Below are 461373 nucleotides of genomic sequence, written 5' to 3'. Positions count from 1 at the left end.
GGTACTCGATGGGATCGATGTCGGCGGACAAATGGCCGAAGCGACGCCAGGAGTCGATGAGTTCGATGACGCGAGCCTGCTTGCCGACCTGGTCGGGGCGGTTGGCCTGACGGTCGCTCGCCCACTGGACCGGAGCGTAGGGGATACGCAGGGATTCGAAGATGTTCTCGTAGAAGCGATCAGCACCCAAGAGCAGCTGGTGCATGCGACGCAGGAATTCGCCGGACTGGGCGCCCTGGATGATGCGGTGATCGTAGGTAGAGGTGAGGGTCGTCACCTTGGAGATGCCCAGCTCCGCCATACGGGTGGGGGAGTTGCCCTGGTAGGCAGCTGGGTAGTCGATCGATCCGACGCCGAGGATCATGCCCTGACCAGGCATGAGGCGGGCAATGGAATGGTTGGTTCCGAAACCGCCTGGGTTCGTCAGGGAGGCCGTGACTCCCTTGAAGTCCTCGATGGTCAGCTCATTGGTGCGACCCTTGCGGACGATCTCCTCGTAGGCACGCCAAAAGTCGAGGAAGTCCATCTGCTCGGCGCCCTTGATGGCGGGCACCACGAGTTTGCGGGAGCCGTCCTTGTTGACGACGTCGATGGCCATGCCGAGGTTGATCTGATGGTTCTCGATGAGGTGAGGCTTGCCGTCGATCTCTGCATAGGCGTTGTTCATCGCCGGAACGGTCTTGAGCGCCTGCACCATCGCATAGGCGAGGATGTGGGTGAAGGAGATCTTGCCGCCCTTGGCCTTGCGAAGGAAGTTGTTGATCATGGTGCGCTGCTCGATGACGAGCTGCATCGGTACGTCACGCACCGTGGTGGCCGTCGGCATGGTCAGCGACTGATCCATGTTCTTGGCGGTGCGCATCGGCGCACCCTTCATCTTCGTCACCGTGGGCTCGACAGTTTCCAGCTTGGCGCTGTGACGCGGGGCGTCAGCCGTCAGAAGAGGACGGGCAGGCTCGCGGGAGGTCTTTGATGGTTCGGGCTTCGATGCCATGTCTTTGACCTTCGGTGTCGGGGTGGGGGCGGTTGATGCAGCGGGTTTGGGAGCCGGCTTGGGCTCGGCCTTCGCAGCCGGAGCAGGCTTCTGATTAGCGACTGGGTTGGGAGCCGGTTCAGGCTTGGGATCCTGACGAGCAGGCTGTTCGCCGGCTGCCGATCCGGTCACCTCATCGGACGCCTGGGCCGCCTCGTGGTGAAAAAATGTGGCCCAAGCAGGATCGACCGAACTCGGATCATTCTGGTACTGGTCACGCATCTCCTCGATGAGCCAGTCGTTGGCTCCAAAATCAGGAGAGTTGTTGGACTTGTCGTGTGGGGCGGGACTCACCACTGCCTTCTTCCGTCAAACCGTCGTGTCAAGCACTCGCGGAACCTCTGGAAAGGCCCTCCGAGCTGCGCTGCTCTGTCTGTGTCCATGGACCCAGACGTGATGATCGTAGCCGGATTGACCAGGCCATCCCAACAATTTGGGCACATCGAGGAACACTCATTCCCGATCACCAAAATGTGATATTGGTCACCGCTCGTCCAGCGTAGCGTGGACTGGTTTCGTCGGGGCCGATGTCGGCTGGGCGGGACGGTGCATGCGAAGGCTCGCGAAGAACGCAACAACACAAGCTACGAAGGTCACGATGGTCATGATGTTGCGGCTGACCAGGAGGTTCGTGCTGATGCGACTGGGAGGCAAGCCGATGATGCCAGCGTAATTCAGTGGGTACACCTGCTGCGTCAAGAAAGCCGTGATGAGAAGGAACATTGCGGCGGTCCAGCACCATGTCTGGGCCCAGGACAGGGTGTTCGGATCGGGAGGGTTCTCAGAGGTGTTCTCACCAGAGACTCGATCGAGAACCATGGCGGCTGGCGCGGCCCACCACACGAAGTACTGGGGGGACAACGTCTTGTTGGCGATGATGAGAGCGCCGATGATGACGAGATCAGCCAGCACTGCGCTGCGGTGGTCAAGACCGTTGCGTCGCCACGAGAGAAGGGCCACCCCGATCGCCAGTGCCACAGTGAGGGCCATGAGGATGGTCGAGAGTGATTGCCACGTAGACGCACCCGGGCCAAAGATCTCGAAGGCGTTGTACTTCGACATCTCGACCTTGTAACCACCGTCGGGATTCTTGAAGTGTTGGTACACGGGGACGGTGGCGGGTACGGATTCGACTTGAAGTCCCCGGCCCGACTGCCACGTCAATGGGGACACGAGGCGGCCCCATCCACCGTCCAGCAACGAGGCCAGTGCGAGTGCGACACCAGTCGCGCCGAATGCGATCAGGCGTCGGATGGCCGCCTTGTGCCGGGAAATCATGGGAAGGATGAGAAGGGCCGGCCACAACTTCACCGCGGCACCCAAGGCGATCATGACGCCACACGCGGCCGGGTGACGGCGGTACCAGAGAGCTGCCAACCCCATGCAAACGGCGGGCACCATGTCGAAGCGATTCCACATGATGGGTCCGAGGAATGGCACCAGGACAATCCACCACAGAGCGCCGGCTCGGTGGCCGTGGATCCACATGGCGACAGCAAGCAGTGCGTCAAGCAGCAGCATCGTCGTGGCGAATGCCGGTATGAAGTAGGAGTCACCGGCAGACCAGTGCAAGGCACGCAGGAACCACACGACAGGAAGCGGGTATTCCGGAAGAACCACTGGATCGGGCTGTCCGCCCTGCATCCACCACAGGTAGTACTGCACATCCCCGGTGATGTAGTTCGACGAGGGTTTGATGAAGACATGGAGCATAGTCATGCGTCCGGCGACCCACAGCATGATGACACCGGCCCCGGAAAACAGGGCGGCTCGTGATCTCTGACGAGGGGATTCGGTGGCAAGGGCTCGCACGATGTGAAACCCTACCCGGTCAGAGCTGGTGTCTCGCTGCGTCACTGGTGGGCGCTCCCGGAGGGATTCGAACCCTCGCTCCCGCCTCCGGAGGGCGGTGCTCTATCCCCTGAGCTACGGGAGCCGATGGGTCCGTGGACCCCGACCGTCCGTCGACTTTAGCGCATTGGTGGGATGATACGCCATTCATGGCGACGAACGTGGACACCCGCTGGCCCTGTCGTCACCCTCTGGCAAGGTGGAACCATGACGCACATGCACGTTGCCGGCTCGGTCCATGCCGATGTCGCGGCTGCCGGCCCTCAGTGGCTGACCTTGCCCGATGACGTCAATGCCCTGGATCCTGCGCTCTGGTCCGGGTCAGCGGGACGTGGACATGACGGAATTGTCGACGTCGCAGGCGTCTCCGTGACAGACCTCCTGGCCGAGTATGGTTCCCCTCTCTACGTCCTCGACGAGGCTGACTTCCGCCAGCGCGCCCGGACCTTCCGCGACGCTTTCGCAGGCTGGGACGTCTATTACGCAGGCAAGGCCTTCTTGACGCGCACCGTCGCCTCCTGGATCGACGAGGAGGGCCTCTGCCTGGACACCTGCACCGGTGGAGAGCTCATCACGGCGCTCCAGGGCGGAATGGATCCTGCACGCATTGGCCTGCATGGGAACAACAAGTCCATTGACGAGCTCAAGCTGGCTCTCAGCACCGGGGTCGGGCGGATCATCGTCGACTCGCTGGACGAGATCACCCGTATCGAGAAGCTGTGTCGAGAGAACGGCTGGCACGCCCGAGTCATGGTGCGTGTCACTGCGGGCGTCGAGGCTCACACCCACGAGTACATCGCCACCGCACATGAGGACCAGAAGTTCGGTTTCTCGATCACCAATGGTGCGGCCATGGTGGCCATGGTGAGGTGCCACACCAGTGACGTCATTGACCTGCAGGGCATTCATTCCCACATCGGCTCCCAGATCTTCGACACCGCGGGTTTCGAGGTGGCGGCTCGTCGCACCATGAAACTGCTTGAACAGTTCCGGCAGGCCACCGGCACTGCCCTGCCGGAACTCGACCTCGGTGGCGGATTCGGCATCGCCTACACCAACCAGGACTCTCCGGCCACCGCTGAGAGCCTGGCTGCTTCCCTGCGGGAGATCGTCACCCTTGAGGCCCGGGGTAGGGGAATGGAGGTTCCCCACATCTCCCTGGAGCCTGGTCGTGCGATCGTCGGGCCGACGACGATGGCCCTGTACACCGTCGGCACCGTCAAGCCAGTGGACCTGGACACCGGCGCCCAACGGATCTACGTGTCGGTTGACGGCGGCATGAGCGACAACATTCGTCCCGCTCTTTATGCTGCGGAATACTCTGCCGTCATCGCCAACCGTGCCTCGACCGTCACCCCGGTGCTGTGCCGCATCGTCGGAAAGCACTGTGAGGCCGGCGACATCTTGGTCCGCGACGTGTACCTCCCCGGTGACGTGTCGCCGGGGGACGTCATCGCAGTTCCTGGTGCCGGCGCCTATTCAAGGTCCATGGCATCGAACTACAACCACGTGCCGCGACCAGCCGTCGTCCGCGTCGGCATCGGAGACCACCCGGACACATCGGTATTGCTGCGACGGGAGAGCATCGATGACCTGCTGTCCCTGGATCCGGGCCCGGTCAAGTCCGAGGTGCAGTGGCCGTGATGGATCACAGAAGCACACGGCCCATGGCCCTTGACCAACCATCAGCTGACAACAACGAGATGAGGACGAGATGACGAACACCACCGGTCCCGCGTCAGCCCAGCCGATCCGCGTGGCCCTCCTGGGGTGCGGGGTCGTGGGCTCCCAGGTGGCCCGCATGATTGAGTCCCGCAGTGACGACGTCGCGGCTCGGGTGGGCCGTCGTGTCGAGCTCGCTGACATTGCTGTCGCCCATCCTGATCGCCCCCGTCAGGGCCTTGACTCGCGGCTGTTCACGGATGACCCGACAGCGCTGGTCAACCGTGACGACATTGACATCGTCATCGAGCTCATTGGTGGCATCGACCCCGCACGTCAGCTCCTGACGGCTGCCCTGGAGAAGGGACATTCCGTCGTCACTGCCAACAAGGCTCTGCTGGCTGCCCATGGCACGGAACTGCACGCGGTCGCCGAGGACCATGGCGTCGACCTCTACTACGAGGCCGCAGTGGCCGGAGCCATCCCGATCGTCAGGCCGCTGCGCGAGTCGCTTGTCGGTGACCAGATCACCCGAGTGATGGGAATCGTGAATGGCACGACGAACTACATCCTTGACCAGATGACGACCACGGGAGCAGGTTTCGACGACGCCCTGGCCCAGGCGCAGGCCAAGGGATATGCCGAGGCCGATCCGACGGCCGACGTCGAGGGATATGACGCCGCCGCCAAGGCGGCCCTGCTGTCCACCTTGGCGTTCCACACGCGCATGCGCGGCGACCAGGTGTACCGGGAGGGCATCACTGCCATCACCCGGGAGGACATTGCCGCCGCTCGGGACATGGACTGCGTCATCAAGTTGCTTGCCGTCTGCCAGGCCGGTCCTGACGGCATCTCTGCTCGCGTTCATCCGGCTCTGGTTCCTGCCGCCCACCCGCTGGGCGGAGTCTCTGGCGCCTTCAACGCTGTCTTCGTGGAAGCTCGCGAGGCTGGGCAGCTGATGTTCCTCGGCCCAGGTGCGGGTGGCTCCCCGACGGCTTCTGCTGTGATGGGTGATCTGGTGACGGTGGCTCGTAACCTGGTTCGAGGAGTTGCCGGTCCGCCTCAGGACGTCTACGGCGAGTTCCCGATTCTGCCCATCGCCGAGGTTCACACCAGGTTCCACCTGCGCCTGCAGGTACGCGACGAGCCTGGGGTCCTCGCCGAGGTCGCGAAGATCTTCGCGAGCCATGGCGTCTCCTTGCAGACCGTGCAGCAGTCGGCGGTGGAGGGCAATGACCGCGTCGATGGCTGGTCCGCGACCCTCAAGATTCTCACCCACGAGGCCCGAGAGTGCGACGTGAAGGAATGCGTCGACGAACTCACCGGACACCATTACGTCAACTCTGATCCCCGCGTCATCCGAGTGGAGGGAATGTGATCATGACCCAGCAGAAGCGTCCCTTCGGCGTCATCGAGAACTACCGAGACCGTCTCCCGATGGACGGTATCGACGAGATCGTCACCCTGGGGGAGGGCTCCACGCCGTTGGTGCCGGTGCCGCGTCTGGGTGCCGAGCTCGACTCCTCGGTGTGGATCAAGGTCGAGGGTTCCAACCCGACCGGTTCCTTCAAGGACCGGGGCATGACGATGGCCATGACGAAGGCGCTTGCTGATGGTTCCAAAGCAGTCGTGTGTGCCTCCACGGGCAACACCTCGGCCTCGGCGTCGGCCTACGCGACCCGGGCTGGCATGACCCCAGTCGTGCTTCTTCCCCAGGGAAAGATCGCAGCTGGCAAGCTTGCCCAGGCCGTCGTCCATGGCGGTCGCATCATTCAGGTCCTCGGGAATTTCGACGATTGTCTTCGCATCGCTCGCGAGCTGGCCGAGAACTTCCCGGTGTCCCTGGTGAACTCGGTCAACCCGTACCGCATCGAGGGGCAGAAGACGGCTGCCTTCGAGATCGTCGATGTCCTCGGCGATGCCCCTGACATCCACGCCCTGCCCGTCGGTAACGCAGGAAACATCACCGCGTATTGGAAGGGCTACCGCGAGTACGCCGCTGACGGCCCGGCCCGCCACGCCCCGAGGATGTTTGGTTTCCAGGCCTCTGGGGCCGCTCCGCTGGTACTCGGGCACGACGTCGACGATCCCGAGACGGTGGCCACGGCCATTCGTATTGGTCGTCCGGCATCCGGCGATCTCGCCCTGACCGCCCGCGATGAGTCGAACGGCCTCATCGAGGCCGTCACCGATGAGCAGATCCTCGACGCGCAGGCTTTCCTGGCAGCTCGCGAGGGTATTTTTGTGGAGCCGGCCTCGGCAGCTGGTGTGGCCGGTCTTCTCAAGCTGAAGTCCGAGAGCCGTCTGGAGCCCGGTCAGCGCATCGTCATCACTGTGACGGGCAATGGCCTCAAGGACATTGACACTGCTCTGAGCCGCACCACCTTGTCGACCGAGGCCGTCGAGGCGTCGACCGACAAGGTCGCAGCTTTGTTGGATTTCCACTCCTGAGAGGTTGACGATGCCTGACAGCGTGCGGGTACGTGTTCCTGCCACCTCGGCCAATCTGGGCCCTGCCTATGACTGCATGGGTCTGGCGTTGGACCTGTGGGACGAGGTTGGAGTCGAAGTCCTTGATCACCCCGGGGTGCAGATTGATGTGGCGGGGGAGGGGGCCGACACTGTCCCGCATGATGAATCTCACCTTGTCGTCGCAACGTTGCGACAGGGGTTGGTGGAACTGGGTTACCCCCGCCCGGATGCTGGGTTGCACCTGACCGCTTTCAATGCCATTCCGCAGAGCCGTGGCCTCGGCTCCTCAGCCGCGGCAATCGTGTCCGGATTGGCCTTGGCTTGGGGACTGGCGCGTCCGGGAGTGCCGTTGGACCGCACCGAGCTACTGACGATGGCGGCTGCCATCGAGGGACATCCGGACAACGCTGCCCCGGCCATCCTCGGTGGGGCCCAGCTGGCCTGGTTGAGTGGGGGAGTCGTCAACCACATCGGGCTGGCCGTCAACCCGTCAATCATCTTCCGTGTCTTCGTTCCTGATCGCCATGTGCCTACCGCGCTGGCACGCCAGGTCCTTCCTGGGCAGGTTGACCGTGCCGACGCCGTGCATCAAGTTCTGGCTGCTTCTCTCCTGGTCACGGCCCTGACGACCTCGCCAGAGCATTTGTTGGCCGCCACTCAGGACTGGCTGCATCAGCCTTACCGTCGCACTCTCATGCCGGAGTCAGCTGCGCTCATGGACGCTTTGCGCGACCGTGGTGTTGCTACCGTCATTTCCGGCGCCGGACCCACCGTCCTGGCACTGGGGACCCGTGATCAGTTCGAGGGAGGATGGGACGTCGACACCACTGGTTTCGTCGTCCACGATCTTGTTCTCGGTGAAGGCGTTCATTTCCTCTGACGCCTTGTGTGAATGCGATCCGCTTCGTGCGTTATAGTGGTGAGGCAAGCGTGCTTGATGCGCGCAATTCCCCACTGGCGACCGAATCGTGACCCCTGTGCCACAGTCCCGTTCGTGGGGACCATGTCATCGGCGTTCGAGGGCCTCGAACGCCACACCATGGCCGAGAGTCTCTCTCAGCAGATCATCTCGGATCCCCGTGGTGTCAGCCGCCCGACCCATTGTCGATTCCGACGGCAGGCCCGATGAAATCTCGCCCGCCGGAAGTTGCACCGGCCGGGGCAGTTCGAAGGGACTTACGTGACTCAAACCTCACAGCCGGGTGGATCCTCGGATCTGTCCGCGAAGTTACTGCCCGAGCTTCGATCCATCGCCATCCAGATGGGTATCAAGGGTGCTCGCAGTATGCGCAAGGCTGACCTCGTGGCCGCCATCTCTGAGGGGGGATACCCAGGAACTGGGAAATCCGGCCCTCGTCGTGATGGTGGTCAAGCGCCCCACACTTCCGGTGAGGGTGATGATGCCCGTCCGCAGCGCACTCGTCGTCGCCGCGACAAGGGCTCGGCTGATCCCGAGTCGCGCTCCTCTGAGGGCGAAAGGACTCCGTCGGTCGGTGACCTTCTCGATGCCGCAGAAGTGCAGAAGCGTGCCGACAAGGTGCCGGCGCAGGAAGACGGGGGTCAGCGTGGGGAGGACGGCACCAACGACCGTCCGCACCGTGACGATAGCGACCGTGGCGGTAGAGGAGACTCGCCGCGTCGTCGGGCTCGCAACACCTCCCGGGAGAATTCCAACAGCAATTCCGGCGACAATGTCAACGACGAGGTTGGTGCCCGGTTGGAGGCACTGTCCCGCGGGAAGAATGGCGAGCGTCCCCAACTGAATCGCAGCAGCCAGCGTGACCGCAACAGCAATGACTCGAACCATGATTCTGACGACGATTACGGCCGCTCCTCGGAATATGGCAATGGTGGTCGCCGCTCACGCCGCCGCCGTCAGCGCGATCGACAGAATCGTCGCAAGCGTTCCAACGAGCGTTACTCCGATTCCGAGCCGAATCTCCGCGAGGATGACGTCCTCGTGCCTTGCTCCGGCATTCTCGACATTCGTGACCAGTACGCTTTCGTGCGCACCTCGGGATACCTGCCTGGCTCGAACGATGCCTATGTCTCGATGGCCATGGTCCGTCGCCATGGGCTGCGCAAGGGCGACGTCATTGTCGGTCAAATGCGTGCACACCGCGAGGGGGAGCGGCGTGAGAAGTTCGCACCCCTGGTCAAGATCGAGCAGGTCAACGGCGCGGATCCTGAGCAGATGAAGCAGCGTCCCGAGTTCTCCAAGCTCACCCCGCTGTACCCGCAGGAACGTCTGCGCCTCGAGGATGATCCCAAGAACATGACCGGCCGCATCATCGACCTGGTCAGCCCGATCGGCAAGGGACAGCGTGGCCTCATCGTCTCGCCTCCGAAGGCTGGCAAGACGATGATCATGCAGTCGATCGCGAACTCGATCACCAAGAACAATCCTGAGGTTCACCTCATGGTGGTGCTGGTCGACGAGCGTCCCGAGGAGGTCACCGACTTCCAGCGCACCGTCAGTGGTGAGGTCATCGCGTCGACCTTTGACCGTCCTGCCGACGACCACACCCAGTTGTCCGAGTTGGCCATTGAGCGGGCCAAGCGTCTGGTGGAGCTCGGCCACGACGTCGTCATCCTGCTGGACGGAATCACCCGTCTGGGACGTGCGTACAACCTGGCTGCCCCTGCTTCGGGGCGAATCCTCTCCGGCGGTGTCGACTCCGCGGCTCTCTACCCGCCCAAGAAGTTCTTCGGTGCCGCCCGAAACATTGAGCACGGCGGCTCCCTGACGATTCTCGCCACCGCGCTCGTCGAGACCGGATCCAAGATGGATGAAGTCATCTTCGAGGAGTTCAAGGGCACCGGCAACATGGAGTTGCGTCTGCGCCGTGAGTTCGCCAACAAGAGGCTCTTCCCGGCCATCGACGTCGACGCATCGGGTACCCGTCGCGAGGAACTGCTGCTCTCGCGCGAGGAGACCGCGATCATGTGGAAGCTGCGACGCGTTCTCTCCGGCCTGGAAGATTCCCAGGCCCTCGAGATGATGCTCTCGAGGCTGCGCAAGACTCAGACCAACGTCGAGTTCCTCTACACGATCTCCAAGACGACTCCCAGCCAGGACTGACGTCGTCAGGTGGACCGGTGCCGGCCGTTCGGTGTATCGTCGAACGCCGGTTCCGGTTCACGTCCGCATGATCAGTCGGGCGACCCGGGGCACGTTTGATTAAGGAGATCACGTATGAAGCAGGGAATTCATCCCGAATACCACGAGACGACCGTGGTATGCACCTGTGGGAACACCTTCACCACCCACAGCACCTCGAAGTCCGGCACCCTTAATGCCGATGTCTGCTCGAAGTGCCACCCGTTCTACACCGGTAAGCAGAAGATCCTCGACACCGGCGGCCGCGTCGCCCGGTTCGAGCGCCGCTACGGTAAGAAGAACTGACGTCGTCCATCAATGACGTATCACCATGACGCCGGGCTGATGCTCGGCGTCATGGTCTTTTCAGGGGGCTCGTGTGGTCCCGACACGGTTGGCCAGGAGGGTCATGAGCGAATCGACGCAGCAAGCGGTTGACGAGGTTCGTCGTCATCTGCGGGAGATCGAGATCCAGCTCGCCGACCCACGGGTGCTGTCCGATCCGGTTGCGATGCGACGATTGGGCAAACGCCATTCGCGCCTGCGCCACGTCGTGTCGGTGGCCGACCGCGTCGACCAACTGGCAGCAGACATCCAGGCTGCAGAGGACCTCGCTGACGAGGATCCCGCCTTCGCGCAGGAGGCCGACGCGCTACGAAACCAGCTCAAGACTGTCAACGGTGAACTGACCGAGCTGCTGGCTCCCTCGGATCCCCTTGACCAGGAGGACGCCCTGGTCGAGATCCATTCCGGCGAGGGTGGCGAGGAGTCCGCCCTGTTCGCCGGCGACCTGCTACGGATGTACATCCGCTATGCCGAGAGGGTTGGCTGGTCGATTCGTGAACTCACCAGCGAGCTGACCGATCTCGGTGGTTATCGCTCCGTCGTCGTTGCCGTCGAGGGGGTTCCGTCACGCCCGGCTTACGGTTATCTCAAGCACGAGGGCGGTGTTCACCGGGTTCAGCGGGTACCGGTGACGGAATCCGCTGGACGTATTCACACCTCGGCGGTCGGTGTCCTCGTCATGCCTGACGTCGACGAGACCGAGGTGGACATTGATCCTGCCGACGTCCGCGTCGACGTGTACCGTTCGTCAGGCCCCGGGGGCCAGGGGGTCAACACCACCGATTCCGCAGTTCGGCTCACCCACCTTCCGACCGGCATCGTTGCCAGCTGTCAGAATGAACGCAGCCAGTTGCAGAACAAGGCCGAGGCCATGCGGATGCTGCGCGCCAAGGTTGCCGCACTGGCTGCCCAGCAAGCTGCCGACGAGAACGATCGGATGCGTCGGGACCAGATCCGTACCGTCGACCGCTCGGCGCGGGTGCGTACCTACAACTTTCCGGAGAATCGGCTCACCGATCACCGCATCGGCTACAAGTCCCGCAAACTTGACCAGGTCCTCGCGGGTGATCTCGGCGAGGTCCTCGACGCCCTCCACGCAGACGAGGTGAGCCGACGGATGGCTGATCGTCGTGATGGGCAGGAAGCATCATGACGGATCCCAGCCCCTCACTTCTCCTGGCACGAGCCACCCGGCAGCTGACCAGCGGAGGTATCGAGACCCCAGCTGCTGACGCACGGATGCTGCTGTGCGAGGCCCTCGACGTCCAACCGGCCAAACTCATCTTCGTGTCGAGTGTGAGCCCTCATGATGAGGATCGGTTCAACGAGATGGTGGAGCGACGTCGATCCGGGGAACCGACTCAGTACATCGTCGGGCATGCCTGGTTCCGCGGTCTGCGCCTGGACGTGGGCCCAGGAGTCTTCATTCCTCGGCTGGAAACCGAATTGGTGGCCGAATGCGCCGTCGACGAGGCACGGCGTCTCGTCATGGCGGGATCTGCTCCGAGCGTCATTGATCTGTGTGCGGGCACCGGCGCCATCGCGCTCGCGATCGCCAGCGAGGTACAAGGAGCTCGTGTCAGCGCGGTCGAGCTCGACGAGGCTGCCTTGGTGTGGACTCATCGGAACCTTGCCGATACCGGGGTGGAGGTTCTTGCCGGGGATGCCCTCGAGGCCCCTGATGATGGGCGTCGCTTCGATGTCGTCGTCACCAACCCGCCGTATCTGCGACGTGTCGATGCCCCAGTCATGCCTACTGACGTCACGGACCACGAACCCGACCTCGCGCTGTTCTCCGGGGATGACGGGTTGGACCTTCCGCGTCGTCTCATCGACCGCGCCGCACAGCTACTCGTGCCGGGGGGTCTGTTCGTGATGGAGCACGACGACACTCAGCGCGAGGCCGTGACCGGGTGCATGGCAATGACGGCACAGTGGGACGAGATCAAGGACCATGATGATCTCGCAGGTAGGCCGAGGTTCGTCACGGCTCGACGACGGTGCAAGGATGTATGATATGGATGAGACTGACCAGATGACGGTCGAGGACAATGAGCTGACGGAAGACACTGACGTTGAGTCGACCGACACCGACGGTCAGTCCGAGCCCATCGAGGCCGTGGCTGAGACCGAGGACACCGGGATCGCCCCGCTCATACTCGACGTCGCGAATCCGGCGACCTACGAAGAGGCTCTGGAACAGGCAGCTGACGCCATCGCCGACGGCGAGTGCATCGTCTTGCCGACCGACACCGTTTATGGGATCGGCGCTGATGCTCTTGACTCCTTGGCCGTTCAACGTCTTCTCAACGCCAAGGAACGCGGTCGCGACATGCCGCCGCCAGTCCTCGTCAGTGATTCGGTCGCCTTGCCTGCTTTGTGCCAGCACATTCCGGTCGCAGCGGAGGCTCTCGCGGAGAAGTACTGGCCAGGTGGTCTGACTCTCATCCTGCGTGCTCAGGAGTCGCTCGGGATGGATCTGGGGGAGACCAACGGTACCCTCGCCGTGCGCGTTCCCGACCAGGATCAGACCCGTGAGTTGTTGCGTATGACGGGCCCGATGGCGGTCTCGAGTGCGAACAAGTCTGGACATCCGGCCGCGCTGACGGCTCAGGAGGCCGCCAATCAGCTCGGCGTCACGGTTGCGGTGTATCTGGATGCCGGCCCGAGTCGGGTGGGAGAGGCCTCCACCATCATCGACTTCGTGTCGACCACTGACGGCAAGGTCGTTCGCCAGGGAGCGTTGTCCTTGGAAGCCATCCATGAGGTGGCTCCCGATGTCGTCGGGATGGAGGGGCCCGAGGATGAGGCCGCTGAGGAGGACGTCCGCAAGGCCGAAACAATTCCGTCGGACGAGCCCAGTCCAGAGGGCGCGGCCGAATCTCCGACCTCCACGACCGATGACGTCGTACCTGCCGAGGAGACCGAACAGATCGCTCAGAGCGCGACTGCTGCGGACACCGAGGCCCCAGTCACGCCGACTGACGAGAACTGACCTGCGAACATGCGCGAGTACATCCTGGTGATGCTGACATCAGGCCTGACGACCTATTTGTTGTCGAGCCTGTGCCGGCAGGCTGCCCTGAGGTGGGGGGCTGTCGCCAAGGTGCGCTCGAGGGACGTGCACACCAGGCCGATTCCCTACTTCGGGGGGGTGGCCATGCTCGGTGGAGTGGCACTGGCATGCCTGCTGGCACGAAACATGCCCTTCCTGGGGCATCACCTCCTGGTGGCTGACGATGCCCTGACGATCTGCGTCGCTGGGGCGGTCATCTGCGCCGTGGGTGTCCTTGACGACCTGCTTGACTTACCTGCCCTGGCGAAAGCAGCGGGGCAGGTGCTGGCGGCCGGAATTGTCGTCACAGGTGGTGTCCGAATGTTCTGGATCCCGCTGCCCAACTCGATCATTGCCCTGGGGACGCCCACATCGATCCTCGTCACGGTCTTCTTCATCGTGTTGTGCGCCAACGCGGTGAACTTCATCGATGGACTGGACGGATTGGCCTCTGGCGTCGTCGCCATCGGGTCTCTCGCCTTCTTCTCCTACACCTATCTGCTTGCCCACGAACAAGATTTTGTGGTGGCGACGACGACGAGCCTCATCACCGCTGCGACTGCGGGAGCCTGTATGGGATTCCTGCCTCACAACTGGCATCCCGCGAAAATGTTCATGGGGGATTCGGGGGCCTTGCTGCTGGGTTTGCTGCTCGCCACCTCCACGATCTCCCTCACCGGGCAGATAGACTCCACGGCCTTGACGGCACAGGGTGGCGGATTGGTGCCCGCCTACCTCCCGATCATCGTCCCGCTCATGGTGCTCGCGATCCCTGTCCTCGACCTCGTCATGGGATACGTTAGGCGAACTTGGCGGGGAACCTGGTTCTTCGTCGCAGACAAGCAGCACCTTCACCACCGCCTCCTGCAGCATGGTCACTCCCACATTCGAGCCGTCTTGCTGATGTATCTGTGGACCACCGTGTTGACCTTCGGGACGGTGTTCATCGGCCTGGAGAGGACCTGGTGGGCGGTTGTCATCGTCATTGCGGGGCTCGTCATGTGCGTGCTCCTGACCATGGCGAACTCGTGGCATCCGGCCGCCGATGCCTGAGATTTCGACGCCATCACGCGTTATGTGTTACGTTTCTCACCGAGGGCAACCTCACAGGGCCAATTACTCGACTCACAGCGTAGCGTTGTCGAGTTCTGACGGCCTGAATCACCATCACTGGATCCATCGGTCATGACGTCGGGGAGGGATGACGAGATGACGAGTCTCGCCATGGCTGGTTCCAGGCATACTCCTGCGGCCGATCCTGCTCCCGTGACTTCTCACGTGCTGTCACGCATTTACCGAAACGGCTTGGTCTGGGCCACAGCATGTGGACTTCTTGCCACCACGGTGGCGACGGTTGGCGTCACCCCCCATCTGGCTTCCGCTCTCAGTGGCCTGGCTGGCACCGCAGCTGCCGTTGTCTTTCTGGCCTGTGGACGCGGAGTCCACCTGTTGAACCGCAGTGGATCCTGGATCCTGGGAGTAGGGCTCTTCATCATCCAGATCGCCGTTCTTGGTGGTCTCGGCTCACTCCTGGCTCAGTACCGCACCGGCCTGCTCCCGATCCCGTGTGCGGCAGCGATCATCGCCGTTTCCCTCGCGTGGATTGTCGGTGTCGTCGTCGCCGGACGACGTCCCCAACGCATTTATGAAGACCCGCAGGATCATGATTCCTCCAGTGCCGAAACTCGTCGGACCGACGGAGCTCGACGATGAGCACTGACAGGCCTATGGCTGCTAAAGTCAGCCTGGATATGGGCACGAACTCGATGACGCGAACGAGCACCAGCTCCACGCCGTCCTCCAGCGACGACGCCTGGGGCGTCCTGAGCTACGTCCTGGCGGGCATGCTCTTCTACGGTGGCATCGGGTGGCTGTTGGCCAGCCACTTCCACCAGATGTGGATCTTCGTCGTCGGCATGGTTGTCGGTCTCGCGGCGAGTGTCTACCTCATTGTCAAACGGTACGGAACCGTGCCTGAACAGAACAACGACCGGGAGGGTCAGTGAACGGGATCGTGTCTCCCCTGGAGTTCCACACTCCGGGGCTTGAGGACTTCGAGTTCGACGGGACTCTCGGGACGGCTTGGATGGACAAACCGTTCTGGCAGGCAATCATCGCCTTCGTCATCGTCATCGCTTTCTGGCTGTGGATGAGCAGTGGCCTCAAGGTCGTTCCCGGCAAGCGCCAGGTCTTCGGTGAGTACTGCTACAACTTCATCCGCAACGCGCTGGTGCGTGACACCATCGGTCATGGGTTCGAGCCCTGGTTGCCGTACTTGGTAGCGCTGTTCAGCTTCATCCTCATCAACAACTGGTTCGGCGAGCTCTTCGTCTTCATGTTCCCGACCTTCTCCCACGTCGGGTACGTCTACGGTCTCGCGATCGTCTCGTGGTTCGTCTACGTCATCGCCGGCTTCAAGACCAAGGGCATCCGTTACCTCAAGGACTCGATGCTTCCCCCGGGCGTCCCGTGGTACCTGTGGTGGCTCATCATCCCGCTCGAGTTCCTGTCAAACTTCATCACCCGTCCGCTGACCCTGTCGTTGCGACTGTTCGCCAACATGTTCGCCGGCCACCTCATCATCATGATCTTTGTCGTCGGCGGCGGATTCCTTCTCACCTACCCCTCCAGCGTCATGTACAACATCGCTGGTGGTTTCTCCCTGATTCTCAGTTTCGCGCTCTTCGCGCTGGAACTGTTCGTGGGCTTCCTGCAGGCCTACGTGTTCACCGTGCTGTCGGCACAGTACGTGGCGTCCTCCATCTCCGAAGGACACTGACGGCACAACCCCCTAGACCTCGTCGTCAAACCGACCGGCGACGAAGACAACGCCCCACAAGGGGCACAATCCGGAAGGACACACCATGGTTCCCATGCTCATCGGTGGCTCGCTCAACTCCCTCGGCTACGGCCTGGCAACCCTCGGCCCGGCTCTCGGCGTGGCGTGGATCTTTGCGTCCGTCATCAATGGCACCGCTCGTCAGCCTGAGGCTCGCCCGGCCATGATGTCGACGGCATTCATCGGCTTCGCCGTGGTCGAGGCCCTCGCCCTGTTCGGCTTCGTGCTCGCCTTCATCGTTAAGTGAGTCCGGACGCATGAACATTCTCGAAATGGATTTGGGGCCACTCGTCCCACACCATTCCATCGAGATCATCGTCGGCATCATCCTCCTGCTGCTTCTCACCTGGCTCATCGCCAAGGCGGTTGTCCCCCGTTTCGAGAAGCTCTACGAGGAGCGCACCGAGACGATTCAAGGTGGGATCGAGAGGGCCGAGAAGGCTCAGGCGGAGGCCAAGGCTGCTCTGGAGAAGTACCAGGCTCAGCTTGCCAACGCTCGTGACGAGGCTGCCCAGATTCGCGAGGACGCCAAGAGCCAAGGCGCACAGATCGTTGAGGAGATGCGTGCCAAGGCCCAGGCCGAGGCCAATCGCATCACTGAGCGTGCCAACGCTCAGATTCAGGCGGAGCGCGAACAAGCAGTGCGAGAACTGCGCTCTGAGATTGGTGGTCTGGCCACGACTCTTGCCGGTCGGATTGTGGGGGAGTCCCTTCGGGACGATCAGCGCGTCCAGGCGACCGTCGACCGCTTCCTCTCCTCGCTGGCCGAGGAGCCCTCGGCTTCTGACTCGCGGACGGTGAATCGGGCATGACAACAGTGGTGAGCGCGTCACGACAGCTGGATGAAGCTGGAGATCGACTCGGCGCTACAGCCGAGTTCGCCAGCGAGGTCTTCGCGGTTGTCGACGTCTTGGATCGCGAACGTGGTCTGTGCCGAGCCGTCTCGGACACGGGTTCTGAGGCCAAGGCTCGTCAGGGGCTCGTGGACGCGGTCTTCGCGTCGAAGGTCTCTCCCGATTGCAAGGAACTACTGGACGCGACCACCACCTGCAAATGGCGGTCACCAGCGGCCTTGACGCGTGCGCTGGAGCGCCAGGGGGTTCGCGCCGTGCTGCGCGGAGCCCGGCAGGCTGACCGTCTTGACACGGTTGCCGACGAGCTGTTCCACATCAGTCGACTGGTGCGCGGACAGGCTTCACTTCAGGTGGCGATCGGTGATCCGAACCGTTCGGTGGAGGATCGACAGAAGTTACTCACGACGCTGATTGGCGATCGAGTAAGCGAGGACACCCTTCTCCTGGCTCGCCGCGCGGTGGTGTCGTCCGACAACACCTTCGAGCAGGTCGTCGACGGCTATCTTCACATTGCCGCCGAACTGGCCGAGCGGAGACGGGCCATCGTGACGACTGCCAGTGAGCTGACTGACGCACAGCGTGCTGAGATGGTGAAGCAACTGGAACGGATCACCGGCAGCCCGATCGAGCTGTCCGAGGTCGTCGACCCGGCGACGCTCGGTGGTGCGCTCATCGACCTCGGTGACGAGGTTATCGATTCGACGGTGGCCCACCGTCTGGACCAAGCCCGACGAGAACTGGGCTGACACACGTGACCCCCACCTCGGGTGCGGGATGGGGGAGCTTACAAGGAGACGCAATGGCGGAACTGACGATACGTCCGGAGGAGATCCGCGACGCCCTGGACAACTTCGTCCAGAACTACCAGCCGGAGGCGGCGGCCCGTGAGGAGGTCGGCACCGTCGTCACGTCCGGCGACGGTATCGCCCACGTCGAGGGTCTTCCCTCGGTCATGGCCAACGAGTTGCTGCGCTTCGAGAACGGGACGATGGGCATCGCCCTCAACCTGGAGGAGCGGCAGATCGGCGTGGTCGTGCTCGGCGACTCCGACGGTATTGATGAAGGATCGACCGTTCGTGGTACTGGCGAAGTACTGTCGGTGCCGGTCGGTGAGGGCTATCTCGGTCGCGTCGTCGACGCGATGGGCAATCCCGTGGACGGTCTCGGGGAGATCAAGGATGTCGAGGGACGTCGTGCCCTGGAGATTCAGGCTGCCGGTGTCATGGACCGCCAGGAGGTTCGCGAGCCGCTGCAGACCGGTCTCAAGGCAATCGACTCGATGATCCCGATCGGCCGTGGTCAGCGTCAGCTCATCATTGGCGACCGTAAGACCGGTAAGACCGCCATTGCGATCGACACCATCATCAACCAGAAGGCCAACTGGGAGTCTGGCGATCCCAAGAAACAGGTTCGCTGCATCTACGTCGCCGTCGGTCAGAAGGGATCGACGGTGGCCGAGGTCAAGGGCGCCCTCGAGAAGGCTGGTGCGATGGAGTACACCACCATCGTTCACGCCCCGGCGTCTGACCCCGCTGGCTTCAAGTACATCGCTCCGTACGCCGGTTCGGCCATCGGACAGCACTGGATGTATCAGGGCAAGCACGTCCTTATCGTGTTCGATGACCTGACCAAGCAGGCCGAGGCCTACCGAGCAATGTCACTGTTGCTGCGTCGTCCGCCGGGTCGCGAGGCTTACCCCGGTGACGTCTTCTACCTCCACTCCCGTCTGCTGGAGCGTTGCGCGAAGCTGTCCGACGAGCTGGGCGGCGGTTCGATGACCGGTCTTCCGATCATCGAGACCAAGGCCAACGACGTGTCCGCCTTCATCCCGACGAACGTCATCTCCATCACCGACGGTCAGATCTTCCTGCAGTCGGATTTGTTCAACGCCAACCAGCGTCCGGCTGTCGACGTCGGTATCTCGGTGTCCCGAGTTGGTGGCGCTGCCCAGATCAAGGCCATGAAGTCGGTGTCCGGCACGCTGAAGATCTCCCTGGCCCAGTACCGGGACATGGAAGCTTTCGCCATGTTCGCCTCCGACCTGGACGAAACCTCCCGTCGCCAGTTGGATCGTGGCGCCCGGCTGATGGAGCTCCTGAAGCAGGGACAGTTCTCCCCGTACCCGGTCGAGGAGCAAACCATCAGCGTTTGGGGCGGCACCACTGGCAAGTTCGACGACGTCCCCGTCAGCGACGTGCTGCGTTTCGAGGGCGATGTGCTCGAGTACTTGCGCAGCCACGGAAACGTGCTCACCACGATCCGTGAGACCGGTAAGTTCGACGACGACGCCCAGAAGGAAGCTGCGGCCGCGTTCGACGAGGTCAAGAAGGGATTCAAGACCTCTGACGGCAAGATGTTGGTTGGTCACGAGGAGTTCGATCCGATGTCCGACGAGGAGATCGACCAGGTCAAGATCGTTCGCGCGAAGAAGGGCTGAGCCGTGGCCTCAAACCTGCGGGAACTGCGGGAAAGGCGGAACTCCGTCGCGACGACGAAGAAGATCACCCGCGCGATGGAGCTCATCGCCTCCTCTCGGATCGTCAAGGCACAGAACATCGTCAGGGCGGCGAGTCCCTACTCCTTGGAGTTGACGCGAGCCCTGTCGGCGGTTGCCTCCCACACCCACGAGGAGCACCCCCTCACCTCCGTCAATCCGGCCCCGAAGCGTTCGGCTGTGCTGTTGGTCACCTCTGATCGCGGTCTCGCCGGAGCGTATTCCTCGAACGCGATCAAGTCGGCCGAGCAGCTGCACGCCGCTCTCAGGCCGGAGCAGGAGGTCGTCACCTACCTGTGTGGTCGCAAGGGAGTGCAGTACTTCGAGTTCCGTGGTCGCAAGGCCGAGCACGTGTGGAGTGGTTTCTCCGATTCGCCGACCTATAGACAGGCCCGCGATATCGCGGACACGTTGATCGAGGAGTTCCTCCGTCCGACCGAGGAAGGTGGGGTTGACGAGATCCACGTCGTGTACACCCACTTCGACTCGATGCTGACGCAGAAACCAAAGGTCGTGAGACTGTTGCCGCTGGCCGTCGTCGATCCGAAGGCGACGCCGGAGGGAGAACTCGAGGCTGGTGATCCTGGAGTCGGCACATCCGATGAGGAGATCTTCCACGAGTACAACTTCGAACCGGATCCGGTCAGCGTGCTGGATCAGTTGCTGCCCTTGTACGTCGCGAACCGTATCCATTACGCCTTGCTGCAATCGGCTGCCTCGGAGTTGGCAAGCCGGCAACGCGCCATGAAGGCAGCCACCGACAATGCCGAGCAGTTGATCCAGTCGCTGAGTCGGCAGGCCAACCAGGCCCGTCAGGCTGCCATTACCCAGGAAATCACCGAGATCGTGGGTGGCGCCGCTGCCCTTGCAGAGTCCGCCCCACAGGAGTGAGAGAGAACATCATGACTGCGACAGCTATTACCCCCGAGACGAAGGACGAGGCTGCCGGCATTGGCCGCGTCGTCCGTGTCATCGGCCCCGTCGTCGACGTCGAGTTTCCGGCTGGACAGATGCCGGAGATCCTCAATGCCCTTCACGTCGACACCGAGGTGATGGGTGAGACCCATACCATCACCCTCGAGGTGGCCCTGCACATCGGCGAGAACGTCGTGCGTGCCATCTCTCTCAAGCCGACTGACGGTCTGCGCCGTGGCACCGAGGTCCGTGACACCGGCGCCCCGATCACTGTGCCGGTGGGCGATGTCACCAAGGGCCACGTGTGGAACGTGACCGGTGACGTCCTCAACGTCGATCCGTCGACCATCGAGGTCTCCGAGCGCTGGCCGATCCATCGCGATCCGCCTGGATTCGATGACCTGGAGCCCGAGACCGAGATGCTGCAGACCGGCATCAAGGTTCTCGACCTGCTCACCCCGTACGTCAAGGGCGGCAAGATCGGCCTCTTCGGCGGGGCCGGCGTTGGCAAGACGGTTCTGATTCAGGAGATGATTTACCGTATTGCTCACAACTTCGGCGGTACCTCGGTGTTCGCCGGTGTCGGTGAGCGTACCCGTGAGGGCAACGACCTCATCAACGAGATGGACGAGGCCGGGGTTCTCAAGGACACCGCCCTTGTCTTCGGCCAGATGGACGAGCCCCCGGGCACCCGTCTTCGCATCGCCCTGACCGGCCTGACGATGGCTGAGTACTTCCGCGATGTCCAGAACCAGGACGTGCTGTTGTTCATCGATAACATCTTCCGGTTCTCGCAGGCTGGTTCCGAGGTCTCGACCCTGCTCGGTCGTATGCCTTCAGCCGTGGGCTACCAGCCGAACCTGGCTGACGAGATGGGCCAGCTGCAGGAGCGAATCACGTCGACCCGTGGTCACTCCATCACCTCGATGCAGGCTGTCTACGTCCCTGCCGATGACTACACCGACCCGGCTCCGGCGACGACCTTCGCCCATCTGGATGCCACCACTGAGCTCTCCCGTGAGATTGCTTCTCGCGGTCTGTACCCGGCCGTGGATCCGCTGACGTCGACCTCTCGTATCCTCGACCCGCTGTACGTGGGGCAGGAGCACTACGACACTGCCACCCAGGTGAAGCAGGTTCTGCAGCGCAACAAGGAGCTTCAGGACATCATCGCCATCCTTGGTGTCGATGAGCTGAGCGAGGAGGACAAGGTCACCGTCGCTCGTGCCCGCCGCATCCAGCAGTTCCTGTCCCAGAACACCTACACGGGGGAGAAGTTCACCGGTGTCCCGGGCTCGACCGTCTCCATGGCCGACACCATCGAGGGATTCCAGATGATCTGCCGTGGCGACGTGGACCACGTTCCGGAGCAGGCCTTCTTCAACGTTGGCAACATGGACATGGTGATGGAGAATTGGGACAAGATGAAGAAGGAGGGCTGAGTCCCATGGACCACCCGCCGCTTCAAGTCAAGGTCGTCTGCGCCGACGGCGAGGTCTGGAAGGGGGAGTCGGTCAACATCATCGTTCGGACCACCGAGGGTGATATTGGTCTCCTTCCCGGACACGAGGCCTTCCTCGCGGCCCTCGCGCCCTGCGCAGCTCAGATCATCACTCCTGACGGTGCCCGCGAGGTCATCGCCTGTGACGGCGGCTTCGTGGCCCTGGACAATGACGGCCACGTGTCGATCATTACCCAGTACGCCACGAAGTCGGAGGAGATCTCGGTCGATCAGGCTCACCGCGACCTCGACGAACTGAGGAAGAAGATCAACGCGGACGAGCGAACCGAGGAGGACTCCTTGGTCGTCCAGGATCTGACCCACCGCCTTCACCTGGCGCAGGCTCAGCTTGCTGCTGCCCGCGTCGCCAGGAAGTAGAACGTCTGACAAGGGTGGGGAAGGGGTCGCCGCGAACCACTCGCGGCGACTCTTTTTCTTCTTGTCGCTGACGAGGGAACTTAGGGTTACCTTTGTGGACTGTCAATGATCTGACGACTAGCGTTGAAACATGCACGCTTCCATCGCTTTCATCGGTATGACACCGATGTTGTCGACGCTAGCGATGGATGCTGTCATCATCGGCCTCATCGTGTGTTGTGCCGTCATCTACATGATTTGGCTCCTCGTCAGGCACCGCGTTCTCATGCGTAGACGCGGTGCTTTTTTGTGCGGTTTGCGAGTCATGGGCGGGCCCAAGCCCGGCGGATGGATGATTGGCACTGCCCGCTACGCCGACGGCACCTTCGAGTGGTATCGAGCGATTGATCCCCGTCCCGTTCCCGCCATTGTCCTGAGGCGGGGCGGACTCGTCATGGTCGAGCACCGCCCGCCGAACGTGAATGACTCCTTGGCACTTGCTTCCGATGCCTACGAGATCGTCACCCTTCAGACCAGGCGCAAGGGCAAGTCCGCGGTGTGCCAGATCGTCGTTGACCCTGGCGTGGTGACCGGCCTCATGTCGTGGCTCGAGGCGGCTCCCCCCGGTGGCGTCGAATATGCCGCCGCAGGTCACCTCATCTGATCATTCCTTCGTGGCTCCCGGGTTGCGTTCTCCACCTGGAACCCACAACACCTCGTCGGAAGAATCCTCGCCAGCCTTGTTTGCTGCTCGCGACAGGATGAAGAGCAGGTCGGACAAGCGATTGAGGTACGTGATCGCCAGTTCGTTGACACCGCCCGGAGTCGTCTCGGGGTCATCCGAAATCTCATTTCCGTATGTCTCAGCAGCTCGCCATGCCGCTCGCTCCGCGGTACGAATGGCAGTTCGGCACACGTGCAGCTGCGCACCGACAGGGTTTCCGCCCGGGAGGATGAACGACTTCAGGGTCGGGAGATCGTCGCCGAACTCGTCACACCAACGCTCAAGCCGATCGACGCTTTCCTGGACGGTGCGAAGCGGTTCCCACTTCGGGTTTGCGACAAGCGGGTTGGCCAGATCAGCGCCGACGTCAAACAGTTCGTTCTGGATGATGCCGAGCGCTTCTCGCACCTCATCGGTGAGCACGTGGATCGTGGAGTCCAGGGCAATGGCCAGACCGATGTTGGCGTTGGCCTGGTCGACGAGACCATACGCTTCCACGCGCAGATCTGACTTGGCTGCCACTGAGTTGTCGACCAGACGGGTCGAGCCGTGGTCGCCAGTACGGGTGTAAATCTTGGAGAGAATGACCATGATCCCAGCCTACGGGCATTCGCAATGCAGGGAAGGCGATCATGATGCGCGAGCGTTCACATCGCCAAGCTGTCCTTACGGGGATGGATCGGGATCTTTTCCTCGGTGTTGACCTGGCCGCTGAACTGGCGATGGTGCGGCAGGGAGCAGCGTCATACCAAGAGGTTGGCTGGTGTGCCGGGGCATCATTCGACAGCCAGACCTCGAAGTGTGTGGACGACTTCGTCAAGCATCTGACGCGTGAGGCGTCCGGTGTTCGTGTTCTGCCGACTGACGTGGTAACACCCGACGACGTGGACTGTGGTGCCGTCCGTCCTCGTGATTTCGGCTCTAGCCCCGTGGCCGAAGCGGGGAGCGGGGCGGGGGACCTGCCACCCAAGCCGGCGGGCAGCTCCCAGAGTTGACGTCCAGGCAATCTGACCAAGGCACATCACCGCGCGCAGGGTGGTCAGCGCAGAGAGTTCGTTGTCGAACCAGATCGCACAGGTGCGTTTCTCGTCGGGACTCGGCCAATTGTCGGGTGGAGCGCAGTGCACCGGGGCAATGATGCGACAGTCATCGAGGCTCAGACCATCAGCGGCGTCGACGCTTTCCGCCTGAGACGCAATACCGGCGTCATGCAAGGCACGGTACAGCCAATCGCCGGACTGGTCTCCGGTGAACATGCGACCAGTTCGGTTGGCTCCATTCGCAGCGGGTGCCAAGCCGATGACTGCCATTTGGGCCATCGGATCCCCGAACGAGGGTACGGGTCGTCCCCAATAAGGTTCATTGCGCCATTGAGCGCGCTTGCTGATCGCCTTGTCCTCCCGCCACTCGACGAGGCGAGGACATGCCCGGCACACAGAAATCGCGGCGTCAAGGTCGGTGAGTTCATTGCATCGGCTGGCGATCTTCGCAACGTCATCAGCGTTGTTGGCGACTGGTGTCCGCGGCGTTGCCAGGTCTCCTGGCCAGCCGGTTCCAGGAATGACGGGGGATTCGAACAAGTCCCCAGTGTGCGGATGGGGGAGAGCAGTCATGGTCACTTCTCAACAATTCGGTCGTGCTCAGTCGGGTCTCGGTCGAAGTGTTTCATGTGGTGACGTCGGCTCATGACAGCGGTGATGACGAGGATGGTCGCAACCAAGGCATTGGTCACGATGGCAGGAATGAAGCTTGCCGCCGCGACGATGACGAGGGCGAGGATTGCCACGAGGCGACGCCATGGCGTGTGTCCAGTGACCTTGTGAATGTGCCATGCCTGTGCCGCGAGATACAGGATGGCACCCCCACAGGCCAGGGCTGTCAGCGTGAGGCTGCCATGATGGGCCGGTTCGCCAACGATGATCTCATCAGACACCGCGAGCGGGATGAGGCCTAGCGCAAGGACCATCTGCACGGTGACGGATCGTGCCCCGGACTCGGCCGGATCATCGTGCTCAGCCGGGTCGGTTTCCAGAATGACCTCGACGTCCCAGATGTAGAGCCACCACAAGGCGAAGAAGGTGACGATGGATGTGGTGGCGGCAAGGAGGTTGAGTAGATGGAACCCTGCTTCGTGAAGGCCGGTGACGATGCTGACGATCTGCTCGCCCAGAGCCAGGATGAGGAACAGCCGGATGCGTTCAAGCATGTGTGCGGTGTCGAACTGCCACTCGGTGGTGTCGATGTTGTTCCTGCTTCCCAGCGGATGACGCAGCAGCGCTCCTGCCACCTCGACGATGGCCGCAGCGAACCAAACCCACAGTCGGGCGTGCGGCTCAACGAAAATGCCGATGATCCAACCGATGGCCGACAGGCAATGCCACACCATGACCCCGCGGGAATGGAGTTTCATCTCTTCGCGACCGTGGATGAACCACGTCATGGCGACCTGACCGAGCTGGGCGATGAGATATGGCGCGACGAAGGCGAGACACTCGACGCCGTCCTCAAACGCCACGGGGATGCCGGCAGCCATGAAGATTCCGAAGAAGAGCACCCACAGGATGGGCCGCCGCAACGACTTGTTCTCGGTGATGGTTCCGGTTGCCGAGAACGAGGTGTTGGCCCACAACAAGTAGAGCGGTACCCACAGCACGATGGTCTCGAGCCCGCCCCGCCACGTCACATGATCGTGAAGGGTGGTTGCGAGCTGACCAATGGCAGCGACGAAGACCAGGTCGAAGAGGAGCTCGATCGCGGTGACGGCTGTGGTCCGCTCTTCCATGCTCGCGGAATCGGAGGCATCGTCCTGCATCGTGGTGTCGTTCATGGGTCCTCATCAGTTAGGTGTCGCGTCACATTCTACGGGAACCGGGCGTCACGCCGATCACACGATGAAGTATTCCGGAAACCGGAGTAACGTGAGGTCACGTGACTTCCGGACGCACCTTGCCCGAGCCCTTTAACCCGCTCGAGGCCGAATCCGCAGCCGACCTGGTTCTCACATGCGGACGAGTACAACGCCTGGCCAAGCGACGTGCTGGCATTCCGCCGTCCTCAGTGACGTGGCGGGTCCTGCACACCCTCGAAGTGATGGGGAGCATCAGCACCGGAACCCTCAGCCGCGTGGAGGGAACCAGGCCAACCACCACGACGGACATCGTCGAGAGGCTTGAGCGTGACGGCCTGGTGACGCGACGGCGTGACCCCGACGACGCCCGCAGCAGATTGATCGAGATCACTGATGAGGGTCGTGATTACTGCCGCCGTTGCGAATTGTCAGTGGGGGAGTCGGTCGTGCCTGCCCTCAAGGAATTGACTGACGAAGAGCGTTCCGTACTGATTCAGGCGCTTCCGGCTTTGCGAAGGGCAGTCCAGGTGCTGTCTGACGACGACGAGAGGACGACGAAGAAGTGACGAGCGAAGAACCCATCAGACCGGCTGTGTGGGCCGTCACCATTGCGGTGGCCTTCTCCTACATGGGGGTGGGCGTCGTTGACCCCATCCTCCCGGAGATTTCGTCGGCTCTCCACGCCAGCCCGGGGCAGACCGAGCTGCTGTTCAGCACCTACCTCTTCGTGTCTGCCGCGTTGATGTTCTTCGCCTCATGGGTGGCCACCCGCATTGGCCGCAAGAAGACCCTTCTCGTCGGACTCATCATCATCGTGACCTTTGCGACGGCCTGCGCGTTGTCCGGTCACGTCAACCTCATCATCGGATTCCGCGGCGGCTGGGGGGTTGGGAACGCTCTCTTCGTCTCGACCGCCTTGGCGACGGTTCTTGGCGCCTCTGCCGATGCCCGCCGCGCCATCATGCTGTACGAGGGGGCTCTTGGGGCCGGAATGGCCTTGGGTCCACTCGTCGGTGGCGCTCTGGGTTCGATTTCATGGCGGGGCCCCTTCCTCGGCACCGCTATTCTCATGGCGATCGGTCTTGTCGCCATCGCGTTTTTCGTCCCGCCGACCCTGATCGACAAGTCCCAGCGCCGGTCTGCCATCGAGCCGTTCAAGACTCTCGTCGATCCGCGGATCTCGATTCTCATGCTGGCTGCCCTGGTCTACAACTACGGTTACTTCACCTTGCTTGCCTACGCGCCGTTCCCGCTGGCCGAGGCGTCCGTTCGAGCTGGTGGTCAGTTCACCCCGCTCGATCTGGGATTGGTCTTCTTCGGCTGGGGCCTCATGGTCTCGTTGGGGTCGGTGTGGCTCGGACCGCGTTCCTGCGAGCACCTCGGTATTCATCGCACAGTTGCCGTCACCCTGATCCTGTTCACCATTGACGAGGTCCTACTAGCGACCTGGATCTCGCCGATTCCTCAGGTGATCGGGGTCATCATTGGCGGTCTGTTTATCGGCATCGTCAACACTGCCATGACTGAGATCGTGATGTCTGCGAGCAACATCCAGCGCGAGGTCGCGTCGTCGGCCTACTCCGGCGTTCGCTTCCTTGGCGGCGCGTGCGCTCCCACCCTTGCCGGTGCACTGAGCTCCCTGTGGGGAGTCGGTGGCCCGTACTACGTCGGAGCTGTCACGCTCGCGCTGACAATCGTCCTGCTGTGGATCGATCGTCAGCGCCGCAGGCGGATGACGGCACACAGTGTCGCATTGGAGTGACGTCCCGTGAAGTGTTGATGGTCCGCACCGGATTAGAAGTTCTCACCCATCAAGGCGCAGGAGGAGGTATATGCCGTGCCGGTCATCGGAGCCGTTGACGCGAATTCTGCGTAGCGCACAGGCTCCTGTGGGGGTGGTGCTCGGGGTCGTGGATATCCTTGATGGTCTGTTCGAAGGAGTATCCGGACCGAGTAAATGACGAAGCGAGGGGAGCGACGACCATGATAGAAGCGATGGAGATCATTCCTGGTTTCGTCGTTCCCGAGGCACAGCTGCAGGAGCGGTTCTCCCACAGCTCCGGGCCTGGCGGCCAGGGCGTGAACACCAGCGACTCACGGGTCGAACTGCAGTTCGATGTGGCTCGCTCTGACGCCGTGCCAGAACACTTGCGACCGGTGTTGCTGACAACCCTGTCGAATCGCCTGGTCAATGGAGTCTTGACGGTTGCCGTTCAGGATGAGCGGGCTCAGTTGGCCAACCGCCGTCTTGCTCGTGCCAGGATGGCCGACGTGCTCCAGAAGGCATGCGTCCAACCGCGACGACGCCGTGCCACTAAACGAACCAGGGGATCGCAGCGTCGTCGCCTTGAGGCGAAGAAACGACGCGGGGAGATCAAAAGGAACCGACAGCGCCCGAGCTGGTAGTCAGGAATCCACGAATCCGGTACCGAAGACATTCGTGGTCCGCGCGTCACCGATATGGGATAGCGCACATGCGGGGCGCGCTCGGCGATGAATGACCATTCGACACGCGAATTGGTGGCAAGGTTGCGAGTCCACGGATGGCAGCGGACGCGCGACAACTGCATTGAACCGGGAGGGGAGGGATTTCAGCCGAGGGGAAGTGTCGCCATCTTTATAGAATGACATAATGTCTCTTATCGGACAACCATGGTTAGGTGGAGGGCCAAGTGGTGAGATGGCTCGGTTGGACGGTTCACCGCGCGTGAATCGGGTGTCTCGACGTTATGATGCCATTGCTCCACTCGCGACGAAGGGATCATATGGCTCCGCAGGGTTTTCAGGACAAGGTGGCGTTCGTCTGGCGAGTGGCAGACAAGCTGCGCGGTACCTTCAAGCAACACGAGTACGGCTCGGTGATGCTGCCGCTGCTGGTGTTGCGCCGTATGGATGCGGTGCTGGAGCCCACCAAGGATGAGGTCCTGGAGTATGCCGACGGTCTGGTGGAGATTGGCCCTGGTCAGGACAGGATACTCAAGCGCATCTGCGGCCAGCGGTTCTACAACACGTCGCGGTACACGTTCGCCCGGCTGCTCAGTGACGACAAGAACCTGGCTGACAACCTCGCCAAGTACATCGCGTCCCTCTCCCCTGACGCGGCGACGGTGATCGAGGCGTACCAGTTCGACGGGAAGATCACCCGGATGGACCATGCCGGGATCCTGTACGGCGTCATGGCCGACTTCGCGGACCTGGACCTGCGTCCCAGCGAGGTCAGCAACGAGACCATGGGTTACATCTTCGAGGAACTGCTGCGGAAGTTCTCCGAGATGAGCAACGAGACCGCCGGTGAGCACTACACCCCGCGTGAGGTGATTCGTCTGGTCGCTGATCTTCTCATCGGGGGTCAGACTGCCCGCGACCTGACCGAGAACCAGATGCCGGTGCGTACCATCTACGAAACTTTCATGTCACAACGGATACAAACGCGCGCCAACTACGATTTAGCCGCTTGACTGGTTCACTTCCAGCGAGCGAGGGTCATGGGCCGATCTTCCGGGAAACGAAGAGCTTGCGGTAATGGGGATCCCCGTCTTTACGCGGGTAATAGTGCCAGCCAATTCCTGCCCAAAACTCGTCAGCGCCTTCGGAGAAAGCGATCAAGGGGTAACCTGCGTAGTGGCTGATCAGATGCCTTGCAAACTCAGCCCCATAGTGCTGTCGGCGAAGGTCATGGCGGATTTCAAAGAACCAGATCTCTTTGGTTGGCACCGTCGAGTCAACTCCGATATAGCTATCGGAGAGCGGCCAATCTGTCACCTCAGCGCGCCCGACTTCCACACTATCGGCAAGAAACTGGATGTACTCTTTGCCACCCAGGGTGTCGTCGCCGACTCGTCCAGCCCTGTCGTGCCACCAGCGGTCATCGAATCCCTCGACCACCTGGAACGGCGTCACGTAGTCCTCAACTTGCTGAAGAATTTTCAATTGTAAGCAATCCACCACTCCAAGACTACGCGAGCGCCCACCAGGTTCTGGCAGGCGCTTAGATGTGGATACTGGGTTACTGCTTGATGGCGACTACTTGGGTGCTGCCGTCGCGAAATTGAAAGGTGACGTTGCCGTCGACGTCGACGGTGCCTTTATCGAGCAAAGCTACGCAGAGGTATGGGCTGAAGACCAAGCGTTCAAGATCAAGGTTGGCGGTCTCCTGCATGTAATAGTGGTAGGCGGCCAGTCGGTTGTTTTTGTTCTGGATCTCGGCGACCACGGCAGCGTGATCAGCTAACAGCGCCTGGTGCTGTTCGTGGCTAGCGTTGAACGCCTTCTCGTAGGTTTGCTGGTCTTGAGCGACTCGTGCGTTGTGGGCGATCATCGATTGGAGCTTTTTGGCCACCTCGTTGATCTGAGCGAGAAGCCCGGCGGCCTCAACCTCCAGGTCACTCGTGTCGAGGGCGTCGAGAACGGCTTGGTTGACACCTGTGTCGGTCGATGAGCCGAATCGAAGGCGAATGGCCTTAAGGAACATGTCCTTGAGTCGTTGATCGCTGATGTGCCCGGTGGCGCATTTTTCCTGGCCTGCGTATTTGTGGCCGCACCGCCAGATGACCTTTTCGTACTTACTGCCCGCGTGCCAGGTTTTCGAGCCGAAGAAGTGCCCGCACTGGCTGCACTCCAAGGTCGATGAGAAGGGCCGGGTGCGATGCTGGGTTCGCTGATCTCTAGCCCCTTTAGCTATTTCGGCTTGGACGAAGTCCCACACTGCCGGGCTGATGATCGCCTCATGGCTGGCGGTGACGTAGTACTGGGGTACTTCGCCTTGGTTGATGACTTGACGTTTCGTCAGGTAGTCAGCGATGTACGACTTCTGCAGGAGGGCGTCACCCTTGTATTTCTCGTTGGTGAGAATCGCTCGTATGGATTGGTAATACCAGGTCTTGTTGCCTGCGGCGGTGAAGGTCTCTGGTTCGTCGGTGAGGGTGCGGGCGATCGTGCCGATGGACATGCCACCTAAGTACATGTTGTAGATACGGCGCACGAGTTTGGCTTGTTCGGTGTTGATGACGAGGCTGCCGTCTTCGCCTTTGTCGTAGCCGAGGAACCGAGAGTATGGGACGGTGACCTTGCCGTCGGCGAAGCGTTTGCGGTGTCCCCAGGTGACGTTTTCTGAGATGGAGCGGGCTTCTTCTTGCGCCAGCGAGCTCATGATGGTGATGAGGAGCTCGCCTTTGGCGTCGAAGGTCCAGATGCCTTCTTTCTCGAAGAAGACCTCCACGCCTTTGTCTTTGAGGGCTCGAACGGTGGTGAGCGAGTCGACGGTGTTGCGGGCGAACCGGGACACACTCTTGGTGATGATCAGGTCGATCTTGCCGTCGAGCGCGTCGGTGACCATCTGCTGGAATCCAGCGCGGTGTTTGGTTGAGGTGCCTGTGATGCCTTCGTCGGTATAGACCTTCACGAACTGCCAGCCCGCGTGATCGCTAATGTAGCGGGTGTAGTAGTCGACCTGGGCTTCGTAGGACGTCACCTGATCGTCGTGGTCGGTGGACACGCGGGCATACCCGGCGACCCTGCGCAGGGTTGTCTGTCCAAGTGGAGCACCAGTGTGGAGCGCTCGGGTGGCGGGGATTGCTGTGACGGTGCGGGCCATTTAGCGTTCGCCTCGCTCGGCGCGCAGGCGCTCAGCCTCTGCCTTGGCCACGGCCCGGTACTTCGCCAATGCTTCTGGTGGTGTTGGTGCTTGCCGTGGGTTGTTCAACCCGAGCCTTTTGGCTTCTGCCCAGCGGGCACGCAAGAGTTCACCCCAGGCGGCTTTTCTTGCTGGGGTCCACGAGCTCTTCTTCAGGTTTGGTCGCCACGTGTGCGAGCTGCTGGTGCCATCGGTGTAATGAAACGTGTAATGGTCTTTTCCCTGCACTTCGATGTGGTCGATACGCTCGTTGAACACCTCTTGGTCGAAGGTATCGATACCCAGGACTCGCGCGATGAAGCCTTTGAGTGCCGTGTCAGAGATCTCGCAGGTGCCGCATCCGGTTTTGCGGCCTTTCTTGCGTTCGGTGCAGATCCAGTGCTCGGTGGAGATCGAGTTTTGGGTTTTCGGATTGCGTACGTTGCGCACAAACGAGCAATCGCAGGACACGCATTTGATCTTCGACGTCAACGCCACAGTTTCGATGGACCAATTCGCGCGGGCACCGAGCTCGCGACGTCGAGCGATCTCGGTTTGTACAGCGGTGAAGGTGTCGCGGTCGATGATCGCGGGGATCGCGTTTTCCACCAGGTATTGCGGCAACTGGCCGGTGTTGCGTACTGCTCGTCCAGGCCTGCCTTCCGGAGTGGACCAACGGCCCAACAGGAGGTCGCCGGTGTAGTGCGGGTTCTTCAGGATGTGACGGACCCATTCGCCGGGCATCTTGTTGTCAGCCAGGTGCGGAACCCTGCCCTCGGCGATGAGCTGCGCGGCCATCTTTTCGCACGAGGTCTTCTTCATGTACTGGGCGAAGATCCAGCGCACCACGGCTGCTTCTTCTTCGATGATCTGCACGTCGGTGCCGTCAGCGGAGTCGGTGTAACCGTACAAGTGGAAGCCGTTCGCTTTGCCTTCTTCGAAGCCTTTCCAAATGCGCCACTTGACGTTTTGGCTGATTTGCTCTGATTCTGCCTGCGCGAAAGACGCCAGCAGGGTGAGCATGAGTTCTCCGTCAGCGCTGGTTGAGGAGATGTTCTCTTTTTCGAATCGCACCTCCACCCCGAGGTCTTTCAGCTCGCGAACGGTTTCGAGCAGGTCGACGGTGTTGCGAGCGAATCGCGAGATCGACTTGGTGAGGATCAGGTCGATTGCCCCTTTCCGGGCGAGGGCCAGCAGTTCTTGGAACTGGGGGCGATTTGTGGTGGTTCCAGAGATTCCAGAATCGGCGAACACTCCGGCGAACGTCCAGCCAGGAGTGTCGTGAATGAGTTGCTGGTAGTAGGAAACTTGGGTGGACAAACTCAGCGGTGTGCGTTCGGTTTCCATGCTGATGCGGGCATACGCTGCCACTTTCACAAGCGGAGCAGCACTGATCGGTGGCGGGGTGATTTGCTCCATTCTCTTCAAGGTATTTCTCCTAGTCAGACAGGGTTTCAGGTTGTATCCATACATCCCTCAAACCCTCGAGATAGTCAACGAAACAGGCTCTTTGTAGGGCGGCCAGCGGCGCATCGGGGGCGTTGAGGCGCTGGCAGACGGTGATGGCTTCGCGTGGGGTGAGGATGCCGCGTTCGAGAAGCTGCTTGACCTGCGTGAGCTGGCGATGAGCCGTCAGCTCGGCTGCCATGTTCATCGTTTACCGCCACGTGTGTTGAAGCGGTGCTGGATGTAGCACGGGTGGCAGCAGTACTTGCGTTTCACCTGGCTCGTGCGAGCAACAGTGACCTGTCGGTGGCAGTTCGCGCAGACCAGTTCTTCGGTGACCACTCTGCGGTGGGTGGCCCACCAGGCTCGTCGACAGGCCTTGGAGCAGAACTTCGATCCTTGCCGGAGCTCGATTGGCTTGCAGCAGTGCAAACACCACACTCCAACTGGGTCGCTGACCTGCTCAACGGCAGGATCGACGGTGATGCCGTGTCGCAGACAATAGGTCTTGACACTGTTGGCGTTGAGATCCAGGTGCGCGGCGATACGAGAGTAGGCAACCCCCGCAGCGCGCATCATCTGAATGTGATGGCGATCAGTATGGTTCAGAGCCATGAGCAGGCCCTCCTGGCAACGAGGCGAAAGGTGGTCGCCTATACGCCGGTTGCACCAGACGAAACCGGACAGCAGAAACAAAGCTCCCTGCCGCGTTCGCACCCGTGGCTGGGTTTGCGCCTCTATTCAGATAAGGCAGTTATTCTTTGCTCAATTCACAATGCGGGCCGATCGACGTGTGAACCGCGACAGAGCAAGGGCGGGTGAAGATGACTAACGACGACTTTGAACTCCCGGTGTTTCTCGACGACCAGTCGTACTGAACCTGTTCAGAATGCGGCTCAGATTGTGTCCCCGACCCGTTTGTTACAGGCGAAGGCGAGGGAATACGTATCGCGTTCATCTGCCCGAGCTGTGGAGTGCAGTCCGTCATCGACCCGTTCGACGACCTGCGGTAAACACCAGCTGCGCAAACGCAGAAAAGGGCCCCGCCACCACCTCGATGAAGGTGATGACGGGGCCAGAGAGTGTTCTCGTGTGGGTTAGCCGATGCCGAGCTTCTCGTTGACGCGCTTCTGCACAGCGGCGTAGTTGCCGCCGAGGCGGCGCTTGCGTTCCTCACCGTTGCCGTACTCGCCTCGGATCACCGCATCAGCCAGGGCATCGATGTTGACGGAGGGCTTGGCGGGGCTTCCTCCGGCGAGCTTCTCGTTGACGCGTTTCTGCACGGCGGCGTATTTGCTTCCCAGTCGGCGCTTGCGCTCGTCCCCGTTGCCGTACTCGCCTCGGATCACCGCATCAGCCAGAGCGTCGATGTTGGCGGAGGGCTTGGGTGCGGGCGGTGTGGGCTTTGCCGGTGGTGTCGGGGCGGGCTTGGTGCCGCTCAGGCGGTCGTACCAGTACTGGGCGCGTGCCATGTAGGCCGCATGCTGGCTTCCTGCCAGCGAGGCCGGGCATTCGGTGGAAGAGAAATGCTTGTGGCCGAACACGTTCTTACCCCACACGGGTCGTCCGAGCTTGTAGTAGTGGCAGATGGCCGCGACGAGGTGGGCACCGTTGTCAAGGCAGGCCTCGGAGATACGCCAGGGCTTGGAGGAGATGTCGGCGTGCTCGATACCGATGGAGGTGGTGTTGGCATCCCAGTTGCCTGCATGCCAAGCGGTGTCGCGATCCCAGACGAGCTGGCCGATCCGGCCGCCTGAGTCGACCTGGTAGTGGGCGGATGCTTGGCGGGTCTGCCACACGTCCCAGATGGACTTGATGGTGAGGTTGCCTGCGTTGTGGTGGATGATGACCTTGTTCATCTTCCGTCCGCTTCGCCCGGCACTGTAGTGCTTGTTCATCAGCCGGTTTTCGTCGGCTTCGAGGGTGGCCCAGTTCTTCATCAGAGGTTCTCCTTTTCTGCTGGGGTGGTTTGGTTGGGGTGGTGTTCGAGGTCGGGTTTGCCTGTCACGTCACGGGTGACCAGGTCCAGGGCGCGGCGAATGTGATCAGGCACGGGCAGCCCAAGGCGGGTGGCGTTTTCGATCAGGGAGATGCCTTCGTTGGACAGGTAGAACACGACGGTGGCGGTGCGTAGCGCTCCGGGTGTTCCGATGACGTGCACGTCGAGCAGGTGGGCAAGTCCGATCAGGGTGAAGATGAGGATCTTGCGGGAGATGCCCCGAAACCCGATGGCTGAGGAGACGCGGCGTTCGGCGATCGCGGCGAGTACGCCGGTGATGTAGTCGACTACGACGAAGGCGATGAGCGCGTACACCAGGCCGTCGAGGCCTCCGAGGAACGCGCCGATGACGGCCCCGACCCCGGCCAGGCCGGTTTGGATCGTGGCCCAGATAGCTTTGAGCGACATAGAAAGTGGGTTCCTTCCCGTTTTGTGGGCACACGACAAAGGCCCGCACCGAAGTGGTGTGGGCCTGTTGGGAGTGCGGTTTGGGGTTAGATTTCCGGGCTGGTGAGGATCTCCAGGATCGGCTCGTACAGGTCGATCGTCCCGGTGTGTTCGGTGGGCGCGGCAGGCGGTTGATCCGTGGCTGGGGTGGCCGAGACGGTGTGGCGAGATGACGGTCCGCTGCTGATGACCTCAACGATCCCTTCTTCGTCGTCACTGGTCACGGGTGTGGTGATTGGGGTGGCTGGGCTGTTCATGGGTGCTGCTGACCTCCGGCGACGGTTTCGGTGATGGCGTCGTAGAGCGCGTCGTAGGCTTCTGCTTGGCAGCCGGAGAGTTCCATGGTTGAAGATTTAAGAAAGTCGAGGATGTCGCAGGCGTGTTGTTCATAGGTGGCTCCGGCTACTTCTACGCGCGTGTTCAGGAGTGTGTCGTGGTGGGAGTGGAACTCGGCAGCAGTGTCGGGGTCTTTGAGGGTGAACATGCCGTGAGAGTCGACTACTGGGGTGCCGTCGTCGTGGCAGGTGGCGTAGTGGACCACTAGATCGTATTCGTCTTCAGCGAAGCGGGCGTAGGCAGCTTTGAGCAGGTGCACCAGTTTGGTGCGTGCACGGGATGCTGATGCGGCTAGCGGCATCGCCTCAAGGAGTTCCAAGGTGGGCTGGAGATGGCGTGGTGGGAGCAGAAATCGCATCTGTGGTGTCCTTTCGGTTTTCTAGTTGAGGTTGGTTGACATGGTCGATAATCCGGTGTTGTAGAAGTAGTTCCAGGTGATTCGGCCATTGCCAGCATCGTTGATGTTTTTCACCCAGCCTTGGTTCAATGAAAGAATCAGTGAGTTGACGCGGGTCATGAGGTCATTAACTCGGTCGACCAATCGGGTCATGTTGTAGAACGACCCGTTGGTAACGATCATCAGGTCGTAGGTATGGAACACCACTTTGGATAGGTTTGAGCTGCCTGCCCAGCCAGCAAACGTGCCTTTACCCGTGAGTGTGCAGTCTTGCAAGACAACGGAACGGTTCTCGCCGGTATAAAACGAGTGCCCGTGGGTGCGTAGCTCTGCACCCAAGTGAATACCTGCATGGCCGTAGAACTTTCCACGAGGATCCAAGGTGAGCATGGTGGTGTACGAATCGTCAGATTGGAGCTTTTTATACGACCAGGTGATGTAGTCACCTTGGGTATCCAGTGAGTTTGAAATCCCTCGCACACTCGTGTTGCCGGTTTTATACTGCTGGCCTGTTCTGCCGATAAACCTAGTCCCGTAATAGAAATTCATCCCACTCGAGGTGATGCTTCCTTCCAGAGTGGACCCGTTGTACCAGGCGATCTGTGTGGGGCTGATGCGGATGGAGCTCGTCCACCCCGCCAGCCCCACCTGGATGGCGTTTGTTGCGAGTTTGTCCGCCGTGATCGACCTTGCCCCGATACGCGAGGCATTAAGCACGCCGGTGGTGATTTTGCCTGCATCCAGCGCACCGATCTTCGCCGAGGTTATCGCCGCATCCGCGATCATTCCGGTTTGGATGAAGCCGGTTGCGATCGTGAGCTTGTCGCTGGTGATCGACCCGGCCGCGATCCGCGCAGCGGACAGGGTGCCGGTGGTGATCTTCGAGGCCGACAACGAACCGATCTTTGCGTCCGTGATTGCCGCGTTAGCTATCATGGCCGTCTTGATGAACCCATCAGCGATCGTGAGCTTGTCACTGGTGATCGACCCTGCTGCGATCCGGGCAGCCGCGAGCGTACCGGTGGTGATCTTGGCAGCCGACAGGTTAGCGATCTTGGCGTCGGTGATCGCCGCGTTGGCGATCATTGCGGTAGTGACCGTGGCGTCATCGATACTGGTTCGGCCGGTGATGTGTATGCGCTCACCGGCGATCAAGATGGTTTCGGGTGAGATGTTGATCTGGGAGATGATCTCGCCTGAGCGCACGCGCAGGTTCAGGTCGCTGGCCATCATTGAAAGTGACGAGGCGAGGCTGTTATCCGCGTTCGTCAGCTCAGTGAACCGGGCCTCATTACTGGTTTGAACCTGCCGTGCCGTCTCGTAGGCCGTATCGGCACGGTGTTGCGCTTGGGAGACTGAGCTCTCAAGCCCGGTCACCTTCATGCCAGCCTCTCCGGCTACAGCCTCAGCTTCCCGTGCTGTGGCTTCGGCCTGGCTGGCTGCTTCGCGCGCCTGACTGATCTCGGTTTCGGCTACGGTGAGGCGAGCAGCGACAGCGGTAGCGGCAGCTTGGGCATCGTCAGCAGCGGTTTTCGCGGCCTCCACCTCAGCGCGAGCTTCGGCGAGCTCAGCGCTGACCTGAGCATGGTTGAGGTCCGTGGCAAGGGCAACCCAGCCGGGCTCGCCGGTGTCGGTGACCTGGTAGATCCAGATCTCGATGCTCTCGCCATTGTCCCTAAACCACGTGTCCCCGAGGCGGGCGGCAGCGGGCTGTTTCGGCCCGTAATGGTTGGTGGATTTCCCGTCCGCTGATGCCAGCGCCACGCCAGCAAGATCAGCAGCCATCTGGGCGGCCGTCTGCGCGGTGGTGATCTGGCGGGTGATCTGGGTGAACTTCCCTGCAACCGACCCGAGCTCCACCGAGACATACGCCTGCTGGAGCGGGTCGTATTCGTAGCCGACGACCCGCGCGGACAAGGACATGCCCAGGTCGGCGTGCTGTACCGTCACCGTGTCTCCCAGCAGGACGGTCTCCAGCTCGGCGAGGTCGGCGTACTCGGCAGTCGATGCGAGATCAACGAACGAGACGGTGTAGCTCGCGGCAGGCGTATCGACGTGGTTGGTGGTGAACTCGGTCTTAGCGGCTTGACGCAGAAGGGCGTGTGCTTGCGGCAGAGGTACTTCGTCCTCGCGGGGGTTATCTGCGTCGGCGATCGCTTTGATGTCCGGGTAGCGCATCACCTTGATATGCGGGATCGCGTAGGCATTCAGGTGTGGTGAGTCGACGTAGAGCTCGGGCAGGGTGATCCCATCAAACCCGACCGGCACGATCCGGGTGACCACGCTCGTCAGATCGATGGTCGAGGTGTAACCAGTGAGGTTCTTGCGATCGCGGATCACGACCCCACGATCTGCGCCGCGTGTGGCGGCGTGGTGGATGTGCCAGTTATCGCGCGTGAGCTCTCCGGCCCACCGGGAAGCGAACGTGTTATCCGACCCCTGGTCCATGATCGCGGCGGCAAGGTTCATCCGCACCACGCGCGCAGAGGCCCTGGTGGCCGTATCGGAGCTGGTCGCGGTGAACCGGTGCGGCGTGGTCGCAGACCTAAGGAGCTGATCGAGGGCTGCCTTGGGGGTTTTGTTGACCACGAAGGTGTCGGCGATGAAGTTGCCTGCCAGGTCGTAGAACAGATGGAAGGCGGTGACCTCCAACAGCCCGTCCAGGCTCGTTGTGACCTCGTGGATACGAAACCCTTGCCGGATGGTGGTGCCGGGAACAGGGGCTGCGATGATCGCCTCGACTACCAGCTTTGAGGCCAGCGGCCCATCGGCTGGATAGGTGACGGTCAGCTGGTAGGCTCCGCCGAGTTCCTCAACGACCCGGGCGTCGATCAGTTCAGGGTCGAGGACACCCTCGCCGGTGGCGGTGAACGTGGTGGCAGTCGGGGCATGCACGGTGAGCATCGGTGGTGTTCCTTTCGCAGACGTGCACCCGCAGCCAAAGAAACGGCTACGGGCGCACTGGGAGCAAAGAGATGGGCCGGGTTAGGGGTTTCGCCAGTTCCCGGTGATCTCGACTTTGGAGATGCCACTACCCAAAGTGACCCGGTTGACCCCTGGAGTAAGGATCGGGAACGTGCCGGTCAGCGCGTCGGTTTGCACCCGGCCTGCCACGTGCGCGACAAGCCGCGCCGAGTCCAGGGTGATCTGCCCTGCCGGTGACTGAACGCGATAGGCGGCCCCGTTGATCGTCAGCGTCAACGCCCCGGTGCCCCTGATCGTGATGATCGGTGCCGCATCCACCAGGCCAGGGTTGGTGATCTGCCCGGAGGCGGTGAGCGTGTGGGTGGTCAGCCCAGAATCCAGGTAGCTAAACGGCTCGCACACCAGGTGCGCCTCGAAGAATCCCCACGAGGACATGTCCGCGCGCAGTGGGCTAATGGAGGCGTGTTTGATCTTGTGGAACGCCCCGGGCTGGTGGGACAGGTGAATGGTCGCCGCCCGGGTCAGCGCCAGTGCGGCTTTGTGGTAGGCGGCCAGGCTGCCTGTGATCGCGAGCGGCAACGTGATCGACGTGTCATGCCAGCCGCCCAGGCGGGTCAGCGTCCCGGCTCTGCCCGCCACCTCAATATCGTCTGTGACCCGCTCGGCGACAGGTAGGTCGACCGGGCCGGTGAGCCGCAGGCCCAGCGACGTTGAGGACACTGTCTTGTCGAGAGTGAAACCATGCATCAGACACCTCCTCCTGTAGCGAGCACCGTGTGGTGGGAGTTGATACGAGCCAACTGGCGGTTGATGCCGGGAGCGAGTTTGCCCACCAGCGCGCCGTCGTTGAGCACGACCTTGATGTCCATGGCCTCCAGCAGTGCCCGGGCGGTCTGGTCGACGATGCCCGCCACCTCTCCTGCGCGCCCTTCCTCCTGGCCGACAGCGCTGTGGCTGGTGGTTGCAAGCGGTGGTTGCAGGTGGGTTGGGGTCAGATCGACCGGCTCCAGGCTGGTGGTGATCGGCACGTCGATACCGCTGGTGAGCTCGCTCATGGCCTTAAGGGTGTCTGCGGCGACGTCCTCGGCGGCTGCGACTGCGCGGTTTCCGGTGTCTTCGATACCTCCGGCCAGGCCTCTGGTGAGCATGTCACCGACCCACGCCATTTCCTTGGACGGCGAGTTGATGCCGAAGAAGCCGGTGATGCCATCCCAAATGTCAGAACACCAGCTTGTAACCCTGTCCCAGAGCCAGCCTGCCAGCGACTGGATGCCGTTCCACAAGCCCCGCACGAGGTCCGCGCCAGCAGAGGCCATCTGGCCGACCCCTTGACCGACCGCGCCCACGATCCCGGTGATGATCTGAGGGATCGCCGCCACGATGGTCGAGATGATCTGCGGCAGGTTCGTAATCAACGCGGTCAACAGCTCGACACCCGCCATGACCAGTTGCGGAATCGCCCCACCGATCGCCGAGACGATCGCTGCGATAATCTGCGGCAGCGCGGCCACGATCGTGCTGATGATCTGCGGCAGCGCCCCAATCAAGGCGGTGAGTAGTTTGACGCCAGCCTCGATGAGCTGCGGCAGGGCCGACAGCAGCGTGGTGATGATGCCGGTGATGATTTGTGGCAGCACCGTCACGATCGCGGTGATGATCTCCGGGAGCGCGTCGACCAAGGAGGTCAACAACGCGATACCGGTCTCGATGATCTGCGGGATCGCCCCGATGAGGAACTCCACGATCGAGGTGATGATCTGCGGCAGCGCCTCAATGAGCACCGGGATCGCCTCCAGCAGGCCCTGGGCGAGCCCCAAAATGAGCTGCAACGCGGCATCCAGGATCATTGGCAGCGCATCGACCAGCCCTTGGACCAGGGCGACAATCATCTCCACGGCCGCCGGGATGAGCTCCGGGAGTGCCTCACCGATACCGGTGACCAAGGTGGCGATGATCTGCAGGGCTGCTTCCAACAGTGACGGCAGCGCCTCGATGATCGCCTCGACTAGTGCGACGACGAGCATCACCGCTGTCTCGGCCACCGACGGCAACACCTCGATGATGCCTTCCAGCAGGGCGGTCAGGATCGACATGCCGGTCTCGACGACCATCGGCAGCTGCTCGGCGATGAACGCGAGTGCTTCTTGCAGGATCTCGCCGAGCTTGTCGATCAACGCCGGGGCTCCGCCCTGCTCGAAGGCTGCCGTGAGCTCATCGATCCACCCGTTGACCATCGGCATGACCGTGCCAGCCAGCGCGTCGGTCAAACCTTGGGCGAGCAGGCCCTTGAGGTTGTCGATGCCGTCGCGCATGGTAGAGAGCTGTCCGGTGAAGGTTTTCGACTGGGCTTCCATCGCCCCGTGGAAACGGCCGCCTTCCTCGGTTGCCGAAGCGAACGCGTCAGCGACCATGTCCGCGCTGATCGCGCCCTTGGCCATCTCCTCTTTCAGCTCGCCGATGGACTTGCCCGTCTTGCGGGAGATCTCCTCCAGCGGGTTGAACCCGGCGTTGATCATCTGGTTGAGGTCCTGGCCAGTCAGCTTGCCTGTCGAGGACATCTGGGCGAACGCCAACGTCAGTGACTCCATCTTCTGCGCGTCACCTTGGGAGATATCACCGAGCTGGCCTAGTCTGCGGGTAGCTTCGTCGGCGCTGATACCGAACGCCATCAGGGTTTGGGTGTTCTTCGCCAAATCCTCCATGCCGAACGGGGTCTTCGCGGCCTGGGTTTTCAGGTCGTTGACCAGCTGTTGGGCTTTTGCCTGATCGCCGAGCATCGTGGTGAAGCTGGTGGTGTACTGCTCCATGCGGGCGTTGTACTCCACCCCGTCCTTCAACGCATCGGCCATACCCCGGCCGATACTCGTGATCGCCTTGCCGATGCCCTTGACACCAGCGACGATCGCCTCGGCGGCCAGGTTCGCTTTGAGCACGTCCCCGAAGATCCGGGTCTTATCCCCGGTGTCGTCCATCTCGTCGCCGAGATCATCGACCGCGTCCTCCAAATGCCCGGCATCCTTGGCAGCGTCTTTCGCATCATCGCCTGCACCGTCGGCCTCGTCACCGAACTCGCCGAGCGCATCATTGTTGGCCTTTAGCTCTTTTTCCAGCTCGTTGAGCTCGGCACCGGCGTTGTTGAGCTGGATCTGCCAGTTTTTCGTGCGCGAATCGTTCTCCCCGAACGACGCGGCCGAGTTCTCCAGCGCGGCCTTGAGTGTTTCGATCTTGGCCTTTTGGGTCTCGATCTCTTTGGTCAGCACCTGGTTGCGGGAGGCCAGCGCCTGGGTGGACTTGTCGTTCTTGTCGAACTGGGAGGCCACCAGTTTCATCTCCGAGCCCAGCACCCGCATCTCACGGTTGATGTCGGTGATGGCCCGCTTGAACTCGCGTTCACCTTCCAGACCGATCTTGAGACCAAACGATGAGTCAGCCATGAGGATTCACCTGCCTGTCAGTGGGGTTAGATCCCGGGCGGGATGATGTCGTCGATGAACCACACCCGTGCTGGTTTCGCTCGTCCTGTCTCGATCCGCCAGCAGTCCACCAGGTCAAGGAGCTCACCAAAGACCATCAGGCCCACCTCGTCTTGTCTCAGGCCGAGGTGGGCTAAACCGATGTAGGTCAGGCGGGTGAACACTGCCCGGTCGGATTCGACTATCCGTCCGCTGCCGGGCTCACTTTTGGGGCTGGCTCGGTGAGGATGTCGCGGCGGGTGCCTCGCTGCAGTGCCTCAGCGATCGCACCCCGGTAGTCGGCGATATCGGCAGGAACCGTCAGCAGCTCCACCTCGTCCTCCGTCAACTGCGGGCGCGGGTTGTCGCGGTGGGTGAGGTTGTGGATCTGCACTGACTGGTTGGCCAGTAGCGTGATCAGCCAGATCACCTCGGTCAGTGTCTGGCCGAGGTCCTCGGAGGTCTCCAACGCGGCTCCGAGCTTGTCCAGCCCGCCGTAGCGCTCGGCGATCAGCCGGGTGGCCTTGGTGGTGAGCACCAGCTCGTACTCGCTCCCACCAATCGTCACGGTCGCACTGCGCCCGGCAACATCAATCGAGGATGTGTTTGTCATGAGCGGGCTCCTTTACTTGCCGGGGCTGGTGGCGGCGGGCTCGTAGACGGACTGGTACCAGCCGGTGATGATCTCGGCCTTGACCTTGGGGTCGCCTTCGGTGGCTTCGGCTTTCCACGGGTGGCGGCCCTTCGCGTCTGGCTTGTTGCGGCGCAGGATCGTGCCCTCGATGCTCGGGGTGGAGAACGTGATCGAGTCGGCCTTGGTGGCAAGCGTGGTGCTTGGCAGGGCGAACTTGACGCGGTAGAGCCAGAAGTACTGGAAGGTGCCGTTGGAGCGGGCGGCACGGAACCCGATCGCTACCGGTGTGCCGCCGTCTTCCGAGGACGAGATGAGCACCCCGTTGGCATCCAGGGTGGCACCGGTCAGTGCCGCTGCGGCTTCTGCTCCTAGGTCGTCCACGCCGAGGGTGAGCGTGCCGGATTTGAATTCCTTGACGATCTCGCTGGGCCCATCGTCGGCATACAAGATCGCCTCGGCGACCTCGACGGAGAGTTCCGCTGAGATCGCTTTGGCCAGTGGCTTCGGGCTGGCGTAGGTTTCCTCGCCGGTGGTGGGGTTTTCGGTGATCGTGGCGTAGTAGAGCTTGTCAAGACCAATCGTGGCCATGGGTGATTCGTCCTTTCGTTAAAACGGGTGGTGGCAGCTGATATCGAAGCTGTAGTGGTGGTAGCCCGTATCGTCCTCGAAGCCGATGTAGCGTCTGGCGGTCACCACCAGCCCCGCGTCGACGAGCGCGTGGGTGAGCGTGTCTCGCCAGGTCAGGTAGTTGCCAGTTGTGAACAGGCCGAGGCGGACTTCTTCGACTTCGACGCTCGGGGTGTTGTCGGCGAACACCTCCAGCGTGTCGCCGATCGGGGTGGCCACCAGATAGGTATCCGGTGCGGGCGAGGCGCTAAACAGGCTCACCGCGATCGGCAGATCAAGCCGGTCAGCGACCGTGGTGAGGGTTTCCAAAAGCGGGATGGTCATGGTGTGATCCCGTCGAGCTTGGCTTTAAGCACGGTTTTCATCGCCTCCACCGCGCCCCGTCTGGTCTGGGAGCGTGTCGGTGCCAGGAACGGGCGTGCGGGCTGGTTGCTCCTGCCGTGCTCAAGCACGTTGGCGATGAGCGCGTTCGACCTGCCATCGCGGCGGTTCTCGGCGAAACCGACCTTGACGTTGTGATCGCCTCGTGAGTTGACCTTCACGCTCGTGACACCCAGGGCCCCGAGGAGCTGGCCGGTTGAGCGCGACGGCGTGGTGGTCGCCTGCCCGATCGCGGCGGCGAGGTTGGCTCGCATGCGTGGTTCGACCACGTTCGCGCCAGCTGTCAGAACTTCGTCGGCTGCAGTGTCCAGCAGGCGTGAGGTGGCCTCGAGTGCGTCTATGTACTTATTGGGGAGTCGGATCTGGACGCGCGCCATGATGGGCTCCTTCCGGTTGCAGACGGTGGGCAAGGATCTCGATGTAGCCGCCGATGGGCTCGACGGTGTCGATGACGTAGCGGCCATCGCAAGCTGTGATCTGCATGACCTCTGAGACGGTGAGCCCGGGGATGGTGCGGATGCGGAACAAGACGGTTGCATGCGTGTAGGCCGCACGGTTCACCCACGCTGAGCTGGCGTGCCGGACCTCTCGGTAGGCGCGCACCGAGGCGACCACCTGCTCGGCGCTAGCGGTAAAACCCGCAGCGTCCCTTCGGGCCACGGGGGTGATGAGGTCGATGGTTTCTCGCATACTGCCAATGCCTGCCATGGGTTAGACCTTCCATTCGCGCTCAAGGCGCAGCAGCGTGTTCACCGCGCCCCACATGGCCTTGGCGGCATCGGGTTTGTCGGACCAGAACCCGGCCGTAGACCCGTCACGCGACTCGTAGAAGTGACTGGCGAGCATCACGATCGCCTGCCGGGTCGAACCGGGCATCTCGTGGGCCTCGTAGTAGTCCTCAGGCAAGTGCTGGTAGGCGGTGGCATAGGAGGTGGCAGCTACCACCAGGTTGGCGATGAGCTCGTCATCCTCGTCGTGGGCGAGGATGAGGTTGGCTTTGACCTGGTCGATGAGCTGGTGGTTCATGGCTGCCACCTCCTATTCGTTGCGTGGGGGTTTTAGGCTCCGGCCTTCTGGGTGAGGATCTTGACGGCCTCGGGCAGGACGAGCTTGCCGTCCAGGCGCTGGGAGGCGAGGAAACCGACCTGGCCGGAGGTGGCGAACAGTTCGTTCAGCCGCTTGAACGAGCGTCCCTGCCGGTCAGCGATCCAGTAGTAGGACAGGTCACCGAACGCCACGGTCTTCGCGCCCGCCTTGATCTCAGGGACAAACGTGGAGGTGTGCACCGGCTTGCCCAGGATCATGTCCGGGGCACCAACCGTGAGCGCTGGCTGCCACAGGTACTGGCCCTGGTTGTCCTTGAGCTTGCGCACGGTCTTGACGGTGGCATCGTTCATCAGCCACACCGCCCGGGCCCGATACGGGGCGCGCAGGCTGTAGTGCAGGTCGATGAGCTCATCGGCGGTAATGTCTGTGGCCTTCGCGGTGGTCACATCCGAGATGCCACCACCGGTGGTGTCGAAGATGCCGGTCGGCTTGCCCTTGCCGTCACCGACAAGGAAAGCCTCCTCTTCGGCGGCACCGATGCGGCGGGCGAACTCGGCGGCGAGGTAGGCCTCGACGTCGAAGACCGAATCGCCGAGCAGTTCCTCGCTGATCTTGAGGAACGTGCCGAGCTTGAACGCCGAGAGGGTGATCTGGGAGAAGGTCTCGTCGGATTCGGTGTAGGGCTTGCCCTCATCGAGCCACCCGGCACTGCCGTGGGTGGAGACGACCGGGATCTTGCGGTCCCCGCTGGTGGTCTGGATGACGTTGGCAAGCCCTCGCATGATGTTCTGGTCGGCGAGCGACTGCACGAGGGTGTGCTCGAACTCGTCCGGGACGAGGTAGCCGCCCTCGGAATCGACCCCCTCGGACAGGGCGTTGCGCACCTCCATGGGAGAGGCGTTGAGCCGCATCGCATCCCAGAAGGCGCGCTTGTAGGAGGCGGTGGCGCGGCCGGTCTTGGGTTCGCTCTCCTCGCCGGTCTGGCCGGGCATCGAGGTCAGCGGCGTATTCGTGGCGCGGGCCAGATCAGCGTCTAGGCGCTGGGCGCGCTCGGCGCGAGCGATCTCGGCGCTCAGCCGTTCAATGTCGGCTTCCATGCGGGCGTAGGTCTGGTCGTCCTCGGCGGAGAGGCAGCCGGTGGTGGTGTCGCGGCGCTCGTCGAGGAAGGCCTTGGCCTTCTCCCAGGTGTCGGCGCGGCGGGTACGCAGGTCAGAAATCGTCATCGTGGACATGGGAAAGGGTTCTCCTTGCTTGTTAGTGGGTGTGATTGACCAGGGCGGCGTACAGGTCCACCACCCGACGACCCGTGAGCCGTACGGGCGCTGGGGTTGGTGGCTGGGTGGCTGGTGGCGTGTCGGTCAGGTGCGCGACGAGGCGCTGCTCGGCGGGCTTTCGGGCAAAACACACCCCGCTGGCGGTATCGGCGAGCGGGGCTGGGTTTCCGGTCTTCGGCGGCCACGGTGGCTTCGTGTCCGGCCCCTCATCGTCGTCCTCATCGGGGTCGGTGACCTTCGGGGCGTTGCCGGTGAGGTAGCCGTCGGCAAAACCCATCGCGATGGCAGCACGCGCGTCCATCCAGGTCTCTTGATCCATCAGGCGAGCGAGCTTGGCCCGGCTCATCCCGGTTTTCAGCTCGTAGGCGTTGATGATGGATTCTTTGACCGCTGCGAGCATGTCGATGGCACGGCCCAGCTCATCGGCGTCACCGACGGCGAGGGTGGCGGGGTTGTGGATCATGAGCATCGACACCGGGCTCATCGCCACGACTTCACCTGCCATGGCGATCACGCTGGCGGCACTGGCCGCGATCCCGTCGATGCACACCCGCACGTGTCCGGGATAGTCGAGGAGCATGTTGTAGATCTGGGCTGCCGCGACGACGTCGCCGCCGGGGCTGTTGATCCACACCGTCACATCACCGGAACCTGCCGCCAGCTCGGAGGCGAACAGGGCCGGGGTGATGTCGTCGTCAAACCATGACTCCTCAGCGATCACCCCGTTGATACGCAAAACCCGGCTGGTATCGCTACCCGCCGGGTCAGATGTGTCGGGAGCGGGTGGCTCCCAGTTCCAGAACCGTCTCACCGGCTCCTCCTTTCAACTCTGTGTTCAGTTGGTGGCCCGCCAGGAGGCGAACCGCCTTCTGACGGCTCCAACCCCGCTGGTTCTTCCTGCCCCTTGGTGGCGTAGGCCCCGGCCATGGATAGCGGCAGCATGTTGCCGTTGACCAGGTACACGTCGCCACCATCAGCGACAGCGATACGGTCAAGGTTTTCCAGGGCGCGGATGTCGTTCGCGCTCATCCACCCGTTCTGGCGTGCTACCGCGTAGCCGTTCATGCGCGAGACGTAGTCGCCGCGCAGCAGACCTTCAAGGTTGAACTTCACGAACACGCTCGGCTTCTCACGCGGGCTCAGCAGCGTCTTGGTCAGGGCTTGTTCCCAGCGGATGACCCACGGGTCGAGCGTGTATTTCACGAACTCCAACGACTGCTGCTCAATATTGCTGAAGCTCGATTTTTCGAGGTCTCCCACCATGTGCGGTGGGATGCGGAAGATCCGGGCGATCTCGTTGATCTGAAACTTCCTGGTCTCCAAGAACTGCGCCTGCTCCGGGGAGACGGAGATGGGCGTGTACTTCATGCCCTCTTCCAACACCGCGACCTTGTTGGCGTTGCGGGCCCCACCAAAAGTTTGCTGCCAAGACTCACGCACCCGAGACGGGTCCTTGATCGTGCCCGGATGCTCCAACACCCCACCGGGGGCAGCCCCGTTAGCGAAGAAACTCGCGCCGTAATCCTCAGTGGCCATGGCCATACCGATCGCGTTCTTCGCCATCGCAATCGGGCTATAGCCCACCAGCCCATCAAACCCGAGCCCAGGAATATGCAGCACGTCAGCAGGCGAAAGCCGGATGCGAGACCACTGGCCAGCGGGTTCGTCGCTGATGGCCTGGTACTCGTAGTAGAGCCTGCCCGCATCATCCCTGCCGACGCTCATCCGGTTGGGCATGAGCGGATAGAGGCCGATGACCTCGTCGAGGCCGTTGCGGATGACCTGCGCGTAGGCGTTGCCCCACAACAGCAGATGCGTCATCAGCGTCTCGCGGAAGACGAAGCTGGTCATCTCCGGGTTCGGCTCATCGTGAAGAAGCCGATACAAGCCATGATCGGTGGCTTTGACTTTCGATCCGTCCGACTCGATGCGATACACATGCAGCGGCAAACCAGCGATAGCTTCAGCCAAAATCCGCACACACGAATAGACCGCAGTCATCTGCATCGCTGAGCGTTCGGTGACCGTGCGCCCGGAGCTGGTGGGCCCGAACAAGAAGCTGTAGCTCGAGGACAGCTGGTGGTTGGACACCTGCCGGGGATTGGGTCTGAGCCAGTCGAAAAGTCCCACAGGGGCCTCCTTTACGTTGTCGAAGCGTTAGAGGACGAGCAGCCCGCGCGAGTCGTACACCGACGTGCCCGCGTGGGCGCTGCCGCCTCGGATCGCGCGGTCCAGCGCCATGATGGTGGCCACGACCCCGTCGATCTTCTCGGTGGACTTCTGCTTGTCGGGTTTGATGTTTCCTGCCGGGTCGGTGCGTACATGAATGTTGTCGACCATCCAAGAAAGCACCGGGTGGCCCCCGTGGGCGAGGCGTCCTTCGAGTGCGAGCTTCATCAGCTCCTTGCTCGGTGGGCTCATGTCCTTGAATCCCTGCCCGAAGGGCACGACGGTGAAACCGGCATCGTCGAGGTTTTGGCTCATCTGCACCGCGCCCCACCGGTCGAAGGCGATCTCGCGGATATCGAACCTCTCACCGAGTTGTTCGATGAGGTGCTCGATGTGGGCGTAGTGGACGACGTTGCCTTCCGTGGTCTCCAAGAAGCCCTGGCTGTGCCACAGGTCGTAGGGCACGTGATCACGCGCCACCCGAAGCGACAGGTTGTCCTCCGGTATCCAAAACCACGGGGCGATCCGGTACTTCTCGTCATCCCCGTAGGGCGGGAATACCAGCACGAACGCGGTGATATCCGTCGTGGAGGCCAAGTCCAGCCCTCCGTAGCAGGGCCTACCCTCCAGCTCGTCCAAGTCCACCGGGTCGACGCATGCGTCCCAGATGTGCATGGGCATCCACCGCACCGACTGTTTCACCCATTGGTTGAGGCGAAGCTGGCGAAACGAGTTCTCCTCGGCGGGGTTCTGGCGAGCCGAGTTGCACGCCGCCCGCACCTTCTCCACCGGCACAGTGACCCCAAGCGAAGGATTGGCCTTGTGCCAGACATCTTCGCTTGTCCAGTCATCGTCCACATCAGCGCCGTAGATCACCGGGTAGAACGTGGGGTCGTGTTTCTTGCCCGCCAGGATGTCGCGCGCTTTTTGGTGCTGCTCGTAGCAGATGCTGTGGGTGTCAGTACCTGCGGTGGTGATGAGGAAATACAGCGGCTGGGTGCGCGCATCACCCGAACCCTTGGTCATCACGTCAAACAACGCGCGGTTGGGTTGAGTGTGCAGCTCGTCGAAGACGACCCCGGAGATGTTGAACCCGTGCTTGGAGTACGCCTCAGCCGAGAGCACCTGGTAGAAGCTGTTGGTCGGCTTGTAGATGATCCGCTTCTGACTGCTGAGGATTTTCACCCGCTTCGACAGGGCCGGTGATTGGCGGATCATGTCGGCGGCGACCTCGAAGACGATGCTGGCTTGCTGCCGGTCGGCCGCGCACCCGTACACCTCGGCGGCTTGCTCCCCGTCCCCGCACGTCAGCAGCAGCGCGATCGCAGCAGCCAGCTCGGACTTGCCCTGCTTCTTGGGGATCTCCACATAGGCGGTGGTGAACTGCCGGTAGCCGTCGGGCTTGATGGTGCCGAACAGGTCACGCACGATCTGTTCCTGCCAGCCCAGCAGCGTGAACGGTGTGCCTGCCCAGCGGCCTTTAGTGTGGCGCAGCGCCTGAATGAATGCGACAGCGAAATCAGCTTTGCGCTGGTTGTAGGTGGAGCCGTCTGCCATGAACCTGGTCGGCTGATACGTGCTCGTCATCGTGGCGGCAGCTCCTTCCTCGGGGTATAAGAAAAGCCCCAACCGTGTGGGGCGAAACGGAGAGTGTGGGGCAAGTCCCGATCCGTTGGAGGGTCGGGACGGTGCGAGGGGTTAGCAGTAGGTGGCGCGGAAGTTGGCGACCACCTGGTCGGTGTCGAAGCCGCCGTAGCGCCAATCGGACAGGCCGCGCTGCCTGGCCAGGGCGATGATCTGATCGGCTTTGGTGTAGTGCCAGCCGATGCGGCTGAGCGTGTGGACCGGGATCTTCTCAGCCCCGACCTCCTCGGCGAGCTCGTCGAGGACGCTGAAGGGGATCTCGGCGGCAGCCTGGATCTCACCGTGCGGGGCGGCGTCGGCGGGGATCTCCAGGTGGTTGGTGACCAGCTCCCGGGTGGCGTCCATCGGGTGTCCTCCTTGGCCTTGGTGGGGTGTGGGTTAGATCTGGGTCAGGGCCCAGGCGATGGCGTGCCCGGCGTCTGCGAAAAGGTGGTCGGCCTCGGAGATGAGCTCCAGGGCGCATTCGCTGCGGCCGCGCGCGTTCGGGCCGAAGCCGTCGATCGGGGCTTCGGTGAGGCGGTAGACCTGGGCGCTGTTGCCGTAGCCGTCTTTCTTGGTCCAGGTCGCGAAGGTGGCCAGCGTGTAGTCGCCGTGTGCGAGGATCGCCCCGTAGGAGTCGACGCGCATCTGCAGGGCTTCGGTGGTGAGCTTCTCGGTGGTGTTCATGGCTGTTGTCATTTCCTGAGGTGGTGTTCTTTTGTCATGTACATACAGCCATAGGTGCGGGCACTTATCCAGTCGTATTTGCCCAGATCAGGCACTATTTTTTGGGATCTACAGCACTCGGAAAAACCGTGGAGAAACAAGGCTTGTGACGAGGGAAACCCCGCTCGAGGCAGGGTTTCCGGGTGCCAGCAGGTCAGGCGTTGCGGGTGATGCTGCAGTTCACCAGGTCGCGGGCGTTCAGGGGTGCCAGTTCGCTGACCATGGCGATGGCGCGTCGATAGCCGTCGGTGACCTTTTCGATCTCTTCCGGGTCGAGGGAGCCGTATGAGGTGGTTTGGATCGTCCACTGGCCGGTCTGCCAATCCCGGTACAAGGGCGGGGTGTACGGCATGCGGGCTGCGGGGCGGATCTCGATCGCGAGGTCGTCTGTGGTGTCGATGGTGACGATGGTGTAGGCGAGCCGGTTCGCATTCTCGACCAGGCGCTGGGTGGTTTCCTCTTCGATGCTCATCTTTGCCTGGGTGTTCATGGCTGTGTCCTTCCCTGAGGTGGTGTGCTTTCGGTATGTACATACAGCCATACGTTTTGCCGCATATCCAGTCATTGTTTGCCCTGATGAGCTGCTATTTTTCGGGTTTTTCGGTGGGTAGGGTTTCCCAGGAGTCCTCGCCCGGGATGAGCCCCAGATTCGATCCGGTGTCCCAGTCGACGTGGACGGTGCCGAGGTCGTCGACGAACGCCACGGTGCCAAGCACACCGGGGCGCAGCGTCGTGTACGGGTCGCTGGTGGCGATCAGGCGCACCCGCTGGCCGGGAGTCATGGCCGGTTCTCCTTCCTGCTTGTCGGGGTGCGCCAGGCGGCGTCTCCTTCCAGGCCTGCCAGCAGGATGCGGCGTGCCTGCTTGTGTTCGGGGCCGATGAAGCCCAGGGAGAGCAGGAAGCAGCGCATCGTGTACTTGTCATTGCCCGGTGCAGGCGGTGTGGATCGGATCCGGGTTGCCTCCTGGGCGCGTTGGCAGAGCCTGGCCACAAGTGGGATCACCGCCTCGCGTGCCGTCTCCGGCGTAATCGACTCACACCACGGGAACGAGACCGTCTGGTCATCGTTGAACTCGACGGGTGTGGCCGGGATGCCCAGGGCTTTGGCGATCAGTGGCCCTTTAGCCGCTAGGAGTGCTTCGAGGTTGGCGCGTGTGCGCTCACTCCACCCGGTGGTGGGCATCGTGACCGTTAACGCCACCTCGCCCGGGTCGGCGGTTTCAAAGCCCGCCTTGTAGGCGGCCTCGAGCACGGCCTGCGCCTCGATGCCATCTGGTAGGTAGAGGGTCCAGTCCCGATCCAGCGTGGCGTCTGCGATCTGGTAGGCAAAGGAGGGCGTGCCCAGGTAGGTGGCCTTGACGCCAAGGTGATTGGCGAGAAGCTGGGCGAGCTTTTCCCTGCCCGTTTTGTGCGGGGTGAAGGCGAGGATGCTCATGCCACGACCTCCTGCTCGAACCAGGCGGCCACCATGCTGAGGAAACGCGTCGGGTCACACTCGATCACGCGTACCACCAGCTGGTAGCCAAGTGCTGTGGCAACCCGCAGGGTTTCCTCGGGGTCGTAGACGTTGACTCCGGCTGCGATGAGCTCGCTGATTTCGATGTGTAATTCACTCATGACCAGTCCTTTTCGCTCGGTTCCCCGGATGTGGGGGTGTTTTCGGTCATGTACATACAGCCATACGTTTTTCCGCTTATCCAGTCGTTTTTGCCCTCATCAACGGCTCATTTTCACGCCCCTGTTGTCCCTGCATATTGCGGGGTTTTATTCGCGGTCGCGGTCGACCTGTTTGACCAGATCCAGGTAGGCGTATTGGGTGTCGCCTCGCTGGCAGGTGATCCCGGCTGCGTCCCCGGTCGCCTCGGCGTAGCGGCGCAGGATCACCGAGGCGTACTTCTCGTCGAGCTCCATGAGGTAGGCGATGCGGTCGGTCTGCTCGGCTGCCATCAAGGTCGAACCGCTGCCAGCGAAGGTATCGAGGATGATCGCGTTTGCCTGGGTGGAGTTGCGGATCGGATAGGCCAGCAGATCCAGCGGCTTAGACGTCGGGTGGTCACTGTTTTTGCGGGGCTTGGCGAAGTTCCAGATCGTGGTCTGTTTCCGGTCAGCGAACCACTTGTGCTTGGTTCCCTGCTTCCACCCGTAGAGCACCGGTTCGTGCTGCCACTGGTACGGTGAGCGTCCCAGCACGAGGGAGTCTTTGACCCAGATGCAGCAGCCGGAGAGTTTGAACCCGGCGTCGATGAACGCCTTGCGGAAGTTCAGCCCTTCGGTGTCGGCGTGGAACACATACGCAGACCCGCCCTTGTCGAGAACACCTGCCATGTTGGTAAACGCGGCGAGCAGGAACTCATAGAAGGAGTCGGCCTTCATCGCATCGTTCTTGATCGTGAGCCCATCGGAAGACTCGAAGGCCACGTTGTAGGGCGGGTCGGTGAGCACCAGGTTCGCGCTCTTGCCGTCCATAAGCACCGCGACATCACCGGGGTTGGTAGCGTCCCCGCAGACGAGCCGGTGCCTGCCGATAGTCCAGATGTCCCCGCGCTGGACGAAGGATGCGGCCTCGAGAGCGGCGGTGAGATCGAAGCCGTCATCGGTGACCTCGTCATCGTCGAGGGAACCAATCATCGCCTGGATTTCGTCATCGTCGAAGCCGGTGAGCTCGGCATCAAAGTCGGCCGCGTCCAGGTCGGCGATGAGCAGGGCCAGCTTGGATTCATCCCAGTCGCCGCTGATCTTGTTCAATGCGACGTTGAGCGCCTTCTCGCGGGTCTCGTCCAGTTCGACGACCACGCAGTCAACATCGGTGTGGCCGAGGTCGGCGAGTACTTTCAGGCGCTGGTGGCCGCCGACGACGTGGCCGGTGGTGTGGTTGTAGATCACTGGCTCGACGTAACCGAACTCGGTGAGGCTGCGCTTGAGCTTGTCGTATTCTGGATCTCCTGGTTTTAGGTCCTTACGCGGGTTGTAGTCGGCGGGCTTGAGCTCACTGATGGGTAGCTGCTTGATGAGCACGGCGGATCACCTCCGTGGTGAGCTTGTCGGTAAACGGCAGCGTCCATTCCCACTCGCTCAGGCCATGGCCCATGTGCCCGTAGGTGGAAAGCTTCGCGTAGATGGGGGCTCTAAGGCCGAGGCGTTCGATGATCGCGGCCGGGCGCAGCGGGAAGATCGCCTGGGCGGCGTCGGTGAGCAGCCAGTCCGGGTGCTGACCGGTGCCGAAGGTGTCGATGTGGAACGCGACCGGGTCAGCCTTACCGATTGCATAGGAGATAGCGACGTGGCATTCTTCGGCCAGGCGCGCATCCACCACGGTTTTCGCGATCAGGCGAGCTATGTACGCGCCCGTCCGGTCGACCTTGGAGGGGTCCTTCCCCGAGAACGCGCCACCGCCGTGCGGGCCGAGCCCACCGTAGGTATCGACCATAAGCTTGCGTCCGGTCAGCCCGGTATCAGCGGTGGGGCCGCCGGTGACGAACCGCCCGGACGGGTTGACCAACACGCGCTCAGCCGTGGCACCGGGCAGGTGCTCCTCGATGGCGGGAGCAACGATCAGCGTGCGCACCTCGCGTTCAAGCGCCTCGGGGTCTTTGTTCGCATCGTGTTGGATGGAAACGATCACGGTGTCGATGCCGATCGGGGTGCCCAGCTCGTCGTAGACCACACTGACTTGGGATTTGCCGTCGGGTCCGATCCCACGGATGGTGCCGTCGGTGCGGGCTGTATCGAGGCGGCGGCAGATCTCGTGGGCGAGCACGAGCGGCAGTGGCAGGCGCTGGGTCGTTTCGTTCGTGGCGTACCCGTAGACGGTGCCCTGGTCGCCCGCCCCGAGGCTCGCATACGCCGACTCGTCACCGGCACGGGCCTCGATGGAGGTGGTGACACCTGCGCTGATGTCGGCGGATTGGCGGTGCACCCACACGTAGATGAGGAACCGGTTCGGGTTGTACCCGGCCTGGCGCAGCGCCTCCCGTGTGGAGGCGCGCAGACGGGGCCGGATGGTGGTGGTGATCTCGCCGGTGACGATGATGCGCCTGCCGGTTGCCATGACCTCAACGGCCACGCGTGCCGTCGGGTCGAGGGTGAGGATGTCATCGAGGATGTGGTCTGCGATGAGGTCGCACAGCTTGTCGGGGTGGCCGATACACACAGATTCAGCACTTCGCACTACAGACACGCGAGGGCTCCTTTCACAAAAGCGAACAACAAGAAAGCCCGCCCGTGTGTCGGGCAGGCCAGAAACGAAACAAGGGGTCGCGGGGCGTTAGGAGGAGGCTTTGAGCAGCTGCTCCATGACCTCATCGCCTGGTGTGGTGCCGGAGTAGTCGGTGGTGCAGGTGGCGCGCACGATGTCGAAGATCTCGTACCAGTACACGTTGGCCTGCTTGCCGAACGACTGCGACATGGCCACGAACGGGCTGGCGATTGCAGCGCCCGTGGTGGGGTGTTTGCCGAGCAGACCGAACTTGGAAATCGCCTGCTCGCACTGGATGTAGCGGGCGAACGCCTGCGCGTACTGCTCAATCAAGCGTTTGGAGACGAACTCGGTACAGCCGCGTTCATCCAGCCAGCTCCACGTCTCCCGGTAGACCAAATCCGCGCCGAGTGGTTGGCCGTCGCGCTGCTCGGCAGAGAGGTATTCGCCGGGTTCTGGCATCGTCTCGCCTGCGAGCAGCGCGCCATCGCCGATGTCGGTGCCGTCCAGGTCGAACACATCGAGCTCGGCCGGTGTGGTGAGCCGGGTGGCGGGGCGCCCTGCGGCGAGCTTGTCGTTCAGCGCTTCGGGCTTCGCCCCGGCGCGGACCCTACGTCCGCCCCTGTTGGTGCCGTCTTTGGCCATGGCTTTGCCTCCTTGTCAGGGCGTCGTGCCCTGGTGTGGAGGGCGTGAGGGGTCAATACCCCGTTTGATTCGGCGGTTTTGCGCACGGTTGGCCCCGCCCGCTGAGGAGCGCGCCAGCTGTGGAGATCCGCTCGCCCCCACCCCTCGGCAAACGCGCCACGTCGCCTCGTGCCGGGCCAGCGGCCTCGAGGTCGGCACAGGTGAGGGTCGTCAGGTAGGCCGCGAGAGGCGGGCACACAGCGCGTTTAGTAGCTGTGGACCTGAGGGGCTTGCCGCCACCGGTCGCCATCGAGCGCGGACTGGCGCGAGTGGCACGGCTTGCACAGACTGCGCAGGTTCGACTCGTCATGGGTGCCGCCGTGTTCCAGCGGGATCACGTGGTGGACCTCAGCAACGGGCGTGTACCGGCCACGGGCCAGGCAGTCCTCGCACAACGGGTGGGCCTGCACGTAGGCCGCGCGGATCTTTCGCCACCGGTGGTCGTAGCGTCGGTTGATCTTCGGGTCGCGCTGGTACTTGCGGTAGCGGGTGTCCTCGGCGCGGGCGTGCTCGGGACAGAACCTGGCGTCGGTCAGCTCGGGACAACCGGGCTGGGAGCACGGGCGCTTGGGTTTGAAAGGCATCCGTCTCACCACCCTTGTCGTTCATGGCAACGACCCCCAGACGAACCGTGATGATTCGTCTGGGGGTCGGGACCTACTTTTCAACCACTTACAGCATGCGACAGGCACACCCTGAAAGTCATCCCCTCTTTGCGACACTCATGCGCGCCAATGCTTCAGTCTCTGCCGAACAAGAGACGGGCGAAACGGGCAAGGGCGCGCTGCTTCTTAGCGAAGGCCGTCTTGCGTTCGACGTAGAAGTGCTCGGCAACTTTGACGGCGGCGTCCTCGGCGGAGAGGTCGTCGAGGAAGAAGACCTCGAGGACCAGCCGGTCATCGTCGCTGAGGCTTTCCCAGGCCGGGTTGAACCAATCCATGTAGGCCTGCGCTTTTTGGTTGCGGGCTTTGAGCGCGTCGAGGTTGTCGAGGATCGAGCAGACTCTCGCTTCACCAGCGTGCGGGTTGTTGCCCCGTGGGAGGCCGTCGAATCGGGGTGAGCCGATTGAGGTCAGTGAGGCTTTGAGCTCGTCGGCGTACCCGTCGCCTTGCTGGAGAATGACAGCTTGGGTTGCGTAGTCCTGGAGGACGCCGATGGCGGCTTTGCGGTAGTCGAAGTAGTCCCAGATGGGGTGGTCGTTCATGAGTGAGCCTGCTTTCCCAGAGTTTTTGCGACCGCATTGATCAACGCAGCCTGTGTCGTGTCTTTGTTGTCCAGCGCGGCCAGCACCGCCTCATCGAGGGTGTCGGCTGCTGCCAGGTGGGTGATCGTCACCGGCTGGTCTTGGCCCTGGCGGTAGAGCCTCGCGTTGGTTTGCTGGTAGAGCTCCAGCGACCAGGTCAGGGAGAACCAGACCAGGAGGTTGCCGCCTTGCTGAAGGTTGAGCCCGTGCCCGGCGGAGGCCGGGTGGATCAGCGCCAGGGGAATCTCCCGGCTGTTCCATGCCTCGATGTCGGTACTGGTTGTGAGCTCGCGGGCCTGCGGGAGGCGTTCGGTGATCCGCTGCAGGTCGTGTTTGAACCAGTAGGCCACGAGTAGTGGCTGGCCGTTGGCTGCCTCCACGAGGTCTTCGAGCGCGTCGAGCTTGCGGTCATGCACCACCAGTGGCTGGCCGTCCTCGTCGTAGATCGCACCGGAGGCCAGCTGCAGCAGCTTGCCCGAGAGGGCTGCGGCGTTCGCGGCGTCGATGACCTGCCCGTCGAGGTCGAGCACCATCTCATCTCGCAACCGCTCGTAGGCTTTGCGCTCCTTGACGTCGAGGTCGACGAGCTTCGTGGTGACCGTCAGCTCAGGCAAGCGCAGGTAGTCGGTGGTGCGCATCGACAAGGTGATGTCGCTGATCGCCTCGTAGATCTCGCCCTCAGCACCGGGTGCGGGCTTGTAGGTGAAGATCTGCTGGCCGTTTCGCCGATCGGGCACGAACCAGCGGTTGCGGTAGTAGGTGATGAACCTGCCGAGGCGCTGGCCTTCATCTAGGAGTCGGAACTGCGCCCACAAGTCCATCAGCCCGTTGGCTGCGGGAGTGCCGGTGAGTCCCACGATCCGGGTGATGCGTGGTCGCACGGAGGCGAGTGCTTTGAACCGCTGCGCCCGGTGGTTCTTAAACGAGCTCAGCTCGTCGATGACGACCGTGTCGAACGGCCATGTGTTGCCGAGGTGGCGCACCAGCCAGGGCACGTTTTCGCGGTTGATGACGGTCACCATCGCCTCGGCGGCAAGGGCATCGAGCCGCTGGGCTTTGGACCCGACGGCGACGGCGATGGTGAGCCCGGCGAGGTGGTCCCATTTGGTGGCCTCGGCAGGCCAGGTGTCGCGGGCGACTCGCAGGGGTGCCACGATGAGGACCCGGCGGGCCTGGAAGGAGTCCAGCAGCAGATTCCAGATTGCCGTCAGGGTGATCACCGTCTTGCCCAGGCCCATCCCGAGCAGGATCGCGGCCTGCGGGTGGTCTTCAACGAAGGCGGTGGCCTGTCGTTGGTAGTCATGCGGCTCGTAGCGCATCAGCCACCTCCTGGATCGCGTCAATGTTGTCAACGACGACCACGTCCATGCCGTGGTCTGTGAGTTGGTGGATGCGGCGGCGTTGGATGGGGCGTGGGAGGCGTCCGGGTGCTTTGAGTTCGACGAAGATGACGCGTCCGCGATGGATGCAGATGCGGTCTGGAACCCCTGCGGTTCCTGGGCTGGTGAATTTCCAGCACAGGCCACCGATCGCCTCAACGGCTTGCTTCAAGTGTTGTTCGATTGCTTGCTCGTTCATGGGTTACACGTCCTTGGTGTTTTGCCGAGGGTGCAACCTGGTGCAGGGTCGTTTTGGACTTTTCTATAGGGCTAGTTTTTATGCCCTATAGGAAACTCACATATGGGTCTGCACCAGGCTGCACCCAGCGCTATTACTGCTGGTCAAACTCGTTTTTCAGTTGGAGGCCAAAAACCCTGATCCCGGATTTCATCTTTTTGCGGACAAAGCCGTGGTGTTCTACGGTGGCGTTGAAATCGACCATGGGACGCGCCCACCCGGAGGTGGACATCGCCCACGCCCGGTAGGTCTGGTACAAGTCCCCGGCCCGTTCCGACAGCCCAGGGTCGAGGTCGCAGTGGGCGTCGAGGAACTGGGCGAACCAGTTGTTCTCTTCCCGATACGCCGCTGATGCCTCCACCACTCGGGCCGGGGCCTTGAGGTGGTAGTTCTCGGCGTGGATGAGGTGCGCGCCCTCCATAACCCAGGCCAGGATCGCCCCGCCTGCCTGCGTATAGAGGTAGTCGGCATAGTTCTTGATGTCGGACGTGCCTTCGATCTTGGCTTCGAAGGGGATGACGATGAGCCTGCGCCAAATACCAGCATCCATCGCCCCCACCCTGGGCAGATGGTTGGTGTAGAGAATCAAGGTGTGCGAGGGGGTGAAGGCAAACGGTGCCTTGTATTTCTTCTCCGCGTAGATCTGGTCGGTGGAGGCGAGCTGTTTGACCACGGAGGTGGACATGCGCACGCCTTCTTCGGACTCGGCGGAGATGATGAGGCGTTTGCCTTTGGCCTCAGCCAGCTCCGGTTTGACGTTGCGCATCCCACCGATCGTGAGCACATCAGCGCTCATGTTGCCTGCGTAGGTGCCCAGCACCCGGGCGATCGTGTTCCAGAACGTCGATTTGCCATTGCGACCATCCCCGTAAGCGATGACGAGCGCTTCGACGAACACTTGCCCGATCGCAGCCAAGCCAACGATGCGCTGCACATAGGCGATGAGCTCGGCATCGCCCTGGAAGAACACCTCGAGGGCTTCCTGCCACAGGTGCGCCCCGTCGATGCCAGGGTCGAGGCTGGTCTGCTTGGTCACCAGGTCCGCCGGGTCATGGTCGCGGCGCGATGCGGCTCCGTGGCGCAGATCGTAGGTGCCTGATGGGGTGTTGAGCAGATACGGGTCGGCATCGAGCTGCTCAGGTGTGGTCAGCAGCATGGGGCGGGCTTCTTTCAGGCAGTTGGTAATCCCGCGCGATTCGCGACGCTTGAGCGCGTAGGCCGCATAGGTTTTCGCGTCCTCGAATGCGGCGAACGCCTCTTGTTGGGCGGTGTTGAACATGGCCTGGGCTTTCGCCTTCGACATCGACGCCAACAACATGGCAGCCCCCGTGGCAGCGAGCTGGTCTTTGGCGTCTTCGAGCAGCTTGTGAGCCTCGGCCAGTTGGCGTTCGGTGAGCTCCTGGGCGACGGCTTGGGCTGCGGGAGCGGATTCGTACCAGACACCGTCGTAATAGACGAGCCAGTCGGTGGCCTCCGAGTAGCGCAGCGAGTCCGGATAGGCCTTGGTTAGGGCGTGGGCTTGGCCGACGTCGCTGTAATCGGCGGGGCGTACCGAATCCAGGCTCGCCTCAAAATCCTCTGGTGGCACATACCCGGGCTGGTTCTCGACCGTCTTGGCGAACCGGGTGGCCGACCTCCAGATCGACTCCACCTCTGCCTCGGGCAGCGGCGGGTTGCAGCGTGCGGCCTTGCGGTCAAACAAGTCGCGTGCCTCATCGGTCGTGCCGAGGCGAATCAGCAGCCTGCCAGCAAACCTCGACAAGGTGGCGTTACGCGAACCCTCCTCGATCGCCTGGGTGCCCTCATCCCACTGGGCGAACACGTCCTCCTCCACCGTGTCGGCAAGCCAAGCGTCGATGGTGCGTTCACCCTCGACCACGGTGATCTGCGGATCATTGTGGCCGTAGATGAAGCGGCCAGCGTCGATCGCGTTCGGGTCGAAAAACACGAACCGGGCGGCGAGCTGCTTCTTCAGCCCCGCGTAGGCCTCAGCATCAGTTACGGGGTTAATTGGGAAGTAGACGTGGAAGCGGGGTCTGGGCGACTGGGCACCTTTGGTCCTCTGGTGGTTGCGGGAGGTGGCGGTCATCAACGCCACACCCGCCAGCCGCTCCGCCAGCGATGCCGGGGTGACCCATTCGGCAGCATCCTCGGTGTGGGAGTTGTCCACGTCCATCACCAAGCAGTTCGAGGTCACGAAACTGCCAGCCGAGCGCCTGCCACCCACGTACTCGGCAACCACATGATCCAACCGCGTAACCGCCTCCAGGTCGGCTGCCGTGGTCACGGTGTGCGGGTTCGGGTAGTGGGCGTTGTTCTGCTGACCTGCCACTTGCGCGGTGAACATCGTCATCGCCTTCATAGGGTGACCTCCTCAAAGTCGGCGTCGAAATAGGTAATGGGCAGCTCGAGGTGGTGGGCCCATTCGATCTCGGCGCGCATCCCTGCCGAGACGCGGGCCGTGTAGACCCAGATCGCCTCGCACTTGCTCAGAAGAATTCGGTTGAAAAACATCGCCAACTCACGCTCACTCGCGTCGGTGTCGTCCATGAACTGCGGAAACAACAGGTGTGGTGCGAGCGGAATCTTGCGACGTGCCACCGCGTGAGCACACAACGCGCGAGCCAACTCCACGTTGTTCTCTGTGTCATCGGAGTACGGCGAGCAGATGTAGACCAAGGGCCGGTAGCCGTACTCGGCGCGTTGGAGATTCTTCAGCGCCTTGTACGCGGTGGGGTCTGGGTAGCCCTCCGTGTTGTGGGGCGAGAAACCCAGGTCGATGCCGGGAGCAGTCGTCGTCATGCCGCACCGCCGTCCTGCTCGATGACCGGCAGCAGGCCGAACTGGTTCTTCAGCAGGTCGTAGACGAACAAGCGGCCCTTTTGGGTCCAGTACATGTGAGTGCGGGTCTTGCCTTCGTCGTACTCGTGGGTCTTGGACTGCGTGTAGCCCTGCTCGGCGAACCGGGCGTAGAGGAACCAGCGGCCGGACTGCCTGAACTGCACCCCGGCGTCGTGCAGCAGCAAGTTCAGCTTCTTGGCTGACAGGCCGTAGTCCTTGGCGATCTCGGTGATGGTCAGTAGCGAGTCCGACTGGAGCACGACGTCGTAGTAGGAGACCTTCGGGGCGGCCTCGAGCAGGGCTTGCTCGGCGGCCAGCCGCTTGGCCCGCTCGGAGCGAAGCTGGATGATGGCGTGCTCGAGGAACTCGTCGTTGTCCAAGAGCTCGTCGATGGCGTAGACGCCGTGGCGGCGGATGGTGGGCAGGACCTCGTTGACAACCCAGGCTTCGAAGTCTTGGGCTGCGGGGAGCTTGGAGGAGAAGATGAGCCGGTACAGGTCACCTTCGGTGATGAACCTGGCTTCTTGAGTGCGACCGAGCGCATCCGTGATGGGGTGGTGAAACGCCACCCCACGTCCATGCTGCTTGATGGCGTTAACTGGATCTTTGTACCCCAAGGCGGTGGCCACATCGCGGCCACAGAAATACACCTTGTCCTCATGCTCGACAGTTCGGATCGTTCCAAAGGCATCGTTGGTGAATACCTGAAGATCTCTCGTAGCCATGTCTGGCTCCTTCTAAGAGCCAGGATTGACGTGAATTCCAGCAAGCCACGGGTGCGGCCGCGTCGGGCTCTCACGCATACGCCCCTGAGCGCGCAAGAATCCGGACACCCGGGTCTTGCTGAAATACTCAGGCCACTCGCTCACATGAGAAGCTGGAGCGGTGATGCAGTCCGATTCTTTCTCCCAACGCTCGACTATCCGCAGTATTGCGAATGTCCTGGCAAGTACCGATTTGCCGGGCCTAAGCGGAAGCCAAATCGACGAGCTTCTCCTCGACATTGGTGCGCCACCGCGTGTTGCCGGGAGTAAGCGAGAAGGACTGTTTGGCGCGCTTACGGAAGGAATGTCCGCAGCGCAAGCAGGTCAACTCACTCGTGAGTTCATAACGACTGCGATGAGCCCGGCACGGCATACCACCGATCGTCAGCGTTGGAATGATTTGCGCCGCTTGCTCAACAAGGTGCTGGCGACCGAAGGATGGCATATCGACGATGCTGGCGAGTTGACCCAACTCGCTGAGGCGGCACGCACATTCGATGATATCGAGCGTCTTACCAGCTCTCTCGTGGAGGAACTTCAGCGGCGCGGTACCCACGAACGCCTAATGGAGTATTGCAGCCAAGAACTGATCGCGGAGTCTCTGTTCCACGCGATATCCGAGGCAGCCAAGTCGATCCCTGACCGCATCCGTATCCTTACTAGCTTGACCGACGATGGTCAGGAGTTGTTCGACGCAGCTTTGGGAACAAACAATTCTGCCCCTAAGCTCGTGATTAATAGCTTTTCCACGGAGTCGGAAAAATCAGAGCACAAGGGTTTTAAGAACCTGCTTATAGGGATCCACGGGCACTATCGCAATCCCCGCGCTCACAAAACCCGACTAGGTAGTGAGGAAGGTAAACATGACTTCCTCGATGCCTTCAGCTTGTTCTCCTATGTCCATCGTCGCCTCGATTCCGCCCAGCGATATCAGTCCTTCATGTAGAAATCACACACGTACCCGTCTGCCGCTAGCGGCAACCCCGCTGCCCAGTCAGGCGTAATGGCCATCAGTTTGCAGATCTCGTCCACGGTGGCCGTGGCGGTCTCCACCACGATCTCGTCGTGGACGTGCATGACGATCCTGTGCCCAGCGCGATCGACCTGGTGCATGCCGAAAGTGAGCAGGTCTCGGGCGACGGCTTGGACGATGTTCTCGGTGAGTTTCCCACCGTAGGTTTCCAACTGGCCCCACTTTCGACCCGTCGTGATGCCCTCGTGCGTGATGGCAGTGCCACCGAACCTGTTCTCACCCAGCTTGGGTTTCACATAGGCCAGGCGACGTCCGGAGGGCAGTCGGACGAACATGATCCCGGACTCCACGGTGAAGGTCAGCGCACCAACACCGGTCGGCTGGCGGGTAGAGATGGCCTCGATGGCGGCGGCGTTGATGTCCGCCCACAGCTGCACCACGCTGGGGTTGGCTGCCCGCCACGCATCGACCAGCGGCTGGAGCTCGGATTCAGCCAGCCCCATCCGCAGCGCCCCCATAGCTTTCAGGGCACCGACGCCGCCTTGATAACCACAGGCGAGCACTGCGATCTTGCCCTTCTGACGCAACCCACTGTTCACGCCATGCTTGTCGACGGGGACACCGAACATGCGGCTCGCGGTCTCGCAGTACAAATCTTTCCCGTCACGGAAGGCCTGAAGCGTGGTGGCCTCGCCTGCAAGCCAGGCGATGACTCGCGCCTCGATCGCGGAGAAGTCGGCCACCACGAACCGGTGCCCGTCGGCGGGGATGAACGCCGTGCGGATGAGCTGCGAGAGGGTGTCGGGAACGGAGTCATAAAGCAGCTCCACTGCTTCAAACTCTCCGGCCCGCACGAGGCCTCGGGCTTCACTGAGGTCTGGTAGGTAGTTGCGGGGCAGGTTCTGGACTTGGACGAGGCGGCCCGCGAAACGCCCGGTGCGCCCTGCCCCGTAGAACTGGAGGAAACCCCGCCCGCGCCCATCACGACCTGCCACATGCTGCATCGTCTCGTACTTCTTCACCGACGACTTCGCGAGCTCACCGCGCAGCTGGAGGACTTCACGCACCTGGCCGGTAGCGGTGTCGAGCGCGGCGGAGACTTCGTCTTTCGTCAGTGACTGCAGGGGCGTGCCGTGATCGGCAAGCCACTCCTTGAGCTGGATCGGCGAGTTCGGGTTCTCCAGTCCAGTGAGTTCCTGGGCGCGGGTCAGTGTGGTGGCGCGGTGCTGCCGGTCGCACGCCACAGCGTTGTCCACGAGAACCTGGTCGAGCCGGATGCCGGTGTCGTTGACGTTCTGGTCCAGGGCGTAGGTGTCCCACTCGGCTTCGGGCATCGGGAAACCGGCGAGCCGGTCGTGGATGGCCAACTCCACCTCGACGTCGCGCCGGTTGTAGGAGATGAACTGCTCCCACCCGTCCGGGTCGGATGCGGGTGGATTGCGCATCCCGCCCTGGTTGAAGACGCTGGGTGTGGCCGGGGTACAGAACTGGCGGATGAGTTTCTTACCTGCACTGTCTTTGCGCACCGGCAGGTCAAGGACGGTGGCGACCTGATCCAGGCTCATCGGCAGGCCGAGGTAGGCGGACCAGACCATGGTGCAGTGCCACTGGGCAGGATCGAGAAATCTGCGGCCCGTCATGAATTCTGGGTGGTGGCGGGCGAGCCAGGTTGAGAGGCAGATGCGCTCGAATGCGGCGTTGAACGCCCACTTCACTACGTGCGGGTCGACGAGTGCGGCCAGCACCCTATCGGGGAGCTGGTGTCCGTTGGCGAGATCGACGACCTCGACCGGGCCGCCGTCGATCGAGTAGCCGAACAGGAGGAGCTCGAAGTCGTCGTGGTCGGCGTAGGGGTACACCCCAGTCTTCGCCAGGTTCACCGGCGAATAGGTCTCGATGTCAATGAAGAGTTCACGCATGCGCGACAGCTCCTAGAAAACAATGGGTGCTGGGAGGAGACCACACCCCAGAAGTGGGCGTGGTGTCCTCCCAGCATGGGTGAGGGGTTAGTGGTCGTGGTTAGCGCGGTACTTTTCGAGCTCGGCCTCGGTGTCAGTCATGAGCTTGTCGATGCGTTTGCGATCGCGGCGGATAGCCCGCCGTTCGGCAATCACATAGGCGATCTTTATGACGATGAGACCGAGGACAGCGCCAATGAGCAGTGCCACAACTGTGGTGGTGTTTGCTGACAGCGCTGCTGAATAACACTCGTTCATGATGCTTCTCCGTTTCCCTAGTTGAGGAAGTCGTCCGAGGCTTCTGCGAAGCCTCCGAAGTCGGCCTCGGCGCTGATGCGGTTGCCGCCGAGTGGTTCGCCGTCGCGGAGCTTTTGGATGTTGCCCAGCCCGCAGGCGATGCCCTTGTTGCCGTTCGTGTTGAACGCGTAGAAGCTGATGCTCACTCGTGCGTAGCAGCCCGAGTAGACCTCGCTGGCGTCCAGGATGGGCTGCAGGTCAGTACCCACGACCTGTGGCGGGGTGGTCGAGTTGGCGTTGACGAACATCGCGTTCGCATACGCCGCATCGTCACGATCAATATCGCCGTCACGCAGCGGCAGCTTGAGCGCAGCCTTGTTCGGGCGCTTGCCACCGAACTTTCCAATCCCGGCATCAATCGCCGCGTCGATGGCGCGTTCGATCTTGGCCAGCGTCTCGGTGTCGGACTTCGGGATGATCAGGGACACGGAGTACTTGGGTTTGCCGCCCTGGATGGACTTCGCCTCGAAAATGTTGGCGTAGGACAGGCGAACTTCGCCGGTGACCACACGGGTCGGATTCTGCATAGACATTCTTGTCTTACCTTTCTGTGTTTACTTGGTTGAAATTGATGTGAATTCATCTGTTGCCGACTGGATCTCCAGTGCGGGCCTCTTATCGGATTCGGGCACCAGCGTGGGCTTACCAGCGGGTTTGACCACCAGGTCCCCGAGGAGATCGGAAAAGCGCTTCTTGCCCAGTTGCTTCTCCAGCGCGGTGATGGTCTTGAGCTTGCGATCCCACACATCGACACCGGCTGCCTCAGCTGTCTTTGCGACAGCGGACTCGTCTACGTATTTGCGGATCGAGCGGCCTTCGACGAGCTTGAACCCGGGCCAGGTCTTGCCTTGGTTTACCGCCAGCGACAGCGCGTGCGCTTCCACATCGGCAGCCCACGCCTTCAGGTCCGGCAGCTGAGCCAACACCTGTGCGATCTCGGCATCGGTGAGCTCGGCAGGGGGTGCGAACTCATGCTTGGCAAGCGCAAGGTTCGCCTCAGCGCGCGTCCGGCAAGTGGGTGCAAGCTTGCAGAACCGGCACCACTCACCAGGCGCGAACTCGCCATCCCCACTGGCTGCCAGCGCCGCACGGGGTTTCACGACCTGTTCTGCCCAGGTCTCCAGCTCAGTGACGGGGATCGTCCAGGTTGAGACGTTCGAGCGCCGGGGCTGGTAGATCGTCACCGCCACGGTCTCGATGTCATACAGGTCCCCGAAGGCGTGTAGCGCGCCGAGGGCATAGAGCATCAACTGCGGGTTGTGCTCGGCTTCGACCATGACCCCCTGGCCGTACTTCAAATCGATGATCTGAAGCGTGGGCTCAGCGATGATGACGCAGTCGCCGGTGCCGAACCCGCCCGGCACCACGTGGGAGAAATCCAGGCGCTGCTCGATGAGCACCTGCGGATCAGCACACGCCTGCCGCACATCACGCAGCCGCTCCTGAACGAAGGCCACGTAATCGTCAGTCAGGGTCTCCATCTCCGCGTCATGCCAGCTCGAGACCGGCTTTGTAGTCGGTGCGTCATGGAGTGCTCGGCGCAGCTTCCACTCCGCGAGTTCATGAGCTGCGGTTCCTTGCTCGGCAGCGGACGAGGAGGACTCCGGCAGCCCGGCCTCCAATGTTGCTGACGGTGGGCAGGCCAACCAGCGGTGCGCTCCCGAGGCGCTGAGCAGTGCGTGCTGGTCAGGCATCAGCGATCGCCTCCACCCGCTCCAGCAACCACCCGTACTTGGCCGGGTCAATCTCGGAGAGTTTGTTCGCGCCAGCTGCCTGGATCAGCTCACGCACCTGCGCGGTATGACCTGCCTGCGACAAGCGCGCCAACACAGTGCGGACCTGCTCCAACGACACCGGCACAACTTCCGGAGCCGGTGCCGGGGCTGGCGGCTGGTGGGCCGCGTCGTACTCTTCGACTACAGCTTCCAGCGCAGGCTGGGCGAGCTGGGCTGCGGCGATCGGGCGAGCTCCCGACATACACGGGTGATCCTCGAACGATTCCCACGCGGTATCTTCGATCGCAGAGGCCAGCATCGTGACCCCCTCCGCGATCCGGTTCAGCGCCGGGACGTAGCGGTTCGCTTCGGTGACGTTCATGCGGCATCACCACCGCTCCGGGTAACACCGACGGCGCGAGCCAGCGCCAGGAGGTCGTCGTCTGGGCGGATGATTTCTACTGAGCGGACCTGGTTGCCCGGCACGAGAACGGTGAGCTGCTGTGGGTTGCCGAGCAGCTTGCGGGCGATCCTGCTTCGGATGCTGACCTTGCGGGCAGAGACCGCAGCGTCAGGTTCGGGCTGGTCAGTCAACGTGACCTTGAGACGATGATTGGACATCGTTTCCTCCTTTATGAATCAGATGAGCGTCGGTTTGTGCTGGTCTTCATGTGGGCCGGGCACTCATACGCCCCCGACGGGAGCCAGATCCGGACACTCCTGCTCGATGAATTCGCGAAGCTTCTTCAAAGCCCGCTTGACCGAGCGCCCGATGCTGTTCGCTCGCTTGGTCACGTCGGCTTCGTCGGCACCGGGCAGCTCCTCACGCGCGATCTCGACGAAGGAGAGCCGTTCAAACACGTGCAGTCGGATGTGTTCGGCTTGCTTGGCACTGACCTGAGACAGCAACCAATCGACAACCAGCTCACTGTCGATCTGGTCTTCGTGAACCGAGACGTTCAGATACTGGGGCCCGCCATGGACCTCGACTTCCCAGTCGCTATACGAGAGGTCGCCACGGTTTCGAGCGTTTTTAGTGGCACGAAAACTGCGGTAGGCAGCGCGCAGATATGCGACTTTCCACTCCGGCACGTACGTCGGGTCGTACAGCAAGGCGAGCATGTCCTCGGCGCTCAGCCCGAGGTCGTCATCTCCGGTCGGCGGGTCGACGAGCTCGATCCACGCATATTCCTGGACTCCGTCTGTGACCTTCGAGGGCACGTAAATGTGGGTGAACTCTTTGCCGCCGACCTTCTTGGTGCGGACGGCATAGGGCTGGTATCCGGTGTCGGGTTTCTGTGTGGTTGAAAAAGTAGGAGTTGCCACGGCTGGCTCCTTCCGCTGGATGCGGAAAGACCCACGGGAGACGCCGCTAGTCGTCTGGTGTCGGTGAAGCGGTCTGCATTGGCATGGCTATGGGCGGACATCCGGATGGATGCCCGCCCCAGTGGCTCCTGCAGATCGTTCCGACTTGGGACGAATAGAAACCTGAGCTCAGTTGTTGGCTACGGATCGGCGTGATCACGGTCGATCCGGTGGATGCGCCTCACGTTGCGTGAGGTGTCTCCATGGACTCGACCAGATCGTGCACATCCCGGTCGTGTCCTGAGCGCGAGGCCACGCCACCTGCCCCGCATAACCCACGCAAGATACGCAATCGCCAACTTCTCATTGCAAATGCACAGCCGTGATAGACTCATACCCATCTCTCGTGAGCTATGTCCACGGTAGAAAATGGCACCTCGGCCATTTAGACGCTTTGGGACAGCCTGGGACAGTTGGGACAATCCGGTGGAGGTGATGGCGAAGTTGCTCTTCAACGATGTGATGAAGGCCGTCTACCCGCACCTGCGCGGCACCCGGAACACAGCAGACTTCATGCGCAACATGATCGAACGGCTATGCGCCGTCCCTGAGGAGCACTGGTTCACGCCCCGAGGTAGGACACCGGATCAGGACTACAAGGATGAATCCCTGCGGAAGTTCTATAGTCGCGGGATCACGAAAAAGCTGGCGCGCGCCATGCTCGCTAATCCCACCCGCGACAACTTCGTCGATTCCCTCAACTACGTCGATGACATCGAGACGCAGTCAGTCGAGGAGGTCAAGGCGGCGCTGGCTCGCAGTATCCAGCCGTTTACCGGCGAAGATGTCGACGATTTCAATGTTGGCGACGTGTTGTTCGACTTGATCCAGCAAGCGTTGGAGTTCGTTGTCAATCCGGAATTGGAGAATGACCGTAAGCTCCAGCGAGCCACGGCGGTGTCGGATGCCGTCAAGGGCAAGCTCGGTTCTCGCCTGTTGGAGGAGTGCAAGTACACCTGCTCGCGCACCGGCTGCGGCAAGCACCTCCAGCCCGTCACCGACGACGGCGCGACAGCTCCGCTCTATGCGATTGGACGAATTGAAGGCGAAGCGCGTACTTACGAGAATCTGGTCGCGCTGTGTCCGGACTGCTTCCACGCCTACACGCTCAACCACAAGAAATCCGACGCAAAAGACCTGAGGCGTAATAAGAAGGCACAAGTCGACGCAGCCCAGGCACGCAAGACACTGACCACGGTCGATATTGAACGTGGCATCAGCAAGGTCGTCGAGAAGCTCGGCAACGCCAACCCCAAAGAATTCGAGCCGCTGAACTTCGACCCAGTCGCAGTCAAGGACAAGATCGACCAGTCAGTCGACGTGTTCGTGTTCGACGAAGTATTCATGCACGTCACGCGATACTTCAGGTTTATCGAGAAAGAGCTGCAGGAGCAGGCTCAGCTCAAGACGTTTGATGATGGGTTGTTGCGAGCTGAGATCAGAGCCTCGTACACGAAGCTCGCTGACAAGGGGTACGCGAAACAGCGGATCCATGAAGCCCTGACCATTCGGCTCAGTCAGATCACAAAACAGGATGCCCGCTACTGCGCTTACGTGACCTCCTACTTCGTCCAGTCCTGTGAGGTGTTCGATGCTGCTTCCTAACAAGTTGTTTGCCTACCAGGACACGGTGCTGCCGCTGCTTCCGACGATCCTAAGGCTCCTGGACACCCCGAAGACCCCGAATGAACTTGCCGTCGCCCTTGCCTCCGTCACGACGGATCCAATCCGGCTGATTGATGCGCTGGACTGTCTCTACTCCCTCGGCAAGGTCACGCTCAGTGAGGAAGGAGCACTGGAGCGATGCTGAAGCAGATCAGTTGTGACTTGTTCAAAGAAGGCGGCACACCACGCCCGCCGATCCAGTTCCATCAAGGACTGAACACGATCCTCGGCGCAGTCCGAGGCGAGGCCGGGTCAATCGGCAAGTCCACGATGATGCTCATCATCGACTTCGTCTTTGGTGGCAACACCTACGTCGACAGCGATGCCGTCCGGGAACTGCCTGAGCACGCCATCAACTTCACCTTCGAATTTGACGGTGCCTCTTACAACTTCGTGCGACGCCCCCATGAACCCAAAGTTGTGGTCAACATTGATGCCGACGGCAGCGTGCTGAAAACCCTTGAGCTCAAGGAGTTCACAGACTGGTTGGCCGTCAAGTACGGCATGCAGTTGCCGGGCGCGTCGTTCCGACAGATGCTCAGCAGGTTCTTCCGGATCTACGGCAAAAACAACCACAACGAACTCAAACCACTCCAGACCCGTGGTGGTGAGGAATCCCAGAAGGATGCCATCGCGATCCTGATCTCCTTGTTCCAGTACTACAGCTCGATCGAGGACTTCAAGCAGCAACTACAGAGCGCTGAGGGCATGATTGCAGCGTTCAAAGCTGCCAGACGCTACGAGTTCATCCCATCGGCAGTTGACGGGTTGACTAAGTACAAGCAGAACGTCGTCGAGATCGCCTCCTTGGAGCAGGAACGTGCGCAACTGGCCGAATCAGATGAAGCGACAGTCGATCCGAGCGAGGTCGAACACGCTAACGCACGCAACGAACTCAACCGCCAACTCGGCGACGTTCGACGCCTCATCAAGGAAAGGCACGACGAGCTACACCTGCTCGATTTGAACCTACGCCACGGCGCGTACCCCACCGAGGCCGACCTCAAGAGCCTGCAAGAATTCTTCCCCGAAGCGAACCTGGCCAAGCTTGTCGAGGTCGAGAAGTTCCACACCAAGATCCAGACGATCCTCGCGGAAGAACTCGCCCAAGCCCGCGAGCGCGTCCAACGCGAGGTAACCGAGCTTCAAGAACACCACGACCGCATCCTTTCCCAGATGGATGCGATCCCCACATCCAAAGCGTTCACGCCAGAATTCCTCGACGCCTACACGACCTTGGATCGGCGGATCACCAAGCTTAAAGAGCAGAACGAAGCGTTCGACCAAAACCACAAGCTCCAGACCGCGAAACGAGAAGCCAACACGCGCTACCAAAACCAACTCGAAAGCGTGCTGGCACAAATCGAAATCGCCATAAACACGCAGATGGACGCCATCAACGACGAGGTCACCGGCGGGGAGTACAACGCGCCCCGACTGACGATCAAGGCCTTCAACTCCTACGACTTCGAAACGCCGAAGGACAAAGGCACAGGCACAAACCATCGCAGCATGATCATCTACGACCTCGCCGTGCTGCAGAACACTGTGCTCCCAGCACTGGCACACGACTCGATCGTGTTCGACTCCATGCCCCGCCCAGACCTCAGCAACCTGATCCGCGTCTACGCCGATCAAGTGGAGAAGCAAATCTTCATCGCTGTGGACAAGACCAGCGAATGCACCCCCGAAGCCCAATCCATCCTGCAAGAAACCACCGTCCTGAAACTGGACAACAACGAGAAGGCGCTCTTTGGAGAGAAGTGGAGCCGGGAGGAACGTCCATGAAGATCCAATACAACAAGCTCTGGAAACTCCTCATCGACAAGAACATGAACAAAGTCCAGCTCCGAGACAAGGCGCGCATCAGCAGCAACTCACTAGCCAAACTCGGCAAGAACGAACCAGTACACATGGACGTCCTCATGAAGATAGCGACCGCCCTCGACTGCAGAGTTGAAGACCTTTTCGAGACCCAAACTGACTCAGAGAGATGATGCCAATGCTGCCAGAAACTAGGACCAGTTGGACCACGCTTCGACGTAAGGGCTTGATGGAAATGATCGGTCTCCGAATACTGCTCCCGAGTCTAACCGCAAGTCCGCGTGCAAGGAGGCAAGATGTATCTTTCCGCTAAGACGATCAGCGCGGCACTCGATCAGCTCCAAGGGACAGCTTCCCACCTGCTCAAAATCTGGCTTGTATTAAAGCACATGGGTTTGAGCCGAGACACGTCCATATTGATCGATACGCAGAATTCAACTCCCACCCTGCAGAGGCTGTTCTCCTGCGGCAGTCCTGAGGGAAAACTTTTTGTTCCCTTTGCGCACACCGTCCGTTACGCCTTCATGAAAGGCGACGCTTCGCGTTCAATTATTCAAACCACTATTCAGCGATGGAAAACATCGGATTCAGTAGTTTCTGGATCTCCCACTGCATACCTTGATTTCTCCGATGAGGGAAACAAGATTCGAGTATCCCTCGGAAGGATCTACCCCCAAGGTCTGGGACACGGTGGAGACGGGTTCGCCCTAGAAGAGGACGCACGAGTCGCTATCCCTATTGAAGCAATGGCGGTTTGGCTCTTCCGTCAAGATGAGTTGGACCAGTATTTTGGCGATAGTGACCCTAACAAGCTCTCGCAGCAACTCGTCGAAGCCCTCATACGCGAGCTGAACCTTGAGCCCGGCGAGATCGAGGCAGTTTTTGTAAACAAGCCAATCGATATCGAGACCAGCGACGCTCCGCTTAGCGATGCGGAGTTGTTGGCAATCTGCAATTCGGCATTTGAGGCCAAGTTGGAAGTCGAAATCCGCAAAGAAGATCGGCTTGAGTACACAAATAGGATTCAGTCAGTGACAACAATCGATTCAGCACCAGCATGGACCAGGATTTCCCCAAGTGAACAGCTAGCCTCGCTAGTCAAAGCGGGAGAGCGCGCAATTCTTCTGTTTGGACCGCCCCGAACCGGGAAAACCCGTGCCATCGATAAACTTATTCCGCGTAATTCTGAGGATCGTGAGACTATTCAGCTCCATGAGGGGTGGGGTTATGAGAACCTGATCCTAGGACTCGCGCCCGGTGAGAAACCGGGAGAATTCGAATGGACTGAAGGTCCACTCCTTCGCGCGCTTCGAAACGGCAAGAGGCATATCGTTCTAGAAGAGATCAACCGCACTCGAATTAGCCAGGCCTTGGGCGAGTTATTCTCTCTTATCGAGCCAGCGTACCGGGGCGAGACCAACGGCATCACGCTTCCGAATGGTGCGCAGATCTTTATCGATCCAGAAGTGGTTTTCTACTTCACTATGAATAACGTCGACACGAACACGGAGGATGTTGACGACGCACTCATGGGACGTATGGCAAGTGTCTACTTTGGTCCACGCGTTGAAGACCTTGACGCGATACTTAGGCACAGAGCTATTCCTTCAGATACAGCCGCAGCCATTAAGACTGTCTTCACTGCTATTCAAGACAAGTATCCGCTGGGTCATGGCTACTTCGCCGGGCTTCAGCCGAGTGATGACTTCCGGATGTACTACATGTGGAGAATCCGACCGGTCTTGATGAATCATTTCTCTGCCTATGAGCCTGAAGTGGTAGCGCAAATCGACAACCGCGTAGATGAACTCTTCACAGGAACAGCGTGATGCAGACTTGGCATGCCGTCGAGAACGAGATTTCGGCGTTACCCGGCCTAACCCCAGCTGATGTCCCCACTGGCTTGCCAGACAACATTCGCGTTCTCCTTCAAGGTGGAGTTCTGCAGATTCTGGCGTCAAATGTTGCCGGGAATATCCCGCTTCTTAATGGAAATAAGCTTGTCATTTCTCCGAAGCATGCATCGCTCAATCCAGTTTCGATGCTGCTGTATCTTCACGATTCTCAGTCGGCTCGACTGGTGAACGATGCTCCGTTCGGATACTCAAGCGGGTCGCACGATTTCGGCTTGAGTTCGTTGGCAGAGATGTTGTCCCGGGAGCTCTTATCCTTTGCAGCAAAACCAAAGTTATTTCGCCGCAAGCCTACGCTTGAGGCCACGTCATCTGCCGTTGGACAGATAAACTGGCCTGTGACAAACCTCCGAGCGCGGCGAGGAGATGCCGCTCCAATCGTAACGAGACGACACAGGCCGACATTTGATATCCCCGAGAACAGAATTATCAAGTCGGCTGCCAAACGAGTATTGGGACTCTTGTCTAGTGACGCTCCTGGGGCGCGTGTAACTCACGATTGGGCAAACTGGCAGGCATCTACCTTTGCTGGTTATGACGATATCCGCAAGGTCAGCCAGATGATGCGAACGAAGAATGTTGGCGGTTCGCATTCCTACTACAGCAATGCGCTCGGTCTCAGCCTCGTCATCCTCCAAGCATCCGGAATTGACCACGGTGAAAGATGGGAGTCTGACGGATACTTGTTCAATATGCCTGGACTTTACGAAGACTTTGTGCGAACAAGTCTTATGAGAGCTGCAGAGCCCACTGCTCTAAGCGTTCAAAAGGGTTTTGCCTCCAGTAGCTTTCTGCTTACGAATGGCGAAATCGAGCTAATTCCAGACCTGACTATCTATCGCGGCGGATCTATAGAAGCTGTCCTCGACGTAAAGTATAAGGTACCCGATGCGAAGGATCTGTATCAGATCTATACATACATGCAGTTTGCGCGTCTCAACGAGGCTTATATCATCTCACCTTCCGTTCGAACTGGAGACGTGGTCGAGACGTTCGACGGTCACCGAATCAAAGGTCTTGGTTTGGATAGCAGTTCTGCGATAGACGTCGACGCACTTGCTTCGAGGGTTATCGAAGCTCTGCGGTAAAGAGGGGTTGCTGCACGGTGGTTGAAGCCAACACTCGCTCAGCAGTGGCAAGATATTCTGCGCTTACATCAAAACCGATATAGCTCCTCTCGAGCTTCTTCGCTGCAACGGCGGTAGTTCCAGCACCCATGAATGGATCAAGAACCACATCACCAGGGTCCGTTGAGATCGCGATGCAGCGCCCAGGAAGCTGAACCGGGAACTGAGCCCCATGCCCATCTCGGCCAGAAGAGGTTGGCAAGTACCAGAAGTCACTAAGCTTGTCCGACTCAAGCAGCTGTCGCCCACCAAGGTCTGAAGGTAGCTCCAAGTATGCGGACTTGTTGAACTTGGGGGTTCGTTCCCGAGTGAGATGCAGAATGTACTCAACATTTCTGCTGACTCGCGACTGCTGGGGTTCAGGAGTTGTGGCCTGCTTGCACCACGAGATCGTGCTCTTTACGTAGTAGCCGATTTGGGCAGCACGCTGAGCAATCCGTTGCGGGATCAAACACTGCTCACCATCTTTCAGATACGAGTGTCCGGCGGAATACCGCAAGTACTCGTGATCTTTCCACGATCGTCCATCCTTGCCTTGCATCGCATGCAGTGTCTCAACTGCACTACCACGGATTTGAGTGCGAGTGTTGTACGAATCCATGATGTTCCACCACACGGAGCCATCTGCAGCAATTTTCGGAAGCAATGCATGCAAGACCTCGACCGAATGGCGAATAAACCCTTCAGGTGTCTGCTCGAGACCAAAAGAGCAGTACTCGCCATCCGCCCAAAGGCGCTCACCAGGCTCGTCATAGACCCGCATAGCCCAGTACGGCGTTGAGGTGACAACAGTATTCACCGAACCATCTTTCAGTCTTCCAATCAGCTGGAGAGCGTCTCCGACAACGAAGGAGTCCTTTTGAATGACCTCTTGACTCTCGGCAACGAGCACGGCTCCGGTGACGGCTCGACGGAGATATTCAAGAACTTTGCTGCGAGGAACGAACGTCTCGGAGAATGCATCTTGATCTAGAAGTTGCCGAACGTCGGCCTCGGACAAGATTGACTTCCTGCCAAGGACACGCCTAATGAAGCTGTGAGCCATGCCCACAACGGGGGCAACAAGCTCAATGGGGAACACTAAGTCGGTAGTACTGCTGTCGGGGGAGGCGACCGCCGTTTGAGGCTTGATGGTATATGCCTGCTTCATCTCAATCATTACGGCCGTCGCCGGTTCCTTCCTCATGACAGTCTTCAAAAGCCAGAATGTCGTTGGGTGAACAATCCAACGCTTTACAAATCCGCCCAAGTGTCGCGGTGGTAACCGTCTGATTTCGACCCAGCTTCGTGATGGTTGATGAGCTCAGACCGGCAAGGTCTCTAAGCTCGCCCTTCCGAATTCCTCTGTCGATAAGCAACTTCCAGAGGTTTCTATAGTCCTCGCGAGGCGCGTTCGATGTGTCAACCACGCAGCCAGAATACCATATCGCATGACTATTCGTGCGATACAGTCAGCTTTGATCAAGGTGCACATTTGGGTATCGCATGACGCCCTACCGATACTTTTTACACCCTCGGGTGCTGCGGTGACTCGCAAACCCGGATCAGCTTTGCCCGGAGATCCTCAGCGGTCACTTTGCGTCCTTTCAAAACGCGAGAAACCCCTCGAGCTGCGTCTCTGCGCAGGCTCAACGTCTAGCTCAAGGGACTTGACCCCGGTCGGGAGTTAGGTTAGGCTAACCTAAGTGAAAGGAGGTTTGCTGTGACAGACCGATCCGGTACAGTTCGACGCTCAGCTCGCGGGGGATTAACCGACTCAATTCTAGGTACCCGAAATCTCATGATGGTGGCCTCCCTGTCGGTGGTCGGCCTCATCATCCTCATCCCACTGAGCTACATCGCGCCGGCGGGTGCGGCTTCGCAGAGCGCAGTCTGGCTCGGGGTGTCCCTTCTCGGACTTTGGGTCATTCCCTACCTCCTTCCTCTGGCCGTTGTGCGAAGGCCGGGCGCTTCGCTGCTGGCCGCGCTGATCATCGGAGTTGTGAGCGTATTTACTACTCCCACTGGGCCTGCCGCGATTGTCGGTAACGTCATTGGCGGGCTCCTGGTTGAGTTTCCCATGGCGTTGATGCTGTACCGGAAGTGGACGTGGTGGGCGTATCTGATCTCCGCCGCATTCTTCGGGGCATTTAACAGCCTGTTGTACCTCACGCTGCTCAAGCACGCGGTGGGAATCTCGGTATCGGGACTGATCGTGCTGGTGGGAGTCACGTCGTCCGTCATTGGCGGTTTGGCCGTCGTCGGACTAACCCGTTTGCTCAACAATGCAGGCGTAGGCGTAGACCATCGTGAGTGAAAGGCTGGCCTCCACTTTGAGCAGCGAGCAACGGTCTGTGAGCGAGTCCGCGCGGGCGCTCCTGGCGGTTGAGGATCTTTCCGTTCACTACTTGGGTCAGGACCGGTGGGTGCTGCAACGTCCAAGCCTGGTCCACCTGAGCGGTCAGGTAACGGCCGTCATTGGGCCCTCTGGATGCGGTAAAACTACCTTCGTCCGAGCCGTGTGCGGCCTTGTGCCCCACTGTCTGCCGTCCGAATACTCCGGCAGCGTTCAAATTGCCGGCGCCGAAATCGCCGACGCCACGGTCCAGTTGATCGCTACCAATGTCGCCTACGTGGGACAAAATCCGGATGCCGCAGTCATTACCCGTACGGTGTATGACGATGTCGCGTTTGCGCTGCAGAACCTCTGCCTGCCTGTTCCTGAGATTGATCGACGGGTACGCGAGGCATTGGCTGCGGTTGGTCTGGAGACCAAGCTGTGGGAGAGCCCATGGAGATTATCGGGCGGCCAACGCCAGCGCCTAGCGATCGCGGTAGCACTGGCTATGCAGCCCCGCTTACTTGTCCTCGATGAGCCAACATCGACTATTGACACGCAAGGCACGGACGAGTTTTACAGCGTCATCCAACAGCTGGTTAGCGATGGCGTGGGCATCGTGGTGATCGACCATGACCTCGACCCGGTCCTACCCCTGTGCGATCACGTCATAGCGCTCAACGCGCAGGGCGCGGTGATCGCGCAGGGAACTCCACATGAGGTTTTTCTCAGCCATACCGCGGAACTTGAGGCGTGCGGAGTGTGGCTGCCCCGTGCGTTACGCGACGAATCCCCGCACCACGCCTTGACCTGCGAGCAGGCGGGCATTCGAGTTCCCCGCATCACGGATATCTGTGGTGATTCGGTGCAATATCAGCGGCGCACCGAAGCAGGATGGGAAACCATCGATGCGATTGACACGCTCGACGGTGGAGGCAGCGCCACGGTAGAGCTGGCAGATTTCTGTGTTCCCGGACGTTCCCCAGCTATCTCTATGCGGCTACGGGGTGGCGAGTTTATCGCGCTTATAGGGCCGAATGGCGCAGGCAAAACATCCCTGCTCGCGGCGCTGGCGGGTCTCATACCATCAAAGGCACAACGCGCTACGGTCTGCGGAGAGGTTGTGCGGCGAGGGCGGCACCAGGTCGGCTACGTGTTTCAAAACCCGGAACATCAGATGGTTTGTTCCACCGTGGCTGGCGAAATCTCCACGGGGGATGTTTCCGCGTCTAAAGCCGAGGCTATTGTGGAGCAATTCCATCTCTCCCAGTATCGAGACCAACACCCGTTGACTCTCTCAGGCGGCCAGATTCGTAGACTATCGGTGGCTACGATGGTCGCCGAGAGCCGCGATGTGATTGTCCTTGACGAGCCCACGTACGGCCAGGACTGGGCGAATACCTGCGAACTCATGGCCTTCATCGACGAACTGCGCGCTGAGGGCAGAACCGTCATCATGGCCACCCACGACCTAGAACTTGCCCTATCACGCTGCAGCCACATCATCGCGCTACCTGCTGCCGTTAGCGAAACTCGTGAAAACGCCGCATCCGCAGCACCAGCGAACCCGCCTTCGCCGTCCGTGCCCCGTGGACTCTTCTCATCGTTCAATCCTGTGACGTTGCTATTGGCGCTAATCCCGGCGATGGTCATGGTGTTCGTATGCAAGGACCCGGCCGTCAATGTTGGAGTGCTCATCGCAGCGAGCCTGGCCATGGTAGCCGCGAGAGCGAGTCGCGCTCGAACGGTCATGTCACTGCTAGCACCCTGGGTCATCGCAGCTGTGCTACTGCCGGTGTTCCGCTACAACTACACCATTGAAGAGGTCAGCCCACTCTACAATCACGGTGGCGAGCTTGCCGCAGCGAGCGGTATCGGGGCACTGTTGTCCCTCATGCTGCTTTCAGGCATCAGCACTCATCCGGAAGCGCTGCTTCGCACGTTGACGACGACGTTCAAGCTTCCCTATCGGGTCACTGCGGCGGGAACTGCGGCTGTCGCCTTCGTCACTCGTTTCCGGCAAGATTTCCAGCTGTTGCGCACAGCGCGGGCATTGCGGGGTATTGGGGCATCATGGGGGCCGTTAGCGCCCGCAATTCGATGGGTGGGTTCCCTCGTGCCGCTGGCGATCCTCGCCGTCCAGCACGGCGAACGGGTTGCCCTGTCGATGGATTCACGTGGCTTTGGCGCCTATCCGCGGCGCACGGAACTCCAACACACACCGTGGCAGGTGCGAGATTGGTGCCTGGTGGGCCTCCTTTGGGCCGTTACTGCGTTGCTGTGGTGGTGGCGCCAATGAACGTTTCGAAAGACTCGACTCGACAGGAGCCCGATGTGAGTATTTCCGTCGCCGCACTAATCCGCCCGGCCAAGGGCGCGATGGTCCTTTCCGCAGTCCTCACAGCCTTAGGCGCTATCGTCACGCTGGTGCCGTTCGTCGCCTTACACAACATGGCCGCGATCTGGCTTGACGGGCAGGTGCGCACCGGCTGGACCGGAAAGCCGTGGGTTTGGGCCGTGATAGCGGTGCTTTCGCTGTTCGTGGGCCAATTGCTCTACCTGTTTGGATTGGGTGTCACCCACGAGGCAGAAGCCAAGCTCCGACATCGGTTGCGCGGCAATGTGGTCCAAGCGCTGGGCAGTTTGCCCTTGGGTAGGGTCTCGCAGGTGCCGCATGGGGCCATCCGCAAGATGGTGTGTGACGATACCGCAGCCATCCATACTCTCGTTGCGCATGTTCCCGGTGATGTCACCAACGCCGTGGTCTCGATGGTCGTAGGCCTCGGGTATCTCGTGTGGGTCGATTGGCGACTGGCGCTCGCGCTCTTTGGAACGTGGGCCGTAGCGATCATGATCATCGTCAGCACGACCATGCGCGGCTATAGCGATATCACCAAGCGATTCGGACATGCCCAGACCGCACTGGCCGCAGCCACCGTCGAAATGCTTGAGGGCATTAAGGAGATCAAGAATTTCCAGGCCACCGATGCGACCCGAACGCGCTTTAACGCCGCCCGCCAGCAATTTTCTGCCATCTCCTTCGACTGGGTTCGTCGCTCCGGCAGAGCGATTAGTCTGCTCGGTTCGCTACTGCGTCCAGCCACGGTCTTCGTCACGGTCGCGTTACTGGCGGCGCTATTCGTCGCACAGGATTGGAGCACGCTGTCGGCGACGCTGCCATTCTTCCTGATCGCTCCCGGTATCCCGGAGGGGTTCACGGTGCTAGTCGGTCTGATGCAACATATCTATGAGTCGCAGCTGGCGGCTCGCACCACGGCAGAGCTGCTTTCCGAGAAACCCATGCCCGAAGGCAGCCGCACCCAAGAAGAGGGCCCAAACCCCGGCCAAGTTGAGGTCTGTGAGGTTTCCTTCTCCTACGAGCCTGACGTGCCCGTTGTGCACGGTGTCTCCTTTACGGCTGAGCCCGGAACGGTCACGGCTCTGGTGGGCCCGTCGGGCGGAGGGAAGTCCACACTGGCCCGGCTGATTGCGCGCTTTTACGACGTCAATGATGGCGTGGTACGCATCAGCGGTGTGGATGTGCGCGAGGCGAGTTTTTCGTGGCTACTTTCCCGCGTCGCGATCGTCCTACAGGACGTAACGTTGTCGAACGATTCGGTCCATACCAATATCGCGCTGTCGAAACCGTCGGCAACGCGCGCCGAGGTCGAGGCAGCAGCCCGTGCGGCATGCATCCACGATCGCATTATGCGTCTGCCCGAGGGGTATGACACCGTGCTTGGCGAGGTTGGTGGCTTCCTCTCGGGCGGTGAGCGGCAACGCATCACCCTGGCGCGAGCATACTTGCAGGATGCGCCGATCTTGATTCTCGACGAGGCCACCGCGCAAGCAGACCCCCAGTCGGAGCGTGCGATCCACGAAGCGCTCAGCACCTTGGCATCCGGGCGCACGGTGATCATCATCGCGCATCGACTCGCCACCATCCGAGACGCCGACCAGATCCTCGTGATTGAGGACGGCCACATCACTCAGCGTGGTAGGCACGAGGACTTGGTCAACCAAGCGGGGACCTATAGCGAGATGTGGCGGGCCCAAGAACTCCATTACATGGCCTAAGGAGAGACACGCTCATGTGGAAACTAATGATCAGGGTCGTCAACAGGGCCGAGTTGCGTACGTTGGTGGGCTGGTTCGCCTTCTCCGCTGTCCTACAAGGCATCACACTGGCGTTGATGATCCCATTCCTTCGGGCATTATTCTCCCGCTCTGAAACCCTTGGCACCTGGCTCGTCGTCGTTGCCATCCTCGGCGCGATCACGGTGACGGTCGACACCTTCGCGATGTACCGCTCCTATCGGATCAGCGTCTATGAAGTATGCGATACCTTAATTGATCGCGTAGCAGATCATGTCTTGCAGCTGCCGCTTGGGTGGTTTAATGCCAAACGCGAAGCGGACGTGGCTAATGCGACATCCAAGGAGATCAACACCCTGTCGCATCTGGCATCAATGGTGATCCCGAACCTGTGCAACGCCTTCATCGTGCCGTTGGTGATGCTCGTTGCCACCGCATTCATTGAGTGGCCGTTAGCTGTGGTCATGGCAGTGTCGATCTTGCCGTTTATTCTCACGTGGCGGAAAATGTCGGCGGCAACAACCAGAGCCAATGACATGGAAGACCGTACCTCGTCCGCCGCAGCCGGCCGGTTGATTGAGTTCGCCAGGCTACAACCGGTGCTTCGAGCCACGGGTGCCGCGACGTCGTGGGACCCCGTACAAGAGACTCTGCAAGCCGACTCTGAGGCGACGTTGGCCGGGCTTCGGATCAAGGGCCGACCTGCCCAAGGATTCAACCTCATCGCTAACGTGACTTTCGCGGTGGTGCTCGCCTTGGGGCTGTCGTTCGTGACCGGAGCGCGTCTGGACCCGATTGCGTATCTGGTGATCGCGGCGGTCAGTGCGCGCATGCTGCTGCCGCTCACAAAAGCCGCGCTCTACGCATCTGAGGTCGATAACGCCGCAGTAGCGTTGCGCCAGATGGGAATAATCCTTGATGCCGCGCCACTTGCCGAACCTGATTCCGAGCAGGCACGGGAACCGCGTGGGACGTCGATTGAATTCCGAGGAGTGTCGTTTTCCTACGAGTCAGGCCGGCCTGTCCTAGACGATGTCTCGCTCACCGCCCCGCAGGGAGCAGTCACCGCACTAGTGGGGCCGTCAGGGGCCGGGAAGTCGACGATCTTGCGTCTCACCGCAAGGTTTTGGGATGTCGACGCCGGTAGCGTGACCATCGGCGGGGTGGACGTGCGCGAGATTCCAACCACGCGGATCATGGAGCTGACCTCGATGGTGTTCCAGGACACCTACCTGTTTGACACCACGATCCGGGAGAATCTGCGGATTGCCCGTCCCAATGCGACGAATGCCGAGTTGGAAGAAGCAGCTCGCAAGGCGAGACTTGATCGGGTGATTGAGGCGCTGCCTCACGGTTGGGATACCGAAGTGGGGCCTGCCGGGCAGAGCCTGTCTGGAGGTGAGCGCCAACGAGTGGCGATCGCTCGGGCATTCATCAAGGATGCTCCGATACTGCTGCTCGACGAGATTACCTCGGCGCTGGACGGCGAGAATGAATCGGCGATTAGCGACGTCATCAGTCAACTATCTGAGGGCCGCACTGTGATCGTGGTAGCGCACAGACTATCCACCATAGATAGCGCCGATCAGGTGGTCTTCCTCGAACCCTTAGCGGACGGTGCTATCGTCGCCGAAACCGGCACGCCTAAGGAATTGTCTAGTCGGCCCGGACGGTTCCACGATTTCGTGGCTGCCGCCGATGCGTCGTCTCGTTGGCAGCTGAGACACACCTCAGATTAGCGGACACGGTCCCGGTGCCAGGCGCCAAGCCCTAAACCCACAGCTCGAATCGGAGTACCTCGACGCGTTTGGCACACGTGGTGCTGTCGCGAACATGGCGCTAGTGGGATCATTTGCGAACAGCATCTCGCTGATGAGCGAGGGCGCTACTAATCACCAAGGGAGTTGAGTCCCTCATAGTGGTGTAGCGGGGTGGTCGTGCTGGACAGCAGGGCGGTCACCGTGTGATCCTCGAGTTTCGTCCCCTACAACTCACTCGCGAAAGGCCACACGATGACCGCTACCCATATTGTCGACCCTGCCGGGCTGCTTGGCGAACTGCTTGCCGAGGCGTCACCTGTTGCAGACTGTGATCAACGAGTTGCTGTCTGCGGATGCTGATGCGGTTGCAGGTGCCGAGTACGGCCGCCCAGATCCTGACCGACGTGCCCAGCGCAACGGCTACCGCCACCGGCCTCTCGATACCCGTGTTGGGACCTTGGACATCGCGGTCCCGAAACTACGCCAGGGCACCTATTTCCCTGAGTGGCTGCTGGAGCGTCGCAAGCGCGCCGAGTCCGCATTGATCACTGTTGTTGCCGACTGCTATCTCGCTGGAGTCAGTACTCGCCGGATGGACAAGTTGGTCAAGACGTTGGGAATCGACCGGCTGTCGAAGTCCCAGGTCTCTCGCATGGCCGCCGAGTTGGACGAGCACGTCGCCGAGTTTCGACACCGTCCACTAGGCGATGCTGGGCCGTTCACGTTCGTGACCGCCGACGCGTTGACGATGAAAGTTCGCGAGGGAGGTCGTGTGGTCAACGCGGTCGTCATGCTCGCGACCGGGGTCAACGCCGACGGGCATCGCGAAGTCTTAGGGATGCGGGTCGCCACGAGCGAGACCGGCCCGGCCTGGAACGAGTTTTTCGCCGATCTGGTCGCCCGAGGACTGTCCGGGGTCCGGCTGGTCACCTCCGACGCCCACCAAGGCCTCGTGGAAGCGATCGCGGCGAACCTGCCCGGTGCCGTCTGGCAGCGTTGCCGCACTCACTACGCCGCGAACCTGATGAGCATCACTCCCAAGAGCTTGTGGCCGGCGGTCAAGGCCATGCTCCACTCCGTCTATGACCAGCCTGACGCCGATGCTGTTCACGCCCAGTTCGACCGGCTGCTGGACTACACCGCCGAGAAACTCCCCGACGTCGCAGACCACCTCGATGCCGCCCGCGCTGACATTCTCGCGTTCACCAGCTTCCCGACCGAGGTCTGGCAGCAGATCTGGTCGAACAACCCCACCGAACGGCTGAACCGCGAGATCCGGCGCCGCACCGATGCGGTTGGGATCTTCCCAAACCGGGAAGCGATTGTCCGGCTCGTCGGCGCCGTCCTGGCCGAGCAAACCGATGAATGGGCAGAAGGCCGCCGCTACCTCGGCCTGGAAGTCCTCGCCAAGAGCCGCCTCAACCTGATCACCACACCCACAACCACGACCGATGCCGACATGCCCGCACTCGCAGGCTAAAACCCCAAACGAGAGGAAAACACCGTTACACCACTACAAGGGACTTGACCCCCAACTTGCTAAAAGCTTTGTAGTTGACTAGGAGTGCAGATGGTCGTCGGCCCACCTGCAAGAACGAATAGCAAGCGGTATCGTCTACAGGTAGTGGTGCTACCCGCATCATTTGTCGAGACCCCGCGTCTATTCTTGCGCGCAAGATCCCGACTGGTTCACCCCCTCTACGGACGCCAGCCGGGTAGCGACGTGCCAGATACTCAGCGGTACAGCAGGCTAATCTCCAAACGTCCGCGGCAGCCGGAAATCCCAGTTCATCGCCGGTATCGAAGCTGTTCGATGGCCCTGCTCCGCACTGGGGTCTTGTATCCAACGTAACCGGTTGTGCGATCCGGCGGCCGGCACCGGCGGCATGCTCATGATCACCATGGACCGCATCAAGGAGCTCAACCCGAAGGCCCTCGTCAAGGTCTACGGCCAGGAACTCAACGACGAGACCTGGGCCATCGCCCAGTCCGACCTCATGATGCAAGGCATCGGCCCCGAGCAGATGCACAACGGCAACACTCTCACCGCCGATGCCTTCCCCACCAACAAATTCGACTTTATCCTCGCCAATCCGCCCTACGGTGTCGACTGGAAGGGTTACGCCCAACCCATCAAGGACGAACACAACAGACAAGGCTTCAATGGTCGTTTCGGCGCCGGACTCCCCCGCGTCTCCGACGGCTCCCTACTGTTCCTGCAGCACATGCTCAGCCACATGAAGCCCGTCACGGACGCCAGTCCGAACGGATCGCGCGTCGGCATCGTCCTTTCCGGCTCTCCCCTGTTCTCCGGTCAGGCCGGATCGGGCGAGAGTGAGATCCGCCGCTGGCTGCTGGAGAACGACTGGCTGGAGGGCATCGTCGCCCTGCCCGACCAGATGTTCTACAACACCGGCATCTCCACCTATGTGTGGATTCTCACCAATGCCAGGACCGACGCCGAACGTGGCTTGGTGAAACTCATTGATGCCCGCGACATGGGCACCAAGATGCGCAAGAGCCTCGGTGATAAGCGCAAGGAACTCACTGACGACGCGATCGACGAGATCGTGCGTCTGTTCAGCGGCGCCCTTGACGAGTTCGCCGACGACCAGCGCGTCAAGGTATTGCCCCGAGAGACCTTCGGATTCCAGCGCGTCACCGTCGAACGCCCCCTGCATCGGCGCTGGGAGGTGACCGAGGCTGTCGTCAAGACCCCACCCTTTGAGCAGTTCACCCATCTGGTCGGGAAGACATACGGCACGCAGAAGGCCTTGCTTGCCGACGCCCCCGGCCTGACCGCAACGCAGAAGAAGAAGTACGCCGTCGCCTGCGCGGTGGATGATCCAGGTGCGCCGGTGGTGATGAAGAAGGGCAAGCCGGAGCCCGACCCCGAGCTGCGCGACCAAGAGAACATTCCCCTGCCCGCCGGCTGGTTCGACCTCGACGATGACGCCCGCGCTCAGGCACTGCTCGACTCTGCTGAGAAGCACCTGACCGAGGAAATCAGGCCGTACGTGCCCGATGCGTGGATCAACCACGCCAAGACCAAGCTCGGCTTCGAGATCCCCTTCACCCGCCAGTTCTACGTCTACACGCCGCCCCGCCCTGTCGAGGAGATCGCCGCGGAGATCAAGGACTTGGAGGCCCAGATCCAGGGCTGGATGAAGGGGCTCGGGCTGTGAGGACGATACCGCTGAAGTACGTCGCACGGGTTAACGCCGATGTGCTCCCTGAAACGACCGATCCGAGCTATCGATTTCGCTACGTGGATATTTCTCAGGTGTCCTCGACTGGTGCGGTCGACACATCCTCCAACTCAGTCACATTTAAGGACGCACCAAGTCGAGCACGCCGATTAGCACCAGAAGGTGCAACGATTGTTTCGACAGTACGAACGTATCTGCGGGCTATAGCTCAGGTGCCCACCTCTGAAGAACCTTTAGTCTTCAGCACGGGGTTCGCCACGCTGGAGGCTAGAGTCGGTGACCCGAGGTTCTTGAATTATACTTGCCGATCTACGCCCTTTGTCGAAGAGGTCGTTGCACGCAGCACAGGAGTGGGCTATCCCGCGATCAATGCCAATGACATGACCGCGATCGAGATCCCATGGCCGACAGGAGCGGAGCAGCGGCGGATCGCGGACTTCCTCGACGACCGCGTCGCCCGGATCGACCAGATCATCGCCGCCCGCCAACAGCAGGTGAGACACGCCGACAGAGCTCGAATCTCGCTTGTCGATTCGGTCCTGACCCCGGCACATCCATCTGGCATGACCCGACTCGGGCGCCTTGCCACTATCCAGTCCGGGCTCACCGTTGATGAAAAGCGTTCGAACGCAAGTGGCGGGGATTGCTACCCGTATCTTCGCGTCGCAAACGTGCAGGCTGGCGGGCTAGATTTGGCAGAGATCAAGACGGTGGTCGCGGAAGAGGCGCTTGCTAAGCGCTGCACGCTCAGGCCTGGCGACGTCCTGATGACTGAGGGTGGCGATCTTGACAAGCTCGGTCGGGGCACGGTTTGGCATGGTGAGATCTCACCTTGTCTCCACCAAAATCATGTCTTCTCGGTGCGACCAGCTCGGGAGCTTCTTGTAGCTGACTATCTCGCGCTGTACACACAGTCATCTGCCGCCCGTAGCTACTTCGAGCGAACTGGGTCAAAGACTACCAACCTGGCATCGACCAGCGCGTCCAAGGTCATGGCGTTGCCAATCCCGTTCGTTCCGATCTCCGAGCAGCGAGATCTCGCGTCGGAGTGTCAGAATCAACTTGCAGCTGTCGATGCGGGTGTGACGGCGCTCATCTCTGCTGTCTCTCTTCTGCAGGAATACAAGCAATCCCTCATCACGGCCGCCGTCACGGGCGAGTTCGACGTCACCACAGCCTCCACGAAAATTCCGGAGTGAGCCATGTCTGTCACCACTGAGCACACCTTCGAGAGCAACATCGAGGCCCACCTGCTGTCGCATGGCTGGGTGAAGGTCTCCCCCGCCAGCTACGACAAGAAGATCGGACTCTTCCCCGACGAGGTGATCGCCTTCGTCCAGTCCACCCAGCCGAAGGCGTGGGCGAAACTCGTCCGGCATCATGGTGGTGACGACGCAGCACGCACCAAGTTCTTGACGCGCCTGGCCGCCGAACTCAATCAGCGAGGCACGATCTTGGTGCTCCGCTCCCCCATCAAGGACCGGGGCGTCGACGTGCGCCTGTGCTACTTCAAACCCGCCTCCGGGCTCAACGAGGAACAGACCGCCCGCTACGAGGCGAATCGGCTGGCTGTGGTGCGGCAGCTTCATCACTCCGTGTCGCGCCCGAAAGATTCACTCGACATGACGCTTGTGGTCAACGGCATCCCCGTCGCCACGGCCGAGCTGAAGAACACCCTCACCGGGCAGGACGTCGAGAATGCGCGCGAGCAGTACCGCACCGACCGGAACCCTGCCGACCTGATCTTCGCCCGCCGCACGCTCGTGCATTTCGCCGTCGACCCGCACCACGTGTCCATGACCACCAGACTCGCCGGGCAGAAGACCCGGTTCCTCCCCTTCGATCAGGGCAGTGCGGGTGCTGGCCATCCAGGAACTGCGGGCAATCCTCCAGCCAGCTCAGGCGGCTACCAGACGTCATACCTGTGGGAGCAGGTGTGGCAGCGCGACGCGTGGCTCGACATCCTGGGCAACTTCGTCCACGACAGCGACGGCACGATCCTGTTTCCCCGCTTCCACCAATGGCACGCCGTCCGCTCGATCCTTGAGGCGACGAAGCGCGACGGCGCCGGGGTCGATCGGCTCATCCAGCACTCGGCCGGGTCGGGCAAGAGCAACACCATCGCATGGTCGGCCCACCAGCTCTCCCGGCTCCACGACGACAACGATCAACCGATGTTCGACAAGGTCGTCGTCATCACCGACCGCAAGGTGCTCGATCAGCAGCTTCAGGCCACCGTAGTGGGGTTCGACCACACCTTGGGCACGATCGTGCGGGTCGACAAGAACTCGGCGCAGCTCAAGGAGGCGCTGGAGGGCAACGCGGCCCGCATCATCGTCACGACACTGCAGAAGTTCCCCGTTGTGGTGCAGGCCGCCACTGAGGACGCCAAGAACGGCGAGGCCAAGGAGGTGGCGGGCAGACACTTCGCGGTGATAGTCGACGAGGCCCACTCCTCCACCTCCGGGGAAGCCGTGAAGGACCTCAAGAGGGTGCTCGGCGGCCCCGAAGCCCTCCTCGCGGCCGCCGAAGAGGCCGAGAACGCCGCCGAGGAGGCGGCCGATGCGGCTGATGTCATCATCGAGTCGGCGGCGCACCGTGGCAAGCAGAAGAACCTGTCCTTCTTCGCGTTCACCGCGACTCCGAAGCCCAAGACCCTCGACCTGTTCGGGCAACGGGGCGAGGACGGATTGATGCGCCCCTTCCACGTCTACTCGATGCGCCAAGCTATCGCCGAGGGCTTCATCCTGGACGTGCTGCGCAACTACACGACCTACTCGGTGTACTACCGGCTCGCGAACGCCGAGGGCGCTATGGACCCCGACCTGGAGACCAGGAAGGGAAAGGCGGCGTTGGCTCGATACGCGTCCCTGCACCCCTACGAGATGGACCAGAAGGCCGAGATCATCGTCGAGCACTTCCGGCAGAAGACCGCCATGAAGATCAACGGGCACGCCAAGGCCATGGTGGTCACCCGCAGCCGACTGCACGCGGTGAAGACCAAGGAGGCCATCGACCGTTACATCATGCGCAAGGGCTACGACCGCGGAGTTCACCCGCTGCAGGCGCTGGTCGCGTTCAGTGGCCCGGTGACCGATCCCGACATGCCCGAGAAGCAGTGGACCGAGGCCGAGCTCAACGGCTTCCCCGAGGGACAACTTCCCAAGAAGTTCCGCACCGCCGATTACCAGGTGCTCGTGGTGGCGGAGAAGTACCAGACCGGTTTCGACGAACCCCTGCTGCACACCATGTACGTCGACAAGAAGCTGTCCGGGGTGAAGGCCGTCCAGACGCTGAGCCGGCTCAACCGCACGACGCCCGGCAAGGACGACACCTTCGTGCTCGACTTCGCCAACACCGCCGAGGAGATCCAGCAGGCCTTCCAACCCTTCTACCAGGCATCGCTGGCCACGCCGACCGATCCGAATGTGCTCTACAACATGAGCAACGACCTGTGGTCCGCGCAGGTGCTGTCCGAGCCCGAGATGGACGCCTCGGTGACCGCGCTGCTCAGCGATGCCCCGGACCGCCAGGGCGAGGTGTACGCGAACCTTCACTCGGCGGTCGGCCGCTGGACCGCTTTGGACGAGGAGCAGCAGGAGGCATTCCGCGCCACCCTCGACCAGTTCTGCCGCGCCTACGCCTTCCTGGCCCAGGTGATGCAGTACATCGACCCGTCGCTGGAGAAGCTCTACCTGTACGGCAAGGTGCTGCTCACCCAACTTCCCGCCCGAGACGGGGACCCCATGCCGCAGATCAGTAAGCAGGTGCAGCTCACCCACCTGCGGATGGCCGTGACCGACCAGACCGCCATCGACCTGGAAGCCGACGACGACATCCCCGGTACCGCGCTGCCCGGCGGTGGCCTCGGCAAGCAGAACGAGCCCGAGACCGACAAGCTTTCGGCCCTCATCGCGGTGATGAACGAGAAGTTCGGTGCCGAGTTGACCGACGCCGACAAGCTCACCTTCGAACAGACTCGCAGAGACGTCATACAACGCGACGACATGCGCATGGTCGCTGAGAACAACGATCGTGACCAGTACCGCCTCGCCCTCGAGGAGATGGCTGACGAGATCATCGTCGACCGCACCAACCGCAACGGCCGGCTCGTCGCTGCCTACTTCTCCCGCCCCGAGGTCCGCACGTCCTTCGTCGACTACCTCATGGTCACCTATGACGAGTTTCGCGCAGGCATCGGTGAGACTCGCGCGGACCGATGCTAGTCATCGCACCATGCGTTGGCCGTGGCGAGGATGCAGCGTGGTCCTGAGATACTCTCAGCAGCGAGCGGTCACGCCATGAGTATCTGTCAGCATGTCATCGTCCCGGAGCGCTGGGTCGTGCAAGGAGTTGATCACATGACCTCGAGCACCACGGAGCCGTGTCGCCGGAGGTACGGTGCCGCGTTATGGGCGGGCGTGCTCGCCGGGATTATCGGCGCCATCGTGAAGTTCGGCTGGGAGGTTCCGCTGCCTCCGCGCACCGCGGCACGCAATGCCACGAACCCTCCTCAGCAGCTCCTTCAGCAACTTGGGTTCAGCGAGCACTTCACTCACATGTCGTACACCTTCAGCGGGTGGCCGCTCCCCTTCGTGAGCTTCATCGTCCACTTCGGGTTCTCGATCTTCTTCGCTGTCGTCTACGCGCTGCTGGCCGAGAAGTACCCTCGCGTCAAGCTGTGGCAGGGCGCGGTGTTCGGCTTGGCCATCTGGGTGCTCTTCCATCTCGTCCTCATGCCAGCCATGGGCACCGTCCCCGCCCCCTGGCACCAGCCCTTCGACGAGCACCTCAGCGAGTCCTTCGGGCACGTGTTCTGGATGTGGGTCATCGAGCTCACCCGGCGTGACCTGCGCAATCGCATCACCGGAGAGCCTGATGCCGAGGTTCCGCTCCCTGCACTTGGAGGCAACTGACATCGGATGTGGATCCGCACTGGTCTGCTCGACGACCGTGTGAAGGTGGGCGATCGTCGAGCGAAGCTCAGCCACGAGCGGTCACGTCGTGCCGCGGCTTGATCCCTGACGCAGGGACCATGCGGTACTTCTCCAAGGACTGTCGTAGTGTCTCGGCGGCATCGACGTTGAGTGGGCTGCTGGTCCACGCCGGGTACGCGATGTTGACGAACCGGCGGTTCTTCACGGCAGGAAGGTTCTTCGTGGCCGGATTGGCCTCGAGCAGGGCGACCTTCTGGGCCTTCGTCTGGCCGGGGTAGTCGTTGAAGACGATGACGTCGGGTCGGGTCTGCGCGATCTTCTCCCACGAGATCGTCGTCCACGTGTTGGCCACGTCCGTGGTGGCGCTCACGGCACCCGCCGCCTTGATGATGACTTCGGGGCCGCCGTAGCGCCCACTGGTGAACACGCTGCCGGTGTCGCCGCTGTCGACCATGAGCACCGTCGGCTTGGTCGATGCCTGAGGGGCTCGGGCCAGAGCCCGACGTCGCGTGTCGATGTCCTTGACGACCTTCCGGGCCTCCTGGGTGTGCCCTGTGACGGCGCCCAGGTTGCTCAGATCCGACCGCAGGGCCGTCCAGGGGTCCATGACTCCGCGAGCCTTGTCATCGCTCTTCGCACGGCAGCTCTCCGACAACACGTAGGCACTGATGCCCCGTGCGCGCAGCTCCTCGGGAGTGAGATGGGTGCTCTCACCGTATCCATATCCGTACCCGGCGAGCATGACGTCGGGTCGCGCGCCCAGAACCTGTTCGAGCGTCGGGTAGGAGCCGTCACTGTCGGGCAGGGCCGACACCGCCCGGTGGCCGTAAACCTTCGCCAGGGCGTCAGTCTGGCCCTTGATCCCCGTTGCCGCGACGATCTGGTCGCCGGCGCCGATGGACAACATCATCGCGACCATGTTGCTGTCGTTGACGAACACTCGTCGCGCATGGGAGGGGAAGGCTCGGCGAGCACCACAATTGGTGATGGTGACCGTCGAGGGGCCAAAGGCGCTCGAGGTCGAGGAACTCGTGTGGGTCACGTGGGCGCAGCTCGTGAGGGCGATGGTGAGGGCGGCCGCGCCGGCGACGATGAGTGGTGATCGGGTCATGAGGTGCCTTCCGGTCGGGATGTGTCAGTGGGATGGGTGTGACACAACGGGCCGGGGCTCGCCGGGTCACAGAGAAGATGGGATAGGCCCGTGATGGGGTCGACGTGGCGTGTGAGCCTCATGCCGAACGCCCTGCTCACCTCGCCACGGGTGAACACGTCATGTGGTGGACCCTGGGTGAGCACGTGTCCCCCTGCGAGGACGGCGACGTGATCGGCGTACCGCTCGGTCAACGTGAGGTCATGGATCGCCACGACGACGGTCTGGTCGAGGTCACGGATGAGTGCGAGCAGGTGGTGCTGCTGGGCCAGGTCCAGGTGGTTGGTCGGTTCGTCCAGCATGAGTATGGGAGTGCGCTGGGCCAGCCCACGGGCCAGCATGACTCGACGGCGTTCCCCACCGGACAGTCGTGAGCAGGGTCGATCGGCGTAGTCGGACATGTCGACCCGGTCTAGTGATTCCATGACGATGCGATGCTCGTCCTCACCGCCGTGGTCCCACGGCCGTCCATAAGGGGTGCGACCCAGGGCGACGAGTTCACGCACGAGCAGGTCACCAGGTGGTGAGTCCTCCTGGGCGACGAAGGACACCTGGCGTGCGCGTTGTCTGGCCGAGAGACGTCGGAGGGGGACGTCGTCGAGGAACACGTCTCCGGCGGCCGGCCGGCTGATTCCGGCGATGGCACGCAGCAGGGTCGACTTGCCCGAACCGTTGAGCCCGATGATGGCCGTGACGGTACCGGGTTCGAAGTCCAGATCGACGTCTCGGACGATGGTTCGCCCCTCGACCTGCGCCGCGAGACGTCGTGTGGTCAGTCGGGTTCCCATCATGCCCCCGCGTACTGGTAGTGGCGCCGTCCCAGCAGTAGTAGGAGTACTGGGGCTCCTAGCAGACCTGTGACGATGCTCAACGAAGTCTCCTGAGGTCGGCTCGCCACCCGGGAGAGGACGTCGACCCACACGAGGAAGAGCGCACCGAACAAAGCGCTGACCGGCAGGACGACGCGATGGCGCGGTCCCACGAGGAGCCTAGTGAGGTGGGGAATGACGAGGCCCACGAATCCGATGCCGCCGGAGACCGCGACGATCGCGCTCACGAGGATGGCCTGGACGATGAAGAGGGCGACTCTCAGGCCGGTGACCGGGACCCCGAGCGAGGAGGCGAGTTCCGGGCCTGCTGCCAGCGCGTCGAGCCACCTCGATCCAATCATGAGCAACAGCAGGGTGACGAGGACCACCACCGCCGTCGGCACGAGGGTCTGCCAGGAGGCACCCGCCACGCTGCCCAACAGCCAGAAGAGGACGGACTGGGCCGATTTCGGGTCGTTGCTGTGGAAGACCAGGAAGCTCGACATCGCGCTGAAGGCCGAGGACATGACGACACCGGTGAGGACGAGCCGCAAGGGGCTCAGACCTCCCTGGGCCATGGCGATGCCGAACACGGCCGCGGTCGCGACGAGGGCACCGAGAAGGGCACCCAGGTACAGCGAGTACACGCCGAAGGCCGCCAGCGTTCCCGTGGTGATGGCGGCTGTCGCCCCGACGCTGGCCCCTGCCGAGACCCCGAGCATGTAGGGATCGGCCAACGGGTTGCGTACCAAGGTCTGCATGACGGCACCACCGACGGACAGTCCGGCCCCGGCAACGACGGCCAGCACCGTTCGTGGAAGTCGCAACCCCCACACGATCTGGTCCGCGGTGGCCTCGACGCTGCCTCCGCGCACGTGTACATCCAGGACATGCCACGCCTGTTCGACGGGCAGCCGGATCGTGCCGAAGGCCAGCGAGAGCACGACCCTCAGAGCAAGAGCAACCGCCAGGACCAGCAGTACGGGCCCGGCGGGCAACCGGCGATCCTCGTGGGCCCGCGATGACGTCGATCCGTCCGACGATTGCCGTTGCCCGCGCGAAGCGCAGGGATGGGTGTCTCGATGGCGGACGTGTGGCAAAGGAACTCCTGGCGGTTGACGCCCATCTCGCGAGGCGTACGGCGGCTGCATTCGCCGGGAGGTTTTCGGACTCGGGGTCGCGCGGCTCGTCCCCCTTCCCAGGTGTCTCCACCCAGTGGGCTCGCGGCGAGCCATCACCCACACCGCTGCGCGTCAGTCCTGGATTCGCACCAGGTTCCCTGGCCGGCGAAACGCACCGTACCACGCAGGTGGTGAATCGTCCCACTCATCCATGACCCCGCCCCGAGAATCCAAATTTCCATCCCGAGCGACATGTCCAAGAAGTGGCGGATGTCTCACTCGTACACTGTCCACATGCGAGGTCATGCAGTGATGGCGGACCCGGAAGGCGACGTGCGGATTCGGTATATATTTACGAGATGATATAAAGGCTGTCGACGGGTCCAGTGGTCTTGTTATTGCTTGGGCGTCATTGCACCGGTTCGGTGTCCGATCACATGCTCGTCATCACGGGTTCATGTCCTGTTCGCAACCGCGTCATTACTCGATATTCCAGATCGCCGCCCTTTGTGAATTGAACCTCCGCGTCGCTAGCATCGGATCGCAGATCCTCCCGGGATGGTTGCCCATACTCCTTGACAGGGGCGTGCATCGACTTCCACAGGGGCTCTGTGAAGCACGTCAATTCCTATGGATGCGAATCCGTGAGGAGTATGAAAAAGCCATGTCCTTGAAGAGACGTCCAGGGCGCAGAGTTCTCGCGGCGGCTGCCTCGGCAGTCCTCGCAGTGTCTGCCATGATGCAGGTGCCGGCGGCTCACGCCGTCATTCCACCCAAGCCGCAGGGCTATCCGATCGCGCACCTCTATGAGTCGTGCACGGATGCCTCCGCCCACGCCCAGGGATACCCCGAGTGGCATTACGGTGAGACGGGACGACGCTACCTCAGCGACGGCACGATCCAGTTCACCAACCGCACCGATCAGGTCGTGCCGTACACCGGCACGATCGAAACTGAGAGCAACCACGACATTTCGGCGACCTCGGCGGCGAAGCTCCCCTCTGGATGGAACACCACCGCCAAGTCTGACATCGGCCTCAAGATGTCCAATGGCTGGGTCGAGGGTGAGACCGTCGGTCCCGTCAAGCTCAAGCCAGGTGAGTCGATCCGCGTCGAATACGGCGTCCTCGAGAAGGACTTCGTCTCGATGTTCGTCACTTGCCGCGACGGCGTCCTGCAGAACTCCAACGGCGCTAACGTCATTCGTGGCACCGGTCCGGCCGGGCGATACGCCTTCGTCTACCTCATCCACGCCGACGGCTCCATCTCGGATCTGGCGATGCAGATCCCGTCGCGCCACGCGGGTGCCAACAGCAAGCCGATGGGATCGGACGCGTACACCGCCATGTCGGGCCCCAGCCTGGAGTCCGTGGCGAAGCCGACCGACCACGTCGTCGAGCCCGCCGTCGCTCCGCAGAAGGATCCGTCCTGGCCGGCGAAGGGTCAGACCTGCCGTGCCCGCGACATCGCGTGGTACCCCTACGACATCTCGTCGATCCAGCCCACCTACCGCAAGCCCGGCTATTCGACGGACTTCCTCAACTGGTCGAAGGCCCCCTACGACTACCACCCGGTGACCGACTTCGTCGTGGGCGCCCAGTACAACGGGTACGCCAACTGGATGGGTCGCTACGGCCGCCCGCCGGCAGGATGGCTTGGCTCGGTTGACAGCACCTACCGTGCCTATATGCCCGTCGGAACCGCCCTCGGTGCGGTACATCTGCAGCCCGGTGAGCGCGTGCGCGTCACCTATGGCACGACGATGACCCGCGTGAACTATCGCGAGATCCACTGCGGCAGGGACGGAAAGTACAGCTTGGTGTCGAACTACGGCACCGCCTCGGCGCCGAGCGGTTTCTGGGCCGAGGCCACCGTCACCTCCCGGGACGGCAGCGTTCGCAAGATCGACGTCACTCCCGACAAGTACCGCCAGCTCCCCCTGCCGACTCAGTCAGACCGCTGACCTAGCCGTCCCCGACACCACGACCACCGTCAATCCCGACCACGAAGGAGAACACTCATGATCACCCGACTTCTTGCCGTTCCCGCAGCCCTCGCCGCCTCGGCCGCTTTCACGGTCGTTCCGGCCCAGGCTGCTACCCCGGCCCAGGCCGCCAACCCCACGACGATCGGCGCCTCCTGCGCCAACATCGGTGAGACCGGCCAGACCATCACCCGGACCCGTAGCTACTTCGACGGCTCGGCCGGCACGTGGACCATCTCGAACTACAACGACGAGCCGCTGCCCATCACCCGGACCATCACCGAGACCAAGACGAAAACCTGGAACGTCTCGGCCGGGGTCGACTTCCCGATCCTCGACCTCATCCACGTCACCTTCTCGACGAGCTACACCGACAGCCAGTCCTACGAGGTCGGCGACACCGTCGGCCCGTACAACCTGGCGCCGGGCAAGACCGCGGTCCTGCGTGCCGGATGGGTCGTCTCGGACTTCCGTGGCCAGCACACCGTCTGCGGCTCCGATCACACCTGGAAGGCCAACGGTGGCGAGTTCACCGCGAGCCTTCCGAAGGAGCGTCACATCGCCATCAGCACCCGCGACAACGACCCCTCCCTCGAGGCCTGATCGCCCATGGGATTCCTGACACACCAGGTGCGTCGCGGGGTCACACTCGCGGCGGCGGCTGCCCTGTCAGTGGCCCCGTTCGCCGTCTCCGACGCCCATGCGGCCGAGTCGGCCTCCGCCAGTGACCCCACCCAGTTCGAGCTGCCGCAACGGTGGAACTCCGATTACGAGCCGGGAACCGCGTGCTCGACCCCCGGTGAGAACGGCACCTACCTGACGGCCAAGAAGCGTTGGTTCAAGCAGACCGATGCCTCCAGCGTCGCGAACAACACCGCCAATGCGGTGCCCGTCTCGACGAAGGTGAAACAGTCGCGCACCCAGACCCTCCAGGTCAGCGCAAAGGTCGCCGGTCAGGGTGACCTGGCCAAGATCATGACGCAGACCTTCGGGTTCACCTACGTCAACGAGGTCCACTGGTCGCTCAAGCAGGTCGTCGGGCCCTACACCCTGCCCGCCGGCAAGGAAGGACGTCTGGCCTGGGGATTCATCATCCTCGACGCCGACGCCCAGAACGTCCACTGTGCGCCGAACCTCAGCTGGCAGGCCACAGGTCGCCCGTACCACGTCTCGGCCCCCGAGAGCCGGTACGCCGAACTCCAGATCGACAACCCGGAGTACGAGGACCTCTCGTACTGACACCGGACACCAGAGATCGAGGGGCCGCGGATGACCGCGGCCCCTCGATCCGTCTTCGTCGTGGGTCTCATGCCCTCCATTCGCGTCTTCGAACCCGCTCTGTTGCAACACCGGGGCTTGCGGCCCAGACTCCGAGGCGGGGCCCCGTCATCAGGACCCCGCCTCAAGCCATACATGAGAACGTCAGATGTTGATCATCTCTCCGCCAATACCCTCGACAGCATCCTTGAGGGCCTCCGACAGGGACGGATGCGGGAAGATGTTGCGGGCGACCTCGTCAGTGGTGATGTCCCACATCTGTGCTACGGTGAGCGCCGGGATGAGCTCGGACACGTCGTGTCCGATGATGGTGGCTCCCAGCAGCTCGTTGTGACGGGCGTCGGCGACGACCTTGACGAAGCCGGACCCGTCACCCATGCCCCAAGCCTTGCCGTTGGCCGAGAACGGGAACCGTGACACCTTGACGTCGTAGCCCTGTTCCTTGGCCTGGGCCTCGGGGTAGCCGAAGGTGGCGACCTGCGGCTGACAGTAGGTGACCCGAGGGATCATGGCGTAGTTGATGGGCATGGTCTGCGCCCCGGCGATGGTCTCGGCGGCGACGACGCCCTGGGCCTCGGCGGTGTGGGCCAGCATGAGCTTGGCCGTGCAGTCACCGATGGCGTAGATGCCCGGGACGCTGGTGCGCATGAAGTCGTCGATCTCGATGGCGCCACGTTCGGTGAGCTTGACACCGGTGGTCTCCAGGCCGTAACCCTCGACCCGCGGGGCGAAGCCGACAGCCTGCAGGACCCGGTCAGCCTCGAGCACGGTGGACTCGCCGCCCTTGGCCGGACTCACCGTCACCTTGACCTTGTCTCCCGAGTCGTCGATCGACTCGACCTTGGTACCGGCCATGACCTTGACACCGAGCTTCTTGTAGGCCCTGGTGAGTTCCTTGGAGACCTCGGGATCCTCATTGGGGACCATCCGGTCGAGGTACTCGACGATCGTGACCTGGGCGCCGTAGTTGGCCAGGACGTAGGCGAACTCGGTGCCGATGGCGCCGGAACCAGCGATGACGATCGATCCGGGGACCTCGTCGGAGAGGATCTGCTCCTTGTAGGTGACGACGCGGGCCGACAGCTGGGTTCCCGGCAAGGTCTTGACGGTGGACCCAGCGGCGATGATGCAGTTGTCGAAGGTGATCTCGTCGGACACCTGACCCTGCCCGTCCTTGACGACGACGGACTTGGGCCCGGTGAACTCACCCCACCCGGAGAACTCGGTGATCTTGTTCTTCTTCATGAGGTAGTGGACACCCTTGACCATCCGGTCAGACACCTCACGCGACCGGCTGTAGGCCTTGCCGAAGTCGACGGAGATGTCGCCGCCGATGCCGAAGGCGCCAGCCTCCTTGGTGACGATGTGCGCAAGTTCCGCGTTGCGCAAAAGCGACTTGGTGGGGATGCAGCCAACGTTGAGGCAGACACCACCCCAATATTCCTTCTCAATGATGGCGGTCTTCTTGCCGAGCTGAGCGGCACGAATGGCGGCAACGTAGCCGCCAGGGCCAGCTCCGAGGACAACAACGTCAAAATGTGAGCTCATGGGTAACACTCTAGTGGGAAGGTCGGCCTGTGACGAAGATCTCACTGAGGAGATTTCTGTCGGGTTGCGACTGGCCCCTTCTGCCCCGCGGTTCAACCTCAGATCTGATATATCCTTGTCGGAAGACTTCATCTCGTCGAAAGGATCTGCTGTGGACAACATCACCCCAGCTGCCGTCGGTCGCCTCATCCGCGACGCACGCAAGCAGCGCGGCATGACGCAGAACCAACTGGCGGAGCTCCTCAAGACCTCCCAGAGCGCCATCCACCGGGTCGAGTCAGGCACACAGAACCTCTCGCTGGAGTACATCAACCGCATCGCCGAGGCCCTTGAGTCCCCCATCATCACCCAGCCGGGTGGCGGCACGATGAACTACCGCATCGAAGGCGGCCACCAGCTCGAGGGCTCCATCGAGGTGCGTTCCTCCAAGAACGCTGCCGTTGCCCTGCTGTGTGGCTGCCTCATCAACCGTGGCCGCACTGTGTTGCGCGGAGTCGCTCACATCGAGGAGGTCAATCGCATCCTTGAGGTGCTGACGTCCATCGGCGTCACCTACGAGTGGTCCGAGGACGAGCGCGACCTCACCCTCATTCGTCCTGCTGAGCTCAATCTTGACGACATGGACATCGAGGCCGCCCGTCGCACCCGAAGCGTCATCATGTTCCTCGGCCCACTGATGCGCTTCTATGACTCCTTCAAGCTCCCGTACGCCGGCGGCTGCAACTTGGGCGCCCGTACCGTCGAGCCTCACCTCCAGGTCCTGCGCGCCTTCGGTCTTAACGTCGTCGCGACCGAGGGTTTCTACCAGTGTCACGTGACGGATCGCACGGTCAAGGAGCGTCACATCGTCCTGACCGAGCGCGGCGACACCGTCACCGAGAATGCTCTGCTCGCCGCAGCCCAGACTCCGGGCGTGACGGTATTGCGCAATGCCAGCCCGAACTACATGGTTCAGGACCTGTGCGTCTTCCTGTGCCAGCTCGGCGTCGAGATCGAGGGCATCGGGACGACGACCCTGCGCATTCGTGGCGTCGAGAACATTGATGTCGACGTCGAGTACGCGCCGTCCGAGGACCCGATCGAGGCCATGAGCCTTCTCACGGCAGCCGTCGTCACCAAGTCTGAGCTGACGATCACCCGCTGCCCCATCGAGTTCCTCGAAATCGAGTTGGCGATTCTCTCCGAGATGGGTCTGGACTTCGATCTCTCCCCCGAGTACGTCTCCCACAACGGATTCACCCGTCTGGTCGACGCCACCGTCCGCCCGAGCAAGCTACGCGCGGTCGCGGACAAGATCCACCCGATGCCCTTCCCGGGCCTCAACATCGACAACCTGCCGTTCTTCGCCGTCATCGCCGCGGAGGCCAAGGGCCAGACCCTCATCCACGACTGGTGCTACGAGAACCGGGCCATCCATCTGCTCGAGTTGGGCAAACTTGGAGCCGACGTCCAGCTCCTCGATCCGCACCGACTCATCGTGCGGGGACCGACGCGCTGGCGCGGCCGTGAACTCATCTGCCCACCGGCCCTGCGCCCGGCCGTCTGCCTGTTGTTGGCTGCCCTGGCCGCCTCCGGCGAGACGACCCTGCGCGACGTCTACATGATCAACCGCGGTTACGAGGACCTACCCACCCGACTCGGGGCGCTGGGAGCCAAAATCTCCGTCTTCCACGGCTGAGCCGAGGCGTCCTCGGGCGACCAGTCCAATTCGTCACCGGGATGGTTCCAAGTGCGCTCGAGGACCGCATGGACGACGCCTGCAGCCTTGCCGAGTGCAGTCTCCGGGGACTCCCCTGCGACGAGCTGGGCCGTCAGGACTGCCGTCGTCAGGTCGCCAGCGCCGTTGAAGTGACGGTCGATGAGGGGACCATGGGTCACAACGGTCCTCTTCCCCGTCACCGCAACCATGGCCAGCCCGTCACCGTTCTCGTCCTGATGCGGTACCGAGGTGACGACGACGAGTTTCGGGCCATCAAGGCCACGAGCTGCGTCCACGATCTCGTCAATCGTGCGCGGCATGGTGTCGGTCAGAATGCCGAGCTCGGCCACATTCGGCACAAGGACGTCGGCACTCTGGACAGCCTCTTTCATGAAAGCCACGGTGTCTTCGGGAACGTAAATCCTCACCTGGTCGCCAACCATGTCTCCCATGACGGGGTCACAGACCCACATGGCATCGGGATAGTGCTCCCGGCACTTCTCCACGGTCCGCAAGACGGTGGGACCGGTGAGAGCCGTGAGGTAACCCGACAATACAGCGTCAACATGCTTGAGTTCGCCGTTGGAATTGAGGGCGTCAACCATGCCGTTGATCTGCTGAGCATCGATCGGGACACCGGCGACGCTGGAGCGGCCATTGTGGTTGGACAGCAGGGCCGTGGGCATCCCCCATGCTCGGACCCCCATGACGCGCATCACCGGAACCGCGATGCTGTTTCCGACGGTTCCCTGGACGACATGGGACTGCAATGACAAGACGGTGGGCCTCACGCATGAACACTGTAGTTGCCATGGCGATCACGGATCCGAACCATCTCAAGGGCAGAATGGATGGCTGTGCGAGCCACTGACTATCCGTATTGCCAACGTCCGTTCACCGTTCTTGCCCATCGGGGCGGAGCCGGAATGACTGCCAACAAGGGGATCGAGAACACCCTGGCAGCTTTTAGACATGCGGTGGATCTCGGGTGCACCCACCTCGAGACTGATGTTCACGCCACCAGTGACGGTGTCCTCATGGCCTTTCATGACCCCATTCTCGACCGGGTCACCGAGTCCAGCGGTGTCATCGCAAAGATGCCGTGGCACGAGGTCAGGCAAGCCAGCGTCGGCGGAGAGCCCATCCCCACCCTCGATGACGTCCTTGACGCCTTTCGGGAATCCTTCATCAATATCGACATCAAGCACGACGCCGCCACCATGCCCCTCATCGAGGTCCTTTCCCGTCACCGGGCCTGGAATCGGGTCTGCGTCGGATCGTTCAGCAGCAAACGCATCCGAACGTTCCGCCGGTTGGTGCGTGAGCGCACGGCCACCGCGGTGGGACCGGTCGGAGTTGGGTGGGCCGTCGTCGGACCGAACAGCCTCCAGATGGCCGAATCCCGAGGCGACGCGTACCAGGTCCCCCATCGTGTCAGCCGGTACGGTGTTCCCCTGGTGACGCCGACCTTCGTTGCCGCTGCCCATCGCCTTGGTCGAGCGGTTCACGTCTGGACGATCAACGAGGTGTCAGAGGCTCGAGAACTCATGGACATGGGAGTCGACGGGATCGTCACGGATCGCCCCGACCTCATGTGCGACTTCGCGCGCATTCACCAGCCCAAGGACGCCCCGACACTCATTCCACGGTGAGTCGCGGCGAGCTGGATGCCCAACTGGTCACAGCTTGTTCCACGACGCGAACGCTCGTCCCGAAATTCGGTTCTGCTCCCGGATTTTGTGGCTTGTGGGATGCTGGACCCATGGACGACGGCCCAACCAGGGCCTGACGCCGACGACCAGGAGGGAGCATCATGGCCGACCGTGCACTGCGAGGCATGGGTTTGGGATCCAAGAGCTTCGAGGACGAAGAAGGCGTTGAGATGGCCGAACGCCAAGAGATTGGCTTCGACTGTCAGAACGGTCACCACTTCGACCTCACCTTCTCCACCGAGGCAGATCTGCCGAGCTTGTGGGAGTGCCCGCGCTGTGGCGCTGAGGCGCTGAGGAGCGATGGCACCGATCCTCAGCGGAAGAAGCAGAAGCCGCAGCGCACCCACTGGGACATGCTTACTGAGCGTCGCTCAATCCCCGAACTCGAGGAATTGCTTGCCGAAAGGCTGGAGGAGATCCGTAAGGGGGACTGATCCTCGGCCAGAGTCCTGGGGCGACACCGAGTCAGCGTGTCGTGGCCCCGAAGACCATGAGAGTGCCCCGCAGAGCTTCTCTGCGGGGCACTCTCATGGTCTCTGGTTTGGCCTCAGCGCTTCGAACGACGGTCCTTGGTGTCGCCAGCAACCTGCTCAGCCCGTTCTAGGGCGACGTGCCCGAGATCCTTGAGCTGGTGAGAACGGTAGTCAACCCCCCACAAGGTGGTGCGAAGCAGAGCCTCGACGACGATTTCCTTGCTCATCTTGGAGTTGCCGTACTCGCGCTCGATGAACTCAATCGGCACCTCGGCGACGGTCATGCCCTTCTTGAGGGTGCGCCACGTCAGGTCGAGTTGGAAACAGTAACCGGCCGAGGCAACCTCGTCCAGGCCGATTGTCCGCAAGGTGTTCGCGCGGAATGCGTTGAATCCACCGGTGGGATCCTTGACACCAATTCCCAGGCACATCCGGGTCCACAGGCCGCCACCACGCGAGATGAGCTCACGGTACTTCGGCCAGTTGACGACGGACCCACCTTTGACGTAGCGAGATCCCTTGACCATGTCGGCATGCTTGAGAGCCTCGAGGAGCAACGGCAGTTGCTCGGGTTGATGGGAGCCGTCGGCATCCATCTCGACGAGGACGTCGTAGCCGTGGTCCAAACCCCAGTGAAACCCGGCAAGGTAAGCGGAACCGAGGCCTTCCTTGCCCTTGCGATGCATGACGAGAACGTGATCGTCTGCAGACGCCAGACGGTCAGCGATCTCGCCGGTGCCGTCCGGAGAATTGTCGTCGGCGACGAGAACATCGACCTTCGGATTAGCGCGGCGGGTGCGCGCGACAATCGTCTCGACATTCTCCGCCTCGTTGTAGGTCGGAATGATGACGAGGACCTTGTCGAGCCGGACCTCAGTGTCGGTGGCGAACATTCCTCTCCGATCTGTTGTTTGCTTGTGCGAGCATATCGCGACGACGTCGAATCACCGACACCACTGCCGCGCCAGCCGCAACGAGAACGACGACGACCCGTAGCCACATCCCCATTCTCACGGCCAGCGTCAGCCCGGACTCCAGCGGAACCCGTACCGTGAAATTGGTGTGCGCTCCCTCTTCGGTACGCAGGCATACTGAGCCATCCGGATTGACCAACCCGGAAAAGGAATTTGTCGTTGAGACGATGATGTGTCTCCCAGTTTCAACCGCGCGCGCTCTGGTGATCTGCCATTGCTGGGGAGTTTGGGCGGTATCGATGAATGACGAGTTGTTGGATTGAACCGCGAGAATTCTTGCCCCATGGCGAACCGTGTCCGCGACAGTGTCGTCATAGGCAACCTCGAAACAGACCACCACACCGATCGGGACCTTCGTCCCAGAAATAGTTGAGTCGAGGACACCCGGAGTCGTTCCCGGAACGGACTGGCGTCCAATATTCTCCAATATGGGAATGAGCGGCAGGAAGAATGACCTGGCCGGAATCCACTCACCGAACGGCACCAAGTTGCGTTTGTGATAGATGGATGTCGGCTTGGGTGACGACGCCGGCCACCACATCGACGTCGTCTGGCGCTCGTCATCGCCGGGTCCGTCGGTCACTGCTCCCACGAGAATTGGCCGCTTCGAGATGGCCAGCGCCCCCATGACGATCTGGTGGCTCTTGACGTCAAGAACTGGATCGATGTCGGTGGAGTTCTCGGGCCACAGGATCATGTCGTGTGCGCCCTTGCCTGAAACCCGTTGCTCGGCGACGGCCATAATCGTCTGGGACAGATGATTGTCCGTGACGGACCGGGCATAGCCCATCGCGTAGGGACCGGCAGTACCGTCCACTCCCCCTTGGACGACGAGTACCCGAACGCTGTCATCATGATGAGTGACTCGTGTGGCGATCGTCCCTGACACGGTCGCCAGGACTGCGACGACGACGAGTTCTGCCATGAGGCCAACCGCATTGTGGACTCTCCTCTTTCCTCGGGCAGCGACGACACGCGCCAAGAGGGCTGCCGCCAGGGCGACAAGAAGACTCGTCCCCGTCGTCCCAGCCCACCTGAGGGCTCCGACCCATGGAGTGTCGACGACAGCCCAGGCCAGCCGAACCCAGCCGAACCCCCCAAGTGGGACCGCAGCGGCTCCCACTTCTGTGGCCGTCCAGACCATGGCCTGGAACAAAGGCGCACCGGGCAGGACACTGACGCAGCGGATGGCCCACCCGGCCAGGAGACACCACAACGCCATGACGGCAGTGAGAAGCACCGCCACCGGATGGCCCATGACGCCGACCCAGGCGATGGTGGTGGCGAACAGGCCGAGACCGAAGAGGTATCCTAGACCGGCCGCGGCACGGCCTGTCGTGGGACGGACGAGGAGGATGAGTGCGGCGAGTCCTGGAATGACGAGGATCCACCAATCCAGCGGCTGGAATCCAGTACCTGTGGCGGCTCCGGCGGCAAGTGCAGCCAGGCCGCGCAGCCACGACGTGCGCGAAAGGTGGGAGAGGTGTGTCACCGGGTACCCAGCATGCCGAGATCGTCGAACATGGTGTCGAGGACGACGACCGTTTCCGTCCCGCAGTGACACTCCTTGCGGATGCGGGTGACCAGTTGGTCGAGGTGACTGGTATTGGGTGCCTGAACTCTCGCCAGGTAGGAGGCTGCGCCAGCGATGGAGTGGCAGCCTCGCACCTCCGAGAAGGTCTTCAGGACGTCGGGGATCCTCTCGTCCTCCCCAGGATCGATGGGGTTGAGGAAGATGAAAGCCGTAATGCCTGCGCCGATGGCTTCCAGGTTGAGGGTGGCGTGGTAGCCGCAGATGATTCCCTTGGCTTCGAGCCTCTTGACGCGCTGCTGGGCGGCTGAGGTGGACAAACCCGTCTGATGTCCGAGCTCAGTCCACGACATCCGACCGTCTCCCTCGAGCAGACTCAGGATTTGGCGGTCGGTGGCTTCCAGGATCGGCGACCGATCTTCGTCCTCCTCGTTGTGGTGCTTGGTCATGAGTGGCTCCTCCCTGTCCCCGGTTCGGCCCAGTGGGATCTCAGCACGTGAATGGTGGATCCGGCGAGCAAATTCGGTGCCGCAGATGCTACTCGGGACGGGCGACCTCGGCCGTCGAGGCAGACTCTTTCGACAATCTCCAGGTCGAACTCGGCGAACCAGTCCTCGAGGTCTGCCACGCCGGAATACGACTGGTTGGGGGTGTCATGCCAGGAGTACGGCAGATCGTGGGAGGCCGGCATTCTGCCTCCGATGATCTTGAGCCGGTTGCGCCAGTACACGAAGTTCGGCACGAGCAGGATGAGCAGGGTGCCGATGCGTGCCATTTCCGCTAAGACGACGTCAGGAGAGACGACGGCCTGCAGGGTCTGCGACAAGATGACGACGTCGTAGGAGTCGTCGTGGAACTCCCCCAGGTCCTCGTTGAGATCCATCCCCAGCACCGGCACCCCCGCCGACATCGCGGTGGCGAGGGAGGGCTGATCCAACTCGACACCGGTCCCCAGGCAGTCTCGGGTGGTGATGAGGTGACAGAGCAAGGAACCGTCGCCACATCCAAGGTCTAGGACGCGGGAATGGGACGGCACGAGCGAGGTGATGATGCGTTGATCGGGACGGAGTGTCACAGCGTCGTCTCCCTCGTGCACAGGTGGCCGTCGAAGTGTGGTGCCCGCGGTGATGCCCTCATCGGCAACCGGTCGGCGGTGAGGAAGGCCTTGACGAGGTCGTGGTAGGGGTCGAGCTTCATGAGGAAGGAGTCATGACCCCACGACGAGGCAATCGTCGCGAAACTCACTGGTAGCCCTCCCCCCTCGAGATGACGGGCGATCCGGCGTGAGTGGGCCGGGGAGAATCGCCAGTCGGTGTCGAAGCAGATGACGAGGAAGTTAACCGGATCTGCCACCAGTGCGTCGGTGGCCCCGGCGCGACCGAACGGGTCGAAGTAGTCCATGACCCGAGTCAGATAGATGTAACTGAGTGGGTCGAATCGGGTGAGGAAGGCCTCGCCCTGGTGATCAAGGTATGACTCGACGGCGAAGTTGATGCCGAACCCGCGTTCCACCGATTCGGACTGACGAGACCGTCCGAACTTCTCGGCGAAGGCGTCCTCGGACAGATAAGTGATGTGAGCGAGCATCCGCGCGATCGACAATCCGGTGTTTGGGCGGACGTCGTCATAGGTGCCATCCGCAAAGGCTGGATCGCGTAGGATCGCCTCGCGTCCCACCGCGGAGAACGCGATGTTCTGAGCTGTCAACCCGCTCGACGAGGCAATGATGATGGCGTTGTCCAGGGTCGACGGGTACGTCAGCGACCAGTCGAGGGCCTGCATACCGCCCATGGAGCCGCCGACAACGGCGTGAAAGTGCTCCACACCCAGGTGCTCGGCGAGTCGCAGGTGCACTTCGACGAAGTCGTGCATGTCGATCTGAGGGAAATCGAGTCCCCAGCGTTTCCCGGTGTCCGGATTGGTCGACGCCGGTCCAGTTGTACCGGAACAGCCTCCCAGCAGGTTGGAGGCGATGACGAAGAAGCGGTCGGTGTCGATGGCGCGACCCGGTCCGATGATGTTGTCCCACCACCCTGGGCGATCCGCTCCCGGGTGGAAACCCGCTGCGTGGGCGTCTCCGGTGAGAGCGTGACAGATGTACACCGCATTGTCACGAGCTTCATTGAGAGTGCCGTAGGTCTCGTAGGCGACGGTGACGTGATCGAGACGGCCACCAGTGATCAGATGGAGAGGGTCGTCCGGCGTGGCAACCGTCGCGTACTTGGTCTCGACGGTCCCGACTCCGGGGCCTACGGGGCTGGTTCTGTGCGCTGGCAGACGGGGTGACATCGCGACCATTCTGCCAGTTCTCGTCGTCGTGCCCACCATGTGAAGGGTCCCAGCCACTACTCTCTTTGTCGTGCGCATGATGGATCAAGTCGGCCTTGAACGCGTCTTGCGGGGTGTGGCAGGCCAGCCGCGGGTCGTCTGTGGCGGTTCGGGAGCCACTCCCGTACCACTCCTGGGCATCATCGACCGGTGTGTCGAGACGTGGCGGTTGGTGTGCATCAATGCGCCAGTCGGTGTACCCACACGCAAGGACGTCGTTCACGAGACGATCTTCATCGGCCCGGGTAGTCGACGTGCCGAGAGCCTCGAGTACGTCCCCTGTCGTTTAAGCCTGGCACCGAGCCTCTACGAGGAGCGACTCGCGCCCGACATCCTCGTTCTGCACACCAGCACGCCACGCAATGGCACCGTGAGCATGGGTATTGAGGTCCAGGTGTTGCCGGCCGCCCTCGACGCGGCCAAGCGGCGAGGTGCTCTCATCATTGCCCAGGTCAATCCGAACATGCCCCATGTCCTCGGCGACGGGATCGTTGACGTCGATGACATTGATATCGGTGTTTTCGTCTACGCTTCTCTGCCAACTGCCTCCATGCCGTCCCCGGGTCCGCTGGCCCGCCAAATCGGTGACCGGGTGGCTTCTCGGATCCGTGACGGCGCCACCCTCCAGGTGGGGATCGGTGCGGTTCCTGACGCCGTCGTCGCTCAGCTGCCCGAGAACATCCACGTAGGCGTGTGGACCGAACTCCTCACCGACTCCATCCGCCTCCTGGACGATGCTCATACCCTGGACGATCGCGTCGTCACCGGCACCTTCGCGATGGGAACACCCGCCTTGTACGAGTGGATCGACGACAATCCGCGGGTGCGGTTGCTACGCTGCGAGACCACGAATGACCCCGGGACCATCGCTGGCCAACCCAAGGCCACCAGTGTCAATACGGCTTTGCAGGTGGACCTGTTCGGTCAGGTCAACGCAACTCGCGTCGGTACCAAGATCTATTCCGGGGTCGGTGGATCCACCGACTTCCTAGTGGGCGCCATGCACTCCCCCAGTGGTCAGGCCCTCATTGCCATGCGCAGTTGGCATCCGAAAGCCAACCGCTCGACGATCGTGGACGTGCTTGATTCACCGGTTTCGGCGATCCAGCCCTCGGTCATCATCACGGAGCAGGGCACGGCTGAGCTGTTCGGAAACTCCCAGAATGAGCAGGTTCGTCAACTCATCGAGAACACTGCCCACCCGGATGCCCGCGACCATCTCTGGCGGCGGGCCAGGGAGTTTGGGTTGGCCTGATCAGGCGTCGGGTACTTCGACGTCGAGGAGCTTGGCGAGGACCGTGATGACGCCATTCTCCTTGTAGGACGGAGCAACGTAGTTCGAGGCCTCAATGATGTCGGGATGGGCGTTGGCCATTGCGAAGGACCACTTCGCCAGCGGCATCATCTCAAGGTCATTGAGGAAGTCGCCGAAGATCGCCGTCTGATCCGGGGTGACACCCAGATCGGCCTGCACAGCCTTGACGGCACTGCCCTTGTTCACGCCGGGGTTCATGATGTCGACCCAGTTCGGGGTGGCAAGGATGACCTGGTGGTCAGGGGCGATGCGCTGCATCGTCGGGTGAGTGACCTCGGAGGCCTCGCCGAAGTCATAGATGGACAACTTGATGACGTCGCCGGTGTGCTCGGTGAGGTCATCGACGACGGTGTGGCTGTGGTAGTAGGTCGCGACGTGGGAGACAAAACGATCATCCCCGCGTTCAAGGTATGCGATGGACTTGGTCGCGACGACCAAACCGACGTCATGCCCATCTTCGGCGAGCCTTCGAACTCCCTCGATCACCTCGTGCGCAAGGTCGGGGTCGATGATCGATGAGGAGACGTCGGCGCCATCGCGGACGACATAGGTACCGTTCTCCGAAATGATTGGCATCCCGTCGAGGTGGGAATGAAACATCGTGGACAGGGTGGCGCACTGGCGTCCGGAAGCCGGTACGAAGGCGACGTCACGATCCTTCATGATCTCCAGAAGTGGCCACAGCTGGGCCGGGATGTTCCCCTCGCCGTCGAGGAGGGTGCCATCCATGTCGGAGATGACCAGTCGGAGATCGTCGGCGGGGGCAGGAAACGGGGTTGGCTTCGGCATGTCCACCCGCTCAGGATACCGATACCGGAGTGTGACAGGGCACGAAGACGACGAGCCCATCTGAGATGGCCGGGACCAGAAGCGCAGCACGCGCCCGGTGCCCGGCCCCAGCAACAACGAGCACCCTCCCGGAGTAGTCATGGGGGGAGGGACTCCTATCCAGAAATGATTAATGCCTGGTGAGAATCACCTTCTCACCAGGCATTTCGTCGGGCTGACAGGATTTGAACCTGCGACCCCTTGACCCCCAGTCAAGTGCGCTACCAAGCTGCGCTACAGCCCGATTGAATCGCTCGGCGATCCGGAGAAGTACACTAGCGTACTTCCGCTCCTGCAACCAAATTGGTCACTTCTTTCCGCGCCTCTCGCGTGGACGGATCTCGACGTGCACCGGTGATCCGGCGAAGCCGAAGTCCTCGCGCAGCCGTCTGATGATGAACCGCACGTATCCCTGGTCGAACATCCCTGAGGTGAACAGGGCGAAGGTCGGCGGGCAGGTGTGAGCCTGGGTACCGAAGAGGATCCTCGGCTGCTTGCCACCACGCACGGGGTGGGGATGTGCCGCCGCCAGACGTCCGAGGAAGGCATTGAGCTTTCCGGTCGAGATCCTCGTCTCCCAACCTGCGGCAGCCGTCTCGATGGCCTTTTCGAGCTTGTCGACGTTGCGACCCTTGAGAGCAGAGATGTTGACCCGCGGAGCCCAGGAGTAGGCCTGCACGTCACGTTCGATCTCGCGCTCCAGGTAACGACGACGCTCGTCGTCGGTCAGATCCCACTTGTTGTAGGCGATGACCATCGCGCGTCCGGCCTCTTCGACCATGGTGAGGATGCGCAGATCCTGGTCACTGATCGGCTCCGAGGCATCGATGACGACGACGCACACCTCGGCGCGCTCGATGGCCGCTTGGGTACGTAGGGACGCGTAGTACTCGTGTCCGGAGGCTTCCTTGACCCGCTTGCGCAGTCCAGCAGTGTCGATGAACTGGTACAGGGTGCTGCCAACGGTCACCAACTCGTCGACCGGGTCAACCGTCGTCCCGGAGACATCCGAGACTACTGCACGATTCTGACGGGCTAGACGGTTGAGAAGCGAGGACTTGCCGACGTTCGGCCTGCCGACGATGGCAACACGGCGCGGACCACCGGTCGTCTCGTAACTGGCCGGGCTCTCCGGCAGCACCTCGATGAGGGCGTCGAGAAGGTCACCCGATCCGCGACCATGCATGGCGGACACCGGGTGGGGCTCCCCCAGGCCGAGGTTCCACATCGTCGCGGCCTCGGCCTCACCACGCACGTCGTCAACCTTGTTGGCTGCCACGACGATGGGTTTGCGCGACTGTCTCAACACCTGGACGACGGCCTCGTCCTCGTCAGTCGTACCGACATTGGCGTCGACGACGAACAGCACCGCGTCGGCCGTCGAGATGGCCAGCTCAGCTTGCTCAGCGATCATGGCGGCCATGCCTGAGGCATCGGAGGCCCAACCACCGGTGTCTACGAGCACGAACTGACGACCGGACCACTCGGCGTCATAGGACACCCGGTCTCGGGTTACGCCGGGGACATCCTGCACAACAGCCGCTCGGCGTCCGAGGATGCGGTTGACGAGGGTGGACTTACCCACATTGGGCCGCCCGACGACGGCGACGACCGGCTTGGGAAGGGCTTCCTCGGTGCCGTCACTGGGGCCGTCGAGGAACTCGGGCGAGTCGGACATGAGGGCACACTCCTGCTAGGGGACTGAACCACGGTACACGCACTCGCGCCCGTGGGAATATCGTTCAGCGCAGCGACTGAGGAACCAGGCCGATGACGGCGTCGATGACCTGCTCCAGATCGAGATGGGTGGAGTCGACCAAGGTCACCCCTTCAGCGGGCTGCTCAAAGGTGGACACCGTCGAGTCGTCACGGTCACGACGCACGATCGAGTCGATGACCTGTTCCATGTCGACCTTCTCCCCCAACTCAGCCTGACGACGCGCGATGCGAACGGCAGGATCGGCGACCAGGAGCACTCTCACCTGGGCGTCGGGGCACACAACCGTGGTGATGTCGCGACCTTCCATGACGATGCGTCCGCAGTTGGCCGCGATCTGGCGCATGCGAGCGGTGAGGGCGTCTCGAACAGGCTGAATGGTCGCAACCGCAGACACCGTGGCACTGGTCTCCGGATACCGGATCTCCTCGGTGACATCGTCACCGTCGATGACGACGAGGTCGTGGTTGGCAGAGGTGTCAATGTCCAACCGGCAGGTACGAGCCACCTCGATGGCGTCGAGCGGATTGGCCTTCGGATCAATTCCAAGATGGGCAACACGACAGGCCACCGCGCGATACATCGATCCGGTGTCCAGATGGGCCACGTCGAGTCGATTGGCAACCCCGCGAGAGGTCGACGACTTACCGGACCCGCTGGGCCCGTCAATGGCGATGACAAGAGGTGAGGGTGACACGTTCTGCCTGCCTTTCGATGACGATCCGACCAGGCGAGACTATCGGCATCCACCGACAAGGGTCAGGAACGCACCGACCAGCCATGATCGCGCATTGAGGCCCTCAACTGCTCCGCACGATCCGGGGCGACATCGATGGACAGGAAACCAACCTCACGAGCCGGATCATGCTCCACCGACAGGTCCTCGACATTGACCCCAGCAGCCTCGACATCAGCAAACAACCTGGCCAGGCCACCAGGCGCATCGGGAATCTCGACGACGACGACGCTGATCTCCATCATCTGGTGGCCATGCTTACCGGTGATCTTGCGTGCCCCCGACTGCCCGACGCCCAGGAATTCCTCCAGACGGTCCGGGTCGTCCAGACGAGACAGCAGGTCGTCAAGATCGTCACGAATGGCTTCCAGCTGACGACGAACCTCAGTGCGATTGGAGTTGAGGATCTGACGCCACATGGTGGTCTGGGAACGAGCCACTCGCGTGATGTCACGGATCCCCGATCCTGCCAGCCTGAGATGTTGAGGACGAGCATGTCGCAGATTGGCCGCCGTGAGGATGCTCATGAGGTGAGGAAGGTGGGACACCTCGGCGACGGCTCGGTCGTGCTCGTCAGCATCCATGCTCACCACACGAGCGCCGCACGTCCTGGCCAGAGCAATGACCTGCTCGACGTCATCATGCCGGTTGTCAGTACGGGGAGTCACCACCCAGGTGCGGTCGACGAACAGTTCGTCGGAAGCTGTCAATGGGCCTGTGTACTGAGTGCCAGCCATGGGGTGTGAGCCGACATACCTGGTGACATCGACATCTCGACCAGCTGCCAAGTCGATGAGTTCGGCGAGCACCGCTCCCTTGACCGACGCGGTGTCCGTGACGACGGCGTGGGGATGACGGTTGAGGCGCTCGACGATGGTCGAGGCGACTGCGGAGGGTGGGGTTGCCACCACGACGACCCGATACGCATCGTCGTCGAGGCCGTCCAGCTGGCCTGCGCCACGTCCGGCCGCCACCAAGGCGTTGCCGCGATCGATGTCCCACAGGTGGACGTCAGCCCCCGCGGCGACGAGGGCTTTCCCGACTGACGCACCGATGAGTCCTGCACCGACGACGAGAATGGGACCCCTCAAGGCCAGTGCAACGTCCTCAGGACTCGTCACTGTCAGCCTCCAGCACGGTGGCAGCGTCGAGACGGCGGAAATGACGTCGGGTCGAGGCGTGGCGATCGAGTAGTCCCACTTCGATGCTCTCTGGTTCGGCGTCAAGAACGCTCATCGAAGCCCGAACGACCTCAGACACCGACACATGGTCCGGCAGGTCGAAAGACTTCTCAGAAGCCACTCCCATGAGAACGGGATCAGTGCTGGCACGCACGGTCCCGTCGAAGTCAATGGTGTATAAGCGATCCTCGGAAGGGACGAGGCCGAGCTCTGCCACCGTCACCTGGACCTGATAGGGCTTGATATCAGGGCAGGTAAAGACCTTGCCGATAATGCGGGAATACATGCTCGCCAAGCTGCGTCCCGTGACGTCGAGTCGGTCATAGGCGTAGGCACGAAGGTCGGCGAAACGGATGCCCGCCACCCGCAGGTCCTCGGCCTCATGGAAGATCCCGACCGCGGCAAAGGCGAGCCGATCATGGATCTCGGAGATCGACCTCATACCCCTGGGAAGATCTGCACCACGCTGACGGGCAACCAACGCAATGCCCTCCGCGCAACGAGCGACAATGACGCCGTCGCCTCCATCACGGATCGAATCAGACACGAAACTGGCCCGGTCGGCCACCCACTGACTCGGTGGAACGTAGGCAGGAATCGTCATGACTGGACCTCCTCGTGCTCCGCCTCGGCAGTGATCTCGTCGACGACCCGCTTCGCCAACACCGCGACTTCCTCGGTGGGAATCCGCGTGACACCGGTGGAATCGGCATGGGCAACGGTCGGGTACAGACCACGAGACAGATCAGGTCCCGACAGCGCCGAAGTGGTGCTGTCACTGATGGCGGTGTGCAGGGCGCGAATCGCGAGCATGATGGCTTCGTCGCGATCCATCCCGGGGCGGTAACCGTCATCGAGGACATCGGTGGCGAACAGAGTCCCGGACCCGACGCAGGCGTGGGCGTGCTTCTCGGTGCGTCCACCCGTTCCGTCATAGGAAAAGATGCGTCCGCGGTGAGCGAGGTCATCCCACCCGGCCAACAACGGCGTCACAGCCATCCCCTGAGCCATCATTGTGCCGTTCGAGCGCACTAGACTCGACAACCTCGCGGCTCGACCGTCCATGCTGATCCGTTGCCCCTGGATCTTCTCGAGGTGATCAACCTCGGCCTGGAAGAGACGAATCATTTCCCCCGCGAGACCCGCTGCGCCTGCAATTCCGATCACACAGCGATCATCGGTACCGAGGATTCGGTCAATATCTCGCTGATCTGGGTGCCGCGTCATCGCCGATCCGAGATCGGCGGCGGCTATCACGCCCCCGCTGCAACGGATGGCCAGCACCGTTCTGCCGTGCCTCGACAACTCAGGAACACTGGTGTCCACCGTCGTCGGAGGCAGCAGCTCAGGGGCCACACGCCTCAGGAACAGTGCAAACGAATCGGTGGTTGAACTCGATGTGAGGTAATCCTCATCGAGATCGGACAGCGACAGTGGCATGACCCTCCTCGTCACGGATGCACTCGGGATTTCCAGCCTAGCCGACCGATTTGGGTACAGACCCCGATGCGGATACCATCGGTATTCGATACCAGTGGTACTGCCTACGATCCCCTTGCTCTTCCGAAGGACGACAACCTGTGATGCCTACCGCAGTGGAAAGGCCTCATCGCGACGAGGTCAAAAATCGCATACTCGTCGCTGCCACCGAAAATTTCGAACGGGACGGCTATGCCGGCGCGAGTCTGCGTCGCATCGCATCGGATGCCGGATTCACCAAAGGGGCCGTGTACTCCAATTTCGGGTCCAAGCCCGACCTCTTCGGACAGGTGTGCACCGAAAGGCTTGCCAGTGGCGAGAGGGATGTCGTCGATGCCCTCTCCCCCATCTTTTCGAGCGGTGGCAACCCCGACGAGGTCATGAGGCAGATCAGCGAGAAGCTCACGGAGATCCTCCTGGAAGATGCTCCGTGGCAGGTCATTCTCGCGGAATTCCGCGCTCTGGCCCGCCACGACGAGGAGATCGCCGAGGCCTACACAAAACTGCAGAAACAGCGGATCGCTCAACTGGTCGATTTGACGACCCAGTACTGTGTACTCGACCGCGTCAAGTCCGCGGAGGATGCCAACCCACGCAGCCTCGCGGTAGTGGTCCTCAGTCTGGTCAACGTGCTTGCCCTGGAATTCTCGGTGGCCAGTGCAGTCATCGACCAGCAGGTCATAACCGATGTCATCGAACGTTCAATCAGGGGGTTTCTCCAGTGATGCGTTTCTCGAAACGTCCTCCGGTCGACACCCAGGCTCTTGAGGACGCCTCGGGAGTGGTGCTCCACGCCCGCGACTTGAACGCCCAGGGGCGGCAAGGAATGATCTTCGGGCCTCTCGACATGGACCTCGCGCCGCGTCAGCTAGCCGTCATCCATGGCCCCGCCGGCGCCGGAAAGTCCGCCCTGCTGCTGGCCCTCTCCGGACGGTTCCGCAGAACACGCGGAACCCTCATCATCGACGGCATTGATGCGATGGCCGAGCCCTACCGCGCCATTCATCGCACGTCCGTGGCCCGTATCGCCGATTACGTCGTCCCAGAGGATCGCCTGACCCTCAATGAATCAGTCGCCGAGCGATGCCACCTCGATGCTGTCAACCTCAAGACAGCCGAGAGCAGGGTGCGTCAGATCGAGGAAATCGTCGGTTTCCGTATTGACCGTTCCTGCGAGTTCGAGCAGCTCGAAGCCATTGAGCGTGCCGTGACGTCGGTGGCTCTCGCCATGCTGAGGGAGACGAAGGTAGTCGTCATTGACGATGCCGATGTCATGGTTCCCCACAACCAGCAGAGATTGTTGTTCGAGATCTTCTCAAAGCTCACCGAGCTCGACGACTCGACCATCATCGCCGCGACAGTGGACGACGACATGGCGCCGCCCGGATCCCTCGACGTCGAACTGCCGGCCCACAACCGTGCCCATGCGGTCAAGGACATTCATGGCAACAAGGATGTCGACGGTAATTCTCGCGACCCGGAAGCCCCAGAGGTGACACAGATTCCTCTCGAAGGAGAGGAAGAAAACATCGAACCTGAGGTCGACACCAAGACCGATTCCGCGCCCGACGAAGAAACCGAATACAACACTCCGACGGAAAATGCCCATACCGATGACTGCCCCCGGAGATAACGCATGCTGACTCGATTCATCAGACTCGTACAGTTCGAGTTTCGGCGTTTCAAAGGACGCTCCAAGCTCGGCCTCATCTTCATTCTCATTATTCCGCTGCTGTACGGTGGTATTTATCTTCACGCCAACTGGGATCTTTATTCCAATACCGACAAGGTGAAGATTGCGATCGTCAATCATGACAAGCCGGCCACGTTTGATGGTCGGACCGTCGAAGGTGGCAAGGAATTCCAGGAAACGCTGAAGAAGAACCCACGATTCGACTGGCAGTTCCTCGGAACCGATGAGGACAAGGCCTATCAGGGTCTTCGTGACGCCGAGTACTTCATGGTCATCGAGGTACCCGAGAACTTCTCGACGAGCATCGTGTCTGCCGGTGACTTCAAGCCGGCTCGGGCGACACTCAAGCTCCACCGCGACGACGCAAACGGATTCATCATCGGTCTGTTGACCTCACAGGTTCAGACAGCCCTTGAGCAGGCCTTGGACCAAAGTGTGTCCGAGACCTACTTCAATGCACTCTTCGTCAACCTGGGGGTCATCAAGGACTCATTGACGAAAGCGTCCGAGGGTTCAGCAACACTCGACTCCGGCATGAAAACCCTTGACGCCGGCGTCAATGAGATGAACACCAAGGTCCTGGGGGCAACCAAGGCCGTTGGCGACTCCACCGCAACCGTTAACAAGGTGAATTCCGCACTGGCGAACGCCGATTCGGCAGCGGCCAAGACGTCGATGGCAGTAGGCCAGACCAGGGTGGGCGCCCAAGCCATCACCGGCGCCGCACAAAGCGTCATGGCCGATGCCCAGGCCGTCAATTCTGCAATGATTCCGCTCATCAACAATGTGACCAAGAACCTTCCTGCTTTACAGAAACAGTCCGGTAACCTCGTCTCCGCGACGGCGACGTTGCAGAATCCCAACGGAAATTCTGTCGTCAAGATTCAGCACGATGTGACCGGGGCGGCGAACAAAGCATCGGCTCTTGCTGCCAAACATCCTGAACTTGCCGATGATCCTGACTACATCGCATTGACCAAGCAAATAAATGGCGCCGCAAGTTCAACGACAACCGTGTCGTCCAATATTGCGGCGGTCGCAAATATCTCGGCCGGTCTCAATCTGAGCCTCAACCAGCAGAATGCTGACACCCTGGCCGACAATGCCAAGGCCTCGCTGAATCGTCTCAACAAGGATGCTCAGCAGGTCAACAATGGCCTTGAGACGATCAACGGTGCCATGGACAACGCTGATTCGGCTGCGAAGGATCTCAACAAGGCTGTCAACAACGCCACCGACGCCGGCCGCGACTTCACCGCGAAAGCTCCGGAAATTGCCTCTGGCGTCATGCAGTTGAGCAATGGTCTGGGACAGCTCAAGGCGGGTGCTGACGCTCTGTCCAAGGGAGCGACAAAGCTCCATCAAGGCCTCGATACCGGTGCCAAGCAGATTCCCGGCATGACGGATGATCAGCGCACCAATCTGGCCGATGTCATGAGTTCCCCAGTCGACGTCGAGCAGACCATCCTTCACTCCGCGAAGTACTACGGACGTGGCCTCGCGCCGATGTTCTTCTCCATCGCCATGTGGATCGCCTGCATCTCAACCTTCCTCGTCGTGCGTACCTTCTCCGGTCGTGCCATGACTGGTCGGGCCAACGCCCTGTCGATCGCGCTCGTCGGTTTCGGCCCGCTGGCGGTGATCGCCTTGGTTGGTGCGTACATCATGGCCTTCGGCGTCTGGTTGACCTTGGGACTCGACCCGGTCCATCCCTGGTACTTCATAGGTTTTGTGACATTGACATCACTGTCATGGATGATGCTGGCCTTCTGGATGAGACTCATCTTCGGCTCGCCACAGACAGCCATCTTCCTCATCCTCCTGGTGCTCCAGCTGCCCACATGTGGTGGAACCTTCCCTGTCACGATGCTGCCGCCGGTCTATCAGAAACTGGCTGTCGTCATGCCGATGAAGTACTCCGTCGACGCCTTCCGCGTCCTCATCTCAGGTGGACCGATGTCGACGATGGCGCTTGGATTCGCCGTCGAGGGTGGCATCCTCATCATCTCGACGATCATCACCTTGGCCCTTGTCCATCGCCACAAGCTGTTCCGTATGCGTGACCTGCACCCGCCGATGATCACATCGACCTCCACGGCCGACTTCGCCTTCTCCGTGAGGCCGCGATGAATGACGAGCTGGCATCGCCCTCGGTACGACGAGCTCTCGTCGCCGACATCATCTGCGTAATCCTGTTCGCAACGATTGGACGCGCCAGTCACGGGGAGGCCCTCTCCCCCGGCGGCCTGCTACGAACCGGCACTCCGTTCGTGCTGGGACTTGCCGTCGGTTGGGTCATCGTCGTGACGGCCCGTATCCCGGCACAGCGCTGGCTGGCTGGACTGGTTCTGTGGGCGTCCACCCTCCTCGTGGGAATGGTGGTTCGCTACTTCACCGATCAGGGGGTGGCAGTCGCCTTCATCATCGTGGCGGCAAGCTTCCTGGCTCTCACCCTCATCGGGTGGCGCGCCGTGATGATCGGCATCAGGACGGCGCGTCGCAGGAAACGGCAGGTGTGACGGCAAGAGGGCCGGCGAGTGAACCCCGCCGGCCCTCTTCTGTGGTTGTTGATGAAACCGTGCGGTTGAACGCGTCAGCGGCACAGCCACAACGTGGTCATGCGACCCCAACCATCACTTCTCCTCCTTCGGCAACCGCCACTGATCGTGCTCGGTGATGTTGCGTGGACGAGGTCCGTGATAGTCAGGCCCGTAAGCGCCCGGAGCAGGGCGACGCTTACGCACGGGCGCCGTCACACCAGGAGCAAGCCGACGTGAAATGACGAGGAAGCCGGTGTGGCCCGTCGACCCGTGAGCCGGACGGATGGCCAAGCCTTCAGCGTGCCAGTCCCGGGTCGTCGTCTCGGTGGCCTGCGGCTCCGTCCACCCACCATCGGCACGAAGAGTGTCCATCACCCGACCCATCTGGGTCGTGGTGGCGACATAGCAGCACAGCACGCCGCCCGGAACCAAGACCTTGCCAACCGTCTCGACGCACTCCCATGGGGCAAGCATGTCGAGGATGGCGCGGTCGATCGGCTCGGACGTAATGCCCGTCACCAGATCGGAGACCTTGAGGTCCCAGGTGGACGGCACCTCACCATAGAAGGACTCGACGTTCTTGTGGGCGACGTCAGCGAACTCCTGCCGCCTCTCATAGGAATGCAGGCGTCCGTTCGGCCCAATGGCGCGCAGCAATGGGATCGACAGGCCGCCGGACCCGACTCCAGCCTCCAGCACGCGCGCCCCGGGGAAGATGTCGGCCCACATCGTGATCTGGGCCGCCTCCTTGGGGTAGATGATCGCGGCCTCACGCGGCATGGAGACGGTGAACTCGCTGAGAATCGGTCGCATGGCCAGGAACTGCAAGCCGCCGACGGAGGTGACGACGACTCCCTGAGGCCCGCCGATGAGGTCGTCGTGGCGCACTGCCCCCTTCGTGGTGTGGAAGATGCCACCCGACTGCAGGACGATCGAGTGTTTGCGCCCCTTGGGATCAGTGAGGGTGATCCGCTCCCCAGCACGCAGGACTCCCCCGCCGCCATTGGCCACCGGAGCAGCAGGCTCGTCGGCAAGGTGCCACAGGCTGACGAGATCAGCCAGTGACAGACCGGACAGGTCCGGGCGATGAACCCGGCGAGGTCCAGGACCGGCCTCGGCCAGCCCGTCAACGGTGAGCACCGCGGCCCCAGCGGTCGTCGCTGAGGTAGTCCCCTTGGGGGAATCCTCGATCGCCAGACAGTCGGCGATGTCGACGCCAAGCCTTTCGGCAGCCAACAAGTACGGATCTGGCGCCGGTTTGGCCGTCCCCGGGGTGACGTCGTCGAAGGTCACAACGGTGTCAAAGGAGTTGCCGATACGGTCATGGATGGCCTCAAGCACCGGCTCGACGACAGCGTGCGCCGATCCCGTCACGATCGCCATGGGGACACCGGCCTCACGGATCTCTGTCAGCAGGTCCAGCACACCCGGACGCCACGGCACCTCTCGTTCCCGGTTGAAGGTCGAGACCATCGTGATGAGCTGGTGCCGCACATCCTCGGTGGTTGCCGATTCCCCAATCTCTCCGGCCATCGCCTCGCAGACATCGGTCATCGGTCCGCCAGTGAAGCTACTGGCCTTTTCGGACTCCCACATGATTCCGTGGGAGGACAGAATCGCCAGTTCTGCCTCGACCCAGCGAGGTTCTGTATCGACGAGGGTCCCGTCAAAGTCCCACAACACCGCCGCAAAACGGTCGGCAGTCGAGGTGTGCAAGGACGTCTCACTTGGCGTTGAAATAGTTGGCCTCCGGATGATGGACGACGAAGGCGTCGGTGGACTGTTCTGGATGGAGTTGAAACTCCTCCGACAGCTCCACACCGATCCTCGCCGGGTTGAGCAGTTTCACCACCTTGGCCCTGTCCTCGAGGTTCGGGCAGGCGGCGTACCCGAAACTGTACCGGCAGCCCCGGTAGGTCTGATGGTCGATGGCATCGGTGACAGAGGTACTGTCGTCGTCAATCCTCAATTCATGACGCACACGGGCGTGCCACATCTCGGCGAGAGCTTCGGTCAACTGGACGGACAGCCCGTGCAACTCGAGGTACTCCCGGTAGGAATTGGCCTCGAAGAGTCGTTGGGTGGCAGCCGAGACCGCCTTTCCCATCGTCACCAGCTGGAAACCAATGACGTCCGGGCCGTACTCGCCGGCCTCGTCGGCGTCGCGAAAGAAGTCAGCCAGGCAGAGCTTCCGACCACTACTTTGGCGTGGGAAGGTGAACCGGGTGACCTCCTTCGAGGTGTCCTCGGGGTCCAGGACGATGAGGTCGTGCCCCTGGGAGAAGCACGGCCAGTAGCCATCGGCCACGCCGAACTGGGCCAGATTCTCCTGCCGGATGCGGTCCAGGAGAAGCCGCAAACGCGGCCGAGCCACCTCATTGACCATGCGATCCCAGGAACCGTCGCTGCGCGAACCCTTGAGCCCCCACCGGCCCATGAAGGTGGCGCGCTCGTCGAGCCAGACCAGCACGTCGGCCAACGGAATACCCGTCGAGACTCTCGAACCCCAGAACGGCGGGGTCGGGATCTCGACCGACCCTGGAACGGGTCGGGCCACATCGGCGCGCGGGGCATCGTCATCAGAAGTCATGTCGTCGGTCTCAACAGTGACCTGTTTGACCTTGATACGACGACGTCGAGGCTTCGGGAGTTCAGCTCCCGGAACCCCCTTCTTGACGGCCATCACGGAATCCATGAGGCGAAGTCCCTCGAAGGCGTCCCTTGCGTAGCGCACCTCGCCCTCGAACAGGTCGTTGAGGTCCTCCTCGACGAATGTCCTCGTCAGGGCCGCACCACCGAGCATGACTGGGTACTTGGAGGCCAGTCCGGCCTGGTTCAACTCGAGCAGGTTGTCCTTCATGACCATCGTCGACTTCACCAGCAGACCAGACATGCCGATGACGTCAGCCCGATAGGTCTCGGCGGCCTCGATGATCGCCGTCACCGGCTGCTTGATGCCCAAATTGACGACGTGATAGCCGTTGTTGGAGACGATGATGTCGACGAGGTTCTTGCCGATGTCGTGGACGTCACCCTTGACCGTGGCGAGCACCAGGGTGCCCTTGCCGGAGGTGTCCGACTTGTCCATGTGAGGCTCGAGGTGAGCGACTGCCACCTTCATGACCTCCGCGGACTGCAGCACGAAGGGAAGCTGCATCTTGCCCGACCCGAAGAGGTCGCCAACCACCTGCATACCGGCCAGCAGATCCTCGTTCACGATGTCGAGAGCAGTCTTAGACTCCATGGCCTCGTCGAGGTCATCCTCCAGGCCCTTGGCATTGCCGTCGATGATGCGCTGCTTGAGGCGCTCGAACAGCGGCATGGCGGCCAGCTCGGCCTCGCGCTCGGCACGCATCGAGGCAGCCGTCACTCCCTCGAAGAGTTCCAGGAAGCGACTGAGCGGGTCATAACCGTCATGACGCCGGTCGTGGACGAGGTCGAGGGCGACCTCGCGCTGTTCCTCCGGAATGCGATCGATCGGCAGGATCTTCGCGGTGTGGACGATGGCCGAGTCCAGCCCGGCCTTGACGGCCTCGTGGAGGAAGACCGAGTTGAGGACGATGCGGGCTGCCGGGTTGAGGCCGAAGGAGATGTTCGAGACACCGAGGGTGGTACGCACACCCGGGTAACGCTTCTTAATCTCGGCGATGGCGTTGATGGTCTCCAGACCGTCGCGACGGGTCTCCTCCTGACCAGTGCCGATCGGGAAGGTGAGGCAGTCGACGAGGATGTCACCGATGTCCATGCCCCAGTTGTCGACGAGATCATCGATGAGGCGAGAGGCCACCCGTACCTTCCACTCGGCAGTGCGTGCCTGGCCCTCCTCGTCAATGGTGAGTGCGACGACTCCAGCCCCATTCTCGACGACCATCGGCATGACGCGCTGGTAGCGCGATCCAGGACCGTCCCCGTCCTCGAAGTTCACCGAGTTGATGATGCAGCGACCGGGCAGATGCTCCAGACCAGCAGCCAGGACGTCGGGCTCGGTGGAGTCAAGGATGATTGGCAGCGTGCAGGAGGTGGCCAGTCGGGCGCTGAGTTCGGACATGTCCGCCACGCCATCGCGACCGACGTAGTCGACGCACAGGTCGAGCAAGTGGGCGCCGTCGCGGGTCTGGGCCCTGGCGATGTCAACACACTCATCCCAGTTCTGGGCCAACATCGCTTCACGGAAGGCCTTGGAACCGTTGGCGTTGGTGCGCTCGCCAATGGCCAGATAGGCGGTGTCCTGGCTCAACGGGACGTCGTTGTACAGGGAGGCAACGGCGTCGGCGTGGTGAATCTCGCGCTCGGGAACCGGTCGACCTGAAACCCGCTCGGCAATGGCACGGATGTGGTCAGGGGTGGTACCGCAGCAGCCACCGACGACCGACAGGCCGTAACGATCAACGTAGTCGTCCAGAACGGGGGCGAGATCGTCAGGACCGAGGGGATAACGGGCCCCCTCCCCCGTGATCTCGGGCAGGCCAGCGTTCGGCATGCACATGATCGGTACCTGTGCTCCGCGGGACAGGGTACGCAGGTGCTCGGCCATCTCGGCGGGTCCGGTGGCGCAGTTGAGGCCGAGGGCGTCGACGCCGAGAGATTCCAGCACCGTCAATGCTGCACCGGTCTCCGACCCCATGAGCATGGTTCCGGTGGTCTCGACGGTGAAGTCGACGAGAATAGGCAGGTCGACCTTGCGCGCGGTGGCGGCACGATGAGCGCCTATGATTGCGGCGCGAGCCTGCAAGAGGTCCTGGCAGGTCTCGATCTGGACACCGTCGGCGCCCGCGTCAATCATGGCCTCGATGACCTGCTGGTAGACATCGCGGATGGCGGCGAAACCAATCTGGCGAAGGGTCGGCAGCTTGGTTCCCGGACCGATCGATCCAACGACGTAATGCGGCTTGTCCGTACGCTTGTCAGCTGCCTCACGAGCCAGTTTCGTGGCAGCAGATGCCAGTTCGACAGCACGCGGAGCGATGCCGTACTCCGTCAGGGCTGGCAAGTTCACGCCGAAGGTGTTGGTCTCGATGATGTCAGCCCCGGCATCCAGGTAGACGTCATGAATGCCGGAGATGACATCAGGTCGGGTGACATTGAGTATCTCGTTGCAGCCCTCAAGTCCCTGGAAGTCATCCATCGTGAGATCGCTGCTCTGCAGCATCGTGCCCATGGCGCCATCAATGACGAGAACGTGCCGGGACAGAGCGGTGCGAAGGGTCATGGGTTCCAGCCTAGGGGTCAGGCTAGCCTTGGCACCATGCGATTTCGACACATGGACCGGCCATGGGTCGTGGTGGCCTTCAGTGGCTGGAACGACGCCGGCTCGGCCGCCACCCAAGCGGCGACCCTCATCGCTGAGTACTCCGAGGCAAAAACCTGGCGGACGATTGGTGGCGAGGAGTTCCACGACTTCCGTCAGACCCGTCCTGCCATCACCGTCATGAATGACGTCGAAATCGTCAACTGGCCGTGCACGACGATCCGTGTTGGCAGGTGGCAAGGCCAGCCGATCGTCATCGTCACCGGTCCTGAGCCAAGTCTGCGCTGGCGAACCTACTGCTTCCGCTTGCTGCGGCGACTACGCAAGCTCAAACCGGCTGGTCTCGTCGTGCTTGGCGCGATGGCCACTGATGTCGCCCACACACGGCAATTGCCCGTGATGGTCTCGACGACCGACCCTGACCTCGTCAGTGCCCTGGGGGCGGAGAAGCTCGAGTACGACGGCCCGACGGGCATCCCCTTCGTCCTTGTCACAGAGGCACGGCACCACGACTTCAACGCCATCGGGCTGTGGGTCGGTGTGCCGCAATACGCCTGTGAATCCCCTTGCCCTCCGGCTGTGCAGTCCCTCCTTGTCCGGATCGAGGAACTCACCGGGATTGCCGTGCCGCAAGCTGGTCTCGAGGAGGACAAGCGAGAATGGGTCGGAGCCATTGACGAGGCCCTGTCTGAGCATCCCGAACTGGCCGAGTACGTCGCAGCCCTCGAGACGGAACAGGATGCCACCCTGCCCGAGGGGCTTACGGGAGACGTCCTGGCCGTGGAGTTTCAGTCCTATCTACGCCACCGCGGTACCTGACCGCAGTACTCAGTGGCAGCAGTCCTGGGCCGCCTGAGCCTGATTGCGCAGTGAGGTGACGACCTGGTCGGGGTCATCGGATCGGTAGACGGCAGAACCCGCCACGAAGGTGTCAGCCCCGGCCTCGGCAGCGCGCTCAATGGTGTCAGCCGAGACTCCGCCGTCAATCTGCAACCAGATGTCCGCCCCGGATGCGTCAATGAGTTTGCGTGCACTACGGATCTTGGCGAGAACGGGATCGAGGAATTTCTGTCCGCCGAATCCAGGCTCCACGGTCATGAGGAGAATCTGGTCAAACTCGGTCAGGAAACCAGCGAGCTGCTCGACTGGGGTCGCCGGACGCAGTGCCACGGATGCTCGCGCTCCCATCGCCCGGAGTTCCCGAGCCAGCTTGATGGGCGCAGTGGCAGCTTCCAGATGGAATGTGACTGACTGGGCACCGGCCTCGACATATTGCGGTGCCCACCTGTCGGGGTCCTCGATCATGAGGTGGACGTCAAACATGAGGTCAGTGGTTGGACGCAGGGATGCCACAAAAGGTGCTCCCATGACGAGGTTCGGCACGAAGTGGCCGTCCATGACGTCGATATGCAAACCGTCTGCTGACGGGATTCGTCCCACCTCATCGGAGAGGCTGGCCAAATTGGCATTCAAGATGGACGGCGTGATGCGAACTGTCATGCTGCCAGCCTAGAGGGTCATACGGAGGCCGCGGGGAAGGACTCTCCTTGCTACGACGTTAACACCGTGACCCACCACCCCCGCTTGAAGTGATGGGGTACCCAGAGTTGATGAAGACGACTACCGCGTCGCTCGTCAACTATCGACACAGGCTCGAGTGCAGGAACACCGACGCCTGACCCGTGACATGTCGCGATGCACGGCCACTGGACGGTGGCCGATTCGGTAACTGTCACAGGTGGACATCCGCAATACCCTTTCGATGCATCATCACCAACATCGTGGCTTCCGCATCATCCACCGGTGACGACTGCGACTCACGCCATTGCCCCGGATGTGGAAAGGACATTGATCACGACTGACATAACCAGCCACACTTAAGGCGATCCTCGGGACCACCACCGTGGCCCCGAGGATCATTGGTATCAGGCAAGAGTTATCGGAGCATTGGCAGCCGGCATGCAGAAGGATGGCGAGGCCGGAGCACCCTTCTTGTTCGGGGCCTTGAGGGCATCCTGGTAGGCGACCTTGAGGTCCTTCATGGCCTGGTCGACTTCGGCGACCCGCACCCATGCGTTACCACGAATGAGACCAGCCCTGTCGATGGCACGGTTGAGCAGACGGATGGTGTCGTTGTCCTTGTAATTGATGACGCACGTGTCGCGATCAAACAGAACTTGCGCCATCAAGCGTCCCAGTTTGGCGCGCACGAACTTGGTGGCAACATCGGTCGGCTTAAGGTCAGGCATGGCCTGAGCTGTAGCGAGAGCCTTCTTGAGCGCAGCCACCTCGTCGGTCAACTGCGCGGGGGTGGAATCAAGAGAAATCAGCACGTTGATGGCGTGGGCAATCTCATCGAACACGACAGTATGCGCGTTCTGCACCTTGTCTTGGATGGTGAGAGTTGCGGTGTGCGTGGTGTCGCACATGGTCAGGAACAACTCGACACGAGCCGGAAGCGACTTGACGAAGGTGGTGACTCCCTTGATGACCTTCTCAAGCTGGGCCTTAAGAATCTTGGCCTGCTTCAGGAGGTCCGAAATGGTATCGATGACTTCCTTAGGAGACAGAGATACCTTGGCGACCTTGAGATCATTGGTCAGCGAGTCAATACGATTATTGACATCGCCGAGCAATGCGTATGCATCAGAGGTATTACTCGACACGGCGGAAACAGCCGGTACGGCAGCGTGAGCTGCGGGGGTAGAAAGAGCGGCTGGAGCCATCAGGGCACCGGCAACCAGTGGGGCGGCGATCAATTTGATCCTCATGAGGTTCTCCTCGTTAGAGCGACGTGTCCGCGACCTCGGACCACATCACGATCGCAGACGAGACCGAGTGCTGAGAATGGAAAAGCCGGGATATCCCCCAAAAAGCTACCTGCATGTATACCAAGGAACCTCGCAGGATGACGAGAGCTAACTTTCGTCCTCCACACCGTGTCGAGCACCACGCGCACCAAGACTGCTGCCGACCCATGTCACATGTAGCACGTTCTGACCTACGGTGTGGTTGCCCACCGACCCGGGGCAACCACACCCCTCGGCCCCGCTTCCGGAAATATCCAGTGCGTCAAGTGCCGACGTCAGCGTGGATTGGACTGTTTTTGCATCTTGGGATGTCGTTGACATCCTTCAGCCACACATATGCCTGATGATCGCATTCCTCACTCATCGTGTATGCGGAACAATGCGCAAAACATGGCATCGGTGCCGTGACGATGTGGCCACAGTTGGATGGCGTTTGAGTTTCCGGACGCAGCGATACCAGGAATGCCCGGGAGCATGGCAGGAGTGTCGAGGACGTCAACTGGCAGGGACGCGCGAGCATACTCAATGATGTCGATGGTTTCGGCTCGGTGCGGTGAGCACGTGACGTATCCGACGATCCCACCTGGTCGGCTGAGATTGACCGCCGAGGTAAGAAGTCGACGCTGCAGGTGCGTCAACTCCTCGACGTCAGCAGGAGTACGACGCCAGCGCGCTTCTGGACGTCTGCGCAGGGATCCCAGACCCGAACACGGCACATCAGCAAGGACGGAGTCAAAAGACCGAGCTGGAAGTGGCGGGCACATGCCGTCGGCAGTCATGACGCGATGGTTGCCCGGGATGGTCTTGAGGGCCTTCGCCACGAGATCAGCACGATGTTCATGCAGTTCCACCGCGGTCAGATTGGTGTTGTGCTGGTTCGCGAGTCCGGCCAGGAGCGCGGATTTGCCACCCGGTCCGGCACAGAGATCCAGCCATTGACCAAAATTGCCATTCGCCTCGGCTGCATGAAGCAAGGCCAGGATCACCAATTGAGAGCCCTCATCTTGTACGCCGACCCTCCCCTCACGCACCGCAGTGACATCGGACGGGTTTCCTGGACGCACGACACCCCATGGGGAATACCGAGTTGGGGTCCCAGACTCAATTTCGTCGCGCTCAGCGAGGCCAGGGCGGACGACCAGGGTCGGGACCGGCGGCTCGTTGTCCGCCAGCAGAGCGGCCTCCACCTCGTCAGTTCCAAGACGATCCTGGAAGGCCTTGACGATCCAGGTCGGGTGCAGGGTTCGCAGGGCCATGACGTCGACGCCCTCGCGTCCACCGATCTCACTGGCCCATTCCTCGAGGCTGTGGGTGCTGATGCGCCGGGATACAGCGTTGACAAGACCTGTTACTCGTTCTCCGATGACTTGACGGGACAAATCCACCGAAGTAGCCACAGCAGCCCGGGTGGGCACCCTCATGGCAAGGATCTGGTGTGCCGCCATCCGTAGGACGACGCGCACTCCGGGCTGGAGTTTGGCAGGGTTTCGCCCTGATGCCGCCTCAATGATGCGATCCCAGGTACCCGATCCGCGGGAGGTGCCGTCGACGAGCTCGGTCGCGAACGCCGCGTCACGTCCGGTCATCCCGGTGGCACGCAATTGGTCGGCCAGGGCAAGGTTGGCATAGGCACCATGGGTTTCGACGGCCAACAGTGCGGTGTATGCCAGCCGTCGTGCTGGATCCGTCTTGCGGCGTTTCTGGTGGGGACGCTGATTCATCGCAGCCTGGTTCCGGCGTCAATCCCTGCGCCTCGCGCCCAGTCAGCTCCGTTCATGGCCTTCTTCCCGAAAGCCTGGACCTGCAGCAGTTCGAGGGGCCGAGAACCAGTCCCGAGGAAGAGCTGTTTGCGGGTGGCGACGAGCTGGCCCGGTTGAGCCGTCGTCACGGTGTCCGGGACCGTGGCGTCGGGGCCAAGGTGGCAGGTGCGCAACACTTTGAAGCGCTTGTCATCGAGTTCAGCCCATGCTCCCGGGGTCGGGGACGTGCCACGGACCAGATGGTCGATCTCCTCGGCAGGAGCCGTCAGATCAATGCGGACGTCACCTGGGTGTATCTGTGGGGCGGTCGTCACCCCTTCAGACGACTGAGGCGTCGGCTCGATCCCGGAATCGATGTCCTCGAGTGTCTGAGTCACCAGCGGGGTCGCGGTCTGGGCCAGTTCGTCAAGGAGCTCACCAGCTGTGGTCGTCTCGCCAATCGGCACTGTCATGGAGCGATACACCGGTCCGGCGTCGAGGTCCTTGACGAGTTGGAAGACGCAGGCACCCGTCTCCTCGTCCCCAGCCATGATGGCCCGCTGCACCGGGGCAGCTCCCCTCCAACGGGGCAACAGGGAGAAGTGCAGATTGATCCAACCATGTTCCGGCGCAGCCAGGAGATCAGTGGGGATGAGACCGCCATAAGCGACAACGACTGCGGCATCAATGTCGAGGGCCGCGACGGCGTCGTGTCCCTCGCCGGACTTCACGCTGGTTGCCTTGATGACGCGAATGCCAAGATCCTCGGCGGCCTTGGCGACGGGGCAGGGACGGGGTGTGCGGTGACGCCCTACTGCGGCGTCAGGCCGGGTCAGGACGGCAACGACCTCATGATGTGGGTCGTCAACAAGGGCCGTCAGGGTGGGGACGGCTACGTCCGGGGTGCCAGCGAAAAGTAATTTCACCCTTCCAGCCTATCGGCCGGGCAACGCCTGCCGGCTTCACAAGAGATGCGCAGGATCGATGACGACGCGCAGAGTGCCCTGCTCATGGTTCATGGTGTGTTTGGAACGCAGGTGGAACAGAGTTGAGGACAACTCCCCGACGGAGAGTTGTCCCACCGGACGCACGATGATCCGGTCACGCTCACTCTCTCCAGCTCGCCGCTGTTGAGGGGCCGGGCCCAGTACTTCCAGCTTGTCCCCCATGTCCGCGTTCAGTCGCTCGGTTGCCAGGGCGACCGCTTGCGGTTCCCCGTCGACGATCCCACAGGGAACCGCGGGTGGGAACCGAGCCTCTCGTCGGTCTTCGAGCTCACGGGCCGCCCAACCGATGGGATCGTTGCGAACCATGGCCTGCAAGGCAGCATCCTCCGATGGGCCGACGACGACCACCCGCCCGCCATCGCGAACTGATCTGACGAGGGCCATGATCGCCATCCAGCGATCAACGGTCTGCTCCACCGCAGCCAGCCCCGGTCGAGACAGGGAGGACAGCGCATCGAGGATGACGGCGCAGGCGTATCCCGATTCCGGCGCTGGTTCAGCCCCCGGCGTGGCGACGACGAGTCTGGGAGCTGGGTCGACGCTGTCTCGCACGTGGTTTCCCGAGGAGTCGACGACGGGCACGTCCGGGAAGGCGCGGCCCAGTTCGCCGGCCGTCGTCGTCGCTCCGACGATTCCGGACCTGACGTCGGTGGAACCGCACTCGGGGCAACGCCACCGAGGTAGATGGGTGCCGCACCAAGTGCAGTGAAGGTCAACTCCCGTGTCAGTACGCCGTCCTGTCACCGGGCCGCCGCAGGAAGGGCATCTCACGGGTGTCCGACACACCGAGCAGGATGGTGAGACCAGATCCCCAACTCGAGGCACCGACACCAGGACCGGTCCACGCAGCAACCCCTCACGGATCGTCGTCATGGCCAGATCGGGCAACCGCACGGATCGGGCCAACGGATCTCGTTCCAGAGCGAAGTCGGAATCCCCTGGGACGCGCACCGGAGCACAGACAGATCTCATCGTCTGACGGTCTGCCCCAATGCCCACGAGCCAGCCTGACCTCAGCCAGGACGCACTGCGAACCGAGCAGGAATAGCTCGCCAACAGCAGGGCGCCGTGATCGACCTGGGCTCGTAGGGCGGCGACATCTCGGGTGTTCGGGTAGGGAGCTCGCGGTTCGTCATGGAGGTCAGAGCCCTCGTCCCACACTGCGACCAGTCCGAGGTTCTCGACGGGGGCCATGACAGCTGACCTGGTGCCGATGACGACCTTGGCCGTGCCACGAATGACGGCCAGATAATGACGCCATCTCGTCGACGCCGGTTGATCAGCGTGGAGGACGGCCACCGTCCCCGCCCCCAGGACGGCTTCGAACCTGGAATGGAGGGCGGTGACATCCTCGACGGTCGGACAGCAGACAATGGCACTACGCCCGGAGGCAAGAGCTGCGGAGACGGCCTGCAACAGGCCATTGCCCCAGTCCCCCAGACCTTCGTCATCTCCCGGACCGCATACCGGAGTGACCCGCCAATGAGCTCGGGGACGCTCGCCGGCTGCCACCAAGTCGAGGAAATGACGTCCATCCGTGAGAGCCCGCAAGGTGCCTGACGGCATCGTCGCGGACGGGACTGGCCACGGCGGCGGGTCAGCAGCCTCTGTCGTCGCGTGACGGGTCGGAATGGCCCACCTGAGCACCTCGTCGAGAGTGCCAGCCCAGTGATCGGCAACCTTACGAGCCAGCCTGAGCTGGTTCGGGGTCGACACGACCTGTTCTGAGATCAACTTCACGACCGGGGAAAGCTTGACCCCTGGTTCCTGTTCGTGGTCGACCACCATCACGACGCCGTCACACAGCCGTCCGGCGAGTTTCACCCTGACCCGCGCACCCACCTGAATCCGACCGACGAGGTCATCAGGGATGAGGTAGTCGAAGGGACGGTCTAGGTGCGCCAAACCAGAGGAGACGACCACATGGGCAATCCATGTGGTCGTCTCGAGCAGCGGTTCGGTCATGGGTCAGATGCTACGGCCCACCACCGACGGCATCGCGACAGGTGGTGTTCTCTCAGAGACGGGCGGCCGCGGCCAAGGCCTCGGCACGGTCCGTCACCTCCCAGGTGATGCCGGGGAGCTCGCGTCCGAAGTGTCCTCCGGCGACGAGCTGGGAGTAAATCGGACGAAGCAGGTCGAGGTTCTTAATGATCGCCCCGGGACGAAGGTCGAAGACCTCGGTGACTGCGCGCTCGATCTCGATCTCGGGAACATGGTTGGTCCCGAAGGTGTCGATGCGGAATCCCACTGGACGCGCGGCACCGATGGCGTAAGCCACCTGGCACTCGCAGCGGTCGGCCAGACCTGCGGCGACGACGTTCTTGGCCACCCAGCGCATGGCGTAGGCAGCGGAACGGTCGACCTTGGAGGGGTCCTTGCCGGAGAAGGCACCGCCACCGTGACGGGCCATGCCGCCATAGGTGTCGACGATGATCTTGCGACCGGTCAGACCGGCGTCGCCCATGGGGCCACCGATGACGAACTTGCCGGTCGGGTTGACGAGCACCCTCATGTCCTTGTGATCAAGGTCGTAGCGCTCCAGCACCGGGTCGATGACCAGGTGACGCAGATCAGGGGTCATCGTCGCGTCGATGTCTACCCCGTCGCGATGCTGGCTGGAGACGACGACGGTGTCCACCGCTACCGGCTTGTCGTTCTCGTCGTAACGGATCGTCACCTGGGTCTTGCCGTCGGGGCACAGGTAGTCCAGCGCGCCCTCCTTGCGGACCTTGGTGAGTTGCAGGGACAGGGCGTGGGCCATGTCGATCGGAAGTGGCATGAGGGACGGGGTCTCGGTGCAGGCATATCCGAACATCAGGCCCTGGTCGCCAGCGCCCTGAGCGTCGATAAGGTCAGTGGAACCATGCCGAGTTTCGTAGGCTGAGGTCACGCCCTGGGCAATGTCGGGGCTCTGGGCATCAATCGCGACCGAGACGCCACAGGAAGCACCGTCGAAGCCCTTGGCCGAGGAGTCATAGCCGATCTCAAGGATGCGGGAACGAGCAATACCCGCGATGTCGACGTAGGCCTCAGTGGTGACCTCGCCGCAGACCATCACCTGACCAGTCGTCACGACCGTTTCCACGGCTGCGTGGGAATGGGGATCCTCGGCAAGGAGAGCATCGAGGACGGCATCAGAGATCGCGTCAGCAATCTTGTCGGGATGGCCTTCCGTCACCGATTCGGATGTGAACAGACGAGTGGTGGGCATGATGGTTTCCTGTCCGCGCGGCCACAAGCCGCGCATCGTGTTACTGAGTGGCCAGCAGCGTGTGGACCTCGTCGAGGACCGCTACTGCAGCCTGCGACTTCGATCCGGTGACGCGTCGACCGGGCCCCTGCTGGTGGACCACGGTGACGTCGGTGCCGACCTTGCCGAACACCTTCCCCTCGCTCACGTCGTTGACGACCAATAGGTCGCATCCCTTGCGGGCGAGTTTGGCCTGCGCCAGCTCAAGGAGCTGGGCACGGTCAGGTGCCGTCTCGGCGGCAAACCCGACGACGACCCGATGCGGTACCGATTGGGCACAGATCCGGGCCAGGACGTCGGGAGTCTGGTGGAGTTCGAGGGACGTCGTCGCGCCGACAGCGGAGTCCCCCTCGTGTTTCTTGATCTTGGTGTCGGCGACCACCGGTGCGAAATCGGCGGCAGCAACGGCCTGAATGACGACATCGGCGTGAGGTGCCAGATCGTCCATGGCCTCGGCAAGGTCTTCAGTGCTGTCGATCCGCGTCACCTCGACACAGGACGGTATGGCGACATCGACGTGAGCTGCAACGACGTGAACGTCCGCACCTCGAGCAGCTGCCACTTGAGCGATCGCCTTCCCCATCCGTCCGGATGAGGAGTTTCCGAGGTAACGCACTGGGTCGATGGCCTCGCGGGTGCCACCCAGCGAGATGACGACGCGTTTCCCTGCAAGGTCCCGGCGACACATTGCGTAAGCGGCATCCGGACAGGCCAGCAACAGCTCAACGAATTCGGCGATCTCATCCGGATCAGGTAGTCGCCCAGGACCGGAGTCCCGACCGGTGAGGCGCCCGGATGCAGGATCCTTGACGACGATGCCATGACGACGAAGGGTCGCGACATTGTCGACGGTGGCTGGATTCTGCCACATCCCGGTGTGCATGGCAGGAGCCAGCAGAACCGGCGCGGACGTGGCGAGAATCGTCGTCGTCAGGAGGTCGTCGGCGTGACCACCAGCGATACGCGCCATGAGATCGGCGGTCGCCGGAGCAACGACGACCACGTCGGCACGCTCGGCCAACCGAATGTGCTCGACGCCGGGAACGTCGTCAAAGACCTCGGTGTGGACCGGATGTCCACTCAGCGCCTCCCACGTGGGACGACCGACAAATTCGAGGGCAGTCCTGGTGGGGACGACGTGGACCTCATGACCGGCTTCGGAGAGGAGCCGCGAGAGCAGACACGCCTTGTAGGCGGCGATTCCTCCTCCGACACCGAGGACGACGACACTCACGCCAGACTCAAATCAGGCGTTCGGATCAGCGAGGTCGGCGAAGGGATCGTCGAGCTCGATGGCCGGGGCCTCCTGGGCCGCAGCGGCCTGAGCAGCGATCTCCTCGGCGTCCATCTCATGGGCCTCAACGACACCGGCCTGGATCTCACGCATGGCGATGGACAGCGGCTTCTCCTGGTTGGTGGTCTCCACGAGCGGGCCGACGTTCTCCAGCAGGCCCTCCGCCAGCTGCGAGTAATACGCATTGATCTGACGGGCGCGCTTCGCGGCGAAGAGAACGAGGCGGTACTTCGAGTCGACGTGCTCGAGGAGCTGGTCGATGGGCGGGTTGACGATGCCTTCAGGCGTGGTCTCGGTCAAGGAATGTCCTCCCAGTATGGTCATAGACCCAGCAACTCTACCAGAGAAGCAACGGCATGGTCCACGGTGTCGTTGACGACCACGGCGTCGAACTCATTGGCGTTCGCCAGCTCCACACGAGCCGTCTGCAACCGGCGCTCCCGCTGTTCGTGGGTCTCCGTCCCCCTACCGATCAAACGGTGGACGAGCTCGTCCCACGATGGCGGGGCGAGAAAGATCTGCGTGGCCTGCGGATATGTCTCGCGCACCTGGCGGGCACCCTGAAGATCGATTTCAAGGATGACGGTGCGATCGTCCGCAACCGCCTTCTCAACGGGTTCGCGTGGGGTGCCATACCGGTGGCTGTTGTGGACGACGGCCCACTCCAGCAGCCCGTCACCGTCGACAAGCTCGTCGAACTGCGCCGGGGTGACGAAGTCGTAATCGATGCCGTCGCGCTCAGTGGGGCGAGGTGGACGGGTCGTCACCGACCTCGAGACGACGATCTCGGGGTGACGACGCAACAACGCGCCGACTACGGTTCCCTTGCCGACGGCTGTTGGCCCTGAGACGACGGCCACCGTGACGGGATGGTCGTGTCGAAGACCACGGGCCTGTGGGATGACGGGGTCGCTGCTCATGGCAACACCCTAGTGGTCAATGGCGACGACGTCGCGCAGGGGTGAAGAACCTCAACAACGGTCGAACTCGGCACGCAGGCCGGCGATCTGATGTCTGCCCAGGCCACGAATGCGGCGATTCGGGGCGATATCGAGACGCTCCATGATCTCGGCAGCGCGCTTCTCCCCCACGCGAGGAAGGGCCTTCAGCAGGTCAACAACCTTGACGTGGGCGAGTACATCATCCTCGGCAGCCTCGTCCAAGGCCTCGGACAACGACAGGTCCCCGGCGCGAACCCTCGCCTTGAACTCAGCTCGGACTCGCCTGGCCCGTGTCGCTGCTTCACGAGCAGCCGAAAGCTGTTCCGGTGAAAGAGTGGGTATGGACACGAGCCCCTCCGATCAAGTGTGCAGCCATTCCGAACAGTGCGGAAGGTCTCCACCAGAACCCTGGTGGAGACCTTCGGTACACTAGTCTGCTTAGTCGGAGCCTGGGGACGATTCGTGGGGATCTGTGTCCAATTCGTGATCGTTGGATGTCGGATGTTCTTCCGATTCCAGATCTGCCCCGTCAGCGGACTCCTCCACCACTGATTTTTCGGCCGCGTTCTCGCCGTCACCAGCAGCCTCCGGGGAGACAACGTCCGCAGAGGACACGTCCTCCACCCGAGCAGGGCCATGAGCAACGACGGCGTTCAGCAAACCGTTGAGGAATGGCGCCGAGTCATCGGTCGAGAACTCCTCACTCAGCTCAATGGCCTCAGAGATGACGGCCGGGTCCGGCGTATCCGTGTGCAGAATCTCGAAGGTGGCCAGGCGGGCGAGGACACGATCGACGCGCGGCATCCGATCCAACGTCCAGCCCTCGGACAGACAATCGGTGAGGACTGAGTCCAGGCCAGCCTGAGAGGCAGCCACCCCGCGAACCAGATCAGCCGCGAACGGGCGTACCGGGTTGGTGAAGACGCCCGGGCGGGCGGCCAAGACCTCGAGGGTGTCGGTACCCATGAGGTCAGCCTCGAACAGAATGTCGAGGGCCTGTTTGCGAGCCTTGGACCGCGTCGAGAGGTCAGCGTGCTTCTGGATGTCTCCGCTGATGCGCTTGACTTCGAGATCCCCGATCCTCTCGATGGGGCCCTCGTCGTCAGGCGTCGGAGTGATGTTCGTACTCACTTCTCGGAAATACGACCGAGGTAGTCGCCGGAGCGGGTGTCGACCTTGATCTTCTCACCGGTGGTGATGAAGAGCGGAACCTGAATCTCGCGACCGGTCTCAAGGGTGGCGGGCTTGGTGCCGCCGGTGGAACGATCACCCTGCAGGCCAGGCTCGGTGTAGGTGATCTCGAGCTCGACCGAGGCAGGCAGGTCAATGTACAGCGGGTTGCCCTCGTGCAGGGCGACGGTGGCGGTCTGGTTCTCGAGCATGAAGTCCTTGGCGTCGCCGACGACCTCAGAAGGAATTGGCAGCTGGTCGTAGGTGGTCTCGTCCATGAAGACGTAAACGTCGCCATCTTGGTACAGGTACTGCATGTCGCGACGATCAACCTCGGCCGACTCGATCTTGACGTCAGAGTTGAAGGTCTTGTCCACAACCTTGCCACTCAGCACGTGCTTCAGCTTGGTCCGAACGACGGTGTTGCCCTTACCCGGCTTGTGGTGCTGGAACCAGATGACCGTCCACAGCTGGCCGTCGAGGTTGAGAACGGTGCCGTTCTTGATGTCATTGGTGGAGATAACCACAGGTCGGTCCCTTTCGAGATGAATTGCGTCGATCACGGATCAGGATGCGGCACGCCAGCCGACACCCTGGGCAAGTCTAGCGGACGCAGGGCTTCAACCCCCTATGCCGGTGGAAGGCAGACCCATGACAGGCAGGTGCGGACCACTCGCCGCCCCCACGACATGGTCCCGTCATGTCCCGTTCATGTCATTGAGGCCTTGGCCGCACACCTCTTCAGTAACGTTGACATCATGCACGACCTTGACTCCACCGGGCTGCGCGCCCACTTTGATCCCGCCACGGATTCCGACCAGCACTCGCTGCGCGAATTCATTGACCTGGTCGCTGATGCCGGATATGTCGTCGATTCCGATGAGCACGGAGACGATCCCGAACTCATCGCTCCAGACGGTTCCGCCGTGGAGACCTGGCATGAGGATTATCCCTATCCGAATCTCATGGACAGGCGCGAGTACGAAACTCAGAAAAGGTTGCTGCAAATCGAGCTTCTCAAGCTCCAATACTCCATTGACGACACCGGCGACCGTCACGTCATCGTCTTTGAGGGACGCGACGCAGCCGGGAAGGGTGGCGCGATCAAGAGGTTCAGTGAGCATCTCAATCCCCGTCGATGCCGTACCGTCGCCCTCGACAAGCCTTCGGACCGCGAGCTCGGTCAGTGGAACTTCCAGCGTTACATCCAGCACTTTCCCACTGCCGGCGAGATAGTCCTCTTTGACCGATCTTGGTACAACCGTGGCGGCGTCGAACGGGTAATGGGATTCTGTACCGACGAAGAGCATCGAATTTTCCTGCACCAGGCCCCAAAACTCGAGGAGATGATGATTGAGTCGGGAATCCACGTCACCAAATTCTGGTTCTCGGTAACCCGTCAGGAACAGCGCACTCGGTTCGCAATTCGTCAGCTCGATCCGGTTCGCCGCTGGAAGCTCTCCCCGATGGACTTGGAATCCTTGGGACGTTGGGACGATTACACCCGCGCCAAGGAAGAGATGTTCGCCGCGACTGACACCGATGCTGCCCCGTGGATTTGCGTCAAGTCCAATGACAAGAAACGCGCGCGTCTCAACGCCATGAGGTATTTCCTGTCCCAATACGATTACGAAGGCAAAGACGAAGATGTCGTCGGCCAGCCCGATCCTCGGTTGGTACGTCGAGCCCGAGACACCGTTGGAGACTGAGGGAGGCTGTCCCGCCGGGGGTGGATGGCGGCGCCCCTGACGACGGGGCTGATACGTGACTCTGGGTGCCGTCGTTCACCTGAGTTGAACCCCGTGGGAATGAGCCGTGCCGAGTTGAGGATGAAGGCCGTCTCACTACCGACGTGAACCAGCGCCGCTCCGAGAGGTCCGAGAGCTCCGGTCGCGGCCAGGACCATGCCGAGGGCATCCACGGCCAGGGTCCCGACGACGTTGAACCAGATGATGCCTCGCACCCGTCGAGCCGTTCTGACGGCGCCGACGAGGTCGGCAAGGTCCGAGGAGATGAGGACGACGTCGGCAGATCGTCTAGCTATCTCGGTACCGGCGCCCATGCCCACCCCAACGGTGGCTGCCGAAAGAGCGGGAGCGTCGTTGACGCCATCACCAACCATGACCACCTTGCGTTCCGATGCCATGAGTTCCGAAATGACATCGGCCTTTTCAATCGGACGCAATCCAGCACGGACCTCGTCAACACCGACCTGATCGCCCACTTGTCTGGCTGTTGCCTCCGCATCTCCCGACAACATGACGACCTGAAGCCCCATGCGATGCAACTCCTCAATTGCTGCTGCGGACGTCTCACGAATCTCATCAACGAACTGGATTGCGCCAATCCATTCGTCGTCCACCCACACGTATGACCTAGCGATGGCGTCTGTGGAGAACCCGGCCGGGACGCGTCTGCTGACCTCGACGCGGCGGCCGCCGACGACGCCTGAGACACCATGTCCAGGCTCATAGCGGAAGTCCTCGGCCATCGAGACCGTCACGTCACCGGCCGCGCAGATGGCACGGCCAACCGGGTGTTCGCTGAACTGCTCGACGGATGCGGCCAGGGAGAGGACATCCTCGTCCGCCCAGCCCGCAGCCGGGTCGACCCCCGAAACCGTCGGTTGTCCAGCAGTGATCGTGCCGGTCTTGTCGATCACCACCGTGTCGACCTGACCTAGTTGCTCCAGGTGCACGCCGCCTTTCACGAAGGCTCCGCGTCTGGCAACCCGGGCCATGCCAGCCAGGATCGCCAGTGGCGTACCAGCTGCAACACCACATGCACCGGCGACGACGATGACCGAGATGGTGGCTCGCAGGTCATGGGTCGCGAACCAGGTGATGACTGCAGCGAGGAAGGCTGCTGCGACGATCCAGGTGGCAACGCGATCGCTGAGCCGCTGAACCGGGGTTGGGCTGTCCTGGTCGGAGCGCACAGCCTCGACGATCTGGCCATAACTGGAGTTGGCACCAACGTGCTCGACCCGCACCTCGAGGGCGCCTCCGTGATTGACCGAACCTGCCAGGACACGATCCCCTCCCCGTACTGCCACCGGCATCGGCTCTCCAGTGATCCGGGACTGGTCCACCTCGGATGCACCAGTTTCGACGAGTCCATCCACGGCGATGCGGTCTCCCGGGGAGATGACGACGAGGTCCCCCGAGGTCACACCGGCCAACGTCGTCTCGATGATCCCCTCGTTGCATCGCACCCGGACCGAGTCGGGAAGGAAAGCCATGAGGTCGGTGAGTGCGTCACGGCCACGTTCCATGGACAAGTCCTCGAGAATCTCGGCAACGAGGACGAATGTGGTGATCATGAGTGCGGTGACCCATTCACCGATGGCTGCGGCAGCAGCGATGGCGAGCAGCATCGACAGCTCCATACTCATATGGGCATGACGCAGGTCGTCGAAGGCCTCAGCGAGGAAGGGCCAGCAACCGATGATGAGGCAGATGATGCCAACCGCAGGAAAACGATGGCCCGGCCACGTGAGCCCCAGCCCGACGACGACCGCCGCAACGGCACAGAGAGCGACGCGCCAGGCGAGGTTGATGTCAATGTGTTCGCGCCACGTGGGCATGTGATCTCCTGAACGTGAGTGTGCTCAGCGCAGGTGCACGCGCTGGAAAGGCGCCTTGGTGGGCGTGAAACGTGAAACGGGCTTCGATGGGCAAAGCCCGGGAACAAAGGACTCAGGCCTTGCTCGACTGGCGGGCAGGACATGATCGTGCCCGAGTCATCTCAACCATGTGATGGCTCGGGATCACATCAACCTCGTGCTCAGCCTGGAAGACAGCCTGCGACACGAGATTGCGAGCATGCTCGTCGGTGAGGCTGTAGTACATCGTGGTGCCGTCGCGGCGGGCCGAGACCATACGACCCATGCGCAATTTCGCCAGATGCTGGGAAACAGCAGTAGGGCGTTTGCCCACGACATCGGCCAGGTCCTTCACGGACATCTCTCCATCCCGAAGGGAGAGGATGATGCGGATGCGAGTTGGGTCGGCGAGCAAGGCGAACACCTCCGCTGCAAGGTCGACATAGTCGCTGTCGACACCAAATGTGCATGTCTTCATATCTTCGCGCATATGAAGATAGTAGGTGTGGGCGGTACCGAGCGACAACCCAGAGAGTCCTGGTAAAGGCCCATTCACAGCACGGACCAAGGGAATCGTTGGGCGTTGCCTCGACTCTCACAACCGGGATCTCCACATGAGAGCGCGCAGGCTCGTGATGTGAGGACAACCTCAACAGCCGTGGGCCGGGGCCCGGCAGCAACTGTCGATGTCAGGCAGGCTGCAGGCTCCGGTAGCACTCGACCAGCACGTCCTCGTCGGGATCGACGATCATCGCGACGTCGCCGGGCTTGCTGATGCCGACGAGCCTCAGGACCCGCCGACCGGTCTCAGGATCGAACCGGGTCTTCTTGTCGAGGTCCATTGTCCCGCGCAGATCCGCCCACTCGACCTCGTCGAAGGTGATGGGCAGTCCGATTCCCAGCAGGATGGCCCGGGTACGAGACACCACCTCGTCAGACAGTCCCAGGTACCGCCGAGACAACTCAGCAGCGAAGACCATCCCAACGGCGTCCGCTTCACCGTGGCGCCAGGTGAAGTGCGTGTGGGCCTCGACGGCGTGAGCCAGGGTGTGCCCATAATTCAATCTCTCGCGGCCAACGTGGCCACTCGATGACGTCCGTTCATGCAGATCTCCACTGACAACGGCCGCTTTGACAGTGACTGCTCTGGTCAGCACCTCAACGAAGGCCTTCGAGGTGACGTCTAGAACGTCCTGTCCCTCAACAAGATCCAGGATCACCGGGTCATCGATGAACCCACACTTGACGATCTCCGCCATGCCCGATCGCACCTCACGGGCATTCAGGGTCGTCAACAGGTCGGTGTCGCACAGCACCGCTTTCGGCTCGTGGAAGGCCCCGACAAGGTTCTTTCCGGCCGGGATGTTGATACCAGTCTTGCCGCCGATCGCGGCGTCGGCCATGGCAAGCACCGTCGTCGGGACCTGAATGACGTCGACCCCACGCATCCAGGTCGCCGCCAGGAACCCGGCGAGATCCGTGGCGGCTCCCCCACCGAGACCGACGATGACGTCGCCGCGAGTCATGCCAGCCTCGGCAAGGCCCTGCCAACCGCGGGCCAGCACATCAGGTGACTTGGCGGCCTCGGCGTCCGGCACCTCGATGACGACCGGATCGTGAATTCCAAGTCGCCCGACGCGGTCCACGAGTGGCTGGGGACACACCACGGCGACCCTGCGTCCTGCCACCAGAGTGGGCAGTTCCGTCACCGCGCCGGGGCCAATCCGCACCTGGTAGGGCTGCGCCGTTGGTACCTCGACACGGCTCATGACTTCCCCTCCAGGTCGGCCAGCTCACTCATGATCGCCTCGACGACCTGGTCAGGGGTCAGTTTGTCGGTGGCCACTCGGATAGTTGCCGGGCGCTCGTACACCGCTCGCCTATCCGTCATGAGCCGCACCAATTGCGAGTGCACTTGGCCTCCCAACAGTGGTCGGCCGGTGTCCTTCAGCCCCACCCGGTCAGCCGCGGTACGAGCCGAGACGTCCAGCCAGACGACGCACACCTGGTCCAAGGCCTTACCGACCTCGATGTCGACCGGCGCTCCCCCACCGAGGGAAACCACCCCGCCGCGTTCGATCGCAGCGAGGGTCTCCCGCCTCTCCACCTGGCGGAAGTACGGCTCTCCCTCGACGAGGAAGATCTCCGGGATGTCGCGCCCCTCGACCTGCTCGATGAGAGCATCGACGTCGACGAACTCCTCCTCCAGGCGCTCAGCCAAGAGCGGCCCCACCGTCGACTTGCCGGACCCTGGAGCACCGATGAGGACGATGACACTCACGGGGCCACCACCAGACCGCGTTCGGCCAGGCGACCCAGGTAGGCCTGAGCGTTACGGCGGGTCTCGGCCACCGAGTCTCCGCCGAACTTGTCCAGGGCGCACTCGGCCAGCACCAGGGCAACCATGGCCTCGGCCACGACACCTGCCGCCGGGACCGCGCAGACGTCGGAACGCTGATGATGGGCCGTGGCGGCCTCACCCGTGGTGGTGTCGATCGTCGGCAGGGCGCGGGGAACAGTTGCGATGGGCTTCATGGCCGCCCTCACCCGCAACACCTGGCCGGTGGACATGCCGCCCTCGGTACCGCCCGCACGATCACTCATGCGGTGGATACCCGCCTCGGTCGGCTCCATCCAGTCATGGGCCTGAGAGCCGCGACGACGGGCCAGCTCAAAGCCGTCCCCCAGTTCGACGCCCTTGATGGCCTGGATCCCCATGAGTGCTCCGGCGAGACGCGCATCGAGTCGTCGGTCCCCCTGGCTGTGGGATCCCAACCCGGCAGGCAGGCCATATGCCAACACCTCGACGACACCACCCATGGTGTCGCCCTCCTTGCGGCACGCCTCCACCTCAGCAACCATCCGCTCGCTCGTGGCCGGGTCAGTACAACGCACCGGATCAGCGTCAATACGGGCCAGATCCGCCGGTTCCGGCCGCACATCCTCAGGACACTCGATAGGCCCGAGGGACACGACATGGGACAACACATCGACGTCGAGGGCCTGTTTGAGGAAGGCCTTGGCAATTGCTCCCAGGGCCACTCGCGCAGCGGTTTCACGGGCCGATGCGCGTTCCAGGATCGGCCGGGCCTCATCAAAGTCGTACTTCTGCATACCCGCGAGGTCAGCGTGTCCCGGACGGGGACGGGTCAGAGCAGCTCCACGAGCCTGACCGGCCAGCTCCTCGGGGGATACCGGTCCGGGGGCCATGACGGTACGCCACTTATCCCATTCGGAGTTACCGATCCGGATCGCGATGGGATCGCCGAGGGTCTCCCCGTGACGGAGTCCCGCGATCAGCTCCAACTCATCGGCTTCGAAGGACATCCGGGCCCCTCGCCCCACCCCGAGGCGACGACGTCGCAACTCCTCTGAAATCTCGTCGGCCCCGACGCGGACATGGGCCGGGATGCCCTCCATCGTCGCGACAAGGGCAGCGCCGTGGGACTCCCCGGCAGTGAGGTAACGCAACATGGAGCCCAGTCTCTCAAAGGCGTGCGCGCTCAGCCAGAGCGTTCTGCGCTGTGGACCTCAAGATATCCATGGGAACGTCATGGCCCGTCATGAGACGAATCTGGTCGACGGCCTGTCCGGCAAGCAGGTCGAGGCCATCGATAACCGTGATGCCGGCGTTCTCCCCAGCCACCGTCAGCGGCGTCGGCCACGGGTCGTAGATGACGTCGAAGACGGCGTCAGCATGGGCAGCGAGGTCCTCAGCCCGGTCCATGACAGACCCGGCCGGAACCGTCGAGACCATGAGGTCACAACGCGACGGCTCGGACTCGAAGGGCAACCAGGCGACGCGGATCCCGAGACGGTTGGCAAGCTCAAGGATCTCGGTCGACCGATCGCGAGAGCGCGACATGATGATGACCTCGTCTGCCCCCAATTGGACGGCAGCGGCAAGAACTGACCGTGCCGTCGCCCCCGCCCCGAGCATGACGACCTTCTCAACCCCGGTGACGCCCCGAGACCGAAGCGCAGCCCCGGCGCCGGTCACGTCGGTGTTACGGACGATGGTTCTCCCGTCACGACGTACCCAGGTGTTCGCCGCTCCGAGCAGTTCGACGGTCTCGTCGGTCTCCCCCAACTCACTGAGATCAACCTTGTGGGGCATCGTCACCGACAAGCCGCGCCACGACTCGTCTAGCTCATCGACAAAGGTGCGCAGTCCACCGGGCTCGACGTCAATGGCGTCGTAGGACCAGTCCAGTCCGAGAACCCGATATGCGGCCCGATGGATTGCCGGCGACACGGAATGAGCCACTGGATGACCAACGACCGCGCACCGCATCGTCAACTCCTCCCGATCAGCACTTGCCCTTGTGGTCCTGGCACCACGCCTGGAACTTCTTCACATTCTTCTCGTGATCGGCCAAGGTCTTGGCATAGGCCGTCGTCCCCTTGTCGGGATCCGTGACGACCCAGTACAGGTAGTCGCTCTTGATCGGGGTCACGGCCGCCTCCATCGACGCCGTACCAGGATTGTTGATGGGAGTCGGCGGGAGGCCATTGTGCAGGTAGGTGTTGTAAGGAGAATCCTTGGCACGCTGCTCGTCGGTCGTCGTCAGCTTTCCGTCGGCATGGTTGGCGTACAGCACCGTCGCATCCGATTCCACCTTCATACCCTGGTTGAGACGGTTGTAGATGATGCCGGCGACCATCCTCATGTCCTTGGGGTTCCTGGCCTCCTTCTCCAGGATGGAGGCGACGATGAGGGCATCATAGGGACTGCGCTTGATGGCCTGGGCCTGACCCATGAAGTTCATGGTGTTCACCTGTTTGACGAACTGGTTCGCCTGCATCTGCAGAATCTCCAGCGGCGTCGGGTTGGAACCCACCTCGTAGGTGTCGGGGAAGAGGAAACCCTCCGGACGGTCCTTGGCCCACACCGGCAGGCCAAGCTTCTTGGTCTGCTTGTACGCGACCTTGAAACTGTCGACGGGCATGGTGGTGCCCTTGGCCATGATGGCGAACTGTTCCTCGGTTGTCAGTCCCTCGGGAAGGGTGACGCGAGTGCGCTGGATGTTGTCCGGGTTGCCCAGGATGGAGACAGCCTTCGCCGCGCTCATGTGGGTCTTGAGCTTGTACTGGCCGGCCTGGATCGTGACGTCAGACTCCGACTCGCGAATGGCCTTGTTGTAGGCCTTCGTCGACTTGATGACGTCGTTGTCGAGCAGGATCGATCCGACCTCGCTCACCGACGCGCCCGAGGGCACACGCACCAGGACGTCCTTCTCACCGTCTCCGAGGTAGTCGTCGGCCGACTTGTACGAGATGTAGGCGTCATAAGTCTTGACACCGACGAAGACGCACCCACCAACGAGAACCGCCAAGGACAAGATGACCGCCACAGCACTGCGAAACTTGTACCAGAACTCCGCCTTGGGGTCATCTTGTTCGTCGAACGGTCCGTTCACGAATCCGTCCCTCCTGTCGTCGTCGCCGATCGGGCCGACCGGACTTGCTCCAACACGTGCTCCAGTATGGCCACCGCAGCCACCTGATCAATAACGCCACGCTGTTTGCGCGCGTCTCGCCCGGCATCGTGGAGAGCACGAGCGGCCGTACGTGTCGTCATCCTTTCATCGACCCAGCGCACCGGAATCGGACTGATGGCCTCGGCAAGCTGATGTCCGGCCTGCCGGACATCCCGCGCGGCGATCTTCTCGGTGCCGTCGAGGGCCACCGGGAGGCCCATGATGACCTCGACGGGCTCATACTCGGCGACAATCTCGGCCAGGCGCTGTACCGGACGATTCGCGGTCTGCACCGTTTCTACCGGGAAGGCAAGGATGGCATCACGGTCACTCGCGGCCACACCGATCCGGGCCTTCCCCCAGTCGACAGCGATCCTCACACCGCGCAGGGAGGTATCGGGGCGCTCCTCGGAGTTCACAGCGCAGCCAACTCGGCGTTGATGGCACGAAGTGCGGCGTCGATACCAGAAGCATCGCTGCCGGCCCCCTGAGCCATGTCATCCTTGCCGCCACCGCGGCCACCGATCGGCCCCGTGCCGGCCTTAATGAGGGCACCAGCCCTGGCTCCGGCGGCGCGAGCGGACTCAGTCGTCGCGACGATCATGGCGGGCTTGTCGTCTGTACCTCCGATGAGGGTGACGACCGCCGGGCGATCCTTGACGCGGACCCGGACCTCGGAGGCCAGGGTGCGCAGGTCGTTGCCAAGAACACCAGGCACCCTGGCCGCGATGAGGTCAAAGGACCCGGCCGGGGTGGCACCGGCGACGATGTCGTCAACCTGCCCCATGAGTTCGCGGGTGCGGGCGGCGGCCAGCTTGTGCTCAGCGTCCTTGAGGTCGGCAGCGAGCTTGGAGACGCGGTCGGCCAGCTGGTCAGGCTGCACCTTGAGGATGCCGGTGAGCTCGTTGACCAGGGCACGCTCGGCAGCCATGTGGCGGAAGGCATCGGTGGAGACCAGCGCCTCGACGCGGCGAGTCCCTGAACCGACCGATTGTTCGCTCAGCAGGCTCAGCATGCCGATACGACCGGTGGAGGCGACGTGAGTGCCACCGCACAACTCGCGGGACCACGGGCCGGCCAGTTCGACGACGCGCACGATCGGCGGGTACTTCTCGCCGAACATGGCCATCGCTCCCATGGCCTTGGCATCCTCAAGAGGCATCTGGGTGTCGGTGACCTCGAAGTCGTCGTGGATGGCGACGTTGCAGCGCTCCTCGATCTCCTCCTTGAGGGATTCCGAGAGTCCCTTGGTGGCCGAGAAGTCGAAACGCAGGTAGCCGGGCTTGTTGTAGGAGCCGGCCTGGGTGGCCGACGGCCCGACCAGCTCGCGCAGGGCTGCGTGGATGACGTGGGTGGCGGTGTGGGCCTGGCAAGCTCCAAAACGGGTGGTCGGGTTGACCTGCCCGGTCACCTTGTCACCGACAGCGAGGTCTCCGTCGAGACGTACCTTGTGGACGATGAGGCCGGGAACCGGGCGCTGGACGTCCAGGACCTCGAGATCGAAGCCATTGGCGCGGATGATGCCGGAGTCGGAGTCCTGGCCACCCATCTCGGCGTAGAACGGGGTCTCGGCGAGCACGACCTCGACGACTGATCCGGACTCGGCAACCGTGACGGAGGCACCGTTGGCGATAATGCCAGTGACGGTGGTATCGACGGTCAGATCCGTGTAGCCGAGGAAGGGAGTCTCGCCGAGGGCGCGCACCTGGGAGTAGGCCTCCGGGTCGGTGAGCAGGCCCTTCTTGGCCTTGGAGTCTGCCTTGGCACGGGCGCGCTGCTCGGCCATCAGGGCGGTGAACTTGTCACGGTCAACCTGCAGGCCCTGTTCGGCCGCCATCTCAAGGGTGAGGTCAATCGGGAAACCGTAGGTGTCGTGCAGCTGGAAGGCCTTATCGCCAGACAGGGTCTTGGAGCCCGCAGCCCTGGTGTCTGCCACCGCGGCGTCGAGCATCGCGGTACCGGCGCTGAGGGTACGACGGAAGGTCTCCTCCTCGGCAGTGGCGGCCCCGATGACTCGATCCCACTGAGCGAGGACGTCCGGGAAGGAAGCAGACATGAGGTCACGGGAGACCGGCAGCAGCTCAGGTAGCACCGGATCCTCCACACCGAGCAGACGCATGGCACGGACGACGCGACGCAGCAGACGACGAAGCACATATCCACGAGCCTCGTTGCCGGGGGTGACGCCGTCGGTCATGAGCATGAGGCCGGAACGGACGTGGTCGGCAACCACGCGCAGCCGGACGTCGTCGTCATGGTTGGCGCCATAACGCCTGCCCGACATCTCCGAAGCCTTCTCGATGACGGGGAAGACCTGGTCAATCTCGTACATGTTGTCGACGCCCTGGAGCAGGTACGCGATGCGCTCCAGACCAGCGCCGGTGTCAATGTTGAGGCTGCGCAGCGGGCCGGCGATGTCGAAGTCTTCCTTGGCGCGAACCGCGGACAGATCCTCGGTCTCGAACACGAGGTTCCAGATCTCGAGGTAACGATCCTCATCGGCCTGCGGACCTCCGTCGGGGCCGTAAGCCGGACCACGGTCGATGTAGATCTCGGAGCACGGGCCGCCCGGACCGGGGACGCCCATGTGCCAGTAGTTGTCCTTAAGGGAACGGCCCTGGATGTGCTCATCGGGCACCCCGACGGCTCGCCAGGCCTCGCGCGCCTCGATGTCGCCCTCGGGGTAGTCCGGATGGAATCCCGGGCCGAGGACCGTCACCCAGATGCTGGCCGGGTCAAAGCCGAATCCACCTTGGTCGGCAGGCTTGGCGACGAGCTCCCAGGCGTACTGGATGGCCTCATTCTTGAAGTAGTCACCGAAGGAGAAGTTGCCCAGCATCTGGAAGAAGGTGCCGTGGCGGGTGGTCTTGCCGACCTCGTCGATATCGAGGGTACGGACGCACTTCTGGATGCTGGTGGCGCGTTTCCACGGGGAAGGCTCGGTGCCCATGAGGTAGGGCTTGAACGGCACCATGCCGGCATTGACGAACAGCAGCGTGGGGTCGTTGTACAACAGCGAGGCGCTCGGCACCACTGCGTGACCCTTGTTCTCGAAGAAGTCGACGAAGCGCTGTCCGATCTCCGCTGTTCTCATGCCTGGTCCTTCTTGACGTGGTCGCTGATTGTGGCCTGTGGGAAATCCTGACAAATTTTCAGGACATACCGGGTCCCAACCCTACCCGGACGCGCGGTAGGCCACATCTCAGCGCGCCTCGGAAAATGTCGAGCTGAGGAATCGTGGAGCGAGGGTGATCCGATTGTGGATCAGTTCTCGTCGTCGAGGTTCTCAGCCGCTGACGCACCATGACTCACCTCGGCGGGAGCTGCCTCGGTCTCGACCTGGGAGGGATGATTGCGACGCCTGGGACGACGAATCGTGCGTCGCACTCCCTCACCAAAAGCAGCGGCCTTCACCATCGGCGTCCCGACCGTCTGGGTGAAGGTTTGAGCGAGTTCAGCAGCCTGACCGGTGACGACGGTGCCGTGTTCGGAAATGGTGTGAATGTCCTCGATGACCTGGTCAAGCTTCGAGATCTCACCATTGGTGATGACGACCGTTCCCTTGAGTTCTTCCAAGATCGGCACCGTCGACTCATCCACGTCGCGGACCGTCCTGCGCACCTCATCCAGGACGCCACCAAGTTTCAGCAGGGGAACGGCACACAGCGCGACGAGCACCACCGCCGCGAGGGCAGCGATGAGTCCGGCGATCTGGCCCAGGGTCATGACTTGTTCTCCTCGGTGGTATCTCGTCCGAGCAGCATCCGTATCTGGCTCAGACGTTGTGAGATGGCAGCCTCATTGCCGTGGTCGGTCGGGTGGTAATACCGCGTCGAGGCGATGTCGTCAGGAAGATACTGCTGTTCGGCCACCCCGTGCGGAAAGTTGTGAGCGTAACGGTATCCGACCCCGTGACCGAGGTCGTGGGCGGATGAATAGTGCGCGTCCCGCAAATGGGCAGGCACCTCTCCTCCCTTACCGGCGCGGACGTCGGCCAGTGCCCCGTCGATGGCGGTGATGACCGCGTTGGACTTCGGGGCGGTGGCCGCTGCAATGGTCGCCTGGGCCAGGTTGAGGCGGGCCTCGGGCATACCGATGAGTTGAACGGCCTGGGCTGCGGCGACACAGGTTTGCAGCACGCTCGGGGCGGCCATGCCGATGTCCTCGCTGGCCAAGATCACCAGACGGCGGCCGATGAACCGGGGATCCTCCCCCGCCTCGATCATCCGGGCCAGATAGTGCAAGGCTGCGTCGACGTCCGAACCACGTACCGACTTGATGAAGGCACTGATGACGTCGTAGTGCTGATCACCGTCACGGTCGTACCGCACCGCAGCGCGATCCACAGCCGTCGAGACGATCTGACTGGTGATGATGTCAGTTCCAGCCGTGCTCGCTCCGGCGGCGGCCTCCTCGAGATAGGTCAGGGCTCGTCGGGCGTCTCCCCCCGCCAGCTGCAACAGGTCGGCTCGGGCATCGTCGTCAAGGGCGTAGAGCCCGTCCGACTCGGTGCGCAGACCGCGCGGATCACTCAGTGCACGGTCGATGAGGGAGGAGACGTCAGCCTCGGTGAGGGGTTTCAGGGTCAGCAGCAGGGATCGGGACAGCAGCGGGGAGATGACCGAGAAGGATGGATTCTCCGTGGTGGCGGCGATGAGGGTCACGGTCCGGTTCTCGACTGCGGGCAGGAGCACGTCCTGCTGGGCCTTGGAGAACCGGTGCACCTCGTCGACGAAGAGGACGGTCGGCTTTCCCAGCGCCAGCTGACGACGAGCGGTGTCGAGTTCCCGTCGGACATCCTTGACTCCGGCGGTCACGGCCGAGATCTCCACGAATCGTCGGTTCGTGGCGTGGGACACCACAGAGGCAATCGTCGTCTTGCCGACCCCCGGAGGGCCCCACAGGAAGACGCTCATGGCCCCGGTGCCCTCAGCCAGCCGACGCAACGGCGACCCGGGGGTCAACAGGTGTTGCTGACCGACGATCTCGTCAATCGTGCGGGGGCGCAGTCGAACGGCCAGTGGCGCGTCAGGGTTGGGAGTGTCCAGGGACCCGCCACTGGTCGCGTCGGGCTGTGCCGGCCCGACGTTGCCGAAGAGATCCTCACTCACCATGGCACCATATCGCCGCGCTGCGACACCCCGACGTCCAACGACGCTCGACATGAGGAACGGGCGACGACCGTACGCATCAGTCGCCGCCCGTCGTCAGCTCGGAATCGTCACTTCTTGGACTTCTCTGCGTCGTCCTTCTGCCCCTCGGGGGACTCGGCCTTCTTCTTCGGCTTGGCGTCCACCCCAGCCTCACGACGCTGAGCCGGGGTGATGGGAGCCGGAGCGGCCGTCAACGGGTCATAGCCGTTGCCGGTCTTCGGGAAGGCGATGACGTCCCGGATGGTCTCGAAGCTGCCGAGCAGCATGACCAGACGGTCCAGGCCGAAGGCGATGCCACCATGCGGCGGAGCACCGAACTTGAAGGCGTCGAGGAGGAAGCCGAACTTCTCCTGGGCCTCCTCCGGACCAATGCCCATGACGTTGAAGACGCGCTCCTGGACATCACGACGATGGATACGGATGGATCCACCGCCGACCTCATTGCCATTGACGACGAAGTCGTAGGCGTAGGCGAGGGCCGAACCCGGATCGGTATCGAAGGTGTCCATGCACTCAGGGGTCGGGCTGGTGAAAGCGTGGTGGACAGCAGTCCAGGCACCGCCGCCGACCGCGACGTCGCCAGAGGCCTCGGCCTCCTTGGTCGGCTTGAACAGCGGGGCGTCGACCACCCAGCAGAAGGCCCAGTCGGAGGGATCGAAGAGTTCACAACGACGACCGATCTCCAGACGGGCCGCACCGAGCAGCTCCTGGGAGGAGGTCTTCGGTCCAGCGGCGAAGAAGATGGCGTCACCGGGCCTGGCACCGACCTTCTCGGCGATACCAGCCTTCTCCTCCTCCGAGATGTTCTTGGCGACCGGACCGCCAGGCACACCCTCGTCGGAGATGGTGATGTAGGCCAGGCCCTTGGCGCCTCGGGTACGAGCCCACTCCTGCCAAGCGTCGAACTGGCGACGCGGTAGCGAGGCTCCACCAGGCATGACGACGGCGCCCACGTAGGGAGCCTGGAAGACGCGGAACGGGGTGTTAGCGAAGAAGTCAGTGACCTCGGTGATCTCGTTGCCGAAACGAAGATCAGGCTTGTCGGAGCCGTAACGGTCCATCGCCTCGTGCCAGGTGATGCGCGGCAACGGGGTCGGCATGTCGACGCCAATGATCTTCCAGCAGGCCGCCATGGTCTCCTCCGCCAGGGAGATGACGTCATCCTGGTCGACGAAGCTCATCTCGACGTCGAGCTGGGTGAACTCGGGCTGACGGTCAGCTCGGAAGTCCTCGTCGCGGTAGCAACGTGCGATCTGGTAGTAGCGCTCCATGCCCGACACCATGAGCAGCTGCTTGAACAGCTGGGGGCTCTGCGGCAGGGCGTACCAGCACCCGGGGGCAAGGCGGGCCGGCACCAGGAAGTCACGGGCACCCTCAGGAGTGGAACGGGTCAGGGTCGGGGTCTCGATGTCATAGAAGTTATGACGGTCGAGAACCTCACGAATGGCGTGAGTCACCTTGGAGCGCAGCACCAGCGCCTCGTGCTGACGTGGACGCCGCAGGTCCAGGTAGCGGTACTTGAGACGGGCGTCCTCACCGACGGTGACGTGCTCGTCGATCTGGAAGGGCAGCGGGACCGAGGGGTTGAGAACCTCGAGCTCGGAGATGGCGACCTCGATTTCGCCGGTGGGAAGGTTCGGGTTGGCATTGCCCTCCGGACGAGCCTCGACGACACCAGTCACCTTGATGCAGTACTCGTTGCGCAGATCATGGGCGCCAGAGGACTCCAAGATCTCGTCACGGATGACGACCTGGGCCAGACCGGATGCGTCGCGAAGATCGATGAAGGCAACGCCGCCATGGTCGCGTCGGTGCCCAACCCATCCGGCGAGAGTCACCTCCTTGCCGATGTCGCTGGCTCGCAGGCTTCCGGCGTCATGGGTTCGCAGCACGTTTCATCCTTCCGTTGTCGCAGGCCACGTATAGACGGTACGGGCCGCGAGCCAGCATACCGGCGGCCACCTCAGCCGTCATCCGGGACACACTGCCCGTGGGGCATGCCCCACGTCGAGACATGATTGAGCGCCGTGACGGTCGACCGTCACGGCGCTCAATCATGTCTCGACCAAGGATCAGGCCTCGATCTCGGGGAACCACTCCTCGATCTGCTTGCGGATGGCCTCGTTACCACCGGAACGCTCGTTATTGGCGAGGATCCACTCGCGCAGAGAGCCGCCGGCAGCGTCATTGATGGCGTTTCGGGCCGTCTCGGGATCGCGCAACACGTCCTTCAGCATCGATACCGCCTCGTCGGTGGTGCGGTAGAAGTACGGGTAGTCCTCAGGAACGGTCTTGCGGGCCCAAGCAGCATCCGGGAAGACACCGATCGCGCCAGCGACCAGGGCCTCGAGATACTCGAAGCCGTAGGCCTCATTCTTCGCAGTGGCGAGGAATGCCGTCATACGCGCCAGGGCCTCCCAGTATTCCTCGCGCTGACCGAACAGTGGGCCGACCGAGGCCCACTTGGGCGAGGACATCTTCATGGCCATGACGCTGGCGAGATCGCGCTGGCTCAGGCGAACCTCCATGCGCACGTCCATCTCGGAGGCGACGCGATTCATGACGTCGAGGAAGACCTTCGGCTGCTTGTTGTCGGTGAGGTGAATGGCCGGGTAGAGGACGGTCGGCACCTCGGGATCGACGTGCTCGCGGACGAGATCGTCACGGATACCAGGCTGAACCCAGGCGATCCGAGCCTGGTGGGCCAGCGGGGAGATCGTCCAGCGACGAACCAGCTCGGTCACCTCGCCGGCGGTGCGCTCACCGGAGCACAGGGTCGGGAAGAGGGCGTAGGCCAGGCCCATGGCCGCGAAGTTCACCTTGTGGTGGTAGTGGGACGGGGGCAGCCACTGCAGGTTGAGGATCTTCGGCTCAGCACCCTCACGGTGCATCGTCTGGAAGACGCCGACCGAGTCGATGACGTCGAGGTTGATGACGAGGGTCTCCAGCGGGTCAAGGCTGGACAGCGTCTTGGCCTCGAAACCGTCACACTGCCGATCCTCGTGGTCGACGACGACGGCTCCCGGGTACATCTTGAGGAGTCGCTCAACCAGCGCGGTTCCGCCTCCTCGTCCGACAAGTCGACCCTGGTCGTCAACGATGGGGTCACCATCGAGGAAACCCATCTTGATTGCGATGGTCATTGGTCATCTCCCGTTATCCGTGGGCGGAGGCGCGACCGTGCGCCAAGTTCATGGGTATCACCCTATCGCCGGACGTGGCACTCCGGTGGGCGAACTGAACGCCCTGAGGGCTAAAAGGATGTGTCATCCCCTGGGAACCGAACCCGTCAGGGTCTTCTGCAAGGTCGGAGCCTCTCGAGCAATGAGTTCCGAAGCGGAGAGATCTGCCAGGGATCGCAGCCCGACGACATAACGGGCCGTGAAGATTCCCAACAACTGCGAGAGCCCCAGCGAGGCCCGGATTCCTGCCTCCTCCTCCCCGAACCGGGGCACCAAGAGCTCGACGACGGGGGCCAGGATCTGATCGGTGTAGAACTCGCTCACCATGTCGAAGGCGCCAGGCTGGGTGAGGAGCGCCTGAACCACCCCCTGCATCTGCGGATCCGGTCCGCCCAGGCCGAGATGCCCGTCCCAGGCATCGATGAAGGCCTTGACCAGTGCCTCGCCCAGGTGATCCGGCTCTGTGCCAGAACAGACGTCAGCAATGATCCGGTGTGGTCTGTTCGGCAGGGACATCGCCTCGTTGTAGAGAGCCTGCTTGGATCCGAAGTAGTAGCTCACCAATGAGGTGTCCACCCCAGCTTCCCGGGCAACGGCCCGCAGACTCACCGACTGAAAATCTCCCGCCAGGAAGAGAGCCCTGGCAGCTGCCAGAATCGATGCTCGCGCTGCCCCGGCCTCGCCACGAGGACCACGGCGGGGCGCTCGAGTGCGCTGTGACTGACTCCGGACAGACATGCCACGACCGTACTCCCCAAAAAATCTTCCGGAAAAGGGGACCCCGGTGGCTGCGAAGTGATTTCCACGGTGATGAAATGGGGGCATGGACGCACATCATGGCAATGCGATCCCTCTGGCCGACCAGGATCTCCGAATGGGGCTTGACGTCGGATCGACGACGATCAAGGCCGTCGTCCTCGACCCCGACGAGAACATTCTCTTCGAGGACTACAGACGCCACCATGCCGACATCACCGGCGCCATAGCGTCACTGCTCGGCGACGCCGCCAAGGCCCTCCCCGGCGCCAAGGTGCGCGCAGCCGTCACCGGATCAGCAGGTCTGGGAACCGCCGAGGCCCTGGGCCTCACATTCATCCAGGAGGTCATGGCCGAGACCGCGGCCGTCCAGCACTGGAACCCGGACGCCGACGTCCTCCTGGAGCTCGGCGGCGAGGATGCCAAGATCACTTACCTCAAGCCGGTCCCCGAGCAGCGCATGAATGGTTCGTGTGCCGGCGGAACGGGTGCCTTCATCGACCAGATGGCCACCCTGCTCCACACCGACGCCGCTGGCCTCAACGACCTGGCATCGCGTGCCCACACCATCCACCCCATCGCGTCGCGCTGCGGTGTGTTCGCCAAGTCTGACCTCCAGCCCCTCATCAACGAGGGTGCGCGTCACGAGGACCTCGCGGCGTCGGTCATGCAGGCCGTCGCCACCCAGTGCATCGCCGGCCTGGCCTGTGGACGTCCGATCCGCGGCAAGGTCATCTTCCTCGGTGGTCCGTTACACTTCATGCCGGCCCTACGAGACGCCTTCGCGCGAGTTCTTGAGGGCAAGGTCGACGAATACATCACACCGGAGCGCGCCCAGCTCTACGTGGCCATGGGGGCTGCCCTGACGTCTGCCTCGGAGCCGGTGGACCTCTCCGAGACCGCTGAGCGTTCCCGTCACGCCCGCACCCAGAACGGCATCTCCCAGTCGATGCCGCCACTGTTCAGGAATGAAGAGGAACTGACCGAGTTCACCAAGCGTCACTCCCAGGCCAAACTCCCCCATCTGCCACTGCATGATGCTCGCGGCAACCTCTTCCTCGGTATCGACGCCGGTTCGACGACGATCAAGTCGGTACTGCTTGACGAGTCCCTCAACATCGTCGCCTCCCATTACGCCTCCAACGAGGGCGACCCGGTGAGCGCAGCAGTGCAGATCCTCACCGATCTCTACGACACCATGCCCGCAGAGGCGACCATCGCCCGTACCTGTACCACCGGTTACGGCGAGGGGCTCGTCAAGGCTGCCCTGGGCGCCGAGGACGGTGAGGTCGAGACGATGGCCCACTACCGGGCTGCTGATCACCTGCTTCCCGGAGTCACCGCCATCATCGACATCGGCGGCCAGGACATGAAGTACCTGCGCGTCGTCGACCAGGTCATTGACTCCATCTCCGTCAATGAGGCCTGCTCGTCGGGATGTGGATCCTTCCTCCAGACCTTCGCCGCCGGGATGGACACTGACATCCAGTCCTTCGCCGACATGAGCCTGATGGCCCAGCATCCCGTCGACCTGGGCAGCCGCTGCACCGTCTTCATGAACTCCTCGGTCAAGCAGGCCCAGAAGGAAGGGGCCTCCCCCGCCGACATCGCTGCCGGACTGTCCTACTCCGTGGTCCGCAACGCCCTGTACAAGGTCATCAAGCTTACCGATCCGTCCCAGTTGGGTGACAAGGTCGTCGTCCAGGGCGGCACCTTCCTCAACAATGCCGTGCTGCGAGCCTTCGAGAAACTCACCGGCCGCGAGGTCGTCCGTCCTGCCGAGGCCGGACTCATGGGTGCTTACGGTGCCGCGCTAACGGCCCGTGCCCGCTTCCATGCGGGCGAGCCCACCACCTCTGACGGTCTGCGAAATCGCGCCGAACTGGACGGGTTCGCCGTCGAGACCCACCGCGACGACTGCACCCTGTGCCAGAACCACTGCCAGCGCACCATCGCCACCTTCTCGGACGGACGCGTCTTCGTCTCCGGCAACCGCTGTGACCGCGGCGCCGAGGTCAACAACCGCACGATGGCCAAGCTGCCGAAGTCCGAACTGCCCAACGTCTTCGAGGCCAAGTACAAGAGGCTCTTCAGCTACCGACGACTCACCGTCAAGAAGGCCTTCCGCGGGGACCTGGGTCTGCCTCGCGCCCTCAACATGTACGAGAACTACCCGTTCTGGTTCACGACCCTCTCGGCCTTGGGCTATCGCGTCATGATCTCGGGGCGCTCCTCCCACGCCCTGTTCGAGAAGGGCATGGAGTCCATCGCCAGCGAGAACATCTGCTACCCCGCCAAACTCAACAACGGTCACGTGGAAGATCTCGTGAAGCGCGGTGTCAAGCGAATCTTCGACCCCTGCATCCGTTTCGAACAGGTCAGCGTGACCGACGCCGACGCACATTTCAACTGCCCAGTCGTCGCCTCCTACCCCGAGGTCATCCGTGCCAACGTGGAGAGCCTGCGCGAGAAGGACGTCGAGCTCATCTCTCCCTTCCTCTCCCTGGCCAACCCAGACAAGCTCGCCGAACGACTGGCGGAGATCTTCGCCGAGGACGGGGTGACCGTCGAGGAGGCCCGTCAAGCCGTTACCGAGGGGCTCGAGGAGGACAGGGCCTTTCATGACGACGTCCGCAAGATGGGCGAGGACGCCTTGGCCTACATGGCTGAGCACAACGTTCCCGGCATCGTGCTGGCAGGACGCCCCTATCACGTCGATCCCGAGATTCACCACGGCATTCCCGAGATGGTGAATTCCCTGGGCATGGCGGTCCTCACCGAGGACTCCGTGGCCCATCTTGGGTCTGACCTGCTAGAGCGTCCGCTGCGTGTGCGTGACCAGTGGATGTTCCACTCCCGCCTCTACCAGGCAGCCGCCTTCGTGGGCTCCCGCCCCGATCTCGAGCTCGTCCAGCTCAACTCCTTCGGTTGCGGACTGGACGCCATCACCACCGACCAGGTGCGCGAGATCCTGGCAGCGCGTGACCGCATCTACACCACTCTCAAGATTGACGAGGTATCGAACCTGGGTGCAGCCCGTATTCGGATGCGCTCCCTGCAGGCCGCGGCGAAGGAACGCACCGGCCACGATCGCAAGCTGGTGACCCATCCGCTTTCCGACGACCGGGTCCCCTTCACCAAGGACATGAAGGCGACCCACACCATCCTGGTGCCCCAGCTCGCCCCGTACCAGACCTCGGTCGCGGAGGCAGCTCTGCGCGCCTCCGGTTACAACGTCGAGGTGTTGGAGCAAGCTTCCAGGGAGAACATCGACTTCGGCCTGTCGGTGGTCAACAACGATGCCTGTTTCCCCGCCATCGTCGTCATTGGTCAGCTCGTCTCGGCATTGAAGTCGGGCAAATACGACTTGGACCACACCACCCTCTTCCTCACCCAGACCGGTGGCATGTGCCGTGCCACCAACTACATTGGTCTGCTGCGCAAGGCCCTCAAGGATGCCGGATTCGGAAGCATCCCGGTCATCGCAGCTTCCCTGCAGGGTGTCGAGGACAACCCGGGCTTCTCCCTCACCGCTCCCCTGATTCACCGCATGGTTCAGGCCATCACGATCGGGGACCTGCTGCAAAAGGTCCACTTGCGTACCCGACCTTACGAGGCGGTTCCGGGTTCAGCTGACGAGCTCATGCACCACTGGACGACCATCGCCAGGGAGCACTTCCTGGATGGCGGACATTCCAAGACCTGGGGACGGCGCACCTCCTACAAGGCGATCATCAACGGCGTCGTCGACGGCTTCGAGCACCTCGAACTCGTCGATGGCCCGCGCAAACCTCGCGTCGGTGTCCTCGGCGAGATCTTGGTGCAGTTCCACCCGGACGCCAACAATCACATTGTCGACACCATCGAGTCTGAGGACTGCGAGGCCGTCCTGCCAGGTCTGATGTGGTTCGTCTACAACTGTTTGTCAGCGGGCGACTACAACTACAAGACCTTCGGTACTGACAAGTGGAGCCGTCACCTCAAGAAGGCCTTCCGTGGTCTACTGATGCAGTATCAGAAGCCGGTGACCACGGCGCTGAGGAAGTCGACCCGGTTCGAGGTCCCGACCCCGATCACAGAGCTGATGGAGGACGCCCAACGCATCGTCCAGCTCGGCAACCAGGCTGGCGAGGGGTGGTACCTCGTCGGTGAGATGGTCGACATGATCCGCGAGGGCGTGCCGAACATCGCCGTCGTCCAGCCGTTCGCCTGCCTGCCGAACCACGTCACCGGTCGCGGTATCTTCCGAGAGATCCGCCGTCAGTTCCCGCATGCCAATGTGGTGTCGGTGGACTACGACCCCGGTGCCTCCCAGGTCAACCAGCTCAACCGCATCAAGCTGATGGCTGCCACCGCGCGCGATCGCAACGACTCGGAAGAGCTCGACGCCAACGAGGCCGTACGGCCGGAGTCGGACGAGGAGATCCCGACCTCACCCCAGACGGCATCACGCCCAGACCTCAACGGAACCCCTGTGATGGAGCTGTCACTGCACGTGTAATTGGCCTTTGGGAACCGGTGATATCGTCACCGGCATGGAATTGACTGGCACCCGTCGGCTACAGACGGATCGCCTAGTACTTCGCCGGTTGACCGTCGGCGATGCCCAGCAGGTATATGACAACTGGGCCAGTGACCCGGAGGTCACACAGTTCCTCAGGTGGCCCACCCATTCCAGCGTGGATGTGAGCCGGGCCGTCGTCGGTGCCTGGGTCGATTCCTACGATGATCCAGGAACCTTCAACTGGGGCATTGAGCTGATCGAGGATGAGACCCTCATCGGGCAGACCTCGGTCGTCGAACAGGATCTCAGCGTCGGCCTGGTCAATGTCGGCTATGTCGTCGGACGGCGCTGGTGGGGCAGGGGGTACTGCACCGAAGCGCTGGTCGCAGTGACAGGTTATCTCTTCGCCGTAGCACAGGCCAACAAGGTGGAGGCCAGCCACGACCCGGCCAATGTCGCCTCGGGACGAGTCATGGAGAAGGCCGGTATGGTGACCGAGGGTCTGCGTCGAGCCTCCTGCCTTAGCGGGTCAACGATCCGTGACCAGATCTATCACGGCATACTGCGCAGCGAGTGGGAAGGCCGTCAGTGCTGAATCCTCATCGTGAAGCGACGTGTCGACGGTGGCGCGCGACCTTCCTCATCTTCGCGTCACTGGCCTCCCTGACCTGGGCATTCGCAGGCGTTCTCAACCCCGCGATGAGCCAGCTGCATGCCTTCGTATCGGAGTACTCCGCCCGTGACCAGCCGTGGCGTTACCTCTTCCAGACCACCGACGTCATCATGGGGGCCTCCCTGTGTCTGGCAGGCCTGGCCACTCTTGCCTGGGTTGGCCGTCGTCCCCTTGGCCGCCAGGGGTGGTCGGGCATTGGATTCGTGGCTGGCGGACTTTTCAGTGTTCTTGACGCCTTGGTGACGATGGACTGCTCCCCTACCCGTTCCACGGCCTGTCTGGCTGCCGAGGAGGCCGGTCACGTCAGCCCGAGCCACCTCGTCCACGTCGGGACCTCGACGATCGTCGTCGTCGGTTTTGCCCTCCCGATCTTGTTGCTCAACTCCACCATGACGAGGTTCCGCACCTTCGGTCTGGTGGTGGCATGGGCGTGGATCGTGTTCACCCTGCTCAACGGCATCGGGGCCATGGACTGGTTCGATGGCACCCCGATGGATTACACCGGGATCTGGCAGCGTTTCAGTTTGTCCCTGGGCACCCTGTGGTGGCTGACGTTGGCCGCCGACGACATCATCACCTCCCGTGCTCAGCGACGCCCAGTTACCTGCTGAGGTGTGAAGGAGGGCTCCCGGAGGTTACCGGGAGCCCTGTTCCTCGTAGGTGTCGCCCTTCGGCAGGCCGCACTCACCAAGAACCGACGACTCCGGGATGAAGATCCTCGGCAGGTGGATTCCAACTCGCGGCGTCAGCCTCGACCTGGTCACCGGAGCGAATGTCCTTGACGGTGTCGGGGTCCCGGTGGTCGCTGTGCTGAGCACCCGGGAACCACACGAAGGGGATCCCGCGACGATCAGCATGCTTGATCTGCTTGCCGAACTTGTCGGCTTTGGGGGCCACCTCGCAGGGGATGCCGCGGGAGCGCATCGCGTGGGCGACGGCCTCCGAGCTGACACGATCCTCCTCGCTGTTGACGGCCACGAGAACCGCTGAGGGAACCGAACGAGAAGACGTCAGCTCTCCTCGGGAGATGATCGGGGCCAGCAAGCGGGTCAGGCCGAGCGAGATTCCCACGCCCGGGTAGATGTGTTTGCCGTCGGAGGCCAGGGACTCGTAACGGCCGCCCGAGCACACCGAACCCATCGACTCGTGGCCGGTCAGTTCGGTCTCGTAGACGGTGCCGGTGTAGTAATCCAGGCCGCGGGCGATCTTGAGGTTGGCAACCATGCGTCCGGGAACGACCTTGTTAACGGCAGTGACGACTCGGTTGAGGGAATCCAGGCCCTCTTCGAGCATGTCGTTGGACACCCCGAGTTCGCGCACCTTGCCGATGAAGGAGTCGTCGGCAGACTGGATGGAGGCCAGGGCGACACACTTGCCGGCGACCTCGTCAGACAGGCCCAGCTCGTCAGTGAGAAGCTCACGCACCGCGTCCGGGCCGATCTTGTCGTACTTGTCGACCCGCTGCAGAACGGCCATGTGGTCCTCGATGCCCAGCCCGCGGTAGAACCCCTCGGAGAGCTTGCGGTTGTTGACGTGCATGGTGACGGTCGGGAAGCCCAGCTCAGTGTGCAGACGCTCAAGAGCCGACAGCATCACCAGCGGGGTCTCGATATCGTGGTGCTCGGCCAGGGTCTGGTCGCCGACGATGTCGATGTCAGCCTGGGTGAACTCGCGGTAGCGGCCCTCCTGAGGACGTTCACCACGCCACACCTTCTGGATCTGGTGGCGACGGAACGGGAAGTGCAGGTGGCCGGCGTTCTCCAACACGTAGCGGGCGAAGGGAACGGTGAGGTCGAAGTGCAGGCCCAGACGGTCCTTCTCGGACCGCGAGTCATGAGGGTCAGCGTGCAGTCGATCGACGACGTAGACCTCCTTGTCGATCTCCCCCTTGCGGGTGAGTTGCTCCATGGGCTCGACGGCACGGGTGTGGATCGGCGCGAAACCATGAAGCTCGAAGGTCTCCTCAAGGATCCGGGTCACATGGTTCTCCACCATCTGTCCTGAGGGCAGGAACTCGGGAAAACCGGACAAGGGCTTGAGACGGGCCATGGAAGGAATCCTTCGAAGAGTTGGGTATCAGGGCGAGTTACCCCGCAGGGGTCATTCTGCCAGCCCGAGGGCGATCGGGCTCATTCGCCACTGTTCGGTGAGACTTCTCAGTGGAAGTCCGACGAGACCGTGCGGTTGAGAAATGGGTTGGAGATGCGCTCCTGGGCCATCGTCGTCGGTCCCCCGTGTCCTGGCAGTAGGTGGGTGGAGTCGTCAAGGGGCCAGACGACGTCGGACAGGCTGCGAGACATTTGTGCCGGGTCAGCCCCGGGCATATCGGTTCGACCGATGGAACCTGCGAAGACGACATCACCGGACATGACGATCGGGCCGAACTGCGCGTCAACCATGCGGATCATGGAACACCCAGGGGTGTGGCCCGGGGCGTGCAGGAATTCCAGGTCGAGGTCGGCGTACTCGTGGTGGGAGAACGGCTCGACATCGACGACTTCCTCGGGTTCGCGCAAGGTCGTCGATCCGTAGCACTGCTCGATGAGTGGACGGGCGAAGTCAGCCAAGGCTGCCATGGGGTCGGTGAGGAGATGCCGGTCATCTCGAGGGCACAGCACGGGGATGCCGTATTGATCTCCAACCTGGCGAGCTGAACCGACATGGTCGATGTGACCGTGGGTGAGCGCGACCGCCACCGGGGTCAGATGGTGGGTCTTGAGCGCCTCGCCAAGGAACTCCTCGGCACCCATCCCAGGGTCGACGACGACGCAGTCAGACCCTGGTTCGCGCGCCAGAAGATAGCAATTGGCCTGAAAAGAACCAGTGATGAAGGACGCAATGAACACGTTTGCCATTTTATCGGGCAAGATGGAGCGTATGAGTCACGCACAAGCTCCGCAGTCTTTCGGCCGCGTCGATGATGACGGCACCGTTTACGTCCGAACCAGTGACGGGGAGAGGCCTGTCGGCCAGGTGCCGGACTCCACCAGCGAGGAAGCCCTTGAATTCTTCGTGCGCCGCTATCACGCCCTCGAGACCGAGGTGTCGCTGCTGGAATCACGAGTGAGCTCCGGGACCGCCTCGCCGGAGGAAGCCCGATCGGCCGCAAGCAAACTCGTCACGTCCATCCGTGAGGCCAATGCCGTCGGCGACCTGGAATCGCTCGCAGCTCGGGTGGAGGCTCTCAGCCCCACCATCGACGCCAAGGCGGAGACCCGTCGGGAGGAGAGGGCCGAGGCCAAGGCCCGCGCAAAGCAGGCCAAGGAGGACATGGTCGCCAAGGCGGAGGCCATCGCTGCTGGCACCGACTGGCGCGGTGGCATCGGCAAGTTCCGCGACCTGCTTGAGGAGTGGCGTCATCTCCCCCGTATCGACAAGACCACCGACGACGAACTGTGGCACCGCTTCTCCGGGGCTCGCACCGCCTTCACCCGTCGCCGCAAGCAGCACATGGCCGAGCAGAATCACCTGCGTGAGAAGGCTCGCGTGCTCAAGGAGCAGATCATCGAGGAGGCTCGTCCGCTGGCCGATTCGACGGCCTGGGGCGAGACCTCTCGTCAGTTCCGCGACCTCATGAACCGTTGGAAGGCTGCTGGCCCGGCTCCTCGCGACATCGACGAGAAGCTGTGGAAGGAGTTCCGCGCCATCCAGGACAAGTTCTTCGACGCCCGCAGTACTGCTCAGAGCCAGCAGGACGAGGAATATCGCGGCAACCAGGAGGTCAAGGAGAAGCTTCTCGACGAGGCCGAGAAGGACATCCTGCCGGTCAAGGACATCGAGGAGGCCAAGGCCAAGTTCCGCTCCTTCCTGGAGAAGTTCAACGAGGTCGGTCGAGTGCCCCGTGACGCCATGAAGCGCATCGACGCCCGCGTCCGTGACTTGGAGCGTCAGGTCCATTCCGCGGAGGAGGCCGAGTGGAAGCGCACCGATCCGCAGGCTCGTGAGCGTGCCCGCGCCACCGTCGACATGTTCAGCGCCCAGATCGACAAGCTCAGCGCCCAGGCCGAGAAGGCCGAGGCTGCTGGCCACACCAAGGAGGCCGAGAAGGACCGCGAGTCGATCAGGACCTACCAGACCTGGCTGGAAGAGGCTCAGAAGGCCCTCGACGAGTTCAGCGCCTGACTGACAGGAAACGGCCCCGGTCACAACGACCGGGGCCGTTCGTCATACCGGCGGCTTTCCAGACAGAGAAGTCAAACCCTGAGAGCCATACCGGGTCACGACTTCACGCGAAAGACGTCATAGACCCCGGAGATCCGCCGGATGGACTCGATGAGGTGCTTGAGGTGGGTTGGGTCGGGAGCCTCGAAGGTGAGCCGCAATCGAGCCAGATGAGTCTTCGATGCGCTCATGTTCGCCGAGATGAGGCTGACCCCCTGTTCGGCGAGGACGCGTGAGGTGTCCAGCAGCAGGCCGGCACGGTCGAGACCCTCGATCTGGATGGTGACCTGGTAGCCCTCCTGCTGGTTCTCCGACCAGGAGACCGGCACGATCCGTTCGGGGTGCTCAAGCAGGTTCTTGGCGTTCGAGCAGTCCGTGCGATGTACCGAGACCCCGTCGTTGCGGGTGACGAAGCCCATGATCGGGTCCCCCGGCAGCGGGGTGCAGCACCGAGCCAGCTTGACGAGCATGTCGGCGTCACCGTCGACGATGACCCCGGTCTCGTTGCTGCGATGCCGCGGAGTCTTCACGCCAACGGCGAGCTCCTCCTCGACGTCGGCCGTGGTCTCCTCCGGCCCACCACCCAGGGCGATGAGCTTCTCGACGACCGACTGGGCGCTGACGTTGTGCTCCCCGACCGCGGCGTACAAGGCGTTGATGCCGGACACCCGCAGGTCATCGGCCACCGCGGTGAGGTACTCCACCGTCAGCAAGGACTGCAGCGGCACACCAGCCTGACGCAGCTGCTTGGCGATCGCATCCTTACCAGCCTCTATGGACTCCTCACGGCGTTCCCTCGTGAAGTAGGACTTAATCTTGGAACGAGCACGTGGAGAGGCGATGAACCCCAGCCAGTCACGGCTGGGACCGGCATCGGGGGAATTCGAGGTCAGGATGTCAACGACGTCGCCGTTGGTCAGCTTGGTGTCCAGGGTGACGAGTTTGCCATTGACGCGAGCGCCGATACAGCGGTGGCCGACCTCGGTGTGGACGGCATAGGCGAAGTCAACGGGGGTAGCGTCCTGGGGAAGGGCCATGACGTCGCCCTTAGGGGTGAAGACGTAAACCTCCGAGGAATTGATCTCGAAACGCAACGAATCCAGGAACTCGCCGGGATCGGACTCCTCCTTGGACCACTGGTTGAGCGACTGTACCCAGGACAGGTCGGTGCCGTCAGGCTGAATCCCCTTGCCAACGGCGTTGGGGTTCTCCTTGTACTTCCAGTGGGCCGCAACACCGTACTCAGCCCGCCGGTGCATCTCGTGAGTACGGATCTGCAATTCCACCGGCTGCCCACCGGGCCCCAGCACGGTAGTGTGCAGGGACTGGTACATGTTGTACTTCGGCATCGCGATGTAGTCCTTGAACCGCCCTGGGAGGGGGTTCCATCGCACATGCATGACGCCCAGTGCGGCATAACAGTCGCGCGGGGTGTCGACGAGGATGCGCAGACCGATGAGATCGTAGATGTCTGAGAAGTCCCGACCGCGCACGACCATCTTCTGATAAATCGAGTAGTAGTGCTTCGGCCGACCGTAGACGGTGGCCTCGATGCTGGCCTCATCGAGGTCCTGACGGACGATCGCGATGACTTCCTTGAGCTGAGCCTCCCGCTGCGGGGCCTGCTCGGCCACCATGTGGACGATCTCGTCGTAGAGCTTGGGATTGAGGGTGGAGAAGCACAGGTCCTCCAGTTCCCACTTGATGGCATTCATGCCAAGACGATGAGCCAGTGGCGCGAAGATCTCGAGGGTCTCCTTGGCGATGCGGTTCTGCTTGTCCGGCCGCAGGAACCCCAAAGTCCTCATGTTGTGCAGCCGATCGGCGAGCTTGATGACCAGCACTCGGATGTCGCGGCTCATCGCGATGACCATCTTGCGGATGGTCTCGGCCTTCGCCGAGTCACCGTACTGAACCTTGTCGAGTTTCGTCACCCCGTCGACGAGCAGGGCCACTTCCTCGCCGAAGTCTGCCGTTAGCTGCTCGTGCGTGTACGAGGTGTCCTCGACGGTATCGTGCAGCAGACCGGCGCACAGGGTCTGCTCGTCCATGCCGAGCTCGGCCAGGATCATCGTCACCGCTAGGGGATGGGTGATGTAGGGATCACCCGACTTGCGGGTCTGCCCACGGTGATAATGCTCAGCCGTGCGGTATGCCCGCTCGATGACAGCGGTGTCGGCGTTCGGGTGATTGGCCAGGACTACCGAGATGAGCGGATCCGTGACGCTCTGGGGCGGACCTGATGGCTTCGGGGTCCCCCAGCGGACGATGCGCTCGCGCATCCCCATCCGAGGCTGGGGACGCTGCTGGTCAGTCTTCGGCTTGCCCAGGGTTCCCTTGCCCGATCCGTACGGACCGTAGACGCTGTCGTCGGCCATCGGGGCACCTCCTGGCAAGTTGGACCATTCATTCTAGTGGTATTTACCACCGTCATGTCGGCTGAGTGCGACGGCATGTGGTCGGTCAGCACCCATGCCGACAGCTGAATTGGCCTTCCGGTGCAGGGGTTCCTGCTGTTCTCAGCGGACCAGGTCAGACTCGGTCTGGGTGCCGGTGGCGCGAGGAACCGCCTTCCGCACGACGACGATGACGTCACCAGCCTGTAACTGACCGATCGACGGGTCGTAGAAGTTGCGCAGCACGTCATTGCGGATTACGGCCAGGAGCCGCTCGTTCTGGATGTCGGCTGGACGTGCGCCGATCTCCGTCTTGGAGACCATCCGCTGGACGACCTCCATACCCTTCGAGCTGGACAGCAGGTCGTCGACGACGGTACCGACGTGCGGGTTGACCGAGGACAGACCAAGCAGACGGCCCACCGCGTCGGCGGAGGTGACGACGGCGTCGGCCCCGGACTCACGCAGCAGCGGGAGGTTCTCGTCTTCCCTGCCGGAGACGACGATGTGGCAGCGCGGATTGAGCTGTCGCACCGTCAGTGTGGTGAGGATGGCCGAGTCATCTCGGTTGAGGGTGATGACGACCTCGCGCGCCTTGCTGATCTCAGCTCGTCTCAACAGGTCCCGCCTCGTCGCGTCGCCTTCGAAGGCGGCCAGGCCTGACCGATTGGCCTCGGCCACCGCAGAGGGACGATTGTCGATGACGACGATCTTCTCGATGGGAACGTCATGGTTGCGCAGGGTGTTGACGGCGCTGCGCCCCTTCGTGCCGTACCCGATGACGACGATGTGGTTCCTCATGCGCTTCCTCCAAGCACTGTCAAGCAGTCCGCGTCGCCCCTCGTTGGCCAACATCTCGAGGGTGGTACCGACCAACAGCACCAAGAAGGTGATGCGCAACGGGGTGATGATGAAGGCATTGATGAGTCGCGCATGGGGCGCGACCGGGGTGATGTCACCGTAACCAGTCGTGGTCACGGTAACCGTCGAGTAGTAGAAGGCGTCGATCAGGGAGACGCCGTCACCGGCGGTGGAATCAACATAGGAGTCATGGTCGAACCAGACGATCAAGGTACTGGCCAGCAACAGAATCGCTGACCAGACCAGCCGCTTGACCAGCTCTCGAAAGGGCTTGGTGGTCTTGAACGGAAGCTTGACCAGAGCCGACTGCTCAAAGACGTTGCGACGGCTCGAAGACTCCATTGATTCCGGCACCATGATCAGACCGTGATCACGGCATTGACCGGACCAATACCGGCCCGGTCGAGCTTCTCACGGCCCCCCAAGGCGGACAGCTCCATGAGCACCGACACACCGACGAGCTCGCCACCGAGCTTCTCCACCAGGGATGCCGTGGCACCGACCGTTCCTGCCGTCGCGAGGATGTCGTCGACGATGAGCACCTTCGAGCCGGGCTGAACGGCGTCCTGATGAACGGTGAGGGTGGCGGAACCATACTCCAGCACGAAGGACTGGGAGTAGACGTCGCCGGGAAGCTTTCCGGGCTTGCGCACCGGGACGAACCCAGCGCCCAAGGACAGGGCCACCGGCCCGGCGAACATGAATCCACGTGCCTCCATGCCGAGAACGACGTCAACCCCGCGCGGAGCGGTGTCAACGAGTTCAGAGATCGCGGCGGCGTACCCGTTGGCGTTGGCCAGCAGAGGGGTGATGTCCTTGAAGGTCACCCCGGGCTCCGGGAAGTCCGGAACATCCCGGATCAGGCCGGTGATGAGGTCAGTACGGTAGGTCATTTCTTCCTCTCGGAGCGAGTGGAACGACGCGGCTGATGACGCTCGCTCCCAGTGATGGACGTGACGTCACCAGGCCCTTCGGCGGCGACGGTCTGAGCCGTCACCTGAGGATCCTTGTGCGCAGCACGCTCACGGCGGCGCAAGACACGAGCGGTGTGTTCCTTCATAGCCGGCTCATTCTCACGCAGCTGGGTGAACACCGGGGTGGCGATGAAGATCGAGGAGTAAGCACCGACGATCATGCCGACGAAGAGGGCCAGGCCAAGATCCTCCAGAGGCCCGGACCCGAGCACGAAGGCACCGGCGAAGAGCAGTGCCGCCACCGGCAGAACGCCGACGATGGTGGTATTGATGGAACGCACCAACACCTGGTTTACGGCTCGGTTGGCGCCTTCCGCAAAGGTGTAGTCGCGTTTCTGGATGTCCTGGACGTTCTCGCGCACCTTGTCGAAGACCACGACGGTGTCGTAGAGGGAATAACCCAGAATCGTCAGCACGCCGATGACGGTCGACGGGGACACCGTGAAGCCGATCAGAGCATAGATGCCGATGGTGACGATGAGATCGTGCAGGAGAGCGATCAGGGCGGCAATAGACATCTTCCAGTGCCGGAAATAGGCCCAGATCTGCAACATCACCAAGACCAGGAAGACGACCAATGCCTTGATGGCCTTGCCGGTGATCTGGTCTCCCCACTGACTACCGACCTTGGAGTACGTGACGGAGTCCGTCTTGGTCGCGGTGGCCTTGGCGATAGCCCCCTGAACCTTGGTGGTCTCCTCGTTGTCGAGTGCCCTGGTCTGCACCTGGACGGCGTTCGAGCCGAGACTGACGACCTCGGTGGAGTCCATGTCCGGGACTCCGGAGGACAGCACCGACCTGCGGATGTCGTCGACGGTCGAGGTCGCAACGTGGGCAGGAGAACGGAACTGCACACCGCCCTTGAACTCGATACCGAGGTTCAGGCCACGCACCAACAGGCCAAGCAGCGAGATCGCGATGACGATGATCGAGATCGTGTACCAGAGTTTGCGGCGCTGGATGAAGCCGTAGGAAATCTCACCCGTGTACAGGGCATGGGTGAAACCGTGCTTGTGCTTCTTGTCCTTCTCCTCGGACCGCCTCGAGGCGACAGACGAGGTCTTGGCGTTCTTGTCGTCAGTCATGTCAGGCCTCCTCCGTCTCGATGGTGCGCTTGGCCCGCGGGGCAGATCGCCTGCTTCGCCGACCGAGCAACTGGGCTTCCGTGACACCCATGTGCCCAGCCTCAAGGCCGGAGCCGCGTCGACCCTGGCCCCAGAACTTGGTGCGTCCCAGCAGAGTGACGACGGGGTGGGTGAAGAAGAAGCAGATGAGGAGGTCGATGAACGTCGTCAGACCCAGGGTGAAGGCGAATCCCTTCACCTGGTCGACCGACAGCACGAACAGCACGATGGCGGACAGCAGGGAGACGCCGTCGGCCATCAGGATGGTGCCGCGGGCCTTCGTCCAGCCGGTCTGAAGGGCGGTACGCAGGGTCCGTCCTTCTCGGATCTCGTCTCGGATGCGTTCGAAGTAGACGATGAAGGAGTCGGCCGTCACACCAATGGCGACAATCGCGCCAGCGATACCAGCCAGGGAAAGAGTGAATCCGACAGCCTCGCCCAGGAGCACCATGGCCGTGTAGGTCGTGATACCGGCGATAAGCAGGGAGCCGATGGCCACCAGGCCCAGTCCTCGGTAGTACAGCAGGCAGTAACCGGCAACCAGGATCAGTCCGATGACGCCGGCGATGATCCCGGCACGCAGCTGCTCGCCACCAAGGGTCGGCGAAACATTGTCAACGCTGGAGATGTCGAAAGACAGCGGCAGGGCACCGTACTTGAGGACGTTGGCCAGGTCAGCAGCACTGTCCTGGGTGAAGTGTCCGGAGATCTCGGCCTGACCACCGTTGATCGGACAGGAGGCTCCCTTGCCGCCATCCAACTGCGGTGAGGAGATGACCTTGCCATCCAGGACGACGGCGAACTGGTTCTGCGGGCTCTGGCGCGAGCACAGGAAAGTGGTCGCCTCACTGAAGGAATTCGTGCCGATGGAGTTGAATTTCAGGTTCACCACGTAGGACAGCTGGCCCTGCGGGATTCCGGAGTCGGCGCTCTCGACCTGGGTTCCCGTGATGGCGACCGGGGAGAGCAGATACTTGGTCTTGCCCTCACGGTCACAGGTCACCAGGGCCTTGTTCGGCGGGGATTCGACGGACTTGGTGCACTTGAAGTCCTGGAAAGCCTTCATGTCCTCCGGGGACGGCTTCCACTTCTCGGCGTCCTTGACCATCTTGGCCGCGGAGGTCGGATCCTTCTCGTTGTACTGTGGGCCGCTGTCCTTGGCACCAGGCTTCGAGCTGGCAGAGGCACTTGACGACGCCTTGGCCCTCGGATCGGCAGTGGGGAGGGCAGAGGGCTTTGCGGGGCCGGGAGTCGGACCCTTCTCACCCACCGACTCCTCAGCATGGACCATGCGGAATCCGAGCTGGGCGGTCTGGCCGACCATCTCGACGAGCTTGGAACTCTCGACGTTCGGGGCCGAGACGACGATGTTGCGGTCACCCATCGTCGTCACTGACGACTCGCCGACACCCAGCGAGTTGACGCGCTGCTGAATGATGAGCCGCGCCTGCTCGAGGCTCGTCGGTGTGGGAGCCTTGCCATCATCCGTCTTGGCCGTCAGGGTGACGGACGTACCGCCTCTGAGGTCCAGGCCAAGTTTGGGTGCCCACGTACGCGTAGCTCCCATGAGCACGTACATGACGATGATGGCCACCAGGAAGATCACCAGGGTTCTGCCTGGATGGTGTGTCCGCTTTTTCGTTGCCACGTCGAAAATAGTCCTTGGTCTTGGTGGATTGTCAGGCCCGGGGCTGCTCGTCAGTCTCAGCAGCGACGGTGGACTCGGTAGCCGAGGTCTCAGGCTGGGCGTCAATTGCCGGGGCCTCGGCGACGGTCTCGTTGCTGGCCGGAAAGGTCTGTGCCGGGACGTCGTCGGCGAAGGCGAATTCCTCCTCGTCACCAGCAGGTCGTACGATGGCCTGCTTGAGGACGCTGACTTCGACGCCAGGGGCGAGCTCGACGACGGCCTGCTTGTCACCCAGGTGGGTGATCGTCACGAAGAGACCACTGTTGAGCACGACACGAGTGCCCTCCTGCAGGTTCGACTCGAGCTTGGCTCGCTCCTCCTGCTGCTTCTTGACCTGCCTCTTTCCCTGCCACACGGTGAATCCGATGAGCACGATGAAGAGAATCAGGATGGGCATGAAACCGCCCAGCGGGCTGGCGAGAAGAGGCATAGGGAGTTTTCCTTGTCTACGGGTGTAACCGGGGTCATGCTACCCCGGAGTGGTGAACATGGTCAGAACAGGCCGTCGCCGGTGCTGTTGGTAGGTGGCTCAAGACCGAGGTGGCGCCACGCCCTGTCGGTGGCAACCCGACCCCGAGGGGTTCGCATGAGGAAGCCCAACCGGACGAGGAAGGGTTCGGCGACCTCCTCGACGGTCTGAGGCTCCTCCCCCACGCTGATGGCAAGGGTGGACAAGCCGACCGGGCCTCCGCCGAATTTGAGACAGACGGCATTGAGCACGGCACGGTCGAGGCGGTCGAGGCCGAGCGGATCCACCTCATAGAGATCCAGAGCCGTCTCCGCCCCCCTCGGTGTCACCGGGGACTCGTCGTTGACGTCGGCCCAGTCACGGACGCGGCGCAACAGTCGGTTGGCAATCCGAGGTGTGCCGCGAGAGCGGGAGGCGATGGTATGGGCGGTCCCCTCAGCCAGGTCGACCCCGATGACCCCGGCCGAGCGGGTGACGATCCGCTCAAGGTCGGCCACCTGGTAGTAGTCGAGCTGGGCCGTGAAGCCGAATCGGTCCCGCAGCGGCCCGGGCAGCAGGCCTGCCCGTGTCGTCGCCCCGACAAGGGTGAACGGTGGAATGTCGATCGGGATCGCAGTGGCCCCAGGGCCCTTGCCGACGACGACGTCGACGCGGAAATCCTCCATCGCCAGGTAGAGCATCTCCTCGGCAGGCTTGGACATCCGGTGAATCTCGTCAAGGAAGAAGACCTCACCGGGAACAAGCGAGGACAGGATCGCAGCCAGGTCCCCCGCGTGCTGAATAGCAGGGCCGGAGGAGATGCGAATCGGGGCGGACATCTCGGCCGCGATGATCATGGCCAAGGTGGTCTTTCCAAGCCCTGGAGGTCCGGACAACAAGACATGGTCCGGGGTCGTACCGCGTGACTGTGACGCGGCCAGGACGAGTCCCAACTGCTCGGCGACGCGCTGCTGTCCCCCGAATTCCGCCAGGGCACCAGGGCGCAGAGCAGCCTCTTCGGCCTTCTCAGGAGGCTCGGCCCAAGGGTCGACGGGCGAATGCTCCACCGAGATTCTCCTTCCTGACGACGTCTGTCAGTGTGCCAGAGGGGTCCGACATCTCATCGAGCCAAACTGCGCAGGGCTGCCCTCATGAGGTTGCCGATCGTCATCGAGGGATCGGCCTCCTTGAGGGTGGCCACCTCCTCAACAGCCTTGTCAGCATCCTTCGCAGACCACCCCAGACCGATGAGCCCATCAGCAACCTGCTCTCTCCACGGTGCCACCGGCTGGCTCGTACCGGCAGGGGTTGACCCGGCAGGAGCGACGATTGCCATCTTGTCCTTGAGCTCGAGGATCATCTTCGCTGCGCCCTTGCGACCAATACCGGGCACGCGGCACAGCGTCGCCTCATCCTCGGCGCTGATTGCCGACGCAAGTTGGTTGGCATCCAGCACACTCATGATCGCCGCGGCGAGCTTGGGGCCGACCCCGGAAGCCGTCTGGACAAGCTCGAACGCGTCCCTGTCGTCAGCCTCGACGAAGCCGTAGAGGGTTAGGGAGTCCTCGCGGACGACGAGGGAGGTCTGCAAGGTCATCGTCTGGTCGACACGTGCACTCGCAGCCGTGGCAGGCGGGCACAGCACCTTGACGCCGATTCCGTGGTTGTCGAGGACGACCCAGGTCGGGCCGGCCGCAGTCACGGTGCCGGAGAAATGGGAGATCACCGGGCAAGATCCTTCCAGGAACGAGGTGCCGGACGGCCACGTCGTTGGGCTGCCACGGCTGCTTCGATGCGATTGGTGGCTCCGCCTCGCCACAGATGACAGATCGCCAAGGCCACGGCATCGGCAGCGTCGGCTGGTTTCGGCGGGGCTGACAGGCGCAACACCCGCGCGACCATGAGACCCACCTGGGCCTTGTCAGCACGCCCAGAACCGGAGATGGCCGCCTTGACCTCGCTAGGGGTGTGCAGGGCGACCGGCAGGCCGTGGCGAGCAGCGATCATCATCGCCATGCCTGCGGCCTGAGCGGTGCCGGTGACGGTATTGCGGTTGTGCTGGGCGAAAACCCGCTCGACGGCGATGGCGTCAGGACGGGTGTGGTCGCGCCACTCCTCCAACCCATCGTGGATGCGCAGCAGACGATGAGCGTGATCCAGATCTGCGGGGGTACGGATGACGCCGACCGCGATGAGCCTCAACGGGGCCCCGGGGCCGCCTTCGACGACCCCGACCCCGCATCGGGTCATACCGGGGTCGACCCCCATGACCCGCGTGACACGCGGGTTGGGGGTCGTCTCTGGGATGGTCACTCCTCCTCGTCGAGAGCCGCCGTGACCTCGGCGGGGACGTCAGCGTTGGAGAAGACGTTCTGGACGTCATCGAGGTCCTCGAGGGCGTCGAGGATCTTGTAGAGCTTGCGAGCATCGTCGAGCTCTACGGGCTGGGTGAAGTCCGGCTTGAAGGAGACCTCGGCCGAGTCGTAGTCGATGCCGGCGTCCTGGACGGCCTTACGGACGTCCACGACGGCGTTGGGGTCGGAGATGATCTCGAAGACGTCGCCCTCGTCGACGATGTCCTCGGGCTCGGCGTCGATGGTGGCCTCCATGAGCTGGTCCTCGTCCACCTCACGGGTTTCGGTCTTGCGACCCTCCTCGACCTCGTAGGTCTTCGAGACCGCCACGACACCCTTGCGCTGGAACAGACGCTGCACCGAGCCACCATCGGCCATCGTGCCACCGTTGCGGGTGACGGCTACGCGAACGTCGGAGACGGCACGGTTACGGTTGTCGGTCAGGCACTCGATGAGGATGGCAACACCGGCGGGACCGTAGGCCTCGTACATGATGGTCTCGTAGTTGACGGCGTCGGCGCCCTCACCGGAACCACGCTTGACGGCGCGGGTGATGTTGTCGTTGGGAACCGAGCTCTTCTTCGCCTTCTGAATGGCGTCGTAGAGGGTCGGGTTGCCCGACGGATCCCCACCACCGAGTCGTGCCGCCACCTCGATGTTCTTGATCAGGCGGGCGAACAGCTTGCCACGCTTGGCGTCGATGGCCGCCTTCTTGTGCTTGGTGGTGGCCCACTTGGAGTGACCGCTCATGGACGGTGTCTCCCTTCCTCGAATGTCGCAGTTATCGGCCCAGAGGGGCCAAGCATTCGGCGCGGGACAAGCCCACGCACACAATGAAATAGTTTACACTCCTCACCCGACAGCGAATCGGGCTGAGGAGAGCGGACGGTGAGTGACCGTCAGTCAGCCTTGGGTACGGGGGCAGAGTCCGCCGGGATCGGTGCCCGGCACACCTCGAGGGCTTCCGGCAGGGTGAAATTACCCACGTAGAGAGCAGTTCCCACGATGGCCCCCTCCACCCCAATCGGGACCAATCCGCGCAGACGACGCAGGTCCTCGAGGGTGGCGATGCCTCCGGACGCGACGACGGTTCCCTGGATGCGCGCACAGATTCGGCCCAAGAGCTCGTAGTTCGGTCCGGTCAACATGCCGTCGCTGGCCACATCGGTAACGACGTAGCGCTTACACCCGGCGTCCTCCAGCCGAGCCAGGACGTCGAGAACCTTGCCGCCCTCGCGAGTCCAACCGCGCGCCGCGAGCTGATCTCCCCTGACGTCCAGACCGATGGCGACCTGTTCGCCGTAGCGGCGCACGACCTCGTCGCACCAGGTGGGATTCTCCAGAGCGGCGGTACCGATGTTCACGCGAGTGGCGCCGGCCGACAGGGCCGATTCCAGGCTCTTCTGATCGCGGATACCGCCGGACACCTCGACGTTGATGTCCATCTGCTCGACGATGTTGCTGATGATCTCAGTGTTGGATCCACGTCCGAAGGCGGCGTCAAGGTCGACCAGGTGAATCCACTGGGCTCCCAGACCTCGCCACCTGTGAGCCACCTCCAGGGGATCACCGAACGCGCGTTCGGAACTGGCCACCCCCTGTTGCAACTGGACGGCGCGTCCACCCTGGACGTCAACGGCTGGAAGTAGTGTGAGTTCTCCGGTCACGAGGGTCAGGTTATCAACACACCCGAGCCAGCCACCGTTCGAGCAAGGCCAGGCCCGCCGTTCCGGACTTCTCGGGATGGAACTGGGTTGAGGTCACCGGACCAACCTCAGCGGCGGCGACGAAGGTCGCACCTTGATGGCTTGCCGTGGTGAAGTGGTCGTCAGGCCCGTCGACGAGCACCCCGCAGGAGTGGACGAAGTAGAACCTCTCGCCATCCGCATGCCGGAACAGGGTCGTCCGGGTCCCCGGTTGGACGGTGTTCCACCCCATGTGTGGCAGGCGGTCAGCCGGCAGCTCCTCGACGACACCGGGCAGTACCCCGAGGCACTCGACGTCGACGCCGCGCTCGCTGCCACGCTCGAAGAGCATCTGATGGCCGACGCAGATCCCGAGCAAGGGCCGTCCCTCGTCAACCCAACGATGCACCAGGTGCTCCCCACCCATGGCGTGCAGGCCCACCATGCAGGCTGCCAAGGCTCCCACTCCGGGCAGGACGAGGGCGTCATTGTCGAGCAGGGCTCCCGGGTCGCGGGAAATCGTGACGGTGGCACCGGCCCTGCGCAGGGCGCGCCCGGCCGAATGCAGGTTTCCCGAGCCGTGGTCAATGATGCCGACCCGCACCGGATCAGACATCGAGAGCACCCTTGGTGCTGGGGACACGCCCGGCATTGCGCGGATCCGGAGCGACGGCAATCCTCAGAGCGCGGGCCAGAGCCTTGTACTGGGCCTCGCAGATGTGGTGGGGATCCCGTCCGGCCAGCAGACGCAGGTGCACACACAGGCCAGCGTTGAGAGCCAGTGACTGCACGACGTGGTAGGTCATGGATCCTTGGTAGGGAACGCCCGAACCGCCGAGACGGGCGTAGATCTGACCCTCCGGCTCTCCGGTGCACTCCACCCACGGGCGTCCAGCGACGTCGACGACGCATTGTGCAAGCGCCTCGTCGAGAGGAACCACGGCGTCACCGAAGCGAGCGATCCCTCGCTTGTCGCCGAGGGCTTGGACCAAGGCCTGTCCCAGCGCGATGGCAGTGTCCTCGACGCTGTGGTGACCGTCGATCTCGACGTCTCCGGTGGTGGTGATCGACATGTCGATGCCTGAATGCTTGGCAAGGGCCGTGAGCATGTGGTCGTAGAAACCGACCCCGGTGGAGATGGTCGACTCCCCCTCACCGTCCAGATCAATGGAGACGTCGACGTTGGACTCGGAGGTCTCGCGGTGAACGTGAGCGCAGCGGTGGGTCATCAATCCTCCTCGGGATCGAGTCGACGAGCGGTCGGAAGGACGTCGAGCAGTGCAGCTCGGAATGCGTCGGTCTCCCGAGGAGTACCAGCGCAGACACGCAGGTAGCCGGTCGGGCCCACCTCACGGACGAGAACGCCGTGGTCGAGAAGGGCCTGGAAGACCGCATGGCGATCGGCGAACCTCCCGAAGAGGACGAAGTTCGACTGAGAAGAGACGACGTCCAGACCGTGTGCGCGCAGCCAGTCCTCGAGATTGGCACGCGTCTCGCGGAGTTCGTCGACCCGAGCGAGCATCTCGGGAGCATGGGCCAGAGCGACCCGGGCCACCACCTGGGACACCTCCGACAAGTGGTAGGGCAACCGGACAATCCGTAGGGCGTCCACCACGGCAGGAGCCGCAACGGCATATCCAAGACGACCTCCGGCCAGGGCAAACGCCTTCGAGAGGGTGCGCACCACAATGAGGCGTCCATGCTTGGGAAGCAGGGCGATTGCCGAGTCCTCCGGGGTATCGGTGAACTCCTGGTAGGCCTCGTCGACGACGACGATCGCATCGGTGGCCGAACAGACCTCGTCTATGACCGCCACCGGGATGGTGGTGCCGGTCGGGTTGTTCGGCGTGGTCAGCAGGACGACGTCCGGCTTGACCTCCTCGATGGCGCTCACGATCTCGTCGGTGGTCAGACCGTAGGAGACATTGCGGGGACGAGTGACGTACTCGGTGTGAGTGTTTCGGGCGTACTCGGGATACATCGAGTAGGTCGGCGTGAAGGTCAGGAGAGTACGGCCCGGGCCACCGAAGGCCTGCAGGATGTGGGTCATGACCTCGTTGGACCCATTGGCCGGCCAGATCTGACCGCTGCTGACCCCGAATCCGATGTACCTGGCAAGGTCCTCGCGCAAACCCGTGGCCTCTCGGTCCGGGTAGCGATTCAGCCCCTTGCCGGCATTGGAGACGGCCTTGGCCATGTCCTTGCGCACCGATTCCGACGGTGGGTACGGGTTCTCATTAACGTTGAGACACACCGGGACGTCGAGCTGCGGGGCACCATAGGGCTCCTCCCCCACCAGTTCGGGGCGAAGCGGCAGATCAGCCAATTGAATGGGGTCCTGCTGCGGCTTGGCCATCGGACGGGGCTGGGTCGTCCGTCGACGCTGGGTCATCGCGGCCTCCTCACGGTGATGGCATTGGCATGACCGGGCAGGTTCTCGGCCAGGGCGAAGTTCTCGACGGAATCGGCAAGGTCGAGCAGGGCGTCCTCGGTGTAGTCAATGACGTGGACAGCTCTCATGAACGAACGCACCGACAATCCCGAGGAATGGCAGGCAGCACCTGCCGTCGGCAGCACGTGGGTGGATCCGGCCGAGTAGTCACCCAGGGAGACCGGGGACCAAGGACCGACGAATATGGCACCGGCGTTGTGGACTCGCGCTGCCACCGCGGCGGCATCAGCCGTCTGGATTTCCAGGTGCTCGGCGGCATAGGCATTGACAACCTCAAGGCCTTGGTCGATGTCGCGCACCATGACTATGGCCGACTGCTCGGAGGTCAGTGAGGTACGGATCCGCTCGGAGTGCAAGGTGGCCTCGACCATGGGGGCCAACTCCTTCTCCACGGCGTCGGCCAGCTCGGTGGAATCGGTGACGAGAACAGCGGCGGCGAGCGTGTCGTGTTCGGCTTGGCTCATGAGGTCGGCAGCAACGTGACGTGGATCAGCGGTCTTGTCGGCCAGGATGGCAATCTCGGTCGGACCAGCCTCCGAGTCGATGCCGACGGTGCCACGCAGGTAGCGCTTGGCAGCAACGACATAGATGTTGCCCGGTCCGGTGACCATGTCGACCCGCGGGCAGGAATCGGCCTCATCAGAGCCCTCGACACCGTGGGCGAACATGGCGATGGCCTGGGCGCCGCCGACGGCATAGACCTCGTCAACCCCGAGCAGGTGACACAAAGCGAGGATGTTGGGGTGCGGCAGGCCACCGAACTCAGCCTGCGGTGGGGACGCCACCGCGATCGACGCAACGCCGGCTTCCTGGGCCGGGACGACATTCATGATGACCGAGGAGGCCAACGGGGCAAATCCGCCAGGGACGTAGAGCCCCACTCGGCCTACGGGGACGATGCGCTGACTCACACGAGCACCGGCAGCCACCTCGACCGGCGCCGGCGAGGTTTCCACCTCGACCTCCCGGCACACCTGACGACGTCGACGAATGGACTCGGTGAACGCCTGACGCAAGGTGTCGTCAAGATTGGCAGCCGCCTCGACCAGGGCCTCAGCCGGAACCCTCAGATGATCCGGAACCACATGGTCGAACTTCTCGCTGTATTCACGCAGTGCCTCGGCGCCACGGTCCTTGACCGCAGTACAGACAGGGATGATCGCCGCCATCGCGGCATTGACATCAAAGTCAGCGCGCGGCACGGCGCGACGCAGGTCGCCAGTGGTCTCACGGGTCAGATCGACGATTCTCAGCACACCGTCAGTCTAATGAAGCCTCAGTCGCCGGTTCGGAGCGTCCAGTCCGCGGAGAGCGACGCCGGGCCGTCACCAAGGATGCAATAAGCATCGGGATCATTGCTGCGAGCAACCAGACCAGCACCGACACCCAGGTGTGGAGGGCAAAATCAACCGGAACGACCTCACCCGTCTTGGCCGCAACAATGCGCTCGGCGAAGGAGTCCGGGCCGATGAGTACCCCTACCCACCAGCAGGCCAGGGCAGACAGACAGGACGACACCCCGGCAGCCAGTACTCCCCACGCACCACGACGGCGCATCAGAACCCAGCTCAGGAAGCCGATGATCAGTCCGACGATCAGGCCCACGAGGCAGTACACGGCGTCGGTCGAAAAGACCTGGGTGAGGCCCTTCTCCGTTGTCGATGCCGCACCATCGGATCCCACCGTGTAAGTCGGCAGGGTCACCATGGAGTGCCATATCGGAGCAGCCAGTCCGCCCAGGACGATGCCCACCCCCACGACGAGCAAGCTCGACCGCAGAATCGCGAGACCGTGGGCACGGATCGTCTCGTTCATGACTGCCTCCTGGGGATGCATGAGGGGCCGAGCAGGGCCTTGAGGTCGGCCATCAGCGGCTGGCCAGTGGTGACCTTGAGTTCATCGGCAAGCCGGAAGGTGGTCGTCACCTTTCCGTCGAGGAGTCGCAGTCTCACCTCGGAGCTACCCGGGTGGTTGCGTAGCACTCCCCGCAGGCCCTCGATGGTGCCCCGGTTGCATCGTCCGCGACGTAGATCAATCGTCATGGGTGCATTGCCGGCATCGGTGAGGTCCAGCAGCCAGACGTCATTGGCCGACATCTCGACGGTCTCGTCACGTTCCCGGACGAATCCGCGCACCTTGAGGATGCTGTCTACGGCCAATAGCGGCTCCACGCGCTGGTACACCTTCGGGAAACAGGCAATAGTGATGGAGGCGCCGAGGTCCTCCAGCGTGATAGAGGCCCAGATGTCACCGTTCTTGGTGGTACGTCGGACGATCTGGGTGACCATACCTGCAATGGTGTAGCGCCCCTCGTGATGGCCTTCAGGGTTGACGAGTTCGGCCACCGAGATGTCTGATTCGGCCTCCAGAGCAGCTTCCAGGCCTCGCAGCGGGTGATCGGAGACGTACAGACCCAACATCTCGCGCTCGAAGGCGAGCTTGGTGCTGCGGTCCCAGTCGTCCTCCGGAACCACCCTCTCGACACCCAGCTGGGTGGGTTCGGAATCGTCCCCCATGCCGAAGAGGTCGTCCTGACCATTGGCCTGGTGGCGCTTGATGTCGATGACGGCATCGACGGCCTGCTCGTAGACCGCCATCAGGCCGCGTCGGGAATGGCCCATGGAATCGAAGGCACCAGCCTTGATGAGGGACTCAATGAGCCTCTTGTTGCACACCGTCAGGCTGACCTGGTCAAGGAAGCTGAAGAAATCGGTGGCCGGGCCATTCTCCTCACGGGCCCGGATGATCTCCGCGACGGCGTTGGCACCGACATTGCGGACAGCTCCCAGGCCGAACCTGATGTCCTCACCGACAGCGGTGAACTCCAGCGAGGAGGCGTTGACGTCGGGAGGCAGGACATTGATGTGCTGGGACCGCATGTCGGCCAGGTACATCGCCATCTTGTCCTTGTCGTCACCGACGCTGGTCAGCAGGGCGGCTCCGTACTCGGCCGGGTAATTGGCCTTGAGATAGGCCGTCCAGTAGGAGACCAGTCCGTAACCGGCAGCATGGGACTTGTTGAAGGCGTATCCGGCGAAGGGGACCATGACGTCCCACAGGGTCTGGATGGCATCGTCGGAGTACCCGTGTTCACGCATGCCAGCCTGGAAGGGGATGAAGTTCTCCTCCAGGATGTGCTTCTTCTTCTTGCCCATGGCACGACGCAGAAGGTCAGCGCCACCCAGGGTGTAGCCAGCGAGCTTCCGGGCGATCGACATGATCTGCTCCTGGTACACGATGAGGTGGTACGTGGGAGCAAGGATCTCGTCGAGGTCCTCCTTGAGTTCGGGATGGATCGGGATGATCGGTTCTCGGTTGTTCTTGCGCTGGGCATATGAGATGTGTGCATTGGCACCCATCGGGCCCGGTCGGTACAGGGCCAACACGGCGACGATGTCATCGAAGCAGGTTGGTCCCATGAGACGCAGCAGGGATCGCATGGCCGTGCCATCGAGCTGGAAGACGCCCAATGTGTCGCCTCGGGCCAGCATCTCGTAGGTGTTCTCGTCATCAAGGGCAAGATCCTTGAGATCGACGTCGATCCCCCGGTTCTCCTTGATGATCTTGATACAGTGATCCATGATGCCGAGGTTTCGCAGGCCCAGGAAGTCCATCTTCATGAGCCCCATCTCCTCGAGCTGGGGGTAGGCGAAGCCGGCGATGATCATGCCGTCCTTGTCTCGCCTGTGCATCGGCACCAGGTCGAGCAGCGGAGCGCTGGACAGGATGAAGGCACATGCGTGCACACCGGTACCGCGGATCAATCCCTCGAGACCCTTCGCCGTCTCGACAACCTTAGCGACGTCAGGATTGTCGGCAACCAGCTGGCGGAACTCCTGGCCCTCGCCATACCTCTCGTGGGAAGGATCGAAGATCTTGCTCAGCGGCACTCCCTTGCCCATAACGTCCGGGGGCATGGCCTTGGTGATCTTGTCTCCAAGGGCGAAGGGATAGCCGAGAATACGATTAGCGTCCTTGACGGCAGCCTTGGCCTTGATCTTGCCGAAGGTGTTGACCTGGCTGGTGTACTCCGCCCCGTACTTGTGGGTGACGTAATCGATGACCTTGTCACGCTGACGATCGTCGAAGTCGAGGTCGATGTCGGGCGGGTTGACGCGTTCCGGGTTGAGGAACCTCTCGAACAGCAATCCGTGTTCCAGCGGATTGATGGCGATGATGCCCGTCAGATAGGCGACGAGGGAACCGGCAGCCGATCCACGACCCGGCCCGACCGGCACGCCCATGGAGCGCGCCGCATTGCATATGTCGGAGACGACGAGGAAGTAGGAGGAGAATCCCAGCGGCTCAATGACCGAGAGCTCTGTCTCGAGGCGGTCGACGACCTCCTTGGGCGGATTCGGACCGAACTTCTCATCCATGCCCTCCTGAAGCTTCTTACGAAGCCAGGACTCCTGCGTCTCCCCCTCCGGGACGTCGAACTGCGGCATCCGGTCGACGTGATTGAAGACCTCGTCGTAGGACCCGATCATCTCGGTCAGCAGCAGGGTGTTGTCGCAGGCCTCGGGATGATCCGGGAACAGCGCCCTCATCTCGTCAGAGGACTTGATGTAGTAGCCCGAACCATTGAAGCGGAAGCGGTTCGGATCATCCTTGTTACGCCCCACACCGACGCACAGCAGGGAGTCATGGGCGTCAGCCTGGTCCTCGGTGACGTAGTGCGAGTCATTGGTGACCAGCAGAGGAATGTCCAGCCTCTTGGCCAGCCTCAGCAAGTCGGATCGCACCTGCTTCTCGATCGGGACACCATGGTCCATCAACTCGCAGAAGTAGTTCTCCTTGCCGAAGATGTCCTGGTAGGCGGCCGCGGCCTGGCAGGCTTCCTCGAACTGCCCCAGACGCAGTCGGGTCTGCACCTCACCCGACGGACATCCGGTGGAGGCAATGATGCCACCGGGGTACTTGGACATCAGTTCGCGGTCCATGCGGGGCTTCATGTAATAGCCCTCGTAAGAGGCCAGGGAGGACAGCCGGAACAGGTTGTGAAGCCCCTCCGGGTCCTTGGCCCACATCGTCATGTGGGTGTACCGACCACCTCCGGAGACGTCCTTGCCACCCTCGGCGTCCGGATCACCTGCGTCACGGGAGGTTCCCCAGAATTCCTGGACCCGGGACATACGAGTACTCGGGGCGACATAGGCCTCGATACCGATGATCGGTTTGACCAGCGGATTCTGGTCTCCGTCGTACTTCTTGGAGATCTGGAAGAACTCGTAGGCACCGAACATGTTGCCGTGGTCGGTCATGGCGACCGCCGGCATGCCCTGACGAGCCACCTCGGCAAAGAGCTTCTCGTTGCTGGCAGCACCATCCAGCATCGAGTACTCAGTGTGAGTGTGAAGGTGGACGAAGTCGGATCGGGCCACGGACAGTCCTTTCACGAACCGACCGGAATGGCGGTCACTCCGGCCCTGGGTGATGCTGACTCGGACAGACTAGTCCGCACCACCGACCGGAGCGACCCGACCACTCACGTCGGGCGGCGAACGACGAAGTCAACCTGCATCCCACCGGCCAACTGGGGCACCAGATCCGTGTACGGACCAGCAATCTCACCAACCCTGACGAAGTCCCCGTCAAGCCTGTCGTCATGCACCATGAGGTGAACCTCACCGCGATATCTCCCCACGGTGTCCATCTGGAGGGATCTGGCCCTGTGGCACCCGGCGTTGGGGGCGTCACGAAAAGACTCACGCTTCCGTACCCGCTTCTCATGATGCTGCCCGCAATGCTGGTCAGCCCAGCAGGCAGCCCTTAACCTCATGTACGGACGTTGAGTAAGCCGAGGCTCAGATCCTGGATAATCAGGAATTCACAATTCTTTGCCCATCTGCACAAGCCGAATAAGTCGAATCATTTGCTCAATAAGGGACTGTTCAGTCATGGTCGTCATGATTTGATCCTGAGCATGAACAAGAAGAAGTGACATCGGCAGTGACCCATTCAGATCTCGAGTGATGAGTTCAGTCTGAACATCATGAGCAGTCTTCAAGTATTTTTCTGCGTCGATCATACATTTTTCACTCTCCGAAAATTCTCCGGCGTGAGCCTTATCAAGAGCGTCATACAGCAACGACCGAGCCGAACCAGCATTAGTAATTATTTCAAAAATAGAGGCTTCAATATCCTTCATTTCAAATTCTTCGTCTTGACGCATCACAATCTCCTAGCAACAGGACAAATTATTCGTTAGGCTCTTCGAGCTCTTCTTTCTTCAGTTGACTCCTGTCATACATCCTCATGAATGGATAATAAATCACAGTAGCAATCAAAATGTTCAACAGGCAAAGCACAATACTTCGCCAGTCGCCACCGGTTGCCAAAAAAGCGCCTATCGGAGCAGGAAGCGTCCATGGAGGCTGCACTGCCATATAGCTCACCAACCCCCAACTAAATGCACACCATGACACCAGACAAAGAATCAAAGGGGCCAGAAGAAACGGAATGACGAAAAAGGGATTCATCATAACCGGAAGCCCAAACATGATCGGTTCGCTAATATTAAACAGAGCAGGAACCGCTACTGCTCGTGTTATAGATTTTGTATATTTCGCCTTCCCAACTAAAAACCCAGAAATCACTAGCCCTATTGTCGCGCCGGAACCGCCTATCGACACAAACCACTGAAAAAAGGTCTCCGGTGCGATGTGTGGAGCGGGAGAGCCCACGGCAACTGCGCTCGCATTATCGCTGAGGTACTGCAACCAAATCGGCCGGGCAACTGATCCGACTACCGAATCACCGCTAATACCAAAAAACCACAGAAACACTACCAAAAACGCCGGCACTAATACACCAGGCAACGAATCACCTGCTGTAACCAGAGGAGCCAACCCGACCCGTACGATGTCAATAATATCGATACCTAGGACGACAGATACCAGTGCCATGACAACCATTATGGTAAAAGCCGGTACTACTGCCCCGAAAGACTTGCTTACTGATTCAGGCACCTGTTCAGGCATCCTAATGGTTAAATTATGCTTGTAGCATACTCGCATCACCTCAACAGCTAATAGAGCCAAGATCATCGCCGGAAATAATCCTTGCGATCCCAGACTCTCGAGATCCAAGAAGACTCCATCACCAATTGCTTTCGGAGTCAGGCTTAGCAAAAATGCGGCAACACCCAACTGACCACCAGCAAGTCCATCAAGATCGTAACTCCGAGCGAGGCTTGAACCGACACCGAAGCATACATATAACGACATTAGCCCAAAGGTCATGCGGTATGGAACTAGAATTTGGTCGATATGCGCTTTCGCCCAAATAGCGAGTCCGGTAGTTTCTGGCACAGGCGGAGCAGCTATGATAAGGACAAAACTTCCCGCAATAATGAACGGTATAGCAGAAATAACACCGTCGCGAATAGCTCGAATATGCCGCTGCTCAGAAACCATGGACATCGGTCCAGCGACACGCCTGTCCAAGAAGTCAAAGAACTTCTCCATTGCGATCACCTTAAATGTTCCTTGACGGTCTTAATTAGCTCCGAACCTCCGAGCGGACCATAGGCGACCGGAGGTATCGAACAAATCGGAGTTCCGTACTGTTCGGCGTACTCTCGAAAAACCTTCATTCTATTTCTTACTTGGGGAGCGACTAAAATCAAATCCCAATTTCCTGTCGATATTTCTTCCTGCGCCTGTCCAGATCCAACAGCCTTGGCATGAACGCTTTCACCTATCTTGTTAAATTCTTTTTCTAGATTCTTTAACACAATCGCACTCGACATGCCGCCAGAGCAAATCAGCAACACATTTGACATAACCGATACTCCTTGATTGTAGGTTTAATTACTTTCTGGTTGCGATGAAATCATGAAGCCAGTAGTAGCTATCCTTCCGCAACCTGTTATAACTACCATGGCCTTCATTGTCAGCATCAACATAAATAACGCCGTATCGTTTCTCCATTTCACAGCTTCCAGCGCTCACGATATCGATAATTCCCCACACAAAATATGCTTCGACATCCACGCCTTCCCGTACAGCCAACTCAACTTGGTTCATATGGTGTTCGAGATATGAAATTCTGTAATCATCATGAATTCGGTTATCAGGACTTACTTTGTCGCGTGCGCCTAACCCATTCTCGGCGACCATCACAGGCTTTCGATATCGGTCGTACACCTTATGGGCGGCAATCCTTAGCCCAATTGGGTCTATCTGCCATCCCCAGGCAGTGGCTTCAAGGTTAGGATTTTTGAGTGAAGCTACCAAGTTCCCCGGAACTTGTTCCCGCTTTTCATCCACACTGCAGATTGAAGATGAATAATAAGAAAAAGACACGACATCACATGTATTCAATTTCATCGCGTCGCGGTCGTCTTCAGTAATGTCCAGTTCAACATTATGTTCAGACAAAAACCTACCTGCGTAATACCCGTATTCGCCATTTGCTAGCACATCAGCACACCACCACTGATTGATCTGCTCGTCATGAACTAGTTTCATGTTGTCTTCAGGGGTGGGATGCAGAGCATAGTAGTCGAAGCAGCTCACCATACAGACAAATTTTCCCGGCACGCCTATATCGCGACCATATTCTGTTATTAGTGCACTCGCTACCATTTGATAGTGAAGACCGTTGAATACAGAATTGTAGTCATACACATGATCATCATTGCCGATTATTCCCAGTCCATTAAATGGGCTGAAATATCCGGCATTAATCTCATTAATAGGGAGCCAGTAATCCACCTCGCTACCCCATCTATCAACGACATATTTCGCCATTTTTAGATAGAGGTCGATGACGTCGCGATGTTTCCATCCTCCGTATTTGTCGACTATCGCAAGAGGGAGCGCATAATGATTAATCGTAATAAAAATCCGGATACCAGCATCAGTAAGACAACGAATGACACGATCATAATATGCCACACCAACTGGATTAGGTTCATCTTCAAACCCAGTTGGGAACAAACGAGCCCAGCTAATTGATAGTCGATATATGTCTAAGCCAAGATCTATGATCTGGCGCAAATCAGACTTCCAGTGCTCGTAGCCTCTCGAGCCGACACGAAAGGGGTATACGGCGTCATCTGCACGGGCTTCTTTTGCATTCTCGACATCATCCTGAGTGAGAAGACGCGTCTGCACCGTATCGTTCGCCGTCCGCGGTATCCATCGACGACAGTCTTGGGTATCGAGCCCCTTCCCATCACAGAGCCCACCTTCATACTGACTAGCAGCAGTAGCGCCACCCCACAGAATACGGTTCATCTCATGCTCCTATCCGCATCAGCATCATGCGACGATCTCCGGCCCCTTATCAACCAGAAGCTATTGGCATCCACCAGCCGTTTCATCTCTTCCGGTGTCATGCTCCGATCCTTAGCAATCTCAGCTAGGGGTGCGCACACATCATCGGGCATCATCACCTCGGTGTGCCACAGTTTCCAAGGCCGATCGATTCGTGTTACGACGGCCCGATGAATTTTATCCACCGAAACAGATTTAATTCCATACCCTGCATTGATATCGGTGTGTGAACCATTGGAGGACCAGTAGTGCAGGATGCTCATAGTATTGCCATCCTGGTCACGCTCACAAGACTTTCCTAGAACAACCACCATGTGACCAGACTCATCTTTTCCTATCTCATCATTCCAGAAGATCTTCATGAAATCGAATTTGTGAATAGTGTCGAACAGAAAATTTCGGTGGCACGAGTTTCTGTACTCATCTGCTGTACCGATGTACATGTTGGTTCCGATTCCCAATTCACGAACAAGTTCAGCGACGCCCGGTCCATTCGCGTTGGCTCGGCCCCACGCACCAACTCCATCGGCTTGAATCGGGTACGCTCGATTCTCGACGGTGTAAGGCTTCAGGTACTCCCACTGTTTCTGTGGGAGAACGTGATCACAAGCATTTTCGTACATTTCAATACTCTTCAGTAGCAGAAGATAGACCGCCGAAGAACAGAACGACGGCGTTGCGAGCTGTGGATTCACCTCAACCCCAGATTCCGAAACGTTAACGGCGCGGTCCATTCCCGCCCAAGTGGTTTGCTGGAAACCTGGAGGAATATTTCTTCCTGTGTGATATCCACCACCCACGGGAAAACACTTCAATGCGCCTTCCATGGATTCTTTCCACATTGTTGTTGGTTTTCTACACGCTGCTTTCGATTCCAACGTGAACTCCGGACTCATGGCCGCCGCCACCGACGCTACACACGTGCCCAGAATCAGCCTTCTTCCCATAATAGGACCGCTAGCGTTCATCGTCATCCCTTCCTTAACTCCTACTGCATTTCTAATTGGGACGTAATTTCATGTTTGGGGAGGTCCAATCCTTTCGATCGCCCTGCCTCCCAACATGCCCCAACTACCGGATGACTTGCGTACATACACCCGCCCAACGATTGTTCAACAATGCTCCGTAACGGGTTGGGACGCACACCGTTGTGGTCAATTCTCGGGGCGAACAAGCCTCCTGCCAGGATTACACGGTTAGCGCTCAGGGTTTTCACAGTTGCTCTTAGTTCGGATGCTGCACAAGCGACGATGAACGACGCGGTCTCGTCGTCGCTCGCAGACAAAACAATGGGCGCAAAACCTGCCACGTCGGACGGCCGGAGCTCTTTAGTCTCAGCAATGAGGTCCTGCAAACTACATCCGGCAGGCAAGCCAAGAGCGTTGACAACTTCACTAGTAATGGTGGTGTGAGGACCTCGTCCGTCGAGGTCTGCAGCGGCAGCTCTCAAGGCTTTTCTCCCGATCCAGTAACCGGAACCATGGTCGCCAAGCAACCATCCGGCACCGTCTCGGCGATCAACCCAGTGCCACTCCGAGAAACGACCGGCTATCGCTCCGGTGCCTGCCGCAAGAATGGAACCATCACCCGATGTTGCGGCTGACCAATATGCGATTTCTATGTCGGTCGCCACACGAGGGGCGACGCGTAGACCGGCAGTGCGGAACGCTTCCTCAACACTGTCCCGAACATGGCGGTTACCAGCCGGACCTGCGCCAGCCGCCCCAACGACAGCTGCTTCCACACGTCCGACCGCAGACTCGGTTAACAGGGCCGTCAAGCAGTCGTTGAGAGCCTGCGACAACGTCGGTCGGCTGATACGAGCAGCACGTTGATATCCCAGTATTGTTCCATCTGCGTCGGTGACGAGGGATCTCACACTCGTTCCACCAATGTCAACACCCAAGAAATTCATATCAAGACTCTTTTTCGCGCCTGTCATAGTTCCGCATTAAACATTAAACATATGTCAATATATAAGATTGATTTTTATTCTGTTCTCAATACTGATTTCTATCTACAATTCCGCTTATCTCAAAGATATCCAACTGTGACTCTTTTCTAGAATCCACAAAACCACATGGGGTGATATTCTGGTAATTTTGAATAACGCGACCTACCCCGCGGAAATCAAGTACTCAGAGCACTGAAGAGCCACGCTTCCAGCGTGTTGATGTCGTGCAACAGTCACTTGTTCACGCAAAGTCCGGAACGATCCCCTAGCCTCACTGAACACCCCGTCGAGGCCCATGATGGCCTCAACGTCGGCAGCGTGTGGGGAGACGAGGTTGAGCCGCAACCGGGTCATGCAAATGGTGAACGACTCGACGTTGCCAGGACCACCAACCAAGTCAAGTACTCTCTGCGCGCATTCTTTGTAATCCATGACGTTCTCCTGAAACTCAGTTGTGAGGATGGTCCTCGTCGACAGCGGCGCGAACCGCTCCGCCAGATGTCGTCAGTCGTTCTCGGGCTTGTGCCGCCGTCATGTCCAGCAGGATCATGACGATGGCCGTCTTGGCGTGACCGTCAGCCTCATGAAGGGCGATAACGGCCTGGTCCCGGGTGCATCCCGTCGCGGACACGACGATGGACACAGCACGTTGCCGCAGTTTCTCGTTGCTCGGAGAGACGTCGACCATGAGGTTCCCGTAAGTCTTGCCGAGCCCGACCATGGTCGCCGTGGAGATCATGTTGAGGACGAGTTTTTGTGCCGTTCCGGCCTTCAGACGGGTCGACCCGGTGAGCACCTCTGGGCCGGCGTCGATCTCGACGGGCAGATCGACCTCGTCACTGATGAGGGCGTCATGGTTGCAACACACTGACGCCGTGTGGGCACCGGCCTGCTTGGCGGCGCGCACCGCTCCTATCACCCACGGGGTGCGCCCGGAGGCAGCGAGCCCGACGACGACGTCGTGGAGCCCGGGATGCAGGGCATTGATCTCCTCAGCCCCGCGCTCCTGGTCGTCCTCCGCTCCTTCAACTGCCTGGAACATGGCTTGCTGGCCACCGGCAATGAGACCGACGACCATGGTGGGATGTGTGCTGAAGGTGGGAGGGCACTCGGCAGCGTCGAGAACCCCAAGCCGCCCACTCGTCCCCGCCCCGGCATAGATCAGCCGACCACCGGCCGACAATCCCGCCACCGCAGCCTCGACGATCGCCGCAATGGCAGGAAGCTGCCGGGCGACGGCATCAGGAACACGGTGGTCCTCATCATTCATGACGCGAAGCACCTCGAGGGTCGTCAGCTGGTCAAGACCCTCACTGACCGGATTCCGACCCTCCGTGGTGGTGAGCCTAGTGAGATGGTCCATGGACTCGCCTCCTGCGACGACGAAACTTCGTGGTTCCATGTCTTGAAACCACGCCCTCTGTACAACCGTGTGGGCCACATAGACCACACTGTGTTTCCACGGTCCGCAGCAGGACCAAACAGTTCAGACGGTGTGAAACAATATTACACGAGAATTGCTACTTATGGAAGGACTTTTCATATGGCTGGCAGCCTGTTGCCCCGCATTGACATGGCCAGGTCCACCATGCGCCCGGCAGAGGCGCAGGTTGCCGCAGTGGTCCTTGCTGAACCGGACTGGGCGCTCGAAGCATCAACCAGCCAGCTCGCCGAGGCTGCCGGAGTATCCCCTGCATCCGTGGTGCGCTTCTGTCGTGCCCTTGGGCTCAAGGGTTATCGCGAATTGCGTGCCGAGCTTGCCCGTGACCTGTCTCGCCGCAGCATTGAGATGGAGCGCTCGTCGGTGGCCGAGGGCACCATCTCGCTTGACGACACCTTGGAACAGATGATCTCCAAGATCGCCTTCCATGAGGCTCGCACCATTGAGGACACCGCCCGCTCGGTGGACCCGGAAGAGCTCGAAGCCGTGGCCAGCGCCATCTCCATCGCGCCGCGGACCGTCCTCTTCGGAGTCGGTTCCAGCGGGCTCGTGGCCGACGATCTCTCCCAGAAGCTGGAACGCATCGGTCTGGTCTGCCAACATCACAACGACACCCACATCCAACTCGTCCATGCCGCACTGTGCGGACAGGCGTGCGTCGCCGTGGGAATCTCGTTCAGCGGTAGCACCCAGGAAGTCGTCGAGGCTCTCACCGTGGCTCGGGCCCACGGTGCCACGACGGTCGCCATGACGGGAGTGCCCCAGTCCCCCGTCGCGCAGCTGTCGGATCACGTTCTCGTCACCCCAGCCCGCGAAACCCAGGTCCGGGCCGGAGCAATGTCTAGCCGAATGTCTCAGTTGGCCGTCATCGACTTCCTCTTCGCCAGGGTCGCTCAGCTGTGCATGGACGATCTTGAAACCCACCTGACCAGCACCCGAACGGCAGTCAGCACTCACCGGACCTGAGGTCCTCACGTAGACTTGAGTCATGTCGTCACAGACCCTGACAAAGACCTGGAAGTCAATTTGGTGGATTCCCCTCACGAAGGGGATCCTCGCGATCATCGCGGCGGTGATGGCTGTCGTCTGGTCCCACCAGACCATGGAGGCCCTCGTGGTGATCGTCGGTGTCTACGCCATCGTCGACTCCGTCATGACTCTCATCAATGCTCAGGCTCTTCGCGGCATGGTTGGCACCGGGTTCATGAGAGCTTGGGGCATTATCGGCATCATCATTGGCCTCGTCCTCATCGTCCACCCTGGATTCTCACTCCACGTCATCGCCATCCTCATCGGAGTTTGGCTGGTTCTCCTCGGCGTTGCGGCGACCGGTTTTGCCCTGCCGATGAGGTTCGTCACCGAGAAGGCCTGGGCCTGGATGCTCGGCGGCGGCATCGGACTGTTCGCGCTGGGCATCGTCATCCTCGTCCACCCCGGATTCGGCGTGGTGGCCATGAGCTGGCTGCTGGCCATCGGCGTCCTGCTCTACGGCGTTGCCAACATCGCCATCGCAGTGAGTGTCCACAAGATCACGAACTCCATTTCCTCGGCAGTACGGCGAGATCCACGCAATACCCTCATCGAGGGTGAGGTCGTCGATTCCCCCGCGACCTCTCAGGAGACCTCACCCCACCGCGAACTCAAGTGACGAGTGGCCCTGAGCACCTGCTGCGGCCCGGCCTCCAAGCCGGGCCGCAGTGTCATGTGTTGAGCCGGATCATGCACCGGTATGCGGGAGACCGCGCGGGTGACCATCAGATGTCCCTGAGCCGGGACGATTCGTCGGTGACGGGGTAGAAGTATGCGCTGCGGACCGCTCGGGAACCGTGACCTGCGCAATCCGATCATCCTCGGACAAGGCCGAGTACACCTGTGAGATGAGCCCGACGTAATCAGCCAGGGGGAAGGCACCGGCGGCGAATCCATTCGGTGGTTCGACGACCGGACTGTGACGCATGTTCGTCAACAGGACGATCTGGATGTCCCGGACCGGGTCGACCATCGTGATCGTTCCGGTCCACCCGGTGTGGCCGAAGGCGGCGACGCTCGGCCCGCCGTGGAAGTAGTAGTACTTGTTCGTGCGCCATCCCAGACCATATGTGGCGTCGTCATCGTCAGGAACGAGGACATGTCGCAGGACGTCGGGACGGAAGTACTCCCGACCGTCATAGATGCCCTCGTTGGACATCAGCTGCAGCAACACCCCAAGGTCGTCCGCGGTGGAGAACAATCCGGCATGTCCGGAGACCCCGGACATGGTGTAGAAGGCCTTCTCGTCCTGGACTCGGCCCCACACCGTCTCGGTACGGATGAAAGCAGGCTGACCATCGGGGAGGATACCGAAATCGACATTCCCGTCACGGGTGTTGCCATTGAGTTCGGTCGCGGCGATGAGCGTGCGCGACTCCCCCTGATCCAGCGGGCGGAATCCGGTGTGCCTCAGGCCGAGGCTCCGGTAGACCCCGTCCTGAAGGTACTGATGCAGTGGCTGACCGACGATCTGCTCGACGACGAGGCCGAGGATCATGTAGTCGACGTCGCTGTAGGCCCGCTCGGTGCGCGGAGCGTGCATGAGCGGGGTGCGACAGATGCGGTCAATCGCCTCCGCCCGATTCGCGACATCGTCAAGGTTCTGCAGGTAGAGATCGCCCGCGACCTCGGCATTGGGGTACTGGGGATCCGGAATGAGTCCGCCCCGGTGATGCATGAGATCAATAAGTCGGATGGTGTCCTTCCCGGTGTACCTGTCCTTGATACCGCCTGATCCGCCTACGGTCCACGACCCCGTGTAGACCGTTGATTCGTCTCGGAAGGCCTGCCAGCCAGGCAGGGTGCACACCCGTCTCGACATATCAATGCGTCCCTGACTGACGAGCATCTGTAGGGCCAGATTGGCGGCATACATCTTGGTGTTCGAGGCGATGTCGAACTGGGTGGACGTCGTCACCGGAATTTGCTGGGTGGCCGGGAGGAGGTGGGCCGGACGGACCGAGCCGCCAACCACCTTGGTGGAGTACTTGAGGGCCTGACCCGCGTGGTGACGCCACGCGACCTGACCATGACGGGTTACCAGCACGCTCGTACCAGAGAAACCACGCTTCACCTGGTCATTAATCCAGGTACCGATCTCGGAGAGTTTTCCCTTGTCGAAGCCGAGGGACTCGGCATCGCCACTGGTGACCAAAGAGTCATACCCGACGTGAATCCGCTGCAGGGCGAGCAGCTGGCCGCCGACGCGGACGACCCTGATGTCCCAGAGCCGACGCACAGCTCCCAGACTCAGCCAGTATTGACCGTCAGACATCTGCCCGTCGACGGTCTCGATCATGATCTCGGGATTGTCGTGGAAGAACTCGTCGTCAAAGTTCCTCGTGAAGAGGTTGCGCCGGGTGTCGAAGACGTCGAGGTCTCGACCCCTCCGCACCGACAGCAGGTCCGCTGGCGAGACAGCTTCTCCGCCGAGTGGGGTCTGGCCACGAGTCACGATCCAGCCGAAGGCCTTGGCCAGCCAATCGACGTTCATCCTGTTCCCTCGCGCTGCTGAGGAGGGGACTGAAAGGGCACGGCCGTAGGTCGCCGGGTCCTCGCAGTTGTCGTCATGGAGGATCCACACCTCAGAGGTGTCACCTCTGACGATCCAGCGCCATCTCCCGGAACCAGAGCGCGCTGCAAAGCGACAGGAGAGGGTCGACAAGGTGACATCCCGGGACCAGGTCTTCGGTGTGGTGGCGAAACGGCGGACGTGTCCATCGAGGTTTTTCACCTCGACATGACACGAGGCTGCTGCCCCCACGAGGTGAATGGTGAAGTCGGCCATGTCCGGAGGCCGTGGCGCGGGTGACTCTGGCAGCCAGGGGTGCGGCCATGATCGCGCCTATCGAGGCGCCCAACACGGTTCTGCGTCGCAGGGCGTCATTCATAGCGGAACACTAGACGGAGGGTGGTTCACGACGGTCGTCGTGCTCGTCCTCCATACCAAGCTCGTGATCGAGACGGTCATCCAAGGACCGAGCCCTGCGCTGGGAGGCCAGATAGGCCCACCAGACCCCGGCGCCGATGATGCCCAGGAAGGATGCAGCCCCACCGAAGGCGCCCAGCACGAAGCGCGGATCGCTCTGGCTCGATGCCGTCAGCCCGACGACGTCAAGCACCACGAAAAGGGCGACGCACACCCACGTCAGCACCCTGGCGTGATGAATCGCCGAATCGAGATCCTGCTGATCATCGTTCATCCCAGCAGTCTCCTCCCACCCGGTATCTCCTGTCGAACTCACAAGGCTCCATTCCCGTCGAGATCAGACCATCATCTGGCGATCAGAGGGTCTGACCGGCTTCGGCAGCACTGACCGCGAACCCATGAGATACGCGTCGACACCGTTGGCCGCCGCCCGTCCCTCCGCAATGGCCCAGACCACCAGGGACTGACCACGACCCGCGTCACCACAGGCGAAGACTCCGGGGACGTTGGTCTCGTAGGCGTCGTTCCGGACGATGTTTCCGCGACCGTCGAGTTCCAGTCCAAGTTCCTGGACGACCCCATCATGCTCGGGGTGGGCGAATCCCATCGCGAAGATGACCAGATCGGCCGGAAGGTCGTGCTCACTGCCCTCGTCAGCGATGAAGACCCGGTTTTCGTCACGATGGCCCGAGACCACTCGGACGGCCTTGACGTGGCCCCCGTCATCGCTGACGATCTCGACGGTGTTGGTCGAGTAGATCCGTTCGCCGCCCTCCTCATTAGAGCTGGAGACACGCAGGATGAGCGGATAGGTCGGCCACGGCTGATTGGCCGGACGATCCTTCGGCGGTTCGGGGTTGTACTGCAGCTGGGTGATCGATGCCGCCCCCTGACGCACCGCAGTGCCAACACAGTCATTGGCGGTGTCTCCCCCACCGATGATGACGACGTGCTTGTCGTCGGCGCGGACCTGGTCGGGAACATCGATCCCAGCCAGCACCTTGTTCTGCTGGGTGAGGTAATCCATGGCGTAACAGACACCGTCGAGCTCGATCCCCGGGGCGTCCAGCATGCGCGGCACGGTGGCACCGGTGGCCAGGACGACGGCGTCGAACCGCTCGCGCAGCTGCTCGCCGGTGATGTCCACGCCGATCTCGATGTTCGTCTTGAAGACGGTGCCTTCCAGCACCATCTGTTTGATACGACGATCCAGGACCGACTTCTCCATCTTGAAGTCCGGGATGCCGTAGCGCAGCAGGCCGCCAATGGCGTCGTCCCGCTCGTAGACAACGACGGTGTGGCCGGCGCGGGTGAGCTGCTGGGCTGCTGCCAGACCGGCAGGACCGGACCCGACGACGGCGGCCGTCTTGAGGGAGTGCCACTCGGGGACAATGGGAATGACGCGACGGTCCTCCCACGCCTTGTCGATGATCGCGACCTCGACGTTCTTGATCGTCACCGGGTCACGGTTGATTCCCTCAACGCAGGCAGTCTCGCAGGGGGCCGGACACAGGCGACCGGTGAACTCCGGGAAGTTGTTGGTCGCCAGCAGAGACTCCAGTGCCTCGCGCCACTCGTCACGCCAGATGAGGTCGTTCCAGTCCGGGATGAGGTTGCCCAGCGGGCACCCGGTGTGGCAGAACGGCACACCACAGTCCATGCACCGACTGGCCTGATCAGTGATGATCGGCAACAGGGCGTGGCCGGGGCCTCCGGGGTAGACCTCCTTCCAGTCATGGATGCGCTCCTCGACCCGACGACGCTCTGCCTCCTGTCGCGGCACCTTCATGAAACCGTGCAGATCAGCCATGGGACACCTCCATGAGAAGTTCGGTCGTCTCGTTGTCGTCCAGTCCGCGTTCCTCGGCCTCGACCATGGCCTTCATCATCTTGGCGTAGTCACGCGGCTGCACCTTGGTGAAAGAGTTTCGGATGTACTCCGGGCCTTCGGCCAGGATCTCTCCGGCGAGGGTCGATCCGGTCTCGGTCTGGTGCAGCGTCAGCAGCTCGATGACGCGATCGACGTCTGCCTCTTCCATCGGCAGGGCGTCAACCATCTCCGGGTTGAGCCGGTCGGCGTCGAGATTGCGGACCCATGCCACCCCGCCCGACATGCCGGCGGCGAAGTTGCGTCCGGTGGAGCCGAGGACGAGCGCCTCTCCCCCGGTCATGTACTCACAACCGTGGTCGCCAACCCCCTCGACCACCGCTGTGGCTCCGGAGTTGCGCACACAGAATCTCTCACCCGCCTGGCCGCGCAGCAGGATCTGCCCGGAAGTAGCGCCGTAACCGACGACGTTTCCGGCGATGATCTGATCACGGGGACGGAAGGGCACCTGCGGGGCCGGGGCGACGATCACCCGGCCACCGGACAATCCCTTGCCGACGTAGTCGTTGGCGTCTCCGACGAGCCTCATCGTCATACCGCGTGGCACGAAGGCACCAAAGCTCTGACCAGCGGTACCGGTGAAGGTGAGATCAATGGTGTTGTCGGGAAGCCCCGTGCCATTCGTCGCCACCGTCACCCGGCTGCCGAGCATCGTGCCGACCGTGCGATCGACGTTGCGGATGCTGATCTCCCGTCGAATCGGGGTGCCGTCGGTGAGGGCATCGGCACACATGTCGATGAGCTTCATGTCCAGGCTCGTAGCCAGGTCGTGGTCCTGGTCGCAGACATGGTGCAGCGGGGTGCCCTCCGGCAGTTCCACCTGGTGCAGGATCGGTAAGAGGTCGAGGCCCTTGGCCTTCCAGTGGGTGATGGCCTTACGGGTGTCGAGGACCTCGACATGGCCCACGGCTTCGTCGATGGAGCGGAATCCCAGCTCGGCGAGGATCTCGCGAGTCTGCTCGGCCATCATCATCATGAAGTTGACGACGTGGTCAGGGTCCCCGGCGAACTTCTTGCGTAGCTCAGGGTTCTGGGTCGCCACGCCAACCGGGCAGGTGTCGGTGTGGCACTTGCGCATCATGACGCATCCCTCGACGATGAGCGCCGTGGTTGCGAACCCGAATTCCTCGGCGCCCAGCAGGGCGGCGATGACGACGTCTCGTCCGGTCTTGAGCTGACCGTCGCACTGCACGACGATACGATCCCGCAGGCCATTAAGAAGCAGGGTCTGCTGGGCCTCGGCCAGGCCGAGCTCCCAGGGACCACCGGCGTGCTTGATCGAGGTCAGCGGAGCCGCGCCGGTTCCGCCGTCGTGGCCCGAGATAAGCACGACGTCGGCCTTGGCCTTCGAGACACCGGCAGCAACCGTGCCGACTCCGGTCTCGGCAACCAACTTGACGTGAACCCGGGCCCGCGGATTGGCGCACTTGAGGTCGTGGATGAGCTGCTTGAGATCCTCGATCGAGTAGATGTCGTGGTGAGGCGGCGGGGAGATGAGCCCGACACCTGGGGTCGAGTGGCGAGTCTTCGCAACCCACGGGTAGACCTTCGGTCCGGGGAGCTGGCCACCCTCACCGGGCTTGGCTCCCTGGGCCATCTTGATCTGGATGTCATCGGCATTGACAAGGTACTCGCTCGTCACGCCGAATCGTCCGGAAGCCACCTGCTTGATGGCCGATCGACGCTCCGGATCGTGGAGACGCTCGGGATCCTCGCCACCCTCACCGGTGTTCGACTTGCCGCCGATCCGGTTCATGGCAATGGCCAGGGTCTGGTGGGCCTCCATGGAGATCGAGCCATAACTCATGGCGCCGGTGGAGAATCTCCTGACGATCTCGCTGGCCGGCTCGACCTCCTCCAGCGGCACGGCCGGACGATCGTGGCGGAACTCCAGCAGGGACCGCAGGGTCATGAGTCGGCTGGAGTTGTCGTTGATGTGGTCGGTGTAGCGGCGGAACTGGGCGTAGTCGTTGGTGCGAGCCGCCAGCTGGAGCCGGAAGATCGACTCCGGGTCTACGAGGTGTTCCTCTCCCTCCCGACGCCACTGGTAGTGACCGCCGGGCTTGAGGGTGCGGTGGGCGAGACGTACACCGGTTTCGGGGTAGGCGCTGAGGTGACGAGCAAGGATCTCGTCGGCGATCTCGGTCAGTCCGATTCCCTCGATACGGCTGGTCGTCCCGGTGAAGTACTCGTCGATGAACTCCTGGGACAGGCCGGTGGCTTCGAAGATCTGGGCACCGGTGTACGAGGGGATGGTAGAGACGCCCATCTTGCTCATCGTCTTGAGGACACCTTTGCCGAGGGCCTTGTAGACGTTGTGGATGGCGATCTCAGGGTCAGCCGAGACCCACACCTCGTGGCGGGCCATGTCCTCAGCCGACTCGAAGAGCAGGTAGGGGTTGACCGCCGAGGCTCCATAGCCCATGAGAAGTGCGACGTGGTGGACCTCTCGGACGTCACCGGCCTCCACGACCAGTCCGGCCTGGGTACGCGTCTTCTCGCGAACCAGATGGTGGTGGATGGCGGAGGTGAGCAGCAGGGACGGGATCGGGGCCAGCTCACGGGTAGCGTGACGGTCCGAGAGCACGATGATGGTGGCTCCATCGGCGATGGCCTCGGAAACCTCGGCCCGGATCTCCTCGATGCGACGTCGCAACCCGTCACCGCCTTCCTCGACGGAGAAGAGTCCCCGGACGACATGGGTCCTGCGGTCCGGGTGCTCACCGTCGGCATCGATGTGGACGATCTTGGCGAGCTGGTCGGAGTCGATGATCGGGTATCTGACGACCACCTGACGGCAGGACTCCGGTCCGGGTTCAAGCAGGTTGGCCTCGGGACCGATGGTACCTGTCAGGGAGGTGACGAGTTCCTCACGAACGGCGTCCAGCGGCGGGTTCGTCACCTGGGCGAAAAGCTGACTGAAGTAGTCCCACAACATTTGTGGCCGATTCGACAGAACAGCCAGCGGAGTGTCGGAACCCATGGCTCCCGTGGCCTCTGCCCCCTGGTTCGCCATCGGGGCAATGAGCATCTTGAGCTCCTCGGAGGTGTAGCCGAAGAGCTGCTGACGACGGGTGACGGACGCGTGGGAGTGAACGATGTGGGTGCGCTCGGGCAGGTCGTCGAGGTCGATGCGACCCTGATCGAGCCACTCTCCATAGGGCTTGGCAGAAGCCAGTCGGGTCTTGATCTCGGCATCGTCAACGACGCGATGCTCCGAGAGATCGGCGAGGAACATACGTCCGGGCTTGAGGCGTCCCTTCTCGACGACGTGGGCCGCCGGCAGGTCGAGCACACCGGACTCGGACGCGAAGACGACCAGTCCGTCATCGGTCACCCAGTACCGGGCGGGACGCAGACCGTTGCGGTCAAGCACTGCGCCGATCTGATTGCCATCGGTGAAGGTGACGCAGGCCGGACCGTCCCAGGGCTCCATGAGGAAGGAGTGGAACTCGTAGAAGTCGCGCAGCTCCTGAGTCATCTCGGTGTTCTTCTGCCACGCCTCGGGAATCATCATGAGGACGGCGTGCGGCAGGGAGCGTCCTCCCAGGTGGAGCAACTCGAGCACCTCATCGAAGGAGGCCGAGTCCGATCCGGTCGGGGTGCAAATGGGGTACAGCCGAGCCAGGTCACCTGGGATGAGGTCGGACTTCAGCAAGGCCTCACGAGCCTGCATCCAGTTGCGGTTGCCGCGCACCGTGTTGATCTCGCCGTTGTGGGCGATGAGTCGGTACGGGTGGGCCAACTCCCAGGCCGGGAAGGTGTTCGTCGAAAACCGGGAGTGGACCAGGGCCAGTGCGCTGGACAGGTCGGCGTCGTGGAGCTCGGGGAAGACCTCCTCGAGCTGGTTAGTCGTCAGCATCCCCTTGTAGACCAGGGTCCGCGAGGACAGAGAGGCGAAGTAGACCCCGGCCTCGTGCTGGGCACGTCGCCGCAACACGAAGGCCAGCCGCTCCAGATCCATGCCAATACGACCGTCACGGGCACGAATGAGGAGATGCTCGAAATGGGGCATGGTGCCCAAGGACACCTTGGAAAGGGTGTGGGTGTGGACCGGGACCTCACGCCATCCCAGCACCTCGATGCCCTCGTCCGCAGCGATGAGCTCGATGGCAGCGCGGGCGCGGGCACGTTTGGCCTCGTCAACGGGCATGAACGCCAGGCCAACGGCGTAGGCCCCAGGTTCCGGGAGGCGGATTCCGGCTACCCGTCGCAGGAAGGCGTCCGGAACCTGGAGGAGAATGCCTGCGCCGTCGCCAGCGGCCGGATCAGCGCCAGTGGCACCACGGTGGTCAAGATTGCGCAGTGCCTCAAGTCCTTGCTCGACGATCTCGTGGCTGGCCACACCTGTCATGGTGGCCACGAAGGCCACGCCGCAGGCATCGTGCTCGAACTGGGGGTCGTAGAGGCCCTGTCGGGGGCGATGGCCGAAGATCATCGGTACTCCTTTCGACGGAGACAGGTGTGCTGCGATTGCGCAGCCACACCCGACCCGGGGACAGACTGTCACACGATGACCACGCCTTGACACATTTGTCCGGGTTGTGGGCTCATCGCGGCAGAATCACTGGGCTTGAGCTGCTGGGCGACCGCTGTGCTCGTCATCCTTGCCATGCCGGCGCTGCAGGATGATCAGAATGACGACCGCGCCGGTGAGGACGACCAGGGCGGTGACGTCGTTGAGTCGCCATTGTCCCACGTGATGGGCCGGATCGATGCGCAGCCGCTCCACCCAGAAACGACCAAAGGTGTAGACCACGACATAAAGGGTGAACAAACGGCCATGGTCGAGCTTCCAGCGACGATCCGCCCAGACCAGGAACGCCGCCCCTGCCAAGCTCCACACCAACTCGTACAAGAAGGTGGGATGAAAGGTTGCGTACTGCAGATACCCCGCCGGTCGATGGGCGAGGTCGATCTCAAGTCCCCATGGCAAGGTCGTCGGGCGGCCGAAGAGCTCCTGGTTGAACCAGTTCCCGAGACGTCCGATGGCCTGAGCGGCCAGGATGCCCGGTGCCAGGGAATCGGCCACCGAGGCGAACATGATCCCCTTGTGGCGGCAGTACCGCCAGATCGCCAGGCCTCCCAGGGCGATGGCGCCCCAGATGCCGAGCCCGCCTTCCCAGATGTAGAAGCAGTGGTACCAGGTACGGCCGGGACCGAAGTAGAGCTGATGGTCTGTGATGACGTGGTACAGGCGCCCACCGATGATGCCAGCGACGACCGCGAGGGCACATAACTCCTCGAAGTGCTCCTGCTTACCACCTCGAGAGAGGTAGCGACGCTCGCCACTGGTGTAGGCAATGACGATTCCGGCCAGAATGCACAGGGCGTAAATGTGAATCGTCAGCGGTCCGAGGTGAAAGGCCTCGACCGATGGGCTGGGGATCGACAGCAGGTTCACTGGAGTCGCGCCCGCCGCACTCCGGACACCAGGTCATCGACGATGGTGCGCATCCGGTCGATACCGACGTGTGCAGTCTCCCCCTGCTCCTCCGCCTCGACGAGGGCGCGGACAAGAGCGGACCCGACGATGACACCGTCGGCGAAGGAACCAACCTCAGCTGCTTGGTCACCGTTGGAGACGCCCAGACCGACACCGACGGGAATCTCGGAATTGACGGCCTTGACGCGAGCCACCAATTCGGGGGCGGCCGAGGAGGTCTGGGCGCGAGTTCCCGTCACCCCCATGACGGAGGTGGCGTAGACCCAGCCACGGCAGGCGGCGACGGTGGAGGCCAGCCTCTCGTCGGTCGAGGACGGGGCGACCAGGAAGACTCGGTCCAGACCATGGGCCTCCGACGCCGCCATCCACTCCTCCGCCTCGTCAGGAGTGAGGTCAGGGGTGATGAGCCCGGCCCCGCCGGCCGATGCCAGATCTCGGGCATACGCGTCAACCCCGTAGTGCTCGACGAGATTCCAGTAGGTCATGACGACACACGGGGTGCCGGTGTCGGCCACCGCCTCAGCAGCGAGCAGGGTGTCACGAGTGCGCACCCCGCCCTCGAGTGCTCGAGTGGTGGCGTGCTGGATGACGGTCCCGTCCATCATGGGGTCGGAATAGGGCATCCCGATCTCGACGAGATCGACGCCGATACCAGTCGTACCGGTCGTGAGAGCCTTCATGGCGTCGATAGAATCGGGTACCGAAGGGTGCCCCACCGGCAGGAAACCAACCAGGGCCGGACGATTCTCCTCACGGGCCTTCAGGTAGGCACTCGCACTTCTGGTCATTCCATACCTCCGGTGGTGGCGTCAACACTGCCGTCGATGTCGAACCAGGTGAGGGCGGTGTCGACGTCCTTGTCCCCTCGTCCCGACACGGTGACGATGACGATCGGCGGCTCACCGCCGTGGTCCGGCAGATCCTTGACGATCCGCAGCACGCCGGCCACGGCGTGAGCCGACTCAATGGCGGGCATGATGCCCTCGGTCTGGGTGAGGGTGCGCAGAGCCTTCATGGCGTCGCGGTCGTTCACGGGAAGATAGGTGGCTCGCTTGTTGGCGGCCAACCAGGAGTGCTCGGGACCGACACCGGGGTAGTCCAGGCCGGCCGAGATAGAATGGGACTCCATCGTCTGACCGTCCGCGTCCTGCAAGATGTAGGTGCGAGTGCCGTGCAGCACGCCGACCGAACCTCCGGTGATCGACGCGGCGTGACGTCCGGTCTCGAGGCCGTCACCGCCAGCCTCGAATCCGTAGAGGCGAACCTCGGGGTCATCGATGAACTGGGCGAAGGAGCCGATGGCGTTGGATCCGCCGCCAACACAGGCACAAACCGCGTCCGGAAGTCGCCCTGCGCGGTCGAGACACTGCTGACGCGCCTCAGCGGAGATGACTCGCTGGAACTCGCGCACCAACTTGGGGAAGGGATGCGGGCCAGACGCGGTGCCGATGAGGTAATGGGTGTCGTCAACGTGGGCGACCCAGTCGCGCATGGCCTCGTTCATGGCGTCCTTGAGGGTACGAGAGCCAGCTTCCACGGCGAAGACCTCAGCGCCCAGGAGTTGCATACGAGCGACGTTGAGAGCCTGACGCTCGGTGTCGACCTGGCCCATGTACACCCGGCATTCCATGCCCATCATGGCGGCGACGGTGGCCGTCGCCACCCCGTGTTGACCTGCACCGGTCTCGGCGATGAGGCGGTGCTTGCCCATTCGTCGGGTCAGCAACGCTTGCCCCAGCACGTTGTTGATCTTGTGCGAGCCGGTGTGGTTGAGGTCCTCACGCTTGAGCAGGACCCGCACCTCGCGGCCGGTCTGCTCGGCCACGTACTCGGAGAACCGGGGGGCCTCCGTCAGTGGGGAGGGGCGTCCCGCGTAGTCACGACGCAGTGCATCCAGCTCGGCGTCGAAGTCGGGGTCAGCGAGGGCGGCCTCAAAGGTCTTCTCAAGCTGGTTGAGGGCAGCCTGAAGTGCCTCCGGGACGAAGCGGCCACCGAAGGCGTCGAAATGGCCGTGGACGTCGGGCAGGTCTCGTGCGGACATGGTCGTCCTTTCCGTTGGATGTCAGGCGTGGTCAGACGGTGGCGCGATGGATCTCACGCAGCACCTGGGCTGGTTCACCGTGGCGAACCAGCATCTCCCCCACCAGCACCGCATCGGCACCACATTCGTGGGCCTCGACGGCGTCGTCCACGCAGAGGATTCCAGACTCAGCCACCTTGACGGCATTCTCCGGCAATTCGCCAAGAAGGGTGCCGAAGATGGCCCTGTCGACTTCGAGGGTCTTAAGATTACGGGCGTTCACCCCGATGACTCGGGCGTCAAGGGTCGCTGCCCGAGCAGCCTCCTGTGGGGTGTGAACCTCGACCATAGGGGTCATGCCCAGCTCGGTCGCAAGATCGTAAAGGCGTCGCAACTCGTCGTCGGGCAGAGCAGCGACGATGAGGAGGACGAGATCGGCGCCGTGAGCACGGGCCTCGAGCACCTGGTACTCGGTGACGACGAAGTCCTTACGGAGAATCGGAATATCGACCTTTTCCCGCACCGCGTCGAGGTCGGCGAGGGATCCCTGGAAACGACGCTCCTCGGTGAGAACACTGACGGCGGCTGCCCCGCCAACCCGGTACTGATCGGCCAGCGCAGCAGGATCGCCAATCGGCGCGAGGTGTCCCTTCGACGGACTAGACCTCTTGACCTCGGAGATGACCGACAGACCAGGAGCGGTCAGCCGAGGAACGGGGTCAATTGCGGGTGTGACGAGGTCGATGGCCTCGCGAAGGTTGTCCGAGGTGACCATGAGCTGGCGCTCGTGGAGATCCTCGAGAACACCAGCGATGATCTCGTCAAGAATTGTTCCGGTAACGGTGGGCGACATTCAGCGTGCTCCGCCATAACCCATGGCGCGCATCACCAGGGTGACGACACCGCCAAGAACGACGAGAGCAGCGCCGACGATGCAGGTGATCCAGCTGGGGCCAGACATGGCACCGACGGTGGCGACGATGAAGCCAATGAGGGCGACGATCGAACCCGCCCAGTTCGCGGGGCTCCCACCGTGCTTGTACTGACGAGTGGCGCGATCAACGCTCATGGTGTTCCCTCCGGTGGTCAGGCGCGGCTTATTCCACGCAGCTGGTCGATGATGCGGGTGGACTCCCCGAGCTGGTCAGGGGTGCCGTCGGATACCCGCAACGCGGCGAATCCAGTAATGATCCTACTCTGATTGGCCGTCGGCGCGGGCCTACCGACCATTGTGTGAGCCATTCCCGCCCTCGTGGGCCGACTCGTCAGAATTCGATTCCGACGACTCAGGTTCTGCCTGCGACCGGGCCACTGGTTGAGTCCGGAAATCCGCCAGGGTGGGATCCTCTCCCCTGTCCAGGGCATCCCACGCGGATCGCGAGTCGCCGACCAGTTCTCCGGTACGACGGGCCGAACGGCTGGGCCAACGGTCGGCGAAGGCCGCCACCCCGGCGCCGGTGACAATCGTCAGGGCTCCGGCCACCAGACACACCCATGGCCATGGCGTGACGGTCATCTGCGGCGCTCCGGCGTCGACCCCCTTGGCAGCCCACTGATGTGGCGACGCACTGCGGTGGGTGAGGACGACAGCCGCGATCCCGACGCCGACCAAGGCCTGCACGATTCCGGTGACGCGACGACCGACCGTCTTGACGACGAGGAGGAGGGCCACCGTGATGACGAGCATGAGGACGGTCGCCGTGATCAATCCTCCCGTGACGTCAGCACCTGTCAGTCCAATTCCGGCACGCTCCATCCAGGTTCGCCTGGATGCGACGCTGACGAGGATGGCAGCCAGGATCGGGTAGGCGTCAAGAACCACTCGCCACACGACTGGGATTGGAGTCCTCACTGTGCGTCCTCCCGCAGGGGATGCAGGGTTCCCGCATCTTGAATCGCCTGGATAACGGCCGCCGCCTTGTTCTGGCACTCAGCGTTCTCCTTGGCTCCGACCGAGTCCAACACGATTCCGGCTCCGGCCTGCACATGGGCAACCTGATCCTTGAGGACGGCAGTCCGGATGGCAATGGCACAGTCCGAATTGCCGTGCAGATCGAAGTACCCGACGACGCCACCGTAGACGCCACGTCGGGTGGTCTCGAGCTCCTCGATGATCCGCATGGCGGAAATCTTCGGTGCCCCGGACAGGGTGCCAGCCGGGAAACACGACATCGTCACGTCGACGGCGTCCAGGCCGTCAACGATCTGTCCGGTCACCGCCGCCTCCAGGTGCATGACGTGGGAATATCGCCCCACGTGCATGAACTCGGTGACGTTGACAGTTCCGGGCACGCAGACCCGGCCCAGGTCGTTGCGTCCCAGATCGACGAGCATGGTGTGCTCGGAGCGCTCCTTGGGGTCGGCCAGCAGCTCGTCCTCCATGGCCCTATCCTCGGCCGCAGTGCGTCCGCGCGGGCGGGTACCGGCAATGGGGTGAGTCGTCGCGACACCGTCTGCCACCGTCACCAGAGCCTCCGGGGAGGATCCGATGACGTCGAATCCAGGTAACCGCAGCAGGTAGAGGTAGGGACTGGGATTGGTGCGACGCAGCTGACGGTAGATGTCGAGGGCATCGGCCTCGGTCTCGACGTCGAAGCGCTGGCTGGGGACGACTTGGAAGATGTCACCGTCGCGAATGCGCTCGATGGCGGTGTCGACCATCTCGCTGAACTTTTTGGGCGTGCGTTGACGATGTACCTGACTCGCGGCGCGGTCCACGGCACGGGCCGTCAGCACCTCCCGCGGCTCGGCCAACCTCGTCACCATCGCCTCGAGGGCGTCAACCGCGTCGTCGTAAGCCTCATCGAGATCGGTTCCGTCCACCACCTGGTTGGAGATGAGCCACAGCTCACCGCGTTGGTGGTCGAGGACCGCCATCTCCCCGGCGAGCATGAGGCATGCCACCGGGAGGTCCAGATCATCGACGAGATCGTCGCCGATATCCTCCAGACGACGAACCATGTCGTATCCGATATATCCAACAAAACCGCTCGTCAAGGGTGGAAGGCCAGACTCTGCCGGGGTATTCAGGGCGGCCAGGGCCTCCTTGAGGGCGCCGAGCGGGTCATCACTGACCGTCAAACCCGCAGGCGGTTCGCCGATCCACTCCACCGAACGCCCGTCGGACGTCAGGGCGCAGCGAGTAATGACCCCGATGAAGGACCACCGCGACCAGATGCCCGACTCCGCGGACTCCAGCAGGAAGGTCAGTCGTCGGTCCCCGCAGAGATGCTGGTAGAGACCAATCGGGGTGTCGTCATCGCAGATCAGTTTGGTCCGCACCGAGACGACAGTATGCTCCTCCGCCAGGGCAGCGAACTCCTCACGTGATGGGGTGACGTCGATCATCACTCGGCCACCTCGTCCAGGAGCACATCGGCGTCGAAACAGGTGTGGTCACCGGTGTGGCATGCCCCTCCGACCTGGTCGACGCGAAGTAGCAGGGTGTCGCCGTCACAGTCGAGTTGAACCGAACGAACGTGCTGGGTGTGGCCGGAGGTCTCCCCCTTGACCCAGTACTCCTGACGCGACCGGGACCAGTAGGTCGCACGACGGGTGGTCAGGGTGCGGGCCAGGGCAACATCGTCCATCCAAGCCATCATGAGGACGTCCCCGGTCGTGGCGTCCTGGACCACGGCAGGTACCAGACCGGCGTCATTGCGTCGCAGGCGCGCTGCGACGTCGGGGGCGAGAGTGGGTTCTTCGGTCAGCACGGGCCCATTGAACACCGAACCACCGACATTCTGGAGTCCGCGCCGCGGTTCGGACCGGTGCTGGCAAGATGGGCTCATAGTTCGAAGGAGGACCTGAATGTCCATTGCACGAGACGAACGAGCCGGACTGGCTGCAGACCTGTCACGACTTGGCCCCGATGCCCCGACTCTGTGCGAGGGATGGACCGCCCGAGATCTGCTGACCCACGTCCTGCTCCGGGAGAATGATCCATTGGCCATCCCCGGCATGGCCGTCAGCGTCTTCGACGCCGTCACACAGGCCCGTGCGGACAAAATGGAGGCGTCGGGATCCTTCGAGGATCTGGTGGCACGCTTCGCTCAGGGGCCAGACCGCTTCTCGATCTTCCGCGTTCCGGGGATGGACGCCGCCGCCAACTCGATGGAGTACTTCATCCACCACGAGGATCTGCTTCGGGCCCAGCCCGGCTGGCGACCCCGACAACAGGGCCACCGCGCCGAGCTTCAACTGGCAGGGATCATCCGTAAGTACGGACGTGCTCTGACTCGTCGCTCCCCGGTGGGCGTGCGCGCGGAGATGACCGGACTGGGGGACCCCGTCACCCTTCATCCCGGTGACCGCATCGTTACCATCGTCGGCAAGCCCTCGGAAATCCTCCTACTGCTCACCGGACGCACCTCGGTCGCCCAGGTCGACGTCCTCGGTGAGCCGGACACCCTCTCCGAGTTCATGCGCTCCGACCACTCGTTGTGAGAGCCGGGGCGCAGGAACTCAACAGCGTGGGTCAGGAGAGCTTCTCGAGGATGAGCTCCCTGACCCGCTTGGCGTCTGCCTGACCCCTCATGGCCTTCATGACCTGACCAATGAGGGCACCGGCCGCCTGGACCTTGCCACCACGGATCTTCTCGGCAATCTGCGGGTTGGCAGCGATGACGTCGTCAACAGCAGCACCAAGGGCGGCGTCGTCGGAGACGACGGCGAGACCGCGTCCGTCGACCACCTGCTGAGGATCTCCCTCGCCAGCGATGACACCGTCGATGACCTGACGGGCCAGCTTGTCGGTGAGGGTGCCGTCGTCAACGAGCTTCTGCAGTTGGGCGACCTGGGCCGGGGACATACCGACCTCGGGCAGGTCCGCCCCGGCCTCGTTGGCACGACGGGACAGCTCGGTGAGCCACCACTTGCGCGCGGCAGCGGGCTGGCAGCCAGCGTTGACGGTCTCCTCAAGGAGGTCGAGGGCGCCGGCATTGACGACCGCAGTCATCTCCAGCTCGGAGAACTGCCACTGGGAGGCCAGACGAGCTCTCTTGGCAGCTGGAAGCTCCGGCAGGCCAGCACGCAGCTCCTCCACCCATCCCCGGGACGGCGCGATCGGAACCAGGTCCGGCTCGGGGAAGTAGCGGTAGTCCTCGGCGTCGGACTTGTCGCGTCCGGCGATGGTGTATTCGCCGCTCTCCTGCCACATCCGGGTCTGCTGACGAACCTTGCGTCCCTCGGCCAACACGAATCCCTGACGCTGGATCTCGTAGGTCAGGGCTCCTTCGACCGAGCGCAGCGAGTTGACGTTCTTGGTCTCGGTACGGGTGCCCAAGGTGCTGCTACCGCGTGGCATGAGGGAGACGTTGGCATCACAACGCAGGTTGCCTCGTTCCATCTTGGCCTCGGAGACTCCCAGAGCGATCATGATGTCGCGCAGCTGAGCCATGTAGGCCCGTGCCACCTGCGGCGCCTTGGCTCCCAGTCCACGGATCGGCCTGGTGACGATCTCGATGAGCGGGACGCCGGCGCGGTTGTAGTCCATGAGGGAGTGGCTGGCACCGGAAATACGTCCGTCGGATCCGCCGACGTGCAGGGACTTTCCGGCGTCTTCCTCCATGTGGGCACGCTCGATCTCGACACGGAAGACCTCGCCGTCGACCTTGACATCGAGGCAGCCGTCGTAGCAGATCGGCTCGTCGTACTGCGAGGTCTGGTAATTCTTCGTCATGTCCGGGTAGAAGTAGTTCTTCCGGGCCATGCGGCACCACTCGGCGATCTTGCAGTTGAGGGCCAGACCGATGCGGATGGCCGACTCGACGGCGTGGCCGTTGATGGCCGGCATCGATCCGGGAAGACCCAGGCAGACCGGGCAGACGTTGGTGTTGGGATCCTTCTCGGTGTCCGTAGAACATCCGCAGAACATCTTGGTCGCCGTCGACAGCTCGACGTGGACCTCGAGTCCGATGACCGGCTCGTAGTCAGCCATCACCTCGTCATAGGGCAGCAGCTCGTCCGTCATCATGCCTCTCCCCTCAGCTCGGGAACCTTCGCAAGCAGCGGGGCACCCCACTTCTCGTTCAGCAGCCGTTCCAGGGCCGCACCGACCCGGTAGACGCGGTCATCCGCCATGATCGGGGCCATCACCTGCATACCGACGGGCATCCCGTCGGTCTCGGACAGGCCGATCGGGAAGGACCCAGCAGGGCTGCCGGCCATGTTGGCCGGAATGGTGCACAGGTCGGAGCGATACATCGCCATCGGGTCGGCCGTGCGCTCCCCCAGTCGGAATGCCGTCGTCGGGGTGGCCGGGGAGACGAGCACGTCACAGGTCTTCCAGGCCTTCTCGAAGTCACGTTGGATGAGGGTGCGGACCTTCTGGGCCGAGCCGTAGTAGGCGTCGTAGTAGCCGGCCGACAAGGCATACGTACCCAGGATGATGCGACGCTTGGCCTCGGCACCGAATCCGGCGCCACGGGTGGCACGCATGACCTGCTCGGCGGATTGCTCGCCGTCATCATCGACGCGCAGGCCGTAGCGCATGGCGTCGTAGCGGGCCAGGTTGCTGGAGACTTCAGCGGGTTGGATGAGGTAGTAGGCAGGCAGGGCCAGGTCGAAGTTGGGGCAGGAGACCTCGACGACCTCGGCTCCCGCACTCGTCAGGATCTCGACGGCCTCGTCGAAGCGTGCCTCGACCTGCGGGTCGTACCCCTCACCGGCGAATTCGGTGACGACACCGATCCGCATTCCGGCGACATCCGGCTGGTTCGCAGCCTCGACGATGGCCGGGGTGGGCTGGTCGATGGTCGTCTGGTCCATCAAGTCATGACCGGCGATCACCTGGTGCAGCAAGGCCGCATCCAGGACGGTACGAGCGCAGGGTCCGGGGGTGTCCAGGGAAGACGCCATCGCGATGACGCCGTACCGGGACGTCGACCCGTAGGTCGGCTTGATGCCGACGGTGCCGGTCACCGCACCGGGCTGACGAATGGACCCTCCGGTGTCGGTACCGAGAGCCAACGGGGACTGGAAAGCAGCCAGGCTGGCGGCAGATCCGCCGCCCGAGCCACCAGGAACTCGGTCGAGGTCCCACGGGTTGTGGGTGGGGCCGAAGGCAGAGGTCTCGGTCGAGGATCCCATGGCGAACTCGTCCAGGTTCGTCTTGCCCAGGATCACCATGCCGGCGTCCTTGCATCGGGTGACGATGGTCGAGTCATAGGGCGGGATCCATCCCTCCAACATCCGGGACGAGGCCGTGGTGGCCAGTCCCTTGGTGCAGAAGAGATCCTTCACGGCCAGCGGCACACCGGCCAGCGGACCGAGCTTCTCACCGTCGGCGATCCGAGAGTCAACCCGTCGGGCAGTTTCCAGGGCACCGTCGTGATCAACCAGAAGGAAGGCACGCACGTCGCCGTCGACCTCGCCGATCCGGTCCAAGTGTGCCTGGGTGACCTCCTCGCTGGAGACCTCGCGGGACGCAATGCGTGCGCCGAGTTCGGCGGCGGTCAGGGTCACGAGCTCGTTCACTGTGCCTCCTCGTCCAGGATGCGGGGCACACGGAAGCGCTGATCCTCACTGCGGGGGGCCATGGCCAGGGCGTCATCAGCCGACATCGACTCCTTGATGACGTCCTCGCGGAAGACGTTGGACAGCGGCAGAGCGTGCGAGGTAGGTGGCACGTCGTCGGTGGCGACGGCTGACACTGCGGCCACGGCGTCGAGGATCGCGTCAAGCTGAGGAGCCAGATACGCGGTCTCGTCGTCAGTGAGGTCGATGCGTGCCAGGCCGGCCAGGCGGACGACGTCATCCGGCGTGAGGGCCACGATGAATCTCCTGGTTGGCGGCATGGGGGCGGGAATGCCCTCGGACTATCCTAGGACCACTGGCCGACACGACTGCCAGATGAGCACCTCCGTCCTTGATGATGACCCGCCGGAACACGAATTCAGTTTGGGATCGTCGGATCCACCCGCAACAATGAGTGAGTGCTCATGATTCGTATTCAGCTGCCAGACACGCCGGGTTCCCTGGGGTCGGTGGCGACCGCCATGGGCACCGCCGATGCCGACATATCCGCGATTGAGATTGTCGAAAAGGGCGATCACTACGTCGTCGACGACTTCATGCTGACCCTTCCTCCGACCACGATGCCTGACACCTTGGTATCGGCCTGCGACATGCTTGACGGAGTTCACGTGCTGTGGCTGAGCAGGTATCCGGAGAATTGGAGTATTGAGTCCGACATCGCAGCCCTGAATCGGATGTCCGAGGACCCGAAGCATTCCGCCGAGATTCTCTGTGGTGCCGTCCCGGTCGTCTTCCACACTCATTGGTCGGCACTCTTCGATGCCGATGAGCAGGTCATCATCTCTACTGCCCTGTCTCCGGAATTCACTCCTGAGGGCATCGCACGTCTGACACCGATGGATCGCTCCCATGTCGCTGAGCTCGAGGCTGGCTGGATGCCAGGTTGGGGTGACACCGTCATCGCCGCTGTCCCACTATCGAGGGGGCGCTGTCTGGTTGCCGGACGTCAGGGAGGCCCAGGGTTCCTGGCTTCCGAGCTCAATCGTCTGCAGCACATGGCCGCTCTGGCCAACTGAGGCCACATGGAGGTCTACCTCACCTGGCAGTTCTGGTACCAGGTTCTATCAGCCTTCGCCTTCGGCGTGGCTTCCAGTTTGGTGCCGGTGCTCAATTCGGAGTTGTTCATCGTCGGCGCCCTAGGATCAAAACTCCTGGGTCCGCTGGAAGTCGCCCTGGGGCTGGCTCTTGGCCACGGCGTTGGCAAACAGATCATGTTCATCGGTATCCGACGCGGATCGAATTCGCAATGGATCAAGCACAAGGAGCCCAAACCGGTTCCGGAGGGATCCTGGCGGTGGCGTCTACGGAGATGGAATGACAAGGCTGCTCACGTGGTCGAGACCCCGCGATGGGGCATGCCTCTGCTGTTCTTCTCGGCCATTACCGGTGTCCCGCCGGTCTACCTCGTCGTCATCTACGCGGCGACGACCAAGATGCACTTCTGGTGGTTCTCGCTGTGGGTCACCGTCGGATTCTTCATTCGGTGTTACCTCCTGGCCCTGGCGACCCAGTATGGGTTCCACATCATCATCTGACACCAGCGCGATGCCGTGAAGACCCTTGTCACCCGCGCATGACGAGGATGCGGAAGAAGTAGTACCCCACTCCGACCAACACCGCGAGAGCGACGACGAAGGCGATGGGTGCGAGAACTCGTTGCACCTTCTTGCGCTTCGTGGTCGGGACTCCAGTCGGAGCCCACTGTTTCTCACCGACACGCGGCCGAGTGCGCTCCGGCGTCTGGCCGTCAAGGTCGAGATTGGTGAAGAAACCCACGATCGGAACCCTACCTGCTCAGCCTGCTCGATCCAGCTGCTCATCGACGATGTCAGCTGCCCGTCTCACCGTCCGGCAGACCTCGGCAGCCGATTGACGGGACCAGCCGGCGAGCCCGCAGGCAGGGCTCAGCACCCCTGCCCTCAGCAGGGTGGGATCCACCTGGGTGCGTCGCGCCAACCACAGCACACGGTCGATGAGGCGATCCACTGGTGGCACCTGATCGACCGTCATGGTGTCGACGACTCCCATGCCCAGCCGTCCACCTGACTCCACCCATTGCGCGGCGGAGTCCAGTGACACCGCGTCTGTGATCTCGCACCACATCGTGGTGAATCCGGCCTTGCCGGCCGGCGCCCACGGGATGGGATGGCCACAACAGTGCAGTCCCGCCGAGACCTCCTCACAGCCACTGACGATCGTCTGCCAGAGCCGCGTCGCCGTAGTGGCCTCCATGGCCGGATGCCGATAGAGCCCCGACTGGGTCGGAATGGATCCCGCGAGAACGGCAGGAGCAGCAGGTTCGTCGATCTGCATCGTCCAGGTCACGCGTGGCATCCGGCGTCGCAGTTCGGTCAGAAGCTGGCTGATCCCCTCCGCCAGGCTGGCTGTGACGTCGTTCAGGGCCGAGGAGTCCGCGAGGATCGACTCCCCGGCGCGCATGTGTAGGCCCGTGGCAAGGGTGAGAGGACCAGCCACAGTGATCTTGACGGTGGCCTCCTCGTTAGCCAGCACCTCCTCGAGATCATCGAGGTCGTTGCGCAGAAGGGATCGTGCTGAGCGAGCGGCATGGTCGGTGGCGTCCGCGAGCCGCCATCCGCCCGGGCCATGATCAACCGGCAGATCGACGAGGAGGGCCGTCGCCCTCCCGACCATTTGACCACCGACTCCACGGGCCGGTAATTCTGGCAACGGGATGAGCTCGTCGAAGATCTCAGCCATCGCAGCCACGCTGCCGCGCATGTCGGTGCCGGGCAGCGACCCAATACCTGTGGCGATCATGCTGCCTGCTCCACTGTCATTCCGGCTCGATCCGTCCCGCATATGGTTGCTGATCCGACGACGAGGTCCCCGTCGTAGAAGACCGCCGCCTGACCGGGAGCGACTCCGCGCAAGGCCTGCTCGAGGTCCATCATCACCCCACCGGCGACCGTGGTGATCGTGGCGTCAACCGGATCCCCATGGGCTCTCACCTGAACCTGACCATGCCAGGTTGTGGCAGACTCGCCAGAACACCACACCGGCCGGATGGCCTCGACGTGGCGTACAGTCAGCCCTTCGGCTCCTCCGACGACCACGGTGTTGTTGACCGGTTCGATGTCGAGGACGTATCGCGGCTTGCCATCCGGGGCCGGAACTCCGAGCCGAAGACCTCTCCGCTGGCCAATCGTGAAATGGTGATACCCGTCGTGATGACCGACAACAGCCCCGGACTCATCGCGGATCTCTCCGGCGGCCGAGCCGATCTTCTCCGAGAGCCAACCTGGCGTGTCCCCGTCAGGGATGAAACAAATGTCGTTGGAATCAGGTTTGTCAGCCACCGACAAACCAAGATCCGCCGCTTCCCGTCGCACATCAGTCTTGAAGGAATTCCCCAGCGGGAACAACGAATGGGACAGCTGATCCTGGTTGAGGACAGCCAGCACGTAGGACTGGTCTTTGCCCGGGTCGACCGAGCGGTACAGCTTCGTCATTCCATCGTCGACCTCAGTCCGGGCGTAATGGCCGGTGGCGACGGCGTCATATCCCAGGTCGAGACCGCGTTCCAGCAGGGCCGCGAACTTGATCCTCTCATTGCATCTCAGGCAGGGATTGGGCGTGCGACCGGCCTGGTACTCAGCGATGAAGGGGTCAATGACCTCCTCGGCGAAGCGGTCGGAGAAATCCCACACGTAGAACGGGATCCCCAGCTTGTCCGCGGCCCGCCGGGCGTCGAAGGAATCCTCCAGGGAGCAGCATCCTCGTGACCCTTCCCGATGGGAACGCGGGTTACGTGACAGCGCCAGATGCACACCGGTGACGTCGTGGCCTGCCGCGACGAGACGGGCAGCGGCGACGGCGGAGTCGACTCCTCCCGACATGGCAGCGAGAACCTTCACAGTGCTTCCTCTCCGTGAACGTGCAGGGATACGGATTAATAGTGGGAATGTGATCCCGGCGGGAATGTCGATGATAGGGGTTGACGCCGACTCATCGCGCCCCGCTGGCCTGAGTGATGACCGCAGGCAGGACGGTGAGCAGACGATTGACCTCGGCCTCGGTGGTGCTGTAGCCCATTGAGATCCTCACTCCCGACGATGCTGCCTCGTCGTCACGACCCATGGCCAGCATCGTCGGTGAGGGACGGGATACCCCGGCATGGCACGCCGATCCGGCCGATAGGTCGACCCCGTCCCGGTCCGCGAGCATGACGACGTCGGTCCCTCGTGCTCCGGCCACGCTGAGGTGGATGATCGTGGGGCTCGTCGTGCCGGCATCATCCACGCTGGCCCCAGGGATCTGTCGGCACGACTCAACGATCCGTTCCCGCCATGCCTGCCATTGAGCCTTCTTCTCGTCGAACTCATTGAGGCAGGCCCGCAGAGCAGCCGCGAAACCTCGAGCCAGCGCGACCGGCTGGGTGCCGGAGCGAATCCCGTACTGCTGCCCACCTCCCGGGGAGACTGGATGCACCTCGACTCCCCTGCGGACCCAGAGTGCCCCGATCCCGACGGGTCCACCGATCTTGTGTGCGGAGAAGGACGCCAGGTCCACTCCCCACTCGTCGAGGTTCACCGGGACATGGCCAAGGGCCTGAACGGCGTCGGTGTGCATGAGGGCTCCGACCCGATGGGCCTGTTCGGTGATCTGGTCAACGGGTTGGCGTGCGCCGGTCTCGTTGTTGACGGCCATCACCGAGACGACGTCGAGGTCGCTGCTCAGTGGGCTCGCAGCAATCGAATCAGGGTCCACGACTCCCGCGTCGTCGACCGGGAGCACCCCCACCCGCTCGCCGAGCAGCCATGGCAACGTCACCGTACCGACGGCGGGATGCTCCACTGCCGAGATCAGTGCGTGGCCATGACGGGCCGCTCCCATAACGCCCAACATGTCGGCCTCTGTTCCTCCGCTGGTGAACACGATCTCCAACGGACCCGCTCCGAGCAGGCTGGCGACCTCCTCTCGCGCATCCTCCAGCAAAGCCCTCGCCGCGCGGCCTGAACCGTGAATGGCACCAGGGTTCCCGGGCACCGGTTCGGCCATCGCGGCCAAGGCTTCCGGGCGCAGCGGGGAGGTCGCCGCGTGGTCGAAATAGGCACGAGCGTGATGTACTGAGTCGGGCTGCGATTGCGACATACCTGTCCTTCCTGGCGACTCCTTGACGCTACTGCCGATCGGCAGGGTATGGAATTGCGCGTTCTCGCTCCTGCGGACGCCGCGGCCGACTCAGACTAAAATGATTCGTCGGTCCGCCGATGTTCCGGCCACCATCCCCGACGAAAGGCCCCTATTGTGACCGACACCAACACGGCGTCATTCGACACCAGTGCGCTTGGCTCCACCCTCATTGACGACGGTTGCCGTTTCGGGTTGTGGGCACCACGCGCAGAGCGTGTCGAGCTAGCACTCGTGGCAGATGACAGGTCACAGGTCAACCACGACATGACCATGGACGAGCATGGTGTCTGGACGATCGAGGTCCCTGACGTCACGGCCGGTCAGCGCTACGGCTACCGAGTTCACGGTCCGTGGGATCCCGATCGCGGTATGAGGTTCAACCCGGCCAAGCTGCTGCTCGACCCATATGCCAAGGCCATCACGGCAGGGGTCGACTACCACGGACCGATCATGGATCACACCCCGGAGTCCAACTACGAGCCGGATCCGACCGACGACGCGACCTCGGTCCCGCTCGCCGTGGTGATCGAGGATTCCGAGCCTCCCAAGCCCATCGAGCACCGCCGAGACATCAGTGAGTCGGTCATCTACGAGACCCACGTCAAGGGCTACACCCGGCTGCATCCCCTCGTCCCCGAGCATCTGCGCGGCACCTATGCCGGTCTGGCCTACCCGGCCGTCATCGAGCACCTCAAGTCCATCGGCGTCACTGCCATTGAGTTGCTGCCCATCCAGCAGTTCGTCTCCGAACCCTTCGTCGTGGGCCGGGGACTGTCGAATTACTGGGGATACAACACCCTGGGGTTCTTCGCTCCTCACGCCGCCTACTGCTCGGTGGGATCCACGGGTGCCCAGGTGCGCGAGTTCAAGGAGATGGTGACGGCCTTCCACGAGGCCGGCATCGAGGTCATCCTCGACGTCGTCTACAACCACACCGGCGAAGGTGGCCACGAAGGACCGACGCTGTCCTTCCGCGGTATCGACCACGAGTCCTACTACCGACTCACCAATGATCACCGCAACGACTACGACGTCACCGGCTGCGGCAACTCAGTAGACACCTCCCATCCGGAAGTCCTCGGCCTGGTCCTCGACTCGCTGCGGTACTGGGTCACCGAGATGGGTGTTGACGGTTTCCGCTACGACCTGGCGACCACCCTCATCCGTGACAAGTCCCACGGGGTTGACCAGAACCATCCCTTCAAACAAGCCCTCGTCGATGATCCGGTCCTCAACAAGGTTAAGCACATCGCCGAGCCGTGGGATCTGGGCCCCTACGGTTACCAGGTAGGCGCTTGGGGCCCTCACTGGAGCGAGTGGAACGACCGCTTCCGCAACTACATCCGCGATTTCTGGCGCGGTGCCGTCTGCGGGGTTGAGGAACTCGCCACCCGGCTGTGCGGATCCCCGGACCTCTACGGTCAGCCGATCTCGAGCGTCAACTTCATCACTGCCCATGACGGCTTCACCATGCGTGATCTCGTCACCTATGACATGAAGCACAACCAGGACAACGGTGAGGACAACCACGACGGGTCCAATGACAACCGCTCCTGGAACTGTGGCTGGGAGGGTGAGACGACCGACCAGTCCATCGTCATGCTGCGTCATCGTCAGGTCCGCAACCTCGTTTCCACCTTGCTGCTGGCCACCGGTGTGCCGATGATCACCGCCGGCGACGAGATGGGTCGCACCCAGCAGGGCAACAACAACGCCTACTGCCAGGACTCCCCCATCTCCTGGATGGACTGGGACGAGGCCGAGGGCTGGTCGGACGTCACCGACCTCGTCCGCACCCTCACCGCACTGCGTCGCGAGCATCCCACCCTTCGCCCACCGATCTACCGTCACCATGACCCGGTGGGTCGCTCGACCGATGAGCGACCGCGACGGGCGGACTTGGCCTGGTTCTCCGGTCACGGTGGCGAGATGGTCACCGACGACTGGCACGACGAAGGCCGTCGCACCCTGGGCATGTACACCAGCGACGACAACGAGGCCTTCCTCGTTTGGTTTCACGCCGCAGATCACCCGACCGAGATCATCCTGCCCAGCGCCCGATGGGGCGAGTCCTGGCAGGTGGTTGCCTCGACGACCGTTCCTGGCGAAATCCCTGACGAGACGGTTCCTGCCGGGATGTCGATGACCCTGCCGAGCAGGTGCGTCGTCGTCATGCAGGCCTCACTGGGAGACGACGAGGCCTGATCCCAAGCACCAGTTACGCCCCAAGCGCACAGGCGGCGGATGGATCGAGAGGTTCATCCGCCGTTCTCGTCAGCACATTTCAGGGCCAGGGGCCGTAAGCCAGTAGTCAGTGCACACTTTCCCAAACCTTGCTCCGAGAATTCGGGTCGAGACTGTCACTGCGGCGCTAGTCCGAATCATGACGCCCCGGAACCAGCCACGGTAGCCTGTGATTCGTGTGGAGGATCAACAGGCGAGACCGCCGTCAAGACGAGAATGGCCCCGATGACGAGGACGTGCAGGTGACAGCCCCTGCCCCGGAACCCTCACCCGAGCCGCCGGCCCCCGTCGTCCCCGCTGGCTCACCGACGTCAACCCCCTCTACCGAGTCATCTCCGTCGCCTGAGTCCCCGGTCAGGCCGGACTCTGCCGACGAGGCCGACCAGACACTCGATGCACCCGACGACTCGCCTTCCGACGCCGAGGATGCCTCGGGCTCCCTACCGATGAGCGCCCTGGTGGGTGACACGCGCCAGCAGGATGCCGACACCCCTTCACCGCGTCACGCCGCTGACCACGCCTCCGGCGACGAGGCCCTCGTGGCGGCCACCTCGGACCTTGACGCCCCTGGCCGTCCACCGCTGCGTGGTTTCGGGCGCATCCCTGTCCACAACGTGCATCCCGAGGTCGAGGGAGGTCAGCTGCCGATCTACTCCGTCGTCGACGAGGAGTTCGAGGTCACGGCCAACGTCTTCCGTGAGGGTCATGACGCAGTCGGCGCCAGCGTCGTCCTCACCGATCCACAGGGTAATCGTCACGTCACTGACATGCACCAGGTCGATCCATGGGGTTTGGACATCTGGAAGGCCCGCGTCTCGGCCGACGCTGAGGGCGACTGGACGATGCACGTCGAGGGCTGGTCGGACACCTGGGGCACCTGGCACCACAACGCCGACGCCAAGCTGGCCGCTGCCATCGACGTCGAGCTGGTCTGCGCCGAAGGTCACGCCCTCATCGAACAGGCCATCGCGCATGCCGAGCAAGCTGGCGACACCGACGCCGTCGCAGTTCTGCGCGAGGCCGATGCCAGTCTCACCCCGGATCGCGCTCCGGGGTCGCTGCGTCAGGTCATCAACACCTTCCTCTTCTCCGATGCGATGCGCGTCCATGCCCCGCGCCCGCTGACTTCTCCCACCACCCCGTCCCCGCTGCGGGTCGAGAGACGTCGCGCCCTCTACGGCTCCTGGTACGAATTCTTTCCGCGCTCCCAGGGAGCCCACATCGACGAGGACGGCCACTGGGTCTCCGGCACCTTCGACTCCTCCTGGGAGCGACTGGACGCCGCTGCTGCGATGGGATTCGACGTCGTCTACCTGCCACCGATCCACCCCATCGGAACTGCTTTCCGCAAGGGCAAGGACAACACCCTGACCCCTGGGCCGGACGATCCCGGTTCGCCATGGGCCATCGGTTCTTCGGCCGGGGGCCATGACGCCATTCACCCGGATCTGGGTACCTTCGAGGACTTCGACCGCTTCGTCGCCCACGCCCACGACCTGGGCATGGAAGTGGCGCTGGACTTCGCCCTGCAAGCCTCCCCGGACCATCCGTGGGTGCAGGAGCACCCGGAGTGGTTCACCACCCGCGTCGACGGAACCATCGCCTACGCCGAGAACCCCCCGAAGAAGTACCAGGACATCTATCCGATCAACTTCGACAACGACCCGGAGGGGATTTACAACGAGTGCCTGCGGCTGCTCGAGCTGTGGATCTCCCATGGGGTGACGATCTTCCGCGTCGACAACCCGCACACCAAGCCGATCAATTTCTGGGCCTGGCTCATGGAGCAGGTGCATCGCCGCTATCCGGAGGTCATCTTCCTGGCCGAGGCGTTCACCCGCCCCGAGATGATGGGTGCTTTGGGCAAGGTCGGCTTCCAGCAGGGATACTCCTATTTCACCTGGCGCACCGCCAAGTGGGAGTTGGAGGAGTACCTCAACGAGGTCTCCCACCAGACCTCGCACTTTTACCGCCCGAATTTCTTCACCAACACCCCGGACATCAACCCGATCTACCTCAATGACGGCAACCCGGCCGGATTCGCCATCCGCGCGATCCTGGCTGCAACCATGAGCCCGTCGTGGGGCATGTACTCCGGGTTCGAGATCTGCGAGCACGAACCGCTGCCGGGACGCGAGGAGTACGCCCACTCCGAGAAGTATGAGTACCGTCCCCGTGACTTCGACTCCGAGCCGAACATCAAACTGCTCGTGACTCGTCTCAACGAGATTCGGCGCGCTCACCCGGCCCTGCAGCAGTTGCGTGACACCACCGTTCACCATGCCCCCCATGACAATGTGCTTGCCTTCTCCAAGAAGGCCGGGGACGACGTCGTCATCGTCGTCATCTCGTTGGATCCGGTGTGGGGTGTGGAGTCGCAGGTCATGTTGGACATGGCCGCTCTTGGTCTTGGCAACGACGACACCTTCGAGGTCCACGACGAACTCACCGGTGCTGACTTCACCTGGGGACAGCAGGCCTTCGTCAGGCTCCACCCAGCCCAGCCGGCCCACATCCTGCACGTGCGAAAGACCACCTCATGACCCATTCCTCCTACACGCCTGCCGAGGAGATTCCCGAGACCCTCGCACCCACCGGGGCTCTTGGGCTGACCTCGGCCCAGTTGCAGGCCAAGCTCGACGCGATCCACCCGGTCGGGTCGATCGACCGCACGGAGACCGAATGGTTCCGCACCGCCGTCTTCTACGAGGTCTTGGTGCGCTCCTTCAAGGACTCCAACGGTGACGGCATCGGCGACTTCAAGGGGCTGACCGAGAAGCTCGACTACCTGCAATGGCTGGGAGTGGACTGTTTGTGGCTTCCCCCCTTCTACGACTCACCGCTGCACGACGGCGGTTACGACATCCGCGACTATCGCTGGATCCGCGAGGAGTTGGGGACGATCGAGGACTTCAAGGTCTTCCTCGACGCCGCTCACGACCGTGGTCTGCGCGTCATCATCGACTTCGTGATGAACCACACCTCTGATTCCCACCCGTGGTTTCAGTCCTCCCGTGCCGATCCTGACGGCCCCTACGGCAACTACTACGTCTGGGCCGACACCGACGAGGCATATTCGGACGCTCGCATCATCTTCTGTGACACCGAGGACTCCAACTGGTCGTGGGACTCCGAGCGCAAGCAGTTCTACTGGCACCGCTTCTTCCACCACCAGCCCGACCTCAACTTCGAGGAGCCCCGGGTCATGGAGGAGATGCTCGACGCCGTCCGATTCTGGATGGACCTGGGCATCGACGGTTTCCGTCTCGACGCCGTCCCCTACCTCATCGAGGCCGAGGGAACGAGCTGCGAGAACCTGCCGGGAACCCACAAGATCCTCAAACAGCTGCGCGCGATGGTCGACGAGGAGTACCCGGGACGTATCCTGCTGTGCGAGGCCAATCAGTGGCCTGACGACGTCGTCGAGTACTTCGGTGACGGTGACGAGTGCCAGATGGCCTTCCACTTCCCCGTCATGCCACGCCTGTACATGGGGCTGCGCCGCGGATCACGGGAGTGCATCAGCGAGATCCTCGCCTCCACACCGGACATCCCGGCGGGTTGTCAGTGGGGAACCTTCCTCCGCAACCATGACGAACTCACCCTCGAGATGGTGACCGAGGAAGACCGTCAGTACATGTGGGAGGAATATGCTCCCGAGCCGCGCTGGCGGTGCAACCTGGGCATTCGTCGCCGGTTGAGCCCCCTGGTCGACAACGACGAGGCCAGGGTTCGTCTGCTCAACGCCATGCTGCTGTCTCTGCCCGGCTCCCCGGTTCTCTATTACGGCGACGAGATCGGCATGGGCGACGATCCATGGCTTCCTGACCGCGACGGCGTGCGAACCCCGATGCAGTGGGATGATTCCGAGACGGCCGGATTCTCGACCGCGCTGCCGGAGGACTTCCATCTCCCACTCATCCACACCTTCGGTCACGGTCCGGAACATGTCAACGTCGCGCGTCAGATGGATGACCCGTCCTCCCTGTTGGTGTGGACCCGCGCCATGTTGGGCATCCGTCGTCGTCACCCCGTTTTCGGTACCGGAGAGTTCACCGATCTGGGCGCGGAGGACATGGCCGTGATGTCCTTCCTACGCCACGACGAGGACGAGACGATTCTGTGCCTGGCCAATCTGTCGGACACCGATAGGACCGTCACCCTCACCCTGCCGCAATTCGCAGGTGTGACCGGAGCGTCCCTCATTCACGGCCAGGATGCCCAGCCGGTGGAGGCCGACGGAACCCTGACGGTTCCGATGCCGCCCTACGGCTACCGATGGCTGCAGATGACCGGAGAGGAGAAGCCATGACCGATTGGGATGACGCAGACGTTCGGGACCGCATCTGGGACCACATCAGTACCGCTCGGTGGTTCTCCGGCAAGGGCCGAGATGGCACCCTGGCCAGGTTACTGCCGCTGGCTCCAGTCGTTGACGAGCACGATCTCAAGGTGGTGCCCGTCATTGCCCTGGTCTGTTACCCGCAGGCCCCGGAGGAGTACTACCAGCTCCTATTGGCCCTGCGCCCCGGCAGTTCTGCGGGACTGACGCAGATTCACGTCGATGGTGATCCCATCACGGTCAGCGACGCCACCACCGACCAGGAGGCCCTGACAGTGTGGGCCAGGACGATCCTCGAGGCTGATCCTCAGGCCGCGGATGACTCATGGCAGCTCCATCGCCGCTTGGAGGCACCTGAACCGGTTCGGACCGCCGAGCGCTTTGGCGGTGAGCAGTCGAACACCTCGATCATGGTTGGCGACGCCATCATCGTCAAGATGTTCCGCCGCCTCGAACCCGGCGACAATCTCGACATCACCATTCACGGCGCCCTCAATGACGCCGGCGTCTCCTCGGTGGCCAAGCTCTACGGTCACATCTCCGGGCAGATCCCGGCTGACGAGGACATCCAGACCGATCTGGCCATGATCATCGAGCGGCTTCCACATCCCCAGGATGGCTGGGAACTCATCACCGACAAGGCTGCCGATCTGGAGGACGTCGCCGATCTCGTCGCCGACCTGGGCCGATGCCTGCGAACCATCCACTCTGCGTTGGAGCAGACCTTTGGGACGGCCGAGTTGGACGGGGGCCAGATTGCCGACGACATGGTGCGTCGTCTCGACGCTGCAGTGGCGGCAGCCCCGGCGCTGGAACCACACCGCGACCTCCTCGCCACACGTTTCGAGAAGCTGCGCGGTCGCCGCCTGGCCGCTCAAAGGGTGCACGGTGACTTCCACCTCGGACAAACCCTGCTGACCCCCGACGGCTGGCGGATCATCGACTTCGAGGGCGAACCCCTCAAGACCCTGGCCGAGCGTCGCCTGCCGGACTCCCGCTGGCGTGACGTGGCAGGAATGGTGCGCTCACTGTCCTATGCCACCTCGGCCCATGCCGAACCCACCGCACCGGAGACATTGGCCTGGGCACAACGAGCTCGCGATGCCTTCCTGGACGGCTATGGTCGCCCGAACGACGCCGAATGCGACGTCTTGGCCGCCTACGAGGCCGACAAGGCCGGATACGAAACCGTCTATGAAACCCTCAACCGGCCGGCCTGGGTTGACATCCCGTTGTCGGCCATTCGGGCGATGGTGCAGGATTGATGATGTCCCCGCCCCACGAACCTCCGTCGAGTCACCGACCCGACGGCGACATCCACACCAACGACATGCCAGGAGGACGACATGGCTCACGATGAGTTCGGAGGACTCACCGGTTGGGACCTCGAGGGGTTCCATTCCGGTGGGGACACGGAGGTGTGGAAGCGACTCGGCTCCCACGTCGTCACCATTACCGACGACGAGCGCGGCCCCATCACCGGGACCCGCTTTGCCCTCTGGGCCCCCAACGCCCAGGCCGTCGAGGTGATCGCGGACTTCAACTGGTGGACCGGTGACCCGATGCGTCTCATCCCGGGATCTGGGGTCTGGGGCGCCTTCATCGAAGGGGTGGGCGAAGGCACTCTCTACAAGTTCCGCATCCAGGACCAGTGGGGCAACTGGCACGAGAAGGTTGACCCGATGGCCCGCTACTCCGAGCAGGCCCCGCAGAACGCGTCCATCGTCACCGAGACCCACTACGAGTGGAATGACGACGAGTGGATCGCCCACCGTGAGGCCTCGCACGCCCATGCCGAACCGATGAGCGTCTACGAGGTCCACCTGGGCGGATGGCGTCACGGGCTGAGCTACCGTCAGCTGGCTGACGAACTGGTCGACTACGTGCTGTGGCAGGGCTACACCCACGTGGAGTTCATGCCGCTGGCCGAGCATCCCTTCGCCCCGTCCTGGGGTTACCAGGTCACCGGATACTTCTCACCGACCAGCCGTTACGGCTCCCCCGACGACCTGCGTTACCTCATCGACAAGCTCCACCAGGCCGGCATCGGCGTCATCATGGACTGGGTTCCGGGGCACTTCCCCAAGGACGACTGGGCTCTGGGACGCTTCGACGGCACCGCCCTCTACGAGCACGCCGATCCGCGCCAGGGCGAGCACGTGGACTGGGGCACCTACATCTTCAACTACGGCCGCAACGAGGTGAAGTCCTTCCTCGTCTCCAACGCGCTGTACTGGATCAGCGAGTTCCACGTCGACGGTCTGCGCGTCGACGCCGTCGCCTCGATGCTCTACCTGGACTACTCCCGCGAGGAGGGTCAGTGGGTGCCCAACAAGTACGGCGGACGAGAGAACCTGGAGGCCATCGACTTCCTGCGCTATGTCAACTCACACCTGTACTCGCGCCACCCCGGCATCCTCATGATTGCCGAGGAGTCGACCAGCTTCCCCGGCATCACCAAGCCGGTCGATCACGGCGGCCTGGGATTCGGGTTCAAGTGGAACATGGGTTGGATGAACGACTCCTTGCGCTACATGGAGCTCAATCCGTTCCATCGTCAGTATCACCACGGCGAGATGACCTTCGCCATGGTGTACCAGTACTCGGAGAACTTCATCCTGCCGATCAGCCATGACGAGGTCGTGCACGGCAAGGGATCCATGATCAACAAGATCCCCGGTGACGACTGGCAGCAGTTCGCGTCCCTGCGAGCCTTCTACTCCTACATGTGGTCCTTCCCGGGCAAGCAGCTCATCTTCATGGGTCAGGAGTTCGGCCAGCGTCACGAGTTCGACGAGTCCGCCAGCCTCGAGTGGTTCGTCGCCGATCTGTGGGGTCACGGTGGTCTCAAGCGCCTCTTCCGCGATCTCAACATGATCTACAAGGAGAACCCCGCCCTGTGGCAGCTCGACAGCGATCCGCGCGGATTCGAATGGATCAACGCCGACGACGCCGGCAACAATCTGTTCTCCTGGCTGCGCCGCAGCGAGGACGGCTCGACGATCGCCTGCTTCACGAACTTCTCCCCCAACCCGCAGACCGACTACCGCGTCGGACTACCCGAGGAAGGCGTGTGGACCGAGATCCTCAACACCGATTCCTTGGAGTACGACGGAACGGGAGAGTTCGGAAACCTCGGCCAGGTCGTGGCCACCCCGCTTCCAGTTCCCGATCGCTTCCCGGCCGTCGCCACCGTGTGCGTCCCGCCGATGGGCTCGGTGTGGCTGCGCCACGATCCCTCGGCAACCGCTGCTCTGCCCGGCGATCCGGGAATGCAGTGACTCTGGCAAGGAGGATTGTTCGTGGTCGATGACGAGTCCGATCCCGAGGACTTTCGGATTCAGGTCGAGGTGGTAGGCGACTGTGGTCGCCTGCTGCTCGACGATCCGCCATATCCGGAGGGTCTGACGCGGGCCATCTCATTGGCCTCCGACGACGCCATCCTCGGTCACGAGGTGCGTCGTCTGGAGGCCCGGGTGACCGTCGACGACGGAGACGTCATCCATGCCCTGCACCGGGCCGGATACCGCCGTGAGGGACGGCTACGCCAAGCCGGCAGCCGAGGGGATGGCTGGGTGGACGAATTCGTCTACTCCCGACTGGCCACCGACGAGATCTACACCCGGACCGGTCACACCGGCATGCTCGACTCGGTGCTGCCCACCAAACGGGTCATCTCCCACGTCCTGGTCCACGACGAAGTCGGGCGGGTTCTCATGTGCGAGACGACGTACAAGCCTGACTGGGAACTCCCCGGCGGTGTCGTCGAGCCGGTGGAATCTCCCCATGCCGGAGCAGTTCGGGAGTGCCGGGAGGAATTGGGCGTGACCATCGACATCCCTGCCACCCCCGTCCTCATCGATTGGATGCCACCTGCCCTCGGGTGGTCTGACGCCATCGAGTTCATCTATGCCGCCGGTGTGGTCGAACCGTCCCTCGCCGCCATCATGAATCCTGCTGACGGCGAGATCGGCCATCTGCACTGGGTGGATCCTGCTGACGTCCCTGCACACGTCACCGAGCTGTCGGCCCGACGTATCGCGGCCATACTGGCAGATCCCACCCCACGTGCCACTGAGAACGGGTTTTCGTTGTAACCCTGGGGTGGTGAACGAACGTTCGGCCCTGGTGGTTATGCTTCTTCGTCGTTGTCCTGGAAGAAAAATGACTGAACACACAGGAGGACCACCTACATGTCATCAACTGCGTCCCAGATCGTGGACGTGGTGGGCGGCCGCGACAACATCGTCAGCCTGACCCACTGCGCAACCCGCCTGCGGTTCCAGCTTCGTGATTCCTCGTCCATCGACAAGGCCGAGGTGGAGAAGATCCCCGGCGTCATGGGCGCTGTGCCCCAGTCGGGCAACCGTTATCAGGTCGTCATCGGCGGCGCCGTCAACAGCGTCTACAACGACATCATGAACCTGCCGGGCATGCAGAACTTCGGCTCCGAGGACGGCAAGCAGTCCGATGCGGACGTCAAGGCCGCACATCGTTCCAAGGGCCCGCGCGGCAAGTTCTCGTGGCTTGACAACCTGTTCGAGTACCTGTCGGACTCCTTCCGTCCGATCATGGGCGCCCTGCTCGGTGCCTCGCTGTTCATCACCTTCATGGCCCTCATGGGTTCCATGGGAGTCATCGGCAACTGGGCCGACTCCCGTGTCTCCCTGCCTCCGAGCTGGCAGTTCGTGAACCTGGCCTGGCAGTGTGTTTTCTACTTCTTGCCGCTGTTGGTCGCCTACAACGCCACGAAGCGCCTCAACGCCGACCCCTGGGTCGGGTTCTCGGTCATGGCCGTCGTCATGCTTCCGGGATTCACCGAGCTCGGTAAGGCGGCACATCCGCTGTCCCTGGGCGGATTCAAGGTCGACGTCGTTGACATCTTCGGCCTGCCACTGACGATCTTCAACTACGGCTCCCAGGTCTTCCCTCCCCTCATCATGGCGGCCATCCTGGCTCCGTTGTACAAGTGGCTGAAGAAGGTCATCTCCCCCAATGTTCAGATGATCTTCGTGCCCTTCCTGACCATGCTCATCATGATTCCGTTGACGGCCTTCCTCATCGGCCCCATCGGTGTCTACGCCGGCGCCGGCCTGGCCAACGGGCTCAAGGCGGTCAACGACGTCTCCCCGTTCATCTTCGCCGTCCTCATCCCTCTGCTCTACCCGTTCATGGTCCCGCTGGGCCTGCACTGGCCGCTCAACGCCGTCATGCTGCTCAACATCCAGACGCTGGGCTACGACTACATCCAGGGCCCGATGGGTGCCTGGAACTTCGCCTGCTTCGGCGCCACCGCTGGCGTCCTCTTCCTGTCGGTCCGTGACAAGGACGTGACGATGCGTCAGACGGCGACCGGCGCCCTCGCCGCCGGCCTGCTCGGCGGTATCTCCGAGCCGAGCCTCTACGGCATCCACCTGCGCTACAAGAAGATCTACCTGTCCATGCTGGTCGGCTGCCTCGTCGGTGGCGTCATCATCGGTGCCGGCGGCGGCCTGCACACCCCGGCCTTCGTCTTCACCTCCTTGCTGACGATCCCGGCCTTCGACAAGATCGGTCTGTACGCTGTCGCCATCGCGGCCTCCTTCTTCACCGCCATGGCCCTGGTCATCGTGCGCGACTACCGTGACGACGACGAGAAAGCTGCTGCCAAGGCTCGTCGTGATGAAGCTGAGGCCACCAACACCGAGTCGTCGGCTCTCGCCCCCGCCCCGGCTGCCGCTGCGCCCGTTGGGGCTGCCACCGCGGTTGCCACCAAACCCGAGACGGAAACTGCCACGGTTGAGGGAGTCGAAGCCCCCACGGCCGCGGAGGTCGCATCCGAGGCCATCACCATCGCCTCCCCTCTCAAGGGGCGTGCGGTTCCGATCTCCCAGATTCCCGACCCGGTCTTCTCCACCGGCGTCGTCGGTGACGGCATCGCCATCGAGCCCAGTGACAGCACGGTCGTCTGCCCTGCCGACGCCACCGTCGTCACCGCTCCAGAGTCCGGCCACGCCTTCGGGCTCAAGCTCGATTCGGGCGTCGAACTGCTCATCCACGTCGGTGTCGACACCGTCGAGCTGGGCGGCAAGGGATTCGACGTCAAGGTCAAGGCCGGCGATCACGTCAGCGCCGGTCAGCCCCTGGTCGTCTTTGATCCCGCCGTCATCGACGAGGCGGGCTACTCGAAGATCACCCCGGTCCTGGTGACCAACGGGTTCGACTACTCCAACGTCACCGGCATTCCTGCTGACGACGTCACCACGAGCACCCCGGTCATCACCGTGGTGAAGTGAGTCGAGGGCGGCCGGGGCATCTCGGCCGCCCCCTACCCCCACGAACAGGAGGCCGGCACCGTGATGGTGCCGGCCTCCTTGTTGTTGTCCTCGTCAGTCCCACAAGGACGGCATCGGTGAGGAGACGATTGTCTCGGCGATACCTCCGGGAACCTCCGCCGTCATGAGGGAACCGTCTGCACGTCGCAATCCCGAGATCGGGTGCGTTCCGCGCAGACTGGGACGCAGCGGGCCCTGGTCGCTCAGCGGGATCCGAACCGGCTCGACGCCGATGTGATGGAGCTCCCTGCGTACCGTCACCTCGCGGTCATGACCTGACAAGATCTGGAAGGTGATCGCGTCACGTTCCAGCTTCACCAGCATGTGCGAGTCGCCAATGAGCATGTGGTGCTTGATGGATGTCCACTGGGCCGGCAGCCGAGGATCGAAACGTAGGTTCTCTCGGTCATTGCGCATGCCCACGAATCCATGGACCAGACAACCCCACACACCACCGGTCGAGGCAACATGCACACCATCCGAGGCGTTGTGGTGGGTGTCGGCCAGGTCGCAGTAGAGGGCGTCCAGGAAGTACTCCATGGCCATCTCCTGATGGCCCACCTCGGCTGCCATCACTGACTGCACCACTGCTGAGAGGCTCGAGTCACCGGTCGTGATGGGGTCGTAGTACTCGAAGTCGGCGAGCTTGACCGCCTGGGTGAATTGGTCCCCCTGCAGGAACAGGGCCAGCACGACGTCGGCTTGCTTGAGTACCTGGAACCGGTAGATCACCAGCGGGTGGTAATGCAGCAGCAGCGGACGCTTGTCGTCGGGGGTGTTCGTGAGGTCCCACAGCTCCCGGGAGAGGAATTGGTCGTCCTGAGGATGGATGCCAAAGGTGTCATCGAACGGGATGACCATTCCTGCGGCACATTCCTCCCAACCACTGACCTCGTCCTCGGTGAGGTCCAGTTCGGAGCACAGATGCTCAAACCACAGCGGGTCCTCATCCTTCATCCGCCTCATGACGCTGGCTGCGTCAATGAGGTTCGCCCGCGCCATGACATTGGTGTAGAGGTTGTTGTTGACGACCGTGGTGTACTCGTCGGGCCCGGTCACGCCATGAATGTGGAATTCCCGGCCTCCGTTGATCCGCCAGAAGCCCAGATCTGCCCACATCCGCGCCGTCTCGACGAGGACCGGAGCGGCATCGCGGAAGAGGAAGGTCTTGTCCCCCGTCGCACGAGCGTGGTTCATGATCGCGTGAGCGATGTCAGCATTGATGTGATACTGAGCCGTACCTGCGGCGTAGTAGGCGGAGGCCTCCTCACCGGTGATCGTCCGCCACGGGAAGAGAGCTCCCCGCTCGGACAGTTCTTCGGCTCGTCGTCGGGCTTGTGGAAGAGTGTTGACCCGGAACCGCAGGGCGTTCTCAGCGATTCGCGGATGGGTGTAGGTCAGCATCGGGATGACGTAGACCTCGGTGTCCCAGAAGTAGTGGCCTTCATAGCCAGATCCGGTCACACCCTTGGCAGAGATACCCAGCTGGTCAGCGCGGGCCGAGGCCTGAGCAATCTGGAAGAGGTTCCACCGCACCGCTTGCTGGATACCTGCCGGCGCACCCTCCACCTCGACGTCGGCCGTCGCCCAGTAGTCCTCGAGCCACTCTCGCTGCTCGTCGTAGTAGACCCGATGGCCCTGCTCGCGGACTCGGTCGAGGCTGCGACGAACACGGTCGAACAGTTCGTGCACCGGCACCCCTCGCGAGGAGTGATAGGCCACGGCCTTGTCCACTCGGATGGGGCGACCCTGGGTGGCCTCGATGCGGTAAACCCGTTTGCCACACCCGGGCTCGGTGTCGATGAGGGAGACGCACTCGTTGTCGGTGGTGATCTCGTGATCAGCGCCCACGGCCAGCGTCATCCCGGACCTGGCCGTGTGGAACCCCAGGATCATCCGCCGGTCCGAGTGCCAGTCCTTCTCCGCGACGAGCACCTCGTCGGCAAACTTGCGGGCCTGACGAGGATCGTCGGCATTCCCCGAGTCCTCAGGACAAACGTGATACTCGTCCATGCCGTCCTCACGATTGAGGATCTGAGAGCTGATGACGATGGGGGCATCCCCCTCGAGCATCGTCACCTCGATGCTCATGAGAGCCATGTGACGGTGGGTGAAGGACACCATCCGTGACGTCGCCACCCGCAACAGCTTGCCCGCCGGAGTCCGCCACACCAGTTCGCGACGCAGCACCCCTTCACGGAAGTCGATCCAGCGCTTGTACGACTGAATCTCGTTGACGCTGAGCAGCAACGGCTCGTCGTCAACATAGAGCTTCATGAGTTTGGCGTCGGGGACGTTGACGATCGTCTGACCGGTGCGCGCAAAGCCGTAAGCATTCTCGGCGTGATGGATGTCCCAGATCTCATGGAACCCGTTGATGTAGGTCCCGTGACTGAAGGAGTCACGCCCTTCAGACGGATTGCCGCGCATGCCGAGATACCCGTTGCCGACCGAGAACAAGGTCTCGGTCTTTCCCAGGTCGTCGGTACTCGGTGCCGTCTCGACGATCGCCCACGGATCGTCGGGAAAGCGCCATCGATCCATCGGGTCGGTGCCCGTTCGCGTCATGCCATCTCCTCAGCCATCTCGTCCAGGTCATCGACCACTCGGTCAGCACCCACCTCACGCAGCCGGTCAGCACCCACGCCGCGATTGACGCCGAGCACCATTCCAAATCCACCAGCCGCACCTGCGCGCACTCCCGAGACCGCATCCTCGACGACAACGCATTGCTCCGCAGACACACCAAGCAGATCAGCTCCACGGAGGTAGGTGTCAGGGGCGGGCTTTCCAGGCAGGTTCTCCGCCTTCGACCGGTTGCCATCGACCAGCACCGGGAAATCCTCGCTCATACCGGCTGCCTCGAGCACCACAGCGGCATTGCGCGACGAGGACACCACAGCCATCGCCACACCGCGTTCGTGAAGCAGATCCACCCAACGGCGAGACCCCGGGTAAGGCTGGATGCCGTCTCGGGCCAGCACCGTGTTGAACAGGTCATTCTTTCGATTTCCCAACCCACAGATCGTCTCGGCATCAGGAGCATCGGAGGGATCCCCCTCCGGGAGAGTGATGCCGCGGCTGGCAAGGAAGTCACGTACCCCGTCGTATCGAGGTTTGCCGTCCACGTAGGCGAAGTAGTCCTCGTCGGTGTAAGGATCCTGGCCCTCGCGATGGGCCAACTCCTCGTTGAACATCTCCTCCCAGGCACGCATGTGAATCAGCGCGGTAGGGGTGAGGACGCCGTCAAGGTCGAACAAAACGGCATGGAACTTCTCGTCGAATGGGGTCGAGTCCATGGTCTCCATGCTATTGGTCGATGACGACACGTCCAGCTGGGTTGGGTCAGACTTGTCCCCACGTGCTCACGGCCCGGGAGCGTACTCCCGGGCCGTGAGCACGTGGGGAGGCGACGATCAGAACAATGCTGCTGCCAGCGAACGTCGCGCGGCTGCCACATCAGGATCGGACTGTCCCACCATGGCGAAGAGCTCCAACAGGCGAGTGCGAGCGGCTTCGCGCTCCTCGTCGTGGGTGGTGCGCACCACCTGGATGATCCGGTTGAACGCGTCAGCGGTCCGTCCGCCCATGAGCTCGACGTCGGCAGCGGCCAGCTGGGCTTCGACGTCGTGAGGATTCTGCTGGGCAGCGGTGAGCAGTGCCGCAGCGTCCTTGCCGTCCAGCCGTGCCAGCAGCGCTGCCCCGTTACGTCCCGCGATGAGGACGGGGTCGTTGGGCTCCTTGGCCAGCAGCGCGTCATAGGCGGCGACCGCATCGTCGAACCTCTTGGCGTCCATGAGCTTCTCGGCCTCGACCGTGCGCGGGTCAGGGCCAACGGCTTCCTCGCTGCTCGCCTGGACCGTCACCGGCTCCGCGCGACCGACCATGCCACCGGCCGTCGCCGCCTGAGTCACCTGGTTGGTGATCTGACGGAACTGCTGCTCGTCGATCGTGCCCTGGGCCAGCGGTGCCAACTGTCCACCGATGACGGCGACGAGCATCGGAACGGCCTGAACGCCCAGGCTCTTGGCCAATTGAGGCTGGGCGTCGATGTCGACGTGCACCAGCAGCCATTTGCCGGCGGCCTCGTCGGTGACTCGACGCAGCACGGACGACATCTGCTCGGCACCATGGGCATTCGGTGTCGTGAACTCCACCAGCACCGGGTGCTGCACCGACTTCTGGAGCAGCGAGTTGAAATTCTCCTCGGTACCCTCGATCACCCAGGTCCTGGTGGTTCCCGAGCCAGCTGGGGCGGGTCCGGCAGGAGAGTCGGAGGAACCAGCTGCAGCTGCCAGCCCCGACAGATCGACGGCATCATGACGATGAATCGAGTCAGAAGACATGTCGTCCATTCAACCAGACCTCTCGTAATCCGCCCCAGCATCGGTGACGATCGATGGTCTGAACGCCCTGATTCCTCACGGTGACCTGCCGCAGTGCTCCGCTCGGTGACAGAATGGCCCCATGGCTCATGAACGTGCTGGGAAACCTGCCCAGGAATCCGATCTCATCGATGTCGATGCCGTCCTGTCGGCCTACCACGACATCACTCCCGATCCCTCCAACCCGGACCAGATGGTTGTCTTCGGCACCTCGGGTCACCGCGGCTCCTCCTTGGACGGCGCCTTCAATGACGCCCACATCGCCGCCACGACCCAGGCAATCGTCGAGTACCGTGCCTCCCAGGGCATCGACGGTCCGTTGTTCATCGGCAAGGACACCCACGCCCTGTCCATGCCCGCGTGGACCACTGCCATCGAGGTACTGCGTGCCAACGACGTCGAGGTCGTTGCCGAGCATGACGACGAGTGGACCCCGACCCCGGCGGTCTCGCGAGCCATCATCGTCCACAACCGCCTGAGCGAGGGACGCCAGGCTGACGGCATCGTCGTCACCCCCTCGCACAACCCGCCGCGCGACGGCGGCTTCAAGTACAACCCGCCGCACGGTGGTCCGGCCGACACCGATGCCACCGGTTGGATCGCCGACCGCGCCAACGAGCTACTCGCCGATCCGTCGGCTATTCGTCGCAAGCCGTACGCGCAGGTGCGCGACGAGGTCTCCCGTTACGACTACCGCAGCGCCTACTGCGACGACCTGCGCAATGTCATCGACCTCGACGCCATTGACGAGGCCGGGGTACACATCGGCGCTGACCCGCTGGGCGGCGCCTCGGTGCAGTACTGGGAGTACATCGCCGATCATCTCGGCATCGATCTGACGGTCGTCAACCCCGAGGTCGATCCGACCTGGCGATTCATGACCCTCGACACCGACGGCAAGATCCGGATGGACTGCTCCTCCCCGTCCGCGATGGCCTCCCTCATCGCCAACAAGGACGCCTATGACATTGCCACCGGTAACGACGCCGACTCCGACCGCCACGGCATCGTCACCCCTGATGCCGGTCTCATGAATCCCAATGCCTACCTGGCGGTGGCGATCGGTTACCTCTTCGCCCATCGTCCCGGGTGGGGCCTCGGCGCCGGTATCGGCAAGACCCTGGTGAGCTCCTCCCTCATCGACAAGGTGGCCGCTGATCTCGGTCGTCGCCTCGTCGAGGTGCCGGTTGGCTTCAAGTGGTTCGTGCCCGGCCTGACGCGTGGCAATCTTGGATTCGGTGGCGAGGAATCCGCTGGTGCCTCCTTCCTCGATCTCGACGGCCACACCTGGACCACCGACAAGGACGGCATCCTCCTGGCCCTGCTCGCCAGCGAGATCAGAGCCGTCACCGGACGTTCTCCCTCCGAGCACTACGCCGATCTGGAGAACCGCTTCGGCAAGTCCTACTACGCCCGTATCGACGCCGACGCCAACCGTGAGCAGAAGGCCCGCCTCAAGGCCCTCTCCCCCGACGACGTCTCCGCCGACGCCATCGCTGGCGAGAGGATCGAGCAGATTCTCACCACGGCGCCGGGCAATGGTGCTCCCATCGGTGGCATCAAGGTCATCACCGAGAATGCCTGGTTCGCCGCCCGTCCGTCCGGCACCGAGAACAAGTACAAGATCTACGCCGAGTCCCTGCGCGACGCCGCCCACCTGGCTGCCGTGCAGACGGAGGCCCGCGAGATCGTCGACAAGGCCCTGCAAGGCTGACACAGTGACATCATGAGCGCTGCATCGCCCCGACCGCTGGGATGCGGTCGGGGCGATGTCATGTCCATCACGATGTCACGTGCAACATGGTCACTTGGGATGGGCCAGGTTTGTCCGCAAGCCGGCCATCTGAATGACGCGCTGGATCGTCAGGTCGCGATCCTCCGGGCGCCCGACGTAGTCGATCTCACGCAGGCCTTGGTCCTGAGCCGCCGACTCGAAGATGAAATGGCCATAACCGAGCAGACGTCCGAGGAAGGGCTGCTCGACCGAGATGTCGAGAATACGAGTCATGGGCATCGTCGCCAGGTGCTGATCGAAGATGCCATGGACGCGGAAAACCCGCATGTTGGTGATGACGAAACGGTCCATGTGATCCAGGTGAAAGCGCAGTGCTCCCCAGGTCGCCAAGGAGATTCCCATCACGAGGGGGAGGCCCCACCACCGCTGCGCAAAGACCATTGAGATGAACAGCAGTGTTGCCAACACCATGGCGATCGTTGGGGCCACCAGGACGATCCAGTGCTTGGAAACCTCGTCAATGACGTACTCCCCCTCGCCGACCAGCAGGTGTCGGTCAACATCGGGGTCTATGAAACGACGGATGACGTCGGGCAAGGTCAGGACTGCCCGCCCAGTGCCCTGATGAACCCGAAGAGGCCACTAAAGAAGCCACGAATCACGCGAGCAGTACCAGCCGGATCCGTGAAGGCGTAGTACAAGCAGAACACGACGAGGAACACGACGATGATCGTGTGGATGGTCTTCTTCACGTTCACTAAGGCTCCTTGCTCGGCACGTGGCCCGGGGAAGGGCTCGGGGACACTGCAAAGCCATTCTTGACCGAACGATCTCTTCCGCACCACTCGCAACGCCGAGCAGAACGCACATCGTCACAAGGCCCACTGGTGTGGACAGCAGATCGCACCGCATCGCATAGATGCTCCGGACAAGGTCGGTCAATGTCGTGTCGAATACCCACCCCGACTGACTCCGGCTTGGCTGGCAGTGCAAGGATTGACGCATGGAGAACTTCAACAATGATCCCTTTGCGTGCATCGACCACGTTGGTTTCGCCGTCAAGGACATGGACGAGGCCATCAAGTACCACTGCGACGTCCTCGGCTTCCACGTCCTCCTTCGCGAGAAGAACGAGGGCCACGGCGTCGAGGAGGCGATGATCGCCACCGGCAAGCGCGGCGAGGAGAGCACCGTCGTCCAGCTGCTGGCTCCTCTCGGCGAGGACAGCACCATCGGAAAGTACATTTCCAAGAACAAGAACATGATCCAGCAGGTGTGTTACCGCACCTACGACCTGGACAAGACCATCGCCACCCTGAAGGAGCGCGGCGCCGTCTTCATCGGTGAGCCCTCCATCGGAACTGCTGGCTCCCGCGTCATCTTCCTTCACCCGAAGCACACCGGTGGCATTCTCGTCGAGATCACCGAGCCCCCGGCCGGTGGCATGCCCTACAAGGACTGATGTCACACCGTTGAGGTGAGAGGTTTTCGGGCCCCGGGGACACTGTCCCCGGGGCCCGCCTCGCCCCGGTGAGTTGCGCCGTTGTAATTCGGTACCGATTGGTACCGTTGGAGTCACCTAATGAAAGGGGATCATCGGTGAGCACGAAAGACGTCTCTGACGGCCAGTTCGACGAGGAGACCGGACTCAACCTCTTCGACGACACCGCCAGCGCGGCCGGTAGTTTCACCCATTCGATGTGGGGTTATGACCGCACCAGCGTCGACAACTACGTCCGGGAGATCGAGCAGCAGGTTTCGACCCTGAAGCAACTCACCCGGCACCTACGCGGACAGGTCTCCCAGGCCCAGGCTGAGGCCACCCAGACCGATTTCAAGCGTCTGGGAGTTCACGCCACCGAAATCCTCACCGCCGCGGAGGCCCAGGCCAAGGACATCGTCGCCATGGCTGGCAACGAGGCGGAGCGCATCAAGGAGGAAGGCCGTCGGGTCGTTGCTGACATGCGCGCCGCCGCACAGACCGAGTCCGACGATATCCGCGTCGCCGGGCTGGCGAACCAGCACGAGCTGCGTGACCAGGCTGCCAAGGATTCCCGTACCGCCGTCGAGCAGGCCCGCGTGCAGGCCCGAACCATCGTCGAGCAGGCCGAAACTCATGCCGAGGCCATCGTCACCGAGGCACGTACCAAGGCGTCGGTCATCGACCAGAACGCCCGAGCTCAGGTCTCACAGATCATCGAGAAGGCTCGTTCCGAGGCCGCCGAGATCACTGAGTCCGCTCGTCACGAAGCTGCCGAGATCACCCAGAAGGCACGAGAGGAGACCGCTGCCGTCACTGCAGAGGCTCGCGCCAGCCACGACCAGGCCATGGCCAAGATCAATGAGTTGCTCGAACAGGCCAAGGCCCATCAGCAGGCCAGCAGCGACACTGTCGCCAAGCGCACAGAAGAGGCCGACACCATCCGTCAGAGCGCACTCGAGGAGGCCGAATCCACGCGTAACCAAGCTGCTCGTGACGCGGAGAACCGTATTGCCACGGCTCACCGTCAAGCAGCCATGATGAAGGAACGCCTTGAGGAGCAATACGCCTGGCGCAAGGAACAGTTGGAACGCGAGACCGCTGCCCTGCTGCAGCGCAAGAAGGCCGTCCTCGCCCAGCTCAGCAACCTCAAGGCTCTGGCAGGGGAAGCCGAGAGCGCCTACCCCGATGCTGATCCGTTCGCCGAGCAGTCGGAGGCTGACAGCTCCGAGGACGCCACCATCGTCATCGACCCGAAGCCCAGGACTGACGGTATGCCGTCTGCGGCAAAGGCTCCCCAGGAAGATCAGGCCACCCAGGTGCTCCCAGCAACCAAGAATGACAAGGCCAAGGATGGCGAGCATGGAGGCGCGACCACCGCTCAGCAGTCAGAGTCCCGGGACTCCGAGGACGATGAGTCGGACAATGAGAAGACCCAGGTCCTCCCTCAGGGCAGTAAGCCCGAGAAGTGAGAACTGGCCCTGAAATGTGAGTGGCCCCGACCTTCAGGTCGGGGCCACTCACATTTCAGTAGGGAGCCAGGAATGACCTCGGGGTCAGAACAAGCGATCCTCCGGATGATCCATGCCACGTAGGGCGTCATAGTCGACGGTGACGCATTCGATGCCACGGTCCGTGGCCAGGGTGCGCGCCTGTGGCTTGATCTTCTGGGCCGCGAAGACCCCCCTGACCCGATCACCCAACAGGTGGTCGCGGTTCATGAGTTCCAGATAGCGGGTGAGCTGCTCCACCCCGTCGATCTCACCGCGTCTCTTGACCTCGACAGCAACGTAGACACCCTCGGCATCACGGCACAGCAGGTCCACCGGACCAATCGGCGTCATGTACTCACGGCGGACCAGCGACCAGCCTGCCCCAAAGGTGTCCGGATTCTCGGCGAGCAACTCCTGAAGATGAGCCTCCACCCCGTCCTTCTGCAGACCAGGGTCAGCTCCCAGCTCCTCGGTGACGTCGAGGAATTTCGGGCCCAGCAGGATTTGCAGATGATCTCCGGTCGGGGCATCAACCTCCCAGACCTCTTCGACCTCGGCGTCCACGGCGGCCGTGGCGGCCGGCTCGTCGGGCAGACAAGGACGGGTCGTCAAGGTGCACGGGGAACTCATCCAGTTCAGTGGCTTGTATGCACGGTCGTCGGCATGGACACTCACCGAGTTGTCTGACTTGACGACGATGAGCCGCTTCGCCCATGGCAGATGGGCGGTAAGACGACCGGTGTAGTCAACCTGGCAGGGCGCAATGACGAGACGCACGGAGTCGGACTTTACCTGCACCTCAGCCTCGACCTCGAACGCCATTCTGGTGCGCCGGCATGGGCCCATCCCCTCAGCATTGTCCTCCCCGGTACCAGGTGCGGCACAATGGACCCCATGGGTCGTCATCATGGTTCGCGCAAGTGGCAGCGTCGAGCCCGCCCCCTCAGTGCGACCAGCCATCCCCATTCTGAGTACAAGAGGGACGGTCAGCACGTCGTACGCATGGTGCCTGCTGACCGAGCGCTCAAGGTCTACACGTGCCCCGGGTGTCTTCATCCCATCCAGCCGGGAACCCCGCACGTCGTCGCCTGGCCGCATGAACCATCGATGTTCTCCACGTCCCCGGTCGAGGAGCGTCGTCACTGGCACACCGAGTGTTGGAGGTCGCGTCCATGAATGAGCTTCACCTGACCACCCTCGGTGACGGTCGTCAGGACGTCTACTGGTGTCACGGGGTCTTCGGGCAGGGAAAGAACTTCACCAGGGTCGCCAAGGACCTCCTCGCCACCGGTCCGGACGACTATCGCTGCATCCTCGTGGACCTGCCGAACCATGGCCGGTCCCCCTGGACACAGGATTTCTCCTACCCAGCCATGGCCAAGGCCCTCTCCGAGACGATCAGGACGACCAGCGGGGACCGCCCGGTTCATCTCCTGGGCCACTCCATGGGCGGCAAGGTCGTCATGCGGACAGTTCTGGACAATTTTGATCTTGCGCGCAGCCTCACCGTCGTCGATATGGCACCGGTGGATTCACGTCTCACCCGCCTGGATCCCCTCGTCCAGGCCATGAAATCAGTGAATCTGTGTGCCTTGACCACGCGACGCGAGGCCGAGGAGCAGATGTCCGATGTGATCCCTTCCGCGACGATCCGTCAGTTCTTGCTGCAGAACCTGCGGCATGACACCGGTGAGAACAACCGCTGGTACTGGCAGATGAATCTTGACCTGCTGGGTAGTGGCTTGTCAGACATTGGTTCGTGGCCGTCGGTCAATACGACCTGGGACGGACCGGTGCTGTGGATCACCGCCGAGGAGTCTGATTACGTCGGCCCAGATCACTCCCAGGCCATGCACGAGCTCTTCCCCCAGGTGCGCCGAATTCGAGTGAAGAACTCGGGTCATTGGGTGCACTCGGACCAGCCCGCAGTTTTCGTGCAGGTTCTGGCAGCTTTCCTGTCGCGCTGTCAGGGAGATCCCTCCTGACGCCGAGGCTCAGCCCATCACCACCGAGCCGATACGGGTGTCGACCTTGGGGGAGCTCCCGTCCTCGGCCAACCCCTTGTCAGCGATTTCGGAGATGCTGTCGACACCTTCCCGATCGATGCTCCCGATGACTACGAATGAGTCTGGCAGCTTGGAGTCCCCGTACACCAAGGCGAATTGCGATCCCAGACGGTGCTGGGAATCTGTCACCAGAGCAAGGGTGCCCGCACCTACTGATCCGCCGGTCTTGGCTCCCTTCTCAACCGGGTACGAGTACCCGGGTCCGCCATTACCAGTGCCGGACGGGTCGCTGCACTGAAGGTACTTCGCGTCTCCGGTCGACAGCTTGTGACACGACGTGTCGTTGTAAAAACCTTGTTCGGCCAAGGACATGAACGAGTTGACGGCGCACGGAGCCGTGGCACGATCCACCGTCAGCACCACGGGCGCCTCGTTGATCGTCAAGGTGACGGTTGCCGATCCCGTCCTCTCAATCTCGTCGGAACGAGGCATGTCGACAGGACGAGCCGCTTTGCCTGTCACGGCGTAACCGCACGGACCGCTGGCCGCCGCTGGCGTCGGTGTCGTCGGTGCCGGGGCATGGGCGGGACTCTGCTGGGCTTCATGGGTGCTGGCTGGCTGGCTCGTCGTCGAGGGGGCAGCCGTCCACCAACGATCAGGGGAATCGCTGACCCCGGGCACCTCTCCGCGAGTCTGTGAACATCCGGCGAGCAGGGAGAACCCTGCAACGGCGACCGCGGTTGCTGCTCGGCACGTCATCCTCATGTAGTCCGTCCTTCTGTTATCTGGCAACGCGGTCAGGCTACCCACCGCTCCGACGGAATAGAGTGAGGACTCACGGGGTTACACAACCTGGACCTATTCGAAGGAGGACACCCATGGATCAGCAGAGCGACCGCTTCCGCTGGCACCCCGGAATCGTGGGTCCCGATAAGGAGGTGTCCGCCCTCATCACCCTGGTGCAGTCCTTCAACGACACCGGACGCGTACAGGCACGGGTCCGTGACGCGATCTTCACCGAACTCCCCCACCACGAGCTCGGTGAATTCGACATCGACTTCCTCCTGGACCACCGCGATTCCCGCCAGCCCATCATCTTCGACACTGACCATTTCGAGGGCTATGAACGCCCACGTCTGGTCCTTCACGAGGTCACGGATCAACTCGGACAGGCCTTCCTCGTCCTCGACGGCCCTGAACCGGCACTGGGCTGGGAGACCTTGGTGTCGTCGTTGACAAACCTCGTGGACTCCATGGGGATCCGTCTGACCGTTATCACTGATTCGATTCCCGTACCGACTCCTCATACCCGACCCGCCATGGTCACCCGATGGGCGTCGCGTCCCGAACTCATCCTGGGATCCACCTCACCGTTTGGCCGCGTTCAGGTGCCGGCGTCCTTCCCGGTTGTCCTCGGGCAGCGGTTGGGGGAAACTAACCACGCCGTCATCGGCCTGGCGTCCCACGTGCCGCACTACCTGGCTGACCTGGACTACCCGGAGTCGGCCCGCGCCCTCGTCGAGGCACTGCGCGGCGCAACCGGCCTGGCCCTGCCCATCAACGCTCTGGCAATGGCCGCCAAGACCGTTCGTGCCGAGATCGACACCCAGGTCAATGGTTCTGAGGAGCTCAAGACCATGCTCCATGCCCTCGAGGAGCAGTACGACTCGCGAGTTGCCCAGCGCGAGCTCGGCACCACCGAGGTCACAGTCCCTGACGCTGAGGACATTGGCGCCGAGGTCGAGGACTTCCTGCGTTCCATCGACGACGGGGACGATTCCCGCAGTGACGACAATCCTTCCGGTCCGCGACGTGGCAACGACGGTGACGCCGACGACGACACCCCTGATTACCGTCCCCGTCGCGGAGGCGATTCGGACGGATAAGGGCATTGTCTGTACCCAGTCATAGACTGCCCGGCATGGATCTGGGAATCGACTTGGGAACCACCTACACCGCGGTTGCTGCTGTTGACAACGGAAACCACCCCCTGCTGCCCTTCCTCGACACGGAAGGAGACTCACACGACCAGCTGCCCAGCGTGAGCGCGGTCGTCGGCGGGTCCCTCGTCCACGGCTTTGAGGCCCGCCAGGCGATGGCCGGTGGAGCCCCTGGCGTCCGCTCGGTGAAGCGCCTCCTGGCGGCCCCCGGGGCCGGCCCGTCGACCCTGGTCCACATCGGGGAGATGGAGATCCCGTTGGTCGATCTGTGGGCCGACTTTCTGCGTCATGTCATCTCGTGCATCGACGTCCCCGGACCTCATCGTGCCGTCCTCGGTGTACCCGCCCACGCTCACACCGGACAGCGCCTCGTGACGATGGATGCTGCACGTCAGGCCGGTATTGATGTGCTCGGCCTCGTCAACGAGCCGTCTGCGGCCGGGCTGGAATTCGCCCTCCGTCACGCCCGGAACCTCAATTCCAAGCGCACCAGGGTCATCATCTATGACCTCGGTGGTGGCACCTTCGACGCATCCCTGGTCAACATGTCCGGCCAGAGCCCGGAAGTCCTCGACTCCGTCGGTCTCAATGACCTCGGTGGCGACGACTTCGACGAGGTGCTGGCTGATCTGGCCGCACGTCATCTCAGCGACATCTCTGTCGATCGTGACGAACTCGTCGAGGCGTGCCGAATCGCCAAGGAAGCCCTGCGTCCCCAGTCTCGGAACCTCCTCGTGGACCTCGACTCGACGACTCTTCGCATTCCGGTCGCCGAGGTGGCCGAAGCGTGCCAGCCGCTGGTCGATCGCACCATCGAGACCATGGATCCGTTGTCCTCCCTGCTCAACAGCGCTGACTCCGACGTCGCCGGTATCCATCTCGTCGGTGGCGCCACGTCCCTGCTGATCGTTCCCCGCCGGCTGCGCGAACTCTTCGGGCGACGAGTGCACCGTTCTCCCAACCCGACCTCGGCCACCGCGATCGGTCTGGCCGTCGCCGCTGACGCGGACACCCTGGGAATCCGTGACCGCCTTTCCCGCGGTTTCGGTGTGTTCCGCGAGACTGAGTCCGGACGAGGCATCGGCTTCGACGTCCTCACCGACCAGAGCACCCGGCTCTCCGGGACGACGACGATCACGCGAACCTACCGTTGCCGTCACAACATCGGCGTCTTCCGCTTCGTGGAGTTCTCGCGGACTGACGCCAACGGCGAACCGGTGGGTGACCTCATTCCCTTTGCCACTGTCGTCTTCCCCTTCGACGAGACTCTGCAGAACACGGGTAACGACCTCGACGCTGACCAGGTCGACGTCCACGAGGTCAACAACGGTCACCTCATTGAGGAGACCTACACCATCCTCGAGACCGGTATGGTCACCGCGACGATCACCGACGTCGACACTGGATGGTCCACCACCGTTACCATGGGACGTCCAACAACGACGAGCACCGGTACGGTGCATCGATGAGCCCGACTGACAAACCATCCTCACTGCGCCACCTGCTGCACAGACTGATCACCATTCGCCCAGCTCCGGGACGCAATAAGCAGGCAGTCATCCTCATCATCCCGATGGCAGTGTCCTTGGTGACGATGGGGCTCATCACCGACCCAAGCCATGCCGCCATGGGAATGATGGGTGCCATGGGCGCACTGGCGGGCAACAGCAATGCCCCACTGTCGCGCGCTCGAATCCTCATCGGCGTCGGTGTCGCGACGGTCCTTTCCCAGTGTCTAGGCCTGTTGTCCATGCGGGTGGAGTGGATCATGCCGCTCATCCTGGCCGCGTGGAGCCTCGTCATCATCTGGACCTGGCACGCTCTGCAGTTGGGTCCGCCGGGACCTCTCAACATTCTCTTCGCCGGGGCTTTCGGCGCCTACATGGCCAGCCATGGGTGGACGATCGCAACGGTCTTCACCTCGACCGGCCCTTCCTTCCTCATCGCCGCCATGGTGTCGATGATCATCTGCTTCATCTCGCCGCACCGACCGGTGCGGCTCGCCGTCGAGAAGGCCGAGACAGCGGTCAACAATTATTGTGAGCCCGACGAGGATGCCGACAGCCACGAGGTTGCCCGGCTGCGCTCGGCAGCCCACGCTGCCATCCATCAGGCGTGGTGGGCCTACAACGACGGTCACGCCTCCGGGGCCGACAACCCGTCGGAGATGTCCGAGCTCTCCGAGCTGAGAGCCCGACTCGTCACCGCCCACATGCGCCTGGAGCACGAGCTGAGGCTGGAAGCCTTCCCATCCGCCGACGTGTCTCTTCCAGACCATCTGGACTGGACCCCGCTGGGGCGACCCAAGGCAAGTTATCTGCTCCGGACAGCACTGGAGCGTGGCTCCCGACCGACAATGCTGGCACTTCGAGCAGCCACCGGCGTCTTCTTCGCCGCCTTGCTCATGATCCTGCTGCCCTTCGGCCATCCTTACTGGGCCATCCTCAGCGTGCTGATCCTCATGCACATGGACGCCACCCGCTCCGACATGACCATCCGGGCCATCCACCGCGTGCTCGGGACGGTCATCGGGCTGGGGCTCTACCTGGCCGTGGCAGCCTTCGGACCGTCAGGTTGGGTCCAGATCGGCCTCATCATCGTCTTCCTGTGGATCATGCAGGCCATGGTGACGCGCAATTACGGCATCGCCTGCATCTTCATCACCTGTTTCGCACTGCTCATGACACCACTCACCCAGCCCGGTGAGATGTACCAGCTGGCCCAGGACAGGATCCTTGAGACGGTTGTCGGTCTGGCCGTCGGCATCATCACGATCCACGTCGTCGGTCGGCGGGCTCCCGTGCTTCTGGTGCGCAGTCAGTACCGCCGCACCTTGCGCTCGATGATGCCTGTGCTGCGGTCGCTGGCAGACGGCCACACCAGTACCTCACAGGCCCAGGTGGAACGCAACCAGATGGTCCATGAATTGATCCGCGGATCTGCCCTGCTCTCTGCTACTCGCCCCGACGCTCCACAAGCTCTGCAGGACTGGTCCAAGGTCGATCGCACCGTCACCGAGACCGGCTACGACCTGCTATCGGTGTGTTGGCACACCATCGACAAGCCCGTGCCGTGGGCACGCCGGCTGTTGGCCGACATCGCGGTCTTCATCACCGGTCTACCTCCGATCTCCAGTCAGAACCTCGATGCCCACATCGTCGTCGATGAGATGGAGAAGATCCGCCTCGACATGGTCACCTCCCTACCGGGGGTCAGGTGAACGAGTACATCGTCCTGACGGACCCGGTCGAGGCTGAACTGGAGATCAAACGCTCGATCTTCCGAACCAAACTGGTCCGCGTCGAGACCGAGGAAGAAGCTCGTGACGTCATCGCCCAAGCGAGACGAGATGGCCACGATGCCCGTCACCACGTCTCCGCCTTCGTCATCGGACCTGATCGCCATGCCCAGCGCTGCAGCGACGACGGCGAGCCTGCTGGAACAGCCGGAATGCCGACCTTGAAAGCCCTCACGGCCTCGAATTCTGACGACCAGCCGCATCTGTCGGACGTCGTAGCCGTCACGAGCCGGTGGTTCGGTGGCATCAAGCTGGGAGCTGGCGGCCTGACCCGCGCCTATGGCAACGCGGTCACCAAGGTCTTGGACTCGGCCTCGCTGCATCGTCGAGTCCTCATGGACACCTTCACGACCCTACTCGACCTACGACAAGCTGGCCACGAAGAAGGAGTCATCCGAGCTGCCGGACACGAGGTCGTTACGGTCGACTACACCGCAGACGGGGCCCTCCTCACCTTGGCTTGCCGAGCGGGTCAGGCCGACCATCTGGCTGTCGAACTGGCCGAGCTCCTGGGCCGTGACGTCGATCTGACGCCGAGGGCGCAGCGTTGGGTCGACCTCACGCACTGAGACGGAGCGGCCACGAAATTGGTCTGATGCCCTAGGCTCACGACGTGCACACATCTCAGCCGCGCACCGTGGCAGTCATCCATAATTCGGTGAAGACTGCCACCAACCCCCAGTGGCGCACTCTCATCGAGGACAAATGCCAGGAGCACTTGGGGGTCAACCCGTCCTTCCTTCCCACCACCGACGATGACTTCGGTCACGGCCTGGCCATGAGCGCTGTCAATGATGGCGCCGACCTCGTCCTGGCCTTGGGCGGCGACGGAACAATCCGTCAGGTCGCAGCTGGTCTAGCAGGTACCGGAGTCCCGATGGGGATTCTCGGCATGGGGACGGGCAATCTTCTGGCCCGCAATCTCAATCTGCCCCACACTGATCTGGCGGCCTCCCTCGACGCCGTACTGACCCGCCCAGTGCGAGCCATCGATCTTGGTTACGTCCGTTTCGACGAGTCCGAGGAGATCTGCTTCACCGTCATCATTGGCATGGGCATGGATGCTCAGATGATGGCCGGCACCCAGGACCGTCTCAAGGACAGACTCGGATGGCTGGCCTATGTGGCATCAGGTGCCCAGACCCTCATCCAACCCGGGTTCCAGGCCCGCACCAGCGTCGATGGTCGCAAACCGGTCGTCACGCGGGCTCGGACAGTGCTGGTGTGCAACTGCTCCGCCCTGCCTGGTGGGGTCGATCTCGTCCCGGATGGCCGTATTGACGACGGCACCCTGGACGTCCTGACCCTGTCTCCCCACGGGATCGTCGGCTGGGTCGCCGTCCTCAACCATTTCGTCACCCGGCATCGTCACGGACACCGACTGGTGCGTCACGCCTCCTCACGAACAGCGCTCGTGAGGTCTGGTTCCGGGCCGATCCTCGCCGAGGTTGATGGTGATCTGGTGGGCAAGGTGACGACGATGAGAACACGGGTGGCCCCCGGAGCCCTGCTGGTGCGGGCCTGAGGGCCCCGGATGGATTCGGACCTGACCTCTCAGGCCTGAGCCAAGGCGTGGGCCAGGTCACGTCCGCGACGGGCGGCGTCGTTGAGGAAAGCGGGGAAATCGGAAGTGGCGTCACCATCGGCGGAGTCCGACAGGATTCGCACGACGGCGAAGGGCACCCCGAGGTGGCTGGCAGCCTGTGCCAGAGCCGCACCCTCCATCTCGACCGCACTGGCGTCAAAGGTGGTGCGCAACCACGCGACCTTCTCGGCCTGAGCGATGAACTGGTCGCCACTGACGATGGTTCCGGCGACGACGTGGTGACCGCGCGGCCCCTCGAGAGCCTGCAGCGCCCCCAGTACCTTGGTGGAAAGATCCGGATCCGGCTCCCAGAATGCTGGCTCCCCGGGGATGATGCCGATGGGGTTGCCAAAGGCAGTGTCGTCAGCGTCGTGCTGTCGGAACTTGTCCCCGACGACGACGTCACCGATACCCAGACCGGGGGCTACGGCACCAGCGACACCGGTGAAGACGATGCTCGTAGCGCCGGCCTGAACCATGGCTGAGGCCGCCAGGGCCGCATTCACCTTGCCGATGCCACACTTCGCCAGCACCACCGGTGTTCCGTCCAACTGGCCGCGCAGCAATTCGCACGGACCGTCCAACTCCACGACCTCGTCAAGGTCCTCGCGGATGAGACGGACCTCATCCTCCATTGCACCCATCAGGCCAAGCACGTCGTCAACATCCTTCGTCAGTCGCCGTCACGATTCGAGGGACAGATGGTCTCACTCGAAGGGGGACGGATCACCGGCACCGCGGCGTGTGATCACTGCTTCCCCAGAGGTGAAGTCAACCACCGTCGTCGGTTCGATGCCACAGTCTCCAGAATCGATGACGGCGTCCAGATGATCACCGATCTCGTCCTGGACCTGCCAACCGTCGACCATCGGGGTACCATGCCCGGGCATGATGAGGGTCGAGGAGACGATCGGCTCGTCGAGGGTCTCCAGCAGAGACAGAGCTGTCACGTGCTGAGGCACCCTGACACCCACGGTCTTCTTGCGCGGATGGAGCATGATCTTCGGTACGTCACGAGTCGCCTTGAGGATGAACGTGTATCGCCCGGGGACGGCCGCCTTGACGGCCCGGAAGACCCAGTTGTCCATCTGGACGTACTGTCCGACCTGGGCGAACTCGCTCATCACCAAGGTGAAGTGATGCTTGTCGGACAGCTCACGGAACTTGCGAATCCGATCCAGGGCGTCCTTGTTCCCCAGCCGTGCCCCGAACGCGTAACCTGAATCGGTCGGGTAGGCGATCAGGCCACCGTCGCGCAGGATGTCGACGACCTGGTTGAGGGAACGCTGCTGCGGGTTCTCCGGGTGCACCGGGAAGTACTTGGACACCCTGTCATCGTATCGCCGCAGCGGACTCCCATGGCGGTCAGCGAGCCATCAACGTGCACATTTCGCGCGCCTGACCATGGACCTCCAGCACGCCGATGAGCGAGAGCAGATGAGTTGGTCTGGTGACCTGCACAGCGACGCTGACGGCGTCTCCCTCGACGTCAATGGCCAGCTGACTCATTCCCTTGATCTCGGCTCCACGAGCCGACTTCTCCGCGGCCTTGCGAGCTGATCCGGAGCCGTCCTGTCCTACCAGCTGAGCAGCTGATCCCTCCTCGCATCCAGCCCGAACAGCCTCCGCAGCGACGGTGTGGGCAAGTCGAGCAGCCCTCGCCTGTTCTGCCCCATCCACGGCCACCCCAGCGGCAAGGAGAAGGACCGGAAGCAACACCGTGACGACGACGGAAAGACTGACGCCACGATCGCCATGGCGCTGGGATGGATCCATCCTCCTCGCACTGGCCACACGTCGGTGCATTAACGCATTACTCGTCATACCATCACACCAACACGAACCCCAGTGCCCTGGAAAGGGTTGACATTTGCTCCCCCGGTGTGGCGTTTCGACTCGTGCCATAGGCTTAATAGCGTCATCGCACGACGAACGAAAGGTTTCCCATGGCCGTCAAGAAGGTCGCTCTCCTCACCGCCGGTGGATTCGCGCCCTGCCTGTCCACGGCGATCAGTGGTCTGATCCAGCGCTACACCGAGGTTGCCCCCGAGGTCGAGATCATCGCCTACAAACACGGCTACGAGGGCCTGCTCAAGGGAGACTTCATCGAGGTCACCGACACTGTGCGCAAGAACGCCGAGGTCCTCAAGCGTTTCGGTGGTTCCCCGATCGGCAACTCCCGCGTCAAGCTCACCAATGCCGCCGACCTCGTCAAGCGTGGTCTGGTCGCCGAGGGCGACGATCCCCTCAAGGTTGCTGCTGACCGTCTGGTCTCCGACGGGGTCGACGTCCTGCACACCATCGGTGGCGACGACACCAACACCACCGCCGCTGACCTCGCCGCGTACCTGGCAGAGCACGACTACGGCCTCACCGTCGTCGGTCTGCCCAAGACCATCGACAACGACGTCATCCCGATCCGTCAGTCGCTGGGCGCCTGGACCGCTGCTGAGCAGGGTTCCCGCTTCGCCCAGAACATCGTCGGTGAGCACAACTCCGGATCCCGCATGCTCATCGTCCACGAGGTCATGGGACGTAACTGTGGCTGGCTGACCGCAGCCACCGCCGCCAAGTACCGCGAGTGGCTGGACACCCAGGAGTGGGTCCCCGAGATCGGTCTGTCCAAGGAGGCCTGGGACGTCCACGCCGTGTACGTCCCGGAGGCTCACCTCGACCTTGAGGCCGAGGCCGAGCGCCTCAACAAGGTCATGGACGAGATCGGCAACGTCACCATCTTCCTGTCCGAGGGCGCTGGCCTCGACGCCATCATCGAGGAGATGGAGAAGGCCGGACAGGAGGTCCCGCGCGACCCCTTCGGCCACGTCAAGCTCGACAAGGTCAACCCTGGCGCCTGGTTCGGCAAGCAGTTCGCCGAGAAGCTGGGAGCCGAGAAGGTCATGGTCCAGAAGTCGGGTTACTTCTCCCGTTCGGCTGCCTCCAACGAGGCCGATCTCGAGCTCATCGGCCGCTGCACCGATCTGGCCGTCGACTGCGCCCTCGCCGGCAGGGCTGGCGTCATCGGTCAGGACGAGGAGAACGGCGACGAGCTGACCAACATCGCCTTCGACCGCATCAAGGGTGGCAAGCCCTTCGATGTCACGCAGCCGTGGTTCACCGACATGCTCAGCGAGATCGGGCAGGCCTGACAGTTCTGACTCGCCAATGGCCCTTCCGCACGAATCGGTCCCGGTGGACTGATTGAGAGCGGAAGGGCCATTGTGGTACGTGGAACCCTATTAAACCCAATGCACTGTCATTCGCCGTCTTGAGCGATTGACGGCGAGTACAGACAAGAAAGCCCAGACCATCAACACGGCAAGATAGATGAATACCAGGGCATATCCCAGTTGCTGAGCCAGATATGAGCTAAGCATAGGGCCAGCAAAAGCACCAAAAACACCGTAGGCAGTGAAGGCCAGCCCAAAGATGGGCCCAAAGTGTTTGAGACCGAAGAGGGGTGTCAGTAACAAGGGCGAGATCGTGAAGATTGTCCCCAAAGCGACTCCTGCCAGGAAAGCCACCACGATGAGTGCCCAACCACTGGTGACGAAACCCAACAACACGTACCCCATGGCAAGGGTCAAGGAAGTCACGGCTCCGATGACCGTCGGTCCGACACGATCGAGCACCATCGCGTTGATCACTCGTATCAGCCCATTTCCGGAGACGAACGCGGTAACCGCCGCCACCGCGCTGACTCGCACCCCAATATCATTGAGATGCGCGGAATAAGTGGCAGCGAAAGTCATCATCGTGATGGCTGCCCCACCACCAGCGAACCAGATCGCCCAAACCTGCCAGAACGCGGGCGTCCGCACGGCTTGCGCGGTGGTTGCAGACGGTGCTGAAATTTCTTCCCGCGATGCCGCTAACCCTGCCCTACGCTCCTTCTCGAGCCAGTGCGGGGTGGAAAGAAAAATCACCAGGACCTGTGTGACGGCAACGCCGATCATCAGCGTCACGACCGTGTCTGTGAACCCCCAATGTTTCAGCATTGCCGCGACGACAGGGGCAGCTGCGGCAGCGGGAAGGGCGAAACTGGCGTTGACCAATCCGGTAACCAGCCCCAACTGTCGCGGAAACCATTCTTGGACCGCAGTCAATGAGGGGGAATACGTGAAGGCCGAGGATGCTCCGGACAACAGCGCCCACATGTAAGCAACCGGTAGCGACCGTGAGTCCACCACGACGACCGCCAGAGACACCATCATGAGGACCGTCGCCACGACATACATCCAGCGAGTGCCCAACTGTTGACGAACGATCCCGGCGACGTATGTCAACAGCCCCGACGCAAGAACCGCACACGTCGTCACCCAGCCCAGTGATGCATCTGAAGCTCTGGTAGAGCTCCTCCACCATGAGGTGAACAGCGGAGGCAACGTGAACATGACGACTCCGGGGAACAACGTGCCCAGAAGACTGGCAGCCAAAGCACAATGAGCAGCTCTCCGCGACGACGACCCTTGCAAAATTGCGATTCCCTTTCTGGGTCCGCCAGGGCCCAATGACCTCGGGGTCAATCACATATGGGGCAAACGCCAGCCCGCAGCTGAATCACGCCGTAACGAACTGACCTGTCACCACGCACGCAGCATCATCAGTGGGTCATTGGTCTTCGCGACGTCGACCGAGTATGGCGCCAACTGCCATGCCCCCAACAGCACTGACGATACTCGCTCCGACAACCGGCCAACGACGAGGCTCGGCGTGCGCGGGAGGCAAGGCGCGAGAAGCAGCATGTGCGTCGGCCGATGCGTCTTCCGTCTCCTGCTGGCTGGCGTCCTCCTCTCCCCCATTGGCCTGTGAGGCGACACCGACGACTTCCGCTCCATCCTCGTCCGAGTGCTTGCGGGCGCGATCCGCTAACGCGGCCTCCCAGTGCCCGTCAACGGTACGGCAGTCGTCACGACCGAGCAGGGGCTCGTCGCAGTCGTTCCACTCCTTGTCGACAGCCGGCTGGTTCGCCGTCGCGATCCACGAGGCGATGAAGAGACTCAATCGAGCGATGAGATCGAAGACCAGCATGATGATGATGACAGATCCAAAGGCCTGCACAGCTTTGTTAGAGCTGAAGGCCTGCACAAGATAGCCAGCACCCACCTGTAGGAGGGCCAGGGCAAAACCTGCGGCCAGCGATCCCTTGAGGATCGGACGCCACACCGGTTTGCCACGCGGCATGACGGTGTACAAGAAGATGAAGAGCAACCAACCGGCAATCGCCGAGGCCAGCAGGCCGGCCAGGGCCAGCAGCAGGCCATGGCCAGGAACGGTGTCGAGGCCAGTCCACCTGGCCAACAGCCCGGCCATCGAGGAGCCGACCTGGGAGGTGACGATCGTCAGCAGGCTCACCAGCAGCAATCCCAGGAATGCCAACATGTCGGAAAGCTTGGCGCGCACGAATCCGCGGTCGTCGGCCACCATGTCAAAGTCCGGGGCCCATTCCGCCTGGATTCCCTTGCGGATGTTTCCGACCCAGCCGATTCCGGCCCAAAAAGCGGTGAGGATGGAGACGATGAACGCCCAGACCGATCCGCCGACCTTCATCGCATTCTCGATAATGCCGCGAATTTGTTCCTTGTCATCCTGCTGAGTGGCCAGACTCACGACCGAATCCACCACCTGATTGAGCAGGTACGGGCTCAACCGACTCAGAATCAATCCCAGCACGGCAAAGGCGAATGCGATGACCGGGACGATCGCCAGCACCGTGAAATAGGTGATGGATGCGGCGAAATGGTTGCCGAGACGTCGGGTGAATCGGGTGTGGGCTCGCAACAGATGGGCGATACCGGGCCGCTTCATGATGGCGGCAATTGTGTCCTTCACAGGGGCCTCCTCATCCTGAATCATTGCATGAAGAACGCCCCAGGCGCACGCTCAACGAGCATACGCATCAGGAATGACGGGGACGATTTCTCGTCAATTCACCGCCAGTTCAGGAGGCGTGCTTGGCAATTCTTCTGGCAGTGAACTCGTCGAGCTCTTCCTCGTCAATCGGATTGAGACGCTCACTCGGCAGTTCCGCAAGGCTTCCCTGGACGTCTCGCCACACTCCTCCCAAAGCGATGGCAAACATTCCCTGACCACCGCGCAGCAGGTCGATGACCTCGTTGTCGTTGGTGCACTCATAGACGGAGACCCCGTCACTCATGAGGGTGACCCGGGAAAGATCCTCGACGCCATTGCTGCGCAAATGGTCGATGGCAACCCGAATCTGCTGCAGGGAGACGCCAGCGTTGAGCAGGCGCTTGACGACCTTGAGCATGAGGATGTCGCGGAAGGAGTAAAGACGCTGGCTACCGGAGCCGCGAGCAGCTCGGATCTCCGGACGGACCAACCCGGTTCGCGCCCAGTAGTCGAGCTGGCGGTAGGTGATGCCGGCTGCGCCGGACGCGACAGGCCCCCGGAATCCAATGTCCTCGGGCATCGGAGCGAAGTCACCCTCAAAGAGGGCATCCTGGCCACGACGCGCGGGGCCGTCGAGGGGAGTTTCAACACTCGGCTGCTCACCGGTCGTTGCCATCTCGTCACCCTTCACCAGTTCTGTTCATCGTCTCAACGGCGGAGCACGGTTACCCCGTCGAACGCCCTCGACGCTACGGCGCCAGTCCAGATCACCGTCGAAGCCACGCCGATGGCTTCACACCGTCCTCACATCCCAGTTGCGAATTTAAGTTTGACAAGGTGTTTTGCTGTTGACTCAAGGTCAACCAGAGGTCGAGGGTCCAGGTCCGAAGTCGTCCGGACTGACCTGGTCCAGAAACTGCCGGAACTCTTCCACCGCGTCCTCCGGTCCGGCATCGAGGAGTATCCCGGCCGAGGAGATGACCTCCTCGGTACACCAGATCGGTACTGGAAGACGCAGTGCCAGGGCGACCAGGTCCGAGGGCCGAGCATCGATCCTCATGGTCCCCAGCACCAACTCGCCGAACCAGACGCCGTCCTCAACCTTGGTGATGACGCATTGCGGCTCTTCCTCGCACAGCACCGCGACGACGCGTGCGAGCAGGTCATGGGTGTAAGGCCGGATCGGCTCCTCCTCATTGATGGCGTCGGTGATGGCCAATCTCTCCGGCTCTGCGATCCACAAAGCAAGATGGCGACGACCATCAACCTCGCGCAACAGCAGCACCGCTGCCCCGGACACCGGCTCGGTCCGAATCTCGGCAACCTCGAGCAAGACCATGCTGCCAGCCTAGCGCGGCCTTGGAGTCGATCCTTCGGCGTGACAGCGTTCGCCTGGCAAGGCAGGCCTAGTTGGCCGAACTCAGTTGGCCGACCAGTGTTCCAGCATGTCGTAGACCATCGCCGTATGGGCGTGCATCATCACCTTGGTCGTCTCGGCGGCAATCTTGGACGCCTGCTCGGGATGACGAGCGTGCGGAATGAGAGTCTGCTCAATAAGGCCGGCCTCGTGCTCAGCAGCCTGACGGATGGCGCGCATGTGACGCGAGTCCATCCCGTAGGCAGAGAGCCGTCGAGCCGCGACGCAGATGACGAGAGCCTCCTGCCCGAAGTAGGAAACTCCTCTCTTGGGACGCACCAGCTGGTGACGCTCGAGTTCCATGAGCAGAGCCTCAGTGATACCCGAGGCCCTGATGAGCTCACGCCGATTCATCCTGATGGGACCACGGGTCTGGACGATTCCCTGACCTGCCGAATCCTTCGGGGCCGGAGTCCCCTCACTCTCGGACGGCAGCGGCGGTGCCTCAGCCACCGGAGGCTCTTCGCCCCGGTCCATCATCTCCAGATGATCTCGGATGACACGCAGCGGCTGAAAGTGATCACGCTGGCACGTCAGAATGTACCGCAATCTCTCGACGTCGGAGTCGGAGTACTTGCGGTATCCCGATGGTGCCCTCTCAGGGGACAGCAGGCCCTCAGACTCTAGAAATCGGATCTTGGAAATACTCAGATCGGGGAAATCCGGCTTGAGAGTCTTCATCACCTGCCCGATGGTGCGGACAGATCCTGGCATCAGACGCGACCAGCCCCGCTGGCACCAGATGCCGTCCCACCGGTGTGATAGGTCATCCGGAACTTGCCGATCTGCACCTCATCACCATCCCGCAGCACGGCTGAACCGTCAACCAGGGTACGGTTGACGTAGGTGCCGTTGAGGCTGCCCTGATCCTCGATGATCATGCGACCGTCGGGCTGACGGATGAACTTCACATGGTGACGAGAGACCGTGATGTCGTCGAGGAAGATGTCAGATCGGGTGGAACGTCCAGCCGTCGTCTCATCCTGATCGAGCAGGAACTGCGCACCGAGGTTCGGTCCGCGTCGCACCACCAGCATGGCGTTCTCGGCAGGCAAGTCGGCGATGTCCTGCAACACGTCGGCGGGAAGGTCAAGATTGGGCGAGGTCTCCTCGGCCACCGTCGGTTCGGTGATGGTCGGGATGACGCCGGTGTTGTCCCCGGGAGTGTCGATGGGCACCCCGAGACGAGTCCCGCATCGGGAGCAGAAGTTTGCGCCATCTTCATTGACGTGGCCGCACATGGTGCACTTGTTCATGTTCGCGTCCTCGCTCTCGGGGGTCTCCGAAACAGTCATCTTAGGGGTCACTCCCCCATGCTCGCGAGGTATTCGTCCGGGTCGAGCAGTTCGTTGAGCTCTTCGGGGTCAGACAGTCTCACGTCAAAGAGCCATCCGTCACCCCATGGGTCTGCCTCGAGCAGGTCAGTGTCAACCGACTGGTTGACCGAGACGACTTCCCCGGCAACCGGGGAAACGAGCTCCCAGCTGCGAGACGAGAATTCTAGATCGCCGCAGGTGTCTCCCGCAACGATCTCCTCCCCGTCATCAGCAAGGGACAACGACTCCACCGGCCCGAACTGGTCAAGGAGGGCCGGCGTGACTCCGACGCGCACCCTGTCACCATTACCGGGCCTGATCCACAGGTGATCCGAGGTGCACAACACATCATCGGGAATCTCGGACATCGCCACCTCCATGACACGGCCGACGGAAAAATCCTCGTACCCGCAGACTACCGCGCTCAGCGCCTCGATGCCCGCGTCATCTCACCGGTGTGGCGTGAGTCATCGGACGCGGATGGGCAACCGCGGAAATGATGAGGTCTTGAGAAGTCGTGATCTCGACGGAGGCCCCCACCTTGTCGGACTCCATCTGGGAGACCAGGCCGCCACGGAACCGTGCCCCCTCCCGGAGGGCATGGGGGTCACCAATGACAGCCAGGGTGTAGGGACGGCTGATCGTCGTTCCGCTGACCTCGAGGCCATCAGGGCTGGCGGCAAACCAGGTGTCGGCAACGATGCGGACCTTGTTGTTGAGAACCATGGCCTCAGCCCCGGCATCACGCATCTCCTCGACGGCGTCGAGCATCATGTCGGAGGTCACCTTTTCGTCCGGGTCGTCGATAGTGATCTTGATTCCCGGTCCATGGACCGGAACGGTGCCGGCCAACACCTTCATCCGGGTCAGTCGGTCCTCGGCCTCCTGCTGAGCGACCTTGCGCGAATTGGCCCCCGATTGCAGCTCCCTCGTCGTAGCACGCAGGTCAGCGATCTCGGAATCCAGCTGACGGGAGGATTCCGAGAGAGTGTCCAGCATCGTCACCAAATCTGCCCTGCTCATCGTCGAATAGGCGTCCTGATTGTGCTGGGAATGCACCTGAGTCACGATCATGAAGGAGCACAGGCACAAGATGATGGCGACGAGGATCTGCCCGGTCGACACCGAGGTCAGGTCCTTGCCGATCTTGCGCCAGTGGTTTCCGGCCCACTCCCGCGGATCGTGATGCTCAGGCATGGAGCACCTCTCGCCGAATGGCGGCAGCGTTGGTGAAGATTCGGATGCCGAGCACGACGACGACGGCAGTCGACAACTGCGAACCCACACCGATCTGATCACCCACCCAGACGATAAGGGCGGCGATGGCGACGTTGGAGAGGAAGGAGACGACGAAGACGCGGTCGGAGAAGGTGTGCGCCAGATAAGCACGCACCGCTCCGAAGATGGCGTCAAGGGCAGCGACAATCATGATCGGCAGGTAGGGCTGAAGGCCAGGTGGCAGCGTTGGGTTGACCACGATGCCGATGATGATCCCGACCACCAGGCCGATGAGCGCAATCATGGGTGTCCTTCCTGTGCTCCGATGCCGTTCATCGTCTCACTGTCATCGGTGAGGACTCGCGTGACTCACCGACACCCTCGATCCTGGCACCGAGACCCGGTCCCTCGTCGCCACCGTATAGGTGATCGATGAATTGTCGCTCAGATAGGTCATCCAGCGACCCCCAGGTGTGTCAGTCAGTTTCGCCGGGATCGTCTGCGGGGAGCCGATCGCCTCGATGACATAGGGTCGAGACAGCGAGACGTAGTCAACGGTGATCGCCGATCCGGCCGAGCGGATCGCCGTGCGGGGCCCGATTCGGTGACCATTGACGGCCACGGCCTCCGCTCCGGACTGCCACAGGGCGTTGACGAGTTTGCGTAGGTCGGCGTCACCAAGTTCATCGTCCGGCGCCGCATTGGCGTCATCGAGGAAGATCCGCACCCCTGGGCCCGTCAATGGGATCACTGCTGAGTCCTGCCCTGCCTCGTCACCAATGGGTGATGCGGAGGCACCTTTCATGGCATCCATGGAGGCGCGCAACCTGGCCAATTCTGCATGCTGAGCTGATTCATGAGCTTGGGCCGACTGCACGTGGGCGACCAGGTTTCTGCGTTCTCGTGCGTCCAGCGGCGCGCGTGCAGCCGTTGAGCGCCACGCGATACCGATGAGAACCCCGGTGACGAGCAGGATGACAACGGCAGCAACCCCAACGGGACGTCGCTTCGTGCTGCCGGGACTGTGGTCGTGGTACTCCTGATACCCCTGGTCCAAAGCCTGCGAGCGAACCTCCCGAAGCAGGTCCATCGATGCATCAGGGCGCTGCTTCACGACTGCTCACCCCGGGAATCGACCCGCGGCAGGGTGTGAACGATCTGAACGGTCTGGACGAGGTAGAGGAAGTAGGCCCACCAGTACAGCGCCGTTCCCCAGATGGCGAAGGACCACCCGAGGACCCGGCAGACCGTCCAGCCCCCTGTTCCGAGATGCCCCAGCAGGACCAACGGGAAGGAGTACAGCAGGCAGAAGGTGGCCGCCTTGCCGACGAAGTGCACCGGCAACGAGGTGAACCCGCGAGTTCTCAGAGCCGGAACCAGACACGCCATGCAAACGTCTCGGGCAATGAGCAGAATGACCAGCCACAGTGGTATGACGTCGCGCAGGGTCAACGCGATGACCGTGGCGAAGATGTAGAGACGATCGGCGATGGGGTCAAGCATCTGGCCGATGCGCGAGATCTGGTGCCAGCGACGGGCAATTTTGCCGTCGAGCCAGTCGGTGATACCGGCAACAGCAAGCACCGCAACGGCCCAGCCATCCTCATGCGGGCCCAGAGCCAGCCACAGGAAGACAGGTACGCCGATGAGACGGATCACTGACAGGATGTTGGGAACCGTCCAGAATCGATCGGTGTCCCACGGATTAGCCTCGGGCACTTCCTCAGGCGGCAGGGTGCGCGTCACAACCTCCACCCTAACCATTCATCCCGTTCAGCCGAGAGCCTGCCCACGCCGTGCCCCGACCCGTCACGACTGACATGCCCGACGCACTGCCACCATCCGCTGCACCACGGTGATGGCTCCGGCCACCGTCAGGTAACACAGCGCAATCGGTAGGACGGCCAGGCACCAGTAGGGGAAGACCCCGGCCTTGGCCAGACCCGTGATCTCGACGGCCAGCAAGCTGACGAGCAGACGATCCGCACGGGTGGCGATGCCGACCTTGGCCTCCAGTCCCAAGGACTCAGCCTTGGCACGTACATAGGAGGTGGCCATCCCGAAGACCAGCGCTGCGAGGGACATCGAGGTCCACAGCAGGTTGTTTCCCGGGCCGGCGTAGTACAACGCCACCCCCGCGAAGATGGCGGCGTCACCAAATCGATCCAAGGTGGAGTCGAGGAAGGATCCCCACTGGGAGTGACGCCCGATCTTGCGGGCCATGTTGCCGTCGAGCGAATCGGAGAAGATGAACAGGGCGACCAGCCACGGCCCCTGCCACAGCCACCCTTGTGGGAAGCAGATGAGTGCCATGGCGACGGCACCGACGGTGCCGACCCAGGTGACCATGTCGGGGGTGACGTGAGCCCGCAGCAGGGCGTCGGCGATGGGGTTCATGACCTTGGCCCAGGCGGCCCGGAAATGCTCAAGCATGAGCCACCCACGCATCGGCCAACATCTGACGGCCATCTCCCAGCAGCTGTGGAACAGCACGGACACCTGCCACGATGGGAAGGAAATTCGTGTCTCCCGTCCAGCGTGGAATGACGTGCTGGTGCAGATGGGCGGCCACTCCGGCTCCGCCAGAGGCTCCCTGGTTCATCCCGACGTTGAATCCCTGCGGGTGGGACACCTCCTGAAGGGTCCGGATCGCGGCCTGGGTGAGGTGGGCCATCTCGACGACCTCCACCTCGGTGGCGTCGACGTAGCCGGCAACGTGACGGTAGGGGCACACCAGCATGTGCCCCGGTCCGTAGGGATAGAGGTTCATGATGACGTAGCAGGTCTCGCCACGGTGGACGATGAGGGCATCCTCGTCGCTGCGCTGCGGAGCGACACAGAACGGGCACCCGTCTTCCGGGCGGTCGCCCCGGGGCTTGTTCTCACCGCCGATGTACGCCATCCGGTGCGGGGTCCAGAACCTTCGGAAGGGATCCGGGACCCCGACCAAATCCTCGGCGAACTCGAGGCGGTAGTCCTCAGTCATCGACGGCTCCACGCAAGGTCTCAGCAGTCGGGTCGTCGTTGCGACGGGCCCTGTTCCAGCCTGCGATGATGCGCGCGGCCTCGTCCTGGGCGATGCCGTTGACCTGGGAACCATCACGCAGTCGGAAGGAGATCGCACCGGCCTCGGCGTCCTCCCCACCCGCAATGAGGGTGAAGGGAACCTTCTCCTTGGAGGCATTGCGGATCTTCTTGCCGAAGCGGTCGGACGACAGGTCGATCTCGACCCGGATGCCCTGGGAACGCAGCACCTCGGCAAAGGTCGTGACGTACTCGTCAAAGGCCTCAGCAACCGGGACCAGGCGCACCTGAACGGGGGCCAACCAGACCGGGAAGGCACCGGCGTAGTGCTCGGTGAGCACGCCGATGAACCTCTCGACACTGCCCAGCTTGGCCGAGTGCAGCATGATCGGGCGCTGGTGGGTGCCGTCAGCAGCAGCATATTCGAGGTCGAAGCGCTCAGGCTGGTTGAAGTCATACTGAATCGTCGACATCTGCCAGGTACGACCAATGGCGTCCTTGACCTGGACCGAGACCTTCGGACCGTAGAAGGCGGCGCCGCCCGGATCGGGGACCAACTGCAGACCAGTGCTGCGGCACACCTGGTCGAGGGTGTCGGTGGCAGCCTGCCAGTCCTCGTCGGAGCCGATGAACTTCTCCTCCTTCGCACCGTCCTCCTCGCGGGTGGACAGCTCGAGGTAGAAGTCGTTCAGACCGAAGTCGGCCAGGATCGACAGGAAGAACTCGATCTGCTTCTCGATCTCGCCAGGGGCCTGCTCGCGGGTGCAGTAGGTGTGCGAGTCATCCTGGGCGAACCCGCGCATACGGGTCAGCCCGTGCACGACGCCCGACTTCTCGTAGCGGTAGTCATGGCCCATCTCGAAAAACCGCAACGGCAGTTCGCGGTAGGACCGACCACGCGAGCGGAAGATGAGGTTGTGCATCGGGCAGTTCATGGCCTTGAGGTAGTACTCCTGGCCGGCCCGGGTGACGTTGCCCTCCTCGTCACTCTCCTCGTCGACGAGCATCGGCGGGAACATGGTGTCGGCGTAGTAGGGCAGGTGACCCGAGGTGTGGAACAGCCCACCCTTGGTGATCTCCGGGGTATGCACGAAGGAGAATCCCGCCTCCATGTGGCGCGCGATGACGTGTTCCTCGATGAGGTGACGCAGCATCGCACCCCTGGGATGGAAGACCACCAGGCCCGGACCGATCTCCTCGGGGAAGGAGAACAGATCGAGCTCGGCTCCCAACTTGCGATGGTCCCGACGCTCGGCCTCCTTGATCCGCTCCCGGTAGGCAACGAGATCCTCACGGCTGGCCCACGCGGTGCCGTAGATGCGCTGCAACTGGTCGTTGGCCTGGTCACCCTTCCAGTAGGCAGCCGAGAACTTCGTCAGAGCGAAGGCATTGGCCAGATACTTGGTTGACGGAACGTGCGGGCCACGGCAGAGGTCCTTCCAGGCAACCTCGCCATTGCGGCGCACATTGTCGTAGATCGTCAACTCGGCGCCACCGACCTCGACCGAAGCCCCATCGGCGCCCTTGCCCTTGGTGCCGATGAGTTCCAGCTTGTACGGCTGGTCAGCCAGCTCCTCACGGGCGGATTCCTCGCTGGTGACCCGACGCACGAAGCGTTGGTTCTCTTTGACGATCCGCTTCATCCGCTTCTCGAGCTCGGTGAGCACCTCGGGGGTGACGGGCTCGATGTTGCCGAAGTCGTAGTAGAAACCGTCGGTGATGAACGGGCCGATACCCAGGTTCACCTCGGGGTACAGCTGCTGGACGGCCTGTGCCATGACGTGGGTGCACGAGTGCCGAATGATGTTGAGCCCGTCCTCGCTCGTCGCCTCGACGGGCTCCACCTCGGCGCCGTCGTGAAGTTCGCGCTGCAGATCGACGAGGTTGCCGTCGACCCGCATGGCGACGACGTCACGCTCGGAGCCGAAGAGATCCAGACCGGTCGTGGTGGTGTCCACCTGCTCGGTCCTGGAGGTACCGGAACGGTGCAGGGTGATGCTGATGGACACGATTGACTTCCTCACTCGATTGCAACCCGGCGGATGCCGGACATGGTCCAATAATGCCGTACCGGGTCGGGTCGCTTCGAGTTGCGGGTCAGCGAATGAGACCAATGTCTCGGGCGCGAGCCACTGCCGCGCTGCGAGAGGTCACTCCGAGCTTGGTGTAGATGTGCGACAGATGGGTCTTGACGGTGGCCTCGGAGACGTACAGGGAATCCGCGATCTGTGTGTTGGAGAGCCCCTCCGCCGAGGCTTCCAGGACGTCGAGTTCCCGGGCCGTCAAGGAGGTCTGTGGGGAGCGCATCCGAGCCATGAGACGAGTGGCGACGGCCGGCGCCAGGGCTCCCTCACCGCGAGCGGCACGATGGATCGCCGACAGCAGTTCCTCGGCGGGAGCGTCCTTGAGGAGGTAACCGGTGGCACCCGCCTCGACCGCTGCCAGGATGTCGGCGTCGGTGTCATAGTTGGTGAGGATGAGGACTTCCGGGGGATTCGGTTGTGACCGGACCTTGCGGGTGACGTCCACCCCGGACGGTGCATTGGCATCGCTGCTGAACTGCAGGTCGAGCAGCATGAGATCGAGGTCCGTCGTCGCTGCGGCGGCGAGGGCCTGGGCGGGGGTCGATGCGGTGGCGACGATCTCGATGTCCGGATCGGTACCGAGAAGGGCCGTCACTCCGGCTCGAACCACCGGATGATCGTCGGCGATAAGGACGCGCACGGTCATGATGGTTCTCCTTGGTGAACGAGGCGTGGTTGCTCGGCGGTGGAATGCACCGGGAGATCGACGTCGATGATCGTCCCCTCCCCCGGCTCTGAGGTCAGCGAGACCTCCCCGGACAGCTCGTCGACCCGCTGTCTGATGGCGTGCAGCCCGAAAGCTCCCTCTCGCACTGGAGCGTCGAGGTCCATCCCGACGCCGTCATCGGTCACCCTCAGATGGACGTGGGATTCATCGGTACGCGAGATCCGGATCGTTGCGTGCCGGGCACGGGCATGACGGACCACGTTGGACATGGCTCCCTGGCACAGTCTGAGCAGGACTGTCTGGATCTCCATCGACAGGTCTGAGGTGTCAGGACAGTCGACGTCGACGTGGAGTCCGCCGAGTGACCACGTCGTCGCACCCAGTCGCTTGAGAACTGCCGGCAAACCCTGATCGGCCACGGTGGGAGGAGCCAGTTCCGCGATGAGGACGCGGGTCTCGGACAACGCCTCGGACGAGGTGCGGTGGGCCAGCTGGATCTGCTCGATCGCCGGATGGTCAGGGGCCGTGCGCTCAACCGCCGACAGCAGCAGACCGATGCTCGACAAGGATTGCGCGACGGTGTCGTGGATCTCCCGTGCCAACCTGGCACGTTCCTCCAGCACCCCAGCTTCCCGCTGGGAGGCTGCCAACCTCTCCTGCACGGCGAGCAGGTCGACATTGAGGCGTTCCAACTCGGCCGCCTGAGCCTGCAGCGCCTTGAGGGACAGACCGGCGACGACGGCCACTGCGGCACCGGCTACCGGCCCGACGACTCCCCCGACGCTCCAGCCACTCGTCAGTCCGACGCCGAGGACGATGGCCACGGCTCCGACGACGACGGAGATGCAGGCATGGAGAGGGGCCAGGTGATCCAGGTAGACGAAGGAGAGCGGGATCGTCAGGTAGGCGGCATAGGGGAAGTCGACGGCCAACAAGATCGAGGTGGCGACCATCACTGTCACCAGGATGGGCCGCCACCTGTCACGCCGAGTGCGATCCATGACGTGGGTCGTCATGAGGGCGATGTGGACGAGGATGAGCAGGATCTCCCAGGTGAGGATTCGCCACAAGTGGGGTGGGGACAGCACCAGGGCCATCACGACGGTGAAGATGACCAGACCGGCAAAGAGCACCTGGATGCCGATCTGCATGCCCACCTCAATGACCACCGCACGTCCGCGGTGACCGGCGTCCATGTCGCGCCACCGGTGCAACCCATCACGAGCAAGTGCGGTCGTTCTCATCGGCCCCAAGTGTAGGTGCGCAACCCACATGTCCGTGCCACCAGGCCCCCTCCCCCCGCGTCATCCAAAAGGTTGATGTCCGCCTCCGCCTGGAGTCGCCCCACAACCACACCACGCGCTGATTCCGACAAGGGTTTTCACCAGGAAGGTGGTTACGACGACAACGACAAGGAGTTCCCATGTTCCTCGCCCGGCGTGATCTGGCCTTCGCCAAGGGCCGGTTTGCCCTCATGACCGTGGTAGTGGCTCTCATCTGCGTACTGGTCGGTTTCCTCACCGGTCTGGCAGGCGGCCTCGCCCAGCGCAGCGTCGCCGCGGTGGTACAGGTACCGGCTGATCGGGTCGTGCTGGCCAAGACGGGATCGACGACGACGTGGACCGATTCCAGGGTGCATGAGAACCAGCTCAAGACCTGGCAGTCAGCTGACGGGGTCTCAGGGGTCACTCCCCTGGGCGTCACCCAGACCCGCGCCAGCAAGGACGGCACCGGATCCGCAGTGGCCATCTTCGGGTCCGACGTCACGGCGACCTCCCTCGGCACCCCGGCGAGGGGGAAGGTCATCATCTCCCGGACCATCGCCGATGACCTCGGACTAGCAGCCGGGGACACGGTGGGAATCGGGTCCCAGAAGTTCGCTGTCGGGTCCGTCAGTGACGACACCTGGTATTGCCATTCGGCCGTCGTCGCCATGGGCTACGCGGACTGGCAGGCGACCGTGGCGCGCATGGGCCAGCCCAAGGCCGAGCCAACCGCCCTGCTGGTGCATGGCGAGCCCGATTGGAAGGCGGTCGACAAGGCCGCCGGAACCGAGTCGGCTTCGCCTTGGAAGTCAGTGCGGATGCTGCCGACCTTCGGACCTGAGATTGGCTCCCTGGCTCTCATCATCGGCCTCCTGCTGGGCATCTCGGCCCTCGTCGTCGGAGCATTCTTCACCGTCTGGACAATCCAGCGTCAGCACGACATCGGTGTGCTGCGTGCGCTGGGAGCGACGACCCAGGCCTTGCGTCGTGACGCCCTGGGACAGGCAGGTGTGGTGCTGGCCATCGGTATCGGTGCCGGCCTGGTCCTCGTGACGATCACCGGATTCGCCATCCGCTCGACCATGCCCTTCGCCATGACGTGGTGGACGGTACTCGGTCCAGGAACCCTGCTCGGTCTACTGGGCCTTGCCGGAGCTGCTGTGGCCATCCGCTCCCTGTCGAGGGCAGAACCCGAGCAGGCCCTCGGCTCGGCCCGCTGACCTGTCCGTCCCCACAGTTTTCAGGAGCTTCGCATGATCACCCTCGACAACGTCACCTTCACCCGTCCAGACGGCAACCGTCGCGTCACCGCCTTGGAGGACGTCAGCATGCACGTCGACAACGGGCACGTCGCCGTCATCACCGGACCGTCCGGGTCGGGAAAATCGAGCCTCTTGGCCGTCGCTTCCACCTTGGCCCGGCCCGACACCGGCACCATCCTCATTGACGGCATCGACGTCACCGGACTCGACGACGCCGGCGCCACCGAACTGCGCCGGGAGAAGATCGGCATCGTCTTTCAGCAGTCGAACCTCATCCCCAGCCTCGACGCCGTCGACCAGCTCGTCATGATGGGAGAACTCGACGGTGCGCATCGCTCCACCCGTGACGAGCGCCGCGAGCAGGCCAAGGAACTCCTCGACGCCGTCGACCTGGCCAACCACATGCACAAGAGGCCGGCGCAGATGTCAGGTGGACAGCGCCAGCGAGTCAACATCGCCCGGGCCCTCATGAACGACCCCAGCGTACTGGTCGTCGACGAGCCGACCAGTGCCCTGGATTCCCAGGCTGGCACCCGCATCATCGAACTCGTGGCCAAACTGACCCATGAGCATGACACCGCCACGATGCTCGTGACCCACGACGAGGAGCTCATCGATCACGGCTCCCAGCATCTGGAGATGCTCGATGGACATCTCGCCCAGGCGCGTGGAGTCCGCGACGAGAAGTCGTCGCGGAACGGCTCGGACTCAGCTCGTGGTCGTATCGGCGCGTGGCTCATTCGGCTGGGGCTGCATCCTCAAAGGTCGCTGTGTCGATGACGAAGCGGAACCTCACGTCTCCGGCGACGACACGGTCATAGGCCGCATCGACCTCGTCAACGCCGATCTTCTCCACCCAGGCGCCGAGATGATGCTCCGCGCAGAAATCGAGCATCTCCTGGGTCTGCGGGATACCGCCGATGTTGGATCCGGCGAGCACCTTGGAACCGTTGATGAGGGAACCAATCGGCAGGCCCAGCTCCTCCGGGGGCAGTCCGACACAGGCCATCACGCCGCGCGGCTTGAGCAACTTGAGATAGGACTTCAGGTCGATCGGGGCGCTGATGGTGTTGAGAATGAAGTCGTACTCACCGCGATGGTCACGGAAGAGATTCTCGTCGCTGGTCGCCAGGGTGCGCGTGGCTCCGAGCTTCTCGGCAAGGTCAGCCTTACGCAGGCTGCGAGACAGAACGGTGACCTCAGCCCCCTTCGCCGCCGCGATCTGAACGCCCATGTGTCCCAGGCCACCAAGACCCAGAACGGCGACCTCGTCACCAGGGCCCACGTTCCAAGTGGCAATGGGCGAATAGGTGGTGATCCCGGCGCACAACAGCGGAGCTGCCGCCATGAAGCCCAAGGAGTCGGGGATGCGACAGACGAACCTCTCGTTGACGACGACCTTCTGGCTGTACCCGCCCTGGGTGATGGTGCCGTCGACGTCACGGGAGTCGTATGTTCCCACGGACCCGTTGAGACAGGCCTGCTCCTCTCCTGCCGCGCACTGCTCACAGTGGCCGCAGGAATTGACCAAACACCCGACACCCACCCGGTCGCCGGGCTGGTACTTCGTCACCTCGGAACCGACGGCCTCGACGACACCGGCGATCTCGTGACCGACGGTGAGCGGGAAATGCGCGTGACCCCACTCGTTGCGGATCGTGTGGATGTCGGAGTGACAGATACCTGCAGCCTTGATGGCAATGACGACGTCGTCCGGGCGAGGATCTCGCCTTTCGATGTCGACAACCCTGAACGGCGTGTCCGGGCCTTCCTTCTGAAGGGCCTTGACGGTGATGGGCATGAGTGTGCCTCCTCGGTGATCCCCAGTGCCGATCCCTGGCACTGACGTTGTCAGAGTATTGCGAATCAGCCTGTGAGGCGGCCCAGAAGCACAATCAGATGCTTCAGCAAAGGAGACGACAATGGCTGCACAGTCTTCTGTGGACTCCTGTGCAGCCATGTCTGGTGGTGGGCGATGCGGGGTTCGAACCCGCGACCCCTTCGGTGTGAACGAAGTGCGCTACCACTGCGCCAACCGCCCGCGCTGGAGAAACTATGCCAGAAGCGGGGGTGCTTGTCCAAGTCGACGGGCCACTATCCGCAGACACCAATGCCGGGGATCGCGAAGATCATCCAACCACCTGATGACGTCTGACACGCCCGTGTGTGGTGACCGCGGTCCTGACACCTCATCGTGCAACGCACGGTGGCAGCGAACCCGATCAGCAACCCGGTCACCGCCATACCCATCAACCGCTTTCCCCCGGTCGCACGCCCCTCCCAGCCTGATTCCCCCGCACCGTGACCTGGATCAGCATCCATCCGGGCCCGATGTGGAGCACGCCCAACCGATCCCGAATCGCGACACGCCAATGGACCACATCAATGAAACTCCATTCTGACTAGGGGAATCACAAGTTTTTGGTGCGAGCATCCCGCCCCGATTTGCGTCGTCACCGAAACATCCTCTAAAGTTCTTTCTCGTCGCCCGGCAGGAACGACAAGGAGTGAAAGCCCCTCAGAGAACTGCTGGAAAACATGCGGACGTGGCTCAGTTGGTAGAGCATCACCTTGCCAAGGTGAGGGTCGCGGGTTCGAGTCCCGTCGTCCGCTCGGAGAGGTCTTTCGGACCTATCCACATGGTGGAGTGGCCGAGAGGCGAGGCAACGGACTGCAAATCCGTGTACACGGGTTCAAATCCCGTCTCCACCTCGGGCGGTTGGCGCAGTGGTAGCGCGCTTCCCTGACACGGAAGAGGTCGCCAGTTCAAACCTGGCATCGCCCACCAAAAAGGTCGGCCGACATGAGTCGGTCGACCTTTTGCTACACCGACCGTTTCTCCCTTCCCTCAAAGATTCTGTCCTGTTGAATCCGTAACGCTCACAGTCGCCGCTCATTCGCCCCACATCTTGACGGACTGCATGCACACCGGTTCACAGAGACAATTCCGCCAATTCGACGGACCTACTTCGATAAGGTGAACGCGACGTGTCGGACTTGTTGTCCTGATGGCTGGGGAAGGGAGTGCTCAGATGGCTGCGCCGATACTCGACCTCGTCCTCCCCGCGATGTCCGAAGCCTCCGCGAATCTCATCGGCCAGAGATTGCGGCAGCGAATGTCTCACCTCCACCCGCACATCGAGTCAACGGTCAGCTTCGTGCCGGAGAAAGGCCGTTGCAAAGCTCCTCGCATCAAACCGTCGTGGAGTGAGCTGGTCCTGGTCCCCATCAATGCCACTCACCTTCATTCCAGCCCGCCGCAGCTGACTCGCCATGCCGAGGACATCCGTCGGAATCATCCGGACCTGGCCATCCGCGTAGCCCGGCCCACCGGCCCGGCCCCGGCTCTACTCAACCTCGTCGATGCACGTCTGCGACTGGCAGCCCATCGCGTGCACGCCCAGGAATTGGATGCACTCATCCTCTCGACCCCCGACAGCGGAGACCAGCGGGGCGCGGCCATGCTCTCCAAAATGACGCGCCTGTGGTCCCAGCACCACCACCTACCGGTTCACATTGCCACCAACAGCGGCGGCACCACCAACGTCGAGGAGGTCGTCACCCACCTACGTCGAGAGGGTCGTCGTCACATTGCGGTGGGAAGCCTGTGGATCTGCGACGACGAGACCTTCCGCGCCCACACTCATATGGCGCTTCACGCTGGCGCCGAGGTTGTCTCCGCGCCTTTGGGGGACGATCCGGTCCTCGCAGCCCTCGCCTTTCAGCGGTACTGCTCGGCCGCCATGGGTTTGGTCTCCGGGCGGACCGACGACGAGGTCGTCCCCGAGTAGTACCCCCATCAACTCAGCACCGGCCCGGACAAGGGTCCGGGCCGGTCTCTCATTCGTCACGCGTTGCCGAGGCGTTCCTTCTCCTTATCCACGTCGAAATCGGCGGGAGGCCAGGTGAGCTTCATCGAACGCATCGTCTCCAGCAAGATGCGTCCCACCGCCCAGTTGCGGTACCACTTGCGATCCGAGGGGATGATGTACCAGGGAGCCACGTCCGGATTGCACTTGCTGAGCAGGTCGTTGTAGGCGTCCATGTAATCAGGCCACTTCGAACGGGTGTCGAGATCCCCGGGGTTGTACTTCCAGTACTTGGCGGGGTCATCAAGACGAGCCTGCAGCCTCTCCTTCTGGGCGTCCGGGGAAATGTGCAGGAAGCACTTGATGACCTTGCAGCCGTCAGCCGCTAGTCCGAGCTCGAACTCGTTGATGAGGTCGTAACGCTCCTTCCATACCTTCTCCTCGACGAGGTTGTCGACCCTGGCCACGAGGACGTCCTCATAGTGGGAGCGATCGAAGACGCCCAGCATTCCGGGTTCGGGCAAGGCCTTCCTCACTCGCCACAGGAAGTCGTGCTTAAGCTCCTCGTCGGTCGGAGCCTTGAAGCTGTGGTGGTGAATCCCCTGCGGGTCAACCAGTCCGAAGACGTGGCGGACCACTCCACCCTTACCAGCGGTGTCGAGCCCCTGGAGAACGACGAGCACGCGTCGAGCCTCGTCAGGGTTACTGCGACCGCGGGCGAACAGCGTCTCCTGCAACTCCGAGAGTTCCTCGGCCATCGGCTCGAACTCCTTGAGGGTCCTTTCCTTGTCCCCAGGTGCCTCCGGAGTCGCGCCGGTATCAATCTTGCTGATGTCAACCGGGGGCTGCGGGCAGCGCAGCACATCGGATAGCTGAAGGGAGTCTTTGGCCATGTGAGTTCGTCCTTCCTCGGTTCTTGCTCCTCCATCCTGCCGCGACCCGGCAGACTCGGCGCGGGAATGACAACATCCGAATTACCGTTTCACTCAACATGGAACCGGCGAGATGCGCCGGGCTGGAGGAGATCATGACCAACGAGAACACCACCCCACCAGACCTGCAACCGGGTCTCGTGCTGACACCCGATCAGTGGCGTCAGCGTCTCAGCGACGAGGAATACCACGTGCTGCGGGAGGCAGGCACCGAGGCTCCCTTCGTGGGGGAATACACCGACGCCACTACCGAGGGCGTCTATCGCTGTCGCGCCTGCGGGGCGGAGCTGTTTCGCTCCACCCAAAAATTCCAGTCCAGCTGCGGTTGGCCTTCCTTTTACGCGCCACTGGCCGAGGACCGGGTTCGTTACCTCACTGATGAGTCCCTTCCGGGGCGCCCACGGACGGAGGTCAGATGTGCCCGATGTGACTCCCACCTCGGACACGTTTTCGCCGGTGAAGGCTTCGACACCCCGACCGACCTGAGGTACTGCATCAATTCGATCTGCCTCGATCTCGATCCGGCAGAAACCGACAAGTGACGACCTCCTCACGGTGAAAACCCTCAACCTGAACCATGAGGACCGCATCTATCCGCGGTGCGCGGCGCGTCGGAGAGCACCAGGGCATGGCAATCCCCATAGCCTGAAGGGGTGATTCGGCAGATGTATCCGGTGGATTTCGAGGAGTTGCGTTCCCGAATCCTCAAGTATTCGTGGTCAGGCAAGCTCGAGGTTCGCGAGATACCCGCTCCTACCCGCATCTCGCCGTTCTCGGTGGCGATCGAAGGATCCGTCATCATCAAGGGTGACGAACTCGGAAGCGGACGTCTCATCCTACTCCACAACCCCTCGGGATCCGAGGCCTGGCAGGGAACGAGCCGATTCGTTGCCATGATCCGTGCCGAGGTCGATCCGTCGATGGCTTCTGACCCCCTGGTCGGCAACGTCGCATGGTCCTGGTTGACCGATTCCCTCGACACCCATCACGCGCTCCGTCACGCAGAGGCCGGCACCGTCACTTCAGTCGTCAGCCGGCCATTCGGGCAGCTCGCTGACGACCCAGAGTCGAATCACATCGAGGTGCGCGCTTCATGGACGCCGACCTTCTCGACTGCCGAGGACGTCGATTCACACGCGGAATCATGGAGCGACCTCTGCCTGCTCTCGTGCGGGGTCTCCCCGATTCCTGACGAGATCACCGCGATCTCACCACGACGGGCCAAACTCGCGTGAGCGATTTCCCCGTCCTTGCAGAGCCTCGGGAAGGAGTGCCGCCAGTCGTCGCTTCTCCCGAGGCTCTTCGCCGCACGTGCCAGGCACTTCAGAACGGCTACGGTCCCATCGCGATTGACACCGAGCGGGCCCATGGTTTCCGTTATAACCCGCGCGCCTACCTCATCCAGTTGCGCCGTGAGGGGTCTGGCACTCACCTCGTCGATCCCGTCGCTCTCGGCGAGACGGAGGGCTTAAAGCCGCTTGCCGATGCCCTCGCCGGGACACAGTGGATCCTCCATGCCGCCGCCCAGGACATGCCATGCCTGGCGATGGACGGTCTTCGTCCTGACGATCTGTTCGACACCGAGTTGGCTGGACGCCTTCTCAGCCTTCCTCGCGTCGGCCTGGGATCGATGGTCGAGCACTACTGCGGGGTGACCCTTCTCAAGGAGCACTCCGCCTCGGACTGGTCTCGACGTCCCCTCCCCCATGACTGGCTCGTCTACGCAGCTCTGGATGTCGAGCTCCTCAACGACGTGCGAGAAAAGGTCATCGCCGACCTCCGAGAGGCTGGAAAGGACGAATGGGCTCGTCAGGAGTTCGCCCACCTAGTCACGGTGGCCGCTGGACTCCCCAGCGAAGAACCGGGTGTCGACGCATCCCGTTGGCGCCGGATCAGCCACATCGGTGACATTCGCAGCAGAGCTGGGCTGCAACTGGCGCATGACCTGTGGCTGGCGCGCGACAACCTCGCCCACGACCTCGACATTGCTCCGGGCAGGCTGTTGCGTGACGAGGCCCTCGTCGCAGCCGCAAAGCACTGCGACCGCACCGTCAACGTCGATGTCGAGAAAATCCTGTCCGTCAAGGGGTTCCATCGCGGCCAGGCCATGAAATATCACCAGACTTGGGTCGACGCCATCGACCACGCCCGTGGCGTCTCGCCGAAGAAGTACCCGCCATTTCGCGAATACTCCTCAGCGATCCCCCACCCCCGCTCCTGGGAGCGTCACCATCCGGAGGAGGCTGCCCGCTGGGCGGCCGTCAGACCGGCCGTCAATGAGATGGCTGCTGACCATGACGTCCCACCGGAAAACCTCTGTACCCCGGCATGGTTGCGGCAATTCGCATGGCAGCCACCGCACGACCTCTCCGTCGCGGGGGTCGATGCGTTCTTCGCAGATTTGGGCGCCCGTCCGTGGCAGCGAGGGATCCTCGCGAGTCTGCTCAGCGAGGTCATGGCCCAGCTGTGATCGCGACCTCAGGCTCTCTGGTCGGGGAGTCAGCTCACTGGGTGTCGAGCTGGGAGGCCAGCTGAGCGACCGCTTCAGCGATCCCCTCGGCATTCAGGCCCAGCTCAGCCATGATGGCCGACCGCGAGTCATGGTCGAGGTAGCGCTGCGGGATGCCGAGGTTGCGGGTCGGACGCCAGACACCTCGTTCTGACAAGGCGTCAGCCAGATGGGATCCGAGTCCGGAGACGACCAACCCGTCCTCCACACTGATGATGGCATGAGCCCTTGAGGCCTCCTCGAGAAGACCCTCGCAGACCGGGAGTGACCAGCGGGGGCTGACCACTCGCACCGGGACGTCGAGACTGTCTGCTGCCTTCAAGGCATCAGTGCACAACTGCCCATGGGCAACGACGAGGATGCCGTCCTCCGGTCCTTCGCGCAGGACGTCCAGGCCCTCGTGGGAGGACACCACTGGGATGTCGTCAGGCATGGGAGCCTTCGAGTACCGGATGACGGTGGGGCGGTCATCAGTGTCGACGGCCTCGTCGAGTAGCGAGATCAGATGCTGACGATCACGAGGTGCCGAGAGCATGAGGCCGGGCACGATCCCACAGATCGCCATGTCCCACATGCCGTTGTGAGAGGCGCCGTCGGTGCCGGTGATTCCAGCCCGATCCAGCACGATCGTCACGCCGGCATGGTGCAGACCAGCATCCATGAGGAGCTGGTCGAAGGCCCGGTTGAGGAAGGTCGAGTACAAGGCGACGACCGGATGAAGACCGGCAGCGGCCATGCCAGCCGCCGCGGTGACCGCATGCTGCTCGGCAATTCCGACGTCGAGAACCCGCTCCGGGTGACGGGCGGCAAACGGGGCCAGTCCGACTGGGTGGAGCATGGCAGCAGTCACGCCGACGACGTCGGGACGCCTCTCCCCCAGCTCGACCATGGCACCGGCAAAGGCATGGGTCCACGAGGCACCACCGGCAACCTTGAGGGACTTTCCCGTCTTGGGGTCGATCTGACCGACGGCGTGGAAGTGGTCCTCCTCGTTGGCCTCAGCGGCAGCGAATCCCTTGCCCTTCGTCGTCATGACGTGGACGATGACGGGATGCTCGTAGCGCTTGGCCAGTTCGAGGGCGCGCTCGACGGACGAGACGTCATGACCGTCAACCGGACCGAGGTACTTGATTCCCAGGTCCGAGAAGATCCCGTTGCCGATGAGGGCGTCCTTGACGCCGGCCTTCGCCGCGTGCATGAGACCGAAGACCTGTTTGCCCAGCGGCTTCTCGGTGACATGCCGCTTCATACGATCAAGGGCTTCCTCATAGTGAGGATCGGTGCGAATAATGGCGAGCTGGTTGGCCAGACCTCCCACCGTTGGGGTGTAGGAGCGTCCGTTGTCATTGACGACGATGACCAGACGCAGATCCTGCTGATCCGCGATCGAGTCCAGGGCTTCCCAGGCCATACCACCGGTGAGTGCACCATCACCGATGACGGCGACGACCGTGCGGTCCTCGCCACGCGAGAGGAATCCCTCGGCAAGGCCCTCGGCCCAGGACAAGGAGGTGGACGCGTGCGAGTTCTCCACCCAGTCATGAGCCGACTCGGACCGGCTCGGGTATCCGGACAAACCGCCGCGCTGACGCAGCTTCTCGAAGCCAGCGGCACGTCCGGTCAGGATCTTGTGGACATAGCTCTGGTGACCGGTGTCAAAGATGATGGGGTCATGAGGTGAGTCGAAGACCCGGTGGAGTGCGATCGTCAGCTCGACGACGCCGAGGTTCGGACCCAAATGGCCACCAGTACGCGAAACATTGTCGATGAGAAAGCTACGAATCTCTTCGGCGAGGTCGTCGGCCTGCTGAGTGGTGAGTTTCCTCACGTCGTCGGGGCAGCCGATGTCGTCGAGAAGAGCCATACGTGCCATCTTAGGACCTGCCACCAGAGTGCCGGGTCCAGTTTGCGTCCCGTTTCGCCTCACGCTCACAATCCGGCTACCTTCTTCACAACTGGTAAGCCCCGGAAGAAAAGGATGGGCCCGGCAGATCATGGGGGGGAGTCAGGCACGCACGGCCCTGAGGATGAGGGGCAGGTCCTGGCTCAGATCAGCGTTCCAGCAGCCCCAGTCGTGGCCGCCATCACACTTGAAACCGCCGTAAGTGCGGGTCGTGTAACGGATGTAGGTATGGGGAACCTGGCGAGCAGCGAGCCGCACGTGCAGAGCGGTCGTATTGGCTCCAACAGCCGTTTCGATGGCCATGGCACCTGGATTGCCGCTACCCAGCCCAGTGCCCGCGTACAAAGCCAGACGGGTGCCGTCGCGCTGAATGCTGGCGAGGTTGTCGGCTCCCTCTCCACTGGACGGGTTCGCCTCGACGAGTGTCTTGTTGGTTCGCACCATCGGGCCCCAGACCGAGTCAGGCTGATATCCACTCTTGACGAGCTGTTCGGCCACGGTGGCCCGCACCGAGGCGCTCTCGATGTCGACGGCACCAGAGTAGGCCGAGACCGAGGAGAACATCCCCGGATGTTCCATCGCGTAGTGATAGGCCCCGTAGCCGCCCATGGAGAGACCGGCAATGGCGCGATGCTTGCCTGACGCCACAGTGCGGAAGTTGGCGTCGACGAAGGGAATTACCTCGTCGAGGTGGTGGTGCGACCAGTCGGCGTCACCGCGAGACTGGTTCGCCCAGTCGGAGTACCAGCTGACCTTGCCACCCTCCAATGTCACCGTGATGAGATCGGCATCGGCGGTGATCTGTTCTGCCTTGCCCTGCTTGCCCGACTCGTCGGTCCAGTCACGGACCCGACCGCTTCCACCGCCGGGAAGCAGGTAGAGGACCGGGTAATGCTTGTCGGGATGGGAGGCGTACCCAGCTGGCAGAGTGACGCGGATGGCCATCTGACCATCAAAGGTCTGTGCGGGATCGATCGACGGGGTCGAGTAATTGATCTGCCAAGTGCGCTGCTGCCCCGAGACCTTCGTCACGGAGGTGACGGTGATGCCCTTGGTGTCATGGATCTGCGTGTCATGGATCTGTCCGAGGATTCCCGGAACGGCCGCCGTGACGTCACTGGTCGGGGCATCGGAGGTGGCCGGTGCGGCGTGGGCTGCCATGGGCGTCAGTGTCAAGGCTCCGCCTGCCAGTGCGGTGACCACGATTCGGGTGAGTCGTCCCATCGGTGTTTCCCCTCGTCTACGATTCTCAGTGCTGTATGTCGTCACTGTAGTGACCAGAGGGTCACGGGATGTGAGGGTTGTCACACGGATTTCAGGACTTCTCGAGGGCACCCACCATTTCGTCGTCGCCCCTGCCCTGGTGCGATTTCTCAGAAGACGATGACCGGGGGCGGGAACCACGTGGTTTCCGCCCCCGGTTGAACGCATGCGTCAGTTACGAGCCATGTTCCTCAACACGTACTGAAGGATGCCTCCGTTGAGGTAGTAGGAGCGCTCTCCTGGGGTGTCGATGCGGACGACGGCGTCGAACTCAACGACCTTGTCACCGTTGACGGCCTTGACGTGGACCGTCTCCGGGATCGTCTCGTTGATCTTGTCGACGCCAGTGATCTCGAAGGTCTCCTCGCCGGTCAGGCCGAGGGAATCAGCCGACTCACCCTCCGGGAACTGCAACGGCAGGACGCCCATGCCGATGAGGTTGGATCGGTGGATACGCTCGTAACTCTCGGTAATGACGGCCTTGACCCCCAGCAACTGGGTACCCTTGGCGGCCCAGTCACGGGAAGATCCGGAACCGTACTCCTTGCCACCCAGGACAACCAGCGGGATGCCCTGCTCGCGGTAGCTCACCGAGGCGTCGTAGACCGTGGTGACGGGGCCGTCGACCTTGGTGAAGTCGCGGGTGAAGCCACCCTCGGTTCCCGGGGCGAGCTGGTTGCGCAGGCGGATGTTGGCGAAGGTGCCACGCATCATGACCTCGTGGTTTCCACGGCGGGAGCCGTAGGAGTTGAAGTCGCGACGCTCGACGCCGTTGCCAGCAAGCCACTGGCCCGCCGGGGAGTCGGTCTTGATATTGCCGGCCGGGGAGATGTGATCGGTGGTGACCGAGTCGCCGAGCTTGAGCAGGACGCGGGCGTCGGTGATGTCACCAACTGGGTCGGGTTCAGCCTTCATGCCGTCGAAGATCGGCAGCTTGCGGACATAGGTGGAGGCAGGATCCCAGGAGAAGGTTTCACCCTCGGGGGTCTCCAGCTCCTTCCACCGCGGGCCACCGTCGAAGACGTCGGCGTAGCGCTCGGAGTACATCTCGGCGGAGATGGACGATCCGACGATCTCCTCGATCTCCTGGGTGGAGGGCCACAGATCGGCCAGACGAACCTCGCGGCCGTCCGGGGTGGTGGCCAGCACATCGTTGTTGAGATCGATGTCCATGGTGCCAGCGATCGAGTAGATCACCACCAGCGGCGGGCTGGCCAGGTAGTTCATCTTGACGTCGGGGCTGATGCGACCCTCGAAGTTACGGTTGCCGGAGAGTACTGCCGTGACGGCCAGATCGTTCTCGTTGATGGCGGCCGAGACCTCGGGGATGAGCGGACCAGTGTTACCGATACAGGTGGTGCAGCCGTAGCCGACCAGGTCGAATCCCATGGCAGCAAGGTGCTCGGAGAGTCCGGCTCGCTCAAAGTAGTCGGTGACGACCTGCGATCCCGGGGCCAACGAGGTCTTGACCCACGGCTTCGGCGACAGACCCAGTTCGTGGGCCTTCTTGGCCACCAGTCCGGCGGCAATCATGACGCTCGGGTTCGAGGTGTTGGTGCAGGAGGTGATAGCGGCAACCGTCACGGCACCGTTGCGCAGCTCGAAGGAGCGTCCATCGGCCAGGGTGACCGGAATGGCAACACCTGGTTTGGTGGTGTAGTCGGGAACAGTCTTCTCGAAGGTCTCCTTCGCCTCGGAGACGAGGATACGGTCCTGCGGACGCTTCGGGCCGGCAATGGACGGCTTGACCGTCGAGAGGTCGAGCTCCATGTACTCGGAGTAGCGAGGCTCGCGATCCGGGTCGTGCCACATGCCCTGGGCCCTGGCGTAGGCCTCGACGAGTTTGACCTGGGACTCGTCACGACCGGTGAGGCGCAGGTAGTCCAGGGTGACGTCGTCGATCGGGAATACGGCGATGGTCGAGCCGTACTCAGGGCTCATGTTGCCCAGGGTGGCGCGGTTGGCAAGCGGCACGGCGGCGACGCCGGGGCCGTAGAACTCGACGAACTTGCCGACGACCTTGTGCTCACGAAGCATCTGGGTGATCGTCAGGACGAGGTCGGTGGCGGTGACGCCGTCAGGCAGCTCACCGGAGAGCTTGAACCCCACGACACGCGGGACCAGCATGGAAACCGGCTGACCGAGCATGGCGGCCTCGGCCTCGATGCCACCCACACCCCAGCCGACAACGCCAAGACCGTTGACCATGGTGGTGTGGGAGTCAGTGCCGACGCAGGTGTCCGGGTAGGCGACCTTCTTGCCGTCCTCGTCATGAACGAAGGTCACGCGGGCGAGGTGCTCGATGTTGACCTGGTGGACGATGCCGGTGCCCGGCGGGACGACACGGAAGTTCTCGAACGCGGTCTGGCCCCAACGCAGGAACTGGTAGCGCTCACGGTTGCGCTGGTACTCAATGTCCTTATTCTGCTCGAAGGCCTCCGGAGTGCCGAAGCGCTCGACGATGACAGAGTGGTCGATGACCATCTCGGCGGGCGACAGCGGGTTGACCTTGCTTGGGTCACCACCAAGATCGGTGACTGCCTCACGCATGGTGGCCAGGTCGACGATGCAGGGCACGCCAGTGAAGTCCTGCATGATGACGCGAGCCGGGGTGAACTGAATCTCCTTGGACGGCTGGGCGTCGGCGTCCCAATGTCCCAGGTCGGTGATCTGCTCAGCGGTGATGTTGGCACCATCCTCGGTGCGCAGCAGGTTCTCGAGCAGAACCTTGAGGCTGTACGGCAGGCTGTCGGAACCGTCGACCTTGGTGACGTCGTAGATCTCGTAGGACTGGCCGTCGACGTCGAGGGTTCGTCTCGCGTCGAAGCTGTTGACACTCATGTGGACTCCTGACTAGTCGATGCGGATCTCATCATCTCGCGTCGAGCTCCACCATCGTGGCGGAACAAGATATCTTGATGTCAAGATATCTTGTTGTGAAACGAGCCCAAAGTTAGGCTTGGCTAAGAAGCAGAATGAACCCACAGGATCATCAGGCCCCGCCGACATGCTCAAGGTGAACACCTCCATCCGACTTGCTCATGGCACCAGAGCCCCGCGCTGCACCCTTTTTGGGACGGTGCGGCGGGATACAGTCATGGTGGTCATGGTGACGTCCCTGTCAGCACCGCAACACGGCGTCACCAACCCAGCCTGCATCACATCGTGGTTCCGGACAGGTTTCATCGTATGGATCAGTCAAGTCCCTCAGATCGGGGATCGGGCCCCAGCTCGTCGTCATCTGTCACTTCGACCGCATGCGGCGGGGCGCTCTGCTTCTCCTTCTCACGCGCCACCTTCCTGGACTTCGCGAGCTCGCTGCGCAGGGCGTCATCACCCATGACGAGGTATACCAGACCGCAGTCCTGAGGGCCGGTGACGTAGAGCTGGCACAGACTACAAGGATCCCCCGGGCGCAGCGGACACATCGGAACTGGACCTGCCATCTCAGATCTTCGGCTCCAGGATCGCCACGGCCTCGACATGATGAGTCATCGGGAAGACGTCGAACGCACGGATCGAACGCGGCGCATATCCGCCGACGTCGAACAGGTGCAGATCGCGGGCCAGCGCAGCCGGATCACATGCGACATGTGCGATCGCTCGCGGTGACGTTCGCGTCACGGCCTGGACGACAGCCTTGCCCGCCCCCTTGCGCGGGGGATCCAGCACGACAAGATTCGACTTGGCCTTCATACGCGGCAGGACTCGTTCCACCCGCCCGGCAGTGAAACGCCCACCGGGGACATTTCGTCGTGCCAATGCCACCGCCTGGCGCGACACCTCAATGCCACGAACGCGAACACCATGATCGGCAAGCAGACCTGCGAAGAGTCCGACTCCGCAGTACAGATCCAGGGCCTCGTCACCCTGATGAGGATCCAAACCACCCACCACGGCGTCAGCCAATGCCTCGGCCGCCCCGGGGTGGACCTGCCAGAAGCCGCCGGCGCCAACCTTCCAACGACGCTGCCCCACCTGAGCCGTCATCGTCTCGCCGCCGGCAATGAGCTGACCATCCGCGATGACACTCACCTCCGGGTACTGTGTGAGGCAGCTGGTCACCATGACAATCGCCTGGTCGGCCACGCGGCACGCTGACTCGGCAGCCGGACGCCCAGCGGGATGCGCGATGGGACAACCACCTTCAGGCACTTTCACCACATCATGACTGCGGTGGCGTCGCAGAGCCGGCCGTCCATCGAGGCTGCAATATTGCATACGGGTCCGCCAACCCAGGCCGTCGGAGGAACCGTCGACAGTCTCCACGGATCCAGTCCACTTGATGCCGGCGATGCGACTGAGCTGTTCGGCAACGACCCGTCGCTTGAGCTCGCGCTGGAACTCGACATCGACATGCTGGAAGTCGCAGCCACCGCACACCCCCGCGACGGGGCACGGCGGGACAACCCGGTGCGGGTCAGGCGAAATGACCTTGACGGCTTGCCCGAACCAGTGCGAGGCCTTGGAGGTATCGGTCAATCGGACCCGAACCTTCTCCCCTGGCAATGAACCGCGGACGAAGACGACCCTGCCGTCCAGATGCCCCACGCAGTAACCACCGTGGGCGACCTTGCCCATGACGAGGTCGAATTCCTCAGCCGGGGACGCATCAACAGACTCCTGCATCAGGCCAAGTCTAGGCCCCCAGTGGTGTCACTTCCGTGCAGCTGAGGCCTTGATGGGCCTCGAACCCCGCAATATCAGGGGTGAGCGAGGCCACGTTCGCGAAAAGCTGACGTTGTGGCACTACCTGTACGGACCGGAGACGTTGATCGATGGGACCGGCATCAGCCGACCATGTGCAGGGCGATTGATTCCTTGACCTGTTCGATGAACGCCCGAGACGCGGGGCTCGGATTGAAAGAGCCCCACGCGACGTACTCGGCCCGGCAGGGGCCATCGGCCACGGGAACTGCTCGCAGCGCTGGGTTAGCCGGCACACATTCGACGGGCAGCAGGCAGACGCCCAACCCACGTTCGACGAGGGCGAGCATGAACTCGGTCGACATCGCCTCGAAGCCCACGCGGCGCTGAAGGCCTGCGGCAGCGAATGCCCGATCGCCTTGGAGTCTGCCTGGTGACCCGGCCGGGAAGTCGATGAACGTCTCGTCGACCAAGTCAGCCAGGGCCAGGGTGCCCGTGTGCGCTAGCCGGTGTTGTGACGCCATGACGGCGACGAGACGCCCTCGGGCGATCTCGTGCGCGGTGAGTCCGGACGCTGGGGCGACGTCGGCGTCCACGCCGAGAAAGGCCACGTCGAGTCTCCCGCTGCCGAGGTCGCGCATGAACTCATTGCTTCCCCCGCCCCGCACGGTGAGGTCCACGTGGGGATGGCTGGCGTGGAAGGCCGCGATGATGTCGGGCACGCTGACGGCTGTGACCGTCGGGATGACACCTACCGATAGGCTTCCGCGGACCTGGCCCACGGCCTCGGCAGCGACCGCCACGGCACGGTCGGCGGCTGCGAGGCTGGCGCGTGCTTCCGTGAGGAAGGCTTCGCCGGCGGCGGTCAGCTCCACCCGACGGGATGAGCGCACGAACAGTGCCGTGCCGAGTTCCTGTTCGAGGGCCTTGATCTGGTGGCTCAGTGCTGATTGCACGACGAAGCAGCGTTCTGCTGCTCGCGTGAAGTTGCGCTCCTCGGCGATCGCCACGACGTACCTGAGCTGTTGGAGTTCCACTAAACCATGATTGCAGGTCATTGTTTGGGTGAGAACAATGTGTTGGACTCACCGCTGGTGGGCGACTGACGATGGATCGGTGAACACTTCTTCCCATGGGGCCCGCAGTTCGTTGCTGTGGACCTGTCTGACGGCGCTGGCCCCCGCTACGTGGGGGACAACGTACATCGTGACCACCCACCTCCTCCCAGCCGGACACCCCTTGTTCGCCGCGTTCATGAGGACGCTGCCGGCAGGGATCATCGCGGTGGGCCTGTCGAGGCAGCTGCCGCGCGGCTCGTGGTGGTGGAAGAGCTTCGTGTTGGGCGGTCTGAACATGGCCGCGTTCTTCCCCCTGCTGTTCTTGTCGGCGCAGCGTCTTCCGGGCGGGGTCGCGGCCACGCTGGGTGCGGTGCAGCCCATCATCGTTGCCCTGCTGGCCGTGGCTGTCCTCCACGAGCAACTCTCCGGCTGGCGCCTGGGATGGGGTGTCGTGGGTGTCGTGGGGGTGGCTCTCGTGGTCCTTGGGCCGAGCGCCGCCCTGGACCCGGTGGGTGTGGCTGCAGGACTCGGTGGCGCAGGGGCCATGGCCACGGGCGTGGTCCTGACCAAGAAGTGGAAGCTCCCCCAAGGTGTCTCGCCCATCGCATTGGCCGGTTGGCAGCTGACGGCCGCCGGCCTTCTGCTGGCGATCCCGGCGCTGCTGGTGGAGGGGCCACCGGCAGTGATTTCCGGTCGTGGCTGGCTTGGGTACGCCTGGCTCGGCCTGGTCGGGGCACTGGTCTCTTACAGCCTCTGGTTCACCGGCATCCGACGCCTGCCCGTCACGTCCACAGCCCTCCTGGGACTTCTCTCGCCGTTGGTCGCCGCCCTGCTCGGCGCCCTGATCGCGCACGAACACCTCGGAGCCGAGCAGTACCTCGGCTTCGCGATCGCCCTGGCCGCCATGGTCTGTGGCCAGCTCCCCGCACCCACCCATCGTCGAAAGGACAATTCATGAACATCACGGTTCTCGGAGCCACCGGCATGGCCGGCGCAGCGATCGCGCAGGAGGCCACACGCCGCGGCCACCACGTCACTGCCGTATCGCGGAACCCACAGGAGACCAACGACCCGCATACCACCGTCACTCGTCTCGATCTGACAGACCTCGAGGCACCCCTGCAGCCCGTCCTGAACGACGCAGACGCCGTCGTGCTCGCCGTGCGCATGGCCCCCGGCGACGAAAGCCGTGTGGCTCCGCTGACCAGCCGTGTCCTCGACCACGCCGCCGTCGCGGGGGTCCGGGTCTTGGTCGTGGGAGGAGCAGCGCCCTTGCGCTCACCTCACGATCGAGAGTTGCTCGTCCTGGACGACCCCGCCTTCGTGCCGACCCAGTGGCGTGACGTCGCGTCGGCCAGCCTCGACCAGTTCAACGCGTGTACCGAACATCCGAACCAGAACTGGATCTACCTGAGTCCGTCGGCAGTCTTCGAGCCCGGACAGGGAACCGGCGCCTATCGCCGTAGCGGTGACACGCTCCTCATCAACCACGATGGCACGTCGCGGATCACCCCTGCGGACCTGGCCCTAGCGGTGCTCGACGAGCTCGAGCAGCCCAGCGCCGTACATCACTTCACCGCCATCGAGCTGGCAAAGGGTCTGGCCTAGGGCCAGCGGTCCACAGAGGAATCCACGCTAACAACCGTGAGGGGGTCGAGCTATCGGCCCCCTCCGTCTATTCCAAGGGGACGCTCTTGCTCCACGCCAACGCAGCACTGACCCCGCGCCACCGCTTGATCGTCGGCCAGCTCGTGGTCGACCAGGGCTGGCCGATCAGCGAGGTCGCCGCCCGGTTCCAGGTTTCCTGGCCCACTGTGAAGCGCTGGGCCGACCGCTATCGCGCCGGCCAGTCGATGCAGGACCGCTCGTCACGGCCGCATCACTCGCCGAACAAGACCAACGCGAAGACGACGAAGCGCTGCATCCAGCTCCGTCTCCGTCTTCGAGAAGGACCCGTGCAGCTCGCTTGCCGGCTGGGGATCGCTCCGTCGACGGTTCACCGGATCCTCGTCGACGCGCACCTGAACCGGCTTTCGCATGTCGACCGGGCAACCGGGGAGCCGGTCCGCCGCTACGAGCACGACCACCCCGGGGCGATGCTGCACGTCGACGTGAAGAAGCTCGGCAACATCCCCGACGGCGGCGGCTGGCGCTACGTCGGCCGCCAGCAGGGCGAGAAGAACCGCGCCGCCACCCCGGGCAAGCCCAAGAACAAGTACAGCGACCCGTTGATGGGCAAGGCCTACGTCCACACCGTCATCGACGACCATTCCCGCGTCGCCTACGCCGAGATCCACGACGACGAAACTGCCCTCACCGCCACCGCGGTCCTCGTTCGGGCCGTCAAGTGGTTCAACGCACGCGGGGTGACCGTTGAGCGGGTCCTGTCCGACAACGGCGGCGCGTACCGCTCACACCTGTGGCGAGACACCTGCCACGAGCTCGGCATCCGGCACAAGCGCACCAGGCCCTATCGGCCGCAGACCAACGGGAAGATCGAACGCTTCCACCGCACCCTGGCCGACGGCTGGGCCTACGCCCGCTGCTACACCAGCGAGACCGAACGCCGCGGAGAACTCGACGGCTGGCTGCACTACTACAACCACCACCGGCCCCACACCGCTTGCGGGAACCAGCCGCCCTTCTCACGCTTGACCAACGTACCCGGTCAGTACAACTACCCGTGACGGCTTCGTGGTGATCATCACCACGAAGCCGTCACAAGGAAAGCATCCCGTCAGTGCCGTGGCGTGATCGTCGCGCTGGGATCCCGCCACGATCGCGGATCGTTGCGCTTCCAGCGCTTCTCCAGAATCGCCGAGCTGCACAACTGGTACGGCACCGAGGAGATGAGAACTCCGGGCATGAAGTGCAGGCGCGCCCGCACCACGAGAGCCGTCTGGTTGTGCAGGAGATGCTCCCACCAGTGACCGACGACGTACTCAGGAATGAACACCTCGACCATGTCTCGCGGATTCTCACTGCGGATATGACGGATGTGGTCGATGAAGGGGTTGGTGATCTCGCGATACGGGGAAGCGATGACCTTGAGGGGGATGTCGATGTCCTCCTCGTCCCAACGCTCCAGCAGGCGGTCCGTGACGTCGGGATCGACGTCGACGATGACGGCTTCCAGGAAAGTTGGCACGGTGGCCTTCGCGAACTGAATCGCCCTCATCGTTGGCTTGTTGAGGTCCGAGATCATGATGACCGCGTGGACCCGCGACGGCAGGGCACGGTCGGACGGGCTGTTCAGCTCCAACTCCTGGGCCACCGAGTCGTAGTGCTTCTTGATCCCCGTCATGAGGACGTAGACCAAGGCCATGGCAATGAGTGCGAGGTAGGCACCGTGGATGAACTTCGACGTCAGGATGATGATCAGGACGACACCAGTTCCCACCAGGCCGATGCCGTTGATGATCCGCGAGTGCTTCCATCTGCGGCGCTCCTTGACCGAGGCCGAGGTGTCGGTGCGCAGCAGCCGCGTCCAGTGGCGCATCATTCCGGTCTGGCTCACCGTGAAGGAGATGAAGACGCCGACCACGTACAACTGGATCAGCGCAGTCACCGAGGCGTTGAAGACCAGCACGAGGATGATGGCGCCGGTGGCCAGCGTCAGGATGCCGTTGGAGTAGGCCAGACGATCGCCACGGGTGTGCAGACGACGGGGTAGGAAGCCGTCACGGGCGAGGATCGAACCCAACACCGGGAAGCCATTGAAGGCAGTGTTGGCAGCCAAGAACAGGATGATCATCGTGCAGACGATCATGATGTAGAAGCCCGGTTTGAAGGAGTCGTAGAAGACGGTTCGGGCGAGCTGGCCGACGACCGTCACCTGGTCCTTGACGACATTTCCGTGAGTGTCGACGAGGTGGGACTCCCCCGTCGGGTCGAACATCTTGACGCCCGTGACATTGGCCAGGACGAGGATGCCCATGAGCATGGAGACGGCGATTCCACCGAGCATTGCCAAGGTCGTGGCTGCGTTTCTCGACTTCGGCTCGCGGAAGGATGGGACACCGTTGGAGATGGCCTCGACGCCGGTCAGCGCGGCACAGCCTGAGGAGAAGGTACGCGCCATGAGGATGACGAAGGCGATACCGACGAGACCGGTGTACTTCGGTGCTCCGACGACCGTGTAATCGGCGGTGGGAGCGCGCAGGCTGTCTCCCAGGACGAAAACCCTTGTCAAACCCCAAATCACCATGCAGATCACTGAGATCATGAAGGCGTACGTGGGCACGGCGAAGAAGGTTCCGGACTCCCTGACACCACGCAGGTTCATGGCTGTCAGGATCGCGATGACGACAGCCGCCGCGACGCCTTCGTGCCCGGCAAGGCCGGGGATCATCGCCTCGGCGTTCTGAATGCCCGACGACACCGACACAGCCACCGTCAGGACATAGTCGACGAGCAGGGCGGAGGCCACGACGAGCCCGAACTGCGGGCTGAGATTGGCTGTCGCGACCTCGTAGTCACCACCACCGGACGGGTACGCATGCACCGTCTGGCGGTAGCTCATCACGACGATGAGCATGACGAGGGCAACGGCAATGCCGATCTTCCACGAGAATGCGAATCCGGCAGCGCCTGCCAGAGACAGGGTGATGAGGATCTCGTCAGGGGCGTACGCCACACTCGAGAGGGCGTCGGAGGCGAACACCGGCAGTGCGATCCGCTTCGGCAGGAGGGTCTCGCCCAGAGCACTGCTCTCGAGTTTGCGCCCGATGAGCACCCTCTTGACGGCTTGGAAAACCTTCACGACGGGCCACTCTACTTGCGTGGAACATCATCGGCACATTGCCGGTACCCTCATGACCGTGAGGTCAGCAACCGCCCTCGGACGAGACAGGCAGACCGGGACGCGGCAGAATGGCCCCGACAACCACGACATGGATGGGTGCCACCGCAACCCAGGAAAGGGGTCCCGTGCACATCGTCATCATGGGATGTGGCCGAGTCGGTTCGAGCTTGGCCATCCTGTTGGAGAAACGTGGCCACGACGTGTCGGTCATCGACATTGACGACAACGCCTTCCGCCGGCTTGGGCCCGACTTCAAGGGACGGACGGTCAAGGGGGTCGGATTCGACCGCTCTGTGCTGGAGAAGGCCGGCGTCCGCGAGGCTGACGGATTCGCTGCCGTCTCCAGTGGGGACAATTCCAACGTCTTGGCCGCCCGCGTGGTCCGCGAAGAGTTCGGAATCGACAACGTCGTGGCGCGCATTTACGACCAGGGACGTGCTGAGGTGTACGAGCGGCTTGGGATCCCGACAGTCGCGACCGTGCGCTGGGCTGCCGACCAGGTGCTGCGAAGCCTCATGCCGGAGGGTTCTGAGCCGGCCTGGCGTGATCCTTCCGGTCAGGTCCGTCTCATCCGCGTCAACACCCACACTGACTGGGTCGGGATGAAGATCTCCGCCATCCAGGACCGCATCCACACCCCGCTGCCCTTCCTATTGCGGTTCGGTCAGGGCATGGTTCCTGACGACGCCACCCTGCTGCAAGACGGAGACGTCGTCTACGCAGCCGTCGAGGTCGAGCGCATCACCGAGATCGAGGGCCTGCTGGCCAAGCCGCCGGTCAAGCGTTGAGTGCTAGACGCAACGCTCTGATCACCCGAGGCAAGGAGAATCGTGAGAATCGTCATCGTTGGAGCCGGTAACGTCGGTCGATCCATTGCCCGTGAGCTCACGGCTCATGGGCATCAGATCCTGCTCATCGACAAGAGCCCCAAGGCCATGAAGCCGGACACCGTGCCGGAAGCCGAGTGGCTGTGCGCGGACGCCTGCGAGTTGGCTGCCCTCGAAGAGGCCCGCATCGACAACTGTGACATCGCCATCTCGGCCACCGGCGATGACAAGGTCAACCTGGTCCATTCGCTGCTCGCCAAGACCGAATTCGGCGTGCCGAGGACCGTCGCCCGTGTCAACCATCCCGGCAACGAGTGGATGTTCGACCAGGTGTGGGGAGTCGATGTTGCTGTGTCAACCCCGCGGCTCATGGCGGCACTGGTGGAGGAGGCCGTAACCGTCGGAGAGTTGGTCCGCCTGTTCACCTTCCAGAAGGGCCGCGCGAACCTTGTCGAGCTCACCCTGCCTGACAACTCGCCGCGTGTGGGTGACCGCATCCGCGACATCTCGATGCCCGGAGATGCAGTTCTCGTCGCCATCATCCGTGATGGTCAGGGACGTGCGCCGGAGCGTGAGACCGCACTGGAGGCCGGCGATGAGCTGCTCTTCATGGTCTCACCGAACTACGAGCCCGATCTGGTCGATCTGCTGGCGCCTCACTGATCAGCTGATTCGGATTCTCACCGCCCTGAGGCTTCTTGTGGGGCATCCCGCAACTGTGAGGCAGCACCCACCCTGTTGTCCCGCGCTCCTCTTCGTGTTCTCCTCTTCCCCCTCGTGCCCCGGTTCCCCTCCGTCGTGGTAATCCCGGTTCTGGATAAGGCTGCTGTCAGCTGTGGTTGCATCAGGGCCGGTTGTCACCCAGATCCCCACCAGGGTTGAACGCCTCGACAATCTATGGCTGGCCTGGGGAGCATCAATGCCCCACGCGCCCCGCGCCTCACCCTGCCCAAGTGGTGGCAATAACGGTTACGACGGTCCCTGCTGCCAACCCACATGACAACAGGAGCCATCAGGACCTACATCACCACACCGAGGCGGAGTGAACGCGCGAGGTGAGCGGGAGGCCAACACGGGTCGGAAGGAAGATGGGAAACGGAGACACGAGATCAGGAATGGGGCAGCCATATCAGGGAAACAGGCACCGAGCGGTGAAGAAGCGCCAGCGAAGGGGGCTGGGGCCACCCGGTCTGAAGACGAGTCCCGGGGCCCGGCGAAGGCCCGGAAACCCCAAGATCCTTCGCCGAAGCTGTCACCTAGTCGAGGACTGCCACTCAGTCGGGAAGAACGGTGTACCTGGGGTTGTAAATCACTCGGCGCCCATCCGCCTCGGTGATCATCCCCTCGACGCTGATCCTTCGCCCAGCGCGTAGACCCGGGATGCGACGCCGACCCATCCATATCAACGTCACAGCACCAGTGCCGTCGCGCAGCTCGGCCTCGAGCCAGCGATTCGTTCCGCGAGGGTTGAGGGTCAGCACCTCGATCCTCCCCTGGAGGGACGCACGGGAACGCATCTTGGCCTCGGCAATGGTCGAGACCCCGGCACTAATGCTGGAGCGCTGCAAGTCGTCATCGGCAAGATCCTCGTTGGACGCCGTGACCCGGTGCAGGACCCGCCGAAGCATCGACTCGCGGGGGGCGCGAGCATCGGTGCCTTCGGCCATGATCAGGACTCCTCCGGGTGCAGACCCTCAGGAACCTTCAGTGGGATGACATCGCCGGGGACACGCGGGCTGTCGTCACGACGCACCACGAGGTTGCAGAAGAACTCCAACAGTAGCTGGCCGGTGGCGTCGAGCTTCTCGCCAAGAGCCGACTCGCCCATCAGCACACCGCGCAGCAGCCAGCGCGGCCCTTGGGCCAGCCAGGTGCGGGACACGTGGTACCCATCCTCACCGTCCGGTCCCTTCATCGGGACGATACGACGAAGCTCGGCACCCATCGGTCCGGGGCCGACATTGGCCTCGCCGCCCTGAGCAGCGGTGCCGCGGACCATCTCCTCATGGACCTCGTCAATCATGACGGTCGAGGCAGGAGCAGCGAAAAGGGCCACCTCGATGGCGGAGTTCCCCTGAACGACGAGCAGGCTCTGCACGGCACCAGAGGCCTGGTCCAACTGGATCTGCATCTGCATGTTCTCGAACGGGGTAACGATGAGGGAACCGAAGTCGATGCGCTCAACATCGTCGGCGTCGAGGTCGACCTCGTCGATGTCGAAGGGGCCATCCTCGCGGTCGAGGTTGATCCGGTAGGTGGAGGCGTCCTTCTCCTCGCCGGGCTCGTCCTCGTCAGTGGTCTCCTCGACGTCGGGATCGTCGGGAGCCTCCTCGGTGGTTTCGAGCTCCTCGTCGATGCCCTCATCCCTCTCGACGTCGTCGTTGCGCTTCTTGCGACCGAACATTGTGTCCTTCCTCGACCGACACTGTGGTGTCAACAAATGCAGTCTAACCATCAGCGGGACGCACACCAGAAACGCCGGTCGACCCGTATCCGCCTTGGCCGCGTTCGGTCTCGTCCAGGTCGCCGACCGGCTGGAAGACTGCCTGCATCACCGGGACGATGACGAGCTGAGCTATTCGCGACCCGGCATCAAGGTGCATGGACTCCCTGGGATCAGTGTTGATGAGCAGCACCTTGATCTGTCCTCGGTACCCGGAGTCGATGGTCCCGGGAGCGTTGACAATCGACAGTCCGCACCGCGCGGCCAGGCCTGACCGCGGGTTGACCAGCCCGACGTAACCCTCCGGCAGAGCAATACGCACACCGGTCTCGACCATGGCCCGCTCCCCCGGACCCAGGTCCACGTCATGGCGGCAGGTGAGATCGGCCCCGGCGTCACCGGGCATCGCATAGCGGGGCATGGCTTCCGAATCTGCCACGGTCGGGACGATGACGTCAGTCACGGCTGTCCTCCTCATCACGAGAGTCACTGAAAGGATCCTTGGAAACAGGTGGGGAGGACACAGCGGCAGAATCCGGCGCCACCACGTACTCGGACACGATCGCCGCCAACTTGTCGGGGTGGCGGGTACTGACGATCCATGCCTGATGCGGGTCTGCAGGATCAGCGAGCCTCAACACGAGCCCAGACTTTATCCAGGGCCGTGTCACGAGGAACGACCCGACCTGGTGGCTGGAGTGCATCACGGATGTCATCGTCCCTGCGTCCACGCCCCGAACCCGATCGACCCATCTCCACTCGATCCAGGACCGTCCTGCACCAAATCCGTCCTCAGTGACGACGATGCGTACCCGTCCGGCCTCGACGAAGGCAGCAACGACGAGCACGACGATGATGACGGCGACGATCATCCCAGTGGTCGGGCTCGTCCAGGCACCGATCGCCACGATGAGCGAGATCGCGACGGCAGCTCCGATGAGCCACCATGCAGGCGGGGCGCAGAGTCTCTCGGAGTAGACGACTGGTCCAGAAGGATGGGGGGAATTCACCGTCACAGCCTAGTCGACGGGCCGTGACGCAATATGATGACGTCATGATCCCAGAAAAGATCCTGTGGAAGGTCTACGCCGGTGCCCTCGGCGCCGTCACCACCATCGTTAGCCAGAAGGTCGTCGAAGGCGTGTGGAAGTACGTCACCGGCGACGACGAGACTCCCCAGCCTGATGACCCCGAGGTCTCGACCACGAAAGCACTCTCATGGGCGCTGGCCAGCGGCATCGGGATCGCCGGATCCCAGCTGCTGATGCACCGCTTCGTCAACAAGCGCTGGATGAAGTTCAGCTCGGTCAACCCCATCACCGGCAAGGACTTCAAGGACAAGAACGACGACTGAGCCCCTACCCCACGAAACGACAACGGGCCCCCGCCACGTGGCGGGGGCCCGTTCATGTCAAGGGAGGATCAGACGCAATCGACGCAGTAGAACTGACCGTCACGCTCCTCAGCCAGCTGGGAGCGTCCCTTCACGAGGAAGCAAGACGCGCAGGTGAACTCGCCGGACTGGCGAGGCAACACCCGGACGGTCAACTCCTCATGGGACAGGTCAGCGCCGGGAAGCTCAAAAGCCTCAGCAGCCTCGACCTCGTCCTCGTCGACCTTTCCGGAGTTCTTGTCGTTGCGCTGGTTCTTGAGCTCCTCGATGGAGTCCTCACTGACCTCCTCATCAGTCTTGCGGGGAGCGTCGTAATCGGTAGCCATAGTCACCTTCCAGTAAGGACTCGAGACGTCGCCAGCTCGCTCATTGCGAGCTGCGACCGCACAACATTCGCACCCTTGTGTATCACACCTGTCAAGTCGACAGACAGCGCGCCAGGGCATCCGGGCGGTACCATCACGCCCGGAGGCAGTAAGTTGGTGACTCACACAGCCAAACCCCGACCACAAGAGGTCGGGAGGGAAGGTGGACGATGGACAGCGCTCTGAGCCCCCGCGAGATTCAGTCGCGGATCCGTTCCGGGGCCACTGTCGAGGAGGTGGCCGCAGAGGCGGGCGTCGGCGTCGACCAGGTGGAGCCCTTCGCCGTACCAGTCCTCGCCGAGTTGGACCACATCATCGAGGTTGCCATGACGTGCCCGGTTCGCCGCGCCGGCGCGGCCGGGTCCCACCGCACCCTGGGTACCGTCATCTCCCGCGTCGCCAAGGCCAATTCAATCCCCGATGAGAAGATCTCCTGGCGGTCGTGGCGCCACGAGGACCTTACCTGGGCCCTCGAGGCCACCTGGCCCGAGACCGAGGATGGAGCTCCGAGCGCAGCGATGTTCCGCTTCGATCTCAAGGGACGCCACACCTCCCCTGAGGACGCCGGTGCACGTTGGCTCGTCAACGACCGGTCCCCTGCTCCCGCTGAGCCGTTGCCAGATGGTGCTCCTGATCCCGATCAGGAGCCGACGCTGGATCTCAACGACGAGTTGGCCATCGTTCGCGCAGTGAGCAATCATCCGCAGCAGCCGGACGACCCCAATGCCGTCGCCGGGATGACCAAACACGACGGGGTCTATGACTTCGTCCCCTCATCCCCAGCCGACATGGACATGCTCTACGAGATGCTGGCGGGCTTCCAGGAGGACTCGGTCAACATTTATGAGGGCTTGGAGACGCCGGTGGTCGACGCCGATTCCGCCCCCGGAACCCAGACGTCGGAAACATCACAGGCCGCAACGCAGGAGTCCCAGACCAACGACTTCCAGGACGAGAACACCCCCTCGGACGCGACCGACGAGTCCTCCACCGCTCCTGAGCCGGAAAGGCCTGAGCCCGGAAAGGACGCTCCTGCCAGGAAGCCGACGACCAGGGCGACGTCTCGCAGGTCGAAGTCCACCAAGGACAGCCAGCCTGCCGACAAGGACGAGCCCCGACAGGATGCCCTCGTCGAGGGTGGCGAGCAGCCGCGCAAGAAGCGCAAGCCTCGCAAGTCCAAGAGAGCGTCGATCCCGTCGTGGGACGAAATTATGTTCGGAGGACCCACCCCCCACGCGTGAGAGGTCATGACCGCCGGAGACGTTCACAACCACACGAGCCCCGCCGTCCAGCCGGGCTCGGGGCATTCGGGGCTCTCAGCCGTCGAAGGGCAGGGTCTGCTCCGAAAGGGTCGCCCTGGACATTTCTCCGGTAATCCCCTGACGGTGGTGACGACGACACAACACCTCGTAGTGGATCTCGGATCCGCCGCCGATGTCGCCGACGCCCACCTGATCCCCCTCACGCGCCATGACGCCGCCGACGATACGGGCGTTGTGGGTCGCAGGACGCCCGCACCAGCACAGTGGCGAGACGGGAGGCTGGACGACACGGTCGGCGAGCTCGACGAGCCGTTTGGAGCCAGGAAAGAGCGCGGTCCGGAAATCGGCGAGGATGCCGAAACAGTAGACGTCAACCCCCAGGTCGTCGACGACCCGCGCGAGCTGATCAATCTGTTCGGGACGGTAGAACTGAGCTTCGTCGCAGATGAGGTAGTCGATGCGCCCACCGCGACTCAACCGCGCCACGACGTCTTGGTAGAGGTCCAGGGAGTCCGTTACCTCGACGGCCTCGACGCTCAGACCGATTCGGGAGGTGATGCGGGCACCGCCAGACCGATCGTGCATGGCATACCTGACACCCTGACGGTCATGGGCCGACTGAGCGTGGTCCATCTGCAGCGCGAGTGTGGACTTTCCGGAGTCCATCGGCCCGGTGTGGAAGACGAGTTCAGCCATCCTCATCCCTCGCAGACCTGCGCCAGCAACGGAATCCTCATCTCTTGCGGGGTCAGGGAACCATGCATGCCGACCAGGGAGAGTTCCTTGGGGGTGGCACGGCTCATGATCGCCCAGTCGTCACGGGTGATCGCCAGCACATCACCGAACCGGGATCGAGTGGATTCATCGACAGGCCCGAAAAGTTCCGCGTCGACGGCGTCATCACCCACCACGACCTGAGCGCGATCTCCGAGCACCCGTCGCCAACGCTGTGCGACCTCGTCGGGACGTCGGGTGTAGATGTGGCGGAATCTCGGCTCCCCTGCCAGCAGATCGACGTCTGCGAGCAGTCCTCCCTCGTCCTCCACCATGACGCGGTGGTCCTGCGGCACGTCGATCATGCCGTGATCTGCTGTGACCACCAGTGCAGTGCCGGAATCCAGCTCGTCGAGGAGAGCCCCGACGAGATCGTCAACCCACATCAGACGCGACCTCCACGCAGCTGACTGCCATCCCTCACCGTGGCCGACATGGTCCAGGGAACGCTCATAGACGTAGGTCAGAGAGACCTCCCCGTCCTCAGACGCGGCGAGGGTCTTGCGGACCCGCTCGTCGACGTCGTCCTCGTCACGAATGGCCACGAATCTCGGACCGCGCAAGCTCGCTCGCGTCAGCCCAGACCTCTCGAACCGAGCCGGACCGACGCTGCTGACCGTCACTCCCGCTGTCACCAGGTCTTCGAAGGCCGTCGGGTGAGGCTGGACCACCTCGGGGTCGTCGCCGTTGGCCCAGCTCAATGCGTTCATGGCCTGTCCGGAGGGAGCACGGAAGGTGTACCCGGCGACGCCGTGGCGTCCGGGAACGGCACCTGTACCGATACAGCTCAACGAGGTGGCCGTCGTCGACGGAACCTGGCAGGTCAGGTCATGGCACACCTGCATGTCCGACAGGGTAGGAGCCAGGTGACGGGACTGCTCGAGGTTCTCCCGCCCCATCCCGTCGACGAGTAGGAAGACGTAACGCCTCGCCTCGGGCAGGCCGAGCCCAGCCGACCTCTGACCCGTCAACACCCTTCCCATGGCGGGCACCAGGTCGGAAAGGGTCTGCGGACCCGGTGCCATGAGATCAGGGCCAAGCAATGAACTCATCGTGCTGCTCCAGTGGCGACCTGCATTCGAGTGGCAAACCCCATCATCCGCTCGACCTGGTCGGGGCCATCAGCAGCAGGACTCATCCGGATGACGATGTCATCCCCGCTGAAGGTGCCGGTGTAGCCATGATCGGCGGTACACATCGGGTCACCGCAAGTGGCAGGCTCGAGCTCGATGCGCGACACCGCGCCCCACGTCATTTGCAGCCAGGTCTCCACGGTCGCCGCGGAGGGGTCCTTGCCGAATTTGTCGGGGTGCTGGACGACACGCGTCAGCACCACCGAGCTCACCTCCGACAGCGGGATCGATTCACTTGAGGTCACGGCCTGGAGCCGTCCCCCCTCGGTCCGCTCGTCGGTGTGACCGATGAGCATTCGCGTCGCAGTACGCAGAATGACGGTGAGATGCCGGTGAACCTCGTCATTGTCGAATGCTGCCTCGAGGTGAAGCAGATGGTCGAGGATCTCCTCTCCTGCCAAGGAGGTTTCGGCGACGTCGCTGACCAGTTCAGGGAAGAACCCACAGGACTGGATTTCGGCAGCTAGGGCAGCCGGAAGAGGAGTTCGGGCTTGATCGACAGACTGGCTCACCGGCCCATCGTCCCACGACGAAGCCCGATCCAGTAATCTCCAAGACATGTCGAACCGGCCGTTCATCGGAGCCCGAGTCGAGGATGCCCTTCACAGGCGCCTCAACACCACGCTGCGTCGACGCGGTTGGGTGCCGCGCGTGATCGGATATCGCAGTTACGGATCGGCCACCCATGTGCGCGTTCTGGGCCGAGTCGTCCTCACCAGTCCTCCCGGCGCCAATCCGGAAGAGGAGCGTCATCCTGACCGTTCTCCGCTCACCCGGCGCAACATGTTGTCCATCGACCTGCTGTCCCAGCGGGGATGGCGCAACTTCCTCGGTCTTCCAGCACCGGGTACCGAGGTCGTCGTCGACGTCAACGGAGAGAAGATCACCGTCCTGGCAGACCGTGGCGGATACGTAGACGTGCGCGTCAAGAACAATGGACTGCAACCGGGATGGCACGAGGTCACCCTCTCGACCTCCGGGGACACGACGAAGGCGAAGGTCCTCGTCGTCTCACGCAACACCCGCTTCGGCATCGTGTCCGACATCGACGACACCGTCATCGCGACCTCCCTGCCACGATCCCTCATCGCCGCCTGGAACTCCTTCGTGCTCACCGAGCAGGCCCGCAAATCCATTCCCGGTATGGCCCGCATGTACCAGAAGCTGTTGGAACGCCATCCCGACGCACCCGTGGTCTACGTGTCCACCGGCGCCTGGAACACCTATCCCTTCCTGGTGAGGTTCCTGGCCCGTCACGGCTATCCGCAAGGACCGTTGCTGCTGACTGACTGGGGGCCGACGAACACCGGTTGGTTCCGCTCCGGCGTCGACCACAAGCGGACAGCCCTGCGCGAATTGGCGCGCGATTTTCCTGATATCGAGTGGGTCCTGGTCGGCGATGACGGGCAGCACGACATCCGGATCTACTCCGAGTTCGACGAGCTGCAACCCGGCCACACCCGCGCGATCGCCATTCGGGAGCTCTCGACGACCCAGCAGGTGCTGGCCCACGGCACGACGACAGTGATGGAGGACCGCCACCGTGTGCAGTGGACCCCCGAATCAGCCCCTGTGGTACGCGCCCCTGACGGCGACCAGTTGGCTCCACTCCTGGACAAGGTGCTCAACCACGAGGACTCACCAGGGCGGCCCTGACATGCGGATTTCGCGCCGATCGACCAATATAGGTCGTTAGCGTGTGCTGCTAGGGAGGTATCACGATGGCCAAGAAGAGGGTGGATGACGACTTCACCGAGAACATCATCGACGTCGATGTCTCCCGCGAGATGGAGAACAGCTTCCTCGAGTACGCCTACTCCGTCATCTACTCTCGTGCCCTGCCCGATGCCCGTGACGGCCTCAAACCCGTTCAGCGTCGCATCCTCTTCACCATGGGTGACATGGGGGTCCGCCCGGATCGCGCCCATGTGAAATCGGCCCGTGTCGTCGGTCAGGTCATGGGTCAGCTCCACCCTCACGGTGACGCCGCCATCTACGACGCCCTCGTCCGCACCGCCCAGCCCTGGGCCATGCGCCTCCCTCTGGTCGACGGGCACGGCAACTTCGGATCCCTGGATGCCGGCCCGGCCGCCATGCGTTACACCGAGTGCCGGATGGCTCCCCCGGCCCTGGCCATGATTGACGGGCTCGCCGAGGACACCGTCGACTTCGAGCCCAACTACGACGGTAAGGAGACCGAGCCGTCGGTTCTGCCGGCCGCCTTCCCGAACCTGCTCGTCAACGGAGCGTCGGGCATCGCGGTGGGTATGGCCACCAACATTCCGCCACACAACCTCGTCGAGGTCGTTGCGGCCCTGCGTCACATGCTCGACCACCCGGAAACTGATCTCGAGGAGATCATGCGCTTCGTGCCGGGACCGGATCTGCCCACCGGCGGGCGGATCGTCGGCCTTGACGGCATCGCTGGCGCCTACCGAACCGGCAAGGGCTCCTTCAAGATCCGCGCCACCGCCCGCATCGAGAAGGTCTCCCCGCGACGCCGCGGCATCGTCGTCACCGAGCTGCCGTACATGGTCGGCCCGGAGCGCATCATCGACCAGATCAAGACCTTGGTGCAGTCCAAGAAGATCACCGGCATCTCCGACGTCAAGGACCTCACCGACCTGGCCAACGGCACCCGTCTGGTGATAGAGGTCAAGAACGGCATCAACCCGGAGGCCCTGCTGGAGCGGTTGTACAAGCTCACCAAGCTCGAGGACTCCTTCGCGATCAACGCCGTCAGCCTGGTCGAGGGACAGCCGCGAACCCTCGGTCTGAAGGAGATGTTGCAGGTCTACCTCGACCATCGCCTCGAGGTCACGCTGCGGCGCACCAACTTCCAGCTCAACAAGGCCAAGGACCGGCTGCACCTCGTCGAGGGACTGTTGCTGGCCATCGTCGACATCGACGACGTCATTGCCATCATCCGGTCCTCCGAGGACGCGGCAACGGCCCGCACCCGACTCATGGCAGCCTTCAACCTCGACGAGGTGCAAGCCAACTACATCCTCGACATGCAGCTTCGTCGACTCACCAAGTTCTCCACGATCGAGTTGGAGTCCGAGCGTGACGAGCTGAGCGAGCGCATCGAGGGGCTTGCTCTCATCGTCAATGACGAGTCCGAACTGCGTCGAGTCGTCTCGAAAGACCTGGCCGAGGTGTCCACCAAGTACGGCACGCCTCGTCGCACCGTACTGCTGGGAGCGGCTCCCGCCGTCGCTGCCGCCTCCGCCCCGCTGGAGGTCCCCGACGATCCCTGCTGGGTGCTGTTGTCGGCCACCGGTCTGCTGGCCCGTATCGACACCGAGGATGACCTGCCCAGTGGCGGGGACAGAGCCAGCCATGACGTCATCATCTCCCGTGCCCGCACCACCGCCCGTGGTGATTTCGGTATCATCACCAGTGCTGGTCGTCTCATCAGGGCACATGCCATCGAGCTGGCCAGTCTGCCCGTGACTGCCACCGCACCGTCGGTGGCCGGTGGCACCCCGCTGGCGGACCTCGTGGGGCTGGAGAAGGATGAGAAGGCCCTCGCGGTGACGAGTTTGTCCGGGGAAGGCCCCTCCCTGGCCCTGGGAACCCGAAACGGCATCGTCAAACGCGTCAATCCGGAACTGCTCGGCAAGGATTTCTGGGAGGTCATCAGTCTCAAGGACGGTGACGAGGTCGTCGGAGCCGTCGAGCTGGACGACGAGGACCTCGAACTGTGCTTCGTCACCGAAGGCGCCTCCCTGCTTCACTTCCCGGCCTCGGCGGTGCGCCCGCAAGGACGTTCCGGTGGTGGTGTGGCCGGTATCAAGGCCAAGGACCCAGTCGTCTTCTTCGGCGCGGCTCCCAGCCATAGCTCGTCGGTCGTGACGATTGCGGCCTCCTCCCCCGCTGCCGCCGGCAAGGAGCCCGGTTCGGTCAAGGTAACCCCCTTCGACCAGTTTCCGCCCAAGGGCCGTGCGACCGGCGGCATGAGATGTCAGCGCTTCCTCAAGGGTGAAACGGCCTTGGTGCTCGCCTGGATCGGCCCTGACCCTGCCGTGGCATGTGCGGCATCCGGTGTTCCTGTCGAGCTGCCGGAGCCGAGCCTGCGTCGTGACGGTTCCGGGGATCAGGGACGCCAGCCCATCCTGGCCGTCAGTACCCGTAATCATGGCGGTGACGACGTGGCCAATCCCGCCGACCGGCTCGATCCGGACACCTCGGACGACGATCTCGAACCCACCGCTGTCAAGGACGGGACGACTCCAGACGCGGGCGGAGCTCTCATCCCCGCCCCGGAGTCGACCCTCGCGAAGGACTCGGAGGAGTCCAAGCCGCACCGCCGTCGTCGCCGTACCAAGACTGAGCACGACGACGAATCAGAACCGGATCTCTTCAGCTGATCAGGAGACTGTGACCATGTTCGACGACCTGATGGATGGCAATGCCCGCTATGCCGAGTCCTTCGACCTGGCAGACGTGCCGGGGCAGGCAGCTCGAGGGGTCGGGATCGTCTGTTGCATGGATTCCCGGCTGGATCCTCCGGCAATCTTCGATCTCAAGGTCGGGGACGCGAAGGTGCTGCGTACTCCTGGTGGCCGGTTGACCCCCGATGCTCGCATCGGGCTCGTCGTGGGCTCTCACGTCCTCGGGATTGATCGAATCGTCATGCTGGCCCACACCAAGTGCGCGATGGCCAGCGGGGACGACACCTCGGTCATCGAGAAGGTGCGACAGACCGACGGCACTGACCTGTCAGGCATGCGTATCGGATCAACCCCCGATCAGATGGCTGGCCTGCGTCACGATGTCGCGACTCTACGCCGGGACCCGCTGGTGGCCGCCGACGTGTGCGGCATGGTCTACGACGTCACGACCGGACGGGTCGAGCGGGTCTGCTGATCCCAGTCGTCCGCGAACAGTTGCCTGTCCAGGTGTCCTGGTTCAGGTGAGCCGGGATGCCTGAACCAATCACTTGTTCTGGGGCTCGGCGGTGCTGACCGGGATCATCGCCACCAGACCGACCACGAGCATCAGGACGATACCGATGATTCCCCAGTACTGGTTGTTGTCGCCACCCGTGACGGCGTGTCCCATCGTGACGAGGAGACCGAAGAGGGCTGGTGCCAGGAAGGACACCGCCTTACCCGTCGTGGCGTAGAGGCCGAACACCTCGCCTTGGCATCCCGGCGGACAGATCCGGGCGAGGAGACTTCGCGAGGCCGACTGGGCCGGGCCGACGAAGCCGCACATGATGAGGCCGAGCACCCAGAACACCATGGCCGAACCGTTGTGGCCGATGAAGACACCGATGCCACAGGCAGACAGCACGACCAAAGAGACGATGATGAGGTGTTTGGGACCGATCCGGTCGTCCAGGCGTCCCAGCAGGATAGTCGAGATACCGGCGACCAGATTGGCCACGATGCCGAAGATGAGGACATCGGCAGCGCTGAATCCAAAGGTCTGACGGGCCAACGGGCCACCGAACTGGAAGACGCCGTTGAGGCCGTCACGGAACAGCGCCGAGGCGACGAGGAAGATGATGGTGTTGCGGCTGATGTGCCAGATTCTCACCACGCTGCGCCACAGTTCGGCGTAGGCATGTCCCAGCGCGCGGAATCCTCGTAACTGGGGCTCGGACTGGTCCACCGGGCGTGGGTCGTCACGCAGGATGAGGAAGATGGGCAGGGTCAGCGCCAGAATCCAGATGGCGCAGAACAGCATCGCCACACGGATGTTCATGCCTTCGTGGCTCGTGACCCCGAACCAACCGACCTTCGGCTTGATCCAGGCGATGTAGATGACGAGCAGAGCGATGATGCCGCCCAGGTAACCCATGCCCCATCCCAGACCGGAAATGCGACCGATCTTGCCGGGCTCCGCGACGTCGTCGAGCATGCCGTTGTACAGCGAGCTGCCGACATCCGAGATGACCGTGCCGACTCCCAACAACACCAGCCCAAGGAGGAGGTAGGACGGATGGGGCTTGACGAAGAACAGCAGCCCGGACATCACGGTCAGGGTCCAGGTGAGCCATTTCAGGGCAGTCACCTGGCGTCCTCGTCTATCTGCCCACTGGCCGACGATCGGCGCCAGCAAGGCGATCGCCAGACCGGCCAGACTCATCGTCCATGACAGGGCCGTGACGGTGGTGTCCTTCGGCCCGAAGGCGTCACCGACAAGGTAAACGGCAAAGACGAAGGTGGTGATGACCGATGCGAAAGGCTGAGTGCCCGGATCCCACATGGCCCAGGCGAAGACGCGTTTGCGTTGGTCCGCCGGCACGTCGACGTGGCTCATGGTTGTGGAGTTTAGCGGTGCCCAGCCACTTGTGGTCACTGCTCATCGCAGCATCAACCCAGCACGACGGGAACCCAAAAAGCTCCCACCAGGATCGTCACGACGATCGAGACGGTCCCCGGAATGACGAAGGGATGGTTGAAGACGATGCGTCCAACTCGCGTCGAGCCGGTGTCGTCCATCTCCATAGCGGCAACCGTCGTAGGGTAGTTCGGCAGCAGATAGTAATTGGCCACTGCCGGGTAGCAAGCCAGCATCACCGCGGGTGACACACCGATCTTGGCCACCACCGGCATGAAGGCAACGGTGGTCGCAGCGTGAGAGAACATCAGTGGCGCAGCCAGATACAGGATCACCGACAGGAACCACGGGGCGGAGTGCAGGATCGAAGCGCCAGCATGGGTCAGGACGTCCATGTAGCTATTGACAAACATGTTGCCAAGCCATGCCAGCCCCAGAATACAGATTGCTGCTGACATTCCGGCCCTAAATGTCGCCTGGGTAGTGAGCTGCTTGACGTCCTCATGCGAGATCATGCAGATGATCATCGCTGTCGCCAACATGATGAGCATGATCGCCGCCGACGACGTCATAGGTAGCTTGGACAGCACACCGACTTCCTCTGACGAAATGGTGGCGTAACCGACCACCACGACAAGGGCGATCAGGAAGGCGACAAGGCTGGGTACGGCCGATCGCTTTGGCTTCCAGGCGGTGTCGCCGACAGCCGCATTGTGGCTCACCAAGCCCTTGGCCTCGCGTTCCTGACAGACCGGGTCATCCTCGAGATCTTTGCCCTGGTGCGATGCCACAACCGCACCAACAGCGCACCCGATAAAGGTGGTAGGAATCGTCACCGCAAGAATCTTGAGGTATCCCACCCCCAACGGCTCCAGAACTCCGACCAACGCCAATGTCGATGCCGAAATCGGTGAGGATGCAACCGCGACCTGGGACGCAACAACAGCTATGGACAACGGTCTCGACGGTCTGATCTTGTGCTCCTTCGCCACTTCGACGATGATAGGCAACACAAAATATGCGGTATGTCCAGTGCCACACAGCAAGGAGAGGAGGAACGTTGATAACGGCGCAAGATAATTGATGTGGTCGGGTTCTTGCGCAGCATGACCTCAGTCAGGTGCACCAAGTAGTCCATACCACCTGCAAGTTGGAGGGCTGCGATGGCGCAGATGACGGTCATGATGATTCCGATGACCGTCCAGGGAATGTCCTCAGCTACTTTCGTGTGGAGACCAGTGGCGGCGAGGACAATACATCCCGCGCCTCCCACGAGCCCGACACCAACCCCACCGAGGCGCGACCCGATGATGATGAAGATGATGGCCACAGCAAGGTGGAACCAGATCATTGCTGCAGCCTCCCCGCAGCGGATTCTCCATCAATCTTGTCGTTGTATCCGCCACCGGACTGTCGTATGTGATCCAGCATGGCCTACTCCTATCCGCCCAGGGCCGTGGCATCGCTTAAGACCAGTCACCTAGGCAGCACACCGATTGCACCTCACAGCGTCACCGCGAGGCAGCATTAACGAGCCGTGAGCAAGCCCTCTCAGGCGTCGATCTGTTCAGCGTCGAGACGATAGGCCCCCTCGACGATGAACTGCTTACGCGGGGCCACGTCGTTGCCCATGAGGATCTCGAAGGTGCTCTCGGCCTCGGCGGCATCGTCGACGGTGATGCGACGCAAGGTGCGATGTCGCGGGTCCATCGTCGTCTCCTTGAGCTGGGAGGCGTCCATCTCACCCAGACCCTTGTACCGCTGCGGTTCCTTGAACCGCACCCCCTTCTTGGTCAACTGGGCGGCGGTGCGCTGGTACTCGGCGTCAGTGTAGGTGTAGAGGTATTTGTCCATCCCGCGCTTGGGATTGATGAGCTCGAAGCGGTGCAGCGGAGGCACGGCCGAGAACACCCGGCCCGCTTCCACCATCGGGCGCATGTAGCGGAAGAAGAGGGTTGCCAGCAAGCAGCGGATGTGGGCGCCGTCGGAGTCGGCGTCAGCCATGAAGATGACCTTGCCGTAGCGGGCCTGGTCGAGGTAGAACGTCTTTCCCGACCCGGCCCCGACAACCTGGAGGATCGACGCGCACTCGAGGTTCTTGAGCATGGCGCCGAGGTCGGCCTTCTGAACGTTGAGGATCTTGCCTCGGATCGGCAGCAGGGCCTGGTGCTCGGAGTTGCGGGCCACGTTGGCCGTTCCCAGGGCAGAGTCGCCCTCGACGATGAACAGCTCGGTCACGTCGGGATCCGAGGAGCGGCAGTCCTTGAGCTTGGGAGGAAGGTGCGAGGACTCCAAGGCATTCTTGCGGCGCTGGTTCTCCTTGTGGGCGCGGGCCGCGACCCGCGTCCGGGAGGCATTGACGACCTTCTCCATGAGGGTGCGTGCCACCGGCTTGTCGGCAGCCTTGGCCGAGGTCAGGAAGGCCGCCATCCTCTCCTCGACGATGCGAGCCACCAGACGGCGCACCGGCGGGGTGCCCAGCACCTCCTTGGTCTGGCCCTCGAACTGAGGTTCGGCGAGACTCACCGTCACCACGGCCGTCAGGCCCTCCAGGACGTCGTCCTTGACGATCTCCTCGGACGACTTGAGGATCCGCGTCCCCTCCAGGCCTGCGTTGAAGGCTCGCAGCAGGCCCTGCTCGAACCCCTGGACATGGGTGCCTCCCTTGGGAGTGGCGATGATGTTGACGAAGGAGCGCACCGTGGTGTCGTACCCGGTGCCCCAGCGCAGGGCGATGTCCACCTCGAGGTCGCGGTCGACGTCGGTCGGCGTCATGCCACCGTTCTCGTCGAGCATCGGAACGGTCTCGGTGAAGGAGGCTCCACCCTGCAACCTCATGACGTCATTGACCGGCTGGTCATTGGCGAGGTACTCGGCGAACTCGGAGATACCACCGTCGAAGCGCATCGTCTCGGAAACGGTCTCGATGACGTCGCCGGTCTCCGGATCAGTCTGGATCCCACGTTCGTCGGTGATGACGATCTCCAGACCCGGAACGAGGAAAGCCGTCTGACGAGCACGATCGGCAAGCTTGGACCACGACAGCTTGGCATCAGGCAGGAAGATCTGCCGGTCCGGCCAGTAGCGCACCCGGGTACCGGTGGCTCCGCGCTTGGCCTTGCCGATCTTGCGCACCCCGGACTCGGGGGTGAAGGGGGCATCGGGGCCGTCCCCGTCGAAGGAACCGGGGACACCGCGTCGGAAGCTCATCCCCCACACCGTGGACTTGCGGTCCACCTCGACGTCCAGACGGGAGGAGACGGCATTGACGACCGATGCGCCCACGCCGTGCAGACCGCCTGAGACGTTGTAGGCCCCGCCACCAAACTTTCCGCCGGCATGGAGCTTGGTGTAGACCACCTCGACGCCGCTCAGCCCGGTCCTCGGCTCGACGTCGACCGGAATACCGCGTCCCTCGTCGGTGACGAGGATCGACCCGCCCTTTTCCAAGGTGACGGTGATGCGACGCCCGAACCCGGCCAGCGCCTCGTCGACACCGTTGTCGAAGATCTCCCACAGACAGTGCATGAGTCCGCGGGTGTCGGTCGACCCGATGTACATGGCGGGACGCTTTCGGACGGCCTCCAGACCTTCAAGCACCAAGAGGTTCTTCGCGCCGTACTCACGGCTCGTCGACGCCGTGCGCACTGTGTTTCCGGCACTGGCTGAGGTGTCAGCAGCGACGGATGATGGGATGGAGATCTTGTCCATGGTCACGCAGACAGCCTATCGGCACACTCGGACAGGCTTTCGACAAGAATGTTCGTGCCCAGCGGCGTTCATTCCGCGATACTCCTGGGAACATTCGCACGATGACGTACGTTGTTCATACGGTGACTGAACACTTGAACCGGAGGAGGTTGTCATGAGCACCACGATGATCGAGCACCACGCCCTCACCACTGCGGACCGTTGTGATCGTTGCGGCGCACAGGCCTATGTGCGCATCACGCTGCGCAATGGTGGCGAGCTCCTCTTCTGTGCCCACCACGCCAGGGCTCACGAGGACAAGCTGAAGCAGGTGGCCCTGCACATCCAGGACGACACCACGAAACTCTCCTCCCATACCTGAGGAACCCGCGATCGTCGGCGTGTCGGGGTTACCGCCCCGGACGGCGGTGCAGCGCCGAATTCGCCCCCTGGCTGCCCACGCCGTTGCACTGTCCGGTGCCACCGGCGACCCCAGAGTTGGGTGTCTGGCAACGACCTACAGCAACCAGGTGGACCGTCATTCGGCTTCGATCGCGTCCTCACGAATGAGCCGCTGAAGTTCCACCCCACCGAGAGAGTCGTCGACGGCACCATCAGTGTCGTCGACGTGGAACCCGTGGCGCTCGTAGAACTTGATCGCGCGGGCGTTATCAGCGAAGAGCCACACATAGGCCGAGCGATGTCCGATGCAGGCGTTGAGGAGATCGTCCGAGGCCCCGCAGTTACGAGCTTCGGGAAGGACGTGGAGGGTCGCAACCTCCCACGGCGTGGGAGCATCCGGGCTGGTGGAGATGCGTGCCATTGCCACTCCGACGGTCCTCATGTCGAGGCGATCGACGAGGATCTTGAAAACCGCACCGTCGTCCATGAACTGCTTCCACTGCTCGATGGTGGTGTGGACGATACCGGGGCCGGTAACCTCGGTGAGGATGTCGTCGGGGATCACCCCCTGACCGATTTCCCGGAAGCACACTGCCTGAACAGCCGCAGCCTCAGGAAGGTCCTCACGATGAGCATCCCTGACGACGAAACGACCGGGAGCGGTGGCCGAGTCGTGCGCCGGTCTTGACGGCATGTCAACCTTGACTGACGTATCCATGACCTGATCCTACCGGTCCGGGGCCTCACAGAGGCCCGGTTCGCAACGGTCGAATTGTCGAACCAGTCCAGACACCATGGCGAACAGTTGAGGAAGGACTCCTCCAACATCTCCTCATGCACGCCGCAATGGCCTGCCCGTCGCCGGCGGCCGCCTGTCTGATCCGAATAACCATCGCTCCCTCCCGCACCATGATCCCACCGACCACAGCCCTTGAGTACGGTGGACGCGTGGCAGACACGAAAGGCTCTCGTCATTCCTGGCTACGCACCGCTTCTGGTCTCGTGGGTCTGGTACTAGCCGTTCCAGTGCTGGCGTGGTCAGTGGCTGCGATCCTGCCGTCCCACCATGCCCTGACCTTCGTCTCCTCCGTTCTGGCGGGTTCGTTGGCCGTACCGGCATTGGTCATTGCCGCCATTGCCCTCATCCTCGCCCTTCTGGGACGAGGTGGCCTGCGAATGACGGCGGTCGTCATCTCGGTGATGGCCCTCATCATTCCGACATCCGTCACAGCGTCGACGATGTGGGTGACCGATCGGGCCGGTGGATGGATCAACGTCTTCTCAGCCGCTGCGGTGTCATCGATGGCAGATCATCCTGACGAGACGGTCCGGTATGGATCGGGACCCGACGAGACGGCCCAGATCTATCGTCCGCGAAACCACGATACCCCGGTTCTGGTCGACATTCACGGCGGAGGATGGAACACCAATGCCACCATGCCTGCCACCTTGAGGTGGTTTTCCGACCATGGCTGGTTGGTCATCCGTCCCTCGTACACCCTGGCATCCAAAAGTCACCCCACCTGGGACATCGCACCGAAGCAGGTGGCGTGTGCCTGGGCCTGGAGCCTGTCTCACGCCAAGGAGCTCGGTGGCGACCCGACCCGAGTGTCGATCATGGGGGATTCCGCTGGCGGTGGGATGGCCATCAACCTGGCCTACGGCGCCGCGAGTGGGAAGCTGACGAGTTCCTGCGGACCGGTGCGAGCCCCGAAATCAGTTCTCGCCCTGTACCCGACGGTGGATGTCGCAGCCGTCCAGTCAGTCACCACCCTGGGAGCGGGAAATGCCGCGACGAAGTACACCGGTGGCACCCCAGAACAATTCCCTGATCGCTACCGCGCCGTCAACAGTTCCACCTGGATCACAGCCAAGGCTCCTCCGACGATGGTGATCCAGGGTAATCACGACACCTTCGTTCCGCCATCGAGTGTGCGAGACTTCGTTGCCCGCGCTCGCCAGGCCGGGGTGGACATCACGCACGTGCAATTGCCAATGCTCAACCATGCCTTCGACGCCCAGGCGCGAGACTCATTGGGATTCCAGGCCGTCACCAGTCTCGGGCAGACCTTCCTCAGCGAGCACCAGTGATCCGCTGGTGAGCACCCGGGCCAAGGCCTCGAGATCCCCGGCGATGTCGGTGTCCTTGTTCTGGATCCACCTCATCTGCAAGCCCTCGGCCGCCGCCACCGCCAGCCGCACGGCCTGCTCGTCATCGATCCTCAGTGCCATCCTGACAACTTCGTGGACTCGTTGGCGGTGCCTTTCCATGAAGGCATGTGCGGGATGGTTGGGGTCGGCGGCCGCCACACTCATGTCGACGAAGAGCTTCGTCAACCCCGGGGTGCGGGTCGTCCCAGCCATGTATGCCCAGACATGATCGGGGTCGGTGAGCGCGCCGGCGTCGACGGCATGAGCGTCGCGAGCCTCCAGGATGGCGACGAAGAGCTCGTCCATCGTCCCGAAATAATGCAACACGCCAGCCTCGGTGAGACCGACCTCAGCGGCAATGGCAGCCAGGGTGGGTCGTTCGCCGGAACTTGCGCCGTAGAGCCGCAGGGCGACGTCAAGGATCTCGGCTCTGCGAGCAACCCCCTTGGCGTATGGTCCACGTCGAGCCGAGGTTTTCGTCGTCACTGCCATGGGCCCAACGATAGAGGGAAAACGCGGACTGCCTGCCCCTGGCCCACCAATGAATACTGAGCCGTGCTAGGTTTTAGAGGTGCTTCGGGCCGACAAAGGAGTTCTCATGAGTGCCCTCTTCCAGCTCACCTCAAGCAACCCGCGTGTCGTCGATCCAGTCGAGTTGGCCGCCGAAGATTGCGAGTGGATCGACGCGGTGGTACCAGGTGGTGTCCACGAAAGCCTCATTTCTGCCGGGGTGATTGATCACCCCTACCTGAGGAACCACGAGAAGGACTGTCGCTGGGTCGAGGACTGCGCCTGGTGGTATCGCGGGACCCTGCCTGTGCCGAGTGGGGAGGATCCCCTCGTCCTGTCCTTGACAGGAGTCGACACGGTCGCGGACATCTGGGTCGACGGAGAGCACGTCGGACGCCATGCGAGCCAGTACCGTCCCTTCTCGACCATCCTTCCAGCCATTGACGGGGACCAGGCCGAGGTCCTTATTCGTTTCGCTCCCCCGTTGGACGGTCTCACCGAGCCGCCTGCCACGCGGGCGATGGTCAATGCCGTGAGCGACTTCCTCAATGCGGCGGCTCCACAGGAGCTCGACACCGACCCCGGAGCCGGGATCCTCACCCTCGATCTGGCTGCGACTCGACGCCGCAAGGGGATGTTCTCGTGGGGATGGGACTTTGCCCCGCGCGTTCCCTCCATCGGACTGACGGGGGCGGTAGAACTGTACCGACGGGCGCCTGTCGAGCTCACTCATCGCGTCGAGACCGTCTCCATCTCCGGGGACTCCGCCTCGGTCAACGTCATCGTGGCCGTCACCCACCATGACGGCCCTCGGCCTCTCGACGTCGACGTCTCCCTGACCTCGCCCACCGGAGAGCGCACCGGTGGCCATGCCCGCATCCGCGACGGGGTGGCCACGGTCGAGCTGCACATCGAGCATCCGCAACTGTGGTGGACCCACGATCTCGGCGAGCCGTCGTTGTATCGTCTCGAGGTCAACGCCCATGACAAGGACGCCAACACCATCGCCACGGAGTCCGGGACGGCCGGCATCCGGACGATCGAGGTCGACCATTCCCCCGATCCCGATGATCCCGAGTACGACGGGCCCGCTCGTCACTTCCGCTTCATCCTCAACGGCGTGCCGGTCTTCGCCCGGGGCGCCAACCTCGTTCCGCAGTCAATGTTGGTGGGCTCGGTGACCCCGGAACAGGATCGCGATCTCGTACGCGCCTGCCGCAACGGCGGAATGACGATGGTGCGCGTCTGGGGTGGCGGGATCTACGCCTCCGATACCTTCATGGACGCCTGCGACGAGAACGGCATCCTCGTCTGGCACGACTTCATGTTCGCCTGCATCGACTACCCCGGTGACGACCAGGAATTCATGTCTGAGGTGCGTACCGAGGCCGATTACCAGACCCGTCGTCTGGCCAGTCACCCGAGCCTTGCCCTGTGGGCCGGCGGCAACGAGGTGCAGGCCATGCACCAGGCTGTCTGGAGCAACCTGAACCCTGGCCAGTGGGGATCGGAAATCTTTGACGAGATCTTGCCCGCGGCCGTTCGTCGCAACTGTCCCACCGTGGATTACTGGGCCAACAGCCCTGCCACCGACGCCGACACAGACCCGCGTGTCAATGGCACCGGTGCCGGCGATCGTCATGCCTGGGAGGTCTGGCACGGAGCCGACGTCGGAGCCGGAACCCACGAGGACTATGCCAGCCCGGCCGAGGCCATGCACTTCCACCGCTATCGCCATGACACCGGGCGTTTCATCAGCGAGTTCGGCATCCACGCCAGCGCCGATCTGCCCACCCTCGAGAGGTGGCTCGGCAGGGACCATCTGAAGCTCGACGATCCGGTGCTCATCGCACGCAACAAGGACACTCCGAAAGCCAAGGGGATGGCCCTCCTCGAGTACGAGGTCGGAAGACCCACCTCGCTCCAGTCCTACGTCACCTCCACCCAGGTGGTACAGGCTGAAGGGCTCAAGTACGGCATCGAGCACTATCGACGTCGTTGGCCCCACTGCGCCGGCACCTTGGTCTGGCAGCTCAATGAACCCTGGCCAGGGATGACGTGGTCCCTACTCGATCATGATCTCGGGGCCAAGCCGGGCTATTACGCCGCGGCTCGAGCATTCGCTCCGGCCCTACCCATCCTGCGACTGACTGACGAAGCCCTGGAACTGTGGGTCAGCAACGTCCAGCCAAATCGCGTCACCGACACGGTGACCGTCAGCATCGAGGGATTTAACGGCACTGTTGAGCAGACGCACGAGGTCAAGGTCTCCGTTCCGGCATCCACGTCAGAGAAGGTGTGGTCGGTACCGCGTGCCCAGGTGCCGGTAAACGGCGGCCATTACGTGTGGGTTGAAGGGGCAATGCTGCCGAGCAACCGGCTCTTCCTGACACACATAGCCGACCTCGCCCTGCCCGACCCCGAACTCGATGTCGAGGTGACGCCGACGGGAACCACGACGGCAAAGGTCCGGGTGAGGGCCTCGAAGTTCGCCTATTTCGTCCGCGTTCTGACGCCGTGGCCCGGCGTCCGAGCTGACGTCTCGGCCCTCGACATGCGACCGGGGAAGACTGTCGTCATGAACCTCGAAGGGCTACCCGACGGGTTCAATCCTGACGAGATCACCGTCCGCCACTTCCTTGACGATGTCAAACGATGATGTCTTGATCACTCAGACATGATGAAGGGGCGCCCGATCGGGCGCCCCTTCATTCGTCGTGATGATTCCTCATTCGAGGTAATCGCGCAGCACCTGGGAGCGGCTCGGGTGGCGCAGTTTCGACATCGTCTTGGACTCGATCTGGCGAATGCGCTCACGGGTGACGCCGTACACCTTGCCGATCTCGTCGAGGGTCTTCGGCTGGCCGTCGGTCAGGCCGAATCGCATCGAGACGACGCCGGCCTCGCGCTCGGACAGGGTGTCGAGGACGTCGTGGAGCTGCTCCTGCAGGAGGGTGAAGTTGACGGCGTCGGCCGGCACGATGGCCTCGGAATCCTCGATGAGATCGCCGAACTCAGAGTCGCCGTCCTCGCCCAGTGGGGTGTGCAGGGAAATCGGCTCACGGCCGTACTTCTGCACCTCGACGACCTTCTCAGCGGTCATGTCAAGTTCCTTGGCCAGCTCCTCCGGGGTGGGTTCGCGTCCCAGGTCCTGGAGCATCTGACGCTGCACTCGGGCCAGCTTGTTGATGACCTCGACCATGTGCACCGGAATACGGATGGTGCGGGCCTGGTCAGCCATGGCTCGGGTGATGGCCTGCTTGATCCACCACGTCGCGTAGGTCGAGAACTTGTAACCCTTGGTGTAATCGAACTTCTCGACGGCACGGATGAGGCCGAGGTTCCCTTCCTGGATGAGGTCGAGGAAGAGCATGCCGCGGCCGGTGTAGCGCTTGGCCAGGGACACCACCAGACGGAGGTTGGCCTCCAGCAGGTGGTTCTTGGCGGCCTTGCCGTCCTCGGCGATCCACTCGTAGTCCTCGCGATCCTTCTCTGGGATCTTGGCGTCCGGGGCGGCCAGCTGCTCACCGGCGAACAGGCCAGCCTCGATGCGCTTGGCGAGGTCAACCTCCTCGACAGCATTCAGCAGGGCCACTTTGCCGATCTGCTTGAGGTAATCCTTGACGGGGTCGGCGGTGGCACCCGCGACCATGACGGTCTGCTCGGGTTCGTCGGCGTCATCATTGTCGGACAGGGAGAACCCCTCGGTCTCCTTGTTGATCTGCTGCTCGTCCTTGGCGGCCTCGTCCGGGTTGTAGTCCCGGTCGTCGACGTCGTCGAGGGAACGCTTCTTGCCGCCAACGGTCAGCACGACGTCGTCGCCGTCGCGCTCCACCGTCACGTCAACCGCTCCGGAAGCAGCCTCGGCGATGGTGGTTTCCTTCTTGGCCTTCGCCCTGGTGGTCGACTTCTTGGCCGTGGACTTCCTAGTACCAGTGGACTTGGTTCCGGACGGCTTCGTCGTCGACTTGGTTCTGGAAGTCTTCGAACCGGAGGTCTTCGTCGTCCCCCCTGCGGTCGTCTTGGTGGACTTCGCACCAGTCTTGACACCAGCAGCCTTCTTGACTGCGGGAGCCTTGGCCTCGTCGGCAGACTTCCTGGCCGACGACTTCGTGGTCGACGAAGAGCTCGTCTTCGTCGTGGTCTTCTTGGCTCGGCCGGTAGTACCGGTCTTGGCAGAGGTGGAACGTGTGCTCTTCCTCGCGGTGGCTGTCTTCGCCTCCTCGTCTGCAGCGGTGTTTGCAGTGCTGGACGTGGTGGTCGACACGGGTATCCTCTCCAAGGACTGACCAGTCCTTCAGTGCTGTCCCCTTCAAAATGGGTCCGGGAGAACCGGCGAACACACGCCTGACGGACCCAAGGGCATACGACGCCCGGCAGGCGTCAAGACCTTGTGCCAATTGTGGCACCCCGTGACCGATGACACAAACTGGGTCCCCCTCTCACCCTCCTGCCATGGAATGGCTGCACTGCGCAACTGTGTAAGACCACAGTCTGATCCTCCGCCTTCGCCCACGACTGCAGGCACTCTTCCGCTGATGAGGGATGACATTCGATCCCTTCGGGCGTTGATATAGGTGTCAGCCAGTCAGACGGAGAAAGGCGAAGCACATGGACACCAAGTCCCGGGTTCGTACCACCGATGGCATTGATGGAAAGGACGCGGTCGGCCTCTACCTGGACGGAATCGCCCGCACCCCACTGCTCAATGCCGCAGAGGAGGTTGCGTTGGCCCGCCGGATCGAAGCGGGTGTGTTTGCACGCGCCGTTCTCGAGGGTCAGGCCGAGACCAAGTCGGATGCCACTAAAGAGGAGCTCCATCTCATCGCGGCTGACGGTGACGAGGCAATGGCCCACTTCGTGCGCGCCAACCTGCGCCTGGTCGTGTCGGTGGCCCGAAAGTACGGCCGCTCCCAGATGCCGCTTCTTGACCTCGTGCAGGAAGGCAATACCGGCCTCATTCGCGCCGTCGAGAAGTTCGACTACGCCAAGGGCTTCAAGTTCTCGACCTACGCCACCTGGTGGGTTCGTCAGGCCATCAGCCGTGGTATTGCTCAGCAGGGCCGCATCGTCCGCCTTCCGGTGCACGTCGCCGAACAGGTTAACCAGGTCTCAGCCGCTCGCCGCAACCTCGAGCGCCAGCTGGGCCGCGAGCCCGAGACCGCTGAGATCGCTGATGAGCTGGAGATCACCGAGGAGCGCGTCATCGAGCTCATCCGCTTCGGACGCGACCACGTCTCCCTCGACGCCCCGGTCGAGGACGACGGAGACACCAGCCTGGGTGACCTCATTGCCCGTGAGACCTCCCCCGGTCCCGACGACATCGTCCTGGACGCCGAGGACCGTGGTCGTCTCGAAGGTCTGCTCGACGATCTTGACGAGCGTTCCGCCGACGTCGTCCGTCGTCGCTACGGACTTGTTGACGGCCGCCAGGCCAAGCTCGCTGACATCGGCAAGGTGTGGGGAATCACCGCTGAGCGCGTCCGTCAGATCGAGCGTGCCGCCCTGGCCACCATGCGTCAGCGCAACCTGGCCACCATGGCTGCCTGATCCCGAGCGACACCACGATCACATAGACGACGGCCCCCCATACGCAGGGGGCCGTCGGTCGGCTCGTCTAAGATGAAAACGCGAAGACTCCAGAAAGAAATAGCAAGACTCAAAGGATCTGGCTGAGGGCCTTCGGAAGGCCGATGCAAACCAAGCATTCCATGGGCAAGCCCACTTGTTATGAGACTGATCGCAAATCGAATTCGATATGATCGACCTTCTCACGCGATCCAGTGTCACCATTCTTGATGTCTTTTTGGATGATTGTTTATCGCAGCCTGGCGTAACTGTCGTCTGCTCATGTCACGACGGTTGTTTTGGCTGTCTGAGCGTCACGCTGCGTGGTGTGACGATGCGACGCTCTCGACGTCCACCTTGCTGCTCAAACTGGCTCTTCACAGATGCGGATGAGGGGGTGTGGATCGGTAGCTGACCCCTGGGTCCTGATGCGGGTCGAGGTCCTTGGAATGATGGAAGTTCGCACACAGCCATCGCCCAAGGCCTCGACATGAACAACGCTACCGTCACCACCTCTGGTCTGGCCACGTTCTGCTGCTTGGACGACCTCGGACTGGTCCTGACAGGCCAGCACCTCACCCCTGAGCGGGCCGTCTTGTTGTGTTGCCCGACGGCACCGGATGAGTGGTGCCATCGCTGCAGCGGCCACGGCCGGGTGCGCGACACCATCACTCGGGAACTGGCGCATGTGCCGTTCTGCTGGCGTACCACCACCCTGACAGTCCGGCTTCCCCGCTACCAGTGCACCGGTTGTGGTCATGTGTGGAGCCACGACCTCACCCGCGCCGCTTCGCCGCACTCCTGCTTGTCACGAGGGGCGTTGCGGTGGGCGTTGGAAGCACTGGTGGTCATCGACCTGACTCCAGTCAGTACCGGCACCGGTGCGAGTCGGTTACCGGCGATGGTCGAAGGACGCTCGAAACACACGTTTACAACCTGGCTGGCTGCACGGCACCTGCGGGCGTAAACATCATCGGCTCTACCAGAACCGACGAATCCTGCACACCAGCGCTGATCTGCTGACCGATAGACAACAACGCCGCTTGGATGAACTGTTCAGTGATGATCGGCATGTCGAGGTCGAGGCCACCTGGGACGTCTACCAGCCCATGATCACCGCCTACCGCGCCAGCAGTCGAACCGAAGGCACAAAGATCATGACCCGGCTGATCGCGTCGATCGGATCGAGCGTTCCCGCCAGCCTGGTCGAGGTCGTACGACTCGGCCAGACCCTGACCACACGCCGCGACGACATCCTCGCGTTCTTCGACCGGCCCGCCACCAGCAACGGCCCCACCGAAGCCATCAACGGCCGCCTCGAACACCTGGGAGGCACCGCCCTCGGGTTCCGCAACCTGACCCACTACACCACCCGATCCCTCCTGGAAGCCGGAGGCATCAGACCCCAGCTACACCCTCGATTGTGAAGAGCCCTTAAACTCGCTGGGCTTGGGACTGGCCAGGCAGGACAAGTCAGATACGTCCGAGACGGGACAACCTCCAGATGGGCTCTTTGAACCGAGCAAGTTGCCATTCCCGGCAGCTCCGGCCCCAGCATGGACACCGAGGTGACCCTCCTGGGGCGTACCTTGGAGCCACATTCAATCGAAATGCATTGGAGATGTTATTACCCATGAAGCGCGCGATTTCTGCAACCATAGCCCTTGCGTCCGTTACTTTAACGTTTTCATCTTCTGTCTACGCATCTGCTTCCCCCAATCCAATTAAGCAATCAGTTAATTCGCACATAAGCCAATCTGAAACCCCTCAGAAGTCTCGAGTTTTTCTAGGCCAAGACGGCTTCAAGAGAGTTGTAACATTCATGGACTCTTCCCATATCGGTGTTGCTCAACTTAAATTAAGCCTCCAGAAAGGCGACACTGTAAAACTTCTTGACAACGGGAGAACTCTTTCTATTTATAGCAAAAATGGAGCTTTTCTTTTCTCAATGACATCTCCTCTGATCCAAGGAGAAGATGGCAGCAGATCGGGTGCTTTCAAGTATTCAAGCGATACAGGCATCGCGACGGTATATGATCCACAGACCACAGCTTCCGCCATTAGCCAGCGCTGCGCCTCAAGCGAGGTGGCAAAGTGGAGCTACCGCGTTGGCGCCGGCCTTTTATGCGGAGGTGTTGGCGGTATGAACCCTGTCGCCGGCATGGCCTGCGGGTTGGCCGCCAGTGGCGGAGAGGATCATATCCCGTTTAATAATGCGTGCTAAGGGGGGGCATGTCGTACAATATATTTAAAGACAAGCGGAAGCCATTAGAGAAGATAGTCGATCCTGACTGGCTTTATACATGGTGGATTCTCTATGGGTTGGCAACAGTAGCTGGGATTTTCGTATCCGGATTTAGTTCAGCATCCGGGGGATTTTCTCGGCGACTCACTGAAGGAATGACTAAGGTTGGCTTCAATTGGGCTCCTCAATTTTTGGTATTCACCGCCATTATGGCGATTCTTATCATTGTAGCCAAGAAAAAGCAAGATAAGTGGAAAGACAAAGATTCTTAGTCAGTTCGAACCAAGGCGGCACGCTCGTCGTCACTGATGTGGGTCCGCATGTGATTTCGTCCGGCTATCGTGGCGAGTTTCGTGTTGGACGGTATAGGTGACCCCGGGTCGGGGGTGAGAGTTCTGGCGGGCCGGGGCCTCGCCGTCAAGGTACTCGCGACGCAAGCGAGCCCATTCCCGGGCCCACGCCTTCCTCTGCTCACCGTACGTACTCATGTCATGACTGCTCATCAATGTCGATAGCGAACAGTGCCGCCCTGGCCACCATGCGTCAGCGCAACCTGGCCACCATGGCTGCCTGGTCCCTACAACGACATCACCAACGACGACGATGGCCTCGGAGAAATCCGGGGCCATCGTTGTCGTCATGACGTGGCCGTTGGTCGGGGCCCAACGGGGAAGGTCACCGAGGCATCCACGTCGTTGACGTCCACCAGCTTCATGACTCCCTCCTGGCAACACGACGCGATGAGCTGTCCGTCCTGCATCAACCGGCCCATGGAGAATCCGAGTAGACCCGAGGCGCTTGGGGAAACCTGGTCGTAGAGCATCCACTCGTCTGCCTTGGCAGTCCGGTGGAACCACATCGCGTGGTCCAAGGAGGCCGGATTGACGATCATGCCCGGTGGGATCGACCCCAGATGTGGCATGACGGCACCGGCCATCAAGCTGATGTCGGAGATGTAGGCGAGGATGGCTCGCTGCACCACCCGGTCGTCAGGAAGGCTCGCCGTGGTGCGAACCCACAAGCTCAGATGAGTGACGTGATTGGGGTCGACGAGATTGGACCCGTCGCCGGCTAACCGGACGTCGAGGGCGTCCCATTCCTTGACGGTCGGCATCGACCGTCCGAACATCTGCTCCAAAGCCTGGGCCAAGGTCGGACACTTCTCCGGACCAGGCAGGTAGTCCGGCATCGGATCGGAGTGCTCCGGCCCGTTCTCACGGTTCTTGAAAGACAGCTCCGCGGTGAAGATCGTCCGGCCGTGCTGACGAGCATTGACCCGACGAGTACTGAATGTCCGTCCGTCACGAATCCGCTCGACGTCGAAAATCATCGGTAGGTCAGTGCGACCGGCATGGAGGAAGAGGGCATGCATGGAGTGGGCAGTACGCTCGGGGACCGTGCGAGCACCGGCCACCAGAGCCTGGGCGAGCACCTGACCACCAAATGTTCGCTGCCAGGTCGTACGAGGTTGTTTGCCTCGAAACAGGTCGAGGTCCAAGTCCTCGAGATCGAGCAGGTCAAGCAGTTCAGCAGTCGTCGATGGCACCCAACCACTGTGCCAGATCGACTGGTCCGGCACAGCGAATTCGGGTTCTCGTCGTCAAGCGGAGATGTTGATCCAGGCAGACCCGGCCGGGGCAAGAGTCACCTCGTCGTCCAGACCACTGATGGTCGTCGTCACCTCGTCGAAACTGAGGTTGGTCACCAGCAGCAGGCCAGCCTCGTCATAGCAGGCCGTCTCGACGCGAGGATCATCCGCGATGAACTGGTCTGCGAACTCGTCGTCGCGACCAGCGACCCACCAGATCGCCCGGTGTAGTAGTCGCGAGTTGTCCACGGTGTACGGCAGACCGGCGAGATAGACCGCCCGCCCCTTGCCGAGGGTGTGGACGGCAGCATGTATCGAGCCGTCATGGAGCTCCAGAACCTCGGTGTCGTCACAGACCGGGACGATCTCGGGAGCGACCGGTCCGACATCCAGGGCCAGACCGTCAGTGATGAAATGAGAGTCGACGACATTCGGGTAGCGGTCGGTCGACAGGCTCCAGCCGATCTCACGATCGACGCCGAGGACGTCAGAGAGCCGGAAACACGCTCCGTCGCCAGGCCAGTAGGTGGGATCGCCCACCCCGATGAAACCGCCACCACGAGCCACGAAGGTGCGCACTGCCGCCTGCACCGTGACGTCGGACCACTCCTGGGCCCCCGAGAAGGCTGTCCCGGCAGAGCCGGTGTTGACGAGTACCCCGATTCCCTCGGGAACGCCGTCACGAATGTCGTCGAAATCGAGCCAGTCGATGTTGAAGGGCAGGCCCGCCAGCGCTTCCACGACGCCCAGGTACGGTGCCGCCTGCTTGTAGTACAGGGCATGGGCGACCATGTGGGACATCCAGGTACGACGGGCTCCCCAACAGTTGAGGATGCCAACCCGGAACGGAGCGGTGCGCGGGGTCTTTCCGCCGCTGCGCTCCCAGATGTCGCGGAACTCCTGGCAGATCTGCGCAATTCGCTCCATGAACTCCGGGTACTGATTGGCCAGGGAGAGGTATCCGCCGTAGCCAATACGGTCCAGGGGCTTGCGTACGATAGCGCGACGGGCCTGCACCCAGGAGGTATTCGCCTCCCCCACCGGGTCCCCCTCGTCATTGAAGACGTCGGGGAAGAAGTAGGGCAGGAATCGTCCCTCGGTGTAGTGGACACCAGGGATGTCGGAGATCATCCGGCAGGTGGCGGACGATCCCACCGAGCCGACCACGGCGTCCAGACCGGTGGTGGCGAAGAGCTCACCATAGGGCTCGGTGCCAATCCAGTTGTCCCCGAGGAACATCATCGCCTCGCGGCCCTTGTCATGGCAGATCTCGACGAGTCGACGCACTCGGTCAGTCACGAAGCGGTTGACGAAGTCGATCCACGCCAGGAAAAACTGGGAGGGCGGGCGGAAGGACGAGTTGTGATAGCCGGCGTCGACGAAGTCCTCCGGGTTGATCTGCCAGCCGGTCTCGGCCTCGAAGGCTTCCATGAGAGGTACCGAAACGCTCGCGGAGTAGCCGAACCAGTCGACGAACTTCTCCTTGGCCTGCTCATTGAAGTAGAGGGTGAAATGGTAGAAGAAGGTCGTGAAACGGACGACGTCGACCTCTGGGTGGGCGTCGAGCCACTCGGACAAGGACTCCTGGACGTGATTCCAGGTGGCAGGGTGCACGACGTCGAAAGGATGCTCCTTGCTGCGAGTGGGATCGTTCTCCCAGTGATTCGTCGTGTAGTTGTACATCTGGGTGGTGTCCCACAGCTGGGCTGCCAGGAATGCGACGGTGTAGACGTGTCCGGCCGTCGCGGGCACCGCCACGACGCAGTCGGCACCCTCGCCACTCACAGTCCAGTCGTCGACGACCTCGCCGGTGGTGCGGTCCCGTACCTGCCACCATCGCTTGACGTCGACATCTGTGTCGGGGCGAACCTGCTCAGCGAAGAACCCCCGCATGATGTGGATCTCGAGCGGACCGTCCTCCAGGGCCGGGACTCGATCGGAACACAGGTACAGGCTGACGTGCTCGTCGAGATGGTCCAGGGCCCAGGCCTCGTCCCCACGGGCACAGAAACGGGTTGAGTAGACCTTCTTCCCCAGGTTGGAGACAATCTTCGGCAACCAGGTGCCGTCACTGTTACGCACCGCGTCGGCACCGAGACGATCGATGATCGCAGCCAACTCGTCGTCCATCCCCTCCTCAACTGGCAGGGTGACTCGACCCGAGAAGCGGGGATCAGACGGGGTCATGGGGCATTCCTCCTTGAGTGCGGCCGGGCCACGATCCTACCGGCGGCGAGGCGATGGATCCGGCCTCTTGCTCACTCCATGTGAACGTGTTCATGGCTGTGGTCAGGACACCTTGTTCATCGCGGAGCGAATCCGTTTCGGGGAGACGGTGACCCTGGTTCCGAGGCGCTGGGCAAAGTACTGGACGCGAAGCTCCTCCAACATGAACCCGATCTCCTCGATCTCGGCGGGAAGCTTGCCAGCCGGCTGTTCCTCGCACAGGGCGTCGTACTCGACCAGAAGCGGCTCCAACTCAGCCATCTGGCGGAGATCGCGCGTCGGATTCGTCATGAGGGACTCGATGCGCACGCTCACCCCCTGGATCCAGCGAGGCATGTCGTCGTACCAGGGATCCGGGGTGGCCAAGATGAAGTTCTCGAAGACGAGGTCATCAATCTGAGTGGTGATGTCGGCGCGAATTGCCGGATCCGAAACCATTGCCAGGGCCTGACGGGCGTCGACGAGTCGGGCGAGGATCCGCCCGGCGGTGCGCACCACTCGGGCCATCCGGTCGGCCTGGTCCTGACGGACGGCCAGGGAAAGGTCTTCGAAAGCCTCCTTCGTCCGAATCCCCGACAGATCCCCCGCCTTCTCATGAGCAACCGAGGCAACCGCCTTGTGACGCGCATCTGCCAGCAATGCCGGCACGGTGGGATATGGCGAGGTCGCCAACGCCAACTTCGTGCCATTGTCCATGTGCGAGACGACCCACTTCGTCGGATCGGGCAGGGTGAGGACGAACAGCCTGACGACTCCTGCGGCGTGGCTGGCGCGTTGAGCCCTCGGAGTGTCGAGAACGGTGCTACCGACCGCAGTTCCCTCATCAACCAGACATGGGTAGCCGACGGCGTCAGCCCCCTTGCGCGACAGGTCAACCCGTTCCGGGATCGGATCGAAGGTCCACTGCGTCGCCCCATGGACCTGAGGTCGTCCGGCGGCCTTGGTCAAGGATTGCGAGACCTTGGTGGCCAGATCGGTCTGAAGGGATTCCAGGTCCTCGGACCTGGCGACGTGCTTGGGCTGGGAGAAGGTCGACTTGTTCCTACCCTTCTTCCCGGGCTCCTTGCCGACGGTGCGCCCCTCGGCGTCAACGATGTCGAACCCGACCCGCAAGTGCGCTGGGATGGCTGCGGTGTTCCAGCTATCGGCGTCGACGATGACCCCGGTCAGAGCCCGCAATGCTCGCCCGAGTTCCTCGGTGAAAGGGGCTTGACGGTCAGCATCGTTGTCCTCGAGCCAGGTCAGCGCAGCTCGGGCACGGTCGGGAGCGGGGACGAGCTGGGTCCGAATCCGTTTGGGGAGGGCCCGGATGAGCTCGGTGGCCAACTCGGTGCGCAGACCCGGAACCTGCCAGCTGAAAGGAGCGGTCGGCACCTGGTTGAGCAGGGCCAGCGGAATGGTGACGGTGACACCGTCATGCCCGGATCCAGGTTCGAAGACGTAACGCACCGGAAGATCGAGATTGCCAACCTTCCAATGGTCGGGGAAGGCGTCGGCGTCGACCAAGTCGGAGTCGACGAGGTCGTCAAGGGACAAGTCGAGTTGGTGACGATCCTGGACTCGTCTCCACCAGGCGTCGAAATGGGATCCCGAGACGATGCCTTCCGGAACACGACGGTCGTAGAAGGCGAAGATGGCGTCATCGTCGGCGACCAATCCGCGCTGACGGCTACGTTCCTCGAGGTCGGCTGCCTCGTCCCGGACCCGGTCATTGTGCTTGAGGAAGCCGTGGTTGGATCGCCAGTCCCGCTCCACCAGAGCGGAACGGATAAAGATCTGCCGGGAGACGACCGGGTCTATGCGCCCGTAGTTGACGCGATGATCTGCCCACAGCGGTACCCCGAAGAGGGCCGCCCGCTCGGTGGCGACCACGGAGGCCGTCGAGGCTGCCCAGTGCGGAGCGGCCCAGGAACGCTTGATGAGCGGTCCGGCGACCTCCTCCACCCACTCCGGCTGGACGGCGGCCACCGTCCGGGCCCACAGCCGGGAGGTCTCCACCAGTTCGACGGCGACAACAAGTTCCGGGGACTTGCGCGACAGCAGGGATCCGGGATTGATGGCGAACTTGGTACCGCGAGCACCGATGTACTCCTGAGGTCCAGGACGTTGGCCGCGACGTTTCGAGGACTCCCGAACCTGGGCCAGACCGATGTGGGAGAGCAGGCCGGACAACAATGCGACGAGAACACGGTCGGTGGGAGCCGAGGTGCGGTTGACCTCCAGGTGCAGCTCCTTGGCGATCTGGCGCAGTTGGCCGTGCAGGTCGTCCCATTCGCGCACGCGCAGGTAATTGATGTACTCAGCCCGGCACATACGACGAAACGCCGAGGATCCCATCTGCCGACGCTGATGACGCAGGTAGCGCCACAGTCGGTGGATGGCCAGGATGTCCCCGCCCTCGTCGATCCCACCAGGCTGGGGCTGAGGGGCAGGCTTGCCCGGACGGGAATTGGTGTGAGGGGTGTGGCGCGCCGGTGTCCCCGGTGTCGGGGCGTTGGCGGGCCGCCGGTGTACCTGCTGACGAACCTGGGACCAGTCCCCCACCCGGTTGTTGTCGGCGTCGTCGACGGCCTGGAGGGTCTGCAGCAGGTTCGCCTCGGTGGCGAAACGTCGGTGGAAGCTGTCGGCCTCCTCCCGCTTCTCGGCGGGGCGCTCCCTGACATCGCGGATGGACAGTGCCGCGACGATGACGAGGACCTCAGCGAGACTGCCCTGTTTCGACCCCTCAAGCAGCATGCGCCCCAGACGTGGATCCAGCGGGACACGGGCAAGCTGATGGCCAATCTTGGTCAGTCTGGGAGCGTCCCGATGGCCAGGTTTGAGGGCTCCCAGCTCGTCGAGCAGGCGGATTCCGTCATCGATCCGGGAGCGATCGGGAGGCTCGACGAAGGGGAAGTCAGTGATGGCACCGAGTCGAGCCTGGGCCATCTGGAGGATGACGGCGGCCAGGTTAGTGCGCAGGATCTCGGGTTCGGTGAACTCTGGACGGGACTCGAAGTCGGCCTCCGAGTAGAGACGAATGCAGATACCGGGAGCGACGCGGCCGCATCGTCCGGCCCGCTGGTTCGCACTGGCCTGGGAGACCGGCTCGATGGGAAGACGTTGCACCTTGGTACGCACCGAGTACCGCGAGATACGAGCAGTTCCAGGATCGATGACGTAACGGATGCCCGGCACCGTCAGGGAGGTCTCGGCGACATTTGTGGCCAGCACGATGCGCCGGCCGCTGTGCGGGGTGAAGACCCGATGCTGTTCGGCAGCCGACAGCCGAGCGAACAGCGGCAGAATCTCGGTGTTGGCCAGTCCGAGGTCGGCGAGAGCCTCGGTGGTCTCCCGGATCTCCTGCTCGCCCGCCAGGAAGACGAGGATGTCGCCCTCTCCTTCCCGGGTGAGCTCCTCGACAGCTCTGCAGATACCGGTGACCTGGTCAATGACCTCGTCCTTCGTATCGACCGGGGCAGGAGTCGAGGGGCTCTCCGAGAGCTCTTCGTCCTCATCCTCGTCATCGGCGCGGACCTGTTCCGAGGGATCCAGGGGCCGGTATCGCACCTCGACGGGATAGGTCCGTCCGGAGACCTCGATGACGGGAGCGTCGTCGAAGTGGGCCGCGAACCTCGCGGTGTCGATGGTGGCCGAGGTGATGATGACCTTGAGGTCGCGACGGCGTGGCAGTAGCTGCTTGAGGTAGCCGAGCAGGAAGTCGATGTTGAGGCTACGCTCATGAGCCTCGTCGATGATGATGGTGTCGTGAGCGCGCAGGTCGCGATCATGGGAGATCTCGGCCAGCAGCACACCGTCGGTCATGACCGTCAGCGCAGTGTCAGAGGTGGCGCGACGGGTGAACCGCACCTGATAGCCAACCTGTTCCCCCAGATCGACCCCCATCTCCTCCGCGACGCGTTCGGCGACGCTGCGCGCGGCAATCCGGCGAGGCTGGGTGTGGGCGATGTGTCGACGCCCCAGTGCCAGGCAGATCTTGGGAAGCTGGGTGGTCTTTCCCGAACCTGTCTCACCCGCGACCACCACGACTTGATGGTCCTGGATGAGGTCTGCGATCTCGTCGGCATGCGCCGCGATGGGAAGCTCGGTGTCGAAGGCGACGACTCCCCCACCGGGCAGCTCACCTTCCAGTCGTGAATCAGGCATGGCCTATTCAGTTTATGTGAGAGGTCTGACACTCAGCGACGGGCTCGTGCTGGCCACCGTCTCGTCGGTCAAGCCGTGAAGATCTCCATCCGCTGGATCTGGTCGAGTGCCTCGGTGATCTGGTCAATCCCCACGCGCCAGATAATGCCGCAGTGGGGCTCGAAGACAGTGCCAACAGCCAGTGAGACTGCGCCCCCTTGCGAAGCCGCAGAGCGTGAAAGGCTGCGCGGTCACGACGTTGTTCTCGTTGATGTCCTTGCTGAAGGATCTGATGGTGATGCGATCGACCACACCGGGAAGGGGCTCATCGGGATGAAGGGCGCCGAGTTGGAGTACACGGTGCAGATGTCATCGGTGATGAGCTCCTCGAGGACCAACCACATGGCGGGACAACCACTGGTAGTCCTTCGAGCCGACAGGTCAGTGGCAAATGGCCAACGGAGACTGGGCGTGAGCCATGATGCCACGGCTGACTCCGCCAGCGGTCCATCCCAGGATCGGGTGCTTCTTCATGCCGATGACGAGGAGGTCGATATCGCCGGACAGGTCGACCAGGGCGTCCACTGGCTCGCCGGAGAGCACCCGAGTCTCAACCTCGACGTCGGGATGCTCGTCAGCGACGGGCTTGACGACCTCGTTGAGTCGCTTGAGTGCCTCGGCGTGGACCTTCTGGGAATCCTGGCCGGGAACGGTCACGGCCAATAGCTTGCAGCCACGGTGGTCCGCCTCGGCGAATCCGAATCCGAGAGCGGCAGTTCCTGCGCTCTGAGGGCCGACGGCGACGGCCACACACTTCTTGCCACCGGTCGGGTCCGGGTTCGACGCACGGGAGATGACGACAACAGGTGCGGCGGACATGCCAGCCACGGCCACAGAGGTCGATCCGACGAACATCCGCTCCAGTCCGGAGCTGGCGCGACGACCGACGACGACGAGCTGGGCGTCTGCGCTGCGGTCGGCAAGGATGGCCGCCGGGTTACCCAGAACCACCTCACCCGAGATGCGATCGGGATCTATGCCGCGGCCCTTGGCGACGTTGATGGCGTCATCGACGACGACCTGGCCGGCGTCCTGCAGAGCGGTCGGGTCATAGACGACACCCCAGGCACCGGCGACAGCAGCATCGTCAACAGCGTGAAGGACAATGAGATCGGCGTCTCTCCTGATCGCGGATCCTGCGGCGTACCGGGCGGCGCGCAGGCCGTCCTCCGAGCCGTCGACTCCAACGATGACGGTAGTACGGCGAGTCCTTGACGAGGTTCGATCGTCGGCCATGGTGGTCCTCCTCAGTGAGACGTCAGGGGCGTCAACCCCTTGTCACATTGTCCCACCACTTGCCTTGTGACAAAGGGATCGGGTCCGGATCATTCTTCAAAAGTGGTTCTGCCGTGCAGCTTGCGAGCCAGTTCGTTGTCCAATCCGTCAGCCAGCCTGGACATGATGGAGACTGCCTGGTGCAAGTGTGCCGCAACGAACGGACGAGCCATCACTGACATCGTGACGAAGACCCGGTCCTGATGCAGGGCGAAGCGTCCGTAGCGGGACTGGACGTTGAGGTCGTTGAGCACCTCGACGGCTCGAGACCGTCCCTCGATGTTATGGACGAGAGCTGCGAAGAGCAGTAGTTCAGAGGCGTCAGGAGTGGTTCGCACGAACACCATGCAGGTGCCCACCCGGATGGCGAAATCTCCCTCGCTGTCGCGAATGGCGGGGTGTCCGAAGATCTGGGACAGCTCGTCGGCCACAAGGCGGTCGAGGTGATCCTTGTCGACCGGCATGATGGCGGGGACGCTGGCCGCCTCGGTGGGAGACAGCGGAGGTTCGGGCTGCAGAATCTCTGCGAGCTGGTCGGGGGCCAGGAAGACCGGGTGCGGGACACCGAAGATGTCACGCAGGGTCGTCACCGCCAGCTCAGCAAGCTGTTCACTGTCATCCTGGCTTCGGTAGACCCAGTAGTTGTCAGTCTTGTGAGAGGTGCAGGTTCCGGGCTCCTGCCATCCCAGGGAGCTCAGTCCGTCGAGCTGGCCGGGGGTGAGCTGAGAGCTGTCCGGCAGACAGCTGTTGCTCGACGCCTCGGCCAGAATCATCGCGGTGTCATCACTGTGATCGGGGTCATCCTGCACGAACCGGATGAAGGGCGTGGGGTCATTGCGCGCTGACATGGTCGAGATCGTCAACTCACCATCGTCGTCAATGACGGAGACGACCTCGGCCAGACGCTCGGTGAACTGGTCCCAGGCCTGTGCTGTGCTGCGATCCAGGTCGAACGCGAAGTCTGGTGGCTCGTCCATGCCTCCAACCTAGTAGGTCCGGAGGCAGATGTGCAGCCTGTGCTCGTCTTCCGGTGCCATCTGGTGAACGTGCATGGTTGAACGCACGCATGGGCCTCGGCATCCGGAAGCCGACGGGTGCGATGACACGCACACGCCAGGGGCCGGAGCACAACCTCTGCTGTACCCCGGCCACCTGGTCAGATCATGACGTCATCAGCTGCAACCGCTGGTGGATCCACAACCTTCGCAGACATAGCAGGATCCCGACGGACGCATCTTCGTTCCGCAGGTCATGCACAGCGGGGCATCGACCTCACGGCCCATCTGCTCCTCGAGCAGTTCGGCACTGGTGTGGGCACCAGCGACTCGCTCAACAGCCTCCTGAGCAGCAAAGAGCCCTGGCTGGTTGGCACCGTCCTCGTGCACCCGGACGCGGTCGGCCGGGGTGTCCTTGAGGGTCTCGGAATCGATGAGCTCGTCCTCCTCCTCGTCTGACGCGTAGGAGCCGGTCTCGACGTATCGGGCACGCTCAGCGGCGGTGTAGATACCCAGCTCGGCGCGCTCGTCGAAGTCCAGGTAGTCCAAGGCCAGACGACGGAACACGTAGTCGATAATCGACGAGGCGATCCGGATGTCCGGGTCGTCAGTCATACCAGCAGGCTCGAACTTGAGGTTGGAGAACTTCTGGACGAAGGACTCCAACGGCACGCCGTACTGCAGACCGATGGACACCGCGATGGAGAAGGCATCCATGACGCCGGCCAAGGTCGAACCCTGCTTGCCGAGCTTGAGGAAGATCTCGCCCAAGCGGCCGGAATCGTAGGCGCCAGTCGTGAGGTAACCGCCAGCTCCAGCGACCTGGAAGCTCGTCGTGCGGCCCATGCGCGACTTCGGCAGACGCTGACGACGCGGACGGTACTCGATGCGAACCTCCGGCGCGGCCTTCTCCTCCTCTTTCTTGACCTCGGAGAGAGGCTGGCCAACCTTGCAGTTATCGCGGTAGACGGCCAGGGCCTTGAGGCCGAGCTTCCAGCCCTCCATGTAGACGTTGGCGATGTCCTCGACGGTGGAGGACTCCGGCAGGTTGACGGTCTTGGAGATGGCACCAGACAGGAAGGGCTGGACGGCAGCCATCATCCGCACGTGGCCCATCGGCGCGATGAAGCGGGTGCCCATGGCGCAGTCGAAGACCTCGTAGTGGGCCTCGTCGAGGCCGGGAGCCCCGACGACCGACCCGTTGTCGGCGATGTAGGCCACGATCTTCTCGGACTGCTCAGAGGTGTAGCCGAGGTTCTTGAGGGCACGCGGCACCGTCTGGTTGACGATCTGCATCGAGCCACCACCGACCATCTTCTTGAACTTCACCAGCGAGAAGTCCGGCTCGATGCCCGTGGTGTCGCAGTCCATCATGAAGCCGATGGTGCCGGTCGGGGCCAGCACCGAGGCCTGGGCGTTGCGGAAGCCATTGGTACGTCCCAGCTTGACGACCTTGTCCCACTCGGCCTTGGCAGCAGCGAGGACGGTGGTGTCATTGTCGTGCAGCGGATGAACCTGGCGGTTGGCGTCGCGATGCTTGGCCATGACGGCCTGGTGCGACTCGGCATTCTCGGCGTAGCCGGCATAAGGACCGACGATGGCCGCCAACTCGGCGGAGCGTCGGTAGGAGACACCGGTCATGACGGAGGTGATGGCAGCAGCCAGGGCACGTCCACCATCAGAGTCATATCCCAGGCCCAGGGCCATGAGAAGGGCGCCCAGGTTGGCATATCCAATCCCGAGCTGACGGAAGTTGCGAGTGGTCTCCCCGATGGCCTCGGTCGGGAAGTCGGCGAAGCAGATGGAGATGTCCATCGCGGTGATGACGAGCTCGACGGCCTTGGTGAACTTCTCGACGTCGAAGTGATCATTCTCGTCGAGGAACTTCAACAGGTTGAGGCTGGCCAGGTTGCACGAGGAGTTGTCCAGGCTCATGTATTCCGAGCACGGGTTGGAGGCGTTGATCCGCCCGGTGTTCGGGTTGGTGTGCCAGGCATTGATTGTGTCGTCGTACTGCAGACCGGGGTCAGCGCACTCCCAGGCAGCCTGGGCGATCTTGCCGAAGAGTTCCTTGGCATCGACGGTGTCGAGTACCTTGCCCGGCTCGGTGCGGGAAGTCAGCCCGAAGGACTTGCCCTGCTCGACCGCCGTCATGAAGGCATCCGAGACGCGCACCGAGTTGTTGGCGTTCTGGTACTGGACACTGGTGATGTCGCGGCCACCCAGGTCCATGTCGAAGCCGGCATCGCGCAGGGCGCGGATCTTGTCCTCCTCGCGAGCCTTGGTCTCGATGAACTCTTCGACGTCCGGGTGATCGATGTCAAGGACGACCATCTTGGCAGCGCGACGGGTGGCGCCACCGGACTTGATGGTTCCGGCAGACGCGTCGGCACCGCGCATGAAGGACACCGGGCCGGAAGCAGTGCCGCCGGAGCTCAGCAGCTCCTTGGAAGAACGGATACGGGAAATGTTGAGACCGGCACCAGAGCCACCCTTGAAGATGAATCCTTCTTCCCGATACCAGTTGAGGATCGACTCCATGGAGTCGTCCACCGAGAGAATGAAGCAGGCACTGACCTGCTGAGGGCTCGTCGTACCGACGTTGAACCACACCGGGGAGTTGAAGCTGAAGTACTGATGGACCAGCAGCCAGGTCAGCTCCTCACCGAAGACCTTGGCGTCCTCCTCAGAGGCGAAGTAGCCGTTTTCACGTCCGGACGTCACGTAGGTCTTGACGACGCGGTCGATGAGGGTCTTGAGACTGTTCTCACGGACAGGAGTGCCCAGGGCGCCACGGAAGTACTTGTTCGTGACGATCGTCGAGGCGTTGACGCTCCAGAAGTCGGGGAACTCGACTCCGCGCTGTTCGAAGACTACGTCACCGGTGCGCCAGTTCGTCTGCACGACGTCGCGACGCTCCCACGTCACCTCGTCGTAGGGATGGATACCCTCGGTGCTGAAGGTGCGCTCGACGTGCAGCCCCTTGGAGCGGCTCGTCCTGCGTGGTGCGGACTTGGTCTCGGTCATGGCTCCCTCTAGATATTCGGTGATACGGGTGGTTTGGTGTCGGTACTTGTCATGAGCTGAGGCGCACTTGGCCAAGGCTCGTCAGAACAGCGGCTCGTCCCGCTTCGAAGGCCGCTTGCGGCCCGAGGACCGTGTTTTCTCGGGGGACTCGTCGCGCAACCGATCGATCTCGGTGGCGAAATCCTCGATGGTGTCGTAATTGAGATACACACTTGCGAACCGCAGATAGGCGATGGGATCCAGCTCACGAAGTGGGCTCAAGATTGCCAACCCAATCTCGTCGCTCGGAATCTCCGCGACTCCTCGGGCTCGAAGGCCGTCCTCGACGCGTTGACCCAACAAAGCCAGATCGGCATCCGTGACCGGGCGTCCCTTGCATGCATTGCGCACACCACGGATCACCTTGTCTCGGGAGAAGGGTTCTTCGATGCCGTTACGCTTGTGAACCGTCATCTGCATGCGCTCGATGGTGGTGAACCGCCGTTCACACACGGGACACTGTCGTCTCCGACGGATCGCAGTGCCGTCCTCGCACACTCGGGAGTCCAGGACTCGTGAGTCGTCATGCTGACAGAACGGACAGCGCATCGTCGCCTCCTTCCCCGACCTCGCTGGGTTCCGAACGGCAGATATGCCGTTGATTCAGAAGACTACTCCGAACTTGGACCGAAAACACAACTTATGGGGATGGCGAATCTGAACACCACAACATCTGGTGTCGAGGGGGAATTATTGAGGATGTCGTTTGATCATCCGTCAAGCTGCCACGCGTGACACGCCGAAGATGCTCAGTCCACACGACCACCTTCCACCATCAGGACCTGATATCAGGCAGGTCGCCCGACTGATGTCCACCGGTCTGGACGACGGCAGCCGGGTCGGGGTGACCGCTCTCGGAGTTGCCCTGCCACACCTGACCAAGGCGTCCCAGGGACAAGATCACACCAATGATCATCACGACAACGGTAGCCATCACGGCGACGTCCCAGAACCGATCGTGGACGGGTTCATGGCGTGCGACGGCACCGGGACGCCCTGCCATCAATTCCTGACGATCGATGACGACCACCGGCTCGGCCAGCTCATCCTGCCACGGTCCGATGACCAGGTCACCTTGCCGACTGGTCGTCGTCTCAACATCCCACTCGTACGTCTGAGCACTCATCGGATCACCTCTCTGTCGACGAGAGCCATCCGCTCCCGTCAGCGGTCCCCGGAATGGATCCCGGGGAAGGGCCCGGCGGCACAACCTCCGCCGGCGCCATCCATGACATCCGACCCGACCGACAGGTTCACCGTCATCAGACTGGAACACCAGGAGAACAACCTAGTCAGAAGCAGTTCATAGGTTCCCTGAGAGCTCAGATCAACGCCGCCCCCATGCTCCGGAACAACCATCGAACAGAGCTGACGGGGAACTGTCGTACCCGACCTATACCGTGACTGGCATGACCACCGATACGCCCGGAACCGACTCCTCGGACTCGGCCGCCGTCTCGTCGGCCGTCCCGTTCACCACTACCCGTCGACCTTCTGCCAAGGAGCACGCGGTGCTGACCGCCGTCAAGGAAGGGCTGCGCCGCGACGGTCGCGCACCGACTGTTCGTGCCCTGGCTGACATGACGGGAGCAGCCAGTACGTCGACCGTCCAGAGGCGTATCTCCGCACTCATCGATCTCGGCCTGTTGCGACGCACTGACGGCACCCTTGAGGTCGTTGAGAACGTCGTCGACGTCAATGATCCCCACGGACCCCAGGCCCTTCAGATCGAGGTTTTCAACCCGAATGAGATTGCCGATGACGAGCATCACGACACTGTCATCGCGGTTCCCCCCCAGTTACTGAGCCACGGAGACCACGTGGTGGTCGTCGTCCGCGACGATGGGATGGCACCCGATTTCCACGTCGGAGACCTTGTCCTCGTCCAGCAGCTACCCATGGCGGACCTTCCCGACGACCCACCCGAGCCCTATTTCGTGGCGGCCACAGTGGGTGGCACGACCATCATCCGTTCCTTGGCCAAGCTCGGGGGGAAACCGTGGCTGATGGCCTCGAACCCCGCTCACTCACCGGTAAACCTCGATGATGCTTCTCTCATCGGTCGCGCCGTCTCCATCATGAGACGACTGTGACCCTGGTGGTCACTCCCCCAGCCTGCGCAGAGCTCCGACAGCCATCTCACGATTCGTTGTCGTCCAGAACGAGGGCATGGACGCCCTCAGGAAACCGCCATATCGCGCCGTCGCCAACCGCGGGTCCAGAACCGCGACGACTCCCCGATCGTCGGAACGTCGAATGAGCCGGCCCGCCCCCTGGGCCAACAGGAGGGCCGCATGTCCGGCCGACACCGTCATGAATCCATTACCGCCAGCATCCTGAACTGCCTTGCCCCGTGCCGCCATGAGCGGGTCATCCGGACGTGGGAACGGAATCCGGTCAATGATGACCAACCGACACGTGTCACCAGGAACGTCCACCCCCTGCCACAGGGACAAGGTCCCAAAGAGGCATGTCCGCGGATCAGCCGTGAATCGGCGTGTGAGATCGGCCAGATGTCCCTCCCCCTGACACAACACCGGAATGTCCGGCATGACCTTGCGCATGTGTTCGGAGGCAGCCACCGCGTTGCGTTGGGAGGAGAACAGCCCGAGGGTACGTCCACCAGCGGCCCAGATCAGCTCGGCAAGATCGTCGAGAACCTCTGGCGCGATGCCATCTCGACCCGGGCGCGGCAGGGACTTACCGACATACAGAATCCCCTGCTTCGAGTAGTCGAACGGTGAGCCGACGTCAACCCCTCGCCACCCCATCTGAGTGTCGAGAACCTCCGGAGCGTCCCCCTCGATCTGCTCACGTGGCGACAGCCCGACGTTCCTTGCCGTGGCCAGGAAATTACCGCCGATGCACAAGGTGGCCGAGGTGAGGATCGTGATCGCCCCCGCGAAGACGTTCTCGCGCAGCAGGCCTGCCACACTCAATGGCGCGACGTGGATGCTGCGGTACCCCTTCTCCGATTCCGAGACCCACACCACGTCAGCAGCTGCCATCGACACCATGCGGTCGACGGTCTCGAAGACCTCGCGCATGGCGGCCTGAGCCTGCACCCTCTCGGCGTCGAGGGATTCCTTAGAATCCTCGTCCCGTCGACCCAACTGGCTCACTGCTTCCCTGGCCAGATCTCGCAATACCGTGCACGCCTGTATGACCTGGGCCTCGGGCTCGGTGACCTGTCCCGGCGCGGTCGCTTCCAGGGCCCTGGCCAGCACGTCCGCCTGATTGAGCAGATCGGCGCTCACGTCATCGTCAAGCCATGTCGAGGCCCGTTTCGACGTCGTCGTCACGAGGGAGGGAGACAGACCCTTGGAAGCAGCCCCGGTGAACCGATCCACCAGCTCGTGGGCCTCGTCGATGATGACGGTGTCGTGCTCCGGCAACACGTTGTTACCGTTCAGCGCATCGATCGCGAGCATGGCGTGGTTGGTGACGACGAGGTCAGCGTTTCGGGCCTTCTCACGGGCTGCTTCGGAGAGGCACTCGCTGCCGAAGGGACAGCGCTGAGTCCCTAGACACTCGTTGGCTGGCACACTCACCTGAGCCCACGCCAACGGAGTGTGCGGAGGTGCGTCATCACGATCGCCGAGCCCCGACTCCTCGACCTGCTTCTCGGCCCATTCACGCAGCATGACGACCTCGGCGCCCAGTGCGGAGGTCGGCGCCGTCCCAGCCTCCCTGGTGTCCTCGGCCTCAGCCGCGAGATCAGCCCCAGGGACCAGCGCGTCCTGTCCTCTCGCCCCCGTCGATCCACCGCGAACCTTGTGCAGACAGACGTGGTTGTTGCGCCCCTTGAGCACGGCCACCTTCGGCCTACGGGATAGGACCTTGTCCGAGGCGTCGAGAATTGCCGGAATGTCCTTGTGGGCGAGCTGTGTCTGTAAGGCAAGGGTGGCAGTGGCGACGACGACCTGCGCCCCTTCCTCGACACAATGGACCAGAGCAGGCGCCAAGTACCCCAAGGATTTTCCGGTTCCGGTTCCGGCCTGAACCAAGAGGTGCAGTTCCTCACGCATCGCCTGGTCGACGGCCTCGACCATCGTCACCTGACCAGATCTCTCCTGACCCCCCATCTGGGAGACGGCTACGCCGAGGAGATCGCGACACATCTTGCTGACCTCAGCCGACTCACGCGTCATGACACGCCTCCTCGACCTCAGCGGCCAGAGCAGGATGAAGATGGGCGATCACATGGGTGCCATCGGCGGTGTGGTCAATGAGTTCGATCGTCCCGTCGCGGTGGATCTTGTCCATGAGGTCTCCGCGCGCATAGGGCATGACGACATCAACCTTCTGGGACGGCACCGGCAGCGACCCCTCGATGGCTGTTACGAGGTTGTCGATTCCCTCTCCGGTATGAGCCGAGATGACATGAGCACCGGGGAAGGTCGAACGCAACGTCAAGATGATGTCGTCGTCGAGACGATCAATCTTGTTGAGTACCAGGATCTCAGGAATGTCACTGGCACCGATTCCCGCGAGCACACCACGCACGGCGTCGACCTGTCCGATGGGGTCGGGGTCAGATGCATCGACGACGTGCACCAGGACATCTGCCATCGCCGTCTCCTCGAGGGTCGAGGCGAAGGCCTCGACGAGGTCGTGGGGAAGATGCCGCACGAAGCCGACGGTGTCGGTGAGGGTGTAGACGCGACCATCCGCCGTCGTGGTACGACGGGTGGTGGGGTCGAGGGTGGCGAAGAGGGCATCCTCGACGAGCACTCCGGCACGGGTCAGCCGGTTGAGCAGGGAGGACTTCCCCGCGTTGGTGTATCCGACGATGGCGGCGGAGGGCACCTTGTTGCGAAGGCGATCAGCCCGCTTGGAGACACGGGTGGACTCGATGCGCTTGAGACGACGACGCAGCACAGCGATGCGATGACCGATACGTCGTCTGTCGGTCTCGATCCGGGTCTCACCGGGGCCACGGCCACCGATACCGGCGCCGCCAGCCGCGCGGCCACCCGTCTGGCGGGAGAGGTTTCCACCCCAGCCACGCAGCCTCTGCTTGAGGTAGTTGAGCTGGGCCAATTCGACCTGGGTACGGCCTTCCACGCTGCGAGCGTGCTGGGCGAAGATGTCGAGGATCAACGCCGTCCGGTCCACCACCTTGACCTTGACGCGGTCCTCGAGGTTTCGAAGCTGAGCGGCGTCGAGTTCACCATCACAAATGACGGTGTCAGCTCCGGTGGCTCGGACTATCTCGGCGAGCTCAACCACCTTGCCCGAGCCGATGTAGGTCGCCGGATCCGGGGTCGTTCGCCTCTGCATGACGGCCTCGAGGACCTGGGACCCCGCGGTCTCAGCCAGTGACTTGAGCTCGGCCATGGCGTTCTCGGCATCGACAGCTGACCCCTTCATCCACACCGAGCAGAGCACCACTCGCTCGAGCCTCAACTGTCGGTACTCGACCTCCGAGATGTCGGACAAGTCGGTCGACATGCCCGGCACACGAGTCAGGGACAACCGGGCATCCAGGTCGAACTGGTCACCGTCATATTCGTTCTGATCGTCGCTGAAGTCCTCAACGAATTCGGGCGCATCCTCGCGCTCGTCGTCGAATCGTGCGGTGTCGCTCACCCGGTCCCCGTCCTGTTGGCCCACTGTCTCGTGCCCCCGACACCTCGTGCTTCGAGGTCATCGGGCCAAGTGTAGGAGGAGAAGCCGACAGGTCAACGGCGGTTCCTTGACCTCGGTGTTCCTCATTCCTCGGGAAGGCTGACCGTCCCGGTCGCGAGAATGACCGCAGGGCCCGTCAGCACCGCGTCATAGCCGTCATCAGCAGGGGTGAGGGTGACGATGACGCGGCCACCGGGCACATGGACCGTCCACGGACCACGGTGACCGGTACGGGTGGCCATCGTCGCTGCCACGGCCACGGTTCCGGTACCGCACGACATCGTCTCTCCCGATCCGCGCTCATGGACCCTCATCGAGACCGAATGACCGTCCAGCTGCTCGACGAATTCGACATTGGCCCCCTCGGGGAAGGCCGACCGTGGACGCCAGGTGGGCGATTCATCGAGGTTGAGCGCAGTGATGGTGGTGTGGTCCGTCACGACCACAGCGTGTGGGTTGCCAACGTCAACCTTGCATGCCGGCCACCACATGTCCTGATGTTCGATGGTGAGATCGTCGCCCTCGACTCGGACCGTCCCCATCGTCACCGACACACCGCCGTTGTCATACAGGGTGACGTGACGAACACCGGCCCGCGTCGCGACGTCAGCCTCGTTACCCGCGATGCGCCCGGTCCGGGCGAGGTGCCGCGCGAAGACTCGTAGTCCGTTGCCGCACATCTCCGCGACGGTGCCGTCGGCATTGCGGTAGTCCATGAACCACAGTTCCGGATCACCGTCCCACCCGGCGACGTCGCCGGCCCGCAGAGCCTGCAGGGTGCCGTCGCCGCCGATACCGAATCGACGGTGGCACAGCCATCGCACCTGCCCAGGGGTCAGGGGGTCGGGGCGGTCGACGATGACGAAGTCATTGCCGGTCCCGTGTGCCTTCCAGAACGTCGTCGTCATGTCGTCAATCCTCCTCGTCGGTGGACAGGGCGGTCAACACCCGCGCCACAACCTTGTCATCGAGATCGGGATCAAGTGCATTGAGCCATTCAATACGATCGTCCCGGCGATACCACATGAGCTGTTTCCGGGCGAAGCGGCGGGTGCCGGTCACGGTACGACGACGGGCCTCCTCCTCGTCATACTCGCCGTCAAGGAACTCCAGCACCTGCCGGTATCCCAGCGCTCGACTTGCCGTGAGGCCGTCCCTCAATCCGACGTCGACCAAGGCACGAACCTCGTCAACCAGTCCGTTCTCCCACATCTGGTCGACGCGATCGGCTATCCGTCGATCCATGTCCTCACGAGGAAGTTCCAGACCAATGTGCACCGTGTCAGGCCAGTGAGAGGTGCCGTCGGGAATGGTGGCGGTGAAGGATCCGGTGAGGTCAATGACCTCGAGGGCTCGCACGATCCTCCTGCCATTCCCCGGCAGGATCGATTCAGCCGCCTTGGAATCCCGTCGTGCCAGTTCCCTGTGCAGGGCCTCCGGACCTTCGGCCTTCAGACGTTTCTGCCACTTCGCCCGTACCGTCGGATCGGTGGGGGGAATGGTCATCTCGTCGACGACGGCCTTGGTGTACAGGGCCGAACCGCCGACGAGCACCGGGACGACACCGCGAGACAAGCACTCTTCGGTCGCTTCGCGCGCCAACTTCTGCATGAGGACGATTGAGGAGGATTCGGTGACGTCAAGGATCGAGACCACGTGGTGCCTCACTGCACGCTGCTCGGAAAGCGTGGGGGTGGCGGTACCGATGTCCATCCCCCGATACACCACCATTGAATCAGTGTTGACGATCTCGGCCGGGCGCCCTTCACGTCCCAGGCGTGAACAGACTCGCACCGCCAACCCTGATTTTCCGCTGGCAGTAGGCCCGAGAAGACAAATGACCGGCAAACTCACACGTTCATCCTTGCGCACTGCAACGACATTGCGGGGCCAACGCGTAGAGCGAAAAACCTCACATGAGTGGACCATCTTGTGTGTAGCCTAAAGGGGTCATCCCCGAGAGGGGGAAAGCTCCCGAAAGGAGATCACATGGGACTCTTCGACAAGGCCAAGGACGCCATCAGCGACCACCAGGACGACATCAAGGACCAGGTCAGCCAGCACAGCGACAAGGTCGAGCAGGGCATCGACAAGGCTGGCGACACTGTCGACGACAAGACCGGCGGCAAGTTCTCCGATCAGGTCGACAAGGGCCAGGATGCCCTCAAGGACAAGCTCGGCGACCTCTGAGTCGTCCACGACATGACGCGGCCCGTCCTCTGAGGGGACCTGCTCCGGATGGGAGCGGATGAGCTGCGACACGAGGGGTGGTGCTCCACTGAGCACCACCCCTCGTCGCATGTCTGAACAAGTTTCACAGCAGGCTCCGATGCCACCCACCCTTGGTCAGCCCTGCGCCGCGCTGATCGTCGGAATACCGAGCATGGTGACACCGGGCTGAGCGCATGCCCCTTCACGGATCTGCCATGCGTCGCCACCACGGGTACGACGCAGGTTCACCAGGCCACCATCGGCGACCAGGTGATGGGGATGACCGGACGTGATGACGACCTCTCCTATGTCGCCCGGACGCGGGACCTCGTCATCTGGGGCCAAGCTGACATGAACCAGGCGGTTGTCCCGGGCCCTTCCGGTGACGCGGTGGGTGACCTCGTCCTTGCGCCCCTCGCCCTCGGCGAACATCACCTCGACGGTGCGACCGACCTGAGCCTTGTTTTCCTGCCAGGCGATGTCGTCGACGAGATCGACGAGGCGTTCGTAGCGTTCCTGGACGACCGGCTTGGGGACCTGGTCCTCCATGATCCCTGCCGGGGTGTTGGGACGGATGGAGTACTGGAAGGTGAAGGCAGCGGAGAACCTCGACTCCTCGACGACACGCATTGTCTCGGCGAAGTCCTCGTCGGTCTCCCCGGGGAACCCGACGATGATGTCTGTGGTGATGGCGGCGTCCGGAATGGCCTCGCGCACCCTGTCAAGGATTCCGAGGAACTTCTTGGACCGGTAGGATCGGCGCATCCGGCGCAGCACCTCGTCAGACCCGGACTGCAGAGGCATGTGCAGGCTGGGCATGACATTGGGGGTCTCGGCCATCGCCTCGATGACGTCATCGGTGAAGGCGGCCGGGTGGGGTGAGGTGAACCGCACCCTCTCCAGACCGTCGATCTCGCCACAGGCCCGCAGCAGCTTGGCGAAGGCGCCGCGATCACCGAACTGAACTCCGTAGGAATTGACGTTCTGGCCGAGCAGGGTGATCTCCTGGACTCCCTCGTCAACGAGGGCTCGGATCTCCGAGAGGATCTCACCGGGGCGTCGGTCGGTTTCCTTGCCGCGCAGCTGCGGGACGATGCAGAAGGTGCAGGTGTTGTTGCATCCCACCGAGATGGAGACCCAGGCCGAGTACGCCGAATCGCGTCGGGTGGGCAGGTTCGACGGAAAAGTGACCAGGGACTCCTCAATCTCCACCTGGGCCGTGGCATTGTGACGGGCGCGCTTGAGCAGGGCCGGCAGGGAGCCCACGTTGTGGGTGCCGAAGACGACGTCCACCCATGGTGCCCGTGCGACGACCGTGTCCTTGTCCTTCTGAGCCATACAGCCGCCGACGGCCAGCTGCATCCCGGGATGGGCCGACTTCACCGAGGCCATGTGGCCGAGGGTGCCGTAGAGACGATTGTCGGCGTTCTCCCGGACTGCACAGGTGTTGAAGACGACGACGTCAGCCGGAGCCAAGGTGTCGGTTCTGGGATCGGGAACGTAGCCGGCCTCCTCGAGGAGACCGGCAATGCGCTCGGAGTCATGGACATTCATCTGGCATCCGTAGGTCACGACCCGGTAGGTCGGGGCCTCGGTCTGCCGCACGGTGTTACTGGGCATGGCGCGAACACTCTACGTCATCAGCCCACGTACCGGACCAGCCCGTTCCTCACACGATCGTCTGCAGGACCAGGAGGATCCCGCCATACACCAGGACGAACACGACCAATGGCCACACGAACTTCAGCCAGTGCGAGTACCTGATGTCCAGCATTTGCAGAGTTGCCATGACCAATCCTGTGGGTGCCAGGAACAACATCGCGTACTGACCCCACTGATAGGCGCACAGCACTGTGGCCCGCGATACCCCGGCGGTGTCGCCGAGGGGAGCCATGATCGGCAGTGCCAGAACGGCCAGACCTGACGACGAGGGCACGATGAATCCCAGCAGGAAGAACACGATGAGCAGGGACAGTACGAAGACGGGGCCGTTGACATGGGAGACCACCTTGGCTGACTCATACAGCAAGGTGTCAGAAATCAAGCCTTCATTGAGGATGTGATTGATTCCCCGCGCCAACCCGATGATGAGGGATACGGCCACCAGGCTTGATGATCCTGCGCTGAACGCATCGACAAGTTTTTTCTCACTGAGTTTATTTGGTCCGGTCGCAGCAATGAACATGATGACAATGGCAATGGCGAGGAATGATGACGCCATCGCCGGGAACCACCATCCTCGGGCCATAACTCCCCACACCATGATGGGGAAGGCTGCCGCAAAGAGGACGAGGATGACTTTACGACGCCAATCGAATCCCATCTCGGCGCCGTCATCACCCAAACCCCACTGAGCCGCAAAAGCGTCGCGATCCTCCCAGACGTAGGAGAATTCCGGATCTGCCTTCACCTTTCGTGAATACCAGGCGAGATAGATGACGACAGCTATCGCTCCTCCAACCAGACCCACAACACGCCATGACATACCTTCGGTGAGTCGAATACCGGCCGCATTCGCTCCAATGGCAGAGGAGAACGGGTTGATGGTCGAGAAACACGTACCAATCGATCCAGCGAGGAAGACCGACCCAACGACGACCAGAGCGTCATACCCCATGGCGATGAAGACCGGCGCAAGGATGGGATAGAAGGCGACTGCCTCCTCCTCGAGTCCACACGTCGTCCCGCCCACGATCATGAACAGGGACACGGAAAGGACAAGGATGAACTCTTTTCCCTTGGACTTGGCAGTGAGTCTCCCGAGACCGGCCTCGAATGCGCCGCTAGCCCTCACAACGCCGATGAGGCCACCCAGTACAAGGATGAAAACGATGATGTCGACGGCCTCGATCGTTCCCGTCACCATGCCGTTCGTAATCTCTCCGATACCGGCTGGATGGGATGCCAGGCGTTGATAAGTACCTGGTACTGACACCGACCCCGTCATGGACCCTGAGGTGAATTCCGAGATCTTCATGGCGACCCCGTATTTGTCCAGGGTCTCCTGGGTGGCCGCATGCTTCGTCATGGCGCCATGAGGATCCACAATGACCAACTGCTGCGAACCTGCGGAGTAACTCATCTTTGAGTAACTTCCGGCTGGGACTAGCCATGTACACGCAACGGCGAGAACTGTGAGGACGAAAAGGATTGTGAAAGCTGACGGAACCCGTAGGCGATGGCGGGTCTCAGTGGCATTGTTGCTCGACAAGGTTCACCTACTTTCAGCATCGGTGAGTCGTCGCAACGGAAAGACCGACGACACTGCCGGTTCACCTGCCCTCCGTTGGGCACTAGCAACTCGACTTACAACAGTATAACAACCCAGCACCGGCAGGTACTGGGGCTTAAGAATTAACGCCCGGAAAGGACGGGACGATAGGCTTTTCATCATGATCAATGACGTCATGCTCCCCACCGGCACCCAGTACGAGATTTCCCACGGTCTTTGGCAGGCCGTCGTGACGGAGCAGGGAGCCACCCTTCGCAGTCTTCGCCACAACGGAGACGACGTCATCAAGACCTTTGAGGCCGACCAGTCCCCCGCTTCGTCGCAGGGGCAGCAGCTCCTCCCCTGGCCCAACCGCATCCGTGACGGCCGCTACCGATTCGATGACGTTGACCAGCAGCTGGCTATCAGCGAGGTCGATCGCAACAATGCCATTCATGGTCTGGTGGCGTGGTCACCGTGGCACCTCGTCGAACACACCGACTCCTCGGTGACCCAGGAGATCCGGATCATGGCTCGGCCTGGCTGGCCTGGAACGATTGATGTCCAGCTGACCCACAACCTGGATGATCACGGACTGACGGTCACCGTGAGGGCTCGGAACGTCGGGGCCACGGCAGTGCCTTTCGGCTATGCCGCCCATCCCTATTTCTGCCTTGGCGGGTCCATCGATGAGTGGAAGATTGACGCTCCGTTTGCATCCTGGCTGCAGGTTGACGATCGGCTTCTGCCAGTGCGGATTTGTGGAATGGACGAGGTCCACACGATGAGTGGGCAGTCGCTCGGTCAGCGCACCTTCGACACCGCCTACACCTTGGATCGTGGAGGAACCGTTGGATCGCCGGCATGGCGCATCAAGGTCACCAGCGATGAGGCCAGCCATGAGTTGTGGGGAGATGCGACCATGGGCTGGGCGCAGATTTACACTCCAGATGACCGCCTCAGCCTCGCCGTCGAACCGATGACATGCGGGCCGGACGCCTTCAACGAGGGGCCCACCCATGGAGACGCCATCCGCCTGGAATCCGGGGACGAGGTCACCCTCACCTGGGGAATCGCCTGAGCTGCTGCTCGGGACGGCATCCCGAACCACCACGTTTCCACAAGGGCTGGTGGCTCAGGATTCCCCCACCGTCTCCACGGCTTGGAAGGAGCGGATGACGGTGACCCTGGTGCGTCCTGGCACGGTGACCTGCTCACCCACCGCCAACGCGATCTGACGTGCGAGTCGGGACGCGTGCAGATCGTCCACCGTACCCGGATCGACGAGGATCTGGACCTCACGTCCAGCTTGCAGGGCGAAAGCCCGTTCGACCCCGGAGAAGCTGGTGGCAATCTCCTCGATGGTGTCCATCCTGCGGACATGGGCCTCCAAGGAATCTCGACGTGCCCCTGGACGAGCCGCAGAGATTGCATCCGCGGCCTTGACGATGAGATCCGTGACGCTCACGGGCTCAATCTCATCGTGGTGAGCTGCAATGGCATGCACGACCTCATCAGATTCCCCATGGCGTCGTGCCAGTTCAGCACCGATGGCCGCGTGGGTTCCTCCAACCCCCGGGGTGAGGGACTTACCGAGATCGTGCAGGAAGGCCGCACGACGACAGGTGTCGACGTCGCCACCGATTTCAGCTGCCAGGGTGGCCGCGAGTCGGGCGCACTCGACGCAGTGATCGAGCACCTGTTGACCGTAGGAGGTCCGGAAGCGCAGGGACCCGAGGATGGGGAGGAGCCGATCGTCAACGTCGGCGATCCCGGCTTCGGACAGCGCCTCGGATGCGGCTTCCAGACACATCTGTTCGATGTGGTCGACGGCTCGCTGATGGGCCTTCTCGATGCTGATGGGGTGGATGCGACCGTCTTCGACCAGATCTACGAGAGCCTGTCGGGCCACCTCGCGCCGCATGGGGTCGAAGCAGCTCAGCAAGACGATGCCCGGGGTGTCATCGATGATGACCGTGACTCCCGTCACTTGCTCGAAGGTGCGGATGTTGCGGCCTTCTCGCCCGATGACGCGACCCTTCATCTCGTCGCTGGGCAGTGGAACGACGCTGACGACGGTGTCGGCAACCATCTCGGAGGAACACCGCTGAATGGCATCAGCCACGATGTGCCGAGCTTTGCCCTCGGCGTTCGTCGTCGCCTCGGCGATGATCGCCCGGGCACTGTATTCAGCCACCGCACGAGACTCTCTGCCGAGGTGCTCTGCCAGTTCGTCTTGGGCCTGGCCAAGGGACATCCCGGCGACGCGCTCCAGCTCCGCGACAATCTGCTCGTCACGTCGATCTAGCTCGGCGTCCCGCTCATCGAGGTGAGAGCTGCGCTCCGCCAACTCCAAGCGCTCCTTCTCGAGCTTGTCGAGGCCGGCGTCGAGGCGGCGACGGGCTTCGCGCAGCTGACGATCACGCTCTGTCAACTCTTCGGCAGAGCGCTGGTTGATCTCGAGCAGGGCCTCGGCGCTGTGGCGAGCTTGCTCGGCATGATCGGCTCGACGCTCTTCATCAGCGAGCCGCACTCGACTGGACTCGAGCGCAGCGCGAGCTGCCACGGTCTCGTCACGACTGCCCGCAAGATCTTGAGTCGCACGCACCAGGCGCTCCTCGCTGCGAGAAAGCTCCAATGCTTTCGCATCGCGTTCGGACTCTGCTCGTTCCGCCCTCCTGCCAATGGCTCGACGGTCTGCCAGCCAGCCAATGATGACTGCCACTGAGAGCACCGCCACCACGACGAGTGCGATGAGCATGACCTCCACCCTTCCTCACATCCTGACTCGGAGCTGCAGCGTCGCCCCCCTGACGTCGGTGCCAGGAAAACCGAGGTGAGAGGCAAACGATACGACCCTAGTCGAAGGGGCCGGTTATCGGCGCTTCGGGGGGTTCCTCACCGAGTTCCTCGCGGGCGGCACGGATGGCGGCCCAGCAGACCTGAGGTCCGTAGCCCTTGCGGGCCAGGGCACCCAACACCCGGCGGGTCAGACGGGCTTCCTCGACACCTCGACCTGCCCGCAGCTTGTTCACTGCGAGTTCGGTGGCGGCATCCAACTCGTCAGCCTCCGTGATCTGGGAGGTCGCGTCCTCAATGATCTGGGAATCGACCCCTTTGCGCGACAATTCGACTGCCACTGCTCTGCGGGACAGACCTCGCACACCGTGACGGGACGCTATCCATCGGTTGGCAAAGTCAGCATCATCGACGAGCCCCACCTCAGTGAGGCGATCAAGGACTGCCTCACGCACCTGCTCAGGCACACCTTTGGAATCCAGAGCTGCTGCGAGTTCACTTCGAGTGTTGGCCCGACGATCCAGTCGTTTGAGGCAGATCTCGCGAGCTTCCTCGTACCACTGGTCGTCGGTCAACTCCTCTGGAGAATCCTTGCGTCGCCGGCTCAGAATTCCACCTCACCGGTTTCGGGATCGACTCCCTCGGGAATTTCGGTCTCACGCAGACCCAGGTGGGTGAGGATCTTGTCCTCGATCTCGTTGGCGACGTCCGGGTTGCCCTTGAGGAAGTTGCGGACATTCTCCTTGCCCTGACCCAGCTGCTCATTGTTGTAACTGAACCACGATCCGGACTTGGTGATGATCCCGCAGTCCACGCCCATGTCGATGAGGCTTCCCTCTCGGGAAATGCCCTGACCATAGAGAATGTCGAACTCGGCCTGCTTGAACGGCGGGGCGACCTTGTTCTTGACGACCTTGACGCGGGTACGGTTACCGACCATCTCGGAACCGTCCTTGAGGGTCTCGATGCGACGCACGTCCAGTCGCACTGAAGAGTAGAACTTCAGCGCGCGTCCACCGGTGGTCGTCTCCGGAGAGCCGAACATGACACCGATCTTCTCACGCAGCTGGTTGATAAAGATGGCCGTCGTCCCGGCCGCGTTGAGGGCACCAGTCATCTTGCGCAAGGCCTGGCTCATGAGGCGAGCCTGTAGACCGACGTGGGAATCACCCATCTCTCCCTCGATCTCAGCCTTCGGGGTGAGGGCTGCGACGGAGTCGATAACGACGAGCTCAAGGGCGCCCGACCGCACCAGGGTGTCGGCAATCTCGAGGGCCTGTTCACCGTTATCAGGCTGGCTCACCAGCAGGGAGTCAGTGTCGACACCAAGCTTGCGGGCGTACTCCGGGTCGAGGGCGTGCTCGGCGTCGATGAAGGCGCAGATGCCGCCTTCGGCCTGAGCGTTCGCGATGGCGTGCAGGGCCACCGTCGTCTTGCCCGAGGACTCCGGACCATAGATCTCGATGATTCTGCCGCGTGGGAGGCCTCCCACGCCGAGGGCGACGTCCAGGGCCACCGATCCCGTCGGAATCGCCGCAATCTTCACGGTCTCCTGCTCGCCAAGGCGCATGACGGAGCCCTTGCCGTGCTGCTTCTCGATCTGCTGCAAGGCCGTGGCAAGGGCCTGTTCGCGATCTGCGGTCGCTGCCATGTCGTTCCTTCCTTGAAGACGGTCTCCCGCCCCATTTGCCGCGCGGCATCGCCGCAGCGTTGGTCATGTGTCGTGATGAGGGAGACTCACCGGGTTTCCTTGTGTCATCACTCAAACTGTAGGAGCGGGGTCGGACAATCCGTCAGGCACGTTCGTTCCTGTGGATGACTGCCGTCACGGCTGTCCGCTCGCTTGTGGACAACCCTTCCAGATGCCACTGACGACTTTGCAGCGCGTCGTGTTCCGGTTTTGTTCCGTTTCCGTTCTGGCACCGTTCCTCGGCATCCGGACACGTCCCATCTCCCCAGGTCAGCGCAGCGAGTCGGGCAGCTCCAGTGCCTTCCAGCAGGCCCGCCAAATCGTCTTGGCATCGACTCCGTCAGCCAAGGCTTCCTGCACCGTCCGTGAGTCGAGACCCGGTACAGCCTGCTGTGCAGCCCAGATTCGGCAGTAGTCGTCACCCAGGGCCTCAGCCAGTCGCGTCCACAATTGGGTCTCTGTCATGAAGACAAGCCTAAGGGCAGGATAAGATCAGCGCAGATGTGCGAACGCTCACTGCACGGCTCTCCCCACGAGCCGTGAGTCGCGCGAAAGGAGAAGCGATGACGATGCCGTCGGATGCCCACTCATCATCCTCACGGCGAAACGACCGCATGGTCGCCATTCTCGCCATGTTGCGTGACCACGACGAGGTCCCCTTGCGGACCATGGCGGCCACCCTGGGAGCGAGTGCTGCGACGATCCGACGCGATGTCGCCTCACTCGCTGAACAAGGCCTTCTCATTCGCTCACATGGAACAGCTCGCCGCGCCGGAACGGGGGCCGAACTACCCGTCAACTTACGGGACGGCCGTCGTCGTCGCGCCAAGGAAGCCATCGCACATGCCGTTGCTTCCGAGCTTCCGGTGGGACGTCACGCGATTGGACTCACCGGCGGCACGACGACCACCGAGATCGTCCGAGCCTTGCATCATCGCCATGACCTCACCCTCATCACGAACTCCGTGAGCATCGCCCTCGAGGCCGCCAGCCAGGGCCAGCAACGTGTCCTCATCACCGGCGGGGTGCTACGCCCCTCCTCCTTGGAACTGGTCGGCTCCCTGGCCGAGTCCACCTTCAAACAGGTCAACGTCGGCACCGCCATCGTGGGATGCGACGGACTGAGCGCCGAGGGTGGCCTGACGACCCACGACGGCATCGAAGCCGCTGCAAACCACACCATGATCAAGAGGGCAGCTCGCATCATCGCGGCTGTGGACGGTTCCAAGATCGGCCGGGTCACCCTGGCAAAGCTGGCTGAGGCCAAGGACGTCGACCTCCTCGTCACCGACGACTCAGCTGATCCCGACGAGCTGACCCGGTTGCGCGCCCTCGGAATCGCCATTCGCATCGTCCACGCATCGACTGACTGATCAGGCCGCACATCGCCCCAGAGACGGAGCCAATCCGGACCATGCGTGGTCGAGAGACCCACAACACAGAAGTTCCCGGCCCCAACGGGACCGGGAAACGTCAGAAGTTCAGGGTGTTGTTCATGCCGCAACAGTAATGCGGTGCTCGGGGGTGCCTTCACTCTTGAGCATCTTGTCGCTGACGATGCGCATCAATTCGGACTGCGGGAGATCCAAAGCGGTGCAAATGGCCAGGATGAGCTCGCTGGAAGCTTCCTTCTGGCCCCGCTCGACCTCCGAGAGGTATCCGAGGGACACGCGTGCGGCAGAAGACACCTCACGCAGGGTACGGCCCTGTGCGAACCTCTGTTCACGCAGCGACTCGCCGAGCATTTCACGCAGCATAGCTGATTTCATGGGCGTCTCCTCCTAGGTGATTCATCCATGACAACGCTCCCGACGAATGGAACATTCCCCACACGGCGAAATTCTTCACATTTTTTCTTGAGGGGGCGTCGTCAGTTCTGTGAACCGCTCAAAACCTCGCATCCGAGGTCCAGAAGCGCCTGGACCGTCGCCCGTCGAATCTCCTCGCGTGGTCCCTCCAGCTGAAGGTGCTTCACGATCGGAGCTCCCTCGTACACCGCACCGATGAAGACTGTTCCGGCCCCTTCACCGTCCTGGGGATCTGGCCCGGCAACCCCGGTGCAGGACAGACCGATGTCAGCCCGGCAGGCTTTCCGACATCCCATCGCCATTTGGGCCGCAGTGATAGAATTGATGACCCCGTTCTCGGCGATCCAGCCGGCATCGACCCCAGCGAGCTTGGTCTTGAGGTCGCTGGCATAGGTCACGAGACCGCCACGAAAGACCGCCGACGCCCCCGGAACGGTCGTGATGGTCGCCGAGACCAGGCCTGCTGTCAGGGATTCGCAGGTTGCCGCCGTCAGACCGCGTTCCGACAGCTCGGCAATGAGTCGACGTGCGCCTTCGTCGCCGGTCACTTGAGGTTCTGCTTCCGAGACTTCACCGGCTTGACCTCAGCGTTCTTGGCACGGTTACGGATCTGGATGGCGTCCCTGATGTACACCAGGCCAGTGACGACGGTGAGCAGGAAGGCGATGATCATGACGGCCCAGGCGAAGACGTCGACGAAGGTCGGGGTTCGCCACAGGCCGAGGCAGAACAGCGTGATTGCCAAGGACTGCATCGCGGTCTTGAGTTTGCCGCCCTTGTTGGCCGCCATCACCTCATACTTGAGCATCTTCATCCGCATGACGGTGATGCCCCACTCGCGCAGCAGGATGATGATCGTCATCCACCATGGCAACTCGCCGAGAATCGATAGACCAATGAAGGCCATGCCGGTGAGTGCCTTGTCAGCGATGGAGTCACCGATCTTGCCGAAGTTGGTGACGAGGTTGTACTTGCGGGCAATCTTGCCGTCGACGAAATCGGTGAGGATCGCCACCATGAAGACGATCGTTGTCACCGTCCGCCAGCTGCCCTCATGGGCATGGGCCAACAGCATCCATCCGAAGACGGGAACCGCAACGGCTCTCAGCAGGGTCAGCGCATTCGGAACGTTGATGTTGCTGGAGCGGTCCTTCTTCGTGGCCATGGGCACAGTATCTCGCGTGACGACGCCTGATGCGACTCACCGCCCCGAAATGGTTCCCGATTGGTCCGTCGACGTCAGCGCCGTGGGACCACGGTAGTGCCGATGCCGTGGCACTGACGCTCAGGTCAGTACCGGGCGCGCGACGAGGTCGACGCCGTCAGAGCCGACGAAATCGACATCCACGATGTCGCCGACGCTCACCCCGGCAGAATCGACGAGGGTCACGACCCCGTCGACCTCCGGGCCCTGATGCTCCGCCCTGCCGACGATGACTTCGTTGGTCTCCTCAATCATGACCCGACCACGGGTGCCGATACGATCCTCGGCGCGCTGGGAGACGAGTTCGTCGATGAGATCGGCGAGATCTTCGCGTCGTGCAGCAATCACGTCCTCGTCGACATGGCCGTCGAGGGTGGCTCCCTCGGTGCCTTCCTCGTCGGAGTAGGCGAAGATGCCAGCAACATCGAGACGCGCCCGCTGCAGGAAATCGGCGAGGATTTCGACATCGGCCTCGGTCTCGCCGGGGAAGCCGGTGATGAAGTTCGATCTGAAGCCGGCTTCCGGACAACGCGAACGGATGGACTCGATGATGTCAATGAAGGACTCGGCGTCACCGAAGCGGCGCATCCGGCGCAGCAACGGCCCTGATGCGTGTTGGAAGGACAGATCGAAGTAGGGCACGACCTTGGCGGTCGCCAGCATGGTGTCGACGAGCCCTGGTCGAAGCTCCGCGGGTTGCAGGTAGGACACCCGAATCCACTCCAGTCCGTCGACATTATCCAGGCCGGTGAGGAGCTTCTCCAAAGCGCGCAGATCCCCCAGATCCTTGCCGTAGGAGGAGGAGTTCTCACTGACGAGGAAGACCTCCTTGACGCCATGGTCAACCAGCCAGCGTGCCTCCTCGACGATCTCGGCGGCAGGTCGGGAGAGGTAGGAGCCACGGAATCGCGGGATGGCGCAGAAGGCACAGCGACGATCACAGCCCGAGGCCATCTTCAGCGCTGTGCTGGGTCCCGAGCCGAGACGGCGTCGGGTGGCTCGCGGTCCCGAAGCCGGGGCCATCGTGGCCGACAAATCAGGGGCGGTACCATGGCCGGGAATCGACACACCAGAGCTGGCTGACCTGCGGTCGACCGGGCTGATCGGGAGTAGGGTGCGACGGTCATGCGGAACATGGGCCTCGATGGATCCCCCGTCGAGGATGGTGCGAAGTCGATCGGCGATGTCGTCGTAGTCGTCGAATCCCAGCACGGCGTCAGCCTCAGGGAGGGACTCGGCCAGTTCACGTCCGTAGCGCTCGGCCATGCACCCAACCGCTACAACCGACTGGGTTGGCCCGTGGCCCTTGAGGTCTGCGGCTGCCAGCAAGGTGTCGACGGAGTCCTTCTTGGCCTGCTCGATGAATCCGCAGGTGTTGACGACGACCGTCTCGGCCTCGCTGGGGTCGTCGACGAGACGGAATCCGCCAGCCTCCATGCGGGCCGCAAGCTCCTCGGAATCGACGTCGTTGCGGGCGCAGCCCATCGACACGAGATGGACTGTCATGAGGTGATCACCGGCAGACACGAGACTCCATTCTGATCGACGAGGTGGTTTCGGCTGCATCCTACGCGTCTACCGTGAGATACATGACCTTTCGTAAGACCGATCACCACAAGAACGCCATCGACTACGAGGTTGCCGGGTTGACATGGCTCGCGGCTGCTCAGCCCGCTGGAGCTGCAATCGTCGAGGTGTTGGACCATGGCAATGGTTGGCTCACGGAACCCGAGCTCTCCCCGATCCGTCCCACCCGTGAGGCGGCTGAGGAATTCGGTCGACGCCTGGCTCACACTCACGCAGCAGGGGCATCCCACCTGGGAGCGGCTCCCGACGGGTTCGCCCCTGACGGCGGATACATCGGCCGCGCTCCCCTGCGCCTGCCCTCCGAACACATCGACTCATGGGGAGAGTTCTACGCACACCAGCGCATCGAGCCCTACATGGACAGCCTTGACGCCGACGCCCGCGCGATCATGTCCAAACTCGTCGACCGGCTGGCCAGCGGGGTGTTCGACCACGACCAGCCCGCCCTGGTGACCGATCCTGCCGCGCGTACGCACGGTGACATGTGGTCCGGGAACCTCATGTGGACCTCCGACGGAGTCGTCCTCATCGATCCTGCTGCCCAAGGTGGTCATGCCGAGGAGGACCTTGCCTCCTTGTCGGTCTTTGGTGCCCTCTTCACCAACGAGATTCGTGCCGCCTACGACGAGGAGTCCCCACTGGCCGACGGTTGGCAGGAGCGAGTTGGGCTGCACCAGCTCCACATGCTCATCGTCCACTGCTTCCTCTTCGGCGGCGGATATGTTGGTGAGACCGTCGAGGTAGCACGCCGCTACCTCTGATCGCTTTCCCCAGGAACGAGCTCATGGCCCCGCCATGTGAGGAGGCCACGAATATGTCTCACCAGCCGGTTCTCGGCATCGATGTGAGCCGATGAGGCCAGCCTGGACAGGCTCACATGAAAGGAATCAGTGGGAGTCGGACCAGGCCTGCGGATCTGAGGACCAGGTCTGCAGGGTGGCCAGCTGCTCCGGGGTGATGCGTCCGGACTCCGCTGCCACTTCGATGAGGGTCGGGTAGTTCGACAACGTGTACAGCGGCAGGCCGGCCTCCTCAAACGCACGATGCCCCTTCTCCAACTGGTAGGAGAACAGGGCGAGGACGCCGACCACCGTCGATCCCTCTCGCTCGACGGCCTGAGCAGCCTTGAGCACCGAGCCGCCGGTGGAGATGAGGTCCTCGACCATGACGACCTTGGAGCCGGCCGGGATGCGTCCTTCGATCTGGTTGCCGCGTCCGTGGTCCTTAGGGGCGGAACGGACATAGGCCATCGGGGCTCCGAGACGATCGGCAGCCAGCGCGGCGTGGGCGATGCCAGCAGTGGCGGTCCCGGCGACGACGTCGACCTGATCGAAATTCGCGCGCACCAGATCAGCCAGGCCCGAGGCGATGAGGTCACGGATCTGTGGGTCCGAGAGGGTAACGCGGTTGTCGCAGTAGATCGGTGAGTGCAGGCCGGAGGCCCAGGTGAACGGGGCATCCGGGGACAGCGAGACAGCTTCGATGTCGAGCAGACGCTCGGCGAATTGCTGGGCGATCTCCTTGTTGGTGACGGTCATGACGGTCTTCCTCCAGGTGGTGTTGTCGTCAGGCTGCCGTGCGTCCGGCATTCCATTCGTCGCGGATGGCGTGATAGGCCGCGACCGGGTCGTCGGCCTTGGTGATGGGACGGCCCACCACGATGGCCGAGGAGCCCATCGAGGCGGCGTTGCCAGGGGTGGCAACCCGGGACTGGTCCCCCACTGCGGCGCCTGCCGGACGGATACCGGGGGTGACACGCAGGAAGTCCGGACCCGTCACCGAGGCGATGTCGGCGGCCTCATGGGCCGAGCAGACGACACCGGCCAGACCGGCCGACTGGGCAAGTTTGGCGTAGTTACGCACCGATTCGGCCAGCGGCACCTCGATGAGCTGCTCGGTCTTGAGCGCTTCTGGGGAGGTCGAGGTGAGCTGGGTGATGGCGATGACACGAGTGGTCTCGGCCGCATCCCCGAGGCCCTCCAGAGCTGCCTCCATCATGGCCTTTCCGCCCGCAGCGTGGACGGTCAGCAGATCTGCTCCCAGCCGGGACAGGCTTACGGCCGCGCCCTTGACGGTGTTGGGGATGTCGTGGAGTTTGAGGTCGCAGAAAACATCGTGCCCGGCATCCTTGAGGCTGGTGATGACACTCGGACCTGCCGCGTAGAACAGTTCCATCCCCACCTTGACGAAGAGGCTCTCGTCGAACTTCGCGACGAAGTCGAGGGCAGCCTCGGCGCCGGGAAGGTCGAGGGCGATGATCGGACGGCTGGTGTCCATGTGTACTCCTTGATGGTGGTCGATGATCAGCGAGACCGACGGACCTCGGTGCGGAGGTCCTCGAGGCTGGGGATGTGCAGGTCGTCCATGAGCGGCTCAAGGCCGTCGATGATCTTGGGACATGCCACCGGATCGGTGAAGTTGGCGGTACCGACGGCGACCGCCGAGGCCCCAGCCATCATGAGTTCCAGGACATCGGCGCTGGTCATCACCCCACCCATCCCGATGACCGGGATGTCGACAACCCGGGTGACGGCGTCGATCATGCGCACTGCGATGGGAAGGACGGCTGGCCCGGAGAGCCCGCCCGTGCCGTTGGCGATGACGGGTTTTCGCCATCCCAGGTTGATCCTCATCCCGGTGAGGGTGTTGATGAGGGTCAGGCCGTCGGCCCCGGCGTCAGCGACCGCTCTGGCGATCTCAGTGATGTCAGTGACGTTGGGAGACAGTTTGACGTAAACCGGCACGTTGGCGGCCGCGACGACGGCTTTCGTCAGGTCGTGGGCGGCGGTCGCATTGGTGCCGAAGGTGATTCCTCCGCGCTTGACGTTGGGGCAGGAGATGTTGATCTCCAGGGCTGCCACGTTCGGAGCGGTCGAGATGACCTCAGAAACCGTGACGTAGTCCTCGGTAGTGTACCCGGCGACATTGGCAATGATCGGCAGGTCCGGGAAGCGCTCGGCCAGCCACGGCAGCTTCTCGGCCATGACGACGTCGAGACCCGGATTCTGCAGACCGATGGCATTGAGCATCCCGCCGGGGGTCTCGGCGACCCGAGGAACCGGATTGCCGGGACGCGGCTCAACGGTGGTCGCCTTGATCATGATCGATCCCAGCACTGACAGGTCGTAGTACTGGGCATACTCGGAACCGAAGCCAAAACACCCGCTGGCGGGCATGATCGGATTCTTGAGCTCCAAGCCCGGCAGCGAGACGGCCAACCTGTTCACAGCACGACCTCCTCGGCCTCGAACACCGGGCCGTCGTAACACACCCGGAACTGATGATCGGGGTCCCCTGCGTCCCCGATGACACAGGCGTAGCAGGCACCCACCGCGCAGGCCATCCTCTCCTCCAGGGAGAGCTGAGTGCGCACCGTCGGAGCCAGGGCCGACTTCACCCACTTCAGCATCGGGATGGGCCCACAGGCTTGCACGATGTCGGGGATGAACCGTCGCGCTGCGTCAGTCTCGGCGATCTGGGCGACGGTCCCCCTCGTCCCCACCGACCCGTCATCGGTGGAGATGAGCACCTCGCCCAGCTGGGAGAATTCATCAGCCCAGAAGATGTCGTTGCGGCCCCGGAATCCCAGTCGGAACTGCACCTGGACGCCACGCTCCACGAGGCGACGACCGAGCAGGTACAGCGGCGGGATGCCCACACCTCCACCAACGAGCAGGGCCCGTTGTCCAGACTGCACGGAGTCGAGGGCAAATCCGTGTCCCAGCGGGCCGAGGACATCCATCCTTGCCCCGAGAGGCACCCGCGACAGCTCGTCGGTTCCCCGTCCGACCACCCTGAAGATGAGGGTGTATCCCTCCTCGTCCGCGTCAGCTATGGACAGTGGCCGACGCAGCACGTGCAACCCACCGGGCAGCAGGTCGAGGAAGGTTCCCGGGACGGCCCTCGGCATCGGCCCGTCAGGGATGAGCCGCACCGAGTACACCCCGCGGGCAATCTCCTGGCGATCGGTCAGTTCCATCATCTGAGGGGCCGGACGCTGCCCCGTGGCCCCGCTCATCAGATCGACTCCGTCGAGAAGGCTCGCGACTCCATCACCCGGCAGATCGCTGCGGCGGTATCGAGGGAGGTGAACAGCGGGATGCCCCGGGCGATGGCCTCACGACGGATCTGCTTTCCGTCGATGATGGTGCCCTGGCCGTTGCCCATGACGTTGATGACGGCGTCACAGCCGTTGCGACTGATGAGGTCGAGGACGGACTCGGTGGAACCAGCCTCCCCCGACCCGATCTTCTCGGCCACGTCGATCCTCAGGCCACCCTCGTCGAAGAACCGCGCGGTGCCCTTGGTGCCGACGAGCTGGAATCCAATCCGGTCGAAGCGACGGGCCAGGGTGAGAGCCTCGGGTTTGGCGTCGTCGGCCACCGTGATGAGGATCTTGCCGTATTCGGGGACGTGCAGACTTGCGGCCTCGAAGACCTTGTACAACGCCTTCTCGACGGTGTCGTCAGAACCCATGACCTCACCGGTCGACTTCATCTCCGGTCCCAGGTGGGAGTCGACCAGGTCGAGCTTGGAGAAGCTGAACACCGGAGACTTGACGTGGATGCGCGTGGAGACCGGCAGCAGTCCAGGTTGCAGATCGAGGTCCGAGAGCTTCTCCCCGAGGATGATCCGGGTGGCCACCTCGGCCATCGACACCCCGGTGACCTTGGACAGGAAGGGAACGGTGCGCGAGGCACGAGGGTTGGCCTCGATGACGTAGACCGTGTCCGCACCGCTCGAGGGGTCCTTGGCGATGACGAACTGGATGTTGAGGATGCCCTTGGTGTTCAGTCCCAGGGCCAGCTCCGTCGTCACCTCGACGATGCGATCTGTGACCCGCTGGCCCATCCGCTGCGGCGGGTAGACGGCCATCGAGTCTCCGGAGTGTACGCCCGCACGCTCGATGTGCTCCATGATGCCGGGGATGAGGACGTCGGTGCCGTCACAGATGGCATCGACCTCGCACTCAAGACCGTTGAGGTAACGGTCCACCAGCACCGGCTTGTCGGGGCTGGCGTGGACGGCGTCGCGCATGTACCGCCTGAGCTCCTCGGCGCTCGTCACGATGGCCATGGCGCGACCACCAATGACGTAGGAAGGACGCACCAGTACCGGGTACCCGAGCTCCTCGGCGACCACCAGAGCCTCCTCGGTGGACCGGGCGGTACCACCAGGAGCCTGTGGGATCCCCAGCTCCGCAAGCAGGGACTCGAATCCCTCACGGTCCTCGGCGCGGTCGAGGTCGGCAAGCTGGGTGCCCAGAATCGGCACCCCGGCAGCCTCCAGCGGGCCCGCAAGATTGATGGCCGTCTGGCCACCGAACTGGACGATGACCCCCTCCGGCTGCTCGAGGTCGATGACGTTCATGACGTCCTCAATGGTAAGAGGCTCGAAGTACAGCTTGTCGGAGATGGAGAAGTCGGTGGACACCGTCTCCGGGTTGGAGTTCATGATGATCGCCTCATACCCGGCGGCCTGGATGGCCTTGACCGAGTGCACGGTGGCGTAGTCGAACTCGATGCCCTGACCAATGCGGATCGGCCCGGAACCCAGCACCAGGATGCTGGGGCGATTCGACTTCACCGACTCGTTCTCCATCTCGTAGGTCGAGTAGAAGTACGGGGTCGAGGAGTCGAACTCGCCGGCGCAGGTGTCGACCATCTTGTAGACCGGCTTGATACCGGTCTCGACTCGACGGTTGCGTACCTCATCGGCGGTCCTTCCCCAGAAGTGGGCAATGGCCGGATCGGAGAAGCCGTTGCGCTTGGCGATCCAGAGAGTCTCCGGATCATCAGGGCAGGCCCGCAGCCTCTCCTCGATCTCGAGGATGTGGGCGATCTTGTCGAGGAAGAAGACGTCGATCTTGGTCTGCTCGTGGAGTTCGTGCACAGTGCGACCGCGGCGGATCGCCTCGGCCAAGCAGAAGAGACGGTCGTCACGGGCGTGCAGCAGGCGTTCCTCGAGGATGTCGTCAGGTAGGTCCGCGACATCACGCAGAGCAATGTGGTCGACGCCGATCTCCAGGGAGCGCACTGCCTTGAGCAGGGATTCCTCGATGGTGCGCCCCAGAGCCATGACCTCGCCGGTGGCCTTCATCTGAGTGCCGAGACGACGATCAGCCCGGGCGAACTTGTCGAAGGGCCAGCGCGGAATCTTGGCGACGACGTAGTCGAGCATGGGCTCGAACATCGACCAGGTCGTCCCGGTGACCGGATTGCGGATCTCGTCGAGGGTCATACCGACGGCAATCTTCGCAGCGATCTTGGCAATCGGGTAGCCAGTGGCTTTGGAAGCCAGGGCCGAGGATCTCGAGACTCGCGGGTTGACCTCGATGACGTAGTACTGGAAAGACTCCGGGTCCAGGGCGAGCTGGACGTTACAGCCTCCCTCGATGCCCAGCGCCCGGACTATCTCGATCGACGCGTCGCGCAACATCTCGTGCTCGACGTCGGTGAGAGTCTGGGTGGGGGCGAAGACGATGGAGTCTCCGGTGTGGACACCAACCGGGTCGAAATTCTCCATGGTGCAGACGACCATGGTGTTGTCGGCGCCGTCGCGCATCATCTCGTACTCGATCTCCTTGTACCCGGCGATCGACTGCTCGACCAAGCACTCGGTGACCGGGGAGAGTTCCAGACCCTTCCCGACGATGCGAACCAGTTCGGCCTCGTCATGGCAGATACCGCCGCCGGTACCGCCGAGGGTGTAAGCGGGACGGACGATGAGCGGGTAACCGATGGTGTTACCCACCTCAACCGCCTCGTCGACGGTGTGGACGATCTCGGAAGCCGGCACCGGCTGGCTCAGCTCGTCCATGAGCTGCTTGAACAGGTCACGGTCCTCCGCCTTCTCAATGGCGGAGAGCTTGGTTCCCAGCAGTTCGATGCCCAACTCGTCGAGGATCCCGGACTTAGCCAATTCGGTGGCCATGTTGAGACCAGTCTGGCCGCCCAGGGTGGGGACGATGGCGTCGGGACGTTCCCGGCGCAGGATTGAGGAGACGAATTCCAGGGTGATCGGCTCGATGTAGACCTTGTCGGCGATGTCGCGGTCGGTCATGATCGTGGCTGGGTTGGAGTTGACGAGGATGACCTCGTACCCCTCCTCCTTGAGGGCCAGACAGGCCTGGGTGCCGGCGTAGTCGAACTCGGCGGCCTGACCGATGATGATCGGACCGGATCCGATGACGAGGATGCGATGCAGGTCGGTGCGGCGGGGCATCAGTTCTGGCCTCCAGAGTGATTGGCGTCCATGAGTGCCACGAAGTCGTCGAAGACGTGGGCTGCGTCGTGCGGCCCGGCGGCCGCGTCGGGGTGGTACTGCACCGAGAAGGACCCGAGACGGGTGTGACGCACACCCATGACCGTCTCGTCATTGATCTCGATGTGGGTGATCTCCAACTCCGTCCCGGCCACTGAGTCGGGATCGACGGCGTATCCGTGGTTCTGGCTGGTGAAGTCGATCCGTCCGGTGGACAGTTCACGCACCGGGTGGTTGAAACCACGGTGTCCGAAGGACAACTTGTAGGTGTCGGCTCCGTTGGCCAGGGCGAAGATCTGGTGGCCCATACAGATACCGAAGACCGGATAGTCCTCCTGGAGCTCACGCACCACGTCCTGGACCTGTGGGATCGACTTCGGGTCGCCGGGGCCGTTAGACAACATGATGCCGTCCGGGGCCAGGGCACGCACCCGGTCGGCCGAGATGTTCCAGGGCACCACGGTGACGGCGCATCCCCGCTTGCCGAGCTCGCGCAGGATGGAGTGCTTGAGGCCGAAGTCGAGGAGCACCACACTGCGTCCACCCAGGGGCGACGGATAGGCGGTGCGGGTGGAAACCTGGGCGATCTGGTCGGTGGGAAGCTGGGTGTCGCGCAGTTTCTCCAGCTCGGCGTCGAGATCGGCGCCCGGGCCCAGCAGGACCCCCTTCATGACCCCCTCGTTACGCAGTCGTCGCACCAGGGCACGAGTGTCGATACCAGCCAGGCCTGGAATGCCATGGGTGGTGAGGAACTCGTCGAGGCTGCGTCGGTTGCGCCAGTTGCTGGCCAGTCGCGGCACCTCTCGGCAGATGACCCCGGCAGTCGTCGGGAAGAGGGACTCCATGTCGTCGCGGTTGATGCCGCAGTTTCCGATGAGGGGGTAGGTGAAGGTGACGATCTGTCCGTTGTAGGACTGGTCGGTGAGGGTCTCCTGATAACCGGTCATCCCAGTGGTGAAAACGACCTCGGCCCTCACCTCGAGGTCAGCCCCGAAGGCCTCCCCCTCGTAACTCGTCCCATCGGCTAACAACAGGGTGCGTCTGCTCATCGCGGGTCTCCCATCTCGTGGTCATCAGTCTTGCCGATCTGCTGTCCTCGACGGTGCACCGTCCGGCCACCGACCATCGTCAGCACGCAGTCACCGAGGACGGGACGACCGGCAAATGGGGTGTTGCGTCCCATGCCGGCACCCTCCTCGGGGATGATCGTCGTCTGGGTCTGCAGGTCGAAGGCGGCCAGATCGGCCGGTCCACCCACTCGCAGTCGTCCGGCATCGGCCAGCCCGAACGTGTCCGCAGGCCCAACGGTGAGCCAGTCGACCAACTGGTCCAGGCGGAATCGACGGTTCAGCACGAAGTTCGTGTACAGCAGGGCGAAGGTGTGCTCATTCGTGATGACCCCGAAGGCGGCATTGCGGAAGGAACAGTCCTTCTCAGCGCCGGCGTGCGGGGCATTGTCCGTGGCGATGCAGGTCAAGGTGCCGTCACACAGCCCCTCGACCATGGCGTCGACGTCATCCCGAGTGCGCAGCGGTGGATTCATCTTGTAGAACCCGTCGTCGCCAGGAATGTCCTCGTCAGCCAGCAGCAGGTGATGGGGTGCTGCCTCGCCGGTGACCCGCGCACCGTCCTCCCGGCCACGACGCAGGGTGCGAATCGACTGCCTGGTCGAGGCATGGCACAGGTGGTAGTGGGCCCCGGTGGCTTCTGCGATCATGACGTCTCGGGCCACCTGGACGGTCTCGGTGAGACGGGTCATGGGCGGCAGGTCGAGTTCGCGGGCCCGGCGTCCGTCATTGATGACCCCGCCACGCACCAGGGACTCGTCCTCGGCATGGGCAGCGATGGGACGGTCCGCCGCGGCGGCAGCGCGCATGGCGTCGTACATCGTTCCGGCCAGCTGGACGCCCTTGCCATCATTGGAGAAGGCCACGGCCCCGGCCTGGGTCAGGGCATCGACGTCGACCAGATCGGTACTCGTCAGCCCGACGGTGATGGGAGCGATGGGCCGCACTCGCACCATCGCTGACTCCTTGATCCTGCGCTTGAGGTCGGCCATGAGCTCAGTGGTGTGCGGGTCGGGCACGGTGTTCGGCATCGCGCAGATCGTCGTCCACCCGCCGCGGGCTGCGGCGGCAGTGCCCGAGGCAATGGTCTCCTTGTGCTCCTGTCCCGGCTCGCGCAGATGGACGTGCAGGTCCACCATGCCGGGAGTCACGAGAGCCCCGCCCAGGTCGATGACCTCGGCGTCGGCTCCGTCGAGGGCATTGCGACGACCTCGTGAAATGGCTTCAATTCGGTCATCGTGGACGAGGAGCTGGGAGGGAACCGGGGTGGCTCCCTCCAGCATGGTCAACCCGGTGAGGAGGACCCTTCGGCTCACTTCGTCTCCCTGGCCTGCAGCACCTGTTCCAGAATGGCCATTCGCACCATGACTCCGTTCCCCATCTGCTCAAAGATACGAGACGAGGGGGCCTCCACGAGGTGACCGGAGATCTCACATCCTCGGTTCACCGGAGCCGGGTGCATGATGATCGCGTTCGGCTTCATCCGCTTCGCCCGTTCGTCGGTGAGTCCGAAGGCCTGCAGGTAGTCGGTGGCGGAGAAGTCTGGGCCGGCGTCGAACCTCTCGTGCTGGACTCGCAGCATCATGGTGACGTCGACGTCGGAGATGATCTCGTCGAGGGTGGCCATCGTGCCAAGCCTGGTGACGTCGTGGTCCATCCACTCGCGCGGGCCGGTGAAGACGACATTGGCACCAAGACGGGCAAGGATCTGGGCATCGGAACGAGCCACTCGCGAGTGGGCGATGTCCCCACTGATGGCGACCGTCAGGCCATCGACGTGACCGAACTCCTCGGCGATGGTCATGAGATCGAGCATGCACTGGCTGGGGTGCTGGCCGGAACCGTCGCCACCATTGACGACCGACAGACCGAGCATCCCGGTCGACAACAGGTAGTCGTAGTAATGGTTGGTGGAGTGGCGGATGACGGCCACCTCGGCACCGATGGCGTCGACCGTGCGCACCGAGTCGTAGAGACTTTCCCCCTTGGTGACGCTGGAGTGTCCCGGATCAAAGTCGAGGACCTTCATACCCAGGCGGTGCTCGGCCATCTGGAAGCTCGTCATGGTTCGGGTGGAGTTCTCGAAGAACATGTTGATGGCAACGTGCCCAGGCCCGACGTGCGGGGCCTCGCCGGCCTTGAACTGACGTCCGCGATCGATGATCTTCATGACGTCGTCATTGGACATGTCCTCCACGGACAGGAAGTGACGTCCGGAGTAGTCGACGTCGAACTCGTCAACGACCTCAGCACTCATCGGGATGCCACCTTTCGAATGGTGACGGCGTCCTCGCCATCGACTTCGGTGACGCGGACGTCAACAGCCTCGCCCAGAGAGGTGGGGATGTTCTTCCCGACGAAATCGGCACGGACCGGCAGCTCGCGGTGACCGCGATCAACCATGACAGCCAGCAGGATGCGGTCGGGACGGCCAGTGTCGAGCAGGGCGTCAAGGGCAGCCCGCACGGTGCGACCGGTGAAGAGGACGTCGTCGACGAGGACGACCGTCTTGCCGGCCAGGTCCCTCGGGACGTTGTTGCCGGAGAGCACCGGGTTCTGCGGGCGCTCGCGGTGCTCATTGGGATCAAGGTCGTCCCGGTACAAGGTGATGTCCAGCTCGCTGACGGGAACATCCACATCGCTCAGGGAGGACAGCTTGGCGGCCATTCGCTGCGCCAGGTATGCGCCACGGGTGCGAATACCGACGATGACCAACTGGTCGAGCCCCTCATTGCGCTCGACGATTTCGTAACAGATTCTCGTCAGCGCCCGCTCCAAAGCCTTGGAGTCGAGAACGGTGACTTGGCCGGATGACTGGGTGAGTTGCATAACAGGCTCCTACCGCTGGACACCGCGGGTGCGAGGGTGGAGCACACCGGGCGACGCGCACATGCGCAGCCGCCTGTTGGCACGACCTTCGCGACCTCACGGGATCGCCATTAAAGGGCGTCGCTAGGAGTGTAGCACGACCCGGGCTGAAGTTGTCTCAGCAGGCGTGATCAGCGAGCACCGACTCGATGTTCACCCTCTCGTCGTCGGTGAACGGTGTCGCTCCCAGCGCGTCAAGGTCGGAGTCCAGTTGCGGCACCGAGGAGGCACCGACGAGGACGCTGGTGATGCGGGAATCCCGCAGGATCCACGACAGAGCCATCTGGGCGAGGGTTTGGTCGCGGTCCTTGGCGATCGCGTTGAGGGCCGAGACGGCGGCGCGGGTGGCGTCGTCGATCTGCTCGGGACGCAGGGAAACCGCGCCCATGCCAGCCCGGGACTGGGCCGGAACGCCTCTGAGGTACTTGTCGGTGAGGATTCCCTGGGCCAACGGGGAGAAGCAGATGATGCCCATCCCCTCCTGCTCACAGGTGTCGACGAGACCATCCTCAATCCAGCGGTCAAACATGTTGTAGCGCGGCTGGTGGATGAGAAGCGGGGTGCCGAGGTCGCGGGCGATGGCGGCTGCCTTCTCGGTCTGCTCCGGATCGTAGGAGGAGATGCCGACGTAGAGGGCGCGTCCGGAGCGGACGATCCGGTCGAGGGATCCCATGGTCTCCTCGAGCGGGGTGCCCGGGTCGAAGCGGTGGGAGTAGAAGATGTCGACGTAGTCCAGGCCCAAGCGCCTGAGGGACTGGTCGCAGGAGGCGATGAGGTACTTGCGGGAGCCGCCTCCCTGCCCGTAGGGGCCAGGCCACATGTCGTAACCGGCCTTGGAACTGATGATGAGCTCGTCACGGTAGGGCTTGAAGTCGGTGGCCAAGATGCGGCCGAAGTTGATCTCCGCCTGACCGTAGGGCGGACCGTAGTTGTTGGCGAGATCGAAGTGGGTGATGCCACGGTCGAAGGCACGACGCAGCACGGCACGCTGGGTAGACCCTGGGTGAAGGTCTCCGAAGTTGTGCCACAGGCCCAGGGAGATGGCAGGCAGCAGCAAACCGCTGGTCCCGCAACGTCGATACTCCATGGTGTCGTAGCGGTCGGGGGCCGCCACGTATGTGCTCACTGCCATGTCCCTCAGGCTACCGGTGGCCCACGACACCCCGGCGCCGGTGCAAGGATACGGACATGACATCCTCCAGTCCCGTCACCGGTTCCCGGTCGCGCCGTGCCCTCATCGTCGTCGACGTCCAGCCCACCTTCTGCGAGGGCGGGGCGCTGCCCGTCGAGGGCGGCAACGACTGCGCCCGCCGCATCGCCGCGTACCTGGGGACCAGCCGCGACCGATACGACATGGTGGTGACGACCCAGGACTGGCACATCGCCCCGGGCTCCCACTTCTCCCCCACCCCCGACTTCGTCGACACCTGGCCGCCGCACGGCGTCGCCGGTTCCGACGAGGCGCAGATCCACCCGCTGCTCGCTGACGTCCTGGTTGACGCCCGGGTGAGAAAGGGCCAGTACGCAGCCGCGTACTCGGGTTTCGAGGGGACCACGGAGGACGACGTCGGGCTGGAACAGCTCCTGCGGGACGCGGGGATAACGGCCGTCGACGTGGTCGGGCTGGCCCTGTCCCACTGCGTCAAGGACACCGCCCTGGACGCCGTGCGACTGGGCTTCGCCACCAGGTGCCTCACCGATCTCAGCGAGCCGGTCAGCCCCGAGCTGGGTGACGCGGCCGTCTCGGCGATGAGGCAGGCCGGTGTGGAGGTCACGACGAGCGCCTGATCCACCGGCGTCACGGTGACGGACCCCACGAGCCCTCAGTTCCCCATGTGAGCCAGCTGTCTCACATGACGGTCGTTTGATCGTTATGCCCCTATGTTGTCCCGAGACGGGTTCCGACTGCGCAAACCGACTCGTCCCCCGACGAAAGGCTCGTCCATGTCAAAGTTCCGATCAGTCCTGGCCCGGGGAGGAATCCTGCTCTGGGTGATCGTGGCAATTGTCCTGGCTCTCGTGCTGGGATCGATTCACGTCGGCGGTCGGCCGCTCATCCCGCGAAATCTGGGGCGCGTCTTCGCAACCTTCTCGGACCTGTTCAGCCAGTTCCTGACCTTCGCCATTCCTCTCATCATCATTGGCCTGGTGACGCCGGCGATCGCCGACCTGGGACGTGGAGCCGGCAAGTGGCTCGGCATCACCGCAGCCATCGCCTACACCTCGACAATCCTTTCCGGACTCATCACCTATGCAGCCTGTGCAGGAGTACTGCGCCCCCTGCTGGCGGGTTCAAGGCTGTCGACGGTGCACAAGCCCGGCAGCGCCCTGACGAGTTTCTTCACCATCAAGATCCCGGCACCGCTGGAGGTCATGACGGCGCTGATTCTGTCATTCATCTTGGGCATTGGTCTGTCCCTCATTCCGCGCGGCGTGCTGCGCAAGGGATTCATCGAGTTCCGCGCCATCATCACCCTGGTCATCGAGAAAATCATCGTTCCCCTGCTGCCCCTGCACATCTTCGGCATCTTCCTCAACCTCACCTACACCGGTGAGGCGTGGAGCGTCATGAGCACGCTGCTGCAGGTCGTCGTACTGGTGCTGGCGCTGGAGGTCGTCATCCTGGGCCTGCAGTACACCGTCGCGGGAGCCATTGCGCATCGCAACCCGCTCAAGGCGCTCGGGACGATGATGCCCGCCTATCTGGCCGCGCTGGGCACCTCCTCATCGGCGGCGACCATTCCGGTGACCCTCCGACAGGCCCGAAAGAACGGGGTGTCGGACACCGTCGCCTCCTTCACGGTGCCGCTGTGCGCGACGATTCACCTGGCTGGGTCGACCTCCAAGATCTTCTCCTTCGCCTTCGCCATCGTCCTCACCCAGGGACTGGATGCCTCCCCGGGACGCTGGATCGGGTTCATCTTCATGCTCGGCATCACCATGATTGCCGCCCCGGGGGTCCCGGGGGGAGCGATCATGGCCGCCACCGGTCTGCTCTCGTCGATGCTGGGCTTCAACGATGCCCAGGTCGGCCTCATGATCGCGACCTACATCGCCATGGACTCCTTCGGAACGGCCACCAACGTCACCGGCGACGGCGCCATCGCCCTCATCGTCGACCGGTTCGCCGCCTCGGGCCTGGGAGCCGAGGGAGACCCGCAGAACGTCAAGGAACTCTCCTTCGACGGCCTGCGCTACCTTGACGCCGTGTCGGTGGACGGGTTCGTCGATCCGGAGGAGTTGGAGGCCGCGCAGAACCCCGGGCAGTGACCCGTCACCGCTTCACGTGGTCTGGCGCCCGGGAACCGCGGCAACACCTCATACCCGCAACCGCGTCGCGTCGCAGGCTCTCCCCGGTCACTGCCATGTTCCGGCCGATTGCACGGGCGCGATCCGGAGGCCGACGTCGCTTGGGTAAGCCACCGACCCGATTTCCGACGCCTCGGGAGCCCACGACGTTCAAGTCGCCATTTACGAACATATTGTATGCATCGCCGCCCTTCGCGACGTTCCCACATCCAAACATGTGCCAGCAGCTCGCCCGGCCACCAGATGATCGATCGGCCCGACAGCCCCAGGATCCACGGCCTCAGCCACACCCGGCAGTCGCCGCCTTCATGGGTGTTGACTCTGCATACCCCTTGGATACACTTTGTCCAACTGCAGACATCATCTCAACGAGGAGCGTGTGCGATGGCAGTTGAGGTCGACCGCATGGAAGCGGAGCCAGAACCAGGGAGACTCCGTCTCAGTGACCTGACCGCGATCGGAATCGGACAGGCCGTCGGGTCGGGGCTGATCACACTGATCGGGCCGGCGATCCTTCTCACTGGACAGTCCGCATGGTTCACATACGTCCTGGCCGTGTTCTGGGGCTTCGCCATGATCTGCCCCATCCCCTTCATCACCTCCGCCCTGCGGATCCAGGGCGGCTTCTACTCCATTGTTGCGGGCATGGGCGGAAAGAAGCTTGCGGGAATGTATGCACTGGCATTCCTGCCACAGGTCATCAACGGATCCGTCTACGGTGTCGCCATGGGGATGTACGCACATTCGCTGTGGCCACAACTGAACTCCGTCGCCTTCGGCTCGGTCTTCGTCACCATCTTCTTCATCATCAATCTGTTCGGCATCAACGTCATGGCCAAGACACAGAAGGCGCTCGTCGTCATCCTCTTCTGCGCCCTCGCAATGTTTGGAATCGGCGGAGCCTTCAAGATCTCGAATCCGGTGTTCAACTTCTCCAACCCAGCCTTCTTCTCCGGGGGCGCGAAGGGCGTCTTCATGGCCATCATGCTGTTCGTCTACTCCACGAACGGGTACTCGTGCATCATGAATTACGGCCGAAACGCGCGGGACGCCCGTAGGGATGTGCCGCGTGCCATTTTCCTTTGCGTGCCCATCCTCGTCCTCGTCTACGGCGGGATTGCTATCGTCGCCACCGGCGTCCTTCCCCTGGAGCAGGTCGCGGGTCAGCCCCTCACCTACGTCGCCCAGCGCGTCCTCACCCCGAGCCTCTTCGTCCTGTTCATGATCGGTGGCCCGCTGCTGGAACTGTCCACGTCGGTGAACTCGACCCTGGCGAACAACTGGGTCCCCATCGCCCAGTCCTGCCGCGACGGCTGGCTGCCCAAGTCGTTGGCCTCCGAGAACCGGTTCGGTGTCCCGTGGAAGATTCTCACCTTCGCCTACGTCGTCGCCATCGTTCCGGTCCTCCTCGACTTCTCGATACAGCGGGTCGTCGCCTCACTCATGCTCGTCGTGTCCGGTGCGACATTTCTTCAGATCTTCGCCTACTACAGGCTGCCGAAGATTTACCCCCACTCGTGGGAGGAGGCTCACCTTCACGTGCCCAACTGGTGTTATTACTTGATCGTCACGACAAGCCTTGTCGCGTATGTCGCAGTCTTTCTCAATTCTGTCATCACCCTGCCTGTTCCCATGGTCCTGATCGGCGTTACTGCATTGATCATCTGCATGGTGTACGGGCTCGTCAGGAGTCGTTCCGAGGACGTTATTATCAGGGCGGCCCTCTGGGGTGACATCCGAGACGTGGAAGCAATCCATGAAGCAACCCTGAGCAATGAAGGGATGAATCGATGAAGCTCCGGAACATGGTGCAGGAGGACATCCTGCACGACATCGCCAACGGGACGCTGCGTCCGGGAGACTGGATCCCTGAGGAGGCCCTGGCATCGAAACTGGGAGTGAGCCGCACTCCGGTCCGCGAGGCCATCCGCGCCCTCGCATCCGTCGGCGTCCTGGAATCGGTCAGCAACCGTGGCACGCGCGTGGCCCCCGCTGCCGGGAAGGACGGTGGAGAGACCGAGACCGGCCAGCCACTCGCGCCGACGGACAACCCCACGGTCACCCTCTCCCTGACCATGGACCAGGCACGTGACCTGCTGCGTCCGTTGGCGGACGGCTCCCGTCCCACGGACTCCGAGGACTCACCGGAGTCGGCTCCGCGCAGGACCGCGTCACCCGCCCAAGGGGTCTGCGCACCCAGGTTCGTCGCCGTCAAGAACCTGTTCCAGGACTTCCTCGATGCCGACCCCGACTTCTCTGCACAGGTCGCCGTGTATCTGCACGGTTCCGAGGTGGTCAACCTGTGGGGCGGACCCCACTTGACGGATCGCTCGGTCACGGGCGTCTACTCGGTCTCCAAGGGCATTGCCGGGCTGGTGATCGGGCACCTGTACCAGGAGGGAATGTTCTCCTTCGACGACACGGTCTGCACGTACTGGCCGGAGTTCGCGGCGAAGGGCAAGGAACAGATCACCCTTCGCCAGCTCTTCACCCATCAGGCCGGAATCGTCGGCGTCGAACCGCCGTTCAGCGTCGACGAGTACGCCGACACCCGGAAGGCGGCCCAACGGCTCGCCGAGACCACCCCGTCCTGGGTTCCCGGCACTGCCTTCGGGTACCACCAGAGAACGGTGGGCATCGCCCTGGAGGAGCTGGTCCGCCGCTGGACCGGACAGGAACTGAGGGAGGTCTACGACTCCGTCCTGCGGGAGCCCTACGGCATCGACTTCTTCTTCGGCCTCCCCGCCTCACAGGAGGCGCGGTACGTCCCGCTCCAGCCAACTCCCAATCCTGCTCCGTCCGAGCCCTGTCACCGGGCCAGTTGGCGCGGCATCGCCAGCAATGTCGGTGGTGAGTCCCTCGCCTTCCCGACCAACGTCGAGAAGATCCGTGCCACCGGAATCTGCTCCAGCGGTGGGGTGGGATCGGCCAGCGGACTCGCCCGCGCGTACGCCTCGGCGATGGACGGCGTCGACGGGAAACCGGCTCTCCTCAGCGCGGAGACCATCACGACGATGTCCCGTCAGCAGGTCTGGGGCATCGACCGCGTCCTCGACATCATCTCGGGGTTCGGGATCATCTTCCAGAAGCCGGCCAACTGGCTTCCCTTCGGCGGCCAGTGGGCCTTCGGGCACGATGGCGCGGGGGGCGCGCTCGCCTTCGCCGATCCGGCAACCGGGCTCACGTTCGGCTACATTCCCTGTCCCAACGAGTCATCCTTCGGCGAGCGCCGCGTCATGCCGCTCGTCAGGCGCATGTACGAAGCCGTCGGCGCAATGTGAGAGCTCGATGGTGGTGTGCCCCGAACCTGCCGGGGCACACCACCAACACGAGAAACCCCAAGGGTGAGGGATGGCCGAGACCGTCACACTCTCAGCCACACCGTCGTCTCCCCCGGCACCTCGTCACCGACCGGTCCGGAGGAGACGACCACCTCCCCGGCCGGAGGCACGTACCCGTCCTCGCCGAAGTTCGACACCACCAACCACGGTCCACGCACCAGCGCCAGCACGTCCTCGCGGCCGGTCGCGACCCAATCGACCGGCTCCTCTCCGCACTCGGCGACCATCCGACGACGCTGCCGCAGCACGGCCCGGTAGAGGTTCAACGTCGAGTCGGGGTCCTTGTCCTGCACCGAGACGGCGTAGTGGCCGAACCACAACGGCTGGGGCAGGTGCGCTCCCCCGCTCCCGAAGCCGTACGACGGTCCGCTCGGCTCCCAGGGCAGCGGCACCCGGCAGCCGTCCCGACCCACCTCCTCATCACCGCGGCGGAAGAAGGTCGGGTCCTGACGCCGGTCCGCCGGGATCTCGGCAACCTCCTGCAGCCCGAGTTCCTCCCCCTGGTACAGGTACGCCGAGCCGGGCAGCGCGAGCACGAGCAGTGTCGCCGCCCTCGCCCTGCGCAGCCCTCGTGCCGCGTCGCACAGCACCGGGTCACCACCGGACTGCAGCCAGTCCCCGCCGTACTTGCCCACCGGGTCCCCCTTCGGCCCCAGCCCGGGGAAGACCGTCCCGTAGCGCGAGGCCGACCGAATGGTGTCGTGGTTGTTGAGCACCCATGTCGCCGAGGAGCCCGACATGCCAGCAACCTCGGAGCACTCCTCGATGACGCGGCGGAAGGTCGGTGCGTCGTACTCGGCGTCCAGCAGGTCGAAGAAGAACGACTGCCCGAGCGTCTCGGCACTCGCGTAGCGCGGGACGCACTGCGTGGGCACGGCCGCCTCGGCCACCGCCGCCCGCGGAGGGTCGTAGGAGTTGAACAACCGACGCCACTGCCGGTACACCTCGAACAGCTCGTCGCGGTCCTCCAGACGGTGGGGACCGGCCAGCGGTTCGGCGTCCAACTCGGCCTGGCTGGGCAGCGGTAGGCTCATGTCCTTGACCAGCAGCTTGGCGGCGTCCACCCGGAACCCGTCGACCCCGCGATCGGCCCAGAACCGGAGGATGTCGAGGAACCCCTCGCTCACCGACTCGTCGTCCCAGTTGAGATCCGGCTGTTCGGGGGCGAAGGTGTGCAGGTACCACTGGCCGTCCGGCACCCGTGTCCACGTCGACCCGCCGAAGATCGACCTCCAGTCGCTGGGAGGCAGGCTGCCGTCCGGCCCGAGTCCGTCGAGGAAGTGGTAGCGCCCGCGCGCCGCCGACCCGGGCGGGCTGGCGAGCGCCTCACGGAACCACGGATGCTGGTCGCTGGTGTGGTTGGGGACGATGTCAATGATGACCCTGATCCCCGCGGCGTGGAGGTCGTAGACAAGGGAGTCGAACTCCTCCAGGGTGCCGATCCTCGCATCGACGTCGCAGTGGTCGCTGATGTCGTATCCGCCGTCGGCGAGCCCGGACGGGTAGAACGGACTGATCCACACCGCGTCGACGCCCAGCTCCACCAGGTACCCGATGCGCGAGCGGATCCCGGCGAGGTCTCCGATGCCGTCGCCGTTCGCGTCGGCGAAACTGCGTGGATAGATCTGGTAGACGACGGCCTGGCGCCACCACTCGGCGTCCGACACACAATGCTCGCCACCCATCAGGAGCACTCCCCTCCCTCGACGTCCGATGCAGCCTACCGACGCCCCGCCGCCTCCACCACCACCGCACCCGATCCCACTGGTTCCCACATCTGATCCTCCTCCCGATCAGCCCGGAAACCTGCCCCGGAGGCACCTGGCGCATCCCGTCCCAGCTGCCCTCTGCGCACCTCCCGCCGGCCAACGGAACCCCGCCAGACCCGCTGATGAGGCGCCCCACAAGCCTATTTGCAAAATAGAGGCTATTAACTAATAGTGATGTCAGAGAGGCGATGAAGCCACCACTGACGAAGGAGTCACACGATGACACAAGCGATGGATCCTCAGGCGTTCCCGCCCGACCCGACCATCGATGACACCGGCAGCCCCAACCTCATCGGCCCGAAGCTGCCCATCCCCCACCTCGGGATCAAGCCCGACGGCCTACGACCCTGGTGGTTCGTGGGCTCGGCCTTCCTCGGCCAGTTCGGACTGTTCACCGCGCTGCTCGCCCCGGTCATGGTGAGCATGCAACTCAAGGTCACCACCCTCACCTCCGACCCCGTCCAGCAGGCCTCCATGATGGGAAAGATCCTGCCCTGGGGAGCTCTCGCCGCACTCATCTTCAACGTCCTCGGCGGACGCCTCTCGGACCGCACCACGAGCCGCTGGGGACGCCGTCGTCCCTGGATCATCGGAGGCAGCCTCGGCCTGCTGCTGTCCCTGCTCATCGTTGCCGCGGGCACCAACACCGTCGTCCTGGCGATCGGATGGTTCCTCGGCCAGTCCTGCGCCAACGTCGGATTCGCCGCCTACACCGCCTCCCTCTCCGACCAGCTCGGTGAGGACCAGTACGGCAAGACCTCCGGTCTGGTCGGCGTCGCCCAGAACGTCGGCATCATGGTCGCGACCTGGATGGGCTCCTGGTTCACCAACAACATGCTGCTGCTCTTCCTCGTCCCCAGCCTGGTCGGCCTGGTCGGGATGACCGTCTACGCCCTGACCCTGCCGGAACCGGTCCTCAAGGAGAACAAGTACCCCTTCAACTGGAAGGAGTTCTTCGGCTCCTTCTGGACCAACCCGGTGCGCTACCCCGACTTCGGTCTGGCATGGATCGGCCGGTTCATGATCATCCTGGCCTCCTACCTCTTCATCACCTTCCGCCTGCTCTACATGACCCGCCATCTCGGACTGGCCAAGGGCCCCGCCACCGCAGCCGTCGCCACCGGTGTGACGATCTACACGGTCGTCTCGATGGTGGCCGGTCTGGCCGCCGGGTGGCTGTCCGACCGCACCGGACGGCGCAAGTTCCTCGTCGCCATCTCGATCGTGCTCTTCGCCCTCGGCACCTACCTGCTCATCCACGCCAACTCGGTGGCCTTCTTCTACGTCTGCGAGGCCGTCATGGGCCTGGCCTACGGCGCCTACATCTCCGTCGACCTCGCCCTCATCTTCGACGTGCTGCCCGACCGCATCAACAACGGCAAGGACCTCGGAGTCATGAACATGGCCAACGCCCTGCCCCAGTCCCTGGCCCCGGCACTGGGCAGCTGGCTGCTCGCCACCGTCGGCCACGGGACCAATTTCGTGCCCCTGCTCGGCGCTGCAGCCGTCGTCGCTCTCATCGGCGCGGTCGCAACGATGTTCATAAAATCGGTGAAGTGATGACTCCCGCAGCCAACCAGACGACACGCCGTCGCCCCGGGCGGCCCCGGGGTTCGGACTCCGCCGACGTGCGCCGACGCATCATCGCCGCCGGCACCGAACTCATCGGCAAGCAGGGGTTCGAGGCGACACCCATGACCCAGATAGCCGAGGCAGCGGGCCTGTCCCCCACCGGACTGGCCCACCACTTCCCCAGCAAGCGAGCCCTGCTCGGCGCGATCCTCGAGTACCGCGACGAGATGGACACCTTCCCCGACGCCGAGAACCCCGGGTCGCCGTGGGCCTGCCTGGACGAGCTGGTCGTGCTGGCCGGCATCAACTCCGGACGACGCAATCTGGTCCGTCTCTTCTCCACCCTCACCGCGGAGGCCGTCGACACCAAACACCCCGGCCACGCCTGGATGCTGCACCACTACGACCGCATCCTCACCTCGGTGACCACCCGCCTCGAGCGCGAGCGACAGGCCGGGAGGATCCACCCCGACACCCCCTGCAACCACATCGCCCACCGGTTCACCGCCCTTATGGACGGCTACCAGGTGCAGTGGCTGCTCGATCCCGGGTTCGACATGGCCGAGGCTCTCGCCCGCGACCTCGCGGAGACGAAGCGAGCCTGGTCGCTGCCGACCCCCGAACCCCTCAACAACACCACCAAGGAGTGATCATCAATGTCCATCACCATCGACCAGATCCCCGACCTCGTCTCCCAGCTCACCCTCGAGGAGAAGGCCTCGCTGTGCTCCGGGGGTGACGCCTGGCACCTGCAGTCCATCGAACGCCTGGGCATCGACGGCTACATGGTCACCGACGGCCCCCACGGCCTGCGGAAGGTCAACTCGGCCGGCATCATCGACCTGTACAACTCCGTGCCCGCCACCTGCTTCCCCACCGCCGCCGGACTCGCCTCGACCTGGGACACCGAGCTCGTCGGTGAGGTCGGCGTAGCCCTCGGTGAGGAGACCCGTTCGGAGTCGGTGGCCATGTTGCTGGGCCCCGGCATCAACATGAAGCGCTCCCCGCTGTGCGGGCGCAACTTCGAGTACTTCGCCGAGGACCCGGTCGTCGCCGGCGAGCTGGCCTCCGCCCTGGTGCGCGGCATCCAGTCCCAGGGCGTCGGCACCTCCCTCAAGCACTTCGCGGCCAACAACCAGGAGACCGACCGGCTGCGCGTCTCCGCCGAGGTCGACGAGCGCACCCTGCGCGAGATCTACCTGCCCGCCTTCGAGAAGGTCGTCAAGACCGCCAAGCCGTGGACGATCATGTGCTCCTACAACGCCATCAACGGCACCTACTCCAGCCAGAACCACTGGCTGCTCACCGAGGTGCTGCGCGACGAGTGGGGATACGACGGCCTGGTCGTCTCCGACTGGGGAGCCGTCGTCGACCGCGTCAAGGGAGTGCTGGCCGGTCTGGACCTGGAGATGCCCGGCGACGCCCCGCGCAACGACGCGAGGATCGCCGAGGCGGTGCGCTCCGGGGAGCTCGACGAGTCCGTTCTCGACACCACCGTCACCCGCGTCCTCACCCTGCTCGCCAAGGCCGGACCGGCCATGGACAACCCCGGCAGCTACGACGTCGACGCCCACCACGCCCTGGCCCGCCGGGCCGCCGCCGGCGCGGCCGTCCTGCTCAAGAACGACGACCAGGTGCTGCCGCTGACCAGCGGGGAGCAGGTCGCCGTCATCGGCAAGTTCGCCCGCACCCCTCGCTACCAGGGTGCCGGGTCCTCGAAGGTCAATCCGACCCGGCTGGACACCGCTCTGGACTCCCTGCGCGAGGCGTGGGGGGCCGACCTGCCCTTCGCCCCCGGCTTCAACCTGGCCGGGGACGCCGACCCCGACCTCGTCGCCGAGGCCGTCGAGGCTGCCCGTGGCCGCACTGCCGTGCTCTTCCTCGGGCTGCCCGACATCGCCGAGTCGGAGGGCTACGACCGCACCCACACCAACATGCCCGCCAACCAGATCGAGCTGCTGCGCGCCGTCCGTGAGGTCGCGGCCCACACCGTCGTCGTGCTGTCCAACGGCTCCTCGATCGGCGTGGCCGAGTGGGACGACCAGGCCGACGCCATCCTCGAGTGCTGGCTGGGAGGCCAGGCCAGCGGCTCCGGGGTCGCCGACGTCCTCACCGGGGCCGTCAACCCGTCGGGCCACCTGGCCGAGACGATTGCCCTCAGGCTGTCCGACGTCCCGGCCCAGCTCAACTTCCCCGGCGAGCTGCAGCACGTCCACTACGGCGAGGGCCGCTACATCGGGTACCGCGGGCTCGACGCCACCGAGCGAGAGGTCGCGTACCCCTTCGGCCACGGCCTGAGCTACACCACCTTCGAGTACTCGACCCTCGGCGTGGAGGCCCGCCCGATCAGCGAGTCCACCAACCAGGACGACCCCGTCGTCACCCTGACCTTCACCGTCACCAACACCGGTGATCGTGCCGGGGCCGCCGTCCCGCAGGTCTACGTCGGCTTCCCCGACTCGACCGTGGACCGCTGCGTGCGCGAACTGCGTGCCTTCCGCCGCATCGAGCTGGCGCCCGGACAGTCGGAGCAGGTGAGCATCGAACTGACCCGCCGCGACCTGTCGTACTGGGACGTCATCCTGCACGACTGGGCCGTCGAGCCCGGCCGCGTGGTCGTTGAGGTCGGCGCCTCCAGCCGCGACCTGCCGCTGAACGCCAAGGTCGACATCGAGGCGCCCAGGGTCCTGCACCCGCTGCGCCGCGACTCGACGGTCGCGGAGTGGATGGAGCAGGACGAGGAGTTCGCCGCCAAGGTCCGATCCGCCGCCAAGAAGGTCGGCTTCAGTGCCGACATGGAGGATGACCCGACGACCGCGTCCTTCTTGCTGACGATGCCCGTCTACAAGGTGCTTCAGCTCGCACCGGTGATGAGCCCCGAGGAACTCGACGAGATGCTCGGTGAGTGAACGGTGATGAGGGCCCCGGGGCCCTCATCATGCCTGGGGTGTGGATCCGCGACGGAACGACCGAGGCCCGTCACGGAGCCGCGTCCGCCGTGAGGTGGATTGCTAGCGGCGTCCGCCGCGGGGCCGCACCACCTTGTGGGCCTGCCAGTCCTCGCCGGCGTCATAACTGGTCGTCAGCACCATGCCAGCGGTGTCGACACCGTCGGAAAGATCTGCCGGATCGATGGTGCCAGGACGTCCCACCTTCGGGGTGACGAGCACGATGAAACCGTCGTCGGAGAGGTCGCGCATGGCGTCCACCAGTCCATCGGCCACATCCCCGTCTTCGGCACGCAACCACAACCAGACGATGTCGACGGCATCGATCGAATCCTCGATCATGTCGCCGTCGATGATGTCCATGACCTCCTGACGGAGGTCCTCGTCAACGTCATCGTCCCAACCGAGCTCCTGGACCACCTGCCCGGCCTCGAGACCGAGCTTGTCCAAATCGGTGCCGCTTCCCACGAATCCTCAGCTTCCTCACGTATGTGCGTCTGGCGCGAAAGACGCCTTGGAACAAGCGTGCCAGATGCGAGACGCGGAGGCCACCTCAGGGGTGACCTCCGCGTCGTCAGATTCGATCAGGCGTCGCCGCCGGCATTGCCGGACGACCCGGCGTTGACGTTGAGAAGGTCGTACTTCTCAGCCGCCTTGGCCGGCCAATCCTGCGGAATCTCACCGCGCTCGGCGAGCATCTGCAGGGCTCGGACGGCCATGGACGGTCCATCGATGTGGAAGAAGCGACGGGCAGCAGCGCGAGTGTCGGAGAACCCGAACCCATCGGCGCCCAGGGACGCATAGTCTTCCGGCACCCACTGAGCGATCTGGTCAGGGACCTGACGCATGTAGTCGGTGGCCGCGACGACTGGGCCCGGGGCATCAGCCAGGCGCTGCACGATGTACGGGGTGCGCTTGTCCTGCTCAGGATGCAGGAAGGCCTGTTCCTCGGTCTCCATGGCGTCACGACGCAGCTTGTTCCACGAGGTGACCGACCAGACGTCAGCGACGACACCGAAGTCGTCCTTGAGGAGCTTCTGAGCCTCAAGGGCCCACGGCACCGCAACGCCGGAAGCCAACAGCTGGACGCGACGAGCGTCCTCACCAACACCCTCGAAGGAACCCTTCGACAGCAGGTACATGCCCTTGACGATGCCCTCGGCGTCGACTCCCTCAGGCTCGGCCGGCTGGACGATCGGCTCGTTGTAGACCGTCAGGTAGTACATGACGTTCTCGGGGTTCTCACCGTACATCTGTTCCAGACCGGCCTGGACGATGTGGGAAATCTCGTAGGAGTAGGCCGGGTCGTAGGAGACGACCGCCGGGTTCGTGGCAGCCAGGATCGGCGAATGGCCGTCCATGTGCTGGGTGCCCTCACCTGTCAGGGTGGTGCGCCCGGCGGTTGCGCCGATGATGAATCCCTTGCACATCTGGTCGCCGGCTGCCCAGAAGGAGTCACCGGTGCGCTGGAATCCGAACATCGAGTAGAACAGGTAGATCGGCACCATCGGCACGCCCTGGGTGGAGTAGGCCGAACCGGCAGCGATGAAGGCAGCCGTCGAGCCTGCCTCGTTGATGCCGGTGTGCAGGATCTGACCGTTCCTGGCCTCGCGGTAGCTGAGCATGAGCTCGTGGTCCACCGGGGTGTAGTTCTGGCCGTGCGGGTTGTAGATCTTGATCGTCGGGAAGAACGAGTCCATGCCGAAGGTACGGGCCTCGTCAGGGATGATCGGGACGACGTGCGGGGCGAAGTTCTTGTCGCGCATGAGATCCTTGAGCAAACGCACGAAAGCCATGGTGGTGGCGACTTCCTGCTTGCCCGATCCACGCTTGACACCGTCGAAGGCCTTCTGCTCCGGGATTGGCAGAGAGGTGAACTTCAAGCGACGCTCCGGCACGAAACCACCCAGAGCACGACGACGCTCCATGAGGTACTGGATGCGCTCATCGTCGGCGCCCGGGTGGAAGTACGGGGCGCGGTACGGGTCGGCCTCCAGGACCTTGTCGGAGATCGGGATCTCGAGACGGTCACGGAACTGCTTGAGGTCTTCGAGGGCCAGCTTCTTCATCTGGTGGGTCGCGTTGCGGCCCGCGAAGTGGGTTCCGAGGTCGTAGCCCTTGATGGTGCAGGCGAGCACCACGGTCGGAGCTCCCCTGAACTCGGTGGCGGCCTTGTAGGCGTTGTAGATCTTGCGATAGTCGTGGCCACCGCGACGCAGCGCCCAAATCTGTTCGTCGGTCCAGTTCTCGACCATCTTGGCGGTGCGCGGATCACGACCGAAGAAGTGCTCACGGACATAGGCGCCGTCGTTGGCCTTAAAGGTCTGGTAGTCGCCGTCACGAGTGTTGTTCATGATGTCGACAAGAGCGCCGTCGCGGTCAGCCTGCAGCAGCGGATCCCAGCCCGATCCCCAGATGACCTTGATGACGTTCCAGCCGGCACCGCGGAAGACGGCCTCCAGCTCCTGGACGATCTTGCCGTTGCCACGTACTGGGCCGTCCAGACGCTGAAGGTTGCAGTTGATGACGAAGGTGAGGTTGTCGAGTTCCTCATTGGCGGCAACCTGCAGGAAGCCACGCGACTCCGGCTCGTCCATCTCGCCGTCGCCGAGGAAGGCCCAGACGTGCTGGTCGGAGCAGTCCTTGACACCACGGTTGGTGAGGTACTTGTTCATGGACGCCTGGTAGATGGAGTCCATCGGCCCCAGACCCATTGACACCGTCGGGAACTGCCAGAAGTCGGGAAGCATGCGCGGGTGGGGGTAGGAGGGCAGGCCGTAACCAGCCTTCGACTTCTCCTGACGGAACCCGTCAAGATCCTCCTCACTGAGGCGTCCCTCCAGGAAGGCGCGGGCATACATACCCGGAGCTGCATGGCCCTGGAAGAAGACCTGGTCGCCGCCGCCGGGAGCGTCCTGTCCACGCCAGAAGTGGTTCTGGCCGACCTCGTAGAGGGTGACTGCGGAGGCATAGGTGGAGATGTGGCCACCGACGCCGATACCGGGACGCTGAGCGCGATGCACCGTGATGGCGGAGTTCCATCGCAGCAGACGACGGATGTTCCGCTCGATCTCGGCGTCGCCGGGGTACTCCTCCTCGTCCTCGGCAGCGATGGTGTTGATGTAATCGGTGGAGGTGAGAGCCGACAGATCGAGATGACCGTGGCTACGAGCCCGCTCCAGCATCTTCAGCAACACGATCCGGGCGCGGTTGGGACCGTCAGCCTCGACCATCTTGTCGAGGGATTCGATCCACTCCTGGGTCTCCTCGGGATCGATGTCAGGCAGTGTTGTCGGTAGTCCGTTGAGGACTGGTCCGCGTTCTTCGCGTGGGATCACGCTGGGTCCTTTCTCATCGACGTTGACGCGCTACCGGCGTCGTCACCGGTGACGGTTCGAGGTGGCAGCCCGAGGGCCCGCCGCCAACCTATTGTGTCGTGTTATGAAAGAAAAGTCACTTGCAGATGTCGTAAATCGACTCAGCGCGAAATTCCCGCCTTGACGGCAGACGCGAGGAAGGACATCGCGGCCAAACCACATCCCCATTAGACTGTCCGACGTTTCGCCGGGGGGAGGCTCAGGTGGCCAGGAATGACATCGCGCCGACGTCCGCGCGCCGAACGTCGAGTACCGGTCGCACCGTCGTCCCCTCTGACCGCACCCGCCGAGCCATCGCGAAGCGCTTGACTGCTCGCACTTCCGCCATGACAACCGCCACCCTCGAGGAGATGGGCCGTCGTCATTCCTGGTTCCGCGACCTTTCTGCCGAGGAGAGGTCGTGGATTTCGATCGTGGCCCGATCCGGCATCGACGGCTTTGTGCAATGGTTTGCTGACGACGACGCCGAGCCCTACTCCCCAACCGACGTCTTCGACGTGGCACCGCGATCCATGACTCGCAAGATCTCGCTGCACCAGACCGTCGAGCTGGTCCGCACCACGATTGAGGTCGTCGAGACTCAGATCGAAACCGAGATGCCACGCGGAGATCGCCAGGTCCTGCGTACCGCCATCGTCCACTACTCCCGAGAGGTCGCTTTCGCAGCCGCCGAGGTGTATGCCCGAGCCGCCGAGCGCCGCGGCACCTGGGACGAGCGACTGGAATCCCTCGTCGTCGATGCCGTGGTCCGCGCCGACGCCGACGAGCAGCTCATCTCTCGCGCTTCCACCCTCGGGTGGCGTCCCGGTATCAATCTGTGTGTGGTCGTGGGCCGTGCCCCGACCACTGAGCATGAACTGCACGTGCTGCGTCGCGACGGGGAACGGATGCAGATGACCGTGCTGGCCGCCCTGCAGTCCGATCGCCTCGTCGTCATCCTCGCCAGTCAGAAACTCGTCGACGCTCCAGCCGCAGTGGCTGCCACCGAAGCCTTGGCCGAGCATTTTGCGCCCGGCCCCATCGTCGTCGGACCGGTTGTCGCTGACCTCACCCTGGCACCGGCCTCCGCTCGCGCCGCACTGTCAGGAGCCCGAGCCGCGCGAGCCTGGCCGGAGGGTCCGCGGGTCATGGCTGCCATCGATCTTCTACCTGAGCAGGTTCTCTCCGGTGACGCCGAGGCCACTGCGTGGCTCGTCGATGAGGTCTACACCCCGTTGGTCGCCGCGAGTGGGGACCTCATGGACACCACCGTCTCCTTCCTCGATCACGGCTGCTCGGTGGAAGGCACCGGGCGGGCCATGTTCATCCACCCGAACACGGTGCGCTATCGCCTCAAGAGGATCCAGGCCGTCACTGGCTACTCCCCCTCGGACCCTCGAGAGGCTTATGTGCTACGACTGGCGATCACCTTGGGGCGGCTGACGAACTGATGCTAACCGGTCTCAGGGCTCACGCCATCGAAGATGATTCAGTCTCAGGCCACCTCGCGCCGTTGTTCCAGTAGTCCTGGATTTCCTCGAGCGAACGACCAGAGGTTTCCGGGGCGTATCGCAGCAGGAATAGCAGCGCAAGGACGAGGAGCCCACCATATACGCCGAAGGTTCCAGCAAGCCCGATGCCGTCGAGCATCACGGCTCCCAGTTGCGCAGTGATCGCATTGGCGACCAAGTCGGCGGTGAGCACCAAGGACGCACCGAGTGACCGGTAACGAGCCGGGAAGATCTCACCTGCGTAAACCCATACGATTGAGCCGAAGCCGAAGGTGAATCCCATCGTAAACAAGGACATGCCGATGAGGCCCATAACACCGGCTGCGGTACCCTCAAAGCCGCTCACCAGATAGGTCACGATGAGAATAATCGTCGCAACGATCATCGTAGATATTCCTGTAATGAGTACAAACCGACGCCCAACCTTGTCAATAACCAGCATGGAGACGACAACACTTATCAGCGACAAAAACTGAACCAGGGACGGCACAAGGTAGGTCGTCGCGGTATCCGTGAACCCCATTCGAGAATAGATGCCAGGCGCATAATAAATAGTGGCATTGATCCCGGTGATCTGGATTGAGAATCCTAGTACAATGGCAAAAATGGTGGTTCGAGCCATGCCACCATGGAACATCTCACGCAATCGTCCCCACACAGATCCGGCAGGTTGGGACGACAATGAGTTTCGGGTCTCGTTGAGGCTTGGCTCAACCAATTCTGCTACTTCAATGCGCTCCATTGCACGGCGAGCCTCCTCCTCTCGTCCCTTGAGCATGTACCACGACGGAGTTTCTTCAGTGCGAAACAGCATCACCAGGACGATGAATGCCGGGACGGCTGCCACACCGAGAATCCAACGCCATGTGTCCGTGGGCAGCAACAAGTACCCGACAAGGTAACCCAAAATAATTCCGATAACGCACGTCACCTGATACGCAGTCGCCAACCCGCCACGCCGCGATGCCGGAGCGGATTCAGCAATAAACACCGGGACGACTGTAATGGAGAGTCCAATAGTTATTCCCAGGAGGACTCGCATCGCGAGGAATGACCCGGCAGACGGAGAGATGGCAGTCAAAATCGCAAAAACAGTGTAGCCAGCGGCAATGATGATCATCGATTTCTTGCGTCCAATGGCATTAGCCATGGGGCCGCCGAGAATAGCGCCAGCTATTTGACCCACGACCGACGCCGTGTTGATGGCACCATAGATACCAAAGTCCCGCTTCACGAACTGCAACGCAGCAGCGGTGTTAGAAATATCATAACCGTAGGTAATTCCCAGAGCTGCTGCTGTCACCGCCATGAAGATAGCCCTACGCATCTGGCTACCGTCCGCGGCACCATCTGTCTCGTATCCGCCTGCCTTGACATTCCCCTGCACAGGATCACTCGACGCCATATACTCCCTTTCTCCGAGCACTGAACTTCACGCACGCAATAACCGACCCGGCTAGCTCCCTAACACTACAGTTAATGGTCGTCACCCCGCTTCCCCGCGCCGCGCATCGAGTTTCTCTTGCCATCACACTTGCCGTCCGGGAAGCTAGGCTCACGTTATGAACGTCATGATTCCAGTTCGCCCGGACGGCTCGGTGGAGCCCCGGTTCGGCAAGGCACCCATGGTGGCCGTCGCACAGGTCGATGACAACGGTCACGTCACGCAGTGGCAGACCTTCGAGGTGGAGTGGGACCGCCTCCACGACGAGGGCACCGAGGGCAGTCATCACGCTCGTATCGTCCGTTTCCTGCGCGAACACGAGGTCGTGGCATGCGTGGCCACTCACGCCGGAATGGGGATGCAGCGCACGTTGGCAGCGATGAAGGTTCCGCTGCTGCCAGCAACCCTCCCCGACGCCCGGGAATCAGTCGAACAGGCGATGGTCGCCGCCTGCGCCACCGTCAAGAATGAGGCGGAGCGATGAGAGCAGCTGTGATCGGCGCCGGAGCCATCGGCGCTTTCTACGGTGGCGTGTTGGCCGACGCCGGGGCCGACGTCTCCTTCGTCGCCCGTGGCAAGACCTTGAAAGCCATTCGCGAGCACGGACTGCGCATCGTCGGCAACACCGAGGTGACCCTCGACGTTCCCGCCACTGACAACGCTGCCGAGATCGGAGAGGTCGATGTCGTGCTCATGTGTACCAAGACCTTCCAGGTAGCCGATGCCGCTCGTACCCACCTGTCTGCTCTCATGGGACCCGACACCCTCGTCGTCACGACCCAGAATGGCGTCATTGCACCTCGGGTGCTGGCCGAGATCATCGGCGCCGAGCACGTGGCCCCCGGTGTCTGCAGGGAATGGGTCAAGATCGTCGAGCCAGGCCTCGTCATGGATCTGGGCGGACCTCGCATGTTGGAGGTCTCGACGATGGACGACTCCCCCAATCCGATCATCGATGAGTTGCGAGCTGCCTACGAGACGGCCAGCATCGTCTCCCCCGTCATCGCCGACATCACCACCACGCTGTGGGTCAAGATGTGTTCCGTCGTTCCCCAGGGAGCCTGTGGGGCCGTCCTCGACGTCGCTCTGGGCGACCTACTCAGCACCCATCGCGACATCTTCGCCCGGTGCATTGACGAGACGGTGCATGTCGCTCGTGGACACGGCGCCAAGATCGCCGACGACTTCGTCGAGAAGAACCTCAGGTTCCTCGCCGGACAGGATCCTGCCTCGACGACCTCATTCCAACGCGACATCCTTGCCGGTCGCCCCAGCGAGTATGCCGCCCAGGTCGGAGCCGTTCCCGGACTGGGTGACGAGGTGGGCGTCGACACCCCCGTCAATGACGTCATTGCCGCTGTGCTGGGACGCCGGGAGGCCGCCAATCGGGCCTGATTCGAGACACACACCGGGTTTTGGAGGAACCCCCCTGCCCCTTTGTGGAAACCCCACAAAGGCAACCCCGGGTACTTCGTCGGTTCCATGTCTCGCCTCAGGGCCTGCCAGGGGGCAAAGTGGGAACGTGCTTGCAATCGTCGCTCCGGGCCAGGGAGCCCAGAAACCAGGATTCCTGTCGGACTGGATGTCCGACCCCACCTTCTCTGACCACCTCGCATGGTTGTCAGCGGTGGCCGACATCGATCTGGTGACCCACGGCACGACCTCCGACGAGGCGACCATCAAGGACACCGCTGTCGCCCAGCCGCTGCTCGTCGCCGCCGCGCTGGCGACCGCATGGTCGGTCGATCCCGAGATCTTCTCCAGGGCGGACCTGCTGGCCGGACACTCGGTCGGCGAAATCGCCGCCGGCGCTGCCGCTGGTGCTTTCTCGGCCGAGGCCGCAATGGTTCTCGTCCGTGAGCGCGGCCGCGCCATGGCAGAGGCCGCTTCTCGCACCGCGACTTCGATGACCGCCGTCATTGGTGGCAAGCCTGACGAGGTCCTGGCGGCCATCGAGGCTGCGGGCCTCACCCCGGCCAACCACAATGGCAAGGGTCAGATCGTCGCGGCCGGAACCGTCGAGCAACTCGAGGCCTTCGCCGCTGAGCCTCCGGCTCGTACCCGACTCTTCCCGCTCTCGGTCGCCGGCGCCTTTCACACCGTTCACATGGAGCCTGCCGTTGACCACCTGCGCGAGGTCGCCGCGGCCATGCCGACGACCACCCCGTCGGTGGCCCTGCTGTCGAACCGCGACGGTGTCGTCGTCACGGACGGACGCGAGTTCGTTGATCGTCTTGTCAACCAGGTTGCCCACCCGGTGCGTTGGGACCTGTGCATGGGCACCATGGCCGAGCGCGGCATCACCGGCATGCTCGAACTCACCCCGGCTGGCACCCTGACGGGTATCGCCAAGCGCAACCTCGGGGGTGTTGAGCTGTTCAACCTCAACACCCCAGACCAGATTCCGGCTGCCCGCGATTTCATCGCGACCCACGCTGGCAAGGAGAATACATGACAGCCATCAAGACCCGCCCGGTCGACAGGTACTCGCAGCTCCTGTCCACCGGGTCAGTCCGCGGTTCGCGGGTCGTCACCAACGAGGAAATGTGCACCATGATCGACTCCACCCCGGAGTGGATCGAACAACGCACCGGTATCACCGAGCGTCGCTGGGGTACCGAGTCCGAGACCGTGTTGTCGATGGGCACCGAGGCCGCTCGTACCGCCCTTGAGCGCTCCGGCCTCGAGACCTCGCAGATCGACGCCATCATCGTCGCGACCGTCTCGCATCATCGTCCCTCCCCGAGCCTGGCGACCTACATCGCTCGCGAGCTCGGCCTGGGCAACGCCGCAGCCTTCGACCTCAACGGTGCCTGCGCGGGATTCTGCTACTCGACCGCTCTGGCCGACTCGATGATCCGCACCGGATCCGCGAACAACGTGCTCGTCATCGGCGTCGAGAAGCTCTCCGAGATGACCAACCTCGACGATCGCTCCACTGCCTTCCTCTTCTCCGACGGCGCAGGGGCTGCAATCATCGGCGCGAGCGACGAGCCGGGAATCGGTCCGGTCATCTGGGGATCGCGCTCTGACCAGCTCAAGACCATCGAGATCGAGGACTGGGCAAGCGCCAGCGCCGATCCCGAAAAGGTCCACCCCCTGATCCACATGGAGGGCCGCGCGGTCTTCAAGTGGGCCATGACCGACGTCGCCAAGCGCTCCGCCGAAGCGGTGGCCGCGGCCGGGATCACCCCCGAAGCCCTCGACGTCTTCATCCCGCACCAGGCCAATGATCGCATCACCGACGTCATCTGCCGCCACCTCAAACTGCCCGAGTCGGTGACCATCTGCCACGACATCGCTGACATGGGGAATACCTCCGCCGCGTCCGTGCCGATCGCCATCGACCGTATGCTTCAGCGTGGGGAGGCCCACAGCGGCGACCTCGCCCTCATCATCGGTTTCGGAGCCGGACTGGTGTACGCCGGTCAGGTCATCCGGCTCCCCTGAGACCCATATCCATGGCACGAACACCACCCACACACTTCGGGTCGATGGCCCGGGGAAATCACGAGAAAAGGAACAATCATCATGGCCGATAAAGACCAGATCCTCGCCGACATGGCTGACATCGTCAACGACATCACCGGTGTCGACCAGTCCGAGGTCACCCTTGAGAAGTCCTTCGTCGACGACCTCGACGTCGACTCTCTCTCCATGGTCGAGATCATCTACGCCTGCGACGAGAAGTTCGGCGTCGAGATCCCCGACGAGGAGTCCAAGAACATTAAGACCGTTGGCGACGCCGTCAACTACATCATCGAGCACAAGGGCTGATTCCAGGGTGTCCGGGGCGGATGAGTCCCGGACACCGGCCCGCACCAACCCATCACCGACACTGGAGAACTCATGAGCGACGTCGTCATCACTGGCTTCGGGGCCACCACACCGTTGGGACCCGATGCCCCCACCACATGGCAGGGGCTGCTGGAAGGCCGAAACGGGGTGCACACCCTGGACTTCGACTGGATGGACGACGTGCCGGTCAAGTTCGCCGCATCAGCGGTGGACGAGCCGACGAACCACATCCCGCGCCCGCAGGCTCGCCGCCTGGACCGTTCCAGCCAGCTTGCCCTGGTGGCAGCCAAGGAGGCCTGGGCCGACGCCGACCTGGAGCTTCCCGAGCCCGACGACGAGACCGGTGACTCCAACGGTATCGACCCCGAGCGTCTGGTGGTCTGCTGCGCCACCGGTATCGGAGGTCTGCACTCGCTGCTCGGCCAGTGGGACATCCAGAAGGACAAGGGGTTCAAGCGGGTCAGTCCGTTCACCGTCCCGATGCTCATGGCCAACGCGCCGGCCGCCAACATCGGTCTGCTGGTACATGCCAAGGCAGGCGTCCACACCCCGGTGTCGGCCTGTGCCTCCTCGTCGGAGGCCATCTCTCTCGGTCTGGACCAGATTCGTCTGGGACGTGCCGACATCGCTGTCGTCGGTGGCGCCGAGGCCATCATCCACCCGCTGCCGGTAGCCGCCTTCGCCCAGATGAAGGCGCTGTCGACCCGCAATGACGACCCCGAGCACGCATCCCGTCCGTGGGACGTCGACCGTGACGGATTCGTCATTGGTGAGGGTGCCGCAATCATGGTCATCGAGACCGAGGAGCACGCCAAGGCCCGCGGTGCCAAGATCTACGGCACCCTGGCCGGATCGGGCATCTCCGCCGACTCCCACGACATCGTCCAGCCCGATCCGACCGGTTCAGGTCAGGCCTCCGCGATGCGCAAGGCTCTCCACTCGGCTGGGCTTTCCCCCTCTGACGTCAACCACGTCAACGCCCACGCCACCTCGACCCCGCTCGGCGACACTGCTGAGGCTCACTCCATCGCCTCGGTGCTCGGAGACGCCACCGATCAGGTGCTCGTCACGGGTACCAAGTCGATGACCGGGCACCTGCTCGGTGGAGCCGGCGCTCTGGAGTCCTTCGCGTCGGTGATGGCCCTGCTGGACCACAAGGTTCCCGGCACCATCAACATCAACCAGCTTGAGGAAGGGCTCAAGGTCAACATCATCACCAGGACGACTGATCTGCCCGGCGGAGACCTCGTCGCCCTCAATAACTCCTTCGGGTTCGGCGGACACAACGTCACCCTGGCGTTCACCAACGCCAACGCCACCCGCTGATTCAATCGCACGAGGCCCCGGTCACCGTTCGTGTGACCGGGGCCTCGTCATGTCTCAGGAGTCAGCCGACCTCGCGAGCAAGCCACGATACGTCCAGGGACGGGTCACAGGCCCGGTAGGCCTCCAGCTCGACGTCCCACGGTTCACCAAGCAGGTCACAGATCTCGTCCTCGAGACGAAGTCCTGTCCTTCGTGCCGCGGTCACGGCGGCTCGTAGTCTCATCTCGTCGACGAGAACCGAGCCGGCCTCGTCCGTGTGGGCGGAGAAAATACCCAGGCTCGGTGTCAGACTCCAACGATGCGGAACGGCGCCGGTTTCCACCATCATCTCGACGCGTACCCGCTGCCATGCCGCCAGGGTGGAGATGAACTTGCCGGCATCGACGACGTCCCCGCGCCACGGCGTCTCTGCACGCCACGTCCCGGGTTCCACCGGCTGGCTGGTCCAGCGCAGCGGCGCGGGTATGGCGAAAGCGGCATCGGCGGCCCATTCGATGTGGCTGCGCAATGCCGTCGGTGCCGAGTGGATGAAGAGAGTTCCACTGGCCAGCTGTGTTGTTTCCACGGTCGTCCTCCCGGTACCACGTGCCTTCCCCTGCAGCGGTACGGATGGACATCTCAACCATAGACGACCGGGTTCAGGGACGCCAGATCTCCGCGGGATCGGTCCTGGCACCGAAAATGTCGGTGCCGATACGCACCTGGGTGGATCCGTGGGCGACCGCGATTTCCAGATCCCCCGACATCCCCATGGACAGTTCTGCCCAGTCGGAGACCTCGTTGACCTCCTGACGCAACTTCTCCTGCACTCCGACGACGACGTCGAAGCAGTCGGCCACTGCCTCCGGGTCGGGGCTGTTGAGGGCCACCGTCATGAGGCCTCGCACGTCGAGGGAGTCGAAGGCCGCCAGCTCCTTGGCGAAGTCGATGGCCTCCTCTGGAGCGATACCGGACTTCTGGGGCTCGGCCGAGGAGTTCACCTGCACCAGCACCCGAAGTTGGCGCCCCTCCTTCTGCAACCTCTTGTCGAGCTCGTGGGCCACCTTGGGGGAGTCCAGGGCCTGAAACTCGGTGGCGAACCGGGCGACATACTTGGCCTTGTTGGTCTGCAGACCGCCGATGATGGCCCACCCCAGCCCGGGGTGATCGGCGTCCATGAGTTCCGACTTCGCCAAGGCGTCCTGCACCTTGTTCTCCCCGAAGAGTCGGTACCCCGCCTGATATGCCTCCTCCACCATGCTCGGCGGCTTGGTCTTGGACACCGGAAGAAGGGACACCTCGTCGGGGTCGCGATGACAGGCCCGGCAGGCGTCGTCGATGCGGGTACGTACAGCCATCAGATTGTCGGCCACGCTCATGGGAACTCCTTCTGCGAAGACGTCGAAGAATCTACTCCCGGTCGGGACGAGTAATCAGGGCCAACGGGCACACAGAGTGACGACGGAAGCAGCCGTCAAGACCATGAGGGCGAGGGCGACGCCGACATATTTGTCGGAGACCTCCCCGAAGACCTTCTCGTAACCGACTGACTGGGCGATCGACTTATAGACGTCGGAGAGCTGACCCAACGATTCCGCGGAGAACTTCTCGCCATCCGAGGCCTTCGCCACCGCAGCCAACTCATAGTGGTTGACGGGAACGGGCTGACGCTGACCACCCTCGACGACATATCCACCGGCAGTGCCGTAAGCGATGGTGTACACCGGGACGTGCTCGCGTCCGGCATCCGTGGCCGCCTCGAGGGACGGACGCCCGACATTGGTGGCACCGTCGGACAACAGCACGATCGCCGAGGGAGGCTTCTGTCCGGGACGCTTCGGGTCGTCCGGCACCAGCTTCAAGGCATTGAGGGAGGAGTAAATCCCCTCACCAATCGCAGTGGACGGCATCACCTGGAGGTTGGTGATCGCAGTCGACACCGCAGCCCGATCTGTGGTGGGAGGGACGACGATCTGGGCCGAGGCGGCGAACTTCACCAGGGCGACATTGAATCGTGGCGGCAGATCGCCCAGGAAATCCTTGGCAGCGGTCTTGGCCGCTGACAGGCGGGAGGGGTCGACGTCGGTGGCGACCATGGACCGTGAGACGTCAATGGCGACGACGACCGTCGCTCGGTCGCGTGGCACCTCGTGATAGGCCTTCGGCTGGGCGAACGCCAGCACCATGGTCGCCATCGACACCACCGACAACCCCATCGCCAGATGCTGCTTCCACGGTCGGGAGCTGGGCAACAACCTCTTCAGCTCGTTGCGGCCCTGGCGAGGTTGGCGACGCCACAGGACGACGATGAGGTAGACGACGAGGAAGGCGAACGGCACCACCAGCCACCACAGTCGTCCCGGACGTCCGAATGCGATGAGGGTCATCATGTCCATCTCACCGCCACTGACAGTGTCGCCAGCCCGGAGACGACGGCGAAGCAGAAGGCGTAGAAGGCCCAGGTCGACGTCACCTCCTTCTTCACCGGTTCATAACCCACCGAGGAGTGCACCTGCTTGTAGACCTCCTGGAGCTTGTCAGCCGAGTCCGCAGACCAGGACCGACCGTCGGTTCGGTCGGCAATGGCTGACAGGAGTTTGGTGTCGGGAGCGACCCTTTCCCGATTCCCGTCGAGATCGACATAGCCGGTCTCGGTGCCGAAGGCAATGGTGTACACCGGCACCTTGGCTGCGGCAGCACGAGTAGCGGCAACCATCGGCGACCCGCCCTGGGTGTTGCCGCCGTCACTGAGCATGACGATCGCTGCCGGAATGGGATCCTTAGAGTCCTTGGCTCCCGGAGTCATCTTGACAGCCTCGATGGACTTGTCGATGGCCCCGCCGAGAGCGGTACCGTCCTGCAGGTCAATACCGTCGACGGCACGCAGCACGGTGGGTCGGTCGGTCGACGGGGGCATCCGAATCTCGGGATGATCGGAGATGCTCACCACCGAGACGTTGAACCCCTCCGGAAGACTGTTGATGAAGCCCTTGGCCTTGGCCTTGGCAGCTGCGAGACGATTGGGCGAGACATCCTCAGCCTTCATAGACAAGGAGGCGTCGATGGCGACCACGATCGTGGCGCGATCGCGCGGCACCTTCTCGATGCCCAGCGGACGGGCCCACGCGAAGGTGGTCGTCGCCAGGCACAGCAGCGCGGCAGCAACGGCGATGTGTCTCTTCCACTGCGGCTGTCTACTCATCACCGAGCCGAGGATCGCGGTGTTGGTGAACCTCATCGCGGTTGAGCGGCTGCGGTGCAGGGCCCAGATGTAGAAGATCAACAGCGCCGGGATGATCAACAGCAGCCACAGGACCCACGGGGTCTTGACCTCAGGCAGGCCCAGGAACAATGGCGTCATTTCGTCACCCCCTGCGGAGGCTGATGCAGGATCGCCGCAGTGCGGCGGTACCCGAGCACGAAGCGGGCAATATCGGTGACCCAGTCGGAGTCGGTGCGTAATTGCAGATGACCGGCTCCAGCTCGTCGAATGGCAGCCGCGACCCGCTCGCGCTGAGCCCGGGAGGCCGCATCCATGCGCTCCCGGGTGGCCTTGTCGGCGGTATCGACATAGTGGGCGAAGGAAGTTTCTGGATCTCGCACCATGACATCACCCACGTCGGGGAAATGAACCTCGGCAGCGTCAACGACCTCGATGCACAGCACCTGGTTGCGCACCGAGAGCCTTCGCAGGGACCGTTCCCAGTCGGGGCGATTGTTGGGGTCGAGGGTGTTGTCGCCCGGGGAGAGGAAGTCCGAGACGACCACCTTCATGCCTCGGCGTCGGCCCGACGCAGCCAGGTTCTCGATCCCCTTGGCCAGGGTCATGTCACCAGCTGCATTGTCGGCGACGATCGGTTCGGTCAGCATCGAGCGCAACAAGCCGTAGAGGGCAGTTCTGCCAGAGCGCGCTGGCAGACGACGCACTGAATCAGGGCGCATGATGAGGCCACCGAATCGGTCCCCCATCCGTTGGGACAGGAATCCGATGGTGGCAACCGCTGCGATCCCCAGATCACGCTTGGTCATGGACACGGTGCCCCAGTTCATCGACCCGGTGACGTCCAGCAGGGCCCACACCTCGAGCTCGCGATCAGCAATGGTCTCTCGCACATGTGGAACGGTGGTACGAGCGGTGACGGCCCAGTCCATCATGCGCACGTCGTCCTGGCCGGGCTCGTAGGGGCGGGCATCATTGACGTCAGCCCCGGTGCCCGGGAGCAGACCGAGATGGTCACCGTGCAGGAAACCCTCCAGACGACGCACGATCGTCAGCTCCAGTCGGCGCAGCGCAGCCTCGGGGGCGAGCTGGTTGAGCGGCAGGGTCGCCCCGGTGGGCGGACTCACCAGGGTCTGCGCCACCGACGGTGGCTGCGGGTCGCGGAATGTCGGTCGCGTCATGAGGACGCCTCAGTGCTGGACAGGCGGAGTCGTCGGTGCGGGGTACTGGCCCAGGTCGTCGGGATAGCTGTGCTGCTGATGGGCGGCCTGGCGCTGCTCCTCGTTCCATACCGGGGTGGGCGGCGGAACCATGGCGACAACCCGCTCGATGACGTCCGAGGCCGAAACGTTGTCGGCTATGGCGTCGAAGCTGAGCACCAGCCGGTGGGCCATGACGTCGACGGCGACAGCCTGGACGTCGGTGGGAAGGACGTAGTCACGACCATGAACGAGGGCCAGGGCACGCGCAGCGGCAATCAGACCGAGGGTGGCGCGCGGAGAGCAGCCGATCTGGATCACGTTGGCGAGGTCCGGCATCCCGAAATCGCCCGGATTACGGGTGGCCAGCACCAGCCGAACCACGTATTCAGCGACGAGGTTGTGGACAAAGACGTCGGAGGCCATGTCCTGCAGGGCTGTGACGGTCTCGGGAGTCAGCACCTGCTGGGGCTCGGGAGCCTTGACACTCATCCGGCGCAGGATCTCGAACTCCTCGTTGCCTCGCGGGTAAGGAACGTCGATCTTGAGCAGGAAACGGTCGCGCTGGGCTTCCGGAAGCGGGTAAACGCCCTCGGACTCCACCGGGTTCTGGGTGGCGATGACGCTGAAGGGGTGCGGGGCCGGGAAGGTCTGTCCTGCGATGGACACTTGTTTCTCGGCCATCAGCTCGAGCATCGCCGACTGGACCTTGGCCGGAGCTCGGTTGATCTCGTCGGCCAGCACGAAGTTGACGAAGACCGGGCCGAGCTCGATGTCGAAAGTCTCCTTGGAGGCCGAGTAGATGCGGGTGCCGACGATGTCGGAGGGGACGAGGTCCGGGGTGAACTGCACTCGGGCGAAGTCACCGCCGAGGACCGTCGCGAAAGAGCGCACCGCCAAGGTCTTGGCGACACCGGGGACACCTTCCAGAAGGATGTGGCCCCTGGCCAACACACCGACCATGAGCTGTTCGACCATGCGCTCCTGGCCGACGATGACCCGCTGGACCTGCCCGATGGCCTGCCCGATGAGGCGAGCGGCCTCGTCATTGGACATCGGGGCATCCTGGTTGCCCTTGCCGATGTCCTGACCATCCGAGTAGTGCTGGGTGCTCACTAACGTCTCCTGCCTGGCTTGCGCATGACCCGTGACGGGCCCGCACTCACGATACCGTCAGAGTGCCGCAGCCCAAGAACGGTGAGAAATCACCAAGCGCGAACGCCTGCCGTTCGGAGGTCACGGCTGGAATGTGGTGAGATGGTGGGCGATGTCGAGTAACCCGTGGCCCATCGAGGCCCTGCCCCTGGAACCGTGCGACCCACCGAGGATCGACGAGTTCTGGCTCGATGTCCGTGTTCTCGCGATGCCCTCGGGCACTGTGTTCCGGGCCCATGACGACGACGGCCAGGCCGTCCTCATCATTCTGTTGTCCCATGGCGCCGCGAGTGATCCAGCTTCCTGGGACCGGTTGGCAGGGGAGGTCAACCACCTGCGCTCCGAGACCGTCATCGCTCGCGGTGGTGCGGGACAGAACTCTGGACGCTTGGGCGAGTTGTACCGCCCTGTGACTGGTCCGGGCGGGGCTGGCGGTGAGTCCCTGGCCCCGTGGGTGGCCTTGGTCTATGACGGGTCGGCAGCAGCGGTGGCCGAGACCCGACGCATCCTGGAGGCCGTCGACATGTCGGCCCTCTCGGGATCGTCAGTTGCAGGCCCGAATTTCCGGTTGCACTGGATCGACGACACCCTTCCCGGCCGGGTGCGCGCCTGGCCGCTGCCGTGGCCGGGTCGTCGTGACAGGGTCGGCTGGTCGACGACTGTGGTGGCATGGCTGCTCACAATCTTCATCGCCCTGACTGGTCTACTCATCGCGGTGCTGTTGTTCCAGAACGTGCCGCCCACTCCCCCGCCTCCACCGGTTCCGACCTCGGCCTCGTCGAGTAGTTCTGCCAACAGTTCTTCGAGTCCCAGCCCGAGCCAAGGATCGAGCCAGAGCGCGTCTCCGTCGAACGGCAGCGGGTCGAACAGTGTCACGCCGAGCGAGTCGCAGTCCCCGTCAACGGGTAGGAGCGCATCGCCGAGCATGTCGAACAACCCATCAAGGAGTCCGTCGCGCACCCCGTCGATGCAGTCGCCGGGAGCCGGCACCGGTACGTCGTCGGGATCTCCGACCGGGCGAGGAAGGTTGTGATGGTCTCACTCATTGCCACTGATTTGGACGGCACCTTTCTGGGCGCTGACAAGATGCCCAGCGCCGAGAACACCGAGGCGATGCTCGCTGCGGCCGAGGCGGGGGTCCACGTCGTCTTCGCCACTGGACGGCCCTACCGCTGGTTGACGGTTCTCGACCCGTTCCGCTCAATCCATCCGACCCTGCTGGCCTCAAATGGGGCAGTGAGCGTCGATGCCACGACCGGCGAGGTCCTCCACGACATCTTCATGAGCCCCACCCGCGTCGCCGAGATCATTGCCGATGTCCGCGAGGCCCTGCCTGAAGCTCTGTTCTGCACCGAGGAGGCCACCCAGTGGTTCGCCGACGAGGGATTCGATCGCTGGCAGATTGGCGGCCCTCCGGACGGCGAGGGACCGATCGAGAACTACCTTGGAGCCGATCGCCGCATCGTCAAGCTGTTGGTGCGTACCTTCAACTTCCCCAGCGACAAGCTCTTCGACGTCGTCAATCCCATCGTGGGCGACCGCGGCACGGCGACTTTTTCCGCCACCATGACGAACGGTCTCGTGGAGATCGCGGCTCCCGGGGTTTCGAAGGGAATGGCGTTGGCCCAGGTCTGTCAAGATCTCGGCATTGACCCATCTGACGCCGCAGCTTTTGGTGATATGCCCAACGATCTCACCATGCTGGAGTTAGTAGGACATCCGTATGTTGTCTCGGACGCCCACCCAATACTGCGTGATCGTGGATTCCCCATCATCGGAAACCATGACGAGTCTGCGGTAGGACGACAGATACGTATTTTGCTGGGTTAATTCGCGTCATGGCCAATCCAGTGCAGCCCCTCATACTTATGAGTCACAGCACTCGACCACCACCATGACATCGTTCGCGCTGGCTGCCAGGATGGCAACCAGCGCGAACAGGACTCATCACACCAATGGAGCAACAGCGATAACGATCACTGGATGTACCCCGGCACGTATACGCAGCGGATGGCCTTGGCCTTGTCAGGAAGCAACGTGTTGAAGACGACCTGGAAGGCGACGGGGTCATAGGTGAACCCGAAATGATCCGTGTGGTCCTTGGCACACACTGATTGCATGGTGATATTCGTTACTCCAGGCTCACGGATGAATGCGTTGGTGTATGGAGTCACCACATCGTCATACTTGGTACTGATGACGGTGTACCGGACACCCGGTGCGGTCATCCCACCGTCATTGAGTTCACCCAGGAAGCGAGAGCCCGCAAGCTGCTGCGGAAGCGACTCATAGTTGTGTCTATCCGCATAGTTCTGCAAAGCCCGAGCGCTCAGGCTTCCGGGCCGGTCGAGGCCAACGGAAGTAGCCAAACCGTAGACACTGGTGCCTTTATTGGAGGGGACGAGACCAATCAGATGGTTGACGACCCGATCTCCTCCAAACCACTTGATATAGGCACGAGGGAGGGGGCCTCCACCCTGGGAATGCCCCACCAGGTCAACCTTTTCGGCTCCGGTCGCGGCCCGTACTTTCTCAACGTAGTGGGCCAGAAACGCGGCACTGGAACGAATGTCGCCAGCGGTGGCAGCCCATTCGCGATCAGGGTTCGTTTGAATGTTGTAGTTGAAGGTGAATACGCACAGACCGGCCAATTTGAGCTCCGGCGCGTAATATGACCACGTGGCGAATGCGTCCTCACCGGTACCAGGGATGAGGACGACGGGTCGAGTACCTGGCGCAGGCTTACACGTGAAGTCGTTAGCTCCCTTTGGATTCGTACCCACATGCGCGTGTGAATACTGGGAAGCCACCGGCCAGGTGCGAAACTGCGGCCCCGTGCCACTCGACGGAACGCCATCCGGGCTGTGCGGAGCAGCGACGCCACCGGGATGATCGGGAGTGATTCCCGAGTCCGTAGCCCATGAGGTGCCGGCTGCCATCGTCATCGGTAGCGCAGTAGCTGCCGCAGTGAGGACGGCAAGAACCGACCTACGTAGCTTGGTAGATCTCATGAATGACACTCCTTGTCGATCAATAACCTGGCTCCTATGCCCAGGCGACGATCACGCTACCGAGGGGATGGTGCATTTCAGTACACCATCGCCAAAACGACCAATTGTGCAGCACAAAGGCATCTCAACGCACAGGTTTTCACTTCACGGTAGACTCATATGTGTCATTTTACTGACATCTGAACATCCGATTGAATAATTCATTTCATCATGCGAATGAATGACCGCCCACATCATCTTCGCTCCGGGTTCGACGGACGATTTCACACCTCGACGCCGCGGAACCCATAACCGCAGTGGCGAGCTGCCCGGGCAAATTGCAGGATCGGATGGAGTGGGGCGTGCGGGGCTCGAACCCGCGACCCAGGGATTATGAGTCCCCTGCTCTGACCGGCTGAGCTAACGCCCCGAGACGAATGATCACCTTACCGGGTTATGCTGATGGCAGCATCCTCCTCGGTCCCGTTATGGCTATGTGACCGTGCTTCGTGCCAGCCGTCGCCAACACTTTTCACCACCCACCGTCACCGCCTTTTGATAGCATTCAGCAGTGACGTTGTGGTTGGCTGAGACACTCGGCGTGGTGGTCCTCGTCACCGTGATGATCTTCGCCCTCGTCCGTCCGCACGGTCTGCCGGAGGCAACGACCGCGGTGCCGGGAGTTCTGCTGCTGTGCCTCGTCGGAACCATCAGTTGGTCCGATGCCGGCCACCAGGTCACCACCATGGGACCTACCGTCATCTTCTTGGCAGCAGTCCTCGCCCTGTCCGAGCTTGCCCGAGCCGAAGGGGTCTTCCGCTACTCCGGCGAGCTCATGGCCACCCACGCAAAATCCTCCTCGAATCGTCTTCTATTGTGGGTCTTCATCGTGGCGTCGGTAACGACGGCGGTTCTCAGCCTCGACGCCACCATCGTCCTGCTGACACCGATCGTCCTGACGACGACGAGACGACTCGAGGCCCGACCTGAACCACACCTGTACGCCACCGCACATCTGGCCAATACGGCGTCCCTGTTGCTGCCGGTGTCCAACCTCACGAACCTGCTAGCGGTGGCAGCCGTGCCCGAACTCACCTTCGGACGCTTCACCGCCGTCATGGCCCTGCCATGGCTGTTGTCCATCAGCATCGAATGGTTGGCGATGCACATCGAGTTCCGCGAGGAACTCTCCGGAAAGGTCACCGCAGAGGTCGAAAAGCAGCAACCCGCCCCGATCGCAGCTCTCATCATCCTCGGACTCACCTTGGCCGGATTCGCGGTGTGCTCGCTGCTGGGGGCCGAACCTTTCTGGGCTGCTCTGGGAGGCGTCCTCGCCTTGATGGTGCTGAGGCTCGTCCGTCACAGCGGGAACTTCGCAGTCGAGGCCGGACGCGCCCTGCGCGCAACCAAGCCCCTTTTTCTGGCCTTCGTCCTGTGCCTGGGAATCATCGTCGAGGCCGTCGTCGGCAACGGGCTGGGGGACCTTATCGACCGTCTCGTCCCCTCCGGCCAGACCTTGCTCAGCCTGCTGGCCGTCGCCGTCATCGCGGCTCTGTTGTCGAACCTCATCAACAACCTGCCCGCAGTGATGGTTCTTCTGCCCTTCGTCTCCCCCGCCGGGTGGGTCGCAGTGCTGGCCATGCTCATCGGGGTCAACATCGGCCCCAACCTCAGCTACGCCGGATCCCTGGCCACCCTCTTGTGGCGTCGCATCATCGGCGAACATGACCGACCTGCCCCCATCGGCAGATTCACCCGGCTGGGCCTGCTCACCGTTCCCGCGAGCATCCTCGTCTCGGTGTGCGCGGTGTGGGCGATAAGCGGCCTCTTCGGGGCGGAATTACGCCTGATGTGAGGCCAGTTTCCCAGCCTGACGTGACCTGTGCGCCCGAGCGATGATCGCACCAATGACACCAGCCGCGAGCCAGCTGAGGCCCACGATCCGCGTCATCTCCTCGGTCTTCGCCAGGGCGATGAGCAGGGTCAGGGCACCCAGGATCGGGACGACGAGGTGACGCATCCACTTGCGTGAGCCCTCCTTGAACACGCACTGGGCAATGACGTCAGCATGCAGGAAGACGTAGCTCGACAGCGCACCGAAGGTCACCAGGGTCGTCATCGTCTCGACGTGGGAGGCGAAGGTGACGGCCAGGATGACGGTGACGGTGGCGACGACAACGGTGGCCACCCACGGCACACCCTTGGAACTGGTGCGCGAGAGCACCGAGGGCATCACCTTGTCACGAGCCATGGCGAAGACCAGCCGGGCCGTCGACGAATGGGCGACGACCAGGCAGGCGAAGATGGCGACGAAGGCATTGACGACGGTGAAGATCGAGGTGAACCAGCCCGGGCACACCTGATCGACGGTGCGGTAGAAGGCCCGATCGGTCGCCCCGCCGGGAGCGAAGTGCATGGTGTCAGAGACCAGACCGGCGGCCAACACCTGCACCCCGAAGAGGACGGCGAGCAGGCCGACGAGGAGGAGGGTGACGATGCCGACGGCTCGGCCTCCCCCACGGGCCTCCTCGTTCAGGGTGGCGACAGCGTCGAAACCGAGGTAGCTCAGCGCGGCTATGGACACCGCCGAGGCCACCGACACCCACGACGTCCCCGGACGCCACAGGGCATGCCAACTCCACGCCACGTCGCCACTGGCCAACCCTTGCCCGACGCACACCAGGAAGACGGCGATCGTCACCAACTGGATGGCCAGCAGGACGAGGCCAACCCGGGTGGTGACCGTCGCCCCTTGCAGGTTGAGGGCCATGGAGGCCAGCACGAAGACCACGGCGAAGATTCCCGTCGGGACGCTGGGCCAGATGTGGGCCAGGGCGACGGCCGAGAGCACCGTCAACAAGGAAGGCATGAGGATGTAGTCAAGCAGGATGAGCCATCCGGCGATGAACCCGGGGAATCGCCCCAGGGAGAACCGGGTGTACCCGTACACCGATCCGGCAACTGGAAAGCGCAGGGCCATCTCGCGATAGCTGATGGCCGAGAGTCCCATGACGGCAGCGGCCACCAGGTACACCAGCACCGGTACCCCACCGGAGCGGTTAACCACCGGGCCGAAGACGGCGACCGGGGCCATCGGGACGAAGAAGAGCAGTCCGTAGACCAACAGCGAACCGAGGGGAAGCTGACGGTTCAGACTGGGCTGGTAGCCCAGGTCCTCCAACTGGGAGTCGGGGGCGAGGGTTACGCTCACTGAGTTTCTCCCAGTGTCAGGGCCGTCCGCTGAACGGCGCCGGGGTCTTTCCCAATGCCGGCCGGAATGACTCCAGCCAATGGGGCTCCGGCAGCATCCTCGATCTCCTCGAGGTTGCACCTCTCGGCCAGGTCGGGCTCGGCCGGCCAGGACCCGATGATGATGGCGTCGACCTGGTGGCCGCGATCGCGGATCGCATTGCAGGTCAGTCCGGTGTGGTTGAGGGTGCCCAGCACCGAGCGGGTCGCGACGACCACGTGGGGCTCGTGTCCACGGCGTGCCAGGGAATCCATGAGATCGAGGACACCGGCTCCGTCGTTGTCCAGACCGACGAGAACTCCCCCTGCGCCTTCGACGAGAGTGACGTCGTAACCGTCGGAGTCGACAAGGACTCGCGCCGCGACCTCCTCGATGGAAGGAATCGTCATCCCAGCGCGGGCAGCCGACGTCGTCGGGGCCAGCGGCTCAGGACAGCGCGCGTACTCGAGCAGATTCTCGGAATCAATTCCTGCCAGACGTCCTGCGTCATGGACGTCGCCGGGTTCCTCGGGGGCCAAACCGGTTTGGTAGGGCTTGACGATGAGGACGTCCTTGCCGGCCTGCTTCAGGGCCGAGGCGATGACGGCCGTCGTGACGGTCTTGCCGGCATCGGTGTCGGTTCCGGTGACGATGACGATTCCGTCCAGATCGGTGATCTTCATGACTCCTCCAATGACGTGTGTGTCAGCTGATCGGTGACGACTGCCCGCATTCCGGCAGCCATCCCCACCAGGTCGTCCTCGGTGCAGATGTAGGGCGGCATGGCGTAGACGAGGTCGCGGAAGGGGCGCAACCACACCTGGTTCTCGACGGCGGTACGGGTGGCTCGTCTCATGGCGATCGGGCTGTCGACCTGAACAGCTGCGATGGCTCCGAAGACGCGCACGTCGGTGACACCGTCGAGGTCCCGCAGCGGGGTCAGCTCGCGGGACATGACCTCGTTGATCCGGGCGACATCGTCCTGCCATCCGCCCTGGGCGACGATGCCCAGGCTGGCCGCGGTGACAGCGCTGGCCAGTGGGTTGCCCATGAAGGTCGGCCCGTGCATGAGGGACCCGCCCGGGCCTCGACTGACCTCGGTGGCGAGCTCGTCGGAGCACAGCACGGCCGACTGGGTCATGTACCCGCCGGTCATGGACTTCCCGACGACCATGATGTCGGGGACGATGTCGGCCCACTCACAGGCGAAGAGCTTTCCGGTACGACCGAATCCGGTGGCGACCTCGTCAGCGATGAGAACGAGGTCCAGATCGTCAGCGCGCTGGCGGAGGTGCTTCAGACATGCCGGAGACCACGGCCACATGCCGCCCGCCCCCTGCAGGATCGGCTCGACGATGATGCCGGCCAGCTCGTCGCGGTGGGCGTCGACAATATCATCGGTCTGGTCGCACCAGGTCTCGACGGCATCGACATCGGCATCGAAGGAGGGCGGGCGAGGCAGGAAGAGCTGCCGGGGAATCGAGTCGGAGAACATGGCGTGCATGCCGCCGACCGGGTCGCACACGCTCATGGCACCGAGGGTGTCTCCGTGGTAGGCACCACGCAGGGCGGCGATACGAGTACGGGTGAGGGTACCGCCACGCGCAGCAGTGCGCGCAATTTGCACCTGACGAGCCAATTTGAGGCTCACCTCGACACCCACCGAGCCGGAGTCGGCCAGGAAGACCCGATCCAACGGTTCCGGGGCGAGGTCGACGAGGGCCTTGACGGCGTCGACGGCTGCCTGGTGGGTGAGCCCACCGAACATCACATGGCTGAACTGGGAACTCTGACGGCTCACGGCCTCGTCGAGGACAGGGTTGCGGTAACCATGGATCTGGCACCACCACGAGGCCATGCCATCAATGACCTCGTAGCGGTGTTCCCCGTCATGGAGCTGCAACCGGACCCCGTCGGCGGCCGTGACGGCAAGCATCGGATCGGCCCCGACCGTCGGAGCATAGGGGTGCCAGACATGACGTCTGTCGTATTCGAGAAGATGCTGTTCAAGACTCACAGCGAGGAATGCTAGCCGTCACCCTTGAACAGTGTTCAGGAGGGGGTGGAATTGGCCGTCCCGACGGCCTGGAGACCCCTCCTGCAGCTCGTCGAGCCACCGTCGGTGCACCCGATCATCCGTCGTCTCCTCGGGATGGAAGGACAGGGCGAGGATGTTCCCCTGCCTGACACCGACGATGGCCCCACCCGCCTCGCCGGCATCGTCGGGCAGCGTCGAGATGACCTCGACCTCAGGCCCGCTACGGGTGACGATCGGAGCGCGAATGAAGGTGGCGGGGATCCCCTCGCCCACCCCATTGATGTCCAGATGTCCCTCGAAGGAGTCGAGCTGGGATCCGAACGCATTACGACGCACGGTGACGTCGAGCCGTCCGAGAGTCTGCTGGCCTGTGGCGGCGTCCTCCACCTCTGCCGCCAGCACGACGAGACCTGCACAGGTGGCCAGCACCGGAAGGCCTACGGTGATGGCTTCTCGCAGCGGGTCGGCGAGACCGAAGGATCTCATCAGCTTGTCGATGACCGTCGACTCCCCACCGGGCAGGACGATCCCGTCGAGTCCGTCAAGATCAGCCTCCCGACGGACTCGACGGGTCGTCGCGCCGAGGGATTCGAGAACCTCGATGTGCTCAGCGAATCCGCCTTGCAGGGCGACGACCCCAATGAGTGGAGCCACCTCACCAACCCCGCTCGGCCAGACGGTGCGGCGCCGGGACGTCGGCGACATTGATGCCCACCATGGCCTCGCCCAGTCCGCGGGAGACCTCGGCGATGGTGTCGGGATCGTCGTAGGCGGTGGTGGCCTTGACGATGGCAGCGGCGCGGGCAGCAGGATTGCCGGACTTGAAGATGCCAGACCCGACGAAGACACCTTGGGCGCCCATCTGCATGACGAGGGCGGCGTCAGCAGGAGTCGCCACACCACCGGCAACGAAGAGCACCACCGGGAGCTCACCCGTACGAGCCACCTCGGCGACGAGATCGTATGGGGCCTGCAGTTCCTTGGCGGCGACATAGAGCTCGTCAGGAGACATGCTGCTCAGACGTGCCATCTCGGCTCGGATGGTGCGCAGGTGGCGGACGGCCTCCGAGACGTCACCGGTGCCGGCCTCACCCTTGGAGCGGATCATGGCGGCGCCCTCGGTGATGCGACGCAGGGCCTCACCCAGGTTGGTGGCGCCGCAGACGAAGGGGACGTCAAAGGCCCACTTGTCGATATGATTGGCGTAGTCAGCCGGGCTGAGCACCTCGGACTCGTCAATGAAGTCCACCTTGAGGGATTCCAACACCTGGGCCTCGACGAAGTGGCCGATACGAGCCTTGGCCATGACGGGGATGGAGACGGCGTCGATGATTCCCTCGATGAGATCGGGATCACTCATCCGGGCCACTCCGCCCTGGGCGCGGATGTCGGCAGGGACACGTTCCAGGGCCATAACGGCGCAGGCTCCGGCATCCTCGGCGATCCTCGCCTGCTCGGGGGTGACGACGTCCATGATGACGCCGCCCTTGAGCATGTCGGCCAGTCCACGCTTGACCCGCGTGGTCCCAGTGGTAGTTGCATTCTCAGTCATGTACCTCATCGAATCGACGATTGTGGTTCATGACAAGATCCATATATGACCACTTCTGTTGGACCACTTCTCGGATGGACGAGATGAGACCGGATCTCGTCGTCGACGTCCCGCTGGATCTTCCTCAGGATTCCCGGCCGCTCCCGGTGCGGATCTGCGAGGGGGTGCGCAGTCTCATCATGGACGGGGTGCTGGCCCCGGGAGACCATCTGCCAAGTACCAGGGCCTTGTCCGCCCAACTCGGGGTGTCCCGCGGCACGGTCGTCGCCTCCTACGAACAGCTGGAGGCTGAGGGATACCTCGTCGCAGCGAGCGGGTCGGGCACCCAGGTCAACCCTGATCTGCGAGGTCTCCATCGGCGCTCCACGACGCCGACTCCGTCCCCGTCCCCTCACCATCGCCACGGAATCGATCTGACGCCGGGAGCACCTGACACGGCTGGATTGGCGAACTCAGCCTGGCGGTCAGCCTGGCATCGCGCCTGCGTCCAACCGCGCCGGATCACCGATCCGTTGGGGTCCCCTCGGCTGCGTCATGAAATCGCCGAGCACCTACGTCAGATGCGAAGCCTGCTCGCCGATCCGCGCCAAGTCGTCGTCACCGGTGGTGCCCGCGCCGGACTGGCCGAGCTCATCCAGGTGCTCTGTGACAGGTCCAGACACCTGATGGTCGGGGTCGAGAGCCCTGGGTACCCCAGCTTGAGGAAGGTGCCGACGGCGCTTGGCCATCGCATCGTCGGGCTGCCGACTGATGACCACGGACTTGACCCGGAGGGCCTTCCCACCGGAAGTGACGCGACGAATCTGGATGCGGTGCTCATCACCCCGAGCCATCAGTACCCCTGGGGAGGATCGTTGTCGGCGAGTCGTCGGGCTGCCGTCATCGAGTGGGCCGAGAGGGCGAATTGCTGGATTGTCGAGGATGACTTCGACTCCGAGCTGCGTCACGTCGGCGCTCCCCTTCCGGCGTTGGCGTCCTTGGACGAGGAACACACCATCTTGCTGGGTACCTTCTCGTCGGTACTGACCCCCGCCTTGGGGTGTGGTTATCTGGTGATCCCGCCCGACTTGATGGACCCTTTCGCCGAACAGCGTCAGGCTACCGGGCAGCCTGTTCCCGCCATTGTCCAGGAGGCCGTCGCCGACTACCTGTCGACCGGGGCATTACGGCGTCGCACCCAGCGGATGCGCCAGGTGTACCGACGCCGTCGCCACACCGTCATCGACATTCTCGGGTCGGTGCCAGGTGCGACCTTGCAGCCGATCGACGGTGGGTTGCATGCCGTGTTGCTCTTCGACGGGTCCGAGGAGGACGTCGTCAGACAGTGTCGTCACGAAGGGGTCGGCGTCACTCCCCTGTCGACCTACTGGGGATCAGCTGACGCCGACGCGGCTGGGATCGTGCTGGGTTTCGGAAGCCACGACGACGACACCCTGGCAATGGCCTTGACGACGATCGCTCGGGTGGTCGCCGACCGCACCGGTCCGTGACGCAAATCGGCCGGCACCCCGGTGGGGTACCGGCCGATCCGCGAATGAGCCGTCAGTCGACGAGGCCCTCGAAGAGAGCGGTCGACAGGTAGCGCTCACCGGTGTCGGCGATGACGACGACGATCGTCTTGCCGGCGAACTCCGGACGGGCCGCGACCTGGCCAGCGGCCTGCAGAGCGCCACCACCGGAGATGCCGGTGATGATGCCCTCCTCGGCGGCGGCACGGCGGGCGAGAGCAATGGCGTCGTCACCAGGGACGAGCAGGATCTCGTCGACGACGGACTTGTCGAGGTTCTCCGGCACGAAGCCCGGGCCCCAGCCCTGGATCTTGTGCGGCGCCTTCTCTCCCTTGGTGATGACCGGGGACTCGGCGGGCTCGGCGCCGAAGGTCTTCACCTCGGGGTTCTTCTCCTTGAGGTACTTGCCGGCACCGGAGATGGTGCCACCGGTGCCGATGCCGGCGACGATGGCGTCAACCTTGCCCTCGGTGTCGTTCCAGATCTCCTCGCCGGTGGCATCATGATGAACCTCAGGGTTGGCCGGGTTGTCGAACTGGCTGGCCAGGATGGCACCAGGGGTCTCCTTGACAATTTCGGCGGCCTTGGCGTTGGCCCCCGGAACTCCATCAGCACCCGGGGTGAGCACGAGCTCGGCACCCAGCAGACGAATGATGGCGCGACGCTCCTTGGACATGGTCTCGGGCATGGTGATGATGACCTTGTAGCCGCGAGCCGCGCCGACGAGGGCCAGGCCGACGCCGGTGTTTCCAGAGGTGGCCTCGACGATGGTGCCGCCGGGCTTGAGTTGTCCAGATGCCTCGGCCGCGTCAATGATCGACTTGGCGATGCGGTCCTTGACGCTGGAGGCCGGGTTGTAGAACTCCAGCTTGGCCAACACGGTGGCCTGGGAGTCCGGGAAGAGCTTGTTGATCTTGACCAGCGGAGTGTGGCCGATGAGCTCGGTGATGTCGTTGGCGATCGTCGTCATGGTGTCAGTCCTTTCGATTGAGATTCAAGTCCATGGGTGTTCGGAAAATCTCTGTGTGCGTAGGTTGATGCGGGTCATGCCTTTTCGACGGTTATCGTCCAGCCGGCATCACCCACCTTCCGGAAGCCGGTGACCGGATAACCGGCCGTGGCAGCCCATTCCGGGATGGATTCGGTGGCCTGGGTGCAGTCGAAGTTGATCGTCAGACGATCTCCGACTGGCAGCCCGGCGATGGCCTTCTGGGCCTCGACCAGCGGGAACGGGCACACCTGCCCACCGGTCTCGAGAACATGTGTGGTCATGACACTCCTTCAGTGACGGTGGCGGTTGGCAGCGTCCCCAGTGCGGGGTTGCGTCGGGTGAAGCCGAGCACGAAGACCTTCGTGCCGAGGCCCACGCCCAGGAACATGAAGAGGAAGGCGATCCATCCCTGGAAGCTGAACTGTGCAGTTTCGACCATCGCGTTGCCGATGGTGCAGCCTCCGGCCCAGCTGGCTCCGATTCCCATTCCGAGCCCTCCGGCGACGGACTTGACGACCTGGGCCGAGTCAGGGACGCGGACCCGAAACTCACCGGAGGCCTTGGCTGCGATGAAGGAGCCGACGAGGATGCCGACCACGAGCAGCACTCCCCAGTCGACGTATGAGGCATCTCCGGTCACCGCCCACTCCAGCAGGTTGCCGGTCGGGGTGGTGATGCCCAGTCCGGCGTGACGACCGGTGGCCTCGCCGAGCGGGTAGGTGATGATCGCGATCACCGAGATGAGGGCGGCGGTGAGGAACGGATGCCACTTGGCCTCGAAGAGCCAGTGTGCGAGGCCGGTCTTCTCCGGCGGGAGGGTGGCGACTTTTCGGGCCGGCTTGCGCAGTTGCCGCCACACCAGGGCTCCGACGACAAGGGCCAACACGATGGTGGGAATCCAGGGTGAGATTCCCAGGGCGGAAATCGTCGTCACCGGGGCCTTGAGGGACCGCACCGACTGGTTGAGCCCCGACAGGGCGCCATACTTCATGGCCGCCGCACCGATGGCATAGAAGACCAGCGCGATCCAGGAGCCGACGAGGCCCTCACCACTGCGGAACCAGGTTCCGGTGGCGCATCCGCCGGCCAGCACGATCGAAACGCCGAAGAGCAGTCCTCCGACGATGACACCGAGCCACGGCAGCGGCTTCCAGGACAGGTGGATGACGCCGAGTTGGGTCAACGTCGTGACGCCGATGGCCTGAATGGCGATCACCAGCAGGAAAGCCGTGATCCAGGTCGTGCTCCTGGCAACCCACACCTGACGAAAGGCATTGGTCACACAGAAGCGACCACGTTGCAGAACAAAGCCGAAAGCAATTCCGACGAGTAAGCCGGTAAGAATCATCGAGAATTCCGTTCAGAACAATCCGACGTCACCATTGTGGATTTTCCAAGAACACAGATGGGATCGGATTCAGGGATGGACGTGGTGCGCATGCGAGGTGCGCTGACGTGGGCTCACAACTGACCCGGATGGGGACTGCCACAGGCGCAGAGCCCGGACGACCTCACACGACCGGCGCATGAGCGATCGATATCAGCAACAACACCGACACATCGAACACATCATCATGGTGGAGCTCATGACCGATCGACCGGCACGATTACCCCAGACACGGTGTGTGTTCACCTTCTCGTCCTTCCATTCATGAACCATGATCGATGATTCCGTCACGGCGTTCACCGGCTTTCCCGGGATCTCCCCGGAGCCGCGCCACAACGTTCATCAATGGCGTCTGAAATCATGCAAGCACAGTTGACTTGAGGACTCAAGAAAAAGGCGATTTTGTCTTATAAGGTGAGATTGCGTATCACTTTGTGAAACAAACGCGATCTGCGATGGCATTGAGGAGGGAGGAGACGCCCTCTGTCTGGTCACAGATGATGTCGGCGTGATCGGCCATGGATGGCTGTTCGTCGGAGTAACTCACGACGCGTGCACCGGGGTGACCCTGCCCAATCCACTCCGAGATGACCTCCAGGGCCGGGACGTCACCCAGATCGTCGCCACACATGATGACGACCCGCGGCTCCACCTCGTCGATGAGCTCACGCAGGGCCTGGGCCTTGGTGGTGACGGCGGACTTCAACTCGATGATGTTGCGGCCGTCCTCACAGTGAAGATCGAGCTCCTCGGCGATCTCACGGACTCGCGGTACCGCGCTCGCCAGAGCATGAGCGGGATCCGCGGCCCGACGGGTGTGCAGGGCGACGGCGCGGCCCTTGTCCTCGATCCGGCAGCCGACGTCACGGGGATCCTGCTGGCCGAGCTCCTCGGCAAGCTGCTCGAGACGCCCCTTGGCGATTCGCACCGAGTCCGGCACCTCAGGATCACGCAATGCCCCCGATGCGGCGTCGTAACGCTCCACCCCGTACTGCCCCAGGACGACCAGGTGCTCCAGGCCAGGGACATCGTCGACAGCCGTCATGCGTCGCACTGCGGCGACCTCTCGGCCAGTGACGATGGCCATGGTGGCGAGCTTGCCGTCCATCCGCGACATCGCGTCGCGGGACTCCTGGGCCATCACCGAGTCAGCGGGATCATCGACGATGGGTGCCAGGGTGCCATCGAAGTCCAGGGCGAGAAGCACTGAGCTCGGATCGGCGGCGACAGCGTCGAGAATCCCCCTTCCGGCCTCAGTGAGAGGGGTCCAGGACTTTTCGGTTGGAGCAGGGCGGTCAGTCATGGCCCCATCGTCACACACATCGGTCCCATGGCGGGCCCTCAGCCGCCAAATAGCGAGGATCGTCCTCGGACGGAAACTCCTGCTTGGTAGCGTGAAAGTGGGCCTGCTGTGCAGCAGGACCTCCATGAGAGGTGTGATCAGAGATGTCGGAGACCGTCCAGGACAAGGTTGATTTCCTTGTCATCGCAAACCGCCTACCCGTGGACCGGAAGGTCGACGATGAGGGTAACGTCAGCTGGCAGTCCTCCCCCGGTGGTCTGGTGACGGCGCTTGAGCCGGTCATGCAGCGCAAGGGTGGCGCCTGGATCGGATGGCACGGTGCTCCCGACGAGGTCGTCGAGCCCTTCCACCATGACGGCTACGACATTCACCCGATTCCCCTGAGCGCCCAGGAGGTCGAGGAGTACTACGAGGGATTCTCCAACGCGACGCTGTGGCCGCTGTACCACGACTGCGTCGTCGAGCCGGTGTTCCACCGCGAATGGTGGGAGGCCTACCAGAAGGTCAACAAGCGCTTTGCCGAGCAGGGCGCTGAGCTGGCGGCCGAGGGCGCCACGGTGTGGGTGCAGGATTACCAGCTCAACCTCGTCCCGAAGTACCTGCGCGAGATGCGCCCCGACCTGCGTATCGGCTTCTTCCTCCACATTCCGTTCCCGCCGATCGAGCTCTACAGCCGTCTGCCGTGGCGCGAGGAGCTCGTCGAGGGTCTGCTGGGGGCCGACCTCGTCGGATTCCAGACCCCGGGTGCAGCCGCGAACTTCCTGCGCCTGGCCAAGCGTCGTCCGGGCGTCACGGCCTCTCGCGGTCGCGCTCACACTCCCGACGGACGCGACGTCATTGCTCGCGACTTCCCGATCTCAATCGACTCGCGTGGATTCCACGAGTTGGCCACCTCGGAGAAGGTGCAGGCCGAGGCTGCGAAGTTGCGCGAGGACCTGGGCAACCCGGAGACGATCATCTTCGGCGTCGACCGTCTGGACTACACCAAGGGTCTTCGTCAGCGCATCCGCGCCGTCGGAGAGCTGTTCAAGGAGGGCAAGCTCGATCCTCACGAGGTCGTCTTCCTGCAGCTGGCCACCCCGTCGCGTGAGCGCGTCGAGGAGTACAAGATCCTGCGCGACGACATCAACCAGCTCGTCGGCCAGATCAACTCGAAGGTGGGGACAATCGCCAACCGGGCGCTCGTCTACCGCAACGAGTCGGTGCCTCGTGAAGTCCTCGCCGCCATGTACCAGGTGGCTGATCTCATGCTCGTCACCCCGGTGCGCGACGGCATGAACCTCGTTGCCAAGGAGTACATCGCCTGCCGCTCCAACGACGACTCGGCCTTGGTGCTCTCCGAGTTCGCCGGTGCCGCTCGAGAGCTCAAGCAGGCCTACATGGTCAACCCGTATGACATCGACGGCATGAAGGCCACGATCATGAAGGCCCTCACTGACTCCCCGAGGGTCAAGGCCCGCAAGATGCGCTCCATGCGTCGTCAGGTTTTCGACAAGACGATCGACGTCTGGGCCGATGACTTCCTCACGGAGCTGGAAGGTCGCTGAGCGACAGACGGACACATTGACGTTGACGGCGGCCGGTCGGTGATCACCGACCGGCCGCCGTCAACGTCAATGCTCAATGCTGTCTGGGCATGAAAAATCCCAGATCCGAAATCGGATCTGGGATGATCTGCGCTCCCCCGACTGGACTCGAACCAGTAACCCTCTGATTAACAGTCAGATGCTCTGCCAATTGAGCTACAGGGGATCAGCGCCCCGGGCGCGAAATGAAACACTAGCAGCGCTCTTCGCCAGATGACAAATCGTTGGCATTTGTCGAGTTCTGGGCAACGGCGCGACCTCGTCAGTTCCACTCCTTCTTGAGAGCGTCAGTGGCCTCCAACACCTTCTGACGGGTCTCGGGGTCATCGAGGTCGGCGGACTCCCGAGCCATCGCGGTCCAGGTGATGGCTCCTTCCGGGACGGCTAGGTGGCCGGCCGGAACACGCCCGGCGACGAGGACGTCTCCGCCACGCACCGGAACGGTTCGGGTCGCGGCGATCGACTCGGTGACCCGCGCTCGAAACACCTCAGGGATCTTGCCGGGCTTCTCCAACACCGCCGAGGCACCAGATCCGTCCAGGAAGTCCCAGGTCAGCGTCGCGGTGTCGCCATTCCAGCCACCATGGACGATCTCGTGCCAAGCGACCGCGGAGTCCGTCTCGTCGGTCAGGATGACGAGCCCCTCCGTCACCGCGATGACGGTCGCCCTCTCTCCTCTCCCGCAGGCGAGCACCTTGACGTCGTCGAACCCGAGTACGGCTCGCACTCGGGTCATTTCCTCAGAACTGGGCCCTTTCGTCCACCACATGGCGTCCATCCTGTCACGCCGCCCCAGCCTGCTGCAGATGACGTCGCAGCCGATCCAGTGCCCTCTGCTCGATCCGCCGGACGCTGGAGGCGGACATCCCCATCTCCTCGCCCACCGCCTCGAAACTCATGGGTTCTCCCTCGAATCCATGACGCAATGCCACGACTTGCCGTTCCTGCCCCGCCAGCACGGCAAGCAGGTGGAGTTCCGGACGGACTGGTCGTCCTCGTGGGGCCGCCACGTGTTCGAGGACGTCGCTGTCGACCTCCCAACACTCGGCGCGCCGCTGCTCAACCCACATGACGTCCTTGCCCATGCACTCGGCAATCGCCTCGCTGGTCGGCACCTGCCGGGACCGCGTCGTCAACTCCTCCTCGACTCGGGCGACCTCGGCTGACTCCCTCATCGCGGCCCGGGACCTGGCGCCACGCAGGCGGACAACCTCCTCGCCGACACGACGACGGATCCAGGTCCAGGCGACCGTCGAGAATCGAGCCCCTCGGCGCTCGTCGTACCTCTCGACCGCCTCTCCCAGCCCCACGCAGCCGGCCTGGATGAGATCCTCGACGCTGCATCGATAGGTCGCAGCAGCTTGACGAGCCTGGGTGAGCACCATCGCGAGCATCTGTCGCCAGAGCTCCTGCCTGGCTACTGCTCCGTCGTCGGAAATCGCGTTCAACTCGGAGACGGTGACCGGTGTCGTGGCCAGGAACCGTCCGGACAAGATGGCATCAGCAATCACCCCGGCATCGAGTCTGCGAAAGAGCTCGCGCTCATCGGCAAGGTCCAGGGCGACGACATCGTCGATGAAATCCGTGTATCTCATGGTCTGACGATGACTCGCCCCGGGCCACGGTGGAACCCTTCCGCGGTGATCTGTGGACGGCGAATGAGCTGTCCACAGATGTCACATCAGGCCGAGGTCGCTCCACCAGCGAGAATGAGACTCTTGCGCAGCGCCTCGAGGGTCACCAGGTCGGAGAACATCGCGTCGTAGAGCTTACGATCCTGGTTCGGGTTGGTGCGTTGCAGGCGAGACTTGAGGTTGGCGATGTCGTCAGTAATGGACAGCAATCGCACCCGCGCGGCGTACGCAGCGGCGTAGCTCTGGTCCGGCTCCTCGCGCAAGATGGGCTCGACGAGGAGGGCCACCTCGAGCTGTTTCACCTGCGGGTCGCTCGTCGCCTTACCGACTTCCTCGGCCCAGTTCTCCTGACCACGAGGCACTGACAGGATGGCCTCGAAAACCGCCTGGTAGGCGGGGTGACGCAGGTCCTCAACCTCGACCTGGTCCCAGTCCTCGTCGAAGAGATCGGGGTATTGCAGGACAAGTTTGAGGAATCCGCGCTCCACGGACAGCGAGATGTCGGCCGGGTCGGGCCACGGGATACCAGCGGGTTGCTGGGGCTGGGGCGGAGGCACCACCGTCACGGCATGATGTTGCTTGCCGGCACGGGACACCTCACGACGCACCAGATCGATGTCGGCACCCACCACCTGGGAGAGCTCGCGCAGATAACCATCGACCAAGGACTGATCACGAATACTCGTCACGAGCGGGGCTGCAGCCCTGACCGCGGCGACGCGTCCATCCGCTCGGTCGAGGTCGAACTGGCTGACCGTGTTCTCCATGACGTAGCGGTACAGCGGAATCCGTCGGGCCACCAATTCCCGAACCGCCTCCGGGCCGCGCTGCATGAGAAGGTCACACGGGTCAAGGCCGGTGGGCTCTATGGCCACATAGGTCTGGGCGGAGAACTGCTTGTCACCGCGGAACACCTTGAGGGCGGCCTTCTGGCCGGCGGCGTCACCGTCAAAGGTGAAGATGACCTCGCCATTGAGGGAACCGCTGTTGCCCATGAGCCGTTGGATGAGTCGGGCATGGTCCTCACCGAACGCGGTTCCACAGGCCGCGACAGCTGTGTCGATGCCGGACAGGTGCGCCGCCATGACGTCCGTGTACCCCTCGACGATGACAGCCTGACTCTTCTTGCCGATGTTGGCTCGAGCCATGTCCAAGCCATAGAGGACGTGCGACTTCTTGTAGACCGGGGTCTCGGGGGTGTTGACGTACTTGGCCGGCAGACGATCGTCGTCATAAACCCGCCGAGCCCCGAAACCCAGCACGGATTTTCCGGAATCCTTGATCGGCCACAGCACACGTCCCTGGAAGAAGTCCCAGCCCTGGGATCGCACCAGGCCGGACTCGATGAGGGCCTTGGGTGTGAACCCTTTGGCCAACAGGTGGTCGCGCAGCACGTGGCCGCCGCGCGGCGCATATCCCATCCCGAACTGCACCGCGGCATCCTGGGAGAATCCGCGCCCGGCGACGAAATCTCGGGCTATCTGACCTTCCTTCGTCGACATCTGGGCCTGGAAGAACTCCGCGGCTGCCTCGTTGGCGGCCAGGATCTGCATGCGTAGACCTGGTTCCAGCCCGGGGCGACCGTCGTCGACGATGCGCAGCTGTACACCAACCTTGTCGGCGAGACGCTGGACGGCCTCGACGAAGGTGAGGTTGTCGATCTTCTGGACGAAGGAGATGGTGTCGCCACCTTCCCCACACCCGAAACAGTAGAACAGCCCACGGGAAGGGGTCACCTGGAAACTGGGCGTCTTCTCGTCGTGGAAGGGGCACAGCCCCTTCAGGGAACCGCCGCCGGCATTGCGCAGGGCCACATATTCGCCGACGACCTCGTCGATCCGAGCGCGTTCCCGGACCAGCGCGATGTCCTCCTCGTTGATCCGGCCAGCCATGCCCACGATCCTACCCATCTGCGCAGGACATGCTATCCATGCATGCAGGTGGGCCAAATTGGTGCCAAACTTTCCGCCGTGACAGTGAACCCCACCTGGCAGCTCGCCCTGGCGATGGTCATGCTCGTCGTGCTGGCCGTCGTCGCCTCACTCCTTGGACGTCTGGGCATCGCCAAGTCGTCCGTGATCGCGTCGATCCGCGCCGTCGTGCAGCTCGGAATCGTCTCCGTCATCCTCGTCTATGCCCTCGCCCATCTGTGGGCTGCTTGCCTGTTCACCCTGCTGATGTTCGCCATCGCGGTTCGCACGACGGCGAATCGTTCCGGAGTCGGCAAGGCCTGGATCTGGGCCGCGGTGGCCATGCTTGCCGGGGTGAGTCCGGTCCTCCTCATCATCTTCGCGACGGGTTGCGCGCCGTTCAGCCCCGCTTCCCTCATCCCGGTGGCCGGCATCATCATCGGCAACATCATGAGCGGTCACACCCTGGCATGCCGCCGTTTCTTCGCTGACCTGCGCGAGGGAATCGGCATCTTCGAGGCTGGTCTGGCCGTCGGTTTCCCGCGTCGGGACGCCATCGCTCTGGTGACCGAACCGAGCGTCACGGAATCCGTGTTGCCCACCGTGGACCGCACGGCGACCGTCGGTCTGGTGACCTTGCCGGGCGCCTTCGTCGGTGTGCTGCTCGGTGGCGGTTCGGCTCTCCAGGCCGGTGCTGCCCAGGCCCTCGTCCTCATCGGCATCCTGGCGGGCCAGACCGTCACCGTGGTGGTGGCGCACGAACTGGTCAAGAGGGCGAAGCTGTTGCCCGATGATCTGGCGGGCAAGCTACACCCGTGACAACACCCTGATCAACGCCCCCTGACAGTTGTCAGAAACCCCTGCCCATACCCTTGGGCAGCCGGCTGCGATCCCATCCCAGCAGCTGGGTTGCCCGGGAGAAGGCGAACTGATCGGTCATTCCCCCCACATATGCCACGACCTGATGGATTCGGTCGGCATCGGTCTCGAGGAATTCGGCCGGCACATCATCAATGTGTCCCTGGTAGTACGCGACCAATCCGTGCAGAACCTCGATGACGGCCTCCGACTGCCCCAATGACTCGGGCCTGGTGTAGATCCGCTCATAGTTGAAGGCCCTGAGAGCCGCCAGGGCGTCCGCGACGTCGGCTGCCATCCCCACCCGTCCAGTTGCGCAGGTGGTGTCGACGACGGACCGGATGAAGACCGACAACTGTGTGCGCCGATCCGTCCCAGCCACCTCGACGACGACCTGCGGCAGATCCGCGACGGTGACGATCCCCGCCTTGATAGCGTCTTCCAGGTCATGGGCGCAATAGGCGATCCGGTCGGCGAACGAGACGACCTCCCCCTCGACGGTGCTGGGGGCCGGACGCGACCAGGAATGGTTACGGACGCCGTCCAGGGTCTCCGCGCACAGATTGAGACTCGCCAGACTGACGTCCGCGCCCCACGGCCCGTGATCGAAACCCTCCGGGATGAAGGCGTCGAAGGCCTGCTCCGACGCGTGACCTCCCGGTCCGTGGCCGCAGTCGTGCCCCAGTGCCATGGCGTCGGCCAGGGTGACATTAGCTCCGATGCCGGCCGCGATGGATCGAGCCACCTGGGCCACCTCGAGGGCGTGGGTCAGGCGGGTGCGCTGGTGATCAGTGGGATGGACGACGACCTGGGTCTTGCCTGCCAGTCGCCGGAAAGACGTGGAGTGGACGATCCGGTCCCGATCCCGCTCGAAGCAGGTCCGCTCGGGATCCGGCTCCTCCGGGATGGCGCGGTTCCCTGCGCCGTGGGCACTAGTGGCTCCCGGACGCAGGAGGAGGTTCTCCCTCTCCTCCCGAATCTCCCGTCCGACGACCTCTCCGGCCTCGATTCGTACGCCACCTGACGGATGGGCATGGACGACGTCATCAACGCCGCGATGACCGGCCATCGTCAGGGCCCAGGCCCGGGCACGTTCTCCCACTTCGGACATGGTTCCATCCTGTCCCACCTCGGCCCGTGGGACCAGACCCGGGTGGGATCAGCCCCCGGAAGCGTCAATCTCGGCGGCCGACAGATCGTCGTCGTCGAGGGTGCGCGAGTCCAGCCAACCGTGGGGCATGACGACCTTGCGACGCGGGGTGCCCTGGCGGCCACGTGCCTTACCGAGTTCCTTGACGGGAAAGGGCGCATCGTGGTCGAGGGTGGCCAGCAGTGCGTCGAGTTCCTCGAAGCTGGAGATCTGCCCCAAGGCGTGACGGGTCTCCCCACCCACTGGAAAACCCTTGAGGTACCAGGCCATGTGCTTTCGCATGTCAACCAGGCCATGGATGCCCTGATACCTCACGAGCAACTCGGCGTGACGTCGGATCATCGTACAGACCTCACCCAGGGCCGGCAGGGTGGTCGTGTCGCGACCGGCGAAGGCGTCTGCCAGGTCGCGGAAGAGCCAGGGACGGCCCAGGCAACCGCGTCCGACCTCCACGCCAGCGCATCCGGTCTGCTCGACCATCGCCATGGCGTCTCTGGACTCCCAGATGTCGCCGTTTCCGATGACCGGGACGTCGACGGTCTCGACGAGGTCGCCGATGGCCTCCCAGTGGGAGTGCCCGGCATAGGCCTCGGCGACGGTGCGAGCGTGCAGGCACACCGCAGCCGCCCCGGAGTCGACGGCGACGCGGGCAGAGTCGAGGTAGGTGATGTGGTCGGGGTCGATGCCGATACGGGTCTTGACGGTGACGGGAACTCCGTGGGCGTCGCCGGCCTGGACGGCAGCGGAGACGACCGCGGCGAACCGGTCGAGCTTCCAGGGCAGGACTCCCCCGCCGCCTTTGCGAGTGACCTTCGGTACCGGGCAGCCGAAGTTGAGATCGACATGGTTGACCCTGTACTTCTCGCACAGGATCGACGTGGCCTCACCGACCATTCCGGGGTCGACCCCGTAGAGCTGCACGGAACGGACGTCCTCGCAGTCAGCGAAGGCGAGCATGTCGTGGGTCTTGTGGTCACCATGGACCAGGCCGCGAGAGGTGATCATCTCGCAGACGTAGAGCCCTGCCCCCTGCTCGGCACACAGCTGACGGAAAGCGGCATTGGTGACACCGGCCATCGGTGCCAACACCACCGGAGTGTCCACCGAAACGGTGCCGCCAGAAGGCGCGGTCAAGGTCAGAGGGTTGGAAGGCATTCGCCCATGGTAGACGTGGCACACCGGCTCGACCGAAACCGTCGTGCCCGCCCCGTGGCACCACAAGCCGCCGCAAACGGCCTCGCCACACCATCCCGGCGACGAGCCGCGACGGGCTTCCCACTACCCTCGTGCTGTGAGCACCCCTGATGAGACCGCATCCACCAGCGAGCGTTGGGCCCGCCCGATCCCCCGGATCGGCGACACCACCTCCTCGGCCACTCGCGCCGCTGATCCCGCTGGGTGGTCCCTGGGTGACCAGGTGCAGCAGGGGCTCGACACCGCCATCGACGCCCGCCGTGACATCCGTCGTTACCGCAACGACGACGTCCCCGAAGACCTCGTCAATACCGTCCTGTGGGCTGGCCACCGCGCCCCCAGCGTCGGTCACAGCCAGCCGTGGCGGTTCATCGTGGTGCGTGACGCCGACACCCGCGATCGTGCCGCCGTCATGGCCGACCGGGAGCGACTGCGTCAGGCCGACTTGCTGACCCCGGATCGTCGCGCCCGGCTCCTCGATCTCCAGCTCGAGGGGATCCGTGAGGCCCCGGTCGGCGTCGTCGTGGCCTGCGATCGTCGCACCCCGGCGTCAGGGGTGCTGGGACGCAACACCTTCACCGACGCCGACATGTGGAGTTGTGCCTGCGCCGTGGAGAACATGTGGCTGACTGCCCGCGCCCACGGACTCGGAATGGGATGGGTGACCCTCTTCCAGCCAGAGGAACTCGCCGCCCTGCTTCACCTGCCCGAGGGGGTGGAGACCCTCGGCTGGTTGTGCCTGGGGTGGCCTGACGAACGTCCCCCGGCCCCGGGACTCGAGCGACGCGGCTGGTCCCGTCGGCTCCCGCTGGCCGACGTCACCCTGGCCGATCGCTGGCCCGACGACGATCAGCCCGAGGCCCCCGTCTCTGCTCTTCGGGAGACCCTGCACTCACCTGACCGCCATCGGGTGGTAGCAGCCCACGACGATGCCGACCAGCTCCTCACCCCGCCTGGATCTCTCGGCCTGCTCGACCAGACCCTGGACCGCGTCGAAGCCGCAGGCGGAACTGAGATCACGGGCGGCACCCTCGTCCTCGTCGGGGCGGACCACCCGGTCGCCGACCTGGAGGTGACGGCCTTCGACCCCACAGTGACCCATGACGCCATGGCTGCCTCGGTTGCCGGAACGGGGCTCGGCGTGTCGACGGCCACGGCCGCCGAGCTCTCCCATCTCGTTGTTGACGCCGGTGTCGCACAGCCAGTGGAGGGTGCTCGCTCCATGCGCGTTCCCGGAGAACGCGGTGATCTTCTGCATACCGACGCCATGACCCCAGCCCAGGTCGAGGCCCTGCTGCGCGATGGTCGGGCCCTGGGCAAGGAGGCTGCCGAGGCCGGCCTGGTGTGCCTGGGAGAGGTCGGTGTCGGAAACACCACCGTTGCCACGGCTCTGGCCTGCGCCCTCACCGGTCTGGATCCCACGAAGGCCGTCGGCCTAGGAGCCAGCAGCGACACCGCCATGGTTGAGCGCAAGGCTGATGTCATCACAGCTGCGCTGGCCCGCACCCAGGCCGGCCCCAACGACCCCGAGCATCTCCTGGCATCCCTCGGCGGACCGGAGTTCGTCGTCCTCGCCGGAGTGTGTCTAGGGGCCGCCCAGGCCGGGTCCCCCGTCGTCCTGGACGGGCTGGCCACCAGCGTCGCAGCCCTCATCGCCACCAAGCTCTCGCCAGGTCTTCACGGCTGGCTCGTCGCCTCCCACGCGTCCCGGGAGCACGCTCACCAAGCCGTGCTGGCCGAGCTTGGGGTGGAACCCCTCATGGAATTGCGGATGCGAGCCGGTGAGGGTGTCGGCGCATGTCTTGGAGCCCAGATGATCCTCACTGGTCTTCAAGTGCGACGGACGGCCGCGCGCACGCGTTGAACTCAGCTGAGGCGTCTGGTTGAGCCACTGGGTCGCAAGGGTTCAGTCAGGCCTCAAGACTCATTGTCCCGTGAGGTTGTCCCGTGACGCCGGGCGCAGCACGGCGAAGGGATCGGTGACCTCGTAGTCGTGTCGGGTGAAGGTCCAGGTGGCCGGTGGCCGGCCTCCTCTTTCCCCCGACTCCTCTAGGTGACCGGTCTTGACGATCTGGCCACGGCGACGCAGCACTCGTGAGAGGTTCGTGACGTCGACGTCATGGCCCAGACAAGCGCAATAGATGTCGCGCAACTGGGCCAGGGTGAACTCTGCAGGCGCAAGGGCATGGGCGATGTTGGTGTAGGAGATCTTGCCACGCAGTCTGACGACGGCTTCCTCGACGGCCTGCGCGTGGTCGAAGGCCATCGGTACGGACTCCCGCACAGGCAGCCAGCGCGCTCCCCCGCCAGCCTCGACGCCGGGGGCCACCAGACCGAGGTATGTCGTCGCGACCGTCCTCTCGAAGGGGTCACGTCCCGGCTCGGAGCGCGTGGACAACTGCTCGTGGTGGCCCAACAGTGAGACGTCCAACAGACCCTTGAGGTGGCGGACGACGGCCTGCTCCATGGTCTCACAGACCTCGAGTGGCCCACCGGGCAGAGCAGGCATCCCGGTGAACGGTTCGCGAGCACGATCTTTGACCACTACCTCGAGATCATCCCCCGCGACCCTGACGACGACGACCAGCACCTCGTGACGATACTTCGCCACCCCGCGCTGGTCTCGATAGGTCGGACGCGGGGCGGAATCTCCGGCGTCTCCGTGAGCCGTTGTCATCACGGAGTCAGCTTATCCGGATGCCTCGACGATCCCATTTTCGTCTCCGAGACGAGTAGTTCTAGGCTAGACGTCGATTACCTGAAAGGAGTCGTTCCCGTGACCACCGACTGCGCCACTACCCGAGTTTCCTCGACCTGGGCCGACACTGTCCGTCGCCTCGCAAAGGAGCGCGACGCGATCATCCTCGCCCACAACTACCAGGCCCCCGAGATCCAGGACGTGGCTGACCACGTCGGCGACTCCCTGGCCCTCGCGCGCCTGGCCGCCAAGAGCTCGGCAAGCACCATCGTGCTGGCTGGGGTCCACTTCATGGCCGAGACCGCTGCCCTGCTGTGCCCCGACAGGACCGTCCTCATCCCTGACGCCCAGGCCGGCTGCTCCCTGGCCGACTCCCTCACCGTCGAACAGCTGCGGGCCTGGAAGGCCGAGCATCCCGACGCTGCCGTCGTCACCTACGTCAACACCACCGCCGAGGTGAAGGCCGAGTCCGACATCTGCTGCACCAGCTCCAATGCCGTCGACGTCGTCAACTCCCTACCTGCCGACCAGGAGATCCTCTTCGGTCCTGACCAGTTCCTCGGTGCCCATGTGCGCCGCATGACCGGACGCCACAACATCCACGTCTGGATGGGCGAGTGCCACGTGCACGCCGACATCTCCCCCACCGAGCTGTGTGACCAGGTCAAGGCCAATCCCGAGGCCGACCTCTACATCCACCCCGAGTGTGGCTGCACGACCAGCGCCCTGTGGCTGACCAGAAACGGCGACCTTCCCCAGGATCGTACCCATGTGTTGTCGACCGGCGGAATGCTCGATGCCGCCCGCGCCACCCGCAATAGCCACGTCCTGGTCGCCACCGAGACCGGCATGCTCCACCAGCTGCGTCAGGCCAATCCCGGCACCACCTTCACCGCGGTCAACCCGGATGCCGTCTGCCCCTTCATGAAGATGATCACTCCGGAGAAACTGCTGCGCTGCCTGGAGACCGGGGCCGAGGCCGTCACCGTCGATCCCGCCCTGGCCGAGAAGGCTCGCAGAGCCGTTGAGCGCATGATCGCCATCGGCGGGACGGCCGCCCCCGTCAAGGAGTCGGCTCATGCCTGAGCATCAATGCGACGTTCTCGTCGTCGGCAGCGGAGCCGCGGGCCTGTCCTGCGCTCTGGCCGCTGCCGAGATCGGGCGCTCCGTGACGATCATGACCCGCGAGGGGATAGACGACTCCTCCACCGATCTGGCGCAGGGTGGTCTGGCTGCGGTCTGGGGCAAGGATGACTCCTTCTCCCTCCATCTCGACGACACCCTCGCGGCAGGTGCTGGGCTGTGCCACCGCGACAACGTCGACGACCTGGTCCACCACGCCCCGGGAGCCCTGCGTCATCTCATGGGCCTCGGAGCTCACTTCGACACCGGGGCCGATGGCGAGCCGGATCTCCACCTCGAAGGGGGCCACCATGCTCGTCGAGTTCTCCATGCCGAATGCGACCGATCCGGACACGAGGTCCATCAGTGCCTCAGCGCTCAGTTGGAGGGAACCGGGATCACCGTCCTGACGGGTACCCGTCTCATCGACCTCATCATCGGTCCGAATGGGGATGTATGCGGTGTGACGGCTCTGTCTGACGGAAATGCGGTGATGATTCCGGCGCGTTGCGTCGTACTGGCGACCGGGGGCATCGGAGCGCTGTGGTCGGCCACCTCCAACCCCTCGGTGTGTACCGGTGACGGGATGGCGGCAGCCCTGCGCGCCGGACTGACGATCCGCAACCCCGAGTTCATGCAATTCCACCCCACCGTTCTCTTCCTCCCCGGGAACGAGGGCCGATCTCCCCTCATCTCGGAGGCGGTGCGCGGCGAGGGTGCCGTCCTCCTGGACGTCAACGGTCGTCGCATCATGACCGGAGTCCACCCGCTCGCCGACCTCGCACCCCGCGACATCGTCTCCGCCGCCGAGCACGAGGCCATGATCGCCACCGGATCTGACCACGTACTCCTCGACGCGACCGGGTTCGGCGAGGACATGTGGCGGCATCGCTTCCCGACGATCCTGACCAGCTGTCGAGAACACGGCATCGACCCTTGTACCGAGCCGATCCCGGTCGCTCCAGGAGCTCATTACCACTGCGGTGGCATCGCCGCCGGCATGGATGGACGCACCTCGGTCCCCGGCCTGCTGACCGTCGGCGAGGCTGCCTGCACAGGAGTTCACGGGGCCAATCGTCTGGCCTCGAATTCCTTGACCGAGGCCCTCATCGCTGGCGAGCGCAGCGGACGCTGCTCCACCAGTCCCACTGGCCCGCTCTCCCCGACGTCCCACGTCCCTGAGCAGCTGCGCCATCGTCGCTGGCTACCGGGCGAGCATCTGGAGTCCGTGCAGGCCATCATGGACCGCGACGTCTTCATCAGTCGCAATGCCACCGGTCTGCAGCGAGCCCTCCGAGACCTGCACCGGATGACTCCCACCGAGGGGCTCGAAGACGCCACCCTCACCGCGACCAATGCCGCTCTGGTCGCGACAACCCTGGCGATCGCGGCCCTGTGGCGCACGGAGTCCCGGGGAGCTCATCGCCGCAGCGATCATCCGGGTCAGAACCCGTCCTTCCAGCTGCACACTGACCTGCGCCTCGTCGGTGGACGTCCGACGGTCATCACGCGCAGCCAGGAGAGGAGCATCGCATGACCGCACTGCCGCACGATCTGGTCCGCACCATCTCCGAACGCGGGCTCGATCCCGACCTCGTCGTCAGAACCATCGAGGCCTGTCTGGACGAGGACCTGCGCGGCGGAACTGACGTCACCACCGAGTCGATCTTCGGTGGGGCCGCCGGCCGAGCCGACATCAGAGCTCGTCAAAACGGCTGCCTGGCCGGGGTTCCAGTCGCCGCTGCCGTGCTGCACCTCCTCGCCAACCGCACCGGAACCAATGTCGAGTTCACCACCCACCACGACGACGGCACCCGGGTCTCCCCCGGCGACGCCGTCGCGACCGTCTCGGGGCCGCTGCGCACCCTGCTGGTGGCAGAGCGCACCATGCTCAACCTGGCCAGTCATCTCTCCGGAGTGGCGACGGCCACCTCCCAGTGGGTTGATGCCCTGGCAAGCACCGACACCAAGGTCCGCGACACCCGCAAGACCGTCCCCGGTCTGCGTGACCTCGACAAGTACGCGGTGCGCTGCGGAGGTGGGCTCAACCATCGCATGGGACTGTCGGATGCTGCCCTCGTCAAGGACAACCACATCGCCGTGGCCGGGTCTCTGACGGCCGCTGTCGAAGCGGTGCGATCCCACCAGCCCGATATCGTCTGCGAGGTGGAGTGTGACACCGTCGACCAGGTGCGCGAGGCCGTCGAGGCAGGTGTGACGACGATTCTGCTCGACAACATGGACGACTCCCTCATGACGGAGTCAGTCAGCATCTGTCGGCCCCGCGGTGTCATCACCGAAGCCTCTGGTGGCCTGACACTCGACCGAGCCAAGGATGTGGCCGCGACCGGGGTCGACTACATAGCGGTGGGTGCCATCACCCATTCCGCCCCGGTGCTCGACCTGGGTCTGGACTTCGACTGAGCCGGATCCCGTACACATCACGCGAGAGGGCTGGTACCCGTCACGGATACCAGCCCTCTCGTCGTCTCAGCTGACCTTTCCAATCAGTTGTCCTTGCTGCGCGCCCCACGGAACCCGGCACGCCAGCGCTCCCGATTGACCCGGGCAACGGCAACCAACGGGATGCTCACCGGGCAGGCCTCGACGCATTCCCCGTAGAGGGAACAGGGGCCGAAATTCTCGTCGAGGGCATTGACCATGCGACGCGCTCGCTTCGAGCGCTCCTGACGACCCTGCGGCATCATCGCCAGGTGCGAGAGTTTCGCGCCGGCGAAAAGCATGGCAGCACCGTTCGGGCAGGCAGCCACGCAGGCTCCGCATCCGATGCAGGATGCGAAGTCGAGGGCCTGCTCGGCCTCCTTGTGCGGCTGGGGCACCGAGTCGGCGTCGGGAGCGGTTCCCGTCATGACGTCGACGGTTCCGCCGGCCTGCACCAGGCGGTCCAGGCTCGAGCGATCGATGGCCAGGTCACGGATGACCGGGAAGGCCGCCGAGCGGAAGGGTTCGATCTTGAAGTGGGTGATCTCGGGGAAGGCCCTGAGGTGCTGACGGCACGCCGGGGTGTTCGGCAGCGGCCCGTGCGGCTTGCCGTTGACGACGAATCCGCAGCAGCCACACACTCCCTCGCGGCAGTCGGACTCGAAGACGATCGGGTCACCGTCATTCTCGACGATCTGGTCGTTGAGCCGGTCGAGCAACTCGAGGATGCTCCACTCCGGCTCGGCGTCCTCCACGACGTGGCGTTCGAAACGTCCCTTGGCCTTCGGGCCGTCCTGACGCCAAATATCCAATGTCACCCTCATCGGTAATCCCTCACCTGCAGATCGATCAACGAGAACGTCAGCGGCTCGCTGTGGCGAACCTGGGTGCCGTCGGGCCGTGTCTCCCACGCCGAGACCGCGCACCAGTCGTCGTCATTACGTTTGGCCTCGCCAGCCTCGGTGGCGTATTCGGTGCGGAAGTGCGCACCAGCCGATTCCCGGCGATCCAGGGCGTCGAGGATCATGACCTCGCCGAGCTCGATGAAGTCGGCGACCCGGCCAGCCTTCTCCAGTTCCTGGTTGAGTCGGTCACCACTTCCGACGACTCTGACGTCGCGCCAGAACTCCTCACGCAGCTCACGCACCTTGGACAGACCCTCGAGGAGGCCCGACTCGTCACGCGAGACCCCGCAGTGCTCGTAGAGGATGTCGCCCAGCTTGCGATGGAACCACTCCGGACGGTGGGTCCCCCCACAATTGAGTAGGGCATCGGTGCGCTTCCGGACCCTCTCGATGGCCGCGGTGACCTCGGGAGCATCCAGCGGCAGCACTGGCTTCCCGACGAATCCGGCCAGGTAGTTCGGCACCGTCAGGGGCAGGGTGAACCACCCGTCGACGCTGGCCGACAGCAGGGAGTTGGCTCCCAGCCGGTTGGCGCCGTGGTAGTTGTTCGAGGCCTCACCACCGACGAACAGACCCGGGATGGTGCTCATCTGGTCGTAATCGACCCACAGGCCACCCATTGTGAAGTGGGCTCCCGGGGCGATACGCATCGGCACCTCGTAGGGGTTCTCCCCGGTGGCATCGAGGTACATGTCGAAGAGGTTTCCGTAACGCTCCGCAATGGTCTTCTTACCCAGACGCTGGATGGCATCCCGGAAGTCCAGGTACACCGAGTTCTTGAGCGGACCCACACCGTGGCCGCTGTCGATCTGAGTCCTGGCGTTGCGGGAGGCGACGTCACGAGGCGTCAGGTTGCCGAAGGCCGGGTACTTGCGCTCCAGGTAGTAGTCACGCTCCTCCTCCGGGATGTCGTTCGCCGGACGTTCGTCACCGGCCTTCCGCGGCACCCAGATCCGGCCGTCATTGCGCAACGACTCACTCATGAGGGTCGTCTTGGACTGCCAGTACGAACTGACCGGCAGGGCGGTCGGGTGGAACTGCACGAAACAAGGGCTGGCGAAGTAGGCACCTTGACGGTGAGCCCGCCAGGTCGCGGTGGCGTTGGATCCCTTGGCCAGGGTCGACCAGTGGTAGACCGACCCGTATCCGCCGGTGCACAGGATGACGACGTGAGCCGTCCAAGCCCTGACCTCACCGGTGAGCAGGTCACGAGTGACGATGCCCTGAGCCTTGCCGTCGGCGACGATGAGGTCGAGCATCTCGGTTCGGTTGTGCATCGTCACCGATCCGGCGTCGATCTGGGCCTGCAAGGCCTGGGAACAGGCAACCTCGAGCTGCTGACCAGTCTCACCACGGGTGTAGTAGGTGCGAGAGACCTGCACGCCGCCGAAGGATCGGGTGGCCAACTGACCGCCGTACTCGCGGGCGAACGGAGCGCCGATGGCATACATGTGGTCGATGACCTGTACAGACTCGGTGCCGAGTCGAACGACATCGGCCTCACGGCCTCGGTAGTCGCCTCCCTTGACGGTGTCCTTGACGAACCTCTTGAGGGAGTCGCCGTCAACCTTGCGGGACCGAGCGGCGTTGATACCGCCCTGAGCGGCCACCGAGTGGGCCCGACGCGGCGAGTCGTGGAAGCAGAAGGAGTCGACGTGGTAGCCGAGCTGCCCCAGGGTCGCGGCGACGCCGGAACCGGACAGTCCAGTTCCCACCACGATGACGTTCATCTTGCGTCGGTTGGCGGGGTTGACCAGCTTGTACTCGCTCTGACGACGGGTCCACGCGGTCAGCGGGTCCCCCTCGGGGGCCTTGCCGTCAAGCTCGTCCCCTACGAGGTATCCGGCCTTCTTCTGAGCCGGCCCAAGGTTGTCGCGGGCCTTGGAACCCTTGCGGGCTGCTCGTCTCGGCACGCTCACCTCAGCCTGACGTGGCTGAGGTTGCTCGGGCTTGACAAGTTCCTTGGCCGGCTCGTCGACAGTCACCTCACCGTGACGTCCGGCAATCTTCTCAAGAGGCTTGATGATGGCACCAATGACGTTTTTCATGAGATCACCCCGGCGAGAATGAGCATGGGAAGTGCGCCGTTGCACACCACGATGGCCAGTGCGATGAGCAGGCCAATCACCGTCCAGACGGCGCGGAGACGACGGCCGGTTCCGCCGAAGTCATTGATGGTGTTGCGCACGCCTTGGCAGATGTGCAACCCGATGATGATCATGACGACGGTGTAGAAGATCGCCATCCACGGCCGCGACAGACTGGCGATGAGGTTCTGGTACGCGGTGATCTGGATGTCAGGAGTTCCCTCGTTGACCGGCCCCTGGAAGGACGCGGACGCGACACCCTTACCCAAGGTCAGGTCAAGGATGTGCACCACGACGAAGGCCAAGATGACAATGCCCGACAGCACCATCGTGCGGGCCCCCCATCCCAACGCCTTCATGTTGTGCCGGGAAAACTTTCCGCGGGCTCGTCGACCCCTTGCCCAGATCGTCAGACCGGCCCACACATGCAGGACCAGACAGACGAGTAGCACGATCCGGAAGCACCACAGCACCCCACCTATGGGGAACAGTGGGTACAGGACCGTGCGGAGAAACTCCGCGTAGGCGTTGTAGTCGTCTGCGCCCATGAAGGCCTTGAGGTTTCCGACCATGTGCACGAAGACGAACAACGCGAAGATCGTCCCCGTGATGGCCATGATCAATTTCAGTGTGACGTTGGAGGGACGCGCTGCGCTGCGCGCACGAATGGCCACGGCATCCCCCCCGCGCTCAAGTTCACGTCGCTCTCGAACGTCAGGCACGCTCATGGAGTCATCACCCTTTCACTGCTGTCCGAACAGCCTAAAGGACGACGTTTTCCTAAGACGCACCGGGGCCGGGATACCTGAGATGGATACCCCGGCCCCACTGTCAGTCGGATTGGTCTGACCAGAGGATCAGCAGCCGAGCAACCTCCCGGCGAGGAACTCCTCGACCTTGTCGATGGCGATGCGTTCCTGAGCCATGGTGTCGCGCTCACGGATCGTCACAGCGTCATCCTCGAGGGAATCGAAGTCCACAGTGACACAGAACGGAGTACCGATCTCATCCTGGCGACGGTAACGCTTACCAATGGCCTGAGCATCGTCGAAGTCGACGTTCCAGTACTGACGCAGGCGAGCCGCCAGATCGCGAGCCTTCGGAGACAAATCGGAATTACGGCTGAGCGGCAGCACAGCAGCCTTGACCGGCGAGAGACGCGGATCCAGCTTCAGGACAGTACGCTTATCAACCCCACCCTTGGCATTCGGAGCCACATCCTCAGTGTACGCGTCAACCATGAACGCCATGAGCGAACGAGTAAGACCAGCCGCCGGCTCAATAACATAAGGCAGGTAACGCTTGTTGTTGGCCTGGTCGTAGTAGGACAGGTCTTTGCCAGAATGCTTCGAATGGGTGCCCAGGTCGAAATCGGTGCGGTTGGCGATGCCCTCGAGCTCGCCCCAGTCGGAACCGGCGAACCCGAACTTGTACTCGATGTCGACGGTACGCTTCGAGTAGTGGGAGAGCTTCTCCTTGGGGTGCTCGTAGTGACGCAGATTGTCGGGGTTGATACCGAGGTCGGTGTACCAGGCAGTGCGGTTGTCAATCCAGTACTGGTGCCACTCCTCGTCGGTGCCGGGCTCGACAAAGAACTCCATCTCCATCTGCTCGAACTCGCGGGTGCGGAAGATGAAGTTCCCGGGGGTGATCTCGTTCCGGAAGGACTTACCGGTCTGAGCAATACCGAACGGCGGCTTCTTACGAGCGCTGGTGAGCACGTTCTGGAAGTTCACGAAGATACCCTGGGCGGTCTCGGGACGCAGGTAGTGCAGACCGGACTCGTCCTCGACCGGGCCGAGGTAAGTCTTGAGCATCATGTTGAAGTCACGGGGCTCGGTCCACTGGCCCTTGTTGCCACAGTTGGGACAGTTGATCTCCCCCAGAGGGACGGAGTCCGGATCGCCGATCCCGTGCTTGGCGGCGTGGCCTTCTTGAAGATGGTCAGCACGCATACGCTTGTGACACGACAGACACTCGGTCAACGGGTCATTGAAGACGCCGACGTGGCCGGACGCGACCCACACATCGCGGGGCAGGACGACCGACGAGTCAAGGCCGACGACGTCGTCACGACAGGTGACCATGTAACGCCACCACTGCCTCTTGATGTTCTCCTTAAGCTCGACGCCGAATGGGCCGTAATCCCAGGCCGCCCGGGTGCCGCCGTAGATCTCGCCGCAGGGGAACACGAATCCGCGACGCTTGCAAAGGTTGATGACGTTGTCGAGTGTGCTGGTGGAGGCCACAGCCGTCCCTTTCTTCCAAGTCCTCATTGGAGTGGACACCCGGATGGTGTCCACGCGGGCAGCGCCACCGACGGATCTACATGTCCAGGCAGCGAGGCCATTGACCAGCCTACCGGTAACCACGCGGCAGCAATCACCACCAACCCCGCCTCGGAGCCGTCCGAGATGGTGCACCCGGGGTCATCCACAAGACGCTGGGGTACATTTGAGGCAATTCCACGCCCAGCAGTGAGGTGATCATGGTGGAGAATCAGCGGCGTACGACCAAACAGCGCCTTGCCATTCGTGCTCTGTTTGACGACGAGTCGTTCTTCCTCACTGCCCAGCAGGTCCACGACCAACTGAGGGAACGGGGGGACCAGGTCGGTCTGGCCACGGTCTACCGGAACTTGCAGACGATGGCCGAGGACGGCGAACTCGATGCCATCCGCTCCGAGGATGGCGAGATGACCTACCGACGCTGTTCCTCAGCTCACCACCACCATTTGGTGTGCCGTAATTGCGGCAAGGCTGTCGAGATTGGCCCGGAGAAAATCCTGGAGGACTGGGCGCGCGACATCGCTGCCAAGCACGGGTTCAGCGAGACCGGACACGAATTGGAGTTGTTCGGGATCTGCTCGGAATGCTCGACAACGCGCGACAATTCCTGATCAGCGGCGCAGCCGCGGGGTGACGAGACCCAGCTCGCAGGCTCGCACCAGCACCTCGAGACGGCTTCGCACTCCCAGTTTCTTCGCCAGATGACCAATACGCTGTTTGACGGCAGACTCACTGAGGCACAGTTCTTCCGCGATGACAGCGTTCGACAGCCCCTCGGCGAGAAGCTTGAGGACGTCGTCGTCGGCGTTGGAGAGTTCCACCGGGTTCATGTCGACATGACGAGGTGTTGCCTTCCCCCCAACCTGGGCCGAGAAGGTCTCGACAACCCCTCGGGCGATCTCTGGTGAGACGGTCACCTGACCGGCCATGACGGCGCGTACCCCAGCGATGACGGCTTCGGGCTCGGACTCCTTGAGGAGATATCCGGCGGCACCGGCAAGGATGGCCTCGACGACGATGTCCCGGCGGGCGAAGGTGGTCAGGGCGACGACGCGAACAGAAGGATGGCGGGAGACGATCATTCGGGTGGCCGTCAGACCGTCCATCTCAGGCATCTTGAGGTCCATGAGGACGACGTCGGGCAACAGCTGGTCAACGAGCTCGACGGCTTCACGACCGTTGGAGGCCTGGCCGACGACCTCCATCTCCTCGACGCGGGAGAAATAGCCCGCGAGGGCCTGCCTCATGATCGGATGATCGTCAGTGACAACGACTCGAACTGACATCGCACCTCCTTACGCTGGTTACCATCCTCGCATGTCTGAGCAGCCCCCATGACAGCGGGTTCGACCCAGCGCCACTGACGAACAAATGATCAAAGTCAGGCCACATTCCGGGCCATGTGCGCGGCCAACCGGCCCATGCGCACAGCATGTCGCTGCACGTGTCAGTGACATCCGCGCGACTCTCTGCATCCCGTTGTAGGTGGCCCCTCCGAAGGGATACATTGTGCCCATGAAGAAAATCATCACCGGCATCGTGGCTGCCTTAGCAGTTAGCTCCTTCTCGATGGCAGTCCCCGCTCAGGCCTCCGCCGAGTCCGCCCCTGTCCAGAACGCCGTCAATACGCAGCCAAAGGCACATGCCGAGGGAGTTATGGACGGCTTGTGCAGCATCTACCCTGATTGGTGTTACTACTGATCCGGCACCCATACCCAATATGAGGGCCGTCTGGGCCATATGGAAGCACATTAAATGAATAGTGATTCGCCTGGGCGTCGCCTCATTTCCAAAGGGAGCAGTCGAACCTTTGGTATCACGGTTACCGTCATCACTGTGCTGGTGTTTTCCGGTGCGGACGATCTTCGTGTGGCTGTCGTAACTCACCGATGCAGCAGTACGCTGATCTGGATGGCAGCCACCTACGTCTTCACCACGGTGGCCTTGCTGTGCTGGGGGCGTCCTGTACTACAGGAGTTGCTACTCCTCGTCGGCCTGGTCAGTAGCGTAGCCGCAGGAAACATCGCATTTAGCATCCCCCTGCTGGTCGTGCTTGCATTCTTCGCCAGCCAACACGGCCTAAGACGCCATTTCATTCCGATTATTATCGGAGCCACTGTCGTCATAGTTCGAGCGACCACTCATGAAACGCGATTGGCTTCCATCCTATTGGTCTCAGGCCTCGCATGCGGAATCGGTGTCGGATTCGGCTCTGCATTCCGCTGGCTCGATCACCGCCGCGAACAGGCGGAGGAGCAAGCAGCTGACGCCCTCAAACAGGCCGCCCACGCCCGCGAGGAAGAGCGCCAACAGCTGGCAGCCGAGCTCCACGACGTCGTGGCCAAGGACCTCACCGTCATCACCATGCTGGCGGGTTCCCTTCGTCTCAATACCGCTGACGAAGACGTCATCACGGCGTCGAAGTCCATTGAGACGACCTCCCGGACGGCCCTCGACGACCTTCAGCGCCTGCTCCTGGTGCTGCGAAACCAGAATCTTCCGCTGGTGTCCTCCCCCACCCACGAGGACTCCGTCGAGGCCACCGTGGCAGCCATGGTGACGCGCCTTGAAACCTTGGGATGGCACGTCGATTGGTCGGTTGATTGTGAACCAATGCCAGTGAGTGTTTCCGACGCCGTCAACCGAATCCTCGACGAGTCGACCGCGAACGCGATCAAACACAATGGCCCGACCACGGCAAAGATCATTGTCCGAGACGATGGCGATGGCGTCGTCGTCACCGTTTCCAATCCGGTTACCGAATCCGAGATTGAACCCGTCCGTTCCACCGGGATGGGTATTGCGCGACTCAAGGAGCGGGTCTCCCTGCTCCGTGGTGAGATCTCCATTGGTCTGCGCAATGGTTGGTGGGTCGTCGATGCTCGAATCCCGCGCGCCAAACCCATTCGCGAAACCTGATAGTCCGTACAAGAACACACAAACATGAGGCCGACATCACGCCGGCCTCCCGCTATCTTTGACAGCTCAGGACAGTCCCGCGTTCTGACGGTGATTCGTGTCGTTCCAGGTCCACTTATGGGAATTAGTGTCCTGGTCATTCCACGCGGCGTGGTCGTCAGGAAGGCGACCAGCCTGGGTGAGCGGCATCTCCCGGTCAGTGGTGCTGGTCGCCTCGAAGGCCCCGTAGGGCTTGAAGGTGTCCCTCGTCCCGGGGAGATCACGGCGCGGTAGTCGCCCTGCTTGCACACCGGGTGGGTACTGAGCAGATTGGCTTTCACCGGACCGCTGGTGTCGGTGGAGATAATCGGCACGTTGTGATTGATGTCGTCGTAGCCACCGCAGGTGGCCAGAGGTCAGGCTCCAGACCAGATCAACGCTCCAGGAACGGCATCGAACGCAGTCCTCGATCCATGTGCCAGGACACGAAGGCGGCGACGAGCCCCGATCCTTCCCGGATCCTCGGCCACGTCACCTCACGGGTAGCAGGCCAGTCCCCCACCAGCAGTGCCTGCAGGTAGGCGATCGTCTCCTCATGGGGATGTGGCGTGCCCGGTGGCTGACAGTTGATGCAGACCACTCCGCCCAGGCTGGGCGAGAACCCAGGGTGCGGGCCGGGAGCTCCACAGCGGACGCAATCGACCAGATCCGGGGCATATCCCGACGCCGACAAGGATCGCAACAAGTAGGAGTCCAACACCATCTCAGGTGGACGTGGACCGTCAGCCGTCCCCCGGCCAAGAACTCGCAGCGCACCGGCGAGCAACCGATACTGGGCCGGGGCGGGCTCCCGATCCACCGGGACCAGGTGATCGGCGGCCTCGACCATGACCTCTGCGGCCGTGAAGAGCCCATAGTCCTGACGCAGTGGCGCGGAATATGGGTGAAGGCATTCCACCTGAGCGACGACGTCGAGGTTTCGTCCCTGCACCAACTGCAGATCGACGAGGTTGAAAGGGTCCAGCCGGGCTCCGAACTTGCTGGAGGTGCGTCGGACACCTCTGGCCACTGCGCGAATCTTGCCGTGTTCCCGCGACAGCATGGAGACAATGCGATCGGCCTCACCTAGCTTGTGCGTGCGCAGGACGACAGCTTGATCGCGGTAGGTGGGCATGACCCCCATTGTCTCCCAGTCACGGTGTGCAACCGAAAATGCTCCGCGCAAAACTGCCATGCCTGGCCTTTCAGGGTGTCCGCCGACTCTGAGCATGCCCCCACCCAGTAACGTTGTCGCGAACCCCCACCAGGAGAAGCCTCATGGATACCTTCGTCGCGCTGCTCGGCAGCGTGTGGTACCTGGTGCTCGTGGCAGCCGTCAGTCCGGTCATGATCCTCAATGCCAGCGCCGCTGTGCATGGCCAGAAACAGAACCATGGTTGGGCCTTCGTGTCCGGTGCAGGGCTGGTGCTCGGCGCCATTGGCATCACGAGTTTTGGCTTGCTCGGAAGTGCCGCCACCGACTTCGCCTCCCGTCAGCTGGCCTCCCACGCCGTCGACCGTGTACTGGGCATTCTGCTCTTCCTCTTCGGCTGTTATCTGGCGTGGAAGAAATGGGGATCCCATCGCGTCCAGAAATTCCGACACAAGAAATCGTCGGGTCCGCGATCCACGGGTGCGCACGGCATGTTCACCTGGGGTGCTCTCGGCATGGCCACCAACTTCACGACGATCCCACTGTTCATCTCGTCAAGCCAGCGCATCGGAACATCCGACTTGCCACTCATCGTGCGCATCCTGACCCTCATCGTCACGTGGTGGATCGTCCTCATCCCGGCATGGCTGCCGATCGTTGTCGATCGTCTGCGCCCCAATTCCTCGGGTATCTCCGGACGGACTCGAGAACGCATCGGCCATTGGACTAGCGTCGCCTCGATCATCGCCTGTCTCGGCTCGGGAATCATCATCGTCTGGACGACGCTGTGAGGGTCGAAACAGGCTTGCCAGTTGCTGCTGGTCCGTCTGTGCAACATGGGACGTCGGCTGTAACACCACCGTCGGATCCCTGACGAGCGCAACGCCACTACGCTGTGACCCATGGCTCACACCACACCGCGACCCCCGAAGCGCGGCCCGCTGCCGCACCCGTCCGGAGCTCGTCCTCCGGAACTACCTCCGGAGCTCATCCCCCGACATGTCGCCATCGTCATGGACGGCAACGGACGGTGGGCCAAGCAGCGCGGCCTCAAACGAACCGAGGGGCACGCCCGTGGTGAGGACGCCCTCTTCGACGTCATCGAGGGGGCCATCGAGATGGGCATCCCCTACCTGAGCGCCTACGCCTTCTCCACCGAGAACTGGAAGCGCTCCCCCGACGAAGTGCGTTGGTTGATGGGGTTCAACCGCGACGTCATCCATCGTCGTCGTGACCAGCTTGACGCCATGGGGGTGCGTATCCGCTGGGCGGGTCGTCACCCCAAGTTGTGGAAGTCGGTCATCAAGGAGTTGGAGTCGGCCGAGCAGCAGTCAGCTGACAACACCGTCCTGACCCTGCAGTTCTGCGTGAACTATGGCGGTCGCGCCGAGATCGTCGACGCGGTGCGAGACATCGCCAGGCTGGCGGCCGAGGGGAAGATCGCTCCGGATCACATCACTGAGAAGAGCTTCCGCACTCACCTCGACGAGCCAGAGATTCCTGACGTCGACCTGTTCTGGCGTTCCTCGGGAGAGCAGCGCACATCGAACTTCCTGTTGTGGCAGTCGGCCTACGCCGAGATGGTGTTCTCCGACGTGCTGTGGCCCGACGTCGATCGCCGAGACCTGTGGGACGCCGTCCTGGAGTACGCGAAGCGGGACCGCAGGTTCGGCGGGGCCGTCCCCAATGAGGTCAACCCCACCGCCTGATCTGCTGGTCGCCCATCCTTGGCTGGGTCAGCGACGGGAGCGATTCACCGCGCTGACAACGGCTTTGAGGGAGGCCTGGGTGATGTCGGGATCGATTCCGACACCCCAGAGGATCTGCGAGGTCTCGCCGTCTCCGATCTCACACTCGACGTAGGCGGCGGCCTTCGCGGTGCCGCCGGACGTCATGGCGTGCTCGGAGTAGTCGAGCACCTGGACGGCGACGTCGAGGGAGGCCAGGGCGTCGATGAATGCCGAGACCGCACCGTTGCCCTCACCATGGACCTGGGTGTTCTCGTCGTTGTTTCGCAGGTTGGCGGTGAGCTGGTAGGAGCCAGACTCCGTGGAGGTCGTGCGGCTGACCAGCTCGATACCGGGCACCTGCAGGTACTCGCGGTTGAACAGGTCCCAGATCTCGTCGTGGGAGATCTCGCGAGCCTGGTCGTCGGTGTAGTTCTGCACCGCGCGGGAGAACTCGATCTGCAGACGACGCGGCAGGTCGACCTGGTGCTCAGTCTTCATCAGGTAAGCCATGCCGCCCTTGCCAGACTGGCTGTTGACACGGATGACGGCCTCGTAGGTACGGCCGAGATCGTGCGGGTCAACGGGCAGGTACGGGGCCTCCCAGCCGATCTCGTTGATGTCAATGCCCTGGTCCTCGGCGCGACGGGCCAGGTCTTCCAGACCCTTCTTGATGGCGTCCTGGTGGGAACCGGAGAAGGCGGTGAAGACCAGATCGCCGGAGTAGGGCTGGCGGGCCGGCACTGGCAGACCGGTGCAGTACTCGACGGTGCGGCGGATCTTGGGCATGTCGGAGAAGTCGATACCGGCGTCAACTCCCTGGCTGACGAGGTTCATGCCCAGGGTGACCAGGTCGACGTTGCCGGTGCGCTCGCCGTGGCCGAAGAGACAGCCCTCGACGCGGTCGGCGCCGGCCATCTGAGCGAACTCGGCGGCCGCGACGGCGGTGCCACGGTCGTTGTGCGGGTGCAGGGAGACGCAGACGTTCTCGCGGTCACGGATGTTGCGGCAGAAGTACTCAATCTGGTCGGCGTAGGTGTTCGGGGTGCTCATCTCGACGGTGGCCGGCAGGTTGAGGATGATCTCGCGGTCCGGACCGGGCTGCCAGACGTCCATGACGGAATGGCAGACCTCGATGGCGAAGTCCGTGGAGGTCTGGCTGAAGATTTCCGGGGAGTACTCGTAACCGAACTCGACGTCGTCCAGGTACTTCTCGGCGTACTTGACGACCCACTCGGTGCCCCGGTGAGCCAGGTCGATGCACTGCTGCTCATCCATCTTGAACACGACCCGGCGAAAGAGCTCGGCGACCGCGTTGTACATGTGGATGGTGGCGCGGTGGGCGCCCACGAGGCTCTGCGCGGTGCGCTCGATGAGGTCCTCACGGGCCTGGGTCAGGACCGAGATAGTGACGTCGTCAGGGACGATGCCGGACTCGACGACCTGACGGACGAAGTCGAAGTCAGTCTGGGAGGCCGAGGGGAAACCGATCTCGATCTCCTTGTAGCCCATCTCGATGAGCAGCTCGAACATACGCATCTTGCGAGCCAGGGTCATGGGGTCGATGAGGGACTGATTGCCGTCGCGCAGGTCGGTGGACAGCCAGCGCGGGGCGTGGTCGAGGGTCTTGTCGGGCCAGGTGCGGTCAGGCAGCTTCTGCGGGACGAAGGGCTGGTAGCGACCGATGGGCATCTGACTGGCCAGCTGACAGGGGAGGGGCTGAATTCGCGTCATCAGTAGTGGTCTCTCCGAAAGTGTGTGACTTCTCGGGCAGCCCGATCACCCGCAGCGAGGAGGCCACCCTTTCAACGGGTCTCGCTGCGGCACACAAGCAGGAACGCGCGCGACATGTGTGTCAGAGTACACCGCAGTCGTGGAAACGTGGGATTCCTCTCAAAATCGTCCGAAGTCTGACATGGACCGCCGTCGGTGGGACCATCTGGTCATGCTGCTGCTTCACGACGCCCGCATTCTCGACCTGATTGACGGGTCCGCTGGCGAACCCACCGATGTGTTGCTCTCCGATCGCGTCGTCGCGGTCGGTCCGGAGGCCTGGCAACGTGCCGCTGATTCCTCGGAGGCCGTGCGCCGTGTCGACCTGGACGGACGCATCCTCATGCCCGGGCTGTGGGACGAGCACGTCCACGTCGGGCAGTCGGCATTGGCATCCCGAAAATTCCTCGTCAGCCAGACCGCTGGTTACCAACAGGTCCTCGACGAGGTCGCGACACACGTGGAACGACGCGCGGACAGTGACGAGCCCATCCTGCAAGGGTTTGGTTTCCGGTCCTCGGTGTGGGACTCGAACCCGAATGCCGCGCAGCTCGACGCCGTGACCGGCGACCGGGCGGCCGTCCTCGTCTCGGCTGATCTGCACTCGGTGTGGTGCAACACCGCCGCGATGCGCGAACTCGGCGTCCAGGGTGACGGATTCTTCCGCGAGAAGGCCAGCTTCGACATCCAGACCCAGCTTTCCCATGTCGATCCCCATGTGCTGGACGGTTGGGTCGGAAGTTGCGGAGGTGCGGCTGCTCGGCTGGGAGTCGTCGGCATCCGCGACATGGAATTCGACACCGACGTCGAGACCTGGCTGCGGCGCGAGGCAGATGGACGCTGTCCGCTGCGAGTCGAGGTGAGCGTCTACCCCGAGCGTCTTGACGAGGCGATCGCGCAAGGACTGGCCACCGGGCAGTCCCCCATCACTGAGAAGCCTGGTCCCAGCCGGGTCGCCATGGGCCCGCTCAAGGTCATCGTCGATGGCTCAATGTCAACGCGCACCGCGTGGTGCATGGATTCATATCCATCGGGTGGTGGACCTGAGGGGGCCGGAATCGACTCGGTCACACCTGAGGACCTCGTCGAGCTCATGAGACGGGCGAAGGCCGCCAACCTGCAGTGTGCGGCCCATGCCATCGGCGATCGCGCCGTCCGGGAGGTCCTCGACGCCTTCGAGACGACCGGCATCTCGGGATCGGTGGAGCACGCCCAGGTCCTCACCGATTCCGATGTCCCCCGGTTCGCGAAGTTGGGAGTGCGAGCCAGCGTCCAGCCCCTGCACATGGTCGATGATCGTGACGCCACCGACGTCATGTGGGCCGACCGCGCCGATCGCTGCTTCCGATTCGCCGACATGGTGGAGGCCGGGGCCGAGTTGGCAATGGGGTCGGATGCCCCGGTCTCCCCAGTCGATCCATGGGGTGCCGTACGGGTGGCCGTCGAGCGGACCGGGGACCTTCGCCCGGGATGGCACATGGAGCATGCCCTCACCGTCTCCCATGCCTTGCTGTCCAGTACTCGCCAGATCGCCGAGGTGGTCGAGGGCGGGCCGAGCGACGTCATCGCCGTGGGCACCAACCCCTTCGACCTCTCCGGGGAGACACTGGCAGGGTTGACCAGTGACCTGACGATCGTCGGCGGAGAGGTGACGGCCTCAGCCATATGAGGCCGTCATCGGTCTCAGAACCCCAGCCGGTTGAGGTACTTCGGGTCGGACTGCCAATTCGGCAGCACCTTGACCTGCAGGTCCAGATGAGTCGGCGTCCCCAGCAGAGCAGAGATCTGCTGCCTGGCCTGGGTGCCGACCTCCTTGATGTGGGATCCGCGGTGACCGATCATGATTCCCTTCTGAGAGTCACGCTCGACGATGAGGGATGCGTGGACGTCGAGCAGCGGACGGTCCTCCGGCCTTCCCTCACGCAGCCCCATCTCCACGATCTCCACGGCCAGCGAGTGCGGGAGCTCCTCGCGTACACCCTCCAGAGCCGCCTCACGGATGAGCTCGGCGACGAGGGTCTCGGTCGGCTCATCGGTGACCTCTCCGTCCGGGTAGTAGGCCGGCCCCTCTGGCAGCAGGGAGACGATAACGTCGTGCACCTCGTCGACCTGCTCACCGGAGACCGCCGAACAGGGGACGATCGCGGCGAACTCGATGCCGACCTCTTCCTGCAGCTTGTCGATGGCGGTGAGGTGCTCAACCATCCGCGCCGAGGAGACCAGATCCGATTTCGTCGCCAGCGCGATGAGTGCAGGCTTCCTGGGAAGGTCGGCGATCTGCTTGACGAGATAGGTGTCTCCCGGCCCGATCCGCTGGTTGGACGGCAGGCACACACCAATGACGTCGACCTGAGTCCAGGTGTCGAAGACGAGGTCGTTGAGGCGTTGGCCCAGCAGGGTGCGCGGTTTGTGGAGTCCGGGGGTATCGATGACGACGATCTGGGAGTTCTCGTCGGTGACGACGCCGCGGATGACGTGGCGGGTCGTCTGGGGCTTCGAGGAGGCGATCGCAATCTTCGAGCCGACCAAGGCATTCGTCAGGGTCGACTTGCCGGCGTTGGGGCGCCCGACGAAGCACACGAACCCGGAATGGAACCCGGAGCGGGTGGACTCGGCCACCCGGGCAGCCACATAGTCGACGTCGGAGATCTCCTCGTCATCACCGTCCATGAGATAGGCCAGCGAGGGCATCTCGTCGTCACTCATCGTCGTCCTCCTCATCGGGGGTTTCCTCGGGGGCCCGCTTCACCAGGCAGGTGTCCACCTGGTGACGTCGCCCGGTTGCCTTCTCGGCGGTGATCTCCAGCCCCTCCCAGATGATGACAGATCCGGGGATCGGGACGACGGACAATTCCTTGGCCATGAGGCCGCCGACGGTCTCGACGTCGTCATCGTCGACCTTGAGGTCGAACAGCTCGCCCAGGTCGTCGACCGGCAAACGCGAGGAAATCCGGAAGACTCCGTCCTCGATCTCCTCGGTGAGGGTGGGCTCGGCGTCGTACTCGTCGACGATCTCGCCGACGATCTCCTCGACGATGTCCTCGATCGTCACCAGGCCAGCAGTGCCACCGAACTCGTCCACGACGATGACGAGGTGATTACGGTCACGCTGCATCTCGCGCAGCACCTGATCGACCGGCTTGGAATCGGGAACGACGACGGGCGGACGCATGATCGACTCGACGGTCTCGGACGCGTAGCCCTCAGGGTTGTCGAGAACTCGACGCGAGAGGTCCTTGAGGTAGACGACCCCCTGAACATCGTCGAGGCTCTCACCAATGACCGGGACCCGGGAGAATCCGGAACGCAGGGCCAGGGACATGGCCTGACGCAAGTTCTTGGACCGCGGGATGAAGACGACGTCGGTACGCGGGACCATGACCTCCTTGGCGAGGGTGTCACCCAGCTCGAAGACCGAGTGGATCATCTCGCGCTCGCCGGCCTCGATGAGGTCGGAGGCCTCGGCGTAGTCGACCATCTCGCGCAGCTCGGCCTCGGAGGTGAACGGCCCCTCGGCGTATCCCTTTCCGGGGGTCAGCGCATTGCCGATGAGGATGAGCAGGGCTGCGATCGGGCCAAGGATCTGCGCCAACACACCCCACGGTCGCGACCAGAAGGTGCAGATGGCGGTGTCATGCTGGCGACCCAGGGTGCGCGGCGCCACTCCCCAGGCCAAGAAATCGACGAAGACCATGATCGCCACGACGACAAGCACCTGCTGCCAGAGCAGATCGAAATGACCGAAGATGAGGAGAGCGACGAGGGCCGTCGCCGTCACCTCGGAAATGACTCTCACCAGCATCGCGGTGTTGATGAAGGGGGCGGGATCGGCCACCATGTCCTGCACTCGCAGGTGAGGCTTCCGCCCATCGGCGGCCAGCTCCTCGGCCTTGGAGTGGGACATATGCTGAAGGGCCGTCTCCATGGCCACGTTGAGGCTTGCCAACACCGTGAAGATGAAGGCGATCGCAAGAACGACCCATTCCTGCTGCGTCACCGCTGGCCTGCCTGTTCTCGATGACCATCCCATGCGGCGATGATCTCGTCGTTGAGTCCGAACATGACGCGCTTCTCCTCCGGCTCGGCGTGGTCGTGGCCAAGCAGATGAAGCAAACCGTGGATGAGGAGGTATTCCGCCTCCCCGTCGGGGGTACGACCGTTCTCGGCCGCCTGCCGAGCCGTGACAGTCGGGCACAGCACGATGTCGCCGAGCAGACCTGACGGCGGGTCCTCGTCGTCGCCGGGAGCACGCATCTCGTCCATGGGGAAGCTCAGCACGTCGGTCGGTCCGGGGAGGCCCATGAACTTCTCGTGGTAGGCCTCCATCGTGTCCTCGTCGACGAGGATGATCGACAGCTCCGAGGAGGGATGGATGCGGAGCCGGTCGAGGGCGAAGGTCGCCAGTCCGACGAGCCCCTCCTCATCGGCCGGGGAACCGGACTCATTGGTGATGTCGATCATCGGGTCTTCCTGTTCTTGCGCGGGTTCCTGGGGCCGTATGACTCGGCGACGGTGTCGTACCGGTCGTAGGCGGCGACGATCTTGCCGACGAGACGGTGACGGACGACGTCACGGCTGGTGAGGTTGCAGAAGGCGAGGTCATCGATGCCGTCAAGGATGCCCTGCACCACTCGCAGGCCGGACTTCACCCCACCGGGCAGGTCGACCTGGGTAATGTCGCCGGTGACGACGATCTTGGATCCGAACCCCAGACGGGTGAGGAACATCTTCATCTGCTGGGGCGAGGTGTTCTGGGCCTCGTCGAGGATGACGAAGGCGTCGTTGAGGGTGCGGCCACGCATGTACGCCAGCGGTGCCACCTCGACGGTTCCGGCGCCGATGAGACGCGGGATAGAGTCCGGGTCGACCATGTCGCGCAGGGCGTCGTAGAGCGGGCGCAGGTAGGGGTCGATCTTCTCCGAGAGGGTGCCCGGCAGGAAGCCGATCTTCTCCCCCGCCTCCACGGCCGGACGGGTGAGGATGATCCGGCTCACCTGCTTAGTCTGCAGGGCCTGGACCGCCTTCGCCATCGCCAGGTAGGTCTTGCCGGTACCGGCGGGGCCGATGCCGAAGGTGACGGTGTGGGCGTCAATGGCGTCGACGTAGCGCTTCTGGTTGAGGGTCTTGGGGCGAACCGTCTTGCCACGACTACTGAGGATGTCGGCCGTCATGATCTCGGCCGGCCCCTCCCCGTTGCGGGTCATCGCGACGATCCGGTCGACGTCGTCGGCGGACAGTCCCTGCCCGGTACGGATGATGGTGGTCATCTCCGTGAGGATGTCGTTGGCGTCGGCAAGATCGGCGGGATGCCCGGCGAGGTGAATCTCGTTGCCTCGCACCAGGATGTCGGCACCGAAGGCGTCCTCGAGATGCTTGAGGAACTCGTCGTTGGGGCCGACCAGGGTGACCATGGGAATCGATGCGGGCACCGTCACGACTCGGCGCGCCGGGCCGGGGTTGCCGGTATCGGTGTTGTGGGAGTGCAAGGTGGTGGTCAGGGTTCTCTCCGGTATGACGCGAATGTGTACTCTCCCACTGTAGACGTAGCCAACGACTGTATTGATCGCCGCGGTAGCCAGGAGGTGGAGATGGGACTGGGCTGGCTCGACGACGCCGCGTTCGTCCTGGGCACGGAGTTGTCCCTTGACGAGGTCTTGCGCGACGGGGTGCGCACCAGCGTCGCTCGGTGCTGGGTGGACGGTTCCACCGTGGCCAGCGAGGGAGCCCACACCGTCATTGCCAAGTGTTTTCGATCCAAGGCCATGGCCCACAACTCCGGCGGTTTCGGGATCGTGCGGGAATGGGCTGGATTGGCGACGATCCCCGGGGCGCCACGGTTGTTGGCCGCCGACCTGGATCTCGGGGTCATCGTCATGGCCGATCTCGGCGAGATGACGACCTTGGCCGATGTGCTGTCCGGATCTGATCCTGATACCGCTGTGGAGGCCGCTCGGGCGTGGGGACGCGGACTGGGGGCGACGATGCGCGGGGCCGATGTGGCGACCTTCCGACAACTCATCAGGAAGGCCGATCCGGGGACGCTGTCCGCAGGCGGTCCGGCCTCTCCTCGGCTGCCAGGGCGTGGGGCGACGAGACTCGCTGAGCTGTTGGACGACGGGGTGCTCAGCGCGGAGGCGTTGACCGAGATCGAGCTGTTCGCCGAGCTCGCAGGCGGGGATGACGCCGTCCTCACCCAGGCTGATCCGTGTCCGGGAAACATCGTCATTCCCGCTGATGGGGGTGACGCCACCTTCATCGACTTCGAGGCCAGCAGCGTCCATCATCCCGCGGTCGATCTCGCACATCTGCAGGTTCCGTGGGTCAGTTGTGACGACTCTGGCCAGGTGAGCAAGCTTTTCAGGGAAGCTGCCATGGCCGGGTATCGGGAGGTCGGCCCCGAGGTGAGTGAGGACATGGTTGCCCTGGCTGCGGCTGCGGCCACCTTGCAAACCACCGAGTTGTCGCTGGGCCCGTTGCGGCGACGGGAGGCTTCCGGACGGTTCGGGAGCGGGCGTCAACGTCTGGTCTCGCGGTGGCGGTGGGTGGCCGACCACCGCGGACGGACGCCGGAATTGGCCCGGATGTGTGGCCGGGCGGCAGACCTGGCCGTCCAGGAATGGGGATGGCCCGGGGAGTTGGAGACGGTCCCCTGTTTCCGCGGGTGATCAGTCTGGAGGACAGTCCGGGAGGGCCGGCACCTCTCGACGCCGGCCCTCCCGGAGTCAGATCTCAACGAGTCAGATCTCAACCGCGGAACTGATCGGTGGCCTTGACCAGTTCGGAGGCGACGAGCGGCTCGAAGGCCGAGTGTCCGGCCAGCACGATCCGCAGGTCGGCGCTCGGCAGGGCCTTCGACAGGTCGACAGCGGTGACGTCCGGGCAGCACATGTCGTAGCGGCCCTGGACGATGATCGTCGGGATGTCGGCGAGCTTGTGGGCATCGCGCAGCAGCTGTCCCTCGACCATGAACCCGTGGTTGACGAAGTAGTGGTTCTCGATGCGGGCGAAGGCCAGCGCGAACTCCGGATCGGAGAACTCCTTGACGTGGGATGGGTCGAAGGAAAGCGAGGTGGTCGCTCCCTCCCAGGTCGTCCAGGCCACGGCGGCGGGGCCGTGGACATCGGGGTCGTCGTCCCAGAGCAGGTCGTAGTAGGCAGCGATGTTGTCGCGGGAGAAGTCATGTCCAGCTCGACGCAGCGGCTCGCAGAACTTGTCCCACAGCTCTGGGTACACCTCGGACGCACCGAAGTTGTAATACCAGTCGAGTTCCTGCTCACGCAGAGTGAAGATGCCGCGCAGCACCAGTTCGGTCACCCGCTCGGGATGGCTCTCGGCGTAGGCCAGGGACAGACACGATCCCCAGGATCCGCCGAAGACCTGCCAGCGCTCAATACCCAGCAGCTCACGGATCTTCTCAAGATCCTCGACGAGCTTCCAGGTGGTGTTGCTGGTCATCTCCTTCGGAGTGCGAGCCTTGGCGATGTGCGGGGTCGACAGGCCGCAACCGCGTTGGTCGAGGACGACGATGCGGTAGGCCTCGGGGTCGAAGAAACGACGGCGCTCGACACCGCCACCGCCGCCAGGGCCACCATGCAGGAAGACCGCCGGCTTGCCATTGGGGTTGCCACACTGCTCGACGTAAAGCTGTTGACCATCACCCACATCGACCATCCGGGTGTCATAAGGCTCGATCGGCGGGTAAAGATCTCGCTGTGGGCTGATGCTGAGTTCCGAGCTTGCAAGGGTCACGGAAACCTCCTTTGGTTGTGGTCGTCACCTCGATGGTATTTCTCAACACGGATACCATGTCGCCGTGACATCAGACTCCTCCAGCCGCAGATCATCTGCCACCATCCGCCCGACGTATGCCGATCGCGGATCTGGGCACTACGACATCCTCCTGACCCTCATGTGTGTCGTGGTCATCCTGTCGAACATCGGTGGATCGAAGGGAGTCCAGCTCGGCCCCATCACCACCGACGGCGGGTTCTTCCTCTTCCCGCTCGCCTACGTCATGGGAGACATCACCACTGAGATCTACGGGATCAAGGCTGCTCGCCGGGCCATCGTCATGGGGTTCATATGTGCAATCCTCTCGGTGCTGTGCTTCTGGGCGATCATTGCCCTTCCGGGGTTCACCGATCCCTACTCTGTGGCTCATGACGCCGCCCTCGAGATGTCGCTGGGACCGCTGTGGCAGATGGTGCTGGCCGGTGCGTGCGGATTCCTCGCCGGGCAGTTCACGAATTCGGTCATCATGGTTCGTCTCAAGGCCAAGTGGTTGGAGCGCGGCCTGGTCGGTCGACTGATGGGGTCCACCGGCGCTGGTGAGGCCGTCGACACCGTCATCTTCTGCGCCATCGCGGCACCAGTCGTCGGAATCACCAGCTTCGGCCAGTGGTGTAACTACGCCTTCTTCGGATTCTTGTGGAAGACCCTCGTTGAGTACGCCTGCATCCCGATCACGACTCGCATCATCGCGTGGATCAAGAAGCGTGAGCCGACCTACCAGGAGAGGCTGGCAGCAGCTCAGCATTGACGCTGTGCCTCGGAATACCGGCGAAATCTGCCAATAAACGCCGATGGTGACGTTGCCATCATGGTGTCGGGCCGATTTTTGGCAGATTTCGCTGACAGTCCCGTACACCAGCACCTTCGAACGTCGCGCCACGAATTCGTTCGGCCTCCAAGCGTTCTCGACGCTGACCCGGCCGATCGTCTGCAAGATCGAGTGTCGGTAGATCCTTTCTCCTGCGAGCACGGAGAACGCCATCAGGACAAGGGCCACCGCCGCGTGCGATGACCGAGCATGCGCAGTGGAATGAAGACCAGCCGTCACCCTGAAACCTGCGATCGGCCTCGGCCTCATCAGCATCCCGAACCACCTCGATCTTGTCCATTACCTCGCTGACAGCCAGGTCCCACTGGGACACCTCTCGGTAGACCCCGCTCAAGCTCGGGCGAAGATGGTCCAGCTTGATCAGTCCGCCACGGTTCATCGGCTCGGTGACGATGATCTCGAGGAGACGGTCGATCTGAGTGGAACCACGGAATTCGACGAGGCGATGGTGCCGCCCAGGACCTCGACCCGCTCGGGCATCCCGTCAATCATCACCCTGGTCGAGGGAGCCGATCGAATCGACCGACCATTATCAGTGACCCCACCTCGACGTCGTCATCGACGTCAAGGGCGTCCATCGCCACGAAGGCCACGATCGACTCTCGCGTTCGCGAGCGTCACGAATGGCGCCTTCAGTCTCTTCCGTCGCGAGGCCGGGGATGAGGGAGAACAGGCATATCAGTTGGCCTTGACCAACCTTCCACCGTTGATATTCCAGCGACCCATGAACTCGGTCTCGAGGGCATCCAACTCCCCGTTACGCATGGCAGCGCGAATCTGATCGACGAGCCGAACCGTCCAGCGTTCGTTGTGGATCGTCGCCAGGGTGTTGGCAAGCATCTCCTTCGCCTTGAACAGGTGGTGGAGGTAGGCACGGGAGTAATAAGTGCAGGTGTAGCAGTCGCAGCCCTCCTCCAACGGACCGAAGTCACGCCGGAATCGAGCGGTGTTGACGTTGTAGCGCCCATCGACGGTGTAGATGGCGGCGTTGCGGGCCACCCGGGAAGGGTTGACGCAGTCGAAGGTGTCGGCACCAGCACGGCAGGCGGCGAAGAGGTCGTCAGGCTCGGAGATGCCCAGCAGGTGACGGGGACGATCCTCCGGAAGCTCCTCAGCACACCAGGTGACGATCCGCCCGAGATTGACCTTCTCGATGGCACCTCCCAGGCCGAAGCCGTCGAACCGCTGGCCGTCGATCTCCATCTGCGACAGATCCCGGCAGGCCTTGCGGCGCAGGTCCTCGTACTGTGCTCCCTGGATAACCCCGAACAGAGCCTGGTACGGCTTGCCGGCCCGGGCCTCGGTGAGGCGACGATGCTCAGCCAGACAGCGTTCGGCCCACCGTCGCGTCCGCTCCAACGCCTCCTCCTGGTAGGAGCGGGTATTCATGAGCGTGGTCAGCTCGTCGAAGGCGAACATGATGTCCGCACCGAGATGGTGCTGGATCCCCATCGACACCTCAGGGGTGAAGCGATGGAGGTCACCGTTGAGCGGGCTGCGGAAGGTGACGCCGTCGTCGTCGACCATGGCCTTGCGGTCGGCGTCGGCAGCAATGACGTCTTCCTCGGTGAGCTCCGAGACGTCCATCGCCAGGGTCTTCTTGAACCCGGCGCCGAGACTGAGCACCTGGAAGCCGCCGGAATCGGTGAAGGTTGGGCCGGTCCAGTTCATGAACCGTCCCAGTCCGCCGGCCTCGTCGACGAGGTCTGGACCCGGCTGTAGGAAGAGGTGATAGGCGTTGGCCAGAACGGCTTGAGCTCCCAGCTGCGCCACGGACTCAGGCAGCAAGGACTTGACCGTGGCCTTGGTCCCAACGACGACGAAGGCCGGGGTCTCGATATCACCGTGCGGGGTGTGGATGACGCCAGTGCGCCCATAGGAGTCGTCGAGGTGCGAGGTGACGTCAAATCCGAATGGCATGGGCGTCATTGTATTGACGAGTCCCCCCTGGGCGCGCCGGGCCAGAGGGGACCAGGGAAACCACCCTGCCCCTCTCCGGTACGGCCCCTACTGCTTACGCTGTGAGCAATGTGGCTCACCTCCGAGAAGGAAAGATACCCATGAAAGCTGTTCATACTCTGGGGATGGCCGTCATCGGCGCGCTACTCACTGCGACCCTCCCAGTCGCACCAGTACATGCGACTGCTTGGGATAGTGACATCGACACATTGGTGCGATTCACACCAGAATCAACGAGAATCGATGTGATCGAAGGCGTCGAGTCCTTGGCTGGCCAACGCAACGAGTCACCGGAACAGATTGCCAAGTTCCTCGTTGCAGAAGTCACTCGTGAAGCCCGAGAGTCAGGTTTCAGCAGCTCCTCGACGAGATCGTCATCGAGCAGTTCCGGGCAGTGCCCCACCCATGCTCTCGATGCCAATCATCGCGGTGACATCATGTGGACAGCTGCCGGTCCTGCTGGTACAACGGCATGGAATCATGTCGCCCTGTGCACGGAGCCCCGTCTCCTCACCGAAGCCCCGGAGTAGGGAAAAATACTCGAAGGATTCACCCCAAAGCGAAATGCGTATCTCGCAATTGGGGAAGATATGGTCTCAAGGGTATACCTTGGTCAGCCCGAGAAAAAGCGAAAACTTGGGCATACGCCCATCTCAATAGACCATACAAGAAACAATTCTGGAACAACAAGAAGATCGAGGACATTCATTACAATTGTTCCCAGTTCGTGTGGGCGGCATACAAGATCTCCGGATATGATCTTGACTCCGATGACGGACCGGGGATTTACCCTGATGACATCCGCGACAGTCGTTATCTCGTGCACTACTGAGGATGAAAACCGCGTCAATCACCATGAGAGCAACACGCAATCGACACAAGCGCACAAGGTTCGCGACCTGCATGGTCGCGGTGATCTGTCTCATTACAACCAGTGCGTGCGGAAAAGTCAGAACGAGTTCCATCAGTGAAGCCGATACGCTTCCCGACGACGTCAGGATCGCCGCATCCTGGAGCCAACCAAATGACCCCATCTTCAATCGCCCGGGTTTTCTGTCCCTCGACGGGGACACCACCCACGAACTCAAAAAACTGGACAACGCGCCCCGATACACTAGCGTCGGCTCCGATAGCAACGGAAACGTCGCTTTCATTGACTTCTCCAACATGTACGTCATGGGGAAATCAGGAACCAGGATCATACCCCGAAAAGATCCTTACGTATCAGATTCGCAATTCATCTACCCCTATCCTCTCGGTGCCGGAGAATTTGCATTCTTGTCGAATTGGGGCGACGATCCATCAAATCCCGACAGATATACATTCCTTCTCGAATTCACCGATGGCACATCAATGCACATACCACACTGGGTGTCTGATATTACAATGTGCAACAATCAGATATATGGGATTTCCCACAACACATACCATAGCCCTTCAGGAGTGCAATTCTTCCGCATCGACCGACAGCACCACAAGACGGTAGACCTCGGGCCTCTTATGACACCCCGGTGGGGGTTGACCCCCGAAAGCGGCCTCGCATGTCACGGGAAGGATCTTGTCGTGCGACTGGGGGCAACGTCATGGAACAAAAAGGCGACATACCCGCAAACCACCTTGGCATTCTTCGACCTGAAAACAGGATCAGCCTGGCAGATCCCGATCACCGATGAACACGGGAAACCCCTCAATACGATCGACGGCGGAGGAGTCCGCGAAGACAGCATGGGCCCTACCGGTTCAGACGCGGTCATCATGGGACATGAATTCATCTGGACCCTCCTGTCCGGGCAAGTCGTGGCCACTGACCTGACCACTGGAAAATCCCGCCTCATCGTGAACACCCACTTGGCCGCAGATCAGGGAATTCCACTCCGAATCCAAGGTAAAACCGTCGGGGTGGTCGACACCGCCACCGACAGTCCTGTCATCAGACTTTACGACCTGGAAACCGGCGCCATGATCAAAGAAGTGGACCCATCAGCAGCCAAGAAAGCCCAAGAACGCTCCGGAGGCATCTTCACCGGCCTATTCCTGTCAGGATTCGCCCTGGTGGTGCCGCGCTGAGGTCAGCCACAGAACCGAGACACCGAGTGTGGGGCATCGATTCAGACCCTCCAGGGCGCGACGAGCCGACAGCAGCGCCATGATCGTGGCAGGTGCGCCACTATGGTGGGCCCCGTGCGCGGAGTTCTTTTCATGTTAGGAGCTGTCCTCTCAGTTCAAATCGGGGGAGCTTTGGCTGCCACCCTCATCCCTCAGGTGGGACCGCTGGGAACCGTTGCTTTGCGAATGTCGCTGGCCGCCCTTCTCATGGCCCCTGTCGTCAGACCTCATCTGCACGGCCACACCCGCGACGACTGGATGAGGGTGCTGGCTCTGGTCATCGCCCTGGGCGGCTTGAACACCGCCTTCTACTTCTCCCTGGAGCGATTGCCGCTGGGTGTGGCAGTGACCGTCGAGTTCCTCGGGCCACTGGGGATGGCCGCCCTGGGAAGCCACTCAGTGCGTGACTGGTTGGCGATCCTGCTCGCTCTGGGCGGTGTCGTCGGGGTCTCCGGGGCCCTCAATGCCGATTGGGCCAGCATCAGCATTCTCGGCCTCCTGCTGGCCTTCACCGCCGGTATCTTCTGGGCCCTCTACGCCAAGTCAGCACAGCTCGTCGGGGCGAGTTGGTCGAAGCTCGAGGGGTTGTGGTGGGCCATCGCGCTGAACTCGGTCGTCCTGCTGCCGATCGGATTCGTTGCCCAGGGGGCTAACCTCGTCCAGCCCCGTCACCTCCTCATTGGCCTCGTGGTAGCCCTGATGTCCTCCGCCCTGCCCTACAGCCTGGAGATGTACGCCCTGCGCCACATTGACACCACGGTCTATGGCGTCTTCACCGGTATGGAACCGGCCGTGGCCGCAACCGCAGGATTCTTCATCCTGGGCCAGACCCTCACCCCGGTGCAGATGGTCGGCATGGCTTTCGTCGTCGCAGCGGCCTGGCTCGTCATGGCCCGCGGCCGTCAGCACGACTGACTACGCTGGTCGGTACGAACCGCCACCCCGAAAGGACCATCGATGGACGTAAACTCCCCTGCGCTGCAACCGCGTGGCCTGGAGAAAGTGGCCAAGCTCATCGACAAGGGGGCGCGCATCCCCAATCCGTTGACCGTCGACATTGACGACGACGTCGACGTCGACAGCATCAGCGGTGACGGTGTCGTCGTTGGCCCCGGATGTCGGATTCGTGGCCGTCGCACGGTCATCTCCGCCGGGTGCGTGCTCGGCGACGAAACCCCCATGACGATCCAGGACTGCCAGCTCGGCACCGGGGTCAAGCTCAAGGGCGGCTTCGCCCAGGACGCCGTCTTCCTGGCCGGGGCGAATATGGCATCGGGCGCGCACGTCCGTGGCGGCACCATCCTCGAGGAAGAGGCCAGTGGGGCCCACACCGTCGGCCTTAAGCAGACCATTCTGCTGCCATTCGTCACCCTCGGCAGCCTCATCAACTTCTGTGACGTCCTCATGGCCGGAGGAACCTCTCGGTCGGATCACTCCGAGGTCGGGTCGTCCTACATTCACTTCAACTTCACTCCTGACGGCGACAAGACGACGCCATCCCTCTTCGGTGACGTCCCGCATGGGGTGTTGCTCAATCAGCACCCGATCTTTCTCGGTGGTCAGGGAGGCACCGTTGGGCCGGTGGTGACCGGATTCGGAACCGTGGTCGGGGCTGGGTCGATCCTGCGTGACGACATCACTGACGACGACCAGCTCGTCCTCGCTCCTCCGCCCGCCGGTAGGCAGCGTCCGGTGACCCCGGCCAGCTACGCCAAGCTCGACAGGATCATCGCCCACAACGTCACCTACCTCGGCAACCTGTCGGCCCTGGAGGCCTGGTACCGCCAGATTCGTCGCCTCTTCATGTCGCACGACCGGCTGTCCGGGCTGGTGTGGCAGGGAGCCCTCGACAACCTCGCCTCGGCGCGTGCCGAGCGGGTCAAGAGGCTCGAGTCCCTCGTCGGCAAGCTCCGGCCGACCGACGCAGGCCGAGCTCAGTTGATCGAGAGCCGTGACGTCTTCCTGTCCATCTTGTCCGTCGTCGATGCGCCGGCTCCGGCTGACGTAGTGCGTTCCTGTGGTGCAGCCGCGAACAGTGGCGCCGAGTACCTCGACGTCGTGCAGGGATTCGACGAAGCCACCCAAGAGGCTGTCATCGAATGGTTGGGCAGCATCGTCTCGATCCAGCAGTCCCAGGCCCAGGAAGTCATCGACCAACTGCCGTTGCCGTTCTGACCTCGCTGTTCTCCTGGCGTTCCGGGACCGCGGCACGAAACTGTCGGTGGTTCCGGTCAGGATGAGGGGTGAGAGGAGGGACCATGACGACAACGTCTGAGACACCGGACCGCGACCTGCACAGCCGCGGACTGGCAATCTTGCGCCGGCTCGTCGGTCGTGATGATGCCGAGTTCCACCCCGGACAGCGGGAGGCCATCAAAGCTCTCGTCGCCCATCATCGTCGAGCGCTCGTCGTCCAGCGCACCGGCTGGGGAAAGTCGGCGGTTTACTTTGTCGCCACCCTGCTTCAGCGTTCCACGGGTTCAGGGCCGACCCTCATCGTCTCCCCTCTCATCGCCCTCATGCGCGACCAAGTGGCTGCAGCGGAGCGCGCTGGGGTAAGGGCCGCCGCGATCTCCTCGGCCAATGTCACCGAGTGGGCCGAGATCATCCAGCGGCTCGATGCTGACGAGGTCGACGTCCTGCTGGTGTCTCCGGAACGACTCGTAAATCCACAATTCGCCAATGAGCAACTGCCTGATCTGGTGAGACGACTCGGGATGCTCGTCATTGACGAGGCTCACTGCATCTCCGACTGGGGCCACGACTTCCGACCCGATTATCGACGCATCCGTGATCTCGTCTCGGCACTGCCCGACGACATCCCGGTGCTGGCGACGACTGCCACCGCCAACTCGCGGGTCGTCCAGGACGTCGCCGAACAGATCGCACCGGCTCGTGATCGTCATGACGTCTTCGTATTGCGCGGACCCCTAGCCCGAGCCTCCCTACGCTTAGGAGTGCTCAACCTGTCCAGGCCGGCCGACCGCCTGGCCTGGCTCGTGCAGCACTTGGGTGAGCTGCCGGGGTCCGGGATCATCTACTGCCTGACGGTCTCCACGGCGGAGGACACCGCACGAGCACTGGTCGAGGCCGGGCACCAGGTACGCACCTACACCGGACGCACGGACCCCGAGGAAAGAGCAGCCCTCGAGGAGGCTCTGCGCGACAACCAGGTGAAAGCACTCGTCGCGACGAGTGCTCTTGGCATGGGGTTCGACAAGCCCGATCTGGGGTTCGTGGTTCATCTGGGAGCACCCAGCTCCCCCATCGCCTACTACCAACAGATCGGTCGAGCCGGTCGCGCCACTGAGAACGCTGACGTCCTGCTGCTTCCGGGTCCTGAGGACCAGGGGATATGGACCTACTTCGCAACCGCATCCATGCCTACCCAGGAACGTGCCGACACCACCCTGGGAGCACTGTCCAACGGCCAGGTGCTGTCGGTGCCGGCGTTGGAAGCCCGTGTTGACATCAAACGCAGTCAGCTCGATCTGCTGCTCAAGGTGATGGCGGTCGATGGGGCGGTCGAAAAGGTTCGTGGTGGTTGGCGGGCGACCGGAAAGCCGTGGATCCATGACACCGAGCGCTACGAGCGGATCTCCCAGGCGCGACGCGATGAGCAGCAGGCCATGCTCACTTACGAACGGCTGGACACCTGCCGGATGGTCTTCCTCACCGGTCAGCTCGACGACCCCTCACCCGCTCCCTGCGGTCGTTGCGATGTCTGCACCGGACCGTGGTATCCGACGAAGGTTGACCCAACAGCATCATCCTCGGCGACGGCCGCCCTGGACCGGGTAGGCGTACCTGTGGAGCCTCGCACGACGTGGCCATCGGGAATGGACACCCTGGGAGTTGGGCTCAAGGGTCGGATCAGCGCCGACGAGACGGCCGAGGAGGGCCGCGTCATCGCCAGGCTCTCCGATCTGGGCTGGGGTGGGCCGCTGAGAGACCTGCTTCGCAACGACGCCGACGGCGTCCCCATCGACGCCGAGATCACCCCGGCACTGGCCAAGGCCTGTGTCCGAGTACTGGCCGAGTGGGAATGGGTGCATCGTCCGACCGCTGTGGTCCGAGTGCCATCCGCCACTCGACCTCACCTCATCGACTCTCTGGCCTCGGGACTTGCCCGGGTCGGCCACCTCCAGGACCTTGGCGGGCTCGATCTCGCAGAGAATGCACCACGACTCAATTCATCGACGAATTCGGCCTACCGCCTTCGCGACGTACACAACCGTTTCAGCGTCGGTCCGCAGCTCATGTCACGCCTGTCACACCTCGGGGGTGCCCCGGTTCTCCTCGTCGATGACGTCATCTCCAGTCGATGGACGATGACTGTCGCCGCACGATCGTTGAGACGAGCTGGGTCAGGCCCTGTCCTGCCGCTGGCCCTGGCACTGACCCACTGATCCCCCCGGTGTTCACCCACGAATCACTCGTCCATGGCCGCCATCGTCCTTGAGTTGCCACCATGAAAAGAAGTGGATTCGTCACCTAAACGCGAACGTGACCACCCAAGCGAGCCTTGATGGGGCACGATGGAAGTAGCACCTAGTAGTCAGGAGGATTCATGTCCCTTGCCAAGTTCACCGCCCGTTCCGCCCTGTCGGCCATCTTCGTCACCGGGGGCCTCGCCGAGTTCAAGAATGCCGATCAGCTCTCCGGCGCTGTTGACGGGCTGCTCGAGAAGCTGCCCGAATCGGTCCGCTCTCAGATTGCTGAGGTTGACCCCTCACTGCTGGTCAAGGTCAGCGGCGGCACCATGCTGACAGCCGGTTCCCTGCTGGCCCTCGGAATCAAGCCGCGTCTGGCCGCCACCATCCTGGCCGCCCAGCTCGTCCCCGTGACCCTCGCCGGACATCCCTTCTGGGAGAAGAATGGCGACGAGAAGACCGGTGAGCAGATCCAGTTCTTCAAGAACCTTGGTCTCATCGGTGGCCTGCTCGTCGTCGCTCTTGATGGCGCTAAGTGACGTTTCGCCCTGAAAGCGACGTACATCAACGGGGTCGGACAGATGTCATCTGTCCGACCCCGTGGTTTATACCCCCAAGAAACCAACACAACCCAACTCCTTGACAACACAAACAGATAGATCCAGACTTGTTCACAGATCGATGGGGATCCTGCCGATGCTGGCAGCTGAGCACACTGGAGTTCCGATGTCATTACCTGATGCGACGGTCAATAAGAACCTGCAGGGACGCAGCGTACGTGCCTCCGTCCAACGATTCGGAGGCTTCCTGGCCGGCATGATTATGCCGAATATCGGGGCGTTTATCGCCTGGGGTTTGTTAACGGCCCTCTTCATCGAGACGGGGTGGGCTCCCAACGCAACCCTCGCCAAGCTCGTCGGTCCGACCCTGACTTATCTGCTTCCCGTACTCATCGGCTACACCGGTGGCAAGATCGTCAATGGGACACGTGGTGGAGTCATCGGCGCGATCGCCACAATGGGCGTCGTCGTGGGTGCCGACATCACGATGTTTCTTGGCGCAATGGTGATGGGCCCGTTCGCCGCGTGGCTGCTCAAACAAGTGGACAAGCTCCTCAAAGGTCGAATTCACTCCGGGTTCGAGATGCTCGTGGACAACTTTGAGATTGGCATCCTCGGCATGGTCCTAGCAATTATCGGGCACGTGGGCGTCGAGCCGATCGTGTCTACCCTCATGGGTTGGTTGGCCACCGGGGTTGGATTCCTCGTCCACCACGGTTTGCTGCCGCTCGCATCTGTCCTCGTCGAGCCAGCGAAAGTTCTTTTCCTCAATAACGCCGTTAACCATGGCATCTTCACTCCGTTGGGCACCCAAGAGGCTCACACCACCGGGCGTTCGATTCTTTTCATGGTCGAGTCGAATCCTGGCCCCGGCCTCGGCCTTCTACTTGCCTACCAGTTCTTCGGTTCCCGCCAGATCCGTCAATCGACTCCGGGCGCCATCATCATCCACCTCTTTGGCGGTATTCACGAGATCTTCTTCCCATACGTGCTCATGAAGCCCAAGACGATTCTCGCCACCATTGCCGGCGGTATGAGTGGTCTAGCCGTCGGCGTCGCCCTTCACGCTGGCCTCGTTGCACCTGCCTCCCCGGGGTCAATCATTGCGTGGTTCCTCATGTGTCAGCCTGGACACTACGTGGCCATGATTGCCGATTTCCTAATTGCAACCGTCGTCTCCTTCATTGTGGCAATGTTGGTTATCCGCAAGGATCATGACAAGGGCGACACCGTCGCTGAGGATCAGGACCGGAACGTCGTTAGCGCCGCCCCAGCCAGTGCCGCAGCACCACTTACTGACATCTCCGAAGTCGTCATCGCCTGTGACGCCGGTATGGGTTCCTCGGTAATGGTCGCGTCCGCCATGAAAAAGAGGTTGTCGCCATATGGGATCAACGTCGCCCACACGGCCATCGACCAAATTCCCCCAGACGCATCACTCATTCTCACCCAGCAAGGGCTCGTTGACCGCGCTCACAAGCGCGCCCCGGGCGCCCGTGTCGTCGCGTTTACGAATTACATGAACGATCCTGCTTTCGATCGCGTCGAGGCTGAAATCCGCGCCGCTCACGGTGCACCAGGGACTGCTGACGACGAAAAACTCCCCCAGACGTCGACCGCAGACAGGCCCTCTAGCACCCATGTCGCCACCAGCGTGCTGCCCCGAGACGCCATCCGTCTAGGACAACACGCCGCGAGCAAGGAGGAGGCCATCACCATGGCTGGCCAGGTACTCATTGACGAAGGTGCCGCAGACGATGTCTACGTCAAGGGCATGCTCGCCCGAGAAGACCAGATCTCCACCTACATGGGCGCGGGAGTCGCGATTCCCCACGGCATCAATGAAGTCCGCAATCACATTGGCAAGGCCACCCTGGGCTTTCTTCAGTTCCCCGAGGGAGTTGAATGGGATGGGAACACCTGCACCGTCGTCATTCCCATCGCATCGTCGAGCGACGAGCACCTCGAGATCATGGCGACCCTCGCAAGACTCTTGTCCAATGCTGAAACCGCCCGCCAACTTCGTGAGGCGTCATCCGCCGACGAAGTACTCCGTCTTCTCACTTCCCAGCAGGCGTAAAACCACATCATAGAAAGGCACACATCATGAAGGCATTGAGGTTCCGCGCACCCGAGGACGTTCGTCTCGAAGACATTCCCGAACCAGAGTGCAAACCTGACGAGATCAAAATCAAGGTTCGCAATTGCTCCACCTGTGGCACCGACGTCAAGATCCTCCACAACGGTCACCAGAACATCACTCGAGTCACGACCATGGGACACGAGGTTGCCGGTGAGATCGTCGAGATTGGCTCGAAAGTGGCTGAAGGATGGAAGATCGGTGACCGAGTTCAATCGATTGCTGCGGTCCCATGCGGCGAATGCCACGAGTGCCGAAAGGGATGGATGCAGGTCTGCCAGAACCAGACCAGTATCGGATACCAATACGACGGTGGCTTCGCCGAATATATGGTTATCCCGCCGGAGGTGCTCAGGGTAGACGGTCTCAATCGCATCCCCGACGGCGTCGATTTCGATGAGGCCAGTGCTGCCGAACCCTTCGCGTGCGCTATCAACGCCCAAGAACAACTTGGCATCGAAGAAGGTGATTTCGTCGTCATCTTCGGTGCCGGCCCAATCGGCTGTATGCATACCCGCATCGCACGCGGCGTGCACAAGGCCGGCACTATCGTCATGATCGACATCAATGCCGAACGCCTCGCTATGTCGGCCGCTGCTGTCAAACCCGACGTCACCATTGACGGTTCACAAGAAAATGTCGTCGCCAAGATCATGGACCTTACCGATGGCCGAGGTGCTGATGTCGTTATCACAGCTACCCCAGCTAACATTACTCAGGAGCAAGCTTTGTCAATGGCAGCTCGAAACGGCCGTATCTCATTCTTCGGCGGACTACCGAAAACCAACCCGACGATCACCTGTGACTCGAATCTGGTCCACTACCGTCAACTCCATATCCATGGCGCGAACGGTTCAGCCCCCGAGCACAACAAGCGCGCCTTGCAGTACATCGCGTCGGGACGGGTTCCGGTCAAGGACCTCATCACCCGACACGTGAAACTCGATGACGTCATGACGGTCTTCGACATCGTCGCCAAGGGCGAGGCCATCAAAGTAACCGTCGAGCCCTGACCGGCTCCGTTAAATTCTCATCCGCAGGCGGTGAGGTCGGCTATGGCCCGTAACTGGGCCAGTCCGACCACGCCAGCCGTCGAGGTCCGCAGGACCCCATCAGACACGATCACCGGATGAGCCCCGGCAGCCACGAAGGACTCGACTTCCTGGTCGGTGATGCCGCCCTCAGGCCCGACGATGACGATCACCTCACCAGACTCGGGCAGGTCCTGGTTCACCAGCGGCTCGGTGGCCGACTCGTGGAGCACATAGGCAGCGTCAGCATCGCGAATCCTCTCAACCACATCCTTGGTCTGCGCCAGCTCAACCTGGGGAACGAGGAATCGTCGTGACTGCTTGGTGGCCTCGCGGGCAGCCGCCTGCCACTTCGCCACACCCTTGGCCTGCCTGTCGCCTTTCCAGCGCACGATGCTGCGATCGGCCTGCCAGGCCAAGATCTCGTGAACCCCCATCTCGGTGAGGGTTGCCACCGCAAGCTCAGCGCGGTCGGTTTTCGGCAGGGCCTGGACGGCAACCCAACGGTGAGCCGTGACAGGGGCCTCGAGCACCTCGGTCACCTCGACGCTCACGGATCCCTTCGTCACCTCGACGGCAGGTCCGCGCACCGCATGGCCCACGCCGTCGGTGACGAGGACGGACTCTCCCATCCGAATGCGGCGCACCGAACCGGCGTGGTGGCCTTCCGCACCGGTGATCTCGACCACCGACCCGGGCGTGGCCCCGGAAACCTCCCCGAGGAAGCAGGCGTCACTCATCCGCCGAAGGCTTCCTTGATGCGGGAGAACATGCCGTGTCCACCCGACTTCTCCACGGACGCCGCCACCTTGGTCTCCCCGCGGGCCTCGGCCAACTGGCGCAGCAGGTCCTTCTGGTGGGAGTCGAGCTTGGTCGGTGTCTGAACGATGAAGGTGACGCCCAGGTCGCCCCGACCGCCACGACGCAGCCTCGGCACTCCCCGCTCAGGCACGACGATGCGGGTTCCCGACTGGGTTCCTGCCGGCACCTCGACGCTGACCGATTTCTGGGACTCCTCGAAGTCCTCGCGATCGGCCTCGAGGGTGTGCACCGGAACCTTGGTTCCCAGCGCAGCCGCCGTCATCGGGATCGTGACGACCATCTCGAGGTTGTCACCCTCGCGGGTGAAGACCTCGTGCGGGCTGATCGTCATCTCGATGTACAGGTCACCTGCTGGGCCACCACCGGGCCCCACCTCTCCCTGTGAATCCAGGTGGATCCGGTTGCCGTCGGCAACACCGGCAGGAATCTTGACGTTGATGGTGCGGGTGGTGCGCACTCGTCCCTCACCGGAGCACTCCTGACACGGATCCGGGATGACCGTGCCGTAACCACGGCAGGTCGGGCAGGGCTGGCTGGTGCGAATGTCGCCCAGGAAGGAACGCTGCACCGTGATGACCTCACCACGTCCCTGACAGGTGTTGCAGGTGACGGGCTCGGAGCCGGACTCGGCCCCCTTGCCCTGACACTTGGGACACACAACTGCGGTGTCGACCTCCAGCGGCTTGGTGACGCCGAACACCGCCTCGGCCAGGCTCAGGCGCATCCGCACCAGGGCGTCCTGACCTCGCCGGGTCCGTGAGCGTGGCCCACGTCCGCCACCACCGAAGGAGGTTCCACCACCGAACATGGCGTCAACGAGGTTGGTGAAGTCGAATCCAGCGCTGCTGAATCCTCCCTCCCCGAATCCGCCCATGCGGGCATTCGGGTCGCCACCACGGTCGAAGACGGCGCGTTTCTGCGGATCCTGGAGCACCTCATAGGCCTCCTGGACCTTCTTGAACTCGTCCTCGGATCCCGGTCCGGCCACATCGGGGTGGAGTTTCATGGCCTTGCGGCGATAAGCCTTCTTGATCTCGTCGGCGCTCGCATCGTGGGAAACACCGAGAATCTCGTAGTAGTCGTTGCTCAAGGATCATCCTTCTGCCAGGAACCGGCCCACATAACGGGCCACGGCTCGCACGGCTGCCATGGTTGAGGGGTAGTCCATTCGGGTGGGTCCGACCACGCCGAGGCTCGACAGGGTATCGTCGGATCCGTATGTGCTTGCCACCAGTGAGGTGGACTGGAAGGGCACGTCAGTGTTCTCGGCACCAATACGCACCGTGACCTCACCGGCTTCTCCAGCGGTGGCCTCGCCGAGCAGTCGCATCAGGACGACCTGCTCCTCGAGAGCCTCCAAGACCGGACGCACCGTCGTCTCCCACTGTGCACCGAATGCGGTGAGATTAGGAACCCCGGCGACCACCACGCGGGCAGATGGGTCGACGGCGAGGATCTCCAGGACCGTCGCGACGACGGAGGTCGCGCGCGGCCCCTCAGCCGGCCCGAGTTCGTCAAGAAGCCGATTGAGGGAGTCGACGGCCTCTGCCACCGTCAGACCGACGAGGGCCTGGTTGAGCCGGGTACGAAGGGCGACAAGATTCTGCTCGTCGTGACCGGGAAGCTCCACGATCCGCTGCTCCACCGACCCCGAGGACATGATGAGGACGATGAGGATGCGGTCGGTCGACAGGCTCACCAACTCGAGGTGACGGATCGTCGCCGTCGTCGCCACCGGATACTGCATGATGGCGACCTGGTGAGTGATCTGGGCGAGCAGTCGCACCGTGCGACGCACGATGTCATCGAGGTCGACGGCTCCGGTCATGAAGGCCTGGATGGCCCGGCGCTCTGGCCCGGACAGCGGTTTGAGGGTGGCGATCCGGTCGACGAAGAGGCGATACCCCTTGTCCGTCGGGATACGACCGGCGCTGGTGTGGGGGTGGGTGACGTACCCCTCCTCCTCCAGGACGGCCATGTCATTGCGAACGGTTGCCGGGGACACCCGAAGCCCGTGGCGTTCCACCAACGCCTTGGAACCCACCGGCTCCTTACTGGAGACGTAATCGGTGACGATGGCCTTGAGCACGTCGAGCTTGCGGTCGTCGAGCACAATCCCTCCTCACGCGATCCCATCGGGTACAAGTCCCACTTTGGCACTCTCAGGTGCCGAGTGCCACCTTATCGCGTTCACCTGACGTCCTTCTGCCTCTCTCGCTGGCAGCGCACGCCTCGGGACGTGCCACACTGGTGATCATGTCGACGAATCCCGAGACTCCCCGGTGGTCCGCTCTCACTGCCCGGGTATGGACGACCGTCATCAAACCGGAAGCCGTCACCTGCGGACTGGTCGCCGGTGACGATCATGTCCTCCTCATCGACACCGGCTCGGCTCCTGAACAGGGACACGCCCTGGCGATGTCGGCGGCATGCATGCTAGGTCGTCCGGTTGATCGGGTCGTCGTCACCCACCATCATTATGACCACAGCGGCGGACTCCCTGGGATTGACGGGGCTGAGACCTGGATGCATGAGGCCGCTCTGGCTCACTGCCCTGATCTCTGGGTCGACCATCCCATCGCGCTGATGGCCTATGTCGACCTGGGCGGCATCGGCGCCGAGGTCATCCACCCTGGTCCGGCCCACACCGACGGAGACCTCGTCGTCATCGTCCGCGACGAGAAGGTGACCTTCGTCGGGGACCTGGTGGAGACCGCAGGAGAGCCACAGTCCGACGAGACGACCGATGTCCGAGGCTGGCCGCGCGCCATTGACTCGGTCATCACCGGCACCGATGGTGTAGGCGTCTACGTACCTGGCCACGGGCACCCGATCGATGCGACCGCCGTCATGAAGCAGCGCGCCGCGCTCGCCGAGAGAGTCCCCGTCGAGATCCCGCTCACCCCGGTGACCAGGCACGTTCCTCCCCAGCCGGCCTGATGCGGGCCCGGCCCCGCACGGCTAGCTCAGCGCAGCAGTTCAGCAACTACCCGGTAGGCATCCTCGTCGGCTGCGACGACGAGTGTTCCCGACATCTCGCGAGGCCCGTACTCGGCCCCGTCGACAGTCCGAACGACCCCGCCGAGCTCGCGCACCATGAGGGCGCCAGGCAGGTGATCCCACGGGTGGGAGTGCTGATAGGCGGTGACGTCGTTCTCCCCCAGGCAGATCAGTGGGTAGTCCACCGCGCAGCACCACTTCGACATCCGCCACTCCACCTGTGGTGAGGCGATCTTGTAAGCCTCGTGGGTCGTCGCGGCGCGAACCGGGATGCGGGACCCGTCGCGGGTCACCGCCTGACCGTCGCAGGTGACCCCGGCACCGCGCTCGGCACACCACATGTGGCCGTACTGGGGCTGCCAGATCCAGGCCCTCACCGTTTCGCCACGAATGAGTTGAGCGAGCATGACCCCGTGGTCCACCGATCCGTGGACGAAGTTCTTCGTGCCATCGATGGGATCGATGACCCACGCCAGGTCGGCGCCCGGAACGGCGTCGAGGATGGTCGGGTCGGCAAAGGCGGACTCCTCCCCGACGACGACTCCACCGGCGTGCTTGGTCAGCGCCGCGCCAAGCTCCTTCTCGGCCTGACGATCGGCGTCGGTGACGAAGTCTCCGGGCTTCTTCTGGTGGATCTGATGATCATGCAAGGACCGGAACCGCGGATCGATGATCCTGGCACTGACGTCCCGGATGAGGTCGCAGACCGTCTCGGCATCGATACTCATGCCGTCTCCTCATCGTCCAGCTCGTCGACGTGGTCACAGGTGACGAAGTCGATGAGTTTCTCCATCTCGGTGTTGAACCGTGGATCCAGGTCGTGCCAGTCACGCACCCTCTTCAACATGGCCTGCCAGGCCTTGCCCACGTCGGCCTGGGTGGAGTGTGGCAGGCCGAGACGTTTCAGGGTGCCGAGCTTGAAGTCCTCGTCCATCGGAACCTCCGGCCACCCCTTCCGTCCGATCCGCTCGGGCTTGATGGCCTGCCAGATGTCGATGAACCGGTGTCCGGTGATCATGACGTACTCGCCATATCCGCCGCGTCTCACCTCGTCAGCCACGCGGGATTCCTTGGTTCCGGCAACGAGATGGTCGACGAGCACTCCCAGTCGATGCCCAGGGCCCGGCTTGAACTCGGCGACGATTCCGACCAGGTCGTCCATACCGCCCATGTATTCCACGACGACCCCGACGTGGCGCAGGTCGTCTCCCCAGATCTTCTCGACGAGTTCGGCGTCGTGACGACCCTCGACGTAGATGCGGCTGGGAAGGGCAACGCGAGCTGGCCCAGCCGCTCCGGCAACGGACCCCGACGCCGTGTGTTTGATGCTGGCACTGCCCTGACGAGGGGGAATGCACAGATTGACGGGCTTGCCGTCCACCCAGAAACCCGGACCGATGGGGAAGGACTTGCGCTTGCCCTTGCGATCCTCGAGCACGACCAAGCCGTTCTGCCACGCGACGACGGCCCCGACGTATCCGCTCGATGGATCCTCGACAACCATGTCGAGTTCCAATGGCATGTCGACGCTTTTCTTCATGTGAGAGGTGCGCCAGCCGCTTGCGAGGACGTCGTGGGAATACCGGTCGATCACGGTAGCCACTGTATTGCCACGCATGGCTATGACGACAAGCCGTGCATCACCAGATGAAATGACCCACTCGGCATGACCACCCGCGCAATGGCCTCACACCAACAGATCCGTGATGATCCTGTCTGCCACCATTCGCCCGGACAGGTTGAGTACCAGGTGACCGCCTCGGATCGCCCCAAGTCCCTGCTCCACGACGTGGTCAGCCCGGTGACGTTCCACCTCTGTCAGCTGGGACAACGGCAACCCGTCAGCCAGACGCAGCTGCAGCAGCACCGTCTCCTCGTGACGCTGCTCCGCGTCGAGGACCTCATGGTCCTCGACGGGCAGACGACCCTCGGCCAGCCTGCCCCGGTACGTGGCGGGATGCTTGACATTCCACCACCTCGTCCCGTTCACGTGGGAGTGGGCTCCAGGACCAATCCCCCACCAGTCACGTCCCAGCCAGTACGCCATGTTGTGACGACACCGATGGTCATGACCGTCGCGGGACCGGGCCCAGTTCGACACCTCGTAGTTGACGTACCCTGCCTCGGTGAGGGCCTTCTCGGCGATGAGGTACTTGTCGGCGAGGTCGTCCTCGTCAGTCATCGGTAATTCGCCACGCCGGATGCGCGCTGCCAGCCTGGTGCCCTCTTCGACGATGAGGGAGTAGGCGGAGACGTGATCGGGCTCGGCCGACAGCGCGGCCTCGAGACTGCACCGCCAGGAACCGAGGTCCTCCCCGGGGGCGCCGAAGATGAGGTCGAGGCTGACGTCGTCGAATCCCACCTGGCGGGCCAGCCTTGCCATCTCCACGGCACGCCCGGGCCGATGACGACGATCCAGAATCGTCAGGACGAACTCATCGGAGGACTGCATTCCCATGGACAACCGGTTGATCCCGGCTGCGAGCAACCCAGAGAGCACATCCTCGTCCAGGGTTTCCGGGTTGGCCTCCGTGGTGATCTCGGCGTCGTCGTCGATCCCCCACACAGTACGGATGTGGTCGACGAGCTCTCCCAGTTGGGCTGGGGTGAGCATCGTCGGAGTGCCTCCCCCGAAGAAGATGGTGGACACCGCCGGACGCCGTCTCCACATCTGCCCAGCGAGGTCCAACTCGCGATGAGCCGCCTCCAGGTAACCAGGGATGGCGTCCTCCCCCATGGCTGCGAGCACATAGGTGTTGAAGTCGCAGTATCCGCACCGGGACGCACAGAACGGCACGTGCAGATAGATGCTCCATGGGCCGTCAGCTGCCTGGAGCTGTGGCAGGTCGCCGTTTGCGTGAGTCATGGTCCTCCTGAGGTCCAAGGTGCGAATGCGGCCCTTGCATGATGCCATCTGGGCCGGAGACGGCTCAGCCGCACGAGTTCACAGCTATTCGAATGGCGAACACCACGATCAACGGGTGAAATTTCAACAGTTTGAGGTTTAAGCTGCCGCCATGATCTTCTCTCGCCGTCACTTCCTCAGCGCATCAGCCGGTTTGGCCACTGCCGCGGTCCTAACCGGATGCGGATCGAACACCGGTAGCGTCTCCACCGGCTCGAAATCCAGCGCCGCTTCGGGTGGCTCCGGAAAAATCGTCCAGTGGTACCACGAATACGGCGAGAAAGGGGTCCAGCAGGCCGTCAATCGCTACGCCAAGGATTACAAGGACGCCACGGTTACCGTGAAGTGGAACCCCGGTACCGACTACATGAAGCTGCTGAGCACCACCCTGCTGTCCGGATCGGGCATCCCTGATGTCTTCGAGTCCGAGTACGGCGCCACCCTCGACATG

415 protein-coding genes, 8 tRNA genes, 8 pseudogenes and 1 riboswitch (2 of these 432 running past the window's edge) are annotated in these 461373 nt (G+C 62.9%); of the genes and pseudogenes, 154 read left to right on the top strand and 277 right to left on the bottom strand.

All coding sequences use genetic code 11. From position 1 onward, the window contains the following. From ACP8ML_RS06745 to ACP8ML_RS06735, 3 genes are all read right to left on the bottom strand, one after another. Positions 1–1330: the beginning of a multifunctional oxoglutarate decarboxylase/oxoglutarate dehydrogenase thiamine pyrophosphate-binding subunit/dihydrolipoyllysine-residue succinyltransferase subunit gene (locus ACP8ML_RS06745; protein WP_117189148.1), read on the bottom strand. It extends 2471 nt beyond the left edge of the window; the window shows 1330 of its 3801 coding nt (coding positions 1–1330); its start codon is at positions 1328–1330; its stop codon lies beyond the left edge, outside the window. Between the two features lie 186 nt (positions 1331–1516). Further along, a complete protein-coding gene (locus ACP8ML_RS06740) occupies positions 1517–2746 on the bottom strand; it encodes a glycosyltransferase family 87 protein (RefSeq protein ID WP_065672879.1) in 1230 nt (409 codons plus the stop codon). A gap of 151 nt (positions 2747–2897) precedes the next feature. Beyond that, positions 2898–2969 (bottom strand) — tRNA-Arg (locus ACP8ML_RS06735). Positions 2970–3091: 122 nt separating this feature from the next. Here ACP8ML_RS06735 and lysA point away from each other — a divergent pair. The 21 genes and pseudogenes from lysA to ACP8ML_RS06630 all read left to right on the top strand — a co-directional run bounded on the left by lysA (position 3092) and on the right by ACP8ML_RS06630 (position 23142). Then, positions 3092–4528 carry a diaminopimelate decarboxylase gene (gene lysA, locus ACP8ML_RS06730; RefSeq protein WP_117189146.1) on the top strand — a complete coding sequence of 479 codons (1437 nt, stop codon included), beginning with the start codon at positions 3092–3094 and terminating at the stop codon, positions 4526–4528. A gap of 70 nt (positions 4529–4598) precedes the next feature. Next, positions 4599–5924 carry a homoserine dehydrogenase gene (locus tag ACP8ML_RS06725; protein ID WP_065672816.1) on the top strand — a complete coding sequence of 442 codons (1326 nt, stop codon included), beginning with the start codon at positions 4599–4601 and terminating at the stop codon, positions 5922–5924. Beyond that, on the top strand, positions 5921–6997 hold the full coding sequence (thrC, locus tag ACP8ML_RS06720; RefSeq protein WP_117189144.1) for a threonine synthase: 1077 nt from the start codon (positions 5921–5923) through the stop codon (positions 6995–6997). Before ACP8ML_RS06725 ends, thrC begins: the two co-directional genes overlap by 4 nt. A 10-nt stretch (positions 6998–7007) precedes the next feature. Beyond that, positions 7008–7898, top strand: a complete 891-nt coding sequence (thrB, locus tag ACP8ML_RS06715; protein WP_117189142.1) for a homoserine kinase — start codon at positions 7008–7010, stop codon at positions 7896–7898. Between the two features lie 300 nt (positions 7899–8198). Beyond that, a complete protein-coding gene (rho, locus tag ACP8ML_RS06710; RefSeq protein WP_117189140.1) occupies positions 8199–10100 on the top strand; it encodes a transcription termination factor Rho in 1902 nt (633 codons plus the stop codon). A gap of 114 nt (positions 10101–10214) precedes the next feature. Beyond that, on the top strand, positions 10215–10424 hold the full coding sequence (rpmE, locus tag ACP8ML_RS06705) for a 50S ribosomal protein L31 (RefSeq protein WP_004811173.1): 210 nt from the start codon (positions 10215–10217) through the stop codon (positions 10422–10424). A 103-nt stretch (positions 10425–10527) separates the two neighbouring features. Continuing rightward, positions 10528–11616 (top strand): peptide chain release factor 1, encoded by a 1089-nt coding sequence (gene prfA, locus ACP8ML_RS06700; RefSeq protein WP_065672813.1) that lies wholly within the window; start codon positions 10528–10530, stop codon positions 11614–11616. After that, entirely contained in the window at positions 11613–12479 is an 867-nt protein-coding gene (gene prmC, locus ACP8ML_RS06695) for a peptide chain release factor N(5)-glutamine methyltransferase (protein ID WP_117189138.1), read from the top strand. The genes prfA and prmC overlap by 4 nt, the downstream gene beginning before the upstream one ends. A 1-nt stretch (position 12480) precedes the next feature. Then, positions 12481–13264 (top strand): annotated as a pseudogene (locus tag ACP8ML_RS06690) (L-threonylcarbamoyladenylate synthase); the annotation flags it as partial. A gap of 203 nt (positions 13265–13467) precedes the next feature. Then, positions 13468–14571, top strand: coding sequence for an MraY family glycosyltransferase (locus tag ACP8ML_RS06685; protein ID WP_117189134.1), 1104 nt, complete (start codon positions 13468–13470; stop codon positions 14569–14571). Between the two features lie 156 nt (positions 14572–14727). Continuing rightward, positions 14728–15231 carry a cyanate permease gene (locus ACP8ML_RS06680; protein WP_249361210.1) on the top strand — a complete coding sequence of 168 codons (504 nt, stop codon included), beginning with the start codon at positions 14728–14730 and terminating at the stop codon, positions 15229–15231. A 14-nt stretch (positions 15232–15245) separates the two neighbouring features. Beyond that, positions 15246–15524: a hypothetical protein gene (locus tag ACP8ML_RS06675; RefSeq protein WP_015582632.1), complete on the top strand. Its 279-nt coding sequence runs from the start codon at positions 15246–15248 to the stop codon at positions 15522–15524. Beyond that, positions 15521–16297, top strand: coding sequence for a F0F1 ATP synthase subunit A (gene atpB, locus ACP8ML_RS06670; RefSeq protein WP_016667721.1), 777 nt, complete (start codon positions 15521–15523; stop codon positions 16295–16297). Before ACP8ML_RS06675 ends, atpB begins: the two co-directional genes overlap by 4 nt. Before the next feature lie 85 nt (positions 16298–16382). Then, positions 16383–16604 carry an ATP synthase F0 subunit C gene (gene atpE, locus ACP8ML_RS06665; protein ID WP_004811190.1) on the top strand — a complete coding sequence of 74 codons (222 nt, stop codon included), beginning with the start codon at positions 16383–16385 and terminating at the stop codon, positions 16602–16604. Between the two features lie 10 nt (positions 16605–16614). Beyond that, positions 16615–17169 carry a F0F1 ATP synthase subunit B gene (locus ACP8ML_RS06660; RefSeq protein WP_117189132.1) on the top strand — a complete coding sequence of 185 codons (555 nt, stop codon included), beginning with the start codon at positions 16615–16617 and terminating at the stop codon, positions 17167–17169. Next, complete coding sequence (locus ACP8ML_RS06655; protein WP_016667719.1) at positions 17166–17957, top strand: F0F1 ATP synthase subunit delta; 792 nt, start codon at positions 17166–17168, stop codon at positions 17955–17957. Before ACP8ML_RS06660 ends, ACP8ML_RS06655 begins: the two co-directional genes overlap by 4 nt. A 53-nt stretch (positions 17958–18010) precedes the next feature. Continuing rightward, entirely contained in the window at positions 18011–19648 is a 1638-nt protein-coding gene (gene atpA / locus ACP8ML_RS06650) for a F0F1 ATP synthase subunit alpha (RefSeq protein ID WP_016667718.1), read from the top strand. Between the two features lie 3 nt (positions 19649–19651). Then, complete coding sequence (locus ACP8ML_RS06645; RefSeq protein WP_016667717.1) at positions 19652–20596, top strand: F0F1 ATP synthase subunit gamma; 945 nt, start codon at positions 19652–19654, stop codon at positions 20594–20596. Positions 20597–20607: 11 nt separating this feature from the next. Beyond that, positions 20608–22062 carry a F0F1 ATP synthase subunit beta gene (gene atpD, locus ACP8ML_RS06640; RefSeq protein ID WP_065672810.1) on the top strand — a complete coding sequence of 485 codons (1455 nt, stop codon included), beginning with the start codon at positions 20608–20610 and terminating at the stop codon, positions 22060–22062. 5 nt (positions 22063–22067) lie between these two features. Beyond that, on the top strand, positions 22068–22499 hold the full coding sequence (locus ACP8ML_RS06635; RefSeq protein WP_065672809.1) for a F0F1 ATP synthase subunit epsilon: 432 nt from the start codon (positions 22068–22070) through the stop codon (positions 22497–22499). Between the two features lie 130 nt (positions 22500–22629). Then, on the top strand, positions 22630–23142 hold the full coding sequence (locus ACP8ML_RS06630; RefSeq protein WP_117189130.1) for a DUF2550 domain-containing protein: 513 nt from the start codon (positions 22630–22632) through the stop codon (positions 23140–23142). On the opposite strand, the gene ACP8ML_RS06625 is transcribed toward ACP8ML_RS06630, so the two are convergent. The 3 genes from ACP8ML_RS06625 to ACP8ML_RS06615 form a co-directional block, all read right to left on the bottom strand. After that, positions 23143–23793 carry a cob(I)yrinic acid a,c-diamide adenosyltransferase gene (locus ACP8ML_RS06625; protein ID WP_117189129.1) on the bottom strand — a complete coding sequence of 217 codons (651 nt, stop codon included), beginning with the start codon at positions 23791–23793 and terminating at the stop codon, positions 23143–23145. A gap of 185 nt (positions 23794–23978) precedes the next feature. Next, on the bottom strand, positions 23979–24815 hold the full coding sequence (locus ACP8ML_RS06620) for a uracil-DNA glycosylase (RefSeq protein ID WP_117189127.1): 837 nt from the start codon (positions 24813–24815) through the stop codon (positions 23979–23981). A 2-nt stretch (positions 24816–24817) separates the two neighbouring features. Then, positions 24818–26029 (bottom strand): low temperature requirement protein A, encoded by a 1212-nt coding sequence (locus ACP8ML_RS06615; protein WP_171048559.1) that lies wholly within the window; start codon positions 26027–26029, stop codon positions 24818–24820. Positions 26030–26292: 263 nt separating this feature from the next. Here ACP8ML_RS06615 and ACP8ML_RS06610 point away from each other — a divergent pair, with 263 nt between their 5' ends. The 4 genes from ACP8ML_RS06610 (at position 26293) to ACP8ML_RS06595 (ending at position 29508) form a co-directional block, all read left to right on the top strand. Further along, positions 26293–26616, top strand: a complete 324-nt coding sequence (locus ACP8ML_RS06610; RefSeq protein WP_036976612.1) for a MarR family winged helix-turn-helix transcriptional regulator — start codon at positions 26293–26295, stop codon at positions 26614–26616. Beyond that, a complete protein-coding gene (locus ACP8ML_RS06605) occupies positions 26613–27812 on the top strand; it encodes an MFS transporter (protein ID WP_117189125.1) in 1200 nt (399 codons plus the stop codon). The genes ACP8ML_RS06610 and ACP8ML_RS06605 overlap by 4 nt, the downstream gene beginning before the upstream one ends. A gap of 221 nt (positions 27813–28033) precedes the next feature. Beyond that, a complete protein-coding gene (arfB, locus tag ACP8ML_RS06600; RefSeq protein ID WP_065672803.1) occupies positions 28034–28456 on the top strand; it encodes an alternative ribosome rescue aminoacyl-tRNA hydrolase ArfB in 423 nt (140 codons plus the stop codon). A gap of 359 nt (positions 28457–28815) precedes the next feature. Then, complete coding sequence (locus tag ACP8ML_RS06595; RefSeq protein ID WP_486702904.1) at positions 28816–29508, top strand: type I restriction-modification system subunit M N-terminal domain-containing protein; 693 nt, start codon at positions 28816–28818, stop codon at positions 29506–29508. 25 nt (positions 29509–29533) lie between these two features. Here ACP8ML_RS06595 and ACP8ML_RS06590 read toward each other — a convergent pair whose 3' ends face one another. From ACP8ML_RS06590 to ACP8ML_RS06400, 39 genes are all read right to left on the bottom strand, one after another. Next, entirely contained in the window at positions 29534–29980 is a 447-nt protein-coding gene (locus ACP8ML_RS06590) for a GCN5 family acetyltransferase (RefSeq protein WP_197408649.1), read from the bottom strand. Between the two features lie 76 nt (positions 29981–30056). Next, positions 30057–31643 (bottom strand): recombinase family protein, encoded by a 1587-nt coding sequence (locus tag ACP8ML_RS06585; protein ID WP_007000828.1) that lies wholly within the window; start codon positions 31641–31643, stop codon positions 30057–30059. Next, the gene (locus tag ACP8ML_RS06580; RefSeq protein WP_081586538.1) at positions 31644–33080 is read right to left on the bottom strand and encodes a recombinase family protein; all 1437 of its coding nucleotides are present in this window, start codon (positions 33078–33080) and stop codon (positions 31644–31646) included. Between the two features lie 19 nt (positions 33081–33099). Continuing rightward, positions 33100–33309 (bottom strand): dihydroorotase, encoded by a 210-nt coding sequence (locus ACP8ML_RS06575; protein WP_238318227.1) that lies wholly within the window; start codon positions 33307–33309, stop codon positions 33100–33102. Positions 33310–33311: 2 nt separating this feature from the next. After that, positions 33312–33722, bottom strand: a complete 411-nt coding sequence (locus tag ACP8ML_RS06570) for a hypothetical protein (protein WP_007000825.1) — start codon at positions 33720–33722, stop codon at positions 33312–33314. Between the two features lie 482 nt (positions 33723–34204). Continuing rightward, a complete protein-coding gene (locus ACP8ML_RS06565; protein WP_007000824.1) occupies positions 34205–35047 on the bottom strand; it encodes an N-acetylmuramoyl-L-alanine amidase in 843 nt (280 codons plus the stop codon). Further along, complete coding sequence (locus ACP8ML_RS06560) at positions 35047–35514, bottom strand: phage holin family protein (RefSeq protein ID WP_007000823.1); 468 nt, start codon at positions 35512–35514, stop codon at positions 35047–35049. Before ACP8ML_RS06560 ends, ACP8ML_RS06565 begins: the two co-directional genes overlap by 1 nt. Positions 35515–35600: 86 nt before the next feature. Continuing rightward, the gene (locus ACP8ML_RS06555) at positions 35601–35810 is read right to left on the bottom strand and encodes a hypothetical protein (RefSeq protein ID WP_007000822.1); all 210 of its coding nucleotides are present in this window, start codon (positions 35808–35810) and stop codon (positions 35601–35603) included. Next, a complete protein-coding gene (locus ACP8ML_RS06550; protein WP_007000821.1) occupies positions 35807–36247 on the bottom strand; it encodes a DUF1617 family protein in 441 nt (146 codons plus the stop codon). The genes ACP8ML_RS06555 and ACP8ML_RS06550 overlap by 4 nt, the downstream gene beginning before the upstream one ends. Before the next feature lie 21 nt (positions 36248–36268). Next, the gene (locus tag ACP8ML_RS06545; protein WP_007000820.1) at positions 36269–39190 is read right to left on the bottom strand and encodes a phage tail spike protein; all 2922 of its coding nucleotides are present in this window, start codon (positions 39188–39190) and stop codon (positions 36269–36271) included. Positions 39191–39271: 81 nt separating this feature from the next. Further along, positions 39272–39958 (bottom strand): hypothetical protein, encoded by a 687-nt coding sequence (locus ACP8ML_RS06540; RefSeq protein ID WP_007000819.1) that lies wholly within the window; start codon positions 39956–39958, stop codon positions 39272–39274. Further along, positions 39958–42645, bottom strand: coding sequence for a phage tail protein (locus ACP8ML_RS06535; RefSeq protein ID WP_486702903.1), 2688 nt, complete (start codon positions 42643–42645; stop codon positions 39958–39960). The genes ACP8ML_RS06540 and ACP8ML_RS06535 overlap by 1 nt, the downstream gene beginning before the upstream one ends. A 26-nt stretch (positions 42646–42671) precedes the next feature. Continuing rightward, positions 42672–42848: a hypothetical protein gene (locus ACP8ML_RS06530; RefSeq protein WP_007000817.1), complete on the bottom strand. Its 177-nt coding sequence runs from the start codon at positions 42846–42848 to the stop codon at positions 42672–42674. 17 nt (positions 42849–42865) lie between these two features. Further along, positions 42866–43276 (bottom strand): hypothetical protein, encoded by a 411-nt coding sequence (locus tag ACP8ML_RS06525; protein WP_007000816.1) that lies wholly within the window; start codon positions 43274–43276, stop codon positions 42866–42868. Between the two features lie 12 nt (positions 43277–43288). After that, on the bottom strand, positions 43289–43885 hold the full coding sequence (locus ACP8ML_RS06520) for a major tail protein (protein ID WP_005295596.1): 597 nt from the start codon (positions 43883–43885) through the stop codon (positions 43289–43291). A gap of 18 nt (positions 43886–43903) precedes the next feature. Further along, entirely contained in the window at positions 43904–44248 is a 345-nt protein-coding gene (locus tag ACP8ML_RS06515) for a hypothetical protein (protein ID WP_007000815.1), read from the bottom strand. Continuing rightward, positions 44245–44682, bottom strand: coding sequence for an HK97-gp10 family putative phage morphogenesis protein (locus ACP8ML_RS06510; RefSeq protein WP_007000814.1), 438 nt, complete (start codon positions 44680–44682; stop codon positions 44245–44247). Before ACP8ML_RS06510 ends, ACP8ML_RS06515 begins: the two co-directional genes overlap by 4 nt. Continuing rightward, positions 44651–45013 carry a phage head completion protein gene (locus ACP8ML_RS06505; protein WP_007000813.1) on the bottom strand — a complete coding sequence of 121 codons (363 nt, stop codon included), beginning with the start codon at positions 45011–45013 and terminating at the stop codon, positions 44651–44653. The genes ACP8ML_RS06510 and ACP8ML_RS06505 overlap by 32 nt, the downstream gene beginning before the upstream one ends. 3 nt (positions 45014–45016) lie before the next feature. Then, a complete protein-coding gene (locus tag ACP8ML_RS06500) occupies positions 45017–45331 on the bottom strand; it encodes a head-tail connector protein (RefSeq protein WP_007000812.1) in 315 nt (104 codons plus the stop codon). Positions 45332–45363: 32 nt separating this feature from the next. Beyond that, positions 45364–46584, bottom strand: coding sequence for a phage major capsid protein (locus ACP8ML_RS06495; protein ID WP_274732713.1), 1221 nt, complete (start codon positions 46582–46584; stop codon positions 45364–45366). A 22-nt stretch (positions 46585–46606) separates the two neighbouring features. Beyond that, entirely contained in the window at positions 46607–47437 is an 831-nt protein-coding gene (locus tag ACP8ML_RS06490) for a head maturation protease, ClpP-related (protein ID WP_007000810.1), read from the bottom strand. Next, positions 47434–48756 (bottom strand): phage portal protein, encoded by a 1323-nt coding sequence (locus tag ACP8ML_RS06485; RefSeq protein WP_007000809.1) that lies wholly within the window; start codon positions 48754–48756, stop codon positions 47434–47436. The genes ACP8ML_RS06490 and ACP8ML_RS06485 overlap by 4 nt, the downstream gene beginning before the upstream one ends. Before the next feature lie 27 nt (positions 48757–48783). Next, complete coding sequence (locus ACP8ML_RS06480) at positions 48784–50382, bottom strand: terminase large subunit (protein WP_007000808.1); 1599 nt, start codon at positions 50380–50382, stop codon at positions 48784–48786. Between the two features lie 111 nt (positions 50383–50493). Then, complete coding sequence (locus tag ACP8ML_RS06475; protein WP_007000807.1) at positions 50494–50784, bottom strand: hypothetical protein; 291 nt, start codon at positions 50782–50784, stop codon at positions 50494–50496. 33 nt (positions 50785–50817) lie between these two features. Continuing rightward, a complete protein-coding gene (locus tag ACP8ML_RS06470) occupies positions 50818–51117 on the bottom strand; it encodes an Nmad4 family putative nucleotide modification protein (protein WP_007000806.1) in 300 nt (99 codons plus the stop codon). A gap of 181 nt (positions 51118–51298) precedes the next feature. Then, positions 51299–51634 (bottom strand): hypothetical protein, encoded by a 336-nt coding sequence (locus tag ACP8ML_RS06465; protein WP_007000805.1) that lies wholly within the window; start codon positions 51632–51634, stop codon positions 51299–51301. 94 nt (positions 51635–51728) lie between these two features. Continuing rightward, positions 51729–51926, bottom strand: a complete 198-nt coding sequence (locus ACP8ML_RS06460; protein ID WP_005295562.1) for a DUF4314 domain-containing protein — start codon at positions 51924–51926, stop codon at positions 51729–51731. Continuing rightward, complete coding sequence (locus tag ACP8ML_RS06455; RefSeq protein ID WP_007000803.1) at positions 51923–52579, bottom strand: hypothetical protein; 657 nt, start codon at positions 52577–52579, stop codon at positions 51923–51925. The genes ACP8ML_RS06460 and ACP8ML_RS06455 overlap by 4 nt, the downstream gene beginning before the upstream one ends. Further along, the gene (locus ACP8ML_RS06450; protein ID WP_007000802.1) at positions 52576–52761 is read right to left on the bottom strand and encodes a hypothetical protein; all 186 of its coding nucleotides are present in this window, start codon (positions 52759–52761) and stop codon (positions 52576–52578) included. The genes ACP8ML_RS06455 and ACP8ML_RS06450 overlap by 4 nt, the downstream gene beginning before the upstream one ends. Positions 52762–52908: 147 nt before the next feature. Beyond that, the gene (locus ACP8ML_RS06445) at positions 52909–54159 is read right to left on the bottom strand and encodes a site-specific DNA-methyltransferase (RefSeq protein ID WP_007000801.1); all 1251 of its coding nucleotides are present in this window, start codon (positions 54157–54159) and stop codon (positions 52909–52911) included. Then, entirely contained in the window at positions 54131–55321 is a 1191-nt protein-coding gene (gene metK, locus ACP8ML_RS06440) for a methionine adenosyltransferase (RefSeq protein ID WP_007000800.1), read from the bottom strand. The genes ACP8ML_RS06445 and metK (ACP8ML_RS06440) overlap by 29 nt, the downstream gene beginning before the upstream one ends. Positions 55322–55408: 87 nt before the next feature. After that, complete coding sequence (locus tag ACP8ML_RS06435) at positions 55409–55984, bottom strand: P27 family phage terminase small subunit (RefSeq protein ID WP_007000799.1); 576 nt, start codon at positions 55982–55984, stop codon at positions 55409–55411. Between the two features lie 245 nt (positions 55985–56229). Then, on the bottom strand, positions 56230–56607 hold the full coding sequence (locus tag ACP8ML_RS06430) for an HNH endonuclease (RefSeq protein WP_007000798.1): 378 nt from the start codon (positions 56605–56607) through the stop codon (positions 56230–56232). Positions 56608–56762: 155 nt separating this feature from the next. After that, the gene (locus tag ACP8ML_RS06425; protein ID WP_007000797.1) at positions 56763–57227 is read right to left on the bottom strand and encodes a hypothetical protein; all 465 of its coding nucleotides are present in this window, start codon (positions 57225–57227) and stop codon (positions 56763–56765) included. Continuing rightward, positions 57224–58585, bottom strand: a complete 1362-nt coding sequence (locus ACP8ML_RS06420) for a DEAD/DEAH box helicase (protein WP_007000796.1) — start codon at positions 58583–58585, stop codon at positions 57224–57226. The genes ACP8ML_RS06425 and ACP8ML_RS06420 overlap by 4 nt, the downstream gene beginning before the upstream one ends. Continuing rightward, positions 58566–58844, bottom strand: coding sequence for a VRR-NUC domain-containing protein (locus ACP8ML_RS06415; protein ID WP_007000795.1), 279 nt, complete (start codon positions 58842–58844; stop codon positions 58566–58568). Before ACP8ML_RS06415 ends, ACP8ML_RS06420 begins: the two co-directional genes overlap by 20 nt. 133 nt (positions 58845–58977) lie before the next feature. Further along, positions 58978–61245, bottom strand: a complete 2268-nt coding sequence (locus ACP8ML_RS06410; protein WP_007000794.1) for a phage/plasmid primase, P4 family — start codon at positions 61243–61245, stop codon at positions 58978–58980. Then, entirely contained in the window at positions 61242–61685 is a 444-nt protein-coding gene (locus ACP8ML_RS06405) for a DUF7768 domain-containing protein (protein ID WP_007000793.1), read from the bottom strand. The genes ACP8ML_RS06410 and ACP8ML_RS06405 overlap by 4 nt, the downstream gene beginning before the upstream one ends. Further along, positions 61682–62449, bottom strand: a complete 768-nt coding sequence (locus ACP8ML_RS06400; protein WP_007000792.1) for a phage antirepressor — start codon at positions 62447–62449, stop codon at positions 61682–61684. The genes ACP8ML_RS06405 and ACP8ML_RS06400 overlap by 4 nt, the downstream gene beginning before the upstream one ends. A 163-nt stretch (positions 62450–62612) precedes the next feature. Here ACP8ML_RS06400 and ACP8ML_RS06395 point away from each other — a divergent pair, with 163 nt between their 5' ends. After that, positions 62613–63434, top strand: coding sequence for a TIGR02391 family protein (locus ACP8ML_RS06395; RefSeq protein WP_007000791.1), 822 nt, complete (start codon positions 62613–62615; stop codon positions 63432–63434). Here ACP8ML_RS06395 and ACP8ML_RS06390 read toward each other — a convergent pair. The 7 genes from ACP8ML_RS06390 to ACP8ML_RS06360 all read right to left on the bottom strand — a co-directional run bounded on the left by ACP8ML_RS06390 (position 63419) and on the right by ACP8ML_RS06360 (position 68757). After that, the gene (locus ACP8ML_RS06390; protein ID WP_274732699.1) at positions 63419–65380 is read right to left on the bottom strand and encodes a DNA polymerase; all 1962 of its coding nucleotides are present in this window, start codon (positions 65378–65380) and stop codon (positions 63419–63421) included. The genes ACP8ML_RS06395 and ACP8ML_RS06390 overlap by 16 nt on opposite strands. 87 nt (positions 65381–65467) lie before the next feature. Further along, a complete protein-coding gene (locus ACP8ML_RS06385; RefSeq protein ID WP_274732697.1) occupies positions 65468–65677 on the bottom strand; it encodes a DUF1049 domain-containing protein in 210 nt (69 codons plus the stop codon). 17 nt (positions 65678–65694) lie between these two features. Further along, on the bottom strand, positions 65695–66249 hold the full coding sequence (locus tag ACP8ML_RS06380) for a DUF2815 family protein (protein ID WP_274732696.1): 555 nt from the start codon (positions 66247–66249) through the stop codon (positions 65695–65697). Between the two features lie 21 nt (positions 66250–66270). Further along, entirely contained in the window at positions 66271–67410 is a 1140-nt protein-coding gene (locus ACP8ML_RS06375) for a DUF2800 domain-containing protein (protein WP_274732694.1), read from the bottom strand. Next, positions 67403–67813 carry a hypothetical protein gene (locus ACP8ML_RS06370; RefSeq protein WP_479928835.1) on the bottom strand — a complete coding sequence of 137 codons (411 nt, stop codon included), beginning with the start codon at positions 67811–67813 and terminating at the stop codon, positions 67403–67405. Before ACP8ML_RS06370 ends, ACP8ML_RS06375 begins: the two co-directional genes overlap by 8 nt. Then, on the bottom strand, positions 67810–68052 hold the full coding sequence (locus ACP8ML_RS06365) for a hypothetical protein (protein WP_274732691.1): 243 nt from the start codon (positions 68050–68052) through the stop codon (positions 67810–67812). Before ACP8ML_RS06365 ends, ACP8ML_RS06370 begins: the two co-directional genes overlap by 4 nt. A 63-nt stretch (positions 68053–68115) precedes the next feature. Further along, the gene (locus ACP8ML_RS06360) at positions 68116–68757 is read right to left on the bottom strand and encodes an RNA polymerase sigma factor (RefSeq protein ID WP_311497481.1); all 642 of its coding nucleotides are present in this window, start codon (positions 68755–68757) and stop codon (positions 68116–68118) included. A 474-nt stretch (positions 68758–69231) separates the two neighbouring features. Here ACP8ML_RS06360 and ACP8ML_RS06355 point away from each other — a divergent pair, with 474 nt between their 5' ends. The 6 genes from ACP8ML_RS06355 (at position 69232) to ACP8ML_RS06330 (ending at position 75286) form a co-directional block, all read left to right on the top strand. Next, a complete protein-coding gene (locus ACP8ML_RS06355; protein ID WP_274732688.1) occupies positions 69232–70401 on the top strand; it encodes an ABC-three component system protein in 1170 nt (389 codons plus the stop codon). Next, a complete protein-coding gene (locus ACP8ML_RS06350) occupies positions 70388–70606 on the top strand; it encodes an ABC-three component system middle component 7 (protein WP_041630928.1) in 219 nt (72 codons plus the stop codon). The genes ACP8ML_RS06355 and ACP8ML_RS06350 overlap by 14 nt, the downstream gene beginning before the upstream one ends. After that, positions 70600–72249: a DUF2326 domain-containing protein gene (locus ACP8ML_RS06345; protein ID WP_486702902.1), complete on the top strand. Its 1650-nt coding sequence runs from the start codon at positions 70600–70602 to the stop codon at positions 72247–72249. The genes ACP8ML_RS06350 and ACP8ML_RS06345 overlap by 7 nt, the downstream gene beginning before the upstream one ends. Further along, entirely contained in the window at positions 72246–72458 is a 213-nt protein-coding gene (locus tag ACP8ML_RS06340) for a helix-turn-helix domain-containing protein (protein WP_014320331.1), read from the top strand. Before ACP8ML_RS06345 ends, ACP8ML_RS06340 begins: the two co-directional genes overlap by 4 nt. 123 nt (positions 72459–72581) lie before the next feature. After that, positions 72582–74114 (top strand): AAA family ATPase, encoded by a 1533-nt coding sequence (locus ACP8ML_RS06335; protein WP_071345763.1) that lies wholly within the window; start codon positions 72582–72584, stop codon positions 74112–74114. Beyond that, on the top strand, positions 74114–75286 hold the full coding sequence (locus ACP8ML_RS06330; protein WP_274732682.1) for a 5-methylcytosine restriction system specificity protein McrC: 1173 nt from the start codon (positions 74114–74116) through the stop codon (positions 75284–75286). The genes ACP8ML_RS06335 and ACP8ML_RS06330 overlap by 1 nt, the downstream gene beginning before the upstream one ends. Here the strand turns inward: ACP8ML_RS06330 and ACP8ML_RS06325 are convergent. Then, on the bottom strand, positions 75267–76511 hold the full coding sequence (locus tag ACP8ML_RS06325; RefSeq protein WP_274732681.1) for a DNA-methyltransferase: 1245 nt from the start codon (positions 76509–76511) through the stop codon (positions 75267–75269). The genes ACP8ML_RS06330 and ACP8ML_RS06325 overlap by 20 nt on opposite strands. After that, positions 76477–76734 (bottom strand): helix-turn-helix domain-containing protein, encoded by a 258-nt coding sequence (locus tag ACP8ML_RS06320; RefSeq protein WP_274732680.1) that lies wholly within the window; start codon positions 76732–76734, stop codon positions 76477–76479. Before ACP8ML_RS06320 ends, ACP8ML_RS06325 begins: the two co-directional genes overlap by 35 nt. Positions 76735–77105: 371 nt before the next feature. Here ACP8ML_RS06320 and ACP8ML_RS06315 point away from each other — a divergent pair, with 371 nt between their 5' ends. From ACP8ML_RS06315 to ACP8ML_RS06275, 9 genes and pseudogenes are all read left to right on the top strand, one after another. Further along, positions 77106–77621 (top strand): ECF transporter S component, encoded by a 516-nt coding sequence (locus ACP8ML_RS06315; RefSeq protein WP_223845782.1) that lies wholly within the window; start codon positions 77106–77108, stop codon positions 77619–77621. Positions 77622–77658: 37 nt separating this feature from the next. Continuing rightward, entirely contained in the window at positions 77659–79941 is a 2283-nt protein-coding gene (locus tag ACP8ML_RS06310) for an ATP-binding cassette domain-containing protein (protein WP_083286188.1), read from the top strand. Positions 79942–79976: 35 nt separating this feature from the next. Then, a complete protein-coding gene (locus ACP8ML_RS06305) occupies positions 79977–81719 on the top strand; it encodes an ABC transporter ATP-binding protein (RefSeq protein ID WP_042380551.1) in 1743 nt (580 codons plus the stop codon). 14 nt (positions 81720–81733) lie between these two features. Then, positions 81734–83476, top strand: coding sequence for an ABC transporter ATP-binding protein (locus tag ACP8ML_RS06300; RefSeq protein WP_013888718.1), 1743 nt, complete (start codon positions 81734–81736; stop codon positions 83474–83476). A gap of 273 nt (positions 83477–83749) precedes the next feature. After that, positions 83750–84977 (top strand): annotated as a pseudogene (locus ACP8ML_RS06295) (IS256 family transposase). 376 nt (positions 84978–85353) lie between these two features. Then, positions 85354–86682, top strand: a complete 1329-nt coding sequence (locus ACP8ML_RS06290) for an HsdM family class I SAM-dependent methyltransferase (protein WP_486702901.1) — start codon at positions 85354–85356, stop codon at positions 86680–86682. Further along, positions 86679–87905 carry a restriction endonuclease subunit S gene (locus ACP8ML_RS06285; protein WP_172590590.1) on the top strand — a complete coding sequence of 409 codons (1227 nt, stop codon included), beginning with the start codon at positions 86679–86681 and terminating at the stop codon, positions 87903–87905. The genes ACP8ML_RS06290 and ACP8ML_RS06285 overlap by 4 nt, the downstream gene beginning before the upstream one ends. A 3-nt stretch (positions 87906–87908) precedes the next feature. Next, positions 87909–90932 (top strand): type I restriction endonuclease subunit R, encoded by a 3024-nt coding sequence (locus tag ACP8ML_RS06280; protein ID WP_117189118.1) that lies wholly within the window; start codon positions 87909–87911, stop codon positions 90930–90932. A 135-nt stretch (positions 90933–91067) separates the two neighbouring features. Next, the gene (locus tag ACP8ML_RS06275) at positions 91068–91622 is read left to right on the top strand and encodes a YagU family protein (RefSeq protein ID WP_117189245.1); all 555 of its coding nucleotides are present in this window, start codon (positions 91068–91070) and stop codon (positions 91620–91622) included. Between the two features lie 67 nt (positions 91623–91689). On the opposite strand, the gene ACP8ML_RS06270 is transcribed toward ACP8ML_RS06275, so the two are convergent. Genes ACP8ML_RS06270 through ACP8ML_RS06260 form a run of 3 tightly spaced genes read right to left on the bottom strand, consistent with a single transcriptional unit; the run spans position 91690 to position 94600 of the window. Next, positions 91690–92754 (bottom strand): ABC transporter substrate-binding protein, encoded by a 1065-nt coding sequence (locus ACP8ML_RS06270; protein WP_249361207.1) that lies wholly within the window; start codon positions 92752–92754, stop codon positions 91690–91692. After that, complete coding sequence (locus ACP8ML_RS06265; protein WP_117189116.1) at positions 92751–93584, bottom strand: ABC transporter ATP-binding protein; 834 nt, start codon at positions 93582–93584, stop codon at positions 92751–92753. The genes ACP8ML_RS06270 and ACP8ML_RS06265 overlap by 4 nt, the downstream gene beginning before the upstream one ends. Continuing rightward, the gene (locus ACP8ML_RS06260; protein ID WP_117189114.1) at positions 93581–94600 is read right to left on the bottom strand and encodes a FecCD family ABC transporter permease; all 1020 of its coding nucleotides are present in this window, start codon (positions 94598–94600) and stop codon (positions 93581–93583) included. Before ACP8ML_RS06260 ends, ACP8ML_RS06265 begins: the two co-directional genes overlap by 4 nt. A gap of 161 nt (positions 94601–94761) precedes the next feature. Next, positions 94762–94883: riboswitch (cobalamin riboswitch) on the bottom strand. Between the two features lie 504 nt (positions 94884–95387). Here ACP8ML_RS06260 and ACP8ML_RS06255 point away from each other — a divergent pair. From ACP8ML_RS06255 to ACP8ML_RS06245, 3 genes are read left to right on the top strand one after another with little or no spacing between them, the layout of a single operon-like run. Then, entirely contained in the window at positions 95388–96686 is a 1299-nt protein-coding gene (locus ACP8ML_RS06255; RefSeq protein WP_065672796.1) for a hypothetical protein, read from the top strand. A 57-nt stretch (positions 96687–96743) separates the two neighbouring features. After that, positions 96744–97310: a hypothetical protein gene (locus ACP8ML_RS06250; protein WP_065672795.1), complete on the top strand. Its 567-nt coding sequence runs from the start codon at positions 96744–96746 to the stop codon at positions 97308–97310. A gap of 6 nt (positions 97311–97316) precedes the next feature. Further along, the gene (locus tag ACP8ML_RS06245; RefSeq protein WP_117189112.1) at positions 97317–97946 is read left to right on the top strand and encodes a hypothetical protein; all 630 of its coding nucleotides are present in this window, start codon (positions 97317–97319) and stop codon (positions 97944–97946) included. Between the two features lie 183 nt (positions 97947–98129). Here ACP8ML_RS06245 and lpdA read toward each other — a convergent pair whose 3' ends face one another. Next, positions 98130–99533, bottom strand: coding sequence for a dihydrolipoyl dehydrogenase (lpdA, locus tag ACP8ML_RS06240; RefSeq protein WP_065672793.1), 1404 nt, complete (start codon positions 99531–99533; stop codon positions 98130–98132). Positions 99534–99684: 151 nt separating this feature from the next. Between lpdA and ACP8ML_RS06235 the strand changes: the two genes are divergently transcribed. Next, on the top strand, positions 99685–101211 hold the full coding sequence (locus ACP8ML_RS06235; protein WP_065672792.1) for a helix-turn-helix domain-containing protein: 1527 nt from the start codon (positions 99685–99687) through the stop codon (positions 101209–101211). On the opposite strand, the gene pdxY is transcribed toward ACP8ML_RS06235, so the two are convergent. Beyond that, on the bottom strand, positions 101148–102023 hold the full coding sequence (gene pdxY / locus ACP8ML_RS06230) for a pyridoxal kinase (protein ID WP_117189110.1): 876 nt from the start codon (positions 102021–102023) through the stop codon (positions 101148–101150). The genes ACP8ML_RS06235 and pdxY overlap by 64 nt on opposite strands. A 66-nt stretch (positions 102024–102089) precedes the next feature. Between pdxY and ACP8ML_RS06225 the strand changes: the two genes are divergently transcribed. Continuing rightward, positions 102090–102884 (top strand): glycerophosphodiester phosphodiesterase family protein, encoded by a 795-nt coding sequence (locus ACP8ML_RS06225; protein WP_171048557.1) that lies wholly within the window; start codon positions 102090–102092, stop codon positions 102882–102884. A gap of 161 nt (positions 102885–103045) precedes the next feature. Continuing rightward, positions 103046–103378 carry an RNA polymerase-binding protein RbpA gene (locus ACP8ML_RS06220; protein ID WP_004811252.1) on the top strand — a complete coding sequence of 111 codons (333 nt, stop codon included), beginning with the start codon at positions 103046–103048 and terminating at the stop codon, positions 103376–103378. Positions 103379–103491: 113 nt separating this feature from the next. Here ACP8ML_RS06220 and ACP8ML_RS06215 read toward each other — a convergent pair whose 3' ends face one another. Genes ACP8ML_RS06215 through metX form a run of 5 tightly spaced genes read right to left on the bottom strand, consistent with a single transcriptional unit; the run spans position 103492 to position 108220 of the window. After that, positions 103492–104310 carry a polyprenol monophosphomannose synthase gene (locus ACP8ML_RS06215; RefSeq protein ID WP_117189106.1) on the bottom strand — a complete coding sequence of 273 codons (819 nt, stop codon included), beginning with the start codon at positions 104308–104310 and terminating at the stop codon, positions 103492–103494. Continuing rightward, positions 104291–105883: an apolipoprotein N-acyltransferase gene (gene lnt, locus ACP8ML_RS06210; RefSeq protein WP_065672789.1), complete on the bottom strand. Its 1593-nt coding sequence runs from the start codon at positions 105881–105883 to the stop codon at positions 104291–104293. Before lnt ends, ACP8ML_RS06215 begins: the two co-directional genes overlap by 20 nt. Beyond that, a complete protein-coding gene (locus ACP8ML_RS06205) occupies positions 105880–106371 on the bottom strand; it encodes an Lrp/AsnC family transcriptional regulator (RefSeq protein ID WP_117189104.1) in 492 nt (163 codons plus the stop codon). Before ACP8ML_RS06205 ends, lnt begins: the two co-directional genes overlap by 4 nt. After that, positions 106368–107018, bottom strand: coding sequence for a methionine biosynthesis protein MetW (metW, locus tag ACP8ML_RS06200; protein ID WP_117189102.1), 651 nt, complete (start codon positions 107016–107018; stop codon positions 106368–106370). The genes ACP8ML_RS06205 and metW overlap by 4 nt, the downstream gene beginning before the upstream one ends. After that, on the bottom strand, positions 106994–108220 hold the full coding sequence (metX, locus tag ACP8ML_RS06195; RefSeq protein ID WP_171048556.1) for a homoserine O-acetyltransferase MetX: 1227 nt from the start codon (positions 108218–108220) through the stop codon (positions 106994–106996). Before metX ends, metW begins: the two co-directional genes overlap by 25 nt. A 67-nt stretch (positions 108221–108287) precedes the next feature. Between metX and ACP8ML_RS06190 the strand changes: the two genes are divergently transcribed. Beyond that, positions 108288–109505: an acetyl-CoA hydrolase/transferase C-terminal domain-containing protein gene (locus tag ACP8ML_RS06190; protein ID WP_117189100.1), complete on the top strand. Its 1218-nt coding sequence runs from the start codon at positions 108288–108290 to the stop codon at positions 109503–109505. Here the strand turns inward: ACP8ML_RS06190 and ACP8ML_RS06185 are convergent, their stop codons facing one another. The 7 genes from ACP8ML_RS06185 to prcB all read right to left on the bottom strand — a co-directional run bounded on the left by ACP8ML_RS06185 (position 109506) and on the right by prcB (position 115467). After that, complete coding sequence (locus ACP8ML_RS06185; protein WP_065672785.1) at positions 109506–110354, bottom strand: HAD family hydrolase; 849 nt, start codon at positions 110352–110354, stop codon at positions 109506–109508. It lies immediately after the preceding gene. Positions 110355–110563: 209 nt separating this feature from the next. After that, positions 110564–110637: transfer RNA gene (locus ACP8ML_RS06180), tRNA-Pro, on the bottom strand. Positions 110638–110700: 63 nt separating this feature from the next. Then, complete coding sequence (der, locus tag ACP8ML_RS06175) at positions 110701–112071, bottom strand: ribosome biogenesis GTPase Der (RefSeq protein ID WP_065672784.1); 1371 nt, start codon at positions 112069–112071, stop codon at positions 110701–110703. A gap of 64 nt (positions 112072–112135) precedes the next feature. Then, positions 112136–112807 carry a (d)CMP kinase gene (cmk, locus tag ACP8ML_RS06170; protein ID WP_081302575.1) on the bottom strand — a complete coding sequence of 224 codons (672 nt, stop codon included), beginning with the start codon at positions 112805–112807 and terminating at the stop codon, positions 112136–112138. A 62-nt stretch (positions 112808–112869) separates the two neighbouring features. Next, positions 112870–114033: a prephenate dehydrogenase gene (locus ACP8ML_RS06165; RefSeq protein WP_260186314.1), complete on the bottom strand. Its 1164-nt coding sequence runs from the start codon at positions 114031–114033 to the stop codon at positions 112870–112872. Further along, entirely contained in the window at positions 113954–114631 is a 678-nt protein-coding gene (gene prcA / locus ACP8ML_RS06160) for a proteasome subunit alpha (protein ID WP_065672782.1), read from the bottom strand. The genes ACP8ML_RS06165 and prcA overlap by 80 nt, the downstream gene beginning before the upstream one ends. Further along, positions 114628–115467: a proteasome subunit beta gene (prcB, locus tag ACP8ML_RS06155; RefSeq protein WP_065672781.1), complete on the bottom strand. Its 840-nt coding sequence runs from the start codon at positions 115465–115467 to the stop codon at positions 114628–114630. The genes prcA and prcB overlap by 4 nt, the downstream gene beginning before the upstream one ends. A gap of 143 nt (positions 115468–115610) precedes the next feature. Here prcB and ACP8ML_RS06150 point away from each other — a divergent pair, with 143 nt between their 5' ends. From ACP8ML_RS06150 to ACP8ML_RS06135, 4 genes are read left to right on the top strand one after another with little or no spacing between them, the layout of a single operon-like run. Beyond that, complete coding sequence (locus ACP8ML_RS06150; RefSeq protein ID WP_036975990.1) at positions 115611–116231, top strand: TetR/AcrR family transcriptional regulator; 621 nt, start codon at positions 115611–115613, stop codon at positions 116229–116231. Next, a complete protein-coding gene (locus tag ACP8ML_RS06145) occupies positions 116231–117139 on the top strand; it encodes an ATP-binding cassette domain-containing protein (RefSeq protein WP_117189098.1) in 909 nt (302 codons plus the stop codon). Before ACP8ML_RS06150 ends, ACP8ML_RS06145 begins: the two co-directional genes overlap by 1 nt. Before the next feature lie 3 nt (positions 117140–117142). Then, a complete protein-coding gene (locus tag ACP8ML_RS06140) occupies positions 117143–119329 on the top strand; it encodes a YhgE/Pip domain-containing protein (RefSeq protein ID WP_117189096.1) in 2187 nt (728 codons plus the stop codon). After that, positions 119326–119718: a DUF3054 domain-containing protein gene (locus tag ACP8ML_RS06135; RefSeq protein ID WP_065672778.1), complete on the top strand. Its 393-nt coding sequence runs from the start codon at positions 119326–119328 to the stop codon at positions 119716–119718. The genes ACP8ML_RS06140 and ACP8ML_RS06135 overlap by 4 nt, the downstream gene beginning before the upstream one ends. A gap of 114 nt (positions 119719–119832) precedes the next feature. Here the strand turns inward: ACP8ML_RS06135 and ACP8ML_RS06130 are convergent, their stop codons facing one another. Together ACP8ML_RS06130 and metH are read right to left on the bottom strand one after the other, a co-directional pair. Then, positions 119833–121455: an HAD-IA family hydrolase gene (locus ACP8ML_RS06130; RefSeq protein WP_117189093.1), complete on the bottom strand. Its 1623-nt coding sequence runs from the start codon at positions 121453–121455 to the stop codon at positions 119833–119835. A gap of 7 nt (positions 121456–121462) precedes the next feature. Next, positions 121463–124948 (bottom strand): methionine synthase, encoded by a 3486-nt coding sequence (gene metH, locus ACP8ML_RS06125; protein WP_117189091.1) that lies wholly within the window; start codon positions 124946–124948, stop codon positions 121463–121465. Positions 124949–124999: 51 nt separating this feature from the next. Between metH and ACP8ML_RS06120 the strand changes: the two genes are divergently transcribed. Next, a complete protein-coding gene (locus ACP8ML_RS06120; RefSeq protein ID WP_065672775.1) occupies positions 125000–125806 on the top strand; it encodes a proteasome assembly chaperone family protein in 807 nt (268 codons plus the stop codon). A 9-nt stretch (positions 125807–125815) separates the two neighbouring features. On the opposite strand, the gene rpe is transcribed toward ACP8ML_RS06120, so the two are convergent. From rpe to efp, 12 genes are all read right to left on the bottom strand, one after another. Beyond that, a complete protein-coding gene (gene rpe / locus ACP8ML_RS06115; protein ID WP_065672774.1) occupies positions 125816–126487 on the bottom strand; it encodes a ribulose-phosphate 3-epimerase in 672 nt (223 codons plus the stop codon). 425 nt (positions 126488–126912) lie between these two features. Next, positions 126913–127758, bottom strand: coding sequence for a CAMP factor family pore-forming toxin (locus ACP8ML_RS06110; protein ID WP_117189089.1), 846 nt, complete (start codon positions 127756–127758; stop codon positions 126913–126915). 395 nt (positions 127759–128153) lie between these two features. Then, positions 128154–129518 carry an RsmB/NOP family class I SAM-dependent RNA methyltransferase gene (locus ACP8ML_RS06105; RefSeq protein ID WP_117189087.1) on the bottom strand — a complete coding sequence of 455 codons (1365 nt, stop codon included), beginning with the start codon at positions 129516–129518 and terminating at the stop codon, positions 128154–128156. Further along, positions 129515–130462: a methionyl-tRNA formyltransferase gene (gene fmt, locus ACP8ML_RS06100; protein ID WP_065672771.1), complete on the bottom strand. Its 948-nt coding sequence runs from the start codon at positions 130460–130462 to the stop codon at positions 129515–129517. The genes ACP8ML_RS06105 and fmt overlap by 4 nt, the downstream gene beginning before the upstream one ends. Before the next feature lie 36 nt (positions 130463–130498). Further along, positions 130499–132508: a primosomal protein N' gene (locus tag ACP8ML_RS06095; RefSeq protein ID WP_117189085.1), complete on the bottom strand. Its 2010-nt coding sequence runs from the start codon at positions 132506–132508 to the stop codon at positions 130499–130501. A 52-nt stretch (positions 132509–132560) separates the two neighbouring features. Beyond that, positions 132561–133757, bottom strand: coding sequence for a methionine adenosyltransferase (gene metK / locus ACP8ML_RS06090; protein WP_065672873.1), 1197 nt, complete (start codon positions 133755–133757; stop codon positions 132561–132563). Positions 133758–133797: 40 nt separating this feature from the next. Next, positions 133798–135030, bottom strand: coding sequence for a bifunctional phosphopantothenoylcysteine decarboxylase/phosphopantothenate--cysteine ligase CoaBC (gene coaBC, locus ACP8ML_RS06085; RefSeq protein WP_117189083.1), 1233 nt, complete (start codon positions 135028–135030; stop codon positions 133798–133800). 12 nt (positions 135031–135042) lie between these two features. Then, positions 135043–135390 carry a DNA-directed RNA polymerase subunit omega gene (gene rpoZ, locus ACP8ML_RS06080; RefSeq protein ID WP_002516821.1) on the bottom strand — a complete coding sequence of 116 codons (348 nt, stop codon included), beginning with the start codon at positions 135388–135390 and terminating at the stop codon, positions 135043–135045. Positions 135391–135410: 20 nt separating this feature from the next. Further along, entirely contained in the window at positions 135411–136010 is a 600-nt protein-coding gene (gene gmk / locus ACP8ML_RS06075) for a guanylate kinase (RefSeq protein ID WP_117189081.1), read from the bottom strand. Positions 136011–136061: 51 nt separating this feature from the next. Beyond that, positions 136062–136379 carry an integration host factor, actinobacterial type gene (gene mihF / locus ACP8ML_RS06070; RefSeq protein WP_016667665.1) on the bottom strand — a complete coding sequence of 106 codons (318 nt, stop codon included), beginning with the start codon at positions 136377–136379 and terminating at the stop codon, positions 136062–136064. Positions 136380–136469: 90 nt separating this feature from the next. Then, the gene (gene nusB, locus ACP8ML_RS06065) at positions 136470–137162 is read right to left on the bottom strand and encodes a transcription antitermination factor NusB (protein ID WP_069101361.1); all 693 of its coding nucleotides are present in this window, start codon (positions 137160–137162) and stop codon (positions 136470–136472) included. Next, positions 137159–137728, bottom strand: coding sequence for an elongation factor P (efp, locus tag ACP8ML_RS06060; RefSeq protein WP_016667663.1), 570 nt, complete (start codon positions 137726–137728; stop codon positions 137159–137161). The genes nusB and efp overlap by 4 nt, the downstream gene beginning before the upstream one ends. A gap of 231 nt (positions 137729–137959) precedes the next feature. Between efp and ppk2 the strand changes: the two genes are divergently transcribed. Next, the gene (gene ppk2 / locus ACP8ML_RS06055; protein ID WP_015582679.1) at positions 137960–138910 is read left to right on the top strand and encodes a polyphosphate kinase 2; all 951 of its coding nucleotides are present in this window, start codon (positions 137960–137962) and stop codon (positions 138908–138910) included. On the opposite strand, the gene ACP8ML_RS06050 is transcribed toward ppk2, so the two are convergent. The 14 genes from ACP8ML_RS06050 to ACP8ML_RS05985 form a co-directional block, all read right to left on the bottom strand. After that, positions 138829–140787, bottom strand: a complete 1959-nt coding sequence (locus ACP8ML_RS06050; protein WP_117189079.1) for a heavy metal translocating P-type ATPase — start codon at positions 140785–140787, stop codon at positions 138829–138831. The two genes, ppk2 and ACP8ML_RS06050, sit on opposite strands and share 82 nt — an antisense overlap. A 112-nt stretch (positions 140788–140899) precedes the next feature. Then, positions 140900–141295 (bottom strand): ArsR/SmtB family transcription factor, encoded by a 396-nt coding sequence (locus ACP8ML_RS06045; protein WP_117189077.1) that lies wholly within the window; start codon positions 141293–141295, stop codon positions 140900–140902. Positions 141296–141494: 199 nt separating this feature from the next. Continuing rightward, on the bottom strand, positions 141495–142574 hold the full coding sequence (locus ACP8ML_RS06040; protein WP_117189075.1) for a 3-dehydroquinate synthase family protein: 1080 nt from the start codon (positions 142572–142574) through the stop codon (positions 141495–141497). Continuing rightward, a complete protein-coding gene (locus ACP8ML_RS06035; protein ID WP_117189073.1) occupies positions 142571–143086 on the bottom strand; it encodes a shikimate kinase in 516 nt (171 codons plus the stop codon). The genes ACP8ML_RS06040 and ACP8ML_RS06035 overlap by 4 nt, the downstream gene beginning before the upstream one ends. Next, complete coding sequence (gene aroC / locus ACP8ML_RS06030; RefSeq protein ID WP_117189071.1) at positions 143083–144279, bottom strand: chorismate synthase; 1197 nt, start codon at positions 144277–144279, stop codon at positions 143083–143085. The genes ACP8ML_RS06035 and aroC overlap by 4 nt, the downstream gene beginning before the upstream one ends. A 13-nt stretch (positions 144280–144292) precedes the next feature. After that, complete coding sequence (locus tag ACP8ML_RS06025; protein ID WP_117189069.1) at positions 144293–145099, bottom strand: shikimate dehydrogenase; 807 nt, start codon at positions 145097–145099, stop codon at positions 144293–144295. Positions 145100–145115: 16 nt separating this feature from the next. Further along, positions 145116–146225, bottom strand: a complete 1110-nt coding sequence (gene mltG / locus ACP8ML_RS06020; protein ID WP_065672760.1) for an endolytic transglycosylase MltG — start codon at positions 146223–146225, stop codon at positions 145116–145118. Beyond that, complete coding sequence (gene ruvX / locus ACP8ML_RS06015; RefSeq protein WP_171048567.1) at positions 146222–146665, bottom strand: Holliday junction resolvase RuvX; 444 nt, start codon at positions 146663–146665, stop codon at positions 146222–146224. Before ruvX ends, mltG begins: the two co-directional genes overlap by 4 nt. Positions 146666–146700: 35 nt before the next feature. Beyond that, positions 146701–149379: an alanine--tRNA ligase gene (gene alaS, locus ACP8ML_RS06010; RefSeq protein ID WP_117189065.1), complete on the bottom strand. Its 2679-nt coding sequence runs from the start codon at positions 149377–149379 to the stop codon at positions 146701–146703. Positions 149380–149549: 170 nt separating this feature from the next. After that, positions 149550–150011, bottom strand: coding sequence for a DUF948 domain-containing protein (locus ACP8ML_RS06005; RefSeq protein ID WP_117189063.1), 462 nt, complete (start codon positions 150009–150011; stop codon positions 149550–149552). After that, a complete protein-coding gene (locus ACP8ML_RS06000) occupies positions 150008–151399 on the bottom strand; it encodes a replication-associated recombination protein A (RefSeq protein WP_117189061.1) in 1392 nt (463 codons plus the stop codon). Before ACP8ML_RS06000 ends, ACP8ML_RS06005 begins: the two co-directional genes overlap by 4 nt. Before the next feature lie 107 nt (positions 151400–151506). Beyond that, positions 151507–153330 carry an aspartate--tRNA ligase gene (gene aspS, locus ACP8ML_RS05995; RefSeq protein WP_117189059.1) on the bottom strand — a complete coding sequence of 608 codons (1824 nt, stop codon included), beginning with the start codon at positions 153328–153330 and terminating at the stop codon, positions 151507–151509. A gap of 180 nt (positions 153331–153510) precedes the next feature. Further along, complete coding sequence (locus ACP8ML_RS05990; RefSeq protein WP_065672755.1) at positions 153511–154581, bottom strand: hypothetical protein; 1071 nt, start codon at positions 154579–154581, stop codon at positions 153511–153513. Positions 154582–154704: 123 nt separating this feature from the next. Next, positions 154705–155358 carry a TetR/AcrR family transcriptional regulator gene (locus ACP8ML_RS05985; RefSeq protein ID WP_486703058.1) on the bottom strand — a complete coding sequence of 218 codons (654 nt, stop codon included), beginning with the start codon at positions 155356–155358 and terminating at the stop codon, positions 154705–154707. A gap of 85 nt (positions 155359–155443) precedes the next feature. Between ACP8ML_RS05985 and ACP8ML_RS05980 the strand changes: the two genes are divergently transcribed. Genes ACP8ML_RS05980 through ACP8ML_RS05970 form a run of 3 tightly spaced genes read left to right on the top strand, consistent with a single transcriptional unit; the run spans position 155444 to position 161164 of the window. Then, positions 155444–159877 carry an acyl-CoA dehydratase activase-related protein gene (locus ACP8ML_RS05980; protein ID WP_117189057.1) on the top strand — a complete coding sequence of 1478 codons (4434 nt, stop codon included), beginning with the start codon at positions 155444–155446 and terminating at the stop codon, positions 159875–159877. A 34-nt stretch (positions 159878–159911) separates the two neighbouring features. Beyond that, positions 159912–160475: a GNAT family N-acetyltransferase gene (locus ACP8ML_RS05975; RefSeq protein ID WP_065672872.1), complete on the top strand. Its 564-nt coding sequence runs from the start codon at positions 159912–159914 to the stop codon at positions 160473–160475. Continuing rightward, entirely contained in the window at positions 160469–161164 is a 696-nt protein-coding gene (locus tag ACP8ML_RS05970; protein ID WP_429830885.1) for a DUF998 domain-containing protein, read from the top strand. Before ACP8ML_RS05975 ends, ACP8ML_RS05970 begins: the two co-directional genes overlap by 7 nt. Positions 161165–161237: 73 nt before the next feature. Here the strand turns inward: ACP8ML_RS05970 and hisS are convergent, their stop codons facing one another. Together hisS and ACP8ML_RS05960 are read right to left on the bottom strand one after the other, a co-directional pair. Beyond that, positions 161238–162602 carry a histidine--tRNA ligase gene (hisS, locus tag ACP8ML_RS05965; protein ID WP_016667644.1) on the bottom strand — a complete coding sequence of 455 codons (1365 nt, stop codon included), beginning with the start codon at positions 162600–162602 and terminating at the stop codon, positions 161238–161240. 107 nt (positions 162603–162709) lie between these two features. Beyond that, on the bottom strand, positions 162710–163399 hold the full coding sequence (locus ACP8ML_RS05960) for an MBL fold metallo-hydrolase (RefSeq protein WP_081302573.1): 690 nt from the start codon (positions 163397–163399) through the stop codon (positions 162710–162712). Here ACP8ML_RS05960 and ACP8ML_RS05955 point away from each other — a divergent pair. Then, positions 163377–164675 carry a DUF349 domain-containing protein gene (locus tag ACP8ML_RS05955; RefSeq protein WP_171048555.1) on the top strand — a complete coding sequence of 433 codons (1299 nt, stop codon included), beginning with the start codon at positions 163377–163379 and terminating at the stop codon, positions 164673–164675. The genes ACP8ML_RS05960 and ACP8ML_RS05955 overlap by 23 nt on opposite strands. Before the next feature lie 95 nt (positions 164676–164770). Here ACP8ML_RS05955 and ACP8ML_RS05950 read toward each other — a convergent pair whose 3' ends face one another. From ACP8ML_RS05950 to murQ, 26 genes and pseudogenes are all read right to left on the bottom strand, one after another. After that, positions 164771–167092, bottom strand: coding sequence for a RelA/SpoT family protein (locus tag ACP8ML_RS05950; protein WP_065672749.1), 2322 nt, complete (start codon positions 167090–167092; stop codon positions 164771–164773). Between the two features lie 141 nt (positions 167093–167233). Beyond that, positions 167234–168328: a potassium channel family protein gene (locus tag ACP8ML_RS05945; RefSeq protein ID WP_117189053.1), complete on the bottom strand. Its 1095-nt coding sequence runs from the start codon at positions 168326–168328 to the stop codon at positions 167234–167236. Between the two features lie 2 nt (positions 168329–168330). Beyond that, positions 168331–168864: an adenine phosphoribosyltransferase gene (locus tag ACP8ML_RS05940; RefSeq protein WP_063279940.1), complete on the bottom strand. Its 534-nt coding sequence runs from the start codon at positions 168862–168864 to the stop codon at positions 168331–168333. Next, positions 168861–170030: a protein translocase subunit SecF gene (gene secF, locus ACP8ML_RS05935; protein WP_065672747.1), complete on the bottom strand. Its 1170-nt coding sequence runs from the start codon at positions 170028–170030 to the stop codon at positions 168861–168863. Before secF ends, ACP8ML_RS05940 begins: the two co-directional genes overlap by 4 nt. A 1-nt stretch (position 170031) precedes the next feature. Continuing rightward, positions 170032–171675, bottom strand: coding sequence for a protein translocase subunit SecD (gene secD / locus ACP8ML_RS05930; RefSeq protein WP_065672746.1), 1644 nt, complete (start codon positions 171673–171675; stop codon positions 170032–170034). Positions 171676–171748: 73 nt separating this feature from the next. Then, the gene (gene yajC / locus ACP8ML_RS05925) at positions 171749–172186 is read right to left on the bottom strand and encodes a preprotein translocase subunit YajC (protein WP_117189051.1); all 438 of its coding nucleotides are present in this window, start codon (positions 172184–172186) and stop codon (positions 171749–171751) included. 62 nt (positions 172187–172248) lie between these two features. Then, entirely contained in the window at positions 172249–173277 is a 1029-nt protein-coding gene (gene ruvB, locus ACP8ML_RS05920) for a Holliday junction branch migration DNA helicase RuvB (protein ID WP_036901822.1), read from the bottom strand. Positions 173278–173324: 47 nt separating this feature from the next. Further along, positions 173325–173930: a Holliday junction branch migration protein RuvA gene (gene ruvA / locus ACP8ML_RS05915; RefSeq protein ID WP_069101383.1), complete on the bottom strand. Its 606-nt coding sequence runs from the start codon at positions 173928–173930 to the stop codon at positions 173325–173327. Continuing rightward, a complete protein-coding gene (ruvC, locus tag ACP8ML_RS05910; protein WP_117189240.1) occupies positions 173927–174472 on the bottom strand; it encodes a crossover junction endodeoxyribonuclease RuvC in 546 nt (181 codons plus the stop codon). The genes ruvA and ruvC overlap by 4 nt, the downstream gene beginning before the upstream one ends. A gap of 41 nt (positions 174473–174513) precedes the next feature. Continuing rightward, entirely contained in the window at positions 174514–175308 is a 795-nt protein-coding gene (locus ACP8ML_RS05905; protein ID WP_065672743.1) for a YebC/PmpR family DNA-binding transcriptional regulator, read from the bottom strand. Between the two features lie 149 nt (positions 175309–175457). Then, positions 175458–176225: a bifunctional 1-(5-phosphoribosyl)-5-((5-phosphoribosylamino)methylideneamino)imidazole-4-carboxamide isomerase/phosphoribosylanthranilate isomerase PriA gene (gene priA / locus ACP8ML_RS05900; RefSeq protein WP_016667632.1), complete on the bottom strand. Its 768-nt coding sequence runs from the start codon at positions 176223–176225 to the stop codon at positions 175458–175460. Positions 176226–176238: 13 nt separating this feature from the next. Beyond that, a complete protein-coding gene (gene hisH, locus ACP8ML_RS05895; protein ID WP_117189049.1) occupies positions 176239–176859 on the bottom strand; it encodes an imidazole glycerol phosphate synthase subunit HisH in 621 nt (206 codons plus the stop codon). Then, positions 176852–177472 carry an imidazoleglycerol-phosphate dehydratase HisB gene (gene hisB / locus ACP8ML_RS05890; RefSeq protein ID WP_065672741.1) on the bottom strand — a complete coding sequence of 207 codons (621 nt, stop codon included), beginning with the start codon at positions 177470–177472 and terminating at the stop codon, positions 176852–176854. Before hisB ends, hisH begins: the two co-directional genes overlap by 8 nt. Then, entirely contained in the window at positions 177472–178599 is a 1128-nt protein-coding gene (locus ACP8ML_RS05885) for a histidinol-phosphate transaminase (protein ID WP_065672870.1), read from the bottom strand. The genes hisB and ACP8ML_RS05885 overlap by 1 nt, the downstream gene beginning before the upstream one ends. Positions 178600–178631: 32 nt before the next feature. Then, a complete protein-coding gene (gene hisD / locus ACP8ML_RS05880) occupies positions 178632–179951 on the bottom strand; it encodes a histidinol dehydrogenase (RefSeq protein WP_065672740.1) in 1320 nt (439 codons plus the stop codon). Positions 179952–179955: 4 nt separating this feature from the next. Further along, a complete protein-coding gene (locus ACP8ML_RS05875) occupies positions 179956–180510 on the bottom strand; it encodes a hypothetical protein (protein WP_016667627.1) in 555 nt (184 codons plus the stop codon). Beyond that, on the bottom strand, positions 180507–184079 hold the full coding sequence (gene dnaE, locus ACP8ML_RS05870; RefSeq protein ID WP_065672739.1) for a DNA polymerase III subunit alpha: 3573 nt from the start codon (positions 184077–184079) through the stop codon (positions 180507–180509). The genes ACP8ML_RS05875 and dnaE overlap by 4 nt, the downstream gene beginning before the upstream one ends. Positions 184080–184183: 104 nt before the next feature. Beyond that, positions 184184–184342: a hypothetical protein gene (locus ACP8ML_RS05865; protein ID WP_171048554.1), complete on the bottom strand. Its 159-nt coding sequence runs from the start codon at positions 184340–184342 to the stop codon at positions 184184–184186. Positions 184343–184525: 183 nt separating this feature from the next. Next, positions 184526–184846 (bottom strand): PTS lactose/cellobiose transporter subunit IIA, encoded by a 321-nt coding sequence (locus ACP8ML_RS05860; protein WP_065672869.1) that lies wholly within the window; start codon positions 184844–184846, stop codon positions 184526–184528. Positions 184847–184895: 49 nt separating this feature from the next. Further along, a complete protein-coding gene (locus tag ACP8ML_RS05855; protein ID WP_065672738.1) occupies positions 184896–186173 on the bottom strand; it encodes a PTS sugar transporter subunit IIC in 1278 nt (425 codons plus the stop codon). Next, positions 186170–186481 carry a PTS sugar transporter subunit IIB gene (locus ACP8ML_RS05850; protein WP_081302572.1) on the bottom strand — a complete coding sequence of 104 codons (312 nt, stop codon included), beginning with the start codon at positions 186479–186481 and terminating at the stop codon, positions 186170–186172. Before ACP8ML_RS05850 ends, ACP8ML_RS05855 begins: the two co-directional genes overlap by 4 nt. Positions 186482–186509: 28 nt before the next feature. Further along, entirely contained in the window at positions 186510–187940 is a 1431-nt protein-coding gene (locus ACP8ML_RS05845; protein ID WP_117189047.1) for a glycoside hydrolase family 1 protein, read from the bottom strand. Then, entirely contained in the window at positions 187937–188953 is a 1017-nt protein-coding gene (locus ACP8ML_RS05840; protein WP_065672736.1) for a Tat (twin-arginine translocation) pathway signal sequence, read from the bottom strand. Before ACP8ML_RS05840 ends, ACP8ML_RS05845 begins: the two co-directional genes overlap by 4 nt. A 14-nt stretch (positions 188954–188967) precedes the next feature. After that, positions 188968–189894: an N-acetylglucosamine kinase gene (locus ACP8ML_RS05835; RefSeq protein WP_081302571.1), complete on the bottom strand. Its 927-nt coding sequence runs from the start codon at positions 189892–189894 to the stop codon at positions 188968–188970. 300 nt (positions 189895–190194) lie between these two features. After that, positions 190195–190365 (bottom strand): annotated as a pseudogene (locus tag ACP8ML_RS05830) (PTS sugar transporter subunit IIB); the annotation flags it as partial. 16 nt (positions 190366–190381) lie between these two features. Next, a complete protein-coding gene (murQ, locus tag ACP8ML_RS05825) occupies positions 190382–191296 on the bottom strand; it encodes an N-acetylmuramic acid 6-phosphate etherase (RefSeq protein ID WP_065672734.1) in 915 nt (304 codons plus the stop codon). Between the two features lie 180 nt (positions 191297–191476). Between murQ and ACP8ML_RS05820 the strand changes: the two genes are divergently transcribed. Further along, positions 191477–192340 (top strand): MurR/RpiR family transcriptional regulator, encoded by an 864-nt coding sequence (locus ACP8ML_RS05820; protein ID WP_065672733.1) that lies wholly within the window; start codon positions 191477–191479, stop codon positions 192338–192340. Between the two features lie 22 nt (positions 192341–192362). Beyond that, positions 192363–193022, top strand: coding sequence for an HdeD family acid-resistance protein (locus tag ACP8ML_RS05815; RefSeq protein ID WP_065672732.1), 660 nt, complete (start codon positions 192363–192365; stop codon positions 193020–193022). 69 nt (positions 193023–193091) lie between these two features. On the opposite strand, the gene pbp4b is transcribed toward ACP8ML_RS05815, so the two are convergent. The 12 genes from pbp4b to hisI all read right to left on the bottom strand — a co-directional run bounded on the left by pbp4b (position 193092) and on the right by hisI (position 208399). Continuing rightward, positions 193092–195191, bottom strand: coding sequence for a penicillin binding protein PBP4B (gene pbp4b, locus ACP8ML_RS05810; protein ID WP_249361203.1), 2100 nt, complete (start codon positions 195189–195191; stop codon positions 193092–193094). Between the two features lie 112 nt (positions 195192–195303). Beyond that, positions 195304–195606, bottom strand: a complete 303-nt coding sequence (locus tag ACP8ML_RS05805) for a hypothetical protein (RefSeq protein ID WP_016667618.1) — start codon at positions 195604–195606, stop codon at positions 195304–195306. Between the two features lie 63 nt (positions 195607–195669). Beyond that, a complete protein-coding gene (locus tag ACP8ML_RS05800; RefSeq protein WP_065672731.1) occupies positions 195670–197142 on the bottom strand; it encodes a glutamate synthase subunit beta in 1473 nt (490 codons plus the stop codon). Further along, positions 197135–201658, bottom strand: a complete 4524-nt coding sequence (gltB, locus tag ACP8ML_RS05795; RefSeq protein ID WP_065672730.1) for a glutamate synthase large subunit — start codon at positions 201656–201658, stop codon at positions 197135–197137. Before gltB ends, ACP8ML_RS05800 begins: the two co-directional genes overlap by 8 nt. A 126-nt stretch (positions 201659–201784) precedes the next feature. After that, complete coding sequence (lgt, locus tag ACP8ML_RS05790; protein WP_065672729.1) at positions 201785–202624, bottom strand: prolipoprotein diacylglyceryl transferase; 840 nt, start codon at positions 202622–202624, stop codon at positions 201785–201787. After that, positions 202621–203454 carry a tryptophan synthase subunit alpha gene (gene trpA / locus ACP8ML_RS05785; protein ID WP_065672728.1) on the bottom strand — a complete coding sequence of 278 codons (834 nt, stop codon included), beginning with the start codon at positions 203452–203454 and terminating at the stop codon, positions 202621–202623. The genes lgt and trpA overlap by 4 nt, the downstream gene beginning before the upstream one ends. Next, positions 203451–204707 (bottom strand): tryptophan synthase subunit beta, encoded by a 1257-nt coding sequence (gene trpB / locus ACP8ML_RS05780; RefSeq protein ID WP_065672727.1) that lies wholly within the window; start codon positions 204705–204707, stop codon positions 203451–203453. The genes trpA and trpB overlap by 4 nt, the downstream gene beginning before the upstream one ends. Positions 204708–204738: 31 nt before the next feature. Then, the gene (gene trpC, locus ACP8ML_RS05775; protein WP_065672726.1) at positions 204739–205539 is read right to left on the bottom strand and encodes an indole-3-glycerol phosphate synthase TrpC; all 801 of its coding nucleotides are present in this window, start codon (positions 205537–205539) and stop codon (positions 204739–204741) included. Further along, the gene (locus ACP8ML_RS05770; protein ID WP_004811364.1) at positions 205540–205755 is read right to left on the bottom strand and encodes an HGxxPAAW family protein; all 216 of its coding nucleotides are present in this window, start codon (positions 205753–205755) and stop codon (positions 205540–205542) included. It abuts the gene before it with no gap. A gap of 150 nt (positions 205756–205905) precedes the next feature. Beyond that, the gene (locus ACP8ML_RS05765; RefSeq protein WP_065672867.1) at positions 205906–206487 is read right to left on the bottom strand and encodes a Trp biosynthesis-associated membrane protein; all 582 of its coding nucleotides are present in this window, start codon (positions 206485–206487) and stop codon (positions 205906–205908) included. A 47-nt stretch (positions 206488–206534) separates the two neighbouring features. After that, the gene (locus ACP8ML_RS05760) at positions 206535–208034 is read right to left on the bottom strand and encodes an anthranilate synthase component I (protein ID WP_065672725.1); all 1500 of its coding nucleotides are present in this window, start codon (positions 208032–208034) and stop codon (positions 206535–206537) included. Beyond that, positions 208034–208399 (bottom strand): phosphoribosyl-AMP cyclohydrolase, encoded by a 366-nt coding sequence (hisI, locus tag ACP8ML_RS05755; RefSeq protein WP_171048551.1) that lies wholly within the window; start codon positions 208397–208399, stop codon positions 208034–208036. The genes ACP8ML_RS05760 and hisI overlap by 1 nt, the downstream gene beginning before the upstream one ends. Before the next feature lie 97 nt (positions 208400–208496). Here hisI and ACP8ML_RS05750 point away from each other — a divergent pair, with 97 nt between their 5' ends. Beyond that, the gene (locus ACP8ML_RS05750; protein ID WP_065672724.1) at positions 208497–209132 is read left to right on the top strand and encodes a TIGR03085 family metal-binding protein; all 636 of its coding nucleotides are present in this window, start codon (positions 208497–208499) and stop codon (positions 209130–209132) included. A 31-nt stretch (positions 209133–209163) separates the two neighbouring features. Here the strand turns inward: ACP8ML_RS05750 and gatB are convergent, their stop codons facing one another. The 3 genes from gatB to gatC are packed head-to-tail and all read right to left on the bottom strand — an operon-like array spanning position 209164 to position 212482. After that, a complete protein-coding gene (gene gatB / locus ACP8ML_RS05745) occupies positions 209164–210657 on the bottom strand; it encodes an Asp-tRNA(Asn)/Glu-tRNA(Gln) amidotransferase subunit GatB (RefSeq protein WP_065672866.1) in 1494 nt (497 codons plus the stop codon). Next, complete coding sequence (gene gatA, locus ACP8ML_RS05740) at positions 210657–212162, bottom strand: Asp-tRNA(Asn)/Glu-tRNA(Gln) amidotransferase subunit GatA (RefSeq protein WP_117189043.1); 1506 nt, start codon at positions 212160–212162, stop codon at positions 210657–210659. The genes gatB and gatA overlap by 1 nt, the downstream gene beginning before the upstream one ends. Beyond that, positions 212159–212482 (bottom strand): Asp-tRNA(Asn)/Glu-tRNA(Gln) amidotransferase subunit GatC, encoded by a 324-nt coding sequence (gene gatC / locus ACP8ML_RS05735; RefSeq protein ID WP_036910368.1) that lies wholly within the window; start codon positions 212480–212482, stop codon positions 212159–212161. The genes gatA and gatC overlap by 4 nt, the downstream gene beginning before the upstream one ends. Before the next feature lie 144 nt (positions 212483–212626). Here gatC and ACP8ML_RS05730 point away from each other — a divergent pair, with 144 nt between their 5' ends. Beyond that, positions 212627–213238: an ACT domain-containing protein gene (locus ACP8ML_RS05730; protein WP_016667602.1), complete on the top strand. Its 612-nt coding sequence runs from the start codon at positions 212627–212629 to the stop codon at positions 213236–213238. 6 nt (positions 213239–213244) lie between these two features. After that, entirely contained in the window at positions 213245–213757 is a 513-nt protein-coding gene (locus tag ACP8ML_RS05725) for an SNARE-associated domain-containing protein (RefSeq protein ID WP_004811374.1), read from the top strand. Positions 213758–213785: 28 nt separating this feature from the next. On the opposite strand, the gene ACP8ML_RS05720 is transcribed toward ACP8ML_RS05725, so the two are convergent. The 4 genes from ACP8ML_RS05720 to ACP8ML_RS05705 form a co-directional block, all read right to left on the bottom strand. Next, positions 213786–213998: a hypothetical protein gene (locus ACP8ML_RS05720; RefSeq protein ID WP_016667601.1), complete on the bottom strand. Its 213-nt coding sequence runs from the start codon at positions 213996–213998 to the stop codon at positions 213786–213788. A gap of 18 nt (positions 213999–214016) precedes the next feature. After that, positions 214017–215000 carry a methionine synthase gene (locus ACP8ML_RS05715; RefSeq protein WP_117189041.1) on the bottom strand — a complete coding sequence of 328 codons (984 nt, stop codon included), beginning with the start codon at positions 214998–215000 and terminating at the stop codon, positions 214017–214019. Beyond that, entirely contained in the window at positions 214997–216097 is a 1101-nt protein-coding gene (mnmA, locus tag ACP8ML_RS05710) for a tRNA 2-thiouridine(34) synthase MnmA (protein WP_270236075.1), read from the bottom strand. Before mnmA ends, ACP8ML_RS05715 begins: the two co-directional genes overlap by 4 nt. Before the next feature lie 91 nt (positions 216098–216188). After that, positions 216189–217334 carry a cysteine desulfurase family protein gene (locus tag ACP8ML_RS05705; RefSeq protein WP_117189040.1) on the bottom strand — a complete coding sequence of 382 codons (1146 nt, stop codon included), beginning with the start codon at positions 217332–217334 and terminating at the stop codon, positions 216189–216191. Positions 217335–217490: 156 nt separating this feature from the next. Between ACP8ML_RS05705 and glgX the strand changes: the two genes are divergently transcribed. From glgX to ACP8ML_RS05670, 7 genes are all read left to right on the top strand, one after another. Further along, a complete protein-coding gene (glgX, locus tag ACP8ML_RS05700; protein ID WP_016667597.1) occupies positions 217491–219581 on the top strand; it encodes a glycogen debranching protein GlgX in 2091 nt (696 codons plus the stop codon). Between the two features lie 485 nt (positions 219582–220066). Beyond that, positions 220067–222163: an alpha-1,4-glucan--maltose-1-phosphate maltosyltransferase gene (locus tag ACP8ML_RS05695; protein ID WP_486703069.1), complete on the top strand. Its 2097-nt coding sequence runs from the start codon at positions 220067–220069 to the stop codon at positions 222161–222163. After that, positions 222160–223932 carry a maltose alpha-D-glucosyltransferase gene (gene treS, locus ACP8ML_RS05690; protein ID WP_065672719.1) on the top strand — a complete coding sequence of 591 codons (1773 nt, stop codon included), beginning with the start codon at positions 222160–222162 and terminating at the stop codon, positions 223930–223932. The genes ACP8ML_RS05695 and treS overlap by 4 nt, the downstream gene beginning before the upstream one ends. Beyond that, positions 223929–225227, top strand: coding sequence for a phosphotransferase (locus ACP8ML_RS05685; RefSeq protein WP_065672718.1), 1299 nt, complete (start codon positions 223929–223931; stop codon positions 225225–225227). The genes treS and ACP8ML_RS05685 overlap by 4 nt, the downstream gene beginning before the upstream one ends. Positions 225228–225308: 81 nt before the next feature. Further along, the gene (gene glgB / locus ACP8ML_RS05680) at positions 225309–227243 is read left to right on the top strand and encodes a 1,4-alpha-glucan branching protein GlgB (RefSeq protein ID WP_016667593.1); all 1935 of its coding nucleotides are present in this window, start codon (positions 225309–225311) and stop codon (positions 227241–227243) included. Positions 227244–227264: 21 nt separating this feature from the next. Continuing rightward, a complete protein-coding gene (locus tag ACP8ML_RS05675; protein ID WP_065672717.1) occupies positions 227265–228059 on the top strand; it encodes an NUDIX hydrolase in 795 nt (264 codons plus the stop codon). Between the two features lie 96 nt (positions 228060–228155). After that, the gene (locus ACP8ML_RS05670; RefSeq protein WP_065672716.1) at positions 228156–230237 is read left to right on the top strand and encodes a glucose PTS transporter subunit IIA; all 2082 of its coding nucleotides are present in this window, start codon (positions 228156–228158) and stop codon (positions 230235–230237) included. Positions 230238–230330: 93 nt separating this feature from the next. Here the strand turns inward: ACP8ML_RS05670 and ACP8ML_RS05665 are convergent, their stop codons facing one another. The 3 genes from ACP8ML_RS05665 to ACP8ML_RS05655 all read right to left on the bottom strand — a co-directional run bounded on the left by ACP8ML_RS05665 (position 230331) and on the right by ACP8ML_RS05655 (position 234631). Further along, entirely contained in the window at positions 230331–232844 is a 2514-nt protein-coding gene (locus ACP8ML_RS05665; protein WP_486703057.1) for a glycoside hydrolase family 65 protein, read from the bottom strand. Beyond that, positions 232841–233584: an HAD family hydrolase gene (locus ACP8ML_RS05660; RefSeq protein ID WP_117189032.1), complete on the bottom strand. Its 744-nt coding sequence runs from the start codon at positions 233582–233584 to the stop codon at positions 232841–232843. Before ACP8ML_RS05660 ends, ACP8ML_RS05665 begins: the two co-directional genes overlap by 4 nt. 108 nt (positions 233585–233692) lie before the next feature. After that, on the bottom strand, positions 233693–234631 hold the full coding sequence (locus tag ACP8ML_RS05655; protein ID WP_117189030.1) for a tetratricopeptide repeat protein: 939 nt from the start codon (positions 234629–234631) through the stop codon (positions 233693–233695). A gap of 112 nt (positions 234632–234743) precedes the next feature. On the opposite strand from ACP8ML_RS05655, the gene pgm reads away from it, so the two are divergent. Next, positions 234744–236375 carry a phosphoglucomutase (alpha-D-glucose-1,6-bisphosphate-dependent) gene (gene pgm, locus ACP8ML_RS05650; RefSeq protein ID WP_016667587.1) on the top strand — a complete coding sequence of 544 codons (1632 nt, stop codon included), beginning with the start codon at positions 234744–234746 and terminating at the stop codon, positions 236373–236375. A 90-nt stretch (positions 236376–236465) separates the two neighbouring features. Here pgm and ACP8ML_RS05645 read toward each other — a convergent pair whose 3' ends face one another. Both ACP8ML_RS05645 and ACP8ML_RS05640 read right to left on the bottom strand, forming a co-directional pair. Beyond that, positions 236466–236993 carry a PH domain-containing protein gene (locus ACP8ML_RS05645; RefSeq protein ID WP_015582741.1) on the bottom strand — a complete coding sequence of 176 codons (528 nt, stop codon included), beginning with the start codon at positions 236991–236993 and terminating at the stop codon, positions 236466–236468. 2 nt (positions 236994–236995) lie between these two features. Further along, entirely contained in the window at positions 236996–237148 is a 153-nt protein-coding gene (locus ACP8ML_RS05640; RefSeq protein WP_162141113.1) for a hypothetical protein, read from the bottom strand. 251 nt (positions 237149–237399) lie between these two features. Between ACP8ML_RS05640 and mce the strand changes: the two genes are divergently transcribed. Further along, the gene (gene mce, locus ACP8ML_RS05635; RefSeq protein WP_015582742.1) at positions 237400–237858 is read left to right on the top strand and encodes a methylmalonyl-CoA epimerase; all 459 of its coding nucleotides are present in this window, start codon (positions 237400–237402) and stop codon (positions 237856–237858) included. Between the two features lie 137 nt (positions 237859–237995). Continuing rightward, positions 237996–239348: a DivIVA domain-containing protein gene (locus ACP8ML_RS05630; RefSeq protein ID WP_117189028.1), complete on the top strand. Its 1353-nt coding sequence runs from the start codon at positions 237996–237998 to the stop codon at positions 239346–239348. A gap of 84 nt (positions 239349–239432) precedes the next feature. On the opposite strand, the gene nucS is transcribed toward ACP8ML_RS05630, so the two are convergent. Continuing rightward, a complete protein-coding gene (gene nucS / locus ACP8ML_RS05625; protein ID WP_171048550.1) occupies positions 239433–240191 on the bottom strand; it encodes an endonuclease NucS in 759 nt (252 codons plus the stop codon). A 63-nt stretch (positions 240192–240254) separates the two neighbouring features. Here nucS and ACP8ML_RS05620 point away from each other — a divergent pair, with 63 nt between their 5' ends. Both ACP8ML_RS05620 and ACP8ML_RS05615 read left to right on the top strand, forming a co-directional pair. After that, positions 240255–240545 carry a hypothetical protein gene (locus ACP8ML_RS05620; RefSeq protein ID WP_260186297.1) on the top strand — a complete coding sequence of 97 codons (291 nt, stop codon included), beginning with the start codon at positions 240255–240257 and terminating at the stop codon, positions 240543–240545. After that, complete coding sequence (locus tag ACP8ML_RS05615) at positions 240542–241354, top strand: alpha/beta fold hydrolase (RefSeq protein ID WP_016667583.1); 813 nt, start codon at positions 240542–240544, stop codon at positions 241352–241354. The genes ACP8ML_RS05620 and ACP8ML_RS05615 overlap by 4 nt, the downstream gene beginning before the upstream one ends. A gap of 9 nt (positions 241355–241363) precedes the next feature. On the opposite strand, the gene ACP8ML_RS05610 is transcribed toward ACP8ML_RS05615, so the two are convergent. Further along, entirely contained in the window at positions 241364–241867 is a 504-nt protein-coding gene (locus ACP8ML_RS05610) for a peptidylprolyl isomerase (protein WP_065672863.1), read from the bottom strand. 386 nt (positions 241868–242253) lie between these two features. On the opposite strand from ACP8ML_RS05610, the gene ACP8ML_RS05605 reads away from it, so the two are divergent. Genes ACP8ML_RS05605 through ACP8ML_RS05585 form a run of 5 tightly spaced genes read left to right on the top strand, consistent with a single transcriptional unit; the run spans position 242254 to position 248138 of the window. Next, entirely contained in the window at positions 242254–243261 is a 1008-nt protein-coding gene (locus ACP8ML_RS05605; protein ID WP_270236067.1) for a PAC2 family protein, read from the top strand. A gap of 35 nt (positions 243262–243296) precedes the next feature. After that, on the top strand, positions 243297–244784 hold the full coding sequence (locus tag ACP8ML_RS05600; RefSeq protein ID WP_065672706.1) for an Hsp70 family protein: 1488 nt from the start codon (positions 243297–243299) through the stop codon (positions 244782–244784). Next, positions 244781–246535 carry an FUSC family protein gene (locus ACP8ML_RS05595; protein ID WP_486703056.1) on the top strand — a complete coding sequence of 585 codons (1755 nt, stop codon included), beginning with the start codon at positions 244781–244783 and terminating at the stop codon, positions 246533–246535. Before ACP8ML_RS05600 ends, ACP8ML_RS05595 begins: the two co-directional genes overlap by 4 nt. After that, the gene (locus ACP8ML_RS05590; RefSeq protein ID WP_065672704.1) at positions 246532–247182 is read left to right on the top strand and encodes an IMPACT family protein; all 651 of its coding nucleotides are present in this window, start codon (positions 246532–246534) and stop codon (positions 247180–247182) included. Before ACP8ML_RS05595 ends, ACP8ML_RS05590 begins: the two co-directional genes overlap by 4 nt. Positions 247183–247226: 44 nt before the next feature. Then, entirely contained in the window at positions 247227–248138 is a 912-nt protein-coding gene (locus ACP8ML_RS05585; RefSeq protein ID WP_486703055.1) for a diacylglycerol/lipid kinase family protein, read from the top strand. 29 nt (positions 248139–248167) lie between these two features. Here the strand turns inward: ACP8ML_RS05585 and ACP8ML_RS05580 are convergent, their stop codons facing one another. From ACP8ML_RS05580 to ACP8ML_RS05570, 3 genes are read right to left on the bottom strand one after another with little or no spacing between them, the layout of a single operon-like run. After that, positions 248168–248854, bottom strand: coding sequence for a 5'-methylthioadenosine/adenosylhomocysteine nucleosidase (locus ACP8ML_RS05580; RefSeq protein WP_442542386.1), 687 nt, complete (start codon positions 248852–248854; stop codon positions 248168–248170). A gap of 51 nt (positions 248855–248905) precedes the next feature. Further along, complete coding sequence (locus ACP8ML_RS05575) at positions 248906–249526, bottom strand: L-threonylcarbamoyladenylate synthase (RefSeq protein ID WP_065672702.1); 621 nt, start codon at positions 249524–249526, stop codon at positions 248906–248908. A gap of 37 nt (positions 249527–249563) precedes the next feature. Further along, positions 249564–249884: a hypothetical protein gene (locus ACP8ML_RS05570; protein ID WP_069102812.1), complete on the bottom strand. Its 321-nt coding sequence runs from the start codon at positions 249882–249884 to the stop codon at positions 249564–249566. Between the two features lie 260 nt (positions 249885–250144). On the opposite strand from ACP8ML_RS05570, the gene ACP8ML_RS05565 reads away from it, so the two are divergent. Beyond that, positions 250145–251344, top strand: coding sequence for a pyrophosphate--fructose-6-phosphate 1-phosphotransferase (locus ACP8ML_RS05565; protein WP_016667573.1), 1200 nt, complete (start codon positions 250145–250147; stop codon positions 251342–251344). Positions 251345–251434: 90 nt separating this feature from the next. Here ACP8ML_RS05565 and ACP8ML_RS05560 read toward each other — a convergent pair whose 3' ends face one another. From ACP8ML_RS05560 to ACP8ML_RS05485, 16 genes are all read right to left on the bottom strand, one after another. After that, positions 251435–252589 carry an MFS transporter gene (locus ACP8ML_RS05560; RefSeq protein WP_065672700.1) on the bottom strand — a complete coding sequence of 385 codons (1155 nt, stop codon included), beginning with the start codon at positions 252587–252589 and terminating at the stop codon, positions 251435–251437. Positions 252590–252806: 217 nt separating this feature from the next. Further along, positions 252807–254051 (bottom strand): YhjD/YihY/BrkB family envelope integrity protein, encoded by a 1245-nt coding sequence (locus ACP8ML_RS05555; protein ID WP_179856520.1) that lies wholly within the window; start codon positions 254049–254051, stop codon positions 252807–252809. An 85-nt stretch (positions 254052–254136) separates the two neighbouring features. Then, positions 254137–254724 carry a MerR family transcriptional regulator gene (locus ACP8ML_RS05550; protein ID WP_016667570.1) on the bottom strand — a complete coding sequence of 196 codons (588 nt, stop codon included), beginning with the start codon at positions 254722–254724 and terminating at the stop codon, positions 254137–254139. A 183-nt stretch (positions 254725–254907) separates the two neighbouring features. Beyond that, complete coding sequence (locus tag ACP8ML_RS05545) at positions 254908–255387, bottom strand: bifunctional nuclease family protein (RefSeq protein ID WP_069101425.1); 480 nt, start codon at positions 255385–255387, stop codon at positions 254908–254910. A gap of 81 nt (positions 255388–255468) precedes the next feature. Continuing rightward, positions 255469–256179, bottom strand: a complete 711-nt coding sequence (gene ftsR / locus ACP8ML_RS05540) for a transcriptional regulator FtsR (RefSeq protein WP_016667568.1) — start codon at positions 256177–256179, stop codon at positions 255469–255471. Then, complete coding sequence (locus tag ACP8ML_RS05535) at positions 256179–256760, bottom strand: zinc-ribbon and FHA domain-containing protein (RefSeq protein ID WP_065672698.1); 582 nt, start codon at positions 256758–256760, stop codon at positions 256179–256181. The genes ftsR and ACP8ML_RS05535 overlap by 1 nt, the downstream gene beginning before the upstream one ends. Before the next feature lie 8 nt (positions 256761–256768). Beyond that, positions 256769–257161, bottom strand: coding sequence for a glycine cleavage system protein H (locus ACP8ML_RS05530; protein WP_065672697.1), 393 nt, complete (start codon positions 257159–257161; stop codon positions 256769–256771). A gap of 64 nt (positions 257162–257225) precedes the next feature. Then, positions 257226–257978, bottom strand: a complete 753-nt coding sequence (locus ACP8ML_RS05525) for a DUF881 domain-containing protein (RefSeq protein WP_065672696.1) — start codon at positions 257976–257978, stop codon at positions 257226–257228. Beyond that, on the bottom strand, positions 257971–258303 hold the full coding sequence (locus ACP8ML_RS05520) for a small basic family protein (protein WP_002513635.1): 333 nt from the start codon (positions 258301–258303) through the stop codon (positions 257971–257973). The genes ACP8ML_RS05525 and ACP8ML_RS05520 overlap by 8 nt, the downstream gene beginning before the upstream one ends. Positions 258304–258345: 42 nt before the next feature. Continuing rightward, positions 258346–259089: a DUF881 domain-containing protein gene (locus tag ACP8ML_RS05515; protein ID WP_486703068.1), complete on the bottom strand. Its 744-nt coding sequence runs from the start codon at positions 259087–259089 to the stop codon at positions 258346–258348. Between the two features lie 20 nt (positions 259090–259109). Then, positions 259110–259763, bottom strand: a complete 654-nt coding sequence (clsA, locus tag ACP8ML_RS05510; protein ID WP_486703054.1) for a cardiolipin synthase ClsA — start codon at positions 259761–259763, stop codon at positions 259110–259112. Between the two features lie 45 nt (positions 259764–259808). Then, complete coding sequence (gene pgsA / locus ACP8ML_RS05505) at positions 259809–260432, bottom strand: phosphatidylinositol phosphate synthase (protein ID WP_036976586.1); 624 nt, start codon at positions 260430–260432, stop codon at positions 259809–259811. After that, a complete protein-coding gene (locus tag ACP8ML_RS05500) occupies positions 260425–260985 on the bottom strand; it encodes an HIT family protein (RefSeq protein ID WP_015582769.1) in 561 nt (186 codons plus the stop codon). Before ACP8ML_RS05500 ends, pgsA (ACP8ML_RS05505) begins: the two co-directional genes overlap by 8 nt. Beyond that, positions 260978–263047, bottom strand: a complete 2070-nt coding sequence (gene thrS / locus ACP8ML_RS05495; RefSeq protein ID WP_486703053.1) for a threonine--tRNA ligase — start codon at positions 263045–263047, stop codon at positions 260978–260980. The genes ACP8ML_RS05500 and thrS overlap by 8 nt, the downstream gene beginning before the upstream one ends. 73 nt (positions 263048–263120) lie before the next feature. Continuing rightward, positions 263121–263753 carry a response regulator gene (locus ACP8ML_RS05490; RefSeq protein ID WP_016667559.1) on the bottom strand — a complete coding sequence of 211 codons (633 nt, stop codon included), beginning with the start codon at positions 263751–263753 and terminating at the stop codon, positions 263121–263123. Beyond that, positions 263750–264970 (bottom strand): sensor histidine kinase, encoded by a 1221-nt coding sequence (locus ACP8ML_RS05485; RefSeq protein WP_065672694.1) that lies wholly within the window; start codon positions 264968–264970, stop codon positions 263750–263752. Before ACP8ML_RS05485 ends, ACP8ML_RS05490 begins: the two co-directional genes overlap by 4 nt. A 227-nt stretch (positions 264971–265197) precedes the next feature. Here ACP8ML_RS05485 and ACP8ML_RS05480 point away from each other — a divergent pair, with 227 nt between their 5' ends. Both ACP8ML_RS05480 and ACP8ML_RS05475 read left to right on the top strand, forming a co-directional pair. Beyond that, the gene (locus ACP8ML_RS05480; RefSeq protein ID WP_065672693.1) at positions 265198–266259 is read left to right on the top strand and encodes an FtsX-like permease family protein; all 1062 of its coding nucleotides are present in this window, start codon (positions 265198–265200) and stop codon (positions 266257–266259) included. A gap of 33 nt (positions 266260–266292) precedes the next feature. Next, positions 266293–267081, top strand: a complete 789-nt coding sequence (locus tag ACP8ML_RS05475) for an ABC transporter ATP-binding protein (RefSeq protein WP_065672692.1) — start codon at positions 266293–266295, stop codon at positions 267079–267081. On the opposite strand, the gene ACP8ML_RS05470 is transcribed toward ACP8ML_RS05475, so the two are convergent. Both ACP8ML_RS05470 and ACP8ML_RS05465 read right to left on the bottom strand, forming a co-directional pair. Further along, complete coding sequence (locus ACP8ML_RS05470) at positions 267038–268102, bottom strand: NAD(P)-dependent alcohol dehydrogenase (RefSeq protein ID WP_117189610.1); 1065 nt, start codon at positions 268100–268102, stop codon at positions 267038–267040. The two genes, ACP8ML_RS05475 and ACP8ML_RS05470, sit on opposite strands and share 44 nt — an antisense overlap. A gap of 165 nt (positions 268103–268267) precedes the next feature. Then, positions 268268–268342: transfer RNA gene (locus tag ACP8ML_RS05465), tRNA-Val, on the bottom strand. Between the two features lie 499 nt (positions 268343–268841). Between ACP8ML_RS05465 and ACP8ML_RS05460 the strand changes: the two genes are divergently transcribed. The 4 genes from ACP8ML_RS05460 (at position 268842) to ACP8ML_RS05445 (ending at position 270092) form a co-directional block, all read left to right on the top strand. Then, positions 268842–268914, top strand: a tRNA-Gly gene (locus ACP8ML_RS05460). A 28-nt stretch (positions 268915–268942) separates the two neighbouring features. Beyond that, positions 268943–269013 (top strand) — tRNA-Cys (locus ACP8ML_RS05455). Position 269014: 1 nt separating this feature from the next. Beyond that, a tRNA-Val gene (locus tag ACP8ML_RS05450) sits at positions 269015–269089 on the top strand. Between the two features lie 244 nt (positions 269090–269333). Continuing rightward, on the top strand, positions 269334–270092 hold the full coding sequence (locus tag ACP8ML_RS05445) for a sirohydrochlorin chelatase (RefSeq protein WP_065672690.1): 759 nt from the start codon (positions 269334–269336) through the stop codon (positions 270090–270092). 56 nt (positions 270093–270148) lie between these two features. Here ACP8ML_RS05445 and ACP8ML_RS05440 read toward each other — a convergent pair whose 3' ends face one another. Then, positions 270149–271003: a PPK2 family polyphosphate kinase gene (locus tag ACP8ML_RS05440; protein ID WP_065672689.1), complete on the bottom strand. Its 855-nt coding sequence runs from the start codon at positions 271001–271003 to the stop codon at positions 270149–270151. 134 nt (positions 271004–271137) lie between these two features. Between ACP8ML_RS05440 and msrB the strand changes: the two genes are divergently transcribed. The 3 genes from msrB to ACP8ML_RS05425 all read left to right on the top strand — a co-directional run bounded on the left by msrB (position 271138) and on the right by ACP8ML_RS05425 (position 273512). Further along, positions 271138–271584, top strand: a complete 447-nt coding sequence (gene msrB / locus ACP8ML_RS05435) for a peptide-methionine (R)-S-oxide reductase MsrB (RefSeq protein ID WP_117189629.1) — start codon at positions 271138–271140, stop codon at positions 271582–271584. Positions 271585–271707: 123 nt separating this feature from the next. Next, the gene (locus ACP8ML_RS05430; protein WP_065672688.1) at positions 271708–272277 is read left to right on the top strand and encodes a DUF3000 domain-containing protein; all 570 of its coding nucleotides are present in this window, start codon (positions 271708–271710) and stop codon (positions 272275–272277) included. Continuing rightward, positions 272274–273512, top strand: coding sequence for an HRDC domain-containing protein (locus ACP8ML_RS05425; RefSeq protein ID WP_065672687.1), 1239 nt, complete (start codon positions 272274–272276; stop codon positions 273510–273512). Before ACP8ML_RS05430 ends, ACP8ML_RS05425 begins: the two co-directional genes overlap by 4 nt. Positions 273513–273546: 34 nt before the next feature. On the opposite strand, the gene dxs is transcribed toward ACP8ML_RS05425, so the two are convergent. The 6 genes from dxs to ACP8ML_RS05395 form a co-directional block, all read right to left on the bottom strand. Beyond that, on the bottom strand, positions 273547–275415 hold the full coding sequence (dxs, locus tag ACP8ML_RS05420; RefSeq protein ID WP_117189609.1) for a 1-deoxy-D-xylulose-5-phosphate synthase: 1869 nt from the start codon (positions 275413–275415) through the stop codon (positions 273547–273549). Between the two features lie 141 nt (positions 275416–275556). After that, a complete protein-coding gene (locus tag ACP8ML_RS05415) occupies positions 275557–276678 on the bottom strand; it encodes an alpha/beta hydrolase (protein ID WP_117189608.1) in 1122 nt (373 codons plus the stop codon). Positions 276679–276888: 210 nt separating this feature from the next. Next, positions 276889–279558 (bottom strand): aconitate hydratase AcnA, encoded by a 2670-nt coding sequence (gene acnA, locus ACP8ML_RS05410; RefSeq protein ID WP_117189607.1) that lies wholly within the window; start codon positions 279556–279558, stop codon positions 276889–276891. 353 nt (positions 279559–279911) lie between these two features. Further along, entirely contained in the window at positions 279912–280145 is a 234-nt protein-coding gene (locus ACP8ML_RS05405) for a DUF6767 domain-containing protein (protein ID WP_004811475.1), read from the bottom strand. A gap of 19 nt (positions 280146–280164) precedes the next feature. Further along, positions 280165–281346 carry a class I SAM-dependent RNA methyltransferase gene (locus ACP8ML_RS05400; protein ID WP_065672683.1) on the bottom strand — a complete coding sequence of 394 codons (1182 nt, stop codon included), beginning with the start codon at positions 281344–281346 and terminating at the stop codon, positions 280165–280167. Between the two features lie 161 nt (positions 281347–281507). Beyond that, complete coding sequence (locus ACP8ML_RS05395; protein ID WP_031943895.1) at positions 281508–282401, bottom strand: LysR family transcriptional regulator; 894 nt, start codon at positions 282399–282401, stop codon at positions 281508–281510. Positions 282402–282438: 37 nt separating this feature from the next. Between ACP8ML_RS05395 and ACP8ML_RS05390 the strand changes: the two genes are divergently transcribed. The 3 genes from ACP8ML_RS05390 (at position 282439) to ACP8ML_RS05380 (ending at position 285109) form a co-directional block, all read left to right on the top strand. Further along, positions 282439–283380 (top strand): EamA family transporter, encoded by a 942-nt coding sequence (locus tag ACP8ML_RS05390; protein WP_200869978.1) that lies wholly within the window; start codon positions 282439–282441, stop codon positions 283378–283380. Next, on the top strand, positions 283377–284030 hold the full coding sequence (locus ACP8ML_RS05385) for an NAD(P)-dependent oxidoreductase (RefSeq protein WP_036316262.1): 654 nt from the start codon (positions 283377–283379) through the stop codon (positions 284028–284030). Before ACP8ML_RS05390 ends, ACP8ML_RS05385 begins: the two co-directional genes overlap by 4 nt. Positions 284031–284116: 86 nt before the next feature. Next, positions 284117–285109: an IS481 family transposase gene (locus tag ACP8ML_RS05380; RefSeq protein ID WP_117189606.1), complete on the top strand. Its 993-nt coding sequence runs from the start codon at positions 284117–284119 to the stop codon at positions 285107–285109. A gap of 50 nt (positions 285110–285159) precedes the next feature. On the opposite strand, the gene ACP8ML_RS05375 is transcribed toward ACP8ML_RS05380, so the two are convergent. Beyond that, complete coding sequence (locus ACP8ML_RS05375) at positions 285160–287184, bottom strand: APC family permease (protein WP_065672682.1); 2025 nt, start codon at positions 287182–287184, stop codon at positions 285160–285162. 134 nt (positions 287185–287318) lie between these two features. Here ACP8ML_RS05375 and ACP8ML_RS05370 point away from each other — a divergent pair, with 134 nt between their 5' ends. Next, positions 287319–288014: a potassium channel family protein gene (locus tag ACP8ML_RS05370; protein WP_081302568.1), complete on the top strand. Its 696-nt coding sequence runs from the start codon at positions 287319–287321 to the stop codon at positions 288012–288014. 42 nt (positions 288015–288056) lie between these two features. Further along, positions 288057–288716, top strand: a complete 660-nt coding sequence (locus tag ACP8ML_RS05365; protein ID WP_016667543.1) for a potassium channel family protein — start codon at positions 288057–288059, stop codon at positions 288714–288716. Positions 288717–289327: 611 nt separating this feature from the next. Here the strand turns inward: ACP8ML_RS05365 and ACP8ML_RS05360 are convergent. From ACP8ML_RS05360 to ACP8ML_RS05345, 4 genes are read right to left on the bottom strand one after another with little or no spacing between them, the layout of a single operon-like run. Then, positions 289328–289720, bottom strand: coding sequence for an OB-fold nucleic acid binding domain-containing protein (locus ACP8ML_RS05360; protein WP_065672680.1), 393 nt, complete (start codon positions 289718–289720; stop codon positions 289328–289330). A 2-nt stretch (positions 289721–289722) separates the two neighbouring features. Further along, a complete protein-coding gene (locus ACP8ML_RS05355; RefSeq protein ID WP_065672679.1) occupies positions 289723–290457 on the bottom strand; it encodes a DUF3710 domain-containing protein in 735 nt (244 codons plus the stop codon). 43 nt (positions 290458–290500) lie between these two features. Next, a complete protein-coding gene (dut, locus tag ACP8ML_RS05350; RefSeq protein ID WP_065672678.1) occupies positions 290501–290959 on the bottom strand; it encodes a dUTP diphosphatase in 459 nt (152 codons plus the stop codon). After that, a complete protein-coding gene (locus tag ACP8ML_RS05345) occupies positions 290952–291512 on the bottom strand; it encodes a DUF3093 domain-containing protein (protein WP_036975951.1) in 561 nt (186 codons plus the stop codon). Before ACP8ML_RS05345 ends, dut begins: the two co-directional genes overlap by 8 nt. Before the next feature lie 38 nt (positions 291513–291550). On the opposite strand from ACP8ML_RS05345, the gene ACP8ML_RS05340 reads away from it, so the two are divergent. Next, the gene (locus ACP8ML_RS05340) at positions 291551–291850 is read left to right on the top strand and encodes a DUF4235 domain-containing protein (RefSeq protein WP_015582794.1); all 300 of its coding nucleotides are present in this window, start codon (positions 291551–291553) and stop codon (positions 291848–291850) included. Between the two features lie 68 nt (positions 291851–291918). On the opposite strand, the gene ACP8ML_RS05335 is transcribed toward ACP8ML_RS05340, so the two are convergent. Next, complete coding sequence (locus ACP8ML_RS05335) at positions 291919–292215, bottom strand: DUF4193 domain-containing protein (protein ID WP_002513666.1); 297 nt, start codon at positions 292213–292215, stop codon at positions 291919–291921. A 209-nt stretch (positions 292216–292424) separates the two neighbouring features. Between ACP8ML_RS05335 and sepH the strand changes: the two genes are divergently transcribed. After that, positions 292425–293495 (top strand): septation protein SepH, encoded by a 1071-nt coding sequence (gene sepH, locus ACP8ML_RS05330; protein WP_065672676.1) that lies wholly within the window; start codon positions 292425–292427, stop codon positions 293493–293495. A gap of 75 nt (positions 293496–293570) precedes the next feature. On the opposite strand, the gene ACP8ML_RS05325 is transcribed toward sepH, so the two are convergent. From ACP8ML_RS05325 to ACP8ML_RS05315, 3 genes are read right to left on the bottom strand one after another with little or no spacing between them, the layout of a single operon-like run. After that, positions 293571–294218: a thymidine kinase gene (locus ACP8ML_RS05325; protein WP_036975948.1), complete on the bottom strand. Its 648-nt coding sequence runs from the start codon at positions 294216–294218 to the stop codon at positions 293571–293573. After that, complete coding sequence (locus ACP8ML_RS05320; RefSeq protein WP_117189605.1) at positions 294215–295342, bottom strand: alkaline phosphatase family protein; 1128 nt, start codon at positions 295340–295342, stop codon at positions 294215–294217. Before ACP8ML_RS05320 ends, ACP8ML_RS05325 begins: the two co-directional genes overlap by 4 nt. Further along, positions 295339–296001: a DUF5998 family protein gene (locus ACP8ML_RS05315; RefSeq protein WP_036975946.1), complete on the bottom strand. Its 663-nt coding sequence runs from the start codon at positions 295999–296001 to the stop codon at positions 295339–295341. Before ACP8ML_RS05315 ends, ACP8ML_RS05320 begins: the two co-directional genes overlap by 4 nt. Between ACP8ML_RS05315 and ACP8ML_RS05310 the strand changes: the two genes are divergently transcribed. The 3 genes from ACP8ML_RS05310 to ACP8ML_RS05300 all read left to right on the top strand — a co-directional run bounded on the left by ACP8ML_RS05310 (position 295982) and on the right by ACP8ML_RS05300 (position 300295). Beyond that, a complete protein-coding gene (locus ACP8ML_RS05310) occupies positions 295982–297079 on the top strand; it encodes an App1 family protein phosphatidate phosphatase (RefSeq protein WP_333490119.1) in 1098 nt (365 codons plus the stop codon). The two genes, ACP8ML_RS05315 and ACP8ML_RS05310, sit on opposite strands and share 20 nt — an antisense overlap. Before the next feature lie 65 nt (positions 297080–297144). Continuing rightward, positions 297145–299796, top strand: a complete 2652-nt coding sequence (locus tag ACP8ML_RS05305) for a DNA gyrase/topoisomerase IV subunit A (protein ID WP_117189604.1) — start codon at positions 297145–297147, stop codon at positions 299794–299796. Between the two features lie 16 nt (positions 299797–299812). After that, entirely contained in the window at positions 299813–300295 is a 483-nt protein-coding gene (locus ACP8ML_RS05300) for a carbonic anhydrase (RefSeq protein WP_065672673.1), read from the top strand. 69 nt (positions 300296–300364) lie between these two features. On the opposite strand, the gene ACP8ML_RS05295 is transcribed toward ACP8ML_RS05300, so the two are convergent. From ACP8ML_RS05295 to ACP8ML_RS05285, 3 genes and pseudogenes are all read right to left on the bottom strand, one after another. Next, positions 300365–301696 (bottom strand): MFS transporter, encoded by a 1332-nt coding sequence (locus ACP8ML_RS05295; protein WP_117189603.1) that lies wholly within the window; start codon positions 301694–301696, stop codon positions 300365–300367. 53 nt (positions 301697–301749) lie between these two features. Further along, a pseudogene (locus ACP8ML_RS05290) lies at positions 301750–303068 on the bottom strand (anaerobic C4-dicarboxylate transporter family protein). 200 nt (positions 303069–303268) lie between these two features. Next, a complete protein-coding gene (locus ACP8ML_RS05285; RefSeq protein ID WP_065672857.1) occupies positions 303269–305428 on the bottom strand; it encodes a DNA gyrase/topoisomerase IV subunit B in 2160 nt (719 codons plus the stop codon). Positions 305429–305582: 154 nt separating this feature from the next. On the opposite strand from ACP8ML_RS05285, the gene ACP8ML_RS05280 reads away from it, so the two are divergent. Continuing rightward, positions 305583–305789: a DUF7455 domain-containing protein gene (locus tag ACP8ML_RS05280; protein ID WP_016667527.1), complete on the top strand. Its 207-nt coding sequence runs from the start codon at positions 305583–305585 to the stop codon at positions 305787–305789. Positions 305790–305945: 156 nt separating this feature from the next. On the opposite strand, the gene ACP8ML_RS05275 is transcribed toward ACP8ML_RS05280, so the two are convergent. Next, positions 305946–306527: a GNAT family N-acetyltransferase gene (locus ACP8ML_RS05275; protein WP_065672671.1), complete on the bottom strand. Its 582-nt coding sequence runs from the start codon at positions 306525–306527 to the stop codon at positions 305946–305948. 191 nt (positions 306528–306718) lie between these two features. On the opposite strand from ACP8ML_RS05275, the gene ACP8ML_RS05270 reads away from it, so the two are divergent. Continuing rightward, the gene (locus tag ACP8ML_RS05270) at positions 306719–307900 is read left to right on the top strand and encodes an alpha/beta hydrolase (protein ID WP_036976581.1); all 1182 of its coding nucleotides are present in this window, start codon (positions 306719–306721) and stop codon (positions 307898–307900) included. On the opposite strand, the gene ACP8ML_RS05265 is transcribed toward ACP8ML_RS05270, so the two are convergent. Continuing rightward, a complete protein-coding gene (locus tag ACP8ML_RS05265) occupies positions 307841–308452 on the bottom strand; it encodes a TetR/AcrR family transcriptional regulator (RefSeq protein ID WP_016667524.1) in 612 nt (203 codons plus the stop codon). The genes ACP8ML_RS05270 and ACP8ML_RS05265 overlap by 60 nt on opposite strands. 106 nt (positions 308453–308558) lie before the next feature. Between ACP8ML_RS05265 and ACP8ML_RS05260 the strand changes: the two genes are divergently transcribed. Further along, positions 308559–311129: a glycoside hydrolase family 2 protein gene (locus ACP8ML_RS05260; RefSeq protein WP_117189602.1), complete on the top strand. Its 2571-nt coding sequence runs from the start codon at positions 308559–308561 to the stop codon at positions 311127–311129. A gap of 69 nt (positions 311130–311198) precedes the next feature. On the opposite strand, the gene ACP8ML_RS05255 is transcribed toward ACP8ML_RS05260, so the two are convergent. Further along, the gene (locus tag ACP8ML_RS05255) at positions 311199–312752 is read right to left on the bottom strand and encodes an RNA polymerase sigma factor (RefSeq protein WP_117189601.1); all 1554 of its coding nucleotides are present in this window, start codon (positions 312750–312752) and stop codon (positions 311199–311201) included. 329 nt (positions 312753–313081) lie between these two features. Between ACP8ML_RS05255 and ACP8ML_RS05250 the strand changes: the two genes are divergently transcribed. The 4 genes and pseudogenes from ACP8ML_RS05250 to ACP8ML_RS05235 all read left to right on the top strand — a co-directional run bounded on the left by ACP8ML_RS05250 (position 313082) and on the right by ACP8ML_RS05235 (position 316555). Further along, the gene (locus tag ACP8ML_RS05250; protein ID WP_004811533.1) at positions 313082–314020 is read left to right on the top strand and encodes a sigma-70 family RNA polymerase sigma factor; all 939 of its coding nucleotides are present in this window, start codon (positions 313082–313084) and stop codon (positions 314018–314020) included. A 508-nt stretch (positions 314021–314528) separates the two neighbouring features. Next, positions 314529–315465, top strand: a pseudogene (locus ACP8ML_RS05245) (transposase). Positions 315466–315671: 206 nt separating this feature from the next. After that, positions 315672–316262 (top strand): hypothetical protein, encoded by a 591-nt coding sequence (locus ACP8ML_RS05240; RefSeq protein WP_138237506.1) that lies wholly within the window; start codon positions 315672–315674, stop codon positions 316260–316262. Between the two features lie 8 nt (positions 316263–316270). Beyond that, complete coding sequence (locus ACP8ML_RS05235; RefSeq protein ID WP_023032640.1) at positions 316271–316555, top strand: hypothetical protein; 285 nt, start codon at positions 316271–316273, stop codon at positions 316553–316555. Between the two features lie 365 nt (positions 316556–316920). Here the strand turns inward: ACP8ML_RS05235 and ACP8ML_RS05230 are convergent, their stop codons facing one another. From ACP8ML_RS05230 to ACP8ML_RS05195, 8 genes are all read right to left on the bottom strand, one after another. Then, on the bottom strand, positions 316921–317829 hold the full coding sequence (locus ACP8ML_RS05230; protein ID WP_036902410.1) for an acyl-CoA thioesterase: 909 nt from the start codon (positions 317827–317829) through the stop codon (positions 316921–316923). A gap of 54 nt (positions 317830–317883) precedes the next feature. Next, complete coding sequence (gene gnpA / locus ACP8ML_RS05225; protein WP_486703052.1) at positions 317884–320058, bottom strand: 1,3-beta-galactosyl-N-acetylhexosamine phosphorylase; 2175 nt, start codon at positions 320056–320058, stop codon at positions 317884–317886. 102 nt (positions 320059–320160) lie between these two features. Further along, a complete protein-coding gene (hrpA, locus tag ACP8ML_RS05220) occupies positions 320161–324243 on the bottom strand; it encodes an ATP-dependent RNA helicase HrpA (RefSeq protein WP_486703051.1) in 4083 nt (1360 codons plus the stop codon). Positions 324244–324663: 420 nt separating this feature from the next. After that, a complete protein-coding gene (locus ACP8ML_RS05215) occupies positions 324664–325518 on the bottom strand; it encodes a universal stress protein (RefSeq protein ID WP_016667515.1) in 855 nt (284 codons plus the stop codon). A gap of 89 nt (positions 325519–325607) precedes the next feature. Continuing rightward, on the bottom strand, positions 325608–326534 hold the full coding sequence (locus ACP8ML_RS05210; protein ID WP_065672664.1) for a T3SS (YopN, CesT) and YbjN peptide-binding chaperone 1: 927 nt from the start codon (positions 326532–326534) through the stop codon (positions 325608–325610). A 195-nt stretch (positions 326535–326729) separates the two neighbouring features. Continuing rightward, a complete protein-coding gene (locus ACP8ML_RS05205; protein ID WP_117189627.1) occupies positions 326730–329579 on the bottom strand; it encodes a vitamin B12-dependent ribonucleotide reductase in 2850 nt (949 codons plus the stop codon). Positions 329580–329660: 81 nt separating this feature from the next. Further along, positions 329661–330167 carry a transcriptional regulator NrdR gene (gene nrdR / locus ACP8ML_RS05200; RefSeq protein WP_081302567.1) on the bottom strand — a complete coding sequence of 169 codons (507 nt, stop codon included), beginning with the start codon at positions 330165–330167 and terminating at the stop codon, positions 329661–329663. Positions 330168–330393: 226 nt separating this feature from the next. After that, complete coding sequence (locus tag ACP8ML_RS05195) at positions 330394–330744, bottom strand: hypothetical protein (RefSeq protein WP_117189598.1); 351 nt, start codon at positions 330742–330744, stop codon at positions 330394–330396. A gap of 283 nt (positions 330745–331027) precedes the next feature. Between ACP8ML_RS05195 and ACP8ML_RS05190 the strand changes: the two genes are divergently transcribed. Continuing rightward, the gene (locus ACP8ML_RS05190; RefSeq protein WP_065672852.1) at positions 331028–331711 is read left to right on the top strand and encodes a LexA family protein; all 684 of its coding nucleotides are present in this window, start codon (positions 331028–331030) and stop codon (positions 331709–331711) included. Positions 331712–331720: 9 nt separating this feature from the next. Here ACP8ML_RS05190 and ACP8ML_RS05185 read toward each other — a convergent pair whose 3' ends face one another. From ACP8ML_RS05185 to miaA, 4 genes are all read right to left on the bottom strand, one after another. Continuing rightward, a complete protein-coding gene (locus ACP8ML_RS05185) occupies positions 331721–333769 on the bottom strand; it encodes an ATP-dependent DNA helicase (protein ID WP_117189597.1) in 2049 nt (682 codons plus the stop codon). Next, complete coding sequence (hflX, locus tag ACP8ML_RS05180) at positions 333759–335210, bottom strand: GTPase HflX (protein ID WP_016667508.1); 1452 nt, start codon at positions 335208–335210, stop codon at positions 333759–333761. The genes ACP8ML_RS05185 and hflX overlap by 11 nt, the downstream gene beginning before the upstream one ends. Before the next feature lie 122 nt (positions 335211–335332). Continuing rightward, positions 335333–336157 (bottom strand): diaminopimelate epimerase, encoded by an 825-nt coding sequence (gene dapF / locus ACP8ML_RS05175; RefSeq protein WP_016667507.1) that lies wholly within the window; start codon positions 336155–336157, stop codon positions 335333–335335. A 4-nt stretch (positions 336158–336161) separates the two neighbouring features. Continuing rightward, positions 336162–337121: a tRNA (adenosine(37)-N6)-dimethylallyltransferase MiaA gene (gene miaA / locus ACP8ML_RS05170; protein WP_117189596.1), complete on the bottom strand. Its 960-nt coding sequence runs from the start codon at positions 337119–337121 to the stop codon at positions 336162–336164. A 117-nt stretch (positions 337122–337238) separates the two neighbouring features. Here miaA and ACP8ML_RS05165 point away from each other — a divergent pair, with 117 nt between their 5' ends. Next, positions 337239–337439, top strand: a complete 201-nt coding sequence (locus tag ACP8ML_RS05165; RefSeq protein ID WP_016667505.1) for an antitoxin — start codon at positions 337239–337241, stop codon at positions 337437–337439. A gap of 156 nt (positions 337440–337595) precedes the next feature. Here the strand turns inward: ACP8ML_RS05165 and miaB are convergent, their stop codons facing one another. Together miaB and ACP8ML_RS05155 are read right to left on the bottom strand one after the other, a co-directional pair. Further along, positions 337596–339080 carry a tRNA (N6-isopentenyl adenosine(37)-C2)-methylthiotransferase MiaB gene (gene miaB / locus ACP8ML_RS05160; protein ID WP_117189595.1) on the bottom strand — a complete coding sequence of 495 codons (1485 nt, stop codon included), beginning with the start codon at positions 339078–339080 and terminating at the stop codon, positions 337596–337598. A gap of 49 nt (positions 339081–339129) precedes the next feature. Next, positions 339130–340671 carry a YfcC family protein gene (locus ACP8ML_RS05155; RefSeq protein ID WP_117189594.1) on the bottom strand — a complete coding sequence of 514 codons (1542 nt, stop codon included), beginning with the start codon at positions 340669–340671 and terminating at the stop codon, positions 339130–339132. A 181-nt stretch (positions 340672–340852) separates the two neighbouring features. Between ACP8ML_RS05155 and ACP8ML_RS05150 the strand changes: the two genes are divergently transcribed. Then, positions 340853–341752, top strand: a complete 900-nt coding sequence (locus ACP8ML_RS05150) for an aldose 1-epimerase family protein (RefSeq protein WP_016667502.1) — start codon at positions 340853–340855, stop codon at positions 341750–341752. Between the two features lie 54 nt (positions 341753–341806). Here ACP8ML_RS05150 and rny read toward each other — a convergent pair whose 3' ends face one another. The 4 genes from rny to ACP8ML_RS05130 all read right to left on the bottom strand — a co-directional run bounded on the left by rny (position 341807) and on the right by ACP8ML_RS05130 (position 345625). Next, on the bottom strand, positions 341807–343432 hold the full coding sequence (gene rny / locus ACP8ML_RS05145; RefSeq protein ID WP_117189626.1) for a ribonuclease Y: 1626 nt from the start codon (positions 343430–343432) through the stop codon (positions 341807–341809). Positions 343433–343529: 97 nt separating this feature from the next. Then, positions 343530–344078 carry a recombination regulator RecX gene (gene recX, locus ACP8ML_RS05140; RefSeq protein WP_117189593.1) on the bottom strand — a complete coding sequence of 183 codons (549 nt, stop codon included), beginning with the start codon at positions 344076–344078 and terminating at the stop codon, positions 343530–343532. Then, complete coding sequence (gene recA, locus ACP8ML_RS05135) at positions 344075–345121, bottom strand: recombinase RecA (protein ID WP_117189592.1); 1047 nt, start codon at positions 345119–345121, stop codon at positions 344075–344077. Before recA ends, recX begins: the two co-directional genes overlap by 4 nt. 309 nt (positions 345122–345430) lie before the next feature. Then, positions 345431–345625, bottom strand: a complete 195-nt coding sequence (locus tag ACP8ML_RS05130; protein WP_016667497.1) for a DUF3046 domain-containing protein — start codon at positions 345623–345625, stop codon at positions 345431–345433. Between the two features lie 149 nt (positions 345626–345774). On the opposite strand from ACP8ML_RS05130, the gene ACP8ML_RS05125 reads away from it, so the two are divergent. Further along, positions 345775–346533, top strand: a complete 759-nt coding sequence (locus ACP8ML_RS05125; RefSeq protein WP_065672851.1) for a DeoR/GlpR family DNA-binding transcription regulator — start codon at positions 345775–345777, stop codon at positions 346531–346533. 120 nt (positions 346534–346653) lie between these two features. Here ACP8ML_RS05125 and ACP8ML_RS05120 read toward each other — a convergent pair whose 3' ends face one another. The 4 genes from ACP8ML_RS05120 to rimO form a co-directional block, all read right to left on the bottom strand. After that, entirely contained in the window at positions 346654–346929 is a 276-nt protein-coding gene (locus ACP8ML_RS05120) for a helix-turn-helix domain-containing protein (RefSeq protein ID WP_004811583.1), read from the bottom strand. Between the two features lie 101 nt (positions 346930–347030). Beyond that, positions 347031–347516, bottom strand: coding sequence for a CinA family protein (locus ACP8ML_RS05115; protein WP_069101471.1), 486 nt, complete (start codon positions 347514–347516; stop codon positions 347031–347033). Beyond that, entirely contained in the window at positions 347513–348133 is a 621-nt protein-coding gene (gene pgsA, locus ACP8ML_RS05110) for a CDP-diacylglycerol--glycerol-3-phosphate 3-phosphatidyltransferase (protein WP_117189591.1), read from the bottom strand. The genes ACP8ML_RS05115 and pgsA (ACP8ML_RS05110) overlap by 4 nt, the downstream gene beginning before the upstream one ends. A gap of 120 nt (positions 348134–348253) precedes the next feature. After that, the gene (gene rimO / locus ACP8ML_RS05105) at positions 348254–349678 is read right to left on the bottom strand and encodes a 30S ribosomal protein S12 methylthiotransferase RimO (protein WP_117189624.1); all 1425 of its coding nucleotides are present in this window, start codon (positions 349676–349678) and stop codon (positions 348254–348256) included. Positions 349679–349713: 35 nt separating this feature from the next. Between rimO and ACP8ML_RS05100 the strand changes: the two genes are divergently transcribed. Then, a complete protein-coding gene (locus ACP8ML_RS05100; protein ID WP_117189590.1) occupies positions 349714–350520 on the top strand; it encodes a fructosamine kinase family protein in 807 nt (268 codons plus the stop codon). 126 nt (positions 350521–350646) lie between these two features. Here the strand turns inward: ACP8ML_RS05100 and pyrE are convergent, their stop codons facing one another. The 10 genes from pyrE to mgrA form a co-directional block, all read right to left on the bottom strand. Further along, positions 350647–351297 carry an orotate phosphoribosyltransferase gene (gene pyrE, locus ACP8ML_RS05095; protein WP_016667491.1) on the bottom strand — a complete coding sequence of 217 codons (651 nt, stop codon included), beginning with the start codon at positions 351295–351297 and terminating at the stop codon, positions 350647–350649. A 28-nt stretch (positions 351298–351325) separates the two neighbouring features. Beyond that, positions 351326–352036 (bottom strand): orotidine-5'-phosphate decarboxylase, encoded by a 711-nt coding sequence (gene pyrF, locus ACP8ML_RS05090; RefSeq protein WP_016667490.1) that lies wholly within the window; start codon positions 352034–352036, stop codon positions 351326–351328. A gap of 26 nt (positions 352037–352062) precedes the next feature. After that, positions 352063–352986 (bottom strand): dihydroorotate dehydrogenase, encoded by a 924-nt coding sequence (locus tag ACP8ML_RS05085; RefSeq protein WP_065672653.1) that lies wholly within the window; start codon positions 352984–352986, stop codon positions 352063–352065. Beyond that, positions 352983–353777, bottom strand: coding sequence for a dihydroorotate dehydrogenase electron transfer subunit (locus ACP8ML_RS05080; RefSeq protein WP_065672652.1), 795 nt, complete (start codon positions 353775–353777; stop codon positions 352983–352985). Before ACP8ML_RS05080 ends, ACP8ML_RS05085 begins: the two co-directional genes overlap by 4 nt. Further along, positions 353777–356983: a carbamoyl-phosphate synthase large subunit gene (gene carB / locus ACP8ML_RS05075; protein WP_117189589.1), complete on the bottom strand. Its 3207-nt coding sequence runs from the start codon at positions 356981–356983 to the stop codon at positions 353777–353779. The genes ACP8ML_RS05080 and carB overlap by 1 nt, the downstream gene beginning before the upstream one ends. Further along, the gene (locus tag ACP8ML_RS05070) at positions 356983–358071 is read right to left on the bottom strand and encodes a carbamoyl phosphate synthase small subunit (protein ID WP_016667486.1); all 1089 of its coding nucleotides are present in this window, start codon (positions 358069–358071) and stop codon (positions 356983–356985) included. The genes carB and ACP8ML_RS05070 overlap by 1 nt, the downstream gene beginning before the upstream one ends. Then, on the bottom strand, positions 358068–359405 hold the full coding sequence (locus ACP8ML_RS05065) for a dihydroorotase (protein WP_065672649.1): 1338 nt from the start codon (positions 359403–359405) through the stop codon (positions 358068–358070). Before ACP8ML_RS05065 ends, ACP8ML_RS05070 begins: the two co-directional genes overlap by 4 nt. Beyond that, on the bottom strand, positions 359402–360346 hold the full coding sequence (locus tag ACP8ML_RS05060) for an aspartate carbamoyltransferase catalytic subunit (protein WP_016667484.1): 945 nt from the start codon (positions 360344–360346) through the stop codon (positions 359402–359404). Before ACP8ML_RS05060 ends, ACP8ML_RS05065 begins: the two co-directional genes overlap by 4 nt. Continuing rightward, positions 360343–360918 (bottom strand): bifunctional pyr operon transcriptional regulator/uracil phosphoribosyltransferase PyrR, encoded by a 576-nt coding sequence (gene pyrR / locus ACP8ML_RS05055; RefSeq protein WP_016667483.1) that lies wholly within the window; start codon positions 360916–360918, stop codon positions 360343–360345. Before pyrR ends, ACP8ML_RS05060 begins: the two co-directional genes overlap by 4 nt. Before the next feature lie 157 nt (positions 360919–361075). Further along, positions 361076–362089, bottom strand: coding sequence for an L-glyceraldehyde 3-phosphate reductase (mgrA, locus tag ACP8ML_RS05050; RefSeq protein ID WP_486703050.1), 1014 nt, complete (start codon positions 362087–362089; stop codon positions 361076–361078). Positions 362090–362145: 56 nt separating this feature from the next. On the opposite strand from mgrA, the gene ACP8ML_RS05045 reads away from it, so the two are divergent. From ACP8ML_RS05045 to ACP8ML_RS05030, 4 genes are all read left to right on the top strand, one after another. Then, complete coding sequence (locus ACP8ML_RS05045) at positions 362146–362745, top strand: isochorismatase family protein (protein WP_117189587.1); 600 nt, start codon at positions 362146–362148, stop codon at positions 362743–362745. Between the two features lie 156 nt (positions 362746–362901). Further along, positions 362902–364227: a dicarboxylate/amino acid:cation symporter gene (locus tag ACP8ML_RS05040; RefSeq protein ID WP_486703049.1), complete on the top strand. Its 1326-nt coding sequence runs from the start codon at positions 362902–362904 to the stop codon at positions 364225–364227. Between the two features lie 423 nt (positions 364228–364650). Continuing rightward, positions 364651–366060 (top strand): APC family permease, encoded by a 1410-nt coding sequence (locus ACP8ML_RS05035; RefSeq protein WP_117189585.1) that lies wholly within the window; start codon positions 364651–364653, stop codon positions 366058–366060. After that, the gene (locus tag ACP8ML_RS05030) at positions 366057–367547 is read left to right on the top strand and encodes a serine hydrolase (protein ID WP_117189584.1); all 1491 of its coding nucleotides are present in this window, start codon (positions 366057–366059) and stop codon (positions 367545–367547) included. Before ACP8ML_RS05035 ends, ACP8ML_RS05030 begins: the two co-directional genes overlap by 4 nt. Before the next feature lie 83 nt (positions 367548–367630). On the opposite strand, the gene ACP8ML_RS05025 is transcribed toward ACP8ML_RS05030, so the two are convergent. Beyond that, a complete protein-coding gene (locus ACP8ML_RS05025) occupies positions 367631–369292 on the bottom strand; it encodes a glycoside hydrolase family 13 protein (RefSeq protein WP_117189583.1) in 1662 nt (553 codons plus the stop codon). A 303-nt stretch (positions 369293–369595) separates the two neighbouring features. On the opposite strand from ACP8ML_RS05025, the gene ACP8ML_RS05020 reads away from it, so the two are divergent. The 3 genes from ACP8ML_RS05020 to ACP8ML_RS05010 are packed head-to-tail and all read left to right on the top strand — an operon-like array spanning position 369596 to position 373857. Beyond that, positions 369596–370936 (top strand): MFS transporter, encoded by a 1341-nt coding sequence (locus ACP8ML_RS05020; protein ID WP_117189582.1) that lies wholly within the window; start codon positions 369596–369598, stop codon positions 370934–370936. Next, the gene (locus ACP8ML_RS05015) at positions 370936–371598 is read left to right on the top strand and encodes a TetR/AcrR family transcriptional regulator (protein WP_117189581.1); all 663 of its coding nucleotides are present in this window, start codon (positions 370936–370938) and stop codon (positions 371596–371598) included. The genes ACP8ML_RS05020 and ACP8ML_RS05015 overlap by 1 nt, the downstream gene beginning before the upstream one ends. 6 nt (positions 371599–371604) lie before the next feature. Further along, on the top strand, positions 371605–373857 hold the full coding sequence (locus tag ACP8ML_RS05010; RefSeq protein WP_486703048.1) for a glycoside hydrolase family 3 C-terminal domain-containing protein: 2253 nt from the start codon (positions 371605–371607) through the stop codon (positions 373855–373857). A 102-nt stretch (positions 373858–373959) separates the two neighbouring features. Here ACP8ML_RS05010 and ACP8ML_RS05005 read toward each other — a convergent pair whose 3' ends face one another. The 3 genes from ACP8ML_RS05005 to ACP8ML_RS04995 all read right to left on the bottom strand — a co-directional run bounded on the left by ACP8ML_RS05005 (position 373960) and on the right by ACP8ML_RS04995 (position 377601). Then, positions 373960–374364, bottom strand: coding sequence for a DUF3052 domain-containing protein (locus ACP8ML_RS05005; RefSeq protein WP_435916682.1), 405 nt, complete (start codon positions 374362–374364; stop codon positions 373960–373962). Between the two features lie 116 nt (positions 374365–374480). Beyond that, complete coding sequence (aceE, locus tag ACP8ML_RS05000; RefSeq protein ID WP_065672645.1) at positions 374481–377234, bottom strand: pyruvate dehydrogenase (acetyl-transferring), homodimeric type; 2754 nt, start codon at positions 377232–377234, stop codon at positions 374481–374483. Between the two features lie 238 nt (positions 377235–377472). Next, positions 377473–377601, bottom strand: coding sequence for a hypothetical protein (locus ACP8ML_RS04995; protein WP_256998299.1), 129 nt, complete (start codon positions 377599–377601; stop codon positions 377473–377475). Here ACP8ML_RS04995 and ACP8ML_RS04990 point away from each other — a divergent pair. Continuing rightward, positions 377600–378703 (top strand): PucR family transcriptional regulator, encoded by a 1104-nt coding sequence (locus ACP8ML_RS04990; protein ID WP_171048641.1) that lies wholly within the window; start codon positions 377600–377602, stop codon positions 378701–378703. The two genes, ACP8ML_RS04995 and ACP8ML_RS04990, sit on opposite strands and share 2 nt — an antisense overlap. A gap of 19 nt (positions 378704–378722) precedes the next feature. Here ACP8ML_RS04990 and ACP8ML_RS04985 read toward each other — a convergent pair whose 3' ends face one another. Further along, positions 378723–380168 (bottom strand): sugar porter family MFS transporter, encoded by a 1446-nt coding sequence (locus ACP8ML_RS04985; RefSeq protein WP_221269020.1) that lies wholly within the window; start codon positions 380166–380168, stop codon positions 378723–378725. 157 nt (positions 380169–380325) lie between these two features. Between ACP8ML_RS04985 and ACP8ML_RS04980 the strand changes: the two genes are divergently transcribed. The 6 genes from ACP8ML_RS04980 (at position 380326) to ACP8ML_RS04955 (ending at position 385331) form a co-directional block, all read left to right on the top strand. Beyond that, the gene (locus ACP8ML_RS04980; RefSeq protein WP_016667476.1) at positions 380326–380691 is read left to right on the top strand and encodes a NifB/NifX family molybdenum-iron cluster-binding protein; all 366 of its coding nucleotides are present in this window, start codon (positions 380326–380328) and stop codon (positions 380689–380691) included. Next, positions 380688–381602 carry a 2-dehydropantoate 2-reductase gene (locus ACP8ML_RS04975; RefSeq protein ID WP_486703047.1) on the top strand — a complete coding sequence of 305 codons (915 nt, stop codon included), beginning with the start codon at positions 380688–380690 and terminating at the stop codon, positions 381600–381602. The genes ACP8ML_RS04980 and ACP8ML_RS04975 overlap by 4 nt, the downstream gene beginning before the upstream one ends. Positions 381603–381789: 187 nt before the next feature. After that, positions 381790–382662, top strand: a complete 873-nt coding sequence (locus ACP8ML_RS04970; RefSeq protein ID WP_249361296.1) for an ACP S-malonyltransferase — start codon at positions 381790–381792, stop codon at positions 382660–382662. Further along, positions 382659–383657 carry a beta-ketoacyl-ACP synthase III gene (locus ACP8ML_RS04965; RefSeq protein ID WP_117189574.1) on the top strand — a complete coding sequence of 333 codons (999 nt, stop codon included), beginning with the start codon at positions 382659–382661 and terminating at the stop codon, positions 383655–383657. The genes ACP8ML_RS04970 and ACP8ML_RS04965 overlap by 4 nt, the downstream gene beginning before the upstream one ends. Positions 383658–383738: 81 nt before the next feature. After that, a complete protein-coding gene (locus ACP8ML_RS04960; RefSeq protein ID WP_004811613.1) occupies positions 383739–383984 on the top strand; it encodes an acyl carrier protein in 246 nt (81 codons plus the stop codon). 72 nt (positions 383985–384056) lie between these two features. After that, positions 384057–385331, top strand: a complete 1275-nt coding sequence (locus ACP8ML_RS04955; protein ID WP_117189573.1) for a beta-ketoacyl-[acyl-carrier-protein] synthase family protein — start codon at positions 384057–384059, stop codon at positions 385329–385331. Between the two features lie 61 nt (positions 385332–385392). Here ACP8ML_RS04955 and ACP8ML_RS04950 read toward each other — a convergent pair whose 3' ends face one another. From ACP8ML_RS04950 to ACP8ML_RS04925, 6 genes are all read right to left on the bottom strand, one after another. Then, on the bottom strand, positions 385393–385896 hold the full coding sequence (locus tag ACP8ML_RS04950) for a DUF3145 family protein (protein ID WP_486703046.1): 504 nt from the start codon (positions 385894–385896) through the stop codon (positions 385393–385395). 73 nt (positions 385897–385969) lie between these two features. Then, positions 385970–386689 carry a YggS family pyridoxal phosphate-dependent enzyme gene (locus ACP8ML_RS04945; protein WP_117189572.1) on the bottom strand — a complete coding sequence of 240 codons (720 nt, stop codon included), beginning with the start codon at positions 386687–386689 and terminating at the stop codon, positions 385970–385972. Between the two features lie 54 nt (positions 386690–386743). Further along, a complete protein-coding gene (locus ACP8ML_RS04940) occupies positions 386744–387706 on the bottom strand; it encodes a VWA domain-containing protein (protein WP_221269013.1) in 963 nt (320 codons plus the stop codon). After that, positions 387697–388671, bottom strand: a complete 975-nt coding sequence (locus ACP8ML_RS04935; protein WP_117189570.1) for a VWA domain-containing protein — start codon at positions 388669–388671, stop codon at positions 387697–387699. Before ACP8ML_RS04935 ends, ACP8ML_RS04940 begins: the two co-directional genes overlap by 10 nt. Next, entirely contained in the window at positions 388668–389672 is a 1005-nt protein-coding gene (locus tag ACP8ML_RS04930; protein ID WP_171023463.1) for a DUF58 domain-containing protein, read from the bottom strand. Before ACP8ML_RS04930 ends, ACP8ML_RS04935 begins: the two co-directional genes overlap by 4 nt. A gap of 48 nt (positions 389673–389720) precedes the next feature. After that, positions 389721–390845 carry an AAA family ATPase gene (locus ACP8ML_RS04925; protein WP_117189569.1) on the bottom strand — a complete coding sequence of 375 codons (1125 nt, stop codon included), beginning with the start codon at positions 390843–390845 and terminating at the stop codon, positions 389721–389723. A gap of 151 nt (positions 390846–390996) precedes the next feature. On the opposite strand from ACP8ML_RS04925, the gene ACP8ML_RS04920 reads away from it, so the two are divergent. After that, entirely contained in the window at positions 390997–391917 is a 921-nt protein-coding gene (locus tag ACP8ML_RS04920; protein WP_117189568.1) for a hypothetical protein, read from the top strand. Beyond that, positions 391917–392714, top strand: a complete 798-nt coding sequence (locus ACP8ML_RS04915; protein ID WP_016667464.1) for an HAD hydrolase family protein — start codon at positions 391917–391919, stop codon at positions 392712–392714. The genes ACP8ML_RS04920 and ACP8ML_RS04915 overlap by 1 nt, the downstream gene beginning before the upstream one ends. 146 nt (positions 392715–392860) lie before the next feature. On the opposite strand, the gene ACP8ML_RS04910 is transcribed toward ACP8ML_RS04915, so the two are convergent. Then, on the bottom strand, positions 392861–393895 hold the full coding sequence (locus ACP8ML_RS04910; RefSeq protein ID WP_117189567.1) for an esterase/lipase family protein: 1035 nt from the start codon (positions 393893–393895) through the stop codon (positions 392861–392863). Between the two features lie 335 nt (positions 393896–394230). Beyond that, positions 394231–394304, bottom strand: a tRNA-Ile gene (locus ACP8ML_RS04905). Between the two features lie 192 nt (positions 394305–394496). On the opposite strand from ACP8ML_RS04905, the pseudogene ACP8ML_RS04900 reads away from it, so the two are divergent. Further along, positions 394497–395698 (top strand): annotated as a pseudogene (locus ACP8ML_RS04900) (SLC13 family permease); the annotation flags it as partial. Between the two features lie 16 nt (positions 395699–395714). Here ACP8ML_RS04900 and ACP8ML_RS04895 read toward each other — a convergent pair. From ACP8ML_RS04895 to pdxS, 5 genes are read right to left on the bottom strand one after another with little or no spacing between them, the layout of a single operon-like run. Beyond that, positions 395715–397085 carry an APC family permease gene (locus ACP8ML_RS04895; protein ID WP_063279691.1) on the bottom strand — a complete coding sequence of 457 codons (1371 nt, stop codon included), beginning with the start codon at positions 397083–397085 and terminating at the stop codon, positions 395715–395717. After that, on the bottom strand, positions 397082–397786 hold the full coding sequence (gene bioD, locus ACP8ML_RS04890; RefSeq protein ID WP_016667461.1) for a dethiobiotin synthase: 705 nt from the start codon (positions 397784–397786) through the stop codon (positions 397082–397084). Before bioD ends, ACP8ML_RS04895 begins: the two co-directional genes overlap by 4 nt. Then, positions 397783–399120 (bottom strand): adenosylmethionine--8-amino-7-oxononanoate transaminase, encoded by a 1338-nt coding sequence (gene bioA, locus ACP8ML_RS04885; protein ID WP_063279690.1) that lies wholly within the window; start codon positions 399118–399120, stop codon positions 397783–397785. Before bioA ends, bioD begins: the two co-directional genes overlap by 4 nt. An 18-nt stretch (positions 399121–399138) precedes the next feature. Beyond that, positions 399139–399846 (bottom strand): pyridoxal 5'-phosphate synthase glutaminase subunit PdxT, encoded by a 708-nt coding sequence (gene pdxT / locus ACP8ML_RS04880; protein ID WP_117189565.1) that lies wholly within the window; start codon positions 399844–399846, stop codon positions 399139–399141. Then, positions 399797–400693, bottom strand: coding sequence for a pyridoxal 5'-phosphate synthase lyase subunit PdxS (gene pdxS / locus ACP8ML_RS04875; protein WP_081302560.1), 897 nt, complete (start codon positions 400691–400693; stop codon positions 399797–399799). Before pdxS ends, pdxT begins: the two co-directional genes overlap by 50 nt. An 83-nt stretch (positions 400694–400776) precedes the next feature. On the opposite strand from pdxS, the gene pdxR reads away from it, so the two are divergent. Beyond that, complete coding sequence (gene pdxR / locus ACP8ML_RS04870; RefSeq protein ID WP_171048645.1) at positions 400777–402183, top strand: MocR-like pyridoxine biosynthesis transcription factor PdxR; 1407 nt, start codon at positions 400777–400779, stop codon at positions 402181–402183. A gap of 52 nt (positions 402184–402235) precedes the next feature. Here the strand turns inward: pdxR and cysK are convergent, their stop codons facing one another. From cysK to ACP8ML_RS04855, 3 genes are all read right to left on the bottom strand, one after another. Beyond that, a complete protein-coding gene (cysK, locus tag ACP8ML_RS04865; RefSeq protein WP_016667456.1) occupies positions 402236–403171 on the bottom strand; it encodes a cysteine synthase A in 936 nt (311 codons plus the stop codon). 74 nt (positions 403172–403245) lie between these two features. Then, the gene (locus ACP8ML_RS04860; RefSeq protein WP_117189563.1) at positions 403246–403473 is read right to left on the bottom strand and encodes a sulfurtransferase TusA family protein; all 228 of its coding nucleotides are present in this window, start codon (positions 403471–403473) and stop codon (positions 403246–403248) included. Beyond that, positions 403470–404474: a YeeE/YedE family protein gene (locus ACP8ML_RS04855; protein WP_249361287.1), complete on the bottom strand. Its 1005-nt coding sequence runs from the start codon at positions 404472–404474 to the stop codon at positions 403470–403472. The genes ACP8ML_RS04860 and ACP8ML_RS04855 overlap by 4 nt, the downstream gene beginning before the upstream one ends. Before the next feature lie 255 nt (positions 404475–404729). On the opposite strand from ACP8ML_RS04855, the pseudogene ACP8ML_RS04850 reads away from it, so the two are divergent. Continuing rightward, positions 404730–404826, top strand: a pseudogene (locus ACP8ML_RS04850) (kinetochore protein); the annotation flags it as partial. Between the two features lie 180 nt (positions 404827–405006). Here ACP8ML_RS04850 and otsB read toward each other — a convergent pair. Beyond that, the gene (otsB, locus tag ACP8ML_RS04845) at positions 405007–405900 is read right to left on the bottom strand and encodes a trehalose-phosphatase (RefSeq protein WP_462552499.1); all 894 of its coding nucleotides are present in this window, start codon (positions 405898–405900) and stop codon (positions 405007–405009) included. 125 nt (positions 405901–406025) lie between these two features. Here otsB and ACP8ML_RS04840 point away from each other — a divergent pair, with 125 nt between their 5' ends. Then, entirely contained in the window at positions 406026–407429 is a 1404-nt protein-coding gene (locus tag ACP8ML_RS04840) for an alpha,alpha-trehalose-phosphate synthase (UDP-forming) (protein WP_065672627.1), read from the top strand. Positions 407430–407561: 132 nt separating this feature from the next. Here ACP8ML_RS04840 and ACP8ML_RS04835 read toward each other — a convergent pair. The 4 genes from ACP8ML_RS04835 to dnaG all read right to left on the bottom strand — a co-directional run bounded on the left by ACP8ML_RS04835 (position 407562) and on the right by dnaG (position 411012). After that, positions 407562–407634, bottom strand: a tRNA-Asn gene (locus tag ACP8ML_RS04835). A gap of 96 nt (positions 407635–407730) precedes the next feature. Beyond that, the gene (locus ACP8ML_RS04830) at positions 407731–408246 is read right to left on the bottom strand and encodes a hypothetical protein (RefSeq protein WP_171048639.1); all 516 of its coding nucleotides are present in this window, start codon (positions 408244–408246) and stop codon (positions 407731–407733) included. A gap of 4 nt (positions 408247–408250) precedes the next feature. Then, the gene (locus ACP8ML_RS04825; RefSeq protein WP_016667450.1) at positions 408251–409063 is read right to left on the bottom strand and encodes a sigma-70 family RNA polymerase sigma factor; all 813 of its coding nucleotides are present in this window, start codon (positions 409061–409063) and stop codon (positions 408251–408253) included. Positions 409064–409149: 86 nt separating this feature from the next. Next, on the bottom strand, positions 409150–411012 hold the full coding sequence (gene dnaG, locus ACP8ML_RS04820; protein WP_171048638.1) for a DNA primase: 1863 nt from the start codon (positions 411010–411012) through the stop codon (positions 409150–409152). A 24-nt stretch (positions 411013–411036) separates the two neighbouring features. Between dnaG and ACP8ML_RS04815 the strand changes: the two genes are divergently transcribed. Next, positions 411037–411831 (top strand): ABC transporter permease, encoded by a 795-nt coding sequence (locus ACP8ML_RS04815; protein ID WP_117189559.1) that lies wholly within the window; start codon positions 411037–411039, stop codon positions 411829–411831. Positions 411832–411862: 31 nt separating this feature from the next. Here the strand turns inward: ACP8ML_RS04815 and ACP8ML_RS04810 are convergent, their stop codons facing one another. Together ACP8ML_RS04810 and dusB are read right to left on the bottom strand one after the other, a co-directional pair. Further along, positions 411863–412981, bottom strand: coding sequence for an HD domain-containing protein (locus tag ACP8ML_RS04810; protein WP_117189558.1), 1119 nt, complete (start codon positions 412979–412981; stop codon positions 411863–411865). A 48-nt stretch (positions 412982–413029) separates the two neighbouring features. Then, complete coding sequence (dusB, locus tag ACP8ML_RS04805; RefSeq protein WP_270235925.1) at positions 413030–414175, bottom strand: tRNA dihydrouridine synthase DusB; 1146 nt, start codon at positions 414173–414175, stop codon at positions 413030–413032. Positions 414176–414311: 136 nt separating this feature from the next. On the opposite strand from dusB, the gene bluB reads away from it, so the two are divergent. After that, a complete protein-coding gene (bluB, locus tag ACP8ML_RS04800) occupies positions 414312–416078 on the top strand; it encodes a 5,6-dimethylbenzimidazole synthase (RefSeq protein ID WP_117189557.1) in 1767 nt (588 codons plus the stop codon). A gap of 60 nt (positions 416079–416138) precedes the next feature. Here the strand turns inward: bluB and ACP8ML_RS04795 are convergent, their stop codons facing one another. Further along, positions 416139–416891, bottom strand: a complete 753-nt coding sequence (locus ACP8ML_RS04795) for an NUDIX hydrolase (RefSeq protein WP_117189556.1) — start codon at positions 416889–416891, stop codon at positions 416139–416141. A 99-nt stretch (positions 416892–416990) separates the two neighbouring features. Here ACP8ML_RS04795 and nadA point away from each other — a divergent pair, with 99 nt between their 5' ends. Genes nadA through nadC form a run of 3 tightly spaced genes read left to right on the top strand, consistent with a single transcriptional unit; the run spans position 416991 to position 420458 of the window. Then, complete coding sequence (gene nadA, locus ACP8ML_RS04790) at positions 416991–417998, top strand: quinolinate synthase NadA (RefSeq protein ID WP_117189555.1); 1008 nt, start codon at positions 416991–416993, stop codon at positions 417996–417998. Then, on the top strand, positions 417991–419571 hold the full coding sequence (gene nadB, locus ACP8ML_RS04785) for an L-aspartate oxidase (protein ID WP_117189554.1): 1581 nt from the start codon (positions 417991–417993) through the stop codon (positions 419569–419571). The genes nadA and nadB overlap by 8 nt, the downstream gene beginning before the upstream one ends. Further along, a complete protein-coding gene (nadC, locus tag ACP8ML_RS04780; protein ID WP_065672622.1) occupies positions 419568–420458 on the top strand; it encodes a carboxylating nicotinate-nucleotide diphosphorylase in 891 nt (296 codons plus the stop codon). The genes nadB and nadC overlap by 4 nt, the downstream gene beginning before the upstream one ends. A gap of 83 nt (positions 420459–420541) precedes the next feature. Here the strand turns inward: nadC and ACP8ML_RS04775 are convergent, their stop codons facing one another. From ACP8ML_RS04775 to ACP8ML_RS04760, 4 genes are all read right to left on the bottom strand, one after another. Beyond that, positions 420542–421300: a succinate dehydrogenase/fumarate reductase iron-sulfur subunit gene (locus tag ACP8ML_RS04775; RefSeq protein WP_004811649.1), complete on the bottom strand. Its 759-nt coding sequence runs from the start codon at positions 421298–421300 to the stop codon at positions 420542–420544. After that, positions 421297–423429, bottom strand: coding sequence for a fumarate reductase/succinate dehydrogenase flavoprotein subunit (locus ACP8ML_RS04770; RefSeq protein ID WP_065672621.1), 2133 nt, complete (start codon positions 423427–423429; stop codon positions 421297–421299). Before ACP8ML_RS04770 ends, ACP8ML_RS04775 begins: the two co-directional genes overlap by 4 nt. Beyond that, complete coding sequence (locus tag ACP8ML_RS04765; RefSeq protein ID WP_004811651.1) at positions 423426–424196, bottom strand: succinate dehydrogenase cytochrome b subunit; 771 nt, start codon at positions 424194–424196, stop codon at positions 423426–423428. Before ACP8ML_RS04765 ends, ACP8ML_RS04770 begins: the two co-directional genes overlap by 4 nt. A 129-nt stretch (positions 424197–424325) precedes the next feature. Beyond that, the gene (locus ACP8ML_RS04760) at positions 424326–425744 is read right to left on the bottom strand and encodes a glycine--tRNA ligase (protein WP_117189621.1); all 1419 of its coding nucleotides are present in this window, start codon (positions 425742–425744) and stop codon (positions 424326–424328) included. Between the two features lie 212 nt (positions 425745–425956). On the opposite strand from ACP8ML_RS04760, the gene ACP8ML_RS04755 reads away from it, so the two are divergent. Next, entirely contained in the window at positions 425957–426367 is a 411-nt protein-coding gene (locus ACP8ML_RS04755; RefSeq protein ID WP_065672841.1) for a Fur family transcriptional regulator, read from the top strand. Here the strand turns inward: ACP8ML_RS04755 and ACP8ML_RS04750 are convergent, their stop codons facing one another. Beyond that, positions 426368–427042 (bottom strand): response regulator, encoded by a 675-nt coding sequence (locus ACP8ML_RS04750; RefSeq protein ID WP_065672619.1) that lies wholly within the window; start codon positions 427040–427042, stop codon positions 426368–426370. A gap of 229 nt (positions 427043–427271) precedes the next feature. On the opposite strand from ACP8ML_RS04750, the gene ACP8ML_RS04745 reads away from it, so the two are divergent. Together ACP8ML_RS04745 and ACP8ML_RS04740 are read left to right on the top strand one after the other, a co-directional pair. Next, the gene (locus ACP8ML_RS04745; RefSeq protein WP_065672618.1) at positions 427272–427457 is read left to right on the top strand and encodes a hypothetical protein; all 186 of its coding nucleotides are present in this window, start codon (positions 427272–427274) and stop codon (positions 427455–427457) included. Between the two features lie 54 nt (positions 427458–427511). Further along, positions 427512–428675, top strand: coding sequence for a sensor histidine kinase (locus ACP8ML_RS04740; RefSeq protein WP_065672617.1), 1164 nt, complete (start codon positions 427512–427514; stop codon positions 428673–428675). A gap of 412 nt (positions 428676–429087) precedes the next feature. Here the strand turns inward: ACP8ML_RS04740 and recO are convergent, their stop codons facing one another. Next, complete coding sequence (gene recO / locus ACP8ML_RS04735) at positions 429088–429828, bottom strand: DNA repair protein RecO (RefSeq protein WP_117189620.1); 741 nt, start codon at positions 429826–429828, stop codon at positions 429088–429090. Positions 429829–429971: 143 nt separating this feature from the next. Here recO and ACP8ML_RS04730 point away from each other — a divergent pair, with 143 nt between their 5' ends. Both ACP8ML_RS04730 and ACP8ML_RS04725 read left to right on the top strand, forming a co-directional pair. Continuing rightward, positions 429972–430637: a hypothetical protein gene (locus tag ACP8ML_RS04730; RefSeq protein ID WP_065672616.1), complete on the top strand. Its 666-nt coding sequence runs from the start codon at positions 429972–429974 to the stop codon at positions 430635–430637. A 222-nt stretch (positions 430638–430859) separates the two neighbouring features. Further along, positions 430860–431555 carry an isoprenyl transferase gene (locus ACP8ML_RS04725; RefSeq protein ID WP_065672839.1) on the top strand — a complete coding sequence of 232 codons (696 nt, stop codon included), beginning with the start codon at positions 430860–430862 and terminating at the stop codon, positions 431553–431555. Positions 431556–431582: 27 nt separating this feature from the next. Here ACP8ML_RS04725 and leuA read toward each other — a convergent pair whose 3' ends face one another. Beyond that, positions 431583–433307 (bottom strand): 2-isopropylmalate synthase, encoded by a 1725-nt coding sequence (leuA, locus tag ACP8ML_RS04720; RefSeq protein ID WP_117189552.1) that lies wholly within the window; start codon positions 433305–433307, stop codon positions 431583–431585. Between the two features lie 211 nt (positions 433308–433518). Between leuA and ACP8ML_RS04715 the strand changes: the two genes are divergently transcribed. After that, entirely contained in the window at positions 433519–435015 is a 1497-nt protein-coding gene (locus ACP8ML_RS04715) for an amidohydrolase (RefSeq protein ID WP_486703045.1), read from the top strand. 14 nt (positions 435016–435029) lie between these two features. Here ACP8ML_RS04715 and era read toward each other — a convergent pair whose 3' ends face one another. From era to ACP8ML_RS04695, 4 genes are read right to left on the bottom strand one after another with little or no spacing between them, the layout of a single operon-like run. Then, a complete protein-coding gene (gene era, locus ACP8ML_RS04710) occupies positions 435030–436052 on the bottom strand; it encodes a GTPase Era (RefSeq protein ID WP_016667430.1) in 1023 nt (340 codons plus the stop codon). Beyond that, the gene (locus ACP8ML_RS04705) at positions 436045–437343 is read right to left on the bottom strand and encodes a hemolysin family protein (RefSeq protein ID WP_016667429.1); all 1299 of its coding nucleotides are present in this window, start codon (positions 437341–437343) and stop codon (positions 436045–436047) included. The genes era and ACP8ML_RS04705 overlap by 8 nt, the downstream gene beginning before the upstream one ends. Then, positions 437340–437807 carry an rRNA maturation RNase YbeY gene (ybeY, locus tag ACP8ML_RS04700; protein ID WP_063280017.1) on the bottom strand — a complete coding sequence of 156 codons (468 nt, stop codon included), beginning with the start codon at positions 437805–437807 and terminating at the stop codon, positions 437340–437342. Before ybeY ends, ACP8ML_RS04705 begins: the two co-directional genes overlap by 4 nt. Beyond that, positions 437804–438832, bottom strand: coding sequence for a PhoH family protein (locus ACP8ML_RS04695; RefSeq protein WP_486703044.1), 1029 nt, complete (start codon positions 438830–438832; stop codon positions 437804–437806). The genes ybeY and ACP8ML_RS04695 overlap by 4 nt, the downstream gene beginning before the upstream one ends. A 36-nt stretch (positions 438833–438868) precedes the next feature. Between ACP8ML_RS04695 and ACP8ML_RS04690 the strand changes: the two genes are divergently transcribed. After that, the gene (locus ACP8ML_RS04690) at positions 438869–440011 is read left to right on the top strand and encodes a phosphotransferase family protein (protein WP_171048635.1); all 1143 of its coding nucleotides are present in this window, start codon (positions 438869–438871) and stop codon (positions 440009–440011) included. A 79-nt stretch (positions 440012–440090) separates the two neighbouring features. Here the strand turns inward: ACP8ML_RS04690 and pip are convergent, their stop codons facing one another. Further along, positions 440091–441095: a prolyl aminopeptidase gene (gene pip, locus ACP8ML_RS04685; protein WP_117189551.1), complete on the bottom strand. Its 1005-nt coding sequence runs from the start codon at positions 441093–441095 to the stop codon at positions 440091–440093. 37 nt (positions 441096–441132) lie between these two features. Here pip and ACP8ML_RS04680 point away from each other — a divergent pair, with 37 nt between their 5' ends. After that, the gene (locus ACP8ML_RS04680) at positions 441133–441885 is read left to right on the top strand and encodes a queuosine precursor transporter (RefSeq protein WP_117189618.1); all 753 of its coding nucleotides are present in this window, start codon (positions 441133–441135) and stop codon (positions 441883–441885) included. Positions 441886–442011: 126 nt separating this feature from the next. Here the strand turns inward: ACP8ML_RS04680 and ACP8ML_RS04675 are convergent. Together ACP8ML_RS04675 and tgt are read right to left on the bottom strand one after the other, a co-directional pair. Next, positions 442012–442178, bottom strand: a pseudogene (locus ACP8ML_RS04675) (ABC transporter permease); the annotation flags it as partial. Positions 442179–442644: 466 nt separating this feature from the next. After that, the gene (gene tgt, locus ACP8ML_RS04670; protein ID WP_171048634.1) at positions 442645–443886 is read right to left on the bottom strand and encodes a tRNA guanosine(34) transglycosylase Tgt; all 1242 of its coding nucleotides are present in this window, start codon (positions 443884–443886) and stop codon (positions 442645–442647) included. 942 nt (positions 443887–444828) lie between these two features. Between tgt and ACP8ML_RS04665 the strand changes: the two genes are divergently transcribed. From ACP8ML_RS04665 to ACP8ML_RS04635, 7 genes are all read left to right on the top strand, one after another. After that, entirely contained in the window at positions 444829–445992 is a 1164-nt protein-coding gene (locus tag ACP8ML_RS04665; protein ID WP_117189617.1) for a hypothetical protein, read from the top strand. Between the two features lie 102 nt (positions 445993–446094). Next, positions 446095–446946, top strand: coding sequence for an EamA family transporter (locus ACP8ML_RS04660; RefSeq protein ID WP_117189548.1), 852 nt, complete (start codon positions 446095–446097; stop codon positions 446944–446946). 42 nt (positions 446947–446988) lie between these two features. Beyond that, positions 446989–448206 carry a UDP-N-acetylglucosamine pyrophosphorylase gene (locus ACP8ML_RS04655; protein WP_117189547.1) on the top strand — a complete coding sequence of 406 codons (1218 nt, stop codon included), beginning with the start codon at positions 446989–446991 and terminating at the stop codon, positions 448204–448206. A gap of 83 nt (positions 448207–448289) precedes the next feature. Then, the gene (locus tag ACP8ML_RS04650) at positions 448290–450440 is read left to right on the top strand and encodes a RecQ family ATP-dependent DNA helicase (RefSeq protein WP_117189546.1); all 2151 of its coding nucleotides are present in this window, start codon (positions 448290–448292) and stop codon (positions 450438–450440) included. A gap of 161 nt (positions 450441–450601) precedes the next feature. After that, positions 450602–451003 carry a DoxX family protein gene (locus ACP8ML_RS04645; protein WP_117189545.1) on the top strand — a complete coding sequence of 134 codons (402 nt, stop codon included), beginning with the start codon at positions 450602–450604 and terminating at the stop codon, positions 451001–451003. 187 nt (positions 451004–451190) lie between these two features. Then, positions 451191–453104 (top strand): PTS mannitol transporter subunit IICBA, encoded by a 1914-nt coding sequence (locus ACP8ML_RS04640; protein WP_171048633.1) that lies wholly within the window; start codon positions 451191–451193, stop codon positions 453102–453104. A 26-nt stretch (positions 453105–453130) separates the two neighbouring features. After that, complete coding sequence (locus ACP8ML_RS04635) at positions 453131–454177, top strand: zinc-dependent dehydrogenase (RefSeq protein WP_069101535.1); 1047 nt, start codon at positions 453131–453133, stop codon at positions 454175–454177. A 17-nt stretch (positions 454178–454194) separates the two neighbouring features. Here the strand turns inward: ACP8ML_RS04635 and ACP8ML_RS04630 are convergent, their stop codons facing one another. The 3 genes from ACP8ML_RS04630 to hrcA are packed head-to-tail and all read right to left on the bottom strand — an operon-like array spanning position 454195 to position 457130. Further along, on the bottom strand, positions 454195–454935 hold the full coding sequence (locus ACP8ML_RS04630) for a 16S rRNA (uracil(1498)-N(3))-methyltransferase (RefSeq protein WP_117189544.1): 741 nt from the start codon (positions 454933–454935) through the stop codon (positions 454195–454197). Further along, the gene (dnaJ, locus tag ACP8ML_RS04625) at positions 454932–456107 is read right to left on the bottom strand and encodes a molecular chaperone DnaJ (protein WP_117189543.1); all 1176 of its coding nucleotides are present in this window, start codon (positions 456105–456107) and stop codon (positions 454932–454934) included. The genes ACP8ML_RS04630 and dnaJ overlap by 4 nt, the downstream gene beginning before the upstream one ends. Before the next feature lie 3 nt (positions 456108–456110). Further along, positions 456111–457130, bottom strand: a complete 1020-nt coding sequence (hrcA, locus tag ACP8ML_RS04620; protein WP_004811678.1) for a heat-inducible transcriptional repressor HrcA — start codon at positions 457128–457130, stop codon at positions 456111–456113. Between the two features lie 143 nt (positions 457131–457273). On the opposite strand from hrcA, the gene ACP8ML_RS04615 reads away from it, so the two are divergent. Further along, positions 457274–457957: an MBL fold metallo-hydrolase gene (locus ACP8ML_RS04615; RefSeq protein WP_117189616.1), complete on the top strand. Its 684-nt coding sequence runs from the start codon at positions 457274–457276 to the stop codon at positions 457955–457957. 26 nt (positions 457958–457983) lie between these two features. On the opposite strand, the gene ACP8ML_RS04610 is transcribed toward ACP8ML_RS04615, so the two are convergent. The 3 genes from ACP8ML_RS04610 to hemW all read right to left on the bottom strand — a co-directional run bounded on the left by ACP8ML_RS04610 (position 457984) and on the right by hemW (position 460883). Further along, on the bottom strand, positions 457984–458745 hold the full coding sequence (locus ACP8ML_RS04610; RefSeq protein WP_004811680.1) for an inositol monophosphatase family protein: 762 nt from the start codon (positions 458743–458745) through the stop codon (positions 457984–457986). After that, on the bottom strand, positions 458742–459620 hold the full coding sequence (locus ACP8ML_RS04605) for a DUF3097 domain-containing protein (protein ID WP_171048644.1): 879 nt from the start codon (positions 459618–459620) through the stop codon (positions 458742–458744). The genes ACP8ML_RS04610 and ACP8ML_RS04605 overlap by 4 nt, the downstream gene beginning before the upstream one ends. A gap of 84 nt (positions 459621–459704) precedes the next feature. After that, the gene (hemW, locus tag ACP8ML_RS04600; protein WP_117189541.1) at positions 459705–460883 is read right to left on the bottom strand and encodes a radical SAM family heme chaperone HemW; all 1179 of its coding nucleotides are present in this window, start codon (positions 460881–460883) and stop codon (positions 459705–459707) included. A 151-nt stretch (positions 460884–461034) separates the two neighbouring features. On the opposite strand from hemW, the gene ACP8ML_RS04595 reads away from it, so the two are divergent. Then, positions 461035–461373, top strand: partial view of an ABC transporter substrate-binding protein gene (locus ACP8ML_RS04595; protein ID WP_065672598.1) — the start only. 954 nt of this gene lie beyond the right edge of the window; the window shows 339 of its 1293 coding nt (coding positions 1–339); the start codon lies at positions 461035–461037; the stop codon falls past the right edge of the window.

The organism is Cutibacterium sp. LaCa_255 (assembly GCF_057458005.1).
Note: the sequence above shows the minus strand (reverse complement) of the source record. Positions and strands in the feature narration are given on the sequence as shown.

Coding starts and splice junctions, on each gene's coding strand:
- ACP8ML_RS06355 (WP_274732688.1), top strand. CDS start 69,232: ATGGCGAAGTTGCTCTTCAACGATGTGATGAAGGCCGTCTACCCGCAC.
- ACP8ML_RS05615 (WP_016667583.1), top strand. CDS start 240,542: ATGAATGAGCTTCACCTGACCACCCTCGGTGACGGTCGTCAGGACGTC.
- ACP8ML_RS04840 (WP_065672627.1), top strand. CDS start 406,026: ATGTCGGAGACCGTCCAGGACAAGGTTGATTTCCTTGTCATCGCAAAC.
- prcA (WP_065672782.1), bottom strand. CDS start 114,631: ATGACGATTCCTGCCTACGTTCCACCGAGTCAGTGGGTGGCCGACCGG.
- ACP8ML_RS06120 (WP_065672775.1), top strand. CDS start 125,000: ATGGACCGGCCATGGGTCGTGGTGGCCTTCAGTGGCTGGAACGACGCC.
- ACP8ML_RS06145 (WP_117189098.1), top strand. CDS start 116,231: ATGCGTTTCTCGAAACGTCCTCCGGTCGACACCCAGGCTCTTGAGGAC.
- ACP8ML_RS05975 (WP_065672872.1), top strand. CDS start 159,912: ATGGAATTGACTGGCACCCGTCGGCTACAGACGGATCGCCTAGTACTT.
- ACP8ML_RS04935 (WP_117189570.1), bottom strand. CDS start 388,671: ATGACGCCATTGTTCCTGGGCCTGCCTGAGGTCAAGACCCCGTGGGTC.
- ACP8ML_RS06525 (WP_007000816.1), bottom strand. CDS start 43,276: ATGACAAACACATCCTCGATTGATGTTGCCGGGCGCAGTGCGACCGTG.
- ACP8ML_RS06205 (WP_117189104.1), bottom strand. CDS start 106,371: ATGACCAAGCACCACAACGAGGAGGACGAAGATCGGTCGCCGATCCTG.
- pbp4b (WP_249361203.1), bottom strand. CDS start 195,191: ATGGCCGACTTCACCATTCACCTCGTGGGGGCAGCAGCCTCGTGTCAT.
- ACP8ML_RS05385 (WP_036316262.1), top strand. CDS start 283,377: ATGAACATCACGGTTCTCGGAGCCACCGGCATGGCCGGCGCAGCGATC.
- ACP8ML_RS06370 (WP_479928835.1), bottom strand. CDS start 67,813: ATGAACGTCACCGAAGCGAACCGCTACGTCCCGGCGCTGAACCGGATC.
- ACP8ML_RS05400 (WP_065672683.1), bottom strand. CDS start 281,346: ATGCAGGAGTCTGTTGATGCGTCCCCGGCTGAGGAATTCGACCTCGTC.
- ACP8ML_RS06270 (WP_249361207.1), bottom strand. CDS start 92,754: ATGACCCGATCACCACTCATCGTCGCCGGCGCGGCCGCCCTCACCATC.
- ACP8ML_RS05390 (WP_200869978.1), top strand. CDS start 282,439: ATGTGTTGGACTCACCGCTGGTGGGCGACTGACGATGGATCGGTGAAC.
- ACP8ML_RS04830 (WP_171048639.1), bottom strand. CDS start 408,246: ATGGACGCCATGTGGTGGACGAAAGGGCCCAGTTCTGAGGAAATGACC.
- ACP8ML_RS05815 (WP_065672732.1), top strand. CDS start 192,363: ATGTCGTCACAGACCCTGACAAAGACCTGGAAGTCAATTTGGTGGATT.
- ACP8ML_RS05335 (WP_002513666.1), bottom strand. CDS start 292,215: ATGGCTACCGATTACGACGCTCCCCGCAAGACTGATGAGGAGGTCAGT.
- ACP8ML_RS04995 (WP_256998299.1), bottom strand. CDS start 377,601: ATGGCGGAAGTGCGAGCAGTCAAGCGCTTCGCGATGGCTCGGCGGGTG.
- ACP8ML_RS06400 (WP_007000792.1), bottom strand. CDS start 62,449: ATGGCTACGAGAGATCTTCAGGTATTCACCAACGATGCCTTTGGAACG.
- ACP8ML_RS05010 (WP_486703048.1), top strand. CDS start 371,605: ATGTCCATCACCATCGACCAGATCCCCGACCTCGTCTCCCAGCTCACC.
- ACP8ML_RS06675 (WP_015582632.1), top strand. CDS start 15,246: ATGGCTGCTAAAGTCAGCCTGGATATGGGCACGAACTCGATGACGCGA.
- ACP8ML_RS04960 (WP_004811613.1), top strand. CDS start 383,739: ATGGCCGATAAAGACCAGATCCTCGCCGACATGGCTGACATCGTCAAC.
- ACP8ML_RS05120 (WP_004811583.1), bottom strand. CDS start 346,929: ATGAAATCAGCTATGCTGCGTGAAATGCTCGGCGAGTCGCTGCGTGAA.
- ACP8ML_RS05670 (WP_065672716.1), top strand. CDS start 228,156: ATGTCATCAACTGCGTCCCAGATCGTGGACGTGGTGGGCGGCCGCGAC.
- hisS (WP_016667644.1), bottom strand. CDS start 162,602: ATGGCCCGTCTCAAGCCCTTGTCCGGTTTTCCCGAGTTCCTGCCCTCA.
- ACP8ML_RS05240 (WP_138237506.1), top strand. CDS start 315,672: ATGAAGCGCGCGATTTCTGCAACCATAGCCCTTGCGTCCGTTACTTTA.
- carB (WP_117189589.1), bottom strand. CDS start 356,983: ATGCCCCGCCGCACCGACCTGCATCGCATCCTCGTCATCGGATCCGGT.
- ACP8ML_RS04755 (WP_065672841.1), top strand. CDS start 425,957: ATGGTGGAGAATCAGCGGCGTACGACCAAACAGCGCCTTGCCATTCGT.
- ACP8ML_RS05015 (WP_117189581.1), top strand. CDS start 370,936: ATGACTCCCGCAGCCAACCAGACGACACGCCGTCGCCCCGGGCGGCCC.
- cysK (WP_016667456.1), bottom strand. CDS start 403,171: ATGACGACGATCGCCAACGACATCACCGAGCTCATCGGCCACACTCCG.
- pgsA (WP_036976586.1), bottom strand. CDS start 260,432: ATGCTTGAGCATTTCCGGGCCGCCTGGGCCAAGGTCATGAACCCCATC.
- ACP8ML_RS06325 (WP_274732681.1), bottom strand. CDS start 76,511: ATGAGGAAGGAACCGGCGACGGCCGTAATGATTGAGATGAAGCAGGCA.
- ACP8ML_RS04750 (WP_065672619.1), bottom strand. CDS start 427,042: ATGTCAGTTCGAGTCGTTGTCACTGACGATCATCCGATCATGAGGCAG.
- ACP8ML_RS05040 (WP_486703049.1), top strand. CDS start 362,902: ATGTCAAAGTTCCGATCAGTCCTGGCCCGGGGAGGAATCCTGCTCTGG.
- ACP8ML_RS06545 (WP_007000820.1), bottom strand. CDS start 39,190: ATGCTCACCGTGCATGCCCCGACTGCCACCACGTTCACCGCCACCGGC.
- dnaG (WP_171048638.1), bottom strand. CDS start 411,012: ATGGGTAGGATCGTGGGCATGGCTGGCCGGATCAACGAGGAGGACATC.
- pyrF (WP_016667490.1), bottom strand. CDS start 352,036: ATGGACACCAGCCGTCCGATCATCGCCCTCGACCTTCCCGGCGCCGAG.
- ACP8ML_RS06430 (WP_007000798.1), bottom strand. CDS start 56,607: ATGCCTTTCAAACCCAAGCGCCCGTGCTCCCAGCCCGGTTGTCCCGAG.
- ACP8ML_RS05070 (WP_016667486.1), bottom strand. CDS start 358,071: ATGAGCAGACGCACCCTGTTGTTAGCCGATGGGACGAGTTACGAGGGG.
- ACP8ML_RS06000 (WP_117189061.1), bottom strand. CDS start 151,399: ATGGTGAGTGAGGATCTCTTCGGCAACGTCGGGCCGGCACAGCCCGAC.
- ACP8ML_RS06500 (WP_007000812.1), bottom strand. CDS start 45,331: ATGAACCACCAGCTCATCGACCAGGTCAAAGCCAACCTCATCCTCGCC.
- hisH (WP_117189049.1), bottom strand. CDS start 176,859: ATGTCTGATCCGGTGCGGGTCGGCATCATTGACCACGGCTCGGGAAAC.
- ACP8ML_RS04920 (WP_117189568.1), top strand. CDS start 390,997: ATGTCGAGTAACCCGTGGCCCATCGAGGCCCTGCCCCTGGAACCGTGC.
- murQ (WP_065672734.1), bottom strand. CDS start 191,296: ATGGACCATCTCACTAGGCTCACCACCACGGAGGGTCGGAATCCGGTC.
- ACP8ML_RS06380 (WP_274732696.1), bottom strand. CDS start 66,249: ATGTCTATGCAGAATCCGACCCGTGTGGTCACCGGCGAAGTTCGCCTG.
- ACP8ML_RS06610 (WP_036976612.1), top strand. CDS start 26,293: ATGGGGAGCATCAGCACCGGAACCCTCAGCCGCGTGGAGGGAACCAGG.
- ACP8ML_RS06615 (WP_171048559.1), bottom strand. CDS start 26,029: ATGAACGACACCACGATGCAGGACGATGCCTCCGATTCCGCGAGCATG.
- ACP8ML_RS04945 (WP_117189572.1), bottom strand. CDS start 386,689: ATGAGCGTGGCCGACAATCTGATGGCTGTACGTACCCGCATCGACGAC.
- prfA (WP_065672813.1), top strand. CDS start 10,528: ATGAGCGAATCGACGCAGCAAGCGGTTGACGAGGTTCGTCGTCATCTG.
- der (WP_065672784.1), bottom strand. CDS start 112,071: ATGTCCGACTCGCCCGAGTTCCTCGACGGCCCCAGTGACGGCACCGAG.
- ACP8ML_RS05470 (WP_117189610.1), bottom strand. CDS start 268,102: ATGCCCATCACCGTCAAGGCCCTTCAGAAGGAAGGCCCGGACACGCCG.
- ACP8ML_RS06575 (WP_238318227.1), bottom strand. CDS start 33,309: ATGGCAGCCGAGCTGACGGCTCATCGCCAGCTCACGCAGGTCAAGCAG.
- rpmE (WP_004811173.1), top strand. CDS start 10,215: ATGAAGCAGGGAATTCATCCCGAATACCACGAGACGACCGTGGTATGC.
- ACP8ML_RS04985 (WP_221269020.1), bottom strand. CDS start 380,168: ATGGCGTCGAGTGATCCTGTGCAGGGGAATGTCAAGGCAGGCGGATAC.
- rny (WP_117189626.1), bottom strand. CDS start 343,432: ATGCTCATCGCACTCGTCGTGGTGGCGGTGCTCTCAGTGGCAGTCATC.
- ACP8ML_RS06345 (WP_486702902.1), top strand. CDS start 70,600: ATGCTGAAGCAGATCAGTTGTGACTTGTTCAAAGAAGGCGGCACACCA.
- ACP8ML_RS06220 (WP_004811252.1), top strand. CDS start 103,046: ATGGCCGACCGTGCACTGCGAGGCATGGGTTTGGGATCCAAGAGCTTC.
- ACP8ML_RS04610 (WP_004811680.1), bottom strand. CDS start 458,745: ATGAGTATCGATGCCGAGACGGTCTGCGACCTCATCCGGGACGTCAGT.
- lpdA (WP_065672793.1), bottom strand. CDS start 99,533: ATGAGCTCACATTTTGACGTTGTTGTCCTCGGAGCTGGCCCTGGCGGC.
- ACP8ML_RS05035 (WP_117189585.1), top strand. CDS start 364,651: ATGGCAGTTGAGGTCGACCGCATGGAAGCGGAGCCAGAACCAGGGAGA.
- ACP8ML_RS06480 (WP_007000808.1), bottom strand. CDS start 50,382: ATGACGAGCACGTATCAGCCGACCAGGTTCATGGCAGACGGCTCCACC.
- ACP8ML_RS06050 (WP_117189079.1), bottom strand. CDS start 140,787: ATGCCCACGTGGCGCGAACACATTGACATCAACCTCGCCTGGCGCGTC.
- ACP8ML_RS05415 (WP_117189608.1), bottom strand. CDS start 276,678: ATGGGACGACTCACCCGAATCGTGGTCACCGCACTGGCAGGCGGAGCC.
- atpE (WP_004811190.1), top strand. CDS start 16,383: ATGGTTCCCATGCTCATCGGTGGCTCGCTCAACTCCCTCGGCTACGGC.
- ACP8ML_RS06505 (WP_007000813.1), bottom strand. CDS start 45,013: ATGGCAGGCATTGGCAGTATGCGAGAAACCATCGACCTCATCACCCCC.
- ACP8ML_RS06250 (WP_065672795.1), top strand. CDS start 96,744: ATGATCACCCGACTTCTTGCCGTTCCCGCAGCCCTCGCCGCCTCGGCC.
- ACP8ML_RS05060 (WP_016667484.1), bottom strand. CDS start 360,346: ATGAGTGCTGAGGTCGTTGACGAGTTCGACGTCGACTACTCCGGACGT.
- pdxR (WP_171048645.1), top strand. CDS start 400,777: ATGAGACCGGATCTCGTCGTCGACGTCCCGCTGGATCTTCCTCAGGAT.
- nucS (WP_171048550.1), bottom strand. CDS start 240,191: ATGGCGTTCGAGGTCGAGGCTGAGGTGCAGGTAAAGTCCGACTCCGTG.
- ACP8ML_RS06395 (WP_007000791.1), top strand. CDS start 62,613: ATGCAGTCCGATTCTTTCTCCCAACGCTCGACTATCCGCAGTATTGCG.
- ACP8ML_RS05205 (WP_117189627.1), bottom strand. CDS start 329,579: ATGACCGAGACCAAGTCCGCACCACGCAGGACGAGCCGCTCCAAGGGG.
- atpD (WP_065672810.1), top strand. CDS start 20,608: ATGACTGCGACAGCTATTACCCCCGAGACGAAGGACGAGGCTGCCGGC.
- ACP8ML_RS04815 (WP_117189559.1), top strand. CDS start 411,037: ATGCAGGTGGGCCAAATTGGTGCCAAACTTTCCGCCGTGACAGTGAAC.
- ACP8ML_RS06390 (WP_274732699.1), bottom strand. CDS start 65,380: ATGCGTGAACTCTTCATTGACATCGAGACCTATTCGCCGGTGAACCTG.
- ACP8ML_RS04630 (WP_117189544.1), bottom strand. CDS start 454,935: ATGAGTGACGCCTGCTTCCTCGGGGAGGTTTCCGGGGCCACGCCCGGG.
- mgrA (WP_486703050.1), bottom strand. CDS start 362,089: ATGGCAGTGAGCACATACGTGGCGGCCCCCGACCGCTACGACACCATG.
- pdxS (WP_081302560.1), bottom strand. CDS start 400,693: ATGACTGAGAATGCAACTACCACTGGGACCACGCGGGTCAAGCGTGGA.
- ACP8ML_RS06515 (WP_007000815.1), bottom strand. CDS start 44,248: ATGACCATCCCGCTTTTGGAAACCCTCACCACGGTCGCTGACCGGCTT.
- ACP8ML_RS05600 (WP_065672706.1), top strand. CDS start 243,297: ATGGATCTGGGAATCGACTTGGGAACCACCTACACCGCGGTTGCTGCT.
- ACP8ML_RS06040 (WP_117189075.1), bottom strand. CDS start 142,574: ATGAGCCGTGTCGAGGTACCAACGGCGCAGCCCTACCAGGTGCGGATT.
- sepH (WP_065672676.1), top strand. CDS start 292,425: ATGGACAGCGCTCTGAGCCCCCGCGAGATTCAGTCGCGGATCCGTTCC.
- ACP8ML_RS06190 (WP_117189100.1), top strand. CDS start 108,288: ATGATGGATCAAGTCGGCCTTGAACGCGTCTTGCGGGGTGTGGCAGGC.
- secF (WP_065672747.1), bottom strand. CDS start 170,030: ATGACTGACGACAAGAACGCCAAGACCTCGTCTGTCGCCTCGAGGCGG.
- ACP8ML_RS05270 (WP_036976581.1), top strand. CDS start 306,719: ATGATCCCACCGACCACAGCCCTTGAGTACGGTGGACGCGTGGCAGAC.
- ACP8ML_RS05440 (WP_065672689.1), bottom strand. CDS start 271,003: ATGGCCAAAGACTCCCTTCAGCTATCCGATGTGCTGCGCTGCCCGCAG.
- ACP8ML_RS05490 (WP_016667559.1), bottom strand. CDS start 263,753: ATGACCGTGCGCGTCCTTATCGCCGACGATCATCCGGTGGTTCGAGCC.
- ACP8ML_RS06095 (WP_117189085.1), bottom strand. CDS start 132,508: ATGACCGAACCGCTGCTCGAGACGACCACATGGATTGCCCATGTGGTC.
- ACP8ML_RS06660 (WP_117189132.1), top strand. CDS start 16,615: ATGAACATTCTCGAAATGGATTTGGGGCCACTCGTCCCACACCATTCC.
- ACP8ML_RS06565 (WP_007000824.1), bottom strand. CDS start 35,047: ATGAAGAACTGGGCCACCCTCGAAGCCGACGAAAACCGGCTGATGAAC.
- ACP8ML_RS06635 (WP_065672809.1), top strand. CDS start 22,068: ATGGACCACCCGCCGCTTCAAGTCAAGGTCGTCTGCGCCGACGGCGAG.
- ACP8ML_RS05315 (WP_036975946.1), bottom strand. CDS start 296,001: ATGAACGGCCGGTTCGACATGTCTTGGAGATTACTGGATCGGGCTTCG.
- ACP8ML_RS05705 (WP_117189040.1), bottom strand. CDS start 217,334: ATGTCGCAATCGCAGCCCGACTCAGTACATCACGCTCGTGCCTATTTC.
- ACP8ML_RS06570 (WP_007000825.1), bottom strand. CDS start 33,722: ATGGCTCTGAACCATACTGATCGCCATCACATTCAGATGATGCGCGCT.
- ACP8ML_RS06620 (WP_117189127.1), bottom strand. CDS start 24,815: ATGACTGCTCTCCCCCATCCGCACACTGGGGACTTGTTCGAATCCCCC.
- ACP8ML_RS04810 (WP_117189558.1), bottom strand. CDS start 412,981: ATGTCCGAAGTGGGAGAACGTGCCCGGGCCTGGGCCCTGACGATGGCC.
- ybeY (WP_063280017.1), bottom strand. CDS start 437,807: ATGATCGACATCACCAATGAGTCCGGTTCCCCGGCCGATGAGGAGGGG.
- ACP8ML_RS06185 (WP_065672785.1), bottom strand. CDS start 110,354: ATGCCGAAGCCAACCCCGTTTCCTGCCCCCGCCGACGATCTCCGACTG.
- ACP8ML_RS04655 (WP_117189547.1), top strand. CDS start 446,989: ATGGACGTAAACTCCCCTGCGCTGCAACCGCGTGGCCTGGAGAAAGTG.
- ACP8ML_RS05525 (WP_065672696.1), bottom strand. CDS start 257,978: ATGCCTGAGCATCACGATCCGCGGGAGTGGGCCGGAAACCACTGGCGC.
- ACP8ML_RS05190 (WP_065672852.1), top strand. CDS start 331,028: ATGACCACCGATACGCCCGGAACCGACTCCTCGGACTCGGCCGCCGTC.
- nrdR (WP_081302567.1), bottom strand. CDS start 330,167: ATGCGCTGTCCGTTCTGTCAGCATGACGACTCACGAGTCCTGGACTCC.
- atpA (WP_016667718.1), top strand. CDS start 18,011: ATGGCGGAACTGACGATACGTCCGGAGGAGATCCGCGACGCCCTGGAC.
- ACP8ML_RS05430 (WP_065672688.1), top strand. CDS start 271,708: ATGTATCCGGTGGATTTCGAGGAGTTGCGTTCCCGAATCCTCAAGTAT.
- ACP8ML_RS05820 (WP_065672733.1), top strand. CDS start 191,477: ATGGCTGGCAGCCTGTTGCCCCGCATTGACATGGCCAGGTCCACCATG.
- pgm (WP_016667587.1), top strand. CDS start 234,744: ATGGCTCATGAACGTGCTGGGAAACCTGCCCAGGAATCCGATCTCATC.
- gatC (WP_036910368.1), bottom strand. CDS start 212,482: ATGCCGCCAACCAGGAGATTCATCGTGGCCCTCACGCCGGATGACGTC.
- ACP8ML_RS05370 (WP_081302568.1), top strand. CDS start 287,319: ATGGGTGCCACCGCAACCCAGGAAAGGGGTCCCGTGCACATCGTCATC.
- ACP8ML_RS05805 (WP_016667618.1), bottom strand. CDS start 195,606: ATGAACGATGATCAGCAGGATCTCGATTCGGCGATTCATCACGCCAGG.
- ACP8ML_RS05030 (WP_117189584.1), top strand. CDS start 366,057: ATGAAGCTCCGGAACATGGTGCAGGAGGACATCCTGCACGACATCGCC.
- trpB (WP_065672727.1), bottom strand. CDS start 204,707: ATGTCCGCACGAGACCTGCCCGACGTCCACGGCCATTTCGACGCCTTC.
- ACP8ML_RS04665 (WP_117189617.1), top strand. CDS start 444,829: ATGGTCGCGGTGATCTGTCTCATTACAACCAGTGCGTGCGGAAAAGTC.
- ACP8ML_RS05535 (WP_065672698.1), bottom strand. CDS start 256,760: ATGACTGTTTCGGAGACCCCCGAGAGCGAGGACGCGAACATGAACAAG.
- ACP8ML_RS05475 (WP_065672692.1), top strand. CDS start 266,293: ATGATCACCCTCGACAACGTCACCTTCACCCGTCCAGACGGCAACCGT.
- gnpA (WP_486703052.1), bottom strand. CDS start 320,058: ATGACCCCGTCTGATCCCCGCTTCTCGGGTCGAGTCACCCTGCCAGTT.
- ACP8ML_RS04635 (WP_069101535.1), top strand. CDS start 453,131: ATGAAGGCATTGAGGTTCCGCGCACCCGAGGACGTTCGTCTCGAAGAC.
- ACP8ML_RS06680 (WP_249361210.1), top strand. CDS start 14,728: ATGACGAGTCTCGCCATGGCTGGTTCCAGGCATACTCCTGCGGCCGAT.
- ACP8ML_RS06255 (WP_065672796.1), top strand. CDS start 95,388: ATGTCCTTGAAGAGACGTCCAGGGCGCAGAGTTCTCGCGGCGGCTGCC.
- gatB (WP_065672866.1), bottom strand. CDS start 210,657: ATGACGGACGAGCTGCTGCCCTATGACGAGGTGATGGCTGACTACGAG.
- recA (WP_117189592.1), bottom strand. CDS start 345,121: ATGGCAGCGACCGCAGATCGCGAACAGGCCCTTGCCACGGCCTTGCAG.
- ACP8ML_RS05340 (WP_015582794.1), top strand. CDS start 291,551: ATGATCCCAGAAAAGATCCTGTGGAAGGTCTACGCCGGTGCCCTCGGC.
- ACP8ML_RS04980 (WP_016667476.1), top strand. CDS start 380,326: ATGAACGTCATGATTCCAGTTCGCCCGGACGGCTCGGTGGAGCCCCGG.
- ACP8ML_RS05850 (WP_081302572.1), bottom strand. CDS start 186,481: ATGTCAAATGTGTTGCTGATTTGCTCTGGCGGCATGTCGAGTGCGATT.
- gltB (WP_065672730.1), bottom strand. CDS start 201,658: ATGATCTTCGGCCATCGCCCCCGACAGGGCCTCTACGACCCCCAGTTC.
- ACP8ML_RS06135 (WP_065672778.1), top strand. CDS start 119,326: ATGAATGACGAGCTGGCATCGCCCTCGGTACGACGAGCTCTCGTCGCC.
- metH (WP_117189091.1), bottom strand. CDS start 124,948: ATGACCCTTCGCACCGCTCTGTCCCGGCACGTTCTCGTCATTGATGGC.
- ACP8ML_RS05125 (WP_065672851.1), top strand. CDS start 345,775: ATGGTCGCCATTCTCGCCATGTTGCGTGACCACGACGAGGTCCCCTTG.
- ACP8ML_RS04975 (WP_486703047.1), top strand. CDS start 380,688: ATGAGAGCAGCTGTGATCGGCGCCGGAGCCATCGGCGCTTTCTACGGT.
- dxs (WP_117189609.1), bottom strand. CDS start 275,415: ATGGCTCTTCTCGACGACATCGGCTGCCCCGACGACGTGAGGAAACTC.
- ACP8ML_RS06550 (WP_007000821.1), bottom strand. CDS start 36,247: ATGCGATTTCTGCTCCCACCACGCCATCTCCAGCCCACCTTGGAACTC.
- ACP8ML_RS05235 (WP_023032640.1), top strand. CDS start 316,271: ATGTCGTACAATATATTTAAAGACAAGCGGAAGCCATTAGAGAAGATA.
- ACP8ML_RS06540 (WP_007000819.1), bottom strand. CDS start 39,958: ATGCATGGTTTCACTCTCGACAAGACAGTGTCCTCAACGTCGCTGGGC.
- ACP8ML_RS05310 (WP_333490119.1), top strand. CDS start 295,982: ATGTCGAACCGGCCGTTCATCGGAGCCCGAGTCGAGGATGCCCTTCAC.
- tgt (WP_171048634.1), bottom strand. CDS start 443,886: ATGCCATTCGGATTTGACGTCACCTCGCACCTCGACGACTCCTATGGG.
- thrB (WP_117189142.1), top strand. CDS start 7,008: ATGCCTGACAGCGTGCGGGTACGTGTTCCTGCCACCTCGGCCAATCTG.
- ACP8ML_RS05130 (WP_016667497.1), bottom strand. CDS start 345,625: ATGACAGAGACCCAATTGTGGACGCGACTGGCTGAGGCCCTGGGTGAC.
- metK (WP_065672873.1), bottom strand. CDS start 133,757: ATGCCCACCACTCGTCTGTTCACATCCGAATCGGTGACGGAAGGCCAT.
- ACP8ML_RS06245 (WP_117189112.1), top strand. CDS start 97,317: ATGGGATTCCTGACACACCAGGTGCGTCGCGGGGTCACACTCGCGGCG.
- ACP8ML_RS06450 (WP_007000802.1), bottom strand. CDS start 52,761: ATGAGTGAATTACACATCGAAATCAGCGAGCTCATCGCAGCCGGAGTC.
- ACP8ML_RS05905 (WP_065672743.1), bottom strand. CDS start 175,308: ATGAGCGGTCACTCCAAGTGGGCCACCACCAAGCACAAGAAGGCGGCC.
- pgsA (WP_117189591.1), bottom strand. CDS start 348,133: ATGGCCACGAAGAAGGACCGCTCCAGCAACATCAACGTTCCGAATGCG.
- ruvC (WP_117189240.1), bottom strand. CDS start 174,472: ATGGGGGTCGACCCCGGTATGACCCGATGCGGGGTCGGGGTCGTCGAA.
- hemW (WP_117189541.1), bottom strand. CDS start 460,883: ATGACTCACGCAAACGGCGACCTGCCACAGCTCCAGGCAGCTGACGGC.
- ACP8ML_RS05655 (WP_117189030.1), bottom strand. CDS start 234,631: ATGGACGACATGTCTTCTGACTCGATTCATCGTCATGATGCCGTCGAT.
- ACP8ML_RS06375 (WP_274732694.1), bottom strand. CDS start 67,410: ATGCCTGACCAGCACGCACTGCTCAGCGCCTCGGGAGCGCACCGCTGG.
- ACP8ML_RS05560 (WP_065672700.1), bottom strand. CDS start 252,589: ATGTTCACGTTGCCTCCGCTGTTCACCTCATGGTGGAGGAGCTCTACC.
- ACP8ML_RS06110 (WP_117189089.1), bottom strand. CDS start 127,758: ATGAGGATCAAATTGATCGCCGCCCCACTGGTTGCCGGTGCCCTGATG.
- ACP8ML_RS06365 (WP_274732691.1), bottom strand. CDS start 68,052: ATGTCCAATCATCGTCTCAAGGTCACGTTGACTGACCAGCCCGAACCT.
- ACP8ML_RS06105 (WP_117189087.1), bottom strand. CDS start 129,518: ATGAATCAGCGTCCCCACCAGAAACGCCGCAAGACGGATCCAGCACGA.
- rimO (WP_117189624.1), bottom strand. CDS start 349,678: ATGACAGTCCATCTCGTGTCGATGGGCTGCGCCCGCAACGACGTCGAT.
- ACP8ML_RS04910 (WP_117189567.1), bottom strand. CDS start 393,895: ATGAGATCTACCAAGCTACGTAGGTCGGTTCTTGCCGTCCTCACTGCG.
- ACP8ML_RS05020 (WP_117189582.1), top strand. CDS start 369,596: ATGACACAAGCGATGGATCCTCAGGCGTTCCCGCCCGACCCGACCATC.
- ACP8ML_RS06495 (WP_274732713.1), bottom strand. CDS start 46,584: ATGTCCACGATGACGATTTCTGACCTGCGTACCCGCCGCGCCGACACC.
- ACP8ML_RS05185 (WP_117189597.1), bottom strand. CDS start 333,769: ATGACGCGTGAGTCGGCTGAGGTCAGCAAGATGTGTCGCGATCTCCTC.
- ACP8ML_RS05150 (WP_016667502.1), top strand. CDS start 340,853: ATGATCAATGACGTCATGCTCCCCACCGGCACCCAGTACGAGATTTCC.
- metX (WP_171048556.1), bottom strand. CDS start 108,220: ATGGTCGCGATGTCACCCCGTCTGCCAGCGCACAGAACCAGCCCCGTA.
- trpA (WP_065672728.1), bottom strand. CDS start 203,454: ATGACCAGAAGTGCGAGTGCCTACCTGAAGGCCCGTGAGGAGAATCGT.
- rpe (WP_065672774.1), bottom strand. CDS start 126,487: ATGACAGTTCGCATCACGCCGTCCATCTTGAATGCCAATTTGGCCAGC.
- pyrR (WP_016667483.1), bottom strand. CDS start 360,918: ATGCAACTCACCCAGTCATCCGGCCAAGTCACCGTTCTCGACTCCAAG.
- ACP8ML_RS04760 (WP_117189621.1), bottom strand. CDS start 425,744: ATGAGGACTTGGAAGAAAGGGACGGCTGTGGCCTCCACCAGCACACTC.
- ACP8ML_RS05565 (WP_016667573.1), top strand. CDS start 250,145: ATGGCCGTCAAGAAGGTCGCTCTCCTCACCGCCGGTGGATTCGCGCCC.
- ACP8ML_RS06005 (WP_117189063.1), bottom strand. CDS start 150,011: ATGACCCTGGGCCAGATCGCCGGACTCATCGCTGCCCTCGCGGCGGTG.
- ACP8ML_RS05275 (WP_065672671.1), bottom strand. CDS start 306,527: ATGGATACGTCAGTCAAGGTTGACATGCCGTCAAGACCGGCGCACGAC.
- ACP8ML_RS05620 (WP_260186297.1), top strand. CDS start 240,255: ATGGACCCCATGGGTCGTCATCATGGTTCGCGCAAGTGGCAGCGTCGA.
- gmk (WP_117189081.1), bottom strand. CDS start 136,010: ATGAGCAGCGACCCCGTCATCCCACAGGCCCGTGGTCTTCGACACGAC.
- ACP8ML_RS04965 (WP_117189574.1), top strand. CDS start 382,659: ATGACAGCCATCAAGACCCGCCCGGTCGACAGGTACTCGCAGCTCCTG.
- ACP8ML_RS05405 (WP_004811475.1), bottom strand. CDS start 280,145: ATGTGTCCGCTGCGCCCGGGGGATCCTTGTAGTCTGTGCCAGCTCTAC.
- ACP8ML_RS05195 (WP_117189598.1), bottom strand. CDS start 330,744: ATGAGTGCTCAGACGTACGAGTGGGATGTTGAGACGACGACCAGTCGG.
- ACP8ML_RS06630 (WP_117189130.1), top strand. CDS start 22,630: ATGCACGCTTCCATCGCTTTCATCGGTATGACACCGATGTTGTCGACG.
- ACP8ML_RS05990 (WP_065672755.1), bottom strand. CDS start 154,581: ATGACCATCGCAATCAAGATGGGTTTCCTCGATGGTGACCCCATCGTT.
- ACP8ML_RS06350 (WP_041630928.1), top strand. CDS start 70,388: ATGCTGCTTCCTAACAAGTTGTTTGCCTACCAGGACACGGTGCTGCCG.
- ACP8ML_RS05260 (WP_117189602.1), top strand. CDS start 308,559: ATGAGTGCCCTCTTCCAGCTCACCTCAAGCAACCCGCGTGTCGTCGAT.
- ACP8ML_RS05845 (WP_117189047.1), bottom strand. CDS start 187,940: ATGAACCGTATTCTGTGGGGTGGCGCTACTGCTGCTAGTCAGTATGAA.
- ACP8ML_RS05730 (WP_016667602.1), top strand. CDS start 212,627: ATGATTCGTATTCAGCTGCCAGACACGCCGGGTTCCCTGGGGTCGGTG.
- ACP8ML_RS06330 (WP_274732682.1), top strand. CDS start 74,114: ATGCAGACTTGGCATGCCGTCGAGAACGAGATTTCGGCGTTACCCGGC.
- hrpA (WP_486703051.1), bottom strand. CDS start 324,243: ATGCCTGATTCACGACTGGAAGGTGAGCTGCCCGGTGGGGGAGTCGTC.
- prmC (WP_117189138.1), top strand. CDS start 11,613: ATGACGGATCCCAGCCCCTCACTTCTCCTGGCACGAGCCACCCGGCAG.
- ACP8ML_RS06265 (WP_117189116.1), bottom strand. CDS start 93,584: ATGATGGGAACCCGACTGACCACACGACGTCTCGCGGCGCAGGTCGAG.
- leuA (WP_117189552.1), bottom strand. CDS start 433,307: ATGACGCGAATTCAGCCCCTCCCCTGTCAGCTGGCCAGTCAGATGCCC.
- treS (WP_065672719.1), top strand. CDS start 222,160: ATGACCCATTCCTCCTACACGCCTGCCGAGGAGATTCCCGAGACCCTC.
- ACP8ML_RS05355 (WP_065672679.1), bottom strand. CDS start 290,457: ATGTTCGGTCGCAAGAAGCGCAACGACGACGTCGAGAGGGATGAGGGC.
- ACP8ML_RS06140 (WP_117189096.1), top strand. CDS start 117,143: ATGCTGACTCGATTCATCAGACTCGTACAGTTCGAGTTTCGGCGTTTC.
- ACP8ML_RS05860 (WP_065672869.1), bottom strand. CDS start 184,846: ATGAAGGATATTGAAGCCTCTATTTTTGAAATAATTACTAATGCTGGT.
- ACP8ML_RS05610 (WP_065672863.1), bottom strand. CDS start 241,867: ATGCCTCGTTCCGACGAGATTGAGAGGACGGGATCGGCAACCGTCACC.
- ACP8ML_RS05945 (WP_117189053.1), bottom strand. CDS start 168,328: ATGGTGCCGGAATCAATGGAGTCTTCGAGCCGTCGCAACGTCTTTGAG.
- ACP8ML_RS05750 (WP_065672724.1), top strand. CDS start 208,497: ATGTCCATTGCACGAGACGAACGAGCCGGACTGGCTGCAGACCTGTCA.
- ACP8ML_RS05760 (WP_065672725.1), bottom strand. CDS start 208,034: ATGATCGACGTCACCCCATCACGTGAGGAGTTCGCTGCCCTGGCGGAG.
- ACP8ML_RS05480 (WP_065672693.1), top strand. CDS start 265,198: ATGTTCCTCGCCCGGCGTGATCTGGCCTTCGCCAAGGGCCGGTTTGCC.
- miaB (WP_117189595.1), bottom strand. CDS start 339,080: ATGCCCAGTAACACCGTGCGGCAGACCGAGGCCCCGACCTACCGGGTC.
- ACP8ML_RS06725 (WP_065672816.1), top strand. CDS start 4,599: ATGACGAACACCACCGGTCCCGCGTCAGCCCAGCCGATCCGCGTGGCC.
- glgB (WP_016667593.1), top strand. CDS start 225,309: ATGGCTCACGATGAGTTCGGAGGACTCACCGGTTGGGACCTCGAGGGG.
- ACP8ML_RS05840 (WP_065672736.1), bottom strand. CDS start 188,953: ATGACGATGAACGCTAGCGGTCCTATTATGGGAAGAAGGCTGATTCTG.
- ACP8ML_RS06655 (WP_016667719.1), top strand. CDS start 17,166: ATGACAACAGTGGTGAGCGCGTCACGACAGCTGGATGAAGCTGGAGAT.
- lysA (WP_117189146.1), top strand. CDS start 3,092: ATGACGCACATGCACGTTGCCGGCTCGGTCCATGCCGATGTCGCGGCT.
- ACP8ML_RS05875 (WP_016667627.1), bottom strand. CDS start 180,510: ATGAACGAGACGATCCGTGCCCACGGTCTCGCGATTCTGCGGTCGAGC.
- ACP8ML_RS05835 (WP_081302571.1), bottom strand. CDS start 189,894: ATGAATTTCTTGGGTGTTGACATTGGTGGAACGAGTGTGAGATCCCTC.
- hisB (WP_065672741.1), bottom strand. CDS start 177,472: ATGACCCACCGCTGCGCTCACGTTCACCGCGAGACCTCCGAGTCCAAC.
- ACP8ML_RS05985 (WP_486703058.1), bottom strand. CDS start 155,358: ATGTCTGTCCGGAGTCAGTCACAGCGCACTCGAGCGCCCCGCCGTGGT.
- ACP8ML_RS05545 (WP_069101425.1), bottom strand. CDS start 255,387: ATGGTCTTGCTCGAGGTTGCCGAGATTCGGACCGAGCCGGTGTCCGGG.
- ACP8ML_RS05515 (WP_486703068.1), bottom strand. CDS start 259,089: ATGGACCTGCTTCGGGAGGTTCGCTCGCAGGCTTTGGACCAGGGGTAT.
- nadC (WP_065672622.1), top strand. CDS start 419,568: ATGACCGCACTGCCGCACGATCTGGTCCGCACCATCTCCGAACGCGGG.
- ACP8ML_RS05305 (WP_117189604.1), top strand. CDS start 297,145: ATGGCCAAGAAGAGGGTGGATGACGACTTCACCGAGAACATCATCGAC.
- prcB (WP_065672781.1), bottom strand. CDS start 115,467: ATGCCACTGTCGCTGTCCGATCTCGATGAGGATTACCTCACATCGAGT.
- ACP8ML_RS05250 (WP_004811533.1), top strand. CDS start 313,082: ATGGACACCAAGTCCCGGGTTCGTACCACCGATGGCATTGATGGAAAG.
- ACP8ML_RS06385 (WP_274732697.1), bottom strand. CDS start 65,677: ATGAACGAGTGTTATTCAGCAGCGCTGTCAGCAAACACCACCACAGTT.
- aroC (WP_117189071.1), bottom strand. CDS start 144,279: ATGTTGCGTTACCTCACTGCCGGGGAGTCCCACGGCGCTGCCCTTGTC.
- ACP8ML_RS04725 (WP_065672839.1), top strand. CDS start 430,860: ATGGACGGCAACGGACGGTGGGCCAAGCAGCGCGGCCTCAAACGAACC.
- ACP8ML_RS05485 (WP_065672694.1), bottom strand. CDS start 264,970: ATGGACGCCGGTCACCGCGGACGTGCGGTGGTCATTGAGGTGGGCATG.
- ACP8ML_RS04775 (WP_004811649.1), bottom strand. CDS start 421,300: ATGAGGGTGACATTGGATATTTGGCGTCAGGACGGCCCGAAGGCCAAG.
- pyrE (WP_016667491.1), bottom strand. CDS start 351,297: ATGACCGTCACCAACAAGGAGATCGCCCAGCAATTCGCCGAGCGTCTG.
- ACP8ML_RS04730 (WP_065672616.1), top strand. CDS start 429,972: ATGGATACCTTCGTCGCGCTGCTCGGCAGCGTGTGGTACCTGGTGCTC.
- ACP8ML_RS05800 (WP_065672731.1), bottom strand. CDS start 197,142: ATGGCTGATCTGCACGGTTTCATGAAGGTGCCGCGACAGGAGGCAGAG.
- mce (WP_015582742.1), top strand. CDS start 237,400: ATGGAGAACTTCAACAATGATCCCTTTGCGTGCATCGACCACGTTGGT.
- ACP8ML_RS04715 (WP_486703045.1), top strand. CDS start 433,519: ATGCTGCTGCTTCACGACGCCCGCATTCTCGACCTGATTGACGGGTCC.
- ACP8ML_RS05695 (WP_486703069.1), top strand. CDS start 220,067: ATGAGCGCCCTGGTGGGTGACACGCGCCAGCAGGATGCCGACACCCCT.
- ACP8ML_RS06510 (WP_007000814.1), bottom strand. CDS start 44,682: ATGGCGCGCGTCCAGATCCGACTCCCCAATAAGTACATAGACGCACTC.
- ACP8ML_RS05265 (WP_016667524.1), bottom strand. CDS start 308,452: ATGGCAGTGACGACGAAAACCTCGGCTCGACGTGGACCATACGCCAAG.
- ACP8ML_RS04660 (WP_117189548.1), top strand. CDS start 446,095: ATGGTGGGCCCCGTGCGCGGAGTTCTTTTCATGTTAGGAGCTGTCCTC.
- ACP8ML_RS05770 (WP_004811364.1), bottom strand. CDS start 205,755: ATGAGCGTTGATCGCGCCACTCGTCAGTACAAGCACGGTGGGAGCCCC.
- ACP8ML_RS06300 (WP_013888718.1), top strand. CDS start 81,734: ATGTGGAAACTAATGATCAGGGTCGTCAACAGGGCCGAGTTGCGTACG.
- acnA (WP_117189607.1), bottom strand. CDS start 279,558: ATGAGTGTCAACAGCTTCGACGCGAGACGAACCCTCGACGTCGACGGC.
- ACP8ML_RS06560 (WP_007000823.1), bottom strand. CDS start 35,514: ATGTCGCTCAAAGCTATCTGGGCCACGATCCAAACCGGCCTGGCCGGG.
- ACP8ML_RS06580 (WP_081586538.1), bottom strand. CDS start 33,080: ATGGAGCAAATCACCCCGCCACCGATCAGTGCTGCTCCGCTTGTGAAA.
- ACP8ML_RS05940 (WP_063279940.1), bottom strand. CDS start 168,864: ATGACCTACCGTACTGACCTCATCACCGGCCTGATCCGGGATGTTCCG.
- ACP8ML_RS05550 (WP_016667570.1), bottom strand. CDS start 254,724: ATGGCAACGACCGGTGAGCAGCCGAGTGTTGAAACTCCCCTCGACGGC.
- ACP8ML_RS06340 (WP_014320331.1), top strand. CDS start 72,246: ATGAAGATCCAATACAACAAGCTCTGGAAACTCCTCATCGACAAGAAC.
- yajC (WP_117189051.1), bottom strand. CDS start 172,186: ATGCCTCTTCTCGCCAGCCCGCTGGGCGGTTTCATGCCCATCCTGATT.
- ACP8ML_RS05950 (WP_065672749.1), bottom strand. CDS start 167,092: ATGGCCGACGACAGCGTCTACGGTCCGTACGGATCGGGCAAGGGAACC.
- ACP8ML_RS06685 (WP_117189134.1), top strand. CDS start 13,468: ATGCGCGAGTACATCCTGGTGATGCTGACATCAGGCCTGACGACCTAT.
- ACP8ML_RS04955 (WP_117189573.1), top strand. CDS start 384,057: ATGAGCGACGTCGTCATCACTGGCTTCGGGGCCACCACACCGTTGGGA.
- ACP8ML_RS06625 (WP_117189129.1), bottom strand. CDS start 23,793: ATGGTCATTCTCTCCAAGATTTACACCCGTACTGGCGACCACGGCTCG.
- ACP8ML_RS05025 (WP_117189583.1), bottom strand. CDS start 369,292: ATGGGTGGCGAGCATTGTGTGTCGGACGCCGAGTGGTGGCGCCAGGCC.
- ACP8ML_RS05725 (WP_004811374.1), top strand. CDS start 213,245: ATGGAGGTCTACCTCACCTGGCAGTTCTGGTACCAGGTTCTATCAGCC.
- ACP8ML_RS06740 (WP_065672879.1), bottom strand. CDS start 2,746: ATGCTCCATGTCTTCATCAAACCCTCGTCGAACTACATCACCGGGGAT.
- ACP8ML_RS06415 (WP_007000795.1), bottom strand. CDS start 58,844: ATGAACGAGCAAGCAATCGAACAACACTTGAAGCAAGCCGTTGAGGCG.
- ACP8ML_RS05295 (WP_117189603.1), bottom strand. CDS start 301,696: ATGAGCCACGTCGACGTGCCGGCGGACCAACGCAAACGCGTCTTCGCC.
- ACP8ML_RS05660 (WP_117189032.1), bottom strand. CDS start 233,584: ATGGAGACCATGGACTCGACCCCATTCGACGAGAAGTTCCATGCCGTT.
- ACP8ML_RS04740 (WP_065672617.1), top strand. CDS start 427,512: ATGAATAGTGATTCGCCTGGGCGTCGCCTCATTTCCAAAGGGAGCAGT.
- ACP8ML_RS05885 (WP_065672870.1), bottom strand. CDS start 178,599: ATGGCCAAGCCGCAGCAGGACCCCATTCAATTGGCTGATCTGCCGCTT.
- ACP8ML_RS06410 (WP_007000794.1), bottom strand. CDS start 61,245: ATGAAGGCGATGACGATGTTCACCGCGCAAGTGGCAGGTCAGCAGAAC.
- ACP8ML_RS05685 (WP_065672718.1), top strand. CDS start 223,929: ATGACCGATTGGGATGACGCAGACGTTCGGGACCGCATCTGGGACCAC.
- ACP8ML_RS06045 (WP_117189077.1), bottom strand. CDS start 141,295: ATGCGCGAAGATATGAAGACATGCACATTTGGTGTCGACAGCGACTAT.
- ACP8ML_RS04915 (WP_016667464.1), top strand. CDS start 391,917: ATGGTCTCACTCATTGCCACTGATTTGGACGGCACCTTTCTGGGCGCT.
- ACP8ML_RS04615 (WP_117189616.1), top strand. CDS start 457,274: ATGTCGACGAATCCCGAGACTCCCCGGTGGTCCGCTCTCACTGCCCGG.
- ACP8ML_RS06335 (WP_071345763.1), top strand. CDS start 72,582: ATGTATCTTTCCGCTAAGACGATCAGCGCGGCACTCGATCAGCTCCAA.
- ACP8ML_RS05320 (WP_117189605.1), bottom strand. CDS start 295,342: ATGAGTTCATTGCTTGGCCCTGATCTCATGGCACCGGGTCCGCAGACC.
- ACP8ML_RS06475 (WP_007000807.1), bottom strand. CDS start 50,784: ATGGACGCCACCCGGGAGCTGGTCACCAACCACCTGGAGATCCCCGCC.
- ACP8ML_RS04645 (WP_117189545.1), top strand. CDS start 450,602: ATGTCCCTTGCCAAGTTCACCGCCCGTTCCGCCCTGTCGGCCATCTTC.
- ACP8ML_RS06520 (WP_005295596.1), bottom strand. CDS start 43,885: ATGGCCACGATTGGTCTTGACAAGCTCTACTACGCCACGATCACCGAA.
- ACP8ML_RS05210 (WP_065672664.1), bottom strand. CDS start 326,534: ATGGACGAGCCACCAGACTTCGCGTTCGACCTGGATCGCAGCACAGCA.
- clsA (WP_486703054.1), bottom strand. CDS start 259,763: ATGGTTAGGGTGGAGGTTGTGACGCGCACCCTGCCGCCTGAGGAAGTG.
- ACP8ML_RS06025 (WP_117189069.1), bottom strand. CDS start 145,099: ATGCGGTGCGCGGTCGTTGGTCATCCAGTGGCTCATTCCGTGTCGCCG.
- ACP8ML_RS05300 (WP_065672673.1), top strand. CDS start 299,813: ATGTTCGACGACCTGATGGATGGCAATGCCCGCTATGCCGAGTCCTTC.
- ACP8ML_RS04745 (WP_065672618.1), top strand. CDS start 427,272: ATGAAGAAAATCATCACCGGCATCGTGGCTGCCTTAGCAGTTAGCTCC.
- ACP8ML_RS06465 (WP_007000805.1), bottom strand. CDS start 51,634: ATGAACACCCAGGCAAAGATGAGCATCGAAGAGGAAACCACCCAGCGC.
- ACP8ML_RS06535 (WP_486702903.1), bottom strand. CDS start 42,645: ATGGCTGACTCATCGTTTGGTCTCAAGATCGGTCTGGAAGGTGAACGC.
- ACP8ML_RS05530 (WP_065672697.1), bottom strand. CDS start 257,161: ATGGAGGTGGCGATGTCCGAGATTCCCGATGATGTGTTGTGCACCTCG.
- ACP8ML_RS05045 (WP_117189587.1), top strand. CDS start 362,146: ATGACATCCTCCAGTCCCGTCACCGGTTCCCGGTCGCGCCGTGCCCTC.
- ACP8ML_RS05285 (WP_065672857.1), bottom strand. CDS start 305,428: ATGGACAAGATCTCCATCCCATCATCCGTCGCTGCTGACACCTCAGCC.
- recO (WP_117189620.1), bottom strand. CDS start 429,828: ATGCCCACCTACCGCGATCAAGCTGTCGTCCTGCGCACGCACAAGCTA.
- ACP8ML_RS05715 (WP_117189041.1), bottom strand. CDS start 215,000: ATGATCGCCACAGGTATTGGGTCGCTGCCCGGCACCGACATGCGCGGC.
- ACP8ML_RS04650 (WP_117189546.1), top strand. CDS start 448,290: ATGACGACAACGTCTGAGACACCGGACCGCGACCTGCACAGCCGCGGA.
- ACP8ML_RS06460 (WP_005295562.1), bottom strand. CDS start 51,926: ATGACTCCCGGCCAGCGGGTGCGCCTGATCGCCACCAGCGACCCGTAC.
- ACP8ML_RS06435 (WP_007000799.1), bottom strand. CDS start 55,984: ATGGCCAAAGACGGCACCAACAGGGGCGGACGTAGGGTCCGCGCCGGG.
- nadB (WP_117189554.1), top strand. CDS start 417,991: ATGCCTGAGCATCAATGCGACGTTCTCGTCGTCGGCAGCGGAGCCGCG.
- ACP8ML_RS05980 (WP_117189057.1), top strand. CDS start 155,444: ATGGACGCACATCATGGCAATGCGATCCCTCTGGCCGACCAGGATCTC.
- ACP8ML_RS05165 (WP_016667505.1), top strand. CDS start 337,239: ATGGGACTCTTCGACAAGGCCAAGGACGCCATCAGCGACCACCAGGAC.
- ACP8ML_RS05080 (WP_065672652.1), bottom strand. CDS start 353,777: ATGAGCGGGGCCACGGGGCAGCGTCCGGCCCCTCAGATGATGGAACTG.
- msrB (WP_117189629.1), top strand. CDS start 271,138: ATGACCAACGAGAACACCACCCCACCAGACCTGCAACCGGGTCTCGTG.
- ftsR (WP_016667568.1), bottom strand. CDS start 256,179: ATGCCAGGATCTGTCCGCACCATCGGGCAGGTGATGAAGACTCTCAAG.
- ACP8ML_RS06470 (WP_007000806.1), bottom strand. CDS start 51,117: ATGACAACAGCCATGAACACCACCGAGAAGCTCACCACCGAAGCCCTG.
- pdxT (WP_117189565.1), bottom strand. CDS start 399,846: ATGTCGCCGACGTCCCGGCGCCGCACCGTCTGGCCGAGCGGGGTTGGT.
- ACP8ML_RS04860 (WP_117189563.1), bottom strand. CDS start 403,473: ATGACCACACATGTTCTCGAGACCGGTGGGCAGGTGTGCCCGTTCCCG.
- ACP8ML_RS05325 (WP_036975948.1), bottom strand. CDS start 294,218: ATGAGGATGGCTGAACTCGTCTTCCACACCGGGCCGATGGACTCCGGA.
- ACP8ML_RS06315 (WP_223845782.1), top strand. CDS start 77,106: ATGATGGTGGCCTCCCTGTCGGTGGTCGGCCTCATCATCCTCATCCCA.
- ACP8ML_RS05595 (WP_486703056.1), top strand. CDS start 244,781: ATGAGCCCGACTGACAAACCATCCTCACTGCGCCACCTGCTGCACAGA.
- ACP8ML_RS05280 (WP_016667527.1), top strand. CDS start 305,583: ATGAGCACCACGATGATCGAGCACCACGCCCTCACCACTGCGGACCGT.
- ACP8ML_RS06425 (WP_007000797.1), bottom strand. CDS start 57,227: ATGAACGACCACCCCATCTGGGACTACTTCGACTACCGCAAAGCCGCC.
- ACP8ML_RS04795 (WP_117189556.1), bottom strand. CDS start 416,891: ATGACAACGGCTCACGGAGACGCCGGAGATTCCGCCCCGCGTCCGACC.
- ACP8ML_RS04990 (WP_171048641.1), top strand. CDS start 377,600: ATGACAACCGCCACCCTCGAGGAGATGGGCCGTCGTCATTCCTGGTTC.
- ACP8ML_RS06275 (WP_117189245.1), top strand. CDS start 91,068: ATGACCTCGAGCACCACGGAGCCGTGTCGCCGGAGGTACGGTGCCGCG.
- dapF (WP_016667507.1), bottom strand. CDS start 336,157: ATGACGACGACGTTCTGGAAGGCACACGGGACCGGCAATGACTTCGTC.
- ACP8ML_RS04765 (WP_004811651.1), bottom strand. CDS start 424,196: ATGAGCGTGCCTGACGTTCGAGAGCGACGTGAACTTGAGCGCGGGGGG.
- arfB (WP_065672803.1), top strand. CDS start 28,034: ATGATAGAAGCGATGGAGATCATTCCTGGTTTCGTCGTTCCCGAGGCA.
- ACP8ML_RS06150 (WP_036975990.1), top strand. CDS start 115,611: ATGCCTACCGCAGTGGAAAGGCCTCATCGCGACGAGGTCAAAAATCGC.
- ACP8ML_RS06595 (WP_486702904.1), top strand. CDS start 28,816: ATGGCTCCGCAGGGTTTTCAGGACAAGGTGGCGTTCGTCTGGCGAGTG.
- ACP8ML_RS05665 (WP_486703057.1), bottom strand. CDS start 232,844: ATGACGCGAACGGGCACCGACCCGATGGATCGATGGCGCTTTCCCGAC.
- ACP8ML_RS04640 (WP_171048633.1), top strand. CDS start 451,191: ATGTCATTACCTGATGCGACGGTCAATAAGAACCTGCAGGGACGCAGC.
- ppk2 (WP_015582679.1), top strand. CDS start 137,960: ATGCACGACCTTGACTCCACCGGGCTGCGCGCCCACTTTGATCCCGCC.
- ACP8ML_RS05360 (WP_065672680.1), bottom strand. CDS start 289,720: ATGGCCGAAGGCACCGATGCTCGCGCCCCCCGCGAGTCGATGCTTCGG.
- era (WP_016667430.1), bottom strand. CDS start 436,052: ATGAGTGACGACGAGATGCCCTCGCTGGCCTATCTCATGGACGGTGAT.
- ACP8ML_RS04770 (WP_065672621.1), bottom strand. CDS start 423,429: ATGAAAAACGTCATTGGTGCCATCATCAAGCCTCTTGAGAAGATTGCC.
- ACP8ML_RS05445 (WP_065672690.1), top strand. CDS start 269,334: ATGGCTGCGCCGATACTCGACCTCGTCCTCCCCGCGATGTCCGAAGCC.
- ACP8ML_RS06215 (WP_117189106.1), bottom strand. CDS start 104,310: ATGTTCGCCACCGACACTGAGGTCCGGCTCGACAAGGTCCTCGTCATC.
- bioD (WP_016667461.1), bottom strand. CDS start 397,786: ATGAAGATCACCGATCTGGACGGAATCGTCATCGTCACCGGAACCGAC.
- ACP8ML_RS06455 (WP_007000803.1), bottom strand. CDS start 52,579: ATGAGCATCCTCGCCTTCACCCCGCACAAAACGGGCAGGGAAAAGCTC.
- ACP8ML_RS05605 (WP_270236067.1), top strand. CDS start 242,254: ATGGATCAGCAGAGCGACCGCTTCCGCTGGCACCCCGGAATCGTGGGT.
- ACP8ML_RS06585 (WP_007000828.1), bottom strand. CDS start 31,643: ATGGCCCGCACCGTCACAGCAATCCCCGCCACCCGAGCGCTCCACACT.
- dusB (WP_270235925.1), bottom strand. CDS start 414,175: ATGCCTTCCAACCCTCTGACCTTGACCGCGCCTTCTGGCGGCACCGTT.
- ACP8ML_RS04825 (WP_016667450.1), bottom strand. CDS start 409,063: ATGAGATACACGGATTTCATCGACGATGTCGTCGCCCTGGACCTTGCC.
- ACP8ML_RS04970 (WP_249361296.1), top strand. CDS start 381,790: ATGTCCGACCCCACCTTCTCTGACCACCTCGCATGGTTGTCAGCGGTG.
- ACP8ML_RS06405 (WP_007000793.1), bottom strand. CDS start 61,685: ATGACGACGACTGCTCCCGGCATCGACCTGGGTTTCTCGCCCCACAAC.
- ACP8ML_RS06420 (WP_007000796.1), bottom strand. CDS start 58,585: ATGCGCTACGAGCCGCATGACTACCAACGACAGGCCACCGCCTTCGTT.
- ACP8ML_RS06280 (WP_117189118.1), top strand. CDS start 87,909: ATGTCTGTCACCACTGAGCACACCTTCGAGAGCAACATCGAGGCCCAC.
- ACP8ML_RS05555 (WP_179856520.1), bottom strand. CDS start 254,051: ATGATTCAGGATGAGGAGGCCCCTGTGAAGGACACAATTGCCGCCATC.
- trpC (WP_065672726.1), bottom strand. CDS start 205,539: ATGTCGCCCACCGTTACCGGAACAATTCTTGACGAGATCATCGCTGGT.
- alaS (WP_117189065.1), bottom strand. CDS start 149,379: ATGAGAACAGCGGAGATCGGACAGCGCTTCGTCGACTTCTTCGAGAAC.
- ACP8ML_RS06555 (WP_007000822.1), bottom strand. CDS start 35,810: ATGAACAGCCCAGCCACCCCAATCACCACACCCGTGACCAGTGACGAC.
- ACP8ML_RS05215 (WP_016667515.1), bottom strand. CDS start 325,518: ATGGCCGACGATCGAACCTCGTCAAGGACTCGCCGTACTACCGTCATC.
- ACP8ML_RS05500 (WP_015582769.1), bottom strand. CDS start 260,985: ATGACTGAGGACTACCGCCTCGAGTTCGCCGAGGATTTGGTCGGGGTC.
- ACP8ML_RS04940 (WP_221269013.1), bottom strand. CDS start 387,706: ATGGACATGATGACCCTCATCGCATTCGGACGTCCGGGACGACTGTGG.
- ACP8ML_RS05520 (WP_002513635.1), bottom strand. CDS start 258,303: ATGATTGCGCTCATCGGCCTGGTGGTCGGGATCATCATCGGCATCGTG.